343 protein-coding genes, 3 tRNA genes, 4 pseudogenes and 4 CRISPR repeat arrays (2 of these 354 cut by a window edge) are annotated in these 461,373 nt (G+C 60.9%); of the genes and pseudogenes, 180 read left to right on the top strand and 170 right to left on the bottom strand.

The features are described 5' to 3' along the window. Window positions 1–256 carry the final stretch of an acyl-CoA synthetase gene (locus AC6H1L_RS06260; RefSeq protein WP_497600669.1) on the top strand. Its footprint begins 1,295 nt before the window's first position, so only the last 256 of its 1,551 coding nucleotides appear in the window; its start codon lies off the left edge, out of view; its stop codon occupies window positions 254–256. Window positions 257–317: 61 nt separating this feature from the next. On the opposite strand, the gene AC6H1L_RS06255 is transcribed toward AC6H1L_RS06260, so the two are convergent. Further along, on the bottom strand, window positions 318–1,274 hold the full coding sequence (locus tag AC6H1L_RS06255; protein WP_497600668.1) for a class I SAM-dependent methyltransferase: 957 nt from the start codon (window positions 1,272–1,274) through the stop codon (window positions 318–320). A gap of 375 nt (window positions 1,275–1,649) precedes the next feature. On the opposite strand from AC6H1L_RS06255, the gene AC6H1L_RS06250 reads away from it, so the two are divergent. Next, the gene (locus AC6H1L_RS06250) at window positions 1,650–2,687 is read left to right on the top strand and encodes a methyltransferase domain-containing protein (protein ID WP_497600667.1); all 1,038 of its coding nucleotides are present in this window, start codon (window positions 1,650–1,652) and stop codon (window positions 2,685–2,687) included. Window positions 2,688–2,862: 175 nt separating this feature from the next. Beyond that, on the top strand, window positions 2,863–3,870 hold the full coding sequence (locus AC6H1L_RS06245) for a sugar-binding transcriptional regulator (protein ID WP_497600666.1): 1,008 nt from the start codon (window positions 2,863–2,865) through the stop codon (window positions 3,868–3,870). 188 nt (window positions 3,871–4,058) lie between these two features. Here the strand turns inward: AC6H1L_RS06245 and AC6H1L_RS06240 are convergent, their stop codons facing one another. The 10 genes from AC6H1L_RS06240 to AC6H1L_RS06195 form a co-directional block, all read right to left on the bottom strand. Beyond that, window positions 4,059–4,349, bottom strand: a complete 291-nt coding sequence (locus AC6H1L_RS06240; protein ID WP_297160322.1) for an HPr family phosphocarrier protein — start codon at window positions 4,347–4,349, stop codon at window positions 4,059–4,061. Window positions 4,350–4,598: 249 nt separating this feature from the next. After that, window positions 4,599–6,137, bottom strand: a complete 1,539-nt coding sequence (locus tag AC6H1L_RS06235; protein ID WP_497600665.1) for a dihydrolipoamide acetyltransferase family protein — start codon at window positions 6,135–6,137, stop codon at window positions 4,599–4,601. Between the two features lie 82 nt (window positions 6,138–6,219). After that, the gene (locus tag AC6H1L_RS06230; RefSeq protein ID WP_497601517.1) at window positions 6,220–7,200 is read right to left on the bottom strand and encodes an alpha-ketoacid dehydrogenase subunit beta; all 981 of its coding nucleotides are present in this window, start codon (window positions 7,198–7,200) and stop codon (window positions 6,220–6,222) included. Window positions 7,201–7,280: 80 nt separating this feature from the next. Continuing rightward, a complete protein-coding gene (locus AC6H1L_RS06225; RefSeq protein ID WP_497600664.1) occupies window positions 7,281–8,255 on the bottom strand; it encodes a thiamine pyrophosphate-dependent dehydrogenase E1 component subunit alpha in 975 nt (324 codons plus the stop codon). Between the two features lie 297 nt (window positions 8,256–8,552). Further along, a complete protein-coding gene (locus AC6H1L_RS06220) occupies window positions 8,553–9,059 on the bottom strand; it encodes a PTS sugar transporter subunit IIA (RefSeq protein ID WP_497600663.1) in 507 nt (168 codons plus the stop codon). A 72-nt stretch (window positions 9,060–9,131) separates the two neighbouring features. Further along, window positions 9,132–9,602 carry a hypothetical protein gene (locus AC6H1L_RS06215; RefSeq protein WP_497600662.1) on the bottom strand — a complete coding sequence of 157 codons (471 nt, stop codon included), beginning with the start codon at window positions 9,600–9,602 and terminating at the stop codon, window positions 9,132–9,134. A gap of 168 nt (window positions 9,603–9,770) precedes the next feature. After that, a complete protein-coding gene (locus AC6H1L_RS06210; protein ID WP_497600661.1) occupies window positions 9,771–11,288 on the bottom strand; it encodes a PTS galactitol transporter subunit IIC in 1,518 nt (505 codons plus the stop codon). Window positions 11,289–11,457: 169 nt separating this feature from the next. Continuing rightward, window positions 11,458–11,760: a PTS sugar transporter subunit IIB gene (locus AC6H1L_RS06205; RefSeq protein WP_497600660.1), complete on the bottom strand. Its 303-nt coding sequence runs from the start codon at window positions 11,758–11,760 to the stop codon at window positions 11,458–11,460. 977 nt (window positions 11,761–12,737) lie between these two features. Next, window positions 12,738–14,453, bottom strand: a complete 1,716-nt coding sequence (locus AC6H1L_RS06200) for a hypothetical protein (protein ID WP_497600659.1) — start codon at window positions 14,451–14,453, stop codon at window positions 12,738–12,740. Between the two features lie 111 nt (window positions 14,454–14,564). After that, entirely contained in the window at window positions 14,565–16,043 is a 1,479-nt protein-coding gene (locus tag AC6H1L_RS06195) for a hypothetical protein (RefSeq protein WP_497600658.1), read from the bottom strand. 464 nt (window positions 16,044–16,507) lie between these two features. On the opposite strand from AC6H1L_RS06195, the gene ispD reads away from it, so the two are divergent. The 8 genes and pseudogenes from ispD to AC6H1L_RS06155 all read left to right on the top strand — a co-directional run bounded on the left by ispD (window position 16,508) and on the right by AC6H1L_RS06155 (window position 22,565). Continuing rightward, window positions 16,508–17,242, top strand: coding sequence for a 2-C-methyl-D-erythritol 4-phosphate cytidylyltransferase (gene ispD, locus AC6H1L_RS06190; protein ID WP_497600657.1), 735 nt, complete (start codon window positions 16,508–16,510; stop codon window positions 17,240–17,242). A 371-nt stretch (window positions 17,243–17,613) separates the two neighbouring features. After that, on the top strand, window positions 17,614–17,919 hold the full coding sequence (locus tag AC6H1L_RS06185; RefSeq protein ID WP_297166402.1) for a hypothetical protein: 306 nt from the start codon (window positions 17,614–17,616) through the stop codon (window positions 17,917–17,919). Window positions 17,920–17,988: 69 nt separating this feature from the next. Then, complete coding sequence (locus tag AC6H1L_RS06180) at window positions 17,989–18,450, top strand: transcriptional regulator GutM (RefSeq protein ID WP_497600656.1); 462 nt, start codon at window positions 17,989–17,991, stop codon at window positions 18,448–18,450. Window positions 18,451–18,672: 222 nt separating this feature from the next. Next, on the top strand, window positions 18,673–19,254 hold the full coding sequence (gene srlA, locus AC6H1L_RS06175) for a PTS glucitol/sorbitol transporter subunit IIC (protein WP_497601516.1): 582 nt from the start codon (window positions 18,673–18,675) through the stop codon (window positions 19,252–19,254). Window positions 19,255–19,277: 23 nt separating this feature from the next. Further along, window positions 19,278–19,802, top strand: a pseudogene (locus AC6H1L_RS06170) (PTS glucitol/sorbitol transporter subunit IIB); the annotation flags it as partial. 306 nt (window positions 19,803–20,108) lie between these two features. Then, window positions 20,109–20,465, top strand: a pseudogene (locus AC6H1L_RS06165) (PTS glucitol/sorbitol transporter subunit IIB); the annotation flags it as partial. A gap of 236 nt (window positions 20,466–20,701) precedes the next feature. Then, the gene (locus AC6H1L_RS06160) at window positions 20,702–21,271 is read left to right on the top strand and encodes a PTS glucitol/sorbitol transporter subunit IIA (protein WP_497600655.1); all 570 of its coding nucleotides are present in this window, start codon (window positions 20,702–20,704) and stop codon (window positions 21,269–21,271) included. Beyond that, complete coding sequence (locus tag AC6H1L_RS06155; RefSeq protein ID WP_497600654.1) at window positions 21,249–22,565, top strand: NAD(P)H-dependent oxidoreductase; 1,317 nt, start codon at window positions 21,249–21,251, stop codon at window positions 22,563–22,565. The genes AC6H1L_RS06160 and AC6H1L_RS06155 overlap by 23 nt, the downstream gene beginning before the upstream one ends. 547 nt (window positions 22,566–23,112) lie before the next feature. Continuing rightward, window positions 23,113–25,270: a CRISPR direct-repeat array (repeat unit 37 nt; unit sequence GTTGCAGGGGAGTCGATCCGCACGAGGATACTGAAAG). A 119-nt stretch (window positions 25,271–25,389) separates the two neighbouring features. Here the strand turns inward: AC6H1L_RS06155 and AC6H1L_RS06150 are convergent. From AC6H1L_RS06150 to AC6H1L_RS06130, 5 genes are all read right to left on the bottom strand, one after another. Further along, entirely contained in the window at window positions 25,390–30,903 is a 5,514-nt protein-coding gene (locus tag AC6H1L_RS06150; RefSeq protein WP_497600653.1) for a DEAD/DEAH box helicase, read from the bottom strand. Between the two features lie 435 nt (window positions 30,904–31,338). After that, window positions 31,339–33,336, bottom strand: coding sequence for a protein kinase domain-containing protein (locus AC6H1L_RS06145; protein ID WP_497600652.1), 1,998 nt, complete (start codon window positions 33,334–33,336; stop codon window positions 31,339–31,341). 388 nt (window positions 33,337–33,724) lie between these two features. Then, a complete protein-coding gene (locus AC6H1L_RS06140; RefSeq protein WP_497600651.1) occupies window positions 33,725–37,117 on the bottom strand; it encodes a DUF499 family protein in 3,393 nt (1,130 codons plus the stop codon). Window positions 37,118–37,258: 141 nt separating this feature from the next. Beyond that, window positions 37,259–40,360: a DUF1156 domain-containing protein gene (locus AC6H1L_RS06135; protein WP_497600650.1), complete on the bottom strand. Its 3,102-nt coding sequence runs from the start codon at window positions 40,358–40,360 to the stop codon at window positions 37,259–37,261. A gap of 66 nt (window positions 40,361–40,426) precedes the next feature. Beyond that, a complete protein-coding gene (locus AC6H1L_RS06130) occupies window positions 40,427–44,041 on the bottom strand; it encodes a helicase-related protein (protein WP_497600649.1) in 3,615 nt (1,204 codons plus the stop codon). Between the two features lie 495 nt (window positions 44,042–44,536). Here AC6H1L_RS06130 and AC6H1L_RS06125 point away from each other — a divergent pair, with 495 nt between their 5' ends. The 3 genes from AC6H1L_RS06125 (at window position 44,537) to AC6H1L_RS06115 (ending at window position 49,891) form a co-directional block, all read left to right on the top strand. Continuing rightward, the gene (locus AC6H1L_RS06125) at window positions 44,537–45,493 is read left to right on the top strand and encodes a GtrA family protein (RefSeq protein WP_497600648.1); all 957 of its coding nucleotides are present in this window, start codon (window positions 44,537–44,539) and stop codon (window positions 45,491–45,493) included. Continuing rightward, on the top strand, window positions 45,490–47,919 hold the full coding sequence (locus tag AC6H1L_RS06120; RefSeq protein ID WP_497600647.1) for a glycosyltransferase family 39 protein: 2,430 nt from the start codon (window positions 45,490–45,492) through the stop codon (window positions 47,917–47,919). The genes AC6H1L_RS06125 and AC6H1L_RS06120 overlap by 4 nt, the downstream gene beginning before the upstream one ends. Before the next feature lie 511 nt (window positions 47,920–48,430). Next, on the top strand, window positions 48,431–49,891 hold the full coding sequence (locus AC6H1L_RS06115; RefSeq protein WP_497600646.1) for a pectate lyase family protein: 1,461 nt from the start codon (window positions 48,431–48,433) through the stop codon (window positions 49,889–49,891). Between the two features lie 136 nt (window positions 49,892–50,027). Here AC6H1L_RS06115 and AC6H1L_RS06110 read toward each other — a convergent pair whose 3' ends face one another. Continuing rightward, on the bottom strand, window positions 50,028–50,150 hold the full coding sequence (locus AC6H1L_RS06110; RefSeq protein WP_497600645.1) for a hypothetical protein: 123 nt from the start codon (window positions 50,148–50,150) through the stop codon (window positions 50,028–50,030). A 348-nt stretch (window positions 50,151–50,498) separates the two neighbouring features. Here AC6H1L_RS06110 and AC6H1L_RS06105 point away from each other — a divergent pair, with 348 nt between their 5' ends. From AC6H1L_RS06105 to AC6H1L_RS06080, 6 genes are all read left to right on the top strand, one after another. Continuing rightward, window positions 50,499–51,293, top strand: coding sequence for a hypothetical protein (locus AC6H1L_RS06105; RefSeq protein WP_497600644.1), 795 nt, complete (start codon window positions 50,499–50,501; stop codon window positions 51,291–51,293). 19 nt (window positions 51,294–51,312) lie between these two features. Then, the gene (locus AC6H1L_RS06100; protein ID WP_497600643.1) at window positions 51,313–52,311 is read left to right on the top strand and encodes an FAD:protein FMN transferase; all 999 of its coding nucleotides are present in this window, start codon (window positions 51,313–51,315) and stop codon (window positions 52,309–52,311) included. A gap of 92 nt (window positions 52,312–52,403) precedes the next feature. Next, complete coding sequence (locus AC6H1L_RS06095) at window positions 52,404–53,180, top strand: ferric reductase-like transmembrane domain-containing protein (protein WP_497600642.1); 777 nt, start codon at window positions 52,404–52,406, stop codon at window positions 53,178–53,180. A gap of 371 nt (window positions 53,181–53,551) precedes the next feature. Continuing rightward, entirely contained in the window at window positions 53,552–54,367 is an 816-nt protein-coding gene (locus AC6H1L_RS06090) for a hypothetical protein (protein WP_497600641.1), read from the top strand. A gap of 280 nt (window positions 54,368–54,647) precedes the next feature. Beyond that, window positions 54,648–54,899, top strand: coding sequence for a hypothetical protein (locus AC6H1L_RS06085; protein WP_497600640.1), 252 nt, complete (start codon window positions 54,648–54,650; stop codon window positions 54,897–54,899). After that, on the top strand, window positions 54,883–55,095 hold the full coding sequence (locus AC6H1L_RS06080; RefSeq protein ID WP_497600639.1) for a hypothetical protein: 213 nt from the start codon (window positions 54,883–54,885) through the stop codon (window positions 55,093–55,095). The genes AC6H1L_RS06085 and AC6H1L_RS06080 overlap by 17 nt, the downstream gene beginning before the upstream one ends. Before the next feature lie 71 nt (window positions 55,096–55,166). Here AC6H1L_RS06080 and AC6H1L_RS06075 read toward each other — a convergent pair whose 3' ends face one another. Then, window positions 55,167–56,402: a potassium/proton antiporter gene (locus tag AC6H1L_RS06075; RefSeq protein WP_497600638.1), complete on the bottom strand. Its 1,236-nt coding sequence runs from the start codon at window positions 56,400–56,402 to the stop codon at window positions 55,167–55,169. Between the two features lie 137 nt (window positions 56,403–56,539). Further along, on the bottom strand, window positions 56,540–57,427 hold the full coding sequence (locus tag AC6H1L_RS06070; RefSeq protein ID WP_497600637.1) for a class I SAM-dependent methyltransferase: 888 nt from the start codon (window positions 57,425–57,427) through the stop codon (window positions 56,540–56,542). 226 nt (window positions 57,428–57,653) lie between these two features. Here AC6H1L_RS06070 and AC6H1L_RS06065 point away from each other — a divergent pair, with 226 nt between their 5' ends. Then, window positions 57,654–57,776, top strand: coding sequence for a hypothetical protein (locus tag AC6H1L_RS06065; protein ID WP_497600636.1), 123 nt, complete (start codon window positions 57,654–57,656; stop codon window positions 57,774–57,776). Window positions 57,777–57,836: 60 nt separating this feature from the next. Beyond that, window positions 57,837–58,151 carry a heavy-metal-associated domain-containing protein gene (locus tag AC6H1L_RS06060; protein WP_497600635.1) on the top strand — a complete coding sequence of 105 codons (315 nt, stop codon included), beginning with the start codon at window positions 57,837–57,839 and terminating at the stop codon, window positions 58,149–58,151. A 165-nt stretch (window positions 58,152–58,316) separates the two neighbouring features. Here AC6H1L_RS06060 and AC6H1L_RS06055 read toward each other — a convergent pair whose 3' ends face one another. Next, window positions 58,317–58,901 carry a hypothetical protein gene (locus tag AC6H1L_RS06055; protein WP_497600634.1) on the bottom strand — a complete coding sequence of 195 codons (585 nt, stop codon included), beginning with the start codon at window positions 58,899–58,901 and terminating at the stop codon, window positions 58,317–58,319. 1,183 nt (window positions 58,902–60,084) lie between these two features. Here AC6H1L_RS06055 and AC6H1L_RS06050 point away from each other — a divergent pair. Continuing rightward, a complete protein-coding gene (locus tag AC6H1L_RS06050) occupies window positions 60,085–60,417 on the top strand; it encodes a hypothetical protein (RefSeq protein ID WP_497600633.1) in 333 nt (110 codons plus the stop codon). Here the strand turns inward: AC6H1L_RS06050 and AC6H1L_RS06045 are convergent. Next, window positions 60,378–61,109 (bottom strand): hypothetical protein, encoded by a 732-nt coding sequence (locus tag AC6H1L_RS06045; protein ID WP_497600632.1) that lies wholly within the window; start codon window positions 61,107–61,109, stop codon window positions 60,378–60,380. The genes AC6H1L_RS06050 and AC6H1L_RS06045 overlap by 40 nt on opposite strands. Before the next feature lie 286 nt (window positions 61,110–61,395). Between AC6H1L_RS06045 and AC6H1L_RS06040 the strand changes: the two genes are divergently transcribed. From AC6H1L_RS06040 to AC6H1L_RS06010, 7 genes are all read left to right on the top strand, one after another. Continuing rightward, window positions 61,396–62,700, top strand: coding sequence for a hypothetical protein (locus AC6H1L_RS06040; protein ID WP_497600631.1), 1,305 nt, complete (start codon window positions 61,396–61,398; stop codon window positions 62,698–62,700). A 1,089-nt stretch (window positions 62,701–63,789) separates the two neighbouring features. After that, window positions 63,790–65,073 (top strand): PQQ-binding-like beta-propeller repeat protein, encoded by a 1,284-nt coding sequence (locus AC6H1L_RS06035; RefSeq protein WP_497600630.1) that lies wholly within the window; start codon window positions 63,790–63,792, stop codon window positions 65,071–65,073. A 667-nt stretch (window positions 65,074–65,740) separates the two neighbouring features. Then, window positions 65,741–65,896: a hypothetical protein gene (locus AC6H1L_RS06030; protein WP_497600629.1), complete on the top strand. Its 156-nt coding sequence runs from the start codon at window positions 65,741–65,743 to the stop codon at window positions 65,894–65,896. Window positions 65,897–65,951: 55 nt separating this feature from the next. Next, the gene (locus AC6H1L_RS06025; protein ID WP_497600628.1) at window positions 65,952–66,251 is read left to right on the top strand and encodes a hypothetical protein; all 300 of its coding nucleotides are present in this window, start codon (window positions 65,952–65,954) and stop codon (window positions 66,249–66,251) included. Window positions 66,252–66,322: 71 nt separating this feature from the next. Next, the gene (locus AC6H1L_RS06020; RefSeq protein ID WP_497600627.1) at window positions 66,323–66,820 is read left to right on the top strand and encodes a hypothetical protein; all 498 of its coding nucleotides are present in this window, start codon (window positions 66,323–66,325) and stop codon (window positions 66,818–66,820) included. A 240-nt stretch (window positions 66,821–67,060) separates the two neighbouring features. Beyond that, the gene (locus AC6H1L_RS06015; RefSeq protein ID WP_497600626.1) at window positions 67,061–67,849 is read left to right on the top strand and encodes a tetratricopeptide repeat protein; all 789 of its coding nucleotides are present in this window, start codon (window positions 67,061–67,063) and stop codon (window positions 67,847–67,849) included. 281 nt (window positions 67,850–68,130) lie between these two features. Beyond that, on the top strand, window positions 68,131–68,313 hold the full coding sequence (locus AC6H1L_RS06010; RefSeq protein ID WP_497600625.1) for a hypothetical protein: 183 nt from the start codon (window positions 68,131–68,133) through the stop codon (window positions 68,311–68,313). Between the two features lie 113 nt (window positions 68,314–68,426). Here AC6H1L_RS06010 and AC6H1L_RS06005 read toward each other — a convergent pair whose 3' ends face one another. The 4 genes from AC6H1L_RS06005 to AC6H1L_RS05990 all read right to left on the bottom strand — a co-directional run bounded on the left by AC6H1L_RS06005 (window position 68,427) and on the right by AC6H1L_RS05990 (window position 73,398). Continuing rightward, entirely contained in the window at window positions 68,427–69,836 is a 1,410-nt protein-coding gene (locus tag AC6H1L_RS06005) for a HEAT repeat domain-containing protein (RefSeq protein WP_497600624.1), read from the bottom strand. A 167-nt stretch (window positions 69,837–70,003) separates the two neighbouring features. Further along, window positions 70,004–70,555: an RNA polymerase sigma factor gene (locus AC6H1L_RS06000; protein ID WP_497600623.1), complete on the bottom strand. Its 552-nt coding sequence runs from the start codon at window positions 70,553–70,555 to the stop codon at window positions 70,004–70,006. Window positions 70,556–70,894: 339 nt separating this feature from the next. Beyond that, on the bottom strand, window positions 70,895–71,245 hold the full coding sequence (locus tag AC6H1L_RS05995; protein ID WP_497600622.1) for a hypothetical protein: 351 nt from the start codon (window positions 71,243–71,245) through the stop codon (window positions 70,895–70,897). Between the two features lie 269 nt (window positions 71,246–71,514). After that, window positions 71,515–73,398, bottom strand: a complete 1,884-nt coding sequence (locus tag AC6H1L_RS05990; RefSeq protein WP_497600621.1) for a cellulose binding domain-containing protein — start codon at window positions 73,396–73,398, stop codon at window positions 71,515–71,517. Window positions 73,399–74,017: 619 nt separating this feature from the next. Between AC6H1L_RS05990 and AC6H1L_RS05985 the strand changes: the two genes are divergently transcribed. Further along, window positions 74,018–74,482 (top strand): hypothetical protein, encoded by a 465-nt coding sequence (locus AC6H1L_RS05985; protein WP_497600620.1) that lies wholly within the window; start codon window positions 74,018–74,020, stop codon window positions 74,480–74,482. A 213-nt stretch (window positions 74,483–74,695) separates the two neighbouring features. On the opposite strand, the gene AC6H1L_RS05980 is transcribed toward AC6H1L_RS05985, so the two are convergent. From AC6H1L_RS05980 to AC6H1L_RS05965, 4 genes are all read right to left on the bottom strand, one after another. Then, window positions 74,696–75,388 carry a 7-carboxy-7-deazaguanine synthase QueE gene (locus tag AC6H1L_RS05980; RefSeq protein WP_497600619.1) on the bottom strand — a complete coding sequence of 231 codons (693 nt, stop codon included), beginning with the start codon at window positions 75,386–75,388 and terminating at the stop codon, window positions 74,696–74,698. A 592-nt stretch (window positions 75,389–75,980) separates the two neighbouring features. Beyond that, window positions 75,981–77,189, bottom strand: coding sequence for an RNA-guided endonuclease InsQ/TnpB family protein (locus AC6H1L_RS05975; RefSeq protein WP_497600618.1), 1,209 nt, complete (start codon window positions 77,187–77,189; stop codon window positions 75,981–75,983). A gap of 111 nt (window positions 77,190–77,300) precedes the next feature. Beyond that, complete coding sequence (locus AC6H1L_RS05970; RefSeq protein WP_497600617.1) at window positions 77,301–77,897, bottom strand: hypothetical protein; 597 nt, start codon at window positions 77,895–77,897, stop codon at window positions 77,301–77,303. 568 nt (window positions 77,898–78,465) lie between these two features. After that, window positions 78,466–78,630: a hypothetical protein gene (locus AC6H1L_RS05965; protein ID WP_497600616.1), complete on the bottom strand. Its 165-nt coding sequence runs from the start codon at window positions 78,628–78,630 to the stop codon at window positions 78,466–78,468. Between AC6H1L_RS05965 and AC6H1L_RS05960 the strand changes: the two genes are divergently transcribed. Then, a complete protein-coding gene (locus AC6H1L_RS05960) occupies window positions 78,619–80,136 on the top strand; it encodes a hypothetical protein (RefSeq protein ID WP_497600615.1) in 1,518 nt (505 codons plus the stop codon). The two genes, AC6H1L_RS05965 and AC6H1L_RS05960, sit on opposite strands and share 12 nt — an antisense overlap. Next, window positions 80,136–82,988: a pPIWI_RE module domain-containing protein gene (locus AC6H1L_RS05955; protein ID WP_497600614.1), complete on the top strand. Its 2,853-nt coding sequence runs from the start codon at window positions 80,136–80,138 to the stop codon at window positions 82,986–82,988. Before AC6H1L_RS05960 ends, AC6H1L_RS05955 begins: the two co-directional genes overlap by 1 nt. Before the next feature lie 98 nt (window positions 82,989–83,086). Here AC6H1L_RS05955 and AC6H1L_RS05950 read toward each other — a convergent pair whose 3' ends face one another. Then, the gene (locus tag AC6H1L_RS05950; protein ID WP_497600613.1) at window positions 83,087–84,643 is read right to left on the bottom strand and encodes a purine-cytosine permease family protein; all 1,557 of its coding nucleotides are present in this window, start codon (window positions 84,641–84,643) and stop codon (window positions 83,087–83,089) included. 796 nt (window positions 84,644–85,439) lie between these two features. Here AC6H1L_RS05950 and AC6H1L_RS05945 point away from each other — a divergent pair. The 3 genes from AC6H1L_RS05945 to AC6H1L_RS05935 all read left to right on the top strand — a co-directional run bounded on the left by AC6H1L_RS05945 (window position 85,440) and on the right by AC6H1L_RS05935 (window position 88,047). Further along, window positions 85,440–85,832, top strand: a complete 393-nt coding sequence (locus AC6H1L_RS05945; protein ID WP_497600612.1) for a hypothetical protein — start codon at window positions 85,440–85,442, stop codon at window positions 85,830–85,832. A 285-nt stretch (window positions 85,833–86,117) separates the two neighbouring features. Then, window positions 86,118–87,425 carry an alpha-galactosidase gene (melA, locus tag AC6H1L_RS05940; RefSeq protein WP_497600611.1) on the top strand — a complete coding sequence of 436 codons (1,308 nt, stop codon included), beginning with the start codon at window positions 86,118–86,120 and terminating at the stop codon, window positions 87,423–87,425. A gap of 148 nt (window positions 87,426–87,573) precedes the next feature. After that, a complete protein-coding gene (locus AC6H1L_RS05935; RefSeq protein WP_497600610.1) occupies window positions 87,574–88,047 on the top strand; it encodes an iron chaperone in 474 nt (157 codons plus the stop codon). Between the two features lie 148 nt (window positions 88,048–88,195). Beyond that, window positions 88,196–91,031: a CRISPR direct-repeat array (repeat unit 37 nt; unit sequence CTTTCAGTATCCTCGTGCGGATCGACGCCTCTGCAAC). Window positions 91,032–91,721: 690 nt separating this feature from the next. Here AC6H1L_RS05935 and AC6H1L_RS05930 read toward each other — a convergent pair. Continuing rightward, window positions 91,722–91,934 carry a hypothetical protein gene (locus AC6H1L_RS05930; RefSeq protein WP_497600609.1) on the bottom strand — a complete coding sequence of 71 codons (213 nt, stop codon included), beginning with the start codon at window positions 91,932–91,934 and terminating at the stop codon, window positions 91,722–91,724. Window positions 91,935–92,200: 266 nt separating this feature from the next. Next, window positions 92,201–93,430, bottom strand: coding sequence for a tetratricopeptide repeat protein (locus AC6H1L_RS05925; RefSeq protein WP_497600608.1), 1,230 nt, complete (start codon window positions 93,428–93,430; stop codon window positions 92,201–92,203). A 230-nt stretch (window positions 93,431–93,660) separates the two neighbouring features. Here AC6H1L_RS05925 and AC6H1L_RS05920 point away from each other — a divergent pair, with 230 nt between their 5' ends. The 3 genes from AC6H1L_RS05920 to AC6H1L_RS05910 all read left to right on the top strand — a co-directional run bounded on the left by AC6H1L_RS05920 (window position 93,661) and on the right by AC6H1L_RS05910 (window position 95,324). Continuing rightward, window positions 93,661–94,152, top strand: a complete 492-nt coding sequence (locus tag AC6H1L_RS05920) for a response regulator (RefSeq protein ID WP_497600607.1) — start codon at window positions 93,661–93,663, stop codon at window positions 94,150–94,152. 76 nt (window positions 94,153–94,228) lie between these two features. Further along, window positions 94,229–94,903, top strand: a complete 675-nt coding sequence (locus AC6H1L_RS05915; protein WP_497600606.1) for a LuxR C-terminal-related transcriptional regulator — start codon at window positions 94,229–94,231, stop codon at window positions 94,901–94,903. Continuing rightward, on the top strand, window positions 94,869–95,324 hold the full coding sequence (locus tag AC6H1L_RS05910; RefSeq protein WP_497600605.1) for a hypothetical protein: 456 nt from the start codon (window positions 94,869–94,871) through the stop codon (window positions 95,322–95,324). The genes AC6H1L_RS05915 and AC6H1L_RS05910 overlap by 35 nt, the downstream gene beginning before the upstream one ends. Window positions 95,325–95,357: 33 nt before the next feature. On the opposite strand, the gene AC6H1L_RS05905 is transcribed toward AC6H1L_RS05910, so the two are convergent. The 11 genes from AC6H1L_RS05905 to AC6H1L_RS05855 all read right to left on the bottom strand — a co-directional run bounded on the left by AC6H1L_RS05905 (window position 95,358) and on the right by AC6H1L_RS05855 (window position 114,821). Further along, window positions 95,358–98,750, bottom strand: coding sequence for a DUF499 family protein (locus AC6H1L_RS05905; RefSeq protein ID WP_497600604.1), 3,393 nt, complete (start codon window positions 98,748–98,750; stop codon window positions 95,358–95,360). Window positions 98,751–98,905: 155 nt separating this feature from the next. Then, complete coding sequence (locus AC6H1L_RS05900; RefSeq protein WP_497600603.1) at window positions 98,906–101,902, bottom strand: DUF1156 domain-containing protein; 2,997 nt, start codon at window positions 101,900–101,902, stop codon at window positions 98,906–98,908. After that, the gene (locus tag AC6H1L_RS05895) at window positions 101,899–105,438 is read right to left on the bottom strand and encodes a helicase-related protein (protein ID WP_497600602.1); all 3,540 of its coding nucleotides are present in this window, start codon (window positions 105,436–105,438) and stop codon (window positions 101,899–101,901) included. Before AC6H1L_RS05895 ends, AC6H1L_RS05900 begins: the two co-directional genes overlap by 4 nt. A gap of 652 nt (window positions 105,439–106,090) precedes the next feature. Further along, on the bottom strand, window positions 106,091–106,747 hold the full coding sequence (gene ureG / locus AC6H1L_RS05890; RefSeq protein WP_497600601.1) for an urease accessory protein UreG: 657 nt from the start codon (window positions 106,745–106,747) through the stop codon (window positions 106,091–106,093). 106 nt (window positions 106,748–106,853) lie between these two features. Further along, entirely contained in the window at window positions 106,854–108,587 is a 1,734-nt protein-coding gene (ureC, locus tag AC6H1L_RS05885) for an urease subunit alpha (RefSeq protein ID WP_497600600.1), read from the bottom strand. Beyond that, a complete protein-coding gene (locus AC6H1L_RS05880) occupies window positions 108,584–108,985 on the bottom strand; it encodes an urease subunit beta (RefSeq protein WP_497601515.1) in 402 nt (133 codons plus the stop codon). The genes ureC and AC6H1L_RS05880 overlap by 4 nt, the downstream gene beginning before the upstream one ends. Before the next feature lie 89 nt (window positions 108,986–109,074). After that, window positions 109,075–109,377 (bottom strand): urease subunit gamma, encoded by a 303-nt coding sequence (locus AC6H1L_RS05875; protein ID WP_069804541.1) that lies wholly within the window; start codon window positions 109,375–109,377, stop codon window positions 109,075–109,077. 111 nt (window positions 109,378–109,488) lie between these two features. Then, the gene (locus AC6H1L_RS05870; RefSeq protein WP_497600599.1) at window positions 109,489–110,460 is read right to left on the bottom strand and encodes an urease accessory protein UreD; all 972 of its coding nucleotides are present in this window, start codon (window positions 110,458–110,460) and stop codon (window positions 109,489–109,491) included. A 112-nt stretch (window positions 110,461–110,572) separates the two neighbouring features. Further along, window positions 110,573–111,334, bottom strand: a complete 762-nt coding sequence (locus AC6H1L_RS05865) for an urease accessory protein UreF (protein WP_497600598.1) — start codon at window positions 111,332–111,334, stop codon at window positions 110,573–110,575. A 340-nt stretch (window positions 111,335–111,674) separates the two neighbouring features. After that, window positions 111,675–113,336: a hypothetical protein gene (locus tag AC6H1L_RS05860; protein WP_497600597.1), complete on the bottom strand. Its 1,662-nt coding sequence runs from the start codon at window positions 113,334–113,336 to the stop codon at window positions 111,675–111,677. A gap of 546 nt (window positions 113,337–113,882) precedes the next feature. Then, window positions 113,883–114,821, bottom strand: a complete 939-nt coding sequence (locus AC6H1L_RS05855; protein ID WP_497600596.1) for a class I SAM-dependent methyltransferase — start codon at window positions 114,819–114,821, stop codon at window positions 113,883–113,885. Between the two features lie 1,249 nt (window positions 114,822–116,070). On the opposite strand from AC6H1L_RS05855, the gene AC6H1L_RS05850 reads away from it, so the two are divergent. From AC6H1L_RS05850 to AC6H1L_RS05840, 3 genes are read left to right on the top strand one after another with little or no spacing between them, the layout of a single operon-like run. Further along, a complete protein-coding gene (locus AC6H1L_RS05850) occupies window positions 116,071–116,331 on the top strand; it encodes a hypothetical protein (RefSeq protein WP_497600595.1) in 261 nt (86 codons plus the stop codon). A gap of 2 nt (window positions 116,332–116,333) precedes the next feature. Beyond that, the gene (locus tag AC6H1L_RS05845; RefSeq protein WP_497600594.1) at window positions 116,334–117,350 is read left to right on the top strand and encodes an MvdC/MvdD family ATP grasp protein; all 1,017 of its coding nucleotides are present in this window, start codon (window positions 116,334–116,336) and stop codon (window positions 117,348–117,350) included. 16 nt (window positions 117,351–117,366) lie between these two features. Continuing rightward, on the top strand, window positions 117,367–118,518 hold the full coding sequence (locus AC6H1L_RS05840; protein ID WP_497600593.1) for an rRNA adenine N-6-methyltransferase family protein: 1,152 nt from the start codon (window positions 117,367–117,369) through the stop codon (window positions 118,516–118,518). Between the two features lie 197 nt (window positions 118,519–118,715). Here the strand turns inward: AC6H1L_RS05840 and AC6H1L_RS05835 are convergent, their stop codons facing one another. From AC6H1L_RS05835 to AC6H1L_RS05820, 4 genes are all read right to left on the bottom strand, one after another. Beyond that, window positions 118,716–119,711 carry an alpha/beta hydrolase gene (locus AC6H1L_RS05835; RefSeq protein ID WP_497600592.1) on the bottom strand — a complete coding sequence of 332 codons (996 nt, stop codon included), beginning with the start codon at window positions 119,709–119,711 and terminating at the stop codon, window positions 118,716–118,718. A gap of 266 nt (window positions 119,712–119,977) precedes the next feature. Beyond that, window positions 119,978–121,144 (bottom strand): thiolase family protein, encoded by a 1,167-nt coding sequence (locus tag AC6H1L_RS05830; protein ID WP_497600591.1) that lies wholly within the window; start codon window positions 121,142–121,144, stop codon window positions 119,978–119,980. Between the two features lie 94 nt (window positions 121,145–121,238). Further along, window positions 121,239–122,045 carry an enoyl-CoA hydratase-related protein gene (locus AC6H1L_RS05825; RefSeq protein ID WP_497600590.1) on the bottom strand — a complete coding sequence of 269 codons (807 nt, stop codon included), beginning with the start codon at window positions 122,043–122,045 and terminating at the stop codon, window positions 121,239–121,241. Between the two features lie 81 nt (window positions 122,046–122,126). Next, the gene (locus AC6H1L_RS05820; protein WP_497600589.1) at window positions 122,127–122,582 is read right to left on the bottom strand and encodes a Zn-ribbon domain-containing OB-fold protein; all 456 of its coding nucleotides are present in this window, start codon (window positions 122,580–122,582) and stop codon (window positions 122,127–122,129) included. Between the two features lie 591 nt (window positions 122,583–123,173). On the opposite strand from AC6H1L_RS05820, the gene AC6H1L_RS05815 reads away from it, so the two are divergent. Together AC6H1L_RS05815 and AC6H1L_RS05810 are read left to right on the top strand one after the other, a co-directional pair. Then, window positions 123,174–123,920, top strand: a complete 747-nt coding sequence (locus AC6H1L_RS05815; RefSeq protein WP_497600588.1) for a hypothetical protein — start codon at window positions 123,174–123,176, stop codon at window positions 123,918–123,920. A 184-nt stretch (window positions 123,921–124,104) separates the two neighbouring features. Next, window positions 124,105–126,096 carry a copper resistance CopC/CopD family protein gene (locus AC6H1L_RS05810; RefSeq protein WP_497600587.1) on the top strand — a complete coding sequence of 664 codons (1,992 nt, stop codon included), beginning with the start codon at window positions 124,105–124,107 and terminating at the stop codon, window positions 126,094–126,096. Here the strand turns inward: AC6H1L_RS05810 and crcB (AC6H1L_RS05805) are convergent. The 4 genes from crcB (AC6H1L_RS05805) to AC6H1L_RS05790 all read right to left on the bottom strand — a co-directional run bounded on the left by crcB (AC6H1L_RS05805) (window position 126,014) and on the right by AC6H1L_RS05790 (window position 128,703). Continuing rightward, a complete protein-coding gene (gene crcB, locus AC6H1L_RS05805) occupies window positions 126,014–126,607 on the bottom strand; it encodes a fluoride efflux transporter CrcB (RefSeq protein WP_497600586.1) in 594 nt (197 codons plus the stop codon). The two genes, AC6H1L_RS05810 and crcB (AC6H1L_RS05805), sit on opposite strands and share 83 nt — an antisense overlap. After that, window positions 126,607–126,993 carry a fluoride efflux transporter CrcB gene (crcB, locus tag AC6H1L_RS05800; protein WP_497600585.1) on the bottom strand — a complete coding sequence of 129 codons (387 nt, stop codon included), beginning with the start codon at window positions 126,991–126,993 and terminating at the stop codon, window positions 126,607–126,609. The genes crcB (AC6H1L_RS05805) and crcB (AC6H1L_RS05800) overlap by 1 nt, the downstream gene beginning before the upstream one ends. Further along, on the bottom strand, window positions 126,990–127,298 hold the full coding sequence (locus AC6H1L_RS05795; protein WP_497600584.1) for a DUF190 domain-containing protein: 309 nt from the start codon (window positions 127,296–127,298) through the stop codon (window positions 126,990–126,992). Before AC6H1L_RS05795 ends, crcB (AC6H1L_RS05800) begins: the two co-directional genes overlap by 4 nt. Window positions 127,299–127,371: 73 nt before the next feature. Then, window positions 127,372–128,703 carry a DUF190 domain-containing protein gene (locus AC6H1L_RS05790; protein ID WP_497600583.1) on the bottom strand — a complete coding sequence of 444 codons (1,332 nt, stop codon included), beginning with the start codon at window positions 128,701–128,703 and terminating at the stop codon, window positions 127,372–127,374. 347 nt (window positions 128,704–129,050) lie between these two features. On the opposite strand from AC6H1L_RS05790, the gene AC6H1L_RS05785 reads away from it, so the two are divergent. Continuing rightward, entirely contained in the window at window positions 129,051–130,169 is a 1,119-nt protein-coding gene (locus AC6H1L_RS05785) for a winged helix DNA-binding domain-containing protein (RefSeq protein ID WP_497600582.1), read from the top strand. A gap of 58 nt (window positions 130,170–130,227) precedes the next feature. Here AC6H1L_RS05785 and AC6H1L_RS05780 read toward each other — a convergent pair whose 3' ends face one another. The 6 genes from AC6H1L_RS05780 to AC6H1L_RS05755 all read right to left on the bottom strand — a co-directional run bounded on the left by AC6H1L_RS05780 (window position 130,228) and on the right by AC6H1L_RS05755 (window position 135,761). Beyond that, window positions 130,228–130,767 carry a hypothetical protein gene (locus AC6H1L_RS05780; protein WP_497600581.1) on the bottom strand — a complete coding sequence of 180 codons (540 nt, stop codon included), beginning with the start codon at window positions 130,765–130,767 and terminating at the stop codon, window positions 130,228–130,230. A 654-nt stretch (window positions 130,768–131,421) separates the two neighbouring features. Then, complete coding sequence (locus AC6H1L_RS05775) at window positions 131,422–132,183, bottom strand: hypothetical protein (protein ID WP_497600580.1); 762 nt, start codon at window positions 132,181–132,183, stop codon at window positions 131,422–131,424. 348 nt (window positions 132,184–132,531) lie between these two features. After that, window positions 132,532–133,482, bottom strand: a complete 951-nt coding sequence (locus AC6H1L_RS05770; RefSeq protein WP_497600579.1) for an LLM class F420-dependent oxidoreductase — start codon at window positions 133,480–133,482, stop codon at window positions 132,532–132,534. Between the two features lie 207 nt (window positions 133,483–133,689). Next, a complete protein-coding gene (locus AC6H1L_RS05765) occupies window positions 133,690–134,637 on the bottom strand; it encodes a mechanosensitive ion channel family protein (protein ID WP_497600578.1) in 948 nt (315 codons plus the stop codon). Between the two features lie 38 nt (window positions 134,638–134,675). Beyond that, the gene (locus AC6H1L_RS05760) at window positions 134,676–135,047 is read right to left on the bottom strand and encodes an anti-sigma factor family protein (RefSeq protein WP_497600577.1); all 372 of its coding nucleotides are present in this window, start codon (window positions 135,045–135,047) and stop codon (window positions 134,676–134,678) included. Continuing rightward, the gene (locus AC6H1L_RS05755; RefSeq protein WP_497600576.1) at window positions 135,048–135,761 is read right to left on the bottom strand and encodes an RNA polymerase sigma factor; all 714 of its coding nucleotides are present in this window, start codon (window positions 135,759–135,761) and stop codon (window positions 135,048–135,050) included. Between the two features lie 502 nt (window positions 135,762–136,263). Between AC6H1L_RS05755 and AC6H1L_RS05750 the strand changes: the two genes are divergently transcribed. Then, the gene (locus AC6H1L_RS05750; protein WP_497600575.1) at window positions 136,264–137,841 is read left to right on the top strand and encodes a flippase; all 1,578 of its coding nucleotides are present in this window, start codon (window positions 136,264–136,266) and stop codon (window positions 137,839–137,841) included. A gap of 481 nt (window positions 137,842–138,322) precedes the next feature. Here AC6H1L_RS05750 and AC6H1L_RS05745 read toward each other — a convergent pair whose 3' ends face one another. After that, a complete protein-coding gene (locus tag AC6H1L_RS05745; RefSeq protein ID WP_497600574.1) occupies window positions 138,323–140,491 on the bottom strand; it encodes an SGNH/GDSL hydrolase family protein in 2,169 nt (722 codons plus the stop codon). 344 nt (window positions 140,492–140,835) lie between these two features. Continuing rightward, entirely contained in the window at window positions 140,836–141,615 is a 780-nt protein-coding gene (locus AC6H1L_RS05740; RefSeq protein ID WP_497600573.1) for a mechanosensitive ion channel family protein, read from the bottom strand. 387 nt (window positions 141,616–142,002) lie between these two features. On the opposite strand from AC6H1L_RS05740, the gene AC6H1L_RS05735 reads away from it, so the two are divergent. The 4 genes from AC6H1L_RS05735 (at window position 142,003) to AC6H1L_RS05720 (ending at window position 145,608) form a co-directional block, all read left to right on the top strand. Then, window positions 142,003–142,989 carry an aldo/keto reductase gene (locus AC6H1L_RS05735; protein ID WP_497600572.1) on the top strand — a complete coding sequence of 329 codons (987 nt, stop codon included), beginning with the start codon at window positions 142,003–142,005 and terminating at the stop codon, window positions 142,987–142,989. A 301-nt stretch (window positions 142,990–143,290) separates the two neighbouring features. Further along, a complete protein-coding gene (panC, locus tag AC6H1L_RS05730; RefSeq protein WP_497600571.1) occupies window positions 143,291–144,172 on the top strand; it encodes a pantoate--beta-alanine ligase in 882 nt (293 codons plus the stop codon). Between the two features lie 78 nt (window positions 144,173–144,250). Further along, window positions 144,251–145,111, top strand: coding sequence for a 3-methyl-2-oxobutanoate hydroxymethyltransferase (panB, locus tag AC6H1L_RS05725; protein WP_497600570.1), 861 nt, complete (start codon window positions 144,251–144,253; stop codon window positions 145,109–145,111). Between the two features lie 218 nt (window positions 145,112–145,329). After that, window positions 145,330–145,608, top strand: a complete 279-nt coding sequence (locus AC6H1L_RS05720) for a hypothetical protein (protein ID WP_497600569.1) — start codon at window positions 145,330–145,332, stop codon at window positions 145,606–145,608. Between the two features lie 147 nt (window positions 145,609–145,755). Here AC6H1L_RS05720 and AC6H1L_RS05715 read toward each other — a convergent pair whose 3' ends face one another. Further along, entirely contained in the window at window positions 145,756–145,998 is a 243-nt protein-coding gene (locus AC6H1L_RS05715; protein ID WP_497600568.1) for a helix-turn-helix domain-containing protein, read from the bottom strand. A 287-nt stretch (window positions 145,999–146,285) separates the two neighbouring features. Between AC6H1L_RS05715 and AC6H1L_RS05710 the strand changes: the two genes are divergently transcribed. From AC6H1L_RS05710 to AC6H1L_RS05680, 7 genes are all read left to right on the top strand, one after another. Next, entirely contained in the window at window positions 146,286–146,486 is a 201-nt protein-coding gene (locus AC6H1L_RS05710) for a hypothetical protein (protein WP_497600567.1), read from the top strand. A gap of 135 nt (window positions 146,487–146,621) precedes the next feature. Continuing rightward, the gene (locus AC6H1L_RS05705) at window positions 146,622–146,759 is read left to right on the top strand and encodes a hypothetical protein (RefSeq protein WP_497600566.1); all 138 of its coding nucleotides are present in this window, start codon (window positions 146,622–146,624) and stop codon (window positions 146,757–146,759) included. A gap of 28 nt (window positions 146,760–146,787) precedes the next feature. Next, window positions 146,788–147,018 carry a hypothetical protein gene (locus AC6H1L_RS05700; RefSeq protein ID WP_497600565.1) on the top strand — a complete coding sequence of 77 codons (231 nt, stop codon included), beginning with the start codon at window positions 146,788–146,790 and terminating at the stop codon, window positions 147,016–147,018. Between the two features lie 182 nt (window positions 147,019–147,200). After that, window positions 147,201–147,968: an ABC transporter ATP-binding protein gene (locus AC6H1L_RS05695; RefSeq protein ID WP_497600564.1), complete on the top strand. Its 768-nt coding sequence runs from the start codon at window positions 147,201–147,203 to the stop codon at window positions 147,966–147,968. Further along, complete coding sequence (locus tag AC6H1L_RS05690; RefSeq protein WP_497600563.1) at window positions 147,949–149,484, top strand: hypothetical protein; 1,536 nt, start codon at window positions 147,949–147,951, stop codon at window positions 149,482–149,484. Before AC6H1L_RS05695 ends, AC6H1L_RS05690 begins: the two co-directional genes overlap by 20 nt. Before the next feature lies 1 nt (window position 149,485). Beyond that, complete coding sequence (locus tag AC6H1L_RS05685; RefSeq protein ID WP_497601514.1) at window positions 149,486–150,322, top strand: PqqD family protein; 837 nt, start codon at window positions 149,486–149,488, stop codon at window positions 150,320–150,322. A 62-nt stretch (window positions 150,323–150,384) separates the two neighbouring features. Further along, entirely contained in the window at window positions 150,385–150,729 is a 345-nt protein-coding gene (locus AC6H1L_RS05680; protein ID WP_497600562.1) for a hypothetical protein, read from the top strand. Window positions 150,730–150,947: 218 nt separating this feature from the next. Here AC6H1L_RS05680 and AC6H1L_RS05675 read toward each other — a convergent pair. Together AC6H1L_RS05675 and AC6H1L_RS05670 are read right to left on the bottom strand one after the other, a co-directional pair. Further along, window positions 150,948–151,998, bottom strand: a pseudogene (locus AC6H1L_RS05675) (TrpB-like pyridoxal phosphate-dependent enzyme); the annotation flags it as partial. Between the two features lie 34 nt (window positions 151,999–152,032). Continuing rightward, complete coding sequence (locus AC6H1L_RS05670) at window positions 152,033–152,200, bottom strand: hypothetical protein (protein ID WP_497600561.1); 168 nt, start codon at window positions 152,198–152,200, stop codon at window positions 152,033–152,035. A 349-nt stretch (window positions 152,201–152,549) separates the two neighbouring features. On the opposite strand from AC6H1L_RS05670, the gene AC6H1L_RS05665 reads away from it, so the two are divergent. The 3 genes from AC6H1L_RS05665 to AC6H1L_RS05655 all read left to right on the top strand — a co-directional run bounded on the left by AC6H1L_RS05665 (window position 152,550) and on the right by AC6H1L_RS05655 (window position 154,605). Then, window positions 152,550–152,623, top strand: a tRNA-Asp gene (locus tag AC6H1L_RS05665). Window positions 152,624–153,586: 963 nt separating this feature from the next. Further along, entirely contained in the window at window positions 153,587–153,973 is a 387-nt protein-coding gene (locus AC6H1L_RS05660; RefSeq protein WP_497600560.1) for a tyrosine-type recombinase/integrase, read from the top strand. A gap of 257 nt (window positions 153,974–154,230) precedes the next feature. Next, on the top strand, window positions 154,231–154,605 hold the full coding sequence (locus AC6H1L_RS05655; RefSeq protein WP_497600559.1) for a hypothetical protein: 375 nt from the start codon (window positions 154,231–154,233) through the stop codon (window positions 154,603–154,605). A gap of 58 nt (window positions 154,606–154,663) precedes the next feature. Here AC6H1L_RS05655 and AC6H1L_RS05650 read toward each other — a convergent pair whose 3' ends face one another. The 15 genes from AC6H1L_RS05650 to AC6H1L_RS05580 all read right to left on the bottom strand — a co-directional run bounded on the left by AC6H1L_RS05650 (window position 154,664) and on the right by AC6H1L_RS05580 (window position 175,186). Further along, window positions 154,664–154,888 carry a hypothetical protein gene (locus AC6H1L_RS05650; protein WP_497600558.1) on the bottom strand — a complete coding sequence of 75 codons (225 nt, stop codon included), beginning with the start codon at window positions 154,886–154,888 and terminating at the stop codon, window positions 154,664–154,666. Between the two features lie 45 nt (window positions 154,889–154,933). Beyond that, complete coding sequence (locus AC6H1L_RS05645; RefSeq protein ID WP_497600557.1) at window positions 154,934–155,182, bottom strand: hypothetical protein; 249 nt, start codon at window positions 155,180–155,182, stop codon at window positions 154,934–154,936. Window positions 155,183–155,486: 304 nt separating this feature from the next. Then, window positions 155,487–158,112: direct repeats of the CRISPR family, unit length 37 nt; unit sequence GTCAGAACACTGCTCAAGCCCGTTGAGGGATTAGAAC. 93 nt (window positions 158,113–158,205) lie between these two features. Continuing rightward, window positions 158,206–158,496, bottom strand: a complete 291-nt coding sequence (gene cas2, locus AC6H1L_RS05640; RefSeq protein ID WP_497600556.1) for a CRISPR-associated endonuclease Cas2 — start codon at window positions 158,494–158,496, stop codon at window positions 158,206–158,208. Window positions 158,497–158,500: 4 nt separating this feature from the next. Further along, on the bottom strand, window positions 158,501–159,598 hold the full coding sequence (gene cas1d, locus AC6H1L_RS05635; protein WP_497600555.1) for a type I-D CRISPR-associated endonuclease Cas1d: 1,098 nt from the start codon (window positions 159,596–159,598) through the stop codon (window positions 158,501–158,503). A 45-nt stretch (window positions 159,599–159,643) separates the two neighbouring features. Continuing rightward, entirely contained in the window at window positions 159,644–160,315 is a 672-nt protein-coding gene (gene cas4, locus AC6H1L_RS05630) for a CRISPR-associated protein Cas4 (RefSeq protein ID WP_497600554.1), read from the bottom strand. 155 nt (window positions 160,316–160,470) lie between these two features. Next, window positions 160,471–161,394, bottom strand: a complete 924-nt coding sequence (gene cas6, locus AC6H1L_RS05625) for a CRISPR-associated endoribonuclease Cas6 (RefSeq protein ID WP_497600553.1) — start codon at window positions 161,392–161,394, stop codon at window positions 160,471–160,473. A gap of 137 nt (window positions 161,395–161,531) precedes the next feature. Next, a complete protein-coding gene (gene cas3, locus AC6H1L_RS05620) occupies window positions 161,532–164,147 on the bottom strand; it encodes a type I-D CRISPR-associated helicase Cas3' (RefSeq protein WP_497600552.1) in 2,616 nt (871 codons plus the stop codon). A gap of 37 nt (window positions 164,148–164,184) precedes the next feature. Beyond that, window positions 164,185–164,922, bottom strand: coding sequence for a type I-D CRISPR-associated protein Cas5/Csc1 (cas5d, locus tag AC6H1L_RS05615; protein WP_497600551.1), 738 nt, complete (start codon window positions 164,920–164,922; stop codon window positions 164,185–164,187). Window positions 164,923–165,055: 133 nt separating this feature from the next. After that, on the bottom strand, window positions 165,056–166,069 hold the full coding sequence (cas7d, locus tag AC6H1L_RS05610; RefSeq protein ID WP_497600550.1) for a type I-D CRISPR-associated protein Cas7/Csc2: 1,014 nt from the start codon (window positions 166,067–166,069) through the stop codon (window positions 165,056–165,058). A 57-nt stretch (window positions 166,070–166,126) separates the two neighbouring features. Then, window positions 166,127–166,615: a hypothetical protein gene (locus AC6H1L_RS05605; RefSeq protein WP_497600549.1), complete on the bottom strand. Its 489-nt coding sequence runs from the start codon at window positions 166,613–166,615 to the stop codon at window positions 166,127–166,129. A gap of 57 nt (window positions 166,616–166,672) precedes the next feature. Continuing rightward, the gene (locus tag AC6H1L_RS05600; protein ID WP_497600548.1) at window positions 166,673–169,378 is read right to left on the bottom strand and encodes a hypothetical protein; all 2,706 of its coding nucleotides are present in this window, start codon (window positions 169,376–169,378) and stop codon (window positions 166,673–166,675) included. A gap of 179 nt (window positions 169,379–169,557) precedes the next feature. After that, window positions 169,558–169,740: a hypothetical protein gene (locus AC6H1L_RS05595; protein ID WP_497600547.1), complete on the bottom strand. Its 183-nt coding sequence runs from the start codon at window positions 169,738–169,740 to the stop codon at window positions 169,558–169,560. Between the two features lie 503 nt (window positions 169,741–170,243). Further along, window positions 170,244–171,383: a helix-turn-helix transcriptional regulator gene (locus AC6H1L_RS05590; protein ID WP_497600546.1), complete on the bottom strand. Its 1,140-nt coding sequence runs from the start codon at window positions 171,381–171,383 to the stop codon at window positions 170,244–170,246. A gap of 310 nt (window positions 171,384–171,693) precedes the next feature. Continuing rightward, window positions 171,694–172,535: direct repeats of the CRISPR family, unit length 37 nt; unit sequence GTCAAAACGCCGCTTAAGCCCGCTCAGGGATTAGAAC. Between the two features lie 276 nt (window positions 172,536–172,811). After that, window positions 172,812–173,123 carry a zinc-ribbon domain-containing protein gene (locus tag AC6H1L_RS05585; protein ID WP_497600545.1) on the bottom strand — a complete coding sequence of 104 codons (312 nt, stop codon included), beginning with the start codon at window positions 173,121–173,123 and terminating at the stop codon, window positions 172,812–172,814. Window positions 173,124–173,779: 656 nt separating this feature from the next. Continuing rightward, a complete protein-coding gene (locus AC6H1L_RS05580) occupies window positions 173,780–175,186 on the bottom strand; it encodes a flavin monoamine oxidase family protein (protein ID WP_497600544.1) in 1,407 nt (468 codons plus the stop codon). Between the two features lie 572 nt (window positions 175,187–175,758). Between AC6H1L_RS05580 and AC6H1L_RS05575 the strand changes: the two genes are divergently transcribed. Further along, on the top strand, window positions 175,759–176,946 hold the full coding sequence (locus AC6H1L_RS05575) for a beta propeller repeat protein (RefSeq protein WP_497600543.1): 1,188 nt from the start codon (window positions 175,759–175,761) through the stop codon (window positions 176,944–176,946). A 491-nt stretch (window positions 176,947–177,437) separates the two neighbouring features. Beyond that, a complete protein-coding gene (locus AC6H1L_RS05570; RefSeq protein ID WP_497600542.1) occupies window positions 177,438–178,940 on the top strand; it encodes an MFS transporter in 1,503 nt (500 codons plus the stop codon). A gap of 97 nt (window positions 178,941–179,037) precedes the next feature. Here the strand turns inward: AC6H1L_RS05570 and AC6H1L_RS05565 are convergent, their stop codons facing one another. The 3 genes from AC6H1L_RS05565 to AC6H1L_RS05555 all read right to left on the bottom strand — a co-directional run bounded on the left by AC6H1L_RS05565 (window position 179,038) and on the right by AC6H1L_RS05555 (window position 184,271). Further along, a complete protein-coding gene (locus tag AC6H1L_RS05565) occupies window positions 179,038–179,970 on the bottom strand; it encodes an alpha/beta fold hydrolase (RefSeq protein ID WP_497600541.1) in 933 nt (310 codons plus the stop codon). 270 nt (window positions 179,971–180,240) lie between these two features. Then, entirely contained in the window at window positions 180,241–181,221 is a 981-nt protein-coding gene (locus AC6H1L_RS05560) for a hypothetical protein (protein WP_497600540.1), read from the bottom strand. 353 nt (window positions 181,222–181,574) lie between these two features. Next, complete coding sequence (locus AC6H1L_RS05555; protein ID WP_497600539.1) at window positions 181,575–184,271, bottom strand: FAD-binding oxidoreductase; 2,697 nt, start codon at window positions 184,269–184,271, stop codon at window positions 181,575–181,577. Between the two features lie 363 nt (window positions 184,272–184,634). On the opposite strand from AC6H1L_RS05555, the gene AC6H1L_RS05550 reads away from it, so the two are divergent. From AC6H1L_RS05550 to AC6H1L_RS05525, 6 genes are all read left to right on the top strand, one after another. Continuing rightward, the gene (locus tag AC6H1L_RS05550; protein ID WP_497600538.1) at window positions 184,635–185,069 is read left to right on the top strand and encodes a Fur family transcriptional regulator; all 435 of its coding nucleotides are present in this window, start codon (window positions 184,635–184,637) and stop codon (window positions 185,067–185,069) included. A gap of 779 nt (window positions 185,070–185,848) precedes the next feature. Further along, window positions 185,849–187,573, top strand: coding sequence for a hypothetical protein (locus AC6H1L_RS05545; protein WP_497600537.1), 1,725 nt, complete (start codon window positions 185,849–185,851; stop codon window positions 187,571–187,573). A 63-nt stretch (window positions 187,574–187,636) separates the two neighbouring features. Next, complete coding sequence (locus AC6H1L_RS05540; protein WP_497600536.1) at window positions 187,637–188,524, top strand: hypothetical protein; 888 nt, start codon at window positions 187,637–187,639, stop codon at window positions 188,522–188,524. A 226-nt stretch (window positions 188,525–188,750) separates the two neighbouring features. Continuing rightward, window positions 188,751–189,506 carry a class I SAM-dependent methyltransferase gene (locus tag AC6H1L_RS05535; protein WP_497600535.1) on the top strand — a complete coding sequence of 252 codons (756 nt, stop codon included), beginning with the start codon at window positions 188,751–188,753 and terminating at the stop codon, window positions 189,504–189,506. A 322-nt stretch (window positions 189,507–189,828) separates the two neighbouring features. Then, window positions 189,829–190,767, top strand: coding sequence for a GspE/PulE/PilB domain-containing protein (locus tag AC6H1L_RS05530; RefSeq protein WP_497600534.1), 939 nt, complete (start codon window positions 189,829–189,831; stop codon window positions 190,765–190,767). Window positions 190,768–191,081: 314 nt separating this feature from the next. Further along, the gene (locus tag AC6H1L_RS05525) at window positions 191,082–192,083 is read left to right on the top strand and encodes an SDR family NAD(P)-dependent oxidoreductase (RefSeq protein ID WP_497600533.1); all 1,002 of its coding nucleotides are present in this window, start codon (window positions 191,082–191,084) and stop codon (window positions 192,081–192,083) included. 404 nt (window positions 192,084–192,487) lie between these two features. Here AC6H1L_RS05525 and AC6H1L_RS05520 read toward each other — a convergent pair whose 3' ends face one another. Then, window positions 192,488–193,429: an ADP-ribosylglycohydrolase family protein gene (locus AC6H1L_RS05520; RefSeq protein ID WP_497600532.1), complete on the bottom strand. Its 942-nt coding sequence runs from the start codon at window positions 193,427–193,429 to the stop codon at window positions 192,488–192,490. 854 nt (window positions 193,430–194,283) lie between these two features. On the opposite strand from AC6H1L_RS05520, the gene AC6H1L_RS05515 reads away from it, so the two are divergent. After that, window positions 194,284–195,438 carry an inositol-3-phosphate synthase gene (locus tag AC6H1L_RS05515; protein WP_497600531.1) on the top strand — a complete coding sequence of 385 codons (1,155 nt, stop codon included), beginning with the start codon at window positions 194,284–194,286 and terminating at the stop codon, window positions 195,436–195,438. 209 nt (window positions 195,439–195,647) lie between these two features. Here the strand turns inward: AC6H1L_RS05515 and AC6H1L_RS05510 are convergent, their stop codons facing one another. Then, the gene (locus AC6H1L_RS05510) at window positions 195,648–195,872 is read right to left on the bottom strand and encodes a carbon storage regulator (protein ID WP_052890098.1); all 225 of its coding nucleotides are present in this window, start codon (window positions 195,870–195,872) and stop codon (window positions 195,648–195,650) included. Between the two features lie 662 nt (window positions 195,873–196,534). After that, entirely contained in the window at window positions 196,535–197,404 is an 870-nt protein-coding gene (locus AC6H1L_RS05505) for a FliA/WhiG family RNA polymerase sigma factor (RefSeq protein WP_497600530.1), read from the bottom strand. A 722-nt stretch (window positions 197,405–198,126) separates the two neighbouring features. Here AC6H1L_RS05505 and AC6H1L_RS05500 point away from each other — a divergent pair. The 4 genes from AC6H1L_RS05500 (at window position 198,127) to AC6H1L_RS05485 (ending at window position 199,471) form a co-directional block, all read left to right on the top strand. After that, the gene (locus AC6H1L_RS05500; RefSeq protein ID WP_497600529.1) at window positions 198,127–198,450 is read left to right on the top strand and encodes a hypothetical protein; all 324 of its coding nucleotides are present in this window, start codon (window positions 198,127–198,129) and stop codon (window positions 198,448–198,450) included. A 42-nt stretch (window positions 198,451–198,492) separates the two neighbouring features. Next, window positions 198,493–198,580, top strand: a tRNA-Ser gene (locus tag AC6H1L_RS05495). Window positions 198,581–198,717: 137 nt separating this feature from the next. Then, window positions 198,718–198,803 (top strand) — tRNA-Ser (locus AC6H1L_RS05490). A 224-nt stretch (window positions 198,804–199,027) separates the two neighbouring features. Then, window positions 199,028–199,471, top strand: coding sequence for a hypothetical protein (locus AC6H1L_RS05485; RefSeq protein ID WP_497600528.1), 444 nt, complete (start codon window positions 199,028–199,030; stop codon window positions 199,469–199,471). Window positions 199,472–199,762: 291 nt separating this feature from the next. On the opposite strand, the gene AC6H1L_RS05480 is transcribed toward AC6H1L_RS05485, so the two are convergent. From AC6H1L_RS05480 to AC6H1L_RS05470, 3 genes are all read right to left on the bottom strand, one after another. Continuing rightward, window positions 199,763–200,842, bottom strand: coding sequence for a hypothetical protein (locus AC6H1L_RS05480; protein WP_497600527.1), 1,080 nt, complete (start codon window positions 200,840–200,842; stop codon window positions 199,763–199,765). 122 nt (window positions 200,843–200,964) lie between these two features. Then, window positions 200,965–203,193, bottom strand: a complete 2,229-nt coding sequence (locus tag AC6H1L_RS05475; protein WP_497600526.1) for a DUF4129 domain-containing transglutaminase family protein — start codon at window positions 203,191–203,193, stop codon at window positions 200,965–200,967. Window positions 203,194–203,795: 602 nt separating this feature from the next. Then, window positions 203,796–205,046: an MFS transporter gene (locus AC6H1L_RS05470; RefSeq protein ID WP_497600525.1), complete on the bottom strand. Its 1,251-nt coding sequence runs from the start codon at window positions 205,044–205,046 to the stop codon at window positions 203,796–203,798. 291 nt (window positions 205,047–205,337) lie between these two features. On the opposite strand from AC6H1L_RS05470, the gene AC6H1L_RS05465 reads away from it, so the two are divergent. Further along, complete coding sequence (locus AC6H1L_RS05465) at window positions 205,338–205,646, top strand: GlsB/YeaQ/YmgE family stress response membrane protein (RefSeq protein WP_497600524.1); 309 nt, start codon at window positions 205,338–205,340, stop codon at window positions 205,644–205,646. A gap of 380 nt (window positions 205,647–206,026) precedes the next feature. Here the strand turns inward: AC6H1L_RS05465 and AC6H1L_RS05460 are convergent, their stop codons facing one another. After that, on the bottom strand, window positions 206,027–206,566 hold the full coding sequence (locus AC6H1L_RS05460) for an adenine phosphoribosyltransferase (RefSeq protein WP_297162753.1): 540 nt from the start codon (window positions 206,564–206,566) through the stop codon (window positions 206,027–206,029). A 446-nt stretch (window positions 206,567–207,012) separates the two neighbouring features. Beyond that, window positions 207,013–207,459: a large conductance mechanosensitive channel protein MscL gene (gene mscL / locus AC6H1L_RS05455; RefSeq protein WP_497600523.1), complete on the bottom strand. Its 447-nt coding sequence runs from the start codon at window positions 207,457–207,459 to the stop codon at window positions 207,013–207,015. A gap of 365 nt (window positions 207,460–207,824) precedes the next feature. Here mscL and AC6H1L_RS05450 point away from each other — a divergent pair, with 365 nt between their 5' ends. The 4 genes from AC6H1L_RS05450 to AC6H1L_RS05435 all read left to right on the top strand — a co-directional run bounded on the left by AC6H1L_RS05450 (window position 207,825) and on the right by AC6H1L_RS05435 (window position 217,554). After that, entirely contained in the window at window positions 207,825–209,267 is a 1,443-nt protein-coding gene (locus tag AC6H1L_RS05450) for a DNA polymerase Y family protein (protein ID WP_497600522.1), read from the top strand. A gap of 262 nt (window positions 209,268–209,529) precedes the next feature. Beyond that, window positions 209,530–212,385: a DUF4012 domain-containing protein gene (locus tag AC6H1L_RS05445; RefSeq protein ID WP_497600521.1), complete on the top strand. Its 2,856-nt coding sequence runs from the start codon at window positions 209,530–209,532 to the stop codon at window positions 212,383–212,385. 399 nt (window positions 212,386–212,784) lie between these two features. Beyond that, window positions 212,785–216,438, top strand: coding sequence for an AAA family ATPase (locus AC6H1L_RS05440; protein WP_497600520.1), 3,654 nt, complete (start codon window positions 212,785–212,787; stop codon window positions 216,436–216,438). 945 nt (window positions 216,439–217,383) lie between these two features. Then, window positions 217,384–217,554, top strand: a complete 171-nt coding sequence (locus AC6H1L_RS05435) for a hypothetical protein (RefSeq protein WP_297165242.1) — start codon at window positions 217,384–217,386, stop codon at window positions 217,552–217,554. 338 nt (window positions 217,555–217,892) lie between these two features. Here the strand turns inward: AC6H1L_RS05435 and AC6H1L_RS05430 are convergent, their stop codons facing one another. The 6 genes from AC6H1L_RS05430 to AC6H1L_RS05405 all read right to left on the bottom strand — a co-directional run bounded on the left by AC6H1L_RS05430 (window position 217,893) and on the right by AC6H1L_RS05405 (window position 228,164). Then, window positions 217,893–220,964: a GAF domain-containing sensor histidine kinase gene (locus AC6H1L_RS05430; protein ID WP_497600519.1), complete on the bottom strand. Its 3,072-nt coding sequence runs from the start codon at window positions 220,962–220,964 to the stop codon at window positions 217,893–217,895. A gap of 505 nt (window positions 220,965–221,469) precedes the next feature. Further along, window positions 221,470–221,874 carry an HIT family protein gene (locus tag AC6H1L_RS05425; RefSeq protein WP_497600518.1) on the bottom strand — a complete coding sequence of 135 codons (405 nt, stop codon included), beginning with the start codon at window positions 221,872–221,874 and terminating at the stop codon, window positions 221,470–221,472. 285 nt (window positions 221,875–222,159) lie between these two features. After that, window positions 222,160–224,391 carry an LUD domain-containing protein gene (locus AC6H1L_RS05420; RefSeq protein WP_497600517.1) on the bottom strand — a complete coding sequence of 744 codons (2,232 nt, stop codon included), beginning with the start codon at window positions 224,389–224,391 and terminating at the stop codon, window positions 222,160–222,162. 79 nt (window positions 224,392–224,470) lie between these two features. Next, the gene (locus AC6H1L_RS05415) at window positions 224,471–225,220 is read right to left on the bottom strand and encodes a LutC/YkgG family protein (protein WP_497600516.1); all 750 of its coding nucleotides are present in this window, start codon (window positions 225,218–225,220) and stop codon (window positions 224,471–224,473) included. A gap of 29 nt (window positions 225,221–225,249) precedes the next feature. Continuing rightward, the gene (locus tag AC6H1L_RS05410; protein WP_497600515.1) at window positions 225,250–227,280 is read right to left on the bottom strand and encodes a nitrilase-related carbon-nitrogen hydrolase; all 2,031 of its coding nucleotides are present in this window, start codon (window positions 227,278–227,280) and stop codon (window positions 225,250–225,252) included. A 134-nt stretch (window positions 227,281–227,414) separates the two neighbouring features. Then, window positions 227,415–228,164 carry a GntR family transcriptional regulator gene (locus AC6H1L_RS05405; RefSeq protein WP_497600514.1) on the bottom strand — a complete coding sequence of 250 codons (750 nt, stop codon included), beginning with the start codon at window positions 228,162–228,164 and terminating at the stop codon, window positions 227,415–227,417. A gap of 227 nt (window positions 228,165–228,391) precedes the next feature. Between AC6H1L_RS05405 and AC6H1L_RS05400 the strand changes: the two genes are divergently transcribed. Continuing rightward, the gene (locus tag AC6H1L_RS05400) at window positions 228,392–228,529 is read left to right on the top strand and encodes a hypothetical protein (RefSeq protein WP_497600513.1); all 138 of its coding nucleotides are present in this window, start codon (window positions 228,392–228,394) and stop codon (window positions 228,527–228,529) included. A gap of 279 nt (window positions 228,530–228,808) precedes the next feature. After that, window positions 228,809–231,358 (top strand): sensor histidine kinase, encoded by a 2,550-nt coding sequence (locus AC6H1L_RS05395; protein ID WP_497600512.1) that lies wholly within the window; start codon window positions 228,809–228,811, stop codon window positions 231,356–231,358. Between the two features lie 232 nt (window positions 231,359–231,590). Here the strand turns inward: AC6H1L_RS05395 and AC6H1L_RS05390 are convergent, their stop codons facing one another. From AC6H1L_RS05390 to AC6H1L_RS05380, 3 genes are all read right to left on the bottom strand, one after another. Next, window positions 231,591–232,217 carry a hypothetical protein gene (locus AC6H1L_RS05390; RefSeq protein WP_497600511.1) on the bottom strand — a complete coding sequence of 209 codons (627 nt, stop codon included), beginning with the start codon at window positions 232,215–232,217 and terminating at the stop codon, window positions 231,591–231,593. Window positions 232,218–232,374: 157 nt separating this feature from the next. Beyond that, complete coding sequence (locus AC6H1L_RS05385) at window positions 232,375–233,283, bottom strand: hypothetical protein (RefSeq protein ID WP_497600510.1); 909 nt, start codon at window positions 233,281–233,283, stop codon at window positions 232,375–232,377. A gap of 626 nt (window positions 233,284–233,909) precedes the next feature. After that, on the bottom strand, window positions 233,910–235,577 hold the full coding sequence (locus tag AC6H1L_RS05380) for an L-lactate permease (protein ID WP_497600509.1): 1,668 nt from the start codon (window positions 235,575–235,577) through the stop codon (window positions 233,910–233,912). Between the two features lie 994 nt (window positions 235,578–236,571). Between AC6H1L_RS05380 and secA the strand changes: the two genes are divergently transcribed. The 3 genes from secA (at window position 236,572) to aceB (ending at window position 243,401) form a co-directional block, all read left to right on the top strand. After that, window positions 236,572–240,009: a preprotein translocase subunit SecA gene (secA, locus tag AC6H1L_RS05375; RefSeq protein WP_497600508.1), complete on the top strand. Its 3,438-nt coding sequence runs from the start codon at window positions 236,572–236,574 to the stop codon at window positions 240,007–240,009. Window positions 240,010–240,295: 286 nt separating this feature from the next. Further along, window positions 240,296–241,609, top strand: a complete 1,314-nt coding sequence (gene aceA / locus AC6H1L_RS05370) for an isocitrate lyase (protein WP_497601513.1) — start codon at window positions 240,296–240,298, stop codon at window positions 241,607–241,609. Window positions 241,610–241,802: 193 nt separating this feature from the next. After that, on the top strand, window positions 241,803–243,401 hold the full coding sequence (gene aceB, locus AC6H1L_RS05365; RefSeq protein ID WP_497600507.1) for a malate synthase A: 1,599 nt from the start codon (window positions 241,803–241,805) through the stop codon (window positions 243,399–243,401). A gap of 123 nt (window positions 243,402–243,524) precedes the next feature. On the opposite strand, the gene AC6H1L_RS05360 is transcribed toward aceB, so the two are convergent. The 3 genes from AC6H1L_RS05360 to thrS all read right to left on the bottom strand — a co-directional run bounded on the left by AC6H1L_RS05360 (window position 243,525) and on the right by thrS (window position 246,722). Continuing rightward, on the bottom strand, window positions 243,525–244,064 hold the full coding sequence (locus AC6H1L_RS05360) for a GrpB family protein (protein ID WP_497600506.1): 540 nt from the start codon (window positions 244,062–244,064) through the stop codon (window positions 243,525–243,527). Next, window positions 244,061–244,738, bottom strand: a complete 678-nt coding sequence (locus AC6H1L_RS05355; protein ID WP_497600505.1) for a nucleoside/nucleotide kinase family protein — start codon at window positions 244,736–244,738, stop codon at window positions 244,061–244,063. Before AC6H1L_RS05355 ends, AC6H1L_RS05360 begins: the two co-directional genes overlap by 4 nt. Window positions 244,739–244,922: 184 nt before the next feature. Then, entirely contained in the window at window positions 244,923–246,722 is a 1,800-nt protein-coding gene (gene thrS, locus AC6H1L_RS05350; RefSeq protein ID WP_497600504.1) for a threonine--tRNA ligase, read from the bottom strand. A gap of 873 nt (window positions 246,723–247,595) precedes the next feature. Between thrS and AC6H1L_RS05345 the strand changes: the two genes are divergently transcribed. Then, complete coding sequence (locus tag AC6H1L_RS05345; RefSeq protein WP_497600503.1) at window positions 247,596–248,648, top strand: Rpn family recombination-promoting nuclease/putative transposase; 1,053 nt, start codon at window positions 247,596–247,598, stop codon at window positions 248,646–248,648. A gap of 88 nt (window positions 248,649–248,736) precedes the next feature. On the opposite strand, the gene AC6H1L_RS05340 is transcribed toward AC6H1L_RS05345, so the two are convergent. The 5 genes from AC6H1L_RS05340 to AC6H1L_RS05320 form a co-directional block, all read right to left on the bottom strand. Further along, entirely contained in the window at window positions 248,737–249,711 is a 975-nt protein-coding gene (locus tag AC6H1L_RS05340) for a DMT family transporter (protein WP_497600502.1), read from the bottom strand. Between the two features lie 303 nt (window positions 249,712–250,014). Then, complete coding sequence (locus tag AC6H1L_RS05335) at window positions 250,015–251,280, bottom strand: ornithine cyclodeaminase, nickel-pincer nucleotide-dependent (protein ID WP_497600501.1); 1,266 nt, start codon at window positions 251,278–251,280, stop codon at window positions 250,015–250,017. Between the two features lie 208 nt (window positions 251,281–251,488). Next, window positions 251,489–252,052, bottom strand: coding sequence for a CRISPR-associated protein Cas4 (gene cas4, locus AC6H1L_RS05330; RefSeq protein ID WP_497600500.1), 564 nt, complete (start codon window positions 252,050–252,052; stop codon window positions 251,489–251,491). Window positions 252,053–252,221: 169 nt separating this feature from the next. Then, complete coding sequence (locus AC6H1L_RS05325) at window positions 252,222–252,638, bottom strand: hypothetical protein (RefSeq protein WP_497600499.1); 417 nt, start codon at window positions 252,636–252,638, stop codon at window positions 252,222–252,224. Window positions 252,639–252,740: 102 nt separating this feature from the next. After that, a complete protein-coding gene (locus AC6H1L_RS05320; RefSeq protein ID WP_497600498.1) occupies window positions 252,741–253,376 on the bottom strand; it encodes an HD domain-containing protein in 636 nt (211 codons plus the stop codon). A 367-nt stretch (window positions 253,377–253,743) separates the two neighbouring features. Between AC6H1L_RS05320 and rpsU the strand changes: the two genes are divergently transcribed. After that, window positions 253,744–253,932: a 30S ribosomal protein S21 gene (gene rpsU, locus AC6H1L_RS05315; protein WP_052890055.1), complete on the top strand. Its 189-nt coding sequence runs from the start codon at window positions 253,744–253,746 to the stop codon at window positions 253,930–253,932. 344 nt (window positions 253,933–254,276) lie between these two features. Here the strand turns inward: rpsU and AC6H1L_RS05310 are convergent, their stop codons facing one another. Beyond that, window positions 254,277–255,296 carry a dipeptide epimerase gene (locus tag AC6H1L_RS05310; RefSeq protein ID WP_497600497.1) on the bottom strand — a complete coding sequence of 340 codons (1,020 nt, stop codon included), beginning with the start codon at window positions 255,294–255,296 and terminating at the stop codon, window positions 254,277–254,279. A gap of 463 nt (window positions 255,297–255,759) precedes the next feature. Here AC6H1L_RS05310 and AC6H1L_RS05305 point away from each other — a divergent pair, with 463 nt between their 5' ends. From AC6H1L_RS05305 to AC6H1L_RS05285, 5 genes are all read left to right on the top strand, one after another. Further along, a complete protein-coding gene (locus tag AC6H1L_RS05305; RefSeq protein ID WP_497600496.1) occupies window positions 255,760–256,284 on the top strand; it encodes an NUDIX domain-containing protein in 525 nt (174 codons plus the stop codon). A gap of 176 nt (window positions 256,285–256,460) precedes the next feature. Beyond that, window positions 256,461–257,612 (top strand): ScyD/ScyE family protein, encoded by a 1,152-nt coding sequence (locus AC6H1L_RS05300; protein WP_497600495.1) that lies wholly within the window; start codon window positions 256,461–256,463, stop codon window positions 257,610–257,612. Window positions 257,613–258,372: 760 nt separating this feature from the next. Next, window positions 258,373–260,079 carry a peptide ABC transporter substrate-binding protein gene (locus AC6H1L_RS05295; RefSeq protein WP_497600494.1) on the top strand — a complete coding sequence of 569 codons (1,707 nt, stop codon included), beginning with the start codon at window positions 258,373–258,375 and terminating at the stop codon, window positions 260,077–260,079. 297 nt (window positions 260,080–260,376) lie between these two features. Next, entirely contained in the window at window positions 260,377–261,336 is a 960-nt protein-coding gene (locus tag AC6H1L_RS05290; RefSeq protein WP_497600493.1) for an ABC transporter permease, read from the top strand. Window positions 261,337–261,359: 23 nt separating this feature from the next. Then, window positions 261,360–262,493: an ABC transporter permease gene (locus tag AC6H1L_RS05285; RefSeq protein WP_497600492.1), complete on the top strand. Its 1,134-nt coding sequence runs from the start codon at window positions 261,360–261,362 to the stop codon at window positions 262,491–262,493. A gap of 132 nt (window positions 262,494–262,625) precedes the next feature. Here the strand turns inward: AC6H1L_RS05285 and AC6H1L_RS05280 are convergent, their stop codons facing one another. The 11 genes from AC6H1L_RS05280 to AC6H1L_RS05230 all read right to left on the bottom strand — a co-directional run bounded on the left by AC6H1L_RS05280 (window position 262,626) and on the right by AC6H1L_RS05230 (window position 279,682). Further along, the gene (locus AC6H1L_RS05280) at window positions 262,626–264,212 is read right to left on the bottom strand and encodes an APC family permease (protein ID WP_497600491.1); all 1,587 of its coding nucleotides are present in this window, start codon (window positions 264,210–264,212) and stop codon (window positions 262,626–262,628) included. A 316-nt stretch (window positions 264,213–264,528) separates the two neighbouring features. Then, window positions 264,529–265,632, bottom strand: coding sequence for a hypothetical protein (locus AC6H1L_RS05275; RefSeq protein ID WP_497600490.1), 1,104 nt, complete (start codon window positions 265,630–265,632; stop codon window positions 264,529–264,531). Window positions 265,633–265,651: 19 nt separating this feature from the next. Beyond that, window positions 265,652–267,193: a hypothetical protein gene (locus tag AC6H1L_RS05270; RefSeq protein WP_497600489.1), complete on the bottom strand. Its 1,542-nt coding sequence runs from the start codon at window positions 267,191–267,193 to the stop codon at window positions 265,652–265,654. Window positions 267,194–267,297: 104 nt separating this feature from the next. After that, entirely contained in the window at window positions 267,298–268,599 is a 1,302-nt protein-coding gene (locus AC6H1L_RS05265) for a gamma-glutamyl-gamma-aminobutyrate hydrolase family protein (RefSeq protein WP_497600488.1), read from the bottom strand. Between the two features lie 63 nt (window positions 268,600–268,662). Then, window positions 268,663–270,027 carry a hypothetical protein gene (locus AC6H1L_RS05260; protein WP_497600487.1) on the bottom strand — a complete coding sequence of 455 codons (1,365 nt, stop codon included), beginning with the start codon at window positions 270,025–270,027 and terminating at the stop codon, window positions 268,663–268,665. 476 nt (window positions 270,028–270,503) lie between these two features. After that, a complete protein-coding gene (lpdA, locus tag AC6H1L_RS05255; protein ID WP_497600486.1) occupies window positions 270,504–271,940 on the bottom strand; it encodes a dihydrolipoyl dehydrogenase in 1,437 nt (478 codons plus the stop codon). A 308-nt stretch (window positions 271,941–272,248) separates the two neighbouring features. Further along, a complete protein-coding gene (locus AC6H1L_RS05250) occupies window positions 272,249–273,370 on the bottom strand; it encodes a serine/threonine protein kinase (protein WP_497600485.1) in 1,122 nt (373 codons plus the stop codon). A 268-nt stretch (window positions 273,371–273,638) separates the two neighbouring features. Next, a complete protein-coding gene (locus AC6H1L_RS05245) occupies window positions 273,639–275,102 on the bottom strand; it encodes an MFS transporter (protein ID WP_497600484.1) in 1,464 nt (487 codons plus the stop codon). Between the two features lie 380 nt (window positions 275,103–275,482). Beyond that, window positions 275,483–275,725: a hypothetical protein gene (locus AC6H1L_RS05240; protein WP_497600483.1), complete on the bottom strand. Its 243-nt coding sequence runs from the start codon at window positions 275,723–275,725 to the stop codon at window positions 275,483–275,485. Window positions 275,726–275,936: 211 nt separating this feature from the next. After that, a complete protein-coding gene (locus AC6H1L_RS05235; RefSeq protein WP_497600482.1) occupies window positions 275,937–277,103 on the bottom strand; it encodes an acyl-CoA dehydrogenase family protein in 1,167 nt (388 codons plus the stop codon). A gap of 434 nt (window positions 277,104–277,537) precedes the next feature. Then, window positions 277,538–279,682 (bottom strand): PucR family transcriptional regulator, encoded by a 2,145-nt coding sequence (locus AC6H1L_RS05230; RefSeq protein ID WP_497600481.1) that lies wholly within the window; start codon window positions 279,680–279,682, stop codon window positions 277,538–277,540. 372 nt (window positions 279,683–280,054) lie between these two features. Between AC6H1L_RS05230 and AC6H1L_RS05225 the strand changes: the two genes are divergently transcribed. From AC6H1L_RS05225 to AC6H1L_RS05205, 5 genes are all read left to right on the top strand, one after another. Beyond that, complete coding sequence (locus AC6H1L_RS05225; RefSeq protein WP_497600480.1) at window positions 280,055–280,855, top strand: ABC transporter ATP-binding protein; 801 nt, start codon at window positions 280,055–280,057, stop codon at window positions 280,853–280,855. Next, a complete protein-coding gene (locus AC6H1L_RS05220; protein WP_497600479.1) occupies window positions 280,852–281,724 on the top strand; it encodes an ABC transporter ATP-binding protein in 873 nt (290 codons plus the stop codon). The genes AC6H1L_RS05225 and AC6H1L_RS05220 overlap by 4 nt, the downstream gene beginning before the upstream one ends. Before the next feature lie 163 nt (window positions 281,725–281,887). Next, window positions 281,888–282,787: a branched-chain amino acid ABC transporter permease gene (locus AC6H1L_RS05215; RefSeq protein WP_497600478.1), complete on the top strand. Its 900-nt coding sequence runs from the start codon at window positions 281,888–281,890 to the stop codon at window positions 282,785–282,787. Next, window positions 282,784–284,034 (top strand): branched-chain amino acid ABC transporter permease, encoded by a 1,251-nt coding sequence (locus AC6H1L_RS05210; protein ID WP_497600477.1) that lies wholly within the window; start codon window positions 282,784–282,786, stop codon window positions 284,032–284,034. Before AC6H1L_RS05215 ends, AC6H1L_RS05210 begins: the two co-directional genes overlap by 4 nt. A 185-nt stretch (window positions 284,035–284,219) precedes the next feature. Further along, window positions 284,220–285,482, top strand: coding sequence for an ABC transporter substrate-binding protein (locus AC6H1L_RS05205; RefSeq protein WP_497600476.1), 1,263 nt, complete (start codon window positions 284,220–284,222; stop codon window positions 285,480–285,482). A gap of 588 nt (window positions 285,483–286,070) precedes the next feature. Here AC6H1L_RS05205 and AC6H1L_RS05200 read toward each other — a convergent pair. Both AC6H1L_RS05200 and AC6H1L_RS05195 read right to left on the bottom strand, forming a co-directional pair. Then, a complete protein-coding gene (locus tag AC6H1L_RS05200; RefSeq protein WP_497600475.1) occupies window positions 286,071–286,223 on the bottom strand; it encodes a hypothetical protein in 153 nt (50 codons plus the stop codon). A 212-nt stretch (window positions 286,224–286,435) separates the two neighbouring features. Beyond that, a complete protein-coding gene (locus tag AC6H1L_RS05195) occupies window positions 286,436–287,146 on the bottom strand; it encodes a metallophosphoesterase family protein (RefSeq protein ID WP_497601512.1) in 711 nt (236 codons plus the stop codon). Between the two features lie 184 nt (window positions 287,147–287,330). On the opposite strand from AC6H1L_RS05195, the gene AC6H1L_RS05190 reads away from it, so the two are divergent. Beyond that, window positions 287,331–287,852, top strand: coding sequence for a metallophosphoesterase family protein (locus AC6H1L_RS05190; RefSeq protein ID WP_497600474.1), 522 nt, complete (start codon window positions 287,331–287,333; stop codon window positions 287,850–287,852). A gap of 82 nt (window positions 287,853–287,934) precedes the next feature. Here AC6H1L_RS05190 and serS read toward each other — a convergent pair whose 3' ends face one another. The 7 genes from serS to AC6H1L_RS05155 all read right to left on the bottom strand — a co-directional run bounded on the left by serS (window position 287,935) and on the right by AC6H1L_RS05155 (window position 299,866). Next, window positions 287,935–289,218, bottom strand: a complete 1,284-nt coding sequence (gene serS, locus AC6H1L_RS05185; protein ID WP_497600473.1) for a serine--tRNA ligase — start codon at window positions 289,216–289,218, stop codon at window positions 287,935–287,937. A gap of 683 nt (window positions 289,219–289,901) precedes the next feature. Beyond that, window positions 289,902–290,984, bottom strand: coding sequence for a hypothetical protein (locus AC6H1L_RS05180; RefSeq protein WP_497600472.1), 1,083 nt, complete (start codon window positions 290,982–290,984; stop codon window positions 289,902–289,904). Window positions 290,985–291,333: 349 nt separating this feature from the next. After that, on the bottom strand, window positions 291,334–293,043 hold the full coding sequence (locus tag AC6H1L_RS05175; protein WP_497600471.1) for a hypothetical protein: 1,710 nt from the start codon (window positions 293,041–293,043) through the stop codon (window positions 291,334–291,336). 265 nt (window positions 293,044–293,308) lie between these two features. Beyond that, on the bottom strand, window positions 293,309–294,424 hold the full coding sequence (locus tag AC6H1L_RS05170; RefSeq protein ID WP_497600470.1) for a LamG-like jellyroll fold domain-containing protein: 1,116 nt from the start codon (window positions 294,422–294,424) through the stop codon (window positions 293,309–293,311). 758 nt (window positions 294,425–295,182) lie between these two features. Then, window positions 295,183–295,494 (bottom strand): iron-sulfur cluster assembly protein, encoded by a 312-nt coding sequence (locus AC6H1L_RS05165; protein WP_497600469.1) that lies wholly within the window; start codon window positions 295,492–295,494, stop codon window positions 295,183–295,185. 182 nt (window positions 295,495–295,676) lie between these two features. Further along, a complete protein-coding gene (locus tag AC6H1L_RS05160; protein WP_497600468.1) occupies window positions 295,677–296,720 on the bottom strand; it encodes a ribokinase in 1,044 nt (347 codons plus the stop codon). Window positions 296,721–296,728: 8 nt separating this feature from the next. Next, window positions 296,729–299,866, bottom strand: a complete 3,138-nt coding sequence (locus AC6H1L_RS05155; RefSeq protein ID WP_497600467.1) for an AAA domain-containing protein — start codon at window positions 299,864–299,866, stop codon at window positions 296,729–296,731. A 176-nt stretch (window positions 299,867–300,042) separates the two neighbouring features. On the opposite strand from AC6H1L_RS05155, the gene AC6H1L_RS05150 reads away from it, so the two are divergent. Continuing rightward, window positions 300,043–301,215, top strand: coding sequence for a DUF711 family protein (locus AC6H1L_RS05150; protein WP_497600466.1), 1,173 nt, complete (start codon window positions 300,043–300,045; stop codon window positions 301,213–301,215). Between the two features lie 153 nt (window positions 301,216–301,368). Here AC6H1L_RS05150 and AC6H1L_RS05145 read toward each other — a convergent pair whose 3' ends face one another. The 5 genes from AC6H1L_RS05145 to AC6H1L_RS05125 all read right to left on the bottom strand — a co-directional run bounded on the left by AC6H1L_RS05145 (window position 301,369) and on the right by AC6H1L_RS05125 (window position 307,287). Further along, on the bottom strand, window positions 301,369–301,971 hold the full coding sequence (locus AC6H1L_RS05145) for a GAF domain-containing protein (protein ID WP_497600465.1): 603 nt from the start codon (window positions 301,969–301,971) through the stop codon (window positions 301,369–301,371). A 487-nt stretch (window positions 301,972–302,458) separates the two neighbouring features. Continuing rightward, window positions 302,459–303,007: a universal stress protein gene (locus AC6H1L_RS05140; RefSeq protein WP_497600464.1), complete on the bottom strand. Its 549-nt coding sequence runs from the start codon at window positions 303,005–303,007 to the stop codon at window positions 302,459–302,461. A gap of 329 nt (window positions 303,008–303,336) precedes the next feature. Next, entirely contained in the window at window positions 303,337–303,651 is a 315-nt protein-coding gene (locus AC6H1L_RS05135) for an ATP-dependent Clp protease adaptor ClpS (protein ID WP_497600463.1), read from the bottom strand. A gap of 343 nt (window positions 303,652–303,994) precedes the next feature. Next, window positions 303,995–304,582, bottom strand: coding sequence for a hypothetical protein (locus tag AC6H1L_RS05130; protein ID WP_497600462.1), 588 nt, complete (start codon window positions 304,580–304,582; stop codon window positions 303,995–303,997). A gap of 311 nt (window positions 304,583–304,893) precedes the next feature. Continuing rightward, window positions 304,894–307,287: a hypothetical protein gene (locus tag AC6H1L_RS05125; RefSeq protein ID WP_497600461.1), complete on the bottom strand. Its 2,394-nt coding sequence runs from the start codon at window positions 307,285–307,287 to the stop codon at window positions 304,894–304,896. 439 nt (window positions 307,288–307,726) lie between these two features. Here AC6H1L_RS05125 and AC6H1L_RS05120 point away from each other — a divergent pair, with 439 nt between their 5' ends. From AC6H1L_RS05120 to AC6H1L_RS05095, 6 genes are all read left to right on the top strand, one after another. Continuing rightward, window positions 307,727–308,599, top strand: coding sequence for an SAM hydrolase/SAM-dependent halogenase family protein (locus AC6H1L_RS05120; protein ID WP_497600460.1), 873 nt, complete (start codon window positions 307,727–307,729; stop codon window positions 308,597–308,599). A 248-nt stretch (window positions 308,600–308,847) separates the two neighbouring features. After that, entirely contained in the window at window positions 308,848–310,248 is a 1,401-nt protein-coding gene (locus AC6H1L_RS05115; RefSeq protein WP_497600459.1) for a sensor histidine kinase, read from the top strand. A gap of 975 nt (window positions 310,249–311,223) precedes the next feature. Continuing rightward, window positions 311,224–313,119: a PrkA family serine protein kinase gene (locus tag AC6H1L_RS05110; RefSeq protein ID WP_497600458.1), complete on the top strand. Its 1,896-nt coding sequence runs from the start codon at window positions 311,224–311,226 to the stop codon at window positions 313,117–313,119. A 371-nt stretch (window positions 313,120–313,490) separates the two neighbouring features. After that, on the top strand, window positions 313,491–314,639 hold the full coding sequence (yhbH, locus tag AC6H1L_RS05105; RefSeq protein WP_497600457.1) for a sporulation protein YhbH: 1,149 nt from the start codon (window positions 313,491–313,493) through the stop codon (window positions 314,637–314,639). Window positions 314,640–314,664: 25 nt separating this feature from the next. Continuing rightward, window positions 314,665–316,125, top strand: a complete 1,461-nt coding sequence (locus tag AC6H1L_RS05100) for a SpoVR family protein (RefSeq protein WP_497600456.1) — start codon at window positions 314,665–314,667, stop codon at window positions 316,123–316,125. A gap of 247 nt (window positions 316,126–316,372) precedes the next feature. Next, complete coding sequence (locus AC6H1L_RS05095; protein WP_497600455.1) at window positions 316,373–317,182, top strand: hypothetical protein; 810 nt, start codon at window positions 316,373–316,375, stop codon at window positions 317,180–317,182. 127 nt (window positions 317,183–317,309) lie between these two features. Here AC6H1L_RS05095 and AC6H1L_RS05090 read toward each other — a convergent pair whose 3' ends face one another. Then, the gene (locus AC6H1L_RS05090) at window positions 317,310–317,921 is read right to left on the bottom strand and encodes a sulfite oxidase-like oxidoreductase (protein ID WP_497600454.1); all 612 of its coding nucleotides are present in this window, start codon (window positions 317,919–317,921) and stop codon (window positions 317,310–317,312) included. A 452-nt stretch (window positions 317,922–318,373) separates the two neighbouring features. Here AC6H1L_RS05090 and AC6H1L_RS05085 point away from each other — a divergent pair, with 452 nt between their 5' ends. From AC6H1L_RS05085 to AC6H1L_RS05030, 12 genes are all read left to right on the top strand, one after another. Then, a complete protein-coding gene (locus AC6H1L_RS05085; protein WP_497600453.1) occupies window positions 318,374–320,326 on the top strand; it encodes a hypothetical protein in 1,953 nt (650 codons plus the stop codon). 82 nt (window positions 320,327–320,408) lie between these two features. Further along, entirely contained in the window at window positions 320,409–320,810 is a 402-nt protein-coding gene (locus tag AC6H1L_RS05080) for a DUF2203 domain-containing protein (protein WP_497600452.1), read from the top strand. A gap of 84 nt (window positions 320,811–320,894) precedes the next feature. Continuing rightward, window positions 320,895–321,764 (top strand): peptide chain release factor N(5)-glutamine methyltransferase, encoded by an 870-nt coding sequence (prmC, locus tag AC6H1L_RS05075; protein ID WP_497600451.1) that lies wholly within the window; start codon window positions 320,895–320,897, stop codon window positions 321,762–321,764. 289 nt (window positions 321,765–322,053) lie between these two features. Further along, complete coding sequence (locus tag AC6H1L_RS05070; RefSeq protein ID WP_497600450.1) at window positions 322,054–323,478, top strand: glycosyltransferase family 4 protein; 1,425 nt, start codon at window positions 322,054–322,056, stop codon at window positions 323,476–323,478. A gap of 312 nt (window positions 323,479–323,790) precedes the next feature. Continuing rightward, complete coding sequence (locus AC6H1L_RS05065; RefSeq protein WP_497600449.1) at window positions 323,791–324,027, top strand: hypothetical protein; 237 nt, start codon at window positions 323,791–323,793, stop codon at window positions 324,025–324,027. Between the two features lie 749 nt (window positions 324,028–324,776). After that, window positions 324,777–325,547 (top strand): ABC transporter ATP-binding protein, encoded by a 771-nt coding sequence (locus tag AC6H1L_RS05060; RefSeq protein ID WP_497600448.1) that lies wholly within the window; start codon window positions 324,777–324,779, stop codon window positions 325,545–325,547. After that, window positions 325,547–327,247 (top strand): hypothetical protein, encoded by a 1,701-nt coding sequence (locus AC6H1L_RS05055; protein ID WP_497600447.1) that lies wholly within the window; start codon window positions 325,547–325,549, stop codon window positions 327,245–327,247. Before AC6H1L_RS05060 ends, AC6H1L_RS05055 begins: the two co-directional genes overlap by 1 nt. A 340-nt stretch (window positions 327,248–327,587) precedes the next feature. Continuing rightward, on the top strand, window positions 327,588–327,866 hold the full coding sequence (locus AC6H1L_RS05050) for a hypothetical protein (protein WP_497600446.1): 279 nt from the start codon (window positions 327,588–327,590) through the stop codon (window positions 327,864–327,866). A gap of 33 nt (window positions 327,867–327,899) precedes the next feature. Beyond that, on the top strand, window positions 327,900–328,097 hold the full coding sequence (locus tag AC6H1L_RS05045; RefSeq protein ID WP_497600445.1) for a hypothetical protein: 198 nt from the start codon (window positions 327,900–327,902) through the stop codon (window positions 328,095–328,097). Window positions 328,098–328,845: 748 nt separating this feature from the next. After that, window positions 328,846–329,037 carry a hypothetical protein gene (locus AC6H1L_RS05040; RefSeq protein ID WP_497600444.1) on the top strand — a complete coding sequence of 64 codons (192 nt, stop codon included), beginning with the start codon at window positions 328,846–328,848 and terminating at the stop codon, window positions 329,035–329,037. A 1-nt stretch (window position 329,038) separates the two neighbouring features. After that, a complete protein-coding gene (locus AC6H1L_RS05035) occupies window positions 329,039–329,194 on the top strand; it encodes a hypothetical protein (RefSeq protein ID WP_497600443.1) in 156 nt (51 codons plus the stop codon). Between the two features lie 207 nt (window positions 329,195–329,401). Beyond that, window positions 329,402–329,584, top strand: a complete 183-nt coding sequence (locus tag AC6H1L_RS05030; protein ID WP_497600442.1) for a hypothetical protein — start codon at window positions 329,402–329,404, stop codon at window positions 329,582–329,584. Between the two features lie 2,133 nt (window positions 329,585–331,717). Here the strand turns inward: AC6H1L_RS05030 and AC6H1L_RS05025 are convergent. Continuing rightward, window positions 331,718–332,980, bottom strand: a complete 1,263-nt coding sequence (locus tag AC6H1L_RS05025) for an NB-ARC domain-containing protein (protein ID WP_497601511.1) — start codon at window positions 332,978–332,980, stop codon at window positions 331,718–331,720. A gap of 105 nt (window positions 332,981–333,085) precedes the next feature. Further along, window positions 333,086–333,196, bottom strand: a pseudogene (locus AC6H1L_RS05020) (helix-turn-helix domain-containing protein); the annotation flags it as partial. A gap of 614 nt (window positions 333,197–333,810) precedes the next feature. Here AC6H1L_RS05020 and AC6H1L_RS05015 point away from each other — a divergent pair. Continuing rightward, window positions 333,811–334,788, top strand: a complete 978-nt coding sequence (locus tag AC6H1L_RS05015) for an SMP-30/gluconolactonase/LRE family protein (protein WP_497600441.1) — start codon at window positions 333,811–333,813, stop codon at window positions 334,786–334,788. Between the two features lie 81 nt (window positions 334,789–334,869). On the opposite strand, the gene uvrA is transcribed toward AC6H1L_RS05015, so the two are convergent. Further along, entirely contained in the window at window positions 334,870–338,103 is a 3,234-nt protein-coding gene (uvrA, locus tag AC6H1L_RS05010) for an excinuclease ABC subunit UvrA (RefSeq protein ID WP_497600440.1), read from the bottom strand. Between the two features lie 520 nt (window positions 338,104–338,623). Here uvrA and AC6H1L_RS05005 point away from each other — a divergent pair. From AC6H1L_RS05005 to AC6H1L_RS04995, 3 genes are all read left to right on the top strand, one after another. Further along, a complete protein-coding gene (locus AC6H1L_RS05005; RefSeq protein WP_497600439.1) occupies window positions 338,624–339,301 on the top strand; it encodes a hypothetical protein in 678 nt (225 codons plus the stop codon). Window positions 339,302–339,558: 257 nt separating this feature from the next. Further along, window positions 339,559–340,407 (top strand): signal peptidase I, encoded by an 849-nt coding sequence (gene lepB, locus AC6H1L_RS05000; protein ID WP_497600438.1) that lies wholly within the window; start codon window positions 339,559–339,561, stop codon window positions 340,405–340,407. Window positions 340,408–340,459: 52 nt separating this feature from the next. Further along, window positions 340,460–340,723: a hypothetical protein gene (locus AC6H1L_RS04995; protein ID WP_497601591.1), complete on the top strand. Its 264-nt coding sequence runs from the start codon at window positions 340,460–340,462 to the stop codon at window positions 340,721–340,723. A gap of 518 nt (window positions 340,724–341,241) precedes the next feature. On the opposite strand, the gene AC6H1L_RS04990 is transcribed toward AC6H1L_RS04995, so the two are convergent. Together AC6H1L_RS04990 and AC6H1L_RS04985 are read right to left on the bottom strand one after the other, a co-directional pair. Further along, window positions 341,242–341,721, bottom strand: coding sequence for a hypothetical protein (locus tag AC6H1L_RS04990; RefSeq protein ID WP_497600437.1), 480 nt, complete (start codon window positions 341,719–341,721; stop codon window positions 341,242–341,244). A 482-nt stretch (window positions 341,722–342,203) separates the two neighbouring features. After that, the gene (locus tag AC6H1L_RS04985) at window positions 342,204–342,401 is read right to left on the bottom strand and encodes a hypothetical protein (RefSeq protein ID WP_497600436.1); all 198 of its coding nucleotides are present in this window, start codon (window positions 342,399–342,401) and stop codon (window positions 342,204–342,206) included. 224 nt (window positions 342,402–342,625) lie between these two features. On the opposite strand from AC6H1L_RS04985, the gene AC6H1L_RS04980 reads away from it, so the two are divergent. After that, complete coding sequence (locus AC6H1L_RS04980; protein WP_497600435.1) at window positions 342,626–345,085, top strand: endonuclease MutS2; 2,460 nt, start codon at window positions 342,626–342,628, stop codon at window positions 345,083–345,085. A gap of 21 nt (window positions 345,086–345,106) precedes the next feature. Here AC6H1L_RS04980 and AC6H1L_RS04975 read toward each other — a convergent pair whose 3' ends face one another. Continuing rightward, window positions 345,107–346,177 carry an N-acetyltransferase DgcN family protein gene (locus AC6H1L_RS04975; RefSeq protein WP_497600434.1) on the bottom strand — a complete coding sequence of 357 codons (1,071 nt, stop codon included), beginning with the start codon at window positions 346,175–346,177 and terminating at the stop codon, window positions 345,107–345,109. Window positions 346,178–346,470: 293 nt separating this feature from the next. On the opposite strand from AC6H1L_RS04975, the gene AC6H1L_RS04970 reads away from it, so the two are divergent. Beyond that, window positions 346,471–346,941: a hypothetical protein gene (locus tag AC6H1L_RS04970; RefSeq protein WP_497600433.1), complete on the top strand. Its 471-nt coding sequence runs from the start codon at window positions 346,471–346,473 to the stop codon at window positions 346,939–346,941. Window positions 346,942–347,192: 251 nt separating this feature from the next. After that, complete coding sequence (gene mobA, locus AC6H1L_RS04965) at window positions 347,193–347,891, top strand: molybdenum cofactor guanylyltransferase (protein WP_497600432.1); 699 nt, start codon at window positions 347,193–347,195, stop codon at window positions 347,889–347,891. Between the two features lie 67 nt (window positions 347,892–347,958). Here the strand turns inward: mobA and fni are convergent, their stop codons facing one another. The 3 genes from fni to purB all read right to left on the bottom strand — a co-directional run bounded on the left by fni (window position 347,959) and on the right by purB (window position 352,207). Next, window positions 347,959–349,155 carry a type 2 isopentenyl-diphosphate Delta-isomerase gene (gene fni / locus AC6H1L_RS04960; protein ID WP_497600431.1) on the bottom strand — a complete coding sequence of 399 codons (1,197 nt, stop codon included), beginning with the start codon at window positions 349,153–349,155 and terminating at the stop codon, window positions 347,959–347,961. Continuing rightward, entirely contained in the window at window positions 349,152–350,822 is a 1,671-nt protein-coding gene (locus AC6H1L_RS04955) for an MptA/MptB family glycosyltransferase (protein ID WP_497600430.1), read from the bottom strand. Before AC6H1L_RS04955 ends, fni begins: the two co-directional genes overlap by 4 nt. Window positions 350,823–350,893: 71 nt before the next feature. Further along, a complete protein-coding gene (purB, locus tag AC6H1L_RS04950; RefSeq protein WP_497600429.1) occupies window positions 350,894–352,207 on the bottom strand; it encodes an adenylosuccinate lyase in 1,314 nt (437 codons plus the stop codon). Window positions 352,208–352,679: 472 nt separating this feature from the next. On the opposite strand from purB, the gene rpmE reads away from it, so the two are divergent. The 4 genes from rpmE to AC6H1L_RS04930 all read left to right on the top strand — a co-directional run bounded on the left by rpmE (window position 352,680) and on the right by AC6H1L_RS04930 (window position 356,398). Next, a complete protein-coding gene (rpmE, locus tag AC6H1L_RS04945; protein WP_497600428.1) occupies window positions 352,680–352,901 on the top strand; it encodes a 50S ribosomal protein L31 in 222 nt (73 codons plus the stop codon). Window positions 352,902–353,166: 265 nt separating this feature from the next. Beyond that, on the top strand, window positions 353,167–354,513 hold the full coding sequence (locus AC6H1L_RS04940) for an MGDG synthase family glycosyltransferase (RefSeq protein ID WP_497600427.1): 1,347 nt from the start codon (window positions 353,167–353,169) through the stop codon (window positions 354,511–354,513). Next, window positions 354,510–355,505, top strand: coding sequence for a DUF1385 domain-containing protein (locus AC6H1L_RS04935; protein ID WP_497600426.1), 996 nt, complete (start codon window positions 354,510–354,512; stop codon window positions 355,503–355,505). Before AC6H1L_RS04940 ends, AC6H1L_RS04935 begins: the two co-directional genes overlap by 4 nt. 170 nt (window positions 355,506–355,675) lie before the next feature. After that, on the top strand, window positions 355,676–356,398 hold the full coding sequence (locus tag AC6H1L_RS04930; RefSeq protein WP_497600425.1) for a protein-tyrosine phosphatase family protein: 723 nt from the start codon (window positions 355,676–355,678) through the stop codon (window positions 356,396–356,398). Here AC6H1L_RS04930 and AC6H1L_RS04925 read toward each other — a convergent pair. Next, window positions 356,335–357,234, bottom strand: coding sequence for a Cof-type HAD-IIB family hydrolase (locus AC6H1L_RS04925; RefSeq protein WP_497600424.1), 900 nt, complete (start codon window positions 357,232–357,234; stop codon window positions 356,335–356,337). The two genes, AC6H1L_RS04930 and AC6H1L_RS04925, sit on opposite strands and share 64 nt — an antisense overlap. A gap of 337 nt (window positions 357,235–357,571) precedes the next feature. Here AC6H1L_RS04925 and AC6H1L_RS04920 point away from each other — a divergent pair, with 337 nt between their 5' ends. Continuing rightward, window positions 357,572–359,083, top strand: a complete 1,512-nt coding sequence (locus tag AC6H1L_RS04920) for an HD domain-containing protein (RefSeq protein WP_497600423.1) — start codon at window positions 357,572–357,574, stop codon at window positions 359,081–359,083. Between the two features lie 133 nt (window positions 359,084–359,216). Here the strand turns inward: AC6H1L_RS04920 and AC6H1L_RS04915 are convergent, their stop codons facing one another. Next, entirely contained in the window at window positions 359,217–360,251 is a 1,035-nt protein-coding gene (locus AC6H1L_RS04915; protein ID WP_497600422.1) for a tetratricopeptide repeat protein, read from the bottom strand. A gap of 757 nt (window positions 360,252–361,008) precedes the next feature. Here AC6H1L_RS04915 and AC6H1L_RS04910 point away from each other — a divergent pair. After that, the gene (locus tag AC6H1L_RS04910; RefSeq protein ID WP_497600421.1) at window positions 361,009–362,313 is read left to right on the top strand and encodes a S1C family serine protease; all 1,305 of its coding nucleotides are present in this window, start codon (window positions 361,009–361,011) and stop codon (window positions 362,311–362,313) included. 192 nt (window positions 362,314–362,505) lie between these two features. Here the strand turns inward: AC6H1L_RS04910 and AC6H1L_RS04905 are convergent, their stop codons facing one another. Beyond that, a complete protein-coding gene (locus AC6H1L_RS04905; RefSeq protein WP_497600420.1) occupies window positions 362,506–363,288 on the bottom strand; it encodes a hypothetical protein in 783 nt (260 codons plus the stop codon). Between the two features lie 413 nt (window positions 363,289–363,701). Here AC6H1L_RS04905 and AC6H1L_RS04900 point away from each other — a divergent pair, with 413 nt between their 5' ends. Continuing rightward, window positions 363,702–364,376 carry a TlpA family protein disulfide reductase gene (locus AC6H1L_RS04900; RefSeq protein WP_497600419.1) on the top strand — a complete coding sequence of 225 codons (675 nt, stop codon included), beginning with the start codon at window positions 363,702–363,704 and terminating at the stop codon, window positions 364,374–364,376. Between the two features lie 18 nt (window positions 364,377–364,394). On the opposite strand, the gene AC6H1L_RS04895 is transcribed toward AC6H1L_RS04900, so the two are convergent. Both AC6H1L_RS04895 and AC6H1L_RS04890 read right to left on the bottom strand, forming a co-directional pair. Continuing rightward, the gene (locus tag AC6H1L_RS04895; protein ID WP_497600418.1) at window positions 364,395–365,201 is read right to left on the bottom strand and encodes an anti-sigma factor family protein; all 807 of its coding nucleotides are present in this window, start codon (window positions 365,199–365,201) and stop codon (window positions 364,395–364,397) included. Between the two features lie 125 nt (window positions 365,202–365,326). Next, window positions 365,327–365,953 carry a sigma-70 family RNA polymerase sigma factor gene (locus tag AC6H1L_RS04890; protein WP_497600417.1) on the bottom strand — a complete coding sequence of 209 codons (627 nt, stop codon included), beginning with the start codon at window positions 365,951–365,953 and terminating at the stop codon, window positions 365,327–365,329. Between the two features lie 369 nt (window positions 365,954–366,322). Between AC6H1L_RS04890 and AC6H1L_RS04885 the strand changes: the two genes are divergently transcribed. From AC6H1L_RS04885 to AC6H1L_RS04845, 9 genes are all read left to right on the top strand, one after another. Next, window positions 366,323–367,324 (top strand): sugar phosphate isomerase/epimerase family protein, encoded by a 1,002-nt coding sequence (locus AC6H1L_RS04885; RefSeq protein WP_497600416.1) that lies wholly within the window; start codon window positions 366,323–366,325, stop codon window positions 367,322–367,324. Next, window positions 367,321–368,163 carry a transketolase gene (locus AC6H1L_RS04880; protein WP_497600415.1) on the top strand — a complete coding sequence of 281 codons (843 nt, stop codon included), beginning with the start codon at window positions 367,321–367,323 and terminating at the stop codon, window positions 368,161–368,163. The genes AC6H1L_RS04885 and AC6H1L_RS04880 overlap by 4 nt, the downstream gene beginning before the upstream one ends. Continuing rightward, window positions 368,160–369,107: a transketolase family protein gene (locus tag AC6H1L_RS04875; RefSeq protein WP_497600414.1), complete on the top strand. Its 948-nt coding sequence runs from the start codon at window positions 368,160–368,162 to the stop codon at window positions 369,105–369,107. Before AC6H1L_RS04880 ends, AC6H1L_RS04875 begins: the two co-directional genes overlap by 4 nt. Further along, on the top strand, window positions 369,104–370,603 hold the full coding sequence (locus AC6H1L_RS04870) for an FGGY family carbohydrate kinase (protein ID WP_497600413.1): 1,500 nt from the start codon (window positions 369,104–369,106) through the stop codon (window positions 370,601–370,603). The genes AC6H1L_RS04875 and AC6H1L_RS04870 overlap by 4 nt, the downstream gene beginning before the upstream one ends. Before the next feature lie 36 nt (window positions 370,604–370,639). Further along, window positions 370,640–371,653 (top strand): sugar-binding transcriptional regulator, encoded by a 1,014-nt coding sequence (locus AC6H1L_RS04865; protein ID WP_497600412.1) that lies wholly within the window; start codon window positions 370,640–370,642, stop codon window positions 371,651–371,653. 80 nt (window positions 371,654–371,733) lie between these two features. Beyond that, window positions 371,734–372,474, top strand: coding sequence for a DUF2291 family protein (locus tag AC6H1L_RS04860; RefSeq protein ID WP_497600411.1), 741 nt, complete (start codon window positions 371,734–371,736; stop codon window positions 372,472–372,474). Further along, window positions 372,471–374,144 (top strand): sugar ABC transporter ATP-binding protein, encoded by a 1,674-nt coding sequence (locus AC6H1L_RS04855; protein WP_497599898.1) that lies wholly within the window; start codon window positions 372,471–372,473, stop codon window positions 374,142–374,144. Before AC6H1L_RS04860 ends, AC6H1L_RS04855 begins: the two co-directional genes overlap by 4 nt. A 21-nt stretch (window positions 374,145–374,165) precedes the next feature. Further along, window positions 374,166–375,236, top strand: a complete 1,071-nt coding sequence (locus tag AC6H1L_RS04850) for an ABC transporter permease (protein WP_497599897.1) — start codon at window positions 374,166–374,168, stop codon at window positions 375,234–375,236. A 424-nt stretch (window positions 375,237–375,660) separates the two neighbouring features. Continuing rightward, entirely contained in the window at window positions 375,661–376,635 is a 975-nt protein-coding gene (locus tag AC6H1L_RS04845) for a D-ribose ABC transporter substrate-binding protein (protein ID WP_497600410.1), read from the top strand. Window positions 376,636–376,722: 87 nt separating this feature from the next. Here the strand turns inward: AC6H1L_RS04845 and AC6H1L_RS04840 are convergent, their stop codons facing one another. Then, on the bottom strand, window positions 376,723–378,150 hold the full coding sequence (locus AC6H1L_RS04840; RefSeq protein WP_497600409.1) for a cobyrinic acid a,c-diamide synthase CobB: 1,428 nt from the start codon (window positions 378,148–378,150) through the stop codon (window positions 376,723–376,725). A gap of 225 nt (window positions 378,151–378,375) precedes the next feature. On the opposite strand from AC6H1L_RS04840, the gene AC6H1L_RS04835 reads away from it, so the two are divergent. From AC6H1L_RS04835 to AC6H1L_RS04820, 4 genes are all read left to right on the top strand, one after another. Continuing rightward, the gene (locus AC6H1L_RS04835; RefSeq protein WP_497600408.1) at window positions 378,376–379,797 is read left to right on the top strand and encodes an acyltransferase family protein; all 1,422 of its coding nucleotides are present in this window, start codon (window positions 378,376–378,378) and stop codon (window positions 379,795–379,797) included. Between the two features lie 325 nt (window positions 379,798–380,122). Further along, on the top strand, window positions 380,123–381,262 hold the full coding sequence (locus AC6H1L_RS04830) for a citrate/2-methylcitrate synthase (RefSeq protein ID WP_497600407.1): 1,140 nt from the start codon (window positions 380,123–380,125) through the stop codon (window positions 381,260–381,262). A gap of 298 nt (window positions 381,263–381,560) precedes the next feature. Further along, window positions 381,561–381,959, top strand: coding sequence for an Rrf2 family transcriptional regulator (locus tag AC6H1L_RS04825; protein ID WP_497600406.1), 399 nt, complete (start codon window positions 381,561–381,563; stop codon window positions 381,957–381,959). A 191-nt stretch (window positions 381,960–382,150) separates the two neighbouring features. After that, window positions 382,151–382,798 (top strand): NAD(P)-dependent oxidoreductase, encoded by a 648-nt coding sequence (locus AC6H1L_RS04820; RefSeq protein WP_497600405.1) that lies wholly within the window; start codon window positions 382,151–382,153, stop codon window positions 382,796–382,798. Between the two features lie 81 nt (window positions 382,799–382,879). Here AC6H1L_RS04820 and AC6H1L_RS04815 read toward each other — a convergent pair whose 3' ends face one another. The 4 genes from AC6H1L_RS04815 to AC6H1L_RS04800 all read right to left on the bottom strand — a co-directional run bounded on the left by AC6H1L_RS04815 (window position 382,880) and on the right by AC6H1L_RS04800 (window position 386,354). Beyond that, window positions 382,880–384,826 carry a protein kinase domain-containing protein gene (locus AC6H1L_RS04815; RefSeq protein ID WP_497600404.1) on the bottom strand — a complete coding sequence of 649 codons (1,947 nt, stop codon included), beginning with the start codon at window positions 384,824–384,826 and terminating at the stop codon, window positions 382,880–382,882. Between the two features lie 529 nt (window positions 384,827–385,355). After that, on the bottom strand, window positions 385,356–385,631 hold the full coding sequence (locus AC6H1L_RS04810; protein ID WP_497600403.1) for a hypothetical protein: 276 nt from the start codon (window positions 385,629–385,631) through the stop codon (window positions 385,356–385,358). A 25-nt stretch (window positions 385,632–385,656) separates the two neighbouring features. Next, window positions 385,657–385,842: a hypothetical protein gene (locus tag AC6H1L_RS04805; RefSeq protein WP_497601510.1), complete on the bottom strand. Its 186-nt coding sequence runs from the start codon at window positions 385,840–385,842 to the stop codon at window positions 385,657–385,659. Between the two features lie 275 nt (window positions 385,843–386,117). Next, complete coding sequence (locus AC6H1L_RS04800) at window positions 386,118–386,354, bottom strand: hypothetical protein (RefSeq protein ID WP_497600402.1); 237 nt, start codon at window positions 386,352–386,354, stop codon at window positions 386,118–386,120. A 235-nt stretch (window positions 386,355–386,589) separates the two neighbouring features. Here AC6H1L_RS04800 and AC6H1L_RS04795 point away from each other — a divergent pair, with 235 nt between their 5' ends. The 5 genes from AC6H1L_RS04795 to AC6H1L_RS04775 all read left to right on the top strand — a co-directional run bounded on the left by AC6H1L_RS04795 (window position 386,590) and on the right by AC6H1L_RS04775 (window position 390,134). Then, a complete protein-coding gene (locus AC6H1L_RS04795) occupies window positions 386,590–387,621 on the top strand; it encodes a hypothetical protein (protein WP_497600401.1) in 1,032 nt (343 codons plus the stop codon). Further along, on the top strand, window positions 387,615–388,097 hold the full coding sequence (locus AC6H1L_RS04790) for a hypothetical protein (protein WP_497600400.1): 483 nt from the start codon (window positions 387,615–387,617) through the stop codon (window positions 388,095–388,097). The genes AC6H1L_RS04795 and AC6H1L_RS04790 overlap by 7 nt, the downstream gene beginning before the upstream one ends. Further along, entirely contained in the window at window positions 388,090–388,542 is a 453-nt protein-coding gene (locus tag AC6H1L_RS04785; protein WP_497600399.1) for a hypothetical protein, read from the top strand. Before AC6H1L_RS04790 ends, AC6H1L_RS04785 begins: the two co-directional genes overlap by 8 nt. Window positions 388,543–388,885: 343 nt before the next feature. Then, window positions 388,886–389,305, top strand: coding sequence for a hypothetical protein (locus AC6H1L_RS04780; protein ID WP_497600398.1), 420 nt, complete (start codon window positions 388,886–388,888; stop codon window positions 389,303–389,305). Between the two features lie 181 nt (window positions 389,306–389,486). Continuing rightward, a complete protein-coding gene (locus tag AC6H1L_RS04775) occupies window positions 389,487–390,134 on the top strand; it encodes a TetR/AcrR family transcriptional regulator (RefSeq protein ID WP_497600397.1) in 648 nt (215 codons plus the stop codon). A 128-nt stretch (window positions 390,135–390,262) separates the two neighbouring features. Here the strand turns inward: AC6H1L_RS04775 and AC6H1L_RS04770 are convergent, their stop codons facing one another. Next, window positions 390,263–390,979 (bottom strand): macro domain-containing protein, encoded by a 717-nt coding sequence (locus AC6H1L_RS04770; RefSeq protein ID WP_497600396.1) that lies wholly within the window; start codon window positions 390,977–390,979, stop codon window positions 390,263–390,265. Window positions 390,980–391,207: 228 nt separating this feature from the next. Here AC6H1L_RS04770 and AC6H1L_RS04765 point away from each other — a divergent pair, with 228 nt between their 5' ends. Beyond that, complete coding sequence (locus tag AC6H1L_RS04765; protein WP_497600395.1) at window positions 391,208–391,960, top strand: DUF4433 domain-containing protein; 753 nt, start codon at window positions 391,208–391,210, stop codon at window positions 391,958–391,960. An 84-nt stretch (window positions 391,961–392,044) separates the two neighbouring features. On the opposite strand, the gene sufB is transcribed toward AC6H1L_RS04765, so the two are convergent. Both sufB and AC6H1L_RS04755 read right to left on the bottom strand, forming a co-directional pair. After that, complete coding sequence (gene sufB, locus AC6H1L_RS04760) at window positions 392,045–393,451, bottom strand: Fe-S cluster assembly protein SufB (protein ID WP_297164608.1); 1,407 nt, start codon at window positions 393,449–393,451, stop codon at window positions 392,045–392,047. Window positions 393,452–393,636: 185 nt separating this feature from the next. After that, window positions 393,637–395,229, bottom strand: coding sequence for a glycosyltransferase family 39 protein (locus AC6H1L_RS04755; RefSeq protein ID WP_497600394.1), 1,593 nt, complete (start codon window positions 395,227–395,229; stop codon window positions 393,637–393,639). A gap of 584 nt (window positions 395,230–395,813) precedes the next feature. Between AC6H1L_RS04755 and AC6H1L_RS04750 the strand changes: the two genes are divergently transcribed. From AC6H1L_RS04750 to AC6H1L_RS04725, 6 genes are all read left to right on the top strand, one after another. Further along, on the top strand, window positions 395,814–396,200 hold the full coding sequence (locus AC6H1L_RS04750; RefSeq protein WP_497600393.1) for a DUF2089 domain-containing protein: 387 nt from the start codon (window positions 395,814–395,816) through the stop codon (window positions 396,198–396,200). Then, a complete protein-coding gene (locus AC6H1L_RS04745; RefSeq protein WP_497600392.1) occupies window positions 396,184–396,567 on the top strand; it encodes an SHOCT-like domain-containing protein in 384 nt (127 codons plus the stop codon). Before AC6H1L_RS04750 ends, AC6H1L_RS04745 begins: the two co-directional genes overlap by 17 nt. Before the next feature lie 223 nt (window positions 396,568–396,790). Next, on the top strand, window positions 396,791–398,584 hold the full coding sequence (locus AC6H1L_RS04740) for an SHOCT-like domain-containing protein (protein ID WP_497600391.1): 1,794 nt from the start codon (window positions 396,791–396,793) through the stop codon (window positions 398,582–398,584). Window positions 398,585–399,050: 466 nt separating this feature from the next. Continuing rightward, on the top strand, window positions 399,051–400,046 hold the full coding sequence (locus AC6H1L_RS04735) for a helix-turn-helix domain-containing protein (RefSeq protein WP_497600390.1): 996 nt from the start codon (window positions 399,051–399,053) through the stop codon (window positions 400,044–400,046). Between the two features lie 413 nt (window positions 400,047–400,459). Beyond that, complete coding sequence (locus AC6H1L_RS04730) at window positions 400,460–401,905, top strand: hypothetical protein (RefSeq protein WP_497600389.1); 1,446 nt, start codon at window positions 400,460–400,462, stop codon at window positions 401,903–401,905. Between the two features lie 317 nt (window positions 401,906–402,222). Continuing rightward, window positions 402,223–403,191: an aldo/keto reductase gene (locus AC6H1L_RS04725; RefSeq protein WP_497600388.1), complete on the top strand. Its 969-nt coding sequence runs from the start codon at window positions 402,223–402,225 to the stop codon at window positions 403,189–403,191. Window positions 403,192–403,320: 129 nt separating this feature from the next. Here AC6H1L_RS04725 and yedA read toward each other — a convergent pair whose 3' ends face one another. Next, window positions 403,321–404,412: a drug/metabolite exporter YedA gene (gene yedA / locus AC6H1L_RS04720; protein ID WP_497600387.1), complete on the bottom strand. Its 1,092-nt coding sequence runs from the start codon at window positions 404,410–404,412 to the stop codon at window positions 403,321–403,323. Between the two features lie 858 nt (window positions 404,413–405,270). Here yedA and AC6H1L_RS04715 point away from each other — a divergent pair. The 3 genes from AC6H1L_RS04715 to AC6H1L_RS04705 all read left to right on the top strand — a co-directional run bounded on the left by AC6H1L_RS04715 (window position 405,271) and on the right by AC6H1L_RS04705 (window position 411,506). Continuing rightward, entirely contained in the window at window positions 405,271–408,102 is a 2,832-nt protein-coding gene (locus tag AC6H1L_RS04715) for a type I restriction endonuclease subunit R (protein WP_497600386.1), read from the top strand. Then, window positions 408,099–409,832, top strand: a complete 1,734-nt coding sequence (locus AC6H1L_RS04710) for a restriction endonuclease subunit S (RefSeq protein WP_497600385.1) — start codon at window positions 408,099–408,101, stop codon at window positions 409,830–409,832. The genes AC6H1L_RS04715 and AC6H1L_RS04710 overlap by 4 nt, the downstream gene beginning before the upstream one ends. Before the next feature lie 108 nt (window positions 409,833–409,940). Further along, complete coding sequence (locus tag AC6H1L_RS04705) at window positions 409,941–411,506, top strand: class I SAM-dependent DNA methyltransferase (protein ID WP_497600384.1); 1,566 nt, start codon at window positions 409,941–409,943, stop codon at window positions 411,504–411,506. 134 nt (window positions 411,507–411,640) lie between these two features. On the opposite strand, the gene AC6H1L_RS04700 is transcribed toward AC6H1L_RS04705, so the two are convergent. Genes AC6H1L_RS04700 through AC6H1L_RS04690 form a run of 3 tightly spaced genes read right to left on the bottom strand, consistent with a single transcriptional unit; the run spans window position 411,641 to window position 413,189 of the window. Further along, window positions 411,641–411,910: a DUF4351 domain-containing protein gene (locus AC6H1L_RS04700; RefSeq protein ID WP_497600383.1), complete on the bottom strand. Its 270-nt coding sequence runs from the start codon at window positions 411,908–411,910 to the stop codon at window positions 411,641–411,643. A 14-nt stretch (window positions 411,911–411,924) separates the two neighbouring features. After that, on the bottom strand, window positions 411,925–412,239 hold the full coding sequence (locus AC6H1L_RS04695) for a hypothetical protein (RefSeq protein WP_497600382.1): 315 nt from the start codon (window positions 412,237–412,239) through the stop codon (window positions 411,925–411,927). Window positions 412,240–412,253: 14 nt separating this feature from the next. Further along, a complete protein-coding gene (locus AC6H1L_RS04690) occupies window positions 412,254–413,189 on the bottom strand; it encodes an Rpn family recombination-promoting nuclease/putative transposase (protein WP_497600381.1) in 936 nt (311 codons plus the stop codon). A gap of 564 nt (window positions 413,190–413,753) precedes the next feature. Between AC6H1L_RS04690 and AC6H1L_RS04685 the strand changes: the two genes are divergently transcribed. The 4 genes from AC6H1L_RS04685 (at window position 413,754) to AC6H1L_RS04670 (ending at window position 422,360) form a co-directional block, all read left to right on the top strand. Then, window positions 413,754–416,159 carry a protein kinase domain-containing protein gene (locus AC6H1L_RS04685; protein ID WP_497600380.1) on the top strand — a complete coding sequence of 802 codons (2,406 nt, stop codon included), beginning with the start codon at window positions 413,754–413,756 and terminating at the stop codon, window positions 416,157–416,159. Window positions 416,160–416,293: 134 nt separating this feature from the next. Next, window positions 416,294–418,087, top strand: a complete 1,794-nt coding sequence (locus AC6H1L_RS04680; protein WP_497600379.1) for a substrate-binding and vWA domain-containing protein — start codon at window positions 416,294–416,296, stop codon at window positions 418,085–418,087. Window positions 418,088–418,741: 654 nt separating this feature from the next. After that, window positions 418,742–419,215 (top strand): nuclear transport factor 2 family protein, encoded by a 474-nt coding sequence (locus AC6H1L_RS04675; RefSeq protein ID WP_497600378.1) that lies wholly within the window; start codon window positions 418,742–418,744, stop codon window positions 419,213–419,215. A gap of 937 nt (window positions 419,216–420,152) precedes the next feature. Beyond that, window positions 420,153–422,360, top strand: a complete 2,208-nt coding sequence (locus AC6H1L_RS04670; protein ID WP_497600377.1) for a hypothetical protein — start codon at window positions 420,153–420,155, stop codon at window positions 422,358–422,360. Between the two features lie 233 nt (window positions 422,361–422,593). Here AC6H1L_RS04670 and AC6H1L_RS04665 read toward each other — a convergent pair whose 3' ends face one another. The 4 genes from AC6H1L_RS04665 to AC6H1L_RS04650 form a co-directional block, all read right to left on the bottom strand. After that, window positions 422,594–424,321, bottom strand: coding sequence for a glycoside hydrolase family 10-like protein (locus AC6H1L_RS04665; RefSeq protein WP_497600376.1), 1,728 nt, complete (start codon window positions 424,319–424,321; stop codon window positions 422,594–422,596). A gap of 299 nt (window positions 424,322–424,620) precedes the next feature. Continuing rightward, window positions 424,621–425,583 (bottom strand): ribokinase, encoded by a 963-nt coding sequence (locus AC6H1L_RS04660; RefSeq protein WP_497600375.1) that lies wholly within the window; start codon window positions 425,581–425,583, stop codon window positions 424,621–424,623. A gap of 121 nt (window positions 425,584–425,704) precedes the next feature. Continuing rightward, the gene (locus tag AC6H1L_RS04655) at window positions 425,705–426,451 is read right to left on the bottom strand and encodes an ABC transporter ATP-binding protein (protein WP_497600374.1); all 747 of its coding nucleotides are present in this window, start codon (window positions 426,449–426,451) and stop codon (window positions 425,705–425,707) included. A gap of 199 nt (window positions 426,452–426,650) precedes the next feature. Continuing rightward, window positions 426,651–427,514: a hypothetical protein gene (locus tag AC6H1L_RS04650; RefSeq protein ID WP_497600373.1), complete on the bottom strand. Its 864-nt coding sequence runs from the start codon at window positions 427,512–427,514 to the stop codon at window positions 426,651–426,653. Window positions 427,515–427,712: 198 nt separating this feature from the next. Here AC6H1L_RS04650 and AC6H1L_RS04645 point away from each other — a divergent pair, with 198 nt between their 5' ends. The 3 genes from AC6H1L_RS04645 (at window position 427,713) to AC6H1L_RS04635 (ending at window position 431,018) form a co-directional block, all read left to right on the top strand. After that, window positions 427,713–428,582 (top strand): IclR family transcriptional regulator, encoded by an 870-nt coding sequence (locus tag AC6H1L_RS04645; RefSeq protein WP_497600372.1) that lies wholly within the window; start codon window positions 427,713–427,715, stop codon window positions 428,580–428,582. 68 nt (window positions 428,583–428,650) lie between these two features. Next, window positions 428,651–430,039: an MmgE/PrpD family protein gene (locus AC6H1L_RS04640; protein WP_497600371.1), complete on the top strand. Its 1,389-nt coding sequence runs from the start codon at window positions 428,651–428,653 to the stop codon at window positions 430,037–430,039. A 148-nt stretch (window positions 430,040–430,187) separates the two neighbouring features. Beyond that, a complete protein-coding gene (locus tag AC6H1L_RS04635; RefSeq protein ID WP_497600370.1) occupies window positions 430,188–431,018 on the top strand; it encodes a phosphosulfolactate synthase in 831 nt (276 codons plus the stop codon). 312 nt (window positions 431,019–431,330) lie between these two features. Here AC6H1L_RS04635 and AC6H1L_RS04630 read toward each other — a convergent pair whose 3' ends face one another. The 4 genes from AC6H1L_RS04630 to AC6H1L_RS04615 form a co-directional block, all read right to left on the bottom strand. After that, window positions 431,331–432,023: an HAD family hydrolase gene (locus AC6H1L_RS04630; protein WP_497600369.1), complete on the bottom strand. Its 693-nt coding sequence runs from the start codon at window positions 432,021–432,023 to the stop codon at window positions 431,331–431,333. A 246-nt stretch (window positions 432,024–432,269) separates the two neighbouring features. Beyond that, window positions 432,270–432,629: a hypothetical protein gene (locus AC6H1L_RS04625; protein ID WP_497600368.1), complete on the bottom strand. Its 360-nt coding sequence runs from the start codon at window positions 432,627–432,629 to the stop codon at window positions 432,270–432,272. Window positions 432,630–432,660: 31 nt separating this feature from the next. Then, on the bottom strand, window positions 432,661–433,842 hold the full coding sequence (locus AC6H1L_RS04620) for an alpha/beta hydrolase family protein (RefSeq protein WP_497600367.1): 1,182 nt from the start codon (window positions 433,840–433,842) through the stop codon (window positions 432,661–432,663). A 548-nt stretch (window positions 433,843–434,390) separates the two neighbouring features. Next, entirely contained in the window at window positions 434,391–434,684 is a 294-nt protein-coding gene (locus tag AC6H1L_RS04615) for a hypothetical protein (RefSeq protein ID WP_497600366.1), read from the bottom strand. A gap of 503 nt (window positions 434,685–435,187) precedes the next feature. Between AC6H1L_RS04615 and AC6H1L_RS04610 the strand changes: the two genes are divergently transcribed. Next, complete coding sequence (locus AC6H1L_RS04610; RefSeq protein ID WP_497600365.1) at window positions 435,188–435,865, top strand: MEDS domain-containing protein; 678 nt, start codon at window positions 435,188–435,190, stop codon at window positions 435,863–435,865. A gap of 249 nt (window positions 435,866–436,114) precedes the next feature. Here the strand turns inward: AC6H1L_RS04610 and AC6H1L_RS04605 are convergent, their stop codons facing one another. Further along, window positions 436,115–437,059 (bottom strand): cysteine hydrolase family protein, encoded by a 945-nt coding sequence (locus AC6H1L_RS04605; protein WP_497600364.1) that lies wholly within the window; start codon window positions 437,057–437,059, stop codon window positions 436,115–436,117. 807 nt (window positions 437,060–437,866) lie between these two features. On the opposite strand from AC6H1L_RS04605, the gene nusA reads away from it, so the two are divergent. From nusA to AC6H1L_RS04555, 10 genes are all read left to right on the top strand, one after another. Beyond that, a complete protein-coding gene (gene nusA, locus AC6H1L_RS04600; protein ID WP_497600363.1) occupies window positions 437,867–439,027 on the top strand; it encodes a transcription termination factor NusA in 1,161 nt (386 codons plus the stop codon). A gap of 685 nt (window positions 439,028–439,712) precedes the next feature. Next, window positions 439,713–440,066 carry an RNase P modulator RnpM gene (gene rnpM, locus AC6H1L_RS04595; RefSeq protein ID WP_497600362.1) on the top strand — a complete coding sequence of 118 codons (354 nt, stop codon included), beginning with the start codon at window positions 439,713–439,715 and terminating at the stop codon, window positions 440,064–440,066. Between the two features lie 589 nt (window positions 440,067–440,655). Continuing rightward, window positions 440,656–443,046: a translation initiation factor IF-2 gene (gene infB / locus AC6H1L_RS04590; protein ID WP_497600361.1), complete on the top strand. Its 2,391-nt coding sequence runs from the start codon at window positions 440,656–440,658 to the stop codon at window positions 443,044–443,046. A gap of 21 nt (window positions 443,047–443,067) precedes the next feature. Next, window positions 443,068–443,517, top strand: a complete 450-nt coding sequence (rbfA, locus tag AC6H1L_RS04585) for a 30S ribosome-binding factor RbfA (RefSeq protein ID WP_497600360.1) — start codon at window positions 443,068–443,070, stop codon at window positions 443,515–443,517. Further along, a complete protein-coding gene (locus AC6H1L_RS04580) occupies window positions 443,514–444,572 on the top strand; it encodes a DHH family phosphoesterase (protein WP_497600359.1) in 1,059 nt (352 codons plus the stop codon). Before rbfA ends, AC6H1L_RS04580 begins: the two co-directional genes overlap by 4 nt. Beyond that, window positions 444,539–445,495 (top strand): tRNA pseudouridine(55) synthase TruB, encoded by a 957-nt coding sequence (gene truB / locus AC6H1L_RS04575; protein ID WP_497600358.1) that lies wholly within the window; start codon window positions 444,539–444,541, stop codon window positions 445,493–445,495. Before AC6H1L_RS04580 ends, truB begins: the two co-directional genes overlap by 34 nt. Before the next feature lie 142 nt (window positions 445,496–445,637). Continuing rightward, complete coding sequence (locus AC6H1L_RS04570) at window positions 445,638–446,576, top strand: bifunctional riboflavin kinase/FAD synthetase (protein WP_497600357.1); 939 nt, start codon at window positions 445,638–445,640, stop codon at window positions 446,574–446,576. A gap of 17 nt (window positions 446,577–446,593) precedes the next feature. Then, window positions 446,594–447,448: a DUF3662 and FHA domain-containing protein gene (locus AC6H1L_RS04565; RefSeq protein WP_497600356.1), complete on the top strand. Its 855-nt coding sequence runs from the start codon at window positions 446,594–446,596 to the stop codon at window positions 447,446–447,448. A gap of 12 nt (window positions 447,449–447,460) precedes the next feature. Continuing rightward, the gene (locus AC6H1L_RS04560) at window positions 447,461–447,907 is read left to right on the top strand and encodes an FHA domain-containing protein (protein ID WP_322480662.1); all 447 of its coding nucleotides are present in this window, start codon (window positions 447,461–447,463) and stop codon (window positions 447,905–447,907) included. A gap of 195 nt (window positions 447,908–448,102) precedes the next feature. After that, the gene (locus tag AC6H1L_RS04555; protein WP_497600355.1) at window positions 448,103–449,470 is read left to right on the top strand and encodes an FtsW/RodA/SpoVE family cell cycle protein; all 1,368 of its coding nucleotides are present in this window, start codon (window positions 448,103–448,105) and stop codon (window positions 449,468–449,470) included. 232 nt (window positions 449,471–449,702) lie between these two features. Here the strand turns inward: AC6H1L_RS04555 and AC6H1L_RS04550 are convergent, their stop codons facing one another. Then, window positions 449,703–451,448: a hypothetical protein gene (locus AC6H1L_RS04550; RefSeq protein ID WP_497600354.1), complete on the bottom strand. Its 1,746-nt coding sequence runs from the start codon at window positions 451,446–451,448 to the stop codon at window positions 449,703–449,705. A gap of 284 nt (window positions 451,449–451,732) precedes the next feature. Between AC6H1L_RS04550 and AC6H1L_RS04545 the strand changes: the two genes are divergently transcribed. Further along, window positions 451,733–452,365 carry a hypothetical protein gene (locus AC6H1L_RS04545; protein WP_497600353.1) on the top strand — a complete coding sequence of 211 codons (633 nt, stop codon included), beginning with the start codon at window positions 451,733–451,735 and terminating at the stop codon, window positions 452,363–452,365. 57 nt (window positions 452,366–452,422) lie between these two features. Next, window positions 452,423–453,856, top strand: a complete 1,434-nt coding sequence (locus AC6H1L_RS04540) for a hypothetical protein (RefSeq protein WP_497600352.1) — start codon at window positions 452,423–452,425, stop codon at window positions 453,854–453,856. A gap of 337 nt (window positions 453,857–454,193) precedes the next feature. Here AC6H1L_RS04540 and AC6H1L_RS04535 read toward each other — a convergent pair whose 3' ends face one another. Next, window positions 454,194–454,574, bottom strand: coding sequence for a lipopolysaccharide assembly protein LapA domain-containing protein (locus tag AC6H1L_RS04535; RefSeq protein ID WP_497600351.1), 381 nt, complete (start codon window positions 454,572–454,574; stop codon window positions 454,194–454,196). A gap of 328 nt (window positions 454,575–454,902) precedes the next feature. Between AC6H1L_RS04535 and mutS the strand changes: the two genes are divergently transcribed. The 3 genes from mutS to AC6H1L_RS04520 all read left to right on the top strand — a co-directional run bounded on the left by mutS (window position 454,903) and on the right by AC6H1L_RS04520 (window position 460,951). After that, window positions 454,903–457,719, top strand: coding sequence for a DNA mismatch repair protein MutS (mutS, locus tag AC6H1L_RS04530; RefSeq protein WP_497600350.1), 2,817 nt, complete (start codon window positions 454,903–454,905; stop codon window positions 457,717–457,719). A 231-nt stretch (window positions 457,720–457,950) separates the two neighbouring features. Beyond that, window positions 457,951–459,105 (top strand): acyl-CoA dehydrogenase, encoded by a 1,155-nt coding sequence (locus AC6H1L_RS04525; RefSeq protein WP_497600349.1) that lies wholly within the window; start codon window positions 457,951–457,953, stop codon window positions 459,103–459,105. 370 nt (window positions 459,106–459,475) lie between these two features. Continuing rightward, complete coding sequence (locus tag AC6H1L_RS04520; RefSeq protein WP_497600348.1) at window positions 459,476–460,951, top strand: MFS transporter; 1,476 nt, start codon at window positions 459,476–459,478, stop codon at window positions 460,949–460,951. 198 nt (window positions 460,952–461,149) lie between these two features. On the opposite strand, the gene AC6H1L_RS04515 is transcribed toward AC6H1L_RS04520, so the two are convergent. Next, window positions 461,150–461,373, bottom strand: the final stretch of a protein-coding gene (locus AC6H1L_RS04515) for a DoxX family protein (RefSeq protein ID WP_497600347.1). 316 nt of this gene lie beyond the right edge of the window; the window shows 224 of its 540 coding nt (coding positions 317–540); its start codon lies off the right edge, out of view; it ends in the stop codon at window positions 461,150–461,152.

Below are 461,373 nucleotides of genomic sequence, written 5' to 3'. Positions count from 1 at the left end.
CCATCCGGGGGTCGCTGAGGCGGCGGTAATCGGCAGGCCCGACCCGCGCTGGGGCGAGGTCGGGCTTGCGGTCGTGGTGCCGCGTGTGCCCGGCAGCCTACGCGCTGAGGAACTGCTTGCCTTCTGCGGCGAGCGTCTGGCCCGCTACAAGATCCCCAAGCAGATCATCTTTGCGGAGGCATTGCCGCGCAACGCGATGGGCAAAGTCTTGAAAGCGGAGCTGCGAGCGCGCTATGTCCAGGAGGGAGAGCCGTAGGGCCAGCGCGCGCCGCGTCGCTGCGGGCCGGCACCGCTAAGCTGACTGGCGCGTGCTTCATTCAGGACCCGTCTGACTGCGCTGGGGCCGGCTCCTCCGGCTTGCGGCCCCAGGCGGTCAGCATGGTCCAGAGGCCGCAGAAATCTTCCTGTTGCATGTCGGCGATGGCCTGCTCATAGAGCCGCGCAAGTTCGGCCTCGCTGGCCAGGCCCAATTTAAAGTAGAAGGAGCGACCCAGCTCCAGGGTCATGATGGCATCCTTGAAGACGCTCTCATGGGCTGGGGTACCGTATGACCACTCGATGGCGTTGGCCCGCAGACGCACATCCTGGAAGCCGGCCCGACGGAGCAAACGCGCCAGCACTGGGGTCATGCCGCCGTGCCGACCGTCTGGCGAGAAGCTCTGACCGGCCTTCTTGAGGCCTTGTGTAGCCAGGGCCATGAGCTGCTCGAAGGCCAGACTATTGGTCAGCGGTCCCTCGGTCTCGGTCAAGCGGATCGTGCCGCCCGGCTTGAGCAGACGGCGACACTCGGCAAGCAGGCGCGGCCAGGCTGCTGGGAGCATAAAGCTGGCCATGAAGCGCCCATTGATGAGGTCGAACGTGGCGTCAGGGAAGGTCAGGGCCTCCATAATGTTCATGGTCTGGAAGCGCACATTCTTCAGGCCGCGTTCCCTGGCGCGGGCTGTGGCCCGCTCGACGGCGCGCGCGCTGAGGTCGACGCCGACCACCTCGACTGTAGGGAAGGCGGCGGCAACTTCGATGGCCCAGCCGCCGGGGCCGCAGGCCAGATCGAGAACACTGCCCCCATCCGGCAGCGCCAGCCCTTCGGGCAGGAGGCCGCCCATGCCGGCAGTAATCAATTGATCCTGATGGGCCAGGCGCGTCAGCTCGGCCTCGTCCTCAGCGTTGAAAGGGTAGGTGGTGCCGGGCGCGGCTCCCAAAGCGCTGGCTGGCTCTGGCTGACTGGGTACTGCTCTGTCCGTGGCAGGCTGCCCCTGGGTTTCGTGCTCACTCATTGGGGTGGCTCCTCCTTCTGGTGAGAACACTCGAAGAGGTGAGAGGCGCAGCTCACCCGTAGCGGTATGGGAGGGGCGGCTGCGTCGGCACCTGGTTCAGACTCGGGCGGAGAGCGCTGTCCTCTCTTGCTCTCTGCTGTGGTCTGTTGTCGGTCTCGTCAGCGCGCTAGCGCGCTGGGCGCCATGCGCTAACAGCATCAGGATAGCATCGGCCCTGGTGCAGTGCAAGAGAAAAACGGGCTGGTTCTGGCGTTCAGGGCCTGCCTGCGCGCGAACGGAAGAGAGCAGCCAGCAAAGGCAGCCCAGGCGAGAAAGGCAGTGCTATAATAACAAGGGGCTATCCTGTGTGATAGGCGAGGAAAGGAGGCGCCGGATATGGGCGAGCCAACGGAGCTCGGTGGGCGGAGGCGCCGCGTTCAGGTGCCGGTGCGCGAACGTGCCTTACGCGTCGAAGGCCTGGTCGTCATCGATGGCCATCGCGCCTGGCGGCAGGCCCTGGCCGAGCGCTTGCAAGCGGGCGGATACCGGCTACAGCAGACGGCTCACTTTCTTCTGGCGGAGCGTGAACACGAGCCGCGGCGCCTGCTCGTCCATTTTTTCGCTCCCCAGGAACTGGATGCTGATCTTGGGGCCTGGTTCCTGACCGAGCTGCGGCCTGCTGGCTGGCTGGCGGACCCTGAAGATCTGGCCCGTCTATTTGCCGGTGTCATTGGCTCTTGTGACCCGCGGGACCCTACCAGAGCCTGGCGACGCTATGCTGAGAACACGCTCCAGCGCTATCGGGCACTCCTGCGGGCTGGTTCCGCGGCGGGACCCGTCGCCTCCCCTGACGCGAACTCGCCTGTAACCGTCTTTGCCAGCCTCTACCGTCGTGTCTGGACCCTTCTCCAGCAAGAGCCTGCTGGAGCGGCTGGCCGTCTGCTTGATGCTGGCTGCTCCTTTGGCTTTCTCCCTTTGCTCCTGGCCGAGGCCTGCCCTGGTTTGAGGGAGATTGTAGGGCTGGACCTGCGCCCTGACGCCTTTCTCATCGCGCAGCAGCTTGCCGAAGAGCGTGGTTGGCAGCAGATTCGCTTTGTGCAGGCCGATCTGTGTCGAGCCGACCAGGTTGCGGCCCTTGGCCAGTTTGACACAGTAGTAGCCTTGCACGTCCTGGAGCACTTCAGTCCGGCAGAGAGCGAGCAGGTTCTGAGCCATCTGCTGGAGGTAACGCGGCGGCGCCTGATCATCGCCGTCCCTTATGAAGAGCAGCCCGAGCCGGCCTACGGTCATCGCCAGACCTTCTCACCAGCCGCGCTGGAGGAGCTAGGGCGGCGCTGTCTGCAGCGTTGGGGTGAGCGCCAGGGACGCTATTGGTGCGAGGAATGCGCCGGTGGCCTGCTGGTGGTCGAGCGTGGCCACACCAGCGCCGCTTAGAGGAAGCCGCGGCAGCGACGCCAGGCCCAACAGCGGCAGAGGCTGACGCTGTTGACAAGGGGAGTGCCTGGCTTTTACAATACCTCTCAAGGTTGCACGTTGGTGCAAAGATCGGCGTTTGTGCCGAAACGGGCGTGCGAACGATCATTGTTGCTCAGGGAAAGGGCACAACAGTATGACTCAGGAAAGCGATGACATTTATCTCCTGACCGAGGTGGCCAGCCTTTACTATGAAGAGAACTACACGCAGGAGCAGATTGCCAGAATGATCGGCATCTCGCGCTCCGGTGTATCTCGCCTGCTGAGCCGCTCCCGGGAGCTGGGTCTGGTCGACATTCACGTCCATCAGGTGCTGCGTACCTCTGCCGCTCTGCAGGACGAACTGATAGCGCGTTTTGGCCTGCAGGACGCGCAGGTACTGGAGACCGCGGAGGCTGAAGGGGTAGCGCTGGATCGCGTTGGCGCCCTGGCGGCGCGCTATGTTGACCGGCGCATTCAAGAATCGCACGCAGAAGGCAAGCGGCCTATTCGTACGGTTGGCATCTCATGGGGGACCTCGATGCTGGAGATGCTCAAGGCGCTGCGCCCACGGCGGCGCCTGCCGCTCAATGTGGTGCAGCTCATGGGCAGCGTCGACACCTCCAGCCGGCCTGACATCGATGGGCCGGAGATCGCGCGCCGCCTGGCGGATGCCTATGGCGGGCGCTGCTACTACCTGCATGCGCCCTTGCTGGTAGCCGATGCCAGCGTACGCGAAGGCCTGCTCAAGGAGCGCAGCCTGCGTCGCTCGTTCCAAATGATGGAACAGATGGATATGGCGTTAGTAGGTATTGGCGGCGCACGCCCGGAGGCTTCTGGTCTCTTCCGCGCCGGCTATCTGGATGAGGAAGAACTGCAGGTCATCCGCAGTCAGGGGGCTGTGGGCGATATCTGCGGCTGCTACTTTGATATTGAGGGCCGCCTCTGCGCCCACGAGCTGCTCTGTCGCACTGTGACGGTCTCGTTTGAGACGTTGCGCAAGGTGCCGCTGGTGATCGCCGTAGCGGCGGGCGTGGCCAAGAAAGAAGCGATGCTTGGCGCGCTGCGCACTGGGGTAGTGAAGGTCCTGATCACTGACGAACCTGGCGCCCGGGCCCTGCTGCAACTGGCCTCCAGCCAGGAACTGGCTCAGCTCCCCGGCTAGCTTCGTAGCTAGCAAGCAGCATACCATCCGAACAACGACGACAAGACAGCAACAGCTACCGTAGCAAATGGTGCGGGGGACAAGGCTCCCACCGTGCTCACTGACTGGCCCGGCTCGCCGTCCCCCGCGCAGCTTACCTCTCCTCTGGGTTCCTCGGTCCAGACACGACCCGGTCCTTTCTCGCCCGCTTAGGAGGAGGCGGAGGGCGGAAGCGCTTCCTCTGCAAAGTCGCGCTCGATCAGATCGACCAATGCCGCGACGGCCTGCTGCTCATCTTCGCCTTCTGCCGTGATTTCAACCTCGGTGTTCTTCCCCACGGCCAGCGTCAGAATCAAGACGAGGCTTTTGGCGTTAACACTTTTCCCTTTGCTGCTGATGGTGATTTTGCTCTTGAACTGATTGGCCAGCCTGACGAATTGCGCCGCCGGGCGGGCGTGCAGGCCAACCTCGTTGCGCACAATCGTTTTTGCTTGCTGCATGCACCTGTCTCCTTCAATCGGTGTGGAGCACGATGCTCCAGAGGACAGTGTACCACCTCTGGGGCGATCTGTCGCCTCTCTTCTGCCAGGGCCGGAGCAGGGCCCGCGCGGCGCGCAGGTGGCCGCTGCAGGCCGCCCACCGTGCTTGTCGGCAGGGAGTGATCCGGCAGCGGCCTGCGGCACCCGCTCCTGTTGCTGGACGGGGAAAACAGCAGCCCTGGCCACCGCTGTTGCTGACGCGACCGCTCCCTAGAGCAGTAAGTAGGGATTTTCCAGCAGCCGCTTACAGCGCTGCAGAAAACGGCTAGCGGTCGCGCCATCCAGTACGCGGTGATCAGCAGACAGCGAGACCTTCATAATGGGGCGGATCTCCAGGCGGGGTGCCTGCTCTGCCTGGCCGTCCTCGCCGGCTTCGACAACTACGCCACGGCGCGTTACCTTGCCGACGGCGAGAATGGCGCTCTGGCCCGGGGGAATGATGGCATGGAAGGTATCGATACCATACATGCCCAGATTGGAGACCGTGAAGGTGGCCCCGGTGAGGTCGTCGGGGGAGAGCTTGCCGGCGCGAGCGCCGTCGACAAGCCGGCGCAGGTTACGCGCCAGCTCGGGCAGGGTCTGCCGATCGGCGTGGCGAAGGACCGGCGTCAGGAGGGACTGGCCGGTGTCAACGGCCACGCCGATGTGAACGGCGCGCCAGCGCCGAATGACCTCGTGGCCTGGCCCACGGCTGTCATCGAGTGTTGCATTCACCTCGGGGCAGGAGCGCAGTGCAGCGGCCACAGCGCGGATGATGATGGCTGTCAGAGAGGGGGCCTCCTCTCCCTGGGCAACCAGGTCGGTGGCCAGATGGCGACGGCAGCGCTCGGCTTCGCGCATGTCGATCTCCAGGTCGAGGTAGATATGGGGGATAGTAGTGACGCTGGTCAGCATGCGCTGCCCGATCAGGCGCCGCGCCGGCGAGAGCGGGATCACCTCGGCGTCGGTCTCCAGGCTCTCTGCGGGGGTGACCACAGGCGTGGGCGCTGCGGCAGCCTGTGATCGGGAAGCGGCAGCCCCATTGGTCAGGGTCTCTGCCCGGCTCTCCTGACTTTGGCGCGCGGCCAGCGCCGTTTCTACGTCGGCACGCGTCACCTTCTCGCCGCCCTTCTGCTCGGCCAGCGCAGCCAGATCTAGCTGATGCTCATGGGCTATCTTACGAGCGAGCGGCGTGGCTCGCACTGCTGGACCTGACGGCTGCTCTCGTTGGGCCGCCACAAAGGCCAGCACATCGGCGCGCGTCAGGGGCAAGGCGAAGCCGGACTCGGCCACGGCCCGCAAGTCCACACCCTGTAAGGCCGCCTCACGTTTGGCGGCGGGCGTACTGGCGATGCGTCTCTCCTCATGCTCCCTGGGCGCTGGGGGGACTGGAAGCGGCATTGCCGGAGCGGAGGCTGTGGGACCGGAACCGCTGGCTGCTGGCGCTGACGTTGGCGAAGCTGTAGCGATCGCTGCTGTGGTGGCGGCAGCGGCAGCGCTGGCAGCCGGGTCGCGCCCCTCAGCCAGCAGAATGGCCAGAGGGGCACCGACCTCCAGGGTCTCCCCCTCAGCGGCCAGAATCTGCAGGAGCTGACCCGTGCAGGGGGCCTCGACCTCCAGATTGACCTTATCGGTCATCACCTCTACCAGGGGTTCCCCCTTCTCGAAGCGTGCACCCTCGCTGAGAAGCCAGCGCACTACGGTGCCTTCGGTCATCGTCATGCCCAGCTTGGGCATGGTCAGCGTACGTTGCTCGTGCTGCGTCTGCATCGCGCCGTCACCTCTGCCGTAGCCGTGTCTTGTGTGAAGCGATCAAAGGGCCTGCCCGTCTGGCTGCGGGAGCGGGACCAGCTCACAGCGGCCTCCGCTGCAGCAGGCGCCTGGCGGCCTGATAGATATCTTCTTCCTGGGGGGTGGCGCGCCGTTCCAGGGTGCGGTTATAGGGAATAGGCGTCTCGGCCCCGCCCAGGCGCAGAATGGGGGCATCCAGATAATAGAAAGCCTCGCTGGAAGCGATACGCGCCGCGATCTCGCCGCCGAAACCGCCGGTGAGCACGGCCTCATGAACGATCAACACGCGCCCGGTCTTGCGAGCGGAAGCGATCAGTGTCGCCTCATCGAGGGGGCGCAGGGTACGCGGATCGACCACCTCGGCCTCGATACCCTCCTCGGCCAGGCGAGCTGCCGCCGCCAGGGCGCGCGGCACCATAATCGAGAGAGCGATAATCGTCAGATCCTTGCCAGGGCGCTTGACCTCGGCCTGTCCGAGCGGGACCGTCCACTCACCGCGGGGGACCGGTCCTTTGTGGCGGTAGAGCAGCTTATGCTCAAGGAAAATCACCGGGTTGGGGTCGCGGATAGCCGAGAGGAGCAGCCCCTTGGCGTCGGCGGGCGTTGAGGGGAGAACGACCTTGAGGCCGGGCACGTGGGCGAACCAGGCTTCCAGGCTCTGCGAGTGCTGGGCCGCGGCGCCGGTGCCGGAGCCGAGGGGGGCGCGGAAGACCACCGGCACCTGAGCCTTGCCGCCGAACATAAAGCGCAACTTAGCCCCCTGGTTCACGATCTGGTCCATGCCAAGGGCCATGAAGTCGCTGAATTGGAATTCGGCCACCGGGCGCATGCCGGTGAGAGCGGCGCCGATGGCGCAGCCGGCTAGAGCTGCCTCTGAGATAGGCGTATCGCGTACGCGCTCCTCGCCGAATTCCTCGACGAGGCCATAGGTCACGCCGAAGGCTCCGCCGTAGATGCCGATATCCTCGCCCATCAAGAAGACGCGCGGGTCGCGGCGCATCTCTTCGCGCAGGGCCTCGCGAATGGCCTCGGCATAGGTCATCTCCTGGACCTGGTCGTGGGCCGCCGCTGGTGGCTGGGCTGGGCCAGTGGCGACGGTTGTCGGGAGAGACGAAGGACCGCTCATGCGTACACTCCTTCCAGCAACGAGTCGGGATCGGGTTCGGGGCTGGCCAGGGCGAATTGATAGGCTTCCTCGATGGCCTGGTAGGCGGCGGCCTCCTCCCGCTCGATTTCCTCTTGAGTCATCAGACCGTGGTCGCGCAGATAGGCAACCAGTCGCTTGATGGGATCGCGCTCCTGCCAGGCGCGGATCTCATCGCGGGTGCGGTAGCGGTTCTGGTCGCTCTTAGAATGACCCTTGTAGCGGTAGGTCACAGCCTCAATCAGGGTGGGACCCTGGCCGGCGCGAGCACGGGCGGCGGCGCGAAAGACGGCCTCATAGACGGCAAAGACGTCGTTGCCATCGACGCGCTCGCCGGGGATGCCATAGGCCACGGCACGCTGAGCGATGGTCTCGCAGCGCATGGCTCGCCGCACGGACATCGACATGCCGTACTGGTTATTCTCACAGAGGAAAATCACGGGCAGGTCCCAGATGGCGGCCAGGTTGAGCGACTCGTGAAAGGTCCCTTCATTGGCGGCGCCGTCGCCGAAAAAGCAGAGACAGACGCGGTCTAGGCCCTGCATCTTGATACTGAGGCCGACGCCGGTAGCAATGGGGATGCCGCCACCAACGACACCGTTGGCGCCGAGATTGCCGGAAGCCACATCGGCGATGTGCATCGAGCCGCCGCGTCCGCGGCAGTAGCCGGTCTCTTTGCCGAGCAATTCGGCCATCATCAGCTTGAGATCGGCTCCTTTGCTGATGCAGTGGCCGTGACCACGGTGGGTGCTGGTGATATAGTCATCGGGCCGCAGGGCCTGTAAAGCCCCGGCGGCGGTCGCCTCTTCTCCGATCGAGAGATGGGTTGTACCGTGCACTTCGCCGCGCATGAAGAGTTCGTCGACCTTCTCTTCAAAGGCGCGAATGCGGTACATGGTCTGCAGCAGGCTGCGCATCTGCTCAGGGGAAAGGGCGGGAACCGCTTCAGGCATGGCTGGCGTCTCCTGCTGTGTTGCACAAATATTCAATGCTGCACACATACTCAATGTACCATGCGAAGCGACGGCTGTCAATAGGCGGGCGCTGAGCGGCGGGGCGCGAAAGCAGCGCAGCGAGAGGGAGCGATTGCAAAAGAGCGCGCCTTTTGGGGCAGGCGAAGAGGAATTAGCCGCCCCGGCCAGGCCCGAAGCTCCCGAGCCGAGAGAGGGCCGGAGAAGCCGCGGCCCGCTGAGGCAGATCAGCCAAAACCTCTGCCGCCAGCGGGTGCGGCCCGGGGCCGGCTATGTGGCTCACTGGGACCCGGTCAAGGAGAGCTGCAGCATACTTTGCAGACAAGCGCTGATCTCCTGGGGAGTCTGCAGAGCGATGAAGCGCTCATAGAAACCGGGCTGCTGCAGCGCGCAGGTCACGGCCTGCAAGAAAGCAAGCTGGGCCTCGCCTGAAGTCAGGACAGGAAAAATGGCCAGCCGGCAGAGGTGCTGTCGTGCCGGATCGTCCATCGCCTGGAAGGGCAGAGCCTCGCGCAGCAGAGCCACGACCAGCGCCGGACGCAGCACATGCTCAAAGTCGACGTGGGGCAAAGCCACAGCGAAAGCGCCGAAATCCAGGCCAGTTGGATAGCGCTGCTCGCGTTCCTTGACTCCCTCCAGATAACTCGGGCGCACCTGGCCGCGTCGCAGCAGCTCCTCATGCACGCGGGCAAACAACTCGTCTTTACTGGTCACCGCCAGGTCCCACAGCACCAGCACGGGCATGGTGGCGCCATGCAGCGTCAGCTCTAGCTCGATCGGTTCCATAGCTGCAAAGATGCTCTCGTCTCGCGTAGTCGATCGCTTCTCTGCCAGGGACAAGATAGGACGTGGACAGCCTCAGCGCTGGGAGCGACTGGCCGCGCTGGTGGGCCGAAGCCGGCGCGACCGTGGTCGCGACTGGGGTGCCGCTGCCGACGACTGAGGAGCAAGCCGGGCCAGCAGCCGCGCCAGGCCCTCAGCGGTAAAACCCACCTCAGCACGCAGAGCCTCGGGCGTAGCCCGCCGTATCCAGAGACCGTGGCGCGTCGGCATAAAGCGCACACGAGCCGCCACCTCTTGCCAGCGTGGCTCTAGCGCCTGTAGCAGTTGCTGAGGCGTCTCCGGCTGAGCGAGATCGTAGGCTGGCAGTAACTCCAGCACCCAGCGACGTAGCTGCTGACGCAGGCCAATGACCCCGTGCAGGCCCCAACAGACCACACCCATCCAGACCAGCAAGAGCAGACCAATCGGCAAAGAGTGCGCCAAATAGGCGCTTTCAAGGGCGCGCCCGAGGGGACCCATCAAATAATCGACCAGAACGCCGATCATCGTTTGATCTCCTTTCTTGGCTGGCAACCGGTAGCAGGATGGTGCGAGCAGACAGCCAACCGACCTGGCCTGTCCAACGTCGTAGATCGGCGTGGTCCACGCCCGAGCCGGCGGCTGCCAGCTCTCTCCTCTCCCTGTTAGCCGCGCTACCCCAGACCTGGGTGACAACTAGCCTTGACCGGCAATGGCCTGGCCGCCAGGGCCCTCAGCCTCGAGGCTGGCCTCGGCTTCGCTCACCGGCGTCTCCTCTTCTCGCACATAGAGCGCCTTATCATCGATGCCGGGCACGTGGGAGCGGCAGTAGAGGAAGTAGATGACATAGCAGGCCAGCGTGAAGGCCACCCAGAGCGCCGACCAGATCAAGAAGACCGGCCCGTAAGACCCTACCTCCTTCAGCGAGAAGAAGAAGACCAGGGCAAAGGAAATCAAGTGAGCGCCGGAATCGAGACTAGAGATCGAGATGGCCCCCTTGGGAATAGCGAAGTGGGCGCCCTTAGCCAGTACCACGGTCATCGGGGCCAGGAACGTGCCCACCGAGAGAATACCGGCCATAAAAATCGTCGCGATAATCACCCCGCGGATCACATTGCCGCGTGACCAGGTCGTGGCCCAAATGACCAGGAAGGGCAGCACAGCCAGATCGGTAAAGGGCAGCACATGGTTCAGCCCCAGGAAGCTAAGGGCAATGGCCAGAATGAGCGTAATCGGCACCATGAGCAGGGCCACCGTCATATTATTGGCGAAGCCGATAACGATGGCGGCATCCAGACCGATATAGAGCTCGCGGCCTGGGAAGCGTTGACTGATGAAAGACTGAGCGCCCTCCGAGAGCGGGACCAGGCCCTCCATCAGAATCGCCACCATGCGTGGCAGCACCAGCATCACGGCGCCCAGCGTGATACCGGTCGTCAAAATCTTAGCGAAGGACCCACCGAAGTCGCTGGCCAGGCCGGGGAAATAGGCCAGCAAGCCGATCAGGAGGCCGAGGACGAGGCCAACAATCATCGGCTCGCCGATGATGCCGAAGCGCTCCTGGATCGTGCCGGTGTCGGCGTGCAGCTTATTCAGGCCCGGGATGCGGTCCAGCAACTTATTGAGCACCCAGCCGATTGGCGACCAGTCGACAGTGCTGCTGTGTGGCAGAGAGATGCCGGGCAGCCCATAATAATCCTGGACGATGGGAGCCGAGAGATCGGCGAGCTTGAGAATGAACAGCTCGGTGAGCAGAGCCAGGGCAAGGGCGATAAAGAAGTTCTGGGTGATGACGTAGACGAAAGCGGCGGTGAAAATAAAGTGCCAGTAGTTCCACATATCGATGTCGAGCGTCTTGACGAAGCGCACGACGATCAAGAGGAGGTTGAGCAGGATGCCGAGGATGAAGACCCAGGGGACGACGGAGACGGTGCCGAAGGAGATGGCGGCGGCGACGGGCCAGCCGACGTCGATGACGTCGAGGTGGATACCGATGTTGTTGACCATAGCCTGAGCTGCCGGCCCGAGGGTATTGACGAGCAATCCAATCACCAGATTGATGGCGATGAAACCGACGCCAATGGTGATAGCGGCCCGGAGGGAGCGCCCAAGAGGCATGCGGAAGACCATGCACAGAATAAAGATAATGATGGGCATCATGACGCTGGGGCCAAGATTCAAGATATAGTTGATAACGGCCATAACAGCGGACATGGCTGGTTCCTCCTACCCGTAGTGAGGATGAAAAGCCGACTCGTTGCGTACATCTTCGCTCTTGCTCGCGATGTACGCCCGTGCGCAAACCTTGCGGTGATTGTCTGCCGTTTTGCCTGCCTATCTTCTACGCACTTGCCAGGGGCCTTCCTTGTTGGAGTACCTCAGCTTAGCTGGCGCTGAGGGTCTTGAGATAGGCGGCAATCTCGTCGGCAAGCTGCTCGGCGCCCACGCCGCTGATGAGCGGCAGGCCATTAAAGACCTTGATAGGGACCTTCACAGCGACCTGGGTGGTCGAGACGATAGCGTGTGGTCGGAAGGTGGAGACTTTGCCGGCGACTTCGGCGGCTTTACATGAGGCGGTGGTGACACTAAGGCCGCGGCTCTTGAGTAGGCGCTTGAGCTTATCGGCGGCCAAGGTCGAAGTGGCGATTCCGGTGCCACAGCTGATGAGGATGCGCAGGTCGGACATGGCTGAAAAACCTCCTGGCAACTGGTCACAGCTCTGTGTAGTGCCCTCTAGCTTGCTTGCCTGCTGCCGCGTAGGAAAAGCGAGGGGGCGACGACTCTGCCTTGAATGGATCAGGCAAGAAGGCTGATGCCTCAGCTGGCCTTGCCCGCGCAACTGCAGGAGACCAGCTACTCCTCTCCTCTCCTCTTGTTCTCTCCTCCTTTCAGGGTGCGCGTCTATCGTTGATAAAATAGTCCATCGATCGATTTGCAAAATTGCTTCTCTGCTATAAACTGCTCCATTCCGGTTGTTTCTATGGTACCTGATGGTGACGACCGTTGTCAACCCTTGTGCATAAGTGGACAATTGTTCGCTTTACGCTTTCCTGATAGAGGAGGGGGACAGCTCGGGTATAGTCAACAAGCTGGCTACGAGTAAGGGAACACGCCGGGGGATTGTCCTGGCTGTCCTGAAGACGCCCGCTTGACGGGAGCTCAGGGGCAGGGCCTATTGCGCACCGGCGATCGGATCTGTGCCAGGGTGAAGCCCTGAGCAAGGGGGTAGATCGGACTCGGGGGCTGCTAGCGTGCAGACTGTGGGCCAGGGCCGGTGTAAGGGATTCCCCCCCGATCGTGAACGGTTGCTATGCCTGGGCATGGCAGATCAGCGAACATTTCACCCTGGCAAGCTTGGAGGGCGACCGGCGATCAAGGGAGAGATGCCAGCGTGGAATGAGGCGAACGGGGGAGGGCAACCGGGCCCCTGGGGACCGCGGGCGTGCCGCCTGGGAGCGGTGCGCCTGAGAAGGCCCAGGCTGCTGATGTCGGGTCATGGCTGTAGGGGGTGTTGGTGGACGAGTCAAGGGGAGGCTGGGCCTCTCAGGCCGCGCTGCCATGACTTGGGGAGGGAGAAGGCGGGCGTCTCTGGCAGGTGGAGGTGGCACGGCTCTGCGCGCCTGCAGAGGGGCCTGCGTTCTCCTGGAGGCCGGCGGCGAGGCGTCAGGGGTGTGGCTGAGCCTGGTCGGAGGGGGGAGGCGGTTGCTGCTCTGAGCTAGTGGGAGAAGTATCCGAGGCGTAGGTATGGACGAAGTCCCAGTCGAGGTAGCGGGTCCAGTCGAAGTCTGGCAGGCGGAGCTGGCCGAGGAGGCGTTCCAGCTCGACCAGCTCGTAGGGATCGAAGTGGACGAGGGAGCGCATGATCTGGTAGGCGCGGATGCGGATCGTGGGGTCTTCGTGAGGGTTAGCGGCCACGCGGGCGCAGAGGGAGAGGAAGCGGCGATCATGGGAGTTGCGCTCGAGGAGGCTGAGCAAGAGGGTGGCGGCGGCTGCGCGGCAGTCGCGGTCGGGGTCGTGCAAGAGGGCCTGGAGGGCGGGTTCGATGAGGGCCTCGGGAGGCTCGAAGTGGATAGACAGACGTGCGAGGGCGTCGTAGCGATCCTGGGGGTCGGGACTGGCGAGCTTCTCGAAGAGGTGCTCCTGCGCTTCTTGGTGGGCGAGCTGCATGCGTTCCTGGAAGGTGGGTCCCAGGAGCTCATCGAGTTGGCGACGGAGGTCGTAGGCGGCCCTGATCAGTTCGGTCTCGGCTGGAGGAGGGTCGGGGAAGATGGGGGCTTCTTCCGTGGGAGGAAGGGGGTAGGGTAGCTGGCGCTCATCGCAGTAGAGGCGTTCGAGGATCTGAATGGCGCGTTGGCCGTAGCGGAGGGCGAGGTCGCGCTGGCCGCCTTCCTGGAAGCGTTCGCGGGAGGCAGCCTGGAAGTGGTAGAGGGCGATGCTGATGGGGTACTGGTAGGGGAAAAGGCGGGGGAGTTTGAGAAGGCCGCCGTTGGGGAGGCGTTCGAGGAGGAGGCCGGGGGTTTGGAGCCAGGAGAGGAGCAGGGAGTCGTCGAGGAGGGAGGGGGGGAGATACTCGCAGCCGCCGGAGCGGAGCAGGGGGGAGAGCTGAGGGCGAGCGCCGTGTTGGAGGGCCTGGCTGACCCCGAAGTCAGCGGCGGTCCTGAAGTCGTAGATACCACTTGTCAGGGAGAATTGGATACCGAAGGCAGTGTCCTCGAGAAGGACGTCTTGGTCGTAGAGATGATTAGTGCCATAGCCGTAGAGGGGTTGGAGCCAGGAGCAGAGGAGGCGGACCCATTCCAGGAAGGCCAGCCAGACTTGCTGGTAGTGGAGCCAGATCTGAGGAGAAGGCTGTGCGGGGTCAAGCGAGGGGCGTTCGAAGGGCCAGTAGACCTGGTAGCTGGTGCCGAGGGTGATGGTGCCGTAGGGATAGGCAGGGAGAGGGAAATCGATGCCATCGGGGCCGGGGAGGGAGGGCAGGCCCTCGGGAGAGAGGTGAATAGATTGCTGGGGAAGGGGATAGACATCGATGGATAGACTCATATGCAAGGTCTTGTCAAAGAGGGAGAAGGAGACCTCTTCGCGAGAGCAGAGGGCAAGAGCCTCCTTCAGGGGGCAGATGATATGGCCGTTGGAGTCGCTGAGGTCGGGGGGAGCGACATGATACCAGGGGCGAACCCCTACCTTGAGAGGCTGATCGAGCAGGGCATCCCAGGACGAGGCGGGAGGGGAGGGCCAGGGGGAGGGATGCTCGAAGTCGGCAGGCAGCTCCAGGCCGTGCTCCCAGAGGAAGCGCAGCAGGTCGGGGATGCGAGCCACGGTCTGGGGGCCGCGCTCCACGAAGCAGGTGAAGAGGATGCCGTTGTAGTAGGTATTGCCCATAGAGAGAATCTCCTTTCTCATGCAAGCCAATCGTACTGCTTGAATAGTAAGGGTTCCCTGCCGCTGGTGTCTAGCGCAGGGGGGTCGGCTCTGGTGCCAGTGGCGCGCTCGCTAAGGAGAGCTGGGCGGTTGAGCCGGAGGCGGAGGCTTGCAGCTGACGGCGTTTGAATAAGGAACGATGAAAACATTCTGGGGTCCCAGCTCCTGCTGGGCGATGAGCAAAGCGGTTTGGAAGTCTTTCTGTTCTTGAATGGCAGGGCCGTCCTGGCCCGGCTTGGGTGCGACCAGGAAGCAGATGGCCTTGGCGCCATCGCGGGCGGCCCATTGCTTGAGCTTCTGAAGCTCTGCTCGGAAAACCTGCGCGTGGGATGGCCCATTCGGGTTCCCTGGATTTGCGGGCAAACTTGACCCCTTGTCTGGACCGCCGACCTCCGCGTAGAGAACCTGGCTTTTCACCTTGATCTTCAGGTCGATGTCCCCCGCGATCTGGTTATTGGCATCTCTCTGCTGGAGATTCACCCCTTGGATATTAAGGGGGGTAACCAGGCCGTATTGGGCCGTGAATTCAGGGATAGCCGGCAGGCTGAGAATCGTCTGTATCAGCCGGATGGCCCCGATCTGTCTGCTTAGGCCTATCGGCCTACTGTTATCTGCTCCTGCGAAGCCAGTAGCCTGGGCGAGCTGGTCAGCCAGATTCTCGCAGGTGGTCGCCGCGGCTTTCAGAAGCTCCCAAATCTTTTGGATACCACAAGCTCCAAAGGCGATCAGGAGCCAGGTGATCACCATCATCCGAATGTAAGGATTAGGGAAGGCTCTACTAATTGTACCATCTCGGAAGATCCTCTCAGCCTGTTTCTGCTCTTCGGGGGAGAGAGAGCGCCCATCAGGAAGGGTCCAATTGGTGTACTGATGGACCGAAGCCGGTAAGGTTCCCAGGGCCTCGTGGGCAGCCTGCCACTGCCTGATAGCGGTGATTAGCTGCTCGAGAGAGGCCGCCAGGGCGATAATCCCCAAGATGGCGATGAGGAGGTCGACAATGCCTTGGAGGATATCTGCAATTGGATTAGCCTCCAGCTCTACGGCTGCCGCGGCGTTAACAACCACAGCAGCATCAATAAGCACTTCCTCGGCGGCGGCGAAGGCGACCATATCCTCGATGAAGCTCGCTATGGCAGCAACGAGAGCCAGATCGGCGGCCAAGGAAGCGCTCAGTAGGCTCAGAAAGCTATCCATGTTCGTCTGATAGATTGGCCAGGTAGCGCTCAGGGCCTCTGCGGCAGCTCCTTGGAAAGGGTGGGGACCATTGAGCAAAGGAGAGAGAACCTGACTCCAGGTACGCTGATGGAGATCCTGAATAGTAGCTGCGAGAGGCTGTTTCTGTTGGCTATTGGTATGGAGGGGACCAGCCAAAGGATCTAAAATCCTATGCAGTCCTTGTCTGATGGCTCCCGAGGGATCGGAAAACACCTCCTCAATGATATGAAGCAGATCTCCTATGCTCAGACCACGCGCTTCTGCTATCGCCGTTAGGCGTGTCCACTGTTCCGCTGAGAGACCGGAGACGGCCTGTGCAATATGCTCTGGATTCATAAGAGCTTCCTCTCATTAGTGGCATAGACGGTTAGGAGCCTCTGCGTCAGTCTGAGAGGCCATGCTTTGTCAAGTCGCCAGCCCTGCAAGAAGAAGGGGCTAGGAGAATGAGGCTGCCGTTTGCTGATCGTAGTCCTCGAAAGCACTTGCCAGGATATCGAAAAAGTCAGCCAGGTCTGAATAAGCTCTGAAGATGTATTCCTGAGTAGCTCCTTGTGCGTACAAGCGCGCAATTGATCGTTACATAGCAGCGTCGGACCTCACTGGAGCGGTGCTTGAGCATCGGCACGAGCAGCCTCGGGGCTTCAAGCGGAAAGATCCTCTTGCCGGGCTCATGAGGGGCGGGTAGGGGTAATGGGAACGCCGGGCCGGTGCTTGGAAGAATCTGAACAGTGTCCGCTTGACATTCGCCAGAGGGCAAGGTATACTATGCACAAAATATCGAATGTGCACAAAGGTGAAAGGTGTCTGAGCAACGGAGTGCAGCGCGGCACGTTGTTGCCGTCGTCCTGGCGGCGGGCCAGGGCAGGCGCATGGGGCTACCGATCAACAAAATTTTCCTGCCTATTCATGGCAAACCCGTCATCATCTACACACTAGAGGCCTTTGAGCGCTGTCCGGCGATCGACGAAGTCATGCTGGTAGCGGCTGCCGGCGAAGAGGAGCAGCTAGCCAAGCTGACGCAGGCGGCGCACTGTCAAAAAGTGCGGCGCATCGTCCAGGGTGGTCCGACGCGGCACGCCTCCGAGCAGTGCGCGCTAGAGGCCCTGCGCCCGCGCATTGAGAGCGGCGAGATCGAGCTGATTTTAATCCACGACGGCGCCCGTCCCTTTGTGCTGCCCGAGCGTATCCAGCAACTGGTTGAGGCGGCGCGCTCCTGTGGGGGAGCCATTCTGGCTATGCCGCTGCAGGAGGAAGAACTCATCGTCGAAGTAGACGAGCAGCAGGCTATCTGCCGTCGCTTTGCCGGTCAGCGTGCCTGGAGAGCGCAGACGCCCCAGGCCTTCCGCGCCTCCTGGTTACTGGCGGCCTATGACCGAGCGCGCCAGGATCACTTTGAGGGGACCGATACGGCGGCCTCGCTGGAGCGCCTGGGTTACCCGGTGGCTGTCGTCGAAAGCGATCAAAGCAATCTGAAAATCACCACCGCTTATGACCTGCTGCAGGCCGAGCGGCTCTGTCGCCATCGCGGCCTCTAGCCGCCGATCAGCGGAGCAAGTCAGGTCTGGTTGCAGCGGCTCGGGCGGCGCTGCCAGCGTTGGGAGCGTCTGGCCCCGGGCGAGGTGGTCAGCCAGGTGGTTGGTCGGCGTCGGCCTATTTCTTGCACGGTAAGTCAGTCTCTCTATCTACCTACAGCGTTGACACTTCGCCTTGCTGGCAATCGGCGATGGAAGGCTGGGTCCTGCCCCTGCCCTGGCTGGGCGGACTGGACTGGGCAGGCAGCGCCGGGCTGGCGGGGGCGTCTTAGCTGCTTTGCGCAGACGGACGCTACTGCCAGCGGAGCTATCTACCCTGGGCCGCTCCATTGCTGATCAATCGATCGTCGAGGAGAGAGGGGGCGTCGCTCGCTATGATAGCCTGCCAGACTGAACTGGAGTGCCTCTACTGCGGTCGTCCAACGGTGCACACGGTCTTTTATGCCTCGCTCTATATTAAAAGGATCGTCTGCCATCGTTGCGCCCACGTCGTTGAAAAGCCAGCGGCTGTCTTGCTCCGTCAGTATTGTCGAGATCTCCCCTGGCGTGCCACTGCCCTCGCGCGTCGCCTCAAACATGAGGCGCAGGCCGATCCCCTGCTCTTCGTCTCCAGCCTGCCCCGGCGCGTGGTCAACAAACCGATCGAGCTTTCCCGCGAGCTGGCCGAGGTCTGTCTATAGCCATCGCTGCTGTGCGCTTCGGACAGGCTCCGTGACCACAGCATTTGAGTATGACATCAGGAGGTTCGTATGATCGAGCAAGTTGCCCTCGCGGCCCTGGTGGCCTGGTGCCTGCAGCTGGCCCTGGCCTACTGGCAGGCGCGCCGTTTCTACCGCGATGTAAGCCGCCTTCGCCGGCTGGGGCGCTGCGCCACGGCGATGGCCGGGGGGCGCTACCGTGGGCGCACCTACGTAGTGCTCGTTGCCCATCCTGAGCGGCGCACCATTCTGGCGGCCAGGCACCTCAGCGGCTTCACTGTCTTTGCGCGGCTTCGTCCTCTGCCCCAGATCGAGGGGCGTCCCCTCGACGAGCTGCTCTCGGCGGAAAGGCTGAGCGCGACTGGCCTGGCGCCACGCCTCGTTGAGGCGATCAGCACCGCTGCCAGCGCGCTTCAGGAAATGTTCCAGCGCCAGTCGGTGGCATCAACAGAAGAGGCGACGGGTGCGGGGAGTGTCCTCCCGCCGAGGACGTCGCTGCAGTCGCTGGCCTGAAAGGAGGTTGTGTCGCCTACTCGTTTACTAGCACGCGTACTCGCTCACTCGCTCACTTACATGCTGACTCCCACGCGCTGAGCTTGCTCGTGGCGCTGGGTGGTTCTCCTGGCTGGTAGTCCTCTGGGGCTGCCGGAGAGGACAGGCGATTGTCTCAACGTCCGTTTGTCTGGAGGTGATCTTGTGGAGATCGCAGCCCGTATTGCCGAAGGATTCATCGGCATGTTCCAGAAGGGGGGCACCACTTTCGTTGGCCTGGTCACGGGCATTATTCCCCTGCTGATCGTGCTGATGACCGCCGTCAATGCCCTGGTGCGCCTCATCGGTCCTGAGCGCATCGACAAAGTGGCCATGATCAGTAGTCGCAATGTCTTCCTGCGCTATTTGATCCTGCCCTTCCTGGCCGTCTTCTTCCTGACTAACCCGATGGCCTACACGATGGGGCGCTTCTTGCCGGAGAAGCAAAAGCCGGCCTTCTATGATGCGGCGGTTTCCTTTGTCCATCCTATTCTTGGTCTTTTTCCCCATGCCAACCCGGGTGAGATCTTTGTCTGGGCCGGTATTGCGGCGGGCATTACGAAGCTTGGGCTAGGGCTAGGGGATCTGGCGATCCGTTATTTCCTGGTCGGCCTGCTGGTGATCTTTATCCGCGGGCTAGTGACGGAGCGCATCACAGCTATCATGTGGGCGCGCCGCTCGGTGTCCGAGGGCCAGGGCCAGAGTGAGGAGTCAACATCGGCTGCCGGGGCGGCCTCTCCTGTTGAAACGGGTGGGGCGGCTCTCGCCGGCGGAGAGGAGGCGTAGTCATGCAAGTTGTTGCGCGTGGTCTGGAGGCCATTGGGCGGGCCGTTGGCAATGTGGTCGGCATTCTGTACCAGGCTGGTCGCGATACCATCGACCAGGTGATCCGCAACATTCTACCGTTCATGGCCTTCATCAGCATGATCATCGGCATCATCCTCTACACGGGGATCGGCAACATTATTGCTCATACGCTATCGCCGCTGGCCTCGAATATCTTCGGGCTGTTGCTGATGTCGGTGATCTGCGCGATTCCGATTCTGTCGCCCTTGCTGGGTCCTGGGGCGGTGATTGCCCAGGTGGTTGGGACGCTGCTGGGCGTGGAGATTGGCCTTGGCCATATTCCGCCGCAGTATGCGCTACCGGCTCTCTTTGCTATCAATCCCCAGGTCGGTTGCGACTTTATCCCGGTTGGGCTGGCGCTCGGCGAGGCCGAGCCGGAGACGACCGAGATCGGGGTACCAGCGGTCTTGATGTCGCGCCTGATCACGGGACCGCTGGCGGTGGTGATCGCCTATCTGGCGAGCTTCGGTATGTATGCCGGCCATTGATCGATCTCTCCCATCCATTGGCTGAGCATTAGTGAGCGCTGGCCGCTCGGTCGGACTCAGCGGGCTGCTGTCCCATTTCGTCAGCCTGCTCTCCTGGCTCACTGGCTGGCAGGTTGGCTGCGGCTGGCGTGGGAGGGTGAGAGACGGATGAGGTTGCGGTCATGGGTGTGACCGACGGCGCTGGAATGGCTCAGGTCGGGGGCAATGCCTGAGAGGAGAGAGCTGCTCTGGCAGTTCGGCTGCTCAGCGGCCTGCTGCCTGGCCTGAGCCTGGTCGGTTGAGGAAAGAAGAAAGGAGTGTGCGACGATGCCTTATCGTGCTGTCAAGATTACGCGAGGACGCGGCGGCTGGGGCGGGCCGCTGATTGTCAAGCCCGAGCCTGGCAAGGATCTGATTTATTGTGTGACCGGGGGCGGTATTCATCCTGTAGCGCAGCGCATTGCGGAGCTGAGCGGTGGGCGGGCCTTCGATGGCTTTCGCTCTTCGGCTCCTGAGAAGCAGATCGCCTGCGTGGTCATCGACTGCGGCGGGACGGCGCGCATTGGGGTTTATCCGATGAAGAAGATCCTGACCATCGATGTGAAGCCTAGTTCGCCTTCGGGGCCGCTGATGAAGTTCATTACGGAGCAGCTCTTTGTCTCGGGAGTGCGACCCGAGGATGTGACGCTGCTTGAGGAATCCTGATGGCGGGCTGGTCTGAGGAGAGGGATGGGGTTGGCCTCGCTCTGCGCTGGTCGGTTGAGCACGCCTGGTTGACGGCCTGGTGAGGTGTGCCGGGGGCGGGAAGATGACCAGCGCGGACGGGGTGCGGCTGATGCGTTGTTGCGTAAGGCAAGGCGAGCGGCTGCTGTGGCCGCTGGCTCGCTGGTTGCAGGAGGGAGGAAGGAGGACAGACGGCGATGTCGATGCTGCCTTTCTTCAATCACTTGGCCGGGGCAGGAATGGCGGGCGCTGAGGGGGTAGGGGCCACGGGAGGAGGCCTGGAGCCGGGCGCGGGTACCGGTACAGGTGCGGGGACGCAGGTCCAGCTCAAGTATCGGGCGGTCATTCAGGAGATTGGGCCGCAGGTGCCGGAGTTCCTGCCGCATGGCATCTTGATATTCTTTGGTCCGCAGGCTCCGGCGGAGCTGCGTGAGGTCTCGCTTGTCCATACGGGGGCGACGTTGCAGGGCGTGATCGAGGTGGGCGACTGGCTCTGTTTCCGGGAGCCGCCTGGCGAGGGCGACAGTGCGGAGGCGGGGGTGGGCCGCGTGCTCAGGTACCGTGTGACTGCGGTCGGCGAGGTGGCCAGTGCCAATCTGGCCGAGCTGGGTCATCTGGTGGTGCACTTCGATGGTGCGGCGGAGGCGGCGCTGCCGGGGACCATCTCGGTGGCGCCGGCTCTGCTCCATCTGCCCCCCGTGGGTACCATCCTGGAATTGCTCAGACTGGAGGATTGCCACACCTATGAATCTGGTTGCGGAACTTGAGGCGCGTCAGCGCGAGGGGCGTCCGATCCGTGTAGGGCTGGTGGGAGTTGGCCAGATGGGGGCCGGTTTGATTGCTCAGGTCAGTCAGATGCAGGGCATGGAGGTGGTAGCGGCTGCTGATATTGAGACAGAGCGCGCTATTGCTGCCTTTCGGGCCTGTGGCTATGGAGAGGAGGAGGTGCTGCTCTTGCCGCCGGGGGCTAGCAGCCGCGAGGCCGATGAGGCGGTGCGTGCTGGCAAGCGGGTGGTGACGGCGCGGGCGACCTTGATCCCCGATATTGCCTCCTTGGATGCGGTCGTTGAGGCCACGGGTGTGCCATCGGTCGGGGCCCTGGTGGCCTATCGGACGATTCTGGCGCGTCGCCATATCATTATGCTGAATGTAGAGACCGATGCCACGATCGGCTATTTGCTTAAGCGCATGGCCGATGCGGCGGGCGTGGTCTATACGACCTCGGCGGGCGATGAGCCGGGGGCGATTCTGGAGTTGTATGATTTTGCGCGCTCGCTTGGCTTTGAGATTGTGGCGGCTGGCAAGGGGAAGAATAATCCGCTGGACCGCAGTGCGACGCCGCAGCAGTTGGCTGAGCAGGCGCGGAGCCGACATATGAGTCCGCATATGCTGACGTCGTTTGTGGATGGGACCAAGACGATGGTGGAGATGACGGCGGTGGCCAATGCAACGGGGTTGGTGCCGGATGTCAGTGGGATGCATGGGCCGCAGGCGACGCCGGAGACGCTGGCGCGGATTTTCTGTCCGCGCGAGGATGGGGGGATTCTGGAGCGGCGGGGGGTAGTCGATTATGCGCTGGGGAGTGTGGCGCCGGGGGTCTTTCTGGTGATTACGACGCGGCAGCCGAAGGTGATTGAGGATTTGCGCTATTTGCGCCTGGGTGAGGGGCCATACTGGGCGCTCTATCGTCCGTATCATTTGGCCAATCTGGAGACGCCGCGCTCGATTGCGCAGGCGGTCTTGTATCAGCAGGCGACGCTGGCGCCGGCGGGGCCGCCGGTGGCGGAGACGACGGCGGTGGCCAAGCGCGATCTGCAGGAGGGTGAGGTGTTGGAGGGGTTGGGTGGAACGTCTCTCTATGGCAATATTGAGCGGGCCGAGGTGGCGCGGGCGCAGCGGATGCTACCGTTGGGGCTGACGGCGCGCGCGCGGGTGCGTCGTCCGGTGGCGCGCGGTCAGACGCTGACGTACGATGATGTGGAGCTGGATGCCCATTCCTTTATAGTGCAGGCGCGGCGGATGCAGGATGCGCTGGTTTATGATGGGGAGCCGCCGCTGTAGCTGTATTGTTGGGAGGAAGCTGGTGCGCTGGTCAGGGGTGGGGGCGATCATGGTCAGGCCTGAGCGGACAGGGGAGGGAGACCTCTATGGTGCTACTTGCTGGCGATGTCGATGGTTGGGGAGGGACTGGTGTGGTGAAGGCGGGTCAAGGCGGGCTGAGCTGAGGGTGGCAAGCTGTCTGCCTTCCCCGCCTTCTTGGGGTTGTGAGAAGCTGGGAAGGGGAGGGAGGCCGAGGGTGGTCATAAAAAGCCCTGTTTGAGAGGCTGATTCGAAACTCTCCGGAGCTACCAGCCAGAGATGGTCAGAATCCGACCACTTTTGGCCGGAATCGCGCATCTTTTGCCGCTTATTTATCAAAAAGTGAATTGGTGCTCTCTCGAAACTCGCCCCTTGCGGCTTGCAGAAAACGAGTTTCGAGAAATGTCGTAGGACGATATATTTGGAGAGGGGGAGAGAGGAAAAAACGAGCCTCTCAGAAGCCAAAAATGGGGTCTCGATCGTTATAGAATATGGAAGAAGTATCCCGGACCCCTCTCCGCCGGCTGCGGTTGCAGGGGAGTCGATCCGCACGAGGATACTGAAAGGCTTTCGGGCTATGGCATCGTTGGCAGTTTCACGTGGTTGCAGGGGAGTCGATCCGCACGAGGATACTGAAAGGCAAGATCTTCCTCATGTAGCCGCTGTTGCACGACTGTTGCAGGGGAGTCGATCCGCACGAGGATACTGAAAGGTAGATGATCAAATCATACGTCTCTGGAAACTGTGTGTTGCAGGGGAGTCGATCCGCACGAGGATACTGAAAGGGGATAGCAGCGCGCGGCAAGTGCGACACTGTCATCGTTGCAGGGGAGTCGATCCGCACGAGGATACTGAAAGATTCGCATCAACGTTTGCCGTATCGCGCACAATGAGTTGCAGGGGAGTCGATCCGCACGAGGATACTGAAAGAAGTTTAGTGCAAACACGCCGTCTTTTCGCAGCACAGTTGCAGGGGAGTCGATCCGCACGAGGATACTGAAAGGCTCAGCCGTATCGCCGCATATGGCTGAGCTGACCTGGTTGCAGGGGAGTCGATCCGCACGAGGATACTGAAAGGTGATAGAACCGGGAACGACATTTATTGACGGCTGGTTGCAGGGGAGTCGATCCGCACGAGGATACTGAAAGTGCGCAACCGCAAAGCACAAGCACACGGCTTCCGCGTTGCAGGGGAGTCGATCCGCACGAGGATACTGAAAGACGAAATTCGTGACGTTGTTGACGACATTTTGTACAGTTGCAGGGGAGTCGATCCGCACGAGGATACTGAAAGATACGATCTTGCGCGACTACAAGTAGCAGATGCGTGGTTGCAGGGGAGTCGATCCGCACGAGGATACTGAAAGAAGTTTAGTGCAAACACGCCGTCTTTCCGCAAAAGTTGCAGGGGAGTCGATCCGCACGAGGATACTGAAAGGCTTATCCGCACATTTTGCACTCTTGACAAGCTGTCGGTTGCAGGGGAGTCGATCCGCACGAGGATACTGAAAGTTGACCGCTGCGTCGCCTAATGCCTTTACCCCCCACAGTTGCAGGGGAGTCGATCCGCACGAGGATACTGAAAGGCTTTTCATTGACGAAGCAAACTGGCGCGGCTTTGCGGTTGCAGGGGAGTCGATCCGCACGAGGATACTGAAAGTTCATATCGTAGCTCTGCAATGCTGCGCTGAGCACTGTTGCAGGGGAGTCGATCCGCACGAGGATACTGAAAGTCCACAATCGTCAACATGCGCACCGGTCGAGAGATGTTGCAGGGGAGTCGATCCGCACGAGGATACTGAAAGCGCAAAAACGCGGACCGCTTCGCGCTGCTTGTTGAGTTGCAGGGGAGTCGATCCGCACGAGGATACTGAAAGGCGAAAGGAGGAAGGAGAGCCGTTGTGGCCAGCACGCGTTGCAGGGGAGTCGATCCGCACGAGGATACTGAAAGAGAAGCAGAGGAGCATACTGCTTAAAGACCACCGAGTTGCAGGGGAGTCGATCCGCACGAGGATACTGAAAGCCTTTCCAATTTGTGCAGTTGCTACTACTGTACTGGTTGCAGGGGAGTCGATCCGCACGAGGATACTGAAAGATTTTGGCACAGCTCAAGAAACAGCTAGAAGATGCACGTTGCAGGGGAGTCGATCCGCACGAGGATACTGAAAGCTTCGCGGATGCCCACGAGATCATTTGGCCCCTGCTGTTGCAGGGGAGTCGATCCGCACGAGGATACTGAAAGGGACGCGGCTCTGCCGGCGGATCGCTTGTTGCATTTGTTGCAGGGGAGTCGATCCGCACGAGGATACTGAAAGCGCCGGCATTGTTGTGCTTGCTGGTCGTCATATCGCGTTGCAGGGGAGTCGATCCGCACGAGGATACTGAAAGTGAATAATCGATGCGTCTGGAACTACACGCACATCATGGTTGCAGGGGAGTCGATCCGCACGAGGATACTGAAAGCGTATCACACGCCGATCTCCGCTGCGAGTGGAGGGATTGGTTGCAGGGGAGTCGATCCGCACGAGGATACTGAAAGTTCCCAAAACGAGCCAGCATCAGGCTACCCTCCTCTCGTTGCAGGGGAGTCGATCCGCACGAGGATACTGAAAGAAAGTCTTTCCTCTATCCGTACGCTGATCATTCTTTTGTTGCAGGGGAGTCGATCCGCACGAGGATACTGAAAGGGCAATCTCCTGTGTAATAGGGCAGGGCATAGGCTTGTTGCAGGGCGGGCAATCCACATAAAAAAGCGGCGCCCATAGGTCAATCCCCCAGGCGCCGTTAGCCACTAAGCCGTCACAGCCTACCTGGAGCCGGACAGGACTCGACGAACCTCTTTTGCCACCGCCGGCAGATTATGGCGCAGCTCATAATCGCTCTCCAGGCGATGCCTGGGACCAAGCTTCTCCAGTGGGTGGCCAGTTTGCTTATAGTCTTGCTCAACAGGATAGGTACCGACGGCGAGCACGTGACCATACTCGTCCTCAACCAGCAGCGGCACAATCTGACCAGCCAGCCGACCCGGCTGCTGGCAACGATAGCCCTGCAACGTCAAAAACTGTGCCAGACCCACAAGCTGCCGCTCCTGCTCCGTCAGAGAGAAGGCCGCCGGCGCTCGCTGCTCGACAATCGCCTGCAGCAGGCGCGTACCAAGATGACGGTCAAGGCGATGGTGCAGAACGCGATTGCCATAGTTGCGCAAGCAGCGATAACAGGACTGCTCACAGTCCTCCGGGCACTCCTTGAGAATCTGCTGCATGATCACAAGCAACTGCTCGATCTCCTGACCTACCTGGGTGGCATAGCCTGCCCCACCAGCCAGCGCATCGAACAGAAAAAAGTCGATACTGCGCCCTACTGCCACCCCATCGCCCGTTGGTGTGTAGTTCCAACCGATGCGCAGCTCGCCCGGCTGGATGTCCAGTAGCCGAGTAGCCGCCAGTTGCAGGGCCTGAGCAAGCGTATGGGCGGCATCCGCCAGCCAACTCCTTCCCACCTCATAGCGCGTCCCTCCAGGCAGCGTCAGACGCAACAGCAGCAGGTCGCTCCGAAAGATATGGCCAAGGTAGCCATACCAGTATGAGCGACTTTTACAGTAGTTGCTGTACTGCAAGCTCAAGAAAGGCCGCGGATGAGCGTGGGACGAAGAACCTTCCAAAGATAAGCCATTCGAACCAGGCACGGCGGCGCCACAGCTCCGACAGATGGTGAAGCCGGTACCGTCAGGACCTGCATTAACAATGAGCAGCTCCTGATTCTCCTTGTACTCCCAGGCGATGCCACCGTTGTCTATCCTGTGAGCAAGAGAGTCGCGACTAGTCAAAGGCATCACTTGATGGGCCACCGTATGGACAGGACCCTGCTCTTGCCAGGAAGTGTGGCCGTAAGAGGTCTTCTCAAGAGATGTAGCCCCCCACGGCGCAAAGGCCAGCGGATCAAGTATCTCTTCCTCTTGTAAAGGCCTGCTACACTGCGGACAGAGCTTTTCCACTGATCCCGAGCCAGTACGACTGTAGTCACCCTGGCCGGTGACCTCCCTGAGATAGCTACAGTACAGACAGAAGAGAAAACGCCGCCGCGGCTGTTCAAAGAAACGCTCCACGGGCGACGGGCCATTGCCCACGGTCCGACCAGGGAAAAGAGCCACATAGATGCCACCACTCCGGTAGGTCTCCTTATTCACCACCAACTCGCGCCCGGGCGCGTACTCCGTCAGCGCGATATCAACGCTTTGCTGTGGACGCTCCAGAATGCCAAAGCGCTGCCGATTGCTCTTTTCGATGACAAAGCTGCGAAGCTCACGTGGAAAGGCATATTGCGGCAGCAAGCCCTCCTCAAAGAGCAGGTCAAGCAACATGACCTCTTTCAAGTCGTCAGCGCTACTGGTGCTTTCCCAGCCCGCTGGCGGGAGCAGGCGCCGCCCCGCGAAATCCTGCTTCAGCTCCTCCAGACGCCGACAAAGCCTGGCTCCAATCTCGCCAACGATGGCAAACTTGCGCTCGAGATCGCAGCATTGGCCATCGATCTCATCAGGCAGCCAGGCGATAACATGGCGTGTGAAGTCAGGCGGGCGCAGGCTGAGCATCGCCTGCTGCCATTCGGCGAAGCGACGCAGAGTCGCCGCTCCTTTCTCGCTAAAGAAATCGCTGGCGCTCCCCAGGGCCTCGGGAAGGGAACTGCGCTGTAAGGCTGTCTCCGCCTTGCTCTCCACATATTCGCGGAAAAAGGTCTGGAGGAGAGCGGCCTGAATATGGCGCGCGAGCAGGCGCTGATTGACAGGCGGGAGACGTGGACAAGGCACCGGACTGCTGATCATCTCCTCGGGATGGGCGAAGTAATGGGCATCATGGCTGCCGTTCTCACTGTAGGACAGCACAATTGAGAGGGCGGCCCCGCGCCGTCCGGCGCGCCCGGCTCGTTGCTGGTAGCTGGCACGTGTCGGCGGGATGGTGCGCAGGCCCACCCCCAGCAACTGGCCGATGTCTACGCCGACCTCCATCGTGGTGGTGCAGCTCAGAACGTCGATGGCCGGCTTCTCTGCTGAGATGCCGATCTCCTGAAAGCGCAGCTCGTACTCTTCAGTAGTTGATGAGACTGCCTGGCTATCGCGATAGGAGAGCTGGGCGGTATGCTCCTCGGCAGTGAGGTGGATGATAGGGCGCTGCCCGGCCAGCACCTGGCGCAATGGCTCGCGGTAGAAGGCCGTGCGCGCCTGTAAGCTAATGTCTCCTGCAGGGAGGCGCTGCAGATTCTCGCTCCGACAGCTCCGGGCTGGGCAGCGCCCGCGCAGCGGACGCCAGACGAGCTGTGTGCAGTCGCGACATTGGTGCCAGTCATCGTCAAGAGTGAGACGCAGAGCAAGCTGATCAGGACGGAGAAAACACTTGCCATTGGGGGACTCGCAGAGCACCTGGACCAGCTCCTGTCGGATCTTGAGATACAACTGCTGGTCTTCGGCCCCGAGCAACTCACTGGCCATCTTCTCTGCCTCAAGCGGCGACCTGTCGTCTATGCGGAAGCCGTCGCCGGGAACGGTCTGCTGCCGATCCGAGAAGGAGATGGCACTGTCAAAGGCGCTTAACTCTAGTAGCTCGGCGATCCACTGGATAGCCAGGGCCCTCAGCTCGTCGTCGCTCAGCCCGCTGAAGAGCGCTTTACGACGCAAGGCTTTGAAGGCGACTGGCGCCGGTTCAACAACGGCGATACACAGGCGCGTCAGCGAATAGAAGCGATCAGCGACCTGACGCAGCAGGGCCCGGCGGTAGGCAGGGATCAGCGCCGGTTTCCACTCTTCCTGGCTAGCCTGTATTGCATCGCCTGCGTAATCCTGACGAAATTCACGCATGTACCTGAGTAGCTGCTGTTGGGAGTCGCCATCGAAGAAGTAGAGGTTATATTGAGAACAGACAATGAGAAACTCGCGATAGAGTTTCTCATCAAGTGGTATCAGCTCCTGATCTTGTTGGCGCTGGCGCAGGCGATCCGCCGCCAGGATCAGGGCCTCGCGGAAGGTGTCTAGCTCGACCTCGCGCGGCAGATCGCGGGCCAGACGGGCGGCGCGCTGGCGGCCATCCGAAAAGAGCAGGACTTTGCGCCCCATATTAGGGGCCGCCTCGCGGGCCGGTGTGCGTGGTGGCTGTAGCTCAAACTGGCGGCGCACCAGGTTGACAAAGGGTTGCTCGCCGCGGGTCGCCAGGCTGGCCAGGGCGCCGGGCGGGACCAGCTTTTTGAGGCAGACTGGACAGCTCTTCCAGCTCTCAGAGACGGGGCGGTAGAGCGTGATCACTTGATCCTGGTCCCAGATCTCTGACAGTCGCTGTCCTTTCTCGACTACGCAGGCATTGCCGGTCTGGATATGTAGTCGCAGCTCTTGCAGATGCGACGGCATGGAATGCCGTCCGGGATGGGGAGAGCCGATCAGAAGTAGCTCTTCGTGTGCCTGGCTACGGTCCTCTCCCGGCTCGTGCCAGAGAAAGCAGATCGGGTGGTCGGCGCTGCCCGAGGTAGTGAAGACGCGTAGGAAAAGGGCACCGCAGTAGCGGTGTGCATACAGCTCGTAGACGCGTGCGCCGCAATCGCAGTGCAGGCGGGGACGCAGCCAGAGTCGGCCCAGCGTCGACGGGGCGTCTGCCTGGTGCAGGCGCGCGCTGCAGCGTGGATTGACGCAGGCGTAGAGGGTCGGCAGGCCGCGAAAGAGGAGATGGGCGCGCACCGGTAGCAACGGCTGATCATCCTCACGCTGAGCTGCGGCGGCCAGGCTGAGCAGGACGCTGGTGGCGTGGACCCGCTGCTCTTCGGAGAGCGACGGGAAAAGTTGGGTGGCCAGCTCGCTGAGGGCGCGGGCCTTGCCGGCGGTCTGGCTCCACAGCGTGCGGAAGCTCTGAAGGCTGCTGAGGTAGCGACCAAGGTAGTGGGGCAGTGCTGGGAAGGAGCTGGGGACCGGCCAGCCGAGCCGCTGGCTGAGGTCCGCTACGGCTCGCAGGGCGTCGCTCTCGCACAGAGCACGATTGGCAAAGGCTGTCAGGTCAAAGGCGGCGAGGGCCAGGCCTTCCGCCTCCGATGAAAGCCTGGGGAGTGGTCTCCCGTCGATGGTGCTGGGAGCCGATGGCGGCTGGCTCGGCTCGCCACGGACGATGGCAAAGCTGGCTGAGCCGCGTGACCCGACCAGCCCTTCGGCAAAGGTCAGAATGCCTTGCTCGCCAGCGCTGGGGTCTAGACTGGCGCTGGTCAGGATGTAGCGCACGCGCTCGCGCCCGATGCCGAGGCGCGCCAGCAGACGGCGCAGGAGCAGGGAGATCTCTGCGCCGGTGACGCCGCTATAGAGGTGGGCCTCATCCAGCACGATCAGCAGGCTGCTGGCAGGCGTGCTGGCCAGATGCCGGGCTGTCTGCGCGAAGATGCTGCGCTCAATAGGGCGCATCAGCATGTATTCCAACATGGAGTAGTTGGTGATCAAGATGTCGGGGCAGCAGCCCTGGATTTGGTGACGGCTGTAGAGTTCTCGGTCGTCGGGATGGATCTCGACGCTTCCCCGGCTGGCGGCGTCGCGCAGATGCTCCAGATTGCAGGCTGGCCAGCGCCCTCCGGCTTCCAGCTCCTGGCGTTGCTCTGGCGTCACGTCGGCGTAAAATTTGAGTAAGGGAAGAAGGTCGGACTCGTTGCGTTCCCGGCTCATCTGGCCCGGATAGGGGGTACGTGAGGTATACATGCCGAAGCGGATCGGACGGTCAACGCCGTAGCGTCCTTTGAACCACTGGGCAAAGACAGGGTTGCCGAAGAGGCGGCGCAGGCGCATCAGTTGGTCGTTGACGAGGGCGTTGGTGGGATAGAGGATGAGGGTGCGCATACCGGGCAGGGCGAAGCTCTCGCGGCGCTGCTGGGCCTCGTCAAGGCTGCGGGCCAGGATCGATAGCAGGAAGACCTCTGTTTTGCCCGAACCGGTGCCTGTGGTCAGGATCAGGTCGCGGTCTTGTGTGAGCAGGGCCTCCAGGGCGCTTCCCTGGTGGCTATAGAGCTGGGGAGGAATCAGCGCCTGCTGACCATCGCTCTTGAGGCTGGATAGCTCGGCCAGGGCCTGGCCTATGGCTGGCGGCAGATCCAGCTCCGTGTAGGGGCGCCCGCCGGGGTAGCCAGGGGTGCTTTCGATATAGGGTTCGCGGGTGATGACGTCGCTGGCTTCCAGAAGCTGGCGGCGCTCCTGAACGACGTCGCTGTGACGAATGGGATATTGGGCCTCGATATAACGAATAAGTTGCTGGTGTAGTTCGCGAGCGATGGTTGAAAGATCATAGCTCTGTTGGCTGCTGGCCTGATTCATAGCTGCTCCTTCTCTTGGAAGGATTGGCGATGAACTGCTGGTTTCAAGTGCTCACCGCAGAGTCTGCCACCGAAGGAGGTCGGCGAGGCAGGAAAAACTCAGGAACAGGTTGTTTCTAGCGCTGTAGTGTCGGGCCGTGATGGGCGAGGCGACTATGGCGGGGCGGGCACTCACTCAGCGCGGACAGTCCTTTCTGAGTGGGAGAGGGCCGGGCTGGGGAGCCTGCGCCGCTTCTCTCGCGTTGGGCATCGAAGTGCTGCCAATTATAGCATGGCTCTGCCGCCTCAGTAAAGTGAGTCTTCTGGCCACTCTGCTGGGGGGCTGCGAAGGAGGGGGTAGCGAGCGCGCGCGAGAAATCTCGCTGGCAGGAGGCTCTCACTGAGGCACGGGGGCCGTCTGGCGGGCGCCCCACGGGAGTGAGCCAGGCTGCTGGGGTCAGAGACCGACCTGCCAGAGTTTCACGATCTGGGTCCCGGCCATGACGATGCGCTGACTATCGGGCGACCAGGCCAGCGCCCGAACACCTTCGCTTTCGTGTGGGTAGCTGCGCAGCCGGCGCCCGGTCTGGGCATCCCAGATCTGGAGGTTGTCCGCGCCGCCCGAGGCGATCCAGCGGCCATTCGGGGCCCAGGCCACACAGTAAACAGGCCCGTTATGTCCCTTGTAGCTTCTCAGCAGAGTAGCCGTGGCGCTATCCCAGAGCAGAACCTGCCCGTTATCGCCCCCGATGGCCAGCCGGCTCCCATCGGGCGACCAGGAGAGAACCGGATTGACAAGCGTGATGGGGCAGCTCCAAAGGGTCTGACCGGTGGCGGCCTTCCAGACCAGCACCGCGCCTTCCAGCGATCCCGAGGCGATGCGGCTGCCGTCGGAGGACCAGGCGAGCGAGTAGACTCGACCTTGAGGCATGCTGTATGTGAGCTGGCTCTGCCCGCTCAAAGCTTCCCAGATCTGAACAGTGCGATCGAAGCTTCCCGAGGCGATGAGATGGCCATCGGGAGACCAGGCGACCGCTGGCACGCTATCGCGATGGCCTTGGTAGGCGGTGAAAAGGCTGCCGCTGCTGGCGTCCCAGATGTGGACGCTGTGATCGCTGCTGCCGGAGGCGATCCAATTCCCATTGGGAGACCAGGCCACGGACAGGACGCCGCCGTGCTGACCATTGTAGGTGAGCAGCGTCTCATTGAGGCTGGCGCTCCAGATAAAGGCAACTCCCGCGTCTTCTCTGGGCCACTGGCCGGCGGCAATGCGACTGCCGTCGGGAGACCAGGCCAGGGCCTGAATGGCATCGAGCAGCAGGACTGCCAGGGGGGCGCTGTCTCCCTGGCCGGGGGGGAGCCACGACCAGAACAGCCTTCCGAGCGGGACGCTGCCGACGGCGGCAACTACGGCCGCCCCAAGACCGAGGCGCAGAAGCCGGCGGCGCTTCAAGGTGGGAGGTGGAACCACAGGGGCAATGGCTCCCGCTACGGGCGCCGTTGACTCGGGCTGACTCGGGCCGGGCCGCTGCAGCAGAGCCATAAGCTGGCGACGGACTTCCCCGACGGAGGCTGGGCGCTCCTGGGGATCAAGGGCGACCAGTGTGGCGATAAGCCGCTCCAGGGCTTCTGGCACCTTCGGATTGAGCTGGCGCAGTGGGGCGAAGCGCAGGGGCTGCTCACTGGGGTCGAGGCCGCTCAGCAGGCTGTGTAAGAGGGCGCCCAGGCTATAGAGGTCGCTACGCGGCGTGGTTTGCGCTTTGCCGTACTGCTCCGGAGCGGCAAAGCCCAGCGAGCCGAGGGCTGTGGTATCGCGCGCTTGGCCCGGTCGGAAGCGGCGGGCGATGCCAAAGTCGATGAGGAAAAGCCGTCCGTCCTGCTGGCGCAGCATGATATTGGATGGCTTGAGATCACGGTAGATGATGGGCGGCTCTTGCCGATGCAGATAGGCGAGCACGTCGCAGAGCTGCAGGCCCCAGGTAAGCACCTGGCGCAGGGGCAGAGGCTTGCCGCTCCGGCGCTGGAGATACTGCTCGAGCGTCTCTCCAGCGATGTATTCCAGCACGAGATAGCTGTAGTCGGGTTCACTCCAGTAGGCGTGGAGCCGGGGAATATTGGGATGGTGCAGCTCTCGTAGCAGGTCGGCCTCGCGTTGCAAGGAAAGCTCAAGGTCGGCGCGCTGTTGGGCGCTGAGGCCGCCTTTGTGGATCTGCTTGAGGGCAACGGGAAGCCCATTCTGATCCTGGTCAAGGGCAAGGTAGACGGTGCCCATGCCGCCCTGGCCTAGGGGGCGGTGCAGCCGGTAGCGCCCGGCCAACAAGAGAGCGTCGGGCGGCGAAAGAGGCGAGGCGTTGGGAGAGGATAAGGGCTTGTGGCAATGCCAGCAGGTGCCGGCCTGTGAGGGATTGCCTGCTCCACAGGCCTCGCAGAAGCGCTCGGACGACTGCATTTGCATGGAATACCTCTCTTTGGATCAGATAGGCGCAGCCCAACAGTCAAGCCGCTCTGCTCTCTACTATCCTTCAGGCATGGTGAGAGTGCACATGACTGATGATTAGTATAGCGGAGAGCGATGGAGCAGGCAAGCGGCTCGGGCCCATCCGGCGCGCCCGGTCTGGGGCTGACCGACCAGGTAGGGAACCGGCTCGGCTTGGAGGGTGGGAACAAGAAAGGACGAGGCATTAATCTGTCACAGAGGCAAGCTGTCCGCAGATCCTCTAAGGAAAAGAAAAGGCCTCCAATGTGAGCGCCGGAAATCACGCCCGGCGCTCACTCTTCTTCTGTTCTTTCGAGCTGACTCGGTGGAGCGGGTGGCGAAGGAGAGAACAAGGGCCGTTCCGCGCTCAAGCGAAAGCAGACCGCAGCTTCAGACCGGATGCCACCTCTTCCAGTACCGCATTCAACCGCTGTAACGCCTCGCCCGTGACACGGCTGGCCGGCTCAACCTCGATCCCAACCTGGATACGCAAGGTAAGATTATAGTCCCCACAGATCTTGAAAAGCTCGCCCACCACCTCAGCCAGGCTCTGAAGCTCACCACTCTCAAGCATCGCCTCAGCTCGCAGCGGCTGCACGTAAGCTGTGGGCGGCTCACGCACGGCGCCTACACCTGCCGCTCCCATGAGCGTGCTCTGCGGGCCAGCCACCAGCACCGGCTCCTGCCGGATCACCAGGAGCTTAACAGCTCGCGCCCCCGCGTAGTCGCACGGCCAGGGACCTGAGTCATTGCTGCGCTCTAACAGACGCTGCTGAAAAGCATCCTCAATGACGGCCCGCACCGTCAGCCAGGGCAAGGGCACCCCCACGCGCTGGGCCAGCGCATCGGCAATGTCCCGCGCCGTCGTCTGCTCCTCGCCATGCCAGGCCTCCGGCAGCCGCTCAGGCAGAATCTCGCTGGCCGCCAATGGCGCCGGCGGACGCCGCAAGCGCGCCTGCTCGCTCAACACATCCTCCGCTACCTCTTCTCCCCAAAAGCTGCTGCGCCCACTCAGCAACCAGAGCTGTCGCCCCCGCACCGCCTCGCGCACCGCTTGCCTGATCACCGCCGGCGCGGCCTGCGGAATGGTCAGCGGCTCACTGTAACCATCGCGCTGCTCATGCACAACGTAGCCGCCTGCAAAGTAGGTATAGAGTCGGCTGAGAGATAGCTCCTCAGCATCCCACAGCTCCGGTAAGGCCCCAGGCTCCAACAGCTCGGGCGCCAGCTCCGTCAGACTGGCCGCCTCCGCCAAGACGACCTCTAACGCCGGATCTTGCAGCGCCGCGTCATCGGGACGCTGCCGCCAGAAGGTGCGGTAGCTCCGGTCAGGCCGCGGCAGGCGAAAAACAAATTGTCCCTTGAGGCAGCCGTCGATCAGCGTCTGACTGATCGCCTGACGATCAAGAATGCGCGGCAGGTGCACGAACTGAGCAAAGGCCTCCACCACATCCTTGTAGCGACGCACGCTCTCGCCCCGACGCCATAGCTCGTACGGACCCTCCGGCAGCAGCGCCTCCGCCGCGATCGGCTGGTCGGAGAGGCGCACCCGCCCATCAGCTTTGAGCGAGGCCACCAGATGACGCCCCGGCAATAGCTTGATCTGGAAGGCCTCCACCTGGTTGTCTGTCCCAAAGGCGATCACCACATTGTAGCTCTCGCGCACCAGCTCCTTAAGGAGCTGCTCGCTCTCGTGCTTTTCGCGCTCCAACATCAATTGGCGAGTGCTATCTAGCTCCTGCTCCTCACGCCTGAGCCGCTCCTCAACGTCCAGCCAGCCCAGATAGCTGCGGATGGCATCCCGCGCGCCATTCAGTCCGCGCGAGTCGGGGGCCACAACGATGATGGCGTTGCGGTAGACGCGCGGCGCCTCGGGGCCGCTTTTCTCGCTGAGAAAGCGGATCGCCAGCTCTGAAGGACGCTCGGGACGGCAGGCGCCTTCTGGCCCCAGAATGACGATCCGCAGCTCTCCATTGTCTTCGACATCGCGCGGCTCGCGCGGTAGCTTGTGCACGCGCGGCGGATGGCTTTCACCGCTGGTCGAGTAGAGATAACGACACTCCTCGATCTCGCGACGCAGGTAGCTCTCTATGGCCTCGGGGCTGATGTTCTGACAGGCGTCATGGTGCATCTGGCGCAGGTTGGGCCTGGCCCCCAGGCGCCAGACCTTCGGTAGCTCCTGACCATCCTCGCCTAAGCGCTGGCTCTCACTCCAGGTGCGCTCATCCAGAAACCACGATAGCTCAGTCCAGCGCTTCAAAGCCTCTGCCAGGGCGATGCGATCGGGCCCCATCTGGCCGATGAGGCGCAGCAGCTCATGCAGGTTGGCGTCTCTGCCTACGGGCTGCGAGTGCAGGAAGGTGGCAAAAACCGCCTGCTCGACCTCGCGGAAGCGCAAAGATGGAAAGTCGCGCTGGATCTGACGCGCCTTCTCCAGTTCGCTCTGCAAAATGGCGCTCCAGGCCTGGCGCCGACCCTCGTACGACTCGTTTTCGGCGGTGGTGGCTAGCTCGCGTGCGACCTCGGAAAGGTCCCTGCTGTTGGGCGGGCCGATGAAGGCGTTGACCGAAACCAGCGGGCAGGCATCCCAGCCCGCGGCGTCGCGTAGGGCCAGGGCGAAGTTGCGCAGGGTGCCGCGCGTCCCCTGGAAGCTCTGCAGGTCAGTCCATTTGCCATAAAAGAGGTCGATGAGGTCGGGATGGAAAGGATAGCTGTTAACGATGCGCTCCTCTAGCTCGTGGCGTTGGCGCGCAACTTCCTCAACGAGCGAGGCGATGCCGTTGACGGCAAAGATGGCCTGGGAGCGAAAGAGGTCGCCCGCCCGGATCGATTCCGGGGTGAAGAAGCGCCGGCGCAGAACTTCGGCGACATCCTCTTTTTCGACGGGCTGGATGACCGGTTCACGCTGGCGCCCAAGAATCTCTTGTAGCTCGTTGCTCAGCTCTCGCCCCAGCGCGTCGCTCTTGCGCGGATCACTGGCGAGGAGGGAGACGACGACGGCACAGGTGGCCACCTTGTTGGCTGCCTGCGTCAGGTACTGGAAGAAATCGTTGATGCGCCAGCGCCAGACAGAATCAAGGCCGACTTTCTCGCGGACGTAGATAAGGACTTCATCCATGAGGACAAGGGTGGCGTTGTTCTGGCGCGCTGGCAGGGAGAGCAGGGTAGTGAGCAGGTTCTCCGCCGGAGGGGTTTCGCGCTCAGCGTCCTGGCCCTCGGAATGGATGAGGCGCAGCCCTTCGCTGCCGGCGAGCTGGTAGGCGAGGATACTCCAGGGATGGCGCAGCCAACGGCGCTCTCCGCCGGGCCCAGGGATCTCCAGGCCTTTTTCTGGGTCAATCTTGTCGAAGGCCAGGACGGCGATGCGCGCCCGCGGCAGGGAGTTCAGGCCGATGCTGGCGCGGAATTCCTCGACGGCGGGTAGGTTGGGCAGCCGTTCGGGCCGGCGGGCCAGATGGTAGAGGGTGATGAGGGTGTGGGTCTTGCCACCGCCGTAGTATAGCTCTAGCTGGTAGACGGCGCGGTCGCTCAGCCCGGCCAGTCGCCGTACGACTTCTCGCGCCAGGCGGCGCATGTTGGCCGTCGGATAGGTCAGGGCGAAGAATTCGTCCGGTTCGCGGTAGAGGGCCTGGCCCTGTTGCATGACGACGTCGTAGAGGTCAGCGGCAAAGCTGGCCAGGCTGAGATCGCCGCTCTTCAGTTCGTCGCGCAGGCGTACGATGGCGTGCCAGGGACGCCATTGAGGGGTGCCGCTGCTCATTGGCTCCTCGCTCCCTTCTCTTCCTGTCTGGTCTCCTCTTGCTATGCTGTTAGCGGTCGCTCAGCTATTGCTGGATTCCGTTCTCTCTTGTTTGAACGAGGGGACCTGCTCCTTGTGTGACCTCGATGTCGGCCAGACCGTTTAGCTCGCGTCTTGGCTGAAAGGGAGGCGGTAGGTCGGCAGGCCTCGGCGCATGGTGAGATGGTTGCTGATGCTCTCCAACAGGGAACGCTCGTCGCTGCCCTCGGGAGCCAGCTCGATGAGGGCCTGCAGGAGGGCGCGGAAGAGCGGCTTGTGGTCGAGCATCTGGCGATCGAGGTAGTCGTTGACAGGACGGACGTCGCCGGCCTTCCACAGGTGCATGAGGTGATGGACCTGGTCGATGAGGGGGGGCGGCTCGTCGTCCCTGCCGCTGACGCTCTGTCCCAGGTGCGGCTGACGGCGCTGCTGCCAGCTTTTGAGGCGTAGATCGCTGCGACTGGACTCGCGTGGCTCTTCGCCGGCCTCTTCGTCGCCCTCGTCCTCATCGTCGCTGGGCGCGCTGCCGTTGCCATTGCTGGCGCTGGCCGGGGCGCCGCGGCTGAGCAGGTCGTAGCGCTGCACGAGGTCGCGATCGCTCAGGCCGCAGGAGATGGCGTAGAGGATACAGGTGCCGCTGGGCACCGGCTCGAAGCCGAAGCTGTGGCGGTGCAGCAGGTAGTAGGCGGTGACGTCGTCCAGCTCTCTGATGCTGTCGCCGCTCTCGCTGAGGACACGCCCGACCATGAAGTCGACGACGATGCGCCGGACGTGGCGCAGGAATTCGCTGATGCTCATGAGTTGGCCCGGCTGGTCGGCCTTTTTGACGACGGGGTAGCGGCTGTAGATCTCCAGGGCCGGCCCGGTGGCGGACCAGATGAAGTCGGGGCCGCGGATGCCAACGTCCCAGAAGTGGCGCAGGCGCTCGGTGATGCGCTGGCGCATCTCGCTGAGAACTTGCCTGTCCCAGCCGGGGCGCGCGCTCTCGGGCCGCCGCTGGCAGACCAGCCAGATGGAAGAAGAGAGAGAAGCCCGCTCAAAGTTGCGGACTCCCCCTCTCATCTCAGTTGCTATTGGCCATGAAGCAACAACAACAAAACCAGCGCGGATGAGGGCCGAAACCAGGGTTTCCCAGGCGTCGGGCTGCTTGTGGGCGAAGACGATGACCAGGCGCCCATCGGGCCGCAGGGCGCGATAGCAGGCCTGAAAGGCGCGGTACATGCCATCTTCGTAGGCGGCTCGCGAGCGCTGGCGGTCGCCGCCGAAGCGGCTGGCGTCGTCGATCAGCTCGCCGTCGTTGCGCTCGTGATCCCATTTGGGGGCCAGCGGCGCGGCAAAGGCGGCGTCGATCTCGGAGCTGAGGCCGTGCAGGCTGCGCCGCAGCCAGATGTAGAAGAAGTCCATCAGGTCAGCGTAGGGGATGGCGTCGTAGTAGGGCGGATCAGTAATAATCAGATCAAAATCTAATGATACTGTCTGAGTTGCACTTTGTCTCAAGATAATGGGTCTAGATGCCTGGGGGGTAGCAATCAGCAGATTACCCAAAACTTGAGCAATACTAGCAATGGCTCCATTGTAGAATCTCTCATTAGGAGACAATGGATTAGCTTCAGCAAAGTCCCAGCTGATGGGTAAGGCGAAGCGCAAGAAGGTTTGTTTGATCTCTCCCGCTGCTGGTTCCCACACGCAAAGTGTACTCATATAGTTTGCAGTGCGATCGATCGCCAGTGCCAGATAGGCGCTGATGGCCTCCACCCAGTGAGGCGGATAGCCGTGGCGCTGCAGCTCCTCGCGCACCGCGCGTGTCTCGCGCACGAACGTCCCCAGGGCCAGCAACTGACGCGGCGTAAAGAGCTGGTGCCAGCGCTCAAAGCCGTAGAGAGGAACGCGGATGCCCAGCGTCTCCTTGCTGGGCAAAGGCTCCTCCGGCAGGCCAAACGGAATCTCGGCGAACAGAGCCGGCAGAGCAGAAGCCGCCTCCTCGGCCAAGCGCTGCTCTTCCTCTGTCGGCAAGCGATACTCCTTTCCCTGCTCGCCCTCGACAATCACCGCCGTCAACACCGTCCCCAGACGGCCCGCCTTGCCCTCGAAGCGGATATCCTCCATCTTAATCACCGTCCCGCAGCAAGGGCAAGTCACCCCCGTACTCGACATCGTCCCGCCACCCGCCTGGCGCTCAAAGGCGCGCCGTTCCTGGGCCGTCCCCCTGGGCGGCGGCACATCCTGCCAGATCTCGAAGACCACCCCCGTCCGCTCGGCATTCGGCTTCATCCGCAGCGCCACCCGCTTGCGCTCCGTGCGCGCCAGCCAGCGCGTCTTGAGCAGCGGCACCGTCGCCCGGCAATTCTTACAGCGCATTGTTCGCGCCCACAGATAAGCCACCGTCGCCTTGCCGTCCAGCGTCGGATAGAAGCGCTCCAGCGCGGCCCGTGCCCGCCGCAGCACCCACTCACTCCAGGCGCGCACATGCCAGGCCGCATCGGCCTCCAGGCTCACATCGATCTGCAGACCCGTCAGCTCATGCTGGCGCAACTCCGCCGATCCTGATCCCTCGCCCTGGCCATCCAGCCCCAAACGCATCAGCGCCGCCTCCAGCGTCTTCCCCTTAAAGCCGTGGGCCTTCAGATAAGCCTCCATAAAGGAGCGCCAGCCCAGCACGAAATCGGGCAGCCGGCGCCGCTCGCCGGCCAGGCGCCACGGATATTCCAGCGTACATTTCAACAAAAACCAGGCCACCGGATTCAGATCGATGGCCGTCACCTCGCAGCCCAGGCGCATAGCTTCCAGCGGAATAGCTCCCCCGCCAGCAAACGGGTCAAGCACACGCGGCGCACGTCCGCCGAAAGCCGCCTTTATCTCCTGACGCAAATCCGCCAGCGCCTCCCCCGTCTCGCGTCCCCAGTGCAAAACCCCGCCCTCAGTCTCCTCCCTATGCTCCAGAGAGGCCCGCTCAGAACCAGGAGCGCGCCGGCGGCGCACCGGATCTATCACGCGCCCCCCGATCCGCTGCAGCAACTGGCGCCGCTGCCCTTCCGTCTCGGGAGCCGGCAGCAAAGCCGTCAGCAGCGCCGCCCGGCAGGCCGCCAGCGGACGGCGCGCCGGCCAGATATGCAGCGTCGACAGATGCCCGTGGCGCACATTCTTTTCATGCACCGCATCCAGCGACGCCTGTTTCAGTGGAAAATCAACCTCAATCAGGCGGCGAGGCAGCTCATCACCAGGCATAGCAAAAATCCTCACATGAGATAGAAAAAGAAAGAAATAAAAACGGACAGGGAGAGAAAAAAGAGATCAATCCTCAGAAGCGCGTTGAATATCCGCGGGCGAGAAGAACACGCCCCCCTTCGGATAGGCTATCAGCTTCGCATGTGGATTCTGCACGCGTCGCAGGACCGGCGCCTGTTTCTCGCATTCAAAGACGCAGTAGAGCCAGTACTGCTCACGCAAATTCTGCGCGCGCTGATACTCGTTTTCCGTCATCTCGATGGGGCCGATCCCAACGCGCCCCTTCACCTCGATCGCACGCTCTTCCCCCGAAGGATAGCGCGAGAGCAAATCAAAGCCCGGCCAGGCATCCAGGCCGGCAGCGCGCGCCTTTTCCGGCGTCGACACATCCCACACCTTTGCCCCGTGCGCCTCCTCATAAGCCCGAGCCACCCGCATCGCGATCTCTTCCGCCATCGTGGCATAGCGCCGCTCATCCTCGGGATCTACCGACGGCAGAACCAGAGCCTGCGCCAGCAGCGTCACCTCTCCCAAGCCTAACAGCTCCGGCTCACGGCTCAGCGTCGCCAGGGCCTCCGTCCGCCGCTTTTGCAGCGACTGCTGCAAGGCTTTCACCCGCGTCAACTCGCCCTTCGCCCGGAGATCGCCGGCCTGAGCCTTCTCATAGAGGCGCCGCCGCCGCTCGGCTAACTCGCCCTCCTGATACGTAAACGCGCGCTTCAGAAACACCTCTCGCTCCTCCAACGTCTGCGAGAGAGCCGCGCGGTGCTCCTCGACCAGGCGCCTCCCGACCGTCTCCCGCACAAAGGCCGCCAGGTCTTCCATCCGCTGCGACCAGCGTGGCGCCCAGGCCCGCAGCACCTGGCGCGCCCGCTCCTTCTGCTCCTCGTCCCCGCTCCCCTCGCGCAAGAGCAGCAACTGCTCCGCCGGGCACTCGCTCAGCGTCCCATCCTCCTCCTGGCGCAGCCCAACCAGCACTACCCGCACCAACTCGGGCCGCTGCAAGGCCCGCAAGTTTGCATCGGCCTCGCGCTGCACCACCAGGCGTAGCAAAGAGAAGACATACGGACGCCGCGCCGTTGGATCGATAAAGATCGCCCCGCGCTCGGCCTCCTCCCCGTAGCGGGCCCAAATCAGATGATGCAGCCGATCAAAGACCGGCTCCCCCGGATAGAGAAAGATCGCCTGCTCACCCGCGCGCGTCGGATCGACCGTCAGGCGCCTGCGACAGGAAGGCGGATAATGCTCCAGCGCCGGCGCCAGTTGTTCCAGGGCCCCCGCCGTCCGCTCGCGCAGCCCAAACAACCCATCGCCGTAGTCCTCAACCTGCAGCCCGAGCAACGGCGCCGCCCGCTCCACAAAAGCCCGCACATAGCCCGGCAACAACCGGCGATAGCGCTCCCGCTCCAACTCCGCGCGCAGGCGCGGCAGTTCCCGCCTGATCGTATCCGCACCCGCCCCCTCGGTCCCCTCGCCCAACCCATAGCGCCGGCGCTCCTCCGCCTGCTCAGCCCGCACCCGCTCCGCCGTCAGCGACTCATCCAGGTGCCGCCTGATCTCCTCCGTCGTCTCTGCTGGCCCCAAGATCACCCGCTCCATATACTCGCGCAACGAGACCCCTTCCAGCAGGCGCCCGATCACATCAAAAACCTTATCACTTCCCAGCTCCTGGCGGATCGCCTCCAGCTTCTCTAGCAGGCGCTCCATCACGCGGCCCTCGCGCGTATTGCCCGCCACCAGATTGACAATATAGACCGAGTCATGCCGCTGGCCATAGCGGTGAATGCGCCCCATGCGCTGCTCCAGGCGGGCAGGATTCCAGGGCAGATCGTAGTTCACCAGCAGCCAGGCCACCTGCAAATTGACACCCTCGCCTGCCGCATCCGTCGCCAACAAATAGCGCGCCCCGCCCTCAGCCAGCGGCCTGCGGAAAAACGCCACCGCCTCCTCACGCTCCTCGTAGCTCATCCCGCCGTGAATCACCGCCAACTGGCCCGTAAAACCCAGCGCCTCCAGACGACGCTGTAAAAACTCCAGCGTATCACGGTGCTCCGTAAAAATAATCAGCTTCTCGCCAGCAAAGCGCGGATCACGCAGCACCTCGCGCAGCTTCTCAAACTTCGCCTCTACCCCCTGCTCATAGACCCGGCGGGCCTGATCCAGCAGCTCGACCACCTGCGCGCGTTCCGCCTCCAGCTCCTGCAGCGACGAGGCCAGCACCGTCCGTAGAATCTCCTCCTCGACCCGCTCATGCTCCTCCTGGCCCCCTACACTCTCCTCTTCATCGGCGCTCTTCGTCTCCAGAGGATCGCTCAGCTCAGACAAGGCTGCCTGCGCCAACTGGCGCAAGCGCCCGGGCGGCAGCTCTCGCCGGCGCACCCGCTCGATCACCTCATCGAGCCGCCTCCGCCGCCGCTCTAGCGAGCGCAGCAGTGCATACGTCGAGCTGACCAGCCGGCGCTGAAAAACGCTCATCGCCAGCCGCGCCGCCTGGCGGTTCAGCAGGCTCGCCCGGTTATATGTCGTGCGAATATACTCCGTCGTCGCCTCATACAGCGCCTGCTCCTGCGGACTCAACTCGTAGCGCAGCGTCGTTGCAATGCGCGGCGGATAGAGCGCGTGCCCATCGAGCGTTACCAGCTCCTCTTTCACGCGCCGCAAAAAATGGCGCCGACGCTCCTCCGCCGGGAACTGCTCGAAGGCTTGCATTGTTGAGAGCAGCTCCGGCTCCAGCAGGCGCCAGAGACAATAGTAGGGATCGGGCTTTCCCATATGCGGCGTCGCCGTGAGCAAGAGCAGATGATGGCAGCTCCACGACAACGACCAGCGCGCGTCATCCGTCGGAATGCCGGCCAGCGCCTCCGCCAGGCGATAGCGATCCGTCGCCCGCAGGCGCCCATCGCTATCGAAACTCGCGCTTAGCTTATGGGCCTCATCAAAGACCACCAGATCGTACGGCTCAACCGCCTCCTCCTGCAGGCGCCGAAAAAGACGCTCGCCCGCCAGCGTATCCATGCTGACAATCAGCAGGTTGCTCGCCGGCCCCACAAACGGATTGCTCCCCTGCGCCTCGCTGCCCGCCACAATGCGGAACGGCAAATTGAAAAGCCGCTGCAGCTCGTGTTTCCAGTTGCCGACCAGACCCGCCGGCGGCACAATCAGCACACGCGTAATCAGTCGGCGGCTGAGCATCTCGCGGATATAGAGGCCGGTCATGATCGTCTTCCCAGCGCCCGCATCGTCAGCCAGCAGAAAGCGCAGTCGCGGCTGCGGCAACAGATGCTCATAAACAGCAATTCGCTGGTGGGGCAGAGGCTCGATCAGCGCCACCTCGGACGCAAAAGTAGGATTAAATAAATAGGCATAAGAGAGACGCTCACCCTCCGCCACTGTGCGCACTACCAGCGGATCAGCATCGAAATGAGGTAAGCCCTTCAACTCGGGGGAGGAACCAACAGGGGCTAGGACCTTTGGGGAGGGGACAGGTCCCACTAACTCAATCAAATGCTCGCGCAGTTCAGGCGGTAACCTGAAGAGCGAACCTTCCTGCAATCGTTGCACAAGATCAGGACGGGAAGCCAGCAGGCGTGGCCACTCCTCTTCCACCCAGCGCCGCAGCCGCCGCCATTCAGAGGGGGGAAAAACTGGCTGCTCCCAAGAACCGCGGCCCGAACCGCTCACAAAGCTGCTCCTTCCCGGACGTCAAGCTCATTTTACCCGTATCCAATTGTACTGGATTGCCCTCCATAGATCAAGGGCGGCAAGCCTGTCTTTCTCTAGACAGCCGGCAGAGCGGGCCTGGCTCGGAGCTGGCGCTTTTCTCCCCTTTCATGAGAAAACTCTCATCTTTCTCCAATCTTTTTTCAAAAAAAGGCCCCTATGCTAAAGGCGACGGGCAGGCCCTGGGGACGGGCGCCAGGCTCATCCATTCCGGCGCCGGAGCGTACCGGGCCAGTACAGAGAGACCCGGGCGGGTGGCCAGCCTGTCAGCAGCCAGCCAGCCATTGGCGGGCGGGTCTCCCACGCGTGGGGACCGCGACCGGGCGATGGCTGGCCGAAGCTCAGCAACGAAGCAACACGCGAAGACAGCACCAACGCAATAGACCATAGATCACAAGAAGAAGCTCGGATAGACACACAACGAAGAGAAGAACCAGCAAAAAGAGGAGAGAGACTTTGATCTTGCTAGAACGGCCAGCCAACGAGCCGGCCACCGAAGCAGCGTCAACCCCGATCGACAAATACAGGTCAGCACAACCCGGAACACGCACAGACCTGGCACCCGTCGTAGAGCGCGTCAGCAGCCAGAGCGGGCGCAGCGCTCCATACCAGTCAGGCCAATCTCTGCGCTCACCGCGCCCCCTACGACCCACGCGACTCTACCGGCTGATCCAAACGCAGCCGGGAGCCGCCATCTCGCTGGCCCTCGGGCCGCTCGACCCAGAAGAAGCACCCATCGCCAGCCCGGCCCAGGCGGATCAGCCCGAGCCAGCCACCAGCCATAGAGGTCAACGGCGCCGCCGAAGCTGGAACATCGGCCAGCTCCTGCGCTTTGCCATCACCGGTGGCCTCAACACCCTCATCGACATCCTGGTACTCAATGCGCTGGTCTGGCTACTAGACGTCAAAAGCACACCGCTGCTCCTGGCCTGCAACATTGCCGCCTACTGTGCCGGGGCCATCAACAGCTTCATTCTTAACAAATACTGGACCTTTGGCACCCGCGAACCGATCAACGGCGGTGAACTCGTGCGCTTCGCCCTCATCACCCTGAGTGGCAGCCTGTGGAGCAGCGCCATCCTCTGGCTGGCGGGCCTGGCTCTGGAACACGTCCTGATCAACCCGACCCTGTGGACCAACGCCGCCAAAATCATCGCCATTGGCGGCACAGCCCTCATCTCCTACCTTGGCTTGCGGCTCTGGGTCTTCGTCCAGCGTCGCCCTGACCAAAGCGTCGCGAGGGCGCATCTTTGCCACCAGCAAGCGCGTTGCTCTCAATGGGAACCGTTGCCAGGCAAGGGCCACCACTACCAGCCCCCTGCCAACGACGGTTCCACTGCCAGGACAACGCCAACACCAACACCGCACGCAGACCATATCCTGTGGACGTGGAAAGGACCCGAAACGCTATGATGGGAACACCGACCCCGACTCCGGCTCTGCCGGAGATCGAACAACCTGTGGCCCCCGATACGGCCCCAATGCCAACCACAGCGCGGGACTGGCCGCCGCTCTGGCGCCGCCTCGCCCTGGCGGCCATTGCCCTGCTCTCTGTCTTTCTCAACTTCTATCAGCTCGGCGTCAACGGCTTTGGCAATCTCTACTACGCCGCTGGCGTGCGCAGCATGCTTGATAACTGGCATAACTTCTTTTTCGTCTCCTTCGATCCCGGCGGCTTCGTCACCATTGACAAGCCGCCCCTTGGCTTCTGGCTGCAGGTTGCCAGCGCCAAAATCTTCGGCTTCACACCCTTCAGCGTTCTGTTTCCCCAGGCCCTGGCGGGCGTCCTCTCCGTCCTGCTGCTCTACTACCTTGTGCGGCGGCACTTCGGTACCACCGCCGGCCTGCTAGCGGCCCTGGCCCTGGCCATCAGCCCGATCAGTGTCGTCACCAACCGCAACAACACCATTGATAGCACGCTCGTATTCGTCATGCTGCTCGGCGCCTGGGCCGTCATGCGAACCGCTGAGACGGGAAAGCTGCGCTGGCTGCTGCTGTGCGCCCTCTTCCTTGGTCTGGGCTTCAACATCAAGATGCTCGAAGCCTACCTGGTCGTACCGGCCTACGGCCTGCTCTATCTGCTGGCCGCTCCGCGGCGCCTCCTGGTGCGCATCGGCCATCTGGCCCTCGCCACCGTGCTCATGCTAGCCGTCTCTTTCTCCTGGGCCCTGGCCGTCGACCTGACCCCGGCCTCTGCCCGTCCGTACGTCGGCTCCAGCCAGGACAACTCGGAGATCAGCCTGGCCCTGGGCTACAACGGCATCGAACGCCTCCTGGGTCGCTTCGGCTTCGGCCCTGGCGCTCGCGGCAATAGCAATTTCCCCAGCTTTGAGCGCATTAACAGCGGTAGCTCCAGCACTAGTAACGCATCCAATCGCAGCGGCACCAACAACGCGGGCAGCCCTAACGGTACGGCCACGCCGCCCCCAAGCAGCTACTTCCAGCCGGGCGAGCAACCGTCCACAAGCACAGGAGCGGCACCCATGCCGGGCAGCGGTAGCGGCACGCCGCCTGAAGGGGCGGCGCCCGGTAGCGGCGCGAACAACGGTGCTGCTAACGGCAGCGGCACCGGTACGACCAACAGCACCGGCAGCGCCAGTAACAGCAGTGTGACTGGCAATCCTGGGCAGCCGCCTGAAGGCATGCAAGGTACTCCCAACGGAGGAGGCAACGCCGGCGGCGGCATGTTCGGTACCGGCACACCCGGCCCCTTCCGCCTCTTCAACGAGCCACTGGGCGGACAGATCGTCTGGCTCCTGCCCCTCGCTCTGCTGGGAATCCTCGCCGTCGCCTGGCAGCGGCGCCCACGCTTCCGGGGTGACCCCGAACAGCAAGGGCTAGTCCTCTGGGGCGTCTGGCTGCTGACCACAGCCGTTTTCTTCTCGGTGGCGGGCTTCTTCCATCAGTACTACCTGACCACGATGGCCCCGGCGGTCGCCGCCCTCTTCGGTATCGGCGTCGTGGTCATGTGGCGCGACTATCGTCGTCGTGGCTGGCGCGGCTGGCTCCTACCGCTGGCCCTGCTCTTGACAGCGCTAGAGCAACTGCATATTATCACCAGCAATCCGGCCTGGGGCACCTGGCTCATTCCCTTGATCGCTGTCCCCTGCGCCCTGGCGGCCCTCATCCTCTTCATGGCGCGTCTCGTGCCCTTCCTGCGCGAGCGGGCACAAGTGCTGGTGCCTGCCCTGGTCGTGGCACTCATCGCGCTGCAGCTCACGCCGGCGGTCTGGTCCTTCATTCCCGTCCTGCGTGGCGAAGCGGCCAGTCTCCCAACAGCCGGCCCGGGCAACCAGTTTGGCGGCATGGGAACCGGTGGCGTCGTCACCTTCCGCGGTCCTGGTACTGGCGACGCCGCTGAGCGTTTCCGCTCCTACATTGAAAACTTCGCGAGGGCTACCGATGGGCAGAACGGCCAGCGTCCTAACGGCGCCGGGGGCGAAGGGATTACCGTCAATACAGCCCTCATCAACTACCTGGAGGCTCATCGCAACGGTGCCAAGTACCTGGTAGCCGTCATGAGTTCGAACGAGGCTGAATCGATCATTCTAGCTACCAATCAGCCGGTCATGGCGATGGGCGGCTTCTCCGGCAGCGATCCCATTCTGACGCCGGCCAAGCTGGCCCAGCTCGTTAAGAGCGGCCAGGTGCGCTTCTTCCTGATCAATGGTAACGGGCGCGGCTTCGGCGGTGGTAGCCAAAGCGAGCTGATTAACTGGATTGTCCAGCACTGCAAGCAAGTGCCAAGCAGCGCCTGGCAGTCCTCCAGCACTAGCAGCGGCGTCGGCGGCTTCGGTGGCGTCGGCGGCGCTCAGCTCTACGAGTACACCGGGAGCTAAAGAGAGCAGATAGCCAGCGAGGCGGCGCCCGGCCCTCCCGCACCTCACGAGGAGCGGCCGGCGCTCGTCTCGTCTCCCCTTGCACCTGTCCTGTCCTACCTTGTTCCAGCGGGCGGGCCAGCTCCTCTGCTCATCTACGGAGGGCTGGCCCGCTCTGCTTCGCTGGCTGGCCCCGCTCGCCATGATGACCAATGGTACTTTCTGGTATATGCTGGCAATAGATGAGCTTTGGTCAATGAAACAAGCTGGGAACTGGTTTCACATGATAAACGTCTGTGTCAAGATCCCCCGTTTGAGCAGGAGAAGTGGCCAGAATCTTGACGCTAACCCCATGATCTGGTATTGTGAAACTGCACATTTGATATGATCTATGCTGTAGCACAAGGGCGAGAGCCTCATTGCTTGAAGTAACCGCGGTGCTCATTCTCAAGAACGAACGACCCTGATAGCGTCCTGTGCTGCAGCCACGAGAGGAGGACCCTCGATCGAAGCATCAAGGAGGAATGAGCGCATGAAGCGAATCGGAAGCAGGAAGCTATTGTGGGTAATTGTCCTGACGCTGCTCGTCTTCGTGGGAGGCGGGCTAGCCCTCGTACCCGTGCTCTTGGGGACACACACGGCGGCGGCGGCTCCCGTTGATCAGCTTGTTGGCTATGGAGCCGGCACCACTGGCGGCGCCGGCGGTAGCGTGACCACCGTCAGCACGCTGTCTGCTCTGCAGAACGCCGTCAAGGGTTCCTCGCCCAAGATCGTCTACGTCAGCGGCACGATCACGGGCGACACCGATGTCGATGTTGGTTCCAACACCAGCATCATTGGCGTGGGTTCCACGGCCTCGCTGGTTGGCATTAGCCTCTCGCTCAAGGATGTCAGCAACGTGATCATTCGCAACTTGAGCATCTCTTTTGTGCGCGCCGACGGCAACACCAGCGGGGATGCTATCCATATCGAGCACTCGCAACATGTCTGGGTAGATCACAATAACCTCTTCTCAGACATGAACCACGGTAAAGACTACTACGATGGCCTGATCGATATCACCCACGCTGCTGATTACATCACGGTCTCCTGGAACCGCCTGCACGACCACTACAAGGTCTCGCTGGTGGGCCACTCCGACTCGAATGCCTCGGAGGACACAGGCCATCTCCATGTGACCTATCATCACAACTGGTTCTATAGCGTCAATTCGCGCCTGCCCAGCCTGCGCTTTGGCACCGGCCACATCTACAACAACTACTACCAGAACGTAGATGATAGCGCCATCCATTCGCGCATGGGTGCCCAGGTGCTGGTTGAAAACAACGTCTTCCGCAATGTCAATGTCGCCCTGACGACGACCGGCGATAGTCCCGAAGATGGCTTCGCCAACGCGCGCGGCAACGACTATGGCGGCGCGACGGTTGATATCACCCAGGTCGGTACCTTTACCTCGGCCCCTTACAATTACACGCTTGATGCGACCAGCGACGTCATCAACGAGGTGACGACCTATTCTGGGGTGGGCATCGTGAGCGGCAACGGCTCCAGCGGCGGGGCGACGCCAACCCCGACGCCAACAGCGAACGCGACGCGCACTCCCACGCCAACGCCAACGGCGGCTGCCACAAGCACCCCGACACCAACCCCTACGGCTTCCGCTGGTACGGGCTGCCGGGTGAGCTATGCGGTGACGGCCCAGTGGCCGGGCGGCTTCACGGCCAGCCTGACGATCACGAATACAGGTTCGTCGGCCTGGAACGGGTGGCGTCTAACTTTCACCTTCCCGTCCGGGCAGACGGTGACCCAGGGGTGGAACGGAACTTTCAGCCAGTCGGGCAGCACGGTGACGGTGACCAACGCTTCCTATAATGGCAGCGTGGCACCCGGTGCGAGCGTCAACCCGGCGCCCGGCTTCAATGGTACCTGGACAACAGCCAATATGAACCCGACGTCCTTTAGCGTCAACGGCGTTAGCTGCAGCCTGGCCTAGCCAGAGAGGCCAGAGCGCTTAGCTGCCTCTGCCGGCCTGACTCCCGGATCAGGTCGCTGAGGCACGTGGCCTACCTGGTACCTGGTCTGCCTTCCTGCGGCATTGCTGCTGAACCGTCAGGCATCGTCAGCAGCAGTCAGCACAGGCCAGGATGGTCAGCCTTTCGCAGCTCGCAATCTGTCGCGGGATTGGTCACGCCGGCGGAGCTGGCCCCCGGGCCGGCGTGGACCGTGGGTCCGGTCTTTGTTTGTTTGATCATCGCTTGCTCCTACCTGGCGGCAGAAGACTCCTGCTCCTGACTCCCCGTCGCTTCCCCTCACTCCCCTTCTCTTGTCTTGGAAAGACATGAGAAATTTCTCATCAAGATCCAATGCAACTCTCATCGGGGCGTGGCATAGCTAAAGGTGAGCTAGCGAGAGAGTGCAGGAAGGTAAGGCACTGACAGGCGAGGGCGGTCGATACTTGACGGGCCAGCTCTGAGCGCCTTGGTGAGAGCCTTCTCATCTCTGTCCAATAGAAGCTCAAGAAAGACCTGATAAGCTAGGGATTGTCTAGTCAGTCTGATGCTCAGCTTTCGCGAGGCGCTCTACACACGAGAGGTGAAACCATGCACGATGAGACAAGAGAGCGAAATACTGCCGCGGGCCCTGGCAACGCCGGCGGCCCCTCTGGCAACTATGGGGCTTCTGGCTCCTACCGATCCTATGGAAGCTACAACGCTGCCTATCCCTTCCCTGCCTATGCGCGTGGGGAGCAGCCACCTTATACACCCTATGCCCCCTATGCCTATCCGCCCTACAGCTCTGGAGGCAACCAGCGAACAGGCTGGGAAACGGTTCCCATGCCGGCGGCAGACGGCCCCTGGCAGCGACCGTTCGCGGCCCAGAGTGGACCAGGGGCCGAAAAGCTTAAGCCGCGTTCGACCGGGTCTGCAGGCTCGACCGCCACACCAGCCGGCGCGGCAGGGCGCCCGAATCAGAAGAAGAAGCAGCCTGGCATGCCCAAGGAGCAGGCGCAGCGCCTGGCGCGTCGTCTGAAGCGCTGGGCGGTAGCGCTCGCTGTTGCAGGCTTTGGCACCTTCAGCGGCCTGGTCGCTTTCCAGCAGGCCAGTGCCAGCGCCACGACTGGCCAGAGCACCACTTCGACCTCGTCGTCGTCCTCTGGCTCGCACGTCAGCGCGCCTGCCAGCGGGAATAGCTCTTCTTCGTCGTCGTCCAGCTCCAATGGCAGCGGCGCTGGTGCCAGCTCGTCATCGTCGGGCGCGTCTTCATCATCTTCTAGCTCGACGGGCAGTAGCTCATCTCAAGAGAATAATGGCTTCTTCAACCAGCAAGGAGGAGATAACTTTGGTAACCAGCCAACTTTCGGAGGACAGGGGCACAGCAGCAGCGGCGTCTCCTGAGTACCTGACTCCGCCGGGAATGGTGCGCGGCAGCTTCCAGGCGATGGGGACAACCGTCAGCTACTTACTGCCCGCTGAGCACGGTGAGCGTGGTGGGGAGCTGATCACTGACCTCTTTAGCCGCTGGGAGGCGATCCTGAGCCGCTTCCGCCCCCAGAGCGAGCTGGCCCGTCTCAATCGCAGTGCCGGCCAGTGGGTGGAGGTGAGCGAGCTGCTCTATGTTGTGCTAACGCGCGCCTTAGAAGCTGCTGCCGCCAGTGCCGGCCTCTACGACCCGACGCTCTTACCCCAGCTCCAGCAGCTCGGCTACGATCGCAGCTTTGAACTCCTGGAGCAAGCGGGTAAAGCGGCCTGTTCTGGAAAAGACAGCCGTGCGCAGCAGCCGCCTGAGAGCGGGCATCTGCCCGGCGGAGCCTGGCGGCGCATCGAGGTTGATCCGGTGATGCGCCGCGTGCGCCTGCCAGTCGGGGTGCAACTCGACTTTGGTGGCATTGCCAAAGGCATGGCCGTCGATACCGCCCTGGGCGCCTTACGCCGAAGGGGCATAACGCCAGCTCTGGTCAATGCCGGTGGCGATCTGGCTGTGGCTGGCTTGCCGCCCGATGGCGAGCACTGGGCTATTGCTGTGCCTGGACGCCAGGGCGGCTGGACCATTCCCCTGCGTCGCGGCGCGATGGCAACCTCGGGCATCGCGCGCCGGCACTGGTGGCAGGCTGGCACTTTGCGCCATCACTTGCTTGACCCGCGTACCGGTCTGCCTGTGGCAAACGGCCTGTGGTCGGTGACCGTCGTTGCCGATCGCTGTGAGCAGGCCGAAGTCGCCGCCAAAGTAGCCTTTATTCTAGGTCCCGATGAGGGACCGGCCTTCTTACGTCGCTACGGCCTCGCTGGCCTCCTGGTCTACGAAGATGGCCGCTGGCAGAGCGTTGCCCCCTGGCCAACGCATCTGATGACCGCCTGGTGGGAGGAGAGAGCGAGCCAATCAATGCCAGAAGAAGGGCGGCCATCAAAAAGCTAAGTGGTGTCTGTATAAGATTGCTGTCGCTCAACCACTGAGTAACTGGTAAGTAAGTAAGAGAAAGAGCCTTTCCTCAAAGGAAGAGAGCGTCTATGGAAACGATCTGGCAAAGTGTGACCTGGAATGTAGCGCGGGCGGGGGGCTTGACGGCCTACCTCTTGCTGACTCTGGCGGTCTGCGCCGGGCTGGCGCTCTCGGCGCAACTGCAATCGCCGGCGCGCTGGCCGCGACTGATCAACAATGAACTCCACAACTTTCTGACATTGCTGGCAACCATCTTTGTCGGCCTCCACGTCCTGGCCGTGTGGATAGATCCCTTTACGCATTTCGGCTGGAACGAGGTCCTGATCCCTCTGGCCAGCCACTATCGACCCATCTGGATGGCGCTGGGCATCTGTGCGCTCTACCTGGGCATTGCCATTGGCATCAGCACCTTGCTGCGGCCCCATATCGGCTATCGCTGGTGGCGCCGACTGCACCTGCTCACGCTGGTGCTCTTCGGGCTGGCTACTCTGCACGGACTGGGCAGCGGAAGCGATACGCAAAGTTGGTGGGCGCTGGCCCTCTACGGTGGCAGCCTGTGGGCTGTGGGCTGGCTGCTCTGGCGACGGATCGCCTTCGCGCGTCGGGCCAGTCAAGAGCGCAAGCAAGTTCAGGCGCGTCTACAGGTCCAGGCACCTCCAGCCGAGACGGAGCACCCGGCGGCGAGAGCCATGCCTGTGCAATTCCCCGGGCCGGGAGCACTGGGGCCCCGCAGCGGCCTGTCGCTCCCCGCACAGAGCAGCGGACGATCCGGGCTGGCGCCTGCCTCGCGCTCATGGTCCAGCTCGCAGCCGTCCCCGTCCCCATCGCAGCCATTGCGCCGCTGAAAATCAGCCAACGCTGTGGAGCGAGCGGGCGAGCCTCTCCTATAACACTGACCAGGCTCAGGGGCCAGATCCTGCTATCGGCCCCTTCTCTGGCCCGGGCAAAGGCGGATGCAGGCCTGCGCCGCCCTTGTCTGGCCGGGTTCCTGCTCTCCCTATTCCTTATAAATAAGCTAAGAAAGAACAATGTTGACAGCGTCGCCACCCGCTGCTACACTCCCTGGTAAGGAGATCAGGCGCGAATCCTGTTGAGCCATGAGCCGAGCATCTTCCTCGGCGGGGGACGGAAGACGAGCCAGGCGATGCAGTCCGATCCGGCGAGAACCACCAGAGAGAGAGATGAACAGCGAGGCTTACGCCTGCTAGCCAGTCTCATGCTGCTGGTCATTCCTGTCAGCAGCGGCCTGATTCTCTTGTCAGCCTACCTCAGCCCACGTGTTCCCAGACTCGCCCTCGACAGCGCCCTGCAAGTCACTTGCTTTCTCGTCCTCGCGCTGTGCATTCAGCTTGTCGGGACCAGCGCCCCGCTTGGCTCCTATATTGTTGCCCTGCTCATCACGGTAGCCTTCTATCTGGCGGCTCTGCAGACTGCCCTTGTTGCCCAGGTCTGGCCTCTTTTTGGCTGTCCGCTGGCCTTTCTGCTGCTCAGCCGCTGGGCCTCGGCCACCAGGCCCCAGGCTGGTGGCGCGGGCAGCTTCAGGGCCTTATCCCTGGTGACCGTTCTCGTCATGGTTATGCTGGCTGACCTGCTAGCGCGCTGGTGGCAGCCCCCACTTGTGAGCCTCCTTCTCGGCATCCCGGCTATCCTGCTCATCTGGCGTCTCCCAAGCCTCGAAGATAACGGGCGCCTGGTCATCACGCGGGTCATCCTGCAGACCACGGCGCTGCTGGTGGCCCTCTCTCTCCTTGTGGGCCTTGGGCAGCTCATCGGCCTGCCACGTGGCCTGGTGGCCCTCTTCTGCGGCTATCTAAGTACCGTCGGTGGCCCCCCCACCCTCGACGTCCGTGACCGCCTTGGTCTCTGGCTCACCCTGGTCCTGCTGCTCCTTTTCTGCTCCTACTATCTTGCCAACACCAGCGTCCCCGACTCCCTTACCTGGACCCTGACCCTTGGCGGCCTGGCCTGCCTGCTTGGTGCCATCCTCACTATCTGGTTCCTGCCACAACGGCGCGGGCCAGCCGGACCATAATCCTCTCTAGCCAGTCGCGCTCCCTGTTCGCCATTGGACGGACCTTCATGGGAACTTTGGCCATCCGACCAGCGTCCTTCTTCTGGAAGGGTTCACTCAAGGCCAGCAATTACAGGCGGCTAAGGAAGGAGCAAGGCATGCCTGTCAACAGAGGAAGTGCTGCCAGGGCGCGCGGCCTCACCTGTATTCTGCTGGTGACCGGTCTGCTGCTCCTCAACGCTTGCGCTGGGAGCGGTGTTCCAGCAGGCAGTGAGCAAGGCTCAGGACACCTGGCGGTCTCATGGGCGAATTCCACCAGGATCTGGGCAGCCTGAAACGGGCCTCTGCCCTGGCGGTCGAGGGAACGGTGATCGCCATTGACGCGCGGAGCGTCGAAGATGACATCCCCTTCACCGACTTCCGTTTCCGAATCAGCCGCCTTCTCTACAATCCACAATACCTGCTGCAAGGAGATGGACAGGGGAGCGAACTGATCGATCATCCACCAGACCGGCGGCCTTCTCAATGGAGAACAAATGTCCGTCCAGGATGATCCGCTCTTCCAGATCGGCGACGAGGCCGTCCTCTTCCTGCGCCCATTTCGTCCCGGCCACTACCTGGTTGTCGGCGGCCCCAGCGGTCGCTTTCGTCTCCACAATGGCCTGATCACTCCCTTCACTGAACAGGGCGTCAAGCTGAGCTGGCCCCTGACCGAAGAAGAGTTCAGAGCCGCCCTTGACCGAGCCTGAGTGAGCAGCTATTGGTCTTGGATAGGATAGATGGAGAGAGCAGTCGCTGCCAGAGAACCAGCGAGAGCCAGCTAGTCCGGCGCTGAGGGCGAGGCCTCGGGAGAGCCGGAGGCTGGGACCAGAGCCGGTCTGGCCACACCCAGCCAGCGCGCCACCAGCGGGACCGTTGTCCCCTGCAGCAGCACTGAGGCCAACACGACAAAGAAGACCAGATCGAAAAGCAACTCCGCCCGCGGCAGCCCGGCTAGCAGAGGGAAGGTGGCCAGCACAATCGGCACCGCGCCGCGCAGGCCAACCCAGGCTACAAAGAGCTTCTCCCGCAGCGGCATACGCCGCAAAGGCAACAGTGCTAGCAAGACTGCTATCGGGCGCGCCACGAAAACGCTCACCAGCGTAATCAGTGCACCCGCAAGGGCCACTGCCGGTAAACGCGACGGGAAGACCAGCAGACCCAGGATGAGAAACATGGCGATCTGCATCAGCCAGGCCAGACTATCGTGAAAGCGCCCGATGCGCTCAATGCCCTCCACCTGGCTATTGCCCAGCAGCAGCCCCACCAAATAAACCGCCAGGAAGCCGCTGCCGCCTAGGAGAGCCGTAACCGCGTAGGTAAAGAGCGCCAGAGCAATCGTCAGCACCCGATAGAGACCCTCCACGTCCAGGTGCAGCCGCCCAATCAGCCAGATCGCCAGCCAGCCAAGCCCCAGTCCCAACACCAGGCCGATGCCCATTTGCTGGACAAAGAGCAGAAGGATGCTCAAGGGCGAAGTCGCTGGCTCGCTCAGCAGACGGATCAGGCCCAGTGTCAAAAAGACCGCCATAGGATCATTCGTGCCCGACTCCAGCTCTAACAGAGGGAGCAACTGGCCGCTCAGACGCAAATTGCGCGCGGCCAGCACACTGAAAACCGCAGCCGCGTCGGTGGCCGAGATCAAGGCACCTAGCAAGAGGCCTTCCAGAAGCGAGGCGTGGAGCAGCCAGACCGCAAAGAAGGCCACTACGACTGCGCTTAGCAGAACTCCGAGCGTCGAGAGCAGTAAAGCGCCGCCGAGAGCGGGACGCACCACCGACCAGCGCGTCTCCAATCCCCCGGCGAACAGAATGAGGATGAGGGCCACGATCCCCACCGACTGGGCGAGCTGGGCATCGTCAAAATAGATCCCACCGGGGCCATCCGAGCCGGCCAGCATCCCCAGGCCCAGAAAGAGTAGCAAGGCCGGAATTCCCAGCCTGCCAGCAATTTTCCAGGCCGCGATGCTCAGCAGCAGCAGTAATGAGGCAATGAGCAGCTCATTCTCAAAATGCATCGACTTCTCCCATAGCCATGCTGGCCATCCTGCCGCCTGGAGACAAGACGACCATGCTACCTGCCTATCTCTTTTTACTTTACGATAACAGCAGGCTCAACCCTGGCGCAAGGAGCGGGCGGAAAGCAAAGGCCTTACTACTGCGGGCGCTGGCCATAGACGACGTAGAAATTGCAATAGGTGCGATACTGTTCGCACTCGTGCAGCCAGGCAGTCGCGAGCTGCAGATACTCCTCGGTGCTCACGCCCGTGGCAGCCGACACCAGAGGAGCGATCGTCTGATTACCGGCGGCGAAATCCGTGCGGGCCATATTGCCCAAACGACCGCCCCAATCGCCGATAGGGATAGAGATCACCTGCGCCGTCACATGCAACAGACCGGCCTCGCGCAGCATAGGCTCCAGGCGAACTGCCATCTTCAGATCGATGCCGCGGCTCTGGCAGGCAGCAGCAATGAGCTGCAGCATGCGAGTTGTCGCCGGGCCACTGCGCTGAAAGAGCGGATCAACCTCGACCAACTCCAGCCAGCCGCCCGGGCGCGTCACGCGCACCAGGTCCTGAATCACCAGCGGCCAGCGATCCGCTGGCAGAGCGAAGACAAGCAAGCGCTGATGAACGAAATCGAAGCTCCCGGCGGCGAAGGGAAGGCCATCGAGCAGGTTACCCTGGCGAAAGGTGCAGTTGGGAGGAAACGAAGGTGAGGCAGGTGGCAGATTCAGATCGAAACCGATCAAGTGAGCTTCAGGAAAGAGCTGGGCCATCTCTGCCAGCCAGCGCCCGGTACCGCAGCCCACATCAAGGATGCGTTTCGGTTCTACAATGGGGGCCAGATAATTGCTGCGCAGGGCGTAGCGCAGCATATAATGCTGAAAATCCAGGCGGTTGATCTCGCGGTCATCCTTGGGCAGCATATAAGGAACGGGCACATCGTCCCCGGCAAGACTGACCGACCGGTTAGCATAGTCGTAGACCTTGGGAGTGGAAAGGCGAGCTTGAGTAGATTTGCGGCGGAACCACCTCAGCATGTCCTATCTCAACATCCTCTTCTGAATGATTAGAGTTTTTCTCAAACGAGCAGGTGATAGGGATGGCTGACTCACACGAGCCATTCGCGCATCACTCTCCTACGGGGAGCATTATATGGACATATAGGCCAGCTGTCAAAACGAGCTAGCCAGGGAAGGGGCGCAAGATAGCAGAGGTCAGGCAGGCTTGGGAAAAGACCTGAGCAGAAAATACGGGAAAAGCCTCATGACAGGTGGCACATCCCAGGCTATAGTCAAAGAAGCGGCAGTTGAGGCAGCGGATAGCAGGGCAGCTCGCCGCGGCGGGCGCTCCCTGCATTGCCTGCTAGTCGTTGCCTTGCTGCTGTAGGCCCATAGAGGAGGCCAAAACATGCGAATCCGCTGAGATGGTGGAGGAAAGAAGGAGGAAATGGTCGAGATTCTAGAGCCAGAGATGATCACCGTAGTGTTATACGTGCCAAGCCTGCGTTGTGGGGGCTGCCTGAAGCGAGTTGTAGGGGCGCTCCAAACCTTGCCTGGCCTGGAAATAGTCTCCACTGCTCTGCCGTCGAAGACTGTGACCCTGCGTTACGCGCGGGGCTGCTGCCGGCCCGAGCAAATTGCCGCTGTTGTGCGCGCTTGCGGCCATCTGCCGGCTGAGCTAAAGGAAAGCGCTGACCATCTAGAAGAGGAGCAGAGGCAGGGTGCTGCCGAGGGGAGCGCCAGCGCCTGGCTGAGTGACTGAGGCAACTGTGGGATAGGAAGACAGAGGCATGGAGACCAGGGAGCGGGCGAGTGCGGCAGCCGGTACTGACTGGACGGACCGAGCCGAAGCGGGAGCCGTTTGGCTGGCTGCCGCACTCACCTCAACACAAGACCGGTGGCGGGAGCTGTCCGCGCCAGTTCTGGCTTAGCGCAGCGGGGACTGCCAGACGAAGGAGCCGCGCGGAGCTAAGGGACCATTGTAGGACCAGGATGCTGGTGGCTGCATGGGCCTCGGCTCGGCGGCGCGCAGGAGTCTAGCCTCAGCGGGAACAAAGTCCACGCGCAGCTGTGGGCTGCTCTCATGCTGCTGGTAAGCCAGAGGCACGGCGTAGACGGCCCGCCGGCCTGGCCTGTGGGCCTGCTCGCAGACCTCAGCCGGGAGGGCTTCTATGTGCTCTTCAATCTCCTCTAGCAGCTGCAGAACGGTGGCCGGATTGGCGGATACATCGGTCAGGATCACTTCCTGCCAGGCCCTGGGGTCAGTTGCCTGCCCCTCGGGAGCCAGGGCCAGGCAGAGCAGCAACATCTCACGTCCGAGCAGAGAGATCTTGGCGAAATGGCCCTCGGCCAGTCGGTAGAGGCTCAGGCGCCAGCGCGGCGCCCGGCTGGCCCCTGGACACTCGCAGGGGTTGCAGTCGCAGGGGTTACAAGGGCAGCTACAGTCACGGGCGCCGGCCTGGTTTCCCCTCAGCAGATAAGACACTGATAGGCGGGTTTGCACGGTCTGCATATAGCTCTCGCACTCCTCTCCGGGGAAAGGCGACAGACAAGACAAGTACGACAGCAGCAGTTGATTGCCTGGTTGTTCAGGAGGAGTAAGTGTCGGCGCAGGGCGGAAGCTCACCTCGTCGCCGTCAGCAGTAGCTGGCTGCCGAGGCGGGGTGCGTATTCTCTTACCAGCCGGCTGCCGCTCGCTCTGCGTGTGGCGGGCTACTTGCCCCTCTCGCCTCCTTAAGCACCACCAAAGCAACCAAGCGATAATAAGTTCCTCTATAAAGAGTATACGCTATAGATGCGCAGAAAATCCACCCGTATCTTTCCTGAGCTACTGCCGGAGAGCACCCTAGGGAGAAGAGAGGGGGAGGGTCTGAGCGTCAGGCCGTCCCGGCTTACATTGCCTGCTTTCCTATCCTATCTCTCTCAATTAAAAGGAAAGTCGATCAAACTTGACAAGCAAAGCTATTCCTGTTATACTCTCAGTCAGCAGGAGCTTTTTAAGGGAGAGTGAGCATAACCGGAGGCATGGACACGGCTCTGCGCCTGTAGTAGCTTTCGCCATGCGAACTGCGTTGAGGCTGCCGGCGCCAGGCTGGACGACGTTGTTAGCAAAGGTTCTTTATTTTTTTTCGGTGAATGCTCGTTCTTTCTGAAACCTGGCTGGCCCCTTGCCCCAATCAGTCCCCCTCTCAGTACTCTTTCTCTCTTCGTCTCCTGCTCGCGAGCGAAGTCAACAGGAAGGAGCAACTACTGACGGTTTGCCTGCCTCTTGAAAAGAGAGGACCCCTGGTGACCAGCCTGGCCCAGGTGCAGGCAGAGAGCTTGCAACGCGCTGCTTTTCCCCCTTACTTCCCGCTGCGTTAGCCTGTTTTGGTCCGCACCTCTGTTGAAGTCTGGACCAGGGGATCAGGGGGAGGCCACCAAGCCGGAGGAGTTGCCTGCCCGCGTAGAAGGTGCAACAAAGGAGAAGGCGATGTTCTCTCAGAAGCGTTGCGACCCGCCAGGGAGAACACCGCCTGCGGAGGAGCCTCCGCATGGCTTCATTATACCACTGTGGAGGCTTCTCCTGTCTTCGGTAAGAACTACAGGGTAGTTCTTTTTGCGCTGCTGAGGGATCGATAGCAGTGCCTGTCTGTCTGGTCTCTGCCCCTTTCGTTCGGAGGCCGGCGCAGAGGACCCAAAGAAGGAGAGAGCCTGTGAAGCAATCACGGTCTGCAGGGGGCCTAACTGCACGGAGACAGCTTCGCCTTCGCCAGCTTGTCTATACGCTCATGCTTCTGATTATTCTGCTCAGCCAGATACTTGTTGACTGGAGTGCTGTCCCGCTGGTCCATGCCGCTCTCAGTCTGCCGCATGGGGCGCCCTCTCGTCCTAATCGGGTGAATCCGGGCAGTGGGGCCGCCTCCCATCCGCGCGTCGTCACGCCGGCCCCACCCGGCAACGCGCCGGTCGGGACGCCGCAGCAGCAATACCCTCGACGGCGCCTGGGTTACCTACGCCTACGACAGCACCGCCAAACATGGGAGTAGGCCGCGTGACCGGCAAACTGTTCAGCGGTCCGGCCAACCTCAGTAGCTCCTACAGCTACACCTATGATGCTCTTGGGCGGCAGATTGCTGAGACGGTCACTGTCAACGGCACCAGCTACACGGTGCAGGCCAGCATCGTCGTAGCTGGCCTGCTCACCAGCCAGGCCTATCCCGATGGGGAAGTGGTCACACCGGGCTATGACGCTAACGGCTGGCTGATCGGCCTGAGCACCATCCAAAACAATACCACCACGGTGCTGGCTTCGGCCATCCAGTACCAGGGGAACGCTGGCGCAGCGGGGAAAGCCACGTCCATGCTCCTGGGGAACAGCCGCTACAGCTTTGCGCGCAGTTTTGACGCGGGGCTGCGGGTGACCAATCTGGTCTACAAGAACCAGAGCAGTGGGGCGGTCCTCTACCAGGAGCAGCCGCAGTACGACGCGGCCAACAACGTGGTGGCGACCACTACGACCCTGCCGACGGGAGATACGGACGTACAGGTTTTCTGCTGCGATGCCCTTAGCCGGTTGACATGGGCGGGGGCGAGAGGAGCGCTGCCTTGTGGTAGTACGCTGAACCCGGGGACGCTGACGGCGGCGCAGTACCAGCAGGGCTACAGCTACGATGCGGAGGGGCGCCTGACAACGGGGCCGGCGGGCAGCTTCACCTATGGAGATAGCGCGCACCCGCATGCGGTCACGAGCGCAAGCAGTGGCTTCAGTGCCAGTTATGATGCGGCGGGGAACATGATCTGTCGGGCCCCTAACAGCTCGGTGACCTGCAGCGGCAGCTCTCCCACTGGGCAGCAGATGAGCTATGACGCAGAGGGAAGGCTGGTGCACTGGTTGTATGCTTACTTGCTAGGCACATACCCGGTCCTGGGGTGTCCAGTTGACAGAGAGCCCGGTGCCAAGCAAGGTTGGGAAGCGGCTCCGGCTCAGGAGGGCTGGAGGATAGGAAAGGAGAAGACTGGCTGCGATGAACGGCGAGACGGAACCTGCTCAGAAAGAGGAACTGTCTCTATCCTATGGGCGCTGGCTCTACATGGACAGCGCCTTGCTCATAGGGGCTCAGCTCGTGGCTGCTATCTACCGGGTGTTCTGGGTAGTGTTTGGAGCATTGGTGCTGCAATTGCTACTTTTGCAGCACTGCGAGCGCCTCGGTCAGAGAGCAGAGTCGCAGGGACAGGCAAGGCTGGCAATGTGGCGGGAGCAGCTGGGTCCGATGATCGGGGTCATGGTGGTGGAGATGGCCATAGGGGGGCTGGTTGCGTTGTCCCCAGGGACATGGTCCATAGGGGCGTCCTTCTGGGTGCTCCTGTGGCTGTGGCCGTTACCGCTCTCCTTCTTCCTGGTGGAGGGGGTCGAGGCCCTGGCCCTGGGGGGGGTGGTCAGTCTAGGGTGGACAAGCCTGGCGCTCATGGGGGTGGCCTCCTGGCAACCCCTGTTGCCGCTCTGCTTTCTGGCGGAGGGAGTGGTGGCCTTGGTAGCCTGGGGACTGGCGAGAGTGCTGATGGCCTGGCTGTATGAGGTGGCGCCAGACGAGGGAGGGGGGCCGGTGCAGAGGGGCGATGGGGGAGATGGGGAGGCAGAGGCAGAGCGGCTGGTGCTGGTTGGAGGTCCGTGTCTTGTGTGGTTGCTGGGAGCGTTGCTGTGGGGAGACTGGCCACCTGCCGGGCCACATCTGCCCCGCTGGCTATGGGTGGGAGAGCTGGCGCCAGTGGGAGCCTTTGTGATAGGGCTGCTGGTGCTGGAGCTGCGCGTGGGCTGGCGGCTGGTGCCGGAGCTGGTCCGCCTGAGCAGGTGGGTATTGCCGCGCTGGTGGCGTTGGTGGCGAGCCACAAGAGGGGGAGCCAGGGGTGTTGGCTCGCTGTTGCTCTGGTTGCTGGCGGTCGTCGTGGGGGTGGGTGGCTCGCTGTGGCTGGAGCAGGAGCTGCTCTGGCGACTGAGTCTGGGCGTGCTGCTGGTGGGGCTGGGAGCGCTGGGGGCCCGTTTGCTGGTCTGGTTCTCGTGTGATGAGCGCCGCGCGCGTTTGTGGGGATCTCTGTCGCGAGTGTGGATCTGGGTGATGGTGCTGGGAAGTGGAGGGTTCTTCGCGCTGGCGATGATACAGATCTGGTTCGATCTCTGGCCTGCCGGCGTGGGGCTGGCGCTGCCTGGGGGTGGCTGGCAGGTCGTAATGAGCGTGCTGCTGCTGCGGCTGGCCTTCTGGTGTCTTCTAGGCGCAAGTGGCAGATCTGGGGGCTGGTCTGGTGCAGGCGTCAGGAAGGAGAGCCTAGCTTGATGGTGAGAGAGGGCAGTACTGGGGTGAGGCGTCCAGTCCGTCTTGGGGAGGTCCCTCTGCTCTGGGCTACGTATTCGCTCGCGAGGAGCGCTTGCCTTTCTGGTGCGTCCAGCCTGTTTCTGGTGAGGCTGTGAGGCAGGGGCTTGGGGCACGATGGTGCTGGCCTGCTGACTGCCAGGGAAACGGGCATTGGCTCTGATCTGCTGGCAGAGGTGAGAGGCCGGTCTGCGGAGCGGGGGGATATGAGAAGCGCAAGGAGTGGCAAGAGATGCCTGAAAATATAGATATCGTTCTGAAGGATCAGCAGTTGCTAGAGCGTCTGGAGCTAGCGCCAGTGATCGATGTGGATCGAGCAGAAACCTGGTAGCTGTCTCTCTTTCTTTTGGCTAGCTGTCGGAGCAGAGAATGAAGAATCATCAATTTGTGATAGACCAGGATTACTTTCAACTGGGAGTGACAGCGCTGTTAGAGCTGATTGTATCGGTCTGCAGGGAAGATTGCGCAAGCAAGGGGTGCGTATCGAGTGGCGGAAAAAGAGAGATAATCAGCAGGCGAGGGGAAGCCAGGCGTCGACTCGGTAGGCATAGGCAGCCGCTAGCGTCTGTGCCTGAGATGCCGCTGATTTTGAGGCTAGGATCAAGCTGAGCGGAGGTTTGACCGGGGCAGAATCTGCTTCACTATAAGCTGTGTCGTTGAGCAGTGTGAGGAAGACCGATAGAGAAGATAAGGGGTGCAACCGCTCTCACGTTGGATTAGAGGAAAGTGACCCGAGGCGAGGAGTGCCTTGTGAGCGATATCTAGGTCAAAATACTTCAATGGATTAGTGAGAGGCATCTTCTTATGCTGAGGACGTTGGGTTCTAGATGGCTGGAATGTCAGAGAGGGCTGAACATTTATCGTAAAACAATCCGGCAAGAGAACAATGTTATCAAGACCAGAAAGCTGATGGGAGGATAGGCGTAGATACTGGCTTCATGCTATAATTACAGCGACGTAAGTTTTAAAAATGTAGATTTATTGCCTCCAGTTGAAGTTAAGGCTAGAGGAGGTAAAGGAATGCCCCATCAGCCGCGCGACAGAAGCAAGCAGATGAGCCTCATAGTCCTCAGCCTGATCTTACTCATGGGAGCAATCTCCGCCTGTCAGCCATCTTTTCACCTGCCGGACAAAGCACCCCTGAGTACAGTACCCTGTAACGCTGCAGCGGAGCAACTGCTATTCAAAGAGCAGGCGCAGGCCAATGACCAGGGGCCGGCACTGCTCTACGTCGCACAGCATGATCAGCTCTATGCGATTGACGGGCGGCGGAGAGTAGTGCTGTGGTGCCGGCGGCTAGTGCATACCGATAACCCCGAGAGACGCCTTGCTCCTGAATTCGCGGCACTAAGGCGTAGTGGTCACAGCCTCTATAGCGGAACAAGCTCGGGGCTGCTGGTAGCTCTTGATGCAGACAGCGGACAGGTGCGGTGGGTGGCGAATAACTATTCACTCTTTGAAGATCAGGATTGGGTGGCACCGACCGTAGATGAGCAGAGACAGCTCATCTATGGAGTAGATAGTAGAGTTGGCTTCTATGCGGTCGGAAGTGTAGATGGAAAAGTACGCTGGCAGCAGGATCTCAGCCAGGGGCTGCCAGCACAGGCGCAGGTGGTGCCAGAACTAGTACCGAAGGTCAGTGGGAATGTGGCAGTGGCAGCTGTGCCGGTCTTCCTGGGGCCAGGTCCGTATACCGGGAACGTCCTCTTGCTGGGGGTAGAGGCGCAGACGGGGAGGCGCTTATGGGAGCATCTCTGGCCGTTGGGGAAGAATTTGAATCTGGAAAAGCCACTAGAAGTGGAGCGAGGAGTGATCGGCCTCGTGCTCAGGGGCGAGGGACTCCTAGGGATACGTGCAATCGATGGCAAGCTGCTCTGGGAGATAAAGCTGCAGGGGGTGTCTTCCCCCAGACTGGCAGGTGCAGCGGATGGCGTCTTCTACCTGCAGACCGAGAAGGGCGAGAAGGAAGTGCTTTGGGCAGTGGATGCGACGAGTGGGCAAGTGCGCTGGAAGGCCACTATTGAGGAGAGAGGGGATCTGTTGGCAACCGTAGGGGACCAGGCTCTCTATCTGTCAAGTTTGGAAGGGGTTATAGATGCGTTGGAAGTAAAAAGTGGCAAGTTGCTGTGGAAACAGCAACTGGTTGCGAATGAAGATAGCTGGGTGCCAATGAGCTGGCCAATAGTAGAGGGGAATACAGTGTATGTTCTTACAAGCGGAGTAGAGGCCAGAGGACCCTATGTGCTGCACGCGGTGAGCCATGCGAGTGGACAAGAGGAGTGGGCAATGATCTTTGGGGACGAAGGCGACTGGATAGTGCCGGTGCTGGGAGCCTGAGCGGGGAGGTCAAGGGGCGCTCCCCTAGTGATCCCTTCAGCAACGGGGACCTCTCGACTAGAGATCCAGTGGAGGCAGTAGTCGCGAGTGAAAGCCAGGGGCTGCCTCCTTCGCTTCTTTCAGGGGATTATTCTCTACCTGTGCGCTGGTCGTGTATCTTCAGCGGTCATGGTTCTGACGATGCTACTGAGAAGGGACAGGCTCCTGCTCCACGATGCTGCTTAGGCGGGAATGTATTTATGCTGCCCGGCTCTCTTCCTCTGCTCCACGCTAGTTCTAGCTGCTTTGCGCCTGGTAGCTGGTATCCCAACAAACTTGCGCTTGCTACCTGACTGGGCGAAAGCTCTCTGCTGAGAAGAGGCGCTCAAGCATGCAGCATCGGAGGCGCAGGAGCCGCATGCTACTCTGGCTGCATAAGGCTGTCTGCCTGCCAGACGGATAGGCTTTTATCGTGGGAAGGGTCAGAAGAAGCTTGATGCTATCTTTGGAGGGCTTTCAAGAAACAAAAGAGGAAGGAGATTTTTGGATGAACAGCGAGGCTGAACGCCCCCTGCTGAGGGGCGATTTCTGCTCTATAGGCGCTGGCTGAGCCTATGCAGCGGCGTACTGGTGATGGCTGAGGCGGTGGCTGGTCTCTACCACATCTTGTGGGGAGTGTTGGGGGGGTGTGCTGCAAATGCTGCTGCTGCGGCATTGCGAGCGACTCAGCCAGGTGGAAGCGCACGAGAAGGCGGTGCAGGCGGTGTGGCGGGAGCAGCTGGATCGGCTGTTCTGGAACATGTGCATAGGGATCAGTGTAGCGCTCATGCTCGCTATGAAGTAGCGGTTGCTGGCCTGGGCCAGTATGAAGGAAGTCCTTGAGAGGGGGAATATCTATCATGCGGGGCTTGTCAAGGCGCGGCGCTGTGCTGCTGTGGGCAGCAAGCATAGCGCTCATGGGGGTGGTCGTCTGGCAGCAGCTGTTGGCGCTCTGCTTTCTGGCGGAGGGGGTGGTAGCCCTGGTGGCATGGGGGCTGGCGAGCGTACTCTTGTGGTGGCTCCAGGAGGAGGCGCTGAGTGGGGAAGGGCTGGTGGGGCAGAGTGAGGGGGGACAGAGGCAGAGACAGATCGGCTCTCGGTGGTGGTCGGTCCGTGCTTTGTGTGGTTACTGGGAGCGTTGCTGTGGGGCGGCTGGCTGAGGCTGATTCCTGCAGGGCCACAGCAGCCCCGTTGGCTATGGGTGGGAGAGCAGGCGCTGGCAGGAGCGTTTGTGACAGGGGTGCTGGTGCTGGAGCTGCGCATGGGCTGGCTGGTGGGGCCGGAGCTGGCCCGCCTGAGCAGGTGGGTGCTGCCGCGCTGGTGGCGCGGGTGGCGAGCTTCAAGAAGGGGAGCCAGGGGTGTTGGCTCGCTGGTGCTCTGGCTGCTGGCGGTCGTCGTGGGGGTGGGCGGCTCGCTGTGGCTGGGGCAGGGGCTGCTTTGGCGGCTGAGTCTGGGCGTGCTGCTGGTGGGGCTGGGAGCGCTGGGGGCCCGTTTGCTGGTCTGGTTCTCGTGTGATGAGCGCCGCGCGCGTTTGTGGGGATCTCTGTCGCGAGTGTGGATCTGGGTGATGGTGCGGGGAAGTGGAGGGTTCTTCGCGCTGGCGATGATACAGATCTGGTTCGATCTCTGGCCTGCGCGAATGGAAGTGTCTCCACCTGGGGGAGGCTGGCAGGTCGTAATGAGCGTGCTGCTGCTGCGGCTGGCCTTCTGGGTGGGAGGATGGCCGTAGCGCAGCAGAGGCATCGAGAGAAGTGTGGGCGCAACGAGCCTGGCAAGCAGGCTGACTCTGGAAAGGGGGGTACTGGGAGGCTGATGACCTGGGGAAAGCGCTCCTCTGAAGGAAACTGGCAGTGTTGGAAGCTCCTCAAATAGCTAGAGATTGGACATAGGCCGGAGAGGGGGCCACAAGCACAGACAAGCACCAAAGAACAACGAGAGGGATCTTGAGAATAATGAAGGAGAAGAGTAAATGAATAATGTAAGAATTGGAGAGAAAGAAGACCAGAGAGAGGAGCCGCCGAGCTGGCAGAGCTATCTGGAGCGGCTGAACCCGAGCTATGCCCGTGTCTGGGTGCACAAGGGCTATGTCCTGCTCCAACTGAAGCGCTATAGGGAAGCGCTGGCCGCCTATGAGGAGGCCCTGCGCCTTGATCCAGGCCATCGTGGGGCAGCCTCCAACAAGGCCGGTGTTCTGGCCAGACTCCTGCGCTATCGCGAGGCTTTGGCCGCCTGTGAATACGCCTGTCAGCTCCAGCCAGAGAATGCCAGGATAGTCCTGCAGAAGAGCTGTGTGCTGGTAGATCTGGGGCGCTATCGCGAGGCCCTGGGAACCCTGCTGCAGGCGCTACGCCTCCACTGGCGGACTGCCTCCTCCCCCTCATCGCTGCTCCCACGGCAGACAGAGCAGCAGCCGATCCTCCGCCAGCGGGCCGAAAAGGAGCTGGCTGCTTGCGAGCAGCGGCTGCGGCGCCGCCCTGACGATCGTCAGGCCCGCTATCAGCAGGCGCTTCTCTTGAGCGGTCTGGGCCGAGGAGAGGAAGCTCTCGCCGTCTATGAGCGCCTTGCTCTGGCGAGGCCCGGCGATCCTGTACCTCGCTGTTGTCAGGTGCTCCTGCTGGCCCTTCTAGGCCGCCTTGACGAAGCGAGCGAGCGCTATGAAGAGCTGCAAACCTTGCAGCAGCAACCAGCCGCTTCGGACAAGCACCTGCGTGCGCTCTTCGGGCCTATGTTCTCGCGTCTGTTAGCACTGATTCGCTAGCACTCTCCCGCATGAAGAGCGTCAACTCCTCTCTACAGGAGAGCAAGCGAGCCAACACCATCCAACTGTCAACGACCCCAGGCTCAAGCCAGGGGCTTGCCCGCAGCCGCATCGACCCGGGCTTCAGGGCTGGTTGACGGCAGCCCACTGCCCCGCAGGACAGCACAACACGGTGGCCGGGTTGACCCGCCCTCCCCTGCACGGTGAGGCGGAGCCGTTACTGACCGTCCGGCCAGTGCCTTTGGTCTCACGAGGAACAGGATGCATCAGGAGAGCCGAAGGTGTCAAGTCAACTCCATAGTGAGAGAAAGGAGAAAGCCGCCTTCCTCAGCGACCTCTGGCTCTTCGAGCGAGAGCATACGGCGCAGGTGCAGCCGCCCCGGCGCCGTGTTCGGGGACCTGGCCGTCGGCGTCGCTCTGCTGATCCCGAGCAGTCACCGGAGCCATCTCAACCTCATCCCTAAGCAGCACCTGGCTGTCTGAGGAATGAAGCTGAGACAGCAGTCAAAGTAGCAGGAGGCGCTAGCGCAGCCAAGAGAAGAGTGCTGTCTGAGCTGATCTAGCCACCTCTGCCTAACTAACCCTGGCTGGCCCAACCGCGGCAAGGCTGGTACCAGAGACGCAAATCGCACGGGTCCTGCTCGCAGAGCGGCGCCTCCTGCGTTGTAGTCTGCCAGGCCAGAGCCAGCTCATGCAGCACGGGCGGTTTATCCTGATCCATTTCGGCGTGGCTGACCCCGATAATAATCACGCGCAAGCAGGCGTATTCCTCCCCCAAGAACCTGGAAGCCCATTCTGTAGCCTGAGCCTGGCGGTAGATTGTGGTCGAAAGCAGCAGGGCCTCCTGACAGGGATACTGCTGGCACTCCTCGGCCAGGAGCTGACCCAGCCGGCGTAGCACATGATCATCTGAACACTGAGTAGCCTCCAGCGGCGCAATCGAAGCGTTCAGACGCAGATCCCGAGGCAAGGCCTCAAGGACCTCCTGCAGTCGTCGCTCTGTGGCCTGATAGTGGCACCAGAGCACCAAGACCGGCCCCTGCTCCGTCAAGAGCTGGCGAGGTTTCTGCAGAAAGCCACGGCGATCCTCCAGAAAATCGCGCAAGGCCAGCAGGGCCTGACGCAGCGGAGGCAGTTGCTGGCGCCACGGCATCTCGGTACGCGCCAGCTCCTCATCAAGCTCTACCAGCGCTTCACGAATCGTTTCCTGCAGGAAAGGTAGCTTGACCTTCTCCAGCGCCTCCAGTAAGTAAGAGCGAGCCAGGCGCTTGCCCGACATAGCCAAAGCCCGCGCCGCTGCAGCAGACACCTCCTGATCGCTATCGCTCAGCAAGGTCTGGCGCAAGGCACTCAAAGGAGCGGCCTGTCCCAGACGTCCCAAGGCCCAGGCTGCAGCCTCACGGACCAGCCAACAGCTGTCAGCGTGCAGCAGAGCGATCAAGGTCGCCCGCAGGCGTGTCAGCCAGGCATCTCGTAGCTGCTCATTGGCCAGAAACGCAGGCATCAGGCGGCCCAGTGACCAGGCAATGGCCTCGCGTACCGTATCGTGAGCCTCGCGCTCCAGCAAATTAAGCAGCAGCTCTGTCAGTGGCTCACTGCCCAGACCAACCAGCCGCACCGCCTCCGCGCGCACACGCCAGGAGGGATGAGTTAAAGCCAGCCAGAGCGGCCCACGAGGCAGTGACTGCCCTTGTTCCAGGGCTGTCGTCAGCTCCCGTATCAGGACCTCGCCCTCGGCAGGCGCAGGGCCGGCCAGCGGCAGCGGCTTGCCTTCCGGGCCGGCCTGCGCTCTGGGGGCGCTGCTAGCCGCAGCGTCATTACTGTGCGCCAGAGCGCCTCCTCTGAGAGAGGACGTCAGAGAGGCCGCGCATGTAGCTGGCTGGCGCGCTCGTGGACCCGCGACCGACCACCGAGAATCGTGACCAGGATGCAGCTCACTAATGTGCAGCGGCTCTGTACAAGGTTCAGCGCTGTCTTGGTGATACATGAAGCGATCCTCCCCTGCTGTATCTCACAGTCGCGCTCGTTTCTCTCTGGGCTCGCGATTACCTCGGGGTACAGCCTTGTCCCTTGGTGTGGGCCGTCGCGAGCACTCTTCTTCGCTCAGCGCTTGGGCGCTGAGCAAACAGAGACGGAAGTCTCTCATGACAACCCTCAGTCGGTGTTGTGCACCAGCCGGCGTAAACGACTAATGCCCTTACGGATGTCATCGTTGACTGTGCGCCGGGGACGGCCCGTCCGGGCAGCGATCTGGCGCGCCGACTGGCCAGAGAAATGCAACATCACTGCTGTCTGCTGATAGGGGGGCAGCGCCTGCAGGCTGCGGGCCAACAGGCGAGCCTGATCACGCCGCTCGACCAGAGCCTCCGGCTGCTCGTCTGCGTCGTCGGCTAGATCATCGACCTCCGAGCGCACTTCACCATCAGCGGTGGCATAATACTGAATCTGGCTCATCCGCCGATGCTTCTGTTCGGCGGCGCGGTATTGCCACAAAACGCGTTGCGCAATCTTAAGCAGCCAGGCGCGCGGATGGTGGATCGGCAGGGCGCGCTGACGCAGGCTCTGATACGCCCGGGCGTAAGTTTCATCAACACAGTCATCGATGTCTGAGGAGTCCTCTAGCAGCCGCTCAAAGTAGCTCTGCAATACAGGGCGCAGACTGACTAGCTCCGTTTCAATCCCTTGAGAAAGATCGTCCTGCTCCATTGGGTAACGAACTCCTCATCTACTTGGCTGACCACGATGAATGGAGAAAGACAAGAAAACAGAAGAACGCCCCCTGCAAACACCCCAGGAAGAGTCATCCCGCCGCTCTCTTCACCACGCATCCCTGTCATGGCTGCCTCGCCCGCTCTCCACGCCCCAGCGCGGCTAAGCCGGCGAGCAGAGCTAGTCAGCGGCATCCGCAGGCCAGTCCTCTGCCGATCCAGGACCCGCTGAGTGGTTTGTCCAGGAGCGTTATAAGCCATATCATGCATCGTTCGCTCCTTGTTTGGAAAGTAACGATCCCTATACAAAGCCCTTTCCACCCATGAACGGCGTGATTCAGACATCGATCAAGATGCCTGCCCCGCCTCTACTATCACTTGTGACCCGAGCGTCATAATCTGGCAGAGGGAGCTGCGCGCCTAGCCCATCCGGGTGATGAGCGTGCCGTCCAGAGCAGAGCAGGGAGGAGGGAGAGCGTGAGGGCACGGATGCAGAGAAGGAGCAGAGGTACACCGTAGAAGGCACTGGCCGCGAGAGCCAGCCGCAGATCAGGGCAACCAGACTGCCAGTGAAGCCGACGGCTAAAGCGCGTCCCCCGGCGATGAACCAGAGCACGAGCGGGAGAGCAATGGCAACAACGATCAGACAAAGACCAGCGGCGAGGCGCCCGGTAGACTCTTGTCTCACTGCGAGCCTCCCTTCGAGGCGTGCGCGGGACACCCTGCCGCCTGTGGATGGGCGGTAGAGTGCACAAGCGAGCGGCGCCGTTCCGTCGCCCTGCAGACCGCTCTGAGCGAATCGGGGGCCAGAGCTGGCGCAGCAGTCAGTACACGGAACAGCGCCACCGGGCGAGCCAGATGAGGAGCCTCAGCCGAGCCTGGCGAGCGGCCTGATCTACCGAACGGTGACAGGTAGATGACGCTCTGCCGACTGGCAGCCTGCCAGTGCAGCACAGACTAGGTCGTCGTACAATTGACGCCGTTCAGCCTGAACGTTGTCGGTGGATTATTACTGCCGTTCCAGGTCCCGTTAAAGCCGGGCGAGGCGCCCAGCGTCGTGCCTGCCGGGATACTAGCGTTATATGAGAGATTGGTCACCGTGACCGTGCTGCCGCTCTGGCTAAAGGAGCCGTTCCACCCCTGGGTCACCGTCTGCCCGTTCGGGAAGACAAACTGAAGTTGCCAGCCGTTGATGGGGGTGGTCCCTGTATTAGTGATCTGCAACAAGGCGCTAAAACCGCCGGGCCACTGCGAATTGACCACATAGTGAACCGAACAACCGGCGCCGGGGACCGCTGTGGGTAAAGGCGTCGGTGAAGGTGGAGGCGTAGATGTAGGCGAAGGTAGAGGTGAGGCCGTAGGTGCCGCCGTAGGCGAAGGTAGAGGAGTAGGCGAAGCCGTCGCGCCGCCGGCGATCACATAGGTCACCAATTGGCGGGCGGCGATGGTCGTACTGAAACTATTGTTCTGCAGGCTCAGCGGCGTCTGGGCCTCCGTGTTATGGCTTGCATCGGTCACATAGGGCACGGCGCTCGCATTGGCGGGCAGCGAGAGGCCCTGCAGCGAAAGCGTCACCGGCACGGCGCTGTAGGAAGTATTGAGCACCACGATGACCAGCGTTCCATTGACGTTCAGGAAGGCGGTCACCTCCAGCGTACTATCGCTGCTCGTGGCCCCGATGCGCGTTGCGCCTGGGCGCACAAAGCGGCTATAATTGGCGAAGCTCCACAGGCGCTTAGCGGGCATCACCGTCCCATTGACCACATTGATCAGATAGCCGTTGTCGCTGGCGTTGAAATTGACGCCCCACCAGTAGAAGAAGGCATTCAAATTAGCGGCGGTCAAACCCGTATAGATCTGCTGGGCCCAATAGAAGCCGGAGCCATCGCCGCCGTCGTCCCAGCTATAATCTGCCGCATCGAACTTCGCCCATTCTGTTTGCCAGACATGGCGGCTGCCCAAACCGGTGATAGGCGTTGTTGGCGGGGCGGTATAACCGTGGCTGGAGAAGAGGTCGAGGTAGCTATTGGCCGTTGGATTGGCGAGGATGCCGTTGGCGTAGCTCTGGGCGCTATCCCAGCCCTCGCCATCGCAGCAGACCACCTGCGCAGTCACCCCTGCTGCGCGCAGGGTCGGCCCCAGAATCGCCACAAAGTCGGCGGTCTGGGTTGGATTCATCACCATACTCGAATAGTACGTCGACAGGTTCGGCTCATTGAAAGCGCCGATCTGCGTGAGCCGGATGCCATCGCTGAGGTAGTCGCGGTAGTACTGCAGCAAGTAATTGGCATAGGCCTGGCGCCAGTCGCCGCTACTGCAGCTTGTACCTGGCGAGCCGCAGAGCGAACCACCATTCGCCTCATCGCCGTTGGTCTTCATGAAGCCGGGGGCGCTCCAGGCATCGCCATAGAACTGGGTAACGCCGTAGCTCTGGGCCTGCTTAGAGAGCCAGACCTGACCCCAACTATCATGATCCCAGACATAGGTTGGAGTTGCATTCGGGCTGCCGGGGCTGGTAGGCTCGATAGTGTGGGCCTGGTCCGATGGGAACAGATTGCGCAGGATCGAGAAACCCGCGCCGCTGGTGGTACTGAAGAGAAGATCGAGAATCTGCCGCTGCATGCTCGTGGGGGACTGCTCCAGCTCCTGGGCGGGGCCGAAGGCGCCGGAGAAGCCGAAGCCATCGATGGTCTGGTAGCGAGCCGCGCCGTTCACGCTGATCGTCGAGGCAGCGTAAGCCGTGCGCGTTGAGTGGGGGAGAGCTACAGTGGTCGCGAGGGCCGTGAGCAGAACTGCGCTCACCACAATCGTCGTGGCTCTCCTTGCCGACTGAAAAGACATGGCATTTCCTCCCTGAGTGACCGAGAAGTGCCGAAGCGGCCAGGTGGGGAGCCGACCGCATCGGATGGCGCTGCGTTTTCCTTTCTGAGAAAACGGGTGCCATCTCTGTTATCCTGTGTTCCCTGCTTGAGCAATCTCACCTTCGTTTTTACTATGAAAATTTTCAAGCTGTTAAGCATGCTTGAAAATTTTCAGAAGGCTATGACTGATATTCACAGCGAATTTCTATTTAAGCTGAATGACGCTCAAGAGAGATATAGCCTCCAGGCCTCCAGCCTGTCAAGGGAGCAACTAGGCAGAAAGAGAGCACTTCGCTGACAGGATGTAGACAGTGGAGTTAGAGGAGGGAAAGGCCTGATAAGGCGAGCCAGATGACAACGCCTCTCGGGCCAGGCGGGGGATGACTCTCGGGAAACTGCGCTGAAGTTGACTTTTCGCGTAGATCAAGTACACTTAGAATAGCTGAGCAGGGAAGCCCGCCGCGTGGCAGGGAAAGCCAGTTCACTGGAGGCGCCCCTGTATCTCCCCTTGCCGCGGCCTCTGCCTTCTCCCTTCTCTGGGCCATCTCGGGACGATCGCGGTGCAAACTCCAAATGGAATTGTGAAAGGAGCACTGGCTATGAAAAGGATTTCAGCTCTCCTGCCCCCTTTTTCAGGAGCCTGTTTTCTCCTGATCTCTCTCATGCTCAGCATGCTCGCAGGCGCGGGACCCGCCCTTGCCGCCTCGGGAACCCGTGAAGCGACCGCTCAGGCTGGAAGCCAATGTCTGGCTGCGGCACCGGCAAAGCAGCAAGTTGCGCTCGGGCAGCCTGCTTACATTGTCATCACGGTCGCCTGCTATGCGTCGATCCCATCGCCCGCCCTGGTAGTGAACTGGGGAGATGGGAATCTTTCCAAATACCCGCTATGCGAGCACGCCTGTCCTGTGCCGCCGGTAACACTGGTTGCCTCTCATGCCTATATGCTGGTTGGCACCTACTGGCCACTCATCTGCCTGGTGGGGACAGGGCCGATTACGCCCCAGCCCGAATGTGTGAGCGTTGAAGTGGTCGTTGTAGCTCCCACGCCGCAGCCGCTGACCTAAGCCTGACTCGCGGCGCTGGAAATGAGCGGGTTGGGAGAGGGTGAGGAGGGAGCGAGAACCGTAGGAGGACAGGGCGAGCCGCTCGCTGGCTGGTGGCCTGACCTGGAGGCTTCCCTGCTCGTCGCCGGGCGCCTGCAGCGAGAAGCACGGCCCCCACTCTGGTCGCCTGGCCTTTCACCAGAGCGGCGGCGCGGACTGGTGCCGTCCAAGGGATTAGACCAGGCGGCGGCGTCCCCAGATCAGCACATGCAGCTGTGGCAGCACGCGTACATTATACTGGTCCCAGAAGGGATCACGCAGACACTCAGCCAGCCAGGCCAGGGCTGAGGGATAGTCTGGCAGAGCAGCGTCGCCCTCGGGCTGCAAGATAATGGGCAGGCGGCGCTCCTTGAAAAGCGGATGGGCTTCCAGCAGAGCGCGCAGGGCCTGTTCATCGTCGGCGTCGCGCACGACGAATTTCCACTGCTGTTGCGTAGGGGCCAGGCTGTGCAGGAACTGCTCAATGACGGGGTGGCGCAAGTAGTTCGCGCCGCTGCCGGCGCTAGGCAGCTTAGGAGAAAGGCTCCACAGATCGATCAAGGGCACGGCCAGAGCCGGGAAAATCGTGGCATTTGTCTCGATGGTCAAGTGGTGGCCCTGAGCTTTCAGCAGAGTAGCGAGCTGAGGTAGCTCCTTCTGTAGCGTTGGCTCGCCGCCGGTAAGCACCACATGGCGGGCGCCGAGAGCGGCCACGCGCTCCGCCACCGTCTCGGGAGAGAGCGTTTCCCAGCTTCCGCCTTCGCGCACACTCCACGAATATTTTGTATCGCACCACGAACAGCGCAGGTTGCAAGCGAAGAAGCGTACAAAGGTTGTGGGCACCCCCATCAAGCTGCCTTCGCCCTGGATCGAGCGGTAGATCTCCATGACCAACATCGTCAGAAACCCGTCTCTTCTTTGATTGGCCTCGTCTCTCTTGCTAACTCTCTGGTTATGTTGCTGGCAGGCTCCCTGAATGCTTCTCATTCCCTTCCCGTCGCTCGACGTTCTCGGGAGAGGGAGGAAAGAGGAGCCGCCAGCGACGGCTGAGGACCCTTCTGGCTAGATTTTCTCTGGTCTGTCAACTGGTCTCCGGTCCCTCTGGACCCCAGCCGAGGGGGATGACATCTATAAAAAGATTTTTGTTATACAAGACATAAATAGAAACAGAGGAGACTTTACTCTGTGAACAGCATATGCTATCCTGATAGAGCATTCTAAGATAATCAATATTTTGTAGTAAAAAATACTAGATCCCTGGCAGAACTGGTCTTGAAGCTGAATGGACCAGTAAAAGAGCACGCAGTTGGAGTGGTGTGCCTGGCGGCACCTGATCTGAGAGGACTTTCTAGCAGCCGCTTCCCCTTTTGAGATGGGGGAGAAAATGGAGAAGGGTAGTTAGAGAACAACTCAGCAACCGTAGTGACGGGACCCGTAGAAGGGAGAAGAAGGAAGGTAGCACATATCAACGACCCCCGGCTCAAGCCAGGGGCTTGCCCGCAGCCTCGTCGGCCCGGGCTTCGGGACTGGTTGACGACAGCCCACTGCCCCGCAGGACAGTACAGCGATCCCGAATGTTGCGTGCGGCATTGATGTCGGCGTGCTCCTGGAAGCCACAGTGTGGGCAGGTGAAGGCATGGCGACAGCGGGCGCCCCGTTGCCCCCAGCGGGAACAGATCTGGCTCGTGTAGGCCGGGTTCACGTCCACGACGCGCAGGCCCTGCTCCTGTGCTCGCTGCTCAACCCAGCGCCGGATCAGCCCCCGCTGCCACAACGCGAGCCGCCGCCGTAGGGCCTTCCCTCGGATCTGCCCGTGCTCTGGTGGGGGCACCTGCAGTCGCTCGAAGACCAGCACCGCCCCCGCAGGAACCCACTCCGCCAGGCGCTTCGCCACCGTTTGGGCAAAAGTCTGGGTGCGGTGTCGTTGCTGGCGACCAAGCCGTTTCAGCACCCGCCGGACACTGCGCGTGTCCCGGTGCTGTGCCTTCCGGGCCGCCAGCTTCCGCTGCAGCCGTGCCCGCGTCTTCGCGGTCCGCCGATTGCGGACCTTCACCGCCTTCCCACTCACAAAGAGGACGCGTTCCTGTCCATCTACCGTCACCAGCGCATTCGTCTCGTTTAGATCAATCCCCACGATCTGGCTGCTGCTTACTGCCTCATCTGCCGCCTGTAATGGCTGCGGGTCTGGTCCTTCCAGAGTGATGGTGAGCTGGCCCAGCAGCCGCCCATCGCGTTCCAGCACGGTGAGGCTATCGATGGTCTTGGCCTGGGCCAGCCGTTGCTGAAACGCTTCCGGGACCCGGTAGGGGAGCTGCTTACGTCCGGCCACCGTCCAGATCGAGAGCGTGCCGTCAGGGCGTAAGCTGGCATCCCGCCCTCGCGGCCCGATCAGGAACAGGGCCCGTCTGCGCCGGAACTGGAACGGGCGCTGTGGCGGACGGCGGTGGCTGCAGGCACTCTGGTAGGCGGCAGCCACCAAGCGGATGGCCGTACAGGTCATCTGCGCGTTGAGCTGGCCCTTGACCTGCTGGTAGCAGGCCCGATGCAGCCTTACGGCAGAGAGGGGTTGGCCCTCGTTGAAGCAGGGGGCCGAGAGCTGCTGCTGCACCGCCTGGAACACCGCCAGCGTGCGACGCAGGTCCTCATCGGCTGGCAGCAACACCGGGATCGTCCGCTGAAACTGTCCCATTGTTCGTTCAGGGTCCTCCTTGTGAGTGACTGGCCCGGGAGTGGCGCCGCTCAGGGGCCAGGCTGGTGACCCTACCGGGCACCCTGAGTGGCAGCCAGAGCGACACACAGGCTAGTGGGCGACCGAGGTTCCAGGCAGAGACGGACAGGTGCAGGTGTCGCACCGGCGACAGCCGCCACAGGCATCGACAGGCTGGTGGCAACGGGGACAGTTGCCGTAGAGGGGCAGCGCCGAGGGAATGCGGGCCGAGATGAGGCCGGCCAAAAACCCGGCCGCTTGGGCCGCCCAGGCGCGCCAGCTTTTGCCATCGAGCGGCTGGTCCCAGTGGCCTTCCTCGTACAGATCCATCACCACTTCGGTGAGGTCGCGATCGATCAGTTCCCGAGCCTTATGCTCCTCGTCATCGAATAGCTCCTCAAAGTAAGATGTCGCCCCATAATGATACCCAGCGGCGAAGTCGGGGTCGCTGACCTCGATGTAGGGAACATGGACCAGCTCTGGAGGCGCTCCTTCAGTGAGGGCGACGCGCATGGCACAGCGAGGCGAAGGCACGGGAGAGCTTGTCTCCGGCGCAGGATCATGGGCAGGCCCAGCTACGGGAGGCAGGTCAGCGGGTGTCTCCTGTGAAGACCCCGCACGGTCGGCAAACAGGACGTCATCCAGGGGCTGCTGGTCAGGAGCACCAGCGGAACAAGACAGCTCGGCCATGATGGGTCATGCTCCTTTCACGACAAGAGAGACGGGATACGAACCCTTCAGGCCTGCTGGGACGCGCGGGGTCTCGCCAAGACAGTCTGACCCCGGCTGTCAAGCGCGATCAGCGGTCTTTCTGACCTGTGTGCCGTCATCTCTCGTTGGTCGCTTGCTGGCCGCCGGGGTCAGACGTGGCATACTACATCCAGACCTCGCTGTCTTGACAGGCTGTGACTGGTAAGGCCACCACGCAACTCACCAGCTTCAGCCCTCACAACCAGCGAGTCACCAGGAGCATTCAAGCCCCTTGCTTGGGTGCTCCACTTCTCCTCACTAAGTATGGATAACTCTCCTGTACTCTTCAAGATCCTCCATATCTACCCGCTCTTTTCCTGCCACCCGCTTCATCTGGCCGCTCCCATTGAAAGCATCCACAACTTTCCAAGAGTAACATCGTAAACAGAATCGCCCCTTTCAAGGCGTCTGATGGTATCAATAGACAAACCAGCATTTCTCGCCAGATCGGATAAGCTCCACCGCAGAGCGATCCTCATATGGCGTACCATGCCTGATAGGGGCGCTTTCAAAAGACCTCGATCAGTCTGAGCTGGAGAAGCACTACAAAGTCTTCTGGCCGCCGCTGGGCCACTTTCTCGATGATCCGCTGGGGGAGCATGGCGAGCACGAGCTGGCGGCGCTGGCGCGGCTGGCCATCAGCCTGGCCCACGATGGGCAGGTGCGCGAGCAACTACAGCGCTGGCTTCGGCGGCAGCCCTATATCTGCCTGGATGAGCAGGGTCTGGAAACCTGGGCCGTACGCCTGCAGTTTGCTCTCTTGCTGGAAGTCCTGGCGAATAGCCTGGATGAGTTGATCTACGATTGGCGCGAGATGGAGGCCCTTTTTGGTCTCGAAGGCAGCAGCGCGACGCTCTTCTATAGTCCGCCGCCCGATTATGCTCCCTGGTTGCCGGATGCCCCGATGGGCAACATCCTTGGATTTCAATATGTGCGCTCATCCGAGAAAGCCTCGGAGCCGGGAAAGCTACGCTTTTTCCGCTGCATGGGAGTGGGGCGCTGGCTTCTGCTCCACCTGCATGACTTTCTAGCTGCCGATGGGCTGGCTGGTCCCCATGCCCTGCTGCTCTCGGGGACAAGCTGGGCGGGCACCTCGCCTATCTACCATCTTCAGGTGCCGGTGCAGGCGATCCTGCTGCCACCGCTCGAAGAACGCCAGGCCATTGAAAAGAGCGGCTTTGTCTATCGCTTCGCGCGCCTGGAGGAATCTATGGAGGCGGCTGCGGTCTCGGGCTTCCAGGGAGAGGAGCGTCTCAGGCATCTAGAGATCGTGCTCCGAGATCTGGCGCGACACGAGCATCTTGCTAAGGAGAGGCTGCCCAGCTCGCTGGATCGGCTGCGGGCTGAGCTGCCCGAAGGACGGCAGCGCATTCTCCTGGTTGTGGGCAGCTACGCCGAGGCCCGGCATGCCTATCACTACCTGCTCAACCAGGGATTGATTGCTCCGGGTGAAGCTGTCTACCTTGTCCCCGACGATGCCATCTTCGAAAGTCAATGGTCGTGGCAGAGCGATGACCGGCTGCCCCGTGGCCTGGTGAGCGAGTTGAGCAAACGCAACGCCTGGTTGCTCATTGCCCCGCTGCAGGCCATTGAGCGCGGTCACAACATTCTCAACGCAGAGGGGAAAGCGGCGCTTGGGGCAGTCTGCTTCCTGGTGCGTCCGCATCCACGGCCTGATGACATTCATTATCTGCTGCATAGCGTCAATCGCTGGGCCATCGAGCACTCTGCCGATACGGAGTGGTTGCGCCTGCTCTGCGACTCAGAGGCGATGGACCTGGAGACGGTGGGCAAGCGCTTCCGTCAGAAAGCGTTCACCTACTGGCTGGATCTGCTCCACTTGCGCTTGCGCTACAGTTCTCTGCCGAAGTGGGAGCGACGTGCCCTGACCTGGACGCTGCTCGTCGCTGTCTGGCAAGTCATTGGGCGCCTGGTACGTGGCGGTTGCCCGGCCCTTGTCCTGTTCTGCGATGCACGCTTTGCCCCGCGCCAGGCGGCCACGGGCGAAAGCGACTACGAGCATACCAGCCTCATCAAGGGCATGCAAGAGGTACTCCGTCCGTACTTCGAGCCAGATGACACACAAGCTATTCCTCCTCGCGAGAGGCACCTGGTGCAGATTCTTTATGGACCCCTTTATTATGGCTTGAAGGGTATTGAAGAGAGGGAGCAATATTGATGGCTAATGACACAGTATTGCAGCCGATAGCCTTTTGCCTGGCGAATGACAACGCCGCCGTCAGAGAGCGGCTGGCTGCTCATCCCTTCTGGGTGTTGGAGTTCCCCGAGGAGCTCAAGCGCCGTCTGCGTGAGGTCCAGAGTCAGATCTCCAGGCGTACGCCGGAGGAAAGCACTCCTCCCCATGTGGTCCTGAATCAGGCGGCGCGCCTGCTGATCCCCGACTTGATCTCGATTACCAGCCGTATCACCGATGGTGGAGTGCAGCCCTGGCTCTATGGTTTTGTCGATCAGGGACGGCCCACGGAGCCGCCGACCGATAGTGTCATCCTGCGGGCGTTGCTTAGTGCCTGGCTGCGCACCGTCTTTCGTCTTCTCTTCCCATCGCCCGCTCTCCTGGATCTGCTCCAGGAGGTGCAAGCCTTGCCTCTCGTCTGGAAGCGGGAAGAGATCGACCTTTGCTACTGGTCGCAGGCCCCGAATGGGACGGCCCGACCGTACCGCGAGGTCGGCCAGCGCTGCATTCAGAATGGCTTTGTGCTCATGCCCGATCTCGTGGCTGCCAGACTCTCTGCCCTGGAGCTGGGAGGCGACCACACGCGACGCTTTCGCTTCAAACGGGCGCCCCTAGCGCCGGGCCGACATGGCTGCGAGCTGATTTCCTGGCCGCCGCAGCGGGAGGGCGTGGGACCCCAGCCCTGGTATTGGTCCATCGTGATCACGGTGACGCTCCAGACAATACCTTTTCAAGGCTATCCGCAGTTACACATTAACCTGGGTGTTCGGCGTTGGGTATCGCAGCCGCTGCAATACACGCCGGCTGAGACCATCAGCGCCTATCTGTTGGATAGCCTGCCCTGGCTCGCCGCCGACCAGCAGCGGCAGTGCTTTCAGGTAGCGCCGATTGTCAAGCGCAGCCGCAAGGCTGGAGAGACGCCCGATGGCAAAGATTGGATTGTCGAATACAGGTGGGCCGATTCGCTGGTTGCCCTGCTCAACGAGCTACACTGGGCCGAGCGGCTGCCTGATCCGCAGCAGCTCACCCAGCAGCCGAGCGAATGGTTAGAGCGGGCTTTGACGGGCAGCAGCCCGCAGGCTGCGCTTGTCTTTCGGACCGGTATGAGGCCGGATCATGGGGAGGGAGCGGGCTTCTCTCTCAGCGATCGTCGTTTCATGGCGGAGCAGATCGCTGAGCTGCTGGCCCCGGATTTCATACTGCGCTCGCCTCTAGAACGCTATGGGGCGCGGCGCTTCATTGCGCACCCGCCCAATTCTTTCTTCCCTCAAGGGAAGCAAGATCGGAAGCAGCCAGCCCAGACGAGGGCTTGCGCTGAGCGTCGGCAGGCTGTGGCAGAAGCGCTTGGGGACGGGCAGGTCATGACTATCATTGTGCGCTACCAGACCAAGGCGGCGCTGCAGGCTGTACGGCAGGCTCTCTATGAGGTGTTGGGCTATCCTCTGGACGTCTCTGAGGGCACTATCTGGGTGACGCCGGAGCTGAGGCTGGCGGTGCGCAGCGAGCCGCTGGGCGAGATCGGGAGGGCGCTGGGGATCAAGGAGTATGCGCGGGGGCAGGCTGCCGAGCACTGGCGTCTGAAGATTCAAGAGCGAGCTGAGGCCATAGCGCAGGCGTTGCCGGAGGTGGCTGATCCCTATGGACTCATCATCGAGCTGCCTGATGCCGACTTCTTCCGTCACGATGGAGATCCCAAGGCTGCCCTACGTTTGGGCTTCGCCCGCAAGGGCTACCTGACGCAGTTTTTGACGCCGCCGACCTCTAACAGGGAAGAAGGAGCCTCTAAGGAGACGCTGCAGGAGCGGGCCAGATCTGCCGTCCGCGATCTTCTGCGGCAGTGTGGCGTTCTAGCTGTGCCGCCGCGGCTGCTCCCCAAGGTCAGGGGCCAAAAGCCGCCTTTCCAGATTCCCGAGCCGCTGCACTACCTGGCCGCCTGGGTCATTCACCGCAATCGACGCGGCAGCGAAACCCATCTGCCCCAGTATCTGCCTGTCGTGGTCTACCTGCGCTCCGATAGCCGGCTTGTGCTGGTACGCGCGCCTGGCTTTGAGGACTGGCTGCCCTATCGCGAGGCAGCCCTGCAGCTCGCGCGCATGGAACAGGCCAGCCAGCGCGATCGCGAGGCCGTGCGCCAGTTTCTCCTCAAGACGCTGCATAGGCTCCTGCCGACACGCGGGGAGACCATCCTCTTCTGCGATGCCTGTAACCTGCGTCAGTCCTGGCCCTGGTTGGGGAACGAGCGCATCACGTCCAGTCTGCCGCCAGAGCTAGAGTGCTTCCCGCAGTTGCGCATTGTCCGCGTACGCAGTGCCTCGCCCGAAGTGCCCGAGTGGTATGCCTTTAACGCAAAGCGGCAAGCTCTGGGCAAAGATCCGTACCTGCTCTCGCAGGGGCTTTTCCGCGACGCGACGAATCCCGCTGTCTTCTATAGTGTGCAGGAAAAGCCGCCCACGGCGCAGCAGAGCAAATATAGCTCGAAACTCTCACTGCGCCCGTTTGAGAAGTTGGCTAAGGGACAGAGTGCGGGTCAGCCTTTTGATGCTCCTTGGGGAATGGCCTGGAATCCGCGCATCGTGGAATTAACCATAGCTCGCCAGGGCCATGAGCAGCGCCCTGATGACGTGCTGATGTGTGCAGTGGTCGCGCACGAGCTACGTGCTCAGATGGCCGTTCAGTTTGGATCGCCAATGATCTTGCCCCTGCCACTCCACCTGGCGCGCCAGCTCGAAGAGTATACGTTGCCGCTTCGCCCGGCTGAGTTGCGCACGTGGCTGACTGCCGAGGGGGAGGCAGCCGAGGAAAGCAGCGAGGCAGGCGATGATGAGAACGAGAACTAAGTGACCCCGCTGAGTGAGGCGGCGGTCCGGCTCGGTCCGCTCCGGTCTGGTCGGCGTGACACGACTGGGCCACCGCCTCTGGCTGGTTGTGAGCTTACTTAGCTGGCTGCTGCCGTCTCCGATCTCCTCGCAGCCTGCTGCTGGCGCAGGCGGGGCAGGTTCAGCAGGAGATAGAGCAGGCCGCTGACAACGGCCCCAATGATGCCGCTGAGGTCCATGCCGCCCAACAGATGCGCCAATGGCCCCTGCCACGGCTGACTCAGCCAGGGCAGGGTAGCCGAGCCAATGAAAGGGATGGTGACGGCAAAACCAACCAGCCAGGAAAGAAGGGCTCGCCAGGCCACGCCGCCACTGTACCAGTAGCGTCCAGCCCGCCCGCGCGTCAGCTCTGCAGCAGCGTAGTCGCCGCGGCGCAAGACAAAGAAGTCGATGAGCAGCACGGCGGCCCAGGCTGGCACCCATAGATAGGTCAGCAGCAGAAAGTCGATGTAGACGTTGAGGAAGCGATTAACCAACTCGCTGTAGGTCTGGGCCTCGCTGAAACTGAAGTGAGAGAAAAAGCCAATCCAGCCAACGCCTACCGCGCCGACAAGGCCGCAGAGCAGGGCCGACCACCAGCGCCGGAGCGGAATGTCCATCGCCAGGGCCACCAGGCCGGCGGTGTAGACGTCGAAGTAGTTGGCCCAGATTTCGCCCAGGACCACGAAGAGCAGGAAGGGCACCAGTAGCCAGGGCGGCGCTGCTCCCGTGATGACGCTCAACAGATCGGGATTGGCCGGGTTGATGGTGGCCAGGGCGACGCCGAGGATGCCCAACAGGGCCGTCGGCAGGCCGATGCCCAAACCGGCCCACCAGGCAATGCTACCGGCGCGTGTGCGGGTGGGCAGATAGCGCGAGTAGTCGGAGGCGAAGGGAATCCAGGAGGCAATCAAGGCGTAGATGAAGCCTCCGCCTGTGACAATGGCGGCCAGACGCGCCGGCCCGTGAACCGTGGTCGGAAGGCTCCAGTTAATGCGCGGAAAGAGCACAATGAAGAGCAAGAGGCAGAAGGCCATGAAGACGATGGCCCCGTATTTTTCAAAGACGTGGACGGTCTGATGTCCGTAGACGGCGACAATGACCGAGGCGATGAGCACGAGCGCAATGGCGATCAGAGCTGTCTGTGGCGTTCGGGGGATGCCGACCAGACTGGCAAGCTGCACCAGAGCCCAGCCGCCAATGACGCAGTCGACGGCGAACCAGCCGACGGCCATCAGCCAGGTAAGGAAGGCGCCGATGTAGGCGCCGCGGTGTCCGAAGACGGCGCGTGCAAAGACCATCTGGGGGGTGCCGGTGCGCGCACCGGTGGCGCTGGTCAGACCATGCAGGGCGGCAGCCAGGGCGCAGCCGATGACGATGGCGATGGCGCTGTCGAGCAGGCCAAGCTGCCCCTGGCTCAGTCCCAAAACAAGCGGGGCCCCGATGGCCAGGGCGCCGGTGAGGAGCGATAGATAATTGGCCATCGCCCCTGCCCAGACCAGGGCCAGTTCGCGTGCGCTGCCGTGTCGATCAGCTTCGGGAATCGGCTCCATGCCGTGGCGCTCAACTTTGAGAAAGTCATCTGCTTCTACTCCCCGTACTTGTAGGATGCCGCTACCTGATTCCTGTGGCTCCATAGTTGGCTTGCTCCTTTCTTGGGCGGCTTCCGATCTGATCTGGTGCGTGCTGTGCAGCAAGCCGCTGGCTGGCTGGCTGGTATCACCACAGCCTCGCTGCTTGCCTTGCGAAGGCAGGCACTGGAGCGCAGAGGTAGCGGTCTGGCTGGTGACTGACAGGGGCGCTACGGTTGCTCTGCTCTGGGTGAGGAGGTGTGGCCTGGTTGCTCCCGCTTCCGTTGAAGCCGGAGGAAAAGGGTGCTGGCTGAAGTTGGCCTCGTCTTGTTGCCAGCACCTCGGGATCGTTACGCTACTTGGTTGGCGGCTGCCCCGGCTGGGGCGATAGTGGCAAGCAAGCAAGCAGGTACGCTCCCTGCGCTGGCATTACCCAGATCAGGTTCCGGCGGTCGGTGACGGTGCGGCCTGCCTGTGGCCCGGCCCGGCGGCAGGTCTGGTCACCCTCTCAGCCCGGCTCTCCCGAGCTCCCGTGACTGCCTGTTTCTCCTCTATCTGCAACGCTATGATCTGCTACCTGATATAGCAGATCGTTGCAGCAGTGTCAAGGATGAGTGGTGTCTGACAGGCTCTCCCCCGCCTGCCCGGCATAGCCTGCCTGCGAGGCTTCACCGGAAAAATATAATCGAAGATTGAAATTCAGTTGAAAATGTGATATAATTCTCCAAATAGGATTATTTTGCTTCGGAATGTTAGGATGTGATTGCCTGTTTGTCATCTGCACCGTCGCGAGGGCGGTTCCATGCAAAAACAGCCAAAGCCGGCTGCTGAAGAGCAACAGAGCAGCCGCCTCACAAACTGTTTGGGGTTCGCATTCTTGATAGTCTTCTTGGCCGGCTTTCTGGGATGCTGTACGATTAGTGTCCTCGGCAGGGTGGGTTTTTGGCTTAACTACGCCACTCCTCACTGGCATAACAATCTGCTGGTTGTAGGCATGGTAGACACCACCATCGATGCGGGCTTGGGGACACTGCCGATAGATGTGGTCTATCTCCAGTTCAGCGATGGGTCATCGATCTATGTCTCCCCGCGGCGGGTCGACGAGCACCGTATCATTCCGGGGAAAACCCATGTCTCCTATGCGCAGCTCCAGCTTGATAACCCGGTCCTCAACACTTTCTTCGCCTGGAGCGACCCCTATTACGACGTTGCTACCGAGGTCATCATTCTTGATCCGCCGCCTGCTGGTCAGTAATGCGCACCTCCTGCTGACCAGGCTGCCTGGCCGGCCTCTCGGGGATTCCTTCACCGGGACTGGAGTAGCAAGGTTGGGCGCAGGCTCTCGCGGCTCAAGGCTAGCGGGATGTGGTTTTGTGGGTCGAGATTCTCCGAAGAGAGGCTGGCTTGAGACTTCGGCTTGAGGTCCTCGCTGAGGAATCTGCGTCAGGCGCACTCTGTGCCATGATGTGATATGATCGTCTTGTGCAACGCCTTGCAGACCAGGCTGCCGGGCCTACGAGTGCGAAGGAGGCATGAGGTCGTGACCCACGTGAAGATTACCATGATGGGCGCCGGGAGCGCCGTCTTTGCGCGTCAACTGATGACCGATGTTCTGCTCTGCGAGGGATTGGACGAGGGAACCTTTGCCCTGGTTGATGTGGATGGGCGCCGGCTGGAGCTGGCCCAGCGCATCGCCGAGAAGCTGATCGAGCGGAGCGGCAAGCGCTGGCGCGTCGAGGCTTCGACTGAGCGCCGCAAGGTGATGGCGGGCAGCGACTTTCTGATCAATACGATCGAGGTGGCCGGGCTGGACTATGTGCGCCAGGACTATGAGATTCCTTTGAAATATGGGATCGATCAGTGTATCGGCGATACGATTGGCCCCGGGGGGATCTTCAAAGCGCTGCGCACGGGACCGGCCTGGCTGGCGATCCTGCGCGATGCCGAGGAGCTGTGTCCGCGGGCCTGGGTGCTCAACTATACGAATCCGATGTCGGCTCTGACGCTGGCGGCTCTGCGGGGGACGCGTATGCGCACGGTGGGGCTGTGCCATAGTGTGCAGTGGACCTCGCGCCAGTTGGCGCATTATCTGGAGGTGCCCTACGAAGAGCTGGAATGGCGCTGCGCCGGGATCAATCATCTGGCCTGGTTTACGGAGCTGCGCTATCGGGGCGAGGATATGTATCCGCGTCTGCGGGAGCGGGCGCGGCGGCCCGAGATCTACGAGCTTGATCCGGTGCGCTTTGAGACGATGCTCCATCTGGGCGCCTTTGTGACGGAGAGCAGCGGGCATTTTTCGGAGTATGTGCCCTACTTCCGTAAGCGCCCGGAGCTGATCGCGCGTTATTGTCGGGCTGGCTATTTGGGGGAGTCAGGCTTTTATGCCCATAACTGGCCGACCTGGCGGCGGGAGAGCGAGCGCGCCATTGAGGAGATGCTGACGGGGGCGCGTGATATTCCCTGGGAGCGCAGCCTTGAGTATGGTTCCCAGATTATTGAGGCCATCGTGACTGGCAAGCCAGCGGTGATCTATGGCAATGTGCGCAATGTAGGGCTGATTGAGAATCTGCCAGATGGCTGTGTTGAGGTGGCCTGTCTGGTGGATCGCAACGGGGTGCAGCCCATTCATTGCGGACGGCTGCCGGAGCAGTTGGCGGCGCTGGATCGGGCGCATATGGCTGTTCATGAGCTGGTGTGCGAGGCGCTGCTGACGGGACGGCGCGAGCCGGCGCGCTATGCTTTGTTCCTTGATCCTTTGAGTGCGGCGGTTTGTTCGCTGGAGGAGCTGAGCCAGCTCTTTGATGAGTTATGGGAGGCCGAGCGAGCTGCTCTGACGGCCTTTGTCTGAGCTGGGTCGGCGAAGGTGGGGCTTTGCCGTCTGGGAGGTGGGCAGGCGGGATAGTTTGCTATGATAGAGAGGGCAGTCCGCGAAGTGGTGAGTGTCAGGAGTGTGGGCTGCACTGCTCTGGATAGAACTGAGGAGGTTTTGTTTGGATATGAGCCAGACTGAGGCTGAGAGGCCGGGTGGTAGGTCCCGGGGAGCCAGGCGACGGGGACAGGGTGCTGAGGGCTTGTCGGAGGCCGAGCGTGCGGCACTGAGGGAGCGGGTGCGCGAGTTGAAGGCTGGCAGGGAGCGCGATCAGGGAGAACAGGAGGTACTGGCGAAGATCGCCGCGCTGGCCGAGCCGGATCGCGCTATGGCTATGCGGTTGCATGAGCTGGTGAGGGAGTGTGTGCCGGAGCTGGTGCCGCGTACGTGGTATGGGATGCCGGCTTATGCGCGGGATGGCAAAATTATCTGCTTTTTTCAGCCGGCGCAGAAGTTTAAGACGCGCTATGCGACGCTGGGTTTCAGCGATGCGGCTCGCCTGGATGAGGGGCAGATGTGGCCGACGACCTATGCGTTAACGGCGCTGGGTCCTTCGGAGGAGGAACGGATCAAGGAGCTGCTCAGGCGGGCCCTGGGCTGAGGTGGCTGGTGGTTGGCCTGGGGAGGTGTCGCAACTGCCTGGCCTGCTCTGATCTGAGGTCTGAGCCGGGGCGGCGCGCTGGTTATCGTGGTTGATTGGCGATAGGCGCGGAGGAGGCTTTTCCTCCTCCGCGCTTTTATTGTGTGCTCTTTCAGTATCCACGAGCGGATCGACGCCTCTGCAACTCCATGTGCAAATCCTGACACCATCAACACACACGGCTTTCAGTATCCACGAGCGGATCGACACCTCTGCAACACCATACACCCCATATGCAGGTCGGGAATGCTGGCACTTTCAGTATCCACGAGCGGATCGACGCCTCTGCAACACAAACGGCATGTCGATACATCTCAACCACAAACGGAACTTTCAGTATCCTCGTGCGGATCGACGCCTCTGCAACCGAATCATGAATACTTTCCCGATTGACGCCTACCTGCAGCCTTTCAGTATCCTCGTGCGGATCGACGCCTCTGCAACGGCATGTTAGCAGGTGAGCTGCTTGTCAAAGTTGCAGCTTTCAGTATCCTCGTGCGGATCGACGCCTCTGCAACCTGGCATTGTCTCTATGTCTCACGGTGGCCCATACGTCTTTCAGTATCCTCGTGCGGATCGACGCCTCTGCAACGTTCTGTAATCTTCATTATGCTTCCCCCGCTCGCATCTTTCAGTATCCTCGTGCGGATCGACGCCTCTGCAACTTTACGGCGAAACCAGCAAATGCGGCGAGCAAAACTTTCAGTATCCTCGTGCGGATCGACGCCTCTGCAACTTTACGGCGAAACCAGCAAATGCGGCGAGCAAAACTTTCAGTATCCTCGTGCGGATCGACGCCTCTGCAACTCCCAGAGGCGCCTTTTTGCCATGTCAGCTCCCCTTTCTTTCAGTATCCTCGTGCGGATCGACGCCTCTGCAACTGCGTTCTGCATACAATGCCGGAATGCCGGCTTGCAGCTTTCAGTATCCTCGTGCGGATCGACGCCTCTGCAACACCGTTTTTGTTCAATTCATCCAAAAAGCCGCTCACCTTTCAGTATCCTCGTGCGGATCGACGCCTCTGCAACGTGGATGATTTCGGTCACTACGCGCAATTCTTCGCCGCTTTCAGTATCCTCGTGCGGATCGACGCCTCTGCAACCAATCGTGTAGCCGCGCTTGACGTCGCCGAAGATGATCTTTCAGTATCCTCGTGCGGATCGACGCCTCTGCAACGAAGCGCCAGCTCAGCCATACCGCCACATACGGCTGAGCCTTTCAGTATCCTCGTGCGGATCGACGCCTCTGCAACGCATGCGTCTTGTGCAACGCGGATTTCTCAAAAAACCTTTCAGTATCCTCGTGCGGATCGACGCCTCTGCAACGCATGCGTCTTGTGCAACGCGGATTTCTCAAAAAACCTTTCAGTATCCTCGTGCGGATCGACGCCTCTGCAACGCATGCGTCTTGTGCAACGCGGATTTCTCAAAAAACCTTTCAGTATCCTCGTGCGGATCGACGCCTCTGCAACGCATTGTTCTCGTGCTCGTCGGCATCTTTATCATTCTTTCAGTATCCTCGTGCGGATCGACGCCTCTGCAACGCAGTGCTTTGATCAGCTTGCGCGCTTCTTTGCGTACTGCTTTCAGTATCCTCGTGCGGATCGACGCCTCTGCAACGGAAGCCGAGGAATTTGGCCGCTTGATTAGCAATATTGCCTTTCAGTATCCTCGTGCGGATCGACGCCTCTGCAACGCGACAGCTCGCATCATACACACGATGCTTGCCACACTTTCAGTATCCTCGTGCGGATCGACGCCTCTGCAACTTGCGGCGCGATTTGAAATTGTTTCTTCGCATGAGCCTTTCAGTATCCTCGTGCGGATCGACGCCTCTGCAACATGGAACGCGGGCTATTGTGTTGCGTGACCTGTGGAGCTTTCAGTATCCTCGTGCGGATCGACGCCTCTGCAACGTCTGATCAGCCAGCAGGGGCAGCGGAATATCATAGGCTTTCAGTATCCTCGTGCGGATCGACGCCTCTGCAACGTCTGATCAGCCAGCAGGGGCAGCGGAATATCATAGGCTTTCAGTATCCTCGTGCGGATCGACGCCTCTGCAACCGACAATAGCGACAATGAGCGTAACAAGCAAAATGATCTTTCAGTATCCTCGTGCGGATCGACGCCTCTGCAACATAGGCTTCCAATCCAGCCCGCCTTCCAACAAGATCTTTCAGTATCCTCGTGCGGATCGACGCCTCTGCAACACTTCTTTACCGTTGGTGACGACATTATGCGCTATCCCTTTCAGTATCCTCGTGCGGATCGACGCCTCTGCAACCATGCGCGGAGATGTCAAACGAGCAGCGGAGATAGTTTCTTTCAGTATCCTCGTGCGGATCGACGCCTCTGCAACGAAATGCGAGCACTTCCGGCTTTGACCAGCGCCAAACTTTCAGTATCCTCGTGCGGATCGACGCCTCTGCAACGTCAAGCGGTCATACGCGGCATGCTCATCGGCTTGACCTTTCAGTATCCTCGTGCGGATCGACGCCTCTGCAACCTCGCTTGTTGACGGATATGCAACACCAGCGGAGCCTTTCAGTATCCTCGTGCGGATCGACGCCTCTGCAACTGCACGCAGTGCCGGTCTTGTGCCAATCCCTGGTGTTCTTTCAGTATCCTCGTGCGGATCGACGCCTCTGCAACCGCCGCCGCCGGCGTCGAGGGGGAGGGGGAGGAAAAACTTTCAGTATCCTCGTGCGGATCGACGCCTCTGCAACCAACTCCGTCTCGCGCGCTCAGACGCGCGTTGAACGCTTTCAGTATCCTCGTGCGGATCGACGCCTCTGCAACTTCTTCCAAATTCCCCATCGTGATGTTTTCGCCTTCACTTTCAGTATCCTCGTGCGGATCGACGCCTCTGCAACGTCCGTTGAGCAGCTTCACTCGCGCTGGCTGCTCAACTTTCAGTATCCTCGTGCGGATCGACGCCTCTGCAACCCGACCCCCGCGAAACCGGACCAGGATACTTCTCACATATCCTATAACGATTGAGGCCCCGTTTTTGGCATCTGAGAGCCACGTTTTTTCTCTCCCCTGGCCACCAAAATCTATCGTATCACGACCTTTCTCGAAACTCGTTTTCTGCAAGCCGCAAGGGGCGAGTTTCGAGAAAGCACCAACGTATTTCTCATTATAAAAGCAGCAGAAGATGTGCGATTCCGGCCTAATGCAGTCAGATTCTGACCGCATTGGGGTGATACTCGGGGAGAGTTTCGAATCGGCCTCCCAAATGGGCCATTTTTTGACCAGGCTCCCTTTCCTCTCTCTGTCGCCCTCTCCCACCAAAAACAAAAAGCACGCGGGCCAGGCCCTGCCCGCGCGCTCACACCCACACCGTGAGTGAGGCGCCGCAAGATGAGGAGGCAAGGAAAGCCATACTCCCAGTCTGTCGCGCTCTGCTGCTTGCCTGGTATTCGTTTGATATAAGCTAGAAAGTAAGATAAGCGTTGGCTAAACATAGTGAAGCCACGATGACGATTGACGAACAGCGGATGCCAGAAGGAGGAGACAGCGGCACCAGCATGGCCACCCGATCAACACTCGCACCAACAATGGGGCCAGGGTGACGACCGTGGGAGCACCCCAGGTCTACCAGCCTCGCCAGACTCTTCCCTGGTCCCCGGTCGGCTAGCGTTCCTGTTCTCGGAAAGGTTCGGGAACGTCTTCAGGGTAGAGAGGAAACGAATAATGCAGGCGATAAAGGTCTGCCCGGTCGGTCAGAAAATCAACGCTCAGCGGCTCGCCGGAACGATCAAAGACGCGCCGCGTTAGCTTGAGCAAAGGACAGGGGTCGTTTGGCGAGAGACCAAAGATGACCCGTTCCAGACTGCTGGCATGCACGACATCCACCGCTTCTGTGCACCAGTAGGGCTGCTTGCCCAGGCGCCGCATCCTACACTTATCACAGGATCTGATTATCAGAATCAAATTGGAAAAAGACGATCAAAGGTGGTGTGAGTTTACCGTTAGAGAGCCGAGCGACCGGGCTGACCTCTCCCTGCGGTCAGCCGGCGCATCAAGAAGGGGCGGGGTTACTGGCGGTCGACGCAGGAATGGCCGGCGAAGCGCCGGCGAGGTTCTGGCTGTGTCTGTCAACAATAGCGATATCAAGCAGAATGAGTGATTAATTGCTGAAGATCACGGAGAGCATACGTCGGGACTCGTCCCTGACACTGCTGATACAACCGCCTGATACGCTCCACCTTAGTAGGAAGTTTAAGCGCTTGGGCGATGCGCAGAGCATCTGTGAGGACGTAGCAGCAGCTTTCCAGGTCTCCCTGTGCATAGTAGGTCTCGGCCTCTGCCAGCAGTAAATTCAACTGCCAGCGTGTCATACCTGGTTGCAGATGTTTGCGCGCCACGCCAAGAGCTGCCAGCGCCTCATCGTGCCGCCCAAACAGCGTGAGAGCCTGAGCCTTCTCAATTGCGATGCTGGTCAGGTCCGTTCTGACGAAACTGCCATCTGGGGCTAAGTTTCCTTTGCGTGCGATGCGCGCAGCCTCCTCGAAGTAGCGCAGGCTCTGCTGCTGCCGTCCTCGATCCGCCCCGGCGACATAACTGAGCGCTTCTCCAGCCATCTGAAAGCACTTACCTTTGAGAGGATCACGCGCGAGTTCAGCATAAGGTAAGGCGGCGGAAGCATCCTGCCAGGCCGATTCGTAACGTTGCAGGCCTAGATAGACCCGAGCGCGCCGCAGGTAGGCCGCGGCCAGCAATTCAGCATTGTTGAGCCGACTCGCAATCTCAACGGCCTGGGTGGCATACTCCAGGGCCTGGGCCCGGTCCTGGCGGTCACGCGCCACGACCGAGGCAAGCTGATAGAAACGGCAGCGAAGTGCATCGTACTGGTCCCTCTTGAGACCACTCGCATGAGCAAAGTCGCTGTTGAGCTCTTCGAGCGCCTGCTGAATGCTCTGTGCTGCCTTCTGAACGCTGCTGGTGTAGTAGAGTTCCCAGGAGAGAGCCAGCAGACTTTCGTATGACTGCATCATCTGGCCGCTGGCCAAAGGCTCAATCCCTGCTGAGGAGGAGGCCAGTTGTAGCGTTCCATCCCCACTAGCGAGCGTGACGGAAGACAGACCGAGCAGAACAGGAGGAATCTGGAGTACTTTGGCCAGTAGGATGCGACGGGAAAGCAGCTCTGGCATCTTCTTATTCTTCACACTTTTGAGCATGGTGATGTATCTCTCTGTACACTGTAGCCGGCGTGCTAGTTCTTCTGTCGAGAGGCCGCTGAGCGCGAAATAATACGCGATGACTTCCCCTGTACAAGGCAGATTATTCTCCCCTGGGCTAAATTGCCCATACACGTACCACCAGTAGTATGGTTGTTCCATACAACTTGCCTATCTTCCAGCAAATAGACGCCTCTCTGAGCACAGTATAGCTGCTCCGAGCGATTATTTCAATCATGCTATGGGGTAAGAAGGAAAAGAATTTTCCTTCTTGAACAAGTGCTGATTTACTCCTCACTTACATTGCGCTATGTTAGCTGTAGCGCTGTAATGGATATATATAAATACAGTACGCTTGCTTAGAGACAGGTGGAAAGGAGGCAAAGTACATCATGCGCCCAGGACCCGCCATTCTCGTGGTTGACGATTCGCCGGTCTGTCGGACAGTGCTGCGCGTGGCGCTCAGCCGCGCCGGCTACCAGGTCCAGACTTGCAGCGACGGCCTCAGCGCCCTCTCTCTGCTGGCCAGTCCCGGGGACCCGCCGCCCGATCTGCTCCTGCTCGACTGGCTCCTGCCTCATCTCTCTGGTCTGCAACTGACCTGGCTCCTGCGCCATCAGACTCGCTATCCCCAGTTGACGCGCCTGCCCATCCTCATGGTGAGCGGCCGTCACAGCACCCTCGACCGCCTCAAGGCCCGCCTGGCCGGCGCCTCCGCCTTCCTGGCCAAGCCCTTTACTATGACCGACCTGCTCGCCACCGTCCAGCACCTCCTGACCCTCGCCCCGTCTCACCTCCCTCCCTCGCCGAACCTCGCTTTCGCTGTCCCTTCTCTCCCGACTTTCTGGCCATTGCCCCCACCCTCGCTCTTCCCTTCGTCATAGACAACTTGCTTGCTCATCCCGACAAGATGATGTTCGTTTCTATCTATATTCACTCGCTGAAGGAGGAAGACACCTTATGACGCTCACCTGCCAGCCCAGGGCCGACTACCGGCGGCGACGGCCTCTGACCATGCGCCAGTGGCAGATTGTTCTCTTGCTGCGCCGCGGCCTCTCCCGCCAGGCCGTTGCCGCCCAACTGGGCCTTGCCCCTCACACCGTCGCGGTTCACCTCTCCCTGCTGCGCCAGCGTCTCTGCCTCTCTCGCCACAGCGATCCACTCGCGCATGTTCCCTGGGAGCAGTGTCCGCCCGTGCTGCTGCCACCGGAGGGACTGCCCCCACTCCCTGGCAAACCAGCAACACAGCCCGAGGCGCGCGCCCTCCCCGAACGGCGCTCATCACCGGCGCTCAAGCTGCGCGGGCTGCGCCGCTGGCAGGTGCTGCTCTTGCTCCGGGCCGGTCTGACGACCACCCAGGTGGCCAACCAGTTGGGGCTGAGCCGCAACACGGTTTATGCGCATCTGGAGCAGATCCACGCCCGGCTAGGGCTGGGGCCAGCGCTATCGCGGCTGGCGGTGCTGGACTACGTTCCCTGGGAGCAATGTCCGCCCGAGCTACTCGCCTGGTGTCAGGGCGAACTGCGCCGCCTGGGGCTGCAGGCTCAGATAAAGCTTCCAATCGCAGAGGACGTGTCAAGCTCAAAGGAGGAAGATGCCCATGAAGATCCGCCAGCAGCAAGCCCCCGGCCTTGAGCTGGTGCGGCGCGTAGAGGAGCAGAAGCCGGCGCTGAGGTCTGCCGCCGGCGGGCCGGGGGAGTCACTGGCGAACTGGCGCCGCCTGGAGGAGTCAGTCGCGGCCCTGGGTCAGGCAGAGGAGCAGGCCGAGGCAATGGACTATGTATGCGAGGTCTGGCAGGCCATCGCGGCGGCACGGGCCCGCCTGACAACGCTCCCGCCGGCGCGGGCCTGGCAGATCCTGCTCTGGCCTTTCCGCCGCGAGCTGGCTGCTCTGGCTGCCGATGAGCCGAACGCCGAGGAGCTGGCGCCCGCTATGCCGCCGGGAGCGGCTGAGCCCCAGTCGCTCTCTCCAGACGAGCAGGCGGACAGCAGAGCGGGCGAGGAGACCGCCGCCTCCTGGACGCAGGGCCCGCCTCGCCCGCGCCTCCGCCGGTGATGGCGATGGGGCTGCCCTTGCCCGGACTGGCCGCTACTCGCTTTCAAAGCCGTAGTCCCGGAACTTCAGCGTGCGACAGTTCTCTTCGATGACCTGGCGCTTGTGAGCAGGGCAGCCACCCTGGAAGGTGGCCTGGATCTCTAGCGTTACTTCGACTTTCGCTCCCGGCAGACCGACGAGATGTTGGATGACCTCCGCTGCCACAGTGCTGGCTTCGCTGGCGATGTGCAGCGCGTTGAGCTGGACGGCCCCGTGAAAGCGTCGCATCTGCGGCTCTGCACTCAGCGAGGCCGGAGCTCCGACGGCGGGTGTGGTGTCAGTGGCGCTGGCGGAAAGGCTTTGCTCATAGACAGCGGGCGAGGCAGTGGGGCCGCCGCTGGTCGAAGCGAAGGGCCCAGAGCTGGTAGCAGCCAGGCGGGCGCGCTCGGCCTCGGCTCTGGCCCGGGCCTCAGCCTCTAGTTGAGCGGCGGCCACCTCCGCCTTGACCACCAGGCCGGAGGGCTGCACCTCCTCCTTGCTCATAGGCTGACCGGCGCGCAGCCCCTCGTAGCGCCCGCGAGCCTCATCCCAGGTATCGGCATAGGCGAAGCTCTCCTCACGCCACTGTGGCAGAGCGACACCCTTGGCAATGGCCTGCTGCAGCACCTCGGGGCTCTTGAGGCGCTTCAGATAGAGATAGCGCCCGTAGAAGTCCTGTAGCTCCTTGACGCGGACATGGTTGCCGCGCCAGAGCGGGACGCTGTCCAGCTCTCGACGCAACCAGGTCGGGGCGTACTGCTCGACAAGCTGCTCACTGTCGCGCAGGATAGCAGTGATGAAGTGCGCGATGTATTTCGGCTCCTGCCCGGTCATCTTCAGCTGACGCTCATCCAGGCGGATGCTGTTGCTATTGCGGGCGTCGCTCTGTTCAGGCGTCAGGAGCCAGCAGTAGCTTTCCGGGATGCGCAGATCGACCGTCTGATTGGCTTCCTTCTGCTTGCTCTCTGCCTGCTTTAGCTGCGATTGGTCCAGGTTGAGGCTCTCGCGATCGTCATAGATGCCCTTCCAGGCCAGAAACTCGCGGACGCTGTCATTCAGGCTCTCGATGCGGTGGCGATCGACGGCCAGGAAGATCAGGGTGTTGCAATACTGACGGTGTCCGTTGCCGTGTTCCTGGAGCAGGCGCAGGGCTGTGGTGTAGGCCGGGCTGCGGGTATCTTTGCTGGCGTGGCCGAATTGTGGCCCCAGGACGACCAGGGCAACGCCGTTGTTCTCGTCGGGCACGTCGCCGCTGCTGGCGGGGAAGATATGGACGCGGGCGAAGGCGCCGCGCTGCTTGGGGCGATTGAGTACCTCTAGACGCCGCTCAAGCTCCTGGCTGATCTCGTGATCCTGCACCTGGCGGGCGCGGTCCTGGGCCAGGCGTGTAATGCTGACGCGCGTGTCGTACCAGTAGCGCTGCCCATCGTACCAGAGATGGGTTGAGCGGTTGGAGAGATGGCTCAGGGCATCGCTGAAGGCCGGGATGTTTTCGCCAGGCATGACGCAGCCAAGCTTGATCTCGCTGATCGTCAGGCCGCGGTTAGGGTTGTGGGCGATGGGCGCGGTTCCCAGGTAGAGAGTGCGCGCCACGCGCCGGCTGGCGCCAAGCTTGCCCAGGTTAGGATAATCGTAGTCGAGGCGCAGCGGTAGGGAATCAGGACCGTCCACGTCCCGGGTGATGACGGGGCGCCAGTTGTTTTCCAGGTAGTGCATCAGCTCGTCCTGGACAAGGGGGGCATCGATGGGAACGCTGCCGGGCATGATGAGCGGATTGGGGTCGTTGCGCTCCCAGAGCGTGCGTACAACGGTAGCCATCAGGCGCAGGACGCCGCGCGTGCGCTGGAAGCGTTCCAGGGTTGACCAGGCTCCGTAGAGGCGGTCGAAGAGTTCGGGATGGATGGGGTAGGCGCGTTTGATGCGGTCTTCGTAGCTGGCTTCGCGGCTGAAGTTGGGAAACTCTTGCTGGTGCTGCTGGTAGAAGTTGACGAAGGTGCGCGCTACGGTGTCGCGGACCTTGAATTGCTCAGGCGTGGTCAGGTCCTGGAAGAGGCGCCGGCGCACGATTTCAAAGCTCTCTTCGGGGGCGGCGGGGCTCCAGGGAGCCTCGATGCGGCCAAAGATCTGGCTCAGGCGGGCCAGGGCCTCTTTGCCGCCCTCGCCGCCGGCTTCGCTGTCGGAGGCGGGCAGCGAGGCGACAAGCTGGACGCGCGGCGTGCTGGTGACGGCCTCGCAGAGAGACTGGGCGAAGCTGAGGTTGGCTTCGAAGGAGCCGGCGGGCAGGTTGGGGTTGTGATAGAGCTGGCGCAGGTGGACGATCCATTCGTCAATGAGGATCAGGCAGGGTGCGGCGGTGCTGAAGATCTCGCGCAAGACATCGGAGCCGGGGCTGACGCCGCGCCGATCGGCTTCGGCAACGCGCTGGTAGCCATTCTTGCCAAGCAACTGCCAGGCCAGTTCTCCCCAGAGGGTGTGAATAGTGCAGCCATCCGGCTTGTGCTGGACTTCGCTGGCTGAGATGGCGTGGCCAACGATGACGACGCGCTGGACGGTGGGCAGGCTGCTCAGGTTGACCTCTTGCAGGAGGTTTTCGACGCCGACCAGCTCGGAGGCCGGGTAGCCCGAGAAGAGATGGTAGAGCGCTAGCAGAGAGTGGGTCTTGCCGCCGCCAAAGTTGGTCTGCAGGTTGATGACGGGGTCGCCGCCCTGGCCGCTGAGACGGCGCAGGACGTTGGTCAGCAGGCGGCGCAGGCCTTCAGTCAGATAGGTGCGCTGGAAGAATTCGCGTGGGTCCTGGTACTCGGCGGGGGCCTGGCCCTGTACTACCTGGGCCAGGTTGGCGGCGTATGAGGCCAGGGTGTATTCTGCGCCGATGACGTCGGGGCGCGGGGTGATGATGCTGCCCCAGGCGGGCAAGCCTGCGACGCCTTTTTCGGCGATCAGGGCCGAGGTGCGCCGCACCTGGCGCTGGGTTTGCTCTTCGAAGCGCCGGCGCAACAGCTCAGACATGAGATCTCCACACTGGTTGGCTTCTTTCTCGGCGGAGATGGCTTCGAGCAGGCGCTGGGCGCTGTCGCAGGCGCGATAGGCGTCGTCGGTGTCGAACGCCTGCTGATGGGCCCAGCGGTTGCGGGTGTCGCGCAGCTCGCTGACCAGGCTGCGATGGAATGGTCCCAGCGTCTGAGCAAAGACTGAGTTCCAGTGGTCCCACATGATGACAAGCAGGGCCTGTACATCGTGCAAGAGGTCATCATTCTCGTCGAAGTGCTCTTTGTGCAGGGACTGGGCGGCCTGTTTGCGCCAGTTGGGGCCATAGGCGTTCTTCATCTCGCGCTCGACGAAGGGCTTGAGGCCGTCGCGGAGATGGGCCAAGGCCTGACCGACGTATTCGTGGTTGGTGCGTGCCATATGAGGCGTGGCTCCTCTCCAGTTGCTCGCTAGCTAGATACTGAAGCAAGCGATGGGGTCATCGGTCTTATCTCGCTCTCTTATTGGGAGAGACGCCAGCCGGGGGCACTTTTGGCATCCGGTTCTGCGTCTCTCCCTTCCGGCTCTCGCTGTAGTTATTCTGGCAGCAGGCGCTCCTGTTCGGCAAGCTCGCCTTTGCTGTAACGGAGGGCTTTTTGGCTGATGTCGGACCAGGCGCTGATCAGGCTGTTGTAGGGCAGGGCCTCCTGGGCCCAGCCGCGCCGCTCGCAGATGGTGTAGAGGCGATAGGCCAGCTCACGGGCCGCCGCGCCCAGCTCGCTGCGCTGGCTGAGGAGCTTGCCGGCGTGTTCTTCGCCGCCGCCCTGGAGGAGGGCATGGGCCAGGCGCAGGGTGAACTCCCAGGTGGTGAGCGGCTGGCCGTCGTTGAGGCGCTCGCGGGCGGGTAGCTCTTCGCCGCGCAGCAGGCGCACTTTGCCGCCCTGGGCGCGCACGATGCCGCTCTCGCTCAGGCGCTGAACGGAGATGTTCTTGGCTTTGGAGAGGGTTTCGGCGCTGCCGAAGTCGCCGCTGACGAAACCAAATTCTTCGAACCAGGCCAGGGCCCAGCGAGTTTCGTTGTCGAAGTCGCCTTCCTGGGCGGCCAGGACCTCATCAAGGGTGCGGTTGATGAGTTGCAGAGCGGTGCGCACGCTGACGTGGGTGCCGTCGACGTCTTCGACGCGGCGGTAGCGGGAGTAGATGGCCATGCCGGGGCCGATGCTGGCCTGGGCCAGGTCGACGGGAGCGATGCCTCCCTCCTGCAGATGGCGAAGAGCCTCACCCAGCTCCTGGCGCAGCTCGCGAATGAATTGCTGGCGCGAGGCGACGGGGGCGTTCTCCGGGCGCGGACGACAGACAAGGACGATCGAGGAGGCCAGGGCGTTGGTGCCCATTGCGACGCTGCGATTGGCCATTTCAGTGCGGATCGGCCAGGTGCCAGTGATGATGAAGCCGGATTGAATGAGGCCCTCTAGCATGGTCTCCCAGCCGGTGGAGGCCACCAGAGAAGTCCCAGGCTGCCCGTTCCTGGCTCCTGGAAGCGCTGGCTCGGCGCTATCGCTGCCGCTCAGGGCCTCCAGCTCCTCTGCTTCTTGCTCGCTGGCTTCGTCGAAATCGGCCTCGTCGGCGTCGGGGTGCTCGACCTCGGACTGTTTGAAGGCGTAGTAGAGGGTCAGCGGATAGTCGGGATGTTGGGCGGCGCGCAGGTTGGCGAAGACGCGGCGCAGGCCCTCCTCAAAGAAGCGGCGAGCTTTGTCCTTGTCGCCCCCGTGGCGGTAGGGCGAGGCGATCAGCTCGCTGCTCTTGGGGGTGAGCATGGTGGCGAAGAGGTCGGGGTAAATGGGGGCCAGGCTGCGGCGCAGCCAGACGTAGAAGAAGTCGGAAAGGTCGGCGTAGCCAACGTTGTCGTAGTAGGGCGGGTCGGTGGAAATAAGGGGCAGGGTGACGCCGTTGACGGCGCTGCTGGCCTCGCACTGTCTGGCTACGCCGCTGGCGGCGCACGGGACGGCTTCGATGGCTTCGGCCACCCAGGCGATGGCGCCCATGAAGTTCCCGGTAGCTTCGCTGAAGGGGTTGGCTTCGGCGAAGTCCCAGACCATAGGGAGTGCCTGGCGGGCGAAGGTGTTACGAACATTGTCTCGGGTTATATCCCAAGAACAAAGATTCGAATTCCTATCTGCCAGCCGGTCAACGGCCAAAGCCAGGTAGGTAGCCAGGGCGTCGGCGTAGGCGAGCGGGCCGCTGCCGCCCTCGCACAGGGGGCGCTCATCGCCGGCGCTGGCGGGGTCCAGCTCACGCCAGGCGCGGCGAGCATCGGCCAGCACGCGCTCGCGCGCCTCGGCGATCAGGTCGCTGAAGGTGGTCAGGGCCACGAGCTGGCGCGGGGTGAAAAGGTCAGCAAAGGTGGTCATGCCGTAGAGTTGCACGCGAAAGCTTAGAGCCTTGTCCGGTAAAGAGGCCTGGGGTTGGTAAGATGGCGAGGCCTGAGCGGCACTGGCCTCTTGCTCTTCATCTGGAGCCAGATAGAGGCGTCCGCCAGGCCCATCGGCCACGATGGCCATGAGCTGGGCGCTCATGCGACCAGCGCGCCCCTCGGCGCGGATATGGCTGAATTCCACAGGAGTATCGCACACCACACAGCGCGCCCCACGGCGGTTCACCGTTCCGGCGGGCGGCTCGCCCCGGCCCGTGCGCACCACGAAGCGCACCCGCGGCGGGCTGCTCTCGCGCTCCACCAGCGGCTCAACCCAGGCCTCATGCCCCCGCTTCTTCGACAGCCACCATTTGCTGACCAGCGGCATCTGAGCGCCGCAGGCCGGGTTCGGACAGGTCACCGTGCGCGCCCACAGCCAGGCGATCACCGTCGCCTCGCCGTTGCCCTGGCTGGACTGATTGGGGTGATTCCCCTTCCGCTTCCGATCAGTAGCTGGTTGCTCCTCCGGCCCTGGTTGGGGCAAAGGCACGCGCGGATAGAGCTGGCCGATGCGCCGCTCGGCCTCATCGCGCAACCAGCGCCCATAGGCGCGAATATCGGCGGCCAGCCCGTGCGCTCCCTGCCACTGGCCCTTGAGCAGCTCCTGCCGCGCCTGCGGGTGCACCGGCGGGCGCCCGGCGAAGCGCGGCGGAATCTCGATCAGCGCCTTATTGATGAGCACAGCCACCGGATTGAGATCGCCGGCGTGGGCCTCCAGTCCCAGCCGCAGCGCCTCCAGAGGAATCGAACCGCCACCGGCGAAAGGATCGAGCACGGGAGGCGGCGCCCCGTTCGTCGCCCGGCGGATCTCCTCACGCGCCCGCGCCAGCACACTTTCCCGGGTCGTATTCTCCCACCGCACCAGCTCGCGGATAATATCAAACAGCCGCTGGCGCTCCTGCTCCTGGCTGGCCTCATCGGGGAAGCGCTCCGGGTGGGCCGACGGATCATCCACCAGCGAGGCAAAGAGCACCGCGCGCGCCGTCGCCAAAGGCTTGCGCGACCACCACAGATGCAGCGTCGAAGGATGGCCGTGGCGCAGCGACTTCTCCTTCGAGGACGCCTGGTTAACCTCCTTCAGAGGCAAAGCCACCTCAATCAACTTCTTACGATAGCTCATCGTACACGCTCTCCTTTCGCCAGAAGTTCAGCCATCTTATAAGAAACACCGCAGGCCAGCCGATCAGGAGGCTGCTCAAAAGGCCGGCGCACATACCAGACCTCGCACTGCTCCCCCTCCACCAGCACCACAGCCAGCACAAAGCGCTCAGGCTGATTCAGCGCCGTCATAATCTCATTGCGCGTCACAAACACCGTCGCAGCCCCCCGCGTCCGCCCCTTCACCTCCACAAAGCGCAGCGCCCCCGTCGCCGCCACGCGCGACTCAATATCATAGCCTCGCTTCTCCTGACTCACATCGCGCGGCTCAAAACCCAGCGCGCGCTCCACCTCCATCACCGCCGCCATCGCCAGCCGCTCCACCGCGGGATTGCGCTCCAAATCAACAGCTTGCAGCTCGACCTCCTCCCCCTCTGCAGAGAGCACCGTCGGCGCGCTGACCTGCATCTCCGCCTGCAAGCGCTCAAGCAACAAGCCCTGTGGCACCACCAGCGCCGCCCCCAACACCCGCGGCGGCAGAGCCACCAGCGTCCGCTCCAGCTCCAGCTCTCGCTCACGCTGGCGCAGCCGCTCCTCATAATCCTGGCTCCGCTGACGCGCCTGCTCTGCATTCAAACGCGCATTCACCTTCCCCTGACGCTCCTCCTCCTGCAACGCAGCCGCCCGCTGATCCCAATAGATAATCTCCTGCGTCAGCCGTTCACGAACGGCGCGGCGCACCCGCTCCACCTGCTCCTCACGCTGGCGCTGCACCTCCTCCAGATAGCGCGGCACCACCTCACGGATCGCATACGAGAGCGCCTGCTCCTCCAGATCAGCCTGCAGCCAGGGAGCCGCCAGCACATCCGCCAGCACCCGTTTCTGATCCTCCTGCAGAACATCGTAATTCAGAAAAGGCGCATAGCCCGCCGGACGCATCTCACCCCGCGCATCGCACTCCACAAACAGCAACTGGCGCGCCACCACGTGACGCTCACCCGAGGCATCGATGCGACCATCCTGAATAGTCAACTCCAGATAAAAGAGCAGCCGTGGCTCCCTGCCCGCATCCTGCCGATCAAGCAACATCGCCCCCTGCTGCAAGAGCTCCTGATCCTCCGCCAGCACCAGATCAATCACGGCCTCCAGCAGCGGATGCCCCGGACAAAGCAACTCCGCCGGCGGCTTCCCCGGCACAGCTATCAGCGCCTTCTCGAACGTCACCCGCTCATAGCGCGACGACAGAGCCTGTCGCCGCCCCGCCGGACGCCGCTCACGGATGCGCTGCGGCACATACGTCAACTCATAGCGACCCGGCTCGCGTGGATAAAAGCGCCCCCCAAAGCGCTTAAAGGCCTCCAGGAAAAAGGTCGCCACAAAATGCGGCTGCAGCCGCCGCGCCTGTGCCCGCTCCATCTCCTCGCGCACCTGCCGCACCCGCACCACATCCCAGACCTCATGCGTCAAAGCCCGCTCCTCAAGCAAGCGCTGCAAATGCGAGCGATCCAGCGCCCGCTCCACCGTCCGCTCCAGGCGCGCCCGCACCTCCGGCTGATCCCCATAACGGATGGCCTGCACAATCAAATCGCGCAGCGAAAGATTGTCGAACTGCAGCCGTCCCAGCACATCGAAGACCTGGCCACCCAGCGCCTTACGCTCCCTATCCAGCTTTTCAAGCAAATGATAGTATACATCACCTTCGCGTGTATTCAGCGCCACCAGGTTCCATAAATAACAAGGATACTGCTGACCGATACGATGGATGCGCCCGAAACGCTGCTCCAATCGATTGGGATTCCACGGCAGATCATAATTCACCATCAGATGGGCCCGCTGCAGATTGATACCCTCGCCAGCCGCATCCGTCGCCACCAGAATCTGAACCAGGGGGTCGTGTGTAAACCTCTCCTGGGCCTCCTTGCGTTGCAGGCGATCCATGTCGCCATGAATCGTCACCACCGCCTCACTGCGGCCCAGCAAAGCCCGAATGCGCTGCTCCAGATAAAGCAACGTATCGCGATGCTCCGTAAAGATCACCAGCTTCTGCCGCTGGCCCCGCTCATCGAACATCGCCCGCTCATCCTGAAGCAGCTTCGACAACTGCTCCCACTTGCGATCAGTACCGCTGCGGCGCACCCGTTCGGCCAGTTGCTCCAACTCCTCCAGGCGCCTGATCTCTTGCTCCAACTCTGCCATCGTCTGGGCCGCCGTAGCCAGATCCACCACGTGCTCCTCAACCCGCTCCCGCTCCGCCTCGGGCGCATCCTCCTCCAACTCCTCCAACTCCTCATCGTTCAGCTCAAGCATAGGGACCGTCTCTACCGTCACCTGCTGCTTCTGGCGCAACTCTGCCAAACGCTCCTGTAAATGCCGCCGGCGCCGCTGCAGCGACCGATAAATGGCCTCTGGCGAAGAGGCCAGCCGACGCTGGAGAATCGTCAACGCGAAGCCCACCGTACCCCGGCGACCGCCCTGCAACTTATCAGCGCGATTAAACTCCAGACGCACATACTCCGTCACCTGCTGATACAGCTCCTGTTCCAAAGGAGAGAGCTGGTACGCCAGCGTCGACGCATAGCGCTCAGGAAAGAGCGGCTTCCCCTCGAACGTATAGAGCTGCTCCTTAAGCAAATGGCGCATCAAATCGCCGACCGCCGCCGGCTTCACCCCGCCACGCAGCCGGCCTGCAAAGCGATCAGGATCGAGCAGGCGCAGAAAAAGCTGAAAATCCTCATCTTTGCCATTATGAGGTGTCGCTGTCAGCAGCAGCAAATGCGAAGTGCGCGCCCCCAGCAGCTCGCCCAGGCGGTAGCGCTTCGTATACTTCGCCTCATCGCCGACGAACGTCGCCGACAACTTATGGGCCTCATCAAAGACCACCAGGTCCCACGACGTTCCTTCCAGCAGACGCTTTAGCTCCTCATCGCGCGCCAACTTATCGAGGCGCGCAATCAGCAGCGGCATCTCCAAGAACGGGTTGCCCGAGGGCGAAGCCGCAACCCGATCGTTGGTCAGAATCTCAAACGGCAACTGAAACTTGCTCCTCAGCTCATCCTGCCACTGCTCCACCAGATTGCCCGGCGCCACCACCAGGCAGCGATGTAAAGCCCCACGGAGCTGCAGCTCCTTAATCAGCAGGCCCGTCATAATCGTCTTGCCGGCCCCAGGATCGTCAGCCAACACATAGCGCAGCGGCTGACGCGGCAGCAGCGTCTCATAGACCGCCGTAATCTGGTGCGGCAGCGGCTCAATCAGCGACGTGTGGATCGCCAGCAACGGATCGAAAAGATAAGCCTGCCGAATGCGATAAGCCTCCGAAACCAGGCGAAAGCGTTCACCATCGGCCTGAAACGACCACAGCTCCGCAGGGGGCACAATCGTCAACTGCACCAGGCGGTCGCCAAAAACCAGCTCACTACCCAGGCGCCCGGCACCATCGCGATAGACCACCTCCACACTATCCGAACCATGCTGTTGCGCCGAAACCAGCGTCACCACCTCGTTGGGACGCAGACCACGCACGCGTACATTGGGTCGCAGCTCTTCAACAGAAGCCATCGAAGGTGCACCCCTTTCCAACCTTACAGCTAACAAGGGGGGCAATAACCGCGCACAAACGCAAATGCCATACTCCCTACAGATACGCCAGAATAGATAGGCCTGACCGCATAAGTAAACAAGGGCAAACCCACACTAGAGCCAGACAGATCCAGCGCACTCGCGCACCAGCGTCGTCCCGCCGGTCCAGGCTTCGACCCGCCAGGCAAGCAAACAGCAAAAAGAAGAGAGACAGAGACCCGGCCACCTCTTCTCTGGAGAACAAGCAAGCACCATGCAGGGGCGACCTTCTGTCAGCGCGCTCTCTCCCGCGGTGGATAGAATAGGCTGACCTGGTCTGGCCATTGGCATCCAAAAGAACGATGGCACATGCGCAAAAATGCGGTTGAACTTGCTCGCCAGCGAGCATCTCACATAATACGGCAGGCGGAACGCGGCGGCAAGCGGGAATTTCAGCTAAAGATGGTGACATTTCCTCAACCACATGGCCGGCCTCAATCGCTCAAAAATGGCAGCCAGACCAGCAAAACCTGTGGCGCAGCACCTGCCACCCAGCAAAGAAGAGGGCCAGGACAGGACCACCGAGGCACCAGCGGCGATCCATTCCTGGCCCGTTCCAATAGACCAACTGGGCTGACAGAGGGTAAAGCACTCAAGAAGGGATATGTGTCTGCAAGGACCCGCGCGCCCGCGCCATCTGCTCCTCCAGCCAGCTCACCACGACATCCAATCCCTCACCACTGCGCAAGTTTGTAAAAACAAAAGGCCGCTCCCCACGCTGACGCCGCGTATCACGCTCCATCACCTCCAGCGAGGCCCCCACATACGGCGCCAGATCGATCTTGTTGATCAGCAGCAGATCCGAGCGCAGAATCCCTGGTCCCCCCTTGCGCGGCATCTTCTCCCCCTCAGCCACATCAATCACATAGATCCAGACATCCACCAGATCAGGGCTAAACGAAGCCGCCAGATTATCACCACCGCTCTCAATCAGCACCAGCTCCAAACCCGGCAAACTCGCCTCCAGATCGGCAATCGCCTCCTCATTCATGGAAACATCATCGCGGATCGCCGTGTGCGGACAACAACCCGTCTCGACACCACGCACCCGCTCAGCCGGCAACGTTCCCTGCCGCAGCAGAAACTCCGCATCCTCACGCGTGTAAATATCGTTCGTCACGACCGCTAGATTATAGCGATCACGCAGACGCCGGCTCAGACAATCCACCAGCGCCGTCTTGCCACTGCCCACCGGCCCCGCAATGCCTACCCGAAAAGCTCGCCGCGCTTGCTCTTGCTGCTCAGACATCACCTGTCCCTCCTTCGTACCAGAAGAGCCGACCCGACTCTTCCCGCTCGCGCTTGTACTGAACAAAGATCCAAAACAGAGCAAAGGTAGCAGTAATGAGACACCATCAGAACAAAAAGTAGCGCTGAGCCAACGGCAGCACCCGCGCCGGCTCACAGGTCAACAGCACCCCATCGGCGCGCACCTCATATGTCTCAGGGTCCACCTCGATGAGCGGCGTCGCCGTATTATGCACCATATCCCGCTTGCCAAGCGTACGGCAGCCTTCCACAGCCACCGCACGCTTGCGCAGACCGAGCCGCTGCGGTACCTCAGCCTCCAGCGCCGCCCGCGAGACAAAGGTCAGACTCGTCGCCGCTACCGCCGCCCCGAACGAACCGAACATCGGACGATACAGCACCGGCTGCGGCGTCGGAATCGAAGCGTTGGGATCGCCCATCGCACTCCAGACGATAAAGCCGCCCTTGATCACCATCTCAGGCCGCACCCCGAAAAAGGCCGGCTTCCACAAGACCAGATCAGCCAACTTCCCCGGCTCGATCGACCCGATCTCACGCGCCACCCCGTGCGTCAGCGCCGGATTGATGGTATACTTCGCCAAATAGCGTTTCACCCGAAAATTATCGTTGCGCTCCGAATCTTCAGGCAACGGCCCACGCTGCACCTTCATCTTATGGGCCGTCTGCCAGGTCCGCAGGACCACCTCGCCGATACGCCCCATCGCCTGCGAATCGCTAGACATCATGCTGATCACGCCCAGATCGTGCAGAATATCCTCCGCAGCGATGGTCTCCGGACGGATACGGCTCTCGGCAAAGGCCACGTCTTCCGGCACCTGGGGATTGAGATGATGGCAGACCATCAACATATCCAAATGCTCAGCCAGCGTATTGACCGTATAGGGCCGCGTCGGATTTGTCGATGAGGGCAGCACATTAGGCAGCCCGGCCACCCGAATAATATCGGGCGCATGGCCGCCGCCGGCCCCTTCCGTATGATAAGTGTGAATGGTCCGCCCAGCGATGGCCGCGATCGTCTCCTCGACAAAGCCACTCTCGTTCATGGTATCGGTATGGATCGCCACCTGCACATCGCAAACCTCGGCCACCCGCAGGCAGGCATCGATAGCCGCCGGCGTACTGCCCCAATCCTCATGCAGCTTCATCCCGCAGGCTCCCGCCTGAATCTGCTCTAGCAGCGGCTCCTCCGCGGCGGCGTTCCCCTTCCCCAGAAAGCCAAAGTTCAGCGGCCAGTGCTCTGCCGCCTGCAACATGCGCGCCAGATACCAGGCCCCGGGAGTACAGGTCGTCGCATTCGTCCCCGTGGCCGGTCCCGTGCCGCCACCGATCATCGTCGTGATCCCGTTGGCCAGGGCCTCATAGACCTGCTGCGGCGAAATGAAATGAATATGGCTATCGATGCCGCCCGGCGTCACAATCAAATGCTCGCCAGCAATGACCTCGGTACTGGCCCCAATGACCAGCTCGGGATCAACCCCCTCCATCGTATCGGGATTGCCCGCCTTGCCCACCTTCACAATGCGTCCGTCTCTGATGCCAATATCGCCCTTGACAATCCCCCAGTGATCAAGCACGATCGCATTCGTAATCACCAGATCCAAGGCCCGCCCCTCGCCAGGCCTGCCCTCGCGCAGCGCCTGACTATTCTGCCCCATCCCATCGCGGATCACCTTGCCGCCGCCGAACGTCACTTCATCGCCATAGACCGTGTAATCATGCTCGATCTCGATCATCAGGGCGGTATCGGCCAGGCGCACACGGTCCCCGACCGTGGGACCATAGAGGTCGACATAGGTACGACGTGGCAGAGAGAGACTCATGCTTTCTCCTCCTCAGCGGAAACAGCGCCCACCCCAGCGCTGGAGCTGGTCTCTGCCTCGCTCACCGCTGCCGGCGCTCGCGGGGGCCGCACCTGCAACGGCCCATTGACCTGGCCGCGATGCCCATAGAGCGCCTGGCGACCTCCGAAAGCCACAAGGGTCACTTCTTTCTCTTCGCCCGGCTCAAAGCGCACCGCCGTCCCCGCGGCAATATTGAGGCGCATGCCATAGGCCGCCGCACGCTCGAACTGCAGCGCCGGATTGACTTCGAAAAAATGATAATGGCTGCCGACCTGCACCGGGCGATCACCACTATTGCGCACCCGCAGGCGCACCGTTGGGCGGCCCGCATTGAGGGTGATCTCCCCCTCGGCCAGCAGATAGGCCCCAGGGGCCAGGCCCTCCAGGTAGGCCGGCGTCTCTGGCTCCTCTGCTCTTCCCATCAAGGCCCTCCTTTCTTCTCTGATGGGCGACAAGGCCAGAAAGGTTAGCGAATCGGATCGTGCACCGTCACCAGCTTGGTGCCGTCGGGAAAGGTAGCCTCGATTTGCACCTCCTGGATCATCTCAGGCACGCCCTCCATGACATCCTCACGCGTCAGCAGCGTCGTTCCGAGGGTCATGATCTCGGCCACGCTGCGCCCATCGCGCGCCGCCTCCATCATCTCTGCGGCTAACAAAGCCACCGCCTCGGGATAGTTGAGCTTCAAGCCGCGCGCCCGCCGCTTGCGCGCCAGCTCTGCCGCCACGACAATCAAGAGCTTCTCCTGCTCACGCAGCGTCAAATACATTGCGCGACAAAACCTCCTTTCTTCCGCCTGGCTCGGCTCAGTCAAGTCACTCCTCACCCTGGCTGCACGGCTTGATTCACCCACCGCCCTGCAGGGTAGCCGCTGCCCCTCTCAATTGATCTTGCGTGGCAACGGCAGCGCTCTCCCATAGAGGCGCAGACGCGCCAGACGCCAGAATTCCGCCAGCCCACGGCTGAGGGGCAGCCCCTCCTGTGCAAGACCACGCACAATCAGCCCGTCTGCCACCAGTCGACTGACCCCCCAGACGCAGCAACGGGACTGGCTCAGCTCCTGCGCCAGCGCGGCTAGCTCCTCCTCTAGCTGCGACCAGCGCTGCGCCGGCAGACCCGCCCGACAGACATACAGGCTGGCGCAATAGCGAAACGGCCCCAGGCGCGCTAATGCGAGAGGCGAGCGCTGACACGGCTCCAGGCGGAAGCGCTCGATAGCCAGCGGGCGGGTCTCGCTGCTGATAGTCAATAGCAGCTCCAACCACTCGTAGGCGAAGCACTCACCGCGCGCCAGGCGGCCCGGCGCCACGATCTCCCACCACAAGAGACCAGCGTCCCTCTCCAGGCTGATCACAACTTCCTGGCGGTAGCGCGCCCCAGCAAAGGGAATCAAGGCGTCGGGCAAATGCTCCAATAAGGCCCCGGCGCCGACGCGTACCCGCCAGCGCTGCTGCGCCGGGGGATCAGCGGCGCGCGGGCGATAGAGGCGCGTCGCCCCCGTTGAGGTCAGCATAGCCCGCGCCCCAGGCCCAACCTCGATCACCAGCTCGCAGCGATCGCCGCCCAGAATACCGCCCGACAGATTGTGCACGTGCACCAGGGCCCCACCATCGTCTGTCGAGAAAGCGCGCACTACCTGCAGCGGTGGCCGTTGCTCCTGGACCAGGAGCCGTGTCCGACCCACGGTCATATCGTGGCCGAAACCCAGCCGAAGCCAGCCAGTCACATCCGGGCGATAGCCCTGAACACGGCTCAGCTCCTGACGCACTCCTCGCGCCCGCTCAGGCTCCCTGGCCTCCGCCTTCTCCTCCTCAGCGGCCCTCACTCCTGACTCACTGTCCAGCGCCCGCATCCAAATACTCGCTCCTTCCGTCTTTGCTTGCCTTGCCTTGCTGGCAAACTTCTCTCTCTTTGTCCTCTCACAGATCCGTCCGCCGGTGAACAGAGCGGTGCCTCACTGCCGGCTAGCTGATAAAGAGGCGCGTCTCCAAAGACGGATGGCGCAGACTGGCCAGCTCTACCAGCGGCGTCCACTGCCACGGCTCCTCACCGCTCTCCAGGCAGCGCAGAGCTTGCTCTGTCACCGCGAGAAGCACCGGCTTCAACCGCCAGAGCAGTTGCATTGCCCGCCGCTGCCCCAATGGAAGCAAGCGCTGACAGGCCGCCAGCAAAGCCGCTAATTGCTGCTGCAAAAAGGCCGCCAGGGCCGCGCGCTCCTCGATCGCCAGCAAGCCGCAGAGCAGACCAAGCGCTAGTGTGTAGTGACTGGCCCCATCCTCGTGCAGCGCTACCTGCTGCACTCGCGCCAGGCGCTCATCGCTGAACCAGCTCTGTACCAGATGCAGCAGGCGCCGCCCCATCATGATGCTTGCCTGCCGACTCTCGCGGGCCGGCCTCAGCGCGCTCAGCTCGGCGTTCAGGCGGCGCCAATCCTGCAATAGCTTCTCCACTGAGGTCACCGCCGCCAGCCGCCAGCCGCGCCCAAAAAAGACCCCTTCCAGCAAGCCAGCCTCCGCCACATAGGCCCCCAAAAACTCCTCCAGCCTCTCCACCGTCAGCAGCTCCTCAGCTACCAGCGTCTCCAGACCAAACGAGTGCGCGCTACTTCCCACAGGCAGCGCGCTGTCGCACAATTGCAGCAAATGCAACACCTGCAGCGTTTCCAGGCGCATCGCGCCCGGGGGTAGTCCTGAGATGGGCGACGACTCGCCCGGCAAAGCGGCCATCGAACACCTCCTTTCCTTCATCAGCGCACCCAGGCAGACAGACAGGAGAAGACGCCAGCGCAATGCAAGCAAAAAGAAGAGGTGGGGTGCGGTCGGAGCATGCCATAAGGGGAGGAGTGGGCAGGTCAGTTCAGCGCGGTTCACCACGCGGCCTCACAGCAAACACACCCCACCTCTCTTCTATGCTACGCCGGCCCCAAAAACCGACCCGCCGGCAGGCAGCCAGCCAGCCAGTTAGTCGGATCGCAACGGGCAGGCCGCCGCTTAACCCGCTCACGCGACCAACTGACAGACTGGCCACCAGACCAGCCTTGGGCTTTCCCTCCCGCGGAACAGCCAGCTAGGCCGTCGCCTTACACAGGTCGTGACAATCCTTTTCCAGGGTGCAGCACAGCGAACAGATCGTCCCCTCGTGATAGGGGCAGAAAGTCGTATCGGGTGCCTCATAAGCATCCGAGCAGACCGAGCACTGCAACAGCGGCAGCTCTCCCTCACCCGCGGCATACGCCGCCTGGTTCTCGCGCGCGATATAATACTTGCCGCGCGTCAGCACCGCCAGCAGCGGAGACAGCACAAAGGCGATCACCAGAGCCAGAAAGGGCGAGAAAGCCTGCGCCACCGGCCCAAACAGTCCGAAGAAGGCCAACACCGACAGCACCGAAGCCACCAGCGTCGAGCCGAAACCCACCGGATTGATCGTATACAAATGCGCGCGCTTAAACTCGATATAGGGGGGACTGAGCTTCAGCAGCGGCTTATTGATCACCAGATCCGCGACCACCGCACCGATCCAGGCGATGGCGACATTCGAATAGAAGCCCAGGATTGTATTCAGGAACGCGAACATATTCAGCTCCATCAACAGGAGGGCGATCCCCACATTGAGAAAGAGCCAGACCACGCGTCCCGGATGGCGGTGCAAGATCCGCGAAAAGAAATTCGACCACGACAGCGAGCCGGAATACGCGTTTGTCACATTGATCTTCACCTGAGAGAGCAAGACAAAGAAAGTGGCCACCGTCAGCGCCAGCCAGGGATGAGGAATCAGCACACTGAAGCCCTTCAACAACTGCTGAATCGGCTGATCGGCCAACTGGGCCCCCACGTCGGCGAAGATATAGAAGGCCAGAAACGCCCCAGCGAGCTGCTTCAGCGCCCCCAGGATCACCCAGCCCGGGCCAGCGCTCAGCACCGCCAGCCACCAGCGCGCCCTATTCTCACGCGTCTTATCGGGCATGAAGCGCAGATAATCGGCCTGCTCACCGATCTGCGCAATCAGCGACAGGGCCACACCGGCGCCAGCCCCCACCTCCAGCGGCACCAGGCTGGCTCCCGTCGGAGAAAGCCCGCCGAAGTGGGTCCAGGCCGCAAAGGCCCCGGGGTCCTTCCACAGGATCGCCAGAAAGGGCAGCACATAGAGCACCAGCCACAGCGGCTGCGTCCATGTCTGCAGCTTCGCCAACAGAGTCATGCCGAAGACCACCAACGGGATAATCACCAGCGCACAGACCAGATAAGCCCACGGCAGCGGCAGGCCCGTGTACAGGTGCAGAGCCTGGGCCATAATCGAGCCTTCCAGGGCGAAGAAGATAAAGGTAAAGCTCGCATAGATCAGCGACGTCAGCGTCGAGCCGAGATAGCCGAAGCCGGCTCCGCGCGTCAACAAATCCATATCGATGTTATAGCGGGCCGAATAATAAGCGATCGGAATGCCCGTCAGGAAAATCACGATAGCAGCCAGCAAAATAGCGGCCACCGCGTTACTGAAGCCGTGGGCGATAATAATATCGGCTCCGATCGCGAAGTCGGCCAGATAAGCAATCCCACCCAGGGCGGCGCTTGCCACCGCCAGTGTCCCCCACTTACGGAACGAGCCTGGCGCATAGCGCAAAGAATAATCCTCGAGCACCGGATTATTCACCAGCAAATTAAAGCGGCGTTTAGGCTGTTCGGAAGTGGAGGTAGCCGTAGCAGTAACAGGAGTCACTTCCTTTTCAAGCATGCGCAGAGCCTCCTCATCTGCAGGCAGGTGATAGAACACAACGGGTCAACAGCGGGCGAGCCAGCGGCAGCAAACCACAACCGCACATTGAGCGGATGGCCTGCGCTGGCGTACAGTGCAGCGTATGGCCCGCAGCCTTGCAGGTGCCGATCAAACGGCAGCAGCAGGAAGAACGATCTCACCTCACCGCTGAGAGGAGCCGCAGCGCGACGCACCAGCGCGCACCATCCCTGGTGACAGCGAGCCACTGGAAGAGAAGCGCTTCGCCTGGTTTCATACAAAGTGCACAGCGAGCGCACCTTTGCGGCCTCTGCAGATCAGTATAAGGCCAAATTGAGGGGGAGACTATGGCCAATTTAACGCATAAGATAGCGGGGGATTTTGTGCAGCATGCATGAAAATCTGACGAGAGGGGAAAAAGAGCCGCGGCGGGCGGCCTGGCCAAGGCGTTCCATCCTCCTTGTTGGCGCTGTGCCCAGCTCCTTCCCCCGCTTAAAGCAAAGAGAGCGGCAGCCTGCGTACCTACCTACCTACCTACCTACCTACCTACCTGCCCGCCTGTGGGGCGCCTGGCTTGCGCCCGACGGTCACATGGAACTGGAAAGCGGTCTGATAGGCGGCCCACTCAGCCGGGAGAGCCTCAAGCATCCGTTGCCATTCCTCGCGCGCAATGAGGGAGGCCATGCGCTCACTCAGAGCATGGAGCAGAGCCAGCAGATCTTTCTGCAGGAGGCGCCCGCCCTGGCCACCTCCTTCACCCAGCACAACACTATACACATACTTCTCCACGTCGACCGCCCCGGCCTGTTGCAAGTACATCGGCAAATGCTCCGCAATATAGGGGTCAAAGCCCCAGCGCTCAAAAGCGCGGTCCAATAAACCGCTGACCCGCAGCGAGAGCGGGCCTGGACGATGATAATAGCCACCCGTCTCGGTCAGTTGCAACCAGCCGCCTGGCCTGGTCACCCGTACCAGTTCGCGCACCACCGCGGGCCAAGAGCGCGCGGGGATCGCCGAGATCAGCAGACGCTGATGCACCAGATCAAAAGCGTTGTCGTCAAAAGGCAGCCCCTTGAGCACGTCGCTATAGATAAACTGCACATTGACCGGCGTCGTAGGTAAGCGCTCCGGCGGCTCTACGTCGACTCCCACGACGCGACAGGCGGGAAAGCGATGCCCGACTTCGCGCGCCCAGAGGCCGGTACCGCAGCCAACATCAAGAATCGCCTGGGGGTAGCGCTCCAGGGGAGCAACGATGTGGACCTTCTGGACGCTCATCAGGGCATAGTGCTGAAAGTTGAGACGATCGATCTCTGCCTCATCCTTAGGCAGCAGGTAGGGGACGTCTTCCAGATAGCGGCGCTCGAACCGGGGAGCGCGCTCCTGCTCCGCTGACCGCGGCTGAGCCTGCGGCTGGGGAGCGCGGGCCGGTGTCGTCGGTGTTGCGGGCCGCTTGCGACGCAGTAGACCCCAAAATGGCATCATGGCCTCCTTTGTTCGATCGATTGAATGTCTAATGACTGGTTGCGTTCAGTCGCTGTGCCGGCTCACCAGGGGTCGCTGGATGAAGCGACTCCCGCTTTGTGCCTTGACCTCGACTCCACAAGGTCGATCGAGTAAGGCTACGGCTGCTCACCTTGCAGAGAGTATAGCGCATGGCGCTATCGAATGGAAGAGATCGCGCAAAGGTGGCATATGATACTTGTTGCACATATGATTTTTTACTCTAGGAAAGATTGCTTTTGTGGTGATAAAACAAGGGGCCAAGCCGGGTCAGAGGCGGCCCACAGCGCTGGAGGCAGGAGGGAGGGGAGAAGCCAGCGATCGCGCTGAGGAGAGAGCCAACCAAAAAGAATAAGGGGAAGACGGGGTGCCAGCTCGTCTCCCCCTTATTACCCAGAAGCTTCTGCTACCGGGAGATCCCTGAAAGGGCGGGTGCAGCCTCATGGGGAGAAGGCTGCACAGGAAACGGGTAGCGCTACAAGCTGCTCGTCGAGGTGGATCTGCTTGCTCGCGGCCACCCCCGCTTCCTTTCGGGTCTATATATAGTAACGAACGAAGGCCCCGTTTGATATCAGTCGGCGGCTAGAATTTTCCCGCCTGGTCCCAGAGAGCCGCCGACATCCCCGCCGGGTCAACAGACGGGCCGCCCAGGCCGCAAAGAGCCGCCGCTCAGCCAGCCACAGGCTGGCTTTTGCCCTCTTCTTGTTGCGCACTACCTACCTGGCTGACCAGCGAGGGGCCAGCTACGCTACGCTGTCTGCGCTCCCCGGCTCGGGCAGGAAAAAGCACCTTTCTTCTGTATCTGGTGCCCGAGTCGTTCTTCTCCTGAACTCATCGCCCGGTATATATCTCATACCCATCACCAGGCTCCCGCTCATCTCATGTGAATTTATGGCACACATTTCACCAATCTTCAAAATAGCGCTTGCCTCATGAAGTGGCTCTACAACGGCTCTGAGACAAAAAAGAGCACTCGTGACGTTATGCTACAATAGAGTCCAGGAGAAGGACCGATCCATGACCGGCCCGGGCGATCAGCCTGAAGGAGGGGTAAGAAACGCGGGTAGCAGACTCCGGCTGAACCTGGGTCAGCCAGGAGGTCAGGCAGGCCTTGCGCAGCGCAGCGCTGCGCAAGAGCACAGGGTCCATCTTCAGCGTCATTCAGTTCCGTTCAGGGCTGTGCTGCTCTATCAGTACTGTACAAGGCAACGAAAGGCAGGCTGATCAGCGTATGTTCAAGCGACCGCTTGAGGCTTCCAGGCAGCTCCCGCTCCCTGAAGAAGCGTTGGCTCTTCCCGCAAATGGCCCTTTTGCGCTCCTGTTTGCCCAGGAGCATCACCTGCTGAGCGCTGGCGACGGTGGTGAGGAGGGAAACGAAGGCAAAGGGGGGAAACCAGAGCCTTCGATTACGTTCTTCCATACGACCGGCCATGACTCCTCGTCGCCCAATCCTTTACACAACGAGGAATTCGACATGGAGTACGACGACTAGAGATGGAACCCTATGTCCTTATCCTCAGCTACCCAGGAGACAGCAGCGCCCGGCGCGTGCTCCATGCGCTGCGGTGCTGCGGCTGCCAGGCTCTGTTACTTGACACAGCTGCCTTTCCCCAGGCCCTGACCCTGGCGGCCCTCCTACGTGATGCCTGCTGGACGGGCTACTTTTGCTACCAGGGCAGGCGCTACGACCTGGAGGCCATCCGCAGCATTTACGTGCGTCGACCCCATCATTACCAGGTACGCGAGGATTTTCCCGAGCTGATTCAGCTCTTCCTGGAGAATGAAGCCTATCGCGGCTTTGGGGGCGTACTGCGCAGCCTTGACTGTCTCTGGGTTAACTCGCTGGATGCCCAGCGGCGCGCCAGCTTCAAGCCGCTCCAGCTCAAAGTAGCCCAGGAGGTTGGCCTGCGCACACCTCCTACGCTCATCACCAATGACCCCACTGCTGTGCGCAGCTTCTTCTTTGAGGTTTGCCAGGAGCAGATGATTTACAAGACGCTGCACGGCAACTTTCTACCCGGCGGTGGTGATCGCTATCATCTGATCTTTACTAGCCGTGTCGGACGTGAGCGGTTAGCCGAACTAGAGCAGGTCCGTCTGACCGCTCATCTCTTCCAGCCACTTATCGAGAAGGCGTATGAGGTGCGCGCCACTGTCATCGGCTCTAGCGTGCTGCCAGTGCGCATTGACTCGCAGGAGGTCGAAGCGGCGCGCCTCGACTGGCGAGCGGCTTGCTATCAGGTGCGCTATCGGCCCTACGCGCTGCCCGAAGGCATTGCCAGGCGCTGTGTAGAGCTGGTGCGCCGCCTCGGTCTGGTCTTTGGAGCCCTTGATCTGATTGTCACTCCCGATGAAGACTACATCTTTCTCGAATGCAACCCGGGCGGGCAGTGGGAATGGCTAGAGGTGGAGACGGGCCTGCCTTTCGCCGCGACCATCGCCCAGGTGCTCAGCGCCGGTAAGGCAGGTCTCGCCTGGCCGGTAGCGTTTGAACCTACTACGAGCGGATGATGGAAGGAGTTTGCTGGTGGATGATCCTATCGAACTAGCTGCAGCGGAAGAGGCAGAGCGTCTGGCGCTGGTGAACAGCATTGAGGAGACGCGCGGCTATCCCTTAGTGGCCAACGTACGCCGTGCTCTCCTTGCGGTCTCGCGCGCTCACTTTGTGCCCCATTATTGCCGCCAGGAGCAGCCTGGCATCTGGGTAAGGGACGAGGCGCGACCTCTGGTTTATCGCGATCAGGCGCTGGTGACCAGGGTTGACGAGAAAGGGCGTCCGCTCTCTTCCTCTAGCATGCCGTCGATTATGGCGGCCATGCTAGAGGCTCTGGCTGTGCAGCCAGGCATGCATGTGCTGGAGATTGGAACGGGCACCGGCTACAATGCGGCCTTGCTGGCCGAGTTGGTTGCTCCCGGGGGCCAGGTGGTTACGCTTGATATCGATGCGGAGCTGACGACTTTGGCCACCGAGCGCCTGCGGCTGGCTGGCTATGGCCGGCGGGTCCAGGTGGTGACCGCCGATGGGCTGCAGGGCTATCCCCCGGCAGCTCCCTATGAGCGCATCATTGCGACGGGCAGTTATCCGCGTATTCCGTCCGCCTGGTGCGAGCAACTGGCTCCCCAGGGGGTACTGGTGGGCGATTTGGTGCGCCCTCTGACGACCCCGCTCTTTCGCCTGGTGAAAGTGGGTCCCAGATGCCTGGAGGGCCGTTTATTGCCAACGCCGGCCTTCTTTATGGAGCTACGCGAGACGGAGCCATTGACTGGCTCTCCCCGCCAGCGTGCTCCGGTGCGCGATCCCTGGCAGACGCTGCCGCGTGTAGAAGAGGCCGAAACGGATCTGGAGGGCTACGAGCTGCTCTATGAGCCGGCCTTTGCCCTCTGGTTGGAGCTCCACCTGCCGGGCGTGGAGCGTAGGCTCTACCCTCTGCCGGGGTCTGGCAAGAGCCGGCTCCTGGGGACAGGCTTGCTCTGGCAGGAGAGCTTGCTGCTCTTATGGCCCGACGCCGAAGGCCCTCGCCCGGCCCGCTGGCGTGTCGAGGTCTACGGCACGGTGCCACTCTGGTCGCGGGTGCAGCGCTTGCACGAGCAGTGGTTGGCTGTCGGCGCACCCTCTCTGGAGGCCTATGCTTTAGAGGTCGCTGCCGACGGCTCGTACTTGCTGCACCTGAGCACGTGAGTGCTTGCTGAGGCGTGAGAGAGGAGGTCGGCGCATCGTCGTCCGCTGCCGGCCCTTCACTGGGCTGACAGGCGACCAAAACTGAGGTGTGCAGAGTCTGTCTGCTCTCCTGGCCCCACGGCAGAGAAGGAGCGCGGTGGCTCAGCGCCCGGGCCAGGCTGCTGGGGCGCAGTCCGAGCCGCCGCGCTCTGCTGTGTCTACTCAGCTCCCCTGTGGGGGAGGCCTGCGCTCTGGGGATGCAGGGCCTCGCGCAAGGCTCGATCGCGGTTGGCGGCCAATTGCTGGGCCAGGCGCGACAGGGGAGCAATGCCGTCCCAGGCGTGGTAAGCTCGCGGGTAGACCTGCAGCTCAACGGGTACGCCGGCATGGGCCAGGCGCAGGGCGTAGTCGACATCCTCATCGAGGAAAATTTCAGCGGCACCAACGGCCATAAACGCTGGCGGCAGGCCGCGCAGGTCCTGGGCGCGAGCCGCTGCCGCGTAAGGCGAGACATGCGGGCCGCCAGCCGCCTCGCCCAGATAGGCCCGCCAGCCGCGGCGGTTGTCTTCGCGGTTCCAGATAGGGGCCTCGGCGAACAACTCGCTTGAGCGGGTCGCGTCGCGATCATCCAGCATGGGATAGATCAGCAACTGAAAGATCAGCGGAATCTCGCCGCGGTCGCGGGTGAGCAGGGCCAGAGCTGCAGTCAGGCCTCCGCCGGCACTGGCGCCGCCGATCGCCAGGCGCGTGCGATCCAGCCCCAGCTCATCGGCGCGGCTTGCCATCCATTTGAGGGCCGCATAGCAGTCCTCAATCGCCGCCGGAAAAGGATGCTCAGGCGCCAAACGATAGTCGACCGAGACCACCAGGCAGCCGACGCGCTCGGCCAGATGCTGGGCCAACAGATCGTCTTGTTCGACGCTGCCGATGACATAGCCGCCACCATGAATCCAGAGCAGGCCGGGCATGGGGGCCGGCTCCGCTTGCGGACGGTAGAGGCGTACTGGAACGGCGGGTGCGCCCTCGGGTCCCGGCACCTGGTGGTCCTCCTTGAGGATATGAGGTGAATCCGGGAAACTGGCTTTCATCTGGCGCATGGCCTCTTGCAAGAGTGCACGCGTACCCGGCAGGTCCTCCCAATTCAGTTGTGGCTGGGAGAGAAAGACCTCCAGAGCGGGCAGCAGTTCGGGATCATAGACGCGGGTCAGATCCATCTTTGGGTCTCCACTTTCTTGCGATCCTCGTAGAGGTCCTCACTGGCCCCGCGCTGGTTCAGCGCAGGGCACCAACTGACGACATGGAGCGAACGCCATCCTTGCTGCGTGCTCCGAGCGGCCACCGCTAACCGGACGGACGGCCTCCATTGAGAGAAGTAAAGAAGAGGACAAACGTCCAGGCGAGCACGACACTGCGCTCGCCGCTCTGAATGCCCTCCTCAATTGTACACCAGCGCGCGGGCTGGCTTGTGGGTCCGCCCCGCTTAGCCCGGCTGCGTTCCCAGGATCGTCGTCGAGTGGTACTGGAGAATACCACCGTTGCCGCTCACCAGGATCAGATCATGCTTAGGTACCTGGCGCTCGCCAGCCTGGCCACGGGCCTGAATGATGGCCTCCGAGAGCGGAGTGAAGCCCCACATATAGTAGCCGGAGAGCTGGCCGCCACCTGTATTCGTTGGCAGCGAGCCGCCGGGCCCCAGCTTGCCATCGGCTACGAAGGCCCCGCCCTCGCCTTTGGCGCAGAAGCCGTAATCCTCTAGCGTCACCAGCACCGTGTAGGTGTAGCAATCGTAGATCTCGCAGATATCGATATCCTTCAGCTCAATGCCGGCCATGCGCAGGGCTGTCTGACCGGATTGCTTTGCTCCGGTATAGATCCCCGGTTCGCGATCCGTGCGCTCATCGCCGCCAGGCGCGGCCTGGCCCAGACCGAGAATGTAGACCGGGGGCTGACGCAGGTGCCGGGCGCGCTCGGCTGAGGTGATCACCACAGCGATGCCGCCGTTAGAGACCAGGCAGCAATCGTAGAGGCGCAGCGGCTCCACGATGTAGCGCGAGGCCAAGTACTCCTCCATCGTCAAAGGGGTCCGCATCTGGGCGGCCGGATTCATCTGTGCCCAGCGCCGTTCTGCAATGGCAATGGCGCCGAGCTGCTCGCTGGTGGTGCCGAAGAGGTGCATATGGCGTCGGGCCGCCAGGGCATAGCCGGGGATTGGGCCAAAGACGCCGTAGGCGGCAAGCAGGCCGTCCATGCCCTGAAGCGATAACAGATTAGCCCCATAGGCGGCCCCAGCTCCCTTTGAGGGCTTGAGCGGCGCATCGGCGAAGACCAGGACCACGACGTTGGCCAGGCCGTGGATGATGGCCATGACTGCGTATTGAATCATCGTGCCCGCTGTGGCTCCATAGGCGTTCATCACATTGAGCAGGCGCAGATTCTCCAGCCCGAGGGCGCTCTGCAGGCCAGGCTGCATCTCGCGCGAGAGGTTGGCGTTGATCAGCAAGCCATCGACATCGGCCTTTGTCAGGCCAGCGTCCTGCAGGGCCAGCTCAACAGCCTCGATGGCGAAGTCGCTGGCGCTACGCCCGTAGATCTTGCCCATCGCCGTCATACCCAGCCCGACGATGGCGCACTTCCCTTTGATGCTCATAGGCTTGTCCCTGCTTCCTCCTGTCTGCTGCACTGCACGCAGGTGAACTCGCTCGACCCGGTCAGCCGCGGCTGACCGGGCGGACGTTGTGGCGTCAGCGCCCTTTCCATTGGGGCTTACGCTTCTCAACGAAGGCGCGTGGTCCTTCGCGAAAGTCCTCGGAGGCCAGCAAGACACGTAACCGCTCCTGGTCAGCGCTCATGGCCTCCTCGACAGGGCGGCCCAGGCCGGCCAGGACCGATTCTTTAGTCAGGCGCACGCTCAGAGGCGAGCACTCTAGAATCTCGTTGGCCCAGCGCTCGGCGGCCTCGCGCAGTCGCTCCAGGGGTACCACCTCGTTGACCAGGCCATAATGAGCGGCTTCCTGAGCGGAGAGCCACTTGCCCGTCAGGAGCAGTCCCATTGCGATCTTAAGGGGGAGCTGCTGGGGCAGACGGTGCATGCCGCCAGCGGCGGCGATCAGGCCGACGCGCGGCTCCGGCAAGGCAAAGCGAGCGTGCTCAGCGGCGACGATCAGGTCGCAGCACAAAGCCAGCTCGAAGCCGCCCCCAGCGGCTACCCCATTGACAGCGGCAATGATGGGCTTCGGACAGGCCAGTCCAATCAGACCGCCGAAGTAGATGGGGTGACCGTCCTCTGTCTGCCTTGGGGCGAAAGGTGCCTCGCCGCGGGCGGTCGCCTCGGCGGTAGCCTTCAGGTCGTTGCCGGCGCAGAAGGCACGTTCGCCCGCGCCCGTCAGGATGGCAACCCAGGCCGTTTCATCGGCGACAAAGTCGCGAAAGGCCGCGGTCAGCTCCCGATTAGCTGCGGCGTGGAGGGCATTCATGACCTCTGGCCGGTTGATGGTCACATAAGCGATGTGGCCCTTTTTCTCGTAAAGGATATACTGGAACTCTGGCATTCGGCGGGTACCTCCTCATCTTTGGGGCAGCCTGTTCTGACTGACGACGAGGGCAGCTCTGGAGCGGCAGAGGGCTCAGCCTCATTCAGCGCGCCTGGCTGCCGGTTTGAACTTGGGTAGCGTGATCTCCTCGGTGAGCTGTTCAAAGGTGACTTCGAGCGGCATGCCGATGCGCAGCTCCTCGGGCGAACAGCCGACAATGGGGCTGATGATGCGGACGCCCTCGTCAAGGTCGATGGCGGCGATCACGTAGGGCAGCTCGTTCGCAAAAGCGGGATGATAGAGCTGGTGCATCAGGGCAAAGCTGTAGAGTGTGCCTTTGCCGCTGGCCGGCATCCAGGTCAGGGCGGCACTCCAGCATTCGGGGCAGCGCGCCTTGACCGGCCAAAGCCAGCGTCCGCAGGCTGTGCAGCGCTGCAGCATAAGCTGCTGCGCTCTGGCTCCGGCAAAGAAGGGACGCGAAGCGTCGTCCACGAGAGGGACGGGCTTCTGTGAAGCGGGCAGACGCTCGGCGGGGGTGCGATTGCTCTCGACCATAGCGGAGCGGTGGGGCCTCCTTCCCAGCTTTCTCAGTATAACCATACCATAAGCTCACGTGAAAGAAAGGGCCGGGTCGTGCCGAGGCCCTCTATATTTGCTTGTCTTGCTGCCTGCTGACAGACCGCTTATGGTCCGTGATCAGCCGCTTGTCAGTACTATTCCCTCCGGTGAAGAACTGAGAGCGGGCCGCCGGACCCTCAGCATGATCGCTTGCTCTCTGGGGAGAAATCCGTAGGGGCAAGCCCTCTTGAGAATAGAGCAAGCTCCCAATACACAAGCCCTTATTGATGACGTATGCTCTTCTCGGCAGCCGAAAGAAAGACGTGGCAGCCAGCCAACCCCCTGCCGCTGCGCGGCTTCTGCCAGAGCGGCAGAGGTTGGCTGCGTTATGGCTGGCTGGCTGGTGAGCCAGACCCTGCCACCTGTCGCGTCTTTCGCGGCCATGATCACAGGTTGCTTGCTCTGCGGCAGTGGCGCTGTGCTGGGCTGCGTCGGTAGTGGGGCGCAATGACCCCATCAGACAAACGGCTGAGGCAGCGCACGTCACATCTGCAGGGAGCCTGGCAGGGAAGGAAGGAAGATCGCGCCATGACTCTTAGCAGCCGACTGCTTCGAAGCGGAGGACTGGCCTGTGGGCTGGTGCTCATCTGTTTCCTCTTGACCACCAGCGTCGCCTTAGCCCACGAGCGGCGCCATGTTGGTCCCTATACCTTTATCGTCGGCTTTCTCAACGAGCCGGCCTATGCTCAGCAGCAGAACAGCCTGGACCTGACCATCTGCAAGGGCAGCGAGTGTACCTATACTACCGGCCAGCAAAGCGGCATGAGTGGCATGAGCACCAGCGCCGGCCCAACACTGGCCAATCCAGTGGTTGGGGCCGAAAAGACCCTTACATTTGAGGTACGCTTTGGCTCAGCCCGCCCGCTCAGCGTGCCCCTGCAAGCGCGCTGGGGCCAGCCGGGCAAATATGTGGCCTATTTCATGCCCAGCCGTCCCGGCACCTATACTTTCCATATCTTTGGCACATTGGAAGGCCTCAAGATAGACGAAACCTTCACCAGTGGCCCCAACACCTTCAGCGACGTCAAAGTCATCCCTACCTACCCAGAGCAGGCTAGCAGCGGCACAAACGCATCCACAGAACGTGGCGCCGACCAGCTTAATGCGCTGGAGAGCCGTGCCATGCTGGCGACCGGACTAAGCGTAGCCGGGACACTGCTCGGGCTGAGCGGCCTCCTGTGCGCACTGATGGCCTGGCGCCGCCCAGGAGCCTCGGCGAACGCAAGCCAGGTCGGTGCCACGACACCCGCACTGGAGGAGCGTCTGCGCGGCTAGCACAACCGCACCAGGCTCCGCCCTGCGGTCGCGGCGGGCGGACACATAGCAGCAGCCAACAAACAGTCTTTCTCTCTCTGGCGTGACCAGGCCATCTGGTCCGGCTCCGGCGCCGGCCCTGGCAAAGACCGCGCCGGCACCAGATCAGATGGCCTCAGCCTCACACTCGCTCAACTCGTAATCTATGCGCAACCGCTCTCGTGATCCAGGTAGCCTGATCTTTCCGGGGTCTCCAATCTTGCGCCGCCTGGCTCTCTGCTGGGGAGCGCTCTGCCTGCTCGTGCTGGGGGTGGCCCTCGCCACGCGCGCCGCCCAGGCGGCGGCGCTGCGGCCTCTGCATGCCCAATATGACCACAGCATCCCTGCAGCGAACGCCCGGCTGCCAGCGGATCAAGCGCCGCAGCAGGTCAAGGTCTGGTTTACCGAGCGCATCGAAGCGGCCTTCAGCGAACTGCAGGTCTGGAACCAGAAAAGACAGCGCGTCGACCTCCACAATAGTCGGACTGTGCCGGGTGATCCCTATGCCCTGGTAGTGGACCTTTCGCCGCATCTGCCCGCTGGAGCCTACACTGTCGTCTTCCACAATGTCTCTGCCGAAGACGGTCATGAGGTCACGGGTAGTTTCAGCTTCGTTGTCGGGGCTGGTCCCTTGCCTGCCAACACCGACGCCCTGCTCAACCAGTTTGCTCCCACCAGCGCCAACCTCACTATCTGGAGTGTGGGCGTGCGCTGGCTCAATATTCTTGCTCTCTCTGCCCTGCCTGGGCTGCCGCTCTTTCTGCTCCTTGTCTGGCGCCCGAGCGTTCGGCAGGTGCGGAAGCAAGTGGGGCCGGAGCTGGCTTCAGCAGAGCGGCTTGTCCAAGGCCTCAGTCGGACCTACCTGCTGACAGTCCTGCTGGCGCTGAGCCTGGGCTGGCTGGCCTTTTGGGGCTATCAGGGCTGGGTCTTCAGCAATCTGGCCCCCTGGCAGCTCCTCAGCAATGCGCACAGCCTGGCCGACATCGCACGCAGCCGCTTCGGAACTATCTGGCTCTGCCGTCTGGGGCTGCTCCTGATTGCCTGGGCTGGCTGGAGGCTGCTCTGGCATCGCCCGCCACGCGGCTGGCGGCGGAGCTGGTCAGATAGCCTGCTCTTGGGCCTGGCCGTCCTGCTCATGGTCACCGAGGTGCTGAACTCGCACGCTGCCGCCAGCCGCCAGGCTCTCCTGCTCCTACCGCTTGATCTGCTGCATCTGGCGGCCAGCGCTGCCTGGATCGGCACGCTACTGGCCCTCATTGTCATGCTGCCGCCAGCTCTGGGCCGGCTTGTTCCAGGCACAGGCGACCGCACTCGCCTTCTGGCCGCCGTGGTCGAACACTTCACCCGTCTGGCGCTGCCAGCGATCCTGCTTCTGGCCCTGGCCGGAGGATTGGAGGCCCTCCGCCTGTTGCCCTCCCTCGCGGCTCTCCTCACCAGCGACTACGGACGGGCCTTACTGGGCAAGAGCCTGGTTTTTGCCCTGTTGCTTCTGCTGGGGGCTGTTAACGGCTTCGTGCTCGGGCCGCGTCTGCGCCGTTTGGCGCGGCAGCCCGAGCGCGACCGTGGAGCCGCCTCCTTCGCTGCAGGGCGCCTGCAACGCCTCTTTGTGCGCGCGGTCCGCTGGGAGGGGGCGCTAGCCCTGCTCCTCCTGATCATCGTTGGCGTCCTCACAAGCCTTAGCCCACCACCGCCGGCCAACCTGATCACGACCGGCTCGGGAAGAGGCCCTGTGCTTTATCAGGGGCGCATGGGCGACCTCAGCTACAGCTTGATCATCAATCCCGGTCAAGTAGGAATCAACACCTTCGCTGTCGACCTGCGCGACAGCCAGGGACGTCCGCTAAGGCTCGGGCCTGGCGCCAGCGTTTTCCTGCGCTGCACCATGACAGATATGGTCATGGGTCTGCAAGAGGTCCCTCTGACCCCCGTAGCCAGCGTGCCGGGTCGCTATAGCACGGTCAGCAGCGCCATCAGCATGGGGGGCCACTGGCGGCTCACACTCATCGTCAGGCGCCTCGGCTTCGAGGATGTCGAAGCCACCTTTGATCTGAGCATTGCAGCTCCGGCGCCTCCCGCTAGCGCTCGCCTTCTGCTTGCTCCCTCGGACGACTGGCCTGAGCCTGGCTCGTCCCGAGCGGCGAAGTCGATGGCCCGCTGACCGGCTCCGCTCTGGCAGGCCCGTCGGCCTCCCGATCAGCTAAGGCGAGCTGTCCTATAGACCGCGCCGCCCAACGCCCTCGCTGCCGACGCACCTGCCACCAGCCGCGCAGGGCCAGGCACCGCCCGCCCAGCCACTGGCCAAGCAGCACTGCGGCTATCCCCCCGACCAGGCTCACCAGCAGATAGAGGGCAGCAGCCAGCCAGCGCCCGGCTGCCAACAGCAGCACATCCCCCAGGGCCAGACTGCTAAAGGTCGTATAAGCGCCCAGAAAGCCGACCGTGATCAGCAAACGGCGCGTCGGCCCGATCAGAAAGGTCGCCTCAGCCAGAACAGTCACCAGTGCCAGCGCCAGCGCACCGCTCAGGTTAATCAGCAAAATATCGTAAGGCCAACTCTTCCCGAAACAGGCTTGCAAAAAGGGGCTGAGCACGGCCCGCGCCAGCGTTCCACAGAAGCCACCGATCGCGACCGCCCCCAGGCGTCGAGGCGCGGAAAGGACCTGAGCCACTAGAGCCACCTCCCCACTGCCAGACCACCGGCTGCCGCTGTCAGGCCCAAGAGCAGGCTACCAGCGAGATAGAGCAGCCCCAACCAGCCACTACCGCCGCGCAGCAGCTCCACCCCTTCCCAACTCATCGTACTGAAGGTCGTATAGCCTCCCAGAAAGCCCGTCGTCAGCACACTCTGCAGCGCCGTCCCCATCATCTGCTTCTCCGCCAGGGCGAACAGCACGCCTATCGCAAAGGCCCCCGTCACGTTGATCACCAGCGTGCCCAGAGGCCAGGCGGTCGCCACGCGCTGAGCAATGTAGCGCCCGAGCGCGTAACGGCTCAGCGCTCCTACAGCCCCAGCCAGCCCTGTTGCCAGCAACTGCCCGAACGCTGCCAGTGTCATAGGGGCCTCTCCTGCAAAGCCGGCGGGAAGACAATCGTAACCGGCGCCGACGTGATCAAGCCGCGGCCAAGCATGCGCTGGACCACGGGCAGGAAGCGCTCTATTCGCTCCTCGCTGTCGACCAGCTCTATCAACAACGGCAGGTTGTCGGCAATATCGGGTAGACGCTCGCTGACCAGATGATGGGCCGGACCAAAGCCCTCGATCCCACGCAGCACCGTGGCCCCGGCCAGCCCCTGACGCTGAGCCGCCTCCAGAAGCGCTCGATAGAGGGGCTGGCCCTGCCACTCCTGAGCCTCACCCACAAAGATGCGCAGTCGTTTGCCTCTTCCTGTCAGAGGCCTCTGATCAGATCTGGTTAAACCAGAATTGGAACCATTATGAAGCATCGTCACCATCTTCCAGCAGGACACGCAGCAAATCAGAGCGTCCCACGATCCCAACCAGGCGCCCATCGTCATCCACTACCGGCAGCACCTTGCGACCGCTTCGCATCATCAGGGCAACCGTCTCAGAGACCGTCGCCGCAGCGCGCACCGTGACCACGTTGCGATTCATCACATCGCGCGCCCGCCGCGCCCGGCCTGCTTGCGGCTGGAACGCTCCCCCAGGACCGCGCTGCGAGCGATCGCGGGCCAGCCCGGCCAACCAGGAGAGAAAGCGCGGGCGCAGCTCTTCCTGCAAACCTGCCAGCACATCGACATCGCTAATGATCCCCTGTACATGCTGCTCATCGTCGACCACAACCACCCGCTTGAGGGGGGACTGCAGCAGCGCATCAAGCACCTCAGCAAGCGCGGTCTCTTCGTGAACGGCCACCACCTCACGGCGCATATAGTCCAAAACGCTCGCCTCCGCAGGGACCACGCGCCCACTGCTATACGAGGACAAGCGAGCCTGAGCGCCCTCCTCATCACTGTCCCCTAAAGGGCCGCGCGCCATCGCGCGCAGCAGATCCGTGCGCGACAGCATCCCAACCAGGCGTCTTTCACGGTCGACCACCGGCAGGCGGCGGAGGCCCGTCTCCACCATGAGACGAGCCGCCTCGCGCAGCGACTGCTCTGGATGAACCGTGCACACGTGTCGGTTCATAATCTCCGCCACCGACCGCGTCCCCTGCTGAGCCTCAGTCAGAGGCGCGCGTATCTGCTCAGCCGTCGCCTCATCTAAAGCCAGAGCCAGGCGTACCAAACCACGGCGCAGCGGCAATACACCCGATCGTATCAGGTCACCCGTCGTCACAATGCCGAGCAGGCGCCTTTGCTCATCAACCACCGGCAAGGCGCGAAACGGCGCCTGCAGCAGCAACTCCACCACCTGAGCCACCGCTGTCTCCGGCCCAACGGTGGTCAACAGCGTTGCCATCACCTGGCGCACCGTCCGATGAGACGGCAGCTCCGGAGGCGTTGGAGTATAGAAGAGCACCTCGGTCTCCTGGAGGGTTATCAGGCCGCCCTGCAGCATCTGGCTCAGCCGGGGAAGAAGCCGCCCGAGACGAGCGGGCTGATCGATCACCTGGATCACAATAGTGGCATCGGAGGACCAGCGTAGCCCCTGCTCCCCATGCAGACGCGCGCTCGCCCCATAGCCAGCCACAGCCCGTAGTGCCGTAGCGCCGGCGCATCCCTCCTGGCGTAGCAGTTGAAGAATCGCAACATACAGCGGCTGACCCTGCCACTGATCCGACTCACCAAGGTAGATCGTAAGCACCTGTGCTTTGCCTGGGCGCACCGTTTTCCTCTCTGCTCTTTCCTACTCACTGACGTATTAATTGACCGAAGGCATCCCGCTCCGGCTGCGTATCCCTCTAACGCGATTGTTGCCAACCAGCGATCTCGTGTCCCTGCCCGCGAGCAGTTGCGGCAGCAAGCAAGACCACCGTCGCGGACAGCGCAACAAGCAACGTTACGCGAGTCGCCACGCTGTACCCTTTCAGCATAGCACAGCGTCAGGCCAAAGACCAGCACTTGTCTGCCATTGTGCGGGGGCTTTCCCCCTAACGGCTGTTGAAAGAGAAGATGTCTCCAAAGAGAGCAAAACAGGAGGGCATTCACCCGATGGAGCAACCCCTTAGCCAGCGCCAGCTTAATCGCGCCACATTAGCACGTCAGTGGCTTTTAGAGCGGGCAGCAAGCGCTCCGCTGGAGGCCATCGAGCACCTGGTTGGGCTGCAGGCCCAGCTAGCAGCGCCGCCTTTCATAGGACTCTGGACGCGCCTCGCTCATTTTGATGCCCAAGCCTTGTGCGACCTCTTTCGCCGGCGGCAGGTCGTACGTGCCACAATGATGCGAGCTACCCTACATCTTGTCAGTGCCGCCGACTATCTACGCTTCCGCCAGGCCCTGCAACCGGCGCTCAGCCGCTCACTCCAGTCCTTCTTTCGCAGACGCGCAGAAGCCTCTGTACCAGAAGCTGTGCTAGCAGCGGCTCAGCAGATGCTGCAAGAAAAACCCTGCACCTTTGCAGAACTGCGTCAACGTCTGGCCGAGCGCTTTCCCGAGCTGGAACCACCCTTTCTTGCCTATCTCGTACGCATGTCTCTTCCACTTGTGCAGGTGCCTGATCGAGAGCCGTGGGGCTTCAGCAGCAACCCGCGCTACGCGATTGCCTTCGACTGGCTCCAAGCCCTGGGCGAGCCGTGGTCACCCGAAGAGGGGCTTCGTCTGCTCGTGCGGCGCTACCTGGCAGCCTTCGGGCCAGCCAGCCTCAACGATCTCCAAAGCTGGTCGGGCCTGAGAGGCCTCGGGCCTGTCATCCGCTCGTTACGCCCTGAGCTGCGTCTCTATCGTGATGAGCAAGGCCAAGAGCTATTTGACCTTCCCGATCAGCCATTGCCACCAGCGGACCTGCCAGCCGCCGTGCGCTTCCTCCCCGACTTCGACAACCTGCTCCTCGCCCATGCTAACCGCGAGCGTATCCTACCTGCCGCCTATCGGCGAACTGTCCTGCTGCCGCCCGGGCGCGTCTTGCCCACCATCCTGATCGACGGCTTTGTCGCCGGTACCTGGACCCTGCAGCGCCAGCGCGAGAGCCTCACACTGCTCATCAGCCCCTTCAGACCTCTCGGGGCGACCCAACGGCAGGAACTCATGGCTGAAGGGGAGCAGTTGCTGAGGTTCCTGGCCTCACTAGAGGAGAGGCGGCGCACTGAGATCGTGATCGAAACTACACCCTGACAGCGCGATAGACCCGCAACAAAGGGCCCCCCCGATCCTGGCCGCTGGCCCATCCCCACTACACGAGGAACCGCGCCCGCTGCAGTAACCGCGCCAGGCGGTAGGCTCCGCTTCCCAGCACCAAAGCCCCGCCGATCAAGGTCAAGTAGGCTCCGGGCCCGACCTTAATACTGAGATCCAGAGCAGCCAATATACGATCGCTGAGAGATCCAAGAGCAAGCAGTCCCTCGACGCGCAGGCAGGCGCCAACAGTATAGACAGCGATCGCCAGGACGAAGGCGCCGATGATCAAGGGGAGTGCCGGCAGCCAGACCACCAGCCGGGGATTGTTCTTCAGAAACCAGGACTCGGCAGCAGCCAGAGCGGCCTGTAGCAAGAGCGCCAGCAACAGTAGCCAGGTCGTCAGCCCGAAATCAGGACCGCTGATAGAGAACGGAGCTCTGAAAAGAGGATAAAGACCAGCCACCTGAATCCAGGGGAGAAAGAAGCCCACCAGGCCGGCAGCGCAGCCGATCAGCATCGCCAGACTCGCCTTGTCACGACGCAAAGGCATAATCCCGTTGGCTATCAGCGTTCCAAGAGGCCACTCGTGTGACACAGGCGAAGGACCGGCTGATCGGGCTACCTCCGCCGATCCCCTCGCTCTTTGAGAAGCTCGGTCCGGGCTGCCTGCGGTGGCAAAGGTGGCTGCTGGACCGCTAGCTACCCTAATGGACGCCTCCAGGGAGGCCTTGGCGGGCCCTTCTCCTGACTCAGATACCTCCTTATTACCGGCTAAAGACGCCATTCCCCCCGTGCTCTCATGGGGGGCGCAAGAAGATCCCTCCGACGCCGCTGCCACTAAGGGCTTCCCACATCGCTGGCACAGCTGTGCTCCCTCTGCATTTTCCACCCCGCAGGAAGTACACTGCATGACATCGCTCCTTCAGCAAACAGAATCTGCTTTCTCCGAACAATAGAACCTCAGTGAAAAACAGGAAAAAGCGCAGGCAACCCTGCCCGGACTGCACTGGAAGAGCAAGGCGCCTGGCGCAGGCATAAGAACGAGATTGCTTACTGAAAGTAGAACAGTCAAGCAAGCTACTACAACAATAGCAGAACACTACTCGTCTCTGTGATGAGCATCTGCTGACGTATCGTCATTGCTTCACAGAGGGCTTCAGCTTTGGCAACAGATTCGAGCAGAAAAGGCTGCTCTCGAAGATTGAAGCCGCAAGAGCCGTCAGCGTTCTTCCAGACTGAGCGCCTCGCATCAGCCGTTCTCCACTGAGACCGCCCTCCAGGCTTGGGCCAGCCGCCAGCCCGCGCTAATCATGAGCAGCAAACCCCCGAGCAGCATCAAAAAATCCCCAGCTCCTGGCATAATGAGCGATGGCAAATTTTGCATACTTGAAGATGCAGAAGAGAAGCCCAACAGAAAACTCTGAATTAAATTGGATAGACCGAGGGCAAGCGTGATCAGATCGCAAGCACGCATGACAAACAAGGCCCCGAAGACGAGCGGCAGTATGTGGAGCCAGGAGCGCAGTACAGGCTGCCATTGAACAAGTCGCTGTTCGAAGAGCACCAGACCCGCCTGAGCCAGCGCCAGGAATAACAGGGGCCAGCTAAACAGACCGCCGTTAATCCCAGAGAGAGACGGCAGAGAAAGCAGAGGAATGTTCAACTCAATCCAGGGTAAGAAAAACCCAATGCAGATGAGCAACACACCAGCGAGGATTGCCTGATCAAAGTACCTCTGTCGCCAGGGGAGAGCGGCGAACCGGTTGCTGGCTGAATAGGGGCTAGCGATCCTTTCCTGGCGAGAGGAAGAAACTGACGCGAAGGGAGGAGAAGAACCAAGAGAGGCAGGCTCTGGATAAAGGGGCAACTGGCCTGTCTGGTAAGGTCCGCTCTCCGGGGAGAGCTGCCCAGAGGCCGCAGATTTCACAGCCAGAGGGGGAAGAGTGTGATGACACTGCTGGCAATAGAGGGCATTATCATCATTTTGTGCGCCACAGTAGATACAATACATAAAAGTCACTCCCTATGAAGAGACCTGCTGAGGAACACATCTTCCCTGCCTGGCAAACCGCGGCAATTGGCCTTGAGAGAGAGGACAAACATACTCCCAAGCTTCCCTCCGGGCAATTCTCTGCTTGTAGAAACACGTGCCGGAACCGTCTACCTCTCTGCAAAACGCCGTCGCCCAAAACCGGCCAGAGCAGCTTTATGGAGAGAGCACGCGTCTCACCCGGCAAGGATCTGTTTACTTGTTGTTCGCTTTATACATCTATATAAATATATCACTAAGCATAACCATTGTCAATATAAGTGCAAAGAGATCACTTGATTCCTGCTGCCAGACAGATCTATCACCGAATCAGGATGAGAAACAAGTACGAGCAAAGAGCCGAAGCGCATCAAGATTAGTGGCGGCATCCACAAAACGAATAATCAGCTCCTGAATACCCAGGGCCTCATACTCAGCGATGCGGGAGCGAATCATCTCCGGCGTACCGATCAACTGAGTACGACGCAAATGCTCCAAATTAGCGCGCTGCTCGGGGCGCAACTTGGCCAGCGCCTCCGTCTCACTTTCCGCAATCGCACACTCGTCGATAATCACCGTGCGCCAGATACTCTCATAATCGCGCCCCACGGACTCACAATGCTGGCGCAGCACTGCCAGCTTATGGCGCACTGTTTCAACATCACCACCGAAATTGCAGGCATCCCCATAAAGAGCCACCAGGCGCAGCGTCACCTTTTCACCACTACCACCGATCAAGATCGGAATATGCGGACGCTGCACACCCTTGGGCTGATTAATCGCCCCACGCACCTGATAATAGCGGCCCTCAAAATGCGCCTCCTCCTGCGTCCACAGAGCCAGCAACACCTGGAGCGCCTCATCCAGGCGGGCCAGGCGTTCGCCAGTCGAAGGAAACTCGTACCCATAAGCGCGATACTCATGCTCGTACCAGCCGGCGCCGATGCCCAGGATCAAGCGACCGTGACTAAGCACATCGACCGTACTCGCCATCTTTGCCAGCAGAGCCGGATGGCGATAGCTATTGCAGGTCACGATCTGGCCGATACGCACGCGCTGCGTATCGCGTGCCAGGGCAGCGGTACACATCCAGGCCTCGAAAGTCAGCTCCTGACTTGGAACAGGCACCGTATGAAAGTGGTCATAGAGCCAGACCGAACGAAAACCGAGAGCCTCAGCCTCGCGGGCCACCGCTGTCATAGCTTCATAGGCTGCCACGGGATCAGCAAAGCCCGTCAGATCCAGGCGCCAGCCCTGCGGAACGATGACACCAAACTGCATGCTGACCTAAGCCTCCCTTCTTCTTTCTTTCTTTCTTTCTTTCTTTCTTTCTTTCTTGTCGAAGCTACTAACCTCTTTGAGGAAGCGGAGCCCAGCCTTTCAGCAGGCTGGGCCTGCCTGTCAAAGCCTTCCAAGAAATCAGAGCGAGCCATAGCGACCTTCTGGCCGTGGCCCGCTCCTTCCCATCCCTGATCGATGCTGATCTGATCAGTCAGCATTGTCCCCATGCTCCGGCCTCTCCTCGGGAGGAGAAGGCGGCTCGCCCCCAGTCGTGGCCTGGCCTCTACCAGCGTCAGCCGGTGGGGTAGGCTCGGCCCTGGCCGGAGCAGGTTCCTCGCTAATCGCCACGCCCTGCAAGAGCAACCCATTGGGCAAGGCGATCAGACGACGGCTCCCATCCTCGGCTGCCACCTCCAGGGTTGTATAGGCTCCACTTGTAGCCTGCACGGTACCACTATATTCCCCCAGCGTGACCCGCTGACCGCGGCGGAACTGCTGCCGTACATAGTAGCCAGCGATCACATGGCGAGCCACCTCGCGCGTTCCCAGCGCGAAAGTCAGGGCGACTGCCAGGCCTGCCGCTGCCACAACGATGGTCAGGCTTGTCGTCAAAAGCGTTGTCTCGACCCCAAGGGTAGCCAGTGCGAGGACACACAAGAAGGCGACCACCGTATACTCAATCAGCCTGCCCAGCGCGCCCGCATAGGTAATATTGACATTACGCGCTACTGCCGTTACAGTAGTGCCCAACAAGCGCGCCAGCAACGACCCGAGTAGGAGCAGCAGAGCAGCGCTGATAGCGCGTGGCAGGAAAAGCAGAACAGCTTGCAGCAAAGCAGCCACGGGCGTCAGCCCCATCAGCTCCACCGCCTGGATCGAGAAACTCAGTAGCAGAAAGAAAAAGACCAGTTGCGCGAGCAGCTCACTCAGGGGGATGCGGATTCCGAAGGTTGCCAGCGAGCGTCTCAGCCCGATGCGCTCAAAGAGCAACTCAAGGCGCGTCTGGCGAAAAAGAAAGCGCAACAGCCAGCGGACCAGCCAACTGATCAGATAGCCGACCAGAAAAACAATGAGACCGTTCACCAGGCGAGGAATAAAGGCCAGCAGACTACTGCCAACACTCACTAATGACTGCAATAACGGTTGCAAGCTCATAACAAGCGACCACCTCCACAAAGCGCCGTCCCATGCCATCAGGAGGAGGCGGACGGCTGCGTCTGCAGGCGCAGCGTGCCCGTGGCCGGATCGAGCAGCGCGCCGATCAGATTGATCAGATCAATCAGCCACTGCAACAGCGTCTGTGAGGAGAGATCGAGCAGCTCCAGGCTGCTCTGTTCCGCGTGGATGCGGGAGAGCAAGCGCCGCTCAAAATCGGCAGGCAGACGCAGGCCGGCATATTCGGCTTGCAGACTGCTCAGCAAAGTCCGCACCTGGCGCGCTAGCTCTAGCTCGCGCTGGCACTCTGGACACAAGGGCAAAGCTGCTTCGGCCTCGGCCTGCAAGGCTGGCGGCAGCGTTCCCTCCACGAGATCCGGCAGTAGTTGCGATAATTCCTCACAGTTCATCTAAACTGAGATCTCCTTTCCATTACTTCCCTGTTTCTTCCTTTTCTCCTTCTGCTCAGCAATTGATAAGACCTGATAGATTTTCCCGCAGAACTCGCCGAAAAGCTCCTTGAAGGCCAGGCGCGCGCGATGGACACGCATCTTGACAGCGCTCAGCCTGGCCTGGAGCACCTGAGCCAGCTCCTCATAGCTCAGATCCTCCAGATCGCGTAATAACAGCACCCTGGCCTGTTCGCGGTCCAGGCGGCGCAAGACACGATTAATACACTCGCGCAACTCACGCCGCAACGCCTGCTCTTCCGGCAGTGGCTCGCGCGCTGGTAGCTCGCTGAGGGGCGGCTCGCTCGGCTCCCGGGCGCTCTGGGAATGTTTGACAGCGCGACTCAAGTGAATCACCTGTTGACGTGTGCGCCTTGCCCGGTCCATTGCATCCAGAGCCGTATTAGTAGCAATGCGGTAGAGCCAGGTTGTAAAAGCGCACTGCATATCGAAGCGGGGCAGAGCGCGATAGACCTTCAGAAAGACCTCCTGGGTCAGGTCCTCGGCCTCCTCATGGTCATTGACAATCTTATAAACCAGGGTATAGACACGCTGCATATGGCGAGCCACCAGAAGCTCAAAGCTACTCGTGACATGAGGCAGCTCCTCCTTGCAGCGCCGCACCAACGCCTCATCGGAAAGAATTGTCTCATGCTCTACAGTATTGATCGACATCAGGCATCACTCACATAAGGAGCAGAGCAAATGCAGATCCATTTCGCAGGCGAGGCCGTCCCGTGCGCCTTGGGTTGGGGGGGGCGGCCTTTAACACTTCTGACGCGCGAGGAGACCGCTCCTGGTTTCAAGACCCGTACTAGCCTTTCCTGGTGCTTCCTCTTCTGAAGAGTCAGGAGGCTGATGAGTGTGACCATCCTGGCAGCCTCCTTCTTGCGCGCTTGGGCCGCCCGTCCTCAGCCGGGCGTGCTTCATTATAGAGAGCCAGCGCAGCCCTGTCCAGTTATGATCTCAGAACCAGGTTAGCGCGCCTTGCTGCCCCTGCTGGCTGGCGCATGACTCGACGTGAAGACCACTGCTTCTCTACCGCCATCAGCATCTCATCATCACCCCGGGCGGATATACCTTAAAAAGGATCGCGCAGAAAAGTGCTGCCGCACAGTCAGGGAGCCTCTGCGTGTCAGCTCGGGAAGGAAGGCAAGTCCTGTGCAGGTGTTTGGGTATGCAGCGATTGCGCCGTGTAGTCTATAATACGCTCATCTCTCTGGGCGGTCAGGTCATTACCTGGACCTCGACCTTGCTGCTGACGATCGCCTACGGGCGCTTTTTAGGCGATGTCAAGTTTGGCGAGCTTTATTTTGCGATCACGCTGGCCCTGTTGGTTGGTTTCCCGATGGAGCAGGGCTTTAACCAGCAGTTGACGCGCGATGTGGCCCAGGAGCCGGAGCGGGCCGTACGCTATCTGGCCAATACACTGCTGATCAAGGCTGTGGCCTGGGGCCTGCTCTATGCCCTGCTGCTGGCCATTCCCTGGTTGTTGGGTTACGATCGCGAAGTGCGCACGCTGGTGATGATCAGTGGGCTGACGTTGCTCTTTACAGGCATGGGGACGGCTTTTGCGGCGGCGCACTATGCCTTTGAGCGCAATGTAGCGCCGGTCGTGGGAACTATTTTGGAGAAGGCTTCGTCGGCGTTGTTTGGCTATCTGCTCCTCAAAAATGGCGCCGGGGTTGTGGCAATGGCCTGGGTTCTCTGTGGCGGGGCTTTGTTAAATATGCTCTGGCAGGCTCTCTGTTTCTTTCGCTGGGTTGGCTTCAGCCTGCTGCTGGATGGAAGGACAATCCGCTTGCTACTGCGCTCCAGCCTGCCTTTTCTCGTCTACGGCGTGCTGGGGGTGCTCTACTATCGCCTCGATGTGATTTTGCTTTCCCTCTTAGGCAATGAGGCGATGGTAGGCTGGTATGGCGCTGGCTATCGCCTCTTCGATACCTTGAATTTCCTGCCGAGCCTGGTGATCGCTGCCATCATGTACCCTGTTTTTTCTAAGCTGGCCATCCAGTCGCAGGATGCTCTCCGGCTAGCCATCGAGAAGTCGCTAAATTTCTTGCTGTTCTGTAGCATCCCGATGGCGACTCTGATGGTCGTGGCAGCGCCTAACATCATCGGCTTCCTCTATCACCGCCCCGAGTTCGTGCACACCTTCGGGGTGCTGCAGTTGCTGGCCCCCGGTCTGGTCTTCCTCTATGTGAATATGGTCCTCAGCACGGTTCTGGTCAGTATCCATCAAGAGCGAAAGATGACGCTCATGGCGGGTGTGGCCCTGGTCTTTAATCTGGGCCTCAATCTGGTCCTGATCCCGCTCTATCATCAGGACGGCGCCGCCCTGGTAACCTCCCTGACGGAGCTGCTCTTTATTGGCCCCTTCCTCTTCTTTATTCCTCGCACTCTCTGGCCGCGCGCCAGCCTTCCGGTAGCCTTGAAGGCGCTGGTGGCGAGCCTGGTGATGGCCTCCGTGGTCTGGCTGCTGCGCCAATGGAGCATTCTGGCTCTGCTGCCTGTGGCCTTGGTTGTCTACCTGACGACGGCGACACTGCTACGCACGATTCCGCGAACCGATCTGCTGGCGCTCTTTGATGCCGTGCTGCGTCGGCGTAAAGGAGCACCACCAGCGGCTGAGAGGGCCGCAGAGGCGGCAATAGACCAGGCTGGACCGGTGACCAGCGCGAGTCTGACCGGCAAGCTGGGTCCCGGCGCCGATGGGTCTGTGCTCGATACGGAGATCAGCCACCTCAGCGGCTAAATCCTGACTGGCAGAACCCAACCAAGGCTGATGCTTGCTGGCGATGCCAGCGCCGCTAGTCGCTCAACCAGGCGCCTGTAGAGGAGACGACTTGTCTGCTTGCCATTGTTCGGAGAGGCCGCGGAGCCGCCTGCTCGTCAGAACGGGAGGCGGCTTACTCCTGTGCCGATGCGATGACCAGGCAGCCCTTGCCGGCTCTAGGAGCCTGGCTCTGTCTCAACTCTATTCCCCGACTCTATCTCCGATCTGATTCCAGAATCGCTATTCCTCTGCCGTGGAGGACCGCAGGCCACGGCAAAGCGCAGAAGAGCAGGGGGCGAGCGAACGCAGGAAGGAAGGAAGGAAGGAAGGAAGGAAGGAAGGAAGGAAGGAAGGAAGGAAGGAAGGAAGGAAGGAAGGAAGGAAGGAAGGAAGGAAGGAAGGAAGGAAGGAAGGGAAGAGGAGGCCAGGAAGGTCGCTCAGTAGAGACCTACCTGGCTAGCTAGCTCCAAATGCCGTACGCTTGCAGGGCCTCGAACCAGGCTCGATTGATGGCTACTGCGCCAGCATCGCTCGGATGAATGCCGTCGGCGCTGAGGTAGGCTGGATGGTCTCGAAAGAGGGTGTACAAATCAGGTCCCCTCATGAGGCCGGCGCTCTGGGTGATCTCGACGACAACACGGTTGAGCTGTTCGATCTCTGCATTCAGGACGGTGCTGTCGCCCGGGCGGTTGCTATAAGGGGCCAGGGCGAGCACTGGTACATGACCGGCCTGTTTGATGCGCGTCACCAGGTTCTGCAGCGTCTGACGGTACGTTGCCGGATCGACCTGGCCGAAGGCATCATTGGTACCTACTTCGATCAGCCAGTAGTGCATATCGGGATTAAGGGACAGGAAAGTATCTAGTTGACTGAGCATGCCCGCACTCGTCTGGCCGCCGATGCCGCCATTGACGAGGGCGGGGAAGTCTGCAGGATAAGCGGCCTGGACCAGCTCAGGAAGGGCGGGCTGATGCTCGGCGAAGCGGTTGAAAGAGAGAGCTGTGATCGAAGTTCCCAGGCAAAAAAAGCTGTCGTTGAGGGCGGCCTGAGTAGAAACATTGAAGAGATCAATTTCATCGATCATAAACTCATGCTCGCTATTGCCGGGTTGGACACCAGTGACTGTCATCTTAACCCAGGACATCCCTGCGAACGACAGCAGATGCTCGCGATTGCGAGCTCGATTAGCGGAGACTGTCACCAGCGTTTTCCAGGAACCATCGGAGCCATTCGTACTATTCGCCGAGACCGCGATAGTATAGGAGCGAGGGGTAGGGCCACTATCGCTCAGATAGTCGAAGACATAATCGCTGGTCCAGGTCAGCAGCAAGCGTGAGGGACCGCTGCCCACATGAATTGCGCACCAGGAGGGCAGCGAGCGCTCAGTACCATGCCAAAAAGCCCAGTTTCCATAGTGGCCGTCGACAAGAGCTGCTGGTCCGCCTGGGCCGTCGTCATTAGCCGAGCAGAAAACCGGTTTACCGCGCGAGACCAGGGGACTGGCGCGCGGCTGCGACGGCGTAGCCGATGCACCGGCGGAGCCGGGGTAGTATTGAGCGATAAAGTTCCGCATAGCATAGTACTGAGGGCGGGGAGCATTTGTCTCCACATCGAAGAGGTCAAGGTGTCCGTAGCCAGCGTAGCTAGCCGCATCGAACTGGCAGGCAAAAGTCAAGCCGCCGCGGATCATGGCCTGCAACGCCTGTATCGTAAAGGCCGTGATAAAATCGCTCTTCTCGCCATAGGCGGGTGGAGGGTTGCCCGGATCAAAATTCCACTCTGTAATGCCTACAGGCAACTCGTGTCCAAGAATCTGGCGCGTCAGCGAACGGACGTCCTGGATCGCCTCCGTTGCGCTATTGGCCAGCTTCAAGCAATCGCTTTCACTATTCTGCCAGCAAGGGTACCAATGGAAACTGATCGCATCGGGAAGCACGCCGGAAGCCCGCACGCCCTGCAGAAAAGCGCGCAAGAACTCCGTTGCGCTCGGTTGGCTAATCACTGGGCCGATGAAACGGGCCTGGGGATTCAATTGTCGCAATTGAGGGATGACACTATTCCACTGCTTCAAATAACTTGCGCTGGAGATCCCATTATAATCAGGTTCATTGCCAAACTCATAGAGCAGGCAGCGTGAGCCGGCGTAACTGACCACGTGCTTGAGAAAGGCCACATCGAAGATATTGAAGAGCACTCCCAGACACGTCATGCCACTCTGCTCGACCGTGTGCAGGCGCTGCTCAAGCTCAGCATCAGTTGTAGCATGGCCGTCAGCCAGGCTACGATCGAAGAAAAACGTTCGCAAAAGAGTAAAATGAGCTTCCCTCAGAGAGGCCTGGAAGGCCGGATTCGTCTCAATATTATTCTGGCTCCACTCCTGCGTATCGTTGGTGCCAAAGAGCAGAGACGAAACGCCGTCTTTCCAGCGCTGCTCACCGGGTAACGGAGTTGATGGCGACCTGGCCGAGGTCTGAGCAGTGGCAGTAGCGCTTGAGGAGGCGCTTGGGCCTCCCCCCAAAGCGCAGGCGGTCAGCATGATCAGCAACAAGAGAAGAGGGGCCAGCTTCCCGAGCCAGTAACGTAATCGGCTCGCCTGGCCTGGAGCGGTAGTAGTAGTACACTCTGTCATCCACGTGCCTCTTGGCGGCATGCTCCTGATCAGCCTTGCAATGATGCATGCTCCTCATGAAATCAATGCAACTATAGCACGCCTTTGTGATCATTGCGTATATCCAGAGGTTGTAAAATGGTAGCTGTCGTTCTGAGAGAGAAACCTACGCGGGGAAAGGGCGAGAGAAGCAGCGAGAGGAATAGATGAATAACAGCCTGCCAGTTCGCTGGGAGGCCTCGCTGCTCCCTGGGCTTCAAGCGAGAGCAGCGGGGGCCTCCCAGGCTGGAACATGAGTTAGGTTAGCCTGGTTGGAAGGGTGAGAGAGAGCAGAGCTGCACCTGAGAAAGCAGCGTCTGGCCTAGTTAGTTGCCGGCTTCGGGCTGAGGCTGAGAAGCGGAAGCCGTTGGCTGAGCCGGCTGGTCGCCCGTGGTAGTAGGCAGCGGCTGAGCGCTCTCATCCGAAGGGGCTGTCAACAGGCCGCCGCGGCTGAGCAAGCGGCGCGCTGCGTCCTGACCACCGAGACCGAAGGCCAGGCCGAAAGCCAGTGCGGTGCCGCCGACCACGGCAGTAAAGAGAATGTTGAGCAACGAAGGAGCGATCTGTAGCTGCTCAAGGGCGATCAGGCCAGCGAAGCCGATGAGGGCGTAGCGAGCCACAGCAGCGAACAAAGCGGGATTGCCCACGCGCGTCGTAGCCGTCACACCGCGCACGATATCGCCCACCACACTCGCGGCCAGCAGCCCCAGGAAGAGCACCAACACGGCGACGAACACATTGGGAATATAGGCGATCAGCTCATTAAGGATATTGCTTACGGTGCTCAGTCCCAGCGCATCGACAGCGGGCACCAGGAAGATCAAGAAGATGAACCAATACACGATGGTGCCCAGAATGGCCACGATATCGAAGCGCATCCCCGTATTCTGCTCCAGGCGAGCCAGACCGACGCGGGCTCCCAGGCGCTCGAAGCCGATGCGACGCAAAATGAAGGTCACGGTACGGCTGAGCACGCTGGCAACGATCCAACCGATTAGTAGAATGACCAGAAAGCCGAGGAACTTAGGAATGAAAGTCAGTACCAGATTCAGGGCGTTCGCAAGGGAGGTCAGAAAAGCCTGACCAATGTTATTGACGACCGGCATATTGTTCTCCCCTCCTTAAAGGAGTCTCCTTATATTAGGCTCTGGTGAGCGGCTACACCAGACCGGCGCCGGAGCCTCATGATAACGGGATGGGCCGCCGGCCTGGCGGTAACTATCGCTATACACGTCCCCTTTAGACGGCAAGGAGACAAAAAAGTCACAGCTCTGGAAAAGGCAGTGACGCTGCCTGGCGGAATATGGGTTCTGAGTCTCCCGCTCGTCGGGGGGCGAGGAGGGAGAAGGCTGCTCTCAAGGCGCGCGCCTCATGGCCTTACCACGCATGGCGCTGTTCCCCTGCATGCGTTACAATCAAAGAGCGCGTGCCGGCTATCGGCATACCAGCTAGCTAGCTAGAAGATCTCACAGGAAGGAGTGCAAGACAGGTCTATGGAGTATCGACCGCTGGGACGTACTGGCTGGCAAGTATCGGCCATCGGCTTTGGCGCCTGGGCTATTGGGGGAGATGCCTGGGGACCAACCGACGATCGTGAAGCCTTAGCCGCCTTGCATCGAGCGATTGATCTCGGCGTGAACTTTATCGACACAGCTGATGTCTACGGCGATGGGCATTCCGAGCAGCTCATTGCTCGTGTACGCAAAGAACGCAAAGAGCCGCTCTATATTGCCACCAAGGCCGGACGACGTCTCACTCCCCACACTGCTGATGGCTACAATCGCCAGAATCTCACAGCCTTCGTTGAGCGTAGCCTGCGCAATCTAGAAACCGAGACTATCGATCTACTCCAGCTCCACTGTCCGCCCTCCGAAGTCTACGACCGGCCCGAGGTTTTTGGCATTCTGGATGATCTGGTCCAGCAAGGAAAGATCCGCTACTATGGGGTCAGCGTTGAGAAGGTTGAGGAGGCCCTGAAGGCTATTCGTTACCCCAACGTGCAGAGTGTCCAGATCATCTTTAACATTTTTCGGCACAAGCCTGCGGAGCAGTTCTTTGCGGCGGCCCAGGAGCGGCAGGTAGGCATCATTGTACGCGTGCCGCTGGCCAGCGGTCTGCTCACAGGGAAGCTGCGCCCAGACAGTCAGTTTGCCCCCACGGATCATCGGAACTACAATCGCCACGGCGAAGCTTTCGATCAAGGAGAGACCTTCTCGGGTGTCGACTACGAAACTGGTCTGCAGGCCGTTGAAGAGCTGCGGCCATTGGTGCCGGCGGGCATGACAATGGCTCAGTTTGCCCTGCGCTGGATATTGATGTTCTCTCAGGTGTCGACGGTGATCCCTGGCGCTAAAAATCCGCAGCAGGCTGAGGAGAATAGCCGTGCCGCCGAGCTGCCTCCCCTCAGCAATGAGACCATGCAAAGAGTGCGGGATTTGTATGAACGGCTGATCAAGCCTGCAGTTCATCATCGCTGGTAAGGCGGATCAAAACATTTGAGATTGAACAAGATATGGGAGGTAGGGTAAAAAGCGGGGCTCTCTGGCGCTGGATAGCTCTTGTCTCTGTGGCGCGCTAGACAGAGCAGGCCTCGCGGCGGTTCGCCCTACCTCCTCTTCTTGTGATAGGTGTCTCTCGGGCGAGCCGGACTTGCTTGCTCCTTGCAGCCGAGCAGCGGCCTATGTTATACTATCGAAAAGCGCATGGCTGCTTTATTGAGGATAAATATGATTTTGAAGTATAAGAAGATTGTGCAAGAAGAGAAGTAAGAGCGAGAGAGCGATGGACATCATCACCACAGTGCGAGAACTGCGGAGCTGGCGCACTGCCTTGCCCGGGCAAAGCAGCGTTGGGCTGGTGCCGACGATGGGGTATCTGCATGAAGGGCATCTCTCGCTGGTGCGTCGGGCGCGGGCTGAGAACGACAGAGTTGTTGTTAGCATCTTTGTCAACCCGATTCAATTTGGCGCTCGTGAAGATCTGGAGCGCTACCCGCGTGATCTAGCGCGTGACTGTCAGCTTCTGGAGGAGCAAGGAGTAGATGCCGTCTTCGCTCCCACGGCTGCCGAGATGTATCCGCCGCACTTCATCACCTATGTCGAGCCGCAGGGGCCGCTAGCCAGAGAAGGTGAGGGAGCCAGTCGGCCTGGCCATTTTCGGGGAGTAGCCACTGTAGTGCTCAAGCTTTTTAATTTGACCCAGCCGCAGCGGGCTTATTTTGGGCAGAAGGATGCTCAACAAGTAGCTGTTATCAAAGCCCTGGTAGCTGATCTACATCTCCCGATAGAGCTAGTGATCATGCCGACGGTGCGTGAGCCTGATGGACTGGCCATGAGCAGCCGTAACAGCTATCTCTCGCCGGAGGGACGGCGGGCTGCCACTGTCCTCTACCGGGCCTTGCTGGCTGGCAAGGAAGTCTACGAGCGGCGAGCGGATGCCGGCACGGCTGAAGTAGTGCGGGCCATGCGCGAGACCATAGCGCGCGAGCCTTTGGCGCGACTGGACTATGCTGACGTACGCCATCCAGAGACCTTCCAGCCGCTAGAGCGTTTACAGGCGCCTGCGCTGCTCGCCGTTGCGGCCTTTGTTGAGACAGCGCGGCTCATTGACAATTTCCTCTTGCGAGCTGACGGTAGTTGGGAGACAGGGGTGATAGTCTCCTGAGCGAGAGGAAAAGCCGCTGGAGCCAGTGGCGATCAACTGAATGGGCAGAGCCATCCTTCAGTGAAAGCAGAGAGGACCATGCAAGAAAAAATGACCGTTGCCACCGTGCGAGCCTGTAAAGGCCAGACCCGCCTGACGATGGTCACCGCTTATGATACTGTCATGGCCACCATAGCTGACCGGGCTGGGGCTGACATGATCCTTGTGGGGGACTCAGTCGCTGACAACGTCCTTGGTTTCCCGGATACGCTTGCTGCCACACTTGAGATCATGATCCATCACACTGCTGCTGTAGCGCGTGCGCAGCCGCGGGCCCTCGTGATTGCCGATATGCCCTGGTTAAGCTACCATATCTCGCTTGAAGAGAGTGTACGCAATGCGGGTCGGCTTATCCGCGAGGGAGGGGCCGAAGCTGTCAAGCTAGAGGGAGGTCGCAAGCGTCTGCCAGTCATAGAGGGACTTCTTGCGGCAGAGATCCCAGTGATGGGGCATCTAGGGCTGACTCCGCAGTCGGTGCGGGTCATGGGAGGCTATCGGGTCCAGGGGCGGCATCTTGAAGCGGCGCGGGCCTTAGTTGAGGAGGCGCGTGCTCTGGCAGCGGCGGGTGTCTTTGCCATAGTGCTGGAGGGTGTGCCTGCGGTTGTGGCCAGAGCCATTACGGAGCTGGTGCCTGTGCCCACTATTGGTATCGGGGCGGGGGTGCACTGTGATGGGCAAGTGCTGGTCTTTCATGATGTTCTGGGGTGGCATCTCAACAAGCGCAAAGCCAGATTCGTGCGACAGTATGCTCATCTTGGGGAAGCCGCAGTCAGTGCGCTCCAGTCCTTCTTTGCTGACGTGCGCTCTGGGGCTTTTCCGAGCGAGAGTGAAAGCTATCGGATGGCCGAAGAGGAGGAGCGTGCCTTCGAAACGTTGCTTAACGAATTGGAAGGCGGCTGAGGACGGGCAGCCTTTCACCCTCACTCAAGATCAAGGCTGCCCGTCCTCTCCCCGGGGCCACTCATGTTCCTTCCCGGCAGTGGAGTCCGTCTTCGCCTTCCCTTGATCAGGGGAGAGATGGACCCTCAAGGGGGCCTTTCCTCAGAACTGGTGAGAGCGGCTCCCAGGCCTATACGCGCACCGACGTCGGTGCCGTCTATGCGATTAAAGGTTGCCCGATGCATGAGGAGCCTTTGCAGCTCATCCCCAATGATCTGCGCGCTGCTGTGGAGAAGGAGGTCGGCCTCTACAGCGAGGGCACAGGTCGCCCTCGCTGCCGCTACATGCGCGATAACGAGTATGGTGGCCGCATCGAGGATGTTCCTGTCCAGCGTGTTGCCTTCAGCGAGAAGGATCGCGTCGGTCTTGGGACGTTCACGCCCGCGGACCCCAAGTGTGTGACCGGCGATACGCTCGTTCTCACGGGCGAGGGTCTGCGCGCCATCGAGGAGATCTAGCTCTCGCTGGAGCGCAAGCCACGCGAGGATGAGTTTGTTCCCTTTGAAACAACGGTTCTGGGTGGACAGGGCCCGGAGCGGGCTGCGAAGTTCTACTGCGGCGGGACCTCCAGCCCGGCGATGTTGTGGCGCTGGCACAGTCACAAGCTAACGAGCGACCCTACTCGTCGCAGCCCTTGACAGCCCCAGATCGGCGAGTTCACAGCCGAACAGCGTGTACAATTGACGTCGGTAGTACGGTCGAGGGAAGGCTCGCCCGCTCTCCCAACGGTAGATCGTAAAGCCGTTAGTCCCCAATCGGGCGGCAAGCTCCTCACGGGTCCATCCTCTCTCCTCACGCGCACGCCGCAACGCACTATTCGCCTTTGGTTCTTTGATAAATCCTTTCATCGCGAAACCCTTGCCTGTTTTTCTGGGGGGCATGCCATCTACCACAAAGGACAACCAGCCCCTAATAATAGACACTTCTTCAGGTGATTCTCTGACAGGCCTCAGCAGTTCCCGGTGAATAAAGATTCTCTGAGAGCAGAACTAGAGAACCTGTGCTCTTCCCGAAAAGACTAACAACAAGACTACCTCATGTGCTGGTAACGTATAACGCCGGCCAGTTATCTTCTAGCTGTGCCGTCAATGGCTCACATTACTATCACGTGCATAAGAAAGGAGGTGAAACAGGCATGAACGCTGGTGAGAACAACACAGGAGCGTACGTCTCTCCCAGTGTCTGCCTTGCGAAGCGGGACCAGTGCAGCTCAACGATCATCTGGTGGATCGTCGACCTCTGGGATCGGGCTGCTGCTCGCGGCGACAATCGCGCTGGCGGTCGTGATCTGGTGCGCTACTCACGGTGGTGGCGTTGTCGTAAGCTGGCACTATAACTCGTGGAACAGCTCGGTAAGCATCGCATGTAGTAAATAGGAGATTGAGATGCACACGGACCTTACACCAGCCTATCTCCCCCGGCCATCGAACTGAACGAGCGCGAAGATCTGCTCTCCCCCATCGTCTGCTGGGTGGTCCTGATCATCGTCCTGCTGACCATCGCGGCCATGCTGGCTCTGGCCGTCATTATCTGGTGTGCTATCCACGGTGGCGGCGTCGTTGGTGAGATGGAACATCAACCGGGATGGCACTCTCACCATCGGCTGTAGCAAATAGCCAGCAAGGAGGTCAGCGCGTATGCACCAGCCTGTCTCCCCCTGTACTTCTTCCAGGCCGCTGATAGCGTTGCCCACTCGTCAGATCCAGGAAACCCCCATCGTCTGGTGGATTGTTGCCCTCATCGTCCTGCTGATCCTGGCGGGCACACTGATTGGAGCGATGGCCATCTGGTGCTCGCTCCACGGCGGTGGCGAGGTGATCTCCTGGCAGGTACACTGGCCCTTTGTTACGATTGGCAGCAGCAAGTAACGCTGCCGGTAGCCGCCAGCGGGCGTCATCTGGGCACCGAGTAGAAGACGGAGCAGCCGAAGCCTGACTCGCTCCCTCTTCTGCCCGCTGTTCCCCAGATGCTATAGACATAAGACGGGCTATGGGGTATGATTGAATAGATCCGAATATCCTATGCTCTTTAGTAGAAAAAGCGAGGGAATATGGGTGAGTATCTACTGGAAGTTAAGAGGCTCACCAAGCGCTTCGGAACCTTCACTGCGGTTAATCAGGTCTCTTTTGCCATTCGGCCGGGAAGCATCGTCGGCCTGCTGGGTCCCAACGGCGCCGGCAAGACGACGTTGCTCTCCATGCTGGTGGGGCTTTTTCCCCCCACGGCTGGCAGCATGGTCCTGGACGGCGAGGAGACGCAGCGCGTAACCCCGCAGATGAAGCACGTCTTTGGCTTCGTCCCCGACTCGCAGGAGGTCATTGCCCATCTGACGGGCTGGGAGTACCTGCAGTTCATCCGGCGCATCTACGGGCTTTCGGCCGAGCAGTGGCGTCTGGCGAACGACTACCTGGCCCTCCTGCATATGGAAACCAAAGCGCAGGATCTGCTCGAAACCTACTCCCACGGCCAGCGCAAGAAAGTGCAACTCATCGCCGCGCTCCTGCACCAGCCGCGTCTGCTGCTGCTCGACGAGCCATTTTCGGGTCTTGATCCAGAGATGATCGCGCTGGTGAAGCGCCTCCTGCGCAAGCTGCGCGAGCGTGGCGTGGGGATTCTGATCTCGACACACGACCTGCTGATGGTCGGGGAGCTGTGCGATCATGTGGTCTTCCTCAACCAGGGCAGCGTCGTGGCAACGGGCGAGCCAGAGAAGCTGCTGAGCTCCTATGGCGCGGCCAATCTGGAAGAGGCATTTCTCAAGGCGCTCGGCCTTGAAGAGCAGGAGGAGGCACTGGAGCGTGTTCTGGCAGATTTCTAGGCTTGTGATCCTGATCTGGCGTAACCGCCTGCGCCAGCTCTTCCGTCGTATGCCGGCGCTCTGGCTGGTCGTGTTGCTCGCGGTGATCAGCTACTGCGGAGGAGCCTATCTCGGCTATGGCTTCTTCTACAAGATCACTCAGCTCACTGCATCCAGCGGCAGCACCTTTCCGCAGCTACGCACAATCATCGTGACGGCCTTTTTCAGCACCTTCGGCCTGACAGCCTTCATTCTCGTCTCCTTTGCGCTGCTCTTTACGCCAGAGGAGACCACGCTCAAACGTATCCTGGCCCCCCTCCCGATCTCGCCCATGCAGCAGCGTCCTGGCCTGTTATTGCCCGGCATCATCCTGCTCTTCCTGGCGCAGAACCTGCTCTGGCTGCCTGCACTGCTGGCCTTTATACAGGCGGGCCTGGCCACGCCCCTGCAGCTACTGCTGGCGGTCTTTTTCGGGCTGCTCGCCTACAACGCAATCACCCTGGCATTCCATCAGGCGGCGCTCTACGGGATCACGCGCCTCTTTGGGGCCGAGCGCGTTGACCTGCGCAGCGCGGCACTGGGACTGAGCATTGCCCTGGGCATGGTCCTCTTCACACTGCCGCTGATTCTGGGGGCGCAGGCGCTGCTGGCCAGGCAGCCCGGCTGGCTGATTCTGACGCCGGCCTACTGGATGGCACTGATACTACAGCCAGACCTCCTCAGAGCCGTAGCGGGTCTGGGTTTGTTGAGCGCGATCGGCCTGCTGGGGGGGGGCATCTATGCCTTCTGCGTTGAGCGCTGCGAGCGCCTGGCAGTGGGAACCAGAGGTCAATGGGTGCCGCTGCGACAGCTTTCCTTTCCATCCTCGCTCTTCATGAGTAGCTGCCTCTACGAACTCAAAGGCATCGCTCGCGATCAACAACTGGTCGTCGGCCTGATGATGGTCGTCGCCGGCTGGCTTGTGGCCACCGTCGCTGTCTTCTGGACACGCGCCAGCAATCCACTTCTGAGCTACGCGCTGCTCGAACTGGCGCTCGATCTCACAACGGTCCTGCTCTGCGCCATCGCCCAGATGTCCTGGGGACGGGACAGCCACGCCTATCGCGTGCTGGCCAGTACGCCTCTCGAGGTCCACCGCCTGCTCGATGGGAAGCTGTTCGCCAACCTGGTGGTGATCGCTGGCGGCTGGGTGCTGCTGGTAGGCGTCCTCACCTGGGCCGGCAACAACCCGCTGCTCCTGCCGCAGCGCCTGCCGCTGCTCTGCATCGGATGCTTCCTCTGTTTTGCCCTGGGAATCGCCGTGCCGTACTCGACCGAAGACCCGCTCTCGATGCTCACAGCGACGGGAGTAATGGTCATTCTGGGTCTGCCGCTCTATATGCTCTTCCAGCTCGCTCAGGAGGCACTGGCGCGGCTGCCTGGAGGCATGGCGGCGCAGATGCTCGTGCAGACAGCGGCGGCACTGCTGATCATGGGCATGCTCTATCTGGGAATCCATCAGCTTGCTGACGTGAAGATGGAGAAAGATCGTGATTGAGATGATTCCCGTGCTCCCCACCGGCGTGGTGGTGCACACAGATTCTCTGGAGGACCGCGCGTTGCTGCAGCACTATCCTCTGAACAGTACGGCCCGTGAGTTCCTCACACTGATCGATGGCTGTCGCAGCCTCTCCAGCATCGCCGAGCAAATCGCGGAACGCTACAGGCAGCCACGGGAGGTGGTGCTCAAGGACCTGGGCCAACTCAGCCTGGAGCTGTACCATCATGGCCTGCTCAACTGGCGTGAGACCTGGCACCAGCGGAGTACGCGCTGGCTGCTGGCCCTGCGAACGCGCATGCTGCCGGCAGTGTACACCTGGCGTTCCGATCCCCCGCTCACCACCAATACGCTGCTGCTCCTCAGCTGGCTCTATCTGGAGGTCTGGCGGGCCTGGCTCCCAGTGCTGAGCGCAGGACTGCTCGTGGCAGCGGTGGCCGGCGCGCTGCTGGCAGTCCTGCCGCTGCTGCCACTGGCCTATCTGGCGCTCGCTCTCTGCCTGACGCTAAGTATCTGCCTGCATGAGGGTGGTCACCTGATCGTCCTGCGCCACTACTGCGGTGCCGGAAGCGGCTTTTTTCTGCGCACCGGCCCGCTGCTACGCCTGATACGTCCCCCCCTGGAGCGCCCCGCGGCGGAGATCGCGGTCAATGCGGCCGGCCCGCTGCTTCCCGGCAGCATCGGGCTGCTTGCCCTGATCTGGCACCTGCTCCACCCCTGGCCGCTGGACTGGCTACTGATTGCGCTCTTCGGTGTACATCTTTTACAGCTTTTACTACCCAATCCTGATCTTAACAATATTGTTCAGGCGCTGCGCTCCGGTCACCGCGGGAACTAAGTACATGACCAGATGGAGCAGGCGCTGCTCTCTCCTGCTGAATACGAAAGGAGGCCACAACCATGAGCAGGAATGCGCCAACCGGGACAGCGAGACGGCAGACGTTCGCCGGCGCACTCATCAGCAACATCGTCACCGGCATCTTTATCGGGGCTGTGCTGGCGCTGCTGATTGCCATGCTGGGCTTTCTGGGAATCTTCATCTACGGGGTGACCAACCCTCCGCAGGAAGTGCATCTGAAGCTCTTCTCGCTGGAGATCTTCGACTTTACCAGTCAGGGCGCCTCCTTTCTCTTCCAGATGCACGCGCCGGGGGCGCTGACGGTGCTCGGGCTGCTCACATTGCTGGGCGCCTGTGTGTTCTGGGTGATTCGCGCCGCGTGGCGCCCACAGCCGCGGCCGTCCTGACGGCCCAGGCACCTGCCGAGCGCTGGCGAGGGCGACTGCGCGCGAGGGAGGGGAGACTGGCCACTGACGCCGTACCCATCTCCACAGGCCGTGCGGCTGCCTCGCCCTCTCATCGCGTTCGGCAGGCGCCGGCGAGGGACTAGACCACCTGGGGCAGCACTGGCTGCCTTAACCGGATACTCGGAGTCCTGCAACTGACCCGCAAAATAGGTATCGTAGGCCTGCATATCAAAGATGCCTGCGTCGTGGAGCAGGGAGACCGTCGGGGCCATGCCATGATAGCGCAGGCCGCCGGCGTGAATACCGAGCGGCATGAAATCATGGCTCAGGGTGTGCATCTTCATCAGCGGGGTCATCCCCACGGTATCGCCGCAATCGTAGGCGTAGAGTCCGCGCGTCAGACTGGGGCAGGCCATTGGCTCCGCCTCCAGGAAGCGCGTCGGCAGGCCGCGTGTGCGCGCCTCACGAATGAAAGGAAAACCAGCCCGGCCATGTTGCTGCCGCCTCCGACGCAGCCAGTGACGACATCGGGATAGTCGTTGACCAGCTCCATCTGGCGCAGCGCCTCCTCTCCCACCACGGTCTGGTGCAGCAGCACATGATTGAGCACGCTGCCCAGGGAATACTTGATGCTGCCCCCACTCTTCGCAGCGACCTCGACAGCCTCGCTGATGGCAATGCCCAGACTGCCCATGTTCTGGGGGTCCTGCGCTGCGCCAGGATGCTGCGGCCGGCCTCCGTCAGATCGGTGGGACTGGCCTGGACTCTGGCCCCGAAGGATTGCATCATGCTGCGCCGATACGGCTTCTGCTGATAGCTAATCTTGACCATGAAGATCTCGATATCGACGCCGAAGAAGGCGCCCGCCATGGCCAGGGCCGATCCCCACTGGCCGGCCCCTATCTCCGTGGCAATCCGTTGGACGCCCTCGGCCTTGTTGTAGTAGACCTGGGCCACAGAGGTATTGGCCTTGTGGCTGCCCACCGGGCTGACTCCCTCGTACTTGTCGTAGATGCGCGCGGGCGTCTCCAGGGCCTGTTCCAGCCTCCGGGCGCGATAGAGGGAAGTGGGACGCCAGAGGCGGTAGACCTGGCGGATGGCTTCGGGAATCTCGATAGAGCGCTCTGAACTCATCTCCTGCATAATGAGTGCCAGCGGGAAGAGGGGCGCGAGGTCGCCAGGGGTGACCGGCTGCTTGGTGGCTGGATGGAGAACCGGATCGGGCGCTCTGGGTAGATCTGGCAGGATGTTATACCAGGCCTGAGGAATCTAGTCCTCGTTCAAAAGGTACTTGGTATGCTGGCTATCCGGCAGTGGTCTGGCCTTCGGGGAAGAGGCCGCCCATGCACTCGGTGACGATGCTGTCCGGGAGTATGAGGCGTGTCAGTGCGGTGGCGTGTTCGGGATCAACGGGATAGGCCTGGTCTGGGTGTGGCGCTGGGGTTGGCTGGATCTCGTCGGGTGTACTCATGGGTTTCATGTCTCCTCTCTGGGGGACCGCGGTCAGCTTGTGGACGGCTGTCGGGCGGATCGCGGTGCCTCTGGTGAGCGGTTTGGTCTGGTCTTGTTGCCGAGACGGATGGATCGGGCGTTACGAGTGGTATTTTACTCTTCAGAATAGCAGGAGAGCGGCGTGTTGGCAAGGGGCTGCTGGGGTGAGATCGCTGGCGGTGGAGGGGTGGGTGTGAGTGGGTGGGCGTGGTTGGGCATCTTGTGTTGTGGGGAAAGTCATTGTCAGGGGGCTTGACAGGGGCCTCTCGCTTCTAGTATGATATTTCCTGCGATGAGGAAGTGCCAGCTTCTCAGAGCGATGAGTGTATGGAGCCGTAGTGTAGTGGCCTAACACGCCTGCCTGTCACGCAGGAGATCGCGGGTTCGAATCCCGTCGGTTCCGCTCTAGGTAAAATCTCAGGGGCTTCCTCCGTGACTGTCTCCGCTCCTGTCATGGAGGACCCCGCGGCTGCCTTCGCTCGTTCTCCCTCCCGGCTCCGGCTCATCGTCATCGCCCTCGTTCTCCACAACCCTCGAAAATCCCGCCAGAACGGTGGCCCGAGATCCGTCAACGCGTTGCGCAGGGTCTCTCGCTACGCCAGGTCGCTGCAGAGTATCACTTCTCCTATCAAACCATCTGGCGCAGTGTGCACCAGCCGCCAGGTCGGGAAGCCTGAACGCCTCTGACCCGCCAGCTTGCTGCATCCTGGCCTCTCGCTCACGAACGAGGCGAGACCTCTCCCCTGGAGCGGGCACCTTGCTCCTTTCCGCGCCCGAGTCTCGCTCCTCCCTCGCTGGGTTCCCCTGGCGTGTCTGCCGGTTCCCGTTCCCTTCCCGTCTGCTTCCCCGGCTAGTCCCCTCTCGTTCCCGGATGGTTCCCCACGGAGCAAGCTATGCTGCCAGTAGTGCGAAGATGCTGCGGCCCCGGTAAGGCGAAGCGTCGGCGACAGCGCTTCCCTCTGGAGCGGCGTGAGATCGGAAGCGACCATATGAGCACCCATCGCCCGAGCCTGATCTGCGCGACCATCGAGCGGCTCGACCGCCTGATGGCCATCGGCGAGCGTCGTCATCTGGCCAAGCAGACGGCCCTCCGGGAAGGCGCGCCTTCCTGGACGCTCTCGACGGGGCGGATTCGTTCCTACCTACAAGACCCGCACGGTCTATCAAGAGCAGAGTGTGCGCTTCCTGACAGGGGCCAGGGCCTCCTACGGCCTGCGCCACCTCTGCGAGGTGGATGCCCGCGCAGAGGAGCTGGCCTGCGCGTATCTGCAGCAGGGGATGCGAGCCGGCTGGTCGGCCTGGACGCTGGCGACGGTGCGCTTCGGCGTGGCGGCTCTTCTTCAGCGAGCGGGCGCTGGCGGCCGCTGTGGCACTGCCGCCGCGTCGCCGGGAGGCGATCAGGCGCTCGCGGGGTTCGGTGGCGCAGGATCGCGGGCTGAACCCCGCGCACTGGCAGGAGCTGATCCAGTTCTTGCAGGCGACGGGCCTCCGACGCCGCGAGGTGCAGCAGGTGCGCGTGGAGGGCCTCCTGCCAACGACGGGGGTCGTGCACGTGCGACGCGGCAAGGGCGGACGGGAACGGCTGGTGCCGGTGCTGCCCGAGGGGGGCGAGCTGCTGGCCCGGCTGCAGCGAGGGCGGGCGCCCGAGGAGCGCGTCTTTGCGCGCGTGCCCTCGCATCTGGATATCCCTGCCCTGCGGCGCGCGTATGCGCAAGAGCGCTGCCGCCGGCGACGGGCCGGCTGCGCCGAGTGACGACGATCGGCGCGCTGCGGAAGCGGGGGCCGCCGCACTGGGGCACAGCCGGGTCGATGTCGTGCTGCGGCACTCTCTGCGCTGACCGTGTTCCGACGATCCCGCGTCCGGCCCGACGCGCCGATCACCCCGGGGGCGCAGGCGGTTCATGGGCTGCGGGAAGAGGATCTGAAGGGGGCGCCGACGTTCCCAGAGAGCAGGGGAGCGCTTGCCAGGCTGTGGGAGGCCTGTGACGCCATCTGGGCCTTCTATGCGGAATGCGACCGACTGGCACTGGCGGCCAGTGCGCGACGCTGGCGGTGGGAGCGGCCAGGCTGGCTGACGGGGAGGAAGAAGTGGCACCGTCTGCTGAAGCTGTATGCGGACTGGATGGGGCTGGAGGATGGGGTGCGCTGGAGCGGGCCTGTCGCCAGGAGGGGATCGCGACGGGCTGGTACACGCACACGGCGGAGCTGGATGCACGGGCGGCGCTCGCGCTGCTGCGCTGCGGGTGCTGGCGGGACTGGAAGAAGCATGAGCCCCCCACCCGTTCGGTGGGCTGGCGGCGCCCCTCGGACGACGATCGGCGGGCTGCCGAGGCGGTGGCTACCGCGGGAGGGCACAGCCGTGGAGCGGTCGCCCTCACGTGCTAGGGGCGCTCGTTGCCGTGCTGCTGCTGGAGCAGCGTGAGGAGCTGCCCTACCTGCTGCTCTACTCGGTCCAGGCGCTGATCCACCCGCTCAAGGCGGATCTGGACCTGCCTACCTCGCCGCTGAGCGCTTCCACGCGCTGCTCGATCCGTTCTGTGCGCGCCTTGAGCGTGTCCAGGTCCGTGCGCAAGATCCCATAGAGCATGGTCGTGTCTTTCGCCAGGTTCCGATAGACGAACTCGAGTTCGCTCACCCGCCGCTCCAAATCGGCGATCCCTTGTTCCATCGAGACGGTCCTTTCTCCTGCATCCCCTGCCAGGCGCACCGCAGACTACTCGTATTCGATCCCCATCTTCTGCATCATCTTGCGCTGGAACGTATTCAGGAGAGACATACTCTGTTGCTGCTCATTGAGCCGTGCCTCCACCGTCATCATCCGGGCCTCGAGCGCTCCGAGTCGATGGCCCTGATCCCGCACCTCCGCCACCAACTGCTGCAGCAGCCCAATGATATCGGTGAGCTGCCCGCTCACCTTCGCCTCAAATGCTCCAAAGCGCTGCTCCAATGATCCGTGCTCCATCAAGCGCTCCTCAGATGACAAGCCACACCATGCCCCTTCGGCCTGAGCATACCATCGGGATCGACCGCTGTCAGCCCTTCCTGGAGGGCTGCGCCCTGCCGCTGCTGCCGCTTCTGCCGTTCCCTTCGAGGATCTCGGCTCCCGCTCTCCCGTGCAGCGATCCTCGAAGGGCTTCCCAGGCCGTCTGAGGGCCACAATGGCTGGCATCATTGCCGCATAAGAGCGGTCACTACTGACCGCTTTTTTGGGATCATCGAAAACCCTTGACTGGCGCCGCTCCAGATGCTACCATAGAGAGGGTGCCGTCAGAACACTGCTCAAGCCCGTTGAGGGATTAGAACCCAGCTCAGCAGAACCACCCTCGTCATCTGCCACGTCAGAACACTGCTCAAGCCCGTTGAGGGATTAGAACGAAAGAGAACCAAGGGTTGGATCAATCAACCCTGGTCAGAACACTGCTCAAGCCCGTTGAGGGATTAGAACCGTCTTCCCTCATCCTTCTCCTCCTCTGGCTCTGCGGTCAGAACACTGCTCAAGCCCGTTGAGGGATTAGAACAAATTCAACTGGAAGCGAATATTGAGCAACAATGCGGTAGTCAGAACACTGCTCAAGCCCGTTGAGGGATTAGAACAGCCGCTGCGCCGCGAGCGAGGCGCGATACGGATCTTTGGTCAGAACACTGCTCAAGCCCGTTGAGGGATTAGAACCCAATTCCAGAGTCTATCTCCAGTAGGCGATTGGGCGTCAGAACACTGCTCAAGCCCGTTGAGGGATTAGAACGTTTCGGCTACTTCTGGTTGGCTGTGGGGTCCGCTGGTCAGAACACTGCTCAAGCCCGTTGAGGGATTAGAACGCGAAAGACGAGCCTCTACGAGGCTCACCAGCACATTGTCAGAACACTGCTCAAGCCCGTTGAGGGATTAGAACGCGAAAGACGAGCCTCTACGAGGCTCACCAGCACATTGTCAGAACACTGCTCAAGCCCGTTGAGGGATTAGAACCCTCGGCTGAGCCGGAGGATCGCAAGGAGGCCCTGGGTCAGAACACTGCTCAAGCCCGTTGAGGGATTAGAACATAGGCCGTGATTCGGACCGTTGGGGCAGGCTTTTCAGGTCAGAACACTGCTCAAGCCCGTTGAGGGATTAGAACAACGGCCTGGCAAGCGGGGCAGAGGGTAACGGACTGGTCAGAACACTGCTCAAGCCCGTTGAGGGATTAGAACATGCAGCCCGGTGCAGCATTGGATGATTTTCCCCTCCGTCAGAACACTGCTCAAGCCCGTTGAGGGATTAGAACCATTGAGGAGTTCCCCCAATGCGGAATCGTAGACATAGTCAGAACACTGCTCAAGCCCGTTGAGGGATTAGAACGATAAAGAAGACTCGTTGGGTCTTTGGCAGCCACTCTTGTCAGAACACTGCTCAAGCCCGTTGAGGGATTAGAACGATGATGTTTGCCATGTTTCCCCCCCCAAGATGTATGCTTAGTCAGAACACTGCTCAAGCCCGTTGAGGGATTAGAACTCTTTTCGGACACACGCTTCTTTCTTTGGGAAGACTACAGTCAGAACACTGCTCAAGCCCGTTGAGGGATTAGAACGCTCAGGCATGGCCCAGGCAAGGGCATGGCCCAGGCAGTCAGAACACTGCTCAAGCCCGTTGAGGGATTAGAACATATCCTTTCATCAGAACACAGCGGTTGCCCTAGGGCGTCAGAACACTGCTCAAGCCCGTTGAGGGATTAGAACAAGCAATGAGGGGTATCCGAGAGAGAGCGAGGAGGTGTCAGAACACTGCTCAAGCCCGTTGAGGGATTAGAACCAGCGTGCTGCGATCGTGCGGGCTGGCACGCTGCTGTCAGAACACTGCTCAAGCCCGTTGAGGGATTAGAACTGGTCAGGCTGAGGCTGATCAAGCTCAGGCTGATCAGGTCAGAACACTGCTCAAGCCCGTTGAGGGATTAGAACGGCTTCCAGGCGCCTGCTCTCCCAGCCTCATCATCCTGTCAGAACACTGCTCAAGCCCGTTGAGGGATTAGAACATCTTCCCGGCTATGTCTATGAATCAGAACTGGGGGGTCAGAACACTGCTCAAGCCCGTTGAGGGATTAGAACGGCTTCCAGGCGCCGGCTCTCCCCTCCCCCTCACCATGTCAGAACACTGCTCAAGCCCGTTGAGGGATTAGAACAAATGGGTCGCTGACGTAGCGGTGCCAGTCTGCAAAGTCAGAACACTGCTCAAGCCCGTTGAGGGATTAGAACTCTTGCGATATGAGCAGGGGGATCATGAGCAAGGCTAGTCAGAACACTGCTCAAGCCCGTTGAGGGATTAGAACGCGAGCTGCACGACCTCGCTCGGATGGTAATGTCCGTCAGAACACTGCTCAAGCCCGTTGAGGGATTAGAACATGAATGGGGACGATGTTGGACGGGCGATCCATCTCAGGTCAGAACACTGCTCAAGCCCGTTGAGGGATTAGAACCAGCGTGCTGCGATCGTGCGGGCTGGCACGCTGCTGTCAGAACACTGCTCAAGCCCGTTGAGGGATTAGAACCTTCGCAATGACTGCAGTATATGGCGAGTTGCTTGTTGAGTCAGAACACTACTCAAGCCCGTTGAGGGATTAGAACCTTCGCAATGACTGCAGTATATGGCGAGTTGCTTGTTGAGTCAGAACACTGCTCAAGCCCGTTGAGGGATTAGAACCAAAGATTCTAAATACCTCTGGATATGGATTGTATCTGGGTCAGAACACTGCTCAAGCCCGTTGAGGGATTAGAACCAAAGATTCTAAATACCTCTGGATATGGATTGTATCTGGGTCAGAACACTGCTCAAGCCCGTTGAGGGATTAGAACGCGCGCTACCCGGGCGCGCTACCTGGCGAAGCTGCGTCAGAACGCTGCTCAAGCCCGTTGAGGGATTAGAAAAGAAAGAAAAAAAGCCCGTCCCCCGGGCCAGGGGACGGGTCGGAGTTAAAACGCCGCTTTAGCCCGATCAGGGATTAGAACAGAAACCATCCCCTAGGAGAAGTAGAGGCGCTCCTCCCGCGGCGGCTCGCCTCCGACAGTGAGCACATGCTTTACGCACGCCTGGCAGAGTGGGTAGATGCGAACACTGTCCTCGCGCTCATTCAGATGAGCCGCCAGACGCGCACGGAGAAGCACAAGCTCCTTTTTGGTCAAAAAGCACTCGAATACCGAATATTGGGTCCACTTGCCAAACCCACAGAGAAGCTTGTGTACACGGGCGCGGCGCCGATCATCAGGAATGTCATAGGCAATGACATAGCAGCAGGTATCGTGAAGTCCCATGTGGTTACCTCACCAGGAACGGTTGATAGTGCGCGATCTCCCCGGTCAGATACTTCGCCAACAGACGAGCCTGCAGCTCGATGCAACGCATGTAATTCACGCGATACCCAAACAAGGGATGCGTGATTTCCTCATGGAAGCGCTCTTCGAGGGCAGTCAGAAAGCGCTTTTTCGGTTCTTTCCTGAGACGGTAGGTGCCAAGCAGCTCCTCGAAATCGTCCCGACTCACCATGTGCTTGTTCAGCAATTTCACTACGACGGAGTCGACGATGAGCGGGCGAAACTCCTCCATGAGATCGAGCGCTAACGCCGGACGGCCATAGCCACTACTGTGGAGATAGCCGATATAGGGATCGAAGCCAACAAGCTGGACCGCCCCCGTGACGCGGTTCGCCAGGATGGTATATCCATAACTCAGCAGGGCATTCACTGGATCGGTTGGAGGGCGCTTGGTGCGACCTGGGAAGCACCAGGTGTCAGGCTCCAGCAGCATCTGGGAGAAAGCCGCGTAGTAGAAGGCACTGCCACGTCCCTCTAGACCTAACACGGTTTCCAGAGGGGTGTCCCTGATCCCGTGATCGCCGGTGCTAAGACGGGGCAGTGAAGCAGGGGCCACGGCAGGCAGCTCACGAAGCGACTCGATAATCGTTGCAAGATCATCTAGGACGGCATGGGACTGATTGGGAGAGCGCCGTTGCAAGAGTCGCTGCAGGAGACGCCGCTGATTCGAGAGTTTTCCGATGACAAAGCGTGAAGCCAACAAGAGCCGTCGCTGCGGATCGTGATGAGCCTGGTGTTGAGCGATCCGTAAGAGCGCATTTTTTGTGGTCTCCGGGATCAGTGATCCCTGAAAACTCCCGTGCTCACGGAGGAAGTGCACAGGAATCTTGCGCTCAAGCAAGAGATCCAGAGCAGCCGCTGTCAGCGTGACGTCTCCCATCACAACAACCTCTTCCACCTTGATGAGGGGAATACGCTTTTTGATCAAAGCCGTTTTCTTCTCTCCATTCACCAGACGTTGCTCGGGAATATGGATCAATAGACAATCTTCTGTGTCCCGTTTTACCAGGCTATGCGCTTCCATAAGATAGAGCGTAGACACTTTCCACTCCTTGATAGATCTCATTGATCAAAGCGTCGGGCCTGTTCAGAAGCCTTCAAGTACTGACTCCGTCCAATTGCTCCGCTCGTGCTGCTCCTGGAGAGCACGGACCTCCGCGGGTAAGCAAAGCGGCAACAGGCTGCAGTCGCGGCAACGCCTTGCGGTTTTGCCCTGAAGCGGAGCCGGTGGGAGCGGCGCTCTGGCAAGTGTCAGAGCGAGCTGGATGCTTTCCAGGGTTTTCTGGCGGAGCTCGGGACCAAACAGGACTTGCTGACGTCGTCGAGAACCGAAGTAAAAGATGTAGCCATGCGAGAGCGGTGCCAGGTGTGGAAGATAGTCCTCCAGGCAAAGGGCTTGCGCGCAGAGCTGGATATGATCATTGAGCCAACGCCCTTCCCTTCCCCGCTTGTATTCAACGGGTACAAGTTTCCCCGCCTCCTCTTCAAGCAGGTCTAGATACCCGGCCACACGCAGACGCTCGCTATAGAGATAGAGGCGGTGAATGCGCTCCACCCCTTTCTCCGTGAGAACCGCGGACTGATCAACCCGCTGATGGAGGAGCTGGCCCTCCAGCACAACGGCATTGATCAGCATTTCCGCCTGAACATGCTCGTAATAGAAGCGTCTTGGGCAATACTCCAAGGCATTCAGTGCAGAAAAGGGGATGATCAACTGCTCTGCCTGCTCAAAAGATGCTGGGTTAGGAGTTGATTGCATCTTCCTCTCTTGTATGTCTCTTGATGGCCCCAGCATCGCTGGCCGATGCTGGGCTGGCTGCTGACCGCTGTTATGGGATCATCGGAAATGCTTGGTTGACGCCGCTCCCGATGCTCCCTGAGAGGGGATGCCGTCAGACTGCCGCTCAACCGGGATTAGAAGGAGGGAAACCGACAGCGCGTCTGCCCCATGCCCATCGCTGTTTTGTAGCCCACGCCGCTGAAGAGCGCGAAACGGGCCAGGGGAGTCAGCCAACGCGCCTGCGGGGCAGTCAACGGTCCTTTGACCTCGTAGGTAACGTGCCCCAGAAAGCCAGTCTGTCCAAAGCGACTGGATGGCAAGTATTGGGTACGAAGCTCGTAGTGAGAGACGATCAGGTGGTCAGCGCACCACTCGGCGATCTCCAGCGGGGTCAGGCCGGCGGCAGCGAGGCGCAGGGGCGCAGGGGCGAAGAGATCCCAAGAACGCGCCAGGCTTTCGAAGACGGCTGCAGGCTCTGGAAAGAGGATCAGCAGCTTTCCCCAGGAGCGTTGCCCTTTGCTAAAGGCAGTAGGACTCGCGAATTCAAAGGCATAGTGCTCCTGAGCCTCCTGTACTCGCGCCAGTTCCTCAAAGGAGGTGACGGCTATCCATGATGGCCCCTCATGCGCTGGATCAGGAGCAGCCAGCAGCCGCGTTACCAGGAGATGCGCCTGCTCGATGATCAGGCTGAGCTGGCGGGCCTGCTGAAGACAGGCTCGCAGGATGGCCTGCACCAGCCGCTCATCCAAGAGCGTCAGGCGCAGCCAGTAGCGTTCCCCCGGCTGCACAGGGACTGGCTGAAGCTGGCTAGTAGCCTGCTGCAGCTCCTTCGCCCGAAGCTGGCGGAAGCCGTGCAGCAGACTGAGGGTATAGGGACGGCGCCGATTGGGCTGGTGCAGCCAGGCCGACAGGTCAGGATCGACCTGGCGCACGAGCTGGAGAAAAGCCGCCTGAAGCTGCGGGCCACAACTGGGGGTTAGCCAGCCTGGCTCTGCTGGCTCTAAGCGCAGCACCATCGAAATCAGCGTGCCATGCTCATCTACTGTTCCCTCAGACATGATCGTCCTCCTCTCTCCGATGTTCCTTCCCTGGCACGCAGCCGCGGCCTGCTCATGCTGGCTGGCCTGGCCGCGGCTAACTGCGTGAGGGTCACAGTTCTTTCCTCGTGCGCAGACGGCTGCATCTTGCGGCTGCGCTAGAAGAAGAGCGGCTCGCTGCGTCCCTGCTGCCCTTGCCGTTGATCATGCTCGATAACCCCGCGAGGGATCTCCGCCGCAAGTTGTAAGGCCAGCGGACCCAGCACCGCCCGGTAACGGCTCGTCCGATCAGCGAACGAGATATCTAGCGTCATCGGGAAGAAACGCGCTTTCTGACGCAGCGACATGAGCCAGGCAACTGTCCTACTCTGCTCGGCGGCCACAAAGATGGGGACGAATCGCTCCTGGAGACAGGAGCGTACGTGGTCTGGAAGGCCACTATCATCATTAGGCAGGTGCAGGCGGAGACCCCAGAGGGCAGTAGGCCGATAGGCCCATGCTTCTTCCCACTCCGCGCGTGCTTGCTCCGGCACCTCCAGATACAACCCCACCTGCCGCGACTGCTCACGTAAGGCATGCAGGCGACAGAAGAGGAGCACCTCCTCCTCTGGGAGCGTGGCCCTCCGCCGCTCCCCTTTGGGAAAGCAGGCCTGCCGCCACTCCTGCACGGTAGCATAGAAATCCGCATCATAGGAACGCAGCAGATGGAAGAGATCATAAGGGGTCACATCCTCGTCCGAGAGCAAGTGCTGTGGGTCGAAAACCAGCACCTGGGGTGTCTCGAACCCCTCGCGAAAGGTCCAGCGAGCGTGCTCGATAGCGTACCGGCTCAGGTCTTGCTTAAGCCAAAGAACCCCTTCCTGACTATCTCTGGGCCGCCTCTGTCGCGCTTGAAGAATGGCAGGCAAGCGCGCATCAAACGCCTTGAGATAAGGGATCTGCGGGTCATCTGCCTTCGGCTGCTGCCCATCGAGGAGGGCAGCAAACCGCTCAAAGGCCGCCGCGGGAATATGGGAGAAGCCTCCATAGAGCCGGGCCCGTTCTTCATACTCCCTCAGCCAGGCACGCAGCTGACGATAGGTCAGCGGGCGCTGGCGCTGCTCCTCTTCTCCTGCAAACACCTGCTGCAGGCTTTGCAAAAAGCTCTCAAGCTCAGGCACATCTTCATCAGCCATCCCCTGGCCCAGGAGTCCGAGCGTACGGAAGAATTCCCCGATCACACCGCTGCGTACATAGGCCGTCAGATCCTGCCGGGCAGGCATCCGGGCTGCCAGCTTCGCCAGCGTCTCTCGATCGATCGTGGTCCCGTGGTGGCTATGGTACTCCTTGAACAGCTCATAGGTTCCCTGATCCACCACGGCCCAGGCCTGGCAAGGGGCGCAACGCTCGCCGTCGGGCAGGGCCAGGACTCTTCCAACGCGGCCCAGACGTTGGAGCAGTTCGTCGCCCGACCAGGCTTCGAAGAGCAGGAAGTCGAGCGAAGGCCGCGGCTTGCGCACAGAAGCGACTGGCTCGCTCTCTGCGGGCTGCCCTGGCCGCATGCGCTCAAAGTTGTAGCCTATGTCGACCGTTGGCGTGGCCAGGATCAATTGGCGCTCGCGTGCCTGTTCGCGCGCCTCGCTGCGTTGCGGGCCTGTAATGCGACCCACCCGTTCGCCTGCAGCGGGCCAGCGCGCCTGCAGCTCGCGGTAGATCAGATTAATAGTCCGTAGTGAGCTGGAGAGCACTGCCCCCTCGATGGGAAACCCATCTGCAGGTTGGGCCTCCAGCAGCCGGCGCAGCGTTGGCCACAGGAGCTGGACCAGGCTCAGCAACGCTTCGCTGGTCTGGCGCTGGGTGCTCTGGCCCTTGACCAGTTCTTCAGCGCTGTAGATCGCCAGCTGAACGGGCGTCAGGGCCCGCACCAGCTCCACCTTGTCCGCCCACGCCTCGGGAACCGGGTCCTCTGGCTCGATCCATTCGGTCTCAATCCCGAGCCGCTCCAGGTAGCCCCGCATGGGAACCGAAGGCGTGGCCGTCAACAGGCAGATCTGCCGGGCGCTGTTGGGGCCACTGAGATAGCCACCGGCTGCCGACAGCTTCAAGAAGAAGAGGAAGGCAGCAAGCTGCCGGGGGCTGTAGTAGTGCACCTCGTCGATGATCACCAGGCTAAAATCTCGCAGCAGCTCCATCAGCAACGGCCCACGGTCAAAGCGATTGTAGCTCGCGGTCAGGATATAGTAAAAAATGTCGGGGTTGGTCACAAAGATGGAGGCCTGCGCCCTCGAGATGGTCTCCTGCTGGACCGTCGCCGGGTCACTGAGCAGGTGACGTAGGAGCTGCCCGTGACGAGACCGCTCTGTTGCGGGCAGCTCCTGCCAGCGCCGCTGCAGGTGGTCGCGCGTCACGGGCAGCACCCGGTAGGGCAGTCCGTAGCGCTGACAGAACGCGCTGGCGGTGCGTACATGCTGCTCGATCAGCTCATTCGTGGGGGCGATGAACAGCGTGTCCCCCAGGCGTGGCGTCACCTGATCAAGGCCGATCTGACGCACGCGCGCCAGTAAGCGCAGCAGAGCCCCCAGCGTCTTGCCCGTGCCGGTAGCATGCGTATTGATCACAAGCGGTGCGGTGGCATGGTACATGCGCCACTGATGATAGAGGAGCCGGCTCTCCTCTTCAGGCAAGACAGTGCCAGTAGCGCCCGCTTCCTGCTCCCTGCCTGGGCTGGTGGGGGCGAGCGGCTGCTCGCCCAGCCAGCGGCGCTCGTAGTACGGCTGCACCGTGATGGTCAACATGGGATCTGGTCTCCTTCGTACTTACTCCTGCCTGCCTTCAAGGCAAGGTCTCGACGCCATAGCGCATCCCAGCGGGCACGTGGACCACCTCGCCATCAGGCAAACGCCCTGCCCAAAAAGGGCCGCGCAGGCGCGCCTGCCGCACCAGCGGCGCCGGCGGGATACTGTAGAGGGTGAAGCTGCGCATGGTAGAGAGCATGGCCTCCGGCAGATCGGCGGCATTCAGAAAGAAGTCCACGACATGCTCTTGCTCCTGTGGCTCCCGGGTCAGCAACTGGAGCGGCTGCCAGTCAAGACGGGCCTTGCTGCTAAATTTCCCCAGGCGGATATAGCGCGGCAGCCCAGGGGCCATCTCCTCGGGAAGGAACACATAGAAGCGCGCCTGGCTCTCGGCGGCCAGCAGACGGATCTTGCCCGCCTGGGGAAAGTTCATGGCTCGTGCCTTACGAGTCCGCTCCAGGGCGATGGCGTTTTGGTCAAAGCGGAAGTAGTAGCTGTCCGACTGGGCATTGAACTGACTGAACGCGAAACGCAAGCGACCGGGGAGGAAAGTCGCCGGCGTCACGTAACGACCCTGATGGTTGAGCGGCAACAGATCCATTTTATAGCGCGGCGGGCCATCCCAGTTGTAGGGGGACGCACACCAGCCCAGCGCATAGGTCAGGGCATAGTTGCCGATCACCGGCTCGGTCTCGTAGAGCAGGCCCACCTCGCGACTGGCAAAAAAGGTATGCTCTAGCAGAGTCAGATCAACCTGATAGATGGTAAGCGTCATAGGGGTCCTCCTCCTGGCGGACGGGGGCAGCAGCAGCGGTCAGCTCCAGGGGGGGACAGGCTGGCTCTGTCCCATCCCGCGAGGGCTGACCTCCCTCTGCCCCTCTTCTCCGGCGCTCTCTCGCTCACACCTCTTACGGGAGATCCTTGTAGCTCGCCGTGACCTCCGCTAACAGCGCCTTCAGCCGCTCTGGCTCACGGTAGAGCGTCAGGGTTTCCTCCAGCAGGTGGCCCAGCGCTTCGCCGCGCACCACCAGCGGCGGGCGCCCGACCAGGTCGCGCAGCAGCGTATCGGTCGCTTGCTGGACACAGCGCTCCACCAGGGCATCGTTGAGAGGAAGATCCAGCTCGCTGCCTCCCTGGGCCTCCAACAACAGATCATAGACCTCCTGGGTCAGTTCGAGATTCGAAAAGATCTCGGTATCACTGAAGATCACAGCCACAATCATATTGCGCACGCGCCCCTGACGGCTGCTGATGGCCCCGTAGCGGGTGCTGCGCAGGATATTGCCCAGCACGTATTGAAACTCCCCTGGCGTGACATCCTTGAGCGTCTCGATATCGAGAAAGTGGGTCTCGGGCAAAACGTACTCATCCTCATTGATGGAGGTTGAGGGCTTTCCATCGAACGGGTTGCGCATCGTCCCGTTATCGAAGGTGGCGTTGAAGGTGCGCTTTCCCGTGACCTGGCTGGCAGGGGCCAGGGAGTAGGCGTCGTCCGTCATCACGCGGCTCTTCTGCGCCCCACCACCGCCAGCGGCGTAGCCATAGACCATGCAGTCAATGCACTGGCCACATGGGGCATTCGTATTGAGCGCGCAGGGACGCTGCTCCCGATTCACGGTCACCTGTCCCAGCAGCTCATGTTCGCGCAACAGCTCGCGCCCAACGCGGCGCTCCACGGCGGTCTGTTTTCGCTTGCTGATGACCACACGCTGGATCGGCTCACGCGTGCCCTCTCGGCGGCCCGCCGTCACCAGCTCCTTGACGAGCCCCTCTCCACTGCCTTCGGTACGGAAGATCGTTTCGGACTCGGTCTTGCGGATCAGGATCACGCTCACATAGCGGCCATGCGGAAAGTTATCGTAGCGCTCGAGCAAATACTCGCGATACTGATTGAGGACGGGGAAAGTCGTTGTGACACTCATGCGCAACACACATCCTTTCTTGCTGGGAATGGCATGCTCATCCCTGATCGCGCTGCTTTAGCGCATTGCTTCCTCCTCTGATTCTTCGGCCTCAAGCTGAGCCAGGGCCTCTTCCGCCGAGGCGGCCTGCTTCTTCTCCAACAAGGCGCGGGCCAACTCCTGGCGCAGATAGACCAGGTAAGCGCTGCGCAGCGAGCGCTCGCGCTGGAGCAGTTTCCCAACGTGGCCACCAAGCGCCTGCTTGAGGACTTGCTCAAAGAACAGGTCAACGTACTCATAGATCGCTGCCTCTCGAACCCAGCCACGAATGCGCTGGAGATGATCGAAGATCAGGCCCTTGCTGCTTTCTCGGGCAAACTCCAGCTCCTTGGGATAGCGCCCCAGCTCGGCCAGAATGATATCTAAGGGCTTGAGCAGGGAATTTCGCTTGAATGAGCGACCTCGAATGGCCTGCCTGGCCGCATAAACGGCCACGTCTTTGAGCGCCTGGGCCAGGAGATCCCCCCCGGCCTGGGGGGGGCCTGGCTGGGAAGGTGTGTCTGTCACGGGATATCCTCCTCTGACTGATTTGGTGGGTGAACAGGGCATGGACAGGCAAACCGACTAGCTGATCCTCTGCGCTGCCGCTTGCCCTGTGCTAAGCAGCTGCTCCAGCAGCGGGGCAACCTGGTAGCTGAGCGTCAAAGGGTTCTGGTGCTGCTTACTGGCTTGCTCCTCGATCAGGCGATCGACCTCGTGGTAGAGCGCCAGCGGATCATGGGCCGCCGCCGCAACCAGGTCGTAGAGGACGGCAACGGTCGAGGAGGCAGCCACCTGCAGATAGCGGGCCAGTTTGTGCAGCAGGGCCAGGCGACGGCAGACAGCCCTGACCCGTTCTCGGGTCAGTACTTGTTCTGGCAGCAGCCAGGTGAGCACCTGGGGCACCCCTTCCGCCATGAAGGCCACTGGCTCCGACTCGATCGCTTCCTGCTCCAGATTGAGCAGCGGCGTCGGCAAACGCGAGAGAAGCACCCGGCAGTCGAACCAGGCTGCCAGCAGGAGGGCTTTCTCCAAGGCTACCAGGTATTGACAACCGTACCCCCGCTGGTTGATGATCAACGGCAGGACAGGCGTCGGGCCGAGCGCCTCCGCATAGCGCGGAAGGACCAGTCCTTGGTGCAGGTCCTGCCGACAACGCAACCTGTGGAGAACCTGGCCAGCGGCCAGCCGTTGCCACTGCTTCTCGTCACTCGTGTCCGGGTCGATCGCCACCGTGTCTTCCCCGATGAAACTCTCGACTGTCTGCCACCAGGCACGCAGCAGCGGCTCAGGAAAGGAACTGTACGGGAAAAGGTGCAGATAGAAGGTTTGCTGCTCGTTTCCTTGCTTGTCGCGATGGGATGGCCAGGCCAGCTTTTCCAGCAGGAACTGCCAGCGGCAGATGGGGCAGATATTCCGCTTCGGTTCGCGTGAGCTGCCGCCCTCCAGGCGATTCGAGAATTGCTGCACGCCAATACTCGGTGGCACCTGCAGCGCCATCCACTCCTCGGCGGGCAAGGGGCTGCTACAGTAGCTGCACTGCCGGTCGGCGTAGCGCGGATCGGCGTAGTGGCGCAGGGGGGCCTGGAAGTCGACTGGCTGTTGCAGCTCTCCAGTGCTCAGATCCCAGAAACGCAGATGGCGAGCCAGATAATCGAGGATGGCAGCCTCGGCTGCGCTGCCGCCTGCTGATCCCTGCTGGGGGCTGCTCTGGGCCGGCTGGGACGTAGCAGCCGCTCTGCCCCCTCGTCTGCCCCGGCCCGGACGTGACGAATCGGCCTGCTGCGCCTGCGCGTCCAAACGAGCGAGATCGGCAAGGGCAGCGGCTTCCATCTCACGCAGCGGCGTGGCTGCGACGTCACGGGCCATGACATAGCCTCGCCGGTAGGAATTGATCAGCGCGTAGAGCGGTTGACGCTCCTCGGGCACCCCAAAGAGACGCGCTACCCGCTGCCAGGCATCCTCGTGCAGGCGCTTCAGCTCCTCGCTCCGGTGGGCGTCGAGAAAATTCCGGTAGGCCATGAGCAGCTCGCCCCGCTTGAGAGCCTCGGGGTCGGTTGGCAACAGGCTCTGTTCCGTCAGCAGCGCCTGACACTGCGCCCGAAGCGCCGGATCAGCCGCCGCCTGCGGCGAGGCAAGGAAGGTCTCCAGGTCCTGACGCGCTCCTGCTTCACGCTCCTGACGCCACTCCTCCCGATATTGCTTGCGCATCACCACGTTGGTTATACAGCCAAAGATGTGCTCGATGGGGGCCCCACTCTGCAGCGCTGCCACGTCGACGCTGATCCCGGAGGGCCGTGCCTTGATGAACTCCGCCAGCCCGTCCTGCTGCATCTCGGCCAGCCTGCGGACCACCCGCCGGGCCAGCTCGCGCTGCAGCTCCGGCGTCCATTCAAAGGGAATGGCCCGGTCGAGCAGATAGTCGATGCCTTTGGCATGGGAGAGCAGGGGAATACAGTGCTCTTCCCCGTAACGGTCCTTCAGCAACTCGACGACCTGGTTATGGATGGTGTTCGAGAGCAGGCCACGCAGTTCGGCCAGGCGGTGGCCGATGAAGCGGTACCGCTGCCGTGCCCCACTGAGGTGGAGCCCTTCATTCAGGCGCTCAAGCGCCTTCTGGTGAATATGGCGTTCATGATGGCTGGCCTGGTCCGAGCTGCGAGACAGGTCCAACACGTCCGCAGTGCGTAACAGCGCTCTGAGCGGCCCTTCGAGGCGCTCCCGGGGCAGGCGGCACTGCTGGACAAAGCGCAGGGAAATCTGCGAGATCTGGAGGGCCTGGTCCTGCTGGCTGTCGACCAGAAATTTGATGTCCCACAGATACTCCCGCCACTCGGGAAAGAACTGGTCCGCCTGCAGCGCCTCAAGCTCTCTCGCCAGATGCTCGGGCGTGGCTGCGTTGGCATAGCGGACCGTCTGGCCGCTGCGGTCCTTTTCTCTTCTCTCTGCGGCGGACTGCTGCGGCGCTCCGGCTTGGCTCGCGCCTGCCCCGCCATAGGCAGGCAGCTTGTTGAGATCATGGACCGTTATGGCCAGCAGAAGACAGCGCGACTCGCGGGCATTCAGTCCAAAGAGAGGCCGCAGCCGCTCGATGATCGCTGCTCCATTGAGCACATGCTGCCAGAGGCTTTCCCCCTGCTTGCCACCTGTCTGGATGATCTCCTGGTAGCGCCGCAGTCCTCCGTCGACAATCTGTTCCAGATACTGCTGAAAGACGTGCTCCGGGTCCTCGCTTCGGTAGGTCAGGCCCAGGGCAAACCAGCCCGAGGCCTCCTCAGATGCCGGGGCCATGCAAAATCATCTCCTTCCGTTCGTACAGAGAGATCCTTATCTAAGGAAGTGCGTGATCGCTCGTCGGGATGGCGACCGCTCCCCCTCCCTCTAGGAGAAGAGCGTGACAAGTAATATTACGGCTGATTGATACGACAGAATTTGTCGTATCAATCAGCCGGCCCAAAGTAAAGGAAGTATTAGGGCCACAGATGTTGTTGGAGCCATGCTCGTAGGAAGTGGCCCAGGGAGAGCAAGAGCCGCTCCGTCACCGCGCAGAAGAGTGGATAGAAGAGCTTCAGCCACGGTAAAAGGCGGCTCCCCTTCGTATCCACTGTCTTGTTTGTGCGCCGCTGATTACAGCGATGCCGCTTTCGAGGCATAATAGTACCTCTTTACTAGGCTCCAGGAAGGAGGCTCGCCCTGCGAAGGTAGACAATGAGACAAGGTCAGTGGTATAATGAAACTAGCTCTGTCTAACCTCGGCAGAGCAAATTGCTCCTCCCTTAAGGAGCGTGATAGATTTGCAAGGGCAATTGTGGCTCTTGAAGGAGAAGCTGGTTGGCTACCTGGTCTCCTTCAAAAGCCTGGGTTGCTCTTGCTTCTTTTTTTATAACACTGCCTTAATCTTTCTGTCAAGGGAAGATCATGATCCAACAGGCAAAGACTACTTTCGAAAGTCGGCCATAACACCAAACACTGCAACCTCTATCCCTCACGGGCTTAGATTAGATGGCTCTCGAATTCCTGTTAGTATGTTTTAATCCCTTAACGGGCTTTGTCATGACAGAACAAGGATAACCTCCTCATCGCCTCTTTCCTCATCGCCTCTTGTCAACAGAGAAGCTTTGTTCCGCAGGAGGTTTTCCTCTGCAGCAAAGGCATGTCACTGCTCCTCCTCTGGCTCCCGCCAGGGAAGACCATAGCGCTGCCCCATCTTGCTGATCACGCTGCGCATCTCCTCTCGCAAGGAGGCCGGCTCGACCAGCTCCGCCCGCTCCCCGTAGCGGAGCAACTGCTGGATCACCCGCCAGCCGCTGTACGCCGTGGCCCGGATGAGGAGCCATCGCTCCGCTTGCCCTCGCTCGTTGACCCGCATCTCCTCTCGCTCAACCACCTGCGACAACCACCGCTGGCTGAGACCAGGCTCGGCTAGCCTCGCGTCCAGCCAGAAGCGAAAGGTCACCACCTGGCGTGGCCTCCGCCCTCCCATGAGCTGCGGCTCACTCGCAAACGATGCCTCCTGAATGCGGTCGATCCGAAACTCCAGAAACTGGCCGCGCTCGGGATGATACGCGATCAGGTAAAAATGCCCTTCCATCTGAATCACATAGGCAGGCTCAAGATGCCGATGGGTGACCTCCTGCCCCGACAGCGGTCGGTAGGTAAAGCCAATCCGCTGCCGCCGCTCGATCGCTCGCCCTATCTTCTCCAATAATGCCCGAAACGGCAGATAGTCCATCACTGGCGCCATGTTAAAGTAGACATAGGGAGTCCGCGCCCACCGCTCAAAGCGCTGCTGCTGCTGCGCGGGCAGTTGCCGGGCCAGCCGCTCGATGAGCGCCCGTACCTCATCAGCAAAGGGATGGCGTGGCTGTGGCTGCGGCAGCCCCTCCCTCGCGTCGGGCGGCGCCTGCCGAGATGGGTCCGTGAACATGGCGGCCAGCAGGGCCAGGCATTCGACTTCCCGCTCTGACAGCGTCCACGAAGGGGCCAGGCCCTGATCATCCTTCAGAAGATAGCGTGCTGGCTCCCTCCCTCGTCGTTCTCGCTTCAACTCCACTCCCACCGCTTCCAGAAGCTCCAGATCCCGCTCAAGCATCCGGTGGGCCCGACGCAGGTGCGCCTCGTCTGCTGCTTCCTCCCGATCAAGGCCGTAGTGCAAACTCAGACTGCTGAAAATCTCCTCGCGGGTACATGGCCCTCGACGCAGCAGCGCTAGCAGCCGGAGCAGCCGCTCAAACCGCAGGGTGGCAAGCCTTTCCTCTGATGAAGAAGGACCATGCTCGTGTTGGGAATGGACCATGCACTCCTTTCCCTCCATCAAGGCGACAAAGATCCCTTTCACCATAGGTGCCTGAGCGCTGGCTGTCAAGGTCCTCCCTCGGCGGCTCTGACTCAGGCACCATGCCGCTTCTGCCGCTTCTGCCGTTCCCTTCGAGGATCTCGGCTCCCGCTCTCCCGTGCAGCGATCCTCGAAGGGCTTCCCAGGCCGTCTGAGGGCCACAATGGCTGGCATCATTGCTGCATAAGAGCGGTCACTACTGACCGCTTTTTTGGGATCATCGAAAACCCTTGACGGACGCCGCTCCAGATGCTACCATAGAGAGGGTACCGTCAAAACGCCGCTTAAGCCCGCTCAGGGATTAGAACATCCTTAGTGGATAATCCCGCCTGCCCGGGTTGCGTCAAAACGCCGCTTAAGCCCGCTCAGGGATTAGAACAATCCAAGTTTGGGAGGGTACAATGCAACAGGAGCGTCAAAACGCCGCTTAAGCCCGCTCAGGGATTAGAACAAATGGCTATCGCCATACTCCCCAAGAGCAGGCTAGTCAAAACGCCGCTTAAGCCCGCTCAGGGATTAGAACAAATGGCTATCGCCATACTCCCCAAGAGCAGGCTAGTCAAAACGCCGCTTAAGCCCGCTCAGGGATTAGAACCTGGCTGGACGCATTCCCTGCAAATGAACCCCGCTGGAGTCAAAACGCCGCTTAAGCCCGCTCAGGGATTAGAACCAGTATCTCTGGGCACCTCCACCACCGAGCAATGCTACGGTCAAAACGCCGCTTAAGCCCGCTCAGGGATTAGAACACGACTCGTCCACGATGGCCCACACCGCACTAGCCGCGTCAAAACGCCGCTTAAGCCCGCTCAGGGATTAGAACTCTTCCCAAAAATGGGCAGCGGGAGATCATTCTCAAGTCAAAACGCCGCTTAAGCCCGCTCAGGGATTAGAACGCGATCAGCTAGCCAGCGCGCGAAGATCGACTTGCCGGGTCAAAACGCCGCTTAAGCCCGCTCAGGGATTAGAACGAAAGAGGTTGACAGATATAGGATTCCGTGGTATAGTCAAAACGCCGCTTAAGCCCGCTCAGGGATTAGAACGGATCATGATCATCCCTCCTTTATTCAATTGTCAAGGTCAAAACGCCGCTTAAGCCCGCTCAGGGATTAGAAGCCAGATAGAGGGGGGCCGTCAGAAGTAGGAAAGAAGCCCGTCCTGGATGGAAACGAATCGAACAGAACGGAGAGAACAACAAAAGAGGCTTGCCCGCCGCCGGGCAAGCCTCAACGTGAGAACACGATAGAGACTCCAATGCGCGTTTTGGATCGCGCCAGGCTACTCTCCTCCAGCTCGCCTGTGGCCAGGATATGGGGAACTTCTCCCCGCCCTCCCCTATTGTTCCGCAAACAAGCTTTCAGGCGCCTTCCCGTCGAGGCCATCGCTCCAAGCTCAAACGCCGGATGGGGGAGTACCTGGTGTCTCCGAAAATGTAGGCTGCCCCGGCTCGGGAGGAGGCGGCCCTGCCGGGCGATTAAACCAGGCATCGGCCTGCTTATTCTCGATGCGCACCTGATTGCCGCAGAGAGTACAGACCAGAAAAGTTTTGGTGCCAATAGGAAAGAGAGGAATCCAGAAGAGCGTAAACTTACGCTGCGAACGTACCACTTGCTGCTGGGTCATGCGCTGGCAGCGCTGACACAGCGCAGGGATTCGTCCCATTAGCCACTGCTTGGTACGATAGCCATAGACGATCACATACATACTTGAAACCTCCCAGCAAGCGATAAGACTCCTCGACGAGGGCTGAAATGCGCAATCACCTCTACTGCAAGTCAACCCGAGCAGCGCCAACCTCAAAATGCAGTTATAATAATGAAACGCAGCCCTCGCGGGAAATTACCATATCAAGTAGATAGAAACTGGCTTTCCAGAGCTTTGCCCGGCGAAAGACAGCCCTGCTATATTGGTTGTCCTCTGACTAATTCCCTCGCGAACAGTCAGAAGGTTGTGCAGTGTTTCAGCACAAAAACGCCTCTTTCTCTGTTAAATCCATGTGATATCTCCTGATCCTCTGGATGGTACTGGGCGTACCAGCATCGCTCGTAGCTGGCATACCTGCCGGCTCCTGCCCCGGGAGAACTGGCTCTGCGTCAGCGCTGAAGATCGCCCTGCTCTCATGTAAAGGCGGCCACAGAGGAAGCAGTCCCTACAAGCCAAATTTTCTTTACCAGAGAGAGAAATCTGGAAATGATCGGTGGACAAGCTGAGGAGCAGGTTGGGAGTGACTCCAGAGAAAGGATCAAATCGCGCTAAAGTAGCAAAGGGCAGGCCTTCTGCGGGCTACATGCTAGCCGCTCGTTGCGCACAGAAGGCCTGCTTTCCTGTGGTGGACTGATGGGGCCTGTCGATCCTGCTGCTCAGTAATCCTCGATGATCTCCTGGGCTGCGCGCACTCCCTCACGGGCAGCCCCTTCCATGTCTCCCTGGAAAGCGACTGAGCAGTGTTCGCCTGCAAAATGGATCGGCCCTTCACGTGCTCCCTCATACCCTCCAAAAAGTGTGTATTGTCCAGTACGCCAACAAGAATAGCTGCCAAGCAGATGCGGATCTCCTGTCGAGTAACTGAGCGCTGCCTGACCTGTATAATGGGCGCTGATCCCTGGAAAAATCCCTTCTAGCTGCTGGAGACAAGAAGCTGCCGCCCGCCTCACAACCTCTGACTCAGCTGCTGTGCCATAGGAGGTCGGCGCGCCAAAAGCTGCTCCCCTGCTTCCACTGGTATAGGAGAGCAGCAGACCGCCAGAGACACCCTGACCGTAGGCGACATCCCAGAGCGTCTGAATATCCAGATCAGTCACAATAAAGCCATTGTGCGGCAGGGGCCAGGGACCAGCCGAATACCAGTACGGCTGGTCAAACTCCAGGAAGAGTTTGGAAACTGTGCCATAGCCCAGCTCCTCAATGGCCCGCTGCTTCAGCGGGCTGAAATCAGCGCGCCGATAATCAACCTGCCGCAGTATCGTGAAAGGCAGCGTGAGAATGACATGCTCGCAGCGCACTTCCAGCGGACCACCAGGGGTAACGAACCTGAGCGCGACCTCGTGTCTGCCACAACGTTCAATGGCAACCAGACGGTGGCGCAGATGAATACTCCCCTCCGGCAGACTGCGCGCAATGGCCCGCGGTAGCTGCTCGTTCCCTCCGCGAATCCGGCAACTCTCGCGCTGCGGCGCGCCAGAGGTAGAACCCCGAGCCAGATCACGTGGCGCAAACATGTAAATCAAATTGAGGGAACTCTGCTCGCTGGTATCTAAGCCATAGTAGCCGCTGCACATGATATCCAGCAAACGGCCCACCGGCGAGCGATGGCCGCCCTCCACAAAGCGCTCGATCCACTCATAGGCGCTCAAATGGTCGAAGCGCCAACCAGCATCTGTGTGCTGCTGGTAGGTAGTCACCGGGCCAATCTCCTGTAGCTGCTCTTGCAGCACAGCAGCAACAGCCTGCAGTGGCTCTATTAGCTCATCCTCACGATAGTAACGATTGAAAAAGTAAAAGATCCGCGGTGCCCGCCCCCGCTCCAGACTAAGGGTACTAAGACCAAAGCGCCGGATCAGGCTATGCATCATCTCGTGATCAGCATCAATGAATTCACCGCAACCCTCACTGACCGCCCCAGATCGCCAGGTGGACGTATCAGAGCGAATGCGTCCACCAATACGGTCGGAAGCCTCGTAGAGCGAGCAGGTCAGGCCTGCATCTTGCAAGGTCAGGGCTGCAACTAAACCGGCAATGCCGGCACCAACAATGGCAATACGTGGCATGATGTTGCTCCAAGAGCAGACTTCTAGTGGTAATGCGCAGAGGCGTGTATACCGTTGTTCTATTACTGTATCACATGCGGCTCACGGGGAGGCGCGAGAACTGCAGGCCAGGCCTGCCACAACCCGCCACCGCCCCGGACTACAGGCGCTCTCTCCCGTGATCAGTATACTCATATAGTTATATACACCAAAAGCTATAACTTTTTTGCTATGATAGTCTTATATCAGAAAGACCTCTTTATCATCTTTGCTACACTGTATCATGAAGAAGACGGCTTAGTAGAGAGGAACTTGCCGCCTGCTCTACTGACCGCCTCTTCGAGCGAGGATGGAGATCGAAGCTGAAGGCTGTCCCCCTGACCACCTGAGCCGCGGGTCGCGGCGCGTCGCAGCAAGCGTGACCTCGCGAGCAAGGCCCGGGAGGAGGAGCGAAGAGCTGGCGACCGAGGACGCCAGGCGACGACCCAGGTGGGAAGACAGGGAAAGCAGCCTTGCCAGTAGTAGGAAGCTGCTGGTTTTGGCTGTCAGGGAAGACGTGGAAAGGGATGGTGTAGAGTAGTATGTTGGGTGGAATGCTCAAACGTTCTGGAGCGATCTTGCTGGCCGGCACGCTGATCGCCCTGATCACGCTCCTGATCTCGCGGGCGAGCAACGGCACCGCCCGCCTGACCTCAACGGTAGCGGCGGCCTCACATGTGCCCGCCCTTACCTGCGGTGCCTGGCGGCGCGTGCCTGAAGCCGCCGATGGGGCCTTACTAGGGGTCACCGCCTTCGGTCCCGACAACGCCTGGATCGTCGGCAGTCAGGGGTCAGTTCCTCTGATCGAGCACTGGAACGGCAAGAGCTGGAGCGTTGTCCCCAGCCCGGCCCCAAGCGAACCGGCGCTGCTCAAGAGCATCTCAGGCAGCGCACCCGACGATATTTGGGCCGTGGGCAGCACCACGAATACGCCGAATCATACCCTGGTCGAGCATTGGGATGGGAAGAGCTGGAGCATTGTCAGTGACGCTGTCGGCAGTGGCCAGCTCAATGGCGTTGTGGCGCTGGCCCATAACGATGTCTGGGCTGTTGGCACCTCGAACAGCCAGGCCCTGATCGAGCACTGGGACGGCAAAAGCTGGAGCATTGCCCTACAGGCCAATCTAGTCGGCCAGGGCGATGCCTTGCTCGCCATTGCTGCCAGCAGTGCACATGATATCTGGGCGGTCGGGACCAGTCTCAAGGTCAGCTACAACTTCCAGGGCTACGGGGTCAACCTGAACATGAGCTCGATGGGCTCTGGCGTCGTTGTCCACTGGGATGGCAAGAGCTGGAAGGCTGTCAGTGGCCAGGGTCCCTCTACTCAGATGGCCATGTTCAGCGGCGTTGCCGCCCTCGCGCCCGACAACGTCTGGGTTGTCGGCTCTGCATTCCAGGGAACGCTTCTGAATGGCCTGCATGTGAAGACGCTGGTCGAGCACTGGAACGGCTCGCAGTGGAGCATCGTTCCTAGCTCCGACGCCCCCAATGCCTTCGCCAGCTATCTGACCGGAGTGGCGGCGGTCTCGCCAAGCAATGTCTGGGCTGTCGGTGGCGCCTTTAGCGGCAGCCACTTCAGTTCCCTGCTCGAAAACTGGGATGGCGCTCATTGGAACCTGATCCAGGCCCCCAATGCCGCCGATGGCCGTCAGCATATGCTCCTTGGCGCCGCCAGCGTCCCCAATACAAAGCAGGTCTGGGCCGTTGGTCTCCACGGCACAGTGCTGACAAACTGTGGCTAGCAACCCGCGGCGCCTCCAGCCGCAGTTTGCTCGCACGCAGGGGCGCAAGCTACCCCGGCAGCTTCTCCCCTATCTACTCCCTGGGGTCAGGGATTGATCTCCCTGACCCTCACTTCTTTTCCTGCTCTATCTTTTGTTCGATCCGTTCATGCTATTTTCCCTCTCATTGCTTTTTGAGAGAGATCGCGCTAGACTATTGGCAGTTCTGCCGTTGCCAGAGCAAGGCACCGCTGGCCATAGAGCGCCGGGCTGGCAATGGACGGGTTGCTACCGGTCTTAGGCTTCATCCGTTTTGGTAGTGAAGTGAAATCGAGCCTGCCTGACCTCTTCTTGGGGGAAGATGGCTGGCGTTGTAGCTTGATCCGATCCAGGCATGGGGTTCCCCTCGCTGGTTGGCCGGTTGAGCAACTGGCGGGCTGGCTGTGCTGGCTGAGAGGATGGCAGCCGCCGGGGAAACCTGACGACTTCTGGTCGGGATCGAGGGGGTTTGCATGAAGAAATTAGGCGAGGGCCTGGCCGTCCTCCGCGTACTGCGCCATCCCGCTCTGTTACGCTTGTGGCTGGCCCAGGTGATCTATCTGAGCGTTCAATTTACAGCAAGCTATGCGATGATCGTGCTCATCACCAATGAGACACATTCGGCGGTCATGGTCGGACTGGTGATTATCGCGCTCAGTCTGCCACTCGTTCTCTTCGGCGCCCCTGCCGGCGCCCTCGTCGATCGCCTCGATCGTCGCACCGTGCTCTGGGTCAGCAATGTCGTGCGCGCCTTAGCTACGCTCCTCTTCGTGCTTGCTCTCCTGCTCAGTCCTCATCAATACATTTTTATCTATATCCTGGCCTTCTTCTTTTCGCTGGTGGGCCTCTTCTTCTCGCCCGCCGAGGGGGCAATTATTCCCAGTCTGGTAGGAGAAGAGGAGTTGCTCCCCGCTCTCTCACTCTACAATCTGACGCTCAATATGAGCCAGGCCGTTGGCCTGCTGATCCTCGGTCCACTGATGCTCAATCTGCTGCCTCCTCTCTCCCTTTCTCTCTTTGGCAGTCGGCCCATTCAATTGATGCCTGTTGAAACGCTCTTCTTGCTCATCTCTGCTCTCTATCTACTGGCCACCGCTTTAACGGCCACTTTACCGCGCCAAAACCGCCCTGGATCTCAAGACAAAAGCAAGGCTATCTCTTCTTCTCCTTCGCCCGCCGTGCTGCCCGCTGCTGCGGCGGGCGAGAGCACACGGCCTTATGAGAGGCTCTCGGAGGAAGCCGGGGCTTTGCTCTCGGGCTGGCAGCGGCTGCGCCAGGATCTGCAGGACGGCTGGCGGCTGGTGCGCAACGATGGCGTTTTGTTAGATGCGCTCTTTCAGTCGTGCTTTGGGGGACTCGTGATGCTCACCATCGCGGAGCTGGCGACCACCTTTGTGCAGCGCCTGCTGGGGCTGCCCGCCAGCAATACGACGGTGATTTTTGCGCCGGCAGGCCTCGGCCTTGTCGCCGGCTCCCTGCTGGTGCCGGCGGTGGTGACTCGCCTTGGCTCGCTACGGACCATGCTTGCTGGCATGGTGGGGACAGGCCTGGGCATCGCCCTGATCCCTCCTTTGCAGTGGCTGGCGCGCATGCTCCTCGCCCCTCATTGGGCCACCCATCCCCTCTTTCTCCTGGTTCTGGCCGTGCTGACGGCTTTGGTTGGCTTTGGCCTTGATCTGGTGGTGGTGCCGGCTCAGACACTGATGCAGCAACGCTCTCCCGATGAGATGCGTGGGCGCGTTCTGGCCCTCTTTCAGGTGCTCTTTAACGGCGGCGCCATCCCGGTCATGCTCTTTATGGGAGCCTTAACTGACTGGCTGGGCATCGTCCCTGTGACCTACTTGCTGGCCGGGTCATGCTTGCTCGCCGCCCTGTTGACCCTGGTCCGCGCTCTGACCCGCGGTGAACGCGATCGCTTCGCTGGCAGGCGCGGACGGCGACAGACCGAGACCCGCGAGCGCTTGCCGGTCTCCTGATGGCCCTGCTTGCTGACCAGCGCCGGCTAGCGCTCGGTCTCCAGTGGCCCAATCAGCCGTTTGAGGTCGCGTGTGAGGGATGAACAGGCGGCAACTCTCAGGCCGGCGGACGTTCTGAGGTGAAACCGGCTTCCAGGCCGGGTCGGCTACCTGCCTCTGTTGCTGCGCCTGGTGGGCCGCCAAGGTGGCGTTGTAGCCAGCTTTGTATGGCCTCCAGGAGCGCGGGGGTGGCTGGATCATGCAGGAGAGAGTGATAGGCGCCAGCGAAGGTGACCACTTCCACATCACGACTGCCCAGCCGGCGCAGAAAAGTGCGCGTGCCACGCTCACGGGCGATGTAGTCACAACTGCCGCGCAGCAGCAGCAAAGGAAGACGAATGGCAGGCGCCTGCCGCCGTGCACTGGCTAGCCAGAGGCTAAGCAGGTTGAGGAAGCGCACGCTGACCAGGCGCACAAAGAGCGGATCGTGGCGCAGGCGTTCGTTAAAGGCCGCGTCGCGACAGCCCAGCTCCTCCCGGCCCGTGATCGGCATGGCGGGACGCGTCGGCGCTGAGATCAGCAGCCAGAGATAGCGTAACACTTCGCCAGGCCGCGGCGTGATAGAGGCGCTCAGCACGGGGGAAACGAGAATCAGCCCGCTAACCTCTTGCACGTGAGGCAGCCGGCTGCTGAGATAGTGAATGGCGATAGAGGCTCCCATGCTCTCGCCCAGCAGGATCAGCGGTAGAGTGGGCCAGCGGCCACGGACCCAGGCGACCGTACTGTCGACATCCTCCAGGTAAAGACGGAAGCTGGCGATGTCTCCCCGCCGACCCTGCGAGCGTCCATGTCCCCGCAGGTCAGGCGCGATCACCTGGACGGAGGCTAGCTCGGGCGCTTCGGCCAGGACATCATAATAGCCGCCATGTCCTCCCAGACCCTGAATGCAGAGAAGAAGACAGCTGGGTTGCTCCGTCTTCCAGCTATGGACCGCGAGGGTCATGCCATCTCGCGTCGTTAATAGGGCTTCTTGCTCTTCTTTTTTGGCCATGCTCCTTCCGGCGCGTGAAAGGAAAAGGTTAAGGCTGCCCTGGCTTGGGCAGCTCTGGGACCAGGTTGCAGACGCAGGCACCGCCAGGCTGATGCGGCGCAGCAGAGAATAGGGTGACATGAAACTACCCTGGCTCTCGGTAGACCGCCAGCCAGCCTCTCGCTCAACGCGCCAGCCCGTACGCCTGGACCGCCGCCTCTAATTGATCAAGGAGAGAGAGCAGAGAGAATGGTGACGCCCACCTCAGACACGGCGGCGCCACCCTGTGTATTATAGCCGACGCCCGTAGCGACTGACCAGTGTTGTCAGTTGAATGAGGCGTCCGTGGACACGCTCGCTCGCCGGCACGAGAGCCTGTCTGGCCTCCTTGCCGGCTCCGCGACTCCTGGGCCTGAACTTGAGAATGTTCTGATGCGCGAGGAAGCGCGTTAATGGCAGCGGTAGCCGCAGGTGGGGAGGCGGCAAAGGGCGATAATCTTCATAGATCTCGTGCAGTGTGGCGATGAAGAGGGGGCGCATAAACATGATGAGCATCCAGGTGAAGCCTGTAGCTACAACTGAATTGGTTACATGCAGAATGAGCAGGTAGAGCGGGCAGGCCACCGGCGCCTCAACCAGCACTGAGCCTACGAAGGCGGTGGCTACCATCAGCCAGCGCCGCCGCGCCACATTGATGCTGATGATCACCGAGCGCAGGCCAGGATGATTATCAACGATGGCGGCATAGGTTGCAAAGACAAGATGAACATGCCAAATAAGCATGGGTATAATCAAGAGTAATAAGGGAACATAGGGAGGCCAATTGAGGCGGGTGGTCTCCTGGCTGATCAGCCACTGCAGGGGCGTAAAGATGCCCCAGAACAGGAGGGTAGTGATGCCATTGGTCACGATATAGCGTGGAAACCAACGGATGGCGGCGGGGAGAATCTGGGCGGGAATAATCGGCTGGCCGGCGTCCAGGGCCTCGATCGCCAAGACCATCGAAATATTACCCAGAGTGATAGTGATCCAAGGCAAAGCCGTGCCGACCCAGTAGGCGAGCGTACCGGGATAACTGCCGACCACGACTGCCGCCAGCGATGGCAGCGAGAAAAATCCGACCAGCGTAATGATCCCGGCAATGTCGCGCCGGCAAATGCGCAGCCCAGCCAGGACATAGAGCACGGCTTGTTTCCACCAGGGTGCAACTGGCCGCGGGGCTGAAGTCTCAGCCTCGGCTAGATCTGCTACGGATAAGGGTGGTTTCACCATAAGGGTTGGTTTCCTCCCGATTCGCTTCAGGCTTGCGAGTTTGGCTTATTCAGATCAGGGCAAGGACCTGGTCTTTCATCCCAAACCTGCTTGCTCAGCCCATAACTTTCGCTCTCCTTATAATCTTCAAGCCTGCTGCCTGCGCAGTTTCTGGCTTCTTTCTGACTTTGCTGGTCCGATCCAGGGCTGGCAGCGCGGACGCTCCTCACTCCCGTGGCATGCCAAGAGCAGAAAAGAAGAGAAGAGAAGAAGGAAGGAGGCGCTAAAGCCTCCCGTCCTTCTTCGCCCCAAGCTTCTTTTCATGCTCCTGCCTGTCTGCTTGTTGAAAGGTGCGCGGCCCACCCTCTGCCAGCCTAGCGGCGGACTGGGAGCAGCACACCGCGATTCAAGATCGCCTGTGGGTCCCAGCGCTGCTTGAGGCCAAGCATCAGCTCCAGCGCTGGCGATGGAGGGCCGAACACAGCGAGAGAGTCATAAGGGCGAGGCATATCCATGACCACGGCATAGCCCTCGTCCGCCTGTGCAGCCGTGCGCAGGTCCTCCAGCAGCCTGGCCGTCTGGGCCGCCGCCTGTGGAGTCACGACATAGAGCAGACCAGCCGCCAGATCAGCCACCCAGTCACAGCCCTCCAGCAGCCCGCGCTGATCGAGCAGCCAGCCTGGCAAATCGCGGGCAGCCAGACCGACACGCACCACCAACGGCGCCGCCGTCCGATCTCCATAGCTCTCCCCTGCTCTAAGACCGTTCTCCCCCTCGCCGCGTAACAGCTCGCACCAGAGGTCATCACCGCTCAGCTCCTCGCAGATCACCGGCTCAGGGGCCTGGAGGCGTTGCAGCACGGCGACAACTGCCGTCAGCTCACTCTCAACGTCGGCGGCCAGCCCTTCGGCGCTGTAGACGAGCACATAGGGAGCGGCCTGCAAGCGCGGGCTGTAGCGTCCGGCGAGCCGGCTACCGTGGCAGAGCAGGAGAGCCGAAGCTACCAGATTCAGCGGCACTAACTGCCGGGCCCAGAGCAGACCGTGACGCACATCCTCGACGGGGATCAGCAGACTGCGACGCAGACGCGGCTGGGGCCAACACTTCAGAGTAACGCTCGTCAGCAGGCCCAGCGTTCCATAGGAGCCGATGAAGGCCTTGGTCAGGTCGTAGCCGGCCACATTCTTGGTCAGGGGGCGCCCTGTACGGATCAGGCGCCCGTCAGCCAGAGCCACCGTCAAACAGAGCACCTGTTCGCGTAAGGCGCCATAGCGCAGGCGGCTGGGGCCGTTGACGTTGGCAGCCACCAGTCCGCCAACGGTCGCCTCTGGCCAGGGCGAGATCAAAGCCACCTGTTGTCGGCGTCTCGCCAGCCAGGCCTGAACTTCCGCCAGCGGCGTACCGGCCCCAACTGTGATAAACAAGTCGTCAGGAGCATCGTGGCGAATGCCGCGCAGGCGCGCCGTGGTAAGCAAGAGGCCAGCCCCGTCCATCAAGCGGAAAGGCGCCTGGATCGGCTCTTTCCCACCCATAAGCAGCACGGGCTGACTCTGCGCCGTACATTGGGCCAGAACCTGGGCCGCTTCCTCGTCGCTCTCGGGAGCAACTAGCTCGCCAGACGGGAGCGCCACGGGCTGCTCCATCGCCGGGAGGGCCATTGATGCTCCCAGCCCCATCCAGGCTTGGGCCCCGCTCTGGGGAAAGATCTTGCCAGGATTCAGCAGGTTACGGGGATCGAAGACCTGCTTCACGTCCCACATGGCGCTCAACTCAGCAGGCGTATGCATCAGCGGCATGAACTCACGCTTCTCGATTCCAACGCCATGCTCGCCGGTCAGGCTCCCATTGAAGGCCACGCAGGCCTGTACGATCTCACGCCCCGCCTCGCGCACGCGTTCCAGCAAGGCAGGATCATCGGGGTCAGGAATCAACAGCATCGGGTGGAGGTTGCCATCGCCTGCGTGGAAAACGTGGCCGGTGCGCAAGGCGTAGCGCTGACAGATGGCGTTCACACGCTGCAGCATCTCGGCCAGGCGACTGCGTGGCACCGTGACATCGACGGTATAGTAGGCGGGGGCCAGGCGGGTCGCCGCTCCAGCGGCGCTCTTGCGCGCCAGCCAGATGCGAGCCCGTTCCTCCTCATCGCGCGCCAACCGCAAATCATGTCCGCCGTAAGCCAGCAGAATGCGGCTGATCTCTGCCATTTGCTCCGCCAGGCTGGCGGGGTAGCCGTCTACTTCGACGATCAGTGCGGCACCCGCTTCCAGCGGCAGACCGGCATGGGCAAATGGCTCAATCATCTGGATGATCTGCTGATCCATCATCTCCATTGTCGCCGGAATCAGGCCAGCAGCGATGATGGCCGAGACCGCCTGGCCCGCCTGCTCTACCGAATCGAAGGTCGCCAGCAGAGTTTGCACGCCGGGCGGGCGGCGCACCAGGCGCACGCCAATAGCCGTGATCAGGGCAAGCGTGCCCTCGCTTCCGCAGAGCAGACCACAAAGATCGCTGAGCGGGTAGTCGCAGGCGGGGCCACCAAGGCGCAGTCGACGCCCGTCAGCCAGCACGACCTCTAGACTCATCAGATAGTTGGTCATCACTCCGTACTTGAAGCAATGCGGTCCGCCCGAGTTTTCCGCCACATTGCCGCCCAGGGTTGAGACGCGCTGGCTGGAGGGATCGGGTGGAAAATAGAGATCATAGGCTTTGACCTGCTCATCAAGGGCCAAATTGATCACTGCTGGCTGCACCACGGCTCGGCGCCCGACGGGATCGACCTCAATGATGGCCTGCATCTGCGAGAAGGCGACCAGCACACCGCCACGATCAGCGACAGCCCCGCCAGAAAGACCGGTGCCGGCTCCGCGCGCGATCAGCGGTATCCCATACTCGTTCGCCCAGCGTACCAGGCGCTCGACCTCGGCGGCGCTGCGCGGAAAAACCACCGCATCGGGTCGCCCGCGGTCAAGGCCGCCATCTGCTTCGTAGGCGGTCAGGGCCGTGGCATCGGTGAAGACTTGATCTGGCGAGAGAAGGGTTGTGAGGGCCGCAAGCGCTCGCTCCTCTAGCATGGCTCTGGCATCCCCTTCCTGTTTCCTGGGCCAGGTCGATAGATCGCTCTCTCCTCGGACCTCTCTATCTGTTCCGTCTCCAGTGGAGCATGTTGAGAATCCTGGCAGATAGGCATCTGCTGCAATAGTTCACATTGTAGCAGCTTGCGAAACCCTTCGCAAGCGCACCCGGCGGCATAGCAGCCAGACTGACGGCTTCGGCTCAGGTGCCCGCAGGCCTGAAGCCGTCTCCACCTTGACCTTGCATCATCGCGCCTGCGATGGCTTCATTAATTACAGCCTGGTAGCCGATCGTCTGGAGACTGGATAAAAGCCGCCGGAAGTGGTACACTACATGCTAGTAGACGCTGAGGAGGAAGCTTTTTGTTAGCCGAGAAGATCCGCGCTGCATTTAACGAGGCACGTCAACGGAGGACGGCGCCTCTTCGTCTCGTAGAAGAGCGCTTGATCGAGCTTGCAACCGCGGGCGCCGACTTTACAGTCGATGATCTCTGGCAGTCGCTGCGCAAGAAAGAGCCACGCCTCGGGCGGGCCACCGTCTATCGTTCCGTGGAGATTCTGGTCAATGCGGGCCTGCTCGATCGCATCGAGTTTGCCGATGGCACGCACCATTACCGGATCTGTGGGGAGCGTCATCACCATCACCTGACCTGCACCCAGTGCCATCGCGTTGTCGAGGTCGATATCTGTCTGCCTGCAGAGCAATTCAAGGCTATTGGTCAGCAGACCGGCTTTGCTATCGAAGGCCACTCGATTACGCTCTTTGGACGCTGTGCACATTGCACGGCGCACCGCTAGCACCGCTAGCACCGCTAGCCGACCGCTCTCTTCCCTCCAGGCCTGGTCGAAGCAAGCTCCAGACCGCTGCCTCCCTTCTGTTCCCCTGTCCGAAGTGGGCAGCGCGCTCTGCCTGCGCCGTTCCGTTCTCCTTCCAAGGCTCATGTCTCCGCCATGCAGGGCCTCTCTCTTTTTTCTTGACTGTTTTTACCTCTTCTGGCTAAGTCAAAAGGGCTATCCGTCGCGCAGTCGTTGCCTTTATCGAACTGTGCCGTAAAACCAGAGAAGGAGCGTTCCTTGTTTGGGGCTTGCGTGGATGGATGGTTTGACATTAAGTTGCACGTTGCTGTGTAATGTCCGTATGAGCACAAAACAAGCCTACAGATCAAACTGGAAGGCCTGCCGCTCTTGCAAGTATCAGCTGTCTGGTGTCCCAAGCAGCGGCGCAAGGTACATCGGTTGATGCGGCTGCTGAAAGGCCGTGCAGAAATCAAGCCAGGGCTAGAGGGGGAAACATATCGGGCTATTTATTCATACCAAGATGGGCTGCGCCGTGTGTTGACAAGCGTTTCAGGCCTGCTTTCGACGGGTGAAGAGTGGCGGGCAGCCTGGCTATCCGCGCTACCGGCGGCGTCACCGCTACGACAGCTTCGCCTTCCCAAGGCTGACTTTGCGTTTAGAAGTCCCCAGCGTTAGCCCTGGCTGAAGAGTTGTCACCCTGCTACAATCAACCAGAGTAGCGTAGCACAATCGCATAGAGCGTACGAAAAGTTTCTCCTATTTCGGGCAGGTGATGAGCCATGAGTCATCGGGCGCGCATTGGCACAGGAGTGGTGAGCTGCCTGGGTCTGATCATGCTGGCACTGGTATTGCTGCCGTTGCCTCTCTTGCCTTTCCCTCTAACGACCGCCGCAGTGGCGCTGTCGGTACTCCTGCTTGCCGGCGCGCTAAGCCTTGGTGCGGCGCTGGCTTCCGATCGGTCCGCAGCGGAAAAAGCTTTATTGCCCTGGGACAGGCGTGAACGAGTGGCCTGGCTTTGTATAGCTATCGGACTGCTTCTAGAGGCCGTTGGGGTCGGCTGGCAGCTCCTGAGTGCCGCCCCGCCCGCAGGCCTTGGCTGGCAGGCCAGTGCGCTGCCGGCCTCATCCCTGCAGCTTCTCCACCAGCTCAGCCCTCTGGCCTTTGCCCTGCTGCTCTGGCTCTCGCTCTTTCTCTGGCCCGCTGCCAGTGCCGGACGTGAGCGTCTTCTCCTCATCTTAGATGTCGTCGTTGCGCTCCTGGCTCTCCTGGGACTGAGCTGGAACCTGGGGATCGTCGCAGCCCTGGACTGGCCTCGCAGCCTCGGCCCCCTTCTCTGGGAGGAGCTGATCAGACCATTGGTTGACCTGTTGGTCATCGGGGCCGCTCTCTTGCTCTTGCTCCGCCTGGGAACAATCGGCGCCTTCCCCTATCGCTTGCCCCCACGCCGTGCCAGCCTGCTTTGCCTGGTCGCCGGTCTCCTGCTCTATGCTCTCGCTGATCTCCTGATGGGACGCGCTTCGGCCTGGTCCTGGCCCTGGCCTGGAGCACCTGCCTGGCGCGAAAGAGAGCTGGCGGCAATGATGGACACAGGGCTGTTGCTCTGCGGGCTGGCCGCCTATCTCAGGCGTGTCGTCAGATGCCACCCCGAAGGGACCGCTACGCCTGCGCTCGCCCCCAGTCACGGGCCTCTGCGCCAGCAGCTCAGCCGACGCTCCCTCCAGGAGGATATCAGCCGCATTGCGACTCTCCCCTTTGTGCTCTGTTTACCTTCACTGCTGCTCTTTGCCTCTTGCGCTGTTCTGACCTGGAATGCCTGGCAAAGCGGGCAGCGACACCTCTTCACGGGCTGGCTTCTACTTGGCCTGGCCATCTGTGGAGTCTGCTTGCGCCTCCTGTTGACCCTGGTTGAGCAGCGCTCTTTGGCTCGTCTGCTCTTCGGGAGCTACCAGCAAGAGATCCAGCAGCTTGAGGCCCAATTATACAGCGCCAGTCGACGCAGCAATGCGCTTGAGGCTCAGCTAGCCCGCCTCCGCGAGGTTCTGGCGCAACTCGCCGCCGGTAATCTGGCAGCGCGTCTTGAACCGACGGAGGACGATCTCAAACCCCTGGCGATCAGTTTGAACCAGATTGCTGATCGTGAGATGCGTTTAGAGCTGTGGAATGAGCATAACCAGCTCTTACGTACAGCGCTGGAAGACCTCTGCGCCGCGCTGGAGCGTTGTCCTTCCGGTGAACCGCTGATTATCCCCGCCTCGTGCGAAGGGATACCGCAAATTGAACGACTCTTGGCCGTGACAGGCCTGCGCCAATTCGCTGAGCCGCCTCAGTCGCCTCAGCCATCGATGCCCGTAAGCAGCTCTACAGCGCTGCCTCCGCTCTTCCCTCCCGCTCTGCCGGTCACGGGGGAGTCAGCGGGGAGCTTCCCCCCCGAGCATTTGCCATTTGAGCGGCCCTCATGGCCGGCTGATCCCGCCAGCTCAGAACAAGAAAAGTATTGGCTGTAGCGTGCAATCATACAATATATATGGGGATTGTGCGCTATTTAGCTGCAGGGAGGAGCTGGAAGCATGGAAGACTGCCAGGCCAAACCGAGGCTGGCGAGGGAGTGGCCCGCCGCTACGCTCTGGCCGGCTGGTGCAGCTCACCGGGCGAGCAATAGCTTAGAAGGCGCAGAACAAGAGAGCGGCCTGCCTGGCCTTCTTGCGGCTGTAAGGGCTCGCCTGGAGCAGGGTCTTCAGCGGACCGAAGCGCTGGAACTTCTGCTGGTGGGCCTGCATCACCTTTTTCGGCAACTCGCCACCCTCTATCTGCAGCGCTTACCGACCCTGGCCGAGACGACTCGCCCGCTCATCGAGGGGCTCATACCCCCGGACTATCTGCCGGCGCGTCACGCGATCTGGCTCGCCCTGGGCGAAGTTAGTCGTGATCTTTTTCACTGCGATCTCTCCTGCCGGCTGCTGGCAAGCGCCAGCGACACCCTGCTGGACCTCCTGGATAGCAGGCATGCTACAACAGCTTCTGCCCTCACTGGCCCCGCCCACGCTCTGCCGACCATTGCCTCAGCGCCGTCGCCTGGCTGCTGTCCACTGTGGCTCAGACAGCAGCTCACGAGCTGGCAAGAAAGCTATCAGCGCCTGCCTCCGTTGGCCCTCCAACTTGGAAGTCCTGGCTCACTGTCTGCAGACAGCGCGGCTTCCCTTGACCAGACTTTCGCTCTCCTGCTCCAAGAAGCAGGAGCCATTTTCGGCGAGCTGCTACCAGGACTGGCGCAACAGGAAGCGGGCACAGAGCGAGAGCAGCTTGTGTTTCTGATAGACATCGCTCAGCATGGCGAGTTGATCCAGCACTCGCTGGCAGGCCTCTGGGAGCCACTCAGCACCATCCGTGAAGCCTTTGGCGTCGATGCGCTTCTCGGGGCGACACCTGTGCCTCCCGACAAAAGATCCTGCGAATGAGTGGCCGGCATCCCGAAGAGCCGACCTGGTCGGTAGCCAGCGGCAGAGCGGCTCCTCCCTGTCCCTGCACAAGACGAGAAAAAAGAGGGAGGCCAGCAAAAGCCCGCGTTCATTGCCGCTGGCCAAGCGTATTACTTGTTCAGGAAGCCGGGCAAGGAGTGCTCGTGCAGAGCAAGCTGTTGAGATCAAAAGATCAGGCCAGCGTAAAGAAGGGAGGTGACAAAGCGTGGTACTTGTGCCTGCAAAGGAGGCCCTCAAGGCTGCGCACTTTCCCAATCGACAGGAGCGCTATCGGGCCGAATATCGCTTACGCAAGCCGGGGTGGCAGGATAGCCTCAGCCTCTATATTCAGCTGATCGAGCGCGTTGTAGGGCCTGAAACCTGGGTGCTTGATATTGGCTGTGGCCACGCTGATTTTCTGGGCGCTGTCTATGCGCGCACGCCCCATATCTATGGCCTGGACCCTGACGCCGAGGCCCTGGCCAGGAATACCATCATACGCCATAAAGTAGTAGGTCGGGCGGAGGCTCTGCCCTTTGCCGATCGGACCTTCGACCTGGTAACCTGTGCCTGGGTTCTGGAGCATCTGGAGCGACCCGAACCGGTCTTTCGTGAGATCTCGCGCGTGCTCAAGCCCGGGGGCCGCTTTATTTTCCTGACACCCAACGTCTGGAACTACAACGTGTGGCTCATTCGGAGTGTTCCCCATCGCTTTCATGCTCAGCTCACGCAGAAGCTCTATGGACGCCAGCGCCAGGATACCTACCGCGTCTACTACCGCATCAACTCACCAGGCCGCCTTGAGCGTTTGGCCCGAGCCGTCGGCCTGGAGCGAGAGCAGCTCCTGCTAAACGGGGACCCGAGCTATATCAGCTTCAACCGCCTGCTCTTTGCCTTCGCCTGTATACTGGAGAAAGTGCTGGACTGGAAACCGCTGCGCGGGGCGCGCGTCCACATCATCGGCAGCTATCGTAAGCTCTAATAACGAAGGACACCCGCGCAGTCACCGCCCGCAGACGCGCAAGAGCAAGAGGCCAGAATACTGATCTTAACCACGTGGGCGCAGTTTTAACGAGAACGCAACCGGATCGATGTCTCCTTTCTTCTGAATACAGAGTACAGTAATAGCCAGAGCATCCATCGCGCTCGATGAGAAGCGCAAGCGAGACCCAGGCCAGGCTCCAGGCGGGCCGGCTTTGCGAGCTGAGAGGGGCGGCGGGAGAGAGCAACGGTGGCATAGGGGGAAGCTGTTTCGCCGGCTGTGGTACCTGGGTGGTGCCTGGCCGACAGAGGAGCTGAGAGAGATGAGCACCCGCGTGGTTTTACCGGTCTGGCAGGGCGCGGCCAGCAGCGGGGCGACTTATGTGCAGGTTGGCAACCTGCGCATCCTTGCTGCAGAGCTGAAACAACTCTTGACCGCCGGGGTCGACCGGCTGGGGCTGGTGGTGATTACGCTCACGTTCGCTGGCCAGCGCTTGCCGGGCGAGAGACGCGCTGAAGCGACCCGTCGCCTCTTAGCAGCTCTGCGCTCACTGGTGCGCAAAACAGACCGGGTCTTTGTCCTGGGGCATCGCGGCTATGTTGTCCTGCCCAACTGCGACGAGCGGGGCCGTATGGCGGTCGAAGAGCGCCTCTGGTGGGCGCTCTGCTCGCGAGTCGGTTCACTGCATGCCTATGAACTGGCGGACCTCACCGCCCTGGCAGTGGGGGGCCGGACGATTGAACGGGCGGAGAGCCAGAACCTGCTCGATGTGCTCCGCGAAGTGACCGGCGCGCGTCGGGTGCTGACTGCTCCCTTTAGCTCAGCTCAGCTTCCCTCTGAGGCTGGAGAAGCTGGAGAAGCTGCCGGACCAGCGGCCCCCCCGGCTGAGCATGACTATCCGCGCAGGCAGCCTCAGAAGCAAGAGCAGCACTGGAGGCCGCTCACCTCGGAATTCAGCGAAGAGCTGCTGGCGGAGGCGCGTCGGCTCGGTATCCCCTACCTGGCACCACTTCCGCGGCGTGTGCCTGCCAGCGTTCGCCAGGCGATCAGTCCTCACCTTGCTCATGAGCTGCACTGCTGTCCGATCGGGCGCGCGCGCAAAACGCTGACCGTGGCTCTGGCTGATGGGAGCAACCACCAGGCGATTTTAGAGCGCTTGCGGCGCGAAACAGGACTGCAGATCTTTCCTGTCCTGACGCCTCCCCACGAGCTACAACAGGCCCTGGAGCGCCTGAGCGCTGCCTCCTCTAAAAGACGCTAGCGGCAGCCGCTGAGATCCATTTCCTGCCGCTCTGCAGTCTCCAGCGGGGCCGGGCCCGCCCTTTTGTCTCCGACCTGACCAGGTGCAGCTACCCTGCAGCAAATGGCCTCAGCCGCAGGCTAAATTTGACGGCCTGTCCTGCGCTTGCTAAGATAGAGAGGACCGCATCACCGGCTGATGGCTTGGCTCACTTGCCCGGCCAAGGGCCAGTGAAACGGCAGCTTCAAGAAACAAGCAAGGAAAGCAAGCAAGCAAGTCAGTCGGAAAGCTCGCAGCTACAAGCGTTATCATAGAAGGAGGAGAGGCGCCGGCCCGTGGCTCACCGCTGCGCCATTGGCACGGCTGGAGCCGGGCAGGGCGTCTATGTCTGGCTCAGCATGAAGATTCTGGTTACAGGAGGCGCGGGCTTCATCGGCTCCCATCTGGTCGATGTCTACCTGGAGGCTGGCCATGAGGTCTTTATCGTCGATAACCTCTGGAGCGAAGGAGGCGGTAAGCTAGCCAATATCCCCGCCCAGGCCCACTTCTTCCGCGCCGATATTACCGATGCCGAGGCCATGCGCGACCTCTTCGCGCATGTGCGGCCCGACGTCGTCAGTCATCACGCCGCCCAACACAGTGTCGCCGTCTCCGCGCGCGATCCGCTCCTCGATGCCCGGGTCAACGTCCTTGGTCTGCTCACTATTCTGCAGAACTGCACGCAGGTCGGCGTACGCAAGATCATTTTTGCCTCCTCGGCGGCTACCTACGGCACGCCGCCCCAGCTTCCCGTCAACGAGGAGACGCCGCAGCGGCCCGAGTCGCCCTACGGCATCACTAAGATGGTCGGTGAGCATTACCTGCGCTACTGGCACGAGGCCCACGGCCTGACCTACACGATCCTGCGCTACGGCAACGTCTACGGTCCACGCCAGGACCCCAACGGCGAAGCGGGCGTCATCGCCATCTTTGCCCGTCGCTTTCTCAATGGGGAGAGTGTGCGTATCGACTGGGACGGCGAGCAGGCCAAAGATTATGTCTTTGTCAGCGATGTCGCTCGCGCCAACCTGCTGGCCCTGGAGCGCGGCGACAACGACGTCTTCTGTATCGCTACGGGACGGCCTACCTCGGTCAATGAGATTTACCGCCAGCTCGTTAAGCTGATCGGCTTTGAGGCCCCCATCCAGCGCGCCCCCAAGCGACCGGGCGACATCCGGCTCGCCTACTTCGATTGCAGCAAAGCCGCTCGATTGCTAGGCTGGGAGCCGCAGGTCTCGCTAGAAGAGGGCATCAGGCAAACGGTCGACTTTTTCCGCCAGAGCCAGGCCCGGGCCTAGTCCAGGCCGGGCTACGCGGCGGCAAAGGGAGCGAGGCGATTGCCGGCGGAGGCAAGCAGGCAAGAAAGCAAGGGTAGCCCACTGGCCCACGCCGGTGATCGCCGTCTCAGGCCTGGCAGCGTCCACTGTGGACCTCGCTCGCCTCGCCTCGCCTCGCCGCCAGCGTTGCAGCCACAGCCTGGCAGGCCAAGAGAGCGGTAGAAGCCCCACCTTACCCAGCGCCTCGCCATGCCGCGCCAGAGCCGCCACAATCCATTACCGCCTGCCAAAAGCAGCACGATGGCAGTCAAGCCAGCCATCCAATGCATTAGCCGGTCCCCTGATAAACGTCAGCCGAGCGTCTCGCTCATCCCCGAGTGATCGGGGGCGGATCTTCCCTTTCCTCCTGCCTGTTCGCGCAGGCTTCAGGATTCCGGCTGGATACGCTCGGATAGCTCATAGAGGGCATCGGCCAGCGCCTCGATCAGCTCGCGCTTCGCCAGCCTGGCGCGCCACTCGGCGGGGATGGCCTCCTCACCATAGAAAGCTCCCGCCAACTGGCCATAGACCGCCCCAGTCGAATCGGCATCGTCGCCCAGGTTCACGACCAGCAAACACCCCTCACGGAATGAAGTGCTCTGGTAGAAAGCCCACAGCGCTGCCTCGAGCGTCTTCACCACATAACCGAGGCCGCGAATCTCCGGCGGCTGGCGCACCTTAAACGAACCAGCCGCCACCTCGGCGATCTCGGGAGTCAGAGGCTGCTCCTCCCAGTAGCCGGGCACCGGTGTGTAGAAAGGCGCAAGCAGCTCCTCCTTGCTGGCCCCCGCCAGCGCTCCTACGATCAGCCCGGCCATATAACGGCAGGCGTCCACCGCTGTCGCCGTCCCATGCGTCGTCCGCGAACTCAGAGCAGCCTTCTCCAACGCGGCCCGCGGATGGCGCGCGTAGCAGAGCGGCACAGGGGCCAGACGCATCAGCGAACCATTGCCGGCGTACCGTGGATCAGAAGAACCGGCCAGCGGCTCCCCTGTCTCATCAAAGCGCCGCAAAGCCCGGGCCACCGTCCCCCCGATATCGAAACAGTAGCCTGTACTTGACAGATAGCCCTCATCGCGCCAGCGTACATAGCGTTCCATCTGATCACGCGCATCAAAGCCCTGGCGCTCCACCAGGCTGGTAGCCAGACACAGAGCCATTGACGTATCATCGGTCCACTGGCCGGCCTGCAAACCGAAAGGTCCTCCACCGACCATATCCGTCAAGGGAGCAAATGAGCCGGGAGAGCGAAACTCTACTGTGGTGCCCACGGCATCGCCGCAGGCCAAACCGAGCAAACTGCCGCGATAACGAGCACGTCGATCCATTCTCCATCTCCTCTCTCGCACTAGTAGAAGGCATGCGACAGCGCTATTGCTCTCTGAGCATGGCGGCGCGTCGTCCATACATTTATCGCCCGTATTGATCGTCAGCAAGCTCCAGAGAGCAGATTGACGCAGACAGAACGTTTGGCAGCGAGGAATTTGGTGCATGGAATCTACGGGAATAGACAGCCTGCCTGCACTGTTTAAAAACATGGGAAAACCCGTTCACACCAGAAACATCAGAGAGGGGCCCCTCAGCCTGGCCCCGGCCCGTGATCAAGGCAGGCGGGGCAGACGGGCGAGGGGAAGCGTCTGCCGCGGGCGGCGCTGTGCTGGGCCAAGTGAAAGAAGCGAAGCGAGAAGAAGGAAGCACCAAAGGCATAGAGCGACGTGGCGAGCGTAGCAAGGGAGGGCCTTGGCGGAGGAGAGAGCGCGAGAAGAAGGAGGCTGCGCGCCGCTGCGATCGTCAGCCAGCGACAGTCAAAGCGATCCGCAAGGCAGAGCTAGCTGCTTGCTCTCCTGGCCAGAGATAATAGTATAATATTGACAGCCTGCTAATTTGTGAGGAGGTGCATGCATCTGGCAGAGAGGGAATCGGAAGCAGTCCTACCTCCAGAGAAAGGAATCCTCGCACTCTTCTCCGCACCATCTTTTTTTCTGGCGGCAACAGTGTCGTCGGCAGCCAGAGACAGAGAGGCATTCACGAGGCAGACGATTTGGATTGACTCCTGCGTAGCATGGGTAGTGTGAAGGGTGGAAGGTGGATATCTTTGCGTGTCTTGCTCAGCACAGTAGTCAAGCGGCGCAAGACGTTCTATCCATCAGCTAGCTAGTTTAGTAGGAGGAAGGGAACGATCATGCCAGGATCGAAGAAAGTTCGTGTAGCCATTGTCGGTGTAGGCAACTGTGCCAGCTCACTCGTGCAAGGTGTCTACTACTATCGCAACGCCAAGCCGGACGACTTTGTGCCAGGGCTGATGCATGTCACCCTTGGGGGATACCATATCAGCGACATTGAATTTTCGGCAGCTTTCGATATAGACCAGAACAAAGTAGGCAAGGACCTGGCTGAGGCCATCTACGCCGCCCCCAATAACACCTACCGCTTTGCCGACGTCCCGCCACTGGGAGTCAAAGTCTATCGTGGCATGACCCACGACGGACTAGGCAAATATCTCTCACAAGTCATCACTAAAGCGCCGGGCAAGACCGACGACGTCGTCCGCATTCTCAAGGACACGGGGACCGACGTACTCGTCAACTATCTGCCGGTTGGCTCTGAGACGGCCACCAAGTGGTACGTTGAGCAAGTCCTCCAAGCTGGCGTAGCCTTTGTCAACTGTATCCCGGTCTTCATTGCGCGTGAACAGTACTGGCAAGAGCGCTTTAAAGAGGCCGGGCTGCCGATGATCGGAGACGACATCAAGAGCCAGGTAGGCGCCACGATCGTCCACCGTGTCCTGACCAAGCTCTTCCGCGATCGCGGCGTGCGCCTAGAGCGCACCATGCAGCTCAATGTCGGTGGTAACACCGACTTCTACAACATGCTGGAGCGTGAGCGACTGGAGTCCAAAAAGATCAGCAAGACCAACGCCGTCACCAGCCAGCTTGACTACGAGCTGCCACCGGAGAACGTCCACATTGGTCCCTCGGACTACGTCGCCTGGCTGCAAGATCGCAAGTGGGCCTACATCCGTCTAGAGGGGCGCACCTTTGGTGACGTGCCGCTCAACCTGGAACTGAAGCTAGAGGTATGGGACTCGCCCAACTCAGCCGGCGTGGTCATCGATGCCGTGCGCATGGCTAAGCTGGCGCTGGATCGCGGCCTGAGTGGCACGCTGATCGGCCCGAGCGCCTATCTCATGAAGTCGCCGCCGGTGCAGTATCCTGACGACATCGCGCGCGCCATGACCGAGGCCTTTATCCGCGGCGAGGAGCCCGAGGCCGCCGCCGCGCGCGCCGAGGCTCTAGAGCCGAGCAACGGCTACAAGGTCGAGGCTCCCAGCGAGTAAGGCAGCGAGCACGGGCCGGCGGCGGGTGCTACTCCCTGTCAGCCTCAAGCCCGGCAGAGGCGATCAGCCGCAACAGCGGTGCTCCGTCCGCCGGGCCGCTCCGCCCGCCGGCCAGCTCGATCCCTCGCACAGAAGGCCGATCCCCGGGCCAGCGCTGGCACTGCCGGCCCGGGGACCTTGCTTTGAAGCAATGGATGAAAGATGAACCGCTACGAGCGCTGTACGCTTGGAGCATTCGTCACGGTCGAAGCATTAGCCGCTGGCTGCTGGTGCTGATCCTGCCCCGAGCGTAACAGCTCCTCGCGTACAATGGTCACCTCTGGCGGAGCGCTGATCCCGATTTTCACACGCTCCCCCTCGACCGCGAGGACCGAGATGCTAATGACCCCACCGAGAATGATACTTTCACCAACTTTACGTCTCAAAACAAGCATGTAAGGCTCCCTTCCCCAGAAGCATTTCCGAGACGTCCCTGCGCTGCAGATGACACCTTACAGGCGTCTCTTCAAGCCGAACACAGACGAGATGCCGAGCAGCGAGTGGGCTTCCTGCTCACACTGGACGTTGCTGGTGACAGAAACGGGTAGGCACGTTTACTGTCACAGGCACGGAGCACAACTGATCGCCGATCTGTGAGTCGCCTTGTGCAGACTCAATGTACGCTCATTGTCAAAAAGACGATTCAGCGCCAGGATTTTCCGCACAAGTAAGCGGGGCTCGATCTCGCAGATCTGCGCGCACACTCGTGCTGGCAATAAAACTACCCTCTCTGTAGATTGTACACCGTGCTTCAGCAACCACTGTTTCCCCGGGCGTTGCGCGCAGTTGGGGCCTATCCCTGTTGATGGGCCGCAGCGCCTTTGCCATCGTCTCAGCGCTGAGCGGCCCTGCTGCTGTGGCCAAAGCCGCCGTGGTCGTTGAGAGTCGTGCGGAGCCCTGATCTGCACCTGGGTACCCTCCCTGAAAGGTGTGACACCGGGGCGGGCTTTCCCGCTCAGGAAGCCTGCTCCCTTATCGTACTCAACAGGTCGCTCACGATCAACAGGGAAACCAGGGATCGTAATAATACTCTGTTTATGATACTATACGATCCAGGCTATGGTACAGTGGGGACTTGCTGATGGGCGAGCGAATCGATTTGCCGGGCGTGTTCGCGTGCTGATGTAGAACGAGTACTTGTGCGGCTCCCACGTTTGTGCTGCTGTTCATGTAACCCCAGACTAATGCGCAGGTGCAGCAGGGTCTGTGCGTGGAGCTGGCTCACGCGTGATTGCGAGATGCCGAGCGCTCTGCCAATCTCGCTCATACTGAGGCCCTCGACGTAGTAGAGGGCAAGCAAGAGGCGCTCACGACAAGGGAGGCGCTCGATGGCAAGGCTGAGAGCTTGCAGTAGCTCGCGCTGTTCGACAGCGCTGGCGGGCTCGGGGGTACTGTGGTCCTCCAAGGCGTCACCCAGGGAATAGTGTTCGCCGTCGCTCTCGGGGGCGTAGAGCGGGCTATCCAGCGACAGGATGACTGTCCCCACCTCCTGCAGCATGCGGCGATAGCGTCGCAGCGAGACGCCCAGGGCGGCGGCCATCTCTTCGTCGCGGGCTGGCCGTCCAAGCCGTCGCTCCAGCTCAGCCATTGTCTGCTCAACGTGCTTGATGCGCTGCAGGGCCGAGCGCGAAAACCAGTTAAGGGCTCGCAGTTGGTCAATCACTGCGCCCCGGATGCGGGCGCTGGCAAAGGCTTCAAAGCTGATCCCGCGCGTAGGATCGTAGCGATCGATGGCGTTGATGAGACCAAGCATGCCGTAGCCGATGAGGTCCTCAGCCTCCAACAGGCTGCGCGCCGGGATGCCCAGACGATCAACTGTGACTTTCACCAGTGGTACATAGGCTTCGATCAAGAGGCGACGCAGTGCCTGGCTGTGGGTACGCATGAACTCGGCCCAGAGCTTTTCCAGATGCGCGGAGCTGGTCATCAATAGGTATCTCCTTGCCTGACTGAGGTCACGCCCTGCTAACTTGCTCTCCTCTCCTTGATTGGGCTGGTTACCCTGATCGTGTTGCTCATCTGGTCGAACTGCCCGCCTGCCTATCGGCTGCTCTCCCTTCCCTTGTCGGCTCGCCGCTCTTGCTCGGAGTGGCTAGACGACATGAGCGCCTGCCTTTGTCGCTTCCGCTGATGACTTGGCCGGCTGGCGGTCGACGGGAGGAGGCTGATCGCTGTGCTGGCAGTTGCCTGGGGCGCCTCGGGGCGCTGGTCCCTCGACCCGGGGCTGGCTGGCGTTGCCAGGTGGGCCTGCTGAGCTTGCCTGCTACCTTGTCTAGCTAGAGTGTACGAGAGCGCTTGCTGTTGAGCTACTGACAGAGGTCGCTTCCTTGCTATGCCAAAGGTCCTGAGATTCACTCGCTCCTCTCAGCGGGCCGGGAATGGTCTAATCACTGTCTACTTCCTGCCGATATGGATGTCATATAGAAGAAGCTAAACGACAACGGTGAATCAGGACCTGGCTATCGTTTCTTCAAACTGAGGCGCCTGGCCTGGCTGGGGGCCGCGGGCTTGCCTTTTTTGGTTGGTTGGCCTGTCGGGCCGGGCAGCAGGTGCCAGGGTGAAGAGAGGCAGAGTCGATCAGTACACTGAGCCGTTTACGGCTTTTCGCTTGCAGATAGATAGAGAATGATAGAGAGGAGAGAGCGCATCATGGAGAGACGCGATGATCAGCCTCAATGGCAGCATGAATGGGAAGCAGGCCTGAATGAGTCGCCTGCTGCGCGAGAGCAGTGCCAACACCCTCTAGAAGAGGGGGAACCTCCGCAGCCGGAGGCGGAGGCTCTCAATACGCTGCGTGATGCGGGCTTCCTTCAGGAGGAGATTCAGCGCTTGCTGCTCTTGCGCCGCCGCGTGCAGAGCAGCGGCGAGATCCCGCCCTATCTCAGTGGCGATCCGCATCTGCAGTTCGCTCGCTGGCTCTACGAGCATGGGGCCATCAGCGAATTTTCGGAAGTGGAGGAAGAAGCCTCTTAACCCCCTTGTCAGCCGCCCGGGGGGTGTGATATACTATGCGCCGGAGAGATGTCAGAGTGGTTGATTGAGCCGCTCTCGAAAAGCGGTAGGGTCCGAAAGACCCTCGTGGGTTCGAATCCCACTCTCTCCGCCGCAAGCAGTGACTCGCTGACGCGCCTTTCTGCGAAGCGGGTCACTCCCATGTTGGTCTCTCTAATGCCCCTGCCTTCTCCGGGTGGCGGAGCTGCAGGGGCAGATGGCTGGCTGACATGGTTCTTGGTCGAATACGGAGGAGTCTCATAGTGGCCTAGTGAGCACGACTGGAAATCGTGTGGGGTTAACAGCCCCCGTGGGTTCGAATCCCACCTCCTCCGCCTCGGTCCTGTAAGCAGATGATCAGGTCTCCGTAGGATGAATGGCATGCCATTCATCCTACGTTTTTTTTGGTCACTTGATCCGCGCGGTGCGCAGGTGGTGGCCTCCTGAGCGCCGCGCGGAGGGACTTCTACCTCTTTCGCGGCTATCTCTGGCGGCGTCTTATGGCCTGTGGGGGCCATGTCTGGGAGTCTCCACGAGCAGCAGGCTGGTGCTCTGATCTGTGCTGCTGCGCCTGACGGCTGGCGGGCTGCCGAGAAAGGAGGATACCTCCGGTGTCGCTGGTGCTGGGGTGAGTGTGGGGGAGGGCGTCGGCGTGGGCGTTGCTGTCCCTGGCGCTGGGGAGGGGGCTGGCGTTGCCGACGGTGTCGGCGTCGGTGTAGGGGAAGGCGTCGATGTGGGCGTGGGAATCGGGGTGACCGTGGGCGTCGGGGCAGGGGAAGGGGTCGGGGTGGGGGTGGACACTGCGGTCGGGGTAGGGGAAGGCTGTGGCTCAGGGGAGGGCGTTGGCTGTGGCGATGGCCTGGGGCGTGGCCTCGGCGTTGGCTGTGGCTGGGGGGATGCGGTAGCTGTGACCACCGGTAGGGACGTTGGTCCTGGCTGGGGCATGGTCAAGGGACTCGTGCAGCCCGGGAAAGGCGGGAAGCCTATGCCCCCCGCCGGTTGAGGAGTGACGGCGCGACCCGAGGGCGCGCTGCTGGGCGGTAGGGGCACCGCTACGGTGCTTTCCGCAAAGTGCCCCTGCGTCTCCGCTGCGAGCGCGCCCTCGGAGCGCGAAAGCAGGGGCCGCTCTGGCTGACTCCCCAGCCAGAGCGGCAAACTGAAGCTTAGCAGTATCAGTGAAACCAGTAGAGCGAGCAACAGAAGGCGCGCAGCACAACCACGGTTCCAGAGAGCCATCACTGTATCTAGCATGCTGGTGCTCGCTCCCCTCCTCTCCTCTTCCTCACGCTCCGCGCTATTCCTCCAGATGCGTCAGCGGCTCGCCGTCGGCACGATGCTCCGACCGCTCGCCTGCCTGGCCAGGTGGGGTAGCTCCTTCCTCGTCTCGCTCCTCTAGCTCGACGTGCATCAGTGTAGAGAGCTGGCGCTCTTGCTGAAAGCGCCAGAGCAGTTTTTCCAGGCACAACACGCACTCCAGCGGGCGGCGCATCGTAAATAGCTCACGGCGCCGCCAGTGGTCTGCCAGGAAAGCAACCCCATTGCGCTGGCGACTGACCTGGAGCAGATGATCATAGCCAAGCAGAATCTGACAGCGACGCCCCAGGTAGATGAGGCGGCGGTCGGTCAGGATGAGCAGGCCGTGATCGCGTATGGCCTCCTCTAGAGGAGCGAAGGGGCGGAGGTGTTCATTGCAGAGCGTAGCCTGACTGCAATAATAAGCGCGCTCGCCGCAGGCCAAGCGGACCGGCACCTGAACCGGCGGCAGCGGGTCCTTGAGAACCGAGCGGCGTCCGGGCCGCTGGGTGAGAGTGACCTCCTGCCGCCGCTCGCGCTCCTCTCGAAGGCGAGCACGACGACGCTGCAGCAGCTCGCGACGCACCATATGCCAGCTTGCCGGGGCCAGCGCGCGCATGAGGGCCGTTGGCGTCTCCGTTGTGGCCAGAGAGGCCGTCGTCTCGTCTAACCCTCCCCTCGCCGTCTCATTCTCAGCAGCTTCTGTCTCACTGCCTGGGGCCGACACCAGCCGGGCCTGGGGGCAGGCGCGCTGCAAATAATCCACCATCCTGCGCACATCCTCTACTGCCGCAATACCGCGAAGAATCACACGCTGCTGGCCAAAGGTCAGCTCCAGGCGGGCTGAGGGAATGCCCAAGAGAGAGCGATAGACCGGACGGATCTGCGTCAGATGGCGCAGCGCATAAACGGTCCCATGAACCCGCAGATGATCAGGGTAGAGTTGAAAGGGGCGACCCCAACCGCACGTCCCTTCAGCTATCGGCAGAGGCGCAACACGCTCCAGACGCCCGCCAGCCTCAAGCTGGCCTCTGCCGCTCTCAGATCTTCTCTCCTCTTCCACGTCGTCCTCAACCACCATTCTTGTTGCTGCGCTGCTGCTCTCAGAGTGCTTTCTATCTAGGAGAACGTTCTACCTTTTCTTTGGTAACATGTCTAAAAAGTTCTATATATATCAATGAAAGAAGAAGAGAGCGCGCGGCCTCAGATGAAGCGGCGCAGCCAGAGCCGCAGGAGGCCTCGACGCAGAGGGGGCCACAGGCGCTCTAGCTCAGCCTTTTCGGAGGAGCCGGGTAGCTCATAGGGCGGTGCCCAACGTTCGCGTACGAACAACTCGGTCAGTCGGCGCAGCGGTGATGCGACCTCCGGCATCGCCTGGCTCAGACGAGCGCTATACTCATAGGGAGTCTGCCAGGAGCGTGGTCGCAGGCCGGCCAGGCTCGCCAAGCGGCACAGGCGCCAGAAGAGGCGCGCCACCGGACTGGTCTGGCGATCGAGCCGGCGCCACCAGAGAGCGGCCACCGTAGCCAGGACCAGGACCAGCAGGCCCAACCCTGTCAAAATCACCAGCGCCAGCAATGGCCAGGGCGAAGAGAAGACCGTCTGAAGAGGACTGCGAGGAGCAGGGGTAGTATGGTGAGCGGCTGGCGTTGCCGCCGTGCCTGGCTGATCGGACTGGCCACCTGCTGGAGTGGCACCGTTGTTGGAAGGGGAAGAGGAGGGGGAAGGCAGCGGCGTACCTGAGAATGCCGGGCCTAGAGCAAAGCCAGGTGTTGGATCGAAATCGATCCAGCCGTGACCTGGGAAATACACCTGAACCCAACTATGCGCATCACTGCCATTGACCACCCATACCTGGCGGCCAGCATCGTAATGGCCCTGGCTGAAGCCGACCACCATACGCGCGGGCATACCTAACAAGCGGGCCATCACCACCATCGCGCTGGCGTAGTAGGTGCAGTAGCCGCTATGCGTCTGCAACAGCCAGCTCACCACATCAACATGCGAGGGAATCGGAGGATTAGAGATCGAATAGCTAAACTGGCGCGGATCGCTCAGGTGGCTCACCAGCAACTGCATGGCCTCAAAAGCGTTGTGCGCTCCCTGCGTCCACGCCAGAGCTGTCTGCATCAGGCTATGCGGCAAACTGGCGGGCAGTTGCAGATAGTCACGCTCCAGAATTGGCAGGGCCGGATCACTCTGCCAAAAGTGGGGGTCTACCGAGAGCAAGGGAACCCGCGCCAGGGAGGAAGCGTCTACTACCGGCACACGCGCGACAGCCGTATAGCGCTCACCAGGGCGCAGTGACCCCTGCTGAGCCCAGGCGCTGGGCAAGCGCTCGCCGTAAATCGTCACCGGTACACTAAAACGGACCGGCTGAGGAGGAGCGAACAGGTAGCTGCGAGCGCTCTGAGGTACCTGCAGCAGACGGATGTAAGCGACAACCTGCCGATAGTGACCGTCTGCCGTATCAGCGGGCAGCGGCTGCTCCGCCGCATAATGCCTGGCCTGGCTCTGCGTAGTTGACGTCCAGCTATGACCATCGAACTGGTTATAGGTCACGGCTTCCAGATAGGCCGGAGCGGCGCTCCCGCTGTACTCCAGCACGCTTCCCGCTGGCAGCAAGACCGAGCCACTGACCGTCAGGCGCTCGCCGAAGAAAACCGTTGCCTCTTGTGAGGAGAGCTGGCCGGAGGGAACCGGGCCGAACAGGCGCTGATGCAAGAGCGTCCCGGCCAGAGCGTCCAGATTCTGCCAGAGCTGGCTGCCCCAGTTCGGTTGTATCAAAGGAGGCAGCAACAAGGAGGGCAGGAGCGAGAGCAACACCAGGAGCGAGGTCAGCGCCAGATTGCGCCCCAACAGAGAGCGCAGCCAGGAATGGTCAGCGAAGAGGCCAAGACTGTGCCAGTCGTCAAGCAGCGTCGCCAGATGCAGGCGGCCAATGAGCAGCAAGAGGGCGCCGAGCATAAGTGGCAAGAGCAAGGGAGAGGCCTGGCGGCTATACTGCAGATTGACCAGCATGATAGAACAGTAGGTCAGTGCCACCAGCCAGGGAAGGCGCGCGCGATACGTCAACCAGCTTCCCAGATAGCCTAAAAAGAAGCTGAGGAAGCAGAGGTAGAGCAGAAAAATATGTTCGCTAGAGACGACAGCCAGACCAGGGCCAGTGCCGCTACTTAGCAAGGCCCGTAGATCCGCCAGCAGCAATGTCCAGGGAGTATGCAGGGCCGCGCCGGCGGTCAGCGCGAAAGCCAGCCAATAGCCACTAAAGAAGGCGGCGAGATGCAGCAGAGGCTGAGGCAAAGAGCGGCTCTTGGCGACCAAGAAACCGGCCAGCAGGCCCAAGGGAGCGCTCCAGAGCAGAATCCAGGTTCCGGCTACCCAGTCGGCGGAGATCATAGCCAGCACCAGGGCGTAGAGCGCAATCGCCACCAGACACAAAGGCAGCCAGCCCTCTGCTGGTGCCAGGGCCAAGCCCAGGCGGGGGGAACGCGCTGGGAGAGGAGTGGCAGGAGCAACAGGTGCCCTCGGCAGAGGCTCAGTCGCCAGGCCTGGGGCTGGGTGGAAACCATTGGCCCGTGATCCCATTCTCACCTCTGTTCCTGTTGCCCAACGAGCGCCTGGTCGAGCAACCTCCGCAGGAGGAGAAGAAGAGGCCTGACCTGGTTTCATCACGAGCGGCTCCTGTCCCTAACAGATGCTATCTGGCTGAATCCGATGACGGCCTTGAGTGCTGCACGCATGGCGCGAGGCTACGCGCCTGACTACGCTCTTTTCTCCTCTGTGTTCCCCCGTCCATGCCAGAAGGAAAAGAGCCTCTCCCTTATGCGAGCAGCAAAGGAGAGAAAGGCACCTGCGTGTTGCAGGCTCCCTTCCTTCGCTTCATCTCTCCTAATGATACCGCAAAGAAGGTTTCCCTGTCACCATTGACCGGAGCGCAACAGGAAGAAACTCTCTCTGATCGCACCTGGCCTCAGCGTCCTGGCGCCAGGCGCGACCAAGAGAGACCAGGGGCACCCCTCTGCGTGAGGCGCTCAGGCATGGGTCGGGCGGCGTCCAAAGGCCACCAGTAGCAGGCTAGCAGCGATTACCAGACAAATAGCCGCAAAGAGAAAGGCGGCGGAGAGGTCCACATAGGTCTGTAGCCAGCCGGCCACCGTTGGCCCCAGACTGTACCCGATGCTCCAGGTCACTGAGTAGAAGCCGCTCAAGGTGGCGCGATAGCGCTCAGATACTTGCTCCATTGCGAAGGCCGTATAGACCGGCTCAATGAGCAAGCGCAGGAACGAGCGAGCGTACTCGCCGAGCACGGCCACCACTAGAATCGGCGAATAGCCGATCAAGATCATCAGGGGCGCGCTGACATACATTACAGTAGTAATGATGCCTATCTTGCTCCAGCGGTGCACAAAAAGCGGAGCTGTCAACGAGAACAGGCCGCCGGCCAGGCCGGAGATCGTGAAGATCACCCCGAGCGGACCTGGCAGCAAAGCGAAGCGCAGCACGAAGAAAAGCTGAATCAACGCGATGACTGCCCCTTCGCCCATATTGAAGATCAGATCGGGCACGAGCAACTGAGCAAAGACCGTCAGCGGAAAGCGCTCGCCGGCCTCAGAGCGAGAGGAAGCCGTAGCGGGCCTCTGAGCGGTCGCCGAGCCGCGGCGGGAAGACGTGGGTGGCGAGGCCTGGAGGAACCAGAGCGGTAGCCCGAAAAGTCCGCTCACCAGCGAGGCGCTCAGCACGCCCCAGCGCAAAGCCAGCACGCTATTGGCGCTCACCTGTAGCACGCTGGCCACCAGCTCGGGGATAGCGCCGCCGAGCAAATTACCCAAAGCCCCCACGCCCAACAACAAAAAGCTATTGAGAGCCAGCACCCCTACACGCTGCTCCTCGCTGGTCTTCTCGATCAGCAGAGGAACATTCGTCACCCAATAGGCGGTCGAGGCCACTCCCTGGAAAAAGGCGGCCAGCAGCAGCAGGGGAGCCGCTGAGGTCAGGCCGATCAGCGCCAGAAACAGAGGCGTCAGCAAGGCCGAGGCCAGCAGCACTGGCTTATAGCCCAGGCGATCGGCCAGCAGCCCGCTGGGCACCGCACTGACCAGCGAGCCGAGGGCTGGCATTGCGCTCAGCAGCCCGATAAAGTCCGGCTGATAACCCAGGCTATGGGCATAGTAATTGATATCAAGCGTGCCGATCGTGAGCTGGAAGCCCTTACCGAGGGTATAGAACAGCAGCAGATAGACATCGCGAGGAAGCTGCAACCAGGTCGCCAGCCTCATTCCCATCCCGCTGCCACGCTCCCCCTGCTGAACCCTCTGTAGCCCGTCTCCCGCACCGTTGGCAGAATCCTGAGAGAGATCGGGCCTAGAAGACATCGTCTGCGACTCCTGTCGTCCTCATACGTAGAGCAAAATGGAGAAAAGAGATGCAAAGAGCTATGCCCTCGTAGGGTATCATATCCGCGAGAGACGTGGCAACAGTGAGCCGGGGCCGGCGTAGCCCATCAGCAGGCGGCGGCAGCAGGCTCCGGCCTTGAACAAGCAACCTGAGCAGAAGGAGAGCAAGAGTCTTTCGCAATGGATGGAATCAGCTTTCACCCTGGCACGGGCCACATCTACCTCTATCCCGGCGAGCTGTTCGCCTGGCTGCTGGCTGGGCTGATCGCTGGCTTTCTGGCGGCGAAGCTAGTGCGTGGGCGAAGATTGGGGTGCCTTCTCGAAATCTCTGTCGGACTGGCAGGGGCCATCATTGGCGGTTTTCTAATGAGCCTGCTGGGCATCAACGAGACCTTTCGCTTTCTGGGTACGACCCTGGTCGCCTTTCTAGGCGCCTGCCTGCTATTGCTGCTCGTCGAGCTTGTCGCCGGGGGAAGGCGCTCGCCCTAGACAGTCAACCAGGCGCCCCGGCTCAGCTCAGGTCACGCCGGACCGAACGCGATTGCGAACGGGGGGAGGCTCCGGCCCCCTGTCCATCGCGCCGCACCGCACCGTACCGCACGGCGCTTGCACAACGTAAGACGCGTGGGAAGGGCCACCGCTACACGCCTGGAAGTGGGTGGAGACCGCTGCGCTGGCCAGCGTTCAGGCTTCCCACGCGCCTGGAGTGAGAGCCGGGAAGAAAGACGGAAGGGAGAGAAACAGCGGCGTCACACCACGCTCTGCCTCTCTGGCTGACCGCCAGCCTGCTGCGCCTTCCTCTCACCTCCACTTCGTCCGGCTGCCTGGCTAGCTGGCTGACCATTTCCTTCTTTCTTTCTGGCTAGCTATTAGTACTTAATCAACGCGAAGACGTCGTAGCCTTTGAGGCGCTCTCGGCCCTTCAGATAGGTCAGCTCCACAAGGAAAGCGATCCCTGCGATATGGCCCCCCAGCTTCTCGACTAACTCCATTGCCGCCGAGACGGTGCCACCGGTTGCCAGCAGATCATCGACGATCAGCACCCGCTCGCCTGGTTTAATGGCGTCGGTGTGCATCTCCACAATATTGGTGCCGTACTCTAGCGCGTACTCCACGCTGACCGTCTTCGCCGGCAGCTTCCCAAACTTGCGTACCGGAACGAAGCCGCAGCCGAGCAAATAGGCCAGGGGGGCACCGAAAATAAAGCCACGGGATTCGACGCCAACGACGGTCTGGATGCCCGCACCGGAATAGTGGGCTGCCAGGCGATCGATGGCGGCGCGGAAAGCCTCGGGATTCTGCAGAAGGGGAGTGATATCGCGAAAGAGCACACCCTTCTGGGGGAAATCGGGAATATCTCTGATCCAGTCTTCCAGCCGTAGTGGCCCCGACGCAGATGACGATGACATCCTAAGCGCTCCGTTTCCTTCCTTCTTCCTCAACAAAGAACTAAGTCAGGCCGCCTCTCCAGGGGCTTCTATGCGCATAGCGAATCCACGACCGGCCTAGCACAGAAGTGATCAGGCAACGCAGGTCTCCGTATGTTGTGCAGCAAGAGATTAGCCTCATGCGCTCTTGGCTGGACCACGCTCGGCCCAAGCCTGCGGCTCTGCCCTTACCCTGACCTGACGTTGGCCTGATCACATACGTCGGCATTGCCTTCGGATTCCGTAGATTAGTATAGCACGAATCTCCCGCCTGGCGAGGGAGAAGACAATCCCCCTCCCCCTTTCATGCATGGCAGTCAGTGACAAAGGAGAAACAGCTCATGCGAGACGCCAGCCAGGAGCGCTTCGTCAGAAAACCTGGCTGGAAACAGACAGCTTCACGCGCCAGCCGCTGAAGCCGGAGAAGACTAACCCTGTCCCAGCTCCGAGGTGCAATACGCGCAGCGGCGCGCTCCCACGGGAACACTGCTCAAGCAATAGGGGCACTGGCGCGTAGCTGCCTCCTCGGGCACACCCTTCTTGTGCATGGCCATCAGCTTACTGACCGGCAACACAATCAAGAAATAGAGGACCGCCGCCACAATCAGAAAGCTGACGGCACTGTTAATGACTGTCCCGAAAGCAAAGCGGCCTGCGTTCAAGTGTGAGAAGTCGAAGCCACCAAAGAGGCCAATCAAAGGGGTAATGAGTCCGCTCACAATGGCATTGACCAGGTTAGTGAAGGCGGAGCCGATAACGATGCCGACGGCCAGATCCACTACATTGCCACGCAAGATAAAAGCTTTAAAGCCGCCCAAGGTTTCTCTGGCACCTTTTCCCACTCTGCTAAGTGTCTCGTTCTGAAGCATGGACATCGTGTCTTTCCCTCCAATCTGAGCGTGAGCGCACTACCGCGTCGGTAATGCTACCAGCCGTCGCTGCCGGAGAGGCAGGAGCTGGGTGGGCTGCCTGGTCTGGGCCATTCCGCCCCACGAACAGCTTACCATATTTTCTGGCGAAGCTGAACGGGGTAGCGCGCCAGACTCCGAAGACCATCAGCCGCGCTCGCTCGCTTGCTTGATCGCTCGTCTGCCCCCAAAGAAAGCAAAGCAGAGTTTAGGGAGCTGCCGCCTCTCAGGAAGCCCGCGCCGATGCTATTGACTGCAGCAATGGGCTGAAAATAGCCAGCCTGTAGCGTATAATCTAAACTGGGAGAGGTTAGTTTGAGCAGAAGGCTACTATGGAGCACGATCAGTCAGGGACGTTGAATCCGTCGATGCTTGGGAGCCAGGCGTCCCAGCGGCCTCAGCGGGAAGCGGGTGGGGAGCCGGTTGGGCGCGGGATGGCCCCCGAACAGGCGCGCCTGCGCCAGGGAATCATGCATGTGCGCATTCGTCACTTTTACTGTACGTTGGAGGAGATGGCCAATCCCGACCTGCGCGGTCTGCCCTTCGTCGTAGGAACCGGCACGGGTCGCCCCAACGAGCCGGGGCGCGTCATTGACGCCTCCCCTGCCGCGGTGCGCCTGGGCATCGTTCCCGGCATGCCGCTGCGTCGGGCCTATCGCCTTGCGCCGCGCACGCTTTTCCTGCCAGCCTCCTACGAGCGCTATCAGCCAGTTCTGCAGCGCTTGCGTGAACGCTATCGCGCCTGCTCGCATATTGTCGAATCGGTTCCTCTGGCTGACGCCTTCATCGACCTGAGCGGCAGCCCTCAACCCATCGCCTCACCGGTGTTGCTGGCCCAGCAACTTGGCAGCGAGATCGCCGCCCTTGGCCTGACCGCCCTGATCGGCATCGCCAGCGGCAAGATCATCGCCGAGCTGGCCGCTCTCATGAGCCGCAAAGACGGGCGTCAGGGTATCCTCTATATCCCGCCAGGTCGCGAAGCCTCCTTTGTGCAGTCGCTCCCTCTCTCTGTGCTGCTCCAGCTCCACGGCAGCGAGCCTGGCCCGACCGGCGCGCGCGAGAGCGATAACGAAGGGACAGGACCGCGCCCCGCCGGAGCCGAGCTAGAAGGCCGCGCCGACCGCTTTGATGTCGAAGAATTGGCCGAGCTGGTTGCTCACCTGCGCGACTTCGGCATCACGACCTTCGCCCAGGTGGCAGCCCTCTCCCCTGATGGACTGGAACGGCGCCTGGGGCGTCTTGGTCGCTGGCTCCATCAGCTAGCTCAAGGCCAGGATCATAGCCTGGTGATCCCCGATGCCCCACCGCTGAGTCAGAATGCGCGCATTCGTTTCCAGCACGCCGCCGATGCTGACGAAACCTGTGCCGCCATTCATAAGCTGGGCAGCTACCTGGCCGGGCGCCTGCGTGAGCAACGTCTCAAGGGGCGCGTGGTCGCCTTGCTGCTCTGGCCAGCGCAGGCACGCCGCGATACGCGCCGCCTCCTCTTGGACGAGCAAGGTGAAGAGCCGGCTTTGCGCGAGGGTGAGGAGGCCATCGGCGGACAGATTACGCTGGAACGCCATACTGACGAGGCTGATATTCTGATCCACCATTTGCTGATGCTCTTCGCCCATTACCATCGCTCCGGTATGCGCTATCTCCAGGTGCTCGCGCGCATTGGCGACATCATCACCGCGGTCACCCCCTACTATCCGCCCCCGGCACGCGCTCGCGGCAGACCAACGCGCCGCCTGGATCTGAGCACTCGTAAGCTGATGAACGGCGAACGCTAGGTACGGTGCCCTGCCCTGCTCTGGCTCTCCCGGCTCAGCAGGCTCCCTCTGATCCCTGTCCCCTGGTAGGCCAGATTGTCCCGGGCAGAACAGGACCCCTGATTGAAAAAGCAACATCGGCTGTGCACCATACGTTATACTCAGGGAGAGAGGAACCGCTCTATCCTGCTAACCAGACTGTGTAAAAACTCTATTACCTGTGTCTGTCATACATTGACATATAAAGAGATCAAGCTGCCAGGGGTTATTTCTGAGGTAATCCATGTCTGATATGCCTATAGATAGCAATCGCTCACTGCGGGACACAGAGGCGCAGCTCAGCAACCCACAGGAGAAGCCGGCCCGGCCCAGCGCCCTCCCTGGCGCGAGTGCGGCAGAGGAGAACAGCGAGCGGCCAGAGGCGACGGCGAGCAGCCTGGCGGATGAAGATACGCTCAAGCTCCAGAGCATGGCGGCGGCCAGGGCCGTAGAGCAGCGTACCAGCGATGAAACGCGAGCCGCCATTGAACGAGCGGCGGCGACCTGGTCCTCGCTGCTGCAAGCCGGCCCGGCGCCAGTAACCTTCCCTGCGGCTCCCGCCGCTCAGGCGGCTCAGTCAGAGCCGCAAGCGGCGGAGCCAGAGAACACGCGCCAGGAGCAGGCCGAGGAGACGCGCAAAGCTGTCCTCAGTGAGGCTGAGACCCTGCGTCTGGCGACCGTGGCTCCCGAGACGTCGGCAGCCCTCTCCTCGCTGGCCGATGCCGAGACGCTGCCCCTTGCCAGTCCAGGGGTCATCACGGCCCAGGGAGAGCGAGAGGCCGCCCGGCTACAGACCATCCAGACCCGCGATCACAACGCTCAAAAGGGGCAGGAACTTAGCCCTACAGCAGAGAGAGCGCGAAAGCGAGCTGCTCAACCTCGCGCTGCCCTGCGTCCTCCCCACTGGGCGCAACGTCTCTGGAAGGAGGCGCGTTACGGTACTGGGCAGCAGCGTCTCAAGGCCCTTGTGCTGCTCATCATCCTCGTACTCGGCATTGGCGGGCCGGTGATCGGCGGCCTGCTCGTAAGCCTGCAAGCCTATCTCACCTATAGCACGCTGCGTGGCCAGGCCTCCGCCGGCGTCGAGCATCTCCTTGCCCTCAAGACCATCTTTAACGGCGTCAAGTCTCATCCCTCTAGCCTGTTCGAGACGAGCCGCTTGAATCAAGCCGCGCAGGAGTTGCAGCAAGCTCAACAGTCCTTCAGTGAGGCGCGAGACACCATTGACCACTCGGCCCTTATTCATACCCTTGTTGCCATCCTTCCACAGTATCAAGTGCAAGTCAGATCGGCGCGAGCTGCGGCCCAGATCGGCGTAGACGTCAGCGTCATTGGCCTCAAGCTCATTCCCGCGGCCAAGACGCTGGCGCCGCACTTCCAGGGTCCCCTACTCAGCGACTCCAGCAAACCGCTGGTCACGCAAGACATGCTGAACCTGCTGAGCCGGACTATTGATGACATCATGCCCTCGCTGCGCGACGTAGAGGCCCAGAGTCAGCGCCTCTCGCTAGAGGCCTTGCCCCTCAGCGGCAGCCAGCGCCAGCAGGTGCAGCAGCTTCTGCAAGTGCTCCCCATGCTTCAGCAGAGCCTCGCTCAGGCCCGTGAGCTGCTCAACGCTGCCGGCTGGTTGCTGGGAGTAGACAAGCCGCGCACCTACCTGGTGCAGACGATGGACCGCTCCGAGCTTCGTCCTGCGGGCGGCTTCACCGGCCAGTATGGCGAACTGACCATCAACGCGGGCCGGATCGCGCCCTTTTCGCTCAAAGACATCTCCTTCGTCGAATACACGGCCACCAGCCCAACCCTGGGGCAACTGGCGCCCGAGCCGTATCGTTCCTGGTGGCCCTTTGCCAACTGGGGGCTACGCGACTCCAATCTCTCGGCGGACTTCCCCACTACGGGGCAGCTAGCCATCCAGGCCTACCAGCACGAAACGGGACGACATGTCGACGGCATCATTGCCTTAACGCCCTTCTTCATCGAACACGTCCTGCAGGTCATTGGTCCTATCACCGTACCGGGCTACAACGAGACCATTACCGCTCAGAATCTGGAAGACCGCCTGCACTATTACCAGCTTGACAGCGCCGGGGTGCGCAAGCAGCAGATCGTCCAACATGTCGACGATGCGGGCCAGGCGCGCAAGCTCTTCACGTCGCGCCTGGCTCAGACTCTGCTGGATCGCGTGCGTCATGCCCCCCCTGACGAAATCGTGGCCATCGCCCATGAGGCCCTCTACGACCTCAAGACCAAAGACATCGAAATCTACGTCACCGATCCGCACGTCGAGCAGCTCCTGATCCAGTATGGCTATGGGGCCCAGGTAGACCGCTCGACCAGTCACGACGGCCTCTATATAGTCCAGGCCAACCTGAACGCTACCAAAGCCTCGCAATATGTGCGCACTCTCATTCATGACGTCGTGACCCTGGATGCCAGCGGGGGAGCCACCCACTATCTCCAGCTCCGTCTAGCCTATACCGATACCGGACCGGTCTATGGCTACGACACCTATCGTGACTACGTGCGCATCTATGTGCCGCCTAACAGCAAGCTCCTGAGCGGCAACGGCTTTGATAGTGGGACGCCTCTCTGCGGTGGACCTCTGCCGGCCTGCAACGCGACCGTCGTCTACCCACACGACGAGCTGATGTGTCCGCCAGGCCAGTACCAGCCGGGAGCGGCCTCGCCGACGCTCAGCGACCCGAACCCAGGCGACTGGCACCCGCTGGACAGCGTCGGACCACCGGCCAACACCGTCAGCGATGTACCGGGACGCGCCATGTTCGGCGGCTGGGTAGTGGTTCCCAAGAACTGTACCATCACCGTCACCCTCTCCTGGTATGTTCCCCCGCTCAACAAGGGACACTATGCCCTGTTGGTCCAGCGGCAAGCGGGCACCTACCCGGAGCTGGATGTCACCATCCTGCCGCCTGACCCCTGCAGTCAGCTCGGCATCGCAGGCGTCCACGTCGATACCCTCATGAGCAGCGACCTGCTCATCACGCCGCGCAGCTTGCCAACAGGCAGCGGTCAGGGCCAGAGCCAGAACCAGAGCACGGGGAGCCAGAGCAGCTGTTACCCGCGCCTCGGTGTCTAGCCTGACCCTGCCCTTGTCGGCCTGGGAAGAGCGCCTGGCCCCCCGTCCGGCGCGCGTCGCCTGGTCGCCGTCCCAGCCTAACCCGGCCCGCGGCATCCCCCGAGCCAGCCAGGCAATCCGGCAGCGAGCAGGGCGCCGCTCTGCCTGGCTGGGCCTGTATGCACATTACCGTCACGTCTCTAAAATGATCAAAAACTTGACCAATCATGACATATGTAGTATGCTCGTTCTACAGATAGGGCAGAGTGCTTGTATCTCTGGTGGCGAGGAGGCTAAGAATGCTACTGTTGCCAGCGGCTCACGCTTGGGATATACTGCTCTTGCAGTAGGTTGTATTCTCAGGGCTAGCTAATCTGGGAAGATAGTAGAAGAGAAGAACTCATGGAACTGCCGGCGCTCTTGAGTATCATACGCACTGAAAGCGTCTATCGTTTCCGGCTTGACCTGCCTGAATATCCTGCCAGGGAAGGTAGCAGGGAAGGGCGCGAGTACGTCACGGAGATCACCTCTGAGCTGAAAGAGCGGCTCAGGCGTAGTCTACAGGCCGTGACCCAATACATGCAGACGCAGGCTCTGGCCGATAGCAAGCGCCAGACAATGAAGTTAGGCGCGATCAACGATTCGGTACAGGCTCTGGGGCGCTTTCTCTTTGAGCAGCTGCTGCCGCTGCCGCTACAGGAGGCGCTGCGGCATCTTGATCTCCCCCTCTTGCTGGACACGAACACCCCCGAAATCCCCTGGGAGCTGTGCTTTGACAGCGGCATACGCCCAAGCCCCTTTCTCTGCCAGCGGCTGAGCGTGAGCCGACTGGCGGGCGAGCCGCGGCAAGAGCGAACGGCGCCGCTGACGGAGCGCATGCAGCGCAAGATGGGAAGGCGCGAGCCACTGGGCCTTTCAGTGCTCTTTCTTGTCAATCCCACGGGCGAGCGCAGCACTGCAGAGGAAGAGGTAGCCGCCTTATGCACGGCCCTGCCCGAGTCGATTGGGCGCACGATCCTCTACCGTCAGCAGGCCAATCAGCTCGACATGCGCATGCGCGTCAGCAGCGAGCCACCGCAGATCATTCACTATGCGGGCGCGGGGCCAGTGCTCATGGCCGGTGAGCCGGCGCTAGCTCTCGCAGGAAGCTCGCGGCTCGACAGCGAAGCGGCGACCCAGCTTTTCCAGCTTTTACCGCGGCGTCCTCTCATCTTTTTGAGCCACTATGAAGGCGACCGGTCGGCAGGCCGGGGGCTGGCCGGCCCTGGTGGGGGCATGGCGCCCCCCAGCCAGCCGGAGCGCGAGGAGCTGCTCCAGCGCCTGGCGAAACGGCTCATCGAGGCGGGCGCCGGGGCAGTCATCGTCTTGCGCTGGCCGCTGCCAGTAGCGCGCATCCGCGAATTCGCCGTCTTGCTCTACCAGGAACTAAGCGACGGGGTCACCGTTGGCGAAGCTGTCAGGCGCAGTCGCGCGGTCCTGGCCCAGCGTCGGCCCGAGCACGCCGCCTGGATTGCCTTCCAGCTCTATGGCGATCCCTTGCTGCGCTTGAGCTTCGGCATACCTGAGCGCAATCCCGCCGACTATGTTGACATCTTTGAAGAGGAGGAAGAGCCACTGATCCCCTCGCTGCCATCTTCGTCGCACACGCTTGACCGGCGCTTTCTGGAGGAGGTACTCAGCATTGCCCTGGCGGAAGCGCGGCGCATGCGCAAGGATTACCTGGGGACGCCTCACCTTTTCATTGCCCTCACCAAGCTTGATGGCGGCTGTACCCAGGATGCCCTGCGCAGTCTCAATTTCTCGCCCAAGCAGGTGCGCGATGTCATTCGCAGCGCCCTGGGCAGCGGCAAGGCCACCAGCGACACCCCCATTCTGCCCACGCGGCGCTGTAAGGAGATCCTGCTGACCGCCGAGCGCAATGCCATCAATGCCGGCGCCACCATGATCGATGAGCGCGCCATCGCACGCGCCGTGCTGAGTGAGGGCGATGGCGTGACCCACAACCTGCTGACGCAGATCGGCATCAATCCCGAGCAGCTGATCGAGCTGATTATGGCCAGCGAGGCCCATGCCTTGCTAGAGCTGGCCCCTTCTTCAGAGCCGCATCAGCCCCCGACGGTAGAGATGCCTGCGGGCTTCAGCGTGGTTGAGCCGGCGCCGCGCCCCAGCAACTCGCTGCTTGAACGATTGGGCCGCGACCTCACCCGCCAGGCCAGTCTAAAACAGTTGCCCCCGCTCATTGGCCGCGAAAAAGAGCTGCGCCTGCTGATGCAGACCATGATGCTCAAGGATCGCAACAATCCGATCTTGATCGGCGACTCGGGCGTGGGCAAAACAACCATCGTCGGTGGCCTGGCGCAACGCATTGTCGAAGGCCGTGTCCCCCCGGAGCTGCGTGGCAAGCGCCTCATCGAGCTGTCGGCCAGCTCGCTGGTGGCTGGCACTAAGTACCGCGGCGAGTTCGAGGAGCGCCTGCTCAAGGTGCTGGAGGAGGCCGAGAACAGCGGCAATATCATTCTCTTTATCGATGAAATGCATCTGCTGATCGGCACCGGGCGCGCTGCTGACGGCAGCATCGATGCCGCTGGCATTCTCAAGCCGGCGCTGGCCGGAGGCCGGCTGCGCTGCATCGGGGCAACCACGCCACAGGAATATCGCATGATCGAGAAAGATGCGGCCATGGAGCGCCGCCTGCGCCCGATCATTATCGAAGAGCCGTCGCCGGAGGAAGCCCTGCAGGTCCTGCGCGGTATGCGTGAGCTGTACGAACAGCATCACCATGTCAGCATTACAGATGAGGCTCTACACGCTGCAGTCCATCTCTCGGTGCAATATCTGCCCAATCTGCGCTTACCCGACAAGGCCTGCAGCGTGCTAGATGAGGCCTGCTCGCAGGCGCGGGTCTTCTGGGTAGAAGACGAATCGGTCGAGCAGGATAATCGCGACGAGCTGGGCGAGGAACCAGTGATCACGGCGGCCACGGTGGCCGAGGTCATCTCGGCGCGCACGGGTATTCCAGTGAATGCGCCGGGCCGCGAAGAGCGCGATCGCCTCCTGAACCTGGAGAGCCGGCTGAAAGCGCGCGTCATCGGCCAGGACGAGGCTATTCGGCGCGTGACGCAGGCGATTCAGGTGGCGCGAGCCGGCCTGAAGCCGCGCAATCGCCCTGCGGGGGTCTTTCTCTTCCTGGGGCCAACCGGTGTCGGCAAGACCGAGCTGGCGCGGGCTTTGGCTGCTGAGGTCTTTGGCTCCGATGAATATCTGATCCGTGTGGATATGTCGGAGTACATGGAAAAACATGCCGTCTCGCGCATGGTGGGGGCGCCACCGGGCTACATCGGCTACGACCAGGAGGGCCAGCTCACGGGCAAGCTGCGCCGCCGTCCCCACTGCGTGGTCTTGCTCGATGAGGTCGAGAAGGCCCATCCCGAGGTTTTTGATCTCTTCTTGCAGGTGTTTGATGCCGGACGCCTGACCGATGCCCAGGGCCATACAGTCGATGCCCAACACGCCATTTGGATTATGACCTCAAATGTGGGCACCGACATGCTTGGGCGCTCGCTACCGAGTGGTTTCCGCGCTGCCAGCAAGACATCGCTGGAGGAGATGCAGCGGGAGCAGCTCATGGAGCGCCTGCGTCAGACCTTCCGTCCCGAGTTCCTCAGCCGCATCGATGAGATAGTCATCTTTCATCCGTTGACGCAGGAACATGCCCGGGCCATTACCCGCCTTCAGATGAACGAGCTGGCTTCACGTTTGCTAGAGCAAGGCCTGACCTTGCAGGCGGATGAGAGCGCCATCGATCTGCTCTGTAAGGAGGGTTTCAGCCGCACGCAGGGAGCGCGCCCTCTGCGCCGAGCTATTGAGCGCTTGCTAACGGTGCCGCTCAGCCTGCGTATCCTGATGGGCAACATTCCTAAGCCGGGCGTGGTACATGTCACCGCGGTCGATGGCCACCTGGAAATCAGTGTGCACGAGCCAGGGGCGGCCCCGACACCAACGCCGGCGCCGACCGCGGAGATCGCTGCCTCGACCGCGGAAGAGGTTGGCATAGAGGCCGATGCGGCCTCCTAGTTCTTTGAGTCTTGATTGCGGACCGCTAATTGGCAGAGAAAGGAAGCGCGCATGTGCGCCTACGTCGCTCGCCGCGCCCGCCAGGCGGCTGAGGAAGAGAAGGAGCTGAGGCGGGGCGCTGTGCGAGGATGAGCGGGCGACAGGGCCGGTTGAGAAGCAGGCGGGCTTGGGCCTCTGTCACCACAAGCTGGCCTGAGTGGGATGATCGTGGCGTGGTCGACCATCAGCCAGGGGAGAGTGAGAGAGGTGGAAAATGGTGTGGTGATCGTCTAACGGCTCGGAGCCAGTCGGCATGGCCTGCAGGGCTGTGCCCGGCTCAACGAGCCAGGGCCGGAACTCTGCGCTGCAGCCGCGCACAGGGTCAGGCTCAACGGACCCTCTGCTGTGGCACGCAACAGAGCGCTGCCGGAGCCTGTCCTCAGTTCCCCGGGCGCCGTGGCGCGGCGCGGCTCAACAGCCTCCGGTTCGGAGCACGCGGGCACACTGGCCTGAAGGCGCCCGGCTCAACGAGCACGCTGGCACCCAGACGATCACCACAGGTGACCCGACACCACTATCTTTAGTTTACTCCTGCCTCCTTCATGCTCGCTTTCCTATCGCTGTCAGCCTGGCTTGCTCGTAAGGTCGCTCGCAAGCGGCGCTCTCTCGCTTTTTACTGCTCGCTGGCGCCTAAACTACTCGCTTTGTGCGGCTCTGCCTCTCGCCGGGAGGCCGCGTGCTGGCTGGCCTGGCTAGAGAAGATCGGCGCGCTCTTACATAAGACAAGACAGCGGCTGTGCTGCCGGGTAGAGAAGCGAAGGGAGCGACGATGTGGTATCATATAGAGTGGCGAATCCTCTCTGAAGATCGGTGCACGTTAGCCCTCCTCGCTCATGCTGCGCTTGAGCGGCGAGTGGCGTCGGTACCTGCCTATAGACCGCGGTAAGGAGGTTCTCTTTTTTTGTCATGAAAGCAGTCAAAACACATGTGGGCCGCTGCGATACCTGCGGCGAGCCGGCAGCCTATGCTCAGCTGCTCTCCGGCGGGCGAACTTTCCGCTTCTGTGAGCAGCACGTACCACCTCTGGTGAAAAAGCAGGCAGAAGCGACTGCCGCTAAGGAAGAGCAGAAGAAGTAAGGAGTATGTGCTGAGTGCGGGCTGGCGCGGGTGGACAGGGCAAGCGGCCAGATCAGGAGAAGAGCAGAAGGGCATAAGACAAGGCGAGGCTGAGCCTATCGCGCTCCGCTGTCCTGTCTGCTCTTTGCGGCCTGCCCCTGCCCCCATGCCTCCCCTGACCTACTCTTCCCTCCCTGTCCTGGGCCGTGGCTGGTGCTGCTCAGGCAGGGGCCTCCACTTCAGCGGGTCGCTCGCTCGCTGCTCGTTGCCTACCTGACTAAAGGCGTGGGCCATGCCCGAGGCGAGGCGACGGCGGAGAAGACAAGACGGCCCCAGGCTTTGGCCGTCTCCTGGCTCGTTTAGTTGAGGCTACCGCCCATCAGAGGCAGCTCAATAGTAAAGGTGGCTCCCTCGCCCGGCACCCCTGTGCTTTCCACCCAGATTCTGCCCCTCATTGCCTCTACCAGGCGGCGCGAGATATAGAGGCCCAGGCCAGAGCCTCGCACCGGACTATTGACATCGCTCTCCAGGCGTACAAAGCGCTGAAACAGCTTGGGCTGGTCTTCTGGACGAATCCCTTTCCCGCGATCGCTGACGCTAATCAAGGCGCAGGGCCGGAGGGCACTATGATCCAACGAGGCGCGGGCGCGGAAGGTGATCGGCGTCCCGGGCGGCGAATACTTCAAAGCGTTCATGGCCAGATTGCGCAGGATCTGACGCAGGCGCACCGGATCGGCCTGTACGGCCAGATCGGGAGGGATATCCAGATAGACGATGCGTTCTTCCTGGGTCAATTGCGGCTCCATCATATCGACCACGCTTTGTACGATGTCCTCAACCGCCACCGTCTCGATGTGGGCCGGACGAATGCCGGCATCGACCTCCAGGCGACTGGCGTCCATGATGTTATTGAGCAGGATCACCAGCTCATCGCAGGCCAGGCGCGTCTTATGCAAGAACTCGCGGCGCTGATCAGGGGAGAGCGCTTCGTCGTACTGGGCCAGCAGCTCTAAATAGCCCTGGACGGCGGTCAGCGGCGTACGCAGCTCGTGAGAAGCGGTAATCATGAACTGGTCCTTGAGCTGGTCGAGTTCTTGTAATTGCTGGTGAGCGGTGCGCAGCTGCTGATAGAGCGTGGCATTGGTATAAGCGACGGCGGCCTGCTCGGCAAAGCCCTGGGCACGCGGCAAATCAGGCAGACCCAGAGGTTGGCGCTCCTGGGTACCTGGGCGCAGCGAGCGAGCCAGAACCAGAAGGCCGACGGCGACGTTGCGCGAGAAAAGAGGCGCCAGAATAGCGGTTGGCACATAGCGCCGGGCGAGCATCTCGCGCAAAGACAAGGCTCGATACATGCGTTGCCGCCGTGGGGGATGCTGCGACCAAGCGAGAGCGCCTGCGCCAACGCCGGCCTGGAGCAGGACCGGGGCGGGCGCTAGCGGTGGATCAAGCTGGTAAAAGTGAGTCAGCGGGATGAGCAGCGGCTGAGGCGAGGCCAGAGCCTGGGCCTCATACTCGTGCTCATAGATCACTGGCCACTCGCTCAGCTCACTGGCAGGCTCGCCGGAGCTGACGGCGATGGCCTGCGGGAACAGGCTGCCGTGCTGATCGGGGGTATAGAGCAGGACATAGTCGGCGTCGAGGGCGTTAGCGCCTTCGCGACAGATAATCTGGTGAATCTCCGTCGGCTCAACGATGGCCGAATTGAGGCGCGTCGCAATATTGGCCAGAGCCTGGGCAAAGGCCTCCTGCTCGCGGGCCTCCTGGTAGAGAAAGGCGTGTTCAAGCGCCGTAGCGGCCTGCTCTGCGAAAGCGCGCGCGGTCGTCTTCTGCGTTGACGAGAAGGGGCGATCTGAGCGACTGCAGAAGACCAGGTTGGCAAGGTGTTTCTCTTGATACATCAGAGGGATCACCAGGCTGGCCTGAATGCGCTCGTGCGTATACCAGGCCACGATCTCAGCGGGCAAGTGCTCGGGCGTCACCTCTGATTGGTGGACCTCCACCTCATAGGGCTGCAGAGCTGCGCAGACATCGAAGTGTTGTCCCTCAAAGCGCCAGAGCATTACCTGCTCGGCGGGTGGGGTGGCGACATAGACTTTCAGGCTGGCGGGCATATCGGGAAAAGGGGCTTTCTCCTGAATGAATAGCATGGCGGCCTCACAGCCCAGTGCCGTCGGAGCCAGACTGACGATCCGCTCCAGCAGCGGATTCAGCTCCAAAATCTCGCTGAGCTGAGCCGTGAGGAGACGCAGGCGCTCCGCCTCCTGTCGGCGCTCTTCGCGCTCATGCAGCAGCTCGCTATTCTGCCGATCAGTCAATAGATAGCGTAGAAAGAGACAGATAGCCACGGCGGCCGTCAACGTATCAAGAAAGGCGGCCCGGATGCCATCATGGATCAGACTGGAATAGAGCGTCAAAACGATCTCGATGATGAACGGCAAATAGATCAAGAGGCTTTGAAAGAGCAGGACATGGTCGGGGGGATAGTCACCTAACGACGAATCCTCGCTGCCTGCCCCCAGGCTCACTTCCTCCAGGGCCTGGCTGCCGCTGCGGGCCTGAGTCTGCTGGTGCTGGCGATAGGCGTCCCTGACGAGCGTAGTATATTGCCAAGAGGCGGTCAGGCCCAGCGCAGCGAAGAAGAGGAGCCAGCCGGTATCGACGTAGGGGGTTCCTGACACATAGCTCTGATGCAGAACCAGATAACAGTACCAGCTATCAGCCCAGAGTAAGGAGCAGGCGCCAACCGTGAGGAGCAGCAGCGAGGGGCGCAGAGGCCGCTCGACACGGGTCAAGGTCAGCAGCATAGCGCTGGCGAGCACGAGCAGCAGATCGAAGAAAGGATAGCTCAGGCTGATCCCCAGAGTGGCCAGATCGATGCCGTTATGGCGCAGCGTCGTGTAGGAAGGGCCGACCAGAAAGAACCAGATGGCGCCCAGCAGACAGAGGGTCGTAATGAGCGAATCCAGCAGAATCAAGAGAATAGCGCGCCTCAGCTTGAAGCCGCTCAGGATGAAAAGCTGACTGCTGGCCACCAGCAGATAATTGAGCAGGAAAGCAACATCGGCCAGCGAAGGAACCGTGTTGGCCTCTCCTACCCAATCGCGATAGAAGTAGAGAAGGCCGCCGAGAACGTCGAGCAGCAGAGCGAAGCTGACGAGCGACCAGGCGATCTGATAGCGAACCGTCAGGCGCAGAGGGCCATAGCGGCTGCGCCAGGCGGTGAGCGCGGCCTGGGCGGCAGCACCCAGGGCGCAGAGGCTGTACATGGCATCGGCAAAAAGGGCGGTCACCTGGCTGCCTCCCAATCGCAGGGCCATCCACAGGAGGCTTAGCAGCACAGTGAGGGCGGCAGCTCCGCTTTCCAAACTGCTTTCACGGTAGAGCTGCTGAAGATAGCTGGGCGTTAAGCGCTTCGTGACAACCGTTCTCATCGCTTCTCCCCGCCGTCCTGGCTTGTTGCTAGATCGCTGCCGGCTCTGCCTGCGGGCATGCTCACTGACTGACCACCTGGATGGGCTGGCTGATCAGCCAGCCTGCTGAATACGCTAGGCTTGAGCTTATGGCTGGCAGGCCGGAGTAGGTAGAGAGTAAGGATGAACATAGTATATCATAGATAGATTTAAGTGGAGCATTTTCCCCAAAGGGATAAGAGACCATTGCGCCAGTAGATGAACAACTGATCAGGTTATTTGCAGCTTTACCAGTTGCCGGTGAACAACAATAATTTTTATCAGGTTGGAGAAATGACAGGCGAGGGAGAAGGAGAGCGGCCTGACTTGCCCGACGGAGCCATCATACGGGCAGGAACATTGCTGAGGAGCGAGAACAATCCAGACTCGGCCTGCCCAGCCCCAAGCGCATGGGTAGCCGGGCAGGGAGGCGCCGCTAGACGCTGTCTACTCTAAGCGGTGGCTCAAAGCAGCATCAGATGCGAGCCTACTGAGAGAGCTGAGCATGCAAGTCTGCCGCCAGGCGCTCCAACTCGCTGCGCTCAGCCGGGCAGCCCTCCCAGCGGAGAAAGACCCGCCCCAGAGCAGTATCGTGCGGGAAACGCGGCAGCAGGTGGAGATGAAAATGGCGCACACGCTGCTGAGCAGCATGGCCGTTAGCCTGAACCAGGCTTAGCCCTGGGCAGTTGCTGGCGCGCCGGATAGCGCGGGCCACGTGCACGGTAGCCTGAAAGACCCGGGCAGCAAGCTCATCATCGAGATCGTAGATGGTCTCGACATGCTTGCGCGGAGCGACCACAACCTTGTAGGGGTTCGGCTGTTCCTCGCTCAGAAAGGCCACTACCTCATCGCTCTGATAGACTATGTTGGCCTCCACTTTTCCGCTGATCATCTCACAGAAGATACAGCTCACGGCTGACCGCCTTTCTTAACAACGCCGATTTCGTCTGGCGTTGCGCTCCAATTTCACTGAAAAATAGTCTGGGCGCCAGGAAGGAAAGAGCCTATCTGTGAGCAGAGAAGCCCACTCTTGGCCTGGTCCATTAACAGTATACGCTGCGAGTCGTTGTAATGCAATTGCAAGCGCAACATCAGGCCATGCTCGCCGCCAGGCCCGGCAGAGCACGGGCCCAGTTAGCGGCGGGCGCGGCCTGAGTGCTGTCCGTTCCTCAAAGCGCTAAGGGAGATACTCGGCCACCAATTGAGCCAGATGAAGGACCCGGAGGGGCTTACCGGCGGCATCGACGCCGCCGCGCAGATGCATCAGACAACCAGGGTTATCAGAGACCAGCAACGTCGCCCCGGTCTCTTCGGCATGTCTCAGCTTTTGCGCAAGCAGGCGCTCGGCAACCTCTGGATGCTCAAGGGAGGTTGAGCCACCAAAGCCACAGCAGACATCGGAATCCGTCATCTCACGCAGCTCCAGCCCGAGCACCTCACGGATAATCTGGCGCGCCTCCGCGCGCAGGCCCAGGCAGTTACACGATTGACACGAATCGTGATAGGTCACGACAGGGGCTGTTCCTGGAGCAGGACGGCGCAGAGCCGGCAGGCGCTGCTCTGCCACCAGCACCCGTAGCAGGAAGTTGGTGAAATCCATAATGCGCTCGGCCAGCGCCCTGGTGCGGTTGAGCCAGCTCTGTAGCTGCAGGTCCTCGAAGAGGCGCAGATAGTCCTGCACGAGAGTCACGACGCAACTCGTTGAAGCGCAGACAATATAGTCAGCGCCGCTCTCGTCAAGCGCGCGCTCCAGCATGCGCACCGTTTGCTTGGCCATAACCAGGCCGTGGGCGCGATCGCCCGAATTGAGGGCCGGCAGGCCGCAGCAGTGCTGAGCGCGCGGGAAGACCACGCGCAGACCGCTGCGCTCCAGAATCTGGATGACGGCTTCACCCATCTCGGGATAGAGGCGGTCGGTCATGCAGCCGGCGAAGTAGCAGACCGTTATCTCACCAGCCCGGCGCGGATGCTGGCGCGCCGCCGTCAGATTGGCGCGGACGCCGACGCGATCGCGCAGAGGACGGAACGCAAAGGCAGGGAGGCTGCGCCAGCGTGTCAGCCGGGCCAGCGAGCGCAAGCCGGGCAGACGCTCAAGGAAGCGCAGATAGCGATAGCGCACGTAGGGCGTGCCCAGGGTGGCCGGCCACTGGCCAAGAGCGGCCAGACGGGCCAACAGATCGAAGAGGCGTGGCCGGGCCAAGGCCTCAAAGATCAGGCGCTTCAGCCAGGGCAGGCCCTCACTGGCGGCGACTCGACTGCGCACATCCAGAATGAGGGAGGGCAGAGGGATCTCCACGGGACAGACGGTCTCGCAGGCGTTGCAGCTCACGCAGAGGCTCTGCGGACCGGCGGCGGCCTCCAGGCCGTGGTGGAAGGGGGTCACCACCAGCCCAATGGCGCCGCTGTAGATATAGCCAAAGGCGTGACCACCCACCTGCTGATAGGGCGGGCAGATGTTGGCGCAAGCGGCGCAGCGGATGCAGCGCAGAGCCTCCCTAAAGCGTGGGTCAGCGCGCATAGCGCTGCGTCCATTGTCCAGCAGAACAATATGGACCTCCTTGCCGGGCCGGTCCGGTCCCGTGATAAAGGTCGTATAGCTGGTCATGGGCTGGCCGGTGGCGCTGCGTGCCAGCAGGCGGATCTGCGTGATAGCGTCGGCGAAGGTAGGCAGCAGCTTATCGTAGCCCGCCAGCACCACATGCACCGGCGGCAGCGAGGTCACCATGCGTCCATTCCCCTCGTTGGTATTGAGCATCACCGTGCCGCTCTCGGCGATCAGGGCATTGGCCCCACTGATGCCCATACCGGCCGTCAAAAAGGCCTGGCGATGCTCGCGGCGAATGACCGCCACCTGCTCAGCCACATCCTCACGCGAGATCTCACGTCCAGTAGCGCGGCTGAGCACCTCACCCACTTGCTGGCGGGTCTTATGGATGATGGGCATCACCATATGCGAGGGGCGTTCATGGGCGAGCTGGGCCACCCATTCGCCCAGATCGGTTTCGACGGCCTTGATGCCTCGCTCCTCTAAATAGTGGTTTAGCTCGATCTCCTCGCTGACCATCGTTTTGGACTTAACGACCAGTGTGATGCCCTTACGCCGGCAGAGTTCATAAATATAGCGGTTGGCATCCTCAGCAGTACGGGCCTCATAGACCACGGCCCCGGCGGCCTCGGCTCGCTCCTTGAAACGAGCTACCAGCTCCTCTTGATGAGCAATGGCCTCGTCCTTGGCGGCGCGCAGGCGCTGGCGCAGATGGGCAAAGCTATAGTCAGGACCATACTCGGCCTCCGCTGCGGCGAACAGCGCCTGACGCGACTGACGCCAACTGGGAGCGAAACGCTCCAGGGCGCGATGCATATGCTCGTCGCTCAGGCCCCGTTGCAGGCGCTCCGCGAACGGAGGCATATCGTGGATCTGCGGAGCAGGTTCCGCGGCCCTCGTCTGGGTAGCGAGAAGCTGCGCAGGTGCGTGGTGTGCATGCTCCTTATGGCTCATCATGCTTGTCCTTTGCTTGCTGGGTAGCGGGAGAGAGATTGCCCGCGGAGGGCGTAGCAACAACAATCACGCAGAGCGCGCGTGGTCCCTGGACGCCGATCGTCAGGGTGCGTTCGATATCGGCGGTACGGCTGGGGCCAGTCACCAAAGAAATATAATGCTGCTGCTGGGGTCCCGGGCGAGTTAACGTCTGCAGCAGCGTGGCCGCCTCGTCAAGGAGCGGAACAAGCTGCTTGGCGGAAACAAGGACAAAGTGGGTCAAAGTGAGCATGCCCACAATGCGAGCCGCCAGAGCATTATCGGCCAAAAAGACCGAGCCGGTCTCGGCGATTGCCAGCGCAGCGCTAGAGAGGCCGGCGGGCGCGTCGGCGACCTGCTCGGGGGTGGCCGCCTCCTCCAGGTGGATACCACGCGCACGCAAGAGCGGCAGGATGTCCCCCCAGGGCTGGCAAGACGCAAAAGCTGGCGGAATGATCAGCCGCCGCTCGATCAGCGCGGGATGGGTCGCGATGATCTCCGCGGCCTGGGCCAGATCCTCGGCCCACTGGGCCACACCGCCAGCGGCGCTCAGACGGCGTTGAAACTGAGCAAACAAAGCAGAAGGATTCATCACTTGCAACCAGAGAAACAAACACTCAGGCGGGTAGTAGCGGTCAGCCGTTAAGGCGAGCACAGGAAAGACCAGGCCAGCCGTGGGACGGACAGGGTTGCCAACAACCTGGCAGACTGCTACGCGCACGAGTAGCGACCTGTCCTCTCATCTCAGGCTCAGCGTGCGGCTGGCGTGGCGGGCGATTCCGACGGTGCGGAGGCAACCAGACCGACCGAGGGCCGCACCAGATCCAGGTACCAGAACGGCTGGCGTTTGCGCAGCAGCGGTTTGGCGCGGACCACGTTGCCCGGAATCGTCTCGCGAATATCGTAGGCCAGTTCGCCAGTCAGGGAGCCGGCCACATCGCCAGGCACATAGGTTGGCGAAAGCGTCGTCGAACGTCGACCGGTGCGCTGCTCGCGCGTATCGATCGTCATCAGCATGAGGGTCGACTCACCCTCCTCGGCGATCACCTCGCGCCAGGGATAGCTAGAGCAGGAAGGGGAGAAGATGCCGCTGAAGCCATTAGCGCGGACCCCGTTGGCCTCGCCGCTCCAGTTGGCGATCGTCAAGTAGACGTGATGCTCTGCAGCGCGGATGCGCCAGGGCAGGTAGTGCAAAGGATCGTAGCCCTCGGGCGCAACATGCGGGCCGAAGGGGATCGCCGTCGGACCCAGCCCGATGGGATTGGGGAAATTGAGCAGGGTCGGCGCGCAGACCAGATCGCAGCCCTTGCTGGCCAGCACCCGCAGCGTCTCCGGGAAGAGCACGTCGTAGCCCGTCGCCAGGCCAATGCGCCCCACGGGGCTATCGAAGGTCGGCAGGCCCAGGTTGCCCGGCGTGGCCCAGCGCCGATCAGCACGCGTCAGATGCAGCTTGCGATAGATGCCGTGAACGCCCTCGGGATCGAGCAGCAGCACCGTATTATAGTACACTGGTTCGGCGCTTCCATTGATATATGCACATTCAGCAACCCCAAGTACAATACTGAGCTGAAACTCGGTAGCCAGAGCGATCAGCGCCTCGGTCTCGGGTCCAGGCACCCGGATAGCGCCGGCGCGCATCCGCTCGGCGAAATCGGGCCGGGAGGGATCGGCTGGTCCTGGGAGAGTTAGCTCAGGCAAGACCAGGACATCGGGATAGGCCGGCTCATGAACGCGCAGCAACGAGCGTACCAAAGATTGCAGGCGCGCAAGCTGTCCCTCTTGAGCTGTCGCAAGGCCGGCCTCGGTTGGCCCCTGTTCGGGAGAAGCGAGCACCTCGCGTAGCTCAAGCTGGACGAAAGCCGCGCATGAAAGCTGGCCGGGTGGCAACTCATGCGAGTGATACAGACCGTGAAAGCGCAGAGGCTCCCACAGATAGGTATTCTGTACCAACGAGACATACTCACGCGGCAGGCGGTCCGCCAGCCGGTCGCCCACAGGCTCCTCACCAACAGGTCCCCAACTCTTCGCGCGGCAGCGCTCAAGATCGACCTCGCCGTAAACAATCCCCTCACCAGCGTCGCGGTAAGCCTGGATTGAGCCATCGGGATTCAGGATACAGCTCCCGCCACTGAACTGTACCCCGCGCTCGCGTCCGTAGCGATTGGCAGCGATGAGATAGAGGCCGTTTTCGAAGGCGCGCAGCATCCACCAGCTACTTGGACATTTCTCATCCAGCCAGCCGCAGGGGAAGAGCAGCACATCGGCCCCGCGCACGGCGGCCAGGCGCGCCGCCTCGAAATACATCGCGTCCATGCAGACCAGGATCGCCAGGCGTCCAAGTGGCGTATCCCAGACCGGCAAGCCCAGATCGCCATCGCGGGCCCAGCGTGGTTCAGCAATATACGAATGCAGCTTCCGGTACTTGCCCAGGAGCCCCTGGGGGCCGAGCAGCGCTGTCGTATTATAGTAGACAGCGCTCTCAGGATCGACCTCAGCCAGGCTCAGTGCAATATAACAGTCGTAGGTGGCGGCAAGCTCAGCGAAGCGCGCACATGTGGGACCAGGAACAGGCTCCACATAGGGGGCGATTTCCTCGCGCGACTCCCAGCAGTAGCCGGTCGTAGCCAGCTCAGGCAGCACGATCAGTCGCGCATCGTGGCGGGCGGCCTCCTCGACGAGACGCAGCAGGTCGCCGATGTTCTGCTCCTTGTGGCCCGGCGTAGGTTCGTACTGGATAGCGGCGACCCGGTACCTGGTAAAGGAGGACGCAGATGTACTCATGCTTGCAAGCTCCAGGCGTGATTGAGCAGGCGGCGCGCTGGTGGCGCCGCGCCCACAACCCCTATTATATACCATCCTGGCGAGCCTGCCAGTGCTCATGAACATACTCGCTCTGGCGACCTGGCTCGCGATCTTCAGCTCTCGCCAGGCCCGCGCCGGTAGATCACGAACTCGAAGGCATCAGAGACATGGTATTCCTGCGAGAAGAGCACGGGCCTCTGTTCGAGGTTATAGTCAACTTGCTCGATGTAGAGCAAAGGGGCACCGGGGGAAAGGCCAAGTTTCTGCGCCAGCCAGGCTTCGGCCAGCAGAGGCCGGAGGTGAGCGATACCGTGGTGAATCGTTAGACCGAGGCGCTGAGCCAGAAATTCGTAGAGCGACTCAATAATATAGAGGTCGGTCAATTCATAGCTGGCCGCCTGCAGCAAGGTCGCCGGCAGGAACTCGATCGTGAAGATCACTGGGCGCTGGTCGGCCAGGCGCACGCGTTCAATCACAAATACCTCATCTTGAGGATTGAGGGAGAGCCGCGCGGCCACATAGGGCTGAGCTGGCTGGGTCTGAATAACTACATCGCGCATGCCCGGTGTGCGCCCTGTGGCCCGGATCAGCTCGCCGATGCCGAAATTGCGGTCAAGGCTGCTCTTGACTTGCGGAGGGCGCTGGTTCACAAAGGTTCCATGCCCATGACGGCGCAGAATCAACCCTTCCTCGGCCAGCCCCTGGAGGGCCTCGCGCAGTGTCGTGCGGCTAACTCCCAGGGTCGCGGAAAGCTCCTCTTCGTTCGGTAGACGAGAGCCAGGGGGATAGATGCCCGTACTGATAAGGATGCGCAGCCGCTGACGCACCTGACTGGCCAGCGCTCTTCTGGCTTTGAGCGCCATGCAACCCCCTCCCCGCTTCTGCTTGATTGTTGAGAGCAGAGCAGGTAGACTAGAGATATAGCACAGAGGCTGTCACGAATGTTTAAGGTTGAGTCTACACAATTGATGCAGAGATGTCAAGTGGTTCGTATGATTGGCGGTTCCTGCTGTATAAAGGGTGATTGCTCTTAGAATCAGTGCAACTGTCACAAGCAAGCAGAAGATATCTGGCTGAGGAGATCTTGCCCATGCCCTGCACTGTCATGGCCGCGCCCAACGCCTGCCCGCTCTCCCTGTCTGGCGAGAGCGAGCGCAAGAGCAAGCGATCCACCTGCCTGCCATCTTCGCTGGCTTTCCCTGGCAGTAACCATCTGAACGTTAGTTAGTTCGTTTGTTATGCATTTAAGAGAGGGACTGCGTGAAGACAGCGCTTGCCAATTCGCGAACCGCTGGCCCACGGACGCCTGAATGGATAGGAGTCGGGCCGAGGAGGGAAGCGACTGCAGAGCAGGGCAGGCAGGAGAGGGAGGAGCAAAGTGGTGCTGCTGGCCGGCTGTGTTCCGCAACTTGTATCCCTCTACTATAGTGAAGTGAGAAAGAGCGAGAGGGCTGGCGGCCTGGCCTTCTCCCTGTGAGACCTGCGCCATCCGCAACATTGGTGATCCATGCAGAGCAGCGAATCGTTTAGCAGTGCTAACGCGGACTCATGTGAGTTGCCACCTCCCTATCTGGCTGCCGCTGAGGCTGAGCCGGCGCAGTGTGAGCTATTGCGGCAACAGGAGCAGCTGATCGATAGTACCAGCCTGCTGCCCGTGACCTTTCGCGCCCGCCTCTCTGCCCTGCTGAGCTATTGGCGGCAGGTGCCGCAATGTCTGCACTATTGGCTTGTCCGCCTGCTCAGCCAGGGACAAGGGGTCTCGGCCATTGTGACCCTGTTCCAACTGCCGGCCAGTGACGAAGATGGTCCGGCCTGGCTGAAGCTGCTCGCCATGCAGGCCGGACCCCTGCAGCGCTGGCCCGAGCCGGCCTCGGCCTTAGAGCAGGCGCTGCTTTGGGCGGCTGCGGCTCTCCTCTTACCGGGCGAGCCGGCAGAGCAGGCGCGGTCAGAGCTACGACGTCTGCTTTCGCCGGCTGCCTATGCCTCGCTGCAGGCCCTACTTGCCTTCATCCAGGCCTGTCATCTCTGGATTAGCGCCTATCCCGAGCGGGCGCGCCCGATTGACGAGCAAGCGCGGCAGCTCCTGCTGAGACAGCTCCAGCATCGTGAGGCAAGAGAGCAAGAGGAACTGCGTTCGCTGCTGGAGCGGCTCGATTCCTGCACAGACGAAGCAATCAGCAGGCGTGAGCTTGAGCTATATCGGCGCCAGTTGCGGAGCGTGCTAGAGGCCATCGGTGACAGCGTCCTGCTTTATGATCAACGCGGACGCCTTGTCTACCTGAATGCTGTGGCGCGTCGGCTGCTTCCTCTCTTACAGCCTGATCACGCTCGTCTGGCCTCCCTGGCGGCCAGGGGCGGAGCAGAAAGCGGGGAGGGAGAGGCAGACGAGGTGTCCCCGCTCCTGGTGGCCGAGGCTCCCGCCTATGCGCCGCTCAGGCGCATTCTGCAGGAGGGGCAGGCTATTGCGGGTGAGCAAGCGCTTGATATCAGCCTGCAGCTTGCCAATGGTGGGGAGGCCATCTTTAGCTTTAGCGGGGCGCCGGTGCGTGGCAGCCGCGGTCAGATAATAGGCGCTCTCGTGATCGGGCGGGAAGTCACGGCGCGGCGCCGGCTGGAGCAGCGCGCTCACACCGCGCTCAGCGCCCTGCTCGCTATGGCCGAAGCCCTGGTTCAGGCTGACAACGAGCCGGCTCCTATCCAGGAAGGACAGAGGGAGAGCCAGACCCGTTTGATCATGCTGCGCTTAGGCGAACTGACGCGCCAGGTATTGGGCTGTCGGCGCGTTGCCTTGCTCGGTCTAGAGCGAGAGACCGAGCGCGTCCAGCATGTGGTCGTCACTGGAGTCACGCCGCAGCAAGAGCGCCTCTGGCAAGAAAGCGTACTCGGAGCCCCGTTGAGCGCCTTTCTCACTGCGGCCCTGTTAGAGCGGCTGCGCGCCGGCGAGAGTCTGCACATTGATCTTGAGGCGCCCGAATTCAGCCATTTGAGACGTCAAATCCGCAGCTACTCTGTACGAGCGTTGCTCATCATTCCCATGTGTCTGCGGGAGCGCCTGATCGGCATCCTTTCGGTAGACTATGGGGCCGAGGAGCATCGCTACAGTCCCGAGGAATTAGCCCTGGCAGCGGCGGTAGCGCGGATGGCGACCCTCGTGCTGGAGCGCGAGCACCTGCTAGAGGAGCGAGCTGAGGCGAGGGCCAGCGTACTGGCGCTGCGCGAGGCGAATCGCCGCATGGACGAATTCATCAGCTTTGCCAGTCATGAGCTGCGCGCCCCCCTGACCGTCCTCAAGGCCAATGCTCAGCTCATCAAGCGGCTTCTCCAGAAAGCCAGCGCTCTTGGTCGCGATCTCAGTAACAAGAACGATTCCGGGGAGCAGGACCCGACTGGTCACTCTCCCTTGCTGTCGCATCCTGTGCTCCAGCGTCTGGCCGGCATTCCCGAGCTGCTCGACCGTTCAATTGCTCAGGTCGACTTATTGGATCGCCTGGTAGGTGACCTGCTTGACTTCTCGCGTATTCAATCGGAGACCTTGCAGCTAGTGCGCCGGCGCCTTGATCTTGCCGCTATTGTGCGTGAAATCGTTCAGGCTCAGCAACAGGTACATCCAGGGCGAGACATCCGCCTTATCGTCGAGAGCGCTGATGAAGTCCTTGTCGAGGTCGATGCCGCCCGCATCGGCCAGGTCCTGACCAACTATCTGCTCAATGCTCTTCGCTATGCGCCTCCTGACCGGCCGATAGAGGTCCGTCTGCGCGTCGAAGGGCAGCGGGCGCGCGTCTTGGTGCGCGACGAGGGGCCGGGAGTTCCGCCTGAGCTACAACAACGTATCTGGGAGCGCTTCTATCGCGCGCCGGGCATTCCTGTGCAGGAGGGTTCGCCGGTCGGTCTGGGGTTGGGCCTGCATATCTGTCGCACCATCATCCAGCTTCATGGCGGCGAGGTGGGCCTGGAGAGTCAGCCTGGCCAGGGCGCCACCTTCTGGTTTGCCTTGCCCCTGGCCCAGGCCGCAGACCTTAGCTCAGCCATCCAGTCGCCTGACCAGTCGCCGGCCTGAGAGAACTGGCCAGGCTGGCTCTCCAGCCTGGCTCTGGACGGAACAAGGGAGCTACGCTACTGCCACGCCGCCTGAGCGCCGCGGCCAGAGAAACCCCCAGGAAGACCGGGACGGAATGTAAGGCCAGGAAGGGGAAAACTCTGCCGGCCTGGACTCATCTCCTTCTGCCTCCCTTCCTGGCCTCGCTCCTCTTTTGGCTTGACTGCTGACTTTCTGGCTCGACAGCGCCTCCTCAGCTCCCCAGCACTGCCAGTAGCATCGCCAGCAGTCCGATGATCCGCAGGCCGTCGCCGATATTATCGATCAGCAAGGAGTTCACGAAGAAATATTTCTGAAAGATCATTAGATAGCCCAAGCCCAGGAAGAGGAAGGCCGTGCCCATCAGGAAAGCGAAGCGCGTCGGCTTCTTCAGCAGAGCCGTCGTATACATATAGAAGATGCCCAGGCAGAGAAGCGAGCGAGAGCCGCTCAGAGTGGCGCGGAGCCATACATTCGGCAGATCAGGTAAAATCGGAGAAAGCAGGCCGATACACAGAGCGGCCAGCGAACACATGATCTGCAGGCGAAGCAGAGCATTCAAATACTGGTCTGAATTGCTGAGAAGGCTGAGCAAAATAAACAGATAGGCGCAGGCCTGGCCCAAATAAAGGAACCAGTCGGTATTTAAAGTAACGCTTGTCACCAGCATCGACAGCAAATCGGCCAGGCCGGTGAGGGCGATCATCCCCATAGAGATTCCCAGCATCAGCAGGCGCGTACTGCGCACCTGGGGATAGGCAATTACCACACGCACAGTCACAAAGAGCGTAATCGTGATCAAAATAATCGCCAGCACGATGGGCATCCAACTGAGACCCACGTCTGCCTCCTTCCTAGCGAAGCAAAGCTAGAAGCAACCAGTCAACCAACCAATAGATGAGCGATAGAGAAAGAGAAAAAGCCAGAGCGCGGCAGGGCATAGTCGTCGGACGCGAGCCAGGCCAGAGCGCCTCGGCGGGGAGCAGGTGCGGGCTGGCTCAAGACTCAAAGAGTCGTTCAGCACTGACGGGACGCCCGTCGGGATCGACCAATTCCACTCGTCGCATCTTCACGAGGATATGTAAAGCGGCCAGAACATCGGCCAGCTCCATACCCGTGCTATGGACTAACTCCGCGATGCTCTGGACGCCGTCGATCGCGGCGTGCAGACGGCGAGCGCGCTTATCGCTGATGGCTGCAGAGCGCGCGAAAGGATTTTCTGACGTGAGCAGCTCAGCATCCTCTTTACGCCGCGGAATCAAGGCGGTCAGAGGAACTGGCTGCGATTGATGGCCTGGGCCGGGCGTTCGCATTGAAGCCAGCACTGTGCCGGGAACCGTCATGTTCGGCCCCGGCGTGGCAGAGGGAGAGGTCGGCAAAGGGAGCAGCAAGCCGCGCTGCGTAGCCAGGCCGACCGCCTGCCGTAGCAGCGTCGTAATCGCGTGCTGCAGATCCGCTTGAGGCGGATAGCTCGTAAAGAAAAGATAGGTCAGTGCAAAAGGTAGCGGCTCCTGGGGTCCCGGCGTGGCAGGCGGAGCGGGGAGTAAAACAGGGCTGCTCATGAATCCGCCAAGACAGTAGTGGCAGGCATACTGGTGCAGCAGGCTCACCTGCTGCGGAGGAAAGAGCATCTCAATGGAAAAGGTCTGTATGGGGCGCTGCTCAAAGGCCAGACGCTGGGCGATCAGCAGCATCTGCTCATTGTACGTAATCTGCTCCGGCAGGTTGGGATCGCGGGGAAGCATGGTGCGCAGATGAAGCACGGAGGTGCGGGCCGGCGTCAGCAGCGGTGTCCAAAACTCAATCAGCTCGATCTGGAAGTGTTCAATGAAAGCGTAGCAGAGCCACTGGAAAAGTTCATCGACCGTATATATAGCGGAGACAGCGCGCAGCAAAAGATTCATCATAACAAACTGTTGTCTACGTGCATCTGGTGAACCGGCTCTGCCTTGAGGGTACTGGCTGCTCATGAGCAAAAAACCTCTGTGTTCAGGTAACGGTCTAATCCAGTCGCCAACCAGCTCCGGCGGTTGTAGCTAGCTTTTTCCGCCTCTTCTTCAAGAACGCCAGGAAAGGGGAGATTTTTCTCTTTGGACCAACTCTATGCAGCGAAGAAAGCGGTTGCTGGCTTTTGGGCGGTGGATGCGGCGGGACCCCTTGCTCGCACAAAGCCCAAAGTCGCTATGCTAGCATAGCAGGTAGCTACATATAGTGTCAATAAAAATCGCATTAAAGTCAAGTTGAGATATCGACACATTCTGGTCAACAATTGGTTATCAGCTTACGCTTAGTAAGAGAGCAAGAAAAGGGCACCTTCTCTTTAATGTATAGTTAGGCTCAGAGTGGGACCGGGGAGGGAAAAACAAACTCCCAGCTAGCAGGCAGGGGCCTGGCTCGCCTCGGGGGCGAAGGTGGGGGGAGCGCGGCGCGAGTGGATGGAGAGAAGAGCACAAGCGGGCCGCGCTCCTTTCGGCCTGAGACGTCTAAGCTACGTTCTCTTCATCAGGGAGCGAAACCGCCAGAGGGGCGCGCCTTAGTGTGGAATGATACCGGGAACCAGGTACTGCTGAGCCATGACAATCGCTCCCAAGAGGCAGGCCAGGATAATGCTATGCCAGAACGTTCGGCGCACGACCAGGCCCTCCTTGCCCGTCAAACCAATAGTTGAGGCGCCCGTTGTCAGGTTCTGCGGCGAAATCATCTTTGACATCACAGCTCCGCTTGAATTGGTAGCGGCCATCAAGATCGGGCTGAGTTTGAGCTGCTGAGCTGCCACCACCTGCAAGTTGCCGAAGAGCGCATTCGACGAGGTGTCGCTCCCGCTCAAGAAACAGGCGATCCAGCCCAAGAAGACGGAGAAGAAGGGGAAGACCACGCCCAGCGAAGAAATGGCCAGACCGATGGTGTAGGACATCCCTGAGTAGTTAAAGAGGTAGGCCAGGCCCACGATAAACATCACCGTCAGAATGGCGTAGCGCAACTGGCGCCAGGTATCGATGAGCGCCTGCCAGAGAATAATGGGACGCGCGCCGGCGGCGATCATCACTGCTGCCGTCAGCAGCATGGCCAGCAGAATAGCCGTGCCCGTGCCCAGAGGCTGGAAGCTATAGATCGCGGCGTAAGGCTTTTTATAGAGGGTCAGATAAATAGCATTGTGCAGATTAGGCCAAGCCACATTGACCTGACCGATCTTAGCCACGCCGGCGAAAGTCCAGATAATCACCACGACACTCACCAGCAACCAGGGCAACCAGGCCAGCAATGTCTGACCCAGTGTCGGGCGCTCGCCCGCTGGCTGGCTGGTTGCTGCCGCTCCCTCCTCGCTGTTGCCGCCCCTGGGGCCGGAACTGGCATTGGCAAAGGCCGCCATATACTCTGCCGTATCGCGCGGCTTCCAAACCTGTACAAAGAGGATGACGCACAGCAGCGACACCAGCGAAGCCAACACATCAGGCAGTTCCGGGCCGATAAAGTTCGAGACTGCGAACTGTGTCAGAGCGAAAGAGAGGCCTGCCACCAGCGCTGCGGGCCAGCAGGTGCGCAGACTACGCACGCCAGCATAGACCACCAGGGCATAGAAGGGCAATAAGAGACTAAAGATAGGAAGCTGGCGTCCCACCATCGCTGACAGGGCCAGCGTTGGCAAATTGGTCACGCCATGCAGCGTCGTAATTGGCACCCCGAGCGCCCCGAAGGCTACCGGTGTGGTATTGAAAATCAAGGTCATGACAATGGCATCGAGCGGCTCAAAGCCGAGGCCGATCAGGAGGGCGCTGCAGATCGCCACCGGCGTACCGAAACCGGAAATGCCTTCCATCAAAGCCCCAAAGCTGAAGCCGATAATCAGCAGCAGAATGCGGCGGTCCGCCGGCACATTATGGACCATCCAGCGGCGAAATAGCTCGAATTTCCCCGAGCGCACCGCCACATTGTAGAGCCACATAGCGTTCCAGACGATCCACATCACTGGCCAGAGGGCGAAGGTCATGCCGTTGATGGTGGAGCTGGCCGCTAGCTGAAAGGGCATCTGCCAGACAAAGACAGCGATCAGCAGTCCGACGATCAAGCCGACCAGGGCCGAGAGCCAGGCTGAGAGGCGGACTACTCCCAGCAGGATCAGGACAACGGCGATGGGAATGATCCCAACGAGGAAGGAGAGAAAGAGGTTATTGGCGACGGGAGTCAGTAACTGGTGAAACATCGCTGTTTGCTCCTTGCGTCCAGACTACGGTGATCCTGGTTTTGCTCTCCATGCCATACACTTGCTCGGTCCGGTCTTCGCCCCAGTGCGAAAGCCAGGCTCAAGAGATGACCGACGGTGGTCGACACCAGGGCACCAGGCACCACACCAGACCAGAATCGTCATGGCTAAGCCAGGCCGCGCTGCCGTGCCAGGAGGTCGGAGTGGACGCCACGATGCGCCCGTGGGCTAGCCTGATCTGGTAGGTGAGAGAAGCTGGCTGGCCCGCGCCAGAGACAAAGAGAGCGTGTCTCGCCTTACTCAGAGTAGGTAAGTTCAGCAGCCAACAGGGAACAGGGCAGGGTGGTCCCTGGCTCTTCGCGAGGGCGGTGCAGTGGTTGCCTTATACTGGGCCATCGCCTCCTTTCATGGTGGTCATTGCCTTGCCGCCTTACTTGATTGGTGGCTGCTCATGCCACAGAGGGCAGGCGGCAGCGGCACGCCAGGCGCTGGAGACGGTGTCATGAATTGGGGTAGGCAGGCATAGCAGACAACGGAGGAAGGGGAACTGCAGGGGCAGGCGCTGGAAGCCAGCCAGCAACATCCTGGCTAGCCAGTCAATCAGCCGGCAATCGGCGCGGCTACCAGTGGCCCATCTGGTAGCCTGACCTGGCCAATTACTCGCCCTGTTCTCCTCTAGAGCTGCTTACGCCGCTGGAACCTGAAACAGTCCGCGAAGCGGCTGAGCTTTGCAAGAGAGCAGAGAGCGGCTTACTCTGGCCGTTCCTTCCCTCCCTGTCGTAGAGCCTTATTACTATAGAGTGTGGCATTACCCGCAGGCACCTGTCAAGATGGCCACTGCCACCAGCGGGGCGCCTCGCAGAGACAGGGTGTGATATAATGAATAAGAACACGGGCCGGTCAAGTGGTAGCATCGCCGTCAGAGGGCACCCCGCCAACACCAGCCAGGGATACGGACGACCATGCCAGCCGGGCTGCAGGAGAAGAGAGCGACATGCAACTGTTAACGAAGATTCTGGGAGATCCCAACCAGCGCGAACTCAAGCGTATCCAACCGATTGTTGATCGGATCAACGCGCTCGAACCCGAGATTCAGAAGCTCAGCGACGAAGAGCTAGCAGCCAAAACAACCGAATTCCGCGCACAGCTTGCCCTCCATCTCAAAGGAGGGCGTGTTTTAGAGGACGAACTACTGAAGCTCTTCCGCGAGGCGGTGACCAGCGTTGATCGACTGGCCGGACGCTGCAGCGACGAGCAGCTCCGTGAAGCCATCACCGACTACCGCCAGAAGCTTGACCGGCGACGCGATGAGGAGGAGGTCCTGCGTGACCGGCTGGCTGACGTTCTTGATGAGCTGTTTGAGGCTGGCTACGAGCGGCTTAACCCGACGCTGAACGCCTTGCGGGTTGAGGCGGTCATGGATCTGGTGGAAGAGCGGCAGATCTGGCCGGAGGAAGCGCCCAACCCTCAAGAGGCCATCATGGCCTTGCTCCAGGAAGTAGAGCCGGATCTAGCGCAACTGCCGGAGGAGGAGCGTCAGCAGGCTTTTGCCAAAGCCTGGGCCATTTTTGAAGACGAGCGCCGACGGGCTCGCAATCCCGATGATGAGGCAGATGAACGTCTGGAGCGGCTGCTCAGCCGCATTCTTACCTATCTGCACCCGGAGCTGGTTGCCTGCAAGGCTGAGGCCATGCAGGCCCTAAGCGAGGACCTGGCGCGGCGCTATCGCAACAAGGGCAAGACCCTTGACGATCTCTTACCCGAAGCTTTTGCCGTGGTGCGCGAAGTGGCGCGGCGTGTCCTCAACATGCGCCATTTCGACGTCCAGCTCATCGGCGGCGTCGTGCTCCATCAGGGTAAGATCGCCGAAATGAAGACCGGCGAAGGCAAAACCCTGGTCGCCACCTTGCCCGTCTATCTCAATGCCCTCACCGGCAAGGGCGTCCATGTCGTCACCGTCAATGACTACCTGGCGCGCCGTGATGCCGAGTGGATGGGGAAGATCTACCGTTTCCTGGGCATGAGCGTGGGCGTCATCGTCAACGCTGTCGAGCCGCAAAGTCCCGAGCGACGTGCCGCCTATGCCGCCGACATCACCTACGGGACCAACAACGAATTCGGCTTTGACTATCTGCGCGACAACATGGTCACCGACCTCAGCCAGTTGGTGCAGCGCGAGTTAAACTATGCCATCGTCGATGAGGTCGATAATATCCTGATCGATGAGGCGCGCACGCCGCTCATCATTTCTGGCCCTGGCCCTGAATCGACCGATCTCTACGTCAAGTTCGCTCGCCTGGTGCCGCGGCTCAAGCCCGAGGTCGACTATACCGTCGACGAGAAAACGCGCTCGGTCATGTTGACCGATGAGGGCATCGAGAAGATGGAGCGCATGCTTGGCACGCAGAACCTCTATGCGGAGGAGCATCTTGATCTGACGCGCTACCTCGAGAATGCCCTCAAAGCGCACGTGCTCTTTAAGCGCGATCGAGATTACATTGTCAAAGACGGCCAGGTGATCATTGTTGACGAATTCACCGGGCGGCTGCTGCCGGGCCGACGCTACAGCGAAGGGTTGCACCAGGCGATCGAGGCCAAAGAGGGGGTACAGGTCCAGCGCGAGAACCACACCTATGCGACGATCACCTTTCAGAACTACTTCCGCCTCTATCGCAAACTGGCGGGCATGACCGGTACAGCCATCACCGAGGCGGAGGAATTCCACAAGATCTACAAACTGGACGTGGTCGTCATCCCGCCCAACAAGCCGATGATCCGCCAGGACCTGCCCGACCTCATCTATCGGACCGAAGAGGCCAAGTGGCGCGCTGTGGTCAGAGAGATCAAAGAGCGCCACGCGCGTGGTCAGCCAGTTCTAGTCGGAACGACCTCGGTCGAGAAATCTGAGCATCTCTCGCACCTGCTCTCGCTGGAAGGCATCCCCCACAATGTCTTGAATGCCAAGCACCACGAGCGCGAGGCTCAGATCATCGCCCAGGCCGGGCGCAGCGGGGCCGTGACCATTGCCACCAATATGGCCGGGCGCGGGACTGATATCCTCCTCGGCGGCAACCCCAGCAGCTACTTTGATGCTGTTCTGCGTAAGCATGCCGAGAATGTCTCCTACATTCGGGAGATGCCGGAAAACACGCCAGAGGAGCGTGAAGAGAAAGAGGAGGCTATCCGGCAGTATATTGAGGGGATGACCGAGGAAGAGAAAAACGAGATCCTCCAGAAACTGATTCGAGAGTGCGAAGAGGATCACCGGCGAGTTGTTGAGTTGGGCGGCCTGCACGTCATAGGCACCGAGCGTCACGAGTCGCGGCGCATCGATAACCAGCTTCGTGGCCGTGCAGGGCGCCAGGGAGATCCTGGCTCCTCGCGCTTCTACCTCTCGCTGGAGGACGATCTCCTGCGCCGCTTCGGGGCCGATCGTGCTTCATGGCTCATGGAGCGCGCCGGCATGGACGAAGATACGCCGCTGGAGAGCGCCCTGGTGACCCGCTTCATCGAGCAGACGCAGGCGCGCGTCGAGGGCTACAACTTCGACATCCGCAAGCATGTTGTCGAATATGACGACGTTATTGCCAAGCAGCGCGAGGTCATCTATGCGGACCGGCGGGCCGTCCTTGAGCAGGCCGACATGCACGGGCGCATTCTAGAAATGATCCGCAACGAGATTGCGGCCCTCGTTGATCGCTGCATTCCCGGCCAGGCCATCAACGATGAGAGTGAACTAGAGCTGCTCTTTACTCAGGTAGAGCGCTGGGTCCATGTTCCCGAAGACTTCCTGCCGGAGAACCTGCACGCTCTGCGCAAGGACGAGCTGAAGGAGCGCCTGAGCGAGCTGGTCATTGAGCACTATGAGGCCCAGGGGCGTCGCCTCGATGAACTGGCAGAGGAGCATGGGAGGCAAGGCGTACCCAGTCTGCGCGATCTGGAGCGGACTATCACGCTGCAGGTCGTTGATCGCCTCTGGATGGATCACATCGATGCCCTCGACGTGATGCGCTCCGGCATCCAATTCCGCGCTGTGGGCCAGCGGGACCCCTTGACCGAGTTCAAGAACGAAGCCTATCGCATGTTTGAGGAGCTGAAGCGCGCCATCCAGCACTATATCGTCGACGGACTGCTCAGAATGCTGCGCGGCGAGATCACAGTCACTGTGCAACGCCCGCAGCCAAAGCCGCGTCAGTTGCCGCGCAATCTGCGTACCAACGTCGACGAGATCGCGCGCCTCAGTGGCCAGGCCAAGAGCGATGGCAACGGTGCCCGCCCGCGTGCCAGCAGTGGCCGGCGCCAGGCTCGCGGCGGCACGGCGGTCGCCAGCGCTCCCGCCTCGCAGCCGATGGCACCGCCGCGCAAGATCGGGCGCAACGATCTCTGCTACTGTGGCAGTGGCAAGAAGTACAAGAAGTGTCACGGCGCCTAGCCCGGCCTGATCCGGCCTGAGCTGAGCGCCTTTCTCCTGTGAGGGAGTCGGCTCGTCGCCTCGCTTCAGCCTGAAGGACGGGCCGGCTCCCTATCTTTCTCTGTGCAACCTATAAGTCTTTGGTTATCGAAAACCTTACCAGCTTTTAACTTATTTCATGGCAACTTCGCCTGTTCGTGTGTTATCCTTGTTATAGAGCGAGCGGGCCCCATAGATCTATAGGTCAAAACTTATCGAAGCGCTTCTGGAGAGAGGAGCAGAGATCCTGATGAGCAGTCAATATACTATGAATGGCAATGGTGCACATGGAAAGCGGCAGACGCCCTACAGTGGTCCCAGCGCCGAAGAGCTGGAACGTTCCTGGCGCGAAGACCCGCGCTGGCAAGGCATCAAGCGGCCCTATAGTGGTCAGGATGTTGTGCGTCTGCGCGGCTCCATTCAGATAGAATACACCTTAGCGCGTATGGGAGCCGAGCGGCTCTGGGAGCTACTGCACAGCGAGCCGTACGTGGCGGCGCTGGGCGCTCTCACAGGCAACCAGGCGGTTCAGCAAGTCAAAGCCGGGCTCAAAGCCATCTATCTCAGCGGCTGGCAGGTTGCTGCCGATGCCAACCTGGCGGGGCAGATGTATCCCGACCAGAGCCTCTACCCCTCCAACAGCGTGCCGCATGTAGTCAAGCGCATTAACCAGGCGCTGCAGCGAGCCGACCAGATTCAGCAAGCCGAAGGGAAAGGGGACATCTACTGGTTTGCCCCGATCGTTGCTGATGGCGAGGCGGGCTTTGGCGGACCGCTCAACGTCTTTGAGCTGACCAAAGCCATGATCGAAGCTGGAGCGGCGGGTGTTCACTTTGAGGACCAGCTTGCCTCAGAGAAGAAGTGTGGTCACCTGGGCGGCAAGGTCCTGATCCCCACGCGCCTGGCCATTCGCAATCTCATTGCGGCCCGTCTCGCGGCGGACGTCATGGGGGTGCCGACGATTCTCATTGCGCGCACCGACGCTAACGCGGCCACCCTCATCACCAGCGACGTTGACCCGGCTGATCATCCCTTCCTCACGGGCGAGCGCACCCCGGAGGGCTACTTCCGCACGCGTCCTGGCCTGGAGGCGGCGATCGCCCGCGGGCTGGCCTATGCTCCCTACGCTGATCTCATCTGGTGCGAGACCTCCGAACCGAATCTGGACGAGGCGCGGCGCTTCGCCGAAGCCATCCACGAAAAGTATCCTGGCAAGCTGCTGGCCTACAACTGTTCACCTTCGTTCAACTGGAAAAAGAAGCTCGATGCCCACACGATTGCCACCTTCCAGGAAGAGCTGGGCAAGATGGGCTACAAATTCCAGTTTGTGACCCTGGCTGGCTTCCATGCCCTCAATCACAGCATGTTCAAACTGGCGCTGGGCTATCGCCAGCGCGGCATGGCCGCCTATGCCGACCTCCAGGAAGAAGAATTCGCCCTGGAGCGCGAGGGCTATACCGCCACGCGCCATCAGCGCGAGGTCGGCACCGGCTACTTTGACGAGGTAGCGATGGTCATCTCCGGCGGCCAGGCTTCGACCGTGGCCCTGGCCGGTTCGACTGAAGCAGAACAATTCCACTGATCTCTCTTCATCCAACCATCCATCTTCTGGTCACTCCTGACGGGTAGCGGCGAACGCCGACGCGCTTGAGCGTGCCTGCACCGATGTCGTACAATGGGGGGGAAAACGACGGAGGCTGGTGGGCGCGTTCAGGCGCGTCAGGCGTGTCAGGCGTGCCCCCATTGTTGACAGGCAGAAAGGCGAAGCGAAGCAGATGACGAAGCAGAGCTATCCAGACGGGCTTGAGATCAAAGCACCGGTTCCGCCCGAATACGCAGAGATTCTGACACCAGAGGCATTGCACTTTGTGGTGACGCTGGTGCGCGAATTCGGGGGGCGTCGTGAGGAGCTACTGCGCAAGCGTGTCGAGCGGCAGGCGGAAATCGACGCCGGCAAGCTCCCCGACTTCCTGCCAGAGACGGCCCATATACGTGAAGGAGACTGGACGATCAATCCCGTTCCTGCTGACCTGCAAGACCGGCGCGTGGAGATCACCGGCCCTGCTGAGCGCAAGATGATTATCAACGCACTCAACTCAGGGGCCAAGGTCTACATGGCTGACTTTGAGGATGCCCTCAGTCCCACCTGGGCCAACCTCGTGCAGGGGCAGATCAACCTGCGCGACGCCGTCCGGCGCACCATCAGCTATGTCAGTCCCGAGGGCAAGCAGTACCGCCTCAACGAGCAGATCGCCACTCTGGTGGTACGGCCTCGCGGCTGGCATTTGCCGGAGAAACATGTCTTGCTCGATGGCAAGCCCATTTCCGGCAGCCTCTTTGATTTCGGCCTCTATTTCTTCCACAACGCGCGCGCCTTGCTGGAGCGCGGCACCGGCCCCTACTTCTATCTGCCGAAGCTGGAAAGCCACCTGGAGGCGCGGCTGTGGAACGATGTCTTTTTGCTGGCGCAGGAGCAGCTTGGGATTCCGCGCGGGACGATCAAGGCCACGGTGCTGATCGAAACGATCCTGGCGGCTTTCGAGATGGATGAGATCCTCTACGAGCTGCGCGAGCACTCGGCGGGTCTCAACTGCGGGCGCTGGGATTACATTTTCAGCGCTATTAAGAAGTTCCGCAATCATGAGCAGTTCCTCTATCCCGATCGGGCCCAGGTGACGATGACGACGCCCTTTATGCGGGCCTATACGCTCCTAACTATCAAGACCTGTCATCGGCGCAATGCTCATGCCATCGGTGGCATGGCGGCCCAGATCCCCATCAAGAACAATCCGGCGGCCAATGAGGAGGCGATGGAGCGCGTGCGTGCCGATAAGCGGCGCGAGGCGACCGATGGCCATGATGGCACCTGGGTGGCTCATCCTGGGCTGGTGCAGGTGGCTCAGGAGGAGTTCGATCGCGTGATGCCGCAGCCGAACCAGATCGAGCGCAAGCGTGAGGATGTGCATGTGACCGCTGCCGATCTGCTGCGTGTCCCCGAGGGGACCATTACGGAGGGCGGTCTACGGACTAACATTAGCGTGGGCACGCAGTACCTGGAGGCCTGGCTTGGCGGCCTGGGCTGTGTCCCCATCTACAATTTGATGGAGGATGCGGCCACCGTCGAGATCTCGCGTTCACAGATCTGGCAGTGGGTCCATCATCCGCGCGGCATCCTGGACGATGGGCGCAAGGTGACACTAGAGCTAGTGCGCCAACTGGCCCGCGAAGAGCTGGAAAAGATCAAGGCGGCTGTCGGCGAGCAGACCTATCAGGCGCGTCGCTACGAGCAGGCCTATGGTCTCCTTGATCGCATTATCGCCAATCGCGAGTTTACAGAGTTTCTGACTCTGCCGGCGTACGAGCTCATCGATTGATGAGCCTGCCGATAGATGCGGGAGGAGGGAGAAGATCCCTCCTCTCGCTTGGTTTTGGAATCTCCTGGGCTGCCAGGTTGCTCAATCAATAGGGCCGGCGGCCTATTCCATAGCATATGATGGTTATTCTGGCAGGCGCCCGCTAGCCGACCAGCGGGCAGCCTCGCTTTCGACTCGCCTGATGAAGGCCGTTTTCGCCTCGGTATAAGCGGCGACATCGTTGGCGAAGCGCGCGGCCAGCTCCTGTTTCAGAAGGGCATACTCCTGAGCCGTGGCCGGGTGCGCGCGCAAATAATCGCGAAAGAGCAGGTGACGCCGCCAGAAAGAACTGTCGTATACGACCATGTGCAGATGATGCGTATCTTTCTCGCCGTGGACCTTGCGGAAATAGCGCCGTTCGGGAATAAAGCGCTCAGCCTCTGGCACATACTCGTAGCCGAGAGCGCGCAGCGGCTCACGACAGTGAACGGCGTGCGAGAGATGGCGCACGGCCACCATGATATCAATAGTGGGCTTGGCTGCCAGTCCTGGGACAGCAGTGCTGCCGATATGCTCGACTGCCAGCAGCCAGAGACCAATGGCCTCAAGCAGGCGTTGGCGCTCAGCGGCATAGGCTGCGGGCCACTGAGGATCATAGTCGACCAGAATAACGCGACGGCTCATGCAGAGCGGAACCTTTCCAGCAGCGCCCAAATCTGGGCCTGGATCTCCTCCGGTGAGCGCAACCTCTCCTGCTCATCGACACAGGAGATGCGCTCCCAGGGGCCATCGAGACAAGCGCTCGCGAGCTGCTCGTAGACCTCGGCGCAACGTGCCAGGTAAGCGCTGTTCTCCTCATGGATATCGCGAGCGCTGCCTGTGCTCTCCTGCTGCGCGCGTCTCATCAGCAGTCTGATAGCGACCATCACCGGCAGCCGCAAATAGAACGTCAGCGTTGGACGAGGCAGCCCGAACACCTCATACTCCAGATGCATCAGCCAACTGAGAAAAGCTGAACGCTCGGCGCCATCGAGGCGGGCCCCCTGATGAGCCAGATTCGAGGCCACATAGCGATCGAGGAGCAGCAGATCGCACTCTGCAGCCAGGCGGCGCAGCAGGTCCAGGCTTTCCAGCCGGTCCCCAGCGAAGAGCAAAGCCGCCGCGCTCGGCGGCACCATCTCCAGGGGTCCGAAATCGCCGCGCAAATAAGCGGCCGCGCAGCGCCCAAAAACCGTCTCAGTATAGCGAGGAAACGACAGACTGGCCACGCGCAGACCCTGACGGCGGGCCTGCTCCTCCAGCAGACGTAGCTGCGTTGTCTTGCCAGCCCCATCGATCCCCTCGAAGACCACTAACATCAGAAGGCAAGCTCCTTTCTCCGGCGCTCCGCCGTTGCCCAGCCGCTGCTAACAATCAGCCACTCAGGCTGATCTCAAGAGGGCAGGGACAGGGCACGCGCTGCGGCACCACCTGCCAGCCAAGCCGAGCCTGAACAGATGGAAGCCGCAGCGTCAACCTGCTCCTTTCCTATCCTAACCAGCTTCAGAGATCACGGCTGCGTGTTCGGATGATCTCCGTAATATGCGCCACAAACTCAGCCAGCGGCTGGGCGCCGCGGTTCTCGTTCGTTCGCAGACGCACGGCCACGCTCTCGCTGGCAGCCTCCTTATCGCCCACCACCAACATATAAGGGATCTTTTGCAGCTGCGCATCGCGGATCTTGGCATTCATCCGCTCGTTGCGGGCATCGAGCTCGGCGCGCACACCGGCGCCCTTCAGTACCGCCAATACCTTCTGAGCGTACTCCAAGTGGCGGTCGGCGATCGGAATAATGACCGCCTGCACCGGCGAGAGCCAGACCGGGAAAGCGCCGGCGAAATGCTCGATCAGCATCGCCATAAAGCGCTCCGTTGATCCCGTTACCGCGCGATGGATCATCACCGGACGATGGGGGTGACCATCCTCGCCGATATACTCCAGCTCGAAATTCTCCGGTTGCACAAAGTCGAGCTGGATCGTCGCGCACTGCCACTCGCGGCCCAGGGCGTCGCGCACCATAAAATCCATCTTTGGACCATAGAAAGCCGCCTCGCCAATACCCTCACGGTACTCGATACCGCGGTGCTCCAGGGCAGCGCGCAGCGAACTCTCAGCCAACTCCCAGACCTCATCGCTGCCCACGTAGTCCTCTTTCTTATTTGGATCGCGCAGCGAAAGGCGAATCCAGTAGTCATTGAGGCCGTAGGTATTGAAGACCTCCAGCGTCAGATTGACAGCGCGGTCGAACTCTTCCTGAATCTGGTCGGGGCGCAGAAAGACATGGGCATCATCCTGCGTCAGGCTGCGCACGCGCGCCAGACCCGTCAATACGCCCGGCTTCTCGTAGCGGTAGAGCGTCGCAAATTCAGCGTAGCGAATCGGCAGCTCACGGTAGCTATGTAACTGCGACTTATAGAGCAGAATGTGATGAGGACAGTTCATCGGCTTCAGCACATACGCATCGTCCTCCGATAGCTCCTCCTCACCCTGCATGACTGGGAACATATTTTCGCGATACGTATACCAGTGCTTCGATGTCTTATAGAGGCGCACCTTGCCCAAGTGGCCCGTCCAGACATGCTGGTAACCGTAGCGCTCCTGCGTTTCGCGCACATAGGACTCCATCAGATGGCGCAGCATCTCACCATGAGGCAAGAAGAGCGGTACTCCGGCAGGAACATCCTCGCTCATCAGGAAGAGCCTCAGCTCGCGACCCAGTTTGCGGTGATCGCGCTTCTGCGCCTCTTCGAGGCGCCAAAGATACTGATCAAGTTCCTCCTGCGTAAACCAGGCCGTCCCATAGAGGCGCTGCAGCATAGGGCGATGCTCATCGCCTCGCCAATAAGCGCCAGCGACCCGCATCAGCTTGAAAGGCCCGATCTGGCCCGTGTGCTCTACGTGAGGGCCGCGACAGAGATCAAGAAAGTTCCCCTGCTTATAGATGCCGACCTCCTCGTCGGGCAGGTTCTCAATAATCTCGACCTTGTAGACCTGGCCCTTATTGCGGAAGTACTCCAGGGCTTTGTCGCGTGGCCAGCGCTCGTGGATAAAGGGATGCTTGGCCTCGATAATCCGGCGCATGCGGCGCTCAATCTCAGGGAAGTCATCGGGTGTCAGCGGGCGCGGCAGCTCGAAGTCATAATAGAAGCCATCCTCAATAGCCGGCCCAATGGCGAAACGAGCCTCGGGGAATAGCTCCTGAATAGCCTCCGCCATCACATGGGCCGCCGAATGGCGCATACGCTGGAGAGGCGTATAATTGACCGTCTCCTGAATTTCTGCTTCCACCGATTCAGCCGACATACAGTTACAAAGCCTCCTTTCCTGCCTCTAGATCAGAATAGTTCGCATGATATAGAGTGCTGCTTACGCTGACCCCGCGCGCAAGTAGGCTCAACAACAAAAAAGCCTTTCATCCCAACAGGGACGAAAGGCCTGAAGCGCTTCCGTGGTTCCACCCATCTTTCGCAAGTCAGGCGCGCCGCGCTCGGCTGGCGAAGCGGGGCAGAGTCAAGCAAGACTCTCGCCCGGCACAGCCTCTGTTGCAGACGAGCCGGGAGCCAGGAGACAGACGCGCTGACTGGCGCTTGTGCGACCGCTAACGGGGTCGAGGCGTGTACCTTACTGGCTCGGTACAGGCTAGCGAGGGGTATCCCTGCCCCGTATGCTGATGCTCCGACCCGGTTCGCGACTGACTGCTCTGCGTTGCAGGGCTACGACGGCGGATACTAAGTCGCCAGGAAACGCCAGGCCGGAGACGGGGCGAGTCTCCTTCGGGCAGGCACGCTTGCAGCCGTTGGCGTCGCCTCTCTGGATGCCCTGCGGAGGGGACATATCTCGCGTGAACGCCACTTGATCGGTCTTCTCTTGTCCTTTGTTGATTGAACGCCTGTCGCGCCTCTTGCGAGAGAGCAAACGCAGAAGCGTACCGAATGTGGGATACCACTAGCGGTACTTCTAGAAGGATAGCATATCTGCTCCCGGCTGTAAAGGGTGGCTCAGAGGCCACAGGGCATCTCCGCCTGACGGCGGCTGTGACAGTTACTCTAAATATCGTATGATTGCTTATTAATAAATTCTCACAAGATAGAGATATGGATTGACAGATGAGTCTGTATCTGCTATGATCAATTCATCAATCTTGTGGAGGAGGAGGAGGAAGAAGCGCACGAGGCGATGGGGACGACGTGGGACCTGGCGCTGAAGCGGCTCTTTGAGCTGGCGGCCCAGGATTTCGTTGAGCTTGTTTTGCCTGAAGCGCGCTATGAGCGTGATGCCTCCAGTGAATTTGTACTGGCAGATATTCCGCTCTTGAGAGAGCTGGGGGCTTTGCGGGCCGATGTGGTGAGTGCCTGCAGGCTCGCCGGCAAGCCTGTCATCGTGCATTTAGAGTTTCAAAGTAGCTCTGATGCGCGTATGGCCGAGCGCCTGCTGTTGTATAATGTTCTTGCGGACCAGCGCTATCGCTGTCCGGTCTGGTCGTGTGTGGTCTATCTTCGCCGTTGTGCCGCGCCACTCACGCCCTATCAGCGTGAGCTGCCTAACAAGAAAAAAGTTCATGAATTTCACTTCCTGGTGCTAAAGCTCTGGGATATGCCAGCGGCAGAGCTGTTACAGGCGCAGCGCTGGGGCATGCTGCCGCTGCTGCCTTTGACGCGCGAGGGGCAACGTCGTGAGCTGATTGTGGAGATGAGGCAGCGTCTGGAGCGGGCTGGGCGCTATGATCTGCTGGCCATCGGCTTCTTAATCGCCTCCCTGGCCTGGGCTGGGGCACCTGCTAGTGAGCGTCAGTGGCTAAAGGAGCAGTTTTCTATGCTGGCCGATTTCATTCAAGAACTGAAGCAGACAGACATCTATCAGATGATCCTGGAAGAGGGGTTAAAGGAGGGGCGTGAGAAAGGCCTGCAGGAGGGACGTGAGAAAGGCCTGCAGGAGGGGCGTGAGAAAGGCCTCAAGGAAGGACGTAAAGAAGGGCGTCAGCAGGAACGAGCCGAACGCCTGAACGAGTTGCGACGAATGTTGATGACCCTGGTTGCCGCTCGCTTCCCTGAGCTTAGCGAGCTGGCCAGGGAAGTAGCTGCGGGCATCAACGAACCTGCGACCTTGACCGACCTGGTGGTGAGTGTTGGTCTGGCACAAGATGGCGAACAACTGCGCCTGCAACTCCTGGAGCGGGCAAACGGCCATTCTCGCCAGCTCAATGGAGGGACCAGCCACCAGGAGCACTAAGAAGCCATCGCCTTCTCTTCTACTCTTTGCTTTATGCTTTCGCTATGCTGCTGGGGCTGGCTCCCTCCTGACTGGCGGAGCTTGGCCACTAGTCTGAGCGGCGCCAGCTCTTCAGCAGCGCTTTCAGACGCACCTCACTCATGATCATGCCCAAACAGATGCAGGCGCCTCCTATCCAGGCCAGGCCACTCAATGTCTGGCCCGCCAGCGTCCCAAAGATCCCCGCCCAGACTGGTTCACAGGCGTAAATCAAAGCGGCGTGGCTACTACTAATGTACTGTTGAGCCCAATTCATTGCCCCCATACAGAAGCCAATATCCACTACACCCATAAAGAGCACCGCCCCCCAGATCGGGGCGCTCGCTGGCAACAGCAGCCCCTCGTGAGTCAGCAGGGCTGTCATCAGGCTCAGCGCCGAAGTCGTGGCCAATTGTACAATGGCCAGATTGAGAGCATCGGCCCCCGTCACAAACTTGCTGATGCAGACGATATGCAAGGCAAACGCCACCGCGCAGCCCAGAATTAAGGCTTCGCCGAGACCAAAGCTCAAATTGAAATCCTTGTTAATCGACAGTAGCGTCAAACCCAGCAGCGAGAGCGCAAAGCCCAGGCCCGCCTCCAGCGAGAGGCGCTGACGCAGCAGCACAATCGAAAAAAGGGGTACCAGCGGAATGTACAGACCAGTAATAAAGCCTGCTTTGCTTGTAATTGTAAATTGCAGACCCAGCGTCTGCAGGGCATAGCCACTAAAGAGCAGCAAGCCAAGAATAATGCCGCTGCGCAGCTCGGAGCCGCTTAAATGACGCAGGCGGCGGCGAAAGAGCAAAGCTAGTGTTAGCGCACCAATACCAAAGTTATAGCCCAAATATGTAAAGAGGCCTACGAAGTGGATGGCGTACTTGGTTACCAGAAACGTACTGCCCCAAATCATCGTCACTACCAGGAGCAGACCATCAATACGTAGGCGCCACCATAACCCTTTTGATGGGAAAGAAGATAAAGATTGTCCAGCAGCAACCTCAGATGGGTCCTGCTGGAATGAGAGCTTTTCTTGCGGGGTCATAGTTATGAGATAGGTACCTTTCCTTCCAGGGGTCAGCCTGAGACCTATGGTTCCCGGTGTCAGCTAAGCAAGCATAGCTGCTGCCGGCCTGCCCTCCAGACTAACAGGGCGGCGCTGGACAGAGCCACGGCGGCAGCGGTGACCTGTCTAGCGAGAAGGCAGGCCATCAAGCATCAGTCTAACACAAAAGCCTCTGCTCCGTCAGCCCGATGGGGTGAGAAGGAGCAGAGGCGCATAGCTGGGCGTGTAGAAGCCTGCTGGTCATCTGTGGGAGCGGAGAAACGTCGAGGCGCGCCACCTCCGCTAGGCATGGCCCGCCTGGAGGGCTGCTGTCTCGGCGGCAGGGGCATCGGTGTCGGCGCGCAGAGCTTCAACCAGCTCGCGCAGAAACAGCTCGGCATCAGTGACCAGGCCGGCGGCCTGAAAGCTGCCGCGATCAGCCAGCTTCGTCACCACCGCCGGATTGATATCCACCACAACTGTACGCACCGTTGCGGGCAGCAGATTACCGGTAGCGATTGCATGCAACATTGAAGCCACCATGATTGCCATCTCCACGCCCTGCAAGGCTCGGCGCATCTGGCGTTGAGCTTCCTGCATATCGGTAATGACACCTGGCATCGGGCCGTCGTCGCGGATCGAACCGGCCAGCACCAGCGGCACCTTATGCCTGATGGCCTCATAGGTCAGCCCCTCACGCAGCAGACCAACCTCAACCGCCTTCTCCAGCGAACCGACTGCGCGAATAGCGTTGATCGCCCGTAAATGATTGCGGTGACCGCCCTCGACCTGCTCCCCGGTGCGTAGATCGACCCCGAGCGAGGTGCCAAAGAGCGCCGACTCTACGTCATGGGTCACGATGGCGTTCCCCCCAAAGATCACCTGCACATAGCCGCGCCGAATCAGCTCCGCCACATAGCGGCCCGCTCCCGTATGGATCACTGCCGGACCGAGCACAAAAAGGATCTTCCCTCCACGGGCCCGCGTCTCCTTCATCTGGCGCGCGATATGCTGGATCATCAAGATCTTGGCCTTCTCGGAAGAGACATCGCTCTGCATAAAGGCGAAGATCTCGCGCTCACGTGCGCGCTCAAAAGACTGGACCCGAATACCCTCATGTCCAACTACCACCTCGTCCCCGACTTCAACCTCATGCATGGGCTTGCAATAGGCACGGCGATGCTCACGGTCAATGACGATGGCCACATCCATCTCAATTTGCTCGACGTCGACCCATTGACCGCCAAGGCGTACCTGGGTTGGCAAGTTGGTCGTGGAGTAGAAGCCCTCGGGCAGTACTCCCGGCTGCTCCACGCGCGCTGTGCGCACATCATGGCCATTGACCAGCATGGCCCCGAGCTGCTGCAGCTCCGAGATGATCAGATCAAGCGTCTGCTCGTCGTCGGCCTTGACCTCCATTCGCACATAGCTCGGCTCGCTCTTATGCTTGCCGACCTGAATCTCCTGAATCAGGAAGTCGCCGCCGCGATCCATAATAATGTCCCAGGCGCGCGGCAACGTCCAGGAGTCAATGATATGTCCGCTAAGCTCGATGATTTCGCTCGCCATGAGAATGACGCTTCCCCCAAACCAAACAGAATGGAATACACGGCACCTTATTTGGTGCGCAGTCAAAAACAGGGCAAGGACGGAACAGAGAGGAAAAGAGACGACTCCGTTGCCCACCTGTGGCCCCGCGCGCTGTGCTTGGGACCAGTTTAGTGCTCCTGGGCGCACCTGTCAACTCCTGGCCCCGCCTCCTCGGCCAGAATGCTGGCTACCAGCGGCGCCCTATAGGACAAATGGTTTGAAAGGGACAGGCACGACATTTGGCCGCTTTCTGACGAGCGAGCGCAGGCGGCTGCTCGGCGCTGCAGCGCTGCATCTCTTCCAAGAGACGGATCACTTTGCGTCGCAGAGCCGGGGTGTATTCAATCGTAAATTCGTTGTCAGCGTAGCGCAGAATGCCATGCGTCGGGGGCACTGCAAAGTAGTCCTCTAGAATCAGGCAGTAGGCGCCGATCTGGACCACGTGATTGCTATATGGGGCGGTGGCATTATGCACCTGCGGCTTGATCTCGATCGGCACAGGTCGCCCATCCGGTAGCTCGACCACGTAGTCCGGTTTGCCGACCAGCGGGTAGCTGCTCGACACCAACGGCTCGCCCTGGCCATCGGCATCCTCGTAGACAAGCGTTCCTTCGGGCAGACCCAGGGCCCGCTGACGCTCTGCCAGTAAGCGGGCACGCTGGGCCGCACGCTCGTTACGCAGCAGAAGCAGGAGCGCGATGGCGCTGAGCAGGGCAGCAAGGCCAAGCGATAGCAGGATGCTATTGAGCATGATTCGTTTACCCGCCCTCTGTTGCTCAGGGCAAGCGCAGCTATTCACCCACTCACCCACTCACTCACCCGCTTAGGCTCAGAAGTGGGCCGAGGATGAGCGAGCAAGCAAGCTATCAAGCAAGCATATGCCCTCAGCCGCCCTGGCTGACGATCTCGCATCTGATCAGTCAGTGCAGAAAGACCGCTGCAGCGATCAGGGCGATGGCGCTGATGAAGAGCACGATGGCAACCAGCATGAGCCGGCGGCTACAACCGGAGAAAGGCAGGGCGCGCGCCTCAGCGTAGGCATCGTCTAGCGCCTCTGCATGCTCCCGATGCTGCTCCTGCCCATTGTCAAAGGCGCCTCGCCTCAACAGGAGCCGCTCGTGTAGCTGATACTCCGGGAGAGCTGTGGCCTGGGGGCCATGCTCGTGCTCCAGCTCTACCATGCGCGCGAATAGCTCTTCGGTATCGGCCTGGGCGGCTGGTTCGTATTGCTCATGCCACCAGGCCAGCGGGCAGTACTCGAAGGCCGCCACCTCGCTGGCGGTAAAATAGCGCTTGGATGGCTGCTTGCCTCGCGACTGGCGTTGCTCGGATCGCATAGAAACCCCTCTTGCCAGGGCGGGACGGCGCCCCTTTCCGCCTTCGCTGGCGCTGACCTTGTTCGTTCGTTTTCTTGTGCTTGCCGTCTCTCTCTACTGAACTTATTCTGAGCGAGCGGGTGGGCTGACCTGGCTGGCTTGAGCGCTGGCGGTGCTTCCATTGCTGGGACCAGTCCCGGCTAGCCCTAGCTCTTCGGCGATGCTCGACATGGCTGCAATCACGTTGCCAATGTGCTCGTCAAGCTCAACACCTAGCTCTGCCGCACCACGTATAATATCGTCACGATTGACCCCCGCAGCGAAGCCCTTCGTTTTCATCTTCTTTTTCACCGAGGAGACTTCCAGTCCAAGTATGCTCTTGTTGGGCCTTACGAGAGCGGTCGCCGTGATGAGGCCAGTGATCTCATCGCAGGCATATAGTGCTTTGGAAAGCAGATCGGTGCGCGGGTTGGTCTCGGCGTTGAGATCGTTATGGGCCAGAATGGCATAAATAATGCGCTCGTCGTAGCCGGCTTCGCGCAGCCAGCCGGCCAGGACACGAGTATGCTGCCGCAGATCAGGATATTCTTCATAGTCACAGTCGTGCAGCAGGCCTGTGATCCCCCATAGCTCTTCGTCTTGACCGTATTTGCGCGCGTAGAAGCGCATGGCGGCCTCAACGGCTAGCATATGACGCTGTAGATTGAGATTTTTAACGTGTTCGGTCATCAGGCGATAAGCATCATCGCGAGTTGGCATATGGGCAATTTCTCCAATGAAAGGATCGTGTTTCTCGCAGGTGAGTGCCCTGGGAGTTTACATTATAGCATAGGTCTCCTGTCGCGGCCTATGTGGGGCTTGCCGACGGATACGGAGGTGGGGGCCTCTGGGAAAAGCAGAGAAAAGATAGCGTCTCGCCTATCAAGTATGCTATACTGGGAGCAATCGCGGTGAGCACGCTGCTCTTAGCTCTGTTGCTGTGCAGTGCTGGCCTCGTGCTCCTCGTGAGGCTGGTTCCATTCATTGCAGCTTCTCTCATCCTTCTATTCTATGGCTGTTACCGACGGCGGGCTGCGTGCGGGCCGCTGCGGGTAGCGGCAGATCTAGATAGGGGCTGGTTTTCTCGATGAGCGAGATCAAGGTGAATCCGGGCGAACCGTTTGATGTCGCCCTCAAGAAGTTTAACCGCCGCGTGCAGCAGGATGGCATTCTCTCAGAGGCCCGCCGTCGTGCACGCTATGAGAGTCCGCAGGACCGCCGCAAACGTAAGGCGGCTAACCTGCGCCGCAAGCTCCGTCGTTCACGCCGCGGTTAGGACTGCAGACAGCCGACAAGCTTGATGCTGCCTGTTTGGCGCTTGCTTGTTGCTTACGTGCTGATGAGAGCCTTGCAGTTGCTTCTACTTCTATTATGAGGAAGGGGGAGCGGCGGGCTGTCAGGCAGAGAGAAGCGCGATCGTCTGGCATGCCACCAACTGGGCTGGTGCCCGGTCTCTCCTTCTCTGGATCTCTGTCTGTCGCTCTCCCCTTTTCCTGCCGTCACGCTCTCCCCTTCTATTTATGGATGTTTATGCGCCCGCTCTCGTCCCCCTCTGGTGAGATTGATCGGCTGCTCCTGGTCTGGAGTCGCCCCCAGCGGGCTGGCGCGCAGTCTGCCTGCTTAGCTGGATGAGTGGGGGACCACCCCCAGGCCAGGCCCCTCGGGCAAAATCAGCTTGCCTTGAATGACGCGTACGCCGCTAAAGGGATCGTTCTCGATGAGCAGGTTACCATCGAGGTCGGCGTAGTCGACGAGCGGTGTCAGGTGGGCGGCTGCTGTGATCGCCAGCGAGCTTTCGATCATGCAGCCTAGCATAACCTGCAGATGATGGGCGCGGGCTGTGTGGATCATCTTGAGGGCGTGGTTGATCCCTCCGCATTTCATCAGTTTGATATTGATGCCATCAACACAGCCGGCCAGACGCGGGATGTCTTCTAGAGAGACACAGCTCTCATCGACAATGATAGGAACAGGGATCTGCTGACGCAAGAGGCGCAGGCCCTCCCAATCGCCCGGCGCAATGGGTTGCTCGACGAACTCGATACCGTACTCGGCCAGGGCGTTGATGGTGCGAATGGCTTCTTTGACGCTCCAGCCGGCATTGGCATCGACCCGTAGCGTGGCCTGCGAGACGGCGCGAATAGCTCGTACGTTTTCGACGTCTTGCCGTGTGCCTACCTTGATCTTGAGAATGGGGTAGTCACGGGCGCGAGCCGCTTTTTCGGCCATGCGTTCGGGAGTGTCCAGGCCAATGGTGAAGGAGGTGAGGGCGCTGCGCTCGGGGTTGAGGCCGAGCAGCCGGTAAAGCGGCAGATTGAGGCGCTTGCCCATGAGATCGTAGAGCGCCATGTCGATCGCCGCTTTAGCGGCAGGGTTGTGCCCGATGAGGTGGTCAAGACGCTCAAGGATGTCTTCGATCAGAAAGGGGTCATCTCCGAGTGCTTGGGCAAAGCGCTCCAGGCAGGCGCTGACGGTGGCGGCAGTCTCGCCATAGTAGGCTGAAGGTGCGGCTTCGCCATAGCCGCTGAGGTCGTCGTAGCTAAGCGTAACAAGCAGATTTTCGGCAATTTCTTCGACACCGCGTGCGATGCGGAAAGGTGTGCTCAGCTTGAGCTGTAAAGGCTGGGTCTTGAGCTGCATGATCAGAGGCTCCTTGTGTGCTGCTGCTCTGGCTCGTGGCTGTCGAGTATTGGCCCCTCTCCTCCTGGCCTGGGCCCGGGTGCCCGCCCCTTGTTATTGGTCCTTCTCCCCGCTGATCTCTCCTGCTCGCCTGGTCTGCTTGCTGGTAGCGGCGACGCTCTTCTCCGGGCGGCCTCCGCCGGGAACCCAACACCAGCTTTGGAGGAGCGTATCTTTTTCTGAGCATAGCATATGAGACCAGAGACTGTCTGCGCTTGAACTCAGGTGGGAGATGGCTCGGTGACGAGCCTGCGACAATTTTGCGATCAGGTGCTCTGCGAATTGCGACAGAGAAAGGCTATGTTTTTCCTGTAGCGAACGAGGGCCGCTCTCCCTCTGAGCGCGCCTGACTGGTGGCCAGGACAGGCTGTCCGGGGCCTGTTCTATCTCGAAGCGAAAAGAAGAGGCAGTAAAGATAGTGTTTATGAATACAGTAAAAACAATGCTCTATGGATGGCTCAAGTATTGGGTGAGCTTCTGCTTTAACCTGGTGAATCTCTTGCTTGGTAATAAGCTGCCACCTTTCGGCAGCGCAGCGGTGGTCGTGGAGGAGCAGGGGCGCTACCTGGTGATGCTTCTCCCCAGCGGACGGGTGGTCTTTCCGGGTGGCTTTATGACCTGGCGCGAGCATCCACGTGAAGCGGCGGAACGTGAGGGGCGCGAAGAGACGGGCTTACTGCTGGAAGCCGATGATCTGATCAATTTTTATTCGCTGGTAACAACTGATTGGCGCGCTCTCAGCACAGTCAGCTTTGTCTATCACGCGCGCGTGCGCGGCGGACAGCTACGAGCTGGAATGGAAGGCCGCCCTTGCTGGCTCACAGAGGACGAACTGCGGCAACGCATGGATCGCCATTCGCTGCGCGTGCTTGATGATTACCTCAGCTATCGCCAGCGACGACGCGAGGAGTTGAGCCGTATCAAGACGCTGGTGCCTCTGGTTCGCTGAGGTCCCCTGGAGAGGGTGAGCTTCTCCCTCTCTGGGACGCCCGCCTGCCCGCGTCTGCTTGTGTTTCTTGCTCCTCTCTATAGTAGTAGTAGCAGCATAACATACGGATATATGCTTATTGAAAAGCATATATCCAATTTTTATGGTAGATAATCATGAAAATAGAGAGGAGAGAGATGAACATCACACGTGTGAGAAGGATACTTGTGAGAGCCATTGCCATCGGGCTGATCTTACCGGCGTCGCTGGTAGTGGCTCCGCCGCGGGCGCGCGCTCAGTCCCTGGCTGAGCCGCTGGGTCGGATCAGCGTCTTTGCAACCGGGTTGAACAATCCGCGAGGCCTGCACTTTGGCCCTGATGGGCAGCTCTACGTCGCTGAGGGAGGCCTTGGAGGGCAGCAGTCGACTGTTGGTCGTTGCCAGCAGGTGCCGCCGCCGATTGGCCCGTACACCGGCGGCTTCACTGCCCGCATTTCGCGCATTGACCGGCATGGGAAGCGAGTCACCCTGATCGATCATCTGCCTTCCAGTCAGACAAGTCAGGCCAGTGGGAGCACGATCAGCGGCGTCTCAGATCTGAGTTTTATCGGCCATACGCTCTATGGGCTGCTTTCGGGAGCCGGTTGCTCCCACGGTGTCCCCCAGGTGCCCAATGCTATTTTCCGCTTTGATCCGGAGCACCATCGCGTGATCTACATTGCCGATCTCAGCCATTTTCTGCAGACGCATCCGGTCAAGCATCCCGATCGGGAGGATTTCGAGCCTGACGGGACCTGGTATAGCATGGTGGCGCTCAATGGAAGCCTGTATGCGCTGGAGCCCAATCACGGCGAGCTGGATCGGATTACGCCACGTTGGCAGCATGATCGGCATGCAGGCAGCGAGATTCAACGGGTGGCGGATATCTCGGCCAGCCAGGGCCATATTGTACCGACGGCAGTGGCTTTCCATCGCGGTCTCTTCTATGTGGCTAATCTGGGTACCTTCCCTGTGCATGTAGGAACCGCAAAGCTGCTGGTTATCACTCCGCGTGGCCATGTGCGTGTCTTGATGAGCGGATTGACGGCGGTGGTTGGGCTGGCTTTCGATCGGCGAGGGCGGCTCTATGTCCTGGAGACCACGACGGCCAATAATGCTGGTCCGGTGCCGGGCACAGGGGTGATCGTGCGCGTCAGCGAGCGCGGGCGCCAGGTGCTGATCGCCTCGGGGCTGAGCTTCCCAACAGCCATGACCTTCGGACCCGATGGCGACCTCTACGTGTCGAACAAAGGGTACGGCTACGGTCCTGGCCAGGGCGAGATTCTGCGTATCCATCTCGCCGACCGTTAGCTTCCTCCTCGCCTCGCCTCTCTCCCCGACTCCCTGCCGCCAGCTCTACGAAGGAGCGAGCTGATGGCAGAGCAGGATGAGCTTGTTGCTCTCTGGGCAAAGCGGGCAAGAGTGCTGGTCGCCTGGCGTGAGGCATCCCAGGGCGCCAGGCCGGTTGCTGACCAGGCTCTTGCCTGCTTTTGGCTGTGAGACGCGGCTTTTTCCCTCTCGTCGCCCTCGCTTCAGGAAAGAATTCTTATAGTCTTACAGTCTTGAAAGGCTAGCGTTGAGGGGGAAGTGGGGAGGGCAAGCTGTGCCGGCTGGATCTCAAGAGACGGGCCTCTCAGCTTGGGAGGAGAGAAGATCGCGCGGAAACGCAAAGGGGGTAACCAGCGATGATGGTCACTTGGAATGCAGGAGTAGTTCACAGGAGCGCCGCCACTGCTCTGATGCTGCGTCTTTGACCACAGAAGGCGGGCGGCCAAAATCGGAGGAGAGCAGTGGTGAGCGGGAAGGAATAAGCAGGCGCAGATGGTTGAGAGATTACTCCTAGAATAGACGTAATATCTATACAGCTCAGCCTGTTGCAAGGCGTGAGTCAGGCACACGTTTCCCAGTTCGGAAGGAGGCAATGAAGCACAGGGAGAAACGTCGTAGCCAGCAAAAGCAGGCCTAGCGGGAAGCATTCTTCCTAAAGCTACCAGTCGGTGCCGGCTGGTAGAAGCCACTCAGTATCATCTTCTCCGTCCCGACAGGACAGAAGCCAGAAGAGAGGTTACCCGTGCGTAAGAGCAGACCATTTCCCTTAGCCTTGATTCCGGCCTTGCTCTGCCTGATTGCGCTGCTTGTCGCCTGCGGTGGGGGACAGAGCAGCAGCAGCAGCAGCACGCAGATTGCGCCGCCTGATAAGCAGGTCCTGCGCATTCCTATTGGAGCGACCGATTTCGGTACGCTGGACCCGGCCCTGGTACAGCTTGCCGTCGACGCTAATACCGTTCAGGCCATCTGGACTGGCCTGGTCGAGTGGGATCACAACATTCAGCTCCGCGACCAGCTAGCCCAGTCTCATGAGATCTCCGCTGATGGTCTTACCTACACCTTCCATCTGCGGCCCAATCTCAAGTTCAGCGATGGTACGCCGCTCACCTCGCAGGACGTTATTTATAGCATTGATCGCACCCTGCAGCCGGCCACCAAGTCGCAGGTCGCCTACTATCTCAACCTGATCAAGGACTACGACAAGATCACCAGTGGCAAGATCCCGACCCTGATCGGCGATAGCCTGCTGGCGCCCGATCCTAACACTGTTGTTATCAAGATCAGCAAGCCCGCGGCCTATTTCCTGCAGGCGCTCACGTATCCCTGCTCGTACGTCGTCGAGAAGAAGCTGATCGACAAGTACGGCAGCAAATGGACTGACCATCTGACCGAAGGTGGCGGCGCCGGGCCGTTCAAGGTCCAGAGCTATGACCACACCAAAGGCATCGTTCTGGTGCCCAATCCCAACTATTACGGCCCCAAGCCGAAGATCCAGAAGCTGGAGTACCTGATCTCTGGCGACCAGGATACCACCTTCCGCGCCTACCAGTCGCATCAGTTTGACTACACCGGCGTCATCGGCGTTCCTCCAGCTCAGATCGATTCTGTACGCAACTCTCCGGAGTTTCACGAGTACGTGAACTTCCGCATCAGGTACATCACTATGAATTACCTGGTGAAGCCCTTTGACAACATCCACATCCGCCAGGCCTTTGCGCTGGCTATCGACAAAGAGCTGCTACAGAAGACCGTTTTCAGGAACGCCGTCGAAGCCACCAACCACATCGTCCCCAAAGGCATGCCGGGCTACAACCCCAACCTTGTCGGTCCAGCGGGCGTGAGCAGCCTATCGGGTGATAAGGCCAAAGCCAAGCAGCTCCTGCAACAGGGCCTGAAGGAAGAAGGGATGACCTCACTGCCGACCATCACCTTCAACTACTACACCGACGTACAGGCCATCGTGCAGGCCTCGCAGGCGATTGCCCAGATGTGGGAGAATGTCCTTGGGGCTAACGTCAAGCTCGTCGGCACCACCTACGAAAAGCTCATCACCCTGGAGAATGCTACCGTCAATAACCCCAACGGCCTGCAGGTCTGGATCTCCGGCTGGCTGGCCGACTATCCTGATCCACAGGACTTCCTGTCGGTCTTCTTCGACAAAGGCTCTGGCTACAACCAGATGAACTACGGTCAGAACCACTCGACCGATGCTGCAAAGCAGCAGCAGGTCCAGAAGCTCCTTGAGGAGGCCGACGTCAACCTGAATCAGACGGAGCGCATGCAGCAGTACAACCAGGCGGAGCAGCAGATCGTCGATGACGTGGGCTGGATTCCCATCTACCAGAACAAGATCCAGCTCATGCAAAGCACGAAGCTGCATGGAATCGTCTACAACGGTCTGTCGATCATTCCGCCCGACGACTGGGCTAACATCTACTTCACTGTTTGATGAGACCTGGCGCTGCTAGCCGACCAGTCAGCAGCGCATCTCTCATATACGCAGCCTGGCATTCTGCCCGCCCGTGAGGAGGGCGCCCAGCCTTCAGCCTCCCCGCGGCTTAGAATGCCAGGCTTGCCTATGCCAGGCCGGGTCAGGCATAATCAAGCAGACGGATAAGAGCCTGCCATCGGGCAGATGGCTGACGCCTGACCTGGCTTGGGCCTTCGCCGGCAGGCTCTCCTCTTGTGGGAAGAGCCGGGCCGAGGGAGGAGGGCAGAGAAGCAACAGAGAGAGGGAGTACAGCACATGCTCCAATTCCTGGTGAAGCGCCTGATCGGGCTGATCTTTGTGATTGTGGGCATCACCTTCATCACCTTTATCATGGGCTATCTGGCCCCCGGTGATCCCATTCGAGCCCAGATGGGCGACCATTTTGATTACCACACCTGGCAGATGCTGCGTCACGCCTACGGGCTAGATCTGCCCTGGTATCAGCAGTACTACAACTACCTGGTGCACCTGGCCCATCTGGACTTTGGTATCTCCTTCAAGTACCAGAACCGACCGGTGTGGGATATTCTTAAGGACGGCGTGCCAGTCTCGTTAGAGCTAGCCTTCTGGGGCCTGGTGGTTGAACTGCTGCTTGGTATCCCTGTGGGGATTCTCTCGGCCATTAAGGCCAACAGTTGGATTGACACGCTCAATATGGGCGTAGCTCTGATCATCTATGCCCTGCCGCCTTTCGTCATTGCTATCCTGGCCCAGGTCATCATTGTCTGGATCGATAGCAAGACCGGGGCGAGCTGGCCATCGTCATCCTGGGGAACGCCCTGGCAATACGATTGGGCTGATCTGCAGCCGAAGATTGTGCCGATCCTCGTCTACGGAGCGGCTGGCTACGCTTACTTTGCCCGCCTGGCTCGCACCACCATGCTGGAGGTGCTGCGTCAGGACTACGTGCGTACCGCTCGCGCTAAGGGCCTCCATGAGCGCGTCGTGATCTATTGGCATGCCTTGCGCAATGCGCTCATTCCACTGGTGACCGTTCTCGGCGTTGCCATTGGCCTGCTGGTCGCTGGTACCTTCTTTATCGAGCAGATCTTTAATATCCCGGGGATCGGGCGTATCTCCTTACAGTCGGTGATTGACCTCGATTACCCAGTGATCCAGGCCACGGTGGTCCTGCTGGCGGTCGGCGTCGTAATCGGCAACCTCATTTCCGATATTCTCTACACGATTGTTGATCCGCGCATCAGGCTCGAATAGGGGGAGGAACAGAGGAGAACCCTATGTCTATGGATGCACACCACAAGCCATCTGAGGCCGCCGGCGAGAGTTTCGTGAAACCTGATGCCGGGCTACAGCCCCCGCCGGCTGAGCTGCTGGAATTAGCCAGCGGCGTGCGGGAAGCGCCTCCGCTCGGGACTATGCCCGGTGAAGAAGAAGCCGCAGCAACAGAGGAGCGTCGCGGCGCGTCGCCCTGGCAGGAGTCGCTGCGCCGGCTGCGCCGTGACAAGCGAGCGATGGCCAGCCTTGGCCTGATCATCTTCTTTGTGCTGGTCGCCTTCTTTGGTCCCCCCATTTACCAGCACATCGGCGGCGTCTACGACAGTCCTCAGAACGGGCCGGTACCCGCCAGCGTCTATCATACCTACTATCATGAGGAGCTGATCCGTCAGGATGAAGGCCCCTCGGCTCAGTACTGGCTGGGAACCGATGACCTGGGGCGCGACATTCTGGCGCGGCTGATGCAGGGCATGCTTGTCTCTATCATCGTCGCTGCCCTCGTGGAAATGGTTGATATCGGGCTGGGTCTGACCGTGGGCGTGCTGGCTGGCTACTTCGGGGGCTGGATCGATCAGGTCCTGGCTCGCTTCACCGACCTGATGTTCGCCTTCCCCGGCTTGCTCTTTGCTATCATGCTCACCGGCATCATCGGCCCCGGCGCTTCCGATGCCCTGGCCAAGCTGCCGATCATTGGCCCTAACGGCAACGGGCGCCTCTTGCTGGTCTCTCTAGCCCTGGCAATCACTGTCTGGCCCCTCATGGCCCGCTACGTGCGTGGACAGACGCTGCAACTCAAGGAGCAGCAATTTATCGAAGCGGCGCGCACCGCCGGCAGCAGCGATCTACGCATCATTTTCCGGCACATCATCCCCAATCTGATGAGCATCGTAGTGGTGGCCTCGACGCTCAACATTTCCAATACCATCATCGGTGAGGCCGGTATCAGCCTGCTTGGCCTGGGCGTCCAGGCGCCTGGCTCCAGCCTGGGCCTGATGATCTCCGATGCCACACCCTACATCAACACGCATCCCTGGGAGATTCTCGTCCCCACCACTGTCCTGGCCTTGATCGTTTTGGCCTTTTCTTTCCTGGGCGATGGCCTGCGCGACGCCTTCGATCCACGCTCCAAAGATTGAGGGCCACGTTTCCCGTGGTCCTTCAATCTTTGGCGGTGCTGCGCGCGTGGTCCCTGGCCTGGCCCACCCAGGCCGATGCCGCCGAGACTACAGCGAGCGCCTTTCCTCTTTCTGCGGGCGCAAGCGCTGTAGCTAGAGGCGGGCACTCTCCCAGTTGGCTTCACTGTTGGCAAACATACTGCCGATGGCTGCAATCACCAGATAGGCGAAGGTCAGGACGCTGATAATGATGAACCACTGCGTATTGCTGATCAGGTTGGTCCATGAGTAGAAGAGTGTGCCGATGATGGCCAGGAAGCAGGCCACCGATCCACAGAGGACGCTACCCCACAGGAGGGGCGCCGGGACAATGCGCCGCTCGCGCAGCAGGGGATGGCGCATGCCGTGGAGCCGGATCAGGTTGAAGAAGAGAAAGCCCGCCGAGAAGGCCCATACCAGCGTCGAGGAAGCTAGCATGACGTTATAAACCTCGGTCGAGAGGTTGGCCGGCGTCGTCACCTGGACCGTATAGGGGGCCAGCAAGAAGACGAAGGCCGTCACAACAGTGGCTACCGCGGCCTGAAAGATAATGGCATTGGCCGGGACGCGCTGACGGTTGAGCCGCGCCACCTTCACCGGCAGACGTTGATCGATGCCGGCGACCATCAGCAGGCGGGCGTAGGCATAATTATAGACAACCATCGCCATGATGAAGAAGCTCATCAGGCAGAAGGCGACCACGTTGCCCATGAACTTGCCCAGAGCCAGATCGACCACATGCACCAGCGCGAAGGGAGCCGCACCGTTCTGAGGGCCGGCGATAACGAGCAGGGCAAAAGTCGCAATGCCGTAGCCGACGATGACCAGCAAAGCGCCCCAGAAGAGATGACGGGTAATCGCGCGTAAGCGGGCGACCTCGCCACCCATGTTGAGCGGGACTTCGGTCCCCAGATAAGCCAGCGTGATCAGGCCGAAGAGGTAGAGATTGCCGCTATTCTTGTCAAAGCGAATGCTCCAGTCGGAGAGGTGACTGAAGCTGGTGGCCGAGGGATGGCCACGCAGGAGCCAGACCAGCCCGGCCAGCCCAAGTAGCATGACTGCCACTAACGTCAGGCCTGCTACCAGATTGACCAGCTTCTGCACAGCGCTGTAGCGCTGGATGGCCAGGGCACTGGTCACAGCGATGAGGCCAATGATAAAAAGGCCCTGTTGCCAGGGCTCGGTGAGCCAGCCGGGGTTAAGTCCCTGCAGGTAGGAGACGATGACGTCGCCAGCGCTGATGATGACAAGGACGCCGGGGAACCAGGCACAAAAGGCCGCGAAGAAGCTCCAGTAGCCGCCAAAAGCTTTGTGGGTCCAGTTGTAGAGCGAGCCTTCATGCGGAAAGATCACCCCAAGCTGAGCGGTGGCGATGACACCCGGAATGAAGAAGGCCAGAGCACCAATGGCCCAGTAGGTAAAGGCCGCTGCCCCACCAGCTACAGCGGTGGTGGCGTTCGTGATGAAGAAGACGATCATCAGAAAGGTGGCGACCATATCTCCCGTGCTGAGCAGGCGGGGCATGACCCGCGGCACGTAGCTTTCTGATGGCAAGGTCCCTTTCCACGCTTCTCGCTCCTCACTCTCCAGCTCCTCTGCCGGCTCCTTGGTGGCCAGAGAGTGAGCACTTGGGGAGAGCGGCGCGCTATGGAAGCTTCCCCCGGCTTTGCCAGCTTCAAACCTGCCTTGCTCCTGTGGCATATGCATTGCCTTCTCCTCCTTCTCTGCTGCGACGCCAGTGGTGCTGCTGTTTGCTCACTCATCCGTGTGGCAGCGCAAATAGCTCATAGCTGGTCATCTTGCGCCGCGGCGCCGAGGGCTGCGCCGCGAGGCGGCCTGCGGTGAGCAGCGATGGCATCGGCACTGGCTCCACTGGCTCTTTCTGCCCATGATATTACTCAGTGCGCCCGCGAAGTTGGCGAGGGGGGCGCTGGCTGAACAGGCTTGAGGAGTGTCATGCGCGGGGGAAGAGGGCGGCATGCGTAGCGAAAAAGTACTAGAGGTGTGACTCGTGAACTCAGGCTACGTGGAGCTGGCCTCCCTCGGAGCGAGACGCTGAGGTAGCTAGCGCCAGCTCCTGGAAAGTGCTGATGGTGATCACGGTGGTTGGAGCCAAAACCAGCCGCAGACCTCCAAAGCCACTCTGAAAGGTATCATCGCGCGCGCTGACCTGCCACTGCGCCGGCTCGGGCCTTCCCGCCGGCCAGGCCCGAGCCTCCAGGTGATCGCCCTGGACGCGGAAGCGCAGGCTGTAGAGTTGATTGGCCTGGGCCGCAAAAGGAACAGCGGCCAGGCGCGTCTGCATACCGCCGCTGCTCTTGAGCAGGACGAGCTGCGTGCCGTCGAGATAGGCTTTGTACCAGTTATTGGTATCCATCCAGCGCAGGACCGCACCGAGGTTGGCCTGCTGGAAGCTGCTGATTGCCCCAGTAAAGAAGACCTCGCCGTCGCTGAAAGTCGGGCCTAAGATGGCGTTGTAGGCTCCCTGACCACCAGCCAGCCGGCCCTGCTGATTGCTGATGGCAAAGGCTTTGCTCAAGCGCGCGTCGCCCTGCCAGGCATGACCGTCGCTGGCCGTGCCCCAGCCGCGTTGATCGGGACGATGAAAGGTGTCTTGGGCCAACAGGCTCATACCGACGGGCAGGGCCGTGGGCGTTGCCGGCGCTCCTGGAGAGACCGAGGGCGTGGTCCCTTGGCCTTTGTCCGGGGCACCGGACGGCTTGACTGGCTGGCTCAACTGCGTGCTTTCTGCCGGAAGCTGCAACGCCGCTTCGATGGGAGGAAGCAGCGTTAGAGAAAAGAGCACCGTGACAATGAGCAGTCCCGCCAGGAGCAGACTACCGCTTCTGAGCGGTCCAGTCGACAACCTGACTGTGGCCGCTGGTTCTGTTGCGACGGCTTCGTCAGCTACCTGGCGGCTGCTCACCGCAGGGATGGCGCGAGACGCGCCTTGCCGTCCCTGAGTCGCTGCTGCGGCGGCTCTTCCTTCGTAGGAGCGGCTCGCCTTGGCGGACAGCCGTTGACGGCTTAAACGCAGCGGCTGTGGCCCCGGTATCGTATCACGAGGGCTGGCGGCGGCCACTTCCCGGTGAGCGTCACCGCCGGCCTGTGTTGTCGGCAATCGCGGCCGGTACTCAGCGCTATCCATGTTGCCTCTTTCGCAAAAATTGTTCGATCTCCTCTACAAGAGAAGCCTGCTCATGGGCGGAGGTAGGTCCCAAGGGAGGAGCCTGGCCTGTCTGGTGCCCCAGCCGCTCCCACGGCGCAGGTCGGAAGGCTGCAGACCCGCTCTCTTCTGCTCTATACCCAATCAATTGCCGGAATCCAACCAGGCCAACTGAGAGTACCAGCAGGAGCAGCAGCCCACGCCCAGCGAAGATCAGCAGCCCGTCGACCGTCCAGCGCCCGGTGAGCCAGCCGGCCAGGGGCGTTAACAGCAGGGTTAACAGCCCCTCGGACACAAAGAGGAAGCGATTAACGTGCTCCTCCTGAGAGCGCTCGTAGGCTAGTTGGCCCTGATCCAGGGCCAGGCCCGGCGGCAGCAGATGGCGCTGCGAGAAGATCACGGTACTCAGACTGGGCCGCAGGCGTGGGAGCAAGATGCCCCAAATGGCGGCGGCCAGCGTATAGAGACCCAGATTGAGGACCAGCCAGACTGGAGCTTGCAGGTTGGGCAGGCCCAGAGCTAGCAGGCTGATCGCCATCAGAAAGGGCTGGCAAAGTGCCACCGCCTGGCACCAGGGCCGCCAGCGCTCGGGAATCAAGCGATCGGGCGGTCCGAGCATACCGCGCAGGGGGACCTGCAGCGCAAAAACCAGGCTCAGGGCCAGCACCTGGGCCAGCAGCAGCCAGAGCAGGATCGGCAGCGTCCCTTGCGCCTGCAGGATCGAGGCGAAGGGCGTCGGTACAGCGTTCCAGATACTGCCGAGCACGATCGCCAGCCCGCTGGCGAGTAGGACCAGCCCGAGCTGTCCGCGACGTGCCAGATAGCGCCACCAGCCTCCCTGTATCAGCCAGTCAAAGGTGAGTTGCAAACGCCAGCGGCGGGCCCCTTCCGTTAGATCGAACCAGTTATCGACCATGCGCCCAGGCGTTGGCAAAGGGGCACGGGCCTCGGGCCAGTAGTCGAGAAAGAGGAGTGGCAGCAGGCAAAGGATGGTGAGCAGGCCCGACCACGCGGGCAGCAGCCAGACCAGGCTGAGCCCGAACATCGTCCCCAGCGCGGCGCGCATTAAGGCGATCCGTTCCTCTACCCCTGGCCAGGGACGACGCTGGAGCAGCCAGGCATTGCCGATCAGCGAGGAAAAGAAAGAGAGCAGGCCCAGGGCGGCAGTTGCCGGCCAGAGCGTTCCCGGCAGCGGTCGCATGACAGGCAGCGCCAATTGGGTCAGGGTACAGAGCAGCAGGCCTGTGCCCCAGTAGCGGGCTGGGTTACTGCGGCTCGTGGTGAGCAACGTGGCGGCCAGCAACGAGCCTGCTAACCAGGCCGTGGCAATCAGCGCTGTTGCCAGGGCCTCCCTGCCCTGCGACCAGCTCTGCGCCAGGAGGCGCATCTGCAGCACACTCAAGCCCAGACTGCCGCTAAGCCAGCAAGCATTTAAGAGACGCCCGCCGATGACAGCATCAAGCCGCCGCTCGGCCAGCAAGAGAGCATTTTTCCCTTTTCTATGGCCTGAGAACATAATTAACTGAACACGGAATATTTCACTGTGATAGTATGCCTATGTAGTTCATCAAAATCTCACCCTGCCAGTACCGACGCCTGGGCCATATGGGGCTTGGGCGGTCAGGTCAGGGTGGCAGAAGAACAAGCCTGCTCCTCTGGCACCGGTTGCAAGCGTGTCCGCAGACGCTTGCCGGTGCTCTCTGCAGCCAACGTCTCAGGCTCGCTGCTAATCGTGGTTGCCAGGAGCGGAGGCTCTTGACGATAGAGCAGGGCCTGATCGCAGTCACGCAGCCAGTTGCGGATCTCGGGCAGGAACTGGTCCAGCTCCTCCAGCGGCAAGGAAGCGTAGTGGTAACAGGCGTCTACATGGGCTGCAAACAGGCTGTGGGCCCAGCCCAGGTAAACCACCCACTCAGGATGGAACTGCACAGCTAGCCAGAAGCGCCGCGGATCACTATCCTCGATGGCCTCGATGACGCCGTCGGGAGCTGTCGCCGCCACGATCTGGCCCGGGGCCAGATAGCCAATCAGCTCGCCCTCGGGAGTCACGTAGCCCACGATCTGGTGATGCATTGACAGCACCGCGTCGATATAGTTGCGCTGCGGGCCGCGGGCCTCTGGCCCGCGCAGGATGCGAGCCAGGCGGCTGCGGGGATTGACCGCGATAGGGTGCTCGATCCAGTTATCGGCGGTAATGCGTCCGCGAGCGCGATGGGGGATCAGGGGCGGCATATTCCGCGGCCACTGCGAGCGGATATCTTGATAGAGGCCGCCACCGCGTACCACATTCATCACCTGCATGCCGCGACAGATGCCCAGCGTCGGAATGCAGAGCAGCCAGGCCAGGAGCGCACAGTAGCGCTCCCAGATGTCGCGCCACAGCTCGGGCGTCTGGGTCTGGGGATGCATCACATCGCCGTAGAGGCAGGAATAGAAGTCGCCCCCGCCAGCAAAGACCAGGCCATCGACGTTGCGCACGATTGGCCAGATAATGTGAAAAACCTCCTCGAAAAGATCCTCGTTACTCAGGATATCGAAGGGGTCGCAGCCCTGCAGCATAGGGAGCGTTGGCAAGACCAGCGGCTCCCCGCCGCTCTCAAAGATGGCGTTGACGGTGGCGGCGTCGCCGGCGTAGACGGGCCAGCCGCCGTCACGCAGGCAGCCACTGGAGGAAAGCACGCCAATGCGTGGCCGGTAGTAGGACGGGAGCGCCATCCGCTGCCGGCTGCTAACAAAACGAGCAATGCGCTCAGCCAATGAGGCGCTGGGACGGACCGGCTCGCTCAGCTCGTCGGTCCGGCGCTGACTGAGGGCGCTGCTCCGACGCTGTTCCTGACCCTGGCTTGGCCCTTGAGCGAGCGTGCGCGCTTCCCGCACTCCTCGCGTAATCGTCTGCACATAGTAGTCAGGATCACGTGGCATAGATACCTGTACTCCTCTCTTTTACACGATTTTCTCCAATTACCTTATTCTTAGAGCAGGGACTCACTGGGCTGCCGATGATGCATTGAGAGGGGTGACATCCAGGGTAGCCAGCCGTTCGATAGCATAGTGGATCTGGGTGACACCGTCCTGCAGCTCGCCCGTCTGGGGATCGAACTGGCCGACAAAAGCGTCCTGAGCCTGCTTGACCAGGGTATCCAGGAGGGCCAAAGCCTGCGGCTGGCGGAGCTGGCTATTGCTCATGTGGACCAGCTGAATGGCCTCCTGGCGGATCTGCTGATAGAGAGTCTGCACCTTATTGAGGGCCTGATTAATCTGCTGGGCCAGCGCTTCCTGTTCACGAGTTGAACCAGGCGATTGGACAACCCCCTCCAGGTGAATGCCGATGTGATGCAAATAGCCAGGTGGCTGCTGGTTAGCATCGAACTGCAGCAGGCCCACGCGGCCAATATGGGGGTCTACCAGCACTGGCGAACCGGGGGGCACATCGGTGCCCAGGAACTCGATTCCGTCAAGATAGTCGAGAATGCGGATGAACTGGCGATGCATTAGATCGGGGCTGCCATGATTCCAGTCATCGCGGGCTGCCCCTGCCCACTCAAGGATCTTCTGCCCATTGCGGAACAGCCAGATATCGAGGCCGCCGGGAAGGCCCAGTTTCTGCAGAGTGGGATCAAGCGCCAGCAAATGGCGCAGGTGATCCAGCAGGCTATAGTGATGCTCGCTATCGCGAGGGTCGGGCGTGTTCGGAATAACAGCCAGGTAACGCCAGGTACTGCGGTCGAGCGACGGCACGGTCGGCGTAGTTGAGGCATCCTCTTCGGTCACCAAAAACCGGCTGGCAATGGCCAGCAGATTTGTATGCTGCGGATCGCCCTTGTAAAAGAGGTGGGCCGTGCCCTGGCTCAGACTGAGCTTGCCTAAAAGAATCGACTGGCTTTCGACCGTGTTATCGCTCTGGAGCCAGGCATAATACGCTTTGCCAGGCGCTGGGGGCGGAACCTTACTGAGGTCCACCTGCACTTGATCGGCGATGCCTTGACTGGTACTGACGTTGACTTGACCGCTACTCAGGAAGAAGACATGTCCAATGATATTGCTGGTTGGGCCGGCTCCTGCCGGCTGGGACGAGGAGCCGCTACTGTGAGCGAAGGGCAGCAGGTTGAGGCCGCCGCTGATCAGCAGGACCACCAGCGAAATCACCAGGGCCATAGCGACAATGATCGTGGGGAGCCAGGGCCGGCGCCGTGGTGCGCTGTTGCCGAACTGCCCGAGGGGACGGGTCGTTGACAGCGGCGTCAATGGTTGCAGGCCTCCGCTGCTCTTGCTGCCACTGCTGTAGCTAGTGTTGCTGTTGCCAGTCGCTGGACCCGAGCGCGCTGGCTGTTCAAAGTGAAAAGGCTTCAAGGCAAAACCCTCCTGTCTCTCTGGCCGCATAAGAATTAAGAACAGGAAGAACAGCCCAGCGAGCGCCGGCCTTTGCCCGCCTACTGATTGGGCTGCTGCTCTGCGACTTGCCTGAATTACTTGGTTTGCTTGGCTCGCTTGGCTCGCTCGGCTCGCTGGCCTCTGCTGCAAGTGTATGCGCCTCATGTGCAGCCAGGCGCTTTTTTTGAGAAGGCTTTAATGGGCAGGCTCCTCGAAAATTTTGGACAAGGCGCCCTACTGGCAGGCTTCAGCAATCGCGGTCTACCTCAATTGCTGTTACACCCATCAGGGGCCTGACCCCGGGCGCAGCAGAGCAGGGGGAGTAGAGCGGCAGGGAGCGCCACGGGAGGGATAGCAGTGGAGGCGACAGCAGGCAAAAGAATAGCCTGCCGAGATGGGATCGGCAGGCCAGTCTCTTGGAAGCGGCTGCGGGGAGAGAGCCGGGGGAAGCCGGCTCAGCGACTGCGAGCGGCGGCCTTGGGCGCCTTGGGAGGAATATGCAGCGGACGCCCTTCGGCGACCAGAATAGCCTCGCGCAAGCCCTCGCTCAGCGTTGGATGCGGGTGAATAGTCTCGATGATTTCATCGCCGGTCAGCTCGCCGCGCATGGCCACCGAGTACTCACTGATCAGGTTGGTCGCATCGGGACCAATGATGTGGGCGCCGAGAATCTCGTTATACTTGCCCAGAATGACCTTGATAAAGCCGTCGGTCTCCCCGATGGCCACCGCTTTCCCGATGGCGCTCCAGGGAAAGCGCTCGACGCGCACCTCCTGCCCATACTGTTCGCGGGCCTGGGCCTCAGTCAGGCCAACAAAGGCCACCTCGGGGAAGGTATAGATCGGATTGGGCACGACGCTATAGTCCATCTTGGCGGCGTGGCCGAGAGCATTTTCTGCCGCTACCTCGCCCTCCATCGAGGCCACATGTGCCAGCCCGGCCCCATGTACCAGATCACCGATAGCATAGATGCCGGGCAGATTCGTCTCCATCTGCTCGTTGACGCGCACCCTGCCGCGGTCGTGGTCCAGGCCCTGCTCAAACAACTGCTCCAGGCCGCTAGTATTGGGGCGGCGGCTGACTGCTACCAACACATAGGCGCCGTGGAAGACCTGCTCACCCTGCTCACCGCGGGCAATAACCTTCTTCTGCTCGCCATCGTCCTCAATGGCCTCAACCCGGGCCCCGGTGGCGATTGTGATGCCGCGGCGGCTCAAAATGCGCACCAACAGGCGGCGCACCTCTTCATCGACAGGAGCCAAAATATCGGGCAGCATTTCGACGATGGTCACGCGCGAGCCGAGGGCCTGGAACATACAGGCCAGCTCGACCCCGATCACACCGCCACCCACACACACCACGCTCTCAGGCACCTCTGTCAGATTCCAGCACGTATCACTATTGATGACATTGCGTCCATCGATGCCGGGGAACGGCGGCATCAGTGGTAGCGAGCCGTTGGCCAGAATCACTTTCTCGGCACTGAACTGCTCGCGGCTACCATCGCTCTTCGTCACCGTCACTGTGCGATTGGCCTCGACGCTGCCCAGCCCCTCGTAGATGGTCACGTTGTTGCCTTTCAGCAGCGTGCCCACGCCGTTGGTCATGCGTTTCACCACTTTGTCCCTAAAGGCCACAGCGCGGCGCATATCGAAGGTCGGTGGCTGCGGCAGCATGATCCCCAGCTCCGCCAGCGATTCGAGGCGGTGTAGACTCTCAGCGACATGCAGCATAGCCTTGGAGGGAATGCAGCCAACATTAAGGCAGGTCCCGCCAAGATACTGCTTCTCGACAATGGCAACGCGGGCGCCGAGCTGGGCCGCCCGAATGGCCGCCACATACCCGCCCGGGCCGGCGCCAATCACAGCTACATCGTAGTGGCTACTGGTCATGGACTTCTCTCCTGCAACCCATTTGCTTTGTGGGTACCTCAGTCAGTATAGCACGTTCCAGAGAGCGCGACCAGCAGCCCGCTTTCTTCTAACCTCTCCGCTCTGACTCAGCCGTCCGGGCCATGCTCGTGCTGCGCTGCGCTCTATCTCAACTCAACTCAACTCAACTCAACTCAACTCAACTCAACTCAACTCAACTCAACTCAACTCAACTCAACTCAACTCAACTCAACTCAACTCGGCTCGGCTCGGCTCGGCTCGGCGAGCAGAGGCGATTCCGGCCTGCGGCCTGGACCTCCCTGGTGCGCTCAAGGACGCAAGAGCACCAGCAGCACGCCCAGCAGCAAGAGGACACCAATGGCGGCGAAGACGCCCGCGTTAAGCAGCATATTGCTGCGCGTCTGCTCGCGGAACTGCTCCGAAGGGAGGCGCAGCGGGTCAGGGGGCGCACTCAGCGCCAGCTCGTTTTCTTGTTGCTCAAGGTAATGCTCTAGCAGCGCTTCAAGATCCCGTTGCATTGCCGTGGGATGGGGATAGCGCTGGGCACGCGACAGACTGAGCTGGCGAACAAGAATCATCTCCATCTGTGGACTGACGGCGGGATTGAGACGCCGCGCCGGAGGATGGAAGAAAACCAGGCGTTCATTGGGGTCGTAGCCGGTGACAGCATGGTGTAGGGTGGCCGCCAGACTGTAGAGGTCAGCGGAAGGATCAAGCTCGCCACGTACTTCCTCCGGCGCGTAGTAGCCTGCCGCAACCTTGTCCCCTTTCTCAAGAGGAGGGTCGGGCGGAAAGAGGGGGATGTGGATCAGCCAGGCGGTCTGCTGGGTTGTGTTGATGATGATGGTCTCAGGGTTAATGGAGCCGTGCACGATCGGCGGCTGCTGCTCGGCCAAAATGGCCAATAGACCGCAGAGCTGATAGCCATAGTGCACTACCTGAGCCTCGGGGAGGGCACCCCCCTGGCGCTTGAGCAGCGTCGCCAGGGTCTCCCCCTCTGGCTGGCTGAGCACCAGAAAATAGCTGCCGCGCTCGCTGAAGCCGTCGATGACTTGGGGAAAGCCCTGATGCTGACCAAGGCGCTGCTGGCGCTCCATTACCTGGGCGATCACCTGGTTAGCGCTCGTCCGCTGGAGCAGCTCGGGCGGCATGAGCACCTCGCGAATCAGCACCTGGCGGCGCCCCAGCTCCTGATCAACGGCCGACCAGGCCCGCCCCTGACGACGCTGCGTCTCCGGTAGCGGCACCGGTCCCAGAATGCGGTATCGACCCTTCGCCAGGCTGTCGCCACGCATGAGCAAGTACTGCTGAGGCTGAGGTAAGCCGAGGAGCGTGCCTGTGGTGGGCGGCGTCATTGCTGGCTGGTAGCCACAGCGCGGACAACGACCGTCAAAAAACATTCCCTCGTATGCGCAACGTGGACACCGCATACGCTACCTCTCCTTTTCTGGCCTCCGAGCCAGATGAACTGCTAACAACTTCGTTTTTCTCTTCTTATCTTCCCATATACACCTGATACGCCGAGTGAGGAAGCATGGTGCGCGGTCTCAGTCTCGATCTCATCAGTTGGATAGAGAGCAAACTGCTCATCGTTGAGCGCTTGAACAAAGCGCAACGGACAGGATAGAGCGGCGTCGAGCAGAGCGGGAGCCGGCGGTAGCAAACAGTCGGCTCTGCAGACTCATCCAGCAAGATCCCCTAGGGCGAAACCTCATCCAGGCGCTTCTGCCGGGTGGAGGGGCCGAACTGTGCCAGCAGGGCGGCCAGCAAAAGAAAGCTGCCAATGAGCACAAAGGTGCCACCTGGCCCCAGGCGGGTTACCAGCGACGTAACGTAGCTGACGCCGATCCCACCGCCGACATGGCCGATGCCATCGACCAGGGCGAAACCGCTGGCGCGGGCTCGCGTCGGGTAATTCTCCGTTGACCAGGAATAGACCATCGGCAGCCAGATATAGCAGCCCATGCCCAGCACAATGGTGCCGAGAGCTGCCAGCCCGAAACTATTGCCACTGAAAGCAACAGTCACCTCTCCCAGCATGGTCAGCAAAGCGGCGATGAGCAGCCAGATCTTGCGCTCCACATATTCGCCAAGCAGATAAGCCGAGAGGGCGCAGATCGTGCTGCCAATGATACCGCAGGAGGTGATCAGGCCGGCCTCGGCAACTGGATAGTGCAGGGCCACCAACAAAGTCGTCATGCCTGAAATATTCGAATAGACCGTGATATAGGCCAGCAGCCAGATGACCAGGAGCAGAATGGTGCGCTTGAAATAGAGCGTATTGCTGAAGATCTCCTTGTAGCCGGTGCGCCGATCGTAGATGGGGACCTGCAACTCCGGCTCCGGCGGTGGTAGCTCTCCCCCCAGGTGCTGGCGGGCGTAGTCTTCCATGCGCTCGACGACGCGCTCAGCCTCGTAGATGCGGCCCTTGGTAATGAGCCAGCGCGGCGATTCAGGGAGCTGGAAGCGCAGCAGCAGACCGATAAAGGCCAGCGAGGCGCCGATGGCGTAGACGACGCGCCAGCCGAAGGTAAAATGAGGGCCGGCCAGAGCGATGGGCAGTCCGTAGGGAAACGGCTCCGGCGGCGTTGTCAAGTAGAAGCCGAGCCAGACGCCCAGGGAGCCGCCGAGCGAAGAGAGGATGAAGGTGAGAGCAGTGTAGCGGGCGCGGGCCCCACGCGGGGCCAGCTCGTTCACATAGGTATTGACCAGGGCTAGATCGGCTCCGATCCCGACGCCGGTCAGGGTCCGCGCCAGCACAAAATGCGTGTAGTCTCCCACAAAGGCCGTATAGAGGGAGCCAAGGCCAGTAATGGCCATAGTCACCACCATCATGTCACGGCGTCCGTAGCGGTCCGCCAGCGGGCTAAAGATCAAGGCTCCTACGACATAGCCGAGCAGATTCATGAGGACAGGGAAGCCCAGATACTGGCTGGCCGTGAGCGGGAGGCAGCCGACGACAATTTGAGTGCAGGTCTGAATAAAGGAGACGTTGATGTCGCCGATGTCGTAGAACGTGAAGAGCAACCCCAGACCGATCACCAACAGCACTGTTCGAGGTAAGGCCCAGATCGGAATACGGTCTTGCCGGGCAATGATCGCCGCCGCAACGCGCGATTTCTTCTGGCCAGGAAAGACAACTCTGCTCGCGTGAGCTGACATGCTGTACTCCTATTGCTTCTACGTCTGGGAAATCAGCTACTTTCCAGTATGGGGAGCATATCCTTTCTCTGATCCCTTAACAGCCTCCCTTGCAAGCAGAAAACAAGAAACACAAGAATACTCGTCTCCATACGCTTGTTATTCACTCAAGCAGCATATGAGAAGGCGACGTATGCAGAGCCATTGTAGAGAAAAAGTGGCAGGCAGACAATGTTTGGCAGGACAAATTGCAGAGGAGAAATTGTACTCAGCGACAAGGACAAGGCCAGTTAGCCCCGCCGCCACGGCTCCTCTGTGGTGAGGAAGGCCGAGGCAGGCGGGGCCAACTGCTGGCTCGTGCGGGCTGAGCATGTGGATAGAGAGGGACAGGCTTCTTATCGCTATTGAAGGCCATCGAGATGGCGAGCGATCAAAGTCATGGCCTGCTCGCCGACCAAGGCCCGCAACTGCGCGTGAATCTCTCCCATGCGCTCCATGCGCCGCGTGATAAAGCGATGGCGGCTCACCCCCAGGGCCAGGCCCTGCAGGCCGCGTTCTGCCGCCTCATACTCAGCCTGAATCTGGGCGAGCAGGCGGGCCACCTCAGACCCCTCTGCTCCGGGCTGCTCTTCGGATGTGGACATAGCCAGCTCCTTCTTTCTTCCTGGGTGCAACCAACCAATCAGCCAACCAACTGAAACCGCCCCCAACCCATCCCTAGGCGAAGTCTGGCTGTCCTTGCCAGCGAAGACCCTCCTTCCCTCCTTGCCTGCCCGCTGCTGCTCGCGGCAGGGAATGAAACAGGCTGTCCGCCCGCGCAGGTGCACGCTGACCTGTCATGCAGGTTGAGCCGGCTTAGAGGGTCTCACCGACCTTGACGTGGCCGCGCAACAGATTGCGGGCAATGATAAAGCGCTGGATCTCGTCGGTCCCCTCGAAGATGCGCCAGACGCGCATTTCGCGATACCAGCGCTCGATAGGCAGCTCTTTGGTATAGCCCATGCCGCCGTGAATCTGCAGTACGCGATCAACCACGCGATTGGCCATATTGGCGCCATAGAGCTTGGCTACCGAGGCGGCATGGCGATTATCTAGCTGCTGCTCCGCCTGCCAGGCGGCGAACAGGGTCAGCCAGCGAGCGGCCTCGATCTCCACGTAGGAATCGGCGATCATCCACTGGATGGCCTGGCGCTCGGCGATAGGCTTGCCGAAAGTGACGCGCGTCCGGGCATATTCGATGGCCATCTCTAGCAGCCGTTCGGCGGCCCCAACGGCACGAGCGGCAATATGCCAGCGACCGGCGCCGATCCACTTCATGGCGAGCTGGTAGCCCTGGTTCAAGCCGCCAAGAATATTCTCCTCGGGAACGCGCACGTTCTCGAAATAGAGGGCTGCTGGTCCCCAGGAGCCCATTGTCGGAATATAACTAGAGCGCCAGCCCATCTCTCGATCGACCAGGAAGCAGGTCAGGCCCTCGCGTACCCCCTTCTCGGGGTCGGTCAGGGCGAAGACCATAGCAAAGTCGGCCTCGTTGCCGTTGGTGATAAAGATTTTTTCGCCGTTGAGGACCCACTCATGGCCATCCTTGACGGCCCGCATCTTGAGATTGGAGACGTCGGAGCCGGCCCCCGGCTCGGTCAGGGCGAAGCAGGAGCGGCGTTCGCCGTTAATAGTGGGGATCAGATAGCGCTGTTTCTGCTCCTCGTTACAGCTATAGAGAATATTATCGGCAGAGCCACCGAAGGTGAAGGGTACGAAGGTGCGGTAGAGTTCGATGGTGATGACCGCGGTCATGATCGGGCCAAGGTTGGCCCCGCCATACTCCTCGGGCGTATTGATGCCCCAGAAGCCCAGTTCTCGGGCCTTCTGCTGCAGCTCGCGGAGCTTGGCGCGGTCTAAGCCGGGGCGTCCCTCTCGTTCGTTGCGCAAGACCTCGCCTTCCAGCGGCATCAGCTCCCTCTTGACGAAGGCGCGCACCGTCTCCTGAATCATCTTCTGTTCTTCTGTCAGGCGGAAATCCAAAGTTCTCCTCCTCGTTGGTTGCTCGCAGCTCGTGTTCTCCTACCAGACTGGACCTGGGCCGCGCCGCTTTGGCTTGCCTGGCCTGGCTCTCCTGTCTGCTCTGGGCTGACCAGCTCCGGGCGCAGGCCAGGTAATAGGCGCAAGATGTCATATGGTCAGCCGCTCAGCCGGTCGACAAGCCATCCAGCAGGTAGAACTGATCAGGACGCCTGGTCCGGGTACAGAGCTATTGTATGGGGAGAACAACAGGGGAAGGCAATGTTTTGACTGACAAATTCCAGGCTATCCCTTTGTTGCAGGGAACAGGGAGCGGTCCCACCGGAGCAGGTCAACACCCTGTCGGCTGCACTCCCTGTCGCCCGTCGCAGAGGCCCGCGGCTTTGGATGTTGCTGAGGGCTGCACCGCCAGCCCGGCCGGCCAGCCAGGACAGCGCTCACTGGCGAGCGGCGGAGCTGGCTTCGTGCTCGGCATGGGTGCGCTGCCAGATGAAGGCTGCCAGCGCCATCGCCGTTTGCTCCTTGGGAGTATGCTCGTCGCTGCCCAGCAAGTCCTGGGCGCGGTGCAGACGATAGCGGATCGTATTGACGTGGACGCCGAGGCGCTCGGCTACCGCCTGGGCTGAACCGAGCGTTTGGGCCAGCACAAAGGTTTCGGTCAGATGCGAGCCAGTGGCCCGATCGTAGTCGAGCAGGGGTTTGAGCAGCTTGGAGGCGAAGGCCTCCAGATCCTTGGTCAGGCGAGGATTCTCCAACAGGCTATCCAGGCCGAAGGTATACACATCAAGCAAATACTCGCCGTAGCCCTCGCGGCGGGCCTTGTGAGCCAGAGCGATGGTGTGGGTCAGCCCCATCTTCAGGTCTTCCAGCGAATGGTAACGTCCACCGTAGACGATCCACAGGGGCTGTACGCCACAGTGTTGCAACAAGGCATCGCGTACCTTCGAGGGTGGCTGTGGCGCCTGGCCTTCCAGCAAGACAATAGCGGTATCGTCGTCGACAAAGATCAGAGGACTCTTCAGGCAGTCCAGCACCACGCTCTCCGCGATCATGCGCTTGCGGGCCGACTTCATGGCCTGCAGGCCCTCCACTGGCCAGGCCAGCACCCAGAACTGTCCACGCTCGACCGGCAGGCCGAGCCGATAGCCATCCTGCTCTACGTACTGCAGCGACTGCCCCTTAAGCAGCGAGCGTAGCCACTGCTCACGGCGACGATCAAGCTGATCCTGCGCCTGCTCCAGGCGGGTAATGACCAGATTGCAGGCCACGACCAGGTCGTAGAGGAAGTCCGGCCATTGCGGCGGCGGCAGCGGCACCGCAGGGCAGAGATAGACTGAACCGGGACGTTCGAGACCGGCCAGCGCCAGCGGCACCACCTGCACCTTTTCCGGCTGACGGGCACGCTCGGCGCGAAGCTGCTCCAGCTCCTCGCTGTGGGCCAGCACATAGGGCTTGCCGCTGCCATCGGTCACAATCACCGGACCCTTGATCAGTTGGCTGGCCCAGTTCTCAACGGCCTCCACCCGATTGGCATGCAGCAGCAGCTCATACCAGGCCGTCTTAGCATCGGGAGTACGGGTCAGGCCGGGCCAGTGGATCACAGTGGGGCGCTCAGCGGGCGGCAACGGCTCTAACAGGCGGGTAAGGCGCTGCCCAAGCAGAAACTCGGCCAAGGAGAAAGGGGCAACGGTGCGCCGCGTCGTATAGAGCACCGCGGCCACATGAGCGCTGCCATCGGAGACGGTCTGCGAACGCACTGGCAGAGCCATGCCCGAACGCACCTGCTCGCGATCGACGATGTCGCACACGCTGGGGTCACGATAAGGCGAGTTGCGGTAGTCGCCGCGCCCCATAGGCGTCCCGTAGGCGGCGACGCGGCCACCGATGCCGCGTCCCAGGCCGAGGGCGAAGCCGAAATTATTATGGAGGGCGCCCAGATGGCCAGCGATCTCCACAACATCGTTATAGGCCCGGCCCCAGAAAGTGAAATCGGCGCGGGTCACGATGCGCGCCAGACTCAAAATAGCGGCCAGCGCCTGCGTATCGCCGTGAGCCAGCGCCTCGATCAGGGCGCGGTCGTGCACAGGCGAGCTAGGCGAGAAATACTGTTCCTCCTTTTCCTCCACCTCAAGCAGAGCCTCCAGGGTCTGGCGAACGCGCAGCAGACCTTCGCTCGGGGGCAGAGTGAAAGCTCCACCCTCGCCCGGGGTTGGCCAGAGAATCCAGAACGCGCGCCGGCCACTGGCGGGGGAAGCGAGTTTCAGGAGGAGCGCCGGGGGCATATCGCTCAGGCCGGAGCGCAGATCGCGTTCGAGCGTCCCGGCCACGACCTCGGGGGAAGGGTCGAGGCGGGCTGACAGCCAGCGGTGCATAGCGTTGCGTCGGATGCCGGCATAGTAGACCTTCCACGGCCCCTTACGCTGTGGAGAGGGCCAGATCAAAGCTGTGGCCACAGCAGGCATGCGGCTCAGCAGCTCCTGGAGAGCGCGCGCGATGGCGTCATCGCGCTGCTCCGGGCAGAGGGCCGCGCTCTTCAGGGCATGGGTCACGGGGGTCCAGGGATCTGGACAATGCTCTTGCATAGTGGCGCCCTCGCCATTGTGGAAGCCAACAAATAGCCATCCGCCAATTTGTAGATAGAGACATTGTATACCATCGCGCCGCCTGTTTACAATAGGCTTGCATGAAACGCCAGAGGCCGCCGGGGTTGCTGCCAGGGCCACGGAGCCGAGCCTGCGGCGGCGCAGGTGGGCGCGGAGAGGGCCAGCCAGCAACGGTCCGCTACTAGCCAGAATGGGTCAGTCTGCCTGAGAGACAGGGGCTGTCTTGCACGGACAAGCGACAGCCTGAGATGAGCCGAGGGGCCGGAGCCACCTGTACTGCGCCTGTGCGAGGAGCCGAGCAGGGAAGCGGGCAGAAGAGAGTCAGCATCGCTGCCGACGGAGGAAGCGCCTATGCTAGTGCTGCAGGACGTTGCCGTCACCTATCAGAATGTCATCCCCGCGCTGCGGGGCGTCTCGCTTGAGGTCCCTGACAAGGTGGTCGTCGCCCTGCTGGGAACAAATGGAGCTGGCAAGACGACCCTCCTGCGCGCCATCTCTGGCCTGCTCTCCCTGCACCGCGGCGCGCTGGTGAGCGGTCAGATCCTCTTTGATGGCGAGCGCATCGACCACCTTTCTCCCACCCGTATTGTCCAGTTAGGGATTGCCCAGGTACTGGAGGGGCGTCGCCTCTTTGAGGATCTCACCGTAGACGAGAACCTCTACGCCGGAGCCATCACGGTACGCAATCCCGCCGCCGTCCGGCGCGCCTATGACCGCGTCATGAACCTCTTCCCGATCCTCGCCGAACGGAGGTCCAGCCGGGCCGGCTATCTCTCGGGTGGCGAACAGCAGATGCTAGCTATTGGGCGCGCACTCATGGCCTCGCCGCGCCTGCTCCTCCTCGACGAGCCTTCCCTGGGGCTGGCTCCCTTTATGGTACAGCGCATTCGCGGCATTATCGCCGAGATCAATGCCGAAGGCACGGCGGTCTTGCTTGTCGAGCAGAATGCTCAAATGGCTCTCGCCGTTGCCCACTACGGCTACGTGCTCGAAACCGGGCGGGTGGCCCTGGCCGCGCCTGCTGCTCGCCTCTTACAAGAGGAGAACATTCGTCAGTTCTATCTGGGACTGCGTGAAGGAGAGCGACAGCTTGCGCTCGGACGCCTCCGCCAGCGGCGGGCCCAGACAGCAGAGAGGAGGTGGCAGGGATGAGCGAAGTTCCTCATCGCGTCAACCTGGCCAGCGACAACCATCAGGCCGAGAGGAGTGAGCCGCTCTTGCGCGTTGAGCAGCTCTCGGTCCGCTTTGCCGGGGTGCGAGCGCTGAGCGACGTCTCCTTTGAGGTCTGGCCGGGCGAACTCTTTGCCGTCATTGGCCCAAACGGCGCCGGCAAAACCTCCCTCTTCAATGTGCTCTCGCGCGTCTACCAGCCTGAAAGAGGGCGTGTCACCTTTGCGGGTCACGATCTGCTACGGCTCAAGCCCCATCAAGTAGCCAGGGCCGGTATCGCGCGTACCTTCCAGAATATGGGCCAGTTCCCCACAATGACCGTCCTGGAGTACCTGCTCCTGGGCCGCCATACACGCATGCGCAGCGGTATCCTGCGCGCCGGCCTGTTTATTGGCCCGACACGTCGCGAAGAGTGGGAGAACCGGGCCTACTGTCTCCATATTCTCGATCTGCTGAACCTGAAAGATGTGCGTGATCGACCTCTGGGCAGCCTGCCCTATGGTTTGCAGAAGCGGGCCGACCTGGCCCGCGCCCTGGCAATGGAGCCACGCCTGCTGCTCCTGGATGAGCCGGTGGCGGGCATGAGCCTGGAGGAGGTCGAAGAGATTGCCGAGATCATTCTAGAGATCAAGGAGCAGCTCGGCATTACACAGATCCTCGTTGAGCACGATATGGCCCTGGTCATGGGCCTGGCCGACCGCATTCTTGTCCTGGACTTTGGCCGGGTGATCGCTGAGGGCAGGCCGGCAGAGATCCAGGCTAATCCGGCAGTGATCAAGGCCTATCTGGGTGAAGAATCCGAGCAATTGCCGGCGCCCGCCGACGACCTGCCCGCCGTCTCCGAGAACTAAGGACGGCCTGCACTGGCAGCGCGCACCTCGTCCGTGAGTGGCTGTTATCCTGGCCTATCGGCTACCGGTGTGTAAGTGGGCAGGCAGGCAGACAGGTAGGTGCGCCTGACAGCGTTCGCTATTGCGGCTGGCGATCTTAGTTGTGCAGGAGGAGCAGTGAGCGATGGCCTATTTCCTTCAGCTGGTCTTTGCGGGCATAGCCCAGGGCTGCATCTACGCTCTCATCGGATTGGGCTTTAGCATTATCTTTAAAGCGAGCCAGGTGATCAATTTCGCCCAGGGCGAGCTATTACTTGTCGGCACCTATATCGTAGCGAGCGCCGTCCTGAACTGGCATCTACCCTTTTTACTGGCCTTGCCGTTGGGTCTGCTGGTCACCGTTGTCATCGGCCTGCTCTTTGAGCGTCTCGTCCTGCGCAGGATGATTGGTCGTCCGCCCTTCACTATCCTCATGATTACCATTGGTCTGGACATCATTCTGCGGACACTGGTCATCGTAGGCTGGGGCTCGCGCACTATTCCGGCGGCTACGCCCTTTAGCGTCACCAGTGGCTTCAACGTAGCCGGCGTGCACCTGGGCAGTAGTGACCTCTGGACGATTGCGGTGACGATCGTACTCTGTGCCGCCCTCTACTATTTCTTCCGTCACACGCGCTACGGTCTGGCCATGCGGGCCACAGCGCTGGATCAGGAGGCGGCGCTTGCTATTGGCATCGATGTGCGCACCGTCTATGCGCTGGCCTGGGGACTGGCGGCGGCTATCACGACGCTTGGCGGCGTGCTGCTGGCCATTGATAGCCTGGCCATTGATCCCAATTTCGGCAATGCGGCCCTGGCAGCCTTCCCGGCCATCATTCTGGGAGGCCTCGACTCGATCAGCGGCGCGGTCGTCGGGGGGGTCATCATCGGGCTAAGCAGCGTCCTGACCGCCGGCTACGAGAGTCGCTTACCGGCGGTTGTGGGCACCGGCCTGCATGAGGTCACGCCCTATCTGATTATGATCCTTATCCTGCTGGTCCGTCCCTATGGTCTCTTCGGCTCAAGAAAGGTAGAGCGCGTATGATCGCTACACAGGAGCACAGCCATAGCCGTCGTCAGCGCCAGGAGCTGCCGCGCGAGGCCGAGCCGCCGCGTCTGCTGGGGAATCCCAGGCGCTGGCTCTGGTTGGGGGTGGGAGTGCTGGCGCTGCTGCTCTTCTTCTCGCTGGCTGGCGATGACTGGTTCACCATTGTCAACTACTGTCTGATTGCGGCGATCGCGACCCTGGCTCTCAATCTGCTCTCGGGCTACACCGGGCAGATCTCGCTGGGCCTGGCCTTCTTCATGGGGCTGGGGGGCTACACGGCGGCGCTCCTGGGTGGCAATCCTCCGGCGGGGCCGCTTGATCCCTGGGGGCTGGGCCTGCCGGTCTTCATCTGGCTGCCGGCGGCGGGCCTGGTCGCAGCTCTGGTCGGGGCGCTGATCGGCCCGAGCGCCCTGCGCCTGCGCGGTTTCTACCTGGGCATTGTGACCCTGGCGCTGGTCTTTATCGGCAATTATCTGTTCCGCAATCTGCGCTTCATCACCGGGGGACCGCAGGGACGCAATTTCCCAGTGCCAGCCTTTGGCAGCTTCTCGCTCGATCAGCAGAACAGCGTTTTTGGCATAGCCCTGACCTCGGGGCAGCAGTATTTCTTGCTCATTCTGCTGGTTCTCCTGCTCTCGGCACTCTTTGTCTATAATCTCAGCCGATCGCGCGTCGGACGGGCCATGCGGGCCGTGCGAGACCACGAGGTGGGCGCTGCCATCATGGGGGTGAACCTCTTTGAGGTCAAGATGGGGGCCTTCGTGCTCTCCTCGTTCCTGGCGGGCGTGGCCGGCGCGCTCTACGTCTCCTATGCGCGCTATGTGATCCCCGACTATTGGAGCTTGAGCCTCTCGATCCAGTTTGTAGCGGCCATCATCATCGGGGGAATCGCCGATGTCTGGGGGTCCATCTTGGGGGCGGCTTTCGTCTTCGCCCTGCCCCAAATCATCGACTACTTCTCACTGCTGCCGCCGAGCACCGGTGGCGGGGGCCTCAGCAGCGGCGATCTGAATGCCTTGCTCTATGGGCTTTTGATCATTGTCTTCCTGCTCTTTGAGCCAGGCGGGGTCATTGGCCTGGTTCGCCGCTTGCGCCCCGCCGCCCGTCGACTCCAGACCTCGGAAGCAGGGACGAGCAAGGCCGCAGTCACTGAAGGAGGTGAGAACATCGAGGTGGTCGATCTCCGGCAACACGCACCTGGCAGCGGCGAGGAAGGAGGAGCGCGCAGGGGCGACGCATCGTAAGCCGATACTGGCGGGCCCGACCGGCCTGACGAATGCCGTCGTTCCTTTCTTCCACTCTCTGCCTTCCTCCTTCCGGCGAGGCTCGCCTGAGCTTCACAGGAGTCAACAAGAAAGACCGTAGGAAAGAAACCAGCCGGTTCTATGTAGTATTTTGTGCCTTTGGCTCGATAAGGGGGTAATCATTCATGTTGGCCAAACGCTTCTGGTTTACCTGTATACTCATCCTCCTGGCCGGTCTACCGATTCTGGCGGGCTGCGCGGGCAGCAGCACGGGCAGTAGCACAGGTGGGCTTAAGGCGGGGCCTGGCGTTGATCTTAACAAGAAGACGATTACGCTGGGCATCCTCTCGCCCTACTCGGGGCCGGTGGCCGGGCCAGTTGGCATCCCGATTGCTAACGGCGTCAAAGCCTTCTTCTACCACGTCAATGACCACGGGGGTATTAATGGCTTCAAAGTGCAATTCATTGAACAGGATACGCAGTATAGCCCGCAGCTAGAGGTCCAGAAATATAACCAGATTCGCAACCAGGTGCTGATGATCGCCGACAGCCTGGGAACCCAGCCGACCTTTGCCATCAAGGACCTGGCGGCAGCCGATCACATGCTGGTCTCGGCGGCCACGCTCTCATCGGCGCTGGCGCGCGAGAAGTATCTGATTCTGGTCGGCACACCCTACCGCCTGCAAGTCGAGAACGCCTTTGACTACATTGTCAACAAGCTCGGCGTCAAGAATCCGTCTACAGCCATCATCTACCAGAACGATGACTATGGCCAGGATGGCCTGACGGGCTACCGCGAGGCGGTCAGCGTCTACCATCTGCACGATGTGGCCCAAGTCTCCTTTGCGGTCAATGACACCGACTTCACGGCTCAGGTGGCGCAACTAAAGGCTTCCGGGGCGAAGTATGTCTTTATGACGACGCTGCCGACAGCAACGGCGACCATTATCGCAACGGCCTACAAGCTGGGCTACAATCCGCAATGGATTCTGCAAAGCCCGGCCTTCTCGATTCAGTTGTTGGCGGTGCCGGCGTTGAAGCCGCTGATCAGCCGGGCCTGGGTGGTCTCGCAGGGAGCGGCCTGGGGCGATACCAGTGTGCCGGGCATGAAGCAGATGTTAGAGGACCAGGCCAAGTACTTCCCGAAGCAGCAGCCCGATGGCTACTTTGAGTTTGGCTACGCCGAGTCCTATGTGACCTACGCCATTCTGAAGAAGGCTATGGAGAATGGCGACCTGACGCGCGATGGCCTCTTCCGCGCCTTCGAGTCGCTGCAGTCGGTGGATATGGGCGGCCTGCTGCCACCGGCACACTATGGCTCGACCCCCGATCAGCGCGTGCCGACGCGCGATTCGGTGATCTACCAGGTCGATGCGACCCAGCCCGCCGGCGTCAGGCCGATCTCGCCCGATTTCACCGGCGTGGCCGCCAGTCAGTCTCATTTCTAAGCCAGGCTCACTAGCTCGCTCCTTTTCTTCCCTGTCTGCCCTGGTGCGTGGTTGCTCATGACAACCGGCTGCCCTTGTCCTGCTGCCCTGCAGGCTGAAGGGCAGCCGGTGAGCCTGGGGTAAGCCTCGGGTCAGCATACGCTCTCTTTCTCTCCCTTTGCTTCTCTTCGCGACGCTTCGCCCCTCTGGCCTGCTCTCTTGCTGTGCTTCTTGCTCGCTTGCCTGACCCAACTGGCCTATTCGCCTGCGAGCCTGGCGATGAATGTCCACCAGGACACGTATATATAAATGGAAGCTATCTGGCTGGCTTCCAGCTCGCGACCAGCGCCGACTCTCTGGCCGGGCGGAGAGAAGAAGGCCCTGACTGGCTTGCCCCTGGCTGGCTGTGGCCTCGCTGCTCCCAGTGAGTGGGGTAAGGGTCAATCAGAGCCTGTCTTTATTGCTTAATTATTGGAATTTATTGAATTGGAGTGCTTTATCCTGCATTTCCCGGATGCAACATGTGTCTTCTCTCTGTTGCTGCGGGAGTGTGCCACTCGTGCGGGCTCTCTGCGTCCCGGGGCTGAGTGTCCTGCGAGAGAAGAGGGATCATTGAGCATGGCGACTACGAGTGAACTGAAAGAAATTATGCGTGAGCTTGAGCTGGTCGATATCGGCGATGCTGCCAGTTACCTCGGAGAGGAAGCGATGCCGCTGCAGGAGCTGCCCCGTACCGAGCAACCGCAGTCGCTGCTTGAGCATGCTCCTGGTCATCCATCAACCTGTACTTGTATCTTCTGTCAATTATTACATGTCTTATAGTTAGTAGAGCACGATAGCTGCTCCGCTTCAGCGCTTCACTTGGACAACGGGGCGCGGGTCAGGCGACTCCCCAGCATGGCCTGCGCCCCGTTGTTCCGCTTTTGGCGGTATGGCTGTCCTCTACGCAGGCAAGGGCGCGCTGAGGCGGGACCTCAGTAGTGGGCCTCTAGCAGAATCTTGATACGCTGCTCGGGATGGGGCATTCCACTGGTGCGGATCTGCGCGATGACGGCCTCCAGATCGTAAGGGACGCGACGAATCTCGCCCTCCCAGTCGTCGCCCTGCCAGCTCAGAATACCGTAGGCGGCGCGCTGGTCCCCATCGCGCGGCAGGCCGCAGCTTGCCACATCTAGCAGCAACAGCCGTCGCCAGCGCCGCCGATAAGCGATATGCAGGTGGCCGAAAGCCAAAGCTCCAACCCGCTCATCTAAGCCAGCAAGCAAGCGCTCCAGCTCTTGATCGGAGGCATGAGGGGCGATAGCATCCTCCAAATTATGGGGGTTGGCGTGCACGATCAGGGCATCGCTGCCAGCGGGATTAGCCACGCGGTACGAGAAAGGCAGGTCGCGCAGGTAGGCGATGCCTTCCGGGCCGATCTGCTCGCGCGTCCAGGCCACGGTGCTCTGTTTCTTGCGCCCTTTCTCGGGGGCGGCGGTCACCACCTCCTCATCGACGTTCCCTTTGATGACTGGACAGCCGAGCTGCTGAACAATGCTGAGCACCTCGCGCGGGCGAGGACCATTCAAGCAAAGGTCGCCAGCAATGACGATCTGATCGATCGCTGGCTGGCGCCCCAGGTCTTCTAGCACGGCCTCCAGGGCCACCTGATTTCCATGAATATCGGAGATAATGGCGATGCGCATGGTCAATCTGTTATCCTCTCCTTAGTGAGAGCGAGCGGCAGAGAAGGGCCAGCGATGTCGTATCAGGTTCAATCAAGAGCAGGCAAACAGCGCGACGGCCCTCCCCGGGAAGGTAGCTGGCCCTCTCATGTTACACGTTCGCCAGCCGGCACGCATCTGACTGCAGCAACGGAGGTGAGAGCCGATGGAACACGTCATCGGCGTCCTATCGGATACCCATATTCCACGCTTCAAAGCCCTGCCCGAGGCGCTCTGGCGTCATTTTGCCGATGTCGAGCTGATCATTCACGCTGGCGATCTCTCGGTGCTGGCTGTGATCAACGAACTCGAAACCATTGCCCCCGTGGTGGCCGTGCAAGGCAACGTCGAAAGCGACGAGGTGCGGCGCACCTTGCCCATCAAGCGCGAGCTGGTGATTGGCGGCTGCCGGATCGGAATCGTGCACATTCTCAGCCCCGACAGCGTGCCCCGGCGGCGCAGTGAAGATGAGGCGCGCCTGCAGGCGGCCCGCCGTGAGTTCCCGCAGGCGCGCTGCGTGATCTTCGGTCACACGCATGTTCCCTATCTGCGCCAGCAAGACGGACTGCTGCTATTCAATCCCGGCAGCGCCACCGATCGCCGCAGCCAGCCAGCTTGTACGCTTGGTCGCCTCTATATCGAAGACGCCAGCGGCGAGCCGCGTGGGGAAATCATTCCCCTGACCTAGTCGGCCGCGGCTCCAGGCCCACGCCGGTCAGATACGAGCCACGGACCTGCCTGTCCGCCTGCCTTGCTCAGGAGCGGGGCAGCTATGAGCGGCGCGGACGCAGGACCTCCTGCCCACCCAGGTAGGGACGCAGCGCCTCTGGAATGCGGACCGAGCCGTCGGGCTGCTGATGGTTCTCTAGCAGCGGGATCAAGATCCGTGGAGAAGCGATGGCCGTGTTGTTGAGCGTGTGGACAAACTTCACCTTACCATCGCGATCGCGATAGCGGATATTCACGCGCCGCGCCTGCCAGTCATGAAAGTATGAACAGGAATGCGTTTCGCGATAGCGGCCCTCGCTGGGTACCCAGCATTCCAGATCATACATGCCGACCTTGCCATCGCCCATATCACCCGTGCAGACGTTGACCACGCGATAGGGGATCTCCAGGGCCTGGACCAGCTCCTCTGCGTTGCGAATCAGCTGTTCATGCCAGCGTACCGACTCTTCGTGTGAAGCTTCGCAGATCACATACTGCTCGACCTTGTTAAACTGATGCACGCGGAAGACGCCGCGCGTATCCTTGCCATAGGTGCCGGCCTCCTTGCGGAAGCATGGGCAGAAGCCAACGAAGGTCAGGGGCAGCTCTTCGTAGCTGAGGATCTCATCCTTGAACATGCCTGTAATCGAGACCTCGGCGGTGCCTACAAGGAAGGTGTCCTCACCCTCCAGGGCATAGACCTGGTCGCGTCCGCGTGGAAACTGGCCGTTGCCGATAAAGCAGAACTCTCGCGCCATCGCTGGCACGATCAGAGGCGTGAAGCCCTTGGCAGCGATGCGATCGAAAGCAAAGTGCAGCAGGGCCATTTCAAGGCGGGCGGCATCGCCCTTGAGCACATAGCTGCGCGAGCCAGCGATTTTGGCCGCCCGCTCCATGTCAACCAGGTCCAGTTTCTGCATGAGGGTGTAGTGATCCAGCAGCGGGAAGTCAAACCGTGGCTTCTCTCCCCAGTAACGCACCGGGACATTGTCTTCCTCACCGGCGCCGACCGGAGCCGAGGGATCAGGAATCTGTGGCACCAGGTACAAGAGCTGTTGACGCTGCTCGATCAGCGCCTCTAGCTGGGGCTCCAGCTCCTTAAGGCGCGCTGCCAGTTGCTTGCCCTGGGCGATGAGTGACTCGCGCAGCTCCTTGTCTTTGCCAGCCTGCCCGATCCGCTTGGAAAGCTGGTTCTGCTCGGCGCGCAAGGTCTCAACCTGGTGCTGGAGCTCCAGCACCTGGCGGTCCAGGGCGAGAAACTGGTCGACATCAAAGTCGCTCTGCTTGAGACGCACAGCCTCCTTGACAAGCTCAGGATGAGTGCGGATAAAACCGAGATCCAACATCAAAAACCCTCCATCTTCTTCTCTGCTGATACTGCTGCTGCTATTGGAGCAGGATTTATCGCTGCCAGCCCAGCCGTGGAGCAGAGCCTCTCAGGCAGAGAGGCTGGTGGGCTGATCGGCCAGCCGGCTGGCGGACAAAGCCGAATGGCCGGCCCGGACCTGGGGGCCAGGCGCCGCTAGCCTTTTTCTGGGCTGCCAACGCAATAAAAAAGCGTTATCGTCCACTCTGTGTAAGGACGACAACGCTGGTCAGCAGCGTAAGCCGTGGTGCCACCTTCATTCAGGCGCTCTGCTCCCTGGCGGCGCAGTGAGCATCTCAGGCTCCTTCCTGGCCGCGAAGCGGCCCATCGGGGCAGAGCAGCCCCTCATTAGCCCGTTAACGGGGGCAACCGCAGACGCTCATCGCGTGAGCTCCCAGGTGGATTCCCTCATGGCCGGCACTGCGTTGCACCGGCCCGCAGCTCTCTGGCGTCCGGCGCATGAGGTACTCATCCTGTTCATCGCCTTTGCTGAATAGTGGCGCTGTTGTGCGTTCCTGCTTCCTTCGCTTCTGGTAGGGATAGGATAGCAGACGTGGCGCCCTCTGTCAATTGCACTGGGCCCGGCTTCAGCGTCCGCTTCCGAGGCGCTGGGAGCGACCCAGACAGAGCCTCCCTCGCTTGCTCATCTACCAACCCACTCGTTCACTCTGGCACTGGCCAGACGTGGGCATTGCTGAATTGAGCCACGCAGGGCAACTGGTCATCGATAGCGGCCACGCCGATCGCGCCCGACGCCAGCGAGTGATCGTGAACGCTACCCACGGCCTGCTCATTGACGTAGAGCACAATTGTATCCTGAGTGGCCAGCACGCTCAGAATATTGGTCTGAGTCAGACCGCTGCTGATCGCCGGACTGAAGCCCGTCAGCAGGGTTTGGGCGCCAGTGCCCTGATACAGATCAAGGGCGAAGGAGCCGTTGACACTAATGCGGAAGAGATAGTAGCTCTGGCCGTCGCTGCTAGCGCGGAAGAGTAGGCCGGCCTCCTGGCCCTGGATGATCGTCAGCTGCACCTCGTAGACAAACTGACTGAAGTGAGTACTATGAGCCAGGCAGGGCTGAATCAGCCCGGGATGGCCCGCGCGCGCCTCATAGGCCCCATTGTTAAAGAAGCAACCGGTACCAGCATCGCTGAAGCCCTGGTCCCAGCCGTGGGTTTCCTCGGGGGCGCTGAGATCATCGCTGAAACCTGGTTGGCCCTGCGTAATCTGGCTCAGGCGCTCATCGTAGGCGGTAGCGGTGGCGGTAAGCTGGCTATTCTGGGCCGTAGCCAGGCTTTGAGCAGTAGCGGTAGCATAGATAGCGGCCTGCTGGGTAGCCAGTGCCTGGGCCGTGCCCGCGGCCTGAGCGCTGGCGCTGGCGAGGACATCGCGCGTGGCCCGAGCGCGGGCCGTGGCCTGGGCCTGGAGCACCGCCGTAGCCTGGCCAGTAGTCAGGGTCACCAAGAGGATCATGCTCGCCAACAGCAGCAGGGCGGCGAGTACCCCAGCCAGCCACCACTGCCCGCGAGAGAGTCCAGCGCGCCTGCGCCGGAAAGGGACAGGCGTAGCTGCAGACGCCTGAACGAGCGCGCTGGTCTTCGCCTGCTCCTCGGTCTCAGTCGGCTGAGCGCTCGATCCCTCATGCTCCCCCGGATTCATTGGCTCCCTCCCATAGGCTGGCGGTCGCTCCGGTTCTGGACCGGTGACATTCAACTGCGGGCGGCCTGATTGCTGCTTCCCTGGCATGGGTGGCGTTCCCTCGCTTGACAGTAGCCTTTTTCCCGTATGCTCGCTTCTCTCTGCTACTATAGCATGAGCGCTGCTGGCAAGGCTAGCCCTGGTCACGCTGGCGAGGCGCCGACGAGCCAGAGCTGAGGCCCCGGGCCAACCTTCTGAGTGAGTGAATACATGCAAGAAGAGGGAGGAGAGGGGGGCTGGCAGTCTCGGAGAGGACCAGGCGCCTGACGCTCTGTTACCCGCGATAGTAGCCAGCGTCCCTGCCATTGCGTTGGATCATGCGAGACGATGGTTATCGTCTGGCTCGCATGGCTCAATTCCTCCTCCTATCCAACCAGGGCAATCTCAGCTCTTTCGTTTAGAGCCGCCAGATTTTCAAGTTCTGGAAAGCGACATCGGTAGGAGTTTTGCTTGTGCTCAGGGCGAGCAGACCAACCTGACCGCTCGACAGGTTGCTTTCATGGACCGTTGTAATGTAGTGCTGGTTCACAAAGACCATCACTATGTTTTCCTGTGCGATGACGGTCAATGTGTTGCTCTGGCCAAGATCCGAGTTAATGGCGTCGCTGACTCCCTCGGAGAGAGGAGTAAAGTTTTCGTCGGTGAACTTGCTCAGCAGATAGGCCCCGCTGGGACTGATTAAGAGGCTATAGAAACTACGGGTGCCCTCATTGAAGCGGAAGGCCAGGCCCGCCAGCGTTTGGAGGCCATTCTTATCGCCCTTGATGATCTTCATGTCCACCTGAAAGGCCAGATTTTGATACGTGAGAGCATTGGCGATGCAGGCCCAGAACGGTGTATCCGCCGTCGTCAGGACATGCAGCGCGCCATTGTTGAACTGGCAGCCGCTGCCGTCGCTATTGAGCGTATCGTCCCAGTTGCTGGAGCTCTGGCTGCTCAGCGAATCATTCACCTGAGGAGACTGAGCAACAATATAGCTGTAGAGCGCTGAAGGATTGTTCTGCAGGGCCGTCATCGTTGCCGTAGCGTTAGCCTGGGCGACAGCCGTCGCTGTCTGATGGCTGCGAGCCAGAGCTGTCGCGCTCTGGGCTGTGGCTGTAGCCGCGGCATGTTCCTGGCCAGGGCGAATGATGCCGAGGTAAACGACGACTCCAAGCAGAACCATGACACAGATGAGCAAAACCGCCAGGATCAGGGCTATCATCGACCGGCCTCCTCTGGCTGCTCCTGGCGGGACAGGCGTAGGAGGAGCAGGAAAAGCGAGACCAGGGCCGGCTACCCCTGCTGGGGGCTGCTGTGGCAGCGACGACCAACCGGGCTGCCCCTGCTGGGGAAAAGCGGCGCCGGCCTCCCTACTCGTCCCCACGGCTGGAAGCTGACCAGAGGTGAAGGCAGACGGCGCGGGAGGATAGCCAGGGTAGTACGAGCCAGTGAAGCTAGTCGGCCCTGGAGGCTGAGCCGCTGGAGGCTGCTGATAGCCCGGCGGTGTTGACCAGCTTCCGCTTTGGCTGACAGGACTGGCAGGCTGCGGCGGCCAGCCCACGCCTGGCGTCTGGGCCGGTGCAGCCGGATAGGCGCCGGATGGGCCAAGATGGGAAGGCGTAGCGGGACCGGAGGAAGGGGCCGGTGTCCAGCCATAGCTAGTGGCGGCGTCTGGCCGCCAAGGCTGTGACGTCTCTCTGCCGTGGTCAGGAGCAGGCGTAGGAACAGGTGTGCTGGTGGAAGCGGGCTGAGCCGCGGCCCCTGCCTCGGCGCTGGCCTGCTGAGGCGCGCTCTCGGGGGGCGTGGCCTGGCCTTCCCTCGACTGAGCGGCAGCCCTCTCCTCTGCACCGGGAGGCTGGGGCTGCTGCCAGCGTGAAGGTGCACGTACCGTCGGCTCGCTGTATGGCGCGCGCAAGGTGCGCTCACTATCCTCAGCGCTGACCGACTGTGGCTGCTCGCTGGCCTCGGTGCGCCGCTTAATCAGCGTCTCATCTGGGCTTTCGGGTGGGGAAGAGGGAGCCTGCGCCTTCTCAGGCTCCAGCACATTGTAAGGGGTGGGAGCGCCGCAGGAGGGGCAGATGCGTGCCCCGGCGGGCAGCTCGCCCTGGCAGATCTGGCATTGCATAGGTAAGAAAACCCTCCTCAAAGCAAGGCTGGGCGTCATGACCTCTTAAAGCAAAGCATCATCAGCATAACATGCTTTTCAATCTATGCCAAGTGATCTCAACATAAGCAATTTCCTTAGTTGGGTAGGGGCAGCCGTGAACGAACGGTAGCCTTCCCACGTCAGCGGCCTCCTTGCTGGCTGCCGGCGTTCCCCGGGTTCTGACCAGCACAAAAGACGACCGTGGAACAGGCGGGGCAGGCAGACGGACAAAGAGGCGGCCTGGCTAGCGTAACCAGACCTGGAGTTCGGAAAAGGAGGCCTCCGTCACATGGCCGAGATCGATAGCGAAGATACCGATCTGTCCTGTGCTAAAGTTGGCATCCTGCGTGCTTCCTACATAGTGCTTATTCACATAGAGCAGAATCGATGAGCCGCGCGCGATCACGGTTAGCAAATTATCCTGGCCTTGGGCCGTATGAATGGCGCTTGTCGGACCGCCCACCAGGGCGTTTGCTTGCGTACCATCAGAGAGCATGAGGCTATAGTTTCCGTCGCTAGCTACGAAAAAGAGATAGCCTGTGCCACTATTCGCATTGGCACGGAAGATCAGGCCACCGCCATCGCCTTGAACCAATCGCATATGAACCTGCAGCGTAAAGTTAGCAAAGTTGGTTGCCTGCGCCAGACAAGGAAGAAAAACATGATCGCTGGCGACCAGCGAATGCAGGCTTTGCCCGGAAAAGAAACAACCTTCGCGCTGATTGTTATCCAAGGTCCACTGGTTTCCATCCTGTCCGGTCAAGGGGTCGAACAGCGTTGGATTGCCCTTTGTTGCCTCCTCGTAGGTGGCCTGCTGAGCTGTAGCTGTGGCGGCAGCGATTGCCGTCGCCTGTGCGGCAGCCGTTGCTGTAGCGTGGGCCTGTGCGGTAGCCGTTGCGGCAGCCCGGGCATGCGCCTGCGCAGTGCTCTGAGTGAGGGCTGTCAGTGCGGCGCTGACCGTTGCCGTCGCACCCGCTCGCAACTGTGCCGGGTGATAGATACCGCCGTAAATCGCTAAACCAATGCCGATCAAAAACAGCAAGAGCATCAACACAAAACCCATTTGCAGCGAGCGTGAGAGCGATGGGCGAGGCTTGGCTGCAAACTCGCTGCGCTGAAAATGGGCTATGCGCCGCGCTCTTGGCCCTGCCTCAGTTGGGGGCGTAGGGTAGGTCTCGCTTGGAAGCGAAGAACCAGCCTCTGTGCTGGTAGTATCCTCTGTTCCTGCATTGCTCTCGGCCCCGGCTGGGCCTCCGCTGGCGCCGGTGACAACGGGCGTCTCCTGAGAGGAGAACGCTGCATAAGGGCCACCTGCTGGCTGGCCTCCCAGGGTCTGAGCCGGGCCCTGGTCTCCGCTCAAGACTGCCCCACAGACGGGACACCTGGTGTAGCTTTCGGGCACCGCTGCGTAGCAAAACTCACAGTGCCTGACCATGAGATCTCTTAAAACCTCCTGCTCTCAGTGGAGCTGCATCGGCGTCATCGTGGCCATCAGCATCGGTGGCTGCTGCTCCAAGACAAAGCCTCCTTTGTCTTCGGCTGATGATGTCCTGTCCCCTGGGCTGGCGCTGCGCCGGTGCTCTCCACTTCCTTGATACCCTTGGATTCTTTCGCTTTCTACAGACTGCTTGTGGAAAAGACCACAACCGCAGTCCTCTTCTTGGTTAGCTCGTCGCCGCTCTCTGACTCAGTCAGTGGCTATCATTTCAGAGCATCACGCCTGAACTGCGGCTGCTCCCACTGCCCTGCCTAACAAACCGGGCTGGTGTTGCTGTCCAGCCAGATAGTAGGAGAAAAAGGCTTGAGGCGCCACTCCCTACGTGGAGGATGGTTCCCCTCATCCATTCATATCATGAAGATAAATGTATTGATTGATGGCACTTAGTATAACATACTGCTTTGTCGAGGGGAAGAGTAAAAAGAGAAAAAAATAACACGTGACAAACCGCAGCCGGCGGGCGGCGGACCACCGTCGCGACGGAAAGCGAGCGGATGATCTAGAGCGCCACCGGTGGGCAGTCACGTGCCAATGCAGCCCTGCGGCAAGAGTGACGCAAGGGGATCAAAGAAGGGCCTGAAAGAGGCGAACTGAGCGCGCTGGGCCTGGCGCCGTGCATGCTAGATCAGGCCCAGCTCCCACTTAGCGTCTTCAGACATGCGATCGGGAGTCCAGGGCGGATCGAAAGTCATCTCCACGTCGCACGACTTCACATTCTCGACCTGGCTGACGCGCATTTCGACCTCAGACATCACATCGCCAACCAGGGGACAACCCATTGAGGTCAGCGTCATCTTAATGTGCACATGGCCCGTTTCCTGATTAATATCGATCCCATAGACCAGGCCGAGATCGTAGATGTTGACGGGAATCTCTGGGTCATAGCATTCCCGCAGGGCCTCGATTACATCGGCCTCATTGATCTGGGGCATAGTCTCCAGCTCCTTCCTTCCCTGCTGATATCCCGAATGTTCCGTTCCCCATCCTCCAGATGTTCGACCCTATCCCAAGTAACACAGTAGGGATTACTTCACATAAATATAGCGCAAGGCGTGAGCCTTGTCAAAAAGGCGGTGGAAGCGAACTGAGAGGAGGGCCGGGCTGAGCCGGGCGCTTAATCCTGCGCCGAAGCGCGAGCGGACAGAAAGGCCGCAACCTCCGCGCGGCTTGGAAGGCCCGACTGAGCGCCGAAGCGCGTCACCTTGAGAGCACTGGCGTAGACGGCGAAACGCAGGGCTTGAGCTGGAGGCTGGCCTTCCAGCAGGGCGACAGTTAAGGCGCCCACAAAGCAATCGCCCGCCGCCGTCGTATCGGTCACCTGGACACGAGGAGCCGGCTCATAGAGGCAAAGCGGATCAGCCTTCACCGTGCCTGAAGCGGCCTGCGTAGCTCGCGTCACCAGGAGCGCCCCCGCCGCACCGAGCGTCACCGCTACCGTTGCCACCCCGTGGGCATGCAAACGCAGCGCCAGCCGCCGCGCCTGGGCCAAAACATCTGCAGAGTCCTCCTCGCTGGCTAGCGCGCCGAAGCTACCGCTATCGGCGGTTGAGGCGCTCTCCAGAGCAGCGACCAGGGCCTGAGCCTCATGCTCATTGACAATCAGCAACTCGACCTGACGGAGCAGCTCGGAGCTGAGAGGCTGAGCCGGCGCGGCGTTCAGCACCACTGGGACCCCAGCGGCCCGCGCCGCCTGAATCAGATGCGCGACCGTCGTCAGAGGGATTTCAAGCTGAAGCACCAGGGCGGAGGCCCGTCTGAGAGCCTCCTCAATCTGGGCCAAATGGCTGGCATCGCTCCCGACACGCCCGTTAGCGCCTGCGGCCACAATGATGGCATTGTCCTGCGCAACCAAGAAAATAAAGGCTGTACCGCTGGCCTCCTCCTCATCGACGGCCACCAGCTCAGTAGAGACACCTGTCGACTGCAAAGCGGCCAGCAACTGCTGTCCGAAAGGATCGCGGCCCACGCGCCCGGCCATAGTCACCTGTGCCCCCAGCCGCGCCATAGCCACCGCCTGATTAGCGCCCTTCCCGCCCGGGACCAGCTTCAGCGAGCCAGCACCTAGCAAGGTCTCGCCAAGCGCTGGCAGGCGTGGCACCTCGACCACCTGATCCATGTTCAGGCTACCAACCACTAGAATGCGCTTCTGCTCCTCCATCGTTTTGCTCACTCCTCTTCCGTAGAGATAAAGGCCGCCCGTTCGCGGCAATATAGCAGCAGATCGCCCAGGATCGGCAGCCCCTCCAGCGCGGCGGCGTGACCAACCAGGATCAGCTTGCGCTGGGCACGTGTCAGGGCCACATTGAGGCGATGCGCATCGGTCAAAAACTCGTAGAGCAGGCTGTCCCGAGGCGGCGCCTGCGCCGTTGCGAACGAGATGATGATCACCATGCGCTCGCCGCCCTGAAAGCGGTCGACCGTATCGATGGTCAAAGCGGGATGGGGGGCGCCATACTGTTTCCAGACCAGGTGGCGGCGCAGGTTCGCCACCTGGGCACGGTAAGGGGCAATAATCCCGATCTGAGAGGGGCCGACCCCCCGAGCAAGCAGAGCCGTTACCAGCTCGCGTACCAGGCGAGCTTCAGCCTGGCTCACTCGTGCCTCGCTCTCCGGCGTAGTCACGTTGAGAAAGACCAGGGGCTGCGCCGGATGCAGCGCCCGTAAGATCGCCGGGCGCTCGCCGAGCGGGGGCGCCGGTGGCATACGCAAGACCAATTGGCGCCGGGCTACCGAGGGATGAGCGCGCAGCTCTCCCCTATAGAAACAATGCGAAGGGAAGGCGGCGATCTGCTCATGCATGCGGTACTGAGTTGTCAAGGCCACGCAGGCGCTCTCAGCTCCGGGATGCGTTGCCACATACTCCTCATCGCGCCGTTTCAGCAGACTAAACAACGACTCGCGCAGCCCCTCTGCTGCCGCCTCGCGACTGAGCACCAGCGGCGGAAGCTGCTTTTCATCGCCCACCAGAATGAAGCGCCGGGCAAAGCGCAAAGCTCCGAGCAAGGCTGGAACCGTCAACTGACCGGCCTCGTCGATCAGGGCCACATCGAAGCGCAGCAGCGGACTCCCCCCAGCCTCCTGTCCCTCGTCGGGGGCATAGCGCTCGGAGGACCAGGTGGCAGTTGTCGAGGCCACCACAGGCAGCGTACGCAGAGCGGCCCGCAGCTCGGCGGTCTCTAAAGCTGGGACCGTTGCCGTCTCTGACTCCGGCGGCGGCTCCGACGCCAGTGGCGCCAGATGCTTCAAGAGATGATCTTGTACGCCCTCGGCTACACTGCGCTCATGTCCCAGGCGCAGATAGTCGTGAAAGCCCTCGGCCTCCAGGCGCAGCAGCATGTTATCCACTGCCTGATTCGTGAAGGCGGCCAACAAGACCCGTTCGCCACGCTGACAGAGCCGCTTCACGATCTCCGCAATCACCGCGGTCTTGCCTGTACCTGGCGGACCGTGGATCAGCAGATAGTCCTGCATTTGGAGCGCGCGCTCTACTGCCAAATTCTGCTCGCGATTAAAATCCGCTCGCGGCGTCACTGGCTCGCGACTGAAGCGCGGGCGCCGCTGGCCATAGACCAGCTCGCGCAGGCGCGGCTCCACCTGCAGCCAGCGCCACAGGTTCTGCAGCGTGCGCACGTGAACCACATCTGTGGCATGGCGTTCGATCAAAGTCGGATTGGCAATCAGCTCAGGGGTCCAGACCGTCACCTCACGGGCCCCGACCTCCAGAATCGTACCCGTGACTACCTCGCCATCCAGGGGATGACCGTCACAGAGCAGGATCTCATCGCCGCTGCGCAGCTCCGAGCGATTCTCACAGCGGAAGCGTTGCACCCACTCGCCTTGTTCGGTCGGCTGAGGCGGCTCCAGAGGAGTCAGGCCAGTGATCGCCATGCCGCGCGCCACATGCTCTGCGACCGGCGCCCGCCAGAGCAGGGCTTGCTCTTGCTCGCTGGCCCGCCCCTCGATATGTAGCAAGCGGTAGTAGTGAGCAAAGAAAGCGCGATCGGCCTCCGTGAGCGGAGAAGCCAGGAACGGCGGTGCAGGCTCGGCAGATGGCGCCGGGGTCCCCCCCGCAGCCGTGGACGCCGGCGGCTCCCAGCCCAGCAGCCAGGAGACAAGCCGGCACTCCTCCAGTAGCGCGCACTTCGCGCAGCGCGCCGGACCTGGTGGGGCACATGGCTCGCCAGTTACATGGCTGATCGCCAGCAGATTGCGCTGCTCATTGACCTGCTGCAGCTCACGAACAGAGAACGGAATTCCAAAGGCCTGAGCCTCGCCGGGCGTGCCGCTATAGAGGAGAGTCGCCAGCGCCTTCTGTGTCCGAGCCTGGCGGCGAACCGTCAACAGGGCATGATAGCCATGCACCTGCCAGCGATGGTTACGGCGCGGCAGCGGTCCCGAGGCGCCGCCTGTCTTCAGCTCAAGCAAGCGGCGGCGTCCCCCTTGCTGCCAGAGCACATCTAAGCGTCCCTTCAGACCGAGCTCCGGCGCCAGCAAAAACGTCTCAGCCCGTACCAGATGCTCGCTGCGCTCCGTTGCTACTGAGCTACCCAGAGTGGCTTCGTCTGGAGCCGGAACATCCCACAGCGTCGTACGCTGCTGCTCAAACCAGCGTGCCAGGCTCTCCAGATGGGGCATAACCTCGGCCTCTAACTGCTCGGGGGCAATCTTCAGTAGCGCCAACTCAACGCGGCTCCGCTCCAAAGCCCTCCGCAGTTGCCGGCGCAGCAATACCAGCGCCTGGCCGCTCTCTGCCGCCAGCAGGCCACGATCGTGGGCCTTCAGCAGCTCCTTAAAACAGGCATGCACCAGCGTGCCGCGCAGCGTCTCCAACGTTGCCCCGCCAGGAAGCAGGCGCTGAAGCAGATACTGACGCGGACAATACTCTGCGTAGAGCAGGTCCGTGATGTTGAGCAGCGTATCCGGCTCAACCACGACCAGCGTCCACGGACCAGCGCGGTAAGAGAGAACAAGGCGCCCCTGCTGCTCCGCAGGCTGCGCCGGCTCGGGCAGATGATAGACACGCAGCAGCAGGCCCCGGACGCTGCGACCGCGCGCCCGCAGCTCCTGCACTAAACGGCGGTAGTCGCGCGTCAACTGCAGAGAAACCAGCCCCTCAGCCGTTTTCAGCAGGAGGCAGGGCGACCGCTCGCCCACCCTGCTCCCAGCAGCGGCGCCTGCCGCTTGTTCCCAGGCGGAGAGGAGCCGCCCCTCCAGGCGGGGAACGGCGCAGGGACGAGCTGAGATATCAAGTGGACACAAAAAGCAGGTGCCAGCCTGCTGCGCGGTCTCTTGCGTCGTAGACATAGCGCCTGGCTGTCACCTCTCTCTGGCTGAAAGCTTCCGGCTGAGGCCGCCCTACGACCCGGTCTGGCGGCCCTCGCCGGGCCTTGAGTCAAGTATACTGGCGGCTCACCTTGAAATCGCCTATTCTGGAGATATTGTATACGGATAACAACGAAGGAGGAAAGGAGTCAGCACCAATGGTCACCATTCGCACCATTACCCTGGGCGTAGCCGAGCCACATCCCCTGACAGCCGCCATCGTAAAGCGCCTGGCCCAGACCCTGCGTACCATAGCCACGCGCCTGAGCGAGGCGGGCTACGAAGTACAAACGCTCCGCCTCGCCACGCGACCGCTGCTGAGCGACCTGGCCGACTGGCCAGCCAAAGACATTGAGCGCTACGGGCGCGAACTACAGGCCATGCTAAACGAGGTCGACATCGCCTTCTGCTCGCTTGGCCCGGCGTTGGCCGTTGAGCCGGCCTTTCCCCTTGACCGCCTGAGCCTGCTGGCCGACCTGCTCGTCGCCGGTCCTGCCCTTAATGCCAGCGTCCTCCTGGCCAGCAACGAAGACGGACTCCGCCAGGAAGCTGCGCCGCACGTTGCTCGCCTCATGCTCCGCCTGGCGCAAGAGACCCCCGAAGGAGATGGCAACTTCCGCTTTGCCATGCTTGCCTGCGTTGAAGCAGGTTGCCCCTTCTTCCCCGCCGCCTATCATCGCGGCCCGGCCAGCCTTGGCCTTGGCCTCCAGAGCGCGCCGCTGCTGAGCCAGGCCTTGAGGGTCGCAGCGGCAACCAGCCAGCCACTACCCCTAACGACCATCAGCGCCGTTGTGCGCCGCACCCTCGAAGACCAACTGAGGCCGCTCTCTGTCCTGGCCAGTGCCCTCAGTGATGAACTGCACCTTCACTACAACGGCCTGGACCTCTCTCCGGCCCCCCTTGGGGAAGCGAGCATCGTTCCCGCCCTCGAAGCCTGTGGCTATGGCCTCATCGGTGATCCTGGCACTCTCGCAGTAGCTGCCGCCATCACGCGTGGCCTCCAAAGCACTACCCTGCCCACCTGTGGCTACTGCGGCCTCATGCTACCTGTGCTGGAGGATGCCATCTTAGGACGGCGCTGGGAAGAGGGGCGCCTGCACGTCCATCAGTTGCTGCTCTACTCCGCCGTCTGTGGCACGGGGCTGGACACCATTCCCCTACCCGGTGACAGCCCGGAGCAGCTCATCGCCGCCCTGTTGCTCGACGTCGCTACCCTGGCCACGCGCCTGCGCAAGCCACTAGCAGCACGGCTCTTCCCGGTACCTGGCAAACGGATGGGTGAGCGCACAGCCTTCACTTCGCCATATCTCACCAATACTCTCGTGCGCTAAAGCGAGGCCAGGCCTGGCCAGAGCGACAAAAAATCAGCATAAGGAAGAGGCGCTACACTAAGGGACAAGAGGCGGGCGGACACGACATCATCGAGGGCCGGAGCAGAGCAGGATGGCCAGTCAGCCGGCACACCGCCTTACCAGCTTACTGGCTTACGCCTGGCGGCTGAGACTGCTGCCCCACAGGGCATCCATCACGCCATCGTAGGAACTCTTCAGGTTCTCGTACAGTCTGGCGTTCTCAATGGCGAGCGCGGCCAGGCTGGCGAGAACGGTCAGAAACTGGACATCGTCCTCATGGAAGGTCGCCGGCTCAGCGGTATAGACGCGCAGCACACCAATGGCCTCGCCACGCACCTCCAGCGGAACGCAGAGCAACGAGACCAGGCCCTCCCGCCGCGCGGCCTCCTGATACTGAAAACGAGGGTCGACACGTACATCGGGGATAAAGACCGGCTTGCCGCTCTGAAGCACTTCGTGGTCGATGGGGCTGTGAGAGATATCCACCGGACCTTTGCCGAGATAGTCGCTGCTCAGCCCATAGAAAGCACTGATCTCAAGCTGGCCGGTGCGCTTATTCAGCAGGCGCAGCACACAGGCTTTGACCTGCATGGCCTCCGCAATGCTCTTGGCCACGCTGTGCAGCACCTCGTCCAACTCCAGGCTTGACGAGAAAGTCAAGGCGGCCTGATGAAGGGCCGTATAGTAATCCTTATGGGAGCGTGGTGGTCCTGCGTTCTGTGGGCTGGTCGTCATGGCGAGACTCCTCCCAGGATTGAGCTAGTGATAGCCGGTTGAGTCAACAAAAAGGAGAATTCCACCCACTTCCATTATAGCATATTAGCATGCTGACCGCGATAAAGCAAAGGCTGCCCCAAGAAAGCAGACGAGCAACCGAGGAAAGAGAGAAAAAAAGACCTCCCGGAACCGCAAGCGGTCACCAGGCGTGAAGAACAGGAGGCACCCTTGGAGCCGAGCGGCGCGGCACAGCTACGGCTGCGAGAGCCATTGAAAAAGCGCGGCGCCATTTCCCCGGTAGCAAAGCACCCTTTCCGCACTGCCCAATTCGGCCCTGCCTTGCGCCCGAGACGTAAAGGCTCTACCTGCGACGGAGCCGGGCTTAGCCTGTGGCCTGCGCCTCACCCGTATTCAGCAGTATACGCTACTAATGAAGCGAACATAAACGATGATCTTCTTGCCTGCTCAGCCTGGCAAAGAAAGCAGCACGTTACTGGCCTGAGCATCATACCTTGGCATTGACATCGCTGCTGCTCGCTGCAACCGTTGTAGATGCACAACTGGCCGCCGTCCCGTTAGGGTCCTGGATGACCCAGACACGGCAGGGCGCATTGAGCAGCACATACGGGATTGTCTTCCCCAGATTATTCTGAGAGCGGTGGCTACGCACCAATCCTAACATAATCAGAGCGCAACCGTGATCGCGAGCCTCATCCACAATAGCCGGGCCGGCATCGCGGGCCTGCACGATCTCAGCGACTGCATCGCAGCCAGCCTCTTCGGCGATGGCAATAGCCTCGGAGAGCAACTTATTGGCGGCGTTTGACTTCTCGGTGAGGACAGCCTTGAGAGGGAGGGTACGGGGAACTTCGATGATATGGACCAGGTGGACCTTGCGTTTCGCCCGCTTGGCCATCAGACAAGCCAACCTGACCAGTTCCGTATCCAGTTTCTTCCCCTCAACAATGACTGCGATATCGCCGGTGGCTCCGACCCCGGGCGCCTTGGTGGTCTCGGCCTCCTCTTTTGTTTTTGAGCGCCATAGGTGAACCATAGAGTCTCCCCTCTTCTCGATCTCGGATCTGACAAAACAGCATCATCTTCGTTCGGATCTTCTGCAGGCCCTGCGCGTTGCTCCTCTGTCAACGCTTAAAAGAGCCTGATGGCTGCCTCCCTGCAGACCCTTTTACAGATTCTAAGTGGAAGAGACTGGCAGCGTCAATGCTACCGGGCACTGCCTTGCCTGGAGCCTGCGAGCAGATACTGCCAGTCCCTGCCTGCCCTCCTGACCGCCTCGCCTGGGGGGCCTGGTCGACGCTGGCCAACAAACCGCTAGCCAGACGACCCGTGCGCACCTCAACCAGCGAGTTGACCGGCAGGGAGCTAATCCGGCTCGATCGTCGCCGTCAGGCCGTAGCTCTGCAGGCGCTCCTGATAGTACTCGGCCAGCTCTTTGGGACAGACCACAACCACAGCGCTTCCTGTCACGTGGGCCGTCAGCATAATCCGTTCGGCCTCCGGCAGCGTCAGACTATGGACCGCCTCCAACAGGGCAGCGACCACATAATCCATCGTATTCTCATCATCATTGAAAAGAATGACCTTATACGGTGGAAAGAGCGCGTCGCGCATGCGCGCGAGCTTTTCCAAATCAACCTGTAGTCTGGCCGGTGGCACGGTATCCCCCTTCACCTTCATACGCTCTTTCTCCTGCGCGGGCAACTCGGCGCTTTCGCCAGGGCCGCCAGCGCTTGCCGATGCGTTGCTGCAAATCTATTCTAATTCTAATTGAGAAACCCAAAGATTACCAGTGTTTGCCCAGCAGAGTGGTAAGACCCTCACCTGCCTCATTATCGCTATGACAATTTTCAATGAGCAGGCCGTGGCGAGCGCTGCGTCACTGCCTGCAAAAGAAAAAAAGCGGGAGCAGAGCGCGCCGTTGCGCTCGCCGACTGGACAGAGAGGCCTGGAGGAAAGGGACAAGGAGGGCAAAGCCGACCTCACCCCGGCTCACATGCGCTGGACGCTGGCCCGTCAGCGCTTACTCCCGACGGCCCACGCTGCGATCAAGCCGGCCCCCGTTATTGAGTAAGATCGCACGCGCCCGAGACTTACGGCTAATGTTCTCAGGATCGAGCAAGCGCAAAGCAATCACGGTCCGCGCCTCCCGTGTCGGGGCTGACGGCTGAGAGAGGCGCGACAAGTCCTGTCCGATCGCGCCACGTACGCGACTACCGCGGAGAAAAGCGAGCAACGCGCCGCAGGCCAGGCCTACCACTGCCCCGATCAAGGTAATCAAGCCGTGCTCGGAAGCAGGAAAAGCAAAGCCCAGGGCGAAAGCCAGCAGGCCCACGATTAAACCCGCTACCACTGCCAGAATCAGCACCAGTGCCACCGGAGGGCCACTACGCGTAGTTCGCAGAAAGAAAGCGCTGCGATCCTGACGCGGACCGTGATCGCGGAACTCACCCCCTTTCACCGCCCCAGCGCTCAGACGATAGATCTCCTCCTCCTTGAAGCCCTCGCGGCGTAGCTTGCCCTCTGCCGCGCTGGCCTTCTCCTCGTCGCTGAACACGGCCAAGAGATCGTAATCGGCAAACTGTTGCTGTTGTTGCTGTTGTTGTGGCATGGCTAAAGCTCCTGCTAGGGATGGGAATCTGCGCTTTTTAGCACCAGACATTATAGCCAATCCCCATGCCGGGAGGTAGCGAGCAAGGCAGGCAAACAACGGCCAGGCTGAGCCTGGCTGCTTTGGAGAAAAGCCTGTGCCGCCTGGTCACCCGGACCGAGCCGAGCAACCAGCCAGCAAAGCACAAGCACCCTGTCCAGACAAAAAAGAAGGCCCGCGCTCGCGGGCCAGGTCTCTTCTCTTATTCCCTCTTTGCCTGCTGAGCAGCCTCGCTCGTGCAAGAGTCCGGCCAGGGCTCCGAGAGGGAGCAGTTACGAGGACCAACTGGCACGCACCTCGCGTAGCTGCTCTGGCGTCAGGATGCGGAAGAGAATCAGCAGATTCTCCAGATCATATTCCAGCCCCATCGAGTGCAGTTCCTGGCGAATACGACCGAGCGAGCGAATTTGCGCTGTATTGAGCAAGCCATAGCTCACCAGGCTGGCCGCCAGCAACTGATCGGGGGTCAGCAGCTTAAACATGAGTAAGATCTCCCCCAACTGATAATTCAGATCGACCCCGCGGAGCATGCGCTGAACGTTCTGCGCCACTTCCAGGCGCTCAGGGGGCACCAGGTGGCCTTCCAGCAAGACACTGCCGAGCGAACGTGTCGCCCGCCCATTGAGGACCGGCGGCGATTGTTGCTGTTGCCGCTGTTGTGGCGGTTCCATCGGAGGCAGGCTCTGGACAATATCGAGCAAAGTGGTGTCGGAAGTCACCGACTCGCGCTCCAGCGAGGAGCGGCGCGCAGGCTCCACCGGGGCCGGCTCAGGATACATCATCTCCTTCTTCGTCTCCTCGTCTGCGGCGGCAGCCAGGTCGCTGCCGGGGCCGGCCTGAGTGGACTGGCCGGAGGCCTGAGCCGCCTGGGAGACTGGAGAGACTGGCTCTGCTGACCCTGCTGACGCCTCGCGTTCGAAGCGCTCGACCTGCCCTGGGCTACTTACCTGGCTGGAAGACGGACGCTCAGAGAGCGTCTCGTTAGGATTAGTGTAGACCGGGCGCCGTTCGACCGCCGGCTGCTCGGCGGTATAGGCGCGCGCCTGGGGATTGCCAGCCGCCATCTGGCCTTGAGCGGAGGCCGGTGTAGAAGACGAGGATGGGTTAACCATGCGCAGCGACGACAGCTCTCCGATAGCCGGACTGGAGCCTGCCAGGGCCTGCAAGTGGCTACGAGCCGCGGCATACGATTCCGAGCGCGAAGGACGATAATCAGGCTCCTGATCTGATTGCAGCCCTTGGATCGGTGCCGCGCGCAGCGACGCCGTGCTCAGCGGCGACGGCGAAGCGACGGAAGCTGAGGGCGCCGGGCTGGCGGCAGCCCCTCCAGACGAGCCTGGCGCCTCGGGTGGCTCCGGCGCCCGCTCGCCAGACGCAGCGGAGGCCGCCGAGCGCTCACGCAGCAGGCGCGTCAGCTGAGCAAGACTTGACTCGCCCTTCTCCTCGGGCGGGGCATACTGCGTATACGCCTGATGAGAGTGAGGCTGATAGGGACTCTCCTGGAAGACGGGCTGATAAGCCGGCGCTGGCTGTGATGAAGGCGAGGCGGGTACAAAGGGCGCAGGACTCGCCTGGGACATAGGCGATATTGGCGGCATCTGCTGCGGCAAAGGCTCGTGAGAGGGAAGCCCAGCCGATGGCTGGGGCAGAGGCCCCGAGCGCGGCGCCTGATAGAAAGTCTCTGCCGGCTCCTGTGGGAAAGCCTCCAGCGGCTGAGAACGCTGCTGGGCATAAAACTCCATAGACGCAGACTGCGGCGAAGATGAGTAGTACGCCTGAGCGGGTGAAGGAGAAGCATGAGAAGCAGGCGAGAACTGCGCAGCCTGGCTCATGGGCGGCTGGCGCGAAGACAGAGCGGCAGGGCTGGCCGCTGGCGGCACAGCGGGCATGCGGGCCGAAGAAGACGAAGCGAAAGCCCCCAACCCCTCAGAACCCTGGAAACCGCCCGCCCCGGCCGGCGTTCCCCAACTCGTCGGCTCCGGCGCAGGCGCAGGAGCGGGAGCCGGCGAAAAACTGCGGCTCCCCGGATAGATCACCGCCCGGATCTTATCAGTAAACGTCGGCGGTGGAGGAGCGGAAGGAGCGGCTTGAACGCTGGCTGTATAGGCCGACGGAGCCGGTGATGACTGCCGCTGAAGCTCGCTGAGCTGGCTCTGAGCCGGGGAGAAAACCGCCGGATGAGGAACCGTCGGCTGCAGACTGGTCAGGGTAGGAGAGGGCGACGCCTGCATTGGCACCTCAGCCAGGCGCACCTGGGGATGCGAGGCCGTAGCCGGCAAAGGCACCTGAGCCCGGACAGCCTCGACCAGGCGCATGATGCCGAGCATGCCATCAACCTCTACATCGACCGTCTGCCGATGCTCCTCGGGATCATACGGGCCGTAGCCGGCCAGGTTGGTGCAGCGATAGGTCAGCACCAGCACGCCACGCCCCCGCCGCTGCGCGTCTAGTGCTACCCAGAACTCACGGCGCCCCGCCGCTGCCTGGGCCAGGTTGACCAGAACAAGCCGCACCTGATGGCGTGCAATCGCGTCAAAGACTTCTACTGCCGTGCGAGCTATATGGCATTCGTAGCCGGCAAGTTGTAGCTCGCTACTGAGCAAGGCAGCAAGTTGCTGATCGCGTTCAAAAATAAGAATATGCGAGCCACCGGTACTGACATTCATCGGCTCATGCAGAGCGCATCCCCCTGACTGCAGACGTGGGGAAGAAGCGCCGCCTCCTTTTCCATCGAGTTTCGACTATCTGTAATGGTGATGATGTACAAATGAAGCAATAGGGAACGCTCCACTACAAAACCACGTTTTGGGCTGGGAAGACCCAGGCCACCCGCTCGTAGCATGAAGAGAACAGGCTCAAGAAAAGCTAAAATTGCCTGAACTATTCTTCTATTCTACCTGTATTCTTGTCAGGACTGCTCTATATCGTGGCTAGTATAGCATACAATGGCTAAGGAGAGGTAGTCGCCAGTACCATTGAGCGATTCCGTGGCCCTGGTCTATTGACAGCTCTTCTGAGAACGACTACACAGAAAGGAGAACGCGCCTGGCCTTCACCACCACCTGGGGCCAGTGCAGCGCATTGCAGAGAGAGAAGGACATTACCATGACGCACAGCAACGGAGAGAAGCACTTTCCAGCGGCCAGCACGAGCGAGCGGACCGCTGTTCGTCAGCCTGTAATTGCCCTGATGACCGATTTTGGCTTGCGCGATGGCTTTGTTGGCATCATGAAAGGGGTCATTGCTGGCATTGTGCCGCAGGCGCAGCTGATCGACATCAGCCATGACATCGCGCCCCAAAACGTTGCCGCTGGGGCCTGGCTCCTGTCAACGGCCTACCGCTATTTCCCAGCGGGCAGCATTTTTCTCTGCGTGGTCGACCCCGGCGTAGGGAGCCAGCGGCGAGCCATTGCGCTTGCAGCCGGCGACTGGTTCTTTGTCGGACCGGACAACGGTCTCTTCAGTTATGTTCTTGCCGAGCAGCCCTTACGCCAGGTAGTGGCCCTGGAGAATCCGGCCTATCGCCTGCCAGTGGTCAGCACGACCTTTCACGGACGAGACATCTTCGCGCCAGCGGCTGCGCATCTGGCGCGTGGGGTGCCGCTGGCGGAGTTCGGGACCGCCCTTGATCCTCATTCACTGCAGCGGCTCGCTCTCAGTCAGCCGCGGCGTGAGAAGGGGCGTATCGAGGCCAGTGTCATCTACATCGACCACTTTGGCAACCTGGTGACGAGCATTCCTCTAACGCTCGTCCCAGACCTCTTCACGGCCCCGCATGTGCGCCTGCTGGTGCCGCGGCGCAATTTGACCATTGAGCGGCGGCAGCCCTTCTTTGCTGGCGAGGCGGGCGAAGGCGAACCCTTTGTCTACAGCGACAGCGCTGGCTATGTTGGGGTGGCCATTCGCAATGGCAACGCCGCGGCCACTCTGGGCATCACCGTAGGCGAGGCCGTGACTTTAGTCATAGAGGAAAGCTAGGGCTTTCGGCACTGGTGCCGTTCCCTGTCAGGAGGATATACTGATCGCTGTAGACAGGGACTGAAACATGAACAGAGAACGCGGGTCGATCCCGCCGCTTGCTGGGTAGCCCTGGCCTGGGGGTGCCCAGCAAGCCAAACTAACATCGCCCCGCCCGCCAGCCCCTGGCTCCGCGGAGCGATCAGTAGAGTCTGGCCGTGTGATCCTCAGCGGCCTCCCGCGATGAGAGCAGTCGACCGTCGATGACCATGACTAGCACCAAGAGCGCGGAGCATAAAGCTGCAGCCAGCGAAAGCGAGCAGCGACTAAAGCACCGTTTGCGCCTGTTTGGCTTGCAATGGTGTCTCTTTTATATCTTTGCTCTATCAATTGCAGACTATCTAACGCTTAGTGCCTCTCCAGAATATTTTCACGATTGGCGTGCAATAACGATCATCGCCTTATCGCTGGCCCTGCTGCTTTTGCAAGCTTTCTATTACGGTCACTATTGGCTGCAGAGAGAGCACCGCTGGCCCCCGCCCCGTCCCTATGCCCTGCTTCTCTGGGCCATCTGCTACCTCATCTGCCTGGGGCTGACCTTCATCGATCGCGGCCTGGTCTGGGACTACTGGCTTGTCTTTGGCTTCTGCTTCGGCGCCTTTGACCTGCCTTTTCTCATCTGGCCGCTCTTCTGCTCGCTCCTGACTTTCCTGTTACTGAGCGGGACAGTGCATTGGCCGCTAAACTTGCCGGACCTCGGATCGCTGGGGGGACTGATCCTTACCTTTGGCTCCGCCACCATCTCGGCTGTTACGATAGCCCATCTCTTCAGAGAACAGCGGCGTAACGCCCGCCTCTTACGGGAACTGGCTCAGGCCCATAGTGACCTGGAGGAAGCGCATCAACGCCTAGCGCTGTCGGCGGCCCGTGAACAAGAGCTAGCGATCCTGCGCGAGCGCACGCGCCTGGCCCGCGAAATGCATGATACCTTGGGACATGCCCTGACTCTGGTCAGCGTCAAGCTAGAGGTCATACGGAGACTTGTCCGACGCGACCCAGAGCGCTGCGAGCAAGAGATTGCCGAGACGCTGCAGGTCACGCGCGAGGCCATGAGCGAGCTGCGGGCCTCCATCGCAAATCTGCGCTCGCCTGTGCTGGGACAATGCTCGCTGCGGCAAGCGATCGCCACCTTTGCCGAGCGTCTCGCGGCGCGTTGCGGCTGGGAGCTAGAGCTAGACCTTGCGCCTGAATTGGAGCATCTGCCTGGTCCTGGTGAGCGGCAGGAGGCCCTGCTCAGAATCGTGCAAGAGGCTCTCACGAACATCGAGAAGCATGCTCAGGCCACGCATGTCTCTCTACAACTACGCACCGAGGCTGGTCGGCTCTTCCTCTCCATTGCCGACAACGGCGTCGGTTTGCCACCAGAGCTGCTGGCCAGGCTGGAGGCGGCAACCAACAATGACGGCGCGGCATCGCTGGCAAGCTCTGCTCAGGCCAGCGAAGGCCAAGGCCCGAGGCGCGGTCACTATGGCCTGATAGGCATGCGTGAGCGTATCCAGGAGCTAGGAGGAGAGCTATCTCTCCACCGGCCTGCCGCTGGTGGCTGCCACCTCATCGCCACTATTCCGCTCATTGAAGCCCCACATCAGTCTCAGCGCGAAACCTCCTAGTCGCTGATCTGCCGGCTCAGACGACCCGCTCCTCTTCATATTCATTGCCTGCCCCCGGCCTAACCACAGCCGATCTCTCTGCTCGGGCCGCTGAGGCGACGACGGACGACGCAACGCTCCCAGGCCAGCCGTCTTCCACCTCGTCCCCCCACCATCAGCGGCACCGCTCTGCTCCGCTTGAACCCATCTGGAGTGCGGGGCCGGACCAGCCGACCAGCGAGCAAAGCAGCCTGGCTTTACCGCTTTCCTCTCCGAGAGAAAGAAAGAACCAAGGCCCAGCCCAGGCGCATCAGAGAAAGGCCCACTCTGAGAAAAGGCAAAGAGCAGATGACCCAGATGGGGGATGTGGAAAAGCGGCGGTCGCCACTTGACAGGGACCGGTCTGTACTGTATGCTACGATTACCGTTACTGTTTACTCTGAAACGCGTCGGAATCAAGCAGCATATGGCATTCGACCAGGCAAGCCATCCCCGGGGAGGGGAGACTCTCGGGAGGCGTCCAAGAACAAGGAGCAGGCGAGAGCAGAAGGAGCGGCAGAGGCAGCGCTTGCTCCACGCGGCCCGAGGGCCAAGTGTTCTGCGGCCCATCTTCTCTGCAGCTTGGCAAGCCGCGAGAGGGTATTGAAGGCAGGCGAGAGGAGATGCGGAAGGAGAGCGAGCAGAAGATGCAGGCAGCAACAAAACTAGTCATATTGCATGTTGCAACGTAGAAAGGGCTGGTTCTCTAGCTTGGCATGCAGATCGAGCAGAAAACCAGCCCTTTGATATCATAGTTTACCTGTTTTTCGCGCCGGAAGGAGCAGCAGTCATTGTAGTCATAGCAGGCATAGAAGGAAAGGAACCTCGGCAAAGGCGTACACCCGGAGTAACAGTCAATAAGCGTTCTTCCCGTCCCGCCGGCGATGGTCTGCGGCGAAGCGTCCCGCCTAAAGAACCAGCCGGCAGCCTAGCAGACAGAAGAAGAAAGGGTAACCTATGGACCTGGTGAAGCGGTTAGAGGAATATCGGGACCGAGAGCGAGCACTTGCGTGGGAGGGGACGTTCGCCCAGTACTTTGAGATCGCGTGTAAGAGGCCGAAGGTCGCCCGCCTCTCACATGAGCGCATTTACGACATGATCATGGAGGCGGGGGTCGAGACTACGCGCAACGGCGAACTGCGGTACAACTTCTTCAGCCAGGAGATTTTCGGCATCGAGAAGGCGCTGCAGCAGATCGTCGACTACTTCCATTCGGCAGCCCAGCGCCTGGAGGTGCGTAAGCGCATCCTGCTGCTGATGGGGCCGGTCGGAGGCGGCAAGTCGACCATTGTGCAGTTGCTCAAGCGGGGCCTGGAAGCCTACACGCGCACCGAGGCCGGCGCCGTCTACGCGATCAAAGGTTGCCCGATGCATGAGGAGCCTTTGCATCTCATCCCCCAGGAGCTGCGCCCCGACATCGAGAAGGAGTTCGGCCTCTACATCGAGGGCGATCTGTGCCCGCGCTGCCGTTACATGCTCGACAATGAGTATCACGGGCGCATCGAAGATGTCCCCGTCCAGCGCATCGCCTTCAGCGAGAAGTATCGCATCGGCATCGGCACCTTTACACCATCGGACCCCAAGAGCCAGGACATCAGCGAGCTAGTCGGTGGGATTGACCTCTCAACGATTGGTGAGGTCGGGGTCGAGAGCGATCCGCGCGCCTATCGTTTCGACGGCGAATTGAATGTCGCCAACCGCGGCCTGATGGAATTCATCGAGATGCTCAAGGTCGATGAGAAGTTCCTGTATGTGCTGCTCACGCTCAGCCAGGAGCAGAACATCAAGACAGGCCGCTTTAGCATGATCTATGCCGACGAGGTAGTGATCAGCCATACCAATGAGCACGAGTATCAGGCCTTCGTCGGCAATAAGAAGTCCGAGGCGTTGCAGGACCGCATCATTCTGGTGAAAGTACCCTACAACCTGCGCGTCTCCGATGAGATCAAGATCTATGAGAAGCTCCTCAAGCAAAGCGCCCTGCGCAACGTGCACATTGCCCCCTATACGCTGCGCATCGCCAGCATCTTTGCCGTCCTGACGCGCCTGGAACCCTCGAAGAAGGCCGGCATGAGCCTGATGAAGAAACTGCGCCTCTATGATGGTGAGGACATCGAGGACTTCAAGCAGAAGGATGTCCGTGAGCTGCAAGAGGAGGCGCAGCGCGAGGGCATGGACGGCATCTCACCGCGCTACGTCATTAATCGCCTCTCGAATGCTCTGGTGCGCCAAAATGTGACCTGCATCAATCCCATCGATGCCCTGCGCGCCCTGCGCGATGGCCTCGATCAGCATACGAGCATTACGCGCGAGGAGCGCGAACGCTACCTGAACTTCATCAGTGAGGCGCGTAAGGAGTACGACGAGCTGGCTAAAAAGGAGGTACAGCGCGCCTTCGTCTATTCCTATGAGGAGGCGGCGCGCACGCTGCTCAATAACTACCTCGACAATGTCGAAGCCTACTGCAATAAGACGAAGCTGCGCGATCCTATCACCGACGAGGAGATCGATCCCGATGAGCAGCTGATGCGCTCGATCGAGGAGCAGATCGGCATTACGGAGAACGCCAAGCGCGCCTTCCGCGAGGAGATTCTGATCCGCATCTCGTCGCTGGCGCGCAAAGGGCTGACCTTTGACTATACCAGCCACGAGCGCTTGAAGGAGGCGATTGAGAAGAAACTCTTTGCCGATCTGCGCGATGTCGTGAAGATCACGACCTCGACGCGCACGCCTGATAAGGAGCAGTTGCGCAAGATCAACGAGGTAGTCGATCGCCTGATGACGGAGCATGGCTACTGCCATGTGTGCGCCAATGAGATCTTGCGCTACGTTGGGAGCCTGTTGAACCGTTAAGGATCGACTATTCAGGGGGTGAACCAGCCGCAGCCGCCGTGCTCGCTGCCCAGGCTGCCCGGCCAGCCGCATCAAGCAGATCAGGCGCTTACCAGTCCAGGCCCGGGCGTGGCTCTCGCCAGCCGCGGTGACAGTGGTCGTTGCTCCACCGGACCGGACCGGTCCGCAGCGAGCACGTCGCCGCGACCCGCTGGTTGGCGCTTGCCTCTCACGAACAGAGGCGGGTGAACCAGGGAGGGGCCAAAGCGTGGGCTGGGGTGGTGGGGTGGCATAAGTGGCGGGGCGAGGCGGGAGCTGGCGGCCGGCATGGCTGACGGTTCATCCCCTGTTCTCTTTTCGCTTCCGCTTCCAGCCAGGAAGGAGTGTGCGCTATGTCCGTCTCACAGCACGATTGGTCGCTGCATCGCAAGGGGCAGATTGACCAGGAGCGCCACAAGGAGAAGATTCGCGAGGCCATTAAAAAGAATCTGCAGGAGATCGTTAGTGAGGAGAGCATTATTCTCTCCGATGGCAAGAAGACAGTGCGCGTGCCGATCCGCTCGCTGGAGGAGTATCGCTTTCGCTATGATCCAGGGCGCCAGACCCATGCTGGCCAGGGCGATGGCAAAAGCCGCGTCGGCGATGTGATCGCGCAGGAGCCCCGCGCAGGCCGCGGCAAGAAGGGCGAGGCGGGCAAAGATCCCGGCTACGACTACTATGAGGCGGAGATCAGCATGGAGGAGCTGTCGGAGCTGATCTTTGAGGATCTGGAGCTGCCTAACCTGGAGCAGAAGCGTCAGCAGGAGCTGCAGACCGACGCGGTCCGCTTTACCGATATTCGTAAGCATGGCCCGCTGACTAACCTCGATAAGAAGCGCACGATTCTGGAGAATATGAAGCGCAACGCCGCGAAGGGCGATCCGCGCTTTAAGGACCTGAAGAATGAGGATCTGCGCTTCAAGGTCTGGGAGCCAACCATTCGCTACGAGTCGAACGCCGTCGTGATTGCCATGATGGATGTCTCCGGCTCGATGGGCGAGTTCGAGAAGTATATCGCCAGAAGCTTCTACTTCTGGATGGTGCGCTTTCTGCGAACAAAATATAATAATGTGCATATCGTCTTTATCAGCCACCATACCGAGGCCAAGGAAGTCACAGAAGAGGAGTTTTTCCACAAGGGCGAGAGTGGGGGAACTCAGGTTTCATCGGCCTATGAGCTGGCGCTGCAAATCATCAAGGAGCGCTTCAATCCGAACGACTGGAACATCTACCCCTTCCACTTCTCGGATGGCGACAATCTCCCCTGGGATAACGATCGCTGTGTGCAGTTGGTGCAGCAGCTCATCGAGCTGTGCAATATCTTCGGCTACGGCGAGATCCGCGAGGGTCATTATCGCTCCCCCAGTACGTTGATGTCGGCCTATAGCCGCATCACGGACAAGAAGTTTGTCGCGGTAACGATCTCCGATAAGAAGGAAGTCTATCCGGCGCTGCGCAAGTTCTTCGCGCGCCGCGGCGATGCTGTGCCTGCTGGCAGATAAGTGCAACTGCAAGGGAGAGATGCCTATGGCGGATAGCGATCTGGAGCGCCTGCGTGATCGCATCGGCTATGCCTGGGAGATTGCCCATGAGTTCGGGCTGGACCCCTTCCCGACTCATTTTGAGCTGGTCCCGGCAACCATCATGTACGAATTCGCTTCCTACAGCCTGCCGGGCCGCTTCAGCCACTGGACCCACGGAAAGGCCTACTACCGTCAGAAGATGCTCTACGATCTGGGGCTGAGTAAGATCTATGAGATGGTAGTCAATACAAACCCCAGCTACGCCTTTCTGATGGAGATGAATGATCTGCTCCAAAATACCTTTGTGGCGGCGCATGTCTTCGGGCATACCGATTTCTTTAAGAATAATGTCTACTTCCAGCACACGTCACGCCGCATGATCGAGCGCGCCAGTCTGAATGCGGAGCGCATCGCGAAGTATGAGTTCGATCATGGCAAGCTGGAGGTGGAGCGCTTCCTTGATGCTGTTCTCTCGATTCAGGAGCATGTCGACTACCATCTCTTCTTGAAGGGGGAGGCTGATGAGGAGGAGGAGCAGCGTCGGCGACATGAAGAGGCGCGTACGCGGCCTTCGACGGAATATGATGATCTTTGGGAGCTGGATCGCGAGGAGAAGGAGCGCCGTGCCGAAGAGGAGCGCGAGCGCCGCCGCGGTCGTCCTCCGAAGTTCCCCGAGAAGCCGCAGAAGGATCTCCTACTCTTCTTGATCCGCCATTCGCCCATTCTGGAACCCTGGCAGCGCGATATTATCGAGATTGTGCGTCAAGAGTTCCTGTACTTTGTGCCTCAGATGCAAACCAAGGTTATGAATGAGGGATGGGCCTCGATATGGCACTCGCGCATCATGCGTGAGATGGCCGACCGCGGCATTATCTCCGATGCCGAAACGGTGGAGTTTGCCCGTATGCATGCGAGCGTCCTCTCTCCTTCGCGCACATCGCTCAATCCCTACTACCTGGGCTACAAGATTTTCGAGGACATTGAACGCCGTTGGGATAATCCGACGAAAGAGGAACAGGAACGCCTTGGACGCAAGCCTGGGATGGGACGTCAAAAGATCTTCGAGGTGCGCGAGCTGGATAACGATGTCTCGTTTTTGCGCAACTATCTGACAAAGGAGCTGGTCGAGGAGCTGGATCTCTACCTATATAAAAAGGAAGGCGATGAGTGGGTGATTGTAGAAAAGAACTGGGAGAAGGTGCGCGATGGCATCGTGGCCAGCATGACGAACTTCGGCTTCCCCTACATTGTGGTTGACGATGGCGACTATCGCGGCAATCGCGAACTCTACCTGCGCCATCTGCATGAGGGCCAGGATCTCGACCTGGTCTATGCCGAAAAGACGCTGCAATATGTCTATCAGCTCTGGGGACGCCCGGTGCACCTGGAGACGGTCTACGATGGCAAGCGTATTCTGCTCTCTTACGACGGCGAGCGCAATAGTAAGACCACGCTTGAGCGCTAAACTCTGGTAGCTCGCCTTCTCCGGGTCTGCTCCACCGGGCTGGCGCGGCAGCCGCAGGTGTTGAGGATCAGCTCAGCTCGCTGCCGCGCTCTTGTCTTTTTGGGAAACTTCGTCTATAATACTTGTTACGCGCAAGAGTATCTTGTCTTACATCTCCTCCAGGCACTTGAGGGGTCTCGCATATCGTTGATAGATTCTCCTCTCCTCTCCTGGCATGGATCGGTGAATTCGTCTAAAGGAGGATTCCATGCCATTTGGCCCTCATTTGCTGATTTCTTCTGAGGCAGAGCAGTGGGTGCTGAACCGCGTTTACTATGAACCACTGCAGGACGATCGAGAGACTTTTGCCAATGCGCTGAGTCAGGTGATCGACGAGGCCCGGTGGTATGTAGTTACGGCTGCGCTGCCCTATCAGCGTGGTTTGCCCAAGGGAATCATGGTGCGCGTCGCTCTCCAGGGGGAAGAGGCCTTAACGGCGGCTCATGAGGAGGTACTGCAGGCAGAGGGATTCAGCCCAGAGGCCCTGGGCTGGGTGCTGCGCTTCCCTCTCAGCTGGGAGCTGGACCCGGACTATCGCATGCTCCAGGAGGAGCTAGAGCGGCGGGCCGATCTGCGTGATCCGCGCCTTCCTCACGATGAGCATAGCAGCGTCGCGGTGCACAACATGAATGTCCTCAGAGAGGCGGCGCGTGAGGCGCTCGGTCTCAACCTGGATGGCTCCTTTGAGAGCGTCAAAAAGCTGGATGAGCTCCTCCTCTTGGAGGGGGTGGAGGAGGAATGGCGCTTTCGGGTCCTCTCGCCGGCGACGCTGATCGCCTGTGGAGACTATACGGCTGAGGTGGCGGTGCGCACCTTTCCTGAGCTGCACTGGAGCGACGATATAGCGGATGAGGCTCATCCACTGGCATTTGAGGGAAGGCTCACGCCAGAAAGTGGTAGTGGAGGAAAGATGAACCCCCGCGGTAAGGCCAGAAAGCGCTGTCTTTACGGAGCTGGCGACTCGCTCTATAGTTTGATCGCGGTCGTGATTGACTTGCTGCGCCGGAACCGCTTCTAGCTCTCTATCTGAGCTGCCGCGCCGCGCCGGTGCTCCGGCCAGCCTTGCTGAGGTCAAGCTCTGGCAATGGCGGGACGGGGCGACCGGCGCGCGGTCTCTGCTCTGTTCCCTGCTGGTGAGAAAGCTGCTACCAGTAGCGCTCTTCCTTCCACGGATCGCCGCGATTATGGTAGCCGCGCATCTCCCAGAAGCCGGGGCGGTCCTCAGCCATGAACTCCAGGCCGTCGAGCCACTTAGCGCTCTTGTAAAAGTAGAGCTTAGGCACGACCAGGCGCACGGGGCCACCGTGGTCCGGCTCCAGGTCCTTGCCATCATGCTTGATGGCGATCAGCACATCATCATCGTCGAGGCTGGAGAGGGGCATATTGGTGGTGTAGCCGGTCCAGGAGTGGGCCATGACATATCTGGCGCTCGGCAGCGGGCGGGCGCGCTTGAGGATCTCGCGGATATGGACGCCCTCCCAGGTGTTATCGAAACGGCTCCAGGTGGTGACGCAGTGGATATCGGTCGTGATAGTCACCCGTGGCAGCGCGAGAAACTCTTCCCACGTCAGTTCAAAAGGATGTTCGACCTCGCCAGTGATCTTGAGCCGCCAATCAGGTGGAAAGCTTGGCGTGCGCTCGTAGCTCAGCACCGGCCATTTTTTGGTCAGGTACTGACCGGGTGGTAGCCGATCCTTTTCCTCTTTGACATTGGAATTGGTCGCTGTTTCAGAGGCCTGTCGTCTGAACAGACTCATGCTGTGTGACTCCTTATGCCTGGTAATTCCAGGTAAGCAATGGCGGGCAAAGGTCAGACGGACAGCGCACGAAAGAGCCGAGCGGCGCGCTGCGTCCCGGCTCTCTAGCTTGTCCGATCGATCGCTTGCACTTTCTTGTCGTTCTCTGGTTATGTTACAACACTAACAACAGTCTCGCCCAGGGAAAAATTCCCTGGCTGCCAGCGATCGGCCAGCAAGGGTATCGGGAAGACTGCGGATGGGCCAGGTGTTGTGCTTTGCCTGACCAGGCACTACAATAAAGGGGCGGCGGTGCCAGCGACGGCGCTGGCTGGCCTCAAGATAGAGGCTCAGCGTGTGGAGCGGAGCAGTACGAGGGCCGAGGGCAGAAGGGTCCTCGCTTCATGGATGAGCAGCATCCCAAGGGAATCATTAGAGAATCTCTCGGAGGCAGAGGCAGGAGAAAGCGCGCGATGATTACAGTACTTCTGGCAGTCGGTGGGGCGCTGATTGTCATGGCAATATTGACAGTGGGGCGTCTGGGATTTGGGCGGCGGGAGCCTTTTGTGGCCAGTCGCTTTCTGCGCTGGCTGGCTGGCTATTTTCTCTTCAATGTCGTCTTTTGCTTTCTACTAGTCTATTTCGAGTTGCCGGCCCTGACTGGGCCGCTGGGAGGCTGGCAGTGGGTGCTCTGGCCGCTGGCCATCAGCAGCCTGGCGAATCTCTTGCCGCTGCTGCGTCCGATTCTCAACGCGCGGGAGGAGAAGGTGGTGGTGGGCCAAGGGAGAGGCAGGCAGGCGCAGGGGCGTGGGGAAGCCAAGCCAGAAGACAGAGGGCAAGAGGGCCGGACAATCTCTCGTGGGGCGGTAGCGGCTGGACTCTTTGGATTGGTGGTTGTAGGCGTTGTAGGGCTGGTAGTGTCTGGACTCATCGTCGTCTTCACCACGTGGTTTGACAGCAATGCCAAGGCCCTGGCTTCCATTCCGCAGATCAAGGCGGCCAACTCGCCGACGCTGCCGCCGACTGATCCTAATCATATTGTGCTCGTCAGCCAGGGCGTCGCTGCCTACGAGGGGCAGCAGGTCCTGGGGGCCACAGGGCAGAATCTCGGTTCAACTTACAATCTGAACCCTAGCAGCTATACTCTGCAGTCTATCAATCACCATCTGTACTATGTCGCGCCGCTCAGCTACAACAACATCTTTGTGAACCTCTCTAACCCGCGTACTCCCGGCTTCGTAGTGGTCGATGCCGAAGATCCCCAGGCAACACCGCGGCTCATGACTGGCGGCGATAAGACCCTGGCCTATCTGCCTGGGGCCCTGCTCAATCAGGATTTGCTGCGGCACGTCTACCTGAGCGGCTACACCTATGGGCGCCTGGTCGATCCAACGCTGGAGTTGGATGATCACTATCATCCCTACTGGACCATCTCCGTAATGCAGCCTTCGCGCGGCTATACAGGCGATGTGCTGACGGAGGTCCTGCTAGTGGATGCCCACACTGGCCAGATCACGCGTTATCGCCCTCAAGATGTGCCGGGCTGGGTGGATCGCGTGATGCCGGCGGCGACTGTCACGCAATACTTGCAGTGGTGGGGCCTCTATCATGCCGCTCCCTGGTTTAATCCTTCGGGCGCCAATCAGCAGGTGCCGGCCAGTGAGCCTCAGCTCCTCTATAACAGCGTTGATCAGCCGGTGTGGCTGGTGCCGATGACCTCCTCATCGCTGAATGATAATTCCAGCACGGGCATTGTTCTCTTTGATACCCACACCAATCGCGGTACCTTCTATCCGCTGACGGGGATTGGGATCGGTAGCAATGTCGAGAATACTATTCAGTCAGCGCGCGCCAACGTGCGCAGCTACGATGTCGATAGTGTGCAGCTCTATCAGCTCTATGGAGAACCGACCTGGGTTGCGATCTTTGTCCAGCACGTCAGCAGCGGCAGCATCTTTCAAGCGGTGGGTATCGTAGACGCGCGCAACCTCAACGGCAGTAATGTCCAGTACGATACAACACTGAGCGGCGCCTTGCAAGCTTATCAGCAGTGGCTGACGCAACAGGCGACGGCGACCAGTCGTCCAACCAGTGGCGCAACCAAGACCGTGGTGGCCAGGGTACTGCGCATTGCTTCGGTACAGGAAGGGTCGAACACGGTCTTTTACCTGCAGCTTGCTGGCCAGCCGTACATTTTTACTGCCAATCTCTCGCTTTCGCCAAAGCTGCCGCTAGTGCAGCCGGGAGACGTGGTCAAAGGCGACTATTATGATAGCGGTGGTCAGGTGATGGTCTTCAAGACCTTTGATGATCTGAGCATTCAGCTCGCTGGGCCAGCGACCACCCCTCAGCCGACGGCTTCTCCGCTGGTGACGCCAACGCCGACGCCTGCGGGCAAGAAGGGCACCCCCTCTGCTGGTCGCTAGTCATGGGAGCGGCTGCGTAAGGGCTGCAGACAGCGCGAGTGAAAGCAGAAGCAAAGGAAGGAAGGAAAGAAGGAGGGTTGGGATGCCTCATTATTTTTCCCGAGAGGAGGCCGAGGCCCTGCTACCGGTGATCTCGCCGATCTTGCGCCGTATTCAGGAGCAGCGGCGCAGGCTCAGGGAAGGGGAGGAGCGCGCTCATGCTATCCGCCTGCGTATCATGAGGAACGGCCATAATGTCAACGAAACGATGATGGAGATTCAGCGGTCGCAGGCGCTCTATCTGCGACGGCTGCAGGAGGCGCTGGCGGAACTCAGCGAGTTCGGCTGTGAGTTAAAGGACCCGGACATGGGCCTTGTGGATTTCTTGAGTCTGCGCGACGGGCGTGAGGTCTATCTCTGCTGGCATCTGGGCGAAGAGCGCATTAAGTATTGGCATCCGCTTGATGCAGGCTTCCAGGGGCGGCGCCCGCTCGATGAGGAATAAGGGGAGCATGGGGCCAGGCCGAGTCGCTAGTTGGCTATTCTGCCGGGGTGAGCAAGAGCAAGGAAGCGCTGGGGAGGAATAACGATGACCGTGAAGGAGGCTCTGAAATGGGGAAGGCAGATGCTCCAGATGGCGGGTCAAAGCGCCCAGGAGGCTGGGCGAGATGTACAGGTGCTGCTCGGCCATGTCTTAGGGGTGGAACGCTCGGCCCTGTATGCCCATCCTGAGCGAGAGCTGACGGACCGCGAGCTGCAGCATTTGACGACCCTGCTCGCGCGGCGTCAGCGTGGCGAACCGGTGGCCTATCTGCTGGGGCACAAGGAATTTTTCGGCGTCGATCTGTTTGTCGATCGGCGCGTGCTGATCCCCCGGCCTGAAACCGAGCTGCTGGTAGAGGCGGTGCTCACCGAAGCCCGAAGCCGTCTGGAGCGGCGAGAGGTGCCAGTCATAGCCGATATCGGCACCGGCTCAGGGGCTATTGCCGTGGCCCTGGCAGTGAGTGAGCCACGTTTACCCTATCTCTATGCCTGTGATAGCTCGGCGGCGGCGCTGGAAGTGGCACGGCTGAACTGCGAGCGCTATGGAGTCAGCGGGCGTGTGCGTCTGCTACAGGGCGATCTGGTGCAACCGCTGCCTGAGCCGGTTGATCTGTTAGCGGCCAATCTTCCCTATGTCGGACTGGAGGAGCGGGAGCAGCTTGCCCCCGATGTGCGCGACTTTGAGCCGCCCGAGGCTCTCTTTGCCGGTCCTCGCGGGCTGGCCTTGCTAGAGCGCTTATTGCTGCAACTCCGTGAGCGTCCTGTCCTCAAAGAGCGGGCTGTGGTCTTTCTGGAGATCGGTGATCAGCAGCGTGAGGCGCTGGAGTCCTTTGCGCGCCAGCTCTGGCCCTCTCTGGGTCTGGCCTGCCGCCGGGATTATGCGGGGCATGAGCGTCTCCTCATACTGACTTTTTGAGTGAGATGGCTTCTGTCTGTAGGCCGGCTAAGGGGCTATACTATAGCGAAAGCGCAGCGAGCGTCCTAGAAAATGGGAGAGAGGCCTGCTCTTCCCCCCTTCTGGACTAGTATAAATCGGCGAAGTCATTGCGTTCCTTTTGAGGGAGTCCGTATAATCGGACTACCGTAACGCTCCTGGCTGAACTCATCCGCAAGAGGAGTGCGGGAACTGCCAGCCAGAGAGCGACGGAGAGGCTAATGAAGAACACAGTGAGGAGCAGCGCTTAGCTCCTCACAGGAGACGGTAGATGGTCCAGGCCGGTGACTTACAGTTGATTGTAGCGGCGCTCTTGCCTGTGGCTTCCTGGCTTCCTCCGCTGGCGTTGCCGTTGCTCGGAGGGATTGCGGCGTTTGTGCTGACCTATCTGCTGACCTTTGCTGTGCGGGCGCTCTGTCTGCGCATGGGCTGGCTCGATTACCCCTCTGAACGCCGGGTCCATACGGTTCCTGTCCCTCGTTTGGGTGGCGTGGCGATTTTTCTTTCTTTTGTCGTGGCTTCGTTGCTTTTCTATACACCAGCACATAATATTCCTACTTCTCTCTATGTTGAAAGTACTGTCTATTGGTTGTTTTTACTGGCTTCATTGCTACTAGTCGTGGTGCATTTAATCGATGATTTGATTGGTTTGCAGCCTCTGATCAAGCTGCTGGCGCAGACGGTGGCGGCGGCGATTCTGCTGGCCCCCTGGGATGGACGTTTTCACGGCATCTTTCTCTTTTCGTTCAATAACCCGTTTGCTCCTGGCCTGGTTTATCTGGGAGTGCACGATAACGCAATTACGCTGGCGGCGATTCCGGCCCTCTGCTTTACGTGGTTCTGGATGGTCGGGATGATGAATACGGTCAATCTGATCGATGGGGTCGACGGGCTGGCGGCGGGCGTTGTGGGGATCACTGGTTTCTTTACTGCTCTGATTAGCTGGGTCTTTCATCAAGAGAGCATCGCGGTGTTGGCGGCGATCTTCACGGGGGCTGTGCTGGGCTTTCTGCCCCATAACTGGAATCCAGCGCGCATCTTTATGGGTGATACAGGAGCAATGTTTCTGGGGCTGGGGCTGGCGGTGATGTCGACGATTGGCGGCGCGAAGCTGGCGCTGGCCCTGATGCTGCTCGGTGTGCCGATTCTCGATGTGGCGGTGGTGGCGATTAATCGTATTCGACATGGGCAGCGCCCCTGGCACTACGATAAGACCCATTTGCATCATCGTTTGATGGCTGCTGGTCTGACGGTGAAGCAGATCTGTTATCTCTTCTATGGGGTGACCTTCTCCTTCGGGGTGCTGGCCGCTGGCTTGTCGATTCTGTCTCTTGATATTGCCAACAGGCAGAATGCGCATCTCTTTAAGTTCATCAGCATCTTGTTAGTGGTGTTGATTATGGTGGTGTTGATTGTGTGGATCGATTATCGCCAGCGCCAGCGTGGTGGACGTCTGCAGCTGAATGGCCCCTCTCCTTCTCCTTCTGGTACCTCAGATAGTGCTGCTGGCACGACAGCGCTCCGTGAGACGGCGCTGCCAGCGGAGCAGATAGCTTCGGCTTCTCCCCCGACAGAGACGCAGGCCAGCGGTAATAGCCGGGCACAGCAGGCCTCGGGTGACGCGGGACCCGTCCAGCTCGACAGTCTGCCACCGCGCGCCGGTATGGATCAGGCACGTGAGTCGCCTTTAGCCTAGCTAGACTAGTTCAGGCCTACTACCAGTTCGAATCGACTGCCTCTACGTCTTTTGAGGCATGGTTGTCCTTACCTGCATCCTTGCTGCGCGCTCCCTTGGCATGGCCGTTCAGAAATAAATCCTCTGATGAAGAAGGTGGTTTTGATTATCTCGAAGGATCTTGCTGTGATACACGAGCTAGTCAAGGTAGCCCAAGGAAGTGCCTTCACTGATCTCCTCTGCCGAAATCGTTAAGCAAAAGACCAGGAAAAAGACTAAGACCTGTGCTGGTCCGAGCCGACTTGTGCTGCTATTCTCGAAAAGAAGAGGTTTTTGAAGCAAAGAGGTCTGACGCTTTCTGACCCCTTGCTAGGGGGCTATTATCTTGACCGACAGACAGGGCAGCTCTGGAAACGAGAGACGCTCCTGTTGCTCAGCTATATACAGCCGGTGGAATCGGCGCAGGATGTAGCGGTCTCATATAGTCGTAGTGGTCAAGAATATAGTCTGGACATTGTCCTTGCTAGTCGACAGCAGCAGACAGGAGAGGGTTACGTTTGTCAGCCATGATGGACATATTGAGCTGGCGGCGCGTTTATTTCTCCTGGGGAACAAACAGATTTTACAGGTAGCTCCATGATATGAACAGGGCCTTATGACACCTGCTGTTCCGTAGCGCTCGGATCAGTGTCACGGCGACACAAGGTCCTTGCATGTGGCTGTTCTGGCCTTCGAGAGCGGCCTGTATCTTATAGGGAGGCATTGCTGCGTAACAGTTTGCTGGCTATCCTGATTCTTCTGAGCGGTGTCTACAGTGCTCCGCAGCCTGTTTCCCTGGTTCTCCAGTCTCCAACGACACAGGACGCGCTGGCTTTCCTCTTAGCAGTTAGTGCCATTGAACTTTACTCTATCGCCGTGGGGCTCTGGAGAATCATGGAGGGGATTAAAGAGGGAAAGTTTTATGAGTAAGGCTGAGCGGTTTCTCGCTGTGCTGCTCTTCGGGATTGCGCTCCTCGATAGCATCGCTGTTTTAGCGCTGGCGTTTCTAGCGAGCTTTTGGTTAGCTTTTGCTCTCCTTGTCCTGGCGTGTTTATTCGGTGTCACTGGGGGAGTGGCGCTGGGCTATGGATATGTTCGCCGCCACAATCTGGAGCAAGCAGGGCAGCTAGCAAGTGAGGCACAGCGATCTGACAAGAGTAGGGGCCGGAGCAGCCCTCCCAGTCATTTCCTCTTGTTGGGCTGGGGAATGCTCGTCGCAGCCCTTGTGCTCCTTGGACTTAGCATATTTTGGTGGCATTAGACGCAAGGAGAGCCACAGGATGGAACAGAGCGAACGTGGCCTGCCGCTCTTAGAGGTTGAAAGACTCAGCAAAGCCTATGGATGTTTACAGGCTGTGGATCATATCAGCTTCCAGCTCTGGCCTGGCGAGCTGGTGGCCCTGCTTGGCGAAAATGGGGCGGGAAAGACAACGACCTTACAGATGCTGGCCGGCCTGCTCACTCCGAGTGAAGGGAGCATTTATCTGCGTGGGCAGCGCCTGACTGCAGATGAACTGAAGTCGCTGGTTGGGTATATGCCTGAAATGCCCACGCTCTATCCGGGGCTGACTGGTCAGGAGTTTCTAGAATTTGTAGGAGGTCTGCGTGGCTTTTCTCGCGCCTCCTGTCGCGAGCGCGCCAGCGAATTGCTGGTGCGCTTTGGCCTGGAGGAGGTAGCACAGCGGCGCATTCGCGCCTACTCGCAGGGAATGAAGCGCCGCCTGGTGCTCTGTGCGACGCTCTTGCACCAGCCGCCACTATTACTGCTTGATGAGCCGCTGAATGGAATCGATCCCTCTGGGGTGATGCTGGTGAAGCGCGAGCTGGCCACTTTAAGCGCCCAGGGACATGCGCTGCTTATCGCAACGCATCTGCTGGATGTCGCGGAGCGTCTCTGCGGGCGGGCAATCATTCTGGGGCGAGGCCGTATTGTTGCTGATGGGAGCCTTGACGAGCTACGGGCGCGGGCCGGAGAGAGCACACTGGAACAGATCTTTGCCAGGCTTGCATTGGCCTCCTCGGCTGAGACGATGAGGGAAGAGGGACGGTAATGAGGGAAGAACGTCGGGGGAAAGCGAGGCCATTGGTGAGTCCGAGGCCAGGCCGCTGGCGCCATCAACTGGTGGCGCTGCTGTGTCTGGAGTGGTGGCTACTGCGCGCAGGCTGGCAGGAAGTGCCCTGGTGGCGGCGCGGTGTTCTCTTGCTGGGCCTGCTGCCGCTGCTGGGTCCCAGTCTCTCTTTGCTGGCGGCTACGCTGCTTGTTCCCGCACTCGTGGCTAAATGGTTGCCGGCGGGGATAACAGTGGCCTTTGGGCTGCTGTTGGTCTTCCAGACCCTGCGAGCACCGGGGCTGCTCTGGGAGGGCGACGAGCTGATCTGGTATCTGCTGGTCCCTTTGCCCCGCTCATTGCTGCTGTTACGTCCGCTCTACCGCCTGCTCCGGGAGCTATTTCTAGCGACTATCATGCTCCTCTTGTTACCATCGGTAGTAGTCTGGCTGGCGCATGGCACTGGCGGCCTCATCGGGCAGCTCTGGCTGACTGCTGCCTATCTGCTCCTGCTCTGCTCGCTCTTGGCGCCCACGGGCTTACTGTGCTTGACCTGGTGTCTGGGGATCAGGCGGGCGAGAAGTACTGTGGCCGCGGCTGCCGTGCTGCTCTGCCTTCCGGCCCTGTTGATCGTTGGGCTGCCGCTGGGGGCCGTCCTGTGGGGGGGAGAAAGCTGGCTGGCGAGGCTGGGCGCTGGGATACTGATGCCGGCGACCCTGCTACTGAGGGCGGAGGAGGGCCTCCTGAGCGGGCGGCTGACGGGAGCTGATGAATTGGTCTTGCTGGGAGCGCTCTTGCTGCTGATAGTGCTGGGTGCTGGCTATGGCTGGTTGGGAGGCCATCTCTATCAAGGCATCTGGGAGGGTTTGCAGGAGCAGCGCGAGAAGCGGAACCGGCGGGCTGCAGCGCTGGTAAAGAGGCATCCTCTTTGGGAACTGGCCTGGCACATGCCTGGTCTGCCCCCTCCCTGGGCGGCCTTGCTTGGCTACTGCTGGCGGGAAGGCTTGTGGAGCTGGGCCGATCTGCCTACCATCGTGGTCGATCTGGCCATCTCTGTTGGAATCATGGCCGGCATCCTCCTATCGCCGGGGGGGCTTCAGCTCTACCGTGATCTCTGGCCTCTCGTGGGGGTGCCCAGCCTGCTGATGGGAAGCCAGCCAATGCTACTCGTGCTGTCCAGAGGATTGGCTAAGCGACTGCTGCAACCGCGCTGGCTCCTGCGCAGTGTGCCTGTCCGCGCCGGTGGCCTTTTTGGAGCCTTATGGTTGGCTGCCCTGCTGCCGTCATTGCTCATCTGGCTTGGCCTCGCCCTGATCGTCGGGTGGCTGTTGCGTGCTAATCTTCTGGCGATCGGCCTCTGCCTGCTAATGCTAGGGCTGGGACTGGCGGCTAACGTTGCCCTCTCGCTGATGGTAGCTGTATTTGGCCTGGCTGATGGAGAACGACTGTTTTTCCCTATCCTTCTGCCGATGGCCATTCCAGTCATGCTCTTGTCGCTCTGCGTAATCCTGATAACTGCACTGCTCTTCATTCCAACATTACCGAAGCCCCTGCAGCAGGAAGTGGGTCTCTACATGCTCTCTCCAGGTACAAGCGTGCTAGTGGGGGCGCTTGCCCTTTGTCTGCTCGCCAGTATGGCTGCATTTGCTTCTTGGTTCGGGAGCAGGAGACTGAAGCGTCTCCTGAGTCACGAGTCCATATAAGCGAATAGGTGTTCTGAGAAAGGTGTCCGAAGCCGAAAGCAAGGCAGTGTCTATGTCGGTAGCACTCATTGGACTCTGGGTATTAGTGATCAGTCTTGCTCTGTACACGATTGCTCTTGGGGGCGCGCTTCTCTCCCTCCGGCGGGCGCTCCGCCTCGTCAAGAAAGTCTGGCTCTGTGGACGGAAGCAGTTATCTTGGAATTTTAACTGTGAACTTGACGATCTGCTAACGCTCTATTATACTAGGAGAGGATAAGTGGTAAGGGAGAAAGTATATAGTTTAAGAGCTTTGCTCTTCTGTTAGTCTGCAAGTGGGGCAGCCCAGAGAGGAAAGGGCTTCATGCCACATCCGCCGATTTGGATTCAGTCGCTCCTGTTGCGCTCAGCGCGATCCTCGCCAGGAATCTCCCAACTTGTCGGGCAAAGGATGAGAGAGGCTGGTATACAGGAAGTCGAGCAAGTAGCGGGAGCCATCAGGGAAGAAGATGCTGTCACTGGCCTGGGGGTGATCTCCATCTATCAGCAGAGCACGGTCATGGCCCCTCCCAATAGTTCACGTCCTCTTGCCTACTGGCCTTTGACCATCCAGCCTATCGTACTCCTGGCCGCCTCAAGATGAGTATTGTCAGAGAGCCGGTGGAGTTTGTTGCTTTTGAGTCAGGTCGGTCTCTATCTGATCAGAGCCTACCTGAACGGAGAGGAGGCGTCTTATCTGCCCCTGATGATCTTGCACGAGAGAGCGGTGGCCTGGCCTTCCCTGAGAGGGCTGGAAGCGCAGGATAGCTACGTCGGGCGGCTTGAACTGTTTGAAACAGGTCTGGAGGTGTATTGCCGTGTCCTGCCTTTGTAGGGAACCGTTGCTGTGGGCGCTGCGCTACCAGTCGCTGGCTGACGATGTGGGCGAGCGATCTCTGGTTCTGCTGACCGTGAGGTGCCTGGTGGTGCTGATGCTGGCGGGAAGCTCCTGACAGCTTCTCTTGGGGAGGGGAAGGAGAGCGCTGGAGGAAGAGCAGAGAGGGCCTCGCTCAGGGCGGCCCGCTGGTGGTTCTTGTTGGGGAGGCGGCAGGGGCGAGGTGACCTGACTGACTCGCCTGGTGGGCCATTGGCAACGGTGCGGGGTCTGGGCTTGGGCCGAGCAAGAATGAGCCTGGCCCGAGGGGCTAAGCTGGGCAGGGGGAGGCAAGAAGAGCGGTCCTCTGGATGCGGGCAAGAGGGTGGGAGGGCAGATCTTGCGACTTACTGACGGAGCTTCCTGTAAATTGTGCTCTTCTGGACTAGTGCGGTGATGGAATGACTGGGGAAGAAGACTAGTAAAAGGACGAGCGAAGGTGATGGCGTGCTCGGTGAGCATCTGGCATTCTTGGCGTAGGCACACCTTAGCGGGTGTGCACGATAGACAATCGTCGCGTGAGAAGATAATAAGTGTAATGGCAACGGAGCCTGGCTCGACGAACTGATCTCGTAGGATCTATTGTATGGTGTTGCTTTTTTTGAGATGTACTATTGATTTGGTGATTTAAGTTTAAATATGCAAAAGTTTGGCTAACTATTCTGATCGCTGGAGAGCTGTATAGACCCTTTACGGAGGAAATTGAGTCGTGCTGCTCACAGTTCTTGCTCTTTTATGCCTCTTTGTGTTATTGATCAGCGATGCGCTCCTCTGGCTGCGAGTGTGGCGTCTGCCTCCTGGCCCGGAGCGCGTGGGTCAACTGATTGGAGCGCTAGGCGGCTTCGTCGCTGTACTGGCGGCTGGCTTCTTTGTTTTCTTGACGCTCAAAGGAGGTTCTTGAAATGCCTTGTCCTGAGCAAATAGTGATACTGGAAGCGGCGATCCCGGTGCTTAGTGTAGCACTGCTGGTAGCTCTCATTATGCTCGTCAAGGAGATCCAGCTCTGTGGACGGAAGCAGTTATCTGGGATTTCAACTGTGAACTTGACGATCTGCTAACGCTCTATTATACTAGGAGAGGATAAGTGGTAAGGGAGAAAGTATATAGTTTAAGAGCTTTGCTCTTCTGTTAGTCTGCAAGTGGGGCAGCCCAGAGAGGAAAGGGCTTCATGCCACATCCGCCGATTTGGATTCAGTCGCTCCTGTTGCGCTCAGCGCGATCCTCGCCAGGAATCTCCCAACTTGTCGGGCAAAGGATGAGAGAGGTTGGTATACAAGGAAGTCGAGCAAGTAGCGGGAGCCATCAGGGAAGAAGATGCTGTCACTGGCCTGGGGGTGATCTCCATCTATCAGCAGAGCATGGTCATGGCCCCTCCCAATAGTTCACGTCCTCTTGCCTACTGGCCTTTGACCATCCAGCCTATCGTACTCCTGGCCGCCTCAAGATGAGTATTGTCAGAGAGCCGGTGGAGTTTGTTGCTTCTGAGTCAGGTCGGTCTCTATCTGATCAGAGCCTACCTGAACGGAGAGGAGGCGTCTTATCTGCCCCTGATGATCTTGCACGAGAGAGCGGTGGCCTGGCCTTCCCGGAGAGGGCTGGAAGCGCAGGATAGCTACGTCGGGCGGCTTGAACTGTTTGAAACAGGTCTGGAGGTGTATTGCCGTGTCCTGCCTTTGTAGAGGACCGTTGCTGTGGGCGCTGCGCTACCAGTCGCTGGCTGACGATGTGGGCGAGCGATCTCTGGTTCTGCTGACCGTGAGGTGCCTGGTGGTGCTGATGCTGGCGGGAAGCTCCTGACAGCTTCTCTTGGGGAGGGGAAGGAGAGCGCTGGAGGAAGAGCAGAGAGGGCCTCGCTCAGGGGCGAGGTGACCTGACTGACTCGCCTGGTGGGCCATTGGCAACGGTGCCGGGGTCTGGGCTTGGGCCGAGCAAGAATGAGCCTGGCCCGAGGGGCTAAGCTGGGCAGGGGGAGGCAAGAAGAGCGGTCCTCTGGATGCGGGCAAGAGGGTGGGAGGGCAGATCTTGCGACTTACTGACGGAGCTTCCTGTAAATTGTGCTCTTCTGGACTAGTGCGGTGATGGAATGACTGGGGAAGAAGACTAGTAAAAGGACGAGCGAAGGTGATGGCGTGCTCGGTGAGCATCTGGCATTCTTGGCGTAGGCACACCTTAGCGGGTGTGCACGATAGACAATCGTCGTATGAAAGGAGTCAGACGAGATGTTGACCAGATGCCGACTGTACCTGCTAGGCGCGTTGGCCATCGTCTTTGCTCTGGGGCTGGCGCTGGCGCCGGCTGGATCTGCTCATGCCCAGGCTTTCCAAGGAATGACAGGCTCGGCTGCCCAACAGATGCCAGTTGCTAGCTATGGTTCCACATCTGGCCAAGGCTATCAGCTTGCAGTTCAAAAGGTCTTGGCAAGGACGGGGTCAACCGATCCTGGAGCTGTGCATCCGAGCGTCCAGATAACCTGCCGGACTATTGTCTTTCGGTCTCGTTCAGGTGGGATCTGTGTGACCGTGTATTTGGCATGTGTTGGTCCAGTGTGTGCCCCGTACCAGGTAGACGTTGATTTCACTCAGCAACTGTTGAATATGATAGAGACGTATGGCAAGGCCCTTGTGCCCGTGATTGTCCCGATTATTGGTCAGATGTTCCCGGCCCTGCAACCTGTCCTGTCCATTATAAACTCCGTTTTGAACAGTGTTGTCACTCTCCTGCCTGACTATTCTCGCAATGTTTGCGGAGGTCATGGAGCAGGAGTCTCTTTCGGTCTGACGTCTCCTGTGCCTTCGTTGCATTGTTACTGATCTGGAAGCAGGTCCGTAAGGACTTTTCCCCTGCTGCCTACCCAGGCAGCAGGGGAAAAGTGTGCTTCCTCTTGCGTCACACCGGCCTGCCTTACGCTTCTGAACCCAGCTCGCCGAAGAGGAAAAGGAGAACTAGATGCTGCTTAAACTCCCAAAGATTACGAAGAAGGAGAAACGTTTTTATTTCTCTTTCGAAATCTCTGAAGATGCTGAAAAAGGTTGCTGGATAGGAAGTTGGCTGTTCGTTAGTCTTTTTTGGATTGCCTATGGCCTGTATTGGGATATATTTGTTAGAGAGGTACCGCTTATTGGAAGTATATGTATAAATATATCTATTTGCTTTTTCGCTTTAATTTTTATATTTATGTTTAGACTTATGTTGAGGGAATATAAGAGAAAAAGAGAGAAATAAATATATTTTAGAAAAAGATTTTTAAGAGATTTAGAGGCTAGAAGTGGACCGCTGGTAGCCTTTCTGACGCTGGTTCAGGGATTGGTGAGCGCGTGGTAGCTTAGCGGAAGGAGCATCGGCGACGTCTGGGCGCTAGCTAGCGGGAAGCACTAGAGGTGCTGAGAGCGGAGGCAATCGGGCTGGGCCAGGTGAGGCCGAAAGCTATCGCAGTGGTACCGCCACCGCTGGGCTCGCCGCGACGGAGGGCAAGCCCTGACAGCCTGAGAAGGACACTACGCTGACCGATCAGCGCAGCAGAGGGGGCAGTCTTGCCAGGCTGTCCCCTTGCTGTTCTTGAGGAGTTCAACGGACCTGGCCCCTCAGAGAGAAACGCCGTTGGCTAGAGCCTCTAGAGCCGCCTGCAGGACATATTGCTCTTCGGACAAGGCATGCTGCACCGCCAGCTGGAGGGCTGTCTGAAAGTTCTCGCGCTCGATGGGCAGTGACAGCCTGCCAGCAGCGAGCTGCTTCCGGGCCAGGGAGGCATAATAGTTAACAAGATGGCGCTCGGCGGCAGCAAGGTCGGCTTGTTGATCAAGTCGGAGGTAGGCCCTGATCACGGGATGCAGGCTATAGCGAGCTGCCTGGCACTCGACCAGACCGCAATCACAGAGATAGTCCAGATCTCCGACAAAGGCCTCAGAAACACACTGTCCAACGGCCTCAGCCGCCTCCTCACTGAAACTGCTGGGCTGAGGCGGAAAAAGAGCAAGGGAGCGCAGCAGCCTCAACGTGCTTGCAGGTAGGCGAGTCAGGCTGCGCTGCAGGCTCTCCTGAAGCAGGCCGGCGCTGCTGCCACTTAGCGGGGAGAGCATGAACCAGTTGGATGGCCGATCAAGGAGATGATGAAAAGCGCTCATAATGCGGCGTGGTTGGCCGTGAAGCGACTCCTCGTAGAGGTAGCTCCCCACGAGCAGCAGCGCTAATGGTAGCGCGCCAACAGCCTCAATCAGGCGCATGGCCAATGCTGGCTCCTGGTCCACAGCGTGAGGTGCGACCAGGCGCAGCAATTCCAGGGCCGAGGCCGGCTCCAGCGGAAGCACAGGCACAATGCGATGAGGGGCCAGGCGGGCGGCCACGCGCGGCGAACGGGTCGTAAAAAGATAGACACTGCCTGGAGGGCCGAGACGAAAGCGCAGAGCTGGCTCTACATCCCAGACGTCATCGATGATGAGCAGCAAGCGGCGACCCGATACAGGCGAATCTTGCTCATTGTGTGATGAGCGGATCGACGATGCCGGGTGATCAGGAGCTGGCTCTTGGGAGACATGAGGGGCTTGCAGATGGCTCCTCCAACAAGCAAGCAGATGCCCGGTATCGGGCATCTCGCCCAGCGAGGCCCACAGGACACCGGCGCTAAAGTGCTGCCGAATCTGCTGATTCCGGCTGAGTGCGCAGGCGAGGGCAGTTTTACCAACTCCCGGCAGGCCGTAGAGGGCAATGTCTGTCGGTGGCTGCTCCTGACAAAGCAGGTTGCAGAGCTGCTCTAGAATGGTTGCGCGTCCTTGAAGCGGGAGATGTGGGAAAGGCAGGACAACAGGACCAGAGGACCCCGTAGATGGTGCGGGAAAGCTTGATTCCACTCCTCTAGCGGGCTCCCTTCGCCTTGGACCAGTAAGGCCAAGAGCCGCAGGCTCGCGGTCAAAAACTGTGCAAAGCTTCTGACGGAAATAGGGACTGGGATAGGCCCTGCCGCTTTCCCAACGGTAGATTGTAAAAGCATTCGTACCAAGTAGACCGGCAAGATGCTCACGAGTCCAGCCGCGCTCTTCTCGGGCGCGCCTCAAAGCACTGTTCATCTCCCGCAGGTGGTGATTGTCCCAATCCATGACGATCTCCGTCGATCTCTTAATCTCTCTACCTGGTAGAGCAGATGAAGTGTCGCGATGAGCCGGCACTCTGTAAGAGATTATAAAGCATAATCTTCTATCTATCAATGTGGATGCTAACAGGGTATCTCACAAGGCTATCTCACACTAGGAAGCCGAATGGAAAATTACAGAGAATCAAAGAATACTATATTCCTTCACGCCTTTGAGATTATTTTCTAATAAAGAATTAGAAAAGACTTTTGTGCCATGTGGCGGGAAGAGCCCCAGCAGCCAGCAAGATGAACGGCCTTTTCGTCGATACACTGCACTAGAGCGGCTGACCGGCTCTCTCTCCTGGTCGGGTTCTGAGCCAAAGAGGGAAGAGAAGCGCTGGCGAACCTTCTACCGCTGCCAGCCAGCCAGACCATTGCAATGGCCTGGCGCCGTGAGATACAATCTGTCAGGTTGATACACCTGTTCCTGTTCAGCCACTTCTGCCTCTGGGGCCAGCAGCGCTGCTGAGGCGGTGCCGGTCATCTGTGGCGATGCGTGAGAAGTCAACGAAGTAAGACACTCTTCAAAGAAGAAAGGGAAAAAGCACGATGAGTGAAAGCCATCCGCCAATCAAGGAATTCCGTCTTGAGCTGAGCGCTCTCACCTACACCGGTCATGATCTAGTCCGTCCCGAGTCCATCATCGCCCAGCCGGACGGCACCCTCTGGACCTCGGACGGGCGCGGCGGCGTCACCCGCATCGCCCCCGATGGCAGCCAGCAATTCTTTGGCGGACTGGGGGGTGAGCCAAATGGCCTGGCGATGGCGCGCGATGGCTCGCTCTACATCGCCAACATCGGCAACGGTCGCATCCAGCGCCTCTATCCCGACGGTCACAGCGAAGACGTACTGACCGAGATCGATGGCGTACCCACCACCTGCGCCAATTACGTCTTTATCGATAGCAAAGATCGCCTCTGGCTGGCCTTCTCGACACGAGAGCAGCAGTGGTGGCCCGCTGCGGCTCAACCGCGTCCTGATGGCTACATTGCGCTGCTCGACGAGAAGGGACCGCGCATCGTCTACGATGGCATCTATTTCACCAACGAAATCCGCCTCGATGCCAGAGAAGAATACCTCTACGTTGCCGAGACCATGAAGAACCGCATCCTGCGCTTTCGAGTCAAGCCTGACGGCAGTCTAACCGACAAAGAGGTCTTTGGTCCCGATGGTCTCGGCGTGGGAGCCGTCGTCGATGGCTTCGCCTTCGATGCCGAAGGCAACGTCTGGGTGACAACGCCCCTACGCAACGGTCTGGGTATCATCACTACCGACGGCGACTATCATGTCGTCTTTGAGGAAGCCAATGAGGAGGTGCTGGCGACTTTCGAAGAGAAAATCGCCAACGGCACAGCCACCCCTGCTGATATGGCGGCCTGCGCCGGGCAAACACTCCAGACGCTGACCAGCATTACCTTTGGAGGGCCTGACCTCCGGACCGTCTACATCGGCTCACTGACCATGTCGCGCCTGCCCACCTTCCGCTCACCAGTACCTGGGCTGCCGATGCGTCACTGGGTCAGCTAGCTAAACAGCCCCTGCGCGCGCCGTCTACCGCACGCAGACGCGGCTGAATGAGAGCGAGGGCCAGGTGGGAAAATGCCAGCATCAAACGCTCACCGCCCGGCCCTCGCGAGCGAAGAGTTGTCTAAGGAACTGGCCGGTATAAGAGCGCTCCTGCATGGCTACCTCCTCGGGCGTGCCCTCCGCGATCACCTCACCTCCTGCATCGCCACCCTCTGGCCCCAGATCGATAATCCAGTCCGCGCACTTAATCACATCCAGATTATGCTCAATCACCAGCACCGTATTCCCGGCGTCGACCAGGCGCTGCAGCACGTTCAGCAAGCGCTCGATGTCGGCGAAGTGCAGACCTGTCGTTGGCTCATCCAGCAAATAGAGCGTGCGGCCCGTAGCGCGGCGCGACAGCTCCGTGGCCAGCTTCACCCGCTGCGCCTCACCGCCCGACAGGGTGGTCGCTGGCTGTCCCAGACGGATATAGCCCAGACCCACATCGTAGAGGGTCTTCAGCTTGCTGTAGACCGCTGGCACATGCTCAAAGAAGTGCATGGCATCCTCAACGGTCATATCCAGGACCTCAGCGATATTCTTGCCCTTGTAGCGGATCTCCAGCGCCTCTCGATTATAACGCTTTCCCTTACACACCTCGCAGGGCACATAGACATCGGGCAAGAAATTCATCTCGATGCGGACAATACCCTCACCTTTGCAGGCCTCGCAACGCCCTCCCTTGACGTTGAACGAGAAGCGGCCTGGCTGATAGCCGCGCAAGCGCGCCTCTGGCACCTGCGCAAATAGCTCACGGATGCCTGTAAAGGCGTTAGTATACGTCGCCGGATTAGAGCGCGGCGTCCGCCCGATCGGCGACTGATCAATATCGATCACCTTGTCCAGGTACTCGATGCCCTCGATCCGCTCATGGGCCCCCGGCTTCTCGTGGGCGCGATGAAGCACCTGCGCCAGCTTGCGATAGAGAATATCGATCATCAGCGAACTCTTGCCCGAGCCAGAGACGCCGGTAATGGCCACCAGCTTGCCAAGTGGGATACGCACCGTAATATTCTTCAGATTATTCTCGCGTGCGCCAACAATAGTCAAGAAATGGCCATTGCCGGAACGGCGCTGCGAGGGCGTCGCGATTCGGCGCCGACCTGAGAGATAGGCTCCCGTCAACGACTGCGGGTGCGCGGCCACCTCGTCAAAGGTGCCCGCCGCCACCACCTGGCCGCCATGCTCGCCTGCGCCAGGGCCAATATCGATAATATAGTCGGCGGCGCGCATCGTATCCTCATCATGCTCGATGACCAGCACCGTATTGCCCAAGTCGCGCAGGCGCAGCAGCGTATTGATCAGGCGATGATTGTCACGCTGATGAAGGCCGATGCTCGGCTCATCGAGAATATAAAGCACACCCATCAGACCGGAACCGATCTGCGTCGCCAGGCGAATACGCTGCGCCTCACCGCCTGAAAGGCTCATCGCCGTGCGATCCAGCGTCAAGTAATCCAGACCGACATCGACCAAGAACTGCAGACGAGCGCGGATCTCCTTGAGGATCTGACGGGCGATCAGCCGCTCGCGCTCGCTCAAACGGACCTTGACCAGTGGCTCATCGGGGGGAATCGGCGCCAGCGGATCAGGAGCATGCGGCTCGCCATCCTCGCTATGCCCTCCAGTCAGCGGCTGCACCCCCAGCGACGGCGCCGGCCCGGCGTCCAGCTCCTGAAAGAAGCGCTGAGCCTGCTTCACTGAGAGGCGCGTCACCTGCACAATATTGCGTCCTCCCACCGTTACCGCCAGCGCCTCCGGCTTCAAGCGAGCACCGCGGCACTCCGGACAGAGTCGGGTCGACATGTACGACTCGATCTCCTCGCGAATCAGCTCGCTCTCTGTCTGACGATAGCGCCGCTCCAGCGCCGGAATCACGCCCTCGAAGGTTACCGTATACGAACGTGTCTGGCCATGCTGCGGCGTATAGCGAATGGTCAGCTGCTCCTGGGAACCATAGAGGATGAGCTGCTGCTGCTCAGGAGACAGATCGCGCCAGGGCCGGTCAAGATCGATCTGGAAGCGCTTCGCCAGCGCCTCCAGCTTGGCCGACTCCCACTGGCTGCCATTGACCATCTTGCTCCAGAGAGCAATCGCCCCCTCGCGGATCGTCAGGTCGGGATTGGTCACCAACAACTCTGCGTCCAGCTCTCGCTGGGTCCCGAGGCCCGTGCAGGCCGGACAGGCTCCGTGAGGGCTGTTGAAGCTGAAAGTCCGCGGCTCGATCTCGGGCAGGCTGATACCGCAGTAGACGCAAGCGAAGCGCTCCGAGAAAAGAACCTCCTCGCCGCCAACAATGGAAACCAGGGCCACCCCATTGCCCAGCTTCAAGGTCGTCTCCAGGGAGTCGGTCAGACGCTGACGAAAAGCCGCGTCGACATCATCGGGCGCGGCCTCCTCGGCGGCAGAAGGCGCTGCCCCCTCACTTGAGCCTCCTGCGCTCTGCCTGCCTGTGCCTGGCCCGCTGCCATCTTGATCCGCAGGCTCCGGCCTGCGCGAGGAGAGGGCATAAGGCGCTACCTCCTCGGCTACCCGACGCAAAGCAGGCCGTTCGCCTGCTGAAGAAGAAGCAGAGGACGCCTCGGACTTGTTATCGGACTGACTGGCGGCCAGCGCGCTCAGTGTGGCCTGCCGTCCCCCCTTGCGGATCACCAGGCGATCGACAACCACTTCGATCGTATGCTTCTTCTGCTTATCCAGCTCGATATTCTCGCTCAGATCATAGATGGTGCCGTCGACGCGCACGCGTACGTAGCCCGAGCGGCGCATCTCCTCGAAGATATGCTTATACTCACCCTTGCGTCCCTGCACCAGTGGGGCCAACAGCATGATGCGCGCCCCCTCGGGCAGTTGCAAAATCGCATCGACGATCTGCTGCACTGTCTGGCGGCTCACCTCGCGCCCGCAGCGAGGGCAATGGGGATGACCAACCCGGGCGTAGAGGAGGCGCAGATAATCGTAGATCTCGGTCACCGTGCCGACCGTCGAGCGAGGGTTATGCGTGACGCCTTTCTGATCAATCGAGATTGCAGGTGACAGCCCATCAATGTGATCGACATCGGGCTTGTCCATCTTGTCGAGGAACTGGCGCGCATAGGCCGAGAGCGACTCGACATAGCGGCGCTGGCCCTCAGCGAAGATCGTATCAAAGGCCAGACTACTCTTGCCGGAACCTGAAAGCCCGGTGATCACCACCAACTTATCGCGAGGGATAGTCAAGTCGATATTCTTGAGATTATGTTCTCGTGCACCACGGATAACGATCTTATCCACAGTTGCGATCCCCAAGTTATAGCTTTTTCTTTCTCTGTCTGACTGGCGTAAAGTTTGTCTTGCTGTAGCTTCAACAGAGCAAGCGTTTGGCGGCTAGCTCAATGAAGTCCTGTCCTGGGGAGGGGATTCTGGGCAGGCAGACGGGGACTGCGTGCCATCTGACTAAGACAAACGTTCCAGATTGTTATCAGGGTACAACACAGGACTGGCAGCGTCAAGTCAGTCCGGGAAAGAGGGAGCGATCTTCCCCGGCTTGCGGCAACAGGGAGCCGAGCGGACTGGACCGGACCAGGCCAGGCTGATCGCCTGGCTTCACCCTGCCTTTGATAGCTTGACGTTAGCGAGGGCGCAGGCCCGTGAACACTAGCCAGAAATTCCCTGCTGCGGGCTGGCCAGGGTATGCTATAATAACGCCCGCTGCACAACCTGGCGTACAAGCCGACTTCTTCGAGAAGCGTCGCTTCAGTGCTCTGAAGACGCAGAGAAGCGGCATGATTTCTGTGAGGAACGGGAAAGTGCTATGTCTCGATCTGCCTGCTCCGTCTGTCGACGACGACTCCTCCGCTGTCCTGTCAATCCTTCATCGCTACTACTCCTTATACTCCTCATAACGCTGGCGAGCGTTTTGGGCGCCTGCGGCGATGACAACCGCGGCTCCCAGGCTACCACGCCGTCCCCAGGAGGGACCAGCGCCAGCCCGACGCCGAGTCTAATCACCGTAGGAGGCGTACAGCTTGCCCTCTACCGGGGCGATGGCTTCAGCATCGGCTATCCTCGGGATTGGCAAGTCAGTCCCGCTGGCAGCAGCGTCGAATTTAGCCACGAAGCCGATAATGCCTCCTTTTCCGTGCAAGTCGTGCCTAATCCCAACGCGCGCACGGCGCCTGGTGATGCCGTCAAGGTCAGCCTGGACGCCATTGGCCAAAGCGGAATCTACAAGAACTTCAAGCGGGTCAGCCTGGCCTCCACGGCTCGGGTTGGGGGTGAGATCTGGCAGCAGCAGGGAGCCACCGGTGAGGTGCAGATGCTGAGCCAGCGGGTGAGCATGGAAATCATCATGCTGGCCACGAACCACCCGGCTCGCTCATCTCAGACCAGGCTTTTCAGCATCTATATGATTGTGCCTGCGGCGCGCTATCAGCAGCTCTATACAAGTGCCCTTGGGCCAATGCTGCAGTCGTTTCACTTCCTGAGCTGATCGCAGGAAGCACCGTAGATAGCAGAAGAGGCTGCCCTGTCTCTGTCAGACAGGTTGGCGGCGGAGTAGGCCGCCCTGTCCGGGGGGCATAGCCCAAAAGGAGGATAGCGCTGACCGATCAGCGCGATCAGGCTGGCTCTGGTCTCTTGCCCTGGCGGCGACGCCCCTCAACCGTAGAGTTAGCCGCCACAGTGCCTTATAATAGTACTGGCTGAAATACCCTGAGCACACTGGCGTGTCTCGCGCTGGGAGTTCGCATGAATCCTGAGCTTGATTTTGAGAAGCGCTGGCGTCTGGTTCGTGAAGTGATTGAAACCCTCGTTCTCACGGCGCTCATGTTCTTCATCATCCGCTTTGCCATCCAGAATTTCTACGTTGAAGGCATGAGCATGGAGCCGAATCTACACGACAAAGAGCTGATTCTCGTCGACAAGTGGTCGTATCTCTTTCATGAACCAGCACGCGGCGATGTGATTGTCTTCGTCGCTCCCCCCAACCCCAGTCAGGATTACGTGAAGCGCATCATCGGCATTCCGGGCGACGTGATTACCATTCAGGGGACGACGGTCATCGTCGATGGTGTGACCCTCCACGAAACCTACGTTGATCCACGGCGGCAGGGCAATCCCTATCCTTCCTTTTCGAACCGTGTGGTACCGCCCGATAGCTATTTCGTGTTGGGCGATAATCGGGCTGGCAGCTCGGACTCACGGGACTGGGGCTTTGTCCCACGTAAGAACATTATTGGGCGCGCAGCGCTCGTCTACTGGCCATTGGGCGAGGATAACAATGGCTTCCTCCCCGATGTCTCTTCGGTCTTTGCCGAGGTGCACCAGCGCCAAAGCGCGACCCAGCAGCCAACGGCCCTTCTAACGCGGGCCTCTCGCGCCTCCCGTCCTGTGCCGTTGCAGCCAGATCAGTCATTGCTGGCGCTCTTGCTCTTCCCTGCGCTTATCCTCCGGCGCGAACGTCGGGCTGTCTGGAAACCGACGGGCCCTTGGCGCTGGAAGGCGGACCAAGGAGGAGATCGACGGCATGGTTTTCCAAAACGACGGCCAGGACCGGATGCTGTAGCCGTTGCTGGGCTGTGGCCAGGTGCTGGTTGACAAGAGTGGTGAGATCTTCGTCGGAGAGAATCCAGCTGATAGGACCCTGGGCGTGAAGATCGCTGACGCTCAACTGACCGGCGCTGGCCTGGGGCACGGCGCTGATGCTATTGGCCAGGCCGTAGAGTGTGAAATTGAGGGTGATAGCGTCGGGCGTAACCTCAAAGTGAGCATTCTGTACAGGGCTGGCAGGCGCGTGGGCCAGCGTGAGCAGGTTGTTGAGCACCGTCTCATTGATGCGCACAGGGCCGCCGGGGAGCTGAGCGGCACGCGTGGGGTCGATCTGCTGAACGGCACTATCCAGGGCGGCGTTTAGCTGCTCCTTGGCCAGGCGGTTGAGCGTGGGACGAATAAGCAGGAGCCAGGCGCCGAGGAGTAGAAGCAGCAGGATGATAAGGGCGCCGAGGCAGCCAAACAGCCAACGTCGGCCCCGCCATCCCCGGCGGGTGGGAGCTGCAGCGGAAGCGCGACTAGCGAGAGATTGAGGAGACTGGGCTGAAGGTGACCCTGGTCCAGCACCGGCGTAGGCTGAGCCTGGGGTGACCGGTGCAACAAGAGTAGCGCCGCAGTGGGGGCAGAAGCGGGCTGCCGGGACAACGGGTGCGGAACAGTGTGGGCATTGCACGGTGTTCACCTCATCTCGGTTCTCGGCGTGACGGCGCAGCGAGTCGCTCTACGCGCTGTCACTCTCTCGCATAGAGCATATCATATTTGATTTAAGCTTCTCTCCTTTGGCGAGAGGAGGCGATGGAAGGGATTGCGAGAGTGTAGACGCTTGTAAAGCACCTTTTTCCCTCCTAATCGTTCTTCCCTGTTCTCACCTGGTCGCTTTAATCAGCAATCAGAAGCAGGAGGCGTGCGTCGGCTCCCCAGAAAGTCCAGGCGCAGAATCTCATCCATCGTCGCCAGAGTCCGTGCGCGTAGGGCTGGATCAGCCTCCAGCATAGCCTGCACCTCGGCGATGAGCGCCTGCTCTTGTTCTGCAGGCAGCCGATGATAGCCGTAGAGCTGGTGGACGGCAGCGGCAGCCGCGCGCCTGAGCTTCTCGCCATCGTCCATTGGCGGCAATGGCTGTCGCTCGCTCACAGGATGGTCTGTCAGGCCTGGTGGCAGCTCGCCCAGGGCCGTCAGCGGCTCCAAGCCATCGGCAAAAAACTCGGTCTCCTGTCCGATCAAATGGGCCGCATTAGGCGTCGCCCGCTCAATACGCACCGTCACTGTCTGACGTTCCTCGTCCAGCGCAGTAATCGTTCCAGCCAGAAAAATGACCTCGACGCTGCCCCAATAGACTTGTTCACCTAAATGCAGGAACATAACGGATACTCCTCTCTATTGTGTGCCAATCCACCAGGGCCTCTTACAGCCAGTGGCGGTGCAGCTATCTCCCCTTCCCTCTTTGCACGTTGCCGGACAGACAAGGGGAGACCGAACAAAAAGCCCTCAGAGAGTTATAAACGTTGAGCAAGCTCCGCTTTCCAGCCGGAAAAGGAGTACAGGAGGAGGCTGAGTAGAGGAGAGAGAACGCCGGGGATGGCGGGGGCGCATCCTTGCACCCACTCTAAACCACATCATCCAGACCCCTGGCACCGGGCTCCCATGTCGCTGGGGAACCCAATGCCGTCAGATCCATACCATAGGCCGCGACTCAATCGTGGTCGCCGGTGCTCTCCTGCACAGTCACCGTGAAATGCTGACTGGGGAACTGCTATATTAAGGTAGGTAGCTAATACCAATTTTATTCTCGGCTACGGAGAAGCAGCATCCTTGCTGGCGCCAGTGCGACAGTAGTGGCAAAGTTACAGCCTGGTTAAGGAAGCAACAGCAGAGGCCGGAGCCGGATGATCCTGTCCGTAGCGGTGCTGGCGGGGGAAGTCGGAAGGCTTGCTGCTCCGCACCTGGCCAGCAGCGTTCAAGTCAGAGGACGAGAGGAGTTGACGGCTAGCGCGGTGTTGGGGCCAGCAGGCCGGGGCGAAGCAGAGGACACCACCGGGCATAGTTTCGCCGTTCCCTCGTGTTTCTTTTCTATGGTATGCTAGAGCCAACTGCTTTTTGAGGTTGTGGTCCAGTGCCGCTGAAGCCAGGCTGACCCTGCCTGCAGCGCGCTGAGGCAATAGAGGGCCTCTAGCCAGCCAGCCCAGCCCTGTCCGCATTCATGGCAAGCGCCTATTGCTCGATTAATGAATTGATTGACTGACTGATCAAGTATCCCTGAACATCCATGCACGAAAAAAGCATACAGACACTTGAATATCCCAAAATCCTGGAGCGAGTAGCTCGTGAAGCCAGCTTCTCTGCCAGCAAAGAGCTAGTACTGGCCCTGCAGCCAGCTACCAGCCTGGACGAAGTACGCGAGCGGCAAGCTTACACCAGCGAAGCGGCGCGCCTGCTCGACCTGCAGGCCAATGCCGGTGTGGGGCCGGCGCGCGACATTCGTCCCCTGCTGGCCCGTGCTGCCCGCGAGGGAGTACTCACGCCCAGCGAGCTTGTAGAAGTACTCAGCACCCTGCGCAGTGCCGCTCAGGTTGCGCGCCTGCTCGAAAAACTTGATCCTGAGGAGTTTCCGCTCCTGCACAGCCTGGGGAAAGCCATACCCGAGCGGCCCCACCTCATCCGGCGCATCGAAGAAACCGTCAACGAAGATGGCGAGATTCTCGATAGCGCCAGTCCCTTGCTAAGGCGGCTGCGCTTTGACATCCGCAGCGCCATCCAGCGTCTGCAAGAGCGGCTACGCACCATTGTCAACGAGCTGGCGCCCGCCCTCCAGGAGCCAATCATCACCATTCGCAACGAGCGCTACGTAGTCCCCGTCAAGGTCGAAAACCGCAACCTTGTGCGAGGCATCGTACACGACCAATCAGGCAGCGGCGCCACCCTCTTCATTGAGCCGCTGGTCATTGTCGAAATGAATAACCATCTACGCCAGTTGCAGATCGAAGAGCGGCAAGAGATCGAGCGCATCCTGCGCACCCTTTCCCACGAAATTGGGCGCGAGGCCGAGGCGCTGAAAGAGATGGTCGAGCGCCTGGCGGAGTTCGATCTGCACCTGGCCAAGGCCCGTTACAGTCGACTGCTGCGCTGTAGCGAGCCGCGTCTGAACAAAGAAGGGCGCATCGATCTGCGCGGGGCCCGTCACCCGCTGCTGAGCGGGCGCGTCGTGCCGATCGACTTCCACATTGGGCGAGACTTCTTCATGGTCGTCATCACTGGGCCGAACACCGGTGGCAAGACCGTGGCCCTCAAGACCGTGGGCCTGCTGACCCTAATGGCTCAGGCCGGGCTGCATATTCCTGCCGAAGACGGCTCAGAGATCGCCGTCTTTGAGGAAGTCTTTGCGGACATTGGCGACGAGCAGAGCATCGAGCAAAACCTGAGTACCTTCTCTTCGCACCTGAGCCGGATCATCGAGATTGTGCGCCAGATTGAGGCCTGGGAAGAACGCAGCCGACCCGTCATCGGCGGAGAGCGCGCTCACGAGCTAGCTGGCAAGCGTACAGAGACTGGCGAGCAAGTCCCGCCTATTCTGGTGCTGCTTGACGAGGTAGGGGCTGGCACCGATCCCAGCGAAGGTTCCGCCCTGGCGCGGGCCATCCTGAGTTTCCTGCTGGAGCGACGCATTACGACCGTCGCCACCACCCACTACACCGAGCTGAAGGCCTTTGCCCATGAGCAGCCTGGGGCCGTCAATGCCTCGGTCGAATTCGACATAGAGACGCTCTCGCCGACCTATCACCTGAGCATTGGTCTGCCGGGCCGGAGCAATGCCCTGGCTATTGCCAGTCGCCTGGGCCTTGATGAACGCATCATTGAGCGAGCGCGCGAATTTCTGGGCAGCGCCGGCGTCCGCATGGAGACCTTGCTTGAAGGACTGCAAAGCGAGCGCAAGGCCGTCGCCGATGAGCGCTTCCGCCTGAGCATGGAGCGAGCTGAGGCCGAACACCAGCGCCGCCAGCTTGAAGAAGAGCGCCAACGTCTGGAGCGCGAACGCGTCCGCATTCTCAATGAGGCGCGAGCGCGCGCCCGGCGCGAAGTAGAGGAGGTACAGGCGCAGCTTGCGCGTATCAAGCTAGATGTGCACCGTGTCAATCTGACGCGCGAGCGTCTTGAGCAGGCGCGGCGCCAGGTGCGGCAGCTTGACGAGAAACTAGAGCTACTGCCCGAGCCGGCCCAGGTGCGCCAAAAAGAGGAAGAGGTTGAGCTGAGCGAAGGGCCATTGCAGGTCGGCGACCTGGTGCGGGTGCTTACCTTCGGGCAGAATGCTGAGCTGGTAAGCCTGGCGCCCGAGCGAGGCGAAGCCGAGGTACAAATGGGGTCCCTGCGCTTCCGCGTCCCTCTGGAGCACCTGCGGCGTGTCGGCGGACGACAAGCGGCGGGAACCCAGAGCGGCAGCCGGTCCCCGGCAGTTGTGCTGCCGCGTGCCGAGGACCGACCCGCGGTTTCCATGCAGCTTGACATTCGCGGCTGGCGTGTCGAAGAGGCCCTGGAGCAGCTAGAGAGTTACCTCAACGATGCCGCCCTGGCAGGCCTGGCAGCAGTGCGCATTGTCCACGGTAAAGGCACGGGCGCCTTGCGCTCCGCCGTGCGCGAGCACCTGGCCAAGCATCCGCTGGTCAAATCCTATCAGCCGGCACCGGCGCGCGAGGGCGGTGACGGCGTGACGATTGTGAGCCTGAGCGCCTGAGCTGGCTAGGCGCCGCCGGGCCTAGCCGGCGGCAACGCCGAAATGCCGCAGCAGGGCAGTGAGCAACTTCTCCGGGCCGAAACGCACCACATCAGTGGTGGGCAGTCCGGTTTCATCTTCTGTGCGGCGAATGGCCTCCTCTGCCTGTTGCAGCGAGAGGCCACGCGTAATCAGTGAGATGCCCACGACCTTGCTGTTATGCTGGCGATGTAGCCAGTTGACCACCTCCTCATTCATCTGGATCAGACGCGGCAGGGGCGGCAGCGGACAATGCGGATAACCTTCGATCGTGGTGGCGCCGGCGTGGTGACAGAAGATCATCGCATCAGGCAGCGAGCCATGCAGCAAGCCCAACGTCACCGGCGAGTAGCCGGGGTGGTTAATTGATCCCTGGCCCTCGACAAAAACCCAATCGTGTTGATCAGTCAGCTCCAGGGTCATTTCTTCAACCATGCCGGCAATGAAGTCGCTGATGATCCGATCTACGGGGAGGCCGCGCCCTGCGATCATGATGCCTGTCTGCCCGGTGGCAAAGAAGGCGCTGTTTAGCCCGCGGGCACGCGCGGCGCGGTCGAGTTCGATCGCCACTGTCATTTTGCCTGTGGCGCAGTCGGAGCCAACAGTAAGCACCGTGTGGCTGCCGGGGCGATGCGGCTTGTAGGCCGCGACCACCTTCTTATCGGGCGGTCGCCGCACATCCCAAATGGTAACCCCGCGCCGCTCAGCGGCGGCTCGCAGTTCGGGATCGTCGGCGATGAAATAGTGCAAACCGCTGATAATCTCCAGGCCGGCTTCAATGGCTGTCAGCAGTTGGGTCCGCCAGGCCCGCGGCAAATCGCCCCCAATGGGGGCCACGCCGATGATGAGGGTCGTGGGCTGGTAGTGCAGGGCTTCCTCAATGTTCCGCACTACGGGGATACCGTGCCCGAGATCGCCTCCCAGAGCCTGAGCGGCATCCTGACCGGCACGTGTGCTGTCAATCACTGCTACTACGGGGTCCTGACTGTAGCGAATAATCCCTGTGGCCGTCTTACCGTAGTGCCATTCGAAGTGGCCTTCGGCCATGATCACTATGCGTCGCGTCGGAGACATATGGGGACTCCTTGACGTCAGGTTAGAATAGGGTGATAGATAGGGTAGAAGCGCGGAGAGGCCGCTTGCTCTTCATTATATCAGAGGGAGGCGATCAAGGTCGCTCGTACCGGAACTGACTGTCAGCCAGGCTGAGAAAGCGCAGATGGGAAGGGGCACAAGCGAGAGAGAGCGGCCTGCCAACCTCTAGACGCCTCAGCCTGGGCATGGTATCATGTCCTCTGATATCCGCTGAGATCTGTCATCTCTGTGCGGCGCAGCGAACTCATTCGCTCGGAGCGAAAGGGAGCACGATGAATTTCAACCTGATTAGTTGGCTCTTCACCGATCCCTGGACAGCAGGGCAAAATGCTGGCCTGGGTGGCCCCGAGGCTTTTCATTTCTATGTACCCTGGCTCATTTTCTGTACTGCCGGGCTGCTGATCTGCTTCTACTACGGAGTCGAGGGGCGTAAGCGCTTCTTTAAGAACCAGCCAGTGATTAAGTATATGTTGGACCGCTATTTGAGCTGGTTCACTGCGATTTGTCTGGTTGGCTACCCGTTGATTTTTGCCCGAGCTTACCTTGATCAGTACTTTTTTGCCTGGCGTATCTGGCGCTATTTGTGGCTGCTCTGGCTGGTGGGCTGGGCGATCTGGTGGGTAGTCTATCTGGTGCGCAAGTTCCCCCAGGAGCAGGCGAGCTTTGTAGCCTATCGGCAGCGCCAGCAGTACATTCCCAAGAGCAGCCGCCGCAAGGCCAAGGCGCGGGCAGCTTCTCGCTGAGTTTGGCCTTGCTGGAGAGAGCCGACTCGGCCAGCCCCAGTGGCCCCAGGCAGATAAGAGGGCAAGAGCAGGCCTCTTCTCTTTTCCGGCCCTCTCCTGCAGAGCCTTGATCGTTGACTCGCTCGCATCGTAAAGGTCATCGGGCCCGCCCTCGTGCTCTCGCCACAGACGGCGTGGGCCAGAGGGGGCTTTTTTGTTCGTAATGTGGTAGACGAGAAACTCACTTCCCTGCCTGGCTGACTGGCTAGCTTATGGTTGCTAGATTCCGCCCCAGTAAACGTCGACCTGCCTACGCGCCCACTTGCCCAGCCGCAGCCTGCCTGATCCTGGCGGGAGGGCGCAGTCAGCGCATGGGCTACGACAAAGCCCTGCTCCCGCTCCCGATGGCGGAAGCCAAAGGCCAGACGATACTTGGACACCTGGCCCATCTGGCTTTAAGGGAAACGCCGGAAGTGCTCGTTGTAGCTCGCGACCAGTGCACCGCGGCGCTCTATGCCGATCATCTTCCGCCGGCGGCGCGCCTGGTGGTTGATCTTGTGCCCGATCAAGGCCCCCTGATGGGTCTCTATAGTGGCCTGCTCGCTGTACGTGCGCCCCAAGCGGTGGTGCTGGCTGTCGATCTACCGCTGCTTCGTCCCCAGCTTTTGGCCTGGCTCCTGCGCCTGCCTGCTCAGGACGAGCGCCTCTATGTGCCCCTGGTTGAGGGGCGACCACAGGTGCTGCTCGCACGCTATCCGCGCTCCCTGCTACCGGCCATTGCCCGGCTCCTGGCAGAGGGCAAACGTAATCCTCGCAGCCTGCTCGAAGTAGCGCCTGTAGGCTGGCTCTCAGAGGAAGAGCTGCGCTCTCTCGATCCCGAGCTAGGCTCGTTTCTCAACGTAAATACTCCCCAAGACTGGCAGACTCTGGAGAAACTGCTGCGCAAGCGCTCCCAGGGCCTTGCTCGCTAGCCTGAGAACAGGGCTGGCAGCCTGGCCTCCGCCCGCGCCAGAGACGGGCCAGGCGAGAGCGATTAGATTAGCTACGGCCATCGAGCGGAGCAGATTGCTCGCCCTCTCTGATCCACGGCCCGCTCACTGGGGCCCTGGAAGTACCAGCCCGGGCACGGCGATTGGCCAGATGCCGCAGCTCCTCGTCGAAGCCGCGCGCACTGAGCCAGGCGCGCGTTTCCCCAGAGACCACCACGTCCGCCTCTTGCAGAGCTGCCAGGTTACCAGCTCCGCTGAGCTGCATAGCGATTTTCAGCTCTGTCAGCGTCTGTTCAAGCAGCTCGCAGACGCGCTCATAGCTCTCGCTCGCTGCCTTCAGAAAAGGGAAGCCCATGCCGACCAGGGTCGCGCCCAGGGCTACGGCTCGGGCCACGTCCAGCCCGCTGCGCACACCACCGGTGGCAATCAGTGGCAGGCCCGCAGCGCTGGCCTCCACCAGAGCGATCGGGGTCGGAATACCCCAGTCGCGGTAGAGCTGGCCGATCTGTTGCGCTTGGGTCTCGCCGTGAGCGCGGGCGCGGGCCGCCTCCAGGGCTGACATGCTGCTGCCGCCTGCACCACCCACATCGATGGCTGCCACCCCGCACGAGCGCAAGAGCAGCGCCTGCTCACGGCAGACGCCCGCCCCTGTCTCCTTGGCGATCACTGGTACTGGCACCTCTGCCGTTAGGCGGTGCAAAGCAGCAGCCACTCCGCGCATGCGTCGATCGCCCTCGACCTGGGTCGCCTCCTGGAGGGCGTTCATGTGCACCGCCAGGGCGTCGGCCTGGATCATGGCGATAGCCTCCTCGATCTGGCTGCGTGTAAAGGCTGGGTGCCGCCCCTGATCGATCAACTGAGGGGCCCCAATGTTGGCAATAAGAAAGGCGTGGGGCGCCTCCTCGCGCACCACAGCGTAGGTTGGAATCAAGCCGGGGTTAACCAGAGCTGCCCGCTGACTGCCTACCCCAAGCGCCAGCCCATAACGTTCCGCTGCCCGCGCCAGGTTGCGGTTAATGGTCACAGCCTCGGGATGGCCGCCGGTGAGGGCGGAGATCATCACCGGGCAGGCCAGGCGTCGCCCTAGAAAGGTGACCGTCGTGTCGATCTCCTCCAGATCAACTTCGGGCAGAGCCTGATGTACAAGGCGAATATCCCCCCAGCCGGCTCGCTGGCTGACCCCAATGCCTTCCTCTAAGGCCACGGTAATATGTTCGAGCTTTCGCTGTTTGATCTCGTCTGTCATGCGCCGGTTTGCGCCTCCTTGAAAATGGCTCGTCTTCCTCGCCAGCTCCAAAAAAATGCTCCTGTCAGATAGACGAGAGGAGGGGCAAAGATGAGTAATCCCACCAGAGCCAACCCGAGGGCGCTGCTGATCCCCAGCAGCGCGTAGCTCAGCAGCGCAGAGAGCGAGAAAACGAGCGCGCTCTGACTCACTGCATCCAGCCGGCGCGCTGTCGCCAACCCCACAGCCGGCAGGGCATACCACGGCCAGAAGTTGAACGTGAGCAGCGAGAGCCAAAGCCCGAGCGCTAGCAGCCAGCTACTGATAAGCGATGGCAGCAGCGCTGCAACGGACGGCGCCCCCGGGGCGGACGCGCTCCGCGAACGCAGCCGGGCACGTAGACTGGCCAGCAGCCAGATGAAAAGCAAAGCAGAGCAGAAAAGGGCCGCCCCTTTGACCGTTAGTTCAGCGGGTTGGGCAGGCTGACGATGGCGCGGCGAATCCAGCAACACAGCCAGAGGAGTGTAGAGCCGGCGCAGAGGAGGAACCAGCCAAGCCAGCGGCGAGCGGGCGAAGGAGGTCCAGCCCGAGGCGGCCATGAGGGCCCGATAGCTATCGGCCCCGCGCCACAGAGGCAGAGTCAGGACAAACACCACGCTCGCTGGCAGCAGCAGGCGCCAGATCCAGGCCCACACTCTACTCCATCTGGCATTTGCCTGGCCTTCCTTCCGCCAGAGAGAGAAGCCGACCAGCAGCGGCCACAGCGGTAGAGCCAGCGGACTAAGGGCGGCGGCCAGGCCGAGCATCACCAGGGCGGCAGCTTCACAGAGCAAGGCAGTCCCCTGAGCCGCTCTCGGCTGGTCCCCGAGCAGTAACCACCAGAGGGCAGCCAGAAGCAAGGTCAATAGCAGACCCTCGCTGTGACCATCGCCGGCCAGCGCCAGCAGCGCCAGCGGATTCCAGGCGTAGAGCAGGCTGCTGGCGAAGCGGGTGCCAGGTGCGGCCCCCAGCCGGCCTAAGATAGACCAGATCAAGAGCGTATTGAGCAAGTGAGCCAGCAGCAGCAGCCCCTTGAGGAGCAGCAGCCCCAGCGTCGGTGAGGACATCCCGGGGAGCAGGGTCAACAAGGCGCAGAGCCACTCCCAAAGCGGACCATAGACCAGAGGACTGTGTTGAGCGAGCGGTGTGAGCCAGGACCAGTATGGGTCGGCGGGCAAAGCCGGCGGGACGCTCCACCAGGGAGCCAGGCCATAAAGAGCGATCAGGCGCCCGCTCAGCAAAGACGCAAAGACCGTATCAGTGAAGAGCGCTGGCAGACACAACAGGGTCAGGCCGAAGAGCGCCGTAGAACCCAGAAGCGGGCCCAACGTCAGACCGGCGCCGTTAGAACGGTCACCCTTCAGAACCAGCCAAGCCGCCAGCATGTAACAAATAGCCAGCAGGAGCAAAAAGACCAGCAGCAGGCTCAGCGCGCCGACACGTGACGGAGGCAAGGCCAGACCACTCCGGGGCAGCAGTGCCAGCAGCGGCGTGGGCACCAGTCCCAGCCCCGTGATCGGCTTCAACGTCAACACGAGCAGGGCATATAGCCCCTCGCTCACAAGCGCGAGGCCGAGCAGCGCAGGCCATCGGCGCCGAGAGACGGCCTGCGGCTGCTCGACCGTTGAGGTAAGCAATGTTCTAGTCACACGTCAGATCTTTCACCGGGCGGAAATCGACAGCGACGCGCGACGCAGCAAAGCGCCCGGTGCCTCCCTGCTTAAGATAATCCCAGACGCTGGAAGGCAGTGTCAATATAGGTAAGATAGTAATCGGTCTGCATCAGTTGCTGCAACTCATCGGGCGAAAGATAGCGCGTCACCTCGGGGTCGCTGCTTAGCGCCTCGAAGAGAGCCGGCCCGCGAATGGGGCCATCGCTGGCCAGGCGCCAAACCCGCTGCGCATTGCGCTGAACCATCTTGTAGGCCTCCTGGCGTCCCACGCCCTTATCGATCAGTGCCAGCAGGACCCGCTGCGAAAAAATCAGGCCGCCCGTCATCTGCAGGTTGGCCTGCATACGCCGTGTATCCACCTCCAGGCCGGCCATAACCTGCGTGAAAATATGCAGCATATAATGCAGGAGCGTAAAAGCATCCGGTAGAATGATGCGCTCCGTCGACGAGTGACTGATATCGCGTTCGTGCCAGAGCGCCACATTTTCCAGAGCCGTCAGCGCGAAGCCGCGCAGGACACGCGCCAGACCGCAGATGCGCTCACATAGCTCGGGATTGCGCTTATGGGGCATAGCTGATGATCCCTGCTGACCGGAAGCGAAAGGCTCAAAGGCCTCACCGACCTCGGTCCGCTGCAAATGACGGATCTCCTGCGCCATCTGCTCCAGACAGGCACCGACCAGAGCCAGCGCCGTCATCAACTGAGCATGGCGATCGCGCGTCACAATCTGGCTGGAGACCGGCGCCACGCCGATGCCCAGCTCCGCACAGACGAACTCCTCGATCTGTGGAGGAACCGTCGCATGCGTGCCCACGGCGCCCGAAATCTTGCCGACGGCCGCCTCCGTCAAAGCCGCCTCCAGGCGCTGGCGCGCACGTCGCAGCTCATCGACCCACAGCGCCAGCTTCAAACCGAAGGTGAGCGGTTCGGCATGGATTCCATGTGTCCGCCCGACCATTAAAGTATGCTTGTGAGCACGGGCCTGCTGCTCCACTGTAGCCAGCAGCCGATCAAGGCTGGCCAGCAGCAAAGCGCCGGCCTCCTTGATCTGCACCGCCAGGGCTGTATCAAGGACATCCGAAGACGTCAGGCCCAGATGAATAAAGCGCCCCTCCGGCCCCAACTGCTCCTGAATTGAGCGCAGAAACGAGATCACATCGTGGTGCGTTTCGCGCTCAATCTCGCGCATGCGCTCGGCATTATAGCTGGCCTGGCGAATCTTCTCCAGAGCCTCAGCGGGAATCACGCCTTCACGTGCCCAGCCCTCGCAGACCAGCAACTCCACACGCAGCCACGTATCTGTTTTATGCCGGTCCGACCAGATGGCGGCCATCTCCGGCAGGGTGTAGCGTTCAATCATTGGGCAAGAGCCTCCTCTTCTGAACCGCGCCGCTTCCACGGGCGGGGATAGATTATCTTGTCCAAGTGCAGTGTACCACATGTCCAGGCAGAGCCAGAGCGCTCTATCCACAACCAGGACCAGCGGGAGACGGGAGAATCGGGCATAAATCCCGCCAGATTTGTGTTTCTATGGTAGAATAGTCCCGTACGTAACGTACACATGTCCCCGCAAGCACGTTGCAGGATAACCATCCTGCCGGGGGAAGAAAGAAGAGAGCAAGGGGGGACCCCTTGTGCTCCAGGCGCGGCGCGGAGGCAAGCTAGCAAGGGCTGGTCGCGGTCTCACAGAGGCAAGGCGGGGGCCGCCGCGCCTTGACGTACTCCATTCCTCTCGCTACAATCGTGTCGCTACCAGCTACAAGCCAGCGTACGCGAAACCATCGTGCTCGCCACTCATCCTACTGTGTCAATATGACTAGGGAGTCTGTGTCATGAAGAAGGGCATTCACCCGACCTATGTTGAGGCCACAGTCGTCTGTTCCTGTGGCAATACCTTCCAGACTATGAGCATCAAACCGGTGCTCAAGGTCGACATCTGCTCAAAGTGCCATCCATTCTTCACGGGTCAGCAGCGCATCCTTGATACGGCTGGCCGTGTGGAGCGCTTCCGCAAGCGCTTTAACCTGCAGGAAGAAGAAGCCGCTATCAAGTAAAGGTAAGCGGCAGAAGGGACAGGGGGCCGATCGCCTGCCACCGCTGCGCCGTCTCATCGCTGGTCTAGCCTGGCCAGGCGCAGCCCAAGGCAAGAGCATCGGCCCCGCTGTCTAGCCAGCTATGCACAGCACATAGAGCCTGCTCTATCATGCAAGAGTGGCATGAGTGAGCACAGCTTGCTTGTCTACTCTGGGCTATGCTATACTCGTCCTACCGGCTTCCACCTCGGAGCCGGGCAGTGAACGGAAGGGGGAGCGTGCCCCGGTGAATCAACGCTGTATTGTCTTTCTGATCTCCGACACAGGAGGAGGCCATCGTAGCGCGGCTCTGGCCATGAGCAGCGCCATCCAACTGCTTCAGCAGGCCGAGCCAGGCAATGGAGGCGCTGGACGTCACCAGCACAGTAAACTAGAAGAAACGGCGCGGACTCCAACAGACCAGCAACCAGATGCGAGCAACGGAGCCGCGGCCAGCGCTGGATCTGACGGAGGCGAGACTGATACCAGACTCCGCCTCGAAATCGTGGAAGCCTTTGAAGAGTGCGGCGCCTTTCCCCTGCGCCAATTTGCCAGGCTGTATGGCCCGGCCAGCCGCTACACCCCTGGACTGTACGGGCTTGTCTTTCATCTTTCCAACCATCCCAGGCGCATCGAGGAAATGCAGCAGCTTCTCAGTCCACTGATGCTCAAAGGCCTGGAGCGGCGCCTCAGCGAGCTGCGACCTGACGTCATTGTCTCGGCTCATCCCCTGCTCAACTACGTCACCGTGGCTGCGCTGCGCCGTCTGGCGCGCCCAGTGCCTTTCCTCGTCGTCGTGACCGACCTCATCTCCGCACATCATTCCTGGTTTACCGAAGGGGCCACCGCCTATGTGGTCCCCACCGAAGAGACCAGACAGCTCTACCTGGCACGTGGCCTGGACCCGGAGCGTGTACATCTGCTCGGCATGCCGATTCACCCGCGCTTTACCCTGCCGGTGGCGAGTCGTGAGGAGCTGCGGGCACAGCTTGGACTGGAGCCAGAGCGTCCAGTGGTGCTGCTGGTGGGAGGAGGCGAAGGCAGCGGCGGCCTGCGCACAGCGGTTGAAGCCATCTCGCAGGCGCGACTACCGGTACAGCTTCTGGTTGTCACGGGCCGCAACCGCCACCTCTATGCCCAGCTACAGAAGGAGCAAAAAAAGTGGCAGGTGCCCGCCAAAATCATGGGCTTTGTCACCAACATGCCCGAGCTCATGCATGCCGCCGACGTCATCGTCACCAAAGCTGGCCCGGGCACGATCTGCGAGGCCCTGGCCTGCAACCTCCCCATCATCCTCAGCGGTTACGTGCCTGGTCAAGAGGAAGGCAACGTCACCTTTGTTGAGCGCAATGGGGTAGGCGTCCTCGCGCGCAAGCCTCAGCAACTGGTGAAGGCACTGCAGGAACTACTTGAGCCAGGGTCGACCCTCTTGCAGCAGCGAATTGAGAATGCAAAACGCCTGAGCCGACCCCAGGCGGCCTTCGATATCGCTCGACTCATTCTCAGCTACCTGCCGCCACCGGGCCAGCCGGGCCCCTGGGAAGAGCGGCAGGCCGTAGCCCAGGTTGCCACTGCCAAAGTGAAAGGGAAATGATGGCCAAGCGCTTCACTGCGGGATTTTCCAAATTTTACTACGGCGGACAGGCCGTCATGGAAGGCGTCATGATGCGCGGACGCACCTCGGTGGCGATGGCCGTGCGCCGACCCGATGGCAGCATCTACCTGTATGAGGAGCCGTTGCAGCCGCGGCTCTATCGCAACCCTCTCTTTCGTCTGCCGTTTCTGCGCGGCCTCTTGCTGCTGTGGGAGATGCTGGTCTTGGGAACGCGTATGATGGCACTCTCGGCTAATGTGGCCCTTGGACTGGAGGAGCCGGCAAGATCAGGGGCAGGGGCAGGCGCGGCCTCCGATGAACAGGTTCCGGCGCGGCCCGGCGGGCTGGCCCTGGCTGCTCCCCTTGTAATCTCACTCGGCTTCGCCGTGGCCCTCTTTTTCCTGCTACCGGTCTTTCTGGCGAGCCTGGTGCCGCACCAGATAGGGGGTAGCTGGCTGAACCTCTTCCTTGAGGGACTTATTCGGCTGGCGCTCCTCATCGGCTATCTCCTCCTGATCGGACGGCTGGCCGAGGTCCAGCGCGTCTTTGGCTATCACGGCGCCGAGCATAAGGCGATTAATGCTATGGAACAAGGCGACCCGCTCGATGTGCCTCACGTGCGCGCCGCCTCGCGCGTGCATACGCGCTGCGGCACCGGTTTCCTGCTGCTGGTCGTCGTCGTCTCGATCGTGGTCTTTGCCCTGGTGGGCTTCCCTTCGCTCTGGCTGCGACTCCTCTCGCGCGTGCTGCTCGTGCCCGTTATCGCTGCTCTGGCCTACGAGCTGTTGCGCCTGGGGGCGGCCTGGTACCATCTACCGCCGGTGCGCTTCCTGCTGGCTCCCAGCCTGGCGCTTCAGGGTTTGACGACGCGCGAGCCTGATGATAGCATGATAGAGTGTGCAATTGTGGCCCTGGAGCGCGTTATGCAGCGCGATGCCGCCGAAGAGCGGGCCCAGGCCACTGACTTGCCCCCGCTGGTGACCTCGCGCTAGCCCCTGCCCTCTATCTGGCCCGGTCGATGCCAGGGGGCGTTGGCTGTCGCCGGCGGCTGGGTAACTTGCCGTGTCAGAATGGCTCGCTGGAGTGGAGGGGGGAGGGTTGTTAAATGCAATAAAATGCTAAAAATCAATCAAGGTAAGGGAGCTTCTTTGATTCATAGAGCATGGAGCAAAAGCATACGAGTGAGCAACTGAAACCAAGCAACGCACCGAAGCCGCAATATCTGGGCGATCCTCCCGATGCAGACCCGCCGACGGGCGCGGTCGCGGCACCTGGCGACGCTCCGCGCCTTGAGTTCTCGCGCTTACGTTGGGCCTTGACGGGGATCATTCGAGTGCTTTACCGCCGTTGGACGCGCATTGCTGCCCACCTCTTCCCGGAGAATTCGCCGGGCGAGCGCCTGGCGCGCGCCTTACATATTCCCCTGCCTGATCAGTTGAACCTGAGCTGGATTACGGATCAACTGGCGGTCGGGGGACGTATTCATCCGCAGGACATCAAGGCCCTGGCGCGCCTGGGCGTCACCCATGTGGTCGACACGCGGGCCGAATATGTCGATGATCGCCAGGCTCTGGCTAAAGCGGGCATTGAGCTGCTCCATCTGCCCACTCCTGATACGCAGCCACTCTCGCTGGAGCAACTACTAGAGGGGGCGCGTTGGGTCAATGAGCGCATCCAGCGTGGTGGGCGCGTGCTTGTGCACTGTGAACATGGGGTAGGCCGCAGCGCCCTGCTGGCCTGCGCTGTACTCGTCTATGGGGGTATGCACGCGCGCGATGCCCTGGCGTTGGTGCAGCAGCGACGCTGGCAGGCAGCTCCGAATCACAAGCAGGTGGAGCGCCTGCGCGAGTTCGAATCGCTGGTACGGGCCGCCCGCAGTAAATAGCGCTCGATAGCGTAGGCTACCCCGTCCTCGCTGTTGCTGGTAGTCGTAGCCCGGGCTGCCTGCTTGACTGCGGCGCTGGCCTGGCCCATAGCGACCCCGAAGCCGACCAGGGAGAGCATCGCGATGTCGTTCTCATTGTCACCGATAGCCATCACCTCGGACAGCGGAATGCCTAGCTGTGCTGCCAGGGCGGCCACCGCTGTGGCTTTCGAGCAGCCGGCGCGCAAGAGGGACAGCTCTCCACACTGGTAGTTGCCACGCTCCAGGAGGAGCCAGGAGCAGTCGAGCGCGGCCACGGCGGGCAGCAGCAGGCGCAGCCGCTCCGGGGCCTCCAGGCCTACCAGGCGCAACACAGGCTTGTCCGGCGTCAGCAAGCGCGCGCGTGGCAGTCGACGCAGCTCGGCGGCGTGAACCGTAAAGTAGATCTGTTGCCAGGGTGAATCCAGCTCGGCGGGGCCGGTCCATACCTCCTCATGCAGAGGGTCGCCGAGCGGCTGAATCACCGGCTGCAGACCCTCGGCGAGAAAGAGCGCGATGCCCTGTTGGGCCACCTGGTCTGGCAGCGGATTACTATAGAGGATGCGCCCGCTGGGGTGCTCGACGATCAAGGCTCCGTCGTAGAGGATCAGCGGCGCGCTCAAAGCCAGCTCACGCGCGATGCTGGCCGTGTTCCCATAGCGGCGGGCGGTTGCGAGAGTTACAATGACGCCGGCAGCCCGCGCCGCAGCGATAGCAGCGCGCGTACCCTCTGTAATCTCGCCCCCGGGCGTCAGCAGCGTGCCGTCGATATCGATCACCAGCAGCTTACAGGCCGCTTGAGCTGGTGGCGTGGTCATCAGTGCTTGTTCTCCCTCTTTCCACATAGTCCAGAGACAAACAGAAAAAAGCAGTGAGTAGGCAGGAAAGCGAGGAAAGCGCGACACAAATGAGAAAGCGACGGGAGATAAGTGCCCGTCGCTAGCACAAGCACGCTGTCTGGCTTCCCTGAAAGACATGCCTAATTATAGGCGCCGCTCCAGGTGATTGCAAGCGCAAGAGACATGGCTAGGGCAAGAGTACTGGCTGACTGGTCTGCCGTCCATGATCGCGGCGCCAGGACCGACCGTGTCCGGTCCTGACCTATGGGAAGGCAGACTCTGGCTCTCTGCTCCCAGAAGCTGGTAGAATCGAAGCATGAGCACGAAGGAACAACCAAGGGACGCGCTCGCTACGGGGCCTCGAGGGATGCTGACGGGCAACATCCCGGCTCTGACAGAAGCGGAGGAGGAGGAAACGCCCCAGAGGCCGCAGGTAGTGCAACCGGGGATGTGGCAGCCCTGGCGCGATGGTCGTGGCTTGCCGCTGCTGCCCGATGAAGAACCCGTTAGCACCGTGCGTGACAGCCTCTATGATCTCATCCCTCTAGGTCCGCGCGAAATCAAACTGATCAGCAGCGCTCCCTTTTTACGTTTACAGAAAGTTAAACAGCTAGGATTTGTCTATCGCATCTGGCCGGGAGCCACACATACACGCTATGAGCACAGCTTAGGCTGTTACCATCTAGCTGTGCGCGCTGTGCGGGCACTGCTCCAGCGCGGCAGTAACGGAGGCCTCTACGGCATCTCGGTCAAAAGTGTACAGACGCTGATTGTAGCGGCTCTGCTCCATGATATTGGGCACTATCCATTCTCGCATGTGATTGAGGAGCTGGGCCATCCGATCATAGCCCATGAGCGCGTTGGGCGCGCGATCATTGAGAATAGCGAAATAGCCACCATTCTGGAAGAGGAGTACCAGCTCTCGCCAGAGCGTGTGGCGGACTTTATCGATCCGCCGCCGGGCAAGCGCCTCCCCGAGGACGACGAGCTGCTGCGCAGTCTACTCAGCGGGGCCCTGGACGTTGATAAGCTGGATTATCTGCCGCGAGATGCACGGGCCTGCAACGTGCCCTACGGTGGCGTCGATGTAGCGCGCCTGCAAGGGGCGCTACGCATTCATCCCAATGTCCAGGGCCAGCGGCGCATCGTCGTGACGCACAAGGGGATTAGTCCGCTACATTCGCTACTGCATGCGCGCCAGGAGATGTTTGACAATATTTACTGGCACCATACGAACCGGGCCTTTCAGGTGATGTTGATGCGCGCCGTACAAGAGGCGTTGCTGGCGGGAGCACTGAGCGCCGAGCGGCTGACCGGCCTGGATGATGCTTCGCTGCTCACGCTGCTGGCTGAGCCGCAGATGCCCCCAGCCGCGCGGGCGCTGACAGAGGCGCTGGAGTTGCGTCGCCCCTATAAGGATGCTCTGGAGATCAGCCGTCCAGCAGGCCAACTCTTTCAGCGGCTCGATGCGCTCTACTGGGATGCCCAGCGTCGGCGACGTGTTGAGCAGGCCTTAGCCGCAGAGCTAGGGCGAGCGCTGGAGACCGAGATCGCCGACTACGAGGTCTTGATCGACATTCCGCGCCCGGTCAATTGGGAGATGGACGTCTGGGTCTGGTTTGCCAACCCGCCGGTGGGCATGGACGACCTGGTGACCTGGGTCCAGGCGACCGGTCTGCAGCCGGACGATTTGGCGCGCTACGAACTACATCAGCGGCGTATTCGCGTGCTCGTACCCGAGCGCCTGCGCGCGCCGCTGCGTGCCCATCGTCAGGATCTGCTGCTCCCCCTCCTGCAGCGGCTATTGGAGATGCAGTCGGGAGGATAGCGTAGCGCGCGGGTGCCTCCCGTCCTGCCTGGGCCAGAGTGGCCATACAGAACATAAGGGATGGAAAGAGACAGCGTCTCTATCTCTTTCCGGGTGCTTCCATGAGCCTGACCAGGAAGGACCCTGGCCTGCCTCAGCGCAAGCGACGCTCCTTGTGCTGATACATGAGACGGACGGCTTTTTCATGGATACGCTGGGCTGGGCGATAGTCAGGGGCCAGTTGTAAGGCGTGGCTGGCGACACGGGCAGCCTCACGGTAGCGGCCCAGGCGATAGAGGTTATCGGCCTTGATCGTCCAGAAGCGCACATTGTGAGGGTCCAGCTCCAGCACGCGCTCAATAGCTTCAACGGCCTCCTCGAAGCGTCCCAGGCTGCGCAGAGCACGCATATGCATCTCCCAGGCTACCAGACTGCCAGGGGTCAGGCGCGTCAGCTGACTGGTCACCTCAAATAGCTCCTCCATTTCGCCCAGCGCGCGCAGAGCCTGAGCCAGCAGCAGGAGCGAGAGCGGGTCATTCGGAGCTAGCTGCAGGGCGCGATGCATGAGTTCGCGCACTTCCTGGGGACGGGCCAGGCGGCGCAGCAGCTCACCTTTCATCTGAAGGGCAAAGAGATAGTCGGGATCGCGCGCCAGGCTCTGGTTAAACGCTTCCAGGGCTTCGGAGAGGCGATTGAGATTCAGCAGGGCTGTGCCTTTGTTGGCCCAGGCGCGGGCGTCGCTGGGATCAAGCTCTAGAGCACGCTCAGCACTGCGCAGGGCCTCGGGAAAGCGCTGCTGGAGAATCTGCAGACCGCTACGGTTGAGCCAGGCAAGAGCCAGATGGTGATCAAGCAGCAGCGCTTGATCGTTGGCGATCGTAGCCTCAGAGAGTCGTTCTAGCTTTTGCAAGGCGCGTGCCTTGCAGGCGAAAGCCAGGGCGGAATGTGGCTGGACCTCCAGCGCCTGTTCGCTGACAGCAAGCATCTGCTCGTAGGCGCCGCTGCCATCCAGGGCAAGGGCAAGCCCGGTAAGGGCCTCTTCATTCTCGGGATCAAGCGCCAGCCCTTGCCGAAAGCTGTTGGCGGCAGCCTGCCAGTCCCGGCGCTGGAGCTGCTCTCTGCCCTGGCGACAGAGGTCCTCTACGGTTAACTGCGTTTGTTGCTCTCGGGGTGTTTGCTTCTCTGCCATTCCTTTTCTGCCTCAAAGGCTGCTTGGTCTCTGTCCTGCAAGCAGAGTGCACAGCCTCGCTATCTGTAGATGCCCATTATCTCATGAGAGGGCAGACCCGGGCAAGGGGTCTTAGCCGCGCTGGCTCGTATCCAGGGTCCTGTAGAGGCCTCTGGTGGTTCCCTCCTCTCCTCGCGAATGCTCTTCCCAGCTAACAATTGTACCATCTGAAGAAAACACATGAAGCGTGTGGGTATGACGGGCGGAACGCGTGGAGCAAGCAGGTCTATCCCTCAATGCAACGCTAGCCGCGAGCGGCCTTCTAGCGCTAAGCGTGACAGACCTCATAAATGACGACTTGTTCGAGGGCATGCCTGTCAGACGCCTCTGCTCGCGTCTTGCGAGGAAGCCCGGCGTGAGCAGAGGCGCCATTATGCTCTCATAGAGGTAAAACAGTATAAAAAGAGGTAGGAAGAACGCCCTTGCACCGCCTTCTTTTACCCTTTCTTTACAGATCTCTAAGGAATCTCTGACGATCTCCCGCTATAGTACAGGCAGGAAAACAAATGCACGAACCCGGTAGTGATCGGCCTTATCCCGATTGTGTACGCAGAGGCAGCATCGTCCGGGACCGCCGTGCTGACGGTCTCGCGTGGAGCGCGGAGGAGAGGCTCCGCGTCTGCCTTGCCTCCCCACTGTCTCACCCGGGGTCCTTCTCTTAGTAGTAGTATTATAGAAAGCAGTGTCGGGAGAGAGTATCGACGGAGGTTGCAGGCTCATGTATAATCCGCACGCAGAAGACGAAACGGGGATGACAGATCCTCACGATCAGCAAACAGTGGCCTATCAGTATCATCCGAGTGAAACCGCAGCGGGGACAGGAGGGCCAGGAGGACCAGGCGACCCAGCACTGCCCATGAGTGGCCCATATTATGGAGCAGGTGGCCCGGTCATGCCGCCTGCTCCTCCAAGGCGAGGCTCGACCCTGCGCGCAGTAGTCATTACCCTGATCCTGGCCGTGCTCTTTGGAGGGCTAATGTTCGCCGCAGGCTGGCAGTTCGGCAATGCAAACGGCGTCTCGTCGGCGACCCTGCAGACTGGCAGCAGCAGCAGCAACACGACCACTAAGGTCGTAACGACCGATGAACAGGCGCGCGAGGCTGCGATTGCCAAAGTACAGCCCGCTGTGGTCCAGATCAACGTCTCGACGGCCTCTGGTGCCTCGGGCATCGGCTCTGGAGTTATTATCGACAAGCGCGGCTACATTGTGACCAACTACCACGTTGTCGAGAACGCCCAGCAGATTGAGGTCGTGATGGCCGATGGCACCCATCTGACCGCTCAAGTAGCTGGCACTGACCCCGCCGACGATCTGGCGGTGGTCAAGATCAATCCGCCCAGCAATATCACGGTGGCCACACTGGGCGACTCCTCGAAGCTGCAGGTTGGGCAAGAGGTGCTGGCCATTGGGAACCCCCTGGGCGAGACGCAGACAGTGACCCACGGCATCATCAGCGCCCTGGGCCGCACGGTCTCGGAAGAAGGGCAGGGAACAGCCGTGATTGCCAATGCCATTCAGACCGACGCGCCGATCAACCCTGGCAATAGCGGCGGCGCGCTTGTCGATCTCTCGGGCAACGTAATTGGTATCCCGACGGTGGCCGCTATTGACCCAGAGTTCAATACGCCGGCCAACGGCGTTGGCTTTGCCATCCCTTCGAACCGCGTGCGTTTCATCGCCCAGCAGATTATCGCTACTGGCCAGGTCACGCATACAGGCCGGGCTGCCCTGGGCGTGCGCGTGGCCTCGGTGACGCCGCAACTGGCAGCTCAGGATAATCTGCCGGTCGACTATGGCTCCCTGATCGTCTCGGTGACGGCCAATGGTCCGGCGGCCCGCGCGGGCCTGCGGGCCGGTGATATCATCGTGGCCATCGATGGTCAGAAGGTGACCGATAACCAGACCCTCAGCGATATTCTGGTCAACAAGAGTCCTGGCCAAACCGCCAGGGTGACAGTCTATCGGGGCAATCAGCAGCTAACAGTGACGGTGACGCTTGGTGAGCTACAGGCGGGGAGCTAAACTCAGCTCAGCGCAGTGGAGCAGGCAGGCGCCAGCATAAAAAGCAAGCAGGCCTGTTGTGCGGCAGAACCTTCCCGCGCCATCTGCAACAAGGAGCGAGTGGGAGGAGGTGACTGAGTCCCTGACCATTCTCCCCATCCCACTCGCTCCTGTCTGCGTCTTCGCGGAAGAAGAGCTGACGGCTCGCGCCAGCTAGGATGAAGCCGGCTGCTGGCTGGAGGAAGCAGCGCCGGTTGCCGCTGGCATCGCTGGCGCTGGCTGCGGCGCGCGCCGTCCGGTGAGGAGAACACCGCAGAAAAAGACGATCCAACCCAGAGCCATGAAAAGCCAGAACGTGCTTTCCAGCCCCATGAAGCGCGCAAAGGTACCAGCGGCGGCATTGAGCAGCTCACCGAGCAGGATCAGAATGTTGCCCCAAAAGATATTGCTGGTCTGCAGACCGCGGATCGACGGCTGACGACGCAACAGCTTCCAGAGTGAGTAAAGCAGGACGCCGACCACGGCCACTACGCCGACGGTGTTAAGTACAATGATGGTGATGACGCCAGCCCCGAGCTGGAGAACGCCACGGCCTGAGCTGCCAACAACGTGGCTGAGGGCTTGCTGATCCACTCCCGCTGTGGCAATCGAGACAATGGCCAGCAAACTCACCAGGGAGAGCGCAATCAGGCAGACCAGAGTTACACGTCGGCTGCTGACCAGGGCAATGCTGCCCAGCCCGAGCCAGGCCGAAGTGAGAGCGGCGCCAAGAATATAGTAGATGCGGAAAAGCACAGTGCCCAGTGCGCTCGTCGGCTGCGCAGGAATCATGAGCACGTAGGCCAGTGTGGCGACAAAGGCCATGCCCAGCGCCAGCGACCAGTAGAGCTGATGGGGACGGTGCCGCTGCAGATATTGCATCAGCACAACGCCAGCAAAGGCGGCGGTAACAATGACATTGACAATGGCAAAGCTGACCAGTAGAACTGTCTCCATAAAGAGCCTCCCGCAGGCAGTGCCCCACTCAAAGCGGTGAATCCTGCAAAAGCTTGATCGGATCGTGTAGATTATACAAAAACCTATGCAAACTTGCACTGCCTGCCGCCCTGCCCAGGCCTGCGTTTGTCGCTTGCCGACCTCTCGTGAGCGGACTGTGATCCTCGTCAGGTCTTGGCGAGCCCTTTCCCTCCTATGACTGGCTGGTTGGCGAGCTTGCTCGCCTCTGGCATAGCTGATCTTCCCCGACTCTTCCATAGAGGGAGGGGCAATCGTTTCTGTAGCAGTCAGTGAAAGGGAGAGAGCGGCGCGCGAGGCTTGCATGTGTGCTGCGGCCCGGCCTATAGTATGGGGTAGACGAAATGGTAGATTCTCCCGAGCGGAGCGCACCCTATCCCTCCAAGGTTGCATACATGGCACAGAAACGCGGAGTTATCAGCAAAGAGAGAACAGAGAGACAACTTGCGCGAGAACAGCGGCGTGAATTCGAAGAAGAGCTGGCCGCTCACTACGAGCAAGAGGTAGGCAAGCCGCGCGATCGACGGCGGCTCATCTTCATTGGCGTCCTGGTGCTGGTAGCCTTACTGGCCGGAGGTTACATTGTCCTGACACTGCTGCCTGCGCCAGCGACGGCCCCGACCCCAGGCATTGCCGTTGGGCAGCCGGCCCCGGACTTCACCCTGCCCGTTTACGGCGGGCGCGGTGGCCCAACCGTCAATCTCAAAGCCCTGCGTGGCCACCCGGTCGTCATCAACTTCTGGTCGGAATCCTGTGATCCCTGCCGACGTGAAGTACCCCTCTTGCAGCGCACCTATGAGCAATATGGCGCACAAGGCGCCTTTGTCCTGCTCGGTATCAACCAGGCTGATCCCAAAGAAGACATCGCCAGCTTTGGCCGCGCCTTCAAGGTCACCTATCCCCTGCTCTTCGACGCCGGCGGCAGCGTCAACGCTGCTTATCATGTCACAGCCATACCAACCACCTACTTTATCGATCGTCAGGGCATCGTACGCGCCGTCGCCATTACCGAGCTTAATGAGCAGACCCTCCGTCAGGGCCTGGCCGACATCGGGGTCAAGCTGCCCTAAGTGGGCACCGGCTGCCCGCTAAGGCGAAGAGCGGGCGCGTCGCGTCATCAGCAAGCTAGCAAGGCTCACAGCAAACAAGAGACCACCCAGCAACAGACGCATCTCAGGGGTGGCCAGATCGAAAGAGAAAGCGGAACCAGGGGAGGTCGGTCTGAGCTGGTGAGCTTGCTGAGCCGGCGGAGTGCCAGCCGAACCAGCGGGACTCGTCAGGCTCGGCTGGGGACCCGTGTGGCCCGCTGCTACCTGGGGAGAGCGATCAGCACCTTGCGGCTGCTCTGTAGCAGCGATAATTGTGGGCGTAGCGGCATGGGGGGCCATCTCCATCGGCCTCTGCGCTGCTGGGCTGATGCTCGTTGAGGAATTGCCGCGCAGCGCTGGTAACAGCCCTGATAGGAGTAGCGCTAGAGCGATGACCGCCGCCAGAGCGCTTATCACCTGCACAGCGCGGCGCACATGCTGGCGCCTCGCGCGTGCGCCCGCTGTAGGCTGTGGCGGGCGTCTCCGAGCCGGGGGAGCCGAGGAGACCAGGGGGGTGGTCGGCGCTTCCGCTGCTGACGCTTTCTCAGACTCAACCGGCCTTGATCTTTCTGGCGGGTAGGAGGCGCTGAGCAGCTCTGGTGTCAGCGTAAAAGTGCGCGGCGGCGTGGCGCGCGGCAGCGCACGCAGCAAATCGCGCGTCAGGCCCAAGCTTGCCAGCTCTGAGCGGCATGACGGGCAATGTGGTACATGGGAGGCGCAGAAAGCATGCTCTTCAGAAGAGAGCGCCCCATCCAGATAAGCGGAAAGCTGCTCCAGCGTTGGATGCTCCTGATGATCCTGTACCACGACTCACTCACTCCAGTACCAGAAAGAGATTGCCCCTTGGCGAGCCGTCTAGGCCGCATGAGCGCTGACTCCCTCGCCTCCTTGGCCGCCCAGTCAAAGCCAGCGGCGGGGGAGGGCGACACCTCTTAGGGAGAACGAAACTGGCGTGGCAAAAGTTCCTGATAGCGAGCCAGATAAGCGCGCAAGCGAGCGCGGCCTCGGGCAATCCGTGAGCGGACCGTCCCGAGCGACGTACTCATAACGGTGGCGATCTCCTCGTATGAGAGGCCCTCAATATCGCACAGTATCACTGCTAGACGCTGCTCAGGGGGCAACGCCGCCAGGCCGCGCTGCAGCAGCTCCTGTAGCTCTTGATAAAGCAAGTGCTGCTCTGGGTTGGCCTCTGGATCTGACGTAATCAGCTGTGCCAGCGTCGCGGAAGACTGAGGGTCATCCTCATCGCTGGCCGCCTCTAACGACTCGCTGAAATAACGGCGCTGGCGCCGCCAGTGATCATAGACCAGGTTCGAGGCGATACGTAGCAGCCAGGGGCGGAAAGCTGTACTGCCGCGGAACGTAGACAGATGACGAAAAGCCGAGAGAAAGGTGTCCTGCGTAATGTCAGCAGCCAGCTCAGGATCGCCCAGCATACGCAAAACCAGATTATAAACACTGGCCTGGTAGCGCAGAACCAGCTCATTAAAGGCGTCCAGGTCACCGCTCTGGCTACGAGCGAGCAGTTTCGCCTCATCATCGTCAGGCCGTGTGTGCATCAAACCGCCTCTCCTCCTGGTCTGATCGTCCTCAGTGTAGCACAAAACCAGCTCTGCGACTATGCCCCGGCAGCACCCTGGCCGGAGAGGCCCTCTATTGCCAGCCGCTGCCTTGCCTGCTGGCCCCCTGCCGCGCGACCGCTGAGCCGGCCCGGCCGACACCTCGCCTCTCAAGCCCTTCCCGACGCAGCGAGACAGACAGGCTGTTCCCACTCTTCAGGGCAAGACGCGCCAGCGATGAAAGACGAAGCGGGCACAAATTCCCAGCCCTGACCTCTTGACAGAGTGCCCCTGTCCCGGTACACTTATCACTGTGATGAATATTTTTTCAGTGTTGAATAATTATTCAGAGGCGAGGAGAGAGACGACATGAGCAACGGCCTCCGATTTGGTGCGGGTATCTGGCTCTTTGGCCAGTTTATCGACCGCTATGCCACCAATGCCTACGGGCCGCCGGTCAGCACCCTAGAAGCTATCGAGAGAGCCGGGCGTGTTGGCGAGCTAGTCGGGCTTGACATCAACTATCCCTTCCCCGAAGAAGACCTCAGCCCGGAGCAAGTCAAAGAAGCGCTGGAGCGCAACGGCCTCCGAGCCATTGCCGTCACCCCAGTCATCTACGACCAGCGTTTCGCGCGCGGCAGCTTTACCCATCCTGATCCAGCGGTGCGGCAGCAGGCCATCGACCTTGGCAAGCGAGCCACCGATGTCGCCCGTGTGCTTGGAGCGGACTACGTCAAATTCTGGCCAGGGCAAGACGGCTACGACTACCCCTTCCAGGCCGACCACCTGCAGCTCTGGGACTTCACCGTTAACGGCATTCGGGCAGTGGCCGAAGCCAACCCTGACATGCAATACGCCATCGAATATAAAGCCAAAGAGCCGCGCGTCCATCTCGTGCTCAGCTCCTCGGCGCGCACCCTGCTCGCCATTCAAGAGATGGGGGTCAACAACGTCGGCATCGTCATGGACCTGGGCCACTCGCTTTTCGCGAAAGAGACGCCAGCCGAAGCACTCCAGTTGATCGCACGTCATGGCAAACTGACAAGCATAGAAGTCAACGATAACTGGCGTGAATGGGACGACGACCTTGCCGTGGCCTCCATTCACGTCATTGAAACACTCGAATTCCTGCAAGCCGTCGAGCGCATTGGCTGGCAGCGTCCCATCCTACTAGACCAATTCCCATTCCGCGAAGACCCAGTAGAAGCGGCGCGCGTCAGCATCAAGCGCATCCGGGCGCTTGACCGGGTGCGCCAGCGGCTCAACCTGGAGGCCCTCAAGCAAGCCCAGGAGCGGCAAGATGCCCTACAGGCGCAGCAGCTTGTCTTTGCGGCCCTGTTGGGACTGGACGGAGGCGAAGAGCAAGCATGACCCAGGAGCGTGAGGACCAGCTTACGGCCCTGCGCAAGAAAGCCAACCTCTTGCGTCAGCGAGACCTTGTGATGATCCAGAGGGCTGGCATGGGGCATATTGGCGGCGACTTCTCCGCGCTTGACATCCTGGTCACGCTCTACTTTGCGGTCCTGCGCGTTGACCCGCGGCGTCCCGATGCCCCTGATCGCGATCGCTTTATTCTCAGCAAAGGGCATTGTGCCGGGGCTCTCTACAACACCATTGCCGAAGCTGGCTTCTTCCCGACGAGCGAGCTAGAGACCTTCATGAAGCCGCTCTCGCGCCTTAACGGTCATCCTGACCGCACCAAAGTTCCAGGGGTCGAGGCCAGCACCGGCCCTCTGGGCCACGGTCTCTCGATCGGTGTCGGGGCGGCGCTGGCGGCCAGGCTCGACGGTGCCCCCTGGCGCACCTACGTGCTCACAGGCGATGGCGAGCTGCAGGAGGGCAGCAACTGGGAGGCAGCTATGGCCGCAGCTCACTACGGGCTAGACAACCTGACCGTCATCGTCGACCGCAACCGGCTCCAGCAAGGAGCGCCGACCGAAGAGACTATTCGCCTGGAGCCGCTGGCCGACAAATGGCGTGCCTTCGGCTGGGCAGTGCGCGAAGTCGATGGACATGACTACGCGGCTCTCCTGGAAGCGCTGCAGGGAGAGAATTGGGAGCCTGGGCGTCCGCGCTGCCTGATTGCCTATACACATAAAGGTCAGGGGGTTTCCTTCATGTGCGACAATGTTGACTGGCACCATCGAGTACCGACGCCCGAAGAAGCTGAGCGGGCCTTGCGGGAGCTACAGGAGGCGGTGCGAGGATGAGCCAGCTCTACGATTGTCGCGATGCCTTTGCCCAGGCCCTGGAAGAGGCGGCGCGCAACGATCCGCGCATCGTCGTCGTGATCAACGACTCCCTTGGCTCCAGCAAGCTCAAAGGCTTCAAGGCGGCCTTTCCACAGCGGCTGGTCAACGTCGGCATTGCTGAGCAGAACATGGTTGGGGTCGCTGCCGGCCTGGCGAACGGCGGCAAGATACCCTTTGTTAGCGGGGCTTCACCCTTCCTGACCGCGCGCGCCCTCGAACAGATCAAAGTGGATCTGGCCTATTCCCAGGCCAACGTGAAGCTGTGCGGCATGAGCAGCGGCCTGGCTTACGGCGAGCTGGGACCAACCCATCACTCGATCGAGGATCTGGCCTGGACGCGCGCCATTGCCAATCTCACGGTGATCGTGCCGGCGGACCCACTGGAGACCGCTCAGGCCATCCATGAAGCTGCGCGGGTCCCGGGTCCGTTCTTCCTGCGCATCAGTCGCATGCCGGTGCCGCAAGTGCATGCCGCCGACTATCGCTTTCGCATCGGTAAGGCGAGCTGGCTGCGCCAAGGCAGCGATGTCGCTCTCATTGCTACTGGCGTAATGGTGGCCCGCGCCCTGGAGGCTGCAACACTGCTGGCGAACGACGGCATCGAGGCGGCGGTGATCAACATGGCCACCATTCGCCCGCTCGATCGCGAGACAGTGATCGAGGCAGCGCGCAGCACTGGCGCCATTGTCACCGTCGAAGAGCATACCATCTACGGAGGGCTTGGGGGAGCGGTCGCCGAGGTGGTCGTAACCACCTATCCTGTACCGATGCGCATTCTGGGCGTGCCCGGCGTCTTCGCGCCCACCGGCTCGCCCGAGTATCTCTTAGAGCATTTCGGTCTAACGCCGGCTGGCATTCGGGCCGCGGCGTTAGAGCTTCTCAAAGCGAGAGCACAGCCATGAAGCAGACGGCAATCCTGGCCATTGATCAGGGAACGACCAACACCAAGGCCCTGCTGGTCGACAGCGCAGGGCAGGTGCTCGCGCGGGCCAGCCGTCCGGTGCAGCGTCGCTATCCGCGCCCAGCCTGGGTCGAACAGGACCCGCTAGAGCTATGGCAGAGCGTTGTAGAGGCCAGCGCTGCCTGTCTGGAGCAGGGCGGTTCGGACATAGAGCCGGTGGCCGTAGCCATCAGCAATCAGCGCGAATCGGTGCTGCTCTGGGAGCGTAGCAGCGGGAAGCCGCTTGGTCCCTGCGTGAGCTGGCAATGCCAGCGCTCGCGCCAGCTCTGCCAGGCCCTACAAGAGCGCGGCCTTGAGCCGCTGATCCGTGAGCGCAGCGGCCTGACCATTGACCCCATGTTCTCGGGGACAAAAATCCGCTGGTTGCTGGAAGAACAGCATCTACTGGAGCGAGCTGAGGCCGGTGAGCTTTGTGCTGGGACAATTGACAGCTGGCTCTGCTGGCAGCTCAGCGGCGGGGCAGCCCACGTCTGCGACATGACCAACGCCTCCCGCACGCAGCTATTCAACCTGCAGCGGCGCTGCTGGGACGACGAATTACTGCGCCTGCTGGGAGTGCCGGCGGCTCTCTTGCCGCAAGTCCAGCCGTCGGCAGCCATTCACGCCCGCACAGTTGCCTGTGGCGCCCTACCAGCGGGCCTGCCCATCGCGGCCCTCATCGGCGACTCACACGCTGCCCTCTTTGGCCAGGCCGGCTTTCTGCCGGGGTCCGTCAAAGCTACCTACGGTACCGGCTCATCGCTCATGACCCCGGTGCCGGAGCCACGTCTCTCGCAGAGTGGCCTATCAACAACCATTGCCTGGGCCATTGGCGAGCGCGTCACCTACGCGCTCGAAGGCAATATTTACGTCACCGGAGCCGCTGTCGAATGGCTGGGGCGCTTCCTTGGCCTTGACGATCCTGTGACCGGACTGGCGGCCCTGGCGGCCAGTGTACCTGATAGTGGAGGCCTCTACTTCGTGCCGGCCCTCAGTGGTTTAGGGGCGCCCTACTGGGATAAAGAGGCGCGCGGTCTCATCTGCGGCCTGACACAGGCCAGCACCCTGCCGCAGCTAGCCCGTGCCACCATCGAGGCCATTGCCTATCAAGTGCGTGCCGTCTTTGACGCCATGCAAGCGGAAGCGGGCGTCGAACTCCAGGTTCTCTTAGCCGATGGTGGTGCCACGCGCAACGATTTGCTGATGCAATTTCAGGCCGACATCATTGGCAAGCCGGTGCTGCGTTGTGAATCGGCAGATGTGTCGGCGCTGGGAGCCGCCTACCTGGCTGGTCTGGCGGTGGGCCTATGGGCGAGCGAGGAAGAGATCGCCGCCCTACCGCGTCCCCGTCAGCGCTTCATGCCGGCCTTAGCGGCAGAGGAACGCGAGGCCTATTATGCCGGCTGGCAGGAGGCGGTCGCGCGCGCCAGGCTACACCGATCCGCGGGGCGCCGGTAAGAAGGATCGAGGTCCGGCGTAAGGAGTAACGCGCATATGGCACGCATTGACGATCTGCGCCTGATGGCCAAGGTTGCCAGCCTTTATTATGAGCGTGGCCTCTCGCAGGTAGAGATTGCTGAGCGCTTGCAGCTCTCGCAATCCAACGTCTCGCGCCTGCTCAAACGGGCCCAGCAAGAGCAGATTGTACGCATTACGGTGAGCATGCCGCGCGGTGTCTATACCGATCTGGAGAATCAGCTAGAGGCCCTCTACGGACTCAAAGAGGCTGTTGTCGCAGATTGTCCAGAAGACGCTAATAACGACCAGATCTTGCAAGCCATTGGAGGAGCGGCGGCTTTCTGGCTAGAGTCCAAGATCACCCCGGGAGAGATCGTCGGAATCTCCTCCTGGAGCGCCTCGCTGCTGGCGATGGTCGACGCCATGCACCCACTGGCGCAGCCCTCGCGGGCCAAAGTGGTCCAGATCCTGGGAGGCATTGGCAACCCGGCGGCGGAAGTTCACGCGACCCAGCTCACGCGCCGTCTGGCCGAGCTCCTGCACGGAGAAGCGGTCTTCCTGCCGGCGCCAGGCGTCGTCAGCTCACCGGAGGCCCGCCAGATCTTCTTTGAAGATCCGTTTGTGCGCGAGGCCTACCAGCTTTTCGACAGCGTCACCGTGGCACTGGTTGGCATCGGCGCGGTTGAACCCTCGGCATTGCTGGCCAGCAGCGGCAATATCTTCTCTCTCGAAGAACTACACATGCTGCGCGAGCATGGAGCCGTCGGCGACATAGTGCTACGCTTCTTCGATGCCCAGGGGCGTCCGGTAGTGACGCCGCTCGACGAACGCGTCATCGGTATGCGCCTGGAGCAACTGCAGCGCGTCAAATACGCGGTTGGCGTGGCTGGGGGCGAGCGCAAACATGCGGCTATTCGAGGGGCCCTTGAGGGGCGCTGGATTAACGTCCTGATCACCGATCACCTCACGGCGCGCTGGCTGGTGGAGCAAAAACAAACTCAGGTAACGGCCCCCGAGGGTGGCGGAGACGCTACCACTGCCGCGCGCTAAGCCAGAGGACAAACGACCTGCCGTGCGTGCAGGCAAGCAAAGCCAACAATGACCGACCAATGCCTGGTTGGGAGGACTCTATGTATGACCATGCTCAGAGGATGAGCCGCACGAAGCAGCACAACCGGCCACGGATGGCCTCCGCGCGGCGCAGCCGTGGCCGGCTGCTGTTACTAGGGAGTGGACTGGCCATGCTCATCTGTCTGCTCCTGTCGGCCTGCAGCCTGTACACGGTGCGCCCACTGAATGCCACCAGCGGCAACGCGCCTGGCGGAGGCAGCAGCGCCCAGAACTTTGACCCTGAGCGCTATGTCCAACAGATCTGGGACAGCCGTGTCGTCCCGACCGTGGTGCAGCAGGCCCACGACGCCAGTGAGGTTCTGGCCGCGCTCAAAGCCAACCCGCAGGCGGCCCAGCAGCGCTATGGCCATCAAGAAGGGGATGGCCCCTATACCTTCATGGTCAAAGGCATTGGGCGCGTCGTCAGCATCAATACCGCCTCGCGCAATGGCACGCTGGGCCTCGATCTGCCGCCCTACGATGGCAAGGCCGACCTCTTGCTCCAGATCGGGCCGGTCATCCTGGGAACGGCCATCCGTGACGGCGTCGGCTTTCTCCACTTCAGCCAGTTTGTCAACCAGATCCAATATGCCCAGGTGGCCGACGCCCTCAACGCGCGCGCGGTGCAGGTCGCCCAGAGCATCCATCCCACGCAGCTCAAAGGGAAGCTCATCCAGTTCTACGGCGTCTTTGCCCTGACCGATCCTCAGTTCATTCTGGTGGCACCGGTCAAACTCCAGGTGGAGGGTTCCAGCGCATGAAGGGAGCTGACCAGGAACAGGAACAGACCCCCGACATCGTGCTGCGGGCCGAGGGCATGACCAAGATCTACGGCGGCACTGTCGCCCTGGACAACGTGGACTTCAACGTCTATCGCGGCAAAGTCAACGTGCTCATTGGCGAGAACGGGGCGGGCAAATCCACCCTGATGAAAATCATCGCGGGGGCAGAGACCGCCACGCGTGGCCGCCTGCTCTTAGAGGGGCAGCCGGTGCACTTCAAGTCGCCACGTGAGGCGGCGCGGGCCGGCATCGGCATCATCTATCAGGAGCTGAACCTCTTTCCCAATCTGAGCGTGGCCGAAAACATCCTGCTCGACCATGAGGCCACCACCTGGCACGGGCTCCTGGTCGATCGCCGTCGGCAGCAGGAACGCGCTCGCCAGCTCCTGCAGCGGCTGGAGCAGCCCATTGATCCCCAGGCGATCGTAGGGACGCTGCGCCTGGGCCAACAGCAGGTCGTGGAGATTGCCAAGGCGTTGGCGCGCGACGTGCGCATCCTGATCATGGACGAACCGACCTCAGCCCTCACGACCGCGGAAGTCGAGGTCCTCTTTCGCGTCATCCGTGAACTGAAGGCGCAGGGGGTCTCGATCATCTACATCTCGCACAAGCTGGAGGAGCTGCTGCGCATTGGCGACTACGTGACGGTGCTGCGCGACAGCCATCGCATTGCCGAAGCCCCCGTCAGCGCGATCGATGTCAACTGGATTGTCGAGCAGATGATCGGGCGCAGCGTGGGCGAGACCTATCTGCATCAGGAGCACCAGCTTGGGCCGGAGCTGCTGCGCGTGGAAGGGCTGAGCCTGCCCCGTCCAGGTGGGGGACTGGTCCTGGACAACGTCTCATTCCAGGTGCGAGCAGGCGAGATTGTGGCCCTCTATGGACTGCTCGGCGCGGGCCGCACCGAGCTGCTGGAGTGCCTGATGGGCCTGCATCCAGAGGCCACCGGCTCCCTCTGGATCGCGGGGCGACCAGTGCGCGGGCGCACCGTCGGCGAGCGGATCGCAGAGGGGTTGGTCCTGGTGCCCGAGGATCGCCAGCGGGAGGGGCTGGTCCCCACGCTCTCCGTGGCCCAGAACATGGTGTTGGCGAGTCTGCGCCGCTACCTGCGCGGGCCAGCCCTCTCACGCCAGAAGGAGCTGAGGGCGGTGCGCCGCCTGATGCACGACCTGGGGATCAAAGCTCCCTCGCCACAGACGCTGATCGAAGCCCTGAGCGGCGGCAATCAGCAGAAAGTGGTCGTGGCCCGTGGGCTGCTGACGGAGCCGCGCGTCTTGTTGCTGGACGAGCCGACCCGCGGCATCGATATCGGCGCCAAGGCCGATCTGTTCCGCCTGATGAATCAGCTCGCCCGAGAAGGACTGGGCATCCTCTTCGTCTCCTCGGAGCTGCGTGAGGTCATGCGTGTGGCCGATCGCATCCTGGTGCTCGCCCGCGGACGCCTGACCGGGGAATTTCGCCGGGGAGAAGTCAGCGAAGAGGCTCTGGTCGCAGCGGCCTCGGTGGGTCAGGGGCCTGGAACGACCTCCGAGGAGGAAGCGGGCGAAGCGTGGGCCGCCGGTGGCGCGCTGGCCTTGGGGGCAACGGATACCAGCCGGGCCACCCCGGCCTCGGAAGAACGGCGCGAGCAGCCGCGCCCACGAATCTAGCGAGCAGGAAGAGGGAGAAGCATGCGCAATCCTTCATCGGTAGCCAGCCGCGAGCCAGCGGCTCGCCGCAGCTTCGCGCTGCAGCGCCGGCAGATCCAAACCATCTTGTTCCAGTTGCGCGCCTTCGTGGCGCTCATCATCCTGGTGATCATTTTCTCGATCCTCTCGCCCGACTTTCTGACGCTCAACGACCTGACCATCGTGGCCGAGCATGTCTCGATCAATGCCCTGCTGGCCATCGGGCAATCGTTTGTGATCCTGACGGCGGGGATTGACCTCTCGGTCGGCTCGATTGTGGGACTGACCGCGATGGTGGCCGGCTATTTGATCAGTCAGGGGTTGCCGCTGCCCATGTTTGGGGTCGTGGTCTACTTCAATGTCTGGATCGTGATCCTGGTGGGCTTGCTGGTCGGGATCGTCCTGGGCCTCATCAACGGGCTGGTGATTACGCGCCTGAGTGTGGCCCCCTTTATCGCCACCCTGGGCATGCTCTACGCGGCCCGCGGGCTGGCGCTCCTGACCTCCAACGGGGCAACCTTCCCCGACCTGGGGGGTGATCCGGCCTTGGGCAACACGGGCTTCCCGTTCTTGGGAACAGGCAGCCTGCTGGGGATACCGATGCCGATCTGGCTGATGGTGATCTTTGGGGCCGTGGCCTCCTTTGTAGCAAGCCGCACGCCTTTCGGACGCCAGGTCTATGCCATCGGGGGCAACGAGCGCGCGGCGCAGCTGTCGGGCATTCGCGTCAACCGCGTCAAGCTGCTGGTCTATGTCATCTCGGGGTTCTGCGCAGCTATGACGGGGCTGGTGATTGCCTCGCAGCTGCAGGCGGCCCAGCCGGCCACGGGCGAGAGCTATGAGTTGAATGCCATCGCGGCTGTGGTGCTGGGAGGTACCTCGCTCTTCGGCGGGCGGGGGACCATCCTGGGCAGCATCATCGGCGCGTTTGTGATCGGTGTCCTGAGCGATGGCCTGGTGCTGATCGGAGTCTCCGAGTTCTGGCAGATGGTCATCAAAGGTGCCGTGATTGTGCTGGCGGTCGTCATCGACCAGCTCCAGCAGCGCTGGCAGAAGCGTGCCATTGCGGCCTGAGTCTATCCAGCCCAGCCAGCCAGAGGTGAAGGGGGGAGGGCCGCAGGAGCGCCGGAGCAAAGCAGCGCAGAAAGGAGGAGGAACCCGCAGAAGTGTGAACGTGCGCAGTGCAGCGCGAGAACCGACCCTGGCAGGCGAGGGGTGAGATTCCCTGACCGTGGCCCTGCCAGCCAGGGAGGTCCCAGGGCTCGGATCATAGCGCCCAACCTCGCACGGAGCGCAGCCCAGCGCTCCCCGGGAGACCCAGGAGTGGACTGGCCCCCGGGCGATGCTCTGCAGGCAGGAAGGGGGCCAGCAGTACCCGCGGAACCCGCGGACCAAGGAAAGCAATGAGTGGGCGCTCCGCTCGCTCAGCCAGAGGGCGAGAGCGCCTGCAGACACCTCGCTCAAGCAAAGAAGCGTGCTGAAAGGAAGGGAAAGAACCATGCTGCGACGGATGCTGTCTGTGCTGACCGTGCTGCTGCTGGTCAGCCTGGGACTGGCTGCCTGTGGCAGCGCAGGCCAGTCATCGTCGACCTCATCGAGCGGCTCGGGTGGGAAGAAGTTGATCTTCATTATCACCCCGGCCTACGACAATATTTTCTTCAAGGCGGAGGCAGATGCCGCCAAGGCACGGGCCCAGGCGCTGGGGTACGAGACCGTGGCGGTGACGCACGACGATGATGTCAACAAGCAGAATCAGCTGATCGACACAGCCATCGCCCGCCACGCCGCGGCGATCATCCTCGACAATGCGGGCGCAGATGCCACGGTGGCGGCAGTGCGCAAGGCCAAGAATGCCGGCGTACCGGTCTTCCTGATTGACCGCGAGATCAATGCTACGGGCATAGCCGTAGCGCAGATTGTGTCGAACAACTATCAGGGGGCAACCCTGGGGGCGCAGGAATTCGTCAAGCTGATGGGAGAGGAGGGCAACTATGTGGAGCTGCTCGGGAAACAGTCGGATACGAATGCGGCCATCCGCTCGCGGGGCTATCACGACGTGATCGATCAGTATCCGCGCATGAAGATGGTGGCGCAGCAAAGCGCCAACTGGGATCAGACCGAGGCCTTCCAGAAGATGCAGACCATCTTGCAGGCCCATCCTGACATCAAGGGGGTGATCGCCGGGAACGATACGATGGCGCTAGGAGCCTGGGCGGCGCTGCAGGCAGCCCACAAGACCAATGTGATCGTGGTGGGCTTCGATGGCAGTCCTGACGTGATTGCCTCCATTAAGCAGGGAGGGATCAAAGCGACGGTCTTGCAGCCGGCGGTGCGGATCGCCCAGCTCGCCGTGGACGAGGCCGATAAGTACATCAAGACCGGTTCTACAGGACAACCGGAGAAGCAGTCGATCGACTGCATCCTGGTGACGGCGCAGAACGCCGATCAGTTCGGGGTTTTCGGACCGAAGTGAGTGAGTGAGTGAGTGAGTTGAGCGCCTAGAGCAGGGGGCTGGCAGTCGCCCTACGATCGCGCAGTGATCGTAGCGGTCTGCCAGCCCCTATGCCTGTAGAAGGCCTCGCTTCAGGGTCTGGCGGCGCCAGCGGCGAGCAGCCGCCACGAAGCGCCAGGCAGCCTCGGGGAAGCCGCTGAACGAGAGATGCACGTAGCTGGCCAGCAGGTTCCCACGGGCGAAGCCTTCAAACTGCTGATGCTGACCATCGGGCGAGCTAAGCAAATAGGCAGCCTCTGCCGGCGCTGGCCCTCTATCCAGCCTGGAATAGTGAAACTCGTGTCCGCGCACTTGGACCCCGCGTGGAAGTAGCACGTTCTCGCGCTGAGCCTGGGCCAGACGGTAGCCGATCTGTAAAGCGGCGCTGCCGCTCTCCATGATGCATTCGCGTTCGATCAGACCTAGCATGGGATAGACCTCGCCGCTGGCCGTACGCAGGTGACGGCAAAGGTACATCAGGCCGCCGCATTCTGCGTAGCAGGGCAGGCCCGCCGCCACAAGACTGGCTAGCGCCTGGCGCAGCTCCTCATTGGCCGCCAGTTGGGCGGCGTGTTCCTCGGGAAAACCGCCACCGAGATACAGGCCAGAGCAATCCGCAGGCAACTGTCGATCACGCAGCGGACTAAAGGGAACCAACTCGGCCCCTGCCTGGCGCAGCAGGTCGAGAGTATCAGGGTAATAGAAGTTGAACGCCTCATCATAAGCCAGAGCCAGGCGGACCCGTTCGTGGTCTGCCTCCGCGGTCAGCTCGTCCTGGGCCTCTCGCTCGACCAGCGGAGGAGCTTGCCGGGCCAGTGTCAGTACCTGATCCAGGGGGCAGGACTGGCGGAAGAGCGTCAGCAAGCTATCAAGACGCTCGGGACTAAGCGCCTGCTCTGTGGCTGGCAGCAGTCCCAGGTGACGTTCGGGCCAGGGGGCCTCACTCAGCGCGGGGAAGGCCGCCAGGAGAGGCAAGCCGCAGGCCGAGGTCAAAGCCTCGCGCAGCAGACGAGCATGGCCGGCCCCTGCCACGCGATTGGCCATCACGCCTATGAGCGCGAGCTGAGGAGCGAAATGCTGAAAACCGAGTACTACCGCCGCAGCGCTGCGAGCCTGGGCCCAGGCGTCCAGCACCAGAATCACTGGAGCCTTCAGCAGTTGGGCGATCTCGGCGGCGCTGCCAGCATCGCTCTGCGCCTCGCGTCCGTCATAGAGGCCCATCATGCCTTCGATAATGGCCAGGTCGGCATCGTGGCAGGCCGCCGCAAAAATAGCCTGGAGACGCTCCGGAGGCATGAGCCAGGTATCGAGGTTGTAGCAGGGACGTCCCGCTGCTCGTGCCAGATGCGAGGCATCCAAGTAATCGGGACCGACCTTAAACGGCTGCACGCGCCAGCCTCGCGCTCGCAGCTCGGCAATCAGCAGACAACTCATCAGCGTTTTGCCGACGCCGCTGGCTGTGCCGGCAATCAGCAGTCGTGGCAAATCTAGCGGCATGGGCCGGGTCCTCCGTTTCTAGCCTGTGGCATGCTGCATGCTGCTCTTCAGCATATCACAGCGCACTGCAATCAGGCATAGGCTCCTCTGACTGGTCGTGTGCGCGCCGGCTGTTGAGATAGGTGTATGTATGCTTATTGCTCAACTTATCCTACAATGTAGGAAAATGTACCGATGCCTGTCACCTTTATGGAGCCAGGCGCGTTGTCCAACTATGTGAGAACGATGTCTACGCTGTCTCTGTTGTTGGAAGTGATGCGCCAGGTTTCCCCTTGGCGGTGGTTACGGGCCGGCGGTAGCTGGCTGGGGCGTCTCCTGCGAGGTCTGTCAACGCTCCTCGAGAGCGATCTGCGCGGCAATACGATCCCGGTGCTTGATGGTGTACGCGCGCTGGCCTGCTTAGCTGTGCTAATATTCCACGTCAACTGGACGACCTATCATCAGCATCTCTGGCAGCCGCTGCACCATCCGCTGATGAGTTCCTTACTGCTCGTGGGCAGCACAGGAGTAACCCTCTTCTTCATTCTGTCGGGCTTTCTCCTCTTCCTGCCCTATGTTGGGGCGCTGTTGAGCGAACAGCGACCCTGGCCCTCGGTGCGCCGCTTCTACCTGCGGCGTGCCTTGCGAATCTGGCCGGCCTACTATGTGTCGCTGCTCATCTTGATTACGCTTTGGCAGCCGCAGTATTGGCAGCCGGCCCATTGGCGAGAGCTGTTACTCTTTGTGACCTTCTTTATGGACTCAACGCCGGAAACTTTTCGCAAGATCAACGGTCCGTACTGGACGCTGGCGGTTGAGTGGCAGTTTTATTTGCTATTGCCCTTGTTGGCATTGGGAACCTTTCTTCTGTTGAGGCGCCTGCCACAGCGCCGACGTTTTCCGCTGATCTGTGCAACACTGGCCCTGATCATCGCCTATGCACTGCTGGTCCGCCATTGGGGAGACTATTATGTCGATCATCCCGAGGCCAGCCTCCCGCTGGTCCCGCGGGCAGTTCTTAACGTGGTGCTCTTCTTTGTCTATGGCATGACGGGCAAGTTTCTAGAGGACTTTGCCATCGGCATGCTGATCGCGACCTGCTACACTTATGGGTGCCTGGTCCAGCCCGGCAGCGGGTTGGTCAGAGGGCTGCGGCGCTGGAGCCTGGTCTTGTGGGGCCTGGGGCTGGCCCTGCTTGGCGCGATGGCGCTCTGGCACCTGAATCATGATGTCGGGGCGTTGCCGTGGCTGGATGGCCTCCTGCCGCTCTACGATACACTCGGCGAGTTCGGCTTTGCCCTGGCTTATGGCGCCTGCCTGACGGGCCTGCTCTTCGGCCCGTCTTTGCTGCGAGCCGTCTTCTCCTGGCGCTATCTGCGCTGGATCGGTCTGTTTTCGTATAGTCTTTACATTTGGCATCTACCTCTCATTGCCTACTTCAGCGCTCATATTCAGCCGTGGCTCAGCGGCTTGAATCACTGGCTGATCTACGGCTGTTACTGGCTCTGGGTGGGAGTGACGGCCTTGCCGCTGGCCTTCCTATCCTACTTACTGATAGAGCGTCCTTTCCTGAAACTTGGCCAGCGCCGCTTCAAGGGCGGCGGCCGAGGTGGGGGCGCTCCGCTTGGAGAGCGGCAGCGGGAGCTGATCGCCCCGCGGGCGCCTTAGTCAGGAAAGGGATGGGCCTGTCTGATCGGCAGCGGGTGTCTCCAGGAGCGGCAGCGCTTCGGTTGCCCCGCTGCCGCTGGTCGTCGCCATTCCCGAGAGCGTGAGTAGCCGTATTGCCTGGCAGGCAGCAGGATAGGCAGGCGCCTGCCGGCTCGATTTACGTTGACACCACTGGAAAGGCAAGTTTATAATACTTTACACAACCCATATGATTTGTTGTGGCGAAGTAGTCTGCTTCGCTGTGGAAGCAGCGGCTGCCCGACACGTCGGACGTTGAGCTCCGCCTACTGCTCAAGCGAAGCATACGTCCTCAAAAGGAGCTTCTATGCCTACCACCGAAGGTCTTGAAGATGTCGTTGCCGCTCATACCCGTATCTGTGATCTTGATGGTCAGCGCGGCAAACTGACATATTATGGTGTTGACGTTCACGATCTGGCTGCACATTCCTCGTTCGAAGAAACCGCTTACCTGCTCTGGCATGGGACACTGCCGACCCGCGCACAGCTAGAGGAGCTCAGCGCGGAGCTACGGGCAAACCGTGCGCTGCCAGGACGGCTGGTTGATCTGATGCGCTTGCTCCCTCCCTCGACGCCTCCGATGGATGTCCTCCGCACTGCCGTTTCCGCGCTCTCTACCACTGATCCCGATCTCAGCGATCGCTCCCAGCAAGCCAATCTACGGCGGGCTGTGCGCTTAACGGCCCTTTTGCCTTCGATTGTGGCCGGCTGGGATCACATTCGCAATGGGAGAGAGCCAGTGGACCCGCTGGCTGATGGCGGCCACGCGGAGAATTTCCTCTACATGCTCAAGGGGGAGCGGCCCGATCCTTATGAGGCCCATGTTCTTGATGTCGCTCTCATCCTGCATGCCGACCACGAGCTGAATGCCTCAACCTTCTCGGCCCGAGTGGCGGCCAGCACGCTCGCCGATATGTATGCGGCCGTCACGGCGGCCATCGGAACGCTCTCGGGTCCGCTGCATGGCGGCGCCAATGAGCAGGTCATGCGCATGTTCCAGCGCATTGGTGACGTCAGCCGCGCTCAAGAATACATCCGCGGCATGCTGGAGCGCAAGGAGCGTATCATGGGCTTCGGCCACCGCGTCTATCGCACCGAGGACCCGCGCGGCAAGCATATGGATGCTTTTGCGGTGGAGCTGAGCCAGCGTAAGGGTGATATGCGCTGGGTCGAGATGTCGCGCGCTATTGAATCCTATGTCAAGGAACAGAAGGGCCTCCACGCCAACGTTGATTTCTATTCGGCTACGGTCTACTACCTGCTGGGCATCCCGGTCGATCTGGATACGCCAGTCTTCGCCTGCAGCCGCGTGGTGGGCTGGACCGCCCATGTGATGGAGCAGTATGCCAACAATCGTTTGATCCGCCCGCGCGGCGAGTACGTCGGCCCCAAGGATGTCCCTTATGTGCCGATCGAGCAGCGCGAGCAGGCCCAGGTCAGCCAGTAGCTTCAGGTCTACGCCTGCTCACTCGCTGACCGGCCTGCCAGGCGCCGCAAGGGCAGTGATGCTATTCGGCGGCGGAAGGAAGCATGGGAGCAATCTCGTAGCGATTGCTCCCTTTTCTTTTCGGGGGGCCGCTATCTAACCTCGGATTGAGACGTGCTATCTGATCCCCCATCGGTCAGGCTTACTCGCCCCTTGACAGTTGCCTCAAACTGAAACTATACTAGTTGCAGATAGGCCAGCGGGGAGGGATGACCACACGAAAGATACGCGGCTAGCCGTTGCCATCCATATCCTGACGTTGCTTGCTCAGCAGCAAGAGGATGACGACCCTTTAACGTCTGAGCGTATTGCTGGCAGCGTCAATACTCATCCGGTCTTTATTCGTCGCATCCTGGGCTTGCTCAGCCGGGCCGGACTGGTGACCTCGCAACCGGGAGTAGGAGGCGGCTGGCGCTTACGGCGCGATGCGGCCTGCATTAGTCTACTGGATGTCTACGAGGCCGTGGGGGCCGGTCCTCTGCTGGCTCTCCATCACAGTGTGCCGAATCCCGATTGCCTGATCGGGCGCAACATTCAGCGGGCCCTGCTGACCTACTTTGGCGAGGCCGAGGCCGCTTTTAAAGAAGTCCTGGCGCGCCAGAGCATTGCCCAGGTATTGGCCACCGCTCAGGAGGAGGGGCAGTCAGGGCTATCCTAGCCCTGCCGCTTTTTTTCTCCCCGCATTCGGAACTATAACGATTACGAATTGTCTTCCTGAGTGCCGCAAGCCTCCCCGCGCGCTGCAGTGGTCTATCATCCCTCGTCCGGGGCTGGGGCAACGAGAAAGGCCGCAGGCGGCATCGCGGAAAATACTAAAGAAAAGAGCAGCACAGAAAGGAGCGATAGAGAGTGAAACTGGTCGTCTTCGGTGCGACTGGCAATATCGGCCAGCGCATTATCCAGGAGGCGCTGAACCGTGGTCACGAGGTCAAGGGCGTAGCACGGCATCCCGAGCGCCTGAACCTGAGCCATCCGCGCCTGAGCCTTGAGGCTGGCAACGTTCTCGACTCTGCCGATGTTGCGCGTCTGGTCAAGGGGTATGAGGCAGTCATCAGTGCTGTCGGGCCGTCGCGTCAGGAAGCCGAGGACCCGCGCATGGTCGTGCAGGCTGCGCAGGCTCTCATCGAGGGCCTAAAGCGAGCGGGTGTCAAGCGCCTGGTAGTTGTCGGTGGCGCGGGCAGCCTGGAAGTAGCGCCCGGTCTGCGCCTGATGGATACGCCCGATTTCCCGCCGGGCTGGCGTCCCATTGCCTCGGCTGCGGCTGAGGCTCTCGAGGTCTATCGTCAGCAAGGTGCCGATCTTGACTGGACCTACTTCAGTCCAGCGGCCTTCATCGAGCCGGGCCAGCGCACGGGACGCTATCGTCTGGGAACCGAGCAACTGGTGACTGACGAGAAGGGCGAGAGCCGCATTTCGATGGAAGATTACGCGGTGGCCCTCCTGGATGAAATAGAACAGCCGCGCTTTGTGCGCCAGCGCTTTACCGCGGCCTACTAACTGGCGACTAAGGAAAATCGGAAGTTCGCTGTAGGATGAAGACCTCAGCCGGAGCGATCTCTCGCGCTGGCTGAGGTCAGTTCAGGGCAGCGTAGGCTGAGCGCCGGCCCCACTCCGGGGTAGAAGCGGCTTCAGCGCGCGCTGCATCTCCTGATAGGTCTGATAGCGAGCGGCTGGCTCCTCCTGGAGGGCGCGCGCTAGAAGCGCTTCCAGGGTCGGCGAGACATCAGGATTGAGCTGACGCACCGGCGGATAGGCTGGATAATGGGGTGGCGCCTGATTGGTAAGGACATGATGCATACTCGCCGCCAGCATATAGATACAGGTGCGCCGATCATAGCGCGTATCCTTGATGGGCAGGTAGGGAGAAAGCGCCAGCTTGCGCGTCGTGCGGTGCTGGGTGCGAGGGCCGGGCGAACTCTCTAAGGGCGGTGGAGGAAGCTGAAAACCGGTGAGCATGGCGCGTCCCCGGGAGCGCTCGATGATGATGTTAGCGGGCGAGATGTCGAAATGGTAGAGGGGAGGCTGCTGCTGCTCCAGCGCGACCAGGATGTTGAGCACGGTATAGAGCCAGACCACTACCTCCCGCTCAGGGAGGGGGCGCAGCAGCTTCTGCAAGCGCTCCTCCAGGCTCTCGCCATCGATATAGGTCAGAACGAGATAATAGTGGCGGCCCTCGGCGAAGCGCTCGCGCACTTGTGGCACGAGCGGATGACACAGGCGAGCCAGTGCCTCGCTGGCGCGATCATAGTGGGCCAGCTCCTGAGCGCGCCGTGACAAAGGAAAGTCGGTACATTCCCAGCGCTTGAGCACCACTTCGGCGCCATTGGCCTGGTGATCAACTGCGACCATCGTTGTGACGCGCGTCTCTTCGCGACTCTTGAGCACGCGCTTGATGTCATAGCGTCCTTGACGAAGGCTGATCCCGAGCAAGGGACTATGGCGGACGAGGGTGGGCGGGATGGTCAGGCGCCCACAGGCGGAGCAGCAGCGCTGTCCAAAGCGCACCGGGGCATGGCAGTAAGGACAGGTGCGATCGTCATAGTCGGCGCCGCAGTTGCTACAGCGCTGGGCGCCACTGCGGTTCTGGAAGCCGCACCGCTCGCAGACATAGCGTTGGAGCGCGACCGCCACGGCCTCAGCGTAGGCGCTGGCGAATTGCTGCGTATCGCGATAACGCTGGTGGTAGTCCTTGGCCAGAGCGCGCAGGAGAACGGCGGCCACCTCAGCGGGAAGGCGTGGGTTCCACTGCTGGGGTGGCGGAGGCGGCTCATGCAGATGGGCGCGCCACATCTCTTCCAGGCGGCCGAATGAGAAAGGCAGGCGTCCGGTAAGCAGCTCGTAGCAGCAAATAGCCAGAGCATACTGATCGCTCTCGCGGCGCGGGTTCCCCTGCCACTGCTCGGGGGCCATATAGGCGGCGGTGCCCGTCACCTCCCCAAGTGAAGCGTGGGTCTGCATACCCAGGTAGAAGGTAGTGCCGAAGTCCGAGAGCAGGAGCTGCCCATTGCGTCCAATCAGCAGATTACCTGGCTTGACATCCTGGTGAATCACCCCGTTCTGGTGGACATAGTAAAGGGCCTGGGCGGCCTGCTGAACGTAGGGTAGCAGCTCTTCAGCAAAGGCCGGGCGCCGGCTGCCGTCGGCCCTACGGAAGAGATCGTAGATGGTCTGCGGCGCATACTCCATCACCAGATAGGGGCGCTCATCTTCGAGCTGGCCGAAGCTGTAGACGGGGAGGATGTTGGGATGTTGCAAGGTCGCGATGCGTCGCGCTTCGTCAAAGAAGCTACCAAGCGCCTTCTCGTTGAGCTGGTCGAAGCGCAAGACTTTGAGCGCCAGGGTTCGGCTGAGCGGCTCCGCCTCGCGTACCTGGTAGACGTGACCGTAGCTGCCCGAACCGATGAAGGCCGTAACCTGGTAATTGCCGACGTGCGCCCCCTCGATGAGGAACTCGCAGCGGCGACAGGAAACAGCGCTCTCAGGGTTGTCATGTCCTCCGCGCGGGTTGAGACAGCGAGCCACCATGCTTCCTTTTGCCCGGGCCGAGCTGAGTGTGATGGTAGTTCAATCCAAAGGGAATTGCGTGAACAGCCCTGGCTCCTTGCCTCGCGACAGCAGGGCCGGGCGCCGAAGGGCAGCCGGTAAGGAAGCTGCGTATCTCTGCCCTGGGGCTCTGCTACCTGGATGGCACTCCGCCGGGCTGTCTGTTCGTCCCTTCACTATATATCTACGCCCTTGCCCTCTGCAAGTTGTCCCTCCTGGCGAAGGCAGAAAGGCGTAACGACGGCCTCTCTACAGGTCTGACCCGGCCTCAGCTCCCCGGGAGGCGAGGCGGAGACGCCCTCAGACTGACCTGAGAGAGGCGGCATGGTGACACAGAAGGCGCCAGAGGCCGACAATCAATGCTGTCAGGCTGGGGCGGCGGTTCGGCTGCCTGCTTCCCCGATCGCCCGATGAACCAGAAGTATCCTCCTTCCCTATGTGCCAGTGGCCAAACGCCAGAGCCATGCCGGCTGGTTGCTCGTGCTCGCGAGCGCATCCTGAGAATGGCAGATCACAGGTCTTGCTTGAGCAACGCATCGATATAGCGTGTGGCCTCTGCCAGCCCAAGACCTGTCTCCTCCCGATAGGCTTTGACGGCCTCAAGGCGATCGCCCCGGGCGACGTGCTCAGCTACCTGGGGCGAAAGGCCGGAGGCAATCAGTTGCTCGCGCAGGCGAGCACACTCCTCGGGGGAGCGCATGGGAATGGATCGCCGCCCGATGCTGACCAGAATCAAGCCGATCAGCAGCCCGATGGCAATCAGCACGATACCGACCCAAAGAATCATAGCTATTGCCTCCTTTGTCTCTTACTTAGGAACTGACCACACAGCGGGCGGTTCTTGACTGAATTGCCAGCAAGACGCTACGTTCATCGCTGCTATTTTCGACGGCGGTAGCCTTCTCAAGAGGATAAAGTGAACATTTGGAAGCTCTTCCTCGGATATCAAGCTTGCGATAGATATGGGCGATATGCGTTTTAACAGTTGTCTGGGAGATGCCGGGCTGCGCCGCTCTTGATCCTGAGAAATATACTGCATTTGTTTTTTCTCCTCTATTTTAGGAGTGATACTAGTGATCTGTCAATCCTCCGAAGGTGGAAAGGACGTATAGAGTAGACAGGGAATATTGTGTCTATCCTTAAGGATAGGAGTTCACCGAAAGAATATATAATACTTTGAATTTGTCTTATTTTGTTATCTAATAATAGTGGGACCTTGCTTTGGAGATATGAGATCATTGGAAGATGATTGTGATAAAATCATTTCAGCGCCCTACCGGGCTATATCCGGGGGCTGCCCTGGATCATTCAAGGGGTCCGCTGGATTATTACCTGGGTTGCTTATGATGGGATTAGTGCTATAGGCACTATTCTGGCAACTATGAGCGCCACTGGCTGGGGAGGCATCATCATAGCGATTGCGGGTGTCGCTTTTCTCGGCTAAGCGGCACGCTGGCGATTGATCTCTTTCCCACAGCGGCGAGGAGAGCGATGTGACCGGCTCCTGCATCGTTCTCCTTCAGCAGGAAAATCCCAGCAAAGGAAATTTGGTAACTATTTCAAATACGGCGGGCATCGCAAGCCATTGCCGTTGCAAGTAAGAGCATCGAGGTCATTCTCTCTGAGGAGGAAGCGGCCTTCAGCGAGATTCAATGAATGGCTATTCCAGCATGAGATCGCATCACGAAGGAAAACCGGAAGGCCCTTGCCTTCCGTATCTTAATCACTGGCGGAGGAGCCCACTCGTGACAAACCTGAGAAAACTGCAGGGCATTGATCTCCTGGCGGCTTTCCATGCGGCGTCGGCAGTAATCTACCCGCTGATATGGGTGCCCGTATACCTGCGCCCTCTTCCGGTCCTGGCCCTCTGTCTCATTGTCCTTTGGGAGAGAGGCGGCCGGCTACCTGCTGGAAAGGAGATGCCCTGGCCAGGGAGGGAGCCGGAGCCGCGTTGGTCGCATCCGTTGCCATGCTGGGTGGCCTGGCTCCTGCGATTGGATATGCCGGCCCTGACGGGAGAGGCCATGACTATCCGTTGGCGCCTCTCGTTAGTAGCCGAAGCCAGGGGCTACGCCCTGCGTTCTTCCCCGGAGCAGCCACTAGCATGGAGAGAATCCGCCCAGGCCATCGGCGTGGTCCTGCTGGCGCTGCTGCCCGCCTGTGGTCTCGTTCTCACAGATTTCAAACTTCTGATAGCGGTGTGCACAGCTCCCGCCCTCATATGGATACTGCTCCGCAGGATAGCCTTTCAGCGCTATCTACGTGAGGAATTAAAGGAGCTGCCCGAAGGCGTGGCCTTACTGCCGGAGCCGGCGGTCAAGCTCTTCACCTCTTATCTGCCCCAAAAAGATGCCCCTGCTTTCTCACGTCGAACTTGGTCGGGGCAGCAAGAGATCTACCTTGACGCCTGGCTGCAAGTCCCGATCCAGGTGCTGCAAGTGCTGCTGCTCCATGAGCAGGGCCATATTGCTCGTGGTCACACGACCCTGTTGCGTAGTCTATGGGACTGCCAGCTAGGGGCGGTGCTTGTGGGCCTTCTGGCTGCCGTGTGCCTACCGCAGTTCCTCGACGAACTGAGCGGTCCTGTTGCCGCTCTATGTCTGCTCCTCTGGAGCATGCTGGTAATGGCGCCGTTGCTGGGCAAGCTGCTCTGTCTCCGGCGCTGGGAAAGAGAGGCCGACCAATGGGCCGTCGCTCATCTGGGGCCGGGAGCCCTGGAGGCTGCCCGTCTCTATCTCCGGCGCTGTTATTCGCTGGAGGGCGCGGCAGCATGGTGACGAGAGCAGCCTTCCCCAGGCGCTATCTGTTAGAGTATGCCTTGCTAGCGGCGATCGCTCTCAGCGCGCTGATCCTCGGAGTCCAGTGGCCTATCGAAGACTGGCCGGCCGCCAGCGCCCCTGAAGGGCAGTTCTCCCTCTGGTTTATCTTGGGCAGCAATCTGCTCCTGATCCTCTGCATCGCTCTGGGTAGCGCCCTGACAGGGGGCTTTATGGGCGGCTGCGTCATCTTCGAGAATCTCTTTGTCTATGGCAGAGTACTGCATCTCTACTGGCACGACTCACCTCTAGCTGCTGCTTTCCCCTGGTTTGAATTTAGCGCGCTGATCATTGCAACTCAGGTAGGGCTTGATCTTTTCTGGTCGCTTCTGCGTGGCTGGCCCATTCATCTAAAAACTGTTTATCTCCTATTATCTGTTTGTCTCTTCTTGCTAATGGCGGCAGCCATCATCGAAGGAGGAATGTTACATGTCTGAAGAGAGAGGAAGAGCACAGCTGCAGCCGCTGGTGAAGGCAATAGGACAGATTGGACCCGATACTCTCTTAGGTCTTGGAGCCCTGGGTGGGGCTGGGGTCTTGCTCCAGGCCGAGACCTCTCTCTCCTGGCCAATAGGAGTCATGCTGGTAGCTGGCCTGCTCGTGGTCAACTTGCTGGGGCAATTGCTGCTCTTTCTAGTGGCCTACAAGCTCCTGGAAACAATCTGGTACAGGCGGCGCCAAAGGCCCTGGCTCCTTCGGTTCCCGACCGTGAGCGATACGATACTGCGGGGATATATCCGGGCTATGGTAGGCGAGCTTGGCATGATCAGCCTGGCGATTGGCAGCGGTCGGCACGGCTTGGCTTTACTCTCCATCTTCAACGTCACCTTTCCAATTGTGCTCATGATGGCGACGGTTGTGACAGCGCTCTGCCGTCGGTAAGAGGCACGCACAACGCTCTTGCAGGTCCTATGCCTGGGCTTCGGCTTCCAACTCCTGCTTGGTCTCCTGGTCAGGCTCCTCTAACCACTGACTGGCAACCGTCCCGCAAGGTTGCCAGTGGCCCCCAGAGCGGAGGCCGAGGCAGCCCCGCCGCAGTCTAGTGTCGGTTGCCTCGCTCTCCTCTCCCGCTGCCATCCCAGCGACTTCGTTGGAGCCATCGGCTCCACCTGCGTTTGTAGGGAGTAGAAGTCGGGCGGGAGCATCTGCGGTGCCAGCGAAGGCACAGCAGATGCAGGCTCTCCCGCTGATCCACACTGAAAAAGAGAGAAGGGTAGAGAAAGCTATGCACGAGCCGGTCAATGATCGTCAGCTCGTGGTCTTGCGCTACTGGTTGCGGGAGAACGCTCCAGCGCTGGCCTGGGCGCTTCATCGGTATATGGTTCTGCTGATGTTGGCCCAGCTCGTAGTAGGCATGATCCTCCTGCTGCTCTGCTTCGTCTGGCATCTGTATGCACTGGCGTCTATCTTGTTTCTCTTGCACTCATTTGGGACCGTCGTCCTCTCGAATCGCTGGCAGCGGTACAATGGTATCTACGAGGTAGATGCTGCTGGCAGGCCGCGCGCCTTTGTCTCACGCACAGTGCTGCCTGGCCTGACGCTCAGAAATAGTCTGGGCCGCAAACGCTTTCTCCAGCGCGTCTCTCTGCAAGCGGCAGGGGGGCACGCTCTGGAACTGGAGCAACAGCCCCCAACTCTCCGCTAGCCGCCGACGTGCTCCCATCTCTTCGGCCTCGACCTGGCTCCCCCGCGCTGCGCTCTACACCAGGTGACCGCGGCGGGGGGAAGCTGTCCCGTGGCCGCGGCATCTGACCTCCTCAGCGCTGCGGGCTTGACGCCTGTGATGGCACCTACTACAATGGAAGCGAGGGAGGGGCAGTCAACGCATGATCATACCCGAATCTGAGCCGGATGCGGCACAACGCCGGCCTGGACGCCCGCGGAGCGTTCAAGCTCACATGGCCATCCTCAACGCTGCCCTGGAAGAACTGGCCGACGCTGGCTATCAGGGCATGACCATCGAGGGCGTAGCGGCCCGCGCTGGTGTCAGCAAAGCCACCATCTACCGCCGCTGGTCCTCGAAAGAGGAATTAATCATCGAGGCCGCGCATCGCATCTACACGGACATCCCGGTCATCAACACCGGTCATGTACGGCGCGACTTCGTTGCCATCTACACGCTGGCCTACCGTGCCCTCCAACAGAACCCGTTTCTGCAGCGGCTGCTCTTTCGGGCAATTGGCGAAGCCCACACCAATCCAGAGATCTACCGGGCCTTTATTGAGCGCCTCTTTGCTCCCCGCCTGCAGCAGTTTACTGAGCTGATCAGGCAGGCGCAAGAGCGGGGCGAACTGCGCCGCGATCTTGATCCCTGGCTGGTCATCGACCTGATTGCTGGTCCGCTCTTCTATCATCTCATGCTAGGCCCTCTGGCGCCGTCGCAGCCGCAGCCCTTTGATGAGAGCCTCATCGAACGCCTGATTGAAGCGGTCTTTCAGGGCATTGCCCCCAGACAGGGACTCTCGTCGTCTTAACCAGCTTGCGCACCCCTGGCTGATCCCAGTCCATCGCCGTCGGCTCGTTTGGATGGCCTTACCTGTGACTTGTCTGTGTCTGAGCCTGGGGTAAGTCGAGCCTCCCTCGGGCACCGTCAGGCTCGCTGTTAGCTCATTGGCCCCTGCAAGGCCTGCGCGCGCCGTTGCCAGTAGTCCTTGATACGCCGCAAAGAGATCCTGGTCAGCCCCTCGATCTGCTCAATCTCGGCAAAAGTAGAGAACGTGGCCCTGGCTCGTGCTCTGGCAACCTTGCCAGCCTGGCGCTGGCTCAAGTGTAGCTCTCTTTCCAAAAGCTCGCGAGAGAGGGCCAGGCTATTGAATTCCTCCAAGATAGCGGCCTCCGGCGAGCGAGGCTGTGACGGACTGTAGTACTCCTTATCGCCCGGCTCGATGAAAATCCAGACCTCGATCGGAAGCTGGCTCAAGTAGCGAGCCATCAGCGGCCCCACCTGATCCCAAGACAGCTTGCCGTTCTGGGTACCGAGCTTGGGAAAGGCAATGCTCTGGATGCCCCAGCGTTGATAGTGCTCTACCAAGTAGTGCAGGCCCGCCTCGATATATTCCAGTTTTGAAGGGCGGCGCCAGTCATTTTTCGTGGGGAAATTAAGAATCCAGGGCTGACTGTCGCAATAAAGGCAGGGTTTGCCAATTCGCAGTATGCCGGTCCGGCATTGACGTTGATATACGACAAACATCGCTGGATAGCGCTGCTTGAAAGCAAGCGCCAGACCCTTACCCATGACGCCCTTGCAGTTGACCGGATTAACAAGCACCTGGACCCTGGCCTGCAAGAGGTCCCCTCGCTCATAGCGAATGGCGGCCATCTGGTTCTCCTTTCTCGAACTCTCTTCAAAGAAGCGTCTGAGGTCTTGCCAGCGTCACATGCCAGTACCATGCGGTCCCTGCCCAGGCGAACGCCGCTCCGTTGTGCATTGAAATAAAGCCCGGTTTTACCCGGCTAACATTCCTTCGTTTTTAAATTGATAGATTGGCATATAATGCATATGATTGACACGAGTTGCCATCTTTTCAGAGTAAGAAGGCAGATAGTCATGAACTACCTCGAAGGCCATATTTATCATATGACAATGCGGCAGAACCTTGCCAGCATTATTACACTCGGGGGACTATATTCAAAGCAGTGGCTAGATTCAAATGGCTATAAAAGTTTATCTATAGCTAATCATGAGGTACAAAGTCTAAGGAGACGCATTTTTATTTACGCATATGAGAGACGCTGGCGACCGCTCCACAGCTACGTACCCTTCTATTTCGCCCGGCAGCCGCCGATGCTCTACCTGCAGTACAAGCAACGGCGGCAGAATGACATCGTCTTGTTTGAGGCAGAGAGGCGCGTCATTTGTGAAAGGGGAGTGCTCTTTAGCGATGGGAACGCCGCCAATCAGCAACTGTCGGCAGCCGGTTGCGAATGTGTCTACATCTATCCGGCGCTCAAGGTGGGGCAGCGATGCATACGTTACTACGACTCGGGGAAGGCGCTTGGCAGCAACCCGCATTGTTCAGAGATCTATGCCTCGCCTGAATGTCTGAAGCTCTTGCCCTGGGAGATCATCACCCGACCTGGCCAGAGGGAAGATGAAGAAAGCAAACGGCGGCGTCATGCTGAAGTGCTTATCCCCGACTATTTCCCCTTAGAGAGAGTTGTCCGCATCGCCGTCAGCACTCCGGCCACCCTTCTGATCATCCTCAAAGAGATCAGAGGCTTGCTCGGGGTAACTGGCCAACAGCTTCCCCCAATCGAATATGTCCCCGAACTCTTCTATCCCGTCTGTGACAGGCCATAAAAAGGGGCCATTGCCACACGTGGCAATGGCCCTGACTGAACTGGAAGCTTCTTGCTGTCGACCGGGAGCGAGCAGCCGGAGGCATCAACCGACGCTGCCCGACATCTCCAACTGGATCAAGCGGTTCAGCTCTACCGCGTACTCCATCGGCAGCTCCTTCGTGATCGGCTCAATGAAGCCATTCACGATCAGCGAATACGCCTCCGACTCATCGAGACCGCGGCTCATCAGATAGAAGAGCTGATCCTCACCGACCTTCGAGACGGTGGCCTCATGGCCGATCTCCGTCTCATTGTTCTCGATACGCATCGTCGGATACGTATCGGTGCGGGCCCGCTCATCCAGCAGCAGAGCGTCGCAGCGTACGCTGCACTTTGTATGGTGAGCCTCCGGATTCACACGCACCAGCCCGCGATACGAAGCGCGGCCAGTACCCTTCGAGACCGACTTCGACAGAATCTGCGAGGTCGTGTAGGGGGCCAGATGAGTCACCTTCGCGCCAGCATCCTGGTGCTGCCCGTCGCCAGCGAAGGCCACCGAGAGAATATCGCCACGCGCGCCCGGCTCCATCAGCAGGACGGCGGGGTACTTCATCGTCACCTTCGACCCCAGATTACCATCGACCCACTCCATCGTCGCATCGGCGTAGGCGGCGGCGCGCTTCGTCACCAGATTATAGACGTTCTTTGACCAGTTCTGAATCGTCGTATAACGCACACGAGCGCCGCGCTTCACAATAATCTCCACAACGGCGCTGTGGAGACTATCGGTCGAATAGATCGGAGCCGTGCAGCCCTCCACATAGTGGACATACGAGCCGGGTTCTGCAATAATCAGCGTGCGCTCGAACTGGCCCATATTCTGAGCATTAATGCGGAAGTAGGCCTGCAGAGGAATTTCGACGCGCACATTCTCCGGCACGTAAACAAAGCTACCGCCGCTCCAGACCGCGCTATTCAGCGAGGCGAACTTATTATCGGAAGGCGGGACAATGGTCCCAAAGTACTCCTTCACCAGGTCCGGGTAGAGGCGCAGGGCGCTATCCATATCCATAAAGATCACGCCCATCTTCTCCAAATCCTCACGGACCTTATGATAGACCGCCTCGCTCTCGTACTGGGCCGTCACGCCAGCCAGATACTTGCGCTCCGCCTCTGGGATGCCCAAGCGATCGAACGTCTCCTTAATCTCGGGCGGCACCTCGTCCCACGAGCGGCCCTGCTCCTTGACCGGCTTAATGTAGTAGTAGATATCGTCGAAGTTAATCCCCGAGAGGTCCGCGCCCCAGGTAGGCAGAGGCCGCTTCAGAAAGAGGTCGAGGCTCTTAAGACGGAACTGGCGCATCCACTCAGGCTCGCCCTTCATCTCCGAGATCTGCTCAACGACCTCGCGGCTCAGCCCCTTCTTCGACTTGAAGGCATAGTTTTCAGGTACATGGAAGCCTGCTGTATATCTCGGCTCGGCTGTACCGAAGATCTCTTGCGTGCTCATATCACATCACCTCAGTGTGGCGTCGAGACCTCTGCCTCACACATGAGGAAACAGCGCCACCTCGATCAATCCTTACTCAAACACTCGGATTTGCTCCTTTAATTATACGGCCCGTTGTCAGGGCCTGTCAAGGCCAGGGTGGAGAGCAGCGGCCGGCTAGCAAAGCCGATGACAGCGATCGTCTCCTAACCCACGGTCTGATAGAGATAGACATGGGCCGTACTGGTGGCAAAGGAGGCCAGGAAGCGGTAGTGAGAAGAGAGCCAGGCCACACTGGCCTGGGCGCGCTGCACGGCCGCCGCGTCAGGCAGTCGTGCGGTGACATAGAAGAGGCGTGCATGCTTGCTGGCGTAGGCAGCCAGAGCGGACGGCTCCGTCGCCTGGAGAGCCTTTTCTGTACCCAGCGTGGCGCGGGCAACATTGTAGGGCAAGAGATCATACTCCACCCAATGGAAAGCCCCGGGCGAATCGCTATCGAAGTGGGCCAGCGTTGGCGTCAGCGAGAAATAATACTCGAAAGCCAGCGTACAGCCCTGACCACTGTCGTAGCAAACCAACCCATCGCCCTCCTGATAGTGAGCAGCGACCCAGAGAGCGGCAGCGCGCCAGCTCTCCTGCTCAGCGTGAGCATAATAGGACGGCAGATGATAGAGCGCGAGCGCCACCAGCACCAGGGCCAGGGCTGTGCGCGGCAGCCGCCAGGGCAGCATACTCAGGCCGAGCACCGCTAGCAGGAACCAGGCTGCCAGAACCGAGACCAGATAACGATCAAGGAAGAGATGGATCGATACTTGAGTAATGGCGTAGCTCAGCAAGGTTGGAATGAGTAACCAGCACAACAAGACAAAGCCAAAGGCGGCTAACTGCTGATTATGCTGCAACTGGGGCTGTGTCTGGCCGGCCTCCGGCTCGGAGCTGGGGAGCAAGGCCAACCGTCGTAACAGCTCCTGCCCAGGCCTGGAGAGGCTGGCCATGCCGATCGTCAGGCCCACCACGATCAGGACTGTCAGCAGAACCAGATAGATGCGGCCAGAATCGGCAAAGGTCATGAAGAGGTGCAGCAGATCGCGTGGTCCCGGAATGGGAATCCACTCGGTCTGAGCGCCGACGCGGCTCAAGATCAGCATTGGGGTCACCAGCAGCGTAATCATGACCAGACTCAGGGCCAGCGGACCCAGCAGGCGCCGCGTCGGCCCACGCCAGGGCGTTGGCAAGACCAGCAGGCCCAGCAGCGCACTTCCCTGAGCCCCCAGGATCAGCAGGCTGAAGAAGTGAGTATAGACCGCCAGCGTCATGGCCAGAACATAGCAGAGCAGCCAGGGCCGGGCGCGTTCTGGCCGCATGAGCGCCGTAAGGAGCGCGTACCAGCCCAGGCTTAACAGAAGCAGTTGGAGACCATAGGCGCGGGCATCTTGAGCATAGAAAAGATTCATATTACTGATAAAATAAATAAAAGTAGCAAAAAATGATAAAGATCTATTAAAGAAGCGACGAGCCAATAGGAAGACAAACACTGCGGCTGCGGCAAGACAGCAGGCGGAGGGCAGGCGTACAATGGCCTCTACGGGAGGCAAGCCGATCAAGGCCGTCAACCGTAACCAGCCGTGGAGCAGCAGATAGTAGAGCGTCATATTGGGCTGGCTTGTGGTGATGATCTGCCACAGCGTCGGCAACGACTGCGAGGCCCGTGAAACCGAGAGTAATTCGTCGAACCAGAGACTAGGTGCGCCCAGCCGGTAGAGACCCAGCGCCAGAGCCACCAGTACAAGCAGGATCACCGTGGCTCCTTCACTCCCCAGGAGACGCCGGCAGGCCGCGAGCCGGTCGAGCAGCGAGCTCGGCCCTGGCTCCGATGAGGGGGTCGACCCAGAAAGGCTTTTCACTCTGGATGAAGCTGGCAATAATTTTAAATAGAGTAAATACATCTCTTTCGATGCTCCTGAGCAGAGAGTTGGCCGCCAGCGAGAGCAATAAAGTAGCTGTCGCTCGGGATTGCGGGGCGGTTTCGCTGAGTTTTGACGGGCCGAATAGGCACCAGTAACGCCAATTACCTAGGTATAAATACTTAACTTCAAACAAAGGACAGGCGTTTCGCCGGGAAGATCTGGCAGAACTGCATCGGCACTGGTATATATCTCCAGTCTCAGACGTATTTTTGCTAGTGTCTTTGACGAAATTGAATGAGTATGTTACAATGAAAGCTAAGGGCAAGCAATCATTCCCGTGCCAGATCGCTGGTGCGCGCGGCCCAGCCTGGCCCGCGGGACGGAGCTAGAGCTTGTCCCGCCCTGTCCGCAAGGAAGAAGGAAGATTGGAGCAGGAGGTCTGGGGAGATGATTGCCCCGGTGAAGAAGAGAGAAGCATGCACCGGCTGATAACCAGAGACCCTGTCAGTGGTGGAGAACTGATTGTGACGCGCCTGGAGTGCCCTGAGAGTGGCGTCGTAATCGAAGGACGCTTTAGCCTGGGCTGGATTGGGCGCCTCACTCCCGAGCAGCTCGATTTTGTAGAGCGTCTGGTCAAGAACCGCGGCAATATTCAGAAACTAGCCAACGAGCTGGATATTGCCTACAATACAGCGCGCAGTCGGCTGGACGAGATTGTCGCAGCGCTTGGGGGGCCACCCGAGAGCGAGCCGCGCCCCAGCGTTGACCGGCGCGCGATTCTGGATCGCCTGGCTGCGCGCGAGATCACGGTTGAAGAGGCAATGCGCTTGTTGCGAGGTCAGTCAGATGGCGGTTCCCGCTGAGGAGCGCGATCGCATTCTGCGCTTGGTCGAGGCTGGTCAGGTCAGCGCCGCCGAGGCCGCTCGTCTACTTGATGCCCTGGCTCCGTCGCCCGCGGCGGAGCCGTCCGTCCGTGCCAGGCCGCGCCAGCGCCTGGTACATATTCGCGTCACTGATCTGCTGTTCAATCGTCCCCGGACGAGCGTGACGCTCCCTGTGGAGTTGATTGAGGTGGGTCTGCGCCTGGCAACACGTCTGGCTCCTCAGATTAGCGGCAGCGCTCTAGAGCAGCTGCTGCGCGCTATCGCTCAAGCCTCCACCGGGCGTCTGCTCGACTTCCAGGATTTAGAAGAGAACGAGCGTGTAGAGATCTTTCTGGAAGAGCGTTAGCGGAGAGGCGTGCCAGCCCTGCAACAGGCGTACAAACGATGGAAGGGAAGGCGGCAGATCGCCTGACGGGTGCGGTTTGGCTCCTATGAACCAGCGTGATAGGCCAGGCTACGTTGATGTGTTCTCTGGTCAGACGCGAGTGGAGGCCGCTCATTGGTGCCCTGGCTCGCTGGCTGCTCCGCTCGCGCAAGTGGGTTTTCTTCACCTTTGAGGAGGCGGCGTCATGCAGCAAGTGCTCAATGTCGGCCCACAGCCGCGTATCCGAGTGGGCCGCGTCAGTGGCGATCTGGTTGTGCGTCCTGGCGGATCTCAACAGGTGGTCATCGAGACCGATGATGTCTTGAGTGGGGGACCAGGCTGGGAGGGTGAAGGTGCTGTAGTTGTGGGAGATTGTCATGGCGATCTGCAGCTACTGCTGCCAGCGGACGCAATGCTACAGGTGGACTGGCTGGCTGGCGATGGGAGAATCCAGGGCATTCATCGCTGTGAGCTAGGGGGAGTGGGCGCTGATCTGGTGGCGGAGCGCCTGGCTGAGGCGCTGCTGCTTGGGCGCCTGGGTGGCGATCTGCAGGTACGTGGGGTTCCCCTGGTGTGCGTGCGTGATAGGGTTGGCGGCGAGGGCCTGGTGAGGGATATTGAGCGGCTGGAAATCGCCTCGCTGGCCGGTGACCTGGTCGTCGAAGGTGCCGGCACGGTCCTGGTTGGCTCGGTCGGTGGCGATCTACGCTTGCCTGCCATTGCCTCCTCGTTGCGCTGCGGTCACGTTAAGGGCGATGTATTGGTGCAGGGAGGCACAGATACTGGTGTAGTGCTGGGAGTGGTCGAGGGCGATCTAGAGCTGGTCGGGGTGGCACAGGTCCATGTGGGGGGCGTCGAGGGTGATGCGATCTTGCGCGATATCAATGGCGAGGTGGAGATCGGACGAATCGGCGGTGATCTCGATGGGCGTGAGCTGGCTGGTCACCTGAAGATCAGTCAGGTGCTGGCGGATGCCGTCTTGAAACGTGTGCATGCTTCTCTGGAGATTGGGGCCATAGAGGGCAGCCTCTCACTCCAGGCGGATTTTCCAGAAGGCTCTTTAACACGCTTAAATGTGGCTGAGGATACGGTGCTCTCGCTACCTGCACAGGCGAATCTCACGCTGCGGGCGGTGGTCGGCGGCGATATCAGCGGCGTTGGTCTCGACCACGAGGTGGCAGCCTCCCGCCTGCTTTCCCTGGTCTATGGCTCGGGTGCAGCACAGGTAGAGCTGCGGGTCGGGGGGGATCTGCGCCTGCAGGGGGAGAGCTATCCTCGTGTGGATGAAGGAACCTTTCGCCTCTTTTTCTGGGATTGGCAGAACTTCGAGCGAGAGATGAAGGAGTTTGGGCAAGCAATGGCAAGCCTGGGTCAGGACCTGGCTCACGATATGCGGCGCCTGGCTCAGGACCTGGCGCGTGAGCTGGCCGGAGCTGGAGGAGAGTATAGCACGCGCTGGTCCGAGGAGGTGCTGCGTATTCTGGAGGAGCAGGCGCGGCGTGCCCGCGAGCGAGCGGCGAGCTGGGAGCGCCGTTTTGCTCGTTTCAGGCCCCAGGCCGGTGGCTCGCGGGTGCGTTTGCGCTTCCAGGAACATGAGTGGCAGATGGACCCGGAGCGCCTCTACCGTATGCTCGATCAGGCCCAGCGCGCGGCGGCGGAGGGGGTGGCAGGCGCAATGGAGGCGGTGGAGCGTGCTCTCCGCAATCTCGGGCTATCCTCATCGGCTGAAGGACGCAGGCAGACCTCGCACATGGCTACCAGTCAGTCCAGCGCAGCAGCATCCGCGGCTGGCGCGGCTTCCACGTCTGCCGTGGAGGCATCGGCGCCTGTCGACCAGCGAGCTGATCAGGGACGGGAACAGTCGGGGCAGGAGCAGCCTCATACAGCCGCAGAGTCGCCTGCTACTGAGCGCGAGCGTGAGGCCATTTTGCGCATGGTGGCTGAAGGGCGCCTCTCCCCGGAAGAAGGAGATATGTTGCTAGAAGCCCTGGGTGATTAAGGGGGACCAGCGTCTTACCTCGCTGCTGCTTTGCTGCAGCGGGGAAACCAGCTCCTCTGGACGTCAGTGCGCAGAGCCAGGTCGCCGGGGAAGAAAGCAGGCGTCTCGCCAGCGTGATGTCTCTGGCCAGAGAAACAGAGGTCCCTGGTTTCTGGGACCCGGACGACCGCTCACTTGCTTGCTCTCTTGCTTCTCTGCTGCTGCACAGCGCTTGCGCCTGCCTTCTCTCTCTCCATGTGCATAGCCTAAATACCGCTTTTCAGACCTTGAGTCTGCACAACTAACGTTCTCCACGGGGCGAATTGTGGTATAATTACAACCGCTATCAATATTTCTGACCACGCGGAGCCGCCACGAGAGGGGTTTGTTTTGCCACCGGCACTTTCTCTTAAATGATCTCAGTTTTTGCTAGTATAGGGAACGTAACCTGTATCCACCCACTATTTCAAAGGATCAAGGTAGTTAGATGCAACAGAGCCGAAACTGGCGTGAACTGCTGGCAAGCCTCATTAGTGACCCGCGGCAGAAACAAATGCTGGCCAACAAGCTGGGGGTCACACCGCTGACCTTGACGCGCTGGGCGGAAGGGGAGTCACAGCCCCGCCCTCAAAATTTGAAGTTATTAGCTGAGGCTCTCCCGCAGTATCGCACCGAGCTACAGCAAGCGTTCAGCGAAGAATTCGGCCTTTCCAATTTTGGAGAGCCGACACTAGAGCTGGAAGAGGAAGAGATCCCCTCGGCCTTCTACGCTCGTGTCCTCAATACCTATGCCACGGCGCTAGCTATGCTGCGCTTCTGGTCCATCGCCAGTCTGATCCTCCAGCAGGCGGTTGGGCAGCTTGATCCGCACCAGGTTGGCATTGCAATTACAGTGGTGCAGTGTATGCCCCCCTCTGGCCCCGATGGCAAAGTGCGCAGCCTGCGCAAGCGGGTTGGCATCGGTACCGGCCCCTGGCAGAGCAGCGTCGAGCAGAAAGCTGGTTTTTTGGGAGCGGAGTCGCTCGCGGGCTATACCGTGGCCCAGGGGAGGCTGATTGTGATCCAGGATCTGACGCGCGATCAGGGCTACTATCCGGCGCGCCCGATCGAGGGTGAGATGGGCTGTGCCATTGCACCGATCCTGCGCTCCAGCTGTGTTGCTGGGGGATTGCTGGTCTCGAGCACGCGGGCCGACTTTTTTACTCCTGGGCGCAGTCGTCTTGTACAAGAGTATGCCGATCTCCTGGCACTAGCCTTTGAGCCGCATGAGTTCTATGATCTCCAGCGCATAGATCTACAGACCATGCCCCCGCTGGAGGTCCAGGAGGAATATTTCAAACATTTCCAGCGGCGTGTAGCTGCTCTGATGCGTGAAGCAGCGCTGAACGATCGCCCGCTGAAGGTGACGGAGGCGGAGCAGTTAGTCTGGCAGCAGTTGGAGGCCGAGCTGCTACAGCTCCCTCTGCCAGAGTTTCAGGAGTGAGTTTCTCAGGCCAGGGAGGGCGCAGCCGGGGGCGTGTTCCGGCTCCATTCGCTTCCTCGCGCTGCCCTTGCCCTCTCATTGCTCCTCCTTTGCTGGCTTTCTGCTCCTCGTACGTGCTTGCCGACTCCTCTCCTCCACTCTGTCAGTACTCTGTTTGCCAGCACTGGTGGTCTAAAAACTGCCGGGGTCATGCGTTCTCTTTGGTAAGAAGGAGGATGCGAGAGAAGGTCCTCCCTCACCGCCTTCCTTTCCTCTCTGCGGCTTCCTCCGGCGCCCGGCGCCTGGCAACCCTGGCACCTGGCTGTGGAGGCTGCCAGGGCAGGGCGGAGCTATCCCTCTCTCGCGCCCTTGATCCTCACCGAGTTGGCTTTGTTTGAGCGTCTAAACTGGATTAAACCAAGGAGACAAAGCCGATGTGGTGGCAGCAGGTCTTTCCTGAGTTACCGTCAGGGTGGGTCGTTGAACGCCTGCTTCCTCCTGCTCAGGGGCTGGCCTTTCTGAATACACAACGGCCAGAGTATATCAAGCTCTCGTTTGCCAGGTTGCGGGGAGCCAATGCCATTGCTCAGCTCAATACGCTCCTGACCGAGCTGCGGGGCCAGCTTCAGCGCCTGGAAGCCAGCGATCTGCGAACTGATCCAGCGCGCAATGTGGCCAGTTGCCAGGTGCGCTTCTGGCAGCAGGGCCAGCCGCTACGTGGGGTGCTGGTGGTCATTGCTGGCCAGCATGGTGATGCCCTCGCCCTGTCGCGGGCTGCGCGGGCTGACCTCTATCCCCAGCGAGAACACGAACTGGAGCGCCTGGCCTGGTCGCTCTTGCGCCGCCTGACCGAATTAACGGAGTCAGCCTCGGGAGTGCAAGAGATACAGGCTGCCTCTGAAAGAGCAGAGCAGGCTCAAGCAGAGCTGGCGCGCACGGGCCGCCCGGTTCATGTGGGCCTCTACTGGATCACCATTCCTCAGCACTGGCAGCTTTCTCTGGCCAGCGGTGGCAATCTGCTGGCCGTCAGCCCTGAAGGTGAGAGCGTGACCATCTATGTGGTGCAGATACCGGCTGATGTCGGGACCCTGCAATTGATGCTGCGGGGCTTGGCGCTCCTGGGGCTGTCGTCGCAACAGGCTGCTCTGCTGAAGCGGCTCGTTTCGCCCTATCTGCCGCCGGTGGAGGTGATCCGCCAGCTCTACCCGCGGCTCGCCGCTGGCGCCGTGCAGCAACTGCAGATTCTTGGTCAATGGCCACTGCCTGTGGCAATGGGCCAGGCGGCGCGCATACGCTATCGCTATCTACGGCCCTCTCCTGCGGGAATGCAAGCCATCGAAGGAGGGGCCGATGTACACTCGATCCCGCCTCCTTTGCAGGTTCCGGGGGCGGCCTTCTGGAACCTGACGGTTCAGGGGGCTGAGGCCCCAGCGGCCATCTTTGGGCAACGTCTTCCCTTGTATATGGCCATCCTGGCCTCGGCGCGCCCCGATCCCGCTGGTCTTCAGGCTGCGCTGGCCTCGCAGCGACAACAGCACCAGATCATTCAGCAGATGGCGGCTTCGCAGGCGGCCCATTTCCGCCACCAGAGCCAGATAATTGCTCAAGCCTTTGGGCAAGTGAATGCCCTGCAGATGAATCTTTTTGAGCATAATCTTCAAAGTAGGCTCAATACGACGCTTGATTGGATCGACACATTCATGGGAGAGACCTACGTCAAGGACGTGCGCACGGGGGCGCGCTTTACGGTGCCTCGCTCCTATGTTGAGTTTTTCCGCCAGCGTGGCGAAGAGGTGCGGGCCTACGGCAAGTATGCTGATCCGTTGCTGTATGGCAGCTATGAGCGTGACATTCTCAAGCCCATTCACCACGGTGAGTAGCCACTCCTTCCTGCCTGACCGCGCTGAGGCGGCGGAGGCGATAGCGGCTAAGATGAAGACGTTAGTGGCCTGGCGCTTGTCTGTCTGGCTGTCGATAACCAGGCTGACAGGCCTAAGAGACAGTCTGCGGCGGGTGGACATGCTCATCGGCTCCGTCGGGTGGTTTTTCACGGTCTCCCTGTAGTACAGGCTTTCTGCCTGAGTTTGCGTCGCAGGCCCTTTGTGGAATAAGATGAGAAGGCCAGGGGCGCTGAGGGCCTCCTGTGCATCTACTACAAGGTAGCTGAGATGGCGAATAGGTTGCGGAAGGAGTGTCTATGCAGAAGCGACGCTTAGGCAATACCGACATGGAGATCACGCCGCTGGGATTGGGAACCTGGGCTATTGGGGGAGGCAACTGGAGCTTTGGCTGGGGACCGCAGGACGATGCCGACTCGCTGGCGGCGATTCATAAGGCCCTGGACCTGGGGATCAACTGGATCGATACGGCGGCGGCCTATGGTCTGGGGCATTCGGAAGAGATCGTCGGGCGCGCTGTACGCGAGCGTGGCTCCAACGAGCGTCCGTACATTTTTACGAAGTGCTCGCTTGTCTGGGATGAGACCAGCAATGGCCAGGTGCGCAATGTGCTCAAGGCCGACTCGATCCGGCGCGAGGCGGAGGCGAGCTTGCGCCGGCTGGGCGTCGAGGTGATCGATCTCTATCAGATTCACTGGCCGGTGCCCGATGAGGATATTGAGGAGGGCTGGAGCACGCTGGCCGAGCTGCAGCGTGCTGGCAAGGTGCGCTATATCGGTGTCTCGAATTTCGATGTGCGACAGATGGAGCGGGCGCGGGCCATTGCTCCGATCAGTTCGCTGCAGCCCCCCTATTCGCTGATCCATCGTGAGATCGAGGCCGAGATTCTGCCGTATTGCCAACAGCATAATATCGGGGTGATCGTCTATTCTCCGATGGCGTCTGGCCTGCTATCGGGGCGTATGACAAAGGAGCGTGTGGCGGCCCTCCCCGATAACGACTGGCGTAAGCGCCATCCTGATTTCCAGGAGCCGCGCCTGTCGCGCAATCTGGCGCTGGCGAAGCTGCTGGAAGACATTGGCTACCGTTATGGACGCACGGCGGGCGAGGTAGCGATTGCCTGGACGCTGCGCCATCCGGCGGTAACTGGGGCAATTGTGGGGGCGCGTCGGCCTGAGCAGATCAGCGAAGTAATCGGGGCGGCGGAGTTTCGCCTCTCGCCAAGCGATCTGGAGGAGATTGAAAATTTTCTCCGCGCCAATCCCTGATGGGTCTTGGTTGAGGAGAGGCCGACCCTGGCGGCGAGGCCTGTCCGGCCTCGCTCGCCTCTGCGCCGTCCAGCCCGATCCGGCGCGGCTGCCCGCGCTCCCCTCTGACTCCGCTTCGTTGTCCTCACACTATCTCTCCCTCGTTAGCTGCGCACTGGTTATCTTGCGCCTCTCACTTCGATCCTCGGCCTGGCTGATCGGCTGAGCCTCGCTCTGGCCAGGGACGGTGGCTTTGCTAGGGCTGTTGGGAGTCGAGCGTGGCTGCAACGAGATGAGGGCCACGCTGCTCAGAATGATGAGCATGGCCAGCAGTTCAAGGAGCGAAACCTGTTCATGGGCGAAGAGGACTCCCAGGAAGACGGCGACCAGAGGATTGACATAGGCGTAGCTGGTGGCCAGGGCAGGCCGTACGCGGCGCAGCAGATAGCCATAGGCGCAGTAGCCAAGCAAGGAGCCAGCGCCAACAAGGTAGATAAGGGCCAGCAGTGCGCCCGGCGCAGGTGGCAGGCTGGGGCGCTCGCCCAGCAGCAAGCCAATGGTGAGTTGGGCCAGACCGCCGGCCAGCATCTGGGTGGCACTGGCCATCAGGCCAGAGGCCAGGGGCAGGCGCGCGCTCAGGACGGAACCAAGCGACCAACAAACGGGGGCGATGAGGAGGGCGATGGCCCCCTGGGGATTGGCCCGCAGGCCGCTTTGCAGGTTGAGTAGGATGACACCGGCGAAGCCAAGGAGCAGGCCGAGCCATTCGAGGCGCCGTGGCCAACGTCCTCCCAGTCCGGCAAAGAGGGCTGTCCAGAGCGGCACGGCGGCCAGGGCGATAGCAGCCAGGCCGCTGGCGACCCATTGTTCGGCAAATGCCACCATGCCATTGCTGCCGACGAGCATCAGGATGCCGATGCCGGCGCCGGCCAGCCACTGCCGCCGGCCAGGTCGCGGCTCGCCGCGCAGACGCAGGAAGAGATAGAGAAGGCTCCCGGCGCAGACGAAGCGCAACCCGCCCATCAGAAAGGGCGGAAAGCTAGCCAGGGCCTGGCGCATGCCCAGATAGGTTGACCCCCAGATGATATAGAGGGCCAGCAGGGCCAGGATAATGCCAAGGCGGTCCACTGGACTCAGGGCTTGAGATCGCTGCTGCCCGTCTGCCGTACCTGACGGTGCCTGATCTCTAAAGCTGTCGAAACGTGTTTCTCCAGGTAGAGAGGTCACTTGTTTTCTTTGCATAGCTATTACTCAATAGATAAATATCTTGTTCAGAAAAATCAGAGAAGCAGCACGAAAGCAAATAGGTTAGCTGGCGTCACAGGGCGGGACAGGTCGCTCCGTGGCGTAGCTGCTGCTGGCCGGTCTGTCTGGCTGGATCGGAGGTGAAGGGTGGGTGTCCGGGTCCGATCGAGATCGCTCACTGGAGTAAAGTACCTACGCTAATTTTAGGCGCCTGGGAGTACATTGGCTACAGCCAATGGAGGGTAGGAGGGAGCGAATTGGCTCTTGCTCTGGTCAGAGGACTGATCCAGAGCCATCTTATTTACATAGGCAGCGCATTGACTGTGATGCCGGTTGTGAGCAATGTTATGTTGCCTTGCCTGGCCTGCTATGTTATTCTGTCAGGCTGGCAGGGAGACGATACAGACGCGTGCCGCAGGCTAGCAGATAGACGGGATACATACGGGAGCGCCTGAGTGTTTGTGGCACAAGCGGCCAGGGCTGCGCGGGCAGGCTCTACAGGGAGCAGCTCACCCTCCTGTCTGAGCGCCTTTTTCTGCTCTCTCCGGCTGTTCCCTGTCCGCTCTGGTAGAGCGCTCCCTGAGTCTGTCGCCCAGAGTAGCATGATGGCCTGGACCGTTCTCGCCTTACCCCTCTTCCTGTTGGCTCTTTGCCGCCAGCAAGCGGGCGATAAAGAAACGCTCTGTAATTCGAATGGCAAGCATGCAATAATAAAAAGGCTGATGGCTGAGATCGCAGATCATCATGAGCAATCCTTCTGTCTGCCGCCGCTGCTGAAGCAGAAGGCGCAAGGGACGGACGGGACGAGCCAGCGACGCGAGATCAATTGTTTGCGAAAGGCAAGGAGTGAGTGCCGTGCTAACGCCAGAGCAACAGGCGCGCCAACAGATCGACGAGCTGCTCCGTCAAGCGGGCTGGGCGGTGCAGGAGAGAGCCACCCTCAATCTGGGCGCAGCGCGTGGTGTGGCCCTCTGCGAGGCGCCGCTCAAGGGTGGGGAGGCCGACTATCTGCTCTTTGTGGATCGCGAGGCTGTGGGAGTCATCGAGGCCAAGCGGGTGGGGACCCCGCTCACCGGGATCGAGGTGCAAAGCGCGAGGTATCGCCATAGCGTTCCGCCCGGCCTCCCGACGGCCCGCCTGCCCCTGCCCTTCGTCTACGAGTCTACCGGCGTCGAGACGCGCTTTACCAACTATCTGGAGCCGGCTGCCAGTAGCCGCCGCGTCTTTGCCTTTCATCGGCCTGAGACCCTGGCGGCCTGGTTGAAGCAGGTTCCGGAAGGGGCAGCCGAGCATGAGAGCCAGATCCTGCGCGCGCGACTACGCCATTTGCCGCCGCTCTCCCGTGAGGGACTGCGTGACTGCCAGTACGAGGCCATTACGAACCTGGAGCGCTCCTTTGCGGACAATCGCCCGCGGGCGCTGATCCAGATGGCCACTGGCAGTGGCAAGACCTACACTGCTGTCGCCAGCATCTACCGCCTGCTCAAGTTCGGCGGCGCGCGCCGCGTGCTCTTTCTGGTCGATCGCGCCAATCTGGGGCGCCAGGCGCTCAATGAGTTTCTGCAGTATGTGACGCCCGATACTAAGCGCAAGTTCGGCGAGCTGTACAATGTGCAGTTGCTCACACACAACACGATCGATCCGGCGGCCAGTGTCTGTATCACTACTATCCAGCGCCTCTACTCGATCCTCAGCGGTGAGCCGGAGCTAGAGAGCGAGCAGGAGGAGCGTTCACTCTTTGACCGAGAGGAGGAGCTGCTGAGGGAGAAGCCGAAGCAGGTGCGCTACAATCCGGCGGTGCCCATTGAGACTTTTGATGTGCTCTTTGTGGATGAGTGTCATCGCAGCATCTATCATGTCTGGCGCGCTGTGCTCGAATACTTCGATGCCTTCATTGTAGGGCTGACGGCGACGCCCAATAAGCAGACCTTCGGCTTTTTTCATCGCAATCTGGTGATGGAGTACGGCCATGAGCGGGCGGTGGCCGATGGGGTCAATGTCGACTACGGTATCTACCGTCTGCGCACCGATATCAGCGAGCGTGGGAGCCGCATCGAGCCGCTCTCGGTCGTGGGCCTGCGCGATCGGCGGACGCGGGCCGTGCGTTGGGAGCAGCTTGAAGATGAGCTGGTCTACTATCCGGAGCAGCTCGATCGAGAGGTGGTCTCGCTTGACCAGATCCGCACTATTATCCGCGCTTATCGCGATAGCTATCGCCAGCTCTTCCCGGAGCGCACGAAGGTGCCCAAGACGCTGATCTTCGCCAAGGATGATAGCCATGCCGATACGATTGTGGAGATTGCGCGTGAGGAGTTCAGGCCGGAGATTCTGCGTGAGGGCTGCAGTGCCAACGACTATGTTCAGAAAATCACGTATCGGACAACGGGGGCCCGCCCCGAGGATCTGATTACGGCCTTCCGCAATCGGCTGACGCCGCGCATTGCGGTGACGGTCGATATGATTGCGACCGGTACGGATATTAAGCCGCTGGAGGTACTGATCTTTATGCGCCCGGTGCGCAGCCGCGGTTTTTATGAGCAGATGCTTGGGCGTGGCAGCCGCACGATCGATGATACGGAGTTTCAGCGGGTGATGGGTGAGGAGGAGGGGAAGACGCGCTTTGTGGTGATCGATGCGGTGGGGGTGAGCGAGCGGGTTATGATCGATAGCGGGCCGTTGGAGCGCAAGCCGGGGCTGGGTTTGGAGAAGCTGCTAGAGGGGGTTGCGCTGGGGAAGTGGCAGAGCGATCCAGAGCTGTTGCGTTCGCTGGCGGGACGCCTGGACCGGCTGGCGCGCCGGGCAGGACCGGAAGCGGAGGCCAGGGTGAAGGCGGCCAGCGGTGGGCTGGGCCTGCGCGCGCTGGCGCAGCGGATTGTCGAGGCGCTCGATCCCGATGTGCAACTGGAGCGGGCAATGGCTCAGACTGGCAACAGGTCCTTGACACCAGAGTCGCCCGAGGTGCAGGCGGTGCGGTTGCAGTTGTTGCAGGTGGCGGCGGCTCCCTTTGATCAGCCGGCGCTGCGTCAGGCGCTGCTCGACCTGCAGGGAGTGCGCGAGCAGGTGCTTGATGAGGTCAGTCAGGATCGCGTGATCGAGGCTGGCTGGCAGAGCACGACGCTGGCGAGCGATCAGGAGCTGCTGGGGCGCTTGCGCCGCTTTATTGAGGAGCATGCCGGGGAGCAGCCGATTCTGCGGCGGCTGGTGCTGGGTGAGGCCGGCGAGCCGTGGCGCGAGGAGGATCTGAAGCGCTTGAGGGCGGCGCTGGAGTCACCGCCCTGGGGGTTGTCCTGGCGGCGCCTGGTGCAGGCCTATGCCCGCCTGGAGCCGGGGCGGGTGCCTGACCAATTTGGGAGTATGGAGACGGACTTGATTGCCCTGATGCGCTATACTATAGAGCGTGAGCGCACCGGCGAGGCCGTCCTGGAGCCGTATCGCGCGCTGGTTGAGCGTCGCTTTGCCGCCTGGCTGGCCGAGGAAGAGGAGCGTCGTGCGGTACCTTTTACAACGGAGCAGCGCCAATGGCTGGAGGCGATGCGCGATGCGATCGCTACCTCGCTGAGTATCGCGCTGACAGACTTCGAGATGGTGCCTTTTAACCAGCTCGGTGGTTTGGGACGGGCCATACGCCTTTTCGGGGCCGAGTTGCCCGCAATCGTGCACTCCTTGAACGAGAGGTTAGCCTCATGAGCGCTGCTGCACCTGCCGCCGCTAACGCCCACGATCAGACCCTGCCCCCAGGGTGGGTAAGAACTACTCTGGGGGAGGTATCTCTAATCAATCCAGGGGTGGATGTCTCTCACTTACCTGCGACTGCCCTCGTCTCATTTATCCCAATGGCCGCCGTGGGAGCCGGGACAGGAAGAATTGATACCGCTAATATCCGTCCCCTCTCTGAGATGAAGAAAGGGTTCACGGCCTTTCGTGAGGGGGATGTGCTCTTTGCCAAAATTACTCCATGTATGGAAAATGGCAAATTCGCTGTAGCGCATTCACTAGAGTCTGGAATTGGCTTCGGCTCAACCGAATTTCACGTTTTGAGACCAGAGCAGGGTGTCAACCCCTACTTTATACTCTACTATCTTCTGCAGCGCTCTTTTAGACAAGCAGCTCGATCGGCTATGGGAGGAAGCGCGGGACAATTAAGAGTGCCAGCGAGTTTCCTTGCATCGGCGGAATTCCCTCTTCCTCCTGCGGAAGAGCAGCGGCGTATTGTGGCGGCCATTGAGGGGTATCTGACGCGACTCGATGCGGTGGTTGAGACGCTGCGGCAGGATCGCATCAAGCTCAGGAACGCGCGGGCGGCCCTGCTGCGCGATGCGGTCGAGGGCAGGCTCACCGAGCGCTGGCGGGCGACGCATCCAGTCAGTGAGGACGGTGAGGCCCTGCTCAAACGCATTCTGGCCGAGCGGCGCGCCCGCTGGGAGGCCGAGCAGTTGGAGAAGATGCGCGCCCGTGGCCAGGTGCCGCAAGATGAGCGCTGGAAGCAGGCCTACCGCGAGCCGGCAGGCCCCGATACCAGCACCCTGCCGGCGCTGCCCCCCGGCTGGTGCTGGGCTACCGTGGAGCAGCTTATTGCAAGGAGCGAGTATGGCACTTCCATCAAGTGTGATTATGGGGCTGGGGGAGAACCCATTGTAAGGATTCCTAATATTATTAGGGGTATTCTTGATCTTAAAGATCTGAAGTATTCCTTAGAACCAATCAATCTTAGCACTGAAGAAGCTCTTCAGCCAGGAGATGTGCTTTTATGTAGGACGAATGGCAGTATCAATCTGCTTGGTAAATCTGCTGTAGTCCGCACCGACTTGAAACAAAAGTATGGCTTTGCATCTTACCTTTTACGGTTTCGCTTTTTAGAAAAAAATATTTTCCCTTCCTGGTTTCACCTGTTTGTCAGTAGTGAACATGGAAGGAGTTTTATTAAGGATAAGGCTATTTCTTCTGCTGGGCAACATAATATTAGTCTATCTATAATCCATTCAATGCCCCTTCCCCTCCCACCGCTAGAAGAGCAGCGGCAGATTGTTGCCGAAGTAGAGCGGCGGCTCAGCATCATCCAGCAAGCTGAAGAGGCCATTGAGCGCAGCCTCAAGCGGGCCGAGCACCTGCGTCAGAGCATCCTCAAGCGCGCCTTCAGCGGCCAGCTCGTCCCCCAGGACCCGAGCGACGAGCCAGCCAGCCAGCTTCTGGAGCGCATCCGGGCCGAACGCGCCCGGCGCGAGCAACAGACGCAAACCACGCGCAACCAGCGGGGGGCCCGCTCGCCCAGCCGGTCCCAGGCCCAGCCGATCCAATCGGGGCAACCCACGGTCAGCAGTGAGCGGCCAGCCCCCATCGACCCCCAGCAACTCGCGCGGCCCAGTCTCTGGACAGCCGAGAGCAACGCTGACAGCAACGCTCACCAGAGCGAAGCCTAGCCAGGCCGGCACCATCGCTATCCTGCCAGCCGCACGCCTGCTCAGACCCAAACCTGACAGCCCTATCTGCTCAGCACAAAAAAAGAAAAAAGAGAGCAAGCAAGCACAATGAGCGAGACATACAGCACCCAATACATCGTCCAGCGGCTCTGGAACTACTGCAACATCCTGCGAGATGAAGGACTCTCCTACGGTGACTATCTCGAACAGCTCACCTATCTTCTCTTCCTCAAAATGGCCCACGAGCGTACCCAGCCGCCCTACAACCAACCGGCGCGCATCCCGGAAGAACTGAGCTGGGCCAGCCTGCTCAAACTGAACGGCGAAGCCCTAGAGGCCCACTATCGCCGCATCCTCAGCGAGCTAGGCCAGCGCAACGGCATGCTGGGCATCATCTTCCGCAAGGCCCAGAACAAGATTCAGGACCCGGCCAAACTCCGGCGCCTCATCGTCGACCTCATCGACCGTGAACAATGGACCGCTCTCAGTGCCGACGTCAAAGGCGACGCCTATGAAGGCCTGCTTCAGAAGAACGCCGAAGACATCAAAGGAGGGGCTGGCCAATATTTCACCCCGCGCCCCCTCATCAGCGCCATCGTCGACGTCATGCAGCCCAAACCTGGCCAGCGCATCTGTGACCCTGCCTGTGGAACTGGCGGCTTTCTCCTGGCTGCCCATGACTACATCGTCAAGCACTATAGCCGCCAGATGGACCGTGACCAGAAGCGCTTTCTCAAACACGAAGCCCTCCACGGCTGGGAGATCGTCGACGCCGCCGCGCGCCTCTGCGTCATGAACCTCTTCCTGCACGGCATCGGCGACGACGAAAGCGATCACTGTCCCATTCGTGTCGCCGACAGCCTGCGCAGCCATCCGGGCGAATATTTCGACATGGTCCTCACCAATCCCCCCTTTGGGCGCAAGAGCAGCATCACCTACATCACCGAAAAAGGGCGAGAAGAGCGCGAAGCCAGCGTCATCGTGCGCGATGACTTCATCGCCAGCACCAGCAACAAGCAACTCAACTTTCTCCAGCATGTCAAATCGCTACTCAAGATCCACGGTCAAGCGGCCATTGTTGTCCCCGACAACGTCCTCTTCGAAGGCGGGGCCGGCGAGATCATCCGCCGCGACCTGCTCGACACCTGCGATGTCCATACCCTGCTGCGCCTTCCCACGGGCATTTTCTACGCCCAGGGAGTCAAGGCCAACGTCCTCTTTTTTGACCGCAAGCCGGCCAGTGCCCGGCCCTGGACCGAGCGCCTCTGGATTTACGATCTGCGCACCAACCAGCATTTCACTCTACGTTCCAAGCCGCTCACGCGGGCCCATCTTGATGACTTCGTGGCCTGCTATAAGCCTGGGAAGCGTCATGAGCGGCAAGAAAGCGAGCGTTTCCGCTCCTTCAGCTATGAAGAGCTGATCAAGCGCGACAAAGTCAACCTTGACATCTTCTGGCTGCGCGATCGCAGCCTGGAGAACGCCAGCGCGCTACCACCACCTGACGAAATCATTGGCGATATTGTAGAGGATTTGCAGGCGGCCTTAGAGCAGTTAAATGCCATCATCGAGGATCTCAACGGTAATGGTAACGATAACGGTAACGGCAAGAAGAAGGCAGAGGCGGCTCTGAAAGCTGAAGAAGGCGAACCCCCGGCCCCGGCGGAGGAGTAGGAAAGGAGAGCAAGCGGCTAGGGAGCAGATGAGGGAGCGCCCGCCTCGTATCTGGCGTTGCGACCTCTTTGCTCCCCGCTTGCTCTCAGACCGGCTGACTGACCCGTAAGCGAGCGCTTGCCGTCGTGCCTGAGTCAGAGATCGGCAGCGAGGAAGAGCGCGCGCGCAGCGTCAGGATCGAAGATATCGCAAAGAGCGAGCAGGAGGGCGCGCAGGCGGTCGGGGTCCTGCAGGGAGCGAATGCGCGGCTCCAGCTCGGGGACAAGAGCGGGAAAGCGGCGGGCCAACAAAGAGAGCAATAGCTCCTGTTCTGTGACAAGGCGGCCCTCGGCGAGGCCCTCAGCTCGACCCTCGGCGAGCCACTCCTGAACGGCGGGCGATTCCCGCAGGATCTCTCTGAGCATCGCAGGCCTCCCAATTACTGGCTGTCGGTGAAGAGCGCGCGCGCAGCGTCAGGATCGAAGATATCGCAGAGAGCGAGCAGGAGGGCGCGCAGGCGGTCGGGGTCCTGCAGGGAGCGAATGCGCGGCTCCAGCTCGGGGACAAGAGCGGGAAAGCGGCGGGCCAACAAAGAGAGCAGCAGCTCCTGTTCTGTGACAAGGCGGCCCTCGGCGAGGCCCTCAGCTCGACCCTCGGCGAGGCCCTCAGCTCGACCCTCGGCGAGGCCCTCAGCTCGGCCCTCGGCGAGCCACTCCTGAACGGCGGGCGATTCCCGCAGGATCTCTCTGAGCATCGCAGGCCTCCCAATTACTGGCTGTCGGTGAAGAGCGCGCGCGCAGCGTCAGGATCGAAGATATCGCAGAGAGCGAGCAGGAGGGCGCGCAGGCGGTCGGGGTCCTGCAGGGAGCGAATGCGCGGCTCCAGCTCGGGGACAAGAGCGGGAAAGCGGCGGGCCAACAAAGAGAGCAGCAGCTCCTGTTCTGTGACAAGGCGGCCCTCGGCGAGGCCCTCAGCTCGGCCCTCGGCGAGCCACTCCTGAACGGCGGGCGATTCCCGATAGATTTCGCGAAGCATCTCGAATCTCCTTTGAACACGACTAGAATCCACGTGGCCTTGAAACGTCAAACTGGCGAGCGTCTTAGCATGAGCAAGAAGATCGCGTAGCTGCTGCGCTGAGATGCGCTGACGCTTCTGTGCCTGCTCCAAACCCGCAATCACGCGCTCCACAACCTCATAGCGCCGACCACCGCGACAGAGCAGCGCCAGCGGCCAGATGCCTGGCAGATCGAGACACAGCAGATCCTCCGCTGCCACCTCCCACAGCTTCACCACGCGATAAGAGAACGAGAGCGTATCGGCCTCGCCCTTACGCAAGCCGGGCCAGCGCAACGGCGGCAAGGGCATCTTACCCCCCTCATGCAAGTAGATCACCCAGGAGAAAACCTCTTGCTGATACAAGCGCCGTGCAACTATATTATACTCCAGCAGGCGGCTAGCCATCTGCGCATCGCCTCGCGCTTGAAACTCGATATGGAACAAGCACGGGCGCCCATCGACCCGCACGCGACAGAGTTCATCGGCGCGCAGATGCAAACTCTGCATCTCGCCCGATAGGCGAGACACCTCCTCACACTCACCGATCAACTCCACTCCATCGCAAAGCCAGGTCAGCATATCCTTCAAAGCAGCCTGAAGCAAACCCCGCGAACTGTGGTCCCACGGCTGCTGTCCCGAAAAGCTCATCACACCTCCCATCAGCGAAGTATCGAGGCAAGATTGATAGCACCATTATATGACTTATATTGCAATCCACCAAGATATAATTTCTATACTATTCACAAAAATATTGCCTGCTTGTATCTGAGGCAAGATAGTATCCCGGCCCATGACGCTCCACAACCGACCAACTGAAGGCAGACAGGCAGGGAAAGCGGATCATAAGGTCGGCGCTAGCGAGAGAGGGAAAGGGGCGAGCGATAGCAGGATCGCCCAATTACCTGCTAAGCAGCCAGTGGGTAGCTCGCCATGAGGAGCGCGGGCCCTGGCTTGCCGCCCTGCCTGGTGCAGGCCCGACTGCAGTCAGGCCACACCTGGCGGATAGCTCACAAGCGAGAGCACTTCATGATTCCTTAAGCAAGCCTTTACATTCTCATAACAAATGAGTAAAGCTGAGATAACGCATAGACTGCACACTCAAGGCAAAGAGGCCAGACAGGACCATACCGAATAAGATCAACACGAGTGCGGGCAGAGCGGGGGCTAAAAGTCAGACACTGACGCTCTCCATCCGTAAGGAAGTGAAAAACCTTGCAGCCTCACCCTGGAGGACACCTTACCTGTGGCCACTGCGGCACGCCAAACGCGCCCGGCGAGCAATTTTGCAGCAACTGTGGTTACACGCTGACCGGACCACCGACCGGCGGATATACCGCGCTGGTCCATCCTGGGCCGCCAGCAGCTAACAACCGGCGCATCACTGGCGCTCTCAGTCCTGGCGAGCTTCTCAGCGGTCGCTATCGCATCGTAGCCCTTGTCGGCAAAGGCGGCTTTGGGGCCGTCTACCAGGCGCTAGATCTGCGCTTTTCCGCCCGTCGTCAGGTGGCCATCAAAGAAATGGGCGACGCCCTGCTCAGTCCCAGCGAAAAAGCGCGCGCCCTTGCGGACTTCCGCCAAGAGGCTGAACTCCTGGTCCAGCTTCAGCATCCCAACCTGCCCAATGTCAGCGACTTCTTTGAAGAGGCAGGTAAAGCCTATCTTGTCATGGAATTCATCGAAGGCAAAACGCTGGCCAAAGTTCTGGAAGAACACGGAGGGCCGCTTGACGAAGCAACTGTCATGGGCTGGGGGCTGGAGCTATGCGCCGTCCTGCACTACCTGCACACCCGTCCCCAGGCGATCATCTTCCGCGACATGAAGCCGGCCAACGTCATGTTGACGCCCGCCGGCCAGCTCAAGCTGATCGACTTCGGCATCGCGCGCATCTTCAAAAGCCAGGTTACCCGCGATACAACCCTGCTTGGCTCCCAAGGCTATGCCCCGCTAGAGCAATACGGGCGCGGTCAAAGCGATGCGCGCTCAGATCTCTACGCCCTGGGGGCCACGCTCTACGAACTCCTCACCGGCGAGCTTCCCCTTGACGCACCGAGCAGGCGCATCAATCCCAGCCTCTTTCAGCCTCCGCGCGCCCTCAACCCGCAGCTTTCGCCTACCAGCGAGAGTATCATTCTGACTGCGATGGCCGAGGAGCCATCCCAGCGCTATCAGACCGCCGCTGCCATGTACATGGCGATTCTAGCAGCCGGCTTCACCGCACCCGATGCCGCCGGAACCACCCTCGCTGGCCTGGCGCCAGCCGCCGCCGCCAACGGAACGGCGCCGGCGACTGCCCTGCCGGTCACCCCGCTTCCAGCCAGCAAAGTGCCAGCGCCAGTCACCCCACTGCCGCCAACGCCAGGCCAGGGAGTCCAGGCTCAACGACAGATCACCGCTCAGAGAGGGAAACGCCTCTCGCGCCGTCTGCTGCTCACAGCGGGCGCCCTAGGCCTGGTCGCAGGGGCTGGCCTGCTCAGTATTCCCTTCTTCTTCATCCGCCAGCGTGGGGACACAACTGGCGTAGCCGGGCAAATCGCTCTCAGCTTCGTTTACAGCACCGAAAAAGCAAGCTGGATCAGCGCCGCCATCGCAGCCTTTAACCAACGCGGTGAGACCCTTGGCGGCAAACGCATCACCCTGGCGCAAGCCGAAGGACGCGGCTCCCTTGATGCCCGCAATCGCATCCTCAGCGGCCAGCTTCGCCCCATTGCCTGGAGTCCAGCCAGTACCCTTGAGCTGAATCAGCTCAGCGACGCCTGGAAAGCCGCCCATGCTGGCAAAGACCTTCTGGCCTCCTCTGCCGAGCTGCTACCGCGCTCGCTCGTCTTCAGTCCCCTGGTCTTCGCAGTCTGGGAAGAGCGCGCTCATCTCCTGCTCCAGCACTACCGGGCCATTGACTGGGAGGCCATTCATAGTGCTGTGCTTCTCAAAAACGGCTGGCAGGATCTGGGAGGACCGACCGCCTGGGGGCAGGTCAAGCTGGCCCAGACGCGGCCCGATCAGTCGAATAGTGGCCTGCTCAGCATCACCCTGCTCGCCTATGCCTACTTTCACCGGCAGCGTGGCTTGACCGCAGACCAGGTACGCGATCCGGGCTTTCGGCGCTATCTTGGCGATATTGAGGGAGCCGTCACCCAATTCGGGCGCAGCAGCGGCACCTATCTAGAAAATGAAGTCATTCTCAAAGGGCCTGCCTCCTACGACATCGCTTTCACCTACGAAAACCTCGTCCTGACCTATCAGGCGGAAGCCCGTCAGCGCCAGAGTATGGCCCTGCTCCCCTACTATCCGAGTCTCAATCTGCTCAGCGATCACCCCTTTGCCATCCTTGACGCCGAGTGGGTTAGCAGTGAGCAACAAGAAGCAGCTCGCGTCTTTCGCGACTTCCTGCTTGGGGAGGAACAGCAGCGCGCAGCCCTCAAAAGCGGCTTCCGCCCCACCAGCGCCGAAGTCACCATTGACGAGCGCATTGCTGGGAATCCTTTTCCAAGCCTGGCGAGCAGCCTCAAAATTGCCTCCCAGCTCGGCCCCCAGGCGCAGCCGCCAGCCGGCAATGTCACGGACACCTTGCTGCAGGAATGGCTCAGCGCCTACGGCAACAGTGCCACAGCGACCAGCTAACTGACTAGCTGGGCTGGCAGGAGGGAGACAGGCAGAGCAGAAACGCCTGCCCCAGGGCTGTGTGAGCAGCGGCCCCAGGTATTGGCACCTCACCTGGCTTTAGGCTTGTGACACGAAAGGATCATCAAAGGACTATGGACCTGGACAGAGACCGCGCGACGCTCAGCAGGCGGAGACGGCGAACGCTGTGGATCAGTCTCTTTTGCTCTGCCTGTGCCCTGTTGCTACTCTTCACGCTGCTGCTGAGCTGTGAAGGACCCGGGGGAAGCAGCGCTTCGCCCACGCCCACACCGGCCCCCTATCCGGTGAACTGTCAACACCATTCAAGCGATCCGGTGACTCTTACCATCTACTACGGCTCCGAGAAAAAGGACTGGATGAGCGACGTCATCGCGGACTTCAACAACCACCATTACGCTGCTTGCGATGGCGTCATCACCGTTAGAGCCATACCCGTCGGCTCCGGTGCCTCCCTGCAGGAGATCCTTAGCGGCAGCATCAGGCCTGACGTCTGGAGTCCCGCCGGCAGCGTCTGGCTTAGCTTGCTCAATACCCGCTGGCACCAAAAGACCGGGCACGACCTCATTGACATGGGGGCCAACGCCACACCTTCGCTGGTCAGCAGTCCCGTCGTCATTGCCATGTGGAAACCGCTGGCCGAGGCACTGGGCTGGCCGCAGCGCGCCATCGGCTGGAGCGACATCGCGCGCCTCAGTGCAGAGCCACAGGGATGGGCCGCCTATGGCCATCCTGAAGCGGGCAGCTTCAAATTCGGCCACACCCATCCGGCCTATTCCAACTCCGGCCTTGATGCCATCATCGCCATGAGCTATGCCGCCCTGGGCAAGCAGCGCGGGCTGACCCTGGCAGAGGTTGATGATCTTCGCGTGCGCCGTTTCATTGCCAATATTGAGCAGTCAGTGATCCACTATGGAGATAGCACCGGCTTCTTTGCCGACGAAATGTTTAACAAAGGACCTGGCTTCCTCAGCGCGGCAGTCATGTACGAAAACCTGGTTGTCGAAGCCAACGATGGCCACAGCTATCCCCATCTACCCTTTCCCGTCGTAGCCATCTATCCCAAAGAAGGCACCTTCTACAGTGATCACCCCTACGCCATCCTCCACGGCGACTGGCTGACACCGGCCAAAGAGAGCGCTGCTGAGGTCCTGCGTGCCTTCCTTCTGGCGCCCCAGCAACAAGCCAAGGCCCTGCGCTACGGCTTCCGTCCCACTGTGCCCTCGGTGGCAATGGGGGCTCCCATCGATAGCACCCACGGTGTTGACCCGGAGCAGCCGCGCACCATCCTGCAGGTGCCCACAGTGGACGTCGTCAATGCTATTGAGAGCACCTGGCAAGCGCAGAAACGCCGTGTCGCTGTCATGCTCGTCCTCGACACCTCGGGAAGCATGAACGACGACTTCAACGGGATGAGCAAGATCGACGCCGCACGGCAAGGCCTCAGCGACTTTGTACGGCTGATGAGCGACGATGACCTGCTCGGGCTGACCATCTTCAGCGATCAAGCCAGGGTCATCAGTCCGCTCTCTCTGCTTGGCTCCAAGCGTCAACAGGTCTTCCAGCAAATCGCTACCATTGCAGCGGACGGCAGCACCCGTCTTTTCGATACGATTGCCGAGCAGGTCCAGGCGCTCGACAGCTTTGTCACCAACGACATCAAGGCGATGGTCGTCCTGACCGATGGGCAAGATAACGTCAGCAAGCTTTCACTTGATGAGCTGCTCCAGCGGATGACGCCGCGAGGGGAGGACGCCGGCAGAGGAATCAAGGTCTTCACGATCGCCTATGGCAACGATGCCGATGGAGAGGCCCTCAAGTCGATCGCCGCGGCCACCGGCGCCCAAGAATATGCTGGTACACCGCAGAACATCCGCACAGTCTACGATCAAATCAGCCTCTTTTTCTAATGGATAAGCCAGATCGACCCGAGGAAGACCAGTTAGCATGCTAGCGCGCCTGCTCGGGGCGAGCGACTCAGGCAAGCTACGCGCTGACAGGCCTCCTCTTTATGGGCTTGCTGCCTCCAACCCGTACTGTGGCCCAGTCCGAGGACCGGCTAGCCTCTTGCTGGTCTCGCTAACGGCCAAACAAGAGAGGAAAGGAACGCCTCCCGTGCTACTCTCGGTCTCCGCTGCCGAAGTCCACGGGAAGCACTCCCCATCACGAAAGACGTTGTTCTTGCTGCGAACTGGTAACGAAACCCAGCTCATCGCTATCAGCAGAAGAAAGTCGGACGGAGACAGGGCTGAGGCGCGCTCTCGGTTCAGTCTGTAACTCGCTCTGCCACACTTCCTCCCATTCCCTACAGAGAAAGGCCCCCTTTCTCTCTAGCCATCAGCAAGGGGAGCAGCGATCGACCAGCGCCGCACGCCCTCTCGCTCTCGCTCTGCCGTCTCTCGTTGCTTCTATGCCTTTCTCCTGGCTCTCCCTTGGGGTCGGCAGCGGCCTGGCCCCTGATCCCCAACTTACCAAAGCATTTGTGCTGGCTGTTCTCCTGCGCTACAATACAGAGAACGAGGAAGCCACCGTTAGAGAGCAGCAGAAGCAGAGGAGAAAGTGGCGTGCGAACCAATCGAGAGAGCTTTGAGCAAAGCGGCCCTATGCCTGCGGGCATGGAGCTGCCTATTCTCATCAATCGCTGGATCGTTGCTTTCAATGCTCACGACGTCGACGAGCTAGTGGCCCTCTATCACGCTGAGGCCGAACTCTTCGATACAGGCATGCGCCACGCGCGTCGAGGCCACCAGGAGATCACGCGCTGGTTCAGCCAGCGCTTCGCCAGCATGCCAACTATCCAATATACGCCTACACGCCGCTTCTTCGGAGACGGGCAAGCGGCAGTCTGCTGGATTGCTTCCGGTACTACCCCGCGCCTGCTGGGACAGTCCTGGCTCTCGCGGCCCTTTCAAGTTGATGGTGTCAGCATCTTCACCGTCAGGAATGGCCTGATTCTACGCCAGAGCGACTACTACGATCATTTTTCAATTGTTGAGCAGATCTTTCCACCGCTGCGCTGGCTCCCCTTCAGGCTCTAGGCCTCAAGGCAGAGCAGCCCAAAGCGCACCAGGGCCGATGCCGTCAGAGTGCGCCAGATCTGGCCGGCTACAATGCCCCATTCAATCAGGGCTACCCAGCCCGGCCCTGCCAGGCTAGCTAGAGAGAACGACAGCCCTCATGCATCGTGACGACCTGACTGCCCAACGCTCATACGATCTGGCCAGCTTGGTGGGCCGGCTCGCCAGCGGTTTCTTCTCCTCTCTGCTCGGCAGAGCTGGCCTCTGCCCGGCTTTCCCTTGCCAATCGCTCATCCGCCGTGGTCCTGGTCTCCTTGAAAGCCAGGGAACGGCCCTTCTTTCCTCATCTCTCTCACTCTGACCTAAGAGCCAGCCCTTAGCTCTCTAGCCGCTCCTCTGGCTGGCCAGGCCCCTTCTCACCCTGCGCCTACCAGGCAGCGTACAGACGACCAGGCCAGGCTGACAAGGCACAGAGGCTACTCCCTCCCAGCCTGTCTATCTGCCAGCCTGCTGCCTGGTTCTGTTGCCCCCCTCGCCCGGACCTTCTCCCTGTCACTTGCATTAACAAAACTATTTTACATCCTTTTAACACTTTGCCATTGAGATAATTGATATCTATTCAATGAAATGCTATACTCTAATTGCACCTCCTTGGAGAGTCGAAAGGAAGGCGACTCAAGGAGACCTCCCTGTCGGGCGTGCCACCTGACAGGCCAGCACAGTGGAGTAGAAGGACAGGGAAAAACGCAGCGAGCCGCTCATCAGCGGTTTCCATATTCCAGCGGAGCAGGAAGGGAGCCTCACCGTGTGCTGGAGGCTTAGAGAGAGCGCTACTAGCTGGGGCTGCGCCCCTGCGCGGTGAAGGCGCAGACCTATCTGACGAACTGTCGTATCGTCGCCCTGTCCCTCATTCAGCAGTTGACTGACCAGCGGACCTGCAGCGATAAAGGAGGAACCTATGCAGCATCGCACCTGGTCCAGACCCAACCCAGTGGGAACGGAAAGGCCCCTGTGCCTTATCGAAACGAGCTGTCTCTTTCTTCTTCTCCTCCTCCTCATCCTTGGCTTGGGGCTGCCGGCGGCGCGGCCTGGCAAAGCTGCCGCGGCTGCAGAGAGCGAGGGCAGCGCCACCTGCCACCTCAAAAATGGCATCAAGCACGTCATCTACATCCAATTTGACAATGTACACCTCATGAGGGACAACCCCAATGTTCCCTCTGATCTAGAGCAGATGCCACATCTCCTCAACTTCATCGAGAACAATGGCATCATGCTCTCCAACAATCACACCCCGCTCATAGCCCACACTGGGACCAACATCCTCACCTCTCTCACTGGCGTTTACCCGGACCGTCACGGAGTAGCGATCAGCAACAGCTATCGCTATTTCAATCCCGATGGGACCAGCAATCCGGCCTCAGCCTTTGCCTACTGGACCGATCCGGTTTACGATCCCAGCGATCCGACGCCGACCGACACCACCTACAACATGCTCAACGAACTGGGGGCCAATGCTCCAGCGCCGTGGGTGCCCTACACGCGAGCTGGCTGCAACGTTGGAGGCATAGGGGCGTCTAACATAGTCCTGGAGAACATTGGGACCGACATACCCACCGTCTTCGGAGCTGACTCGCCGGAAGCACGCGAAGTCAAAGCCAATCCAGCCCAGGCCTACGCCGATTTCGTCGGCATCAGCATTCACTGCGCGCGCAACAATCCCCTCTGCTCCTCCGAGCACGGCGGCAAACCTGACCTGCTGCCCGATGAGCCCGGCGGCTACCAAGGCTACCAGGCCCTCTTCGGTCACAAGTACATCGCCCCCCAAATCAGCCCTGACGGGCCACTCACCGATCTCGACGGACACATCATCCAGGATACCCAGGGGCACATCGGCTTTCCCGGCTTTGACGGTATGGAAGCCAGCGTCAGCCTGGCCTATATAGCCGCCATGCAAGAGCACGACGTTCCCGTCACCTACGCCTACATCTCCGATGCCCATGACAACCATCCTGGAGGACCAGCCTTTGGGCCTGGCCAGGCCGGCTACGTAGCCGCCCTGCGCGCCTACGATGAAGCCTTTGACCGCTTCTTCCAACGGTTAGAGCGAGACGGCATCACCCCAGCCAATACCCTCTTTGTCATCACCGCCGACGAGGGCGACCATTTCGTTGGTGGGCCTCCGACGCCGACCGACTGCGACGGCGTCAATGTGCCCTGTAACTATAGCCTCATCGGTGAAATTAACGTCAACATGACCGGCCTGCTCGCCACCCAGCAGGGCATTACCACCCCCTTCCAACTCCACGCCGATTCCGCTCCGGCCATCTACATTACCGGTAACCCGGGGCGCACTGATCCGGTGACGCGTGCCTTTGAGCGGGCCACCGGCAAGCTCACCGCCGTTAACCCCATCACGGGCAAGAGCGAACCGCTCACCCAGTACATGGCCGATCCCGTCGAAATGAAGCTGCTTCACATGGTCACCGCTGACCCGGCTCGTACGCCTACCTTCGTCTGGTTTGCCAATCCCGACTACTACATCTATGCCGGGCCAGCGAACTGCAACGCGCCCTGTGTTCAGGTTGGGCCTACCTATGCCTGGAACCACGGCGATATTGCCCCCGACATCAATCGCACCTGGCTCGGGCTGGTCGGGCCTGGCGTACGCCATCTAGGCCGCAATGATAGCATCTGGGCCGACCACACCGACATTCGTCCCACCATGATGGAGCTGCTTGGCCTCAAAGACGACTATCGTCACGATGGGCGCGTCCTGATCGAGGCTCTGGATGACAGTGCTCTCCCTCCGACGGTGCGGCGCAGTCGAGGGCTGCTCATCCAGCTCGGTCAACTCCTCAAGCGCATCAATGCCCCCGTAGGAGACCTGGGACTGAGCACGCTGCGCATCTCTACCCTGGCGCTCGAAAGCGGCAGTCCCGACAATGACAGCACCTATACCCGCATGGCGTCGCAGCTTCAGCTGCTCACTGCTCAGCGTAACGCCCTGGCCGACGAGCTGCTCACTCTGCTAGAGGGAGCTGAGTTCGGCGGAGGCGGGCAGCAGGCTGCGGCGAAACTCACCCCGGCCCGCACTGCGACCCTCCTCGCCCGGGGAAACAACCTGCTCCAACGTGCTCACGGTCTGACAACACGACGCTCACGCTAGCTGTGCCAGCTCTTGGCCAGCCATCTAGCCAGCTAGATGGCTGGCCATGCTCGCTAGTGTAGCAGCCTGGGGCCGAGGGTGCTGAGGATGATCAAGGGGCTGGACCTGGCTCAGCAAAAAGGGAGCGCCCGAGCACAGGGTGTGCGGTTGGTCTGTTCGCGCTGCGGTCTGGGCTGCCAGCGCCTCGCGCTGCTATTGCCCACACCACACCTCGGCAACGAGACTGGGCCGCGCTAGCCTGCTCCGACCCGGCTGGCTGTCCCGTCAACTGCCGGCATAGGCACAACCAGGCCGGAGCTGCCACTTTCATGATGAAGGCGGTCTAGAGCTGTCACGTAGTAGGTATAGACTGGGCCAGGAGACACAAGACGATCGACAAAGACCTGCCAGTCCGTGCATGCTCTCCCTGCGCGGCGCTGAGTTGCCAGCAGAGCGTGAGGATCAGTCAGAGCGCATGGCGCAGAGAGAGCAGAGCCAGCCAGACGATAGATCGCATAGTAGGTCGCCGCGGCCTGCCCGTCAGAACCATCCCGCCAGCGCAGCCGAACCGTCCATACGCCTGTCCCCTGGGGCTGCAACTGGGCTTGTAAAGCCCTGGGAGCCGGTGGAGGGCTACCGCCTAACCAGGCCATCACAGGAATCAGCGCCGGATAGCGGTAGAGCACCGTGCGCAACCGGCGAGCAAAGCCGAGAGGGTCAGCCAGCAGCGACCCCAGGCGAAAGAACAGCTCGCCCTTTATAGACGGAAAGCGCCAGTCGAAACGCAGATGGCGCGGCAGCTCCTCTGCGTTGTTCCATGCGCCGCCGCTCCCCAGCTTATAAGCCGCCTGCCCAATATAGAGATGAACGCGCCAGCCCTGCACCTCCTGGACCCACCAACGCACCAGCGTTGCATAATCAGCGCGCCGGAAGCCGATCGGCCAATACAACTGCGGCGCGATATAATCCACCCACCGATGCCTGATCCACGTCCGCGTATCTGCATAAAGCGAATCGTAGCTAGTCACAGCTGCCTCGGTCGCTGATCCCGATGGATCGCTACCACGGTTGCGCCAGACCCCAAAGGGACTCACGCCAAACTTCACCGACGGGCGCAGGCGATGAATTGTCTGCGCCAGCGTAGCAATCAGCTCATTTACATTGGCGCGCCGCCAATCAGCGATCGAGCGATAATGAGCGGCGCCATAGCGGCGATACGTCTGCATATCCGGCAAAGGAAGTTTTCCTACCGGATAGGGATAAAAATAATCATCCAGGTGAATCCCATCGACATCGTAGTGGCGGAGAAGCTCCTCAACCGTTGCCGCCAGCAACTTGCGCACCGCGGGCAGGCCCGGATTCAGATAGAGCCCCCCGGCGTAATGCATCACCCACTCTGGATGCTGACGGGCGGGATTTGTCGGAGCCAGAGCCGAGAGATTATCATGAAAGCTCACCCGAAAGGGATTCAACCAGGCATGAAACTCCAGATTGCGCTGGTGGGCCTCGCGCACCAGAAAGGCTAGCGGATCGTAGCCGGGACTTCGTCCCTGGACCCCACTCAAGTAAGCCGACCAGGGGGCGTAGCGCGACGGATAGAAAGCATCTCCCGATGGGCGCACCTGGACAAAGACCGCATTCAGGCCCAGGTTGCGCACCTGGTCGAGCAGGCGTCGGCCTTCTTCCTGCTGAACGGCGACAGGCAAGCCCGGGCGTGAAGGCCAGTCCAGATTGGCTACCGTTGCGATCCAAACCCCGCGGAGCTGCCGCTGCGGTGCTCCCGTGGCCGATGAGGGAGAGCACGACCAGGCCCTGATCGCACTCCCTCTCCAGCTCTGGGCACGCGCGTACGCCAGCGCCGCTGGCCCACTGCCCGGTCTAAAGGCTAGCGTTACCAGCAGACCAGTCAGCAGCCAGGCAAGAGCCAAGGCCGTGCGGGGCAGATCCCTGGAAGTTCCAACGCCACTACCACGTGTACCCATCTGCTTTTCTCCTCTTCCACCCAGAGATTGATGTAGCCAATAGTGATGATATGCAGGGGTATTGTAGCCCACTCTCTCACTGATTGTAAAATCAACTTCTTCAATATAAGGGCCAATGGGGTCTATATTGGTGGCATTGAATAAGTTGGCAGAGAGAGCAACGAGAGAGGAGCGCCGGGCGAGAGTTGGGAGGAGAAAGAAAAAGCAGGTGGCCACGAAAGCGAGGGCCAGAGGGGCAACGACCGGCGCTCAAGAGAGCTGGCCTACGGCATAGGAAGCGGGCGGGCAGAAGTCCACAGTTAGAGCAGAGACTCTACCTCGGCGCGTGTGGGCAAAGAAGGCAAGGCCCCCTTGCGCGTCACTGTAATCGCGCCAGCGGCGTTAGCCCAACGGAGAGCCTCCTCCAGAGGGGCCCCCATTGAGAGGCGGGCGGCCAATGCCCCGCAGAAGGCATCGCCGGCACCGGTTGGATCAACCTGCTGCACATTGAAAGCGCGCTGCCAGCGATGGAAAGGGGGAGCACCGTTCTCGCCATGAGTGCACCAGGTTGAGCCTAGCGCCCCCAGCGTAATGATCACATGCTGAGGGCCACGCTCCAGCAAGCGCTCAGCGGCGGTCTTAGCCGTCATAGCGGTATCGACCGTCAGGCCAGCCAGAAAGCTCGCCTCGACCTCGTTCACCACCAGAATATCCACCAGCCTGAAAAGCTCAGCCGGAAGTGCTTCCTGGGGAATCGGCGCTGCGTTCAAGATCGTCACAAAGCCGGCCTCTCGTGCCTGGTGCAAGCCGGTAGCGATAGTATCGATACGTGTCTCGCACTGGGTCAGGAACACGCCGGGCGGAGCCACTTCCGAAGACTGCGCAGAGCCAAGCAACTCCTCCATTGCCCGCCGCACTGTCTCCGCCGACAAGGTCAAATTTGCGCGTGGCAGAGCGATAATCGCATTCTGGCCGATCTCGGTCGCTACCGTCACGCAGCCCACGCCTGTACCTGTCGTCGCATCGCGGCTGACGTAGCTGCAATCGACGCCCTCGGCGGCTAGCGCAGGGAAGAACGCATCGCCAAAGGAGTCCTGACCCACGTTGCCAATCAGGCTCGTCTGGGCGCCGAGGCGGGCAGCGGTTACTGCCTGATTGAAGCCTTTGCCACCGATGAAGATAGCAAATTCCTCACCGATCAAGGATTCCCCAGGGAAAGGGAAGCGAGGCGCGCGGGCTACCAGGTCGGTCATCAGGCTGCCAAGAACAATGACTCTACCCATAAGGGGACCCCCTCAATCCCTTTGGCCGCTTGCCGGCCTGCCTGTACGTTGAAAGATATCTCTATTATAGGGTACAGGCGCGAGAGATGTAAATGCTGTCACTATCGGGTTGGGCGCAACGCTAGGCTTCGTCGGCCTGGGCCGCGACGAGAGAACGATCGTCCTCAATGCGTCCATCGCGCATGGTGATGAGCCGCTGCGCGCGGCGCGCAACCTCCAGGGCGTGCGAAACCCAAACGAAAGTCAATCCCTGCTCGCGGTTCAGCGACAGCATCAGGTCGAGGATTTCCTGACTGGCCTCACTATCCAGGGCGCCCGTTGGCTCATCGGCCCAGACGATGGCCGGACGAGTGGCCAGGGCGCGCGCAATAGCCACCCGCTGGCACTGTCCACCGCTCATTTCCGCCGGGCGGTGATGGGCCCAGCGACTCAGACCAACCTGCTCAAGGCTGACGAAGGCCCGCTGGCGGGCTTCGCGAGGGGGTACACCGCTCACCAGCAGCGGCAACTCAATATTCTCCAGCGCTGTCAGCACGGGCAACAAATTATAATTTTGGAAGATAAAACCCATTGCACGGGCGCGGAAGGTTGTTAGCTCATTATCGGTCAGCTCCCGAATATCCTGGCCTGCAATGCGGATAGTGCCAGAGGTGGCCCGATCCAGACCGCTGAGGCAATTAAGCAGCGTGGTCTTGCCGCAGCCGCTTGGCCCCATAATAGCGACTACCTCGCCGCGACGGATTTGAAGGCTGACCCCGCGCAACGCCTGCACTTTGAGCGCCCCTTCGCCGTAGTCCTTGCGCACATCACAGGCCTCGACGATCAGCTCCTCTTGTCCTGGTAAGCTAGGGATCGCTCTGCTGAACATGCTTCTTTCCCTTCTCTGCTTAAGGGCGGCTCACAGTCTCGCTTGCTGATATGAGGAGGACAATAGCCTCTCTCAGTCAGTGTAGCCTGAGCTGGCCACAAGTGCAAGAGAGGATCAGCATAAGCGACAAGCGCGGCTCTGGCTCCTGACCGGCGCCAGCAAAAGGCCCATACTCCTAGACGAGAGCTGCTCACTCAAGCTACGCCTGCTGAGGCTGGTCAGGCTCTTCTGGCGCCGGGCCGCCTCTCATGCCCTCCTCTTGCCCTGTATTGGTGGTCTGCCAGGGCTGAACCGGCGAGGCAGAGCCCAGAGCACTTTCAGGTAAGGCTCCCCACGGCGGGACAGCTGTGGCTGGGGCTGGCACGCCGCCGGCTGCAGAGTTGGAGGGAGCGGCATGGCCGGCGCTGACAGGGGCCGTCGCTGTCACGGGATCTGAAGCAGGAACCGGCGGCGGTGCGCTCTCGGGGGCTGACGGCGGTGTGACAAGCGTGGTCCCATCGGAGACAGGCGCGGCGGACATGGCTGCCGCTGGCGAGCCATAGGCCGAGACGGCATAACCGGCATTGGCATTGGGAACAGGCCCCAGTGGCGCGCCAAAGGCCGGAGGATAGACAATCGCTCCGCTGTTGGGATAGACTGCTCCTGCTGTTGGCCCTGGGACGGGATTGGATGGGTAAGCCGCGGGAGGAGGTGCCACATTGCTGGCAACTGCCGGACTGCCGGGCACGGGACCAGATACCACGGGCGGAGAAGGCGCTGCGCTCGGTGAGGCACTGGCCTCCTCTTCCTGCCCCTCACCATGCAGGCGATCTAGTTCTTGCTGGATTTCCTTGATGTGTTGCTCGAGCGTGGCCAGATTTTGACACAACGGCAGCAGCTCGCTCTGAGCCAGTTGCCCGTTGAAATACAGCTCCATGACTTTGTTCGACAGCGTCCGGTGCTCGACGCTCGCCTTATAGCTCAAATCATTCAGAACAAGCTGCAGATGCTGGATGCGAGCCAGACGGGCAGCCTGCTGAGCCGCCTTTTCCAGACCATGCTGAATGCTTTCGAGAATACTCATCGATGCGTTCCTTCTGCTGCTTGCAGTCGATATCACCGCTCAGGTCTGTCTCTCCGGTCCTCATTATAGCAAAGGGCCGCCGTTTCCGTCGAGTTGTCCTAGCCGTGGCCCATTTGACAGGAGATCTCTTCAGGTGATATACTGGGGCGTCCATTATGTGGATAGTATTCCACTATGTGGAAAGGAGGCGCTGAAGCAATGCCGTCGGAGGAGGCGCGCGCAACGCGGGTCGGAGTCTTGGACAAGGCGATGGCCATTCTGGGGGCCTTCCCGCGTGGGGAGAGCGCCCTTTTACCCCAAGAGATCGCCGAACGGACCGGGCTCCCGCTCCCGACAGTCTATCGGCTAGCTCAGGCCCTGGCTGAGCATGGGCTGCTGATGAAAGAGGGCTCGCGCTTCCGTTTAGGGCTAACCCTCCTGCGTCTCGGACTGCTCGTCGCCGAAAGCATTGACGTACGCAGGCAGGCCCTGCCTCATCTCACCTGGCTCAATGGCCAAACGGAAGAGAATGCCGAGCTGCACATTCGGCAGCAAGAGACGCGGGTCGTGATCGAGGTAGTGCGCAGCCCCCACAACCTGCGCCCCTTTGCCGACATCGGGGCCCCGCTGCCGCTGCATCGGGGCGCCGCCGGCAAAGTCCTGCTGGCCTGGCTTCCCGAAGAAGAGCGCCGCGCTCTGGCGCGGGCCAGTCGCGAGCGCTTTGACAGCGAGCAGGTGAGGAGAGAAAAAGGCTGGGATGAGGGGGCCTTTCTGGCCGAGCTGGAGCAGGTACGGCGCCAGGGATGGGCCTACAGCGAAGGGGAGCGCATCGCAGGAGTAGCGGGTCTCGCTGCCCCCATCTTCGATAGAAGAGGTCAGGTGGCGGCGGCGCTCACCCTCGTCGCGCCTGCCGCGCGTCTGGGTTCTGAGCAGCGGGTCCGCGCCATCCCGCTGGTCTGCGAAGCCGCGCGCCGTGCCTCCTACGACATGGGCCATACTGCCAGTGTGGCGGACACTGGCAGCCTGCAGCGGCAAGAACAGCGCCACCAGCGCCACGACGGTGTCGGCGCTGAGTCGCTCACGCCGTAAGTGGAGGCGCAAGTGAAACCAGCCGCTCCTTTCGGGAGTGCTGGCAAATGGGAAGGAGGTCACCAACCATGACGCTCGTTGAAGAGCTTGCGAACTTTGTCGTCCGCAGCAGCTATGAGGATCTCTCGGCGGAAGCGCGCCGTGAGTTAAAGATTCGTGTGCTCGACTCGTTGGGGTGCGCCATTGGGGCCCTGGAAGGGCAGCCGCTGGCTATTTTGCGCGAGCAGATCAAGGACTTCGGAGGCAATCCGCTGTCGACCTTGATTGGCGGAGGCCGCACGGCGCCGGACCGTGCTGCGTTCTATAATTCCGCCCTGGTGCGCTATCTCGACTTCAACGATACCTTCATTGCGAAAGGAGAAAGCTGTCATCCTAGCGACAATCTGGGGGCTGTCCTGGCTGCCAGCGAGTATGCTGATCGCAGCGGCAAAGATTTCTTGACGGCGCTGGCGGTGGCCTATCAGGTGCAATGCCGGCTGTCAGAGGTGGCTCCGGTTCGGGCCAAGGGCTTTGACCACACGGTCGAGGGTACCTATGCTGTCGCGGCAGGCGTGTCGCGCGCATTAGGCCTGGATGCGCAGCGTACGGCCAACGCCATTGCCATCACTGGCACGGCCTACAACGCTCTGCGCGTTACCCGGACAGGCAGCATCTCCCACTGGAAAGGAATGGCTTATCCCGCTGTAGCCCATGCTGGCACCCATGCCACCTTTCTGGCCATGCGCGGCATGACCGGCCCGGCTGAGGTCTTTGAGGGGAATAAGGGCTTCATGGAGAGCATTGCTGGCCACTTTACGATCGACTGGTCGCGCGAGAATCTGGAGATTGTCCGCCGCACAAGCATTAAGAAGTACAATGCGGAGTTCCATTCTCAGCCAACTCTGGAGGGTATTCTGCACCTGCGCGAACAGCATCAGTTGCGAGCCGATCAGATTGAGCGCATTGAGATCGACACCTTTGATGTGGCCTACCATATCATCGGCGGTGGCGAGGAGGGCGACAAGCGTATTGTGCGCACCAAGGAGGAGGCCGATCACAGCCTCCACTATATGGTGGCTGTAGCCCTGCTCGATGGCAAAGTCACCCCGGAGCAGTATCGACCGGAGCGCATCGTGGCCAGCGACGTGCAGACGCTGCTGCGCAAGATCGAGGTACGGCCTGCTGCTGATCTTAGCGCGCGCTTCCCTGCTGAGATGCCCTGTCGCATCAGGGTCCTACTGACCGATGGGCGGCGCTATGAGCTGGAGATCGCCGACTATCCGGGTTTCTATAGCCGTCCCCTGAGTTGGGAGCAGGCCCTAGAGAAGTTTGAGAGCCTGGCGGCGCCCTATACCGATAGCGAGCTGCGGCGCTCCATTGCGGAGACCGTGCAGCATCTGGATGAGGTGCCGGTGCGCCAGCTCACGGCCTTGCTGGCTCAGGTCCGCCTGCCTGCTGCTGGAGGGCCGGCCCTCTGAGGCTCAAACAACGGAGCGACAGGCGGTCGAGCACCTGGCCTGTCGCTCCTCTGCTGGCGATCGATCCTGTTGCGTTGAAGTGAATGGCTTGCCGCAAGGGCAAGCGCTGATGGAATGCCTGGAGTGCAAGAGGTAAGGAGGGAATACAATGGCAGAGCGTGGCTTTACCTTCCTGCGTATGAATGAGCGGCAGAGCAAGCCGCGCACGCGCGGTATCACTGAGATTCGGGGACCGTACTACACGGCGATGGGCAAGCGCTACCTGGAGGACGTGCTGGAGACGATGGGCGAGTATGTCGACTCGCTCAAGTACGCCGGTGGCTCCTTCACGCTAATGCCGCCTAAAGCGGTGCGTGAGCTGAACGAGACCGCTCATCGTTACAATGTGCTGGTCTCGACCGGCGGTTTCATTGAGTATGTCCTCACTCAGGGGGCTCAGGCAGTTGATCGCTATATTAAAGAATGCCGCGATCTGGGCTTCGACATCATCGAGATCTCCAGCGGCTTCATCACGATCCCGATCGACGACTGGCTGCGCCTAGTCGAGAAGGTGCAGAAGGAAGGTCTGAAGGCCAAGCCGGAAGTGGGCATTCAGTTCGGCGCTGGCGGGGCGACCAGCGTTGAGGAGCTGGAAGCCGAGGGAACGCGTGATGTGGGCTGGGCCATTGCCCAGGCCAAGCGCTTTCTGGAGGCCGGGGCCTACATGATTATGATCGAGTCCGAGGGGATCACTGAGAACGTGAAGACCTGGCGTACCGATGCGGTGGCCAGGATTATCGCCGAGTTGGGCCTTGAGAAGGTGATGTTCGAGGCTGCCGATCCCGAGGTCTTCACCTGGTACATCAAGAACTACGGCCCAGAGGTCAATCTCTTCGTCGATCATAGCCAGATTGTTCAGCTAGAATGCCTGCGTTCGGGCATCTGGGGCACGAAGAGCGTGTGGGGCCGAATCCTCACCTATAAGGGCGAGCAGTCCTGAGCCAGCGCCTGGCGGCCACCAGCGCGCAGGCCTCGGCATGCACCTGATCTCTCCAGAGGCCGCCGTCCAGGCCGAGCGATAAGCCGCTTGTTCTGCGCTATCTGGCCGCCTGCTTGGGGCCAGGACGGCGCCGCAGTGAGCAAGCAGATCACTACCATGCTGGGCCAGGGTTGCCCGATCAAAGCGGGCATGGCCCTTCGGCGCAGGCTGTGAAACCTGTTTCCTGGAGCGCACACGCGGCGGTAGCTTCTACTGGCTAGCTCCAGAGAAAGCCAGGCGGAGAAACAAGCGACCGATGCCCGGACAGACCGCTCATGGGAAGAGCGCCAACAGCTCCGCTGGCTGCTCAGCCCAGTACTCGGGCTGCTCGGCCAGCACCCTTTCTGGCGGGAAGATGCCGCCCCAGAGGGCCGCAATGGCGACCATCCCGGCGGCATGAGCGGCGGCCATGTCCCCAGGATGGTCGCCCACATAGGCCAGGGCCGACGTAGGAGTCTCCGCTGCGATCAGCCCAGCGGCAATCAGCTTCTCACGCGCTTTCCAGAGCGGTGCTGGATGAGGCTTACGCTCCGCGGTATCCTGAGAGGTCACCGTGACCGTCAGCAGCGTGCTCAGCTCCAGATGGTGCAAGTCCGTTGAAAGGCGCTCTGGGCCGGTGTTGGTCACCACGGCTAACGGATAGCCCCGGCGCTGTAGCTCCTCCAATAGGGCGCGTACCCCTGGATAGAGGCAGGTCAAGCGATAGCCCTCGTGGGTGTAGTACCAGAGGTAGGAGGCCGCCACCTCCGCGGCCTGTGGGCCAGCGTAGAGCGCTGTGCTCTCGGCCAGGCGCAGCGGGGAAATCTGTCGAAACTCCTCCAGCGTGCGAGGAAAGACCCGGCCCGTATGTTGCTTATAGGCGAACTGCATCGCCGCCATCATACCGCGAGTCGAATCGGCGATCGTCCCATCCCAGTCGAACAATACAGCCTGGAAAGAACGCACATCCCTGAGATCGGCAGTCACGCGCCTTGCATCTCCTTGTCTTTCGCTGCGGGGCCTCACCCCCAGCGCCATCTTTTCGACATCGCTGCTTATTATAGCGCATAGAGGCAGGAGCCTGGCTGTCAGCAGCTATGGCTGAGCCGGCTCTTGCTGGGGCCACAGTCGAAGAAAGATCCTGGACTGGACTCACCAGTTACCGTTTGCCAAGGAGAGCAAAAGAAAGAGGCAATGAGTCGAGCGGGCGACCTGGCAGGAGAGGAGCGCCGGTCAGGCCTCCTCGTCGCCCGCTCCCTCCACCTTCAGCGACTGGCTCTCTGCCAGCTCTCCGCCGAACTCCGGCTGAGAATGAAGTGCAGGCCCACACCGAGAGAGAACCCAGGGAGGGAGCACCAGCGTCACCAGGGCGGCGCAGCCGAGCGCCAAGGCGCTGGCCGCCATCTTCCCCAGCAGCCAGACCGCTGGCCAGGCGGGAAGGAGTGCCCCCGCCAGGGCCAGCGCCAGCAGCCAGAGCCAGGTTCGCCAGCCGGCTCCATAAAGACGGGCGTAAGCCGCACCACTGAGCAAACCGCAGAGCAGTCCCAGTAGCAGCCAGAGGCCAGTTAAAGTCAGGGCCAACGAAAGGGTCATGGCGAGCCTCCCCTTGCGTGCAGGCATCCCATCAAGAACCGACAAGCGTAATCTTCCAAATGATCAGAGCCAGACGGCTGCTATCACCCACGAGCTGCAGCGGACTCAGACCGCTGCGGACCTCGACATGCTGAAAAATTCCGAACTCAGCCATATCGTAGGGATGGTGCAACCGCTGCAGAGCGGCTGCGAACTCCCGAGTTTCGGTAAATGGAACATAAGCATCGCTGCGATCGTGCAGCAAGAAGATCGGCGCCTGAATCTCAGAGATCACACTTGCGGGGGAAAGCTGCGCCAGCAACGCCCGCATCTGAGGAGAAAGCGCGGCCAGATTCGTGGCCACCTGCTGCGGCTGGTCACCAGCAAGGAGATGGTAAGCGGCGCGCGTACTGGGAGAAAGCTGCTTCAGCTCTGCGCTTGTCAACGGCCTGGCGTTCTGGGCGAAGGCAGAGCGCAACAGAGCCGCCTCGCGGGCGGGGAGAATAGTGCCCAGCGTATGAGCCAGTGCCTGCAGCGGCACATAGTAAGGAATCCAGGTTTGGGAATGGCCGTCGACCTGCAGCTGATGCGTAGCAATGGCCTGTAAGAGCGTCTTGGCCTCAAAAAAGCCCCCGAAAGAGAGTACAAAGGCCACCTGATGGCGGATACGCGGATCAGCAGCCGCGAAGCAAGCCAGAGCGTTACCGGCGCTGAAGCCAACCAGGCCAATGCCTGCCGGATCAACATCGCGGCGACGGGCCAACAGCTCAAAAACCTGCACCACCGCCGTACTATCCTCGCGGCGCAGCACAAAATCGAACAGCGCCGGCGTCCCGACGATGGCCACCACCATCCCATCGCTCGCCAGCGAGCGCGCGAAATTCACCAACTGGACATCAGCGCGATTATCGCCCAGGCCAGCGATCACCACCAGGGCCTGGCGGCGTCCCGGGATCAAAGGAGCGGAGTCATCAGGGGCGTACAGATCCAGGTATACAGTGCCGGCGGCAGCCGACGCCAGCGTTGTGCGGCTAAAGCGAACCGGCTCGCCGAACAGCCTCATGGCCGGCCCCTGAGAAACACTCAACAGAGCGGGCAAGAGCAGCCCTGTGCGCAGACTGGCCCGACCCCAAGGCGTCAGCGAAAGCAAGAGGCCGAGCAGCGTCAACAGCGTCAGCAGCCCCTGAGATGCCCAGCGCCCCAGAGGCGGCCTCTGGCGTCTCTGGCTGGTCACAGGAGCAGGTGGCGAGCCGCTGCGAGTCGAAGGCAGAGGAGCCGAAGCAGCGGCCTGCCCTGGCAAGCCGCCTGACGGCAGAGGAGCGGAAGCAGAAGACGCCTCAGACTGAAAGCAGACCGCCTGATCTGCTGGCATTGCTAGCCTCGCCCTGGCTCGGACTAAGAGGAGCCGGCAGGCTGGCCAGAGACAAACCAGCAAACGGCAGTTCAGCGGCTGTGAGCAGAGCGGAGGCCTCGCATACATGGCCGCCTCCCTTGGGAGCAAGAGCACGAACGACAGCGTACCTTACAATCCCAAACGAAAGAGGCAGCCCACAAGCAACAGCCGACACTGTTCTGCGCCAACCAGCAAGAAAGGCAGAAGCCTGATGATAAGCCGCGCAAGAAAAACCGCTCAAACCACAAAAACAAACAAAGAGGGCAGCCACAGAAACGAAGCGAGGGATGACCTGACCCGGCGCTAGCCGAGCGGAGCGATGGGCTGCCCGTTTCAGCCGCTAGCGGAGCCTCCTACCCTCTACGAGGCTCCTGCCTGGCCCTCGTCAATCAGTCAGCAGCGGCCTCGACCACCACCGGGCCGCTAATCACCTCTTGCGAAACGAGGATCACCGAGCTTCCCAGCGTTCCCATCCAATTAGTTGCCACCTCATCGGCCTCCCGAAGTTGGCGCGGGTCAGCGGAGAGATTGATCGTCACTAACTGATCTTCACGATTCAAGACATAGAAACCCATGAAACCAGGTAAGCGACGAACCAAAGGAATCAAGTCCTCCTGAATGCGCCGGATCACAGTAATCACCTTACCGCTATCGACGCGGTACTTGCGAATCGTACCTTGCATCGCAACAATCTTCCTTTCACCAGGTCTGGCAGAAATAAAAGCGAAACAGGAGCAAGCAGCAGGCAGCGCCGTCCCGAGCCTCGCCGGCCAGGCCGGACGAAGAGGGCAAGCGCCCACCCACTAGTTAGTATAAAGTATAAAGGCAATGCGGGGAGCAGAGCAGCCGGCCATGCCGGCCCCATCCCTGGAGGAAAAGCAGCCAGAGGCCCGAGAGGAGAGAAGGGAAGAGGGTCCACGAGCAAGAAACTGGCCGAGGGAGCAGGGCAAAGGGCGCTCCGCTGCTGCAACTGGTCGCAGAGGCGCGTACAATATTTCAGGAGAAAGGCCAAGGGCCTCGGGCGGGAGTAGCAAGCAAGCAGAGAAGAAAAGGACAGGAAGGGTTGGGGAGAGCTTTCCTACTCTTGGCTGAATAGTGGACGCTTCTATATGTGCTAATCCCGCTCCGGTGTGATATGCTTAATGATGGCAAGCTGGTTAAGAATCGGCATTGTGTGGAGATAGGCATGGACCTGAGTGTTGATGGCAAGTCAGAGCGAATTCCATACAGCTCGCACATCTGTCAGCTCTACAGCAAAGTGACAGAGATCGCCGGAGTCACGGCCCGGCTGTTGCGTGCGGGGATCGTCGCATCGGAGAAGTGCCTGTTTGCGGCGGCGCCTGCGCAGGTGCAGGAGTTGCGTGAAGAACTAGTGAAGCTGCAACTTGACGTAGACGCCTTAATTGCCAAAGGGCAGCTCATCCTCTCCTCAGAGCGCGAGCCGTTTCTCTCCAATGGGAAGCGGTTTGATCCTTATTTTTTATTATCCACGCACCAAACCTTTATTACCCAGGCGCTGCGCGATGGCTGGAAAGCGGTAAGGATCTCCATTGACATGACCTGGTTAGCCGGGGAGCTGGCCACGCCCGAGCAGCTCTTGAAATACGAGGCCCTATGTGACGCCGTTTTTACCTTTCAAAACCGGCCCATTATCGCCCTGATGCATTACGATTATGGGAAATTGCTGCCCAGCCTCGTAGTGGAGATGCTCAAGCTTCATCCTATCTCCGTCGTAGGCAAATTCATCCGGCGCAATCCCTACTATTTGAACTCCGAACAGTACATGATCAAGATCCTACGAATGCATCGGGAGAAAGAGAAAAAAGAGCCTGGCTCACAAGAACGCGGAAGCGGACGCGACTAGCGGCCCCTGGTCCACTCACCGGCCTGCCAGCCTACTGGCCTACTGGCCTAGCCACGCCTGGTCATGCCTAGCCATGCCGAGGAGCGACGGAGCAAGCGAGCGAGCGAGCAGAGCGGAGAGAGAAGCCTGACGCCAGAGGCAACCTGGCAAACAAGCCAGCCAGTCAATTAACCGACCAATCTCCGAGCAGGCGAGAAGAGCTGACTGGCGCTCGCCTGCTTACTCGCCTGGCTGCTCGCCTTTATGTGCTCAAGCCGGCAGCCCGTCGGTGCTGCGTACCAGGTGGACGCCCAGGCCTTCCCAGCGAGACAGCTCCTCCTCAGCCAGGGCATCGAAATCGATGGAGGGATGCCGGACAGAGCTCGTGCAATCGCGCAGCACGTAGAGGCGTTGCAGCACATCGGGCCGTTCGCTGAAGTATTGCACAAGCTGGCGACCGCTCTCCAGGACGCAGTGAGACTTAGCCTCGCCAGCGAGAAAAACGCGATCGTGCTGCATGATTGTTTCTAGCAGGGAAGTATTGAGCTGGCTAGCGGGATCGGAGGGATCGGGCACTTCAGCGCCGAAGATGCCATAGAACTCCGTACGTGGAGTCAGGCCCTTCACAATATAGTGGGGCTGCGTCTGACGAGCGGCACTGTGCCAGGCCAGAGCCTCGCTGAGCGGGGCCACCAACATATGACCCAGGGTCCCCTGCATCGTATGATACGGCCAAATCATCAGCTCCTTGCGGGCCTGCTGACGCAGCGCCTGCACATACTGGCGCGACCATTCTGGTTCACGCAGGGGGGTCCAGCGGCCTTCCTGAACATCCTCGACGCTGATCGTTGTAAATGGGGCAGGATGCTCGCCCGTCTGAGGGTTCTGCCACCAGGTTGAATAGAAGATCTGGAACGGCAAATGAGTATCGAGCGAGGCGTAAATCGTAGTAATTCGGTCGGCGTGGGCATAAAACCAGGTCAGCAGGCGAGCGACGTCCTCCTGAGCGCCTGGGACAGAGAGCGTGCCGCCGGGATCGACAAAATCATGCTGATAGTCGACCAGCACCAGCGCAATACGCTCGCGGTCCGTACTAGCGGGAGCAAGGCCTGCCAGGCGCCCGGCCTCACTAAACTCGGCGATGCGGGCGGCGTAAGGACCCCTAAAGGCGTCCTGCGGATCAAAACTAGCTGGGGCCAGAGATCGTTCACTCATCAGTACACTCCCTCATCCAGACAGACCATTATCGCAGAGCAAAGTCACAGGGCAAAACCCGGAGAGCAAGCAAGAAGGGCAGAGCGCCACACCACCGGCATAGGTGAGCGGCTCATTCCGTCCGCCTGCCTGCCCGCGAAGGAGAGCGCAGCGAGCGCGAGGCAGGCCCGACCCAGATCGTGGGGAGCAAAGCCGATCGCCCCTCGCCTTGGCCTGCCGGCCTCTCGCCAGACCATAGAAAGTGTCAAATATACACTAAATAGTCATTTAGAGTATAGTCTGTCTTGCGACAAAAATCAAGGGGCGGGGGAACGAATCGCAAGCTCTTCTCCTTGCCTTGCGTTGAAAAAGATGACATGATATAATACTAAAAGATAGGCGCTGGCAGACTTCAGGCAGGGAGCAGGGAGTGCTTCTCACTGCTTGCCGTCTGTATGGGGTTGACGTCTTGGCCCCTCGCATGTTCTCGTCATACCTGTGAGGCCAAAGGCACTGATCGCAGGGTCAGCAACGGCTTCGCCTCACCTCGGTGAGGGGAACGGGTCAACCCAGCGACATGCTCTATCTTGCTTGTTATACTGTCCTGTGGGACAGTGGGCTGTTGTCAGTCAGCCCCGGGGTCCGGGCTGAGAAAGCTGCGGGCCAGCCCCCCAGTTTCTGCCGTGGGGTAATTGACAGAACATAGAGGAACCTAGAGAAAAGTGGGAACTCCCCACTTTTCTGCTTGCCAGGGACTTTTTCTTTGCACTCGAACAACTTGCAGTAAGTGTCTACTGGGCGACCAGCGAGCGGGAGGGAGAAGGCATCATGAGGAGCGAATTTCAGGCTGCTATTGCGCAGTTGATTGCCGAAAAAGGATTGCCCCGCGAGGTGGTGATGGAGACCGTGGCCAATGCCCTCTTATCAGCCTACCGCAAGAGCTTCGGGGGCGGGGACAACGTGCGCATTGAGGTGGACAAGAACGGCGAGGTCCACGTCTGGACCACCAAGCGAGTGGTTGCCCAGGTCAAAGATCCCAACGAGGAAATCTCGCTGGCGGAGGCTCAGCGCCTCATGCCAAAGGCCGCCCTGGGACAGACGATTGAGGTGGACTCATCGCATATCTTCGAGCGTATCCCGACCCAGACGGCCAAACAGGTGATCCTGCAGCGCATTCGCGAAGCCGAGCACGAGCATCTTTACGAGCAGCTGAAGGAGTGGGTCGGTGAGATTCGGTTAGGGACGATCACACGCCGCGATCCGGCGCGGGGCTGGCTGCTTGATTTTGATCTCGACCGCGTTGATAAGGTCGAGGGGTTGATGCCTTTCAGCGAGGAAGTGCCCAGCGAGCACTATCGAGTCGGCCAGCGATTGCGCGTCTATATTGTTGATGTGCGTCGCGTTCAGGGGCGGCTCTTACAGATCGTGGCCTCGCGTTCCCATCGCGATCTGGTGCGACGGCTCTTTGAGGCTGAGGTGCCTGAGATCTATGAAGGCACCGTCGAGATTAAGGCCATTGCCCGCGAGCCGGGCAGCCGGACCAAAGTAGCGGTGGTTGCCCATCAAGAGGGCCTGGACCCTATCGGCTCCTGCGTCGGGATTCGGGGGTCGCGCATCAATAATATTGTGCGCGAGCTGAACGATGAGAAGATTGATATCATCCTGTGGAGCCCCGACCCGGCGACATTCGTCGCCAATGCTCTCAGCCCCGTTAAGCCTCTGCGGGTCGAGCTGCGCGAGGCCGAACGTACCGCCCAGGTGGTGGTAGCTGAGAAGCAGCTATCGCTAGCCATCGGCAAGGATGGGCAGAATGCCCGTCTGGCGGCCAAGCTCACCGGCTGGCGCGTCGATGTAGTCAAGCCTGCTGAGGGCGAGGTCTATGAGGAGCCAGCGGAAGAAGCCTTCTCGTCGGCCAGCGCCCGCCGCGAGCGTGGGCGTCACGACAGTGGCAGGCGCTCCGCTTCTTCACGGGGTGGCAAATATCGCTAGCAGCTCGCTTGCTCGCCTGCAGTGCCTGCGCCTGTCTGCCTGCTTGCCTGTCTATCAGTTTGTCCCTCGGGACCCGTTCGCAAGCCTGCTGGTCGGGGTAGTACGCCGGTCCATCCGTCTTTCTTCCCTGGTCTGGCTGGAGCGGCTCAACCCGGCGAACCGGCGGCGCACGAGGTGACCTTTCATCTCTTGGCCTTCTCTCCTCCGCTTCCAGGCAAGCGCAGACTGGTGTCATACAGCCGGTGGCATAGGCAGGCATAGAGCATCTGGGCTGGGAAGGGAAGCGGTGAGGCCATCGCCATCACAGCAGGCTCCGAGAGCCGTGCCAGTGGCTGCTGCTGGTTGACCCGGGAGGGGGTAGAGAGCGTATGGCAGCGCGGAGAGTAGGGAGCGGCGAGAAGGCTGTCTATTCGGTGATCCTGGGTCTGGCTGATTGCCCTGGCTGACCCGCTCCTTGCTCTGCCTGCCAGGAGACAGCCTCGTAAGCGACCAGGCCGTATCTATCCCCATGAAGGGTAGCGAGTGGTTACTACCAGCTAGGATCTCCCTGCGGGGCTTTTATCCTCACTGAAGAGGAGGGCGCCGGTGCTTCGCCGGCGAGCAGAAGATCAATCCCATCAGAACTGAAAGGAGGGAGCCGCCTTCCTCCCCTGGAGGCTGCCAGGGGTCCTGGCGGCATGTTGCTATGGCCAAAGCCGCTAAGGGAGGGCGCCAGAAACACGTTCCGCTACGTACCTGTATTGCCTGCCGCGAGACCAAGCCGAAACGCGAGCTATTGCGCATTGTGCGCACGCCCGAGGGGCGGATTCTGCTCGACCCGACCAGTAAGAAATCTGGGCGTGGAGCCTATCTCTGTGCCCGCTATTCCTGTTGGCAAAAGGCGCTCAAGGTCAAAAAGGCGGGAGAGCGCTGCCTGATCGAGCACGAGTTTGAGCGCCAGCTCTCTGCCGAAGACCGCGCGGCGCTGGAGGAATACCTGGCCACATTGCCGCGGGAGGAGCAGCCTCCGAGTGGCCTCGCCAGGCCAGTGACAACCTAGGAACAGAGAAGCGGGCCGCTCGCTTCCACCGAGGTGACGCCTGTTGCTCCCCGGGCTTCTCCTGGGGGGTCTCCCTCGCACCTCTTGGTCCTGCCCTCTCTGCGCCGTCATCAGGCAGGGCAGGCGCGCCGGGGAGAAAATTGGCTACAGCCTCAACCGTAGCGGGTTGCAAGGGTCCAGCGAGTAGGCTATACTGGAGAAAAGTTCGCGGCTCCCTGAATCCTTTGTTACCTTGTTCGGAATGGGGAAGCAGGGAGCGAGTGAGCGCTTTTCTTGTTGTCATTGTTGTATGTGTCACGCAATCTTGACTCTTCTTTACAGAGACACAGCCCCTCGTCTACAGGGCAGACGTGGTGCGCCAATGTTTGCGGAGCAAGGGCTATGTTAGGATAATCATAGCAGCGACTACGCCAGAGTGCGCAGACTGAGACAAACATGCCTGGCCTGCATTAGCGAGGGCTGTCTCCTCCCTTCACATCAACGGCTCCTGCCTTTGGAAGGGATGGTGACAGTCCTTTGTTGTGGCTGTGAAGAGAGGTCTCCACCGCCAATTGTGGCGCATCATTCGCGATAGAAGGGAGTCTTCTTCATGAGAAATACATCCGAATCAACCACGAACACCAACGAGCAGGCGAAGGCAGCGACGACGCGCAGCCGTACCGGCACTCGCCCAAAGACTGAGAACGCCACACAGGGCGGTCAGGAACGTTCAACCAAGCCAGGCGCTCAAGGTGCTCAGCGCCGCAGTGCGCCGCCGGCGGGTGCGCCTCCGGCACGCAGCCAGCCGCAGCACCAGCACCAGCAACAACACCAGCATAGTGGCAGCGCTGGCCAGCCGCAGCAGCAAAGCGGAGCAAGCGCGGCGCCTGCCCAGACCCAGCGTCCAGGCTGGAGCAACGGCCAGCGCAATCAGCGGCCCGCCGGGGGACCTCAGCCCCAGCGGCCCGCGCCATCCCCAGGGGGAGCGCCGGCCAAATCACCGGCGGGCGGAACGACCTTTGCAGGGGGAGCCTCTCCGAGTGGGACCGCCACGCGTAGTGGTGGGCACGCTGGAGCGGCGCCCAGTGGCCATACAGGAGGCAGTGTAAGCTCCCAGGCCTCCGCGCCGGCCCCCAGGCCCGCCGCTCGTCCTCGCCCCGCTGGGGGACGGCCTGCCTCTGCGTCGCAGCGCAGCCATGAGCGGCATGCCAGCCCTGTCAAGGAGAAGCCGCCGACGGGGCCGGTCGCCATTCCGCCGCAGATTGTCGTGCGGGACCTGGCCGAGCTGCTGCACACAACACCGACCGAGACGATTCGTCATCTGATCAAGCATCACATCTTTGCCAGCATTAATCAAGTCGTTGATTACGAGCAAGCCGCGCTGGTAGCGCGTGACCTGGGCTTTGAGCCGACCCCGCAGGTCATCTCGCCGACGAGCACCAGCCTGCAGCGGGGAGCGCTACCGACCAGTGCGGTGCTGGAAGCGGCGCGTGAGGACAAGAATACCGTGCCGATCCCGCCGGTGGTCACTATTATGGGCCATGTCGACCACGGCAAGACCACCTTGCTGGACACCATTCGCAAGACACGCGTGGCCGCCGAGGAGGCCGGTGGGATCACTCAGCATATTGGCGCCTACCAGGTTGAGGTAAAGGGGAAGAAGATCACCTTTCTCGATACCCCTGGCCACGAGGCTTTCACTGCCATGCGCGCGCGCGGCGCCCAGGTCACGCACATCGCGGTGATCGTCGTGGCCGCCGATGATGGCGTCATGCCGCAGACGCGCGAAGCCATCGATCACGCACGCGCGGCCAACGTACCGATCATCATCGCAATTAACAAAATCGATAAGCCGACCGCCAATCCTGAGCTGGTCAAGCAGCAACTGGCTGAGATTGGCGTGATCGTCGAGGACTACGGCGGCGACACGGTTTGTGTTCCCATCTCGGCACGCACGGGGGCTGGCATTGATGATCTACTCGAAATGATCCTGCTCGTCGCCGAGATGCAGGACCTGCGTGCCAATCCGAACCGCCCGGCGATTGGCGTGGTCATCGAAGCCAAGCTAGAGAAGAGCACCGGGCCGATGGCCACCATTCTGGTTCAGGAAGGCACCCTCAAAATGGGCGACCACATCGTCGTAGGGCCGCTGGCGGGTAAGGTGCGCGCCATGTTCAACGACCGCGGCAAGCGCATCCAGAAGGCGCCGCCCAGTACGCCGGTCAGTATTCTCGGCTTGCCCGAGGTGCCTCAGCCTGGCGATCGTCTCGAAGTCGTGCCTGATGAGCGCACTGCCAAGCAGCGCGCAGCGGAAATCGCCGAGCAGCGCCGCGCCGAAAGTAGCCTGCCAGGACATGTCAGCCTCGATACCCTCTACATGCAGATGCAGGAGGGCAAAGCCAAAGAGCTGAATATCGTTCTCAAGTGCGATGTCCAGGGCACTGTCGAGGCAATTAAGAATGCCTTGCTCAAACTGGGCGAGGAAAAGATCAAGCTGCGCCTGATCCACGAGGGCGTCGGCAACGTCACAGAAACCGATGTCCATCTGGCTGCCGCCTCCGGCGCTATCATTATCGGCTTCAATGTCAAAGCCGATAATGCGGCCTTGCGCCAGGCCCAGAAGGAAGGCGTTGAGATCCGCTATTATGACGTGATCTATCAGCTGATCGAGGATATCGAAGCGGCTCTCAAGGGACTGCTGGAGCCGACCTATCACGAGGTGATCGAAGGCCACGCCGAGGTGCTGCAGCTCTTCCGCAGTGGCAAGAATACCGTGATCGCCGGCTGTCGGGTTACCGATGGTAAGGTCACCCGCACTTCTCAGGTGCGCGTGTTGCGTAATGGAAGTAAGGTGCATGAGAGCCGTGTAGCCTCGCTGCGACGCGGCAAAGATGATGTGCGTGAAGTGGCTGCCGGCTATGAGTGTGGTATGATCATTGAAGGCTTCAATGGCGTGCAGGTTGGCGATATCATTGAAGCCTTCAGGCAAGAAAAAGATTGAGGCCCAGGAAGGGGATAGATCATGCCAAACCTATATCGCCAGGAAAAGCTGGGTGAGCTGATTGCCGAAGAACTCAGCGATTTGCTGCGCACGCGCATGAAAGATCCGCGGATCGGCTTTGTCAGCATCACGCGGGTGGAAGTCAGTGGCGATCTGGCCCACGCCAAGGTCTATGTCAGCGTGCTGGGCAGCGACGAGGAGCGTAACAATACAATGGCTGCGCTCAAGCGCGCCACTGGCTTCCTCCGTCATGAGCTGGCAGGCCGTTTGGTTCTGCGCCACGTGCCTGAGCTGGTCTTCAAGCTCGATCTCTCCCTGGAGAAAGGGGCCGAAGTCATGGAGCTTATCAAGCAGATCGAGCAAGAACATGCCCAGAAGCAGCAGCAAGAAACATCTCAGACAGGCGCCCCTGCTCAGTCGGAAACCGATGAAGAGCAGGATGAGAATACTGATGCAGCGGAGGCAGAATGAGCGCATCTGCGACTGCTCTGGCGGCTCAGCTACCGGCGGACCAGGTCGAACAGGCGCTGGCTTTGCTCCGTTCGGCGCGGCGCGTGGCTCTATTAGCCCATGAGCATCCTGACGGGGACTGCCTTGGTTCGGCCCTGGGTCTGGCGCACATGCTCTGGACTTGGGGCAAGGTGGCGGTGCCCTGTTGTGCCGATCCGCTGCCGCGTGCCTATACCTTCCTTCCTGCCCAGGAGCGCTTTCAGCAAGACCTGGGGGGTGAAGATTTCGATCTCGTGGTAGCGCTCGACGCTGGTGAGCTGCCGCGCTTTGGCAGCCTGTACGAGCGTCATCGCTCCTTTCTGGAGCGGGTGCCGTTACTCAACATTGATCACCATATCAGCAGCGCCGGGTGTGGCCAGGTAAGAATCATTGACCCGACGGCGGCAGCCACCGCGGAGCTGCTGGTGCTTTTCCAGCAGCAGGCTCAACTGCCGCTGTCGCCAGAGGCGGCCCTCTGTCTTCTGACGGGCTTGATGACCGATACTGGCTCGTTTCAATTTCCGAGCACAACGGCCAGAACGCTGGCGGCGGCGGCCCTATTAGTGGAGGTCGGCGCCTCACCTGAACCGATCGCCCAAGCCGTTTTCCGCACGCACCCGCTGGCTCAAGAGCGCCTGCGGGCCAGGGTCATGCTGCAAGCGCAGACAGCCTGCAATGGGCAGCTCATCTGGTCGTGGGCCAGCGATGCCACGCTAGCCGAGACTGGCGCCTTGCCGGAGATGGACGATAATCTAGCCGGTCTGCTCCGCGATATTGAAGGGGTAAAGATCGCGGCCTTTTTCAAGAACTATGGCACGCCGGGCACAACGCGCCTGAGTTTGCGCTGTGCGGCGCCCTATAACGCGGCGGAGATCTGCCAGCGTCTGGGGCGTGGCGGTGGTCATGCGCGAGCGGCGGGGGCCACGCTGGATCTGCCCCTGGAGCAGGCGATCCCCTTTGTTGTGGCCAGGCTGGAAGAAGAGCTACGGCGGGGAGAGGAGCAATGGATGGCATCCTCAACATCAACAAACCCGTAGGTCTCACCTCGCATGATGTCGTAGCGCGCGTGCGTCGTCTGCTCCATCAGCAACGTGTGGGCCATGCGGGCACACTGGACCCGCTGGCCAGTGGAGTACTGCCGATCTGTCTCGGTCTCGCAACGCGCGTCGCCGACTATCTGAGCGAGAGCGGAAAGGCTTACCGCGCTGAAATCGTGCTGGGTGTAGAGACCGACACCTATGATCGCGAGGGCCAGATAGTCAGCACGCTGCCGGTCCCCGATCTCACTCGCGAGCAAATCGAGCAGGTGCTCAGGAGCTTCCTAGGGCCGCAGCTCCAGGTCCCCCCGCCCTATTCGGCGGTCAAGCTCCAGGGAGAGCCGGCCTATCGTCGCGCGCGGGCTGGCGAGAGCCTCAAGCTGGCGGCGCGCCCAGTCGTGATCGAACGCCTCACGCTCCTCGCCTGGGAGAAACCGCGACTGCAGCTAGAGGTCGAGTGTAGCAAAGGAACCTACATTCGTTCGCTGGCCCATGACCTGGGCCAGCGCCTCGGCTGTGGGGCCCATCTCGGCGCCTTGCTGCGCACACGCAGCGGACCCTTGACCCTGGAGGAGAGCATCACGCTGGAACAACTGGCCGAGGCGCTGGCGCACGGCGGCCTTGAGCGCTATCTTTTGCCGCTGGATATCGCGCTCCAGCAGTATCCGGCGATCATCATCGATGCCAGAACGCTGCAGCGGGTTCTGCATGGCAATAGCTTTCGGGCCCCTGGGCCGGACCCGGTGTCAGCGGCAACTGCACTGGCTACCGGCAACACAGAGAGCAGTTCGCAGCAGAGGGAACAGCTGCCCCTGGCGCGCATCTGCGACGAGCAGGGACGAACCTGGGCCTTAGCGGTCTGGAAGCCGGCGCAGCGTCTCTGGCAGCCAACGCGGGTCTTTAGGCCCGAAGGACGCTCCTGAGCGGGACGGCGCTGGCAGGCAATTCCCCCAGGCTGGTTAAGAAAGTGCGCGATTGTTGCCTGACCACTAGAGCTGTGATACTATTAGAACGCCCGCTGCGGGTGCGACATTGAGCAGAACGTAAAGGGCCACCACTTTCATTATGGACTATCAAACCACCGTAACCGCGCAGGAACCAATTGCCATTACCATCGGGAATTTCGATGGCATCCATAGAGGACATCAGCGCCTGCTCCATGAGCTGCGGGCCTTAGCGGCAACACTGGGGTGTAAACCGGTCTTGCTGACGTTTGAGCCGCATACATTGGCCGTCGTACGGCCACAGGTACCGCTGCGGTGCCTGACCTCGCTAGAAGAGAAACTGGCGCTGGCGCGACGCTATGGCGGGGTGGAGGATTACATTGTCGTGCACTTTACGCCGCAGGTGGCCGCTATGTCGGCCCGCCAGTTTCTGGATGAGCTGCGCACCACCTTTGGCTTAAGAGGCCTGGTGGTGGGCGAGAACTTCAGTCTGGGACACAATCGCGAGGGAGACATCGCCTTCCTGCAGCGCTATGGCGCAGAACACGGGCTGGTGGTCCGCGCGCTCCCGCTGGAGGAAATACGAGGGGTGCGCGTAAGCAGTACGGAAATTCGCACGCTTGTCAGCGGGGGGCGAATCGCCGAGGCCGCCGAGCTGCTCGGGCATCCACTGCTCTTGAGCGGTGTTGTAGTACACGGCGACCATCGCGGCAGGCTGTTGGGTTTCCCAACGGCCAATATTATACCTGAGCCATATCGCCTGTTGCCGGCCAATGGGATCTATGCGGCGCGGGTGGCGGTGGAGGAGGCGGGAATGAGTGACGTGTTTTCTTCTCCTCACGTCTATAAGAGTGCGGTGAATGTCGGCATTCGTCCGAATTTCCCCAGCAAGCGCCCACTGGTAGAGGCGTATCTGCTGGATGTCGAGCTTGATCTCTACGGCAAGCGTATTCTCGTGGAGTTCATCGCCCGATTACGCGATGAGCAGCGTTTTGATAGTATAGAGGCCTTGAAAGCGCAGATGGCCGCCGATGTGGAGCAGGTTCGGCAGATTCTGTAAAGGGAGCGTGAGCCAGGGTGAAAACGCGCCAGAATCCACTCTCACGGTTTGAAGCCTTTATGCAGCGGCTGATCGAGGGGCCGTTTGCTTTTCTTTTCCCTTCGCGACTGGAGCCGGTCGAGGTGGCCCGCAAGCTGGAGCGGGCGATGGAGGATAATGTCTTTCAGGGAGTAGATCGCTTGCTGGCACCCAATGTCTACGACGTCTATCTGAGCATCAAGGACCATCAGCGCTTTGCCCCCAGCCAGGCCATTCTAGTCCGCGAGTGGCAGGAGGATCTGGTGAATCTGGCCCGCCAACGACACTACACCCTGCGCTCCAATCCGGTTCTGCGCCTGCATGCCGATAGTAGCTTGCGTCCCGGCCAGGTGCACATCGAGGCCGAGCTAGTCGATCGGCAGCATCGTACTGGCGATCCCAGCCTGGATGGCGAGGTCATGGAAACACAGGCGCTCAGCGCCGAGCAGCTCGCTCAGCTACGCGCCCAGTTGCAGTCGGGGCAGTTGCTGCCCGGCATCGATGTGCCCGCCGGCTCCTCTATGAGTGGCCTGGCAACGGCGCGCCCTGCTCCCCCGATGCCACAGGCCTGGCTGACTATTCGCCTCCCCCAGGGTCAGCAGATCTATCGTATCGAGAAGCCAGTCATCAATATCGGAAGACAGCTTAATAACGATATCATTGTGGAGGATAAGCGCGTCTCGCGCTACCATGCTCAAATCAAATATCAGCCCAATGGACAGTTTATGCTCTTCGATCTCGGTAGTACAAATGGCATTACAGTGAATGGGATGCCAGGGGTACGCCAGCATACCCTGCGCAGCGGCGATCGTTTCACCATTGGGAGCTACGATTTTTACTTTGAGCGAAGGTAGGGACACTGACTCATGCCTTTGGATGTCTTTTTATTGATCTTAAGAATCTTGCTGCTTATCCTACTCTACCTCTTTTTGATGCAAGTCGTGCTAACGATCTCCCGCGATCTGCGCAGGACGGCGGCGCTGGGAAGCGAGATGAATGCCCGAACGCCGCCGGTGGTTGGGCACCTGGTAGTCGTCGATAGTGGTCCCAGCAATTTGCTGCCGGGCACGCGCTTTGACCTGTTGCCGCAGACGACGATTGGGCGCGGTCCTACCAATACGATTCAGTTGTCCTACCCGTTCATTTCTGCCGAGCATACGCGGCTCTGGTACCGTAATGGCGTCTGGTATGTCCAGGATGCCGGTAGTGTCAATGGCACCTTTTTGAATAACAAACCTGCTCGTGAGCCGTTGCCTGCCCGGCCCGGTGACCTGATCCAGATCGGGCCGGTCTCTTTTAAGCTCACGCCCTAGTTCGCTCGCCTGCTCGCTCAGGCGCTCGCCAGGCTTGTCCTTCTCTCGCTGATCCCTGCTTGCTCGCTCAGCTATTGCGATCAATTGAGAGGCTCTGGCTCGCCGCAGCCCCGCTCAGGGCGCGGTGGTCAGCGTGGTCAGATAGGCCTGGCTGGCCCTTGCCGAGACTTGCTGACAGTGAAAGGTCAGACTGCGATGACGTTCCGCTACCGCTGGAAAGAACTGGGATTGTTCATTATCCCATTTCTGATTCTGTTGCTGGGCATGTCCCAGCTCTTGCTTGCTAATCGCGATCAGACCTCATCGCTGAGCACGCGCAATCTGCCGCCGATTCAGGGCCTCATTCCTATTCTAGGGTTGATCGCCCTGTTTCTAACGGTCAACATCGTGCTCAGTTTCTTCTTCTCGCGAGCTGATCAGATGCTCCTGCCGCTGGTAGGCTTGCTGAGCGGCCTGGGGGTCTTGATGGCGATGCGCGTCGGTCCTGATATCAATCGTCCTACTTTGGGGACGCAGCAGCTGATCTGGGTGATTCTGGGCATTATTATGTGTATGGTCACCCTCTTTGGCCTGCGGCGCATGCAATGGCTGGAGCGCTACAAGTACACCTGGGCGGTGCTTGGCCTCTTCCTGGTCTGCGTCACGCTGGTCAATACCTTCCATGTGAAGAACCTTGACAGTCCGACCCATGACCAGCTCAAGCTAGGTCCTTTTGCCTTTCAGCCCTCGGAGCTGCTCAAGATCTGCATTGTCATTTTCTTTGCGGCCTACCTGAGCGAAAATCGCGATATTCTGGCTGGCAAAGGCCCCCGTTTCGGCCCGTTCCGTCTGCCGCCCTTACGCCAGCTTGGCCCGGTATTCATGATGCTCTTTATCGCGCTGCTGCTCTTCCTGGTAGTGCGCGAGCTGGGCCTGGCCCTCTTGATCTACGGCCTCTTTCTCTGCATGATCTATCTCAGCTCGCAGAAGAAATCGTATGTCTTCTTTGGGCTGCTGCTGTTCGCGCTGCTCGCCTTCATCGGCTACTCGCTCTTTAGCTATGTGCGTAATCGCTTCGCGGTGGTTGGTTTCGATGTGGTGAACTGGCAGCGCTGGACCCCGGCCCAGACGACTTTTGCCGAGAATCAGGGCTTCCAGATCGTCCAGGGGCTGATTACGCTCTCTAGCGGTGGTATTCTAGGGGCTGGCCTTGGGCTGGGCCATCCGACGATCGTGCCCGTGGTGGAGTCGGATATGGTTCTGACCGCCTTCGGCGAAGAACTGGGCCTGGCGGGCTTGCTGGCGCTCATCGGCCTCTATTTGCTCTTGATCTACCGCGGCTATCGCATTGCAATGGAGGCGCGTGATCCCTTTAACCAGCTTCTGGCGGCTGGCTTGACCTCCATCTTTGCCTTACAGACCCTCATTATTGCCGCAGGCAACATTAAGCTATTGCCCCTGACTGGTATTCCTCTGCCGTTCCTGAGCTATGGTGGCAGCTCAGTGATCGCGAACTATATCATTATTGGTATCCTTCTACGCATCTCCTCCAATACGGCACTGGAGCGCGAAGGCCTGGCCTAGCCGACAGACAAGCAAGCTCGCCGGCTGACTGACAGATGGCAGCTAGCGATAGACAGCAGCGCTCGGCGGGGTCGGTCCCGTCTCTGAGCTGGTTGGATGACGGACTATCCCCCGCCGGAGCCTGGACTTTCGTCGCTCCCTGTGGCCAGGCTGGCTAACTGTGGTGCAGGCTTGAGCGGAGGCGGCTTGATCAAGGATGGCCCTGCTCAAGCCTGCTCGTTCCCTTCGGCACTCAATGGACAGGCAGATGTCCCTGGCGGCGTTGAGAAGGCTCTCTCTGCTGGTCGCGGCTCGCTAACGAGAGTGACTGGATAGCCAGCGGCGAGCTGGTCCGTTGGCGGCGGAGGTGGGTCAGCAGTAGGGGAACCGCCAGGAGCAGGAAGGACCAGCCCCAAAGTCCACGCAGCCAGCTTATTTGTAGGCCTGGCAGGAAGGGCAGCCCTGTACGCTCCATGCCCCAGACATAACCGGCATAGATTGAAAGCATACAGAAGGCAGTCAGCGCCAGCGTAACGGCAAAGGCTCGCGAGTGGAGCAGGGTCTGCCAGCTCTTGTCACTGGCCAGGGCGAGCAGGCTCAGGCCAAGCCAGCTCACAAGGTACCAGGGCCAGAACCAGGTGGAACCAACGAAGCAGAAAAGAAGCCAGGCCAGGGCCATCCAGCCGAAGAGCGCAGACAGCGTGCGCATGGAAGCGGGGCGCCGCAGGGTGTAGAGGCAGAGACCACCATAGACAAGGACAAAGAGGAGACTGGCAGTGGTGTGAGCGACAATCTCCGGGTAGGAGCCGGTATTAAGATCAAGCTGGATCAGACGAATCTGAGCAATGGTCGCATAGAGATGGACGAGAAATTCATAGGGCGTGTTGCGGGCCATCGAGGCGCTCGGGTTGACCTTGAGAAGGCGTAAGACTGCCCCGTGGTGCCAAAATGGCCAATAGAGCAGCACAATGCAGCCAACGTAAGCGAGCAGCATAGCTGCTGGTAGCTGAAGCCGCTGCCAGAGAGGGCGCTGCTCAGCGCGAGCCAGAAGGAAGAGAAGTAGCCCTGGGAAGATAACGATGAAGGTGATTTTGAGGCAGGCGGCCAGGGCCAGAAAGAGGGTGGCGGCGAACAGCCAGGGGAGCTGTTGGCTGCGCTCCCAGTGGAGGAGAGACCAACAGGCAAGTAAGATCAGGAACAGAATAGTAGCATCATTATGCGCATTGACACAGGCTTCTAGTAGAAGCAGCGGATTCCAGGCGAGGGCCAGCGTCACGGTGAGGCGGCTGAGATGGAAGCGCGCTGAGGAGCTTGCTAGCGGCGTCAGGGCCAGGCCGCTGCAGCTCCAGAGGAGGGCAGTCGCGCCAAGATGCATGGTCAACCCGAAGAGGCGTAAGAGGAGCACCATCCCCCAGACGCTGTTATGGTGAAGCTGGAGGGCGAGCCACTGCAATAGGCTGGTGCAGGCGATCCAGGTCGGGCCATAGGCTGAGGGCTGAGTGGTCCAGAAGATATATTGATAGATGGGATCGTGGGCAATGGCAATGGGCAGGGTCGTCAAAGGATTAAGATGGTAAATTACGCCTATGCGGGCGTAGGTAATGTACGAGAAAACGTCTTGCGATGTCAGAGCAGGATATAATACTAAGATGAAACCGAGAAAGGTCGTTGATAACAGGATAAACCGGTAGGAGATCAAGGGGGGCAAAGCGCGCAGAGCTAGCAGGTAAAGTAGACAGATCGCGGCCAGGCCACCGCAGAACAGGAGCAGATCGCGCCAGTTCAGCGGGGCGTTAGCGTTGTGCAGGGCCTGGGCATCGAGGGGATGCCGCGGCGCAATGAGGGGCTGGTGGGGGAAAAGCAGGTGTGTTGGCAGTAGGAGCCAGTGTTCCACCCACGAGCCGGGGAAGGCCTGATAAAAGTAGAGCGCGCGCAGGGGAAGGATGAGGCCGACGGCCAGCAGAGCCATTCCTAGCAGAAGCGCAAAGAGAACAGGCAACGGGCCTGTGGGATGTTCTGTCAGAGCTGATTCTGTTTTTGAGCCTTGAGTAAGAGGAGTCAGTGAGTATGCCATCTGAAAAGGTACCCCCACCGAGATCTACTAACAAGTACTATCCATGCCCTGGTCCTGGCGAGCCGGGACCAGTACCAGTATTTCTACTTACGGCTAGGTATAAATACCTAAACATAGTATACGGTCTCGTGTAAAGTGCCGCTTGTTCGCAGGGGCCAGGCATGGTATACTTTGGCAGAAGGGAGCCGCGTGCCATTCAAGCGACTGCTGTGAGCAGAGCAAGTACAATGGGCCAGTACCAGCAGTGGTTGCTCTGTCAGGAAACTGACCAGAGCCTGAGACGGAAACTGGAGGCGCTGGAAGCTGAGCGGGCCTCCTTGCTAGAGCGCCTGAGCGAGCTGGAGCGGGCGCAGCCGCGGCCAGAGAATCAGCTAGTGCGTCTTTTGCTGAGCGCTTTAGGGGGAGAGGAGGGGCAGCAGCAGGGTCAGCAAGCGCGAGCGAATCTCTCGCCATCGTCCTCTGTCAACTCTGGGGCCATGCCAGGGCGCAGCACTGGCGAGGCTGTTGGCAGTGTTGGACCTGCCGGTCCGGCGCGGACGCCATTGCCGGCGATGAGCGCTGAGCCGCCTGGTGGTGCGCTTCCTGCTTCTCAGTGGGGGAGCAAGGGCCAGGGCCAACGAGGATCATCCGTGAAGCTGCAAGAGCTTGAGCTACCTGAGTGGCTCCACCGTTTGACCATCTCCTCAGGTAAAGATCGGCGCCCCGGTCCCATCGATGAAGAGCGCATCCGTACCAATCGCCTGGTGCAGCGTTGGTTAGAGCGCTGGGGGCGTCTGCCCCCCTCGCCACCGGCGTCCCAATCGCCAACCACCCCACCTCACGAAGGCTCGACCCAGAGCTGAAAGAAGGCGCCTGCCGAGTCGACCGACTGGCCCTGTGCTCTGCTTGAGGATAGCGAAATGAACAACAGCGAGCAGTTGCAGCGTCTCTACAGCCGCCTGAGCCGGCGTGATATTGAAGAGTTCTATGCCGGCTACCAGCTCTGGTTAGCAGAACAGCGCCTGGCTGTCTTACAGGCGGAGATCCAGGCTCTACGTCAGCAGATTGAGCAGAATGCAGAGCGTCTACGTCAACTCCAGCCGCCCGAGGGAGTTCTGAAGCTGCTGACGGCCCTACGCGAGTGGGGAGTAAACGACATCGCTTTACTCGATCGCCTCTGCGAGCGTGGTGAATCCTGGTTACAGGCCATGTTCCGCCGGCTTGATACTTGTCGTCGTTTAGGCCTCTTCGATGGTGACTATACGCGCTGGTGTGAACATGCCCTTGAAGGGGCTTATGACTGGCTCGATTCGATCGAGGAGGGAGCGGCCCTCGTCACAGAGTCCTCTGCTCCGACTGACGTGGCTATCCCGGCTACAGAGGGCGAAGAGAGTCCCGACGGCGGAGTCACAGAAGATGAATTCTTGCGCCGCCTGCTGCAAGAGGAAGCGACAGCCGGCCATCTCCCGGCCCTGGCGCCAGCCGAGGTAGTAGCAGCGAACGGTCACGAGTCCCTGCCGTCTCCCGAGCAGACTGCGCCGGCGGAAGTGGTGCCCCTACCTGACGAGGTGGCTCGTCAGATGACAGAGGCTGGACTGACGAGTGGAAACGACCTGGCCGTGGCAGAGGCTCCCGAAAGCGAAGGGCAGCCAGAGGCGCTAGCTGAGGCGACAGAGGCGCAGACCCCGGAGGGCGGTGAAGCCCTGGCCATCGAGGCTGAACTTAAGCAGCAGACCTCTGTGCCCCCGCTTGAGCCTGCCCTTCGCGAATATGCAGGCGGCGAGCTAGCTGCTATAGCTGTGGCGGCTGAGGCCGGGCGGGGAGAGGCCCCAGACGAGAACGAAGCGCAGGCCGTGGTCGCCTCAGCGGCACAAGCGGCAGAATCTCCCCCCGTTAACGCCTATTATGAGTTTAGTCTTAGTACCGCCAGCCCCCAGGAGACTGCCTCCATCGCAGAAGAGCTAATTTTGCCCGAGGGAGAGACCCCAACGGAAAGCGAGAGCGCCCGAGAGGAGGCGCGCCTCTCCGGCTCAGCAGACGCGTCTGTCGCTGGGGCAAACCGTGAGAGTGAGCAGCCTGTAGACGCGCGCGCCCCGGAGCAGATTGGCGCTGAAATGCTGAACGATTCCCCCGCGCTGGCGGAGCAGCCGGAGACGGCGACGCTTGCCAATCAGCCGGAGGCAAACGAGCAGCAAGCGCAACCAGCCGAGAGCAACGGGGCGGCTGATTCCAGAGGAACAGCGACGGTAGCTGATCAAGCGGTCCCATCACAACAGGCCGAAGAAGAGGATACGGCGACGGAGCTGCATTTCTGGCAGCGCATCTTTGGCCGACACGGCCTCGAATTCGATTGAGCACGAGAACCCACCCGGCTTCTTTCTTCCTTGCTGCGACCGGTGCCCGACCACCACCAAAGCGAGGTGCCAGAGAGGCCAGACAGAGCAAACAACAACAGGCAAGCGCGCCTCGTCAATCTGAGGACGGGAAGTCTCCCCGTCCTTTTTGTCCGCCGTGGCGTTGATCGCCCTCGCTGCTCCGCTCCTCTGATCCCTGCTCGGCTACGGCTGCTGTATGCATCCTGCACTGCGGGAGATGAGCAAGCTCTCCGCCAACCTGACAAACAGTGCCCTGTTTCCCGGCGGTAGCGAAAGACTGATCGACCTCCGCCCAGGCAGGAAGGAGGAGAAGACGTTAGTAGCTTCCAGGAGGTGGGTAACCAGTAGAAGGACCAGGGTGGTGACCAGGCGGCACACCGGGACCAGCCATCCCGGGAAGGCCAGGCATTGGAACAACTGGAGGCATTTGCGGGAGCGGGCCTGAAGGAATGCGCGCCGCCTGCGCGGCCTGCAAGGCTGCGGCCTTTTCCCTCTCAAGCTCTTCCACACGCTTGCGCAGTCGCTCCAGCTCTCGCCGATCCCTGAGCGAAGCCAGAACGGCGATCACATAGAAGACCAATGCGCCCAGGAGGAACGAAAGCAAAAGCAGCGCCCCCACGGGAAGAGGAATATGGAGGTGCCAGGAGAAGATTGACAGCTCAACGTCGCCCAAGAGAGACCCGTTTGCAGTCATCATGGTGCACCGTTCAACAAGCGATCTATCGATGCGTGCTCATCTCTATATATATAGCCAGCGTCTCCAACAGACTGCGCTCACCCGCGAACTTGCCTTGAAGCGAGGTAGGAGGAAGAGACCGCGCCAGAAAGAGCCGGGCCTCGCGACGTGGTTCCTCCAGCCCACACGGGGACGTTCAAAGTATATGCAAAAGCTGATCATACTGGCAACCGAGTAGGACTGAACAGCTAGGGGTTGGAAGACGGCAGGATGGCTAGAACGCTTTTACAAAGCGGCTGATTCGGGGTAAACTAAGCATCACGCGAAGAGTCTCTGGGAGAGGTGAACCGTGCTATTTGAGGAGTACGAGAGAGGTCAGCAGAGCAATCATAGCCCAATCCGGTCGCAGTATCTTGCTATCAAGGAGCGCTATCCCGACACCATTCTCTTTTTCCGTATGGGCGACTTCTACGAGACATTCGACGAAGACGCCGAGATCGTGGCGCGGGAGCTGGAGATTGCCCTGACGCGGCGCGACTTTGGCCGTGGAGAGAAAGCTCCGATGGCCGGTGTTCCCCATCAGGCTGCCGAAAGCTACATCGCGCGCCTGGTGAGCAAAGGCTACCGCGTGGCTGTCTGCGAGCAAGTCAGCGATCCGGCCCTGTCGCGGGGACTGGTCGAGCGCGAAGTAACGCGCATTGTAACCCCGGGGACGGTGGTTGAACCGGCTATGCTGGCGGCCAAGCGCAATAACTTTCTGGCGGCGGTCGTGATGGGGCGCAACGCCGTTGGCGTAGCCTATGTAGACATCACAACGGGTGAATTTGCAACAACGCAGATTGCAACCAGCGAGCCAGAGCTGACGCTGCAGCAGGAAATTGCGCGCATTGCGCCGGCTGAGGTGCTGGTCGAGGCCCACTATGGGCAGCAGAGCAATCGCAAACGGCGCTGGCTCGCGGCGGTGATCAGCGAAAAGCCAGTGCCCCGCCTTGGGAGCAATGGCGATCCGGAGGGAGCAGCGGCCCTCCTGGGCGAGCATGACGGGCTGGATGAAGACGAGGACGAAGACTTCGCCCCGTTGGCCCGCCTCTTTAAAGGGCTGGCTGGCCATGTAACGCCCTATGATGCGCGCTTCTTCAGCGAGGCGGATGCGCGCCATCGTCTGCAAACCCACTTTGGCGTGGCCTCGCTTGAGGGCTTCGGCTGTGAGAAGCTGCCGCTAGCGATCCGCGCGGCGGGGGCGGTGCTGGCCTATGTACAAGAGACGCAGAAGGAGATCGTGTCTCAGCTGACCGCTCTGGAAACCTACTCGACGGCCAACTTTATGATCCTCGATCCCCATACGCGGCGCAACCTGGAACTCTTCGAGAGTGGACGCAGTGGCTCGCTCAAAGGGTCTCTCCTCTGGGTATTGGATCGCACACGCACCCCGATGGGCGGGCGCTTGCTGCGTCGCTGGCTCAGCCAGCCGCTTCTAGATATTGAAGCGCTACGTCAGCGCCAGGAAGTAATTGCTGAGCTGCTGGCCGCACCTCTGCTGCGGGCGCGCCTGGGCGAGATCCTCAAGAAAATCGGCGATGTTGAGCGCCTGATCAACCGCGTGCGCCAGCGCATCGCCAGCCCGCGCGATCTGGTTGCCCTGGCAAGCAGCCTGCGTGGGGCTGCAGAGATCCGTTCCGACCTGGCCGCCGATGCCGAGGGAGAGGCGACCTTGCGCACATTGCCAGCCCTGAGCGCCTTGCTGCAGCGGCTAACGGATAACGAAGATGTCATCGCCTTGATCGAGCGGGCCATTGTGCCAGAGCCGCCGGCGAGTACCTCCGAGGGCGGCATCATTCAGCCTGGCTTCAGCGAAGAACTCGATCAGTTACGGGCGATCTCGCAAGACGGGCAACGCTGGCTGGAGCGTTTAGAGCAGCGCGAGCGCGCCAGAACCGGCATCACCTCCCTCAAGGTTGGCTACAATAAAAACACGGGGTACTTCATTGAAGTTTCCAACGCCCACAAGCAGCGCGTGCCCGCTGACTACCAGCGGCGTCAGACCCTGACCAACAGCGAGCGCTTCGTGACGCCGGAACTGAAGGAATACGAGGCCACCATTCTGAACGCGCGCGAGCGCATCAACAGATTAGAGAGCGAGCTATTTGCCCAGATCCGGGCGGAGATCGCGGCCCAGGCTTCCGAGCGCGTACTGACCACAGCCCACGCCCTGGCCGAAATCGACGTCTACCTGAGCCTGGCCGAAGTCGCGGCGCGCAACAACTATTGTCGGCCCGAGCTGAACGACGGGGACACCATTCGTATCATTGCCGGGCGTCATCCAGTTGTTGAGCAAGCTCAGCCCGATGTGCCCTTTGTCCCCAACGATACCGAGCTCTCGAATCACGAGGCCCAAATCCTCATCATCACTGGGCCGAACATGGCGGGCAAGTCCACCTACCTGCGTCAGGTAGCCCTGATCACCCTGATGGCTCAAATTGGCAGCTATGTCCCGGCGCAGGCGGCCACGATCGGCATTGTAGACCGTATCTTTACGCGCATCGGGGCTCAGGATGATCTGGCGACGGGCCAGAGTACCTTTATGGTCGAGATGGTAGAGACGGCCAATATTCTCCACCATGCAACGCCGCGCAGCCTGGTGATTCTCGATGAGATCGGGCGTGGCACCAGCACCTACGATGGACTGGCCATCGCGCGCGCGGTCGTTGAGTATCTGCATAACAATAAGCGCTGTGGGGCCCGGACCCTCTTCGCTACCCACTATCACGAACTGGTGGAGGTGGCGCGCGTGCTGCCGCGCATTCGCTGCTTTAATGTGGCAGTGAGTGAGGAGGAGGGACGTATTGTCTTTCTGCGCAAGATCGTGCCAGGTGGGGCTGACCGCAGCTACGGGGTACATGTCGCGGAACTGGCTGGCATTCCGCGCCCCGTTATCCATCGCGCTCAGGAGATCCTGGCAGAGCTAGAGCGCAAAGGCGAGGCTCAGGCGCGGCGCAAAGCCATGAAGGATATGACCATGCCGCTAGGCTGGCAAATGACGCTCTTTGCCGCCGAGCCGCATCCGATTCTGGAAGAGCTGAAAAATCTGGACATCGAGAGCCTGACGCCAATAGAGGCCATCAGCAAGCTCTACGAGTTGCAGCAAAGGGCGCGCCGCGAGGGTTGACAGGGACACGCGCTTCACCTCGGAGCCTCGAAAGCTCACTCGCGGCCGCTGCTTCTTCCTCTTCGAGAGACGCCTTTGCTCCTTCGCTGCGCGCCTGTATCGCCTCTCGCCTGGGCCATCCTGGGCCTGGGCACCTGGCACAAAGGCGACCTCTCTGTGGTATATTCCAAAACACAATGGTTGTGTCCTGTGCTTTGTCTCTCATCGATATCCAGCAAAGGAGCGTCGTATATGGCGGTTTCGCATCTCTCTCCCGAAGAAGAGGAGCTGATTGCGGCTATTCGCGAAATTGCGACCGAGCGTGTAGCGCCGCGCGCGGCGGAGATAGATCGCACCGGGGAGTTCCCCTGGGATATGAAGGAACTGCTGGCGCAGCAGGATATCTATGCCATGCCCTTCCCGGTGGAGTACGGAGGCCTCGGCTCGACGAAGCTGGCGGTAGTGCGTGCCATTGAGGAGCTATCGCGCTGCTGTGCCACAACTGGCCTGTTGCTGGCGGTGCAGCAGCTTGGAGCCATGCCAATCCTGCTGGCCGGCAGCGAAGAGCAGAAGCGCAAATATTTGCCCCCGCTGGCCCGTGGCGAGTGGTTGGCGGCCTTTGGCCTGACGGAAGCAGGCTCAGGCTCCGATGCGGCAGCGATGCGCACCGTGGCGGTGCGTAAAGGCGATCGCTACATTCTCAACGGCTCTAAGCGCTTCATTACCAATGGCGGCCTGGCCCAGGTCAATACGGTCTTTGCCCTGACTGATCCCCAGGCGGGGACGCACGGTATCAGCGCTTTCATTGTAGAGCGCGATTTCCCCGGCTTCGCTGTGGGGCGCATTGAGGATAAAATGGGCATCAAAGGCTCACAAACGGCTGAGCTGATCTTTAATGATTGCGAGGTGCCGGCGGAGAACCTCATCGGACGTGAGGGCGAGGGGTTCCGCATTGCTATGCGCACTCTCGATCGTACGCGGCCCGGCATCGGGGCCCAGGCGGTCGGCATCGCTCAGGGGGCGCTGGATTTGGCCGTTTCCTACGCTAAGCAGCGGGTGCAATTCGGGCGCCCAATTGCCGAGAACCAGGGCATTCAGTTCATGCTGGCCGATATGGCGACCAAGGTAGAGGCCGCCCGCCTGCTCGTCTACAATGTCGCCGAGATGATCGATCGCGGCGAGGAGCGCTTTACAATGTATTCGTCGATGGCCAAGATGTTCGCCTCCGATATTGCGATGGAGGTCACCAGCGACGCTATTCAGATCCTGGGCGGCTATGGGTACATGAAAGAGTATCCGGCGGAGCGCATGCTGCGCGATGCCAAGATTACGCAGATCTACGAGGGAACAAACCAGATTCAGCGCCTGGTCATCGCGCGCGAGCTACTGGCGCGGACTTCAGCTTAGGTCGCGGCCACTCGGTCCTCGGGTGAAGCTTCCCATGAGGGAGGGGCGCAACGATGAAAGCTCTCAGCCAGCTTGATCCAGCGTTGCGCCTCTCACGTGGCAGCATGGACAGGGGCACAGGACAGGCGCAGCGCGCTTCGCTTCAACCATTCGTCGAGGTTAGCACTCTTAAATTTTTAGATAAAAAATCATAAGCATATTGACGTGTATTTGTTTTGTGTAGATGCAGAAGAGATAGAAAAGAGCGCCATCCAGCAGGCGACTTGTGCTATGATGAGACGGGAAGAGGGCTGGTCGCCAGGCAGTGCAAGGCTCTGCCTGCCCGCCCACTGCCTGACTAGCACACCTGATTGTCGATGGGCACCGCACCATGAAGAAACTAGCATACAAATGGATCGCACTCTCAGTCGTCACTCTTGGCTCCTTAATGGTCGCCATTGACTCGACGATCGTCATCCTCGCCCTGCCGGCCATGCTCCAGGACCTGCATTCTGACCTGGTGCGCATGACCTGGGTCATCACCAGCTATCTGCTCATCAGCACGGTTCTGCTGCTCTCCTTTGGCAGAATGGCCGACATGTTTGGGCGCGTCCGTCTCTACAACCTGGGCTTTCTCATCTTTACCATTGGCTCTGTGCTTTGTGGATTGGCTCCGAACGACCTCTTTCTCATTGCGGCCCGCGTTCTGCAGGGGGCTGGCGGCGCCATGCTCAACGCCAATGCTATGGCCATCATAACCGAGGTGTTCCCTCCGGGTGAGCGTGGTACAGCGATGGGCTTTAACTCCATCACCTGGGGAGCAGGCAGCGTCCTCGGTCCTGTTCTTGGGGGCCTCATTCTCTCGCTGGCAAGCTGGCGCTGGATTTTCCTGGTCAACCTGCCAGTTGGCCTGATAGGGATGCTGGCCGCCTATTTTCTCCTGCATGAAATTACCCCGCGTCAGCAACGCGAGCGCTTTGACATTCTTGGCGCCCTGCTCTTCTGCATCGGCCTGGTGGGTCTGCTTTTTGGCCTTCTAGAAGGCATCAGCGCTGGCTGGCGCTCCCCGCTCATCGTGGCTCTGCTCGCCATCGGCCTGCTTGCCCTGCTCGCCTTCCTCTGGCGCGAGCGTCACTACGCCTATCCCATGCTCAATCTGCGTCTCTTCAGCAACCGAGTCTATGCCTTCTCTGTCCTGGCGGCCATGCTCCAATCGTTAGCCGTCTTCGCTGTTAACTTCCTCGTCATCTTCTATCTGCAAGGAGTCCGTGGCTATCCGCCGCTGGTGGCGGCCCTGCTGATCCTGCCCTTGCCCCTCTTCATCTCGCTGGTGGGACCGCTCGGGGGGCGCTGGGCTGATCGCGTCGGAGGAGCTCTTCCCGCAACGATCGGCCTTGCGATTCAGGCTCTGGCCCTGGTCCTGCTTGGCCTGCTGACGCCGACCACTCCCTACTGGCAGCTTGCTCTCATTCTGGCTCTAATGGGTATAGGCGGCTCCTTCTTCTGGTCACCTAACACCAGCACTACGATGAGTGCCGCCCCGCGTAGTCACCTGAGTGTGGCCTCAGCGACCCTCAATACCTTGCGCAATGTGGGCATGATCTTCAGCTTCGCCGTCGCCCTGGATGTCGCTGCCGTCTCCATGCCACCTGCGCTCGTCGCCAGCGTTTTCCTGGGCACGGTTGGACATCTGGCGCCGACGATTGCGCGAGCTTTCACCTCTGCAATGGACCACGCCTTTATGGCTTCTGCCCTGATCTGTCTCTTTGCTATTGCCTGCTCGCTGGTACGAGCGGGCAAAGGGCAAACTGCAACGGGCCTCGCCAGTGCGCCGCTGCAGCCCACGGCCTCGGATCGCAAGGAGTAAGCCGACCGGCCAGCGGGCTAACTAGAAGACAAAAGGGCCACCGGCCTGACCAGCGCTCCCTGTTACTTACTCGCTGGCCTGACATGCCAACAGGGACCAAAAGAGCCAGCGACCCGAGCAGGCAGACATCACCAGCTATGCGCTGCCTGCTCGGGTCGCTATCTCTGCTCGGTTGCTGCTGCTGCTTCTAGCAATCAATCAGGACTGGGCTGCGCCCTGTGCTGGCTCCTGCGTACGCCGGGCCAGCAGATTGCCCAATGGGATCAGGATGACTAGCAACAGGACCAGAACCACCAGCCCGATCAAGAAGGTCAGCGGCTGAGGAGGAGCGAAGTTGATCACCTGGTCCAGCGAGAAGCTACCGGCGCCTGTCAGCCCAAGTACGGCGCCCATCATCAGCAGGGCAAGATTGAACTCAAAAC

It is taken from the genome of Thermogemmatispora argillosa, assembly GCF_059696725.1.
Note: the sequence above shows the minus strand (reverse complement) of the source record. Positions and strands in the feature narration are given on the sequence as shown.

What these genes read in the sequence shown, in the direction of transcription:
- AC6H1L_RS06255 (WP_497600668.1), bottom strand. Translation starts at nt 1,274, where the DNA reads ATGAGTGAGCACGAAACCCAGGGGCAGCCTGCCACGGACAGAGCAGTA.
- AC6H1L_RS06250 (WP_497600667.1), top strand. Translation starts at nt 1,650, where the DNA reads ATGGGCGAGCCAACGGAGCTCGGTGGGCGGAGGCGCCGCGTTCAGGTG.
- AC6H1L_RS06245 (WP_497600666.1), top strand. Translation starts at nt 2,863, where the DNA reads ATGACTCAGGAAAGCGATGACATTTATCTCCTGACCGAGGTGGCCAGC.
- AC6H1L_RS06240 (WP_297160322.1), bottom strand. Translation starts at nt 4,349, where the DNA reads ATGCAGCAAGCAAAAACGATTGTGCGCAACGAGGTTGGCCTGCACGCC.
- AC6H1L_RS06235 (WP_497600665.1), bottom strand. Translation starts at nt 6,137, where the DNA reads ATGCAGACGCAGCACGAGCAACGTACGCTGACCATGCCCAAGCTGGGC.
- AC6H1L_RS06230 (WP_497601517.1), bottom strand. Translation starts at nt 7,200, where the DNA reads ATGACCTATGCCGAGGCCATTCGCGAGGCCCTGCGCGAAGAGATGCGC.
- AC6H1L_RS06225 (WP_497600664.1), bottom strand. Translation starts at nt 8,255, where the DNA reads ATGCCTGAAGCGGTTCCCGCCCTTTCCCCTGAGCAGATGCGCAGCCTG.
- AC6H1L_RS06220 (WP_497600663.1), bottom strand. Translation starts at nt 9,059, where the DNA reads ATGGAACCGATCGAGCTAGAGCTGACGCTGCATGGCGCCACCATGCCC.
- AC6H1L_RS06215 (WP_497600662.1), bottom strand. Translation starts at nt 9,602, where the DNA reads ATGATCGGCGTTCTGGTCGATTATTTGATGGGTCCCCTCGGGCGCGCC.
- AC6H1L_RS06210 (WP_497600661.1), bottom strand. Translation starts at nt 11,288, where the DNA reads ATGTCCGCTGTTATGGCCGTTATCAACTATATCTTGAATCTTGGCCCC.
- AC6H1L_RS06205 (WP_497600660.1), bottom strand. Translation starts at nt 11,760, where the DNA reads ATGTCCGACCTGCGCATCCTCATCAGCTGTGGCACCGGAATCGCCACT.
- AC6H1L_RS06200 (WP_497600659.1), bottom strand. Translation starts at nt 14,453, where the DNA reads ATGGGCAATACCTACTACAACGGCATCCTCTTCACCTGCTTCGTGGAG.
- AC6H1L_RS06195 (WP_497600658.1), bottom strand. Translation starts at nt 16,043, where the DNA reads ATGAATCCAGAGCATATTGCACAGGCCGTCTCCGGTCTCTCAGCGGAA.
- AC6H1L_RS06185 (WP_297166402.1), top strand. Translation starts at nt 17,614, where the DNA reads ATGATAGCCTGCCAGACTGAACTGGAGTGCCTCTACTGCGGTCGTCCA.
- AC6H1L_RS06180 (WP_497600656.1), top strand. Translation starts at nt 17,989, where the DNA reads ATGATCGAGCAAGTTGCCCTCGCGGCCCTGGTGGCCTGGTGCCTGCAG.
- srlA (WP_497601516.1), top strand. Translation starts at nt 18,673, where the DNA reads ATGTTCCAGAAGGGGGGCACCACTTTCGTTGGCCTGGTCACGGGCATT.
- AC6H1L_RS06160 (WP_497600655.1), top strand. Translation starts at nt 20,702, where the DNA reads ATGTCGATGCTGCCTTTCTTCAATCACTTGGCCGGGGCAGGAATGGCG.
- AC6H1L_RS06155 (WP_497600654.1), top strand. Translation starts at nt 21,249, where the DNA reads ATGAATCTGGTTGCGGAACTTGAGGCGCGTCAGCGCGAGGGGCGTCCG.
- AC6H1L_RS06150 (WP_497600653.1), bottom strand. Translation starts at nt 30,903, where the DNA reads ATGAATCAGGCCAGCAGCCAACAGAGCTATGATCTTTCAACCATCGCT.
- AC6H1L_RS06145 (WP_497600652.1), bottom strand. Translation starts at nt 33,336, where the DNA reads ATGCAAATGCAGTCGTCCGAGCGCTTCTGCGAGGCCTGTGGAGCAGGC.
- AC6H1L_RS06140 (WP_497600651.1), bottom strand. Translation starts at nt 37,117, where the DNA reads ATGAGCAGCGGCACCCCTCAATGGCGTCCCTGGCACGCCATCGTACGC.
- AC6H1L_RS06135 (WP_497600650.1), bottom strand. Translation starts at nt 40,360, where the DNA reads ATGCCTGGTGATGAGCTGCCTCGCCGCCTGATTGAGGTTGATTTTCCA.
- AC6H1L_RS06120 (WP_497600647.1), top strand. Translation starts at nt 45,490, where the DNA reads ATGATGGGAACACCGACCCCGACTCCGGCTCTGCCGGAGATCGAACAA.
- AC6H1L_RS06115 (WP_497600646.1), top strand. Translation starts at nt 48,431, where the DNA reads ATGAAGCGAATCGGAAGCAGGAAGCTATTGTGGGTAATTGTCCTGACG.
- AC6H1L_RS06110 (WP_497600645.1), bottom strand. Translation starts at nt 50,150, where the DNA reads ATGATCAAACAAACAAAGACCGGACCCACGGTCCACGCCGGCCCGGGG.
- AC6H1L_RS06105 (WP_497600644.1), top strand. Translation starts at nt 50,499, where the DNA reads ATGCACGATGAGACAAGAGAGCGAAATACTGCCGCGGGCCCTGGCAAC.
- AC6H1L_RS06100 (WP_497600643.1), top strand. Translation starts at nt 51,313, where the DNA reads ATGGTGCGCGGCAGCTTCCAGGCGATGGGGACAACCGTCAGCTACTTA.
- AC6H1L_RS06095 (WP_497600642.1), top strand. Translation starts at nt 52,404, where the DNA reads ATGGAAACGATCTGGCAAAGTGTGACCTGGAATGTAGCGCGGGCGGGG.
- AC6H1L_RS06090 (WP_497600641.1), top strand. Translation starts at nt 53,552, where the DNA reads ATGCTGCTGGTCATTCCTGTCAGCAGCGGCCTGATTCTCTTGTCAGCC.
- AC6H1L_RS06085 (WP_497600640.1), top strand. Translation starts at nt 54,648, where the DNA reads ATGGGCGAATTCCACCAGGATCTGGGCAGCCTGAAACGGGCCTCTGCC.
- AC6H1L_RS06080 (WP_497600639.1), top strand. Translation starts at nt 54,883, where the DNA reads ATGTCCGTCCAGGATGATCCGCTCTTCCAGATCGGCGACGAGGCCGTC.
- AC6H1L_RS06075 (WP_497600638.1), bottom strand. Translation starts at nt 56,402, where the DNA reads ATGCATTTTGAGAATGAGCTGCTCATTGCCTCATTACTGCTGCTGCTG.
- AC6H1L_RS06070 (WP_497600637.1), bottom strand. Translation starts at nt 57,427, where the DNA reads ATGCTGAGGTGGTTCCGCCGCAAATCTACTCAAGCTCGCCTTTCCACT.
- AC6H1L_RS06065 (WP_497600636.1), top strand. Translation starts at nt 57,654, where the DNA reads ATGACAGGTGGCACATCCCAGGCTATAGTCAAAGAAGCGGCAGTTGAG.
- AC6H1L_RS06060 (WP_497600635.1), top strand. Translation starts at nt 57,837, where the DNA reads ATGGTCGAGATTCTAGAGCCAGAGATGATCACCGTAGTGTTATACGTG.
- AC6H1L_RS06055 (WP_497600634.1), bottom strand. Translation starts at nt 58,901, where the DNA reads ATGCAGACCGTGCAAACCCGCCTATCAGTGTCTTATCTGCTGAGGGGA.
- AC6H1L_RS06045 (WP_497600632.1), bottom strand. Translation starts at nt 61,109, where the DNA reads ATGCGGGTGCGCGCTATCTCCATAGGTGAAGCTGCCCGCCGGCCCCGT.
- AC6H1L_RS06040 (WP_497600631.1), top strand. Translation starts at nt 61,396, where the DNA reads ATGAACGGCGAGACGGAACCTGCTCAGAAAGAGGAACTGTCTCTATCC.
- AC6H1L_RS06035 (WP_497600630.1), top strand. Translation starts at nt 63,790, where the DNA reads ATGAGCCTCATAGTCCTCAGCCTGATCTTACTCATGGGAGCAATCTCC.
- AC6H1L_RS06025 (WP_497600628.1), top strand. Translation starts at nt 65,952, where the DNA reads ATGCGGGGCTTGTCAAGGCGCGGCGCTGTGCTGCTGTGGGCAGCAAGC.
- AC6H1L_RS06015 (WP_497600626.1), top strand. Translation starts at nt 67,061, where the DNA reads ATGAATAATGTAAGAATTGGAGAGAAAGAAGACCAGAGAGAGGAGCCG.
- AC6H1L_RS06005 (WP_497600624.1), bottom strand. Translation starts at nt 69,836, where the DNA reads ATGTATCACCAAGACAGCGCTGAACCTTGTACAGAGCCGCTGCACATT.
- AC6H1L_RS06000 (WP_497600623.1), bottom strand. Translation starts at nt 70,555, where the DNA reads ATGGAGCAGGACGATCTTTCTCAAGGGATTGAAACGGAGCTAGTCAGT.
- AC6H1L_RS05990 (WP_497600621.1), bottom strand. Translation starts at nt 73,398, where the DNA reads ATGTCTTTTCAGTCGGCAAGGAGAGCCACGACGATTGTGGTGAGCGCA.
- AC6H1L_RS05985 (WP_497600620.1), top strand. Translation starts at nt 74,018, where the DNA reads ATGAAAAGGATTTCAGCTCTCCTGCCCCCTTTTTCAGGAGCCTGTTTT.
- AC6H1L_RS05980 (WP_497600619.1), bottom strand. Translation starts at nt 75,388, where the DNA reads ATGGAGATCTACCGCTCGATCCAGGGCGAAGGCAGCTTGATGGGGGTG.
- AC6H1L_RS05975 (WP_497600618.1), bottom strand. Translation starts at nt 77,189, where the DNA reads ATGGGACAGTTTCAGCGGACGATCCCGGTGTTGCTGCCAGCCGATGAG.
- AC6H1L_RS05970 (WP_497600617.1), bottom strand. Translation starts at nt 77,897, where the DNA reads ATGGCCGAGCTGTCTTGTTCCGCTGGTGCTCCTGACCAGCAGCCCCTG.
- AC6H1L_RS05955 (WP_497600614.1), top strand. Translation starts at nt 80,136, where the DNA reads ATGGCTAATGACACAGTATTGCAGCCGATAGCCTTTTGCCTGGCGAAT.
- AC6H1L_RS05950 (WP_497600613.1), bottom strand. Translation starts at nt 84,643, where the DNA reads ATGGAGCCACAGGAATCAGGTAGCGGCATCCTACAAGTACGGGGAGTA.
- AC6H1L_RS05935 (WP_497600610.1), top strand. Translation starts at nt 87,574, where the DNA reads ATGAGCCAGACTGAGGCTGAGAGGCCGGGTGGTAGGTCCCGGGGAGCC.
- AC6H1L_RS05925 (WP_497600608.1), bottom strand. Translation starts at nt 93,430, where the DNA reads ATGGAACAACCATACTACTGGTGGTACGTGTATGGGCAATTTAGCCCA.
- AC6H1L_RS05920 (WP_497600607.1), top strand. Translation starts at nt 93,661, where the DNA reads ATGCGCCCAGGACCCGCCATTCTCGTGGTTGACGATTCGCCGGTCTGT.
- AC6H1L_RS05915 (WP_497600606.1), top strand. Translation starts at nt 94,229, where the DNA reads ATGACGCTCACCTGCCAGCCCAGGGCCGACTACCGGCGGCGACGGCCT.
- AC6H1L_RS05910 (WP_497600605.1), top strand. Translation starts at nt 94,869, where the DNA reads ATGAAGATCCGCCAGCAGCAAGCCCCCGGCCTTGAGCTGGTGCGGCGC.
- AC6H1L_RS05905 (WP_497600604.1), bottom strand. Translation starts at nt 98,750, where the DNA reads ATGGCACGCACCAACCACGAATACGTCGGTCAGGCCTTGGCCCATCTC.
- AC6H1L_RS05900 (WP_497600603.1), bottom strand. Translation starts at nt 101,902, where the DNA reads ATGAGCTATCGTAAGAAGTTGATTGAGGTGGCTTTGCCTCTGAAGGAG.
- AC6H1L_RS05895 (WP_497600602.1), bottom strand. Translation starts at nt 105,438, where the DNA reads ATGGCTTCTGTTGAAGAGCTGCGACCCAATGTACGCGTGCGTGGTCTG.
- ureG (WP_497600601.1), bottom strand. Translation starts at nt 106,747, where the DNA reads ATGTCTGAGCAGCAAGAGCAAGCGCGGCGAGCTTTTCGGGTAGGCATT.
- ureC (WP_497600600.1), bottom strand. Translation starts at nt 108,587, where the DNA reads ATGAGTCTCTCTCTGCCACGTCGTACCTATGTCGACCTCTATGGTCCC.
- AC6H1L_RS05875 (WP_069804541.1), bottom strand. Translation starts at nt 109,377, where the DNA reads ATGTATTTGACGCTGCGTGAGCAGGAGAAGCTCTTGATTGTCGTGGCG.
- AC6H1L_RS05870 (WP_497600599.1), bottom strand. Translation starts at nt 110,460, where the DNA reads ATGCGGGCGCTGGACAGTGAGTCAGGAGTGAGGGCCGCTGAGGAGGAG.
- AC6H1L_RS05865 (WP_497600598.1), bottom strand. Translation starts at nt 111,334, where the DNA reads ATGGCCGCTTTGCCGGGCGAGTCGTCGCCCATCTCAGGACTACCCCCG.
- AC6H1L_RS05860 (WP_497600597.1), bottom strand. Translation starts at nt 113,336, where the DNA reads ATGCTTGAAAAGGAAGTGACTCCTGTTACTGCTACGGCTACCTCCACT.
- AC6H1L_RS05855 (WP_497600596.1), bottom strand. Translation starts at nt 114,821, where the DNA reads ATGATGCCATTTTGGGGTCTACTGCGTCGCAAGCGGCCCGCAACACCG.
- AC6H1L_RS05850 (WP_497600595.1), top strand. Translation starts at nt 116,071, where the DNA reads ATGTTCAAGCGACCGCTTGAGGCTTCCAGGCAGCTCCCGCTCCCTGAA.
- AC6H1L_RS05845 (WP_497600594.1), top strand. Translation starts at nt 116,334, where the DNA reads ATGGAACCCTATGTCCTTATCCTCAGCTACCCAGGAGACAGCAGCGCC.
- AC6H1L_RS05835 (WP_497600592.1), bottom strand. Translation starts at nt 119,711, where the DNA reads ATGGATCTGACCCGCGTCTATGATCCCGAACTGCTGCCCGCTCTGGAG.
- AC6H1L_RS05830 (WP_497600591.1), bottom strand. Translation starts at nt 121,144, where the DNA reads ATGAGCATCAAAGGGAAGTGCGCCATCGTCGGGCTGGGTATGACGGCG.
- AC6H1L_RS05825 (WP_497600590.1), bottom strand. Translation starts at nt 122,045, where the DNA reads ATGCCAGAGTTCCAGTATATCCTTTACGAGAAAAAGGGCCACATCGCT.
- AC6H1L_RS05820 (WP_497600589.1), bottom strand. Translation starts at nt 122,582, where the DNA reads ATGGTCGAGAGCAATCGCACCCCCGCCGAGCGTCTGCCCGCTTCACAG.
- AC6H1L_RS05815 (WP_497600588.1), top strand. Translation starts at nt 123,174, where the DNA reads ATGACTCTTAGCAGCCGACTGCTTCGAAGCGGAGGACTGGCCTGTGGG.
- AC6H1L_RS05810 (WP_497600587.1), top strand. Translation starts at nt 124,105, where the DNA reads ATGCGCAACCGCTCTCGTGATCCAGGTAGCCTGATCTTTCCGGGGTCT.
- crcB (WP_497600585.1), bottom strand. Translation starts at nt 126,993, where the DNA reads ATGACACTGGCAGCGTTCGGGCAGTTGCTGGCAACAGGGCTGGCTGGG.
- AC6H1L_RS05785 (WP_497600582.1), top strand. Translation starts at nt 129,051, where the DNA reads ATGGAGCAACCCCTTAGCCAGCGCCAGCTTAATCGCGCCACATTAGCA.
- AC6H1L_RS05775 (WP_497600580.1), bottom strand. Translation starts at nt 132,183, where the DNA reads ATGTATTGTATCTACTGTGGCGCACAAAATGATGATAATGCCCTCTAT.
- AC6H1L_RS05770 (WP_497600579.1), bottom strand. Translation starts at nt 133,482, where the DNA reads ATGCAGTTTGGTGTCATCGTTCCGCAGGGCTGGCGCCTGGATCTGACG.
- AC6H1L_RS05765 (WP_497600578.1), bottom strand. Translation starts at nt 134,637, where the DNA reads ATGAGCTTGCAACCGTTATTGCAGTCATTAGTGAGTGTTGGCAGTAGT.
- AC6H1L_RS05760 (WP_497600577.1), bottom strand. Translation starts at nt 135,047, where the DNA reads ATGAACTGTGAGGAATTATCGCAACTACTGCCGGATCTCGTGGAGGGA.
- AC6H1L_RS05755 (WP_497600576.1), bottom strand. Translation starts at nt 135,761, where the DNA reads ATGTCGATCAATACTGTAGAGCATGAGACAATTCTTTCCGATGAGGCG.
- AC6H1L_RS05750 (WP_497600575.1), top strand. Translation starts at nt 136,264, where the DNA reads ATGCAGCGATTGCGCCGTGTAGTCTATAATACGCTCATCTCTCTGGGC.
- AC6H1L_RS05745 (WP_497600574.1), bottom strand. Translation starts at nt 140,491, where the DNA reads ATGACAGAGTGTACTACTACTACCGCTCCAGGCCAGGCGAGCCGATTA.
- AC6H1L_RS05740 (WP_497600573.1), bottom strand. Translation starts at nt 141,615, where the DNA reads ATGCCGGTCGTCAATAACATTGGTCAGGCTTTTCTGACCTCCCTTGCG.
- AC6H1L_RS05735 (WP_497600572.1), top strand. Translation starts at nt 142,003, where the DNA reads ATGGAGTATCGACCGCTGGGACGTACTGGCTGGCAAGTATCGGCCATC.
- panC (WP_497600571.1), top strand. Translation starts at nt 143,291, where the DNA reads ATGGACATCATCACCACAGTGCGAGAACTGCGGAGCTGGCGCACTGCC.
- panB (WP_497600570.1), top strand. Translation starts at nt 144,251, where the DNA reads ATGCAAGAAAAAATGACCGTTGCCACCGTGCGAGCCTGTAAAGGCCAG.
- AC6H1L_RS05720 (WP_497600569.1), top strand. Translation starts at nt 145,330, where the DNA reads ATGCATGAGGAGCCTTTGCAGCTCATCCCCAATGATCTGCGCGCTGCT.
- AC6H1L_RS05715 (WP_497600568.1), bottom strand. Translation starts at nt 145,998, where the DNA reads ATGAAAGGATTTATCAAAGAACCAAAGGCGAATAGTGCGTTGCGGCGT.
- AC6H1L_RS05710 (WP_497600567.1), top strand. Translation starts at nt 146,286, where the DNA reads ATGAACGCTGGTGAGAACAACACAGGAGCGTACGTCTCTCCCAGTGTC.
- AC6H1L_RS05700 (WP_497600565.1), top strand. Translation starts at nt 146,788, where the DNA reads ATGCACCAGCCTGTCTCCCCCTGTACTTCTTCCAGGCCGCTGATAGCG.
- AC6H1L_RS05695 (WP_497600564.1), top strand. Translation starts at nt 147,201, where the DNA reads ATGGGTGAGTATCTACTGGAAGTTAAGAGGCTCACCAAGCGCTTCGGA.
- AC6H1L_RS05685 (WP_497601514.1), top strand. Translation starts at nt 149,486, where the DNA reads ATGATTCCCGTGCTCCCCACCGGCGTGGTGGTGCACACAGATTCTCTG.
- AC6H1L_RS05680 (WP_497600562.1), top strand. Translation starts at nt 150,385, where the DNA reads ATGAGCAGGAATGCGCCAACCGGGACAGCGAGACGGCAGACGTTCGCC.
- AC6H1L_RS05670 (WP_497600561.1), bottom strand. Translation starts at nt 152,200, where the DNA reads ATGAGTACACCCGACGAGATCCAGCCAACCCCAGCGCCACACCCAGAC.
- AC6H1L_RS05655 (WP_497600559.1), top strand. Translation starts at nt 154,231, where the DNA reads ATGCGACCGACTGGCACTGGCGGCCAGTGCGCGACGCTGGCGGTGGGA.
- AC6H1L_RS05650 (WP_497600558.1), bottom strand. Translation starts at nt 154,888, where the DNA reads ATGGAACAAGGGATCGCCGATTTGGAGCGGCGGGTGAGCGAACTCGAG.
- AC6H1L_RS05645 (WP_497600557.1), bottom strand. Translation starts at nt 155,182, where the DNA reads ATGGAGCACGGATCATTGGAGCAGCGCTTTGGAGCATTTGAGGCGAAG.
- cas2 (WP_497600556.1), bottom strand. Translation starts at nt 158,496, where the DNA reads ATGGGACTTCACGATACCTGCTGCTATGTCATTGCCTATGACATTCCT.
- cas4 (WP_497600554.1), bottom strand. Translation starts at nt 160,315, where the DNA reads ATGCAATCAACTCCTAACCCAGCATCTTTTGAGCAGGCAGAGCAGTTG.
- cas6 (WP_497600553.1), bottom strand. Translation starts at nt 161,394, where the DNA reads ATGTCTGAGGGAACAGTAGATGAGCATGGCACGCTGATTTCGATGGTG.
- cas3 (WP_497600552.1), bottom strand. Translation starts at nt 164,147, where the DNA reads ATGTTGACCATCACGGTGCAGCCGTACTACGAGCGCCGCTGGCTGGGC.
- cas5d (WP_497600551.1), bottom strand. Translation starts at nt 164,922, where the DNA reads ATGACGCTTACCATCTATCAGGTTGATCTGACTCTGCTAGAGCATACC.
- cas7d (WP_497600550.1), bottom strand. Translation starts at nt 166,069, where the DNA reads ATGAGTGTCACAACGACTTTCCCCGTCCTCAATCAGTATCGCGAGTAT.
- AC6H1L_RS05600 (WP_497600548.1), bottom strand. Translation starts at nt 169,378, where the DNA reads ATGGCCCCGGCATCTGAGGAGGCCTCGGGCTGGTTTGCCCTGGGCCTG.
- AC6H1L_RS05595 (WP_497600547.1), bottom strand. Translation starts at nt 169,740, where the DNA reads ATGCCTCGAAAGCGGCATCGCTGTAATCAGCGGCGCACAAACAAGACA.
- AC6H1L_RS05590 (WP_497600546.1), bottom strand. Translation starts at nt 171,383, where the DNA reads ATGGTCCATTCCCAACACGAGCATGGTCCTTCTTCATCAGAGGAAAGG.
- AC6H1L_RS05585 (WP_497600545.1), bottom strand. Translation starts at nt 173,123, where the DNA reads ATGTATGTGATCGTCTATGGCTATCGTACCAAGCAGTGGCTAATGGGA.
- AC6H1L_RS05580 (WP_497600544.1), bottom strand. Translation starts at nt 175,186, where the DNA reads ATGCCACGTATTGCCATTGTTGGTGCCGGCATTGCCGGTTTAGTTGCA.
- AC6H1L_RS05575 (WP_497600543.1), top strand. Translation starts at nt 175,759, where the DNA reads ATGCTCAAACGTTCTGGAGCGATCTTGCTGGCCGGCACGCTGATCGCC.
- AC6H1L_RS05570 (WP_497600542.1), top strand. Translation starts at nt 177,438, where the DNA reads ATGAAGAAATTAGGCGAGGGCCTGGCCGTCCTCCGCGTACTGCGCCAT.
- AC6H1L_RS05565 (WP_497600541.1), bottom strand. Translation starts at nt 179,970, where the DNA reads ATGGCCAAAAAAGAAGAGCAAGAAGCCCTATTAACGACGCGAGATGGC.
- AC6H1L_RS05560 (WP_497600540.1), bottom strand. Translation starts at nt 181,221, where the DNA reads ATGGTGAAACCACCCTTATCCGTAGCAGATCTAGCCGAGGCTGAGACT.
- AC6H1L_RS05555 (WP_497600539.1), bottom strand. Translation starts at nt 184,271, where the DNA reads ATGCTAGAGGAGCGAGCGCTTGCGGCCCTCACAACCCTTCTCTCGCCA.
- AC6H1L_RS05545 (WP_497600537.1), top strand. Translation starts at nt 185,849, where the DNA reads ATGAGTCATCGGGCGCGCATTGGCACAGGAGTGGTGAGCTGCCTGGGT.
- AC6H1L_RS05540 (WP_497600536.1), top strand. Translation starts at nt 187,637, where the DNA reads ATGGAAGACTGCCAGGCCAAACCGAGGCTGGCGAGGGAGTGGCCCGCC.
- AC6H1L_RS05530 (WP_497600534.1), top strand. Translation starts at nt 189,829, where the DNA reads ATGAGCACCCGCGTGGTTTTACCGGTCTGGCAGGGCGCGGCCAGCAGC.
- AC6H1L_RS05520 (WP_497600532.1), bottom strand. Translation starts at nt 193,429, where the DNA reads ATGGATCGACGTGCTCGTTATCGCGGCAGTTTGCTCGGTTTGGCCTGC.
- AC6H1L_RS05515 (WP_497600531.1), top strand. Translation starts at nt 194,284, where the DNA reads ATGCCAGGATCGAAGAAAGTTCGTGTAGCCATTGTCGGTGTAGGCAAC.
- AC6H1L_RS05510 (WP_052890098.1), bottom strand. Translation starts at nt 195,872, where the DNA reads ATGCTTGTTTTGAGACGTAAAGTTGGTGAAAGTATCATTCTCGGTGGG.
- AC6H1L_RS05505 (WP_497600530.1), bottom strand. Translation starts at nt 197,404, where the DNA reads ATGACCAGCTCCGCGCATCTGGAAAAGCTCTGGGCCGAGTTCATGCGT.
- AC6H1L_RS05500 (WP_497600529.1), top strand. Translation starts at nt 198,127, where the DNA reads ATGGAGAGACGCGATGATCAGCCTCAATGGCAGCATGAATGGGAAGCA.
- AC6H1L_RS05480 (WP_497600527.1), bottom strand. Translation starts at nt 200,842, where the DNA reads ATGGTGGTTGAGGACGACGTGGAAGAGGAGAGAAGATCTGAGAGCGGC.
- AC6H1L_RS05470 (WP_497600525.1), bottom strand. Translation starts at nt 205,046, where the DNA reads ATGGGAATGAGGCTGGCGACCTGGTTGCAGCTTCCTCGCGATGTCTAT.
- AC6H1L_RS05465 (WP_497600524.1), top strand. Translation starts at nt 205,338, where the DNA reads ATGGATGGAATCAGCTTTCACCCTGGCACGGGCCACATCTACCTCTAT.
- AC6H1L_RS05460 (WP_297162753.1), bottom strand. Translation starts at nt 206,566, where the DNA reads ATGTCATCGTCATCTGCGTCGGGGCCACTACGGCTGGAAGACTGGATC.
- mscL (WP_497600523.1), bottom strand. Translation starts at nt 207,459, where the DNA reads ATGTCCATGCTTCAGAACGAGACACTTAGCAGAGTGGGAAAAGGTGCC.
- AC6H1L_RS05450 (WP_497600522.1), top strand. Translation starts at nt 207,825, where the DNA reads ATGGAGCACGATCAGTCAGGGACGTTGAATCCGTCGATGCTTGGGAGC.
- AC6H1L_RS05445 (WP_497600521.1), top strand. Translation starts at nt 209,530, where the DNA reads ATGTCTGATATGCCTATAGATAGCAATCGCTCACTGCGGGACACAGAG.
- AC6H1L_RS05435 (WP_297165242.1), top strand. Translation starts at nt 217,384, where the DNA reads ATGAAAGCAGTCAAAACACATGTGGGCCGCTGCGATACCTGCGGCGAG.
- AC6H1L_RS05430 (WP_497600519.1), bottom strand. Translation starts at nt 220,964, where the DNA reads ATGAGAACGGTTGTCACGAAGCGCTTAACGCCCAGCTATCTTCAGCAG.
- AC6H1L_RS05425 (WP_497600518.1), bottom strand. Translation starts at nt 221,874, where the DNA reads ATGATCAGCGGAAAAGTGGAGGCCAACATAGTCTATCAGAGCGATGAG.
- AC6H1L_RS05420 (WP_497600517.1), bottom strand. Translation starts at nt 224,391, where the DNA reads ATGCCTCCGTTCGCGGAGCGCCTGCAACGGGGCCTGAGCGACGAGCAT.
- AC6H1L_RS05410 (WP_497600515.1), bottom strand. Translation starts at nt 227,280, where the DNA reads ATGAGTACATCTGCGTCCTCCTTTACCAGGTACCGGGTCGCCGCTATC.
- AC6H1L_RS05405 (WP_497600514.1), bottom strand. Translation starts at nt 228,164, where the DNA reads ATGGCGCTCAAAGCCAGAAGAGCGCTGGCCAGTCAGGTGCGTCAGCGG.
- AC6H1L_RS05400 (WP_497600513.1), top strand. Translation starts at nt 228,392, where the DNA reads ATGCCCTGCACTGTCATGGCCGCGCCCAACGCCTGCCCGCTCTCCCTG.
- AC6H1L_RS05395 (WP_497600512.1), top strand. Translation starts at nt 228,809, where the DNA reads ATGCAGAGCAGCGAATCGTTTAGCAGTGCTAACGCGGACTCATGTGAG.
- AC6H1L_RS05385 (WP_497600510.1), bottom strand. Translation starts at nt 233,283, where the DNA reads ATGATGAATCTTTTGCTGCGCGCTGTCTCCGCTATATATACGGTCGAT.
- AC6H1L_RS05380 (WP_497600509.1), bottom strand. Translation starts at nt 235,577, where the DNA reads ATGTTTCACCAGTTACTGACTCCCGTCGCCAATAACCTCTTTCTCTCC.
- secA (WP_497600508.1), top strand. Translation starts at nt 236,572, where the DNA reads ATGCAACTGTTAACGAAGATTCTGGGAGATCCCAACCAGCGCGAACTC.
- aceA (WP_497601513.1), top strand. Translation starts at nt 240,296, where the DNA reads ATGAATGGCAATGGTGCACATGGAAAGCGGCAGACGCCCTACAGTGGT.
- aceB (WP_497600507.1), top strand. Translation starts at nt 241,803, where the DNA reads ATGACGAAGCAGAGCTATCCAGACGGGCTTGAGATCAAAGCACCGGTT.
- AC6H1L_RS05360 (WP_497600506.1), bottom strand. Translation starts at nt 244,064, where the DNA reads ATGAGCCGTCGCGTTATTCTGGTCGACTATGATCCTCAGTGGCCCGCA.
- AC6H1L_RS05355 (WP_497600505.1), bottom strand. Translation starts at nt 244,738, where the DNA reads ATGTTAGTGGTCTTCGAGGGGATCGATGGGGCTGGCAAGACAACGCAG.
- thrS (WP_497600504.1), bottom strand. Translation starts at nt 246,722, where the DNA reads ATGTCGGCTGAATCGGTGGAAGCAGAAATTCAGGAGACGGTCAATTAT.
- AC6H1L_RS05345 (WP_497600503.1), top strand. Translation starts at nt 247,596, where the DNA reads ATGGGGACGACGTGGGACCTGGCGCTGAAGCGGCTCTTTGAGCTGGCG.
- AC6H1L_RS05340 (WP_497600502.1), bottom strand. Translation starts at nt 249,711, where the DNA reads ATGACCCCGCAAGAAAAGCTCTCATTCCAGCAGGACCCATCTGAGGTT.
- AC6H1L_RS05335 (WP_497600501.1), bottom strand. Translation starts at nt 251,280, where the DNA reads ATGGCGAGCGAAATCATCGAGCTTAGCGGACATATCATTGACTCCTGG.
- cas4 (WP_497600500.1), bottom strand. Translation starts at nt 252,052, where the DNA reads ATGCTCAATAGCATCCTGCTATCGCTTGGCCTTGCTGCCCTGCTCAGC.
- AC6H1L_RS05325 (WP_497600499.1), bottom strand. Translation starts at nt 252,638, where the DNA reads ATGCGATCCGAGCAACGCCAGTCGCGAGGCAAGCAGCCATCCAAGCGC.
- AC6H1L_RS05320 (WP_497600498.1), bottom strand. Translation starts at nt 253,376, where the DNA reads ATGCCAACTCGCGATGATGCTTATCGCCTGATGACCGAACACGTTAAA.
- rpsU (WP_052890055.1), top strand. Translation starts at nt 253,744, where the DNA reads ATGAGCGAGATCAAGGTGAATCCGGGCGAACCGTTTGATGTCGCCCTC.
- AC6H1L_RS05310 (WP_497600497.1), bottom strand. Translation starts at nt 255,296, where the DNA reads ATGCAGCTCAAGACCCAGCCTTTACAGCTCAAGCTGAGCACACCTTTC.
- AC6H1L_RS05305 (WP_497600496.1), top strand. Translation starts at nt 255,760, where the DNA reads ATGAATACAGTAAAAACAATGCTCTATGGATGGCTCAAGTATTGGGTG.
- AC6H1L_RS05300 (WP_497600495.1), top strand. Translation starts at nt 256,461, where the DNA reads ATGAACATCACACGTGTGAGAAGGATACTTGTGAGAGCCATTGCCATC.
- AC6H1L_RS05290 (WP_497600493.1), top strand. Translation starts at nt 260,377, where the DNA reads ATGCTCCAATTCCTGGTGAAGCGCCTGATCGGGCTGATCTTTGTGATT.
- AC6H1L_RS05285 (WP_497600492.1), top strand. Translation starts at nt 261,360, where the DNA reads ATGTCTATGGATGCACACCACAAGCCATCTGAGGCCGCCGGCGAGAGT.
- AC6H1L_RS05280 (WP_497600491.1), bottom strand. Translation starts at nt 264,212, where the DNA reads ATGCCACAGGAGCAAGGCAGGTTTGAAGCTGGCAAAGCCGGGGGAAGC.
- AC6H1L_RS05270 (WP_497600489.1), bottom strand. Translation starts at nt 267,193, where the DNA reads ATGTTCTCAGGCCATAGAAAAGGGAAAAATGCTCTCTTGCTGGCCGAG.
- AC6H1L_RS05265 (WP_497600488.1), bottom strand. Translation starts at nt 268,599, where the DNA reads ATGCCACGTGATCCTGACTACTATGTGCAGACGATTACGCGAGGAGTG.
- lpdA (WP_497600486.1), bottom strand. Translation starts at nt 271,940, where the DNA reads ATGACCAGTAGCCACTACGATGTAGCTGTGATTGGCGCCGGCCCGGGC.
- AC6H1L_RS05250 (WP_497600485.1), bottom strand. Translation starts at nt 273,370, where the DNA reads ATGCGGTGTCCACGTTGCGCATACGAGGGAATGTTTTTTGACGGTCGT.
- AC6H1L_RS05245 (WP_497600484.1), bottom strand. Translation starts at nt 275,102, where the DNA reads ATGTCAGCTCACGCGAGCAGAGTTGTCTTTCCTGGCCAGAAGAAATCG.
- AC6H1L_RS05240 (WP_497600483.1), bottom strand. Translation starts at nt 275,725, where the DNA reads ATGTCCACATCCGAAGAGCAGCCCGGAGCAGAGGGGTCTGAGGTGGCC.
- AC6H1L_RS05230 (WP_497600481.1), bottom strand. Translation starts at nt 279,682, where the DNA reads ATGCAAGAGCATTGTCCAGATCCCTGGACCCCCGTGACCCATGCCCTG.
- AC6H1L_RS05225 (WP_497600480.1), top strand. Translation starts at nt 280,055, where the DNA reads ATGCTAGTGCTGCAGGACGTTGCCGTCACCTATCAGAATGTCATCCCC.
- AC6H1L_RS05220 (WP_497600479.1), top strand. Translation starts at nt 280,852, where the DNA reads ATGAGCGAAGTTCCTCATCGCGTCAACCTGGCCAGCGACAACCATCAG.
- AC6H1L_RS05215 (WP_497600478.1), top strand. Translation starts at nt 281,888, where the DNA reads ATGGCCTATTTCCTTCAGCTGGTCTTTGCGGGCATAGCCCAGGGCTGC.
- AC6H1L_RS05210 (WP_497600477.1), top strand. Translation starts at nt 282,784, where the DNA reads ATGATCGCTACACAGGAGCACAGCCATAGCCGTCGTCAGCGCCAGGAG.
- AC6H1L_RS05205 (WP_497600476.1), top strand. Translation starts at nt 284,220, where the DNA reads ATGTTGGCCAAACGCTTCTGGTTTACCTGTATACTCATCCTCCTGGCC.
- AC6H1L_RS05200 (WP_497600475.1), bottom strand. Translation starts at nt 286,223, where the DNA reads ATGCTCAAGCAGCGACTGCGGTTGCTCGGTACGGGGCAGCTCCTGCAG.
- AC6H1L_RS05195 (WP_497601512.1), bottom strand. Translation starts at nt 287,146, where the DNA reads ATGCGCATCGCCATTATCTCCGATATTCATGGAAATCAGGTGGCCCTG.
- AC6H1L_RS05190 (WP_497600474.1), top strand. Translation starts at nt 287,331, where the DNA reads ATGGAACACGTCATCGGCGTCCTATCGGATACCCATATTCCACGCTTC.
- serS (WP_497600473.1), bottom strand. Translation starts at nt 289,218, where the DNA reads ATGTTGGATCTCGGTTTTATCCGCACTCATCCTGAGCTTGTCAAGGAG.
- AC6H1L_RS05180 (WP_497600472.1), bottom strand. Translation starts at nt 290,984, where the DNA reads ATGCCAGGGAAGCAGCAATCAGGCCGCCCGCAGTTGAATGTCACCGGT.
- AC6H1L_RS05175 (WP_497600471.1), bottom strand. Translation starts at nt 293,043, where the DNA reads ATGCAATGCCAGATCTGCCAGGGCGAGCTGCCCGCCGGGGCACGCATC.
- AC6H1L_RS05165 (WP_497600469.1), bottom strand. Translation starts at nt 295,494, where the DNA reads ATGCCCCAGATCAATGAGGCCGATGTAATCGAGGCCCTGCGGGAATGC.
- AC6H1L_RS05160 (WP_497600468.1), bottom strand. Translation starts at nt 296,720, where the DNA reads ATGGAGGAGCAGAAGCGCATTCTAGTGGTTGGTAGCCTGAACATGGAT.
- AC6H1L_RS05155 (WP_497600467.1), bottom strand. Translation starts at nt 299,866, where the DNA reads ATGTCTACGACGCAAGAGACCGCGCAGCAGGCTGGCACCTGCTTTTTG.
- AC6H1L_RS05150 (WP_497600466.1), top strand. Translation starts at nt 300,043, where the DNA reads ATGGTCACCATTCGCACCATTACCCTGGGCGTAGCCGAGCCACATCCC.
- AC6H1L_RS05145 (WP_497600465.1), bottom strand. Translation starts at nt 301,971, where the DNA reads ATGACGACCAGCCCACAGAACGCAGGACCACCACGCTCCCATAAGGAT.
- AC6H1L_RS05140 (WP_497600464.1), bottom strand. Translation starts at nt 303,007, where the DNA reads ATGGTTCACCTATGGCGCTCAAAAACAAAAGAGGAGGCCGAGACCACC.
- AC6H1L_RS05135 (WP_497600463.1), bottom strand. Translation starts at nt 303,651, where the DNA reads ATGAAGGTGAAGGGGGATACCGTGCCACCGGCCAGACTACAGGTTGAT.
- AC6H1L_RS05130 (WP_497600462.1), bottom strand. Translation starts at nt 304,582, where the DNA reads ATGCCACAACAACAGCAACAACAGCAACAGTTTGCCGATTACGATCTC.
- AC6H1L_RS05125 (WP_497600461.1), bottom strand. Translation starts at nt 307,287, where the DNA reads ATGAATGTCAGTACCGGTGGCTCGCATATTCTTATTTTTGAACGCGAT.
- AC6H1L_RS05120 (WP_497600460.1), top strand. Translation starts at nt 307,727, where the DNA reads ATGACGCACAGCAACGGAGAGAAGCACTTTCCAGCGGCCAGCACGAGC.
- AC6H1L_RS05115 (WP_497600459.1), top strand. Translation starts at nt 308,848, where the DNA reads ATGACTAGCACCAAGAGCGCGGAGCATAAAGCTGCAGCCAGCGAAAGC.
- AC6H1L_RS05110 (WP_497600458.1), top strand. Translation starts at nt 311,224, where the DNA reads ATGGACCTGGTGAAGCGGTTAGAGGAATATCGGGACCGAGAGCGAGCA.
- yhbH (WP_497600457.1), top strand. Translation starts at nt 313,491, where the DNA reads ATGTCCGTCTCACAGCACGATTGGTCGCTGCATCGCAAGGGGCAGATT.
- AC6H1L_RS05100 (WP_497600456.1), top strand. Translation starts at nt 314,665, where the DNA reads ATGGCGGATAGCGATCTGGAGCGCCTGCGTGATCGCATCGGCTATGCC.
- AC6H1L_RS05095 (WP_497600455.1), top strand. Translation starts at nt 316,373, where the DNA reads ATGCCATTTGGCCCTCATTTGCTGATTTCTTCTGAGGCAGAGCAGTGG.
- AC6H1L_RS05090 (WP_497600454.1), bottom strand. Translation starts at nt 317,921, where the DNA reads ATGAGTCTGTTCAGACGACAGGCCTCTGAAACAGCGACCAATTCCAAT.
- AC6H1L_RS05085 (WP_497600453.1), top strand. Translation starts at nt 318,374, where the DNA reads ATGATTACAGTACTTCTGGCAGTCGGTGGGGCGCTGATTGTCATGGCA.
- AC6H1L_RS05080 (WP_497600452.1), top strand. Translation starts at nt 320,409, where the DNA reads ATGCCTCATTATTTTTCCCGAGAGGAGGCCGAGGCCCTGCTACCGGTG.
- prmC (WP_497600451.1), top strand. Translation starts at nt 320,895, where the DNA reads ATGACCGTGAAGGAGGCTCTGAAATGGGGAAGGCAGATGCTCCAGATG.
- AC6H1L_RS05070 (WP_497600450.1), top strand. Translation starts at nt 322,054, where the DNA reads ATGGTCCAGGCCGGTGACTTACAGTTGATTGTAGCGGCGCTCTTGCCT.
- AC6H1L_RS05060 (WP_497600448.1), top strand. Translation starts at nt 324,777, where the DNA reads ATGGAACAGAGCGAACGTGGCCTGCCGCTCTTAGAGGTTGAAAGACTC.
- AC6H1L_RS05055 (WP_497600447.1), top strand. Translation starts at nt 325,547, where the DNA reads ATGAGGGAAGAACGTCGGGGGAAAGCGAGGCCATTGGTGAGTCCGAGG.
- AC6H1L_RS05050 (WP_497600446.1), top strand. Translation starts at nt 327,588, where the DNA reads ATGCCACATCCGCCGATTTGGATTCAGTCGCTCCTGTTGCGCTCAGCG.
- AC6H1L_RS05035 (WP_497600443.1), top strand. Translation starts at nt 329,039, where the DNA reads ATGCCTTGTCCTGAGCAAATAGTGATACTGGAAGCGGCGATCCCGGTG.
- AC6H1L_RS05015 (WP_497600441.1), top strand. Translation starts at nt 333,811, where the DNA reads ATGAGTGAAAGCCATCCGCCAATCAAGGAATTCCGTCTTGAGCTGAGC.
- AC6H1L_RS05005 (WP_497600439.1), top strand. Translation starts at nt 338,624, where the DNA reads ATGTCTCGATCTGCCTGCTCCGTCTGTCGACGACGACTCCTCCGCTGT.
- lepB (WP_497600438.1), top strand. Translation starts at nt 339,559, where the DNA reads ATGAATCCTGAGCTTGATTTTGAGAAGCGCTGGCGTCTGGTTCGTGAA.
- AC6H1L_RS04990 (WP_497600437.1), bottom strand. Translation starts at nt 341,721, where the DNA reads ATGTTCCTGCATTTAGGTGAACAAGTCTATTGGGGCAGCGTCGAGGTC.
- AC6H1L_RS04985 (WP_497600436.1), bottom strand. Translation starts at nt 342,401, where the DNA reads ATGCCCGGTGGTGTCCTCTGCTTCGCCCCGGCCTGCTGGCCCCAACAC.
- AC6H1L_RS04980 (WP_497600435.1), top strand. Translation starts at nt 342,626, where the DNA reads ATGCACGAAAAAAGCATACAGACACTTGAATATCCCAAAATCCTGGAG.
- AC6H1L_RS04975 (WP_497600434.1), bottom strand. Translation starts at nt 346,177, where the DNA reads ATGTCTCCGACGCGACGCATAGTGATCATGGCCGAAGGCCACTTCGAA.
- AC6H1L_RS04970 (WP_497600433.1), top strand. Translation starts at nt 346,471, where the DNA reads ATGAATTTCAACCTGATTAGTTGGCTCTTCACCGATCCCTGGACAGCA.
- mobA (WP_497600432.1), top strand. Translation starts at nt 347,193, where the DNA reads ATGGTTGCTAGATTCCGCCCCAGTAAACGTCGACCTGCCTACGCGCCC.
- fni (WP_497600431.1), bottom strand. Translation starts at nt 349,155, where the DNA reads ATGACAGACGAGATCAAACAGCGAAAGCTCGAACATATTACCGTGGCC.
- purB (WP_497600429.1), bottom strand. Translation starts at nt 352,207, where the DNA reads ATGATTGAACGCTACACCCTGCCGGAGATGGCCGCCATCTGGTCGGAC.
- rpmE (WP_497600428.1), top strand. Translation starts at nt 352,680, where the DNA reads ATGAAGAAGGGCATTCACCCGACCTATGTTGAGGCCACAGTCGTCTGT.
- AC6H1L_RS04935 (WP_497600426.1), top strand. Translation starts at nt 354,510, where the DNA reads ATGATGGCCAAGCGCTTCACTGCGGGATTTTCCAAATTTTACTACGGC.
- AC6H1L_RS04930 (WP_497600425.1), top strand. Translation starts at nt 355,676, where the DNA reads ATGGAGCAAAAGCATACGAGTGAGCAACTGAAACCAAGCAACGCACCG.
- AC6H1L_RS04925 (WP_497600424.1), bottom strand. Translation starts at nt 357,234, where the DNA reads ATGACCACGCCACCAGCTCAAGCGGCCTGTAAGCTGCTGGTGATCGAT.
- AC6H1L_RS04920 (WP_497600423.1), top strand. Translation starts at nt 357,572, where the DNA reads ATGAGCACGAAGGAACAACCAAGGGACGCGCTCGCTACGGGGCCTCGA.
- AC6H1L_RS04915 (WP_497600422.1), bottom strand. Translation starts at nt 360,251, where the DNA reads ATGGCAGAGAAGCAAACACCCCGAGAGCAACAAACGCAGTTAACCGTA.
- AC6H1L_RS04910 (WP_497600421.1), top strand. Translation starts at nt 361,009, where the DNA reads ATGTATAATCCGCACGCAGAAGACGAAACGGGGATGACAGATCCTCAC.
- AC6H1L_RS04905 (WP_497600420.1), bottom strand. Translation starts at nt 363,288, where the DNA reads ATGGAGACAGTTCTACTGGTCAGCTTTGCCATTGTCAATGTCATTGTT.
- AC6H1L_RS04900 (WP_497600419.1), top strand. Translation starts at nt 363,702, where the DNA reads ATGGCACAGAAACGCGGAGTTATCAGCAAAGAGAGAACAGAGAGACAA.
- AC6H1L_RS04890 (WP_497600417.1), bottom strand. Translation starts at nt 365,953, where the DNA reads ATGCACACACGGCCTGACGATGATGAGGCGAAACTGCTCGCTCGTAGC.
- AC6H1L_RS04885 (WP_497600416.1), top strand. Translation starts at nt 366,323, where the DNA reads ATGAGCAACGGCCTCCGATTTGGTGCGGGTATCTGGCTCTTTGGCCAG.
- AC6H1L_RS04880 (WP_497600415.1), top strand. Translation starts at nt 367,321, where the DNA reads ATGACCCAGGAGCGTGAGGACCAGCTTACGGCCCTGCGCAAGAAAGCC.
- AC6H1L_RS04875 (WP_497600414.1), top strand. Translation starts at nt 368,160, where the DNA reads ATGAGCCAGCTCTACGATTGTCGCGATGCCTTTGCCCAGGCCCTGGAA.
- AC6H1L_RS04870 (WP_497600413.1), top strand. Translation starts at nt 369,104, where the DNA reads ATGAAGCAGACGGCAATCCTGGCCATTGATCAGGGAACGACCAACACC.
- AC6H1L_RS04865 (WP_497600412.1), top strand. Translation starts at nt 370,640, where the DNA reads ATGGCACGCATTGACGATCTGCGCCTGATGGCCAAGGTTGCCAGCCTT.
- AC6H1L_RS04860 (WP_497600411.1), top strand. Translation starts at nt 371,734, where the DNA reads ATGTATGACCATGCTCAGAGGATGAGCCGCACGAAGCAGCACAACCGG.
- AC6H1L_RS04855 (WP_497599898.1), top strand. Translation starts at nt 372,471, where the DNA reads ATGAAGGGAGCTGACCAGGAACAGGAACAGACCCCCGACATCGTGCTG.
- AC6H1L_RS04850 (WP_497599897.1), top strand. Translation starts at nt 374,166, where the DNA reads ATGCGCAATCCTTCATCGGTAGCCAGCCGCGAGCCAGCGGCTCGCCGC.
- AC6H1L_RS04845 (WP_497600410.1), top strand. Translation starts at nt 375,661, where the DNA reads ATGCTGCGACGGATGCTGTCTGTGCTGACCGTGCTGCTGCTGGTCAGC.
- AC6H1L_RS04840 (WP_497600409.1), bottom strand. Translation starts at nt 378,150, where the DNA reads ATGCCGCTAGATTTGCCACGACTGCTGATTGCCGGCACAGCCAGCGGC.
- AC6H1L_RS04835 (WP_497600408.1), top strand. Translation starts at nt 378,376, where the DNA reads ATGTCTACGCTGTCTCTGTTGTTGGAAGTGATGCGCCAGGTTTCCCCT.
- AC6H1L_RS04830 (WP_497600407.1), top strand. Translation starts at nt 380,123, where the DNA reads ATGCCTACCACCGAAGGTCTTGAAGATGTCGTTGCCGCTCATACCCGT.
- AC6H1L_RS04815 (WP_497600404.1), bottom strand. Translation starts at nt 384,826, where the DNA reads ATGGTGGCTCGCTGTCTCAACCCGCGCGGAGGACATGACAACCCTGAG.
- AC6H1L_RS04810 (WP_497600403.1), bottom strand. Translation starts at nt 385,631, where the DNA reads ATGATTCTTTGGGTCGGTATCGTGCTGATTGCCATCGGGCTGCTGATC.
- AC6H1L_RS04800 (WP_497600402.1), bottom strand. Translation starts at nt 386,354, where the DNA reads ATGCAGGAGCCGGTCACATCGCTCTCCTCGCCGCTGTGGGAAAGAGAT.
- AC6H1L_RS04790 (WP_497600400.1), top strand. Translation starts at nt 387,615, where the DNA reads ATGGTGACGAGAGCAGCCTTCCCCAGGCGCTATCTGTTAGAGTATGCC.
- AC6H1L_RS04785 (WP_497600399.1), top strand. Translation starts at nt 388,090, where the DNA reads ATGTCTGAAGAGAGAGGAAGAGCACAGCTGCAGCCGCTGGTGAAGGCA.
- AC6H1L_RS04780 (WP_497600398.1), top strand. Translation starts at nt 388,886, where the DNA reads ATGCACGAGCCGGTCAATGATCGTCAGCTCGTGGTCTTGCGCTACTGG.
- AC6H1L_RS04775 (WP_497600397.1), top strand. Translation starts at nt 389,487, where the DNA reads ATGATCATACCCGAATCTGAGCCGGATGCGGCACAACGCCGGCCTGGA.
- AC6H1L_RS04770 (WP_497600396.1), bottom strand. Translation starts at nt 390,979, where the DNA reads ATGGCCGCCATTCGCTATGAGCGAGGGGACCTCTTGCAGGCCAGGGTC.
- AC6H1L_RS04765 (WP_497600395.1), top strand. Translation starts at nt 391,208, where the DNA reads ATGAACTACCTCGAAGGCCATATTTATCATATGACAATGCGGCAGAAC.
- sufB (WP_297164608.1), bottom strand. Translation starts at nt 393,451, where the DNA reads ATGAGCACGCAAGAGATCTTCGGTACAGCCGAGCCGAGATATACAGCA.
- AC6H1L_RS04750 (WP_497600393.1), top strand. Translation starts at nt 395,814, where the DNA reads ATGCACCGGCTGATAACCAGAGACCCTGTCAGTGGTGGAGAACTGATT.
- AC6H1L_RS04745 (WP_497600392.1), top strand. Translation starts at nt 396,184, where the DNA reads ATGGCGGTTCCCGCTGAGGAGCGCGATCGCATTCTGCGCTTGGTCGAG.
- AC6H1L_RS04740 (WP_497600391.1), top strand. Translation starts at nt 396,791, where the DNA reads ATGCAGCAAGTGCTCAATGTCGGCCCACAGCCGCGTATCCGAGTGGGC.
- AC6H1L_RS04735 (WP_497600390.1), top strand. Translation starts at nt 399,051, where the DNA reads ATGCAACAGAGCCGAAACTGGCGTGAACTGCTGGCAAGCCTCATTAGT.
- AC6H1L_RS04730 (WP_497600389.1), top strand. Translation starts at nt 400,460, where the DNA reads ATGTGGTGGCAGCAGGTCTTTCCTGAGTTACCGTCAGGGTGGGTCGTT.
- AC6H1L_RS04725 (WP_497600388.1), top strand. Translation starts at nt 402,223, where the DNA reads ATGCAGAAGCGACGCTTAGGCAATACCGACATGGAGATCACGCCGCTG.
- yedA (WP_497600387.1), bottom strand. Translation starts at nt 404,412, where the DNA reads ATGCAAAGAAAACAAGTGACCTCTCTACCTGGAGAAACACGTTTCGAC.
- AC6H1L_RS04710 (WP_497600385.1), top strand. Translation starts at nt 408,099, where the DNA reads ATGAGCGCTGCTGCACCTGCCGCCGCTAACGCCCACGATCAGACCCTG.
- AC6H1L_RS04705 (WP_497600384.1), top strand. Translation starts at nt 409,941, where the DNA reads ATGAGCGAGACATACAGCACCCAATACATCGTCCAGCGGCTCTGGAAC.
- AC6H1L_RS04700 (WP_497600383.1), bottom strand. Translation starts at nt 411,910, where the DNA reads ATGCTCAGAGAGATCCTGCGGGAATCGCCCGCCGTTCAGGAGTGGCTC.
- AC6H1L_RS04695 (WP_497600382.1), bottom strand. Translation starts at nt 412,239, where the DNA reads ATGCTCAGAGAGATCCTGCGGGAATCGCCCGCCGTTCAGGAGTGGCTC.
- AC6H1L_RS04690 (WP_497600381.1), bottom strand. Translation starts at nt 413,189, where the DNA reads ATGAGCTTTTCGGGACAGCAGCCGTGGGACCACAGTTCGCGGGGTTTG.
- AC6H1L_RS04680 (WP_497600379.1), top strand. Translation starts at nt 416,294, where the DNA reads ATGGACCTGGACAGAGACCGCGCGACGCTCAGCAGGCGGAGACGGCGA.
- AC6H1L_RS04670 (WP_497600377.1), top strand. Translation starts at nt 420,153, where the DNA reads ATGCAGCATCGCACCTGGTCCAGACCCAACCCAGTGGGAACGGAAAGG.
- AC6H1L_RS04665 (WP_497600376.1), bottom strand. Translation starts at nt 424,321, where the DNA reads ATGGGTACACGTGGTAGTGGCGTTGGAACTTCCAGGGATCTGCCCCGC.
- AC6H1L_RS04660 (WP_497600375.1), bottom strand. Translation starts at nt 425,583, where the DNA reads ATGGGTAGAGTCATTGTTCTTGGCAGCCTGATGACCGACCTGGTAGCC.
- AC6H1L_RS04655 (WP_497600374.1), bottom strand. Translation starts at nt 426,451, where the DNA reads ATGTTCAGCAGAGCGATCCCTAGCTTACCAGGACAAGAGGAGCTGATC.
- AC6H1L_RS04650 (WP_497600373.1), bottom strand. Translation starts at nt 427,514, where the DNA reads ATGAGTATTCTCGAAAGCATTCAGCATGGTCTGGAAAAGGCGGCTCAG.
- AC6H1L_RS04645 (WP_497600372.1), top strand. Translation starts at nt 427,713, where the DNA reads ATGCCGTCGGAGGAGGCGCGCGCAACGCGGGTCGGAGTCTTGGACAAG.
- AC6H1L_RS04640 (WP_497600371.1), top strand. Translation starts at nt 428,651, where the DNA reads ATGACGCTCGTTGAAGAGCTTGCGAACTTTGTCGTCCGCAGCAGCTAT.
- AC6H1L_RS04635 (WP_497600370.1), top strand. Translation starts at nt 430,188, where the DNA reads ATGGCAGAGCGTGGCTTTACCTTCCTGCGTATGAATGAGCGGCAGAGC.
- AC6H1L_RS04625 (WP_497600368.1), bottom strand. Translation starts at nt 432,629, where the DNA reads ATGACCCTTTCGTTGGCCCTGACTTTAACTGGCCTCTGGCTGCTACTG.
- AC6H1L_RS04615 (WP_497600366.1), bottom strand. Translation starts at nt 434,684, where the DNA reads ATGCAAGGTACGATTCGCAAGTACCGCGTCGATAGCGGTAAGGTGATT.
- AC6H1L_RS04610 (WP_497600365.1), top strand. Translation starts at nt 435,188, where the DNA reads ATGGACCTGAGTGTTGATGGCAAGTCAGAGCGAATTCCATACAGCTCG.
- AC6H1L_RS04605 (WP_497600364.1), bottom strand. Translation starts at nt 437,059, where the DNA reads ATGAGTGAACGATCTCTGGCCCCAGCTAGTTTTGATCCGCAGGACGCC.
- nusA (WP_497600363.1), top strand. Translation starts at nt 437,867, where the DNA reads ATGAGGAGCGAATTTCAGGCTGCTATTGCGCAGTTGATTGCCGAAAAA.
- rnpM (WP_497600362.1), top strand. Translation starts at nt 439,713, where the DNA reads ATGGCCAAAGCCGCTAAGGGAGGGCGCCAGAAACACGTTCCGCTACGT.
- infB (WP_497600361.1), top strand. Translation starts at nt 440,656, where the DNA reads ATGAGAAATACATCCGAATCAACCACGAACACCAACGAGCAGGCGAAG.
- rbfA (WP_497600360.1), top strand. Translation starts at nt 443,068, where the DNA reads ATGCCAAACCTATATCGCCAGGAAAAGCTGGGTGAGCTGATTGCCGAA.
- AC6H1L_RS04580 (WP_497600359.1), top strand. Translation starts at nt 443,514, where the DNA reads ATGAGCGCATCTGCGACTGCTCTGGCGGCTCAGCTACCGGCGGACCAG.
- truB (WP_497600358.1), top strand. Translation starts at nt 444,539, where the DNA reads ATGGATGGCATCCTCAACATCAACAAACCCGTAGGTCTCACCTCGCAT.
- AC6H1L_RS04570 (WP_497600357.1), top strand. Translation starts at nt 445,638, where the DNA reads ATGGACTATCAAACCACCGTAACCGCGCAGGAACCAATTGCCATTACC.
- AC6H1L_RS04560 (WP_322480662.1), top strand. Translation starts at nt 447,461, where the DNA reads ATGCCTTTGGATGTCTTTTTATTGATCTTAAGAATCTTGCTGCTTATC.
- AC6H1L_RS04555 (WP_497600355.1), top strand. Translation starts at nt 448,103, where the DNA reads ATGACGTTCCGCTACCGCTGGAAAGAACTGGGATTGTTCATTATCCCA.
- AC6H1L_RS04540 (WP_497600352.1), top strand. Translation starts at nt 452,423, where the DNA reads ATGAACAACAGCGAGCAGTTGCAGCGTCTCTACAGCCGCCTGAGCCGG.
- AC6H1L_RS04535 (WP_497600351.1), bottom strand. Translation starts at nt 454,574, where the DNA reads ATGATGACTGCAAACGGGTCTCTCTTGGGCGACGTTGAGCTGTCAATC.
- AC6H1L_RS04525 (WP_497600349.1), top strand. Translation starts at nt 457,951, where the DNA reads ATGGCGGTTTCGCATCTCTCTCCCGAAGAAGAGGAGCTGATTGCGGCT.
- AC6H1L_RS04520 (WP_497600348.1), top strand. Translation starts at nt 459,476, where the DNA reads ATGAAGAAACTAGCATACAAATGGATCGCACTCTCAGTCGTCACTCTT.